The organism is Arthrobacter sp. R3-55 (assembly GCF_054161505.1).
In genome coordinates this window covers 2,631,387-3,092,759 of sequence record NZ_CP096423.1, presented here as the reverse complement: position 1 = coordinate 3,092,759, position 461,373 = coordinate 2,631,387, and the positions used below count along the sequence as shown (strand labels likewise).

417 protein-coding genes, 9 tRNA genes, 3 rRNA genes, 2 pseudogenes and 1 riboswitch (1 of these 432 cut by a window edge) are annotated in these 461,373 nt (G+C 61.4%); of the genes and pseudogenes, 274 read left to right on the top strand and 157 right to left on the bottom strand.

The annotated features are described in order from the left end of the window. On the bottom strand, positions 1–694 hold the 5' portion of the coding sequence (locus M1D51_RS14305; RefSeq protein WP_458106955.1) for a DUF4439 domain-containing protein. 404 nt of this gene lie to the left of the window's left edge; 694 of the gene's 1,098 nt are visible here — the first part of the coding sequence; the start codon lies at positions 692–694; its stop codon lies beyond the left edge, outside the window. A 105-nt stretch (positions 695–799) separates the two neighbouring features. Between M1D51_RS14305 and rimP the strand changes: the two genes are divergently transcribed. Beyond that, the gene (gene rimP / locus M1D51_RS14300) at positions 800–1,411 is read left to right on the top strand and encodes a ribosome maturation factor RimP (RefSeq protein ID WP_172323677.1); all 612 of its coding nucleotides are present in this window, start codon (positions 800–802) and stop codon (positions 1,409–1,411) included. Continuing rightward, positions 1,411–2,391: a transcription termination factor NusA gene (gene nusA / locus M1D51_RS14295; RefSeq protein ID WP_172323676.1), complete on the top strand. Its 981-nt coding sequence runs from the start codon at positions 1,411–1,413 to the stop codon at positions 2,389–2,391. Before rimP ends, nusA begins: the two co-directional genes overlap by 1 nt. A gap of 101 nt (positions 2,392–2,492) precedes the next feature. Here nusA and M1D51_RS14290 read toward each other — a convergent pair whose 3' ends face one another. Beyond that, positions 2,493–2,756 (bottom strand): hypothetical protein, encoded by a 264-nt coding sequence (locus M1D51_RS14290; protein ID WP_309138360.1) that lies wholly within the window; start codon positions 2,754–2,756, stop codon positions 2,493–2,495. Between M1D51_RS14290 and M1D51_RS14285 the strand changes: the two genes are divergently transcribed. The 4 genes from M1D51_RS14285 to M1D51_RS14270 all read left to right on the top strand — a co-directional run bounded on the left by M1D51_RS14285 (position 2,676) and on the right by M1D51_RS14270 (position 7,093). Continuing rightward, entirely contained in the window at positions 2,676–2,930 is a 255-nt protein-coding gene (locus M1D51_RS14285; RefSeq protein ID WP_458109593.1) for a YlxR family protein, read from the top strand. The genes M1D51_RS14290 and M1D51_RS14285 overlap by 81 nt on opposite strands. Before the next feature lie 152 nt (positions 2,931–3,082). After that, positions 3,083–5,944 (top strand): translation initiation factor IF-2, encoded by a 2,862-nt coding sequence (gene infB, locus M1D51_RS14280; RefSeq protein WP_458106954.1) that lies wholly within the window; start codon positions 3,083–3,085, stop codon positions 5,942–5,944. Positions 5,945–6,021: 77 nt separating this feature from the next. Beyond that, positions 6,022–6,525, top strand: coding sequence for a 30S ribosome-binding factor RbfA (rbfA, locus tag M1D51_RS14275; RefSeq protein ID WP_026547314.1), 504 nt, complete (start codon positions 6,022–6,024; stop codon positions 6,523–6,525). A gap of 85 nt (positions 6,526–6,610) precedes the next feature. Continuing rightward, positions 6,611–7,093 carry a nucleoside deaminase gene (locus M1D51_RS14270; RefSeq protein ID WP_458106953.1) on the top strand — a complete coding sequence of 161 codons (483 nt, stop codon included), beginning with the start codon at positions 6,611–6,613 and terminating at the stop codon, positions 7,091–7,093. 27 nt (positions 7,094–7,120) lie between these two features. On the opposite strand, the gene M1D51_RS14265 is transcribed toward M1D51_RS14270, so the two are convergent. After that, positions 7,121–8,275: a pyridoxal phosphate-dependent aminotransferase gene (locus tag M1D51_RS14265; RefSeq protein ID WP_458106952.1), complete on the bottom strand. Its 1,155-nt coding sequence runs from the start codon at positions 8,273–8,275 to the stop codon at positions 7,121–7,123. Between the two features lie 34 nt (positions 8,276–8,309). On the opposite strand from M1D51_RS14265, the gene truB reads away from it, so the two are divergent. The 8 genes from truB (at position 8,310) to M1D51_RS14225 (ending at position 16,009) form a co-directional block, all read left to right on the top strand. Continuing rightward, positions 8,310–9,239, top strand: a complete 930-nt coding sequence (truB, locus tag M1D51_RS14260; protein WP_458106951.1) for a tRNA pseudouridine(55) synthase TruB — start codon at positions 8,310–8,312, stop codon at positions 9,237–9,239. Positions 9,240–9,241: 2 nt separating this feature from the next. Continuing rightward, a complete protein-coding gene (locus M1D51_RS14255) occupies positions 9,242–9,595 on the top strand; it encodes a hypothetical protein (protein ID WP_458106950.1) in 354 nt (117 codons plus the stop codon). Positions 9,596–9,597: 2 nt separating this feature from the next. Then, the gene (locus tag M1D51_RS14250) at positions 9,598–10,044 is read left to right on the top strand and encodes a hypothetical protein (RefSeq protein WP_458106949.1); all 447 of its coding nucleotides are present in this window, start codon (positions 9,598–9,600) and stop codon (positions 10,042–10,044) included. Between the two features lie 88 nt (positions 10,045–10,132). Next, positions 10,133–11,116 (top strand): bifunctional riboflavin kinase/FAD synthetase, encoded by a 984-nt coding sequence (locus M1D51_RS14245; protein ID WP_458106948.1) that lies wholly within the window; start codon positions 10,133–10,135, stop codon positions 11,114–11,116. 159 nt (positions 11,117–11,275) lie between these two features. Beyond that, positions 11,276–11,545, top strand: a complete 270-nt coding sequence (gene rpsO / locus M1D51_RS14240) for a 30S ribosomal protein S15 (RefSeq protein ID WP_089594382.1) — start codon at positions 11,276–11,278, stop codon at positions 11,543–11,545. A 238-nt stretch (positions 11,546–11,783) separates the two neighbouring features. After that, on the top strand, positions 11,784–14,036 hold the full coding sequence (locus tag M1D51_RS14235) for a polyribonucleotide nucleotidyltransferase (protein WP_011774282.1): 2,253 nt from the start codon (positions 11,784–11,786) through the stop codon (positions 14,034–14,036). Between the two features lie 89 nt (positions 14,037–14,125). Further along, entirely contained in the window at positions 14,126–15,469 is a 1,344-nt protein-coding gene (locus M1D51_RS14230) for a M16 family metallopeptidase (protein ID WP_458106947.1), read from the top strand. A gap of 78 nt (positions 15,470–15,547) precedes the next feature. Beyond that, positions 15,548–16,009 carry a DUF1579 domain-containing protein gene (locus M1D51_RS14225; protein ID WP_458106946.1) on the top strand — a complete coding sequence of 154 codons (462 nt, stop codon included), beginning with the start codon at positions 15,548–15,550 and terminating at the stop codon, positions 16,007–16,009. A 3-nt stretch (positions 16,010–16,012) separates the two neighbouring features. On the opposite strand, the gene M1D51_RS14220 is transcribed toward M1D51_RS14225, so the two are convergent. Together M1D51_RS14220 and moaA are read right to left on the bottom strand one after the other, a co-directional pair. Next, a complete protein-coding gene (locus tag M1D51_RS14220; protein ID WP_172325534.1) occupies positions 16,013–16,279 on the bottom strand; it encodes a MoaD/ThiS family protein in 267 nt (88 codons plus the stop codon). Between the two features lie 4 nt (positions 16,280–16,283). Then, complete coding sequence (gene moaA, locus M1D51_RS14215; protein ID WP_172325533.1) at positions 16,284–17,423, bottom strand: GTP 3',8-cyclase MoaA; 1,140 nt, start codon at positions 17,421–17,423, stop codon at positions 16,284–16,286. A 134-nt stretch (positions 17,424–17,557) separates the two neighbouring features. On the opposite strand from moaA, the gene M1D51_RS14210 reads away from it, so the two are divergent. The 9 genes from M1D51_RS14210 to M1D51_RS14170 are packed head-to-tail and all read left to right on the top strand — an operon-like array spanning position 17,558 to position 25,322. Beyond that, complete coding sequence (locus M1D51_RS14210; protein WP_458106945.1) at positions 17,558–18,325, top strand: response regulator transcription factor; 768 nt, start codon at positions 17,558–17,560, stop codon at positions 18,323–18,325. Further along, the gene (locus M1D51_RS14205; protein ID WP_458106944.1) at positions 18,312–19,607 is read left to right on the top strand and encodes an ATP-binding protein; all 1,296 of its coding nucleotides are present in this window, start codon (positions 18,312–18,314) and stop codon (positions 19,605–19,607) included. The genes M1D51_RS14210 and M1D51_RS14205 overlap by 14 nt, the downstream gene beginning before the upstream one ends. Continuing rightward, positions 19,604–21,268 carry a molybdopterin-dependent oxidoreductase gene (locus M1D51_RS14200; RefSeq protein ID WP_458106943.1) on the top strand — a complete coding sequence of 555 codons (1,665 nt, stop codon included), beginning with the start codon at positions 19,604–19,606 and terminating at the stop codon, positions 21,266–21,268. The genes M1D51_RS14205 and M1D51_RS14200 overlap by 4 nt, the downstream gene beginning before the upstream one ends. 58 nt (positions 21,269–21,326) lie before the next feature. Beyond that, positions 21,327–22,553 (top strand): molybdopterin molybdotransferase MoeA, encoded by a 1,227-nt coding sequence (locus M1D51_RS14195; RefSeq protein WP_458106942.1) that lies wholly within the window; start codon positions 21,327–21,329, stop codon positions 22,551–22,553. After that, positions 22,541–23,080: a cyclic pyranopterin monophosphate synthase MoaC gene (gene moaC, locus M1D51_RS14190; protein ID WP_458106941.1), complete on the top strand. Its 540-nt coding sequence runs from the start codon at positions 22,541–22,543 to the stop codon at positions 23,078–23,080. The genes M1D51_RS14195 and moaC overlap by 13 nt, the downstream gene beginning before the upstream one ends. Continuing rightward, a complete protein-coding gene (locus M1D51_RS14185; RefSeq protein WP_458106940.1) occupies positions 23,077–23,574 on the top strand; it encodes a MogA/MoaB family molybdenum cofactor biosynthesis protein in 498 nt (165 codons plus the stop codon). Before moaC ends, M1D51_RS14185 begins: the two co-directional genes overlap by 4 nt. Then, the gene (locus tag M1D51_RS14180) at positions 23,564–24,019 is read left to right on the top strand and encodes a molybdenum cofactor biosynthesis protein MoaE (RefSeq protein WP_458106939.1); all 456 of its coding nucleotides are present in this window, start codon (positions 23,564–23,566) and stop codon (positions 24,017–24,019) included. Before M1D51_RS14185 ends, M1D51_RS14180 begins: the two co-directional genes overlap by 11 nt. A gap of 51 nt (positions 24,020–24,070) precedes the next feature. Then, a complete protein-coding gene (gene dapB / locus M1D51_RS14175; protein WP_458106938.1) occupies positions 24,071–24,829 on the top strand; it encodes a 4-hydroxy-tetrahydrodipicolinate reductase in 759 nt (252 codons plus the stop codon). Between the two features lie 4 nt (positions 24,830–24,833). Next, complete coding sequence (locus M1D51_RS14170) at positions 24,834–25,322, top strand: hypothetical protein (protein ID WP_458106937.1); 489 nt, start codon at positions 24,834–24,836, stop codon at positions 25,320–25,322. On the opposite strand, the gene M1D51_RS14165 is transcribed toward M1D51_RS14170, so the two are convergent. Further along, on the bottom strand, positions 25,298–26,533 hold the full coding sequence (locus tag M1D51_RS14165; RefSeq protein ID WP_458106936.1) for a heparan-alpha-glucosaminide N-acetyltransferase domain-containing protein: 1,236 nt from the start codon (positions 26,531–26,533) through the stop codon (positions 25,298–25,300). The two genes, M1D51_RS14170 and M1D51_RS14165, sit on opposite strands and share 25 nt — an antisense overlap. A gap of 55 nt (positions 26,534–26,588) precedes the next feature. Here M1D51_RS14165 and M1D51_RS14160 point away from each other — a divergent pair, with 55 nt between their 5' ends. The 8 genes from M1D51_RS14160 to M1D51_RS14125 all read left to right on the top strand — a co-directional run bounded on the left by M1D51_RS14160 (position 26,589) and on the right by M1D51_RS14125 (position 35,365). Further along, the gene (locus M1D51_RS14160; RefSeq protein ID WP_458106935.1) at positions 26,589–27,578 is read left to right on the top strand and encodes a GDSL-type esterase/lipase family protein; all 990 of its coding nucleotides are present in this window, start codon (positions 26,589–26,591) and stop codon (positions 27,576–27,578) included. 89 nt (positions 27,579–27,667) lie between these two features. Further along, positions 27,668–28,003 (top strand): hypothetical protein, encoded by a 336-nt coding sequence (locus M1D51_RS14155; protein ID WP_458106934.1) that lies wholly within the window; start codon positions 27,668–27,670, stop codon positions 28,001–28,003. A gap of 96 nt (positions 28,004–28,099) precedes the next feature. Beyond that, complete coding sequence (dapA, locus tag M1D51_RS14150; protein WP_172323942.1) at positions 28,100–29,011, top strand: 4-hydroxy-tetrahydrodipicolinate synthase; 912 nt, start codon at positions 28,100–28,102, stop codon at positions 29,009–29,011. Between the two features lie 27 nt (positions 29,012–29,038). After that, positions 29,039–30,730: a ribonuclease J gene (locus M1D51_RS14145; protein WP_172323943.1), complete on the top strand. Its 1,692-nt coding sequence runs from the start codon at positions 29,039–29,041 to the stop codon at positions 30,728–30,730. Positions 30,731–30,802: 72 nt separating this feature from the next. Then, entirely contained in the window at positions 30,803–33,667 is a 2,865-nt protein-coding gene (locus M1D51_RS14140) for a DNA translocase FtsK (protein ID WP_458106933.1), read from the top strand. Positions 33,668–33,707: 40 nt separating this feature from the next. Next, positions 33,708–34,310 (top strand): CDP-diacylglycerol--glycerol-3-phosphate 3-phosphatidyltransferase, encoded by a 603-nt coding sequence (pgsA, locus tag M1D51_RS14135; protein WP_458106932.1) that lies wholly within the window; start codon positions 33,708–33,710, stop codon positions 34,308–34,310. After that, positions 34,307–34,792: a CinA family protein gene (locus M1D51_RS14130; RefSeq protein WP_458106931.1), complete on the top strand. Its 486-nt coding sequence runs from the start codon at positions 34,307–34,309 to the stop codon at positions 34,790–34,792. Before pgsA ends, M1D51_RS14130 begins: the two co-directional genes overlap by 4 nt. A gap of 138 nt (positions 34,793–34,930) precedes the next feature. After that, positions 34,931–35,365, top strand: a complete 435-nt coding sequence (locus M1D51_RS14125; RefSeq protein WP_172323947.1) for a helix-turn-helix domain-containing protein — start codon at positions 34,931–34,933, stop codon at positions 35,363–35,365. A gap of 121 nt (positions 35,366–35,486) precedes the next feature. Here M1D51_RS14125 and M1D51_RS14120 read toward each other — a convergent pair whose 3' ends face one another. Next, positions 35,487–36,038, bottom strand: a complete 552-nt coding sequence (locus M1D51_RS14120; RefSeq protein ID WP_458106930.1) for a MarR family winged helix-turn-helix transcriptional regulator — start codon at positions 36,036–36,038, stop codon at positions 35,487–35,489. 41 nt (positions 36,039–36,079) lie between these two features. Here M1D51_RS14120 and M1D51_RS14115 point away from each other — a divergent pair, with 41 nt between their 5' ends. From M1D51_RS14115 to dapF, 6 genes are all read left to right on the top strand, one after another. Next, positions 36,080–36,304, top strand: coding sequence for a DUF3046 domain-containing protein (locus M1D51_RS14115; RefSeq protein WP_458106929.1), 225 nt, complete (start codon positions 36,080–36,082; stop codon positions 36,302–36,304). A 269-nt stretch (positions 36,305–36,573) separates the two neighbouring features. Continuing rightward, positions 36,574–37,614: a recombinase RecA gene (gene recA, locus M1D51_RS14110; protein WP_026541571.1), complete on the top strand. Its 1,041-nt coding sequence runs from the start codon at positions 36,574–36,576 to the stop codon at positions 37,612–37,614. Continuing rightward, entirely contained in the window at positions 37,604–38,146 is a 543-nt protein-coding gene (locus tag M1D51_RS14105; RefSeq protein WP_458106928.1) for a regulatory protein RecX, read from the top strand. Before recA ends, M1D51_RS14105 begins: the two co-directional genes overlap by 11 nt. Then, complete coding sequence (gene miaB, locus M1D51_RS14100) at positions 38,146–39,675, top strand: tRNA (N6-isopentenyl adenosine(37)-C2)-methylthiotransferase MiaB (RefSeq protein ID WP_458106927.1); 1,530 nt, start codon at positions 38,146–38,148, stop codon at positions 39,673–39,675. The genes M1D51_RS14105 and miaB overlap by 1 nt, the downstream gene beginning before the upstream one ends. A gap of 17 nt (positions 39,676–39,692) precedes the next feature. Then, on the top strand, positions 39,693–40,619 hold the full coding sequence (gene miaA, locus M1D51_RS14095) for a tRNA (adenosine(37)-N6)-dimethylallyltransferase MiaA (RefSeq protein WP_458106926.1): 927 nt from the start codon (positions 39,693–39,695) through the stop codon (positions 40,617–40,619). Positions 40,620–40,656: 37 nt separating this feature from the next. Then, entirely contained in the window at positions 40,657–41,625 is a 969-nt protein-coding gene (dapF, locus tag M1D51_RS14090) for a diaminopimelate epimerase (RefSeq protein ID WP_172323953.1), read from the top strand. Here dapF and M1D51_RS14085 read toward each other — a convergent pair. Then, entirely contained in the window at positions 41,606–42,220 is a 615-nt protein-coding gene (locus M1D51_RS14085) for a class I SAM-dependent methyltransferase (RefSeq protein WP_458106925.1), read from the bottom strand. The two genes, dapF and M1D51_RS14085, sit on opposite strands and share 20 nt — an antisense overlap. A gap of 528 nt (positions 42,221–42,748) precedes the next feature. On the opposite strand from M1D51_RS14085, the gene hflX reads away from it, so the two are divergent. Both hflX and M1D51_RS14075 read left to right on the top strand, forming a co-directional pair. Beyond that, on the top strand, positions 42,749–44,311 hold the full coding sequence (hflX, locus tag M1D51_RS14080; RefSeq protein ID WP_458106924.1) for a GTPase HflX: 1,563 nt from the start codon (positions 42,749–42,751) through the stop codon (positions 44,309–44,311). Next, positions 44,304–46,364 (top strand): ATP-dependent DNA helicase, encoded by a 2,061-nt coding sequence (locus M1D51_RS14075; RefSeq protein ID WP_172326237.1) that lies wholly within the window; start codon positions 44,304–44,306, stop codon positions 46,362–46,364. Before hflX ends, M1D51_RS14075 begins: the two co-directional genes overlap by 8 nt. Here M1D51_RS14075 and lexA read toward each other — a convergent pair. Further along, positions 46,361–47,104 (bottom strand): transcriptional repressor LexA, encoded by a 744-nt coding sequence (gene lexA / locus M1D51_RS14070; RefSeq protein WP_458106923.1) that lies wholly within the window; start codon positions 47,102–47,104, stop codon positions 46,361–46,363. The genes M1D51_RS14075 and lexA overlap by 4 nt on opposite strands. Before the next feature lie 347 nt (positions 47,105–47,451). Between lexA and M1D51_RS14065 the strand changes: the two genes are divergently transcribed. The 7 genes from M1D51_RS14065 (at position 47,452) to M1D51_RS14035 (ending at position 53,655) form a co-directional block, all read left to right on the top strand. Further along, complete coding sequence (locus M1D51_RS14065) at positions 47,452–47,811, top strand: LysM peptidoglycan-binding domain-containing protein (RefSeq protein WP_172322791.1); 360 nt, start codon at positions 47,452–47,454, stop codon at positions 47,809–47,811. A gap of 78 nt (positions 47,812–47,889) precedes the next feature. After that, complete coding sequence (locus M1D51_RS14060; RefSeq protein ID WP_458106922.1) at positions 47,890–49,008, top strand: histidinol-phosphate transaminase; 1,119 nt, start codon at positions 47,890–47,892, stop codon at positions 49,006–49,008. A 46-nt stretch (positions 49,009–49,054) separates the two neighbouring features. Beyond that, positions 49,055–49,681, top strand: coding sequence for an imidazoleglycerol-phosphate dehydratase HisB (hisB, locus tag M1D51_RS14055; protein ID WP_458106921.1), 627 nt, complete (start codon positions 49,055–49,057; stop codon positions 49,679–49,681). Beyond that, positions 49,678–50,430, top strand: coding sequence for an imidazole glycerol phosphate synthase subunit HisH (hisH, locus tag M1D51_RS14050; RefSeq protein ID WP_458106920.1), 753 nt, complete (start codon positions 49,678–49,680; stop codon positions 50,428–50,430). The genes hisB and hisH overlap by 4 nt, the downstream gene beginning before the upstream one ends. 206 nt (positions 50,431–50,636) lie before the next feature. Beyond that, positions 50,637–51,380 carry a bifunctional 1-(5-phosphoribosyl)-5-((5-phosphoribosylamino)methylideneamino)imidazole-4-carboxamide isomerase/phosphoribosylanthranilate isomerase PriA gene (priA, locus tag M1D51_RS14045; RefSeq protein WP_458106919.1) on the top strand — a complete coding sequence of 248 codons (744 nt, stop codon included), beginning with the start codon at positions 50,637–50,639 and terminating at the stop codon, positions 51,378–51,380. Then, a complete protein-coding gene (locus M1D51_RS14040) occupies positions 51,380–52,300 on the top strand; it encodes an SseB family protein (protein ID WP_458106918.1) in 921 nt (306 codons plus the stop codon). The genes priA and M1D51_RS14040 overlap by 1 nt, the downstream gene beginning before the upstream one ends. 50 nt (positions 52,301–52,350) lie before the next feature. Beyond that, positions 52,351–53,655 (top strand): MFS transporter, encoded by a 1,305-nt coding sequence (locus tag M1D51_RS14035; protein ID WP_172322786.1) that lies wholly within the window; start codon positions 52,351–52,353, stop codon positions 53,653–53,655. A gap of 83 nt (positions 53,656–53,738) precedes the next feature. Here the strand turns inward: M1D51_RS14035 and M1D51_RS14030 are convergent, their stop codons facing one another. After that, positions 53,739–54,137 (bottom strand): DUF1844 domain-containing protein, encoded by a 399-nt coding sequence (locus tag M1D51_RS14030; RefSeq protein ID WP_172322785.1) that lies wholly within the window; start codon positions 54,135–54,137, stop codon positions 53,739–53,741. Positions 54,138–54,543: 406 nt separating this feature from the next. On the opposite strand from M1D51_RS14030, the gene infC reads away from it, so the two are divergent. From infC to M1D51_RS14005, 5 genes are all read left to right on the top strand, one after another. Further along, positions 54,544–55,602, top strand: coding sequence for a translation initiation factor IF-3 (gene infC / locus M1D51_RS14025; protein WP_458106917.1), 1,059 nt, complete (start codon positions 54,544–54,546; stop codon positions 55,600–55,602). Between the two features lie 117 nt (positions 55,603–55,719). Beyond that, on the top strand, positions 55,720–55,914 hold the full coding sequence (rpmI, locus tag M1D51_RS14020) for a 50S ribosomal protein L35 (protein ID WP_011774324.1): 195 nt from the start codon (positions 55,720–55,722) through the stop codon (positions 55,912–55,914). Between the two features lie 119 nt (positions 55,915–56,033). Beyond that, positions 56,034–56,726: a 50S ribosomal protein L20, sunset domain variant gene (gene rplT, locus M1D51_RS14015; RefSeq protein ID WP_458106916.1), complete on the top strand. Its 693-nt coding sequence runs from the start codon at positions 56,034–56,036 to the stop codon at positions 56,724–56,726. Between the two features lie 26 nt (positions 56,727–56,752). Next, positions 56,753–57,664 (top strand): TrmH family RNA methyltransferase, encoded by a 912-nt coding sequence (locus tag M1D51_RS14010; RefSeq protein WP_172322783.1) that lies wholly within the window; start codon positions 56,753–56,755, stop codon positions 57,662–57,664. Positions 57,665–57,763: 99 nt separating this feature from the next. Further along, positions 57,764–58,693, top strand: coding sequence for a cation diffusion facilitator family transporter (locus tag M1D51_RS14005; protein ID WP_458106915.1), 930 nt, complete (start codon positions 57,764–57,766; stop codon positions 58,691–58,693). A 23-nt stretch (positions 58,694–58,716) separates the two neighbouring features. On the opposite strand, the gene M1D51_RS14000 is transcribed toward M1D51_RS14005, so the two are convergent. Further along, positions 58,717–59,925, bottom strand: a complete 1,209-nt coding sequence (locus M1D51_RS14000) for an MFS transporter (RefSeq protein WP_172322782.1) — start codon at positions 59,923–59,925, stop codon at positions 58,717–58,719. 133 nt (positions 59,926–60,058) lie between these two features. Between M1D51_RS14000 and M1D51_RS13995 the strand changes: the two genes are divergently transcribed. Next, positions 60,059–60,493, top strand: a complete 435-nt coding sequence (locus M1D51_RS13995) for a (deoxy)nucleoside triphosphate pyrophosphohydrolase (RefSeq protein ID WP_458106914.1) — start codon at positions 60,059–60,061, stop codon at positions 60,491–60,493. A 53-nt stretch (positions 60,494–60,546) separates the two neighbouring features. Here the strand turns inward: M1D51_RS13995 and M1D51_RS13990 are convergent, their stop codons facing one another. Beyond that, complete coding sequence (locus M1D51_RS13990; RefSeq protein ID WP_458106913.1) at positions 60,547–61,629, bottom strand: Rv2578c family radical SAM protein; 1,083 nt, start codon at positions 61,627–61,629, stop codon at positions 60,547–60,549. Between the two features lie 90 nt (positions 61,630–61,719). On the opposite strand from M1D51_RS13990, the gene pcp reads away from it, so the two are divergent. Then, complete coding sequence (pcp, locus tag M1D51_RS13985) at positions 61,720–62,361, top strand: pyroglutamyl-peptidase I (RefSeq protein WP_458106912.1); 642 nt, start codon at positions 61,720–61,722, stop codon at positions 62,359–62,361. Here the strand turns inward: pcp and M1D51_RS13980 are convergent. After that, complete coding sequence (locus M1D51_RS13980) at positions 62,358–62,987, bottom strand: SIMPL domain-containing protein (protein WP_458106911.1); 630 nt, start codon at positions 62,985–62,987, stop codon at positions 62,358–62,360. The two genes, pcp and M1D51_RS13980, sit on opposite strands and share 4 nt — an antisense overlap. Beyond that, entirely contained in the window at positions 62,984–63,433 is a 450-nt protein-coding gene (locus M1D51_RS13975; RefSeq protein WP_458106910.1) for a hypothetical protein, read from the bottom strand. Before M1D51_RS13975 ends, M1D51_RS13980 begins: the two co-directional genes overlap by 4 nt. A gap of 159 nt (positions 63,434–63,592) precedes the next feature. Here M1D51_RS13975 and pheS point away from each other — a divergent pair, with 159 nt between their 5' ends. The 3 genes from pheS to M1D51_RS13960 all read left to right on the top strand — a co-directional run bounded on the left by pheS (position 63,593) and on the right by M1D51_RS13960 (position 68,246). Further along, entirely contained in the window at positions 63,593–64,654 is a 1,062-nt protein-coding gene (pheS, locus tag M1D51_RS13970; RefSeq protein ID WP_026541598.1) for a phenylalanine--tRNA ligase subunit alpha, read from the top strand. A 2-nt stretch (positions 64,655–64,656) separates the two neighbouring features. Further along, positions 64,657–67,200 (top strand): phenylalanine--tRNA ligase subunit beta, encoded by a 2,544-nt coding sequence (gene pheT / locus M1D51_RS13965; RefSeq protein WP_458106909.1) that lies wholly within the window; start codon positions 64,657–64,659, stop codon positions 67,198–67,200. A gap of 179 nt (positions 67,201–67,379) precedes the next feature. Beyond that, on the top strand, positions 67,380–68,246 hold the full coding sequence (locus M1D51_RS13960) for a trypsin-like serine peptidase (protein ID WP_458106908.1): 867 nt from the start codon (positions 67,380–67,382) through the stop codon (positions 68,244–68,246). A 371-nt stretch (positions 68,247–68,617) separates the two neighbouring features. Here M1D51_RS13960 and M1D51_RS13955 read toward each other — a convergent pair whose 3' ends face one another. From M1D51_RS13955 to M1D51_RS13945, 3 genes are all read right to left on the bottom strand, one after another. After that, entirely contained in the window at positions 68,618–69,013 is a 396-nt protein-coding gene (locus tag M1D51_RS13955; protein WP_458106907.1) for a hypothetical protein, read from the bottom strand. A gap of 132 nt (positions 69,014–69,145) precedes the next feature. Further along, positions 69,146–69,538, bottom strand: a complete 393-nt coding sequence (locus tag M1D51_RS13950; protein WP_458106906.1) for a hypothetical protein — start codon at positions 69,536–69,538, stop codon at positions 69,146–69,148. Positions 69,539–69,660: 122 nt separating this feature from the next. Beyond that, entirely contained in the window at positions 69,661–71,574 is a 1,914-nt protein-coding gene (locus tag M1D51_RS13945; RefSeq protein ID WP_458106905.1) for an alpha/beta hydrolase, read from the bottom strand. 212 nt (positions 71,575–71,786) lie between these two features. Here M1D51_RS13945 and M1D51_RS13940 point away from each other — a divergent pair, with 212 nt between their 5' ends. After that, positions 71,787–72,017 carry a helix-turn-helix domain-containing protein gene (locus tag M1D51_RS13940; RefSeq protein WP_172326187.1) on the top strand — a complete coding sequence of 77 codons (231 nt, stop codon included), beginning with the start codon at positions 71,787–71,789 and terminating at the stop codon, positions 72,015–72,017. 34 nt (positions 72,018–72,051) lie between these two features. Here the strand turns inward: M1D51_RS13940 and M1D51_RS13935 are convergent, their stop codons facing one another. Together M1D51_RS13935 and M1D51_RS13930 are read right to left on the bottom strand one after the other, a co-directional pair. Then, a complete protein-coding gene (locus M1D51_RS13935; RefSeq protein ID WP_458106904.1) occupies positions 72,052–72,582 on the bottom strand; it encodes a hypothetical protein in 531 nt (176 codons plus the stop codon). Between the two features lie 51 nt (positions 72,583–72,633). Then, positions 72,634–73,005, bottom strand: coding sequence for an ankyrin repeat domain-containing protein (locus M1D51_RS13930; protein WP_172326189.1), 372 nt, complete (start codon positions 73,003–73,005; stop codon positions 72,634–72,636). A 584-nt stretch (positions 73,006–73,589) separates the two neighbouring features. On the opposite strand from M1D51_RS13930, the gene M1D51_RS13925 reads away from it, so the two are divergent. From M1D51_RS13925 to M1D51_RS13910, 4 genes are all read left to right on the top strand, one after another. Further along, on the top strand, positions 73,590–74,237 hold the full coding sequence (locus tag M1D51_RS13925; RefSeq protein ID WP_458106903.1) for a hypothetical protein: 648 nt from the start codon (positions 73,590–73,592) through the stop codon (positions 74,235–74,237). A 323-nt stretch (positions 74,238–74,560) separates the two neighbouring features. Then, the gene (locus tag M1D51_RS13920) at positions 74,561–74,839 is read left to right on the top strand and encodes a hypothetical protein (RefSeq protein ID WP_458106902.1); all 279 of its coding nucleotides are present in this window, start codon (positions 74,561–74,563) and stop codon (positions 74,837–74,839) included. Further along, positions 74,840–75,070: a hypothetical protein gene (locus M1D51_RS13915; RefSeq protein ID WP_458106901.1), complete on the top strand. Its 231-nt coding sequence runs from the start codon at positions 74,840–74,842 to the stop codon at positions 75,068–75,070. A gap of 24 nt (positions 75,071–75,094) precedes the next feature. Next, entirely contained in the window at positions 75,095–75,592 is a 498-nt protein-coding gene (locus tag M1D51_RS13910) for a hypothetical protein (protein ID WP_458106900.1), read from the top strand. 86 nt (positions 75,593–75,678) lie between these two features. On the opposite strand, the gene M1D51_RS13905 is transcribed toward M1D51_RS13910, so the two are convergent. Next, the gene (locus tag M1D51_RS13905) at positions 75,679–76,059 is read right to left on the bottom strand and encodes a hypothetical protein (protein WP_458106899.1); all 381 of its coding nucleotides are present in this window, start codon (positions 76,057–76,059) and stop codon (positions 75,679–75,681) included. An 80-nt stretch (positions 76,060–76,139) separates the two neighbouring features. Further along, positions 76,140–76,667 carry a DUF4265 domain-containing protein gene (locus M1D51_RS13900; protein WP_458106898.1) on the bottom strand — a complete coding sequence of 176 codons (528 nt, stop codon included), beginning with the start codon at positions 76,665–76,667 and terminating at the stop codon, positions 76,140–76,142. Positions 76,668–76,904: 237 nt separating this feature from the next. Between M1D51_RS13900 and M1D51_RS13895 the strand changes: the two genes are divergently transcribed. The 4 genes from M1D51_RS13895 (at position 76,905) to M1D51_RS13880 (ending at position 79,606) form a co-directional block, all read left to right on the top strand. Then, the gene (locus M1D51_RS13895; RefSeq protein ID WP_458106897.1) at positions 76,905–77,384 is read left to right on the top strand and encodes a hypothetical protein; all 480 of its coding nucleotides are present in this window, start codon (positions 76,905–76,907) and stop codon (positions 77,382–77,384) included. A gap of 595 nt (positions 77,385–77,979) precedes the next feature. Further along, positions 77,980–78,327, top strand: coding sequence for a hypothetical protein (locus M1D51_RS13890; protein WP_458106896.1), 348 nt, complete (start codon positions 77,980–77,982; stop codon positions 78,325–78,327). A gap of 93 nt (positions 78,328–78,420) precedes the next feature. Next, positions 78,421–78,891, top strand: coding sequence for a barstar family protein (locus M1D51_RS13885; protein WP_458106895.1), 471 nt, complete (start codon positions 78,421–78,423; stop codon positions 78,889–78,891). 73 nt (positions 78,892–78,964) lie between these two features. Continuing rightward, positions 78,965–79,606, top strand: coding sequence for a 4'-phosphopantetheinyl transferase family protein (locus tag M1D51_RS13880; RefSeq protein WP_458106894.1), 642 nt, complete (start codon positions 78,965–78,967; stop codon positions 79,604–79,606). Here the strand turns inward: M1D51_RS13880 and M1D51_RS13875 are convergent. The 4 genes from M1D51_RS13875 to M1D51_RS13860 form a co-directional block, all read right to left on the bottom strand. After that, complete coding sequence (locus tag M1D51_RS13875; protein WP_458106893.1) at positions 79,603–80,946, bottom strand: M1 family metallopeptidase; 1,344 nt, start codon at positions 80,944–80,946, stop codon at positions 79,603–79,605. The two genes, M1D51_RS13880 and M1D51_RS13875, sit on opposite strands and share 4 nt — an antisense overlap. 11 nt (positions 80,947–80,957) lie before the next feature. Beyond that, positions 80,958–84,914 (bottom strand): Pls/PosA family non-ribosomal peptide synthetase, encoded by a 3,957-nt coding sequence (locus M1D51_RS13870; RefSeq protein ID WP_458106892.1) that lies wholly within the window; start codon positions 84,912–84,914, stop codon positions 80,958–80,960. A gap of 118 nt (positions 84,915–85,032) precedes the next feature. Next, the gene (locus M1D51_RS13865) at positions 85,033–85,998 is read right to left on the bottom strand and encodes a quinone oxidoreductase family protein (RefSeq protein ID WP_172324810.1); all 966 of its coding nucleotides are present in this window, start codon (positions 85,996–85,998) and stop codon (positions 85,033–85,035) included. 85 nt (positions 85,999–86,083) lie between these two features. After that, positions 86,084–87,172, bottom strand: a complete 1,089-nt coding sequence (locus tag M1D51_RS13860; protein WP_458106891.1) for a fatty acid desaturase family protein — start codon at positions 87,170–87,172, stop codon at positions 86,084–86,086. Positions 87,173–87,339: 167 nt separating this feature from the next. On the opposite strand from M1D51_RS13860, the gene argC reads away from it, so the two are divergent. From argC to M1D51_RS13815, 9 genes are all read left to right on the top strand, one after another. Next, complete coding sequence (gene argC, locus M1D51_RS13855; RefSeq protein WP_458106890.1) at positions 87,340–88,371, top strand: N-acetyl-gamma-glutamyl-phosphate reductase; 1,032 nt, start codon at positions 87,340–87,342, stop codon at positions 88,369–88,371. Beyond that, positions 88,368–89,534: a bifunctional glutamate N-acetyltransferase/amino-acid acetyltransferase ArgJ gene (argJ, locus tag M1D51_RS13850; RefSeq protein WP_172324027.1), complete on the top strand. Its 1,167-nt coding sequence runs from the start codon at positions 88,368–88,370 to the stop codon at positions 89,532–89,534. Before argC ends, argJ begins: the two co-directional genes overlap by 4 nt. Positions 89,535–89,544: 10 nt before the next feature. Next, positions 89,545–90,504 (top strand): acetylglutamate kinase, encoded by a 960-nt coding sequence (argB, locus tag M1D51_RS13845; protein WP_172324036.1) that lies wholly within the window; start codon positions 89,545–89,547, stop codon positions 90,502–90,504. 107 nt (positions 90,505–90,611) lie between these two features. Further along, the gene (locus M1D51_RS13840; protein ID WP_458109592.1) at positions 90,612–91,835 is read left to right on the top strand and encodes an acetylornithine transaminase; all 1,224 of its coding nucleotides are present in this window, start codon (positions 90,612–90,614) and stop codon (positions 91,833–91,835) included. Further along, positions 91,832–92,854, top strand: coding sequence for an ornithine carbamoyltransferase (gene argF, locus M1D51_RS13835; protein ID WP_458106889.1), 1,023 nt, complete (start codon positions 91,832–91,834; stop codon positions 92,852–92,854). Before M1D51_RS13840 ends, argF begins: the two co-directional genes overlap by 4 nt. Then, positions 92,854–93,390, top strand: coding sequence for an arginine repressor (locus tag M1D51_RS13830; protein ID WP_011774347.1), 537 nt, complete (start codon positions 92,854–92,856; stop codon positions 93,388–93,390). Before argF ends, M1D51_RS13830 begins: the two co-directional genes overlap by 1 nt. 71 nt (positions 93,391–93,461) lie before the next feature. Next, entirely contained in the window at positions 93,462–94,667 is a 1,206-nt protein-coding gene (locus M1D51_RS13825; RefSeq protein WP_026541618.1) for an argininosuccinate synthase, read from the top strand. Continuing rightward, a complete protein-coding gene (gene argH, locus M1D51_RS13820) occupies positions 94,667–96,082 on the top strand; it encodes an argininosuccinate lyase (RefSeq protein ID WP_172324030.1) in 1,416 nt (471 codons plus the stop codon). Before M1D51_RS13825 ends, argH begins: the two co-directional genes overlap by 1 nt. Positions 96,083–96,160: 78 nt before the next feature. Beyond that, positions 96,161–96,898: a maleylpyruvate isomerase family mycothiol-dependent enzyme gene (locus tag M1D51_RS13815; RefSeq protein ID WP_458106888.1), complete on the top strand. Its 738-nt coding sequence runs from the start codon at positions 96,161–96,163 to the stop codon at positions 96,896–96,898. Positions 96,899–96,990: 92 nt separating this feature from the next. Here M1D51_RS13815 and M1D51_RS13810 read toward each other — a convergent pair whose 3' ends face one another. Further along, positions 96,991–98,478 (bottom strand): AlkA N-terminal domain-containing protein, encoded by a 1,488-nt coding sequence (locus M1D51_RS13810; RefSeq protein ID WP_458106887.1) that lies wholly within the window; start codon positions 98,476–98,478, stop codon positions 96,991–96,993. 83 nt (positions 98,479–98,561) lie between these two features. Here M1D51_RS13810 and M1D51_RS13805 point away from each other — a divergent pair, with 83 nt between their 5' ends. From M1D51_RS13805 to xerD, 15 genes are all read left to right on the top strand, one after another. Next, positions 98,562–99,227 carry a DNA-3-methyladenine glycosylase gene (locus M1D51_RS13805; protein WP_458106886.1) on the top strand — a complete coding sequence of 222 codons (666 nt, stop codon included), beginning with the start codon at positions 98,562–98,564 and terminating at the stop codon, positions 99,225–99,227. Between the two features lie 92 nt (positions 99,228–99,319). Further along, the gene (locus M1D51_RS13800; protein WP_172324034.1) at positions 99,320–101,548 is read left to right on the top strand and encodes a HelD family protein; all 2,229 of its coding nucleotides are present in this window, start codon (positions 99,320–99,322) and stop codon (positions 101,546–101,548) included. Between the two features lie 37 nt (positions 101,549–101,585). Then, a complete protein-coding gene (gene tyrS / locus M1D51_RS13795) occupies positions 101,586–102,896 on the top strand; it encodes a tyrosine--tRNA ligase (protein WP_172324035.1) in 1,311 nt (436 codons plus the stop codon). Positions 102,897–103,793: 897 nt separating this feature from the next. Further along, positions 103,794–105,313: ribosomal RNA gene (locus M1D51_RS13790) — 16S ribosomal RNA — on the top strand. Positions 105,314–105,867: 554 nt separating this feature from the next. Continuing rightward, positions 105,868–109,012, top strand: a 23S ribosomal RNA gene (locus M1D51_RS13785). A gap of 169 nt (positions 109,013–109,181) precedes the next feature. Next, a 5S ribosomal RNA gene (gene rrf, locus M1D51_RS13780) occupies positions 109,182–109,298 on the top strand. Together the 16S, 23S and 5S rRNA genes form the textbook arrangement of a ribosomal RNA operon. A 334-nt stretch (positions 109,299–109,632) precedes the next feature. Beyond that, a complete protein-coding gene (locus M1D51_RS13775; protein ID WP_458106885.1) occupies positions 109,633–111,630 on the top strand; it encodes a hypothetical protein in 1,998 nt (665 codons plus the stop codon). Then, entirely contained in the window at positions 111,623–112,609 is a 987-nt protein-coding gene (locus M1D51_RS13770; protein WP_458106884.1) for an HAD-IIA family hydrolase, read from the top strand. Before M1D51_RS13775 ends, M1D51_RS13770 begins: the two co-directional genes overlap by 8 nt. 9 nt (positions 112,610–112,618) lie before the next feature. Beyond that, on the top strand, positions 112,619–112,954 hold the full coding sequence (locus M1D51_RS13765) for a hypothetical protein (protein WP_458106883.1): 336 nt from the start codon (positions 112,619–112,621) through the stop codon (positions 112,952–112,954). 3 nt (positions 112,955–112,957) lie between these two features. Continuing rightward, positions 112,958–113,770: a TlyA family RNA methyltransferase gene (locus M1D51_RS13760; RefSeq protein ID WP_458106882.1), complete on the top strand. Its 813-nt coding sequence runs from the start codon at positions 112,958–112,960 to the stop codon at positions 113,768–113,770. A gap of 13 nt (positions 113,771–113,783) precedes the next feature. Further along, entirely contained in the window at positions 113,784–114,833 is a 1,050-nt protein-coding gene (locus M1D51_RS13755) for an NAD kinase (RefSeq protein ID WP_458106881.1), read from the top strand. 3 nt (positions 114,834–114,836) lie between these two features. Next, the gene (gene recN, locus M1D51_RS13750) at positions 114,837–116,576 is read left to right on the top strand and encodes a DNA repair protein RecN (RefSeq protein ID WP_458106880.1); all 1,740 of its coding nucleotides are present in this window, start codon (positions 114,837–114,839) and stop codon (positions 116,574–116,576) included. Between the two features lie 141 nt (positions 116,577–116,717). Further along, a complete protein-coding gene (locus M1D51_RS13745; protein ID WP_458106879.1) occupies positions 116,718–118,463 on the top strand; it encodes a CTP synthase in 1,746 nt (581 codons plus the stop codon). A gap of 27 nt (positions 118,464–118,490) precedes the next feature. Further along, complete coding sequence (locus M1D51_RS13740; protein WP_458106878.1) at positions 118,491–119,153, top strand: NUDIX domain-containing protein; 663 nt, start codon at positions 118,491–118,493, stop codon at positions 119,151–119,153. A 2-nt stretch (positions 119,154–119,155) separates the two neighbouring features. Next, a complete protein-coding gene (gene xerD, locus M1D51_RS13735; RefSeq protein ID WP_458106877.1) occupies positions 119,156–120,115 on the top strand; it encodes a site-specific tyrosine recombinase XerD in 960 nt (319 codons plus the stop codon). A 13-nt stretch (positions 120,116–120,128) separates the two neighbouring features. Here the strand turns inward: xerD and M1D51_RS13730 are convergent, their stop codons facing one another. Then, on the bottom strand, positions 120,129–120,899 hold the full coding sequence (locus M1D51_RS13730) for a hypothetical protein (protein WP_458106876.1): 771 nt from the start codon (positions 120,897–120,899) through the stop codon (positions 120,129–120,131). A 57-nt stretch (positions 120,900–120,956) separates the two neighbouring features. On the opposite strand from M1D51_RS13730, the gene M1D51_RS13725 reads away from it, so the two are divergent. Beyond that, on the top strand, positions 120,957–121,454 hold the full coding sequence (locus M1D51_RS13725; protein ID WP_458106875.1) for an 8-oxo-dGTP diphosphatase: 498 nt from the start codon (positions 120,957–120,959) through the stop codon (positions 121,452–121,454). A gap of 87 nt (positions 121,455–121,541) precedes the next feature. On the opposite strand, the gene M1D51_RS13720 is transcribed toward M1D51_RS13725, so the two are convergent. The 8 genes from M1D51_RS13720 to M1D51_RS13685 all read right to left on the bottom strand — a co-directional run bounded on the left by M1D51_RS13720 (position 121,542) and on the right by M1D51_RS13685 (position 131,242). After that, on the bottom strand, positions 121,542–122,681 hold the full coding sequence (locus M1D51_RS13720) for a bifunctional 2-methylcitrate synthase/citrate synthase (protein WP_458106874.1): 1,140 nt from the start codon (positions 122,679–122,681) through the stop codon (positions 121,542–121,544). 76 nt (positions 122,682–122,757) lie between these two features. Continuing rightward, positions 122,758–123,663: a methylisocitrate lyase gene (gene prpB / locus M1D51_RS13715; protein WP_458106873.1), complete on the bottom strand. Its 906-nt coding sequence runs from the start codon at positions 123,661–123,663 to the stop codon at positions 122,758–122,760. Further along, on the bottom strand, positions 123,664–125,184 hold the full coding sequence (locus M1D51_RS13710) for an MmgE/PrpD family protein (protein ID WP_458106872.1): 1,521 nt from the start codon (positions 125,182–125,184) through the stop codon (positions 123,664–123,666). It lies immediately after the preceding gene. A gap of 57 nt (positions 125,185–125,241) precedes the next feature. After that, the gene (locus M1D51_RS13705) at positions 125,242–125,883 is read right to left on the bottom strand and encodes a GntR family transcriptional regulator (RefSeq protein WP_172326616.1); all 642 of its coding nucleotides are present in this window, start codon (positions 125,881–125,883) and stop codon (positions 125,242–125,244) included. 69 nt (positions 125,884–125,952) lie between these two features. Next, positions 125,953–127,038 carry a class I SAM-dependent methyltransferase gene (locus M1D51_RS13700; protein ID WP_458106871.1) on the bottom strand — a complete coding sequence of 362 codons (1,086 nt, stop codon included), beginning with the start codon at positions 127,036–127,038 and terminating at the stop codon, positions 125,953–125,955. Between the two features lie 136 nt (positions 127,039–127,174). Continuing rightward, positions 127,175–128,830: a LuxR C-terminal-related transcriptional regulator gene (locus tag M1D51_RS13695; RefSeq protein WP_458106870.1), complete on the bottom strand. Its 1,656-nt coding sequence runs from the start codon at positions 128,828–128,830 to the stop codon at positions 127,175–127,177. Between the two features lie 55 nt (positions 128,831–128,885). Continuing rightward, positions 128,886–129,599 carry a response regulator gene (locus M1D51_RS13690; protein WP_458106869.1) on the bottom strand — a complete coding sequence of 238 codons (714 nt, stop codon included), beginning with the start codon at positions 129,597–129,599 and terminating at the stop codon, positions 128,886–128,888. Next, complete coding sequence (locus tag M1D51_RS13685; protein WP_458109591.1) at positions 129,596–131,242, bottom strand: sensor histidine kinase; 1,647 nt, start codon at positions 131,240–131,242, stop codon at positions 129,596–129,598. Before M1D51_RS13685 ends, M1D51_RS13690 begins: the two co-directional genes overlap by 4 nt. A 137-nt stretch (positions 131,243–131,379) precedes the next feature. Here M1D51_RS13685 and M1D51_RS13680 point away from each other — a divergent pair, with 137 nt between their 5' ends. The 10 genes from M1D51_RS13680 to M1D51_RS13635 all read left to right on the top strand — a co-directional run bounded on the left by M1D51_RS13680 (position 131,380) and on the right by M1D51_RS13635 (position 141,147). After that, positions 131,380–132,726 (top strand): cation:dicarboxylate symporter family transporter, encoded by a 1,347-nt coding sequence (locus M1D51_RS13680; protein ID WP_172322052.1) that lies wholly within the window; start codon positions 131,380–131,382, stop codon positions 132,724–132,726. A 253-nt stretch (positions 132,727–132,979) separates the two neighbouring features. Beyond that, entirely contained in the window at positions 132,980–133,879 is a 900-nt protein-coding gene (locus M1D51_RS13675; RefSeq protein ID WP_172322051.1) for a ParA family protein, read from the top strand. 6 nt (positions 133,880–133,885) lie between these two features. Next, entirely contained in the window at positions 133,886–134,800 is a 915-nt protein-coding gene (locus M1D51_RS13670; protein ID WP_458106868.1) for a segregation and condensation protein A, read from the top strand. Beyond that, a complete protein-coding gene (gene scpB / locus M1D51_RS13665; RefSeq protein WP_458106867.1) occupies positions 134,793–135,449 on the top strand; it encodes an SMC-Scp complex subunit ScpB in 657 nt (218 codons plus the stop codon). Before M1D51_RS13670 ends, scpB begins: the two co-directional genes overlap by 8 nt. Positions 135,450–135,600: 151 nt before the next feature. Then, entirely contained in the window at positions 135,601–136,815 is a 1,215-nt protein-coding gene (locus tag M1D51_RS13660) for a pseudouridine synthase (RefSeq protein ID WP_458106866.1), read from the top strand. Between the two features lie 3 nt (positions 136,816–136,818). Further along, complete coding sequence (locus M1D51_RS13655; RefSeq protein WP_172322047.1) at positions 136,819–137,925, top strand: prephenate dehydrogenase; 1,107 nt, start codon at positions 136,819–136,821, stop codon at positions 137,923–137,925. Continuing rightward, positions 137,925–138,638 (top strand): (d)CMP kinase, encoded by a 714-nt coding sequence (cmk, locus tag M1D51_RS13650; RefSeq protein WP_458106865.1) that lies wholly within the window; start codon positions 137,925–137,927, stop codon positions 138,636–138,638. The genes M1D51_RS13655 and cmk overlap by 1 nt, the downstream gene beginning before the upstream one ends. Continuing rightward, on the top strand, positions 138,628–139,371 hold the full coding sequence (locus tag M1D51_RS13645) for a lysophospholipid acyltransferase family protein (RefSeq protein ID WP_458106864.1): 744 nt from the start codon (positions 138,628–138,630) through the stop codon (positions 139,369–139,371). The genes cmk and M1D51_RS13645 overlap by 11 nt, the downstream gene beginning before the upstream one ends. Positions 139,372–139,381: 10 nt before the next feature. Beyond that, positions 139,382–140,932, top strand: a complete 1,551-nt coding sequence (gene der, locus M1D51_RS13640; protein WP_172322045.1) for a ribosome biogenesis GTPase Der — start codon at positions 139,382–139,384, stop codon at positions 140,930–140,932. Between the two features lie 141 nt (positions 140,933–141,073). Further along, a tRNA-Pro gene (locus M1D51_RS13635) sits at positions 141,074–141,147 on the top strand. 116 nt (positions 141,148–141,263) lie between these two features. On the opposite strand, the gene M1D51_RS13630 is transcribed toward M1D51_RS13635, so the two are convergent. Further along, positions 141,264–141,710, bottom strand: coding sequence for a MarR family winged helix-turn-helix transcriptional regulator (locus M1D51_RS13630; RefSeq protein ID WP_458106863.1), 447 nt, complete (start codon positions 141,708–141,710; stop codon positions 141,264–141,266). Positions 141,711–141,882: 172 nt separating this feature from the next. On the opposite strand from M1D51_RS13630, the gene M1D51_RS13625 reads away from it, so the two are divergent. Next, entirely contained in the window at positions 141,883–143,091 is a 1,209-nt protein-coding gene (locus M1D51_RS13625; protein WP_458106862.1) for an MFS transporter, read from the top strand. A gap of 67 nt (positions 143,092–143,158) precedes the next feature. Here M1D51_RS13625 and M1D51_RS13620 read toward each other — a convergent pair whose 3' ends face one another. Then, positions 143,159–143,740, bottom strand: a complete 582-nt coding sequence (locus M1D51_RS13620; RefSeq protein ID WP_458106861.1) for a hypothetical protein — start codon at positions 143,738–143,740, stop codon at positions 143,159–143,161. Positions 143,741–143,857: 117 nt separating this feature from the next. On the opposite strand from M1D51_RS13620, the gene gcvH reads away from it, so the two are divergent. The 5 genes from gcvH to M1D51_RS13595 all read left to right on the top strand — a co-directional run bounded on the left by gcvH (position 143,858) and on the right by M1D51_RS13595 (position 146,928). Further along, positions 143,858–144,244 carry a glycine cleavage system protein GcvH gene (gcvH, locus tag M1D51_RS13615; protein WP_172322041.1) on the top strand — a complete coding sequence of 129 codons (387 nt, stop codon included), beginning with the start codon at positions 143,858–143,860 and terminating at the stop codon, positions 144,242–144,244. A gap of 138 nt (positions 144,245–144,382) precedes the next feature. After that, entirely contained in the window at positions 144,383–144,859 is a 477-nt protein-coding gene (locus M1D51_RS13610; RefSeq protein WP_026542480.1) for an FHA domain-containing protein, read from the top strand. A 20-nt stretch (positions 144,860–144,879) separates the two neighbouring features. Further along, positions 144,880–145,596 (top strand): transcriptional regulator FtsR, encoded by a 717-nt coding sequence (gene ftsR, locus M1D51_RS13605; protein ID WP_172322056.1) that lies wholly within the window; start codon positions 144,880–144,882, stop codon positions 145,594–145,596. Further along, a complete protein-coding gene (locus tag M1D51_RS13600) occupies positions 145,596–146,099 on the top strand; it encodes a bifunctional nuclease family protein (RefSeq protein WP_172322040.1) in 504 nt (167 codons plus the stop codon). Before ftsR ends, M1D51_RS13600 begins: the two co-directional genes overlap by 1 nt. 235 nt (positions 146,100–146,334) lie before the next feature. After that, the gene (locus tag M1D51_RS13595; RefSeq protein WP_026542483.1) at positions 146,335–146,928 is read left to right on the top strand and encodes a MerR family transcriptional regulator; all 594 of its coding nucleotides are present in this window, start codon (positions 146,335–146,337) and stop codon (positions 146,926–146,928) included. Positions 146,929–147,049: 121 nt separating this feature from the next. On the opposite strand, the gene M1D51_RS13590 is transcribed toward M1D51_RS13595, so the two are convergent. Continuing rightward, complete coding sequence (locus tag M1D51_RS13590) at positions 147,050–147,859, bottom strand: ParA family protein (RefSeq protein ID WP_458106860.1); 810 nt, start codon at positions 147,857–147,859, stop codon at positions 147,050–147,052. A 303-nt stretch (positions 147,860–148,162) separates the two neighbouring features. Between M1D51_RS13590 and M1D51_RS13585 the strand changes: the two genes are divergently transcribed. Next, positions 148,163–151,558 carry a pyruvate carboxylase gene (locus tag M1D51_RS13585; protein WP_458106859.1) on the top strand — a complete coding sequence of 1,132 codons (3,396 nt, stop codon included), beginning with the start codon at positions 148,163–148,165 and terminating at the stop codon, positions 151,556–151,558. 102 nt (positions 151,559–151,660) lie between these two features. On the opposite strand, the gene M1D51_RS13580 is transcribed toward M1D51_RS13585, so the two are convergent. Beyond that, on the bottom strand, positions 151,661–153,472 hold the full coding sequence (locus M1D51_RS13580; RefSeq protein WP_458106858.1) for an AMP-dependent synthetase/ligase: 1,812 nt from the start codon (positions 153,470–153,472) through the stop codon (positions 151,661–151,663). A gap of 186 nt (positions 153,473–153,658) precedes the next feature. Here M1D51_RS13580 and M1D51_RS13575 point away from each other — a divergent pair, with 186 nt between their 5' ends. Continuing rightward, complete coding sequence (locus M1D51_RS13575) at positions 153,659–154,717, top strand: ROK family protein (protein ID WP_458106857.1); 1,059 nt, start codon at positions 153,659–153,661, stop codon at positions 154,715–154,717. Positions 154,718–154,750: 33 nt separating this feature from the next. Here M1D51_RS13575 and M1D51_RS13570 read toward each other — a convergent pair whose 3' ends face one another. Genes M1D51_RS13570 through M1D51_RS13560 form a run of 3 tightly spaced genes read right to left on the bottom strand, consistent with a single transcriptional unit; the run spans position 154,751 to position 156,871 of the window. Continuing rightward, positions 154,751–155,296: a hypothetical protein gene (locus M1D51_RS13570; RefSeq protein ID WP_458106856.1), complete on the bottom strand. Its 546-nt coding sequence runs from the start codon at positions 155,294–155,296 to the stop codon at positions 154,751–154,753. Continuing rightward, positions 155,283–156,086 carry an alpha/beta hydrolase gene (locus M1D51_RS13565; protein WP_458106855.1) on the bottom strand — a complete coding sequence of 268 codons (804 nt, stop codon included), beginning with the start codon at positions 156,084–156,086 and terminating at the stop codon, positions 155,283–155,285. Before M1D51_RS13565 ends, M1D51_RS13570 begins: the two co-directional genes overlap by 14 nt. Then, positions 156,083–156,871 (bottom strand): alpha/beta hydrolase, encoded by a 789-nt coding sequence (locus tag M1D51_RS13560; RefSeq protein WP_458106854.1) that lies wholly within the window; start codon positions 156,869–156,871, stop codon positions 156,083–156,085. The genes M1D51_RS13565 and M1D51_RS13560 overlap by 4 nt, the downstream gene beginning before the upstream one ends. Before the next feature lie 109 nt (positions 156,872–156,980). Between M1D51_RS13560 and M1D51_RS13555 the strand changes: the two genes are divergently transcribed. Further along, positions 156,981–157,772 carry a lysophospholipid acyltransferase family protein gene (locus M1D51_RS13555; RefSeq protein ID WP_458106853.1) on the top strand — a complete coding sequence of 264 codons (792 nt, stop codon included), beginning with the start codon at positions 156,981–156,983 and terminating at the stop codon, positions 157,770–157,772. Between the two features lie 66 nt (positions 157,773–157,838). Beyond that, a complete protein-coding gene (locus tag M1D51_RS13550) occupies positions 157,839–159,242 on the top strand; it encodes a class II 3-deoxy-7-phosphoheptulonate synthase (protein WP_458106852.1) in 1,404 nt (467 codons plus the stop codon). A 70-nt stretch (positions 159,243–159,312) separates the two neighbouring features. Here M1D51_RS13550 and pknB read toward each other — a convergent pair whose 3' ends face one another. Together pknB and M1D51_RS13540 are read right to left on the bottom strand one after the other, a co-directional pair. Next, a complete protein-coding gene (gene pknB, locus M1D51_RS13545) occupies positions 159,313–161,373 on the bottom strand; it encodes a Stk1 family PASTA domain-containing Ser/Thr kinase (protein WP_458106851.1) in 2,061 nt (686 codons plus the stop codon). An 87-nt stretch (positions 161,374–161,460) separates the two neighbouring features. Next, complete coding sequence (locus tag M1D51_RS13540) at positions 161,461–162,801, bottom strand: LysM peptidoglycan-binding domain-containing protein (RefSeq protein WP_458106850.1); 1,341 nt, start codon at positions 162,799–162,801, stop codon at positions 161,461–161,463. 257 nt (positions 162,802–163,058) lie between these two features. Here M1D51_RS13540 and M1D51_RS13535 point away from each other — a divergent pair, with 257 nt between their 5' ends. After that, the gene (locus tag M1D51_RS13535) at positions 163,059–163,412 is read left to right on the top strand and encodes an Rv2175c family DNA-binding protein (protein ID WP_172322028.1); all 354 of its coding nucleotides are present in this window, start codon (positions 163,059–163,061) and stop codon (positions 163,410–163,412) included. Between the two features lie 116 nt (positions 163,413–163,528). On the opposite strand, the gene M1D51_RS13530 is transcribed toward M1D51_RS13535, so the two are convergent. Both M1D51_RS13530 and M1D51_RS13525 read right to left on the bottom strand, forming a co-directional pair. After that, complete coding sequence (locus M1D51_RS13530; RefSeq protein WP_172322027.1) at positions 163,529–164,623, bottom strand: polyprenyl synthetase family protein; 1,095 nt, start codon at positions 164,621–164,623, stop codon at positions 163,529–163,531. Next, a complete protein-coding gene (locus M1D51_RS13525; RefSeq protein WP_172322026.1) occupies positions 164,620–165,183 on the bottom strand; it encodes a hypothetical protein in 564 nt (187 codons plus the stop codon). Before M1D51_RS13525 ends, M1D51_RS13530 begins: the two co-directional genes overlap by 4 nt. 71 nt (positions 165,184–165,254) lie before the next feature. Between M1D51_RS13525 and dinB the strand changes: the two genes are divergently transcribed. From dinB to dnaE, 23 genes are all read left to right on the top strand, one after another. After that, on the top strand, positions 165,255–166,517 hold the full coding sequence (dinB, locus tag M1D51_RS13520) for a DNA polymerase IV (RefSeq protein ID WP_458106849.1): 1,263 nt from the start codon (positions 165,255–165,257) through the stop codon (positions 166,515–166,517). Between the two features lie 239 nt (positions 166,518–166,756). Further along, entirely contained in the window at positions 166,757–167,125 is a 369-nt protein-coding gene (locus M1D51_RS13515) for a DUF3040 domain-containing protein (protein ID WP_089594493.1), read from the top strand. Between the two features lie 467 nt (positions 167,126–167,592). Further along, the gene (gene mraZ, locus M1D51_RS13510; RefSeq protein WP_026542500.1) at positions 167,593–168,024 is read left to right on the top strand and encodes a division/cell wall cluster transcriptional repressor MraZ; all 432 of its coding nucleotides are present in this window, start codon (positions 167,593–167,595) and stop codon (positions 168,022–168,024) included. A gap of 167 nt (positions 168,025–168,191) precedes the next feature. Then, on the top strand, positions 168,192–169,190 hold the full coding sequence (gene rsmH, locus M1D51_RS13505; RefSeq protein ID WP_458106848.1) for a 16S rRNA (cytosine(1402)-N(4))-methyltransferase RsmH: 999 nt from the start codon (positions 168,192–168,194) through the stop codon (positions 169,188–169,190). Continuing rightward, positions 169,187–169,849: a hypothetical protein gene (locus tag M1D51_RS13500; RefSeq protein ID WP_458106847.1), complete on the top strand. Its 663-nt coding sequence runs from the start codon at positions 169,187–169,189 to the stop codon at positions 169,847–169,849. The genes rsmH and M1D51_RS13500 overlap by 4 nt, the downstream gene beginning before the upstream one ends. A gap of 42 nt (positions 169,850–169,891) precedes the next feature. Next, a complete protein-coding gene (locus M1D51_RS13495; protein ID WP_172325851.1) occupies positions 169,892–171,688 on the top strand; it encodes a peptidoglycan D,D-transpeptidase FtsI family protein in 1,797 nt (598 codons plus the stop codon). A gap of 102 nt (positions 171,689–171,790) precedes the next feature. Then, positions 171,791–173,431: a UDP-N-acetylmuramoyl-L-alanyl-D-glutamate--2,6-diaminopimelate ligase gene (locus M1D51_RS13490; protein ID WP_458106846.1), complete on the top strand. Its 1,641-nt coding sequence runs from the start codon at positions 171,791–171,793 to the stop codon at positions 173,429–173,431. Positions 173,432–173,437: 6 nt separating this feature from the next. Further along, on the top strand, positions 173,438–174,928 hold the full coding sequence (locus tag M1D51_RS13485) for a UDP-N-acetylmuramoyl-tripeptide--D-alanyl-D-alanine ligase (protein ID WP_458106845.1): 1,491 nt from the start codon (positions 173,438–173,440) through the stop codon (positions 174,926–174,928). Then, a complete protein-coding gene (mraY, locus tag M1D51_RS13480; RefSeq protein ID WP_089594499.1) occupies positions 174,925–176,034 on the top strand; it encodes a phospho-N-acetylmuramoyl-pentapeptide-transferase in 1,110 nt (369 codons plus the stop codon). Before M1D51_RS13485 ends, mraY begins: the two co-directional genes overlap by 4 nt. Continuing rightward, positions 176,016–177,605: a UDP-N-acetylmuramoyl-L-alanine--D-glutamate ligase gene (murD, locus tag M1D51_RS13475; protein ID WP_458106844.1), complete on the top strand. Its 1,590-nt coding sequence runs from the start codon at positions 176,016–176,018 to the stop codon at positions 177,603–177,605. The genes mraY and murD overlap by 19 nt, the downstream gene beginning before the upstream one ends. Before the next feature lie 2 nt (positions 177,606–177,607). Continuing rightward, the gene (gene ftsW, locus M1D51_RS13470) at positions 177,608–178,909 is read left to right on the top strand and encodes a putative lipid II flippase FtsW (RefSeq protein WP_458106843.1); all 1,302 of its coding nucleotides are present in this window, start codon (positions 177,608–177,610) and stop codon (positions 178,907–178,909) included. Positions 178,910–178,915: 6 nt separating this feature from the next. Further along, a complete protein-coding gene (gene murG / locus M1D51_RS13465; protein WP_458106842.1) occupies positions 178,916–180,034 on the top strand; it encodes an undecaprenyldiphospho-muramoylpentapeptide beta-N-acetylglucosaminyltransferase in 1,119 nt (372 codons plus the stop codon). After that, entirely contained in the window at positions 180,031–181,401 is a 1,371-nt protein-coding gene (gene murC / locus M1D51_RS13460) for a UDP-N-acetylmuramate--L-alanine ligase (protein WP_458106841.1), read from the top strand. The genes murG and murC overlap by 4 nt, the downstream gene beginning before the upstream one ends. Further along, complete coding sequence (locus M1D51_RS13455) at positions 181,394–182,320, top strand: FtsQ-type POTRA domain-containing protein (RefSeq protein ID WP_458106840.1); 927 nt, start codon at positions 181,394–181,396, stop codon at positions 182,318–182,320. Before murC ends, M1D51_RS13455 begins: the two co-directional genes overlap by 8 nt. 216 nt (positions 182,321–182,536) lie before the next feature. Next, positions 182,537–183,757 carry a cell division protein FtsZ gene (gene ftsZ / locus M1D51_RS13450; protein ID WP_011774419.1) on the top strand — a complete coding sequence of 407 codons (1,221 nt, stop codon included), beginning with the start codon at positions 182,537–182,539 and terminating at the stop codon, positions 183,755–183,757. A 25-nt stretch (positions 183,758–183,782) separates the two neighbouring features. Then, positions 183,783–184,496: a polyphenol oxidase family protein gene (locus tag M1D51_RS13445; RefSeq protein WP_458106839.1), complete on the top strand. Its 714-nt coding sequence runs from the start codon at positions 183,783–183,785 to the stop codon at positions 184,494–184,496. After that, positions 184,489–185,244, top strand: a complete 756-nt coding sequence (locus M1D51_RS13440) for a YggS family pyridoxal phosphate-dependent enzyme (RefSeq protein ID WP_458106838.1) — start codon at positions 184,489–184,491, stop codon at positions 185,242–185,244. Before M1D51_RS13445 ends, M1D51_RS13440 begins: the two co-directional genes overlap by 8 nt. A gap of 85 nt (positions 185,245–185,329) precedes the next feature. Beyond that, positions 185,330–185,866 (top strand): cell division protein SepF, encoded by a 537-nt coding sequence (locus M1D51_RS13435; RefSeq protein ID WP_172325757.1) that lies wholly within the window; start codon positions 185,330–185,332, stop codon positions 185,864–185,866. A 106-nt stretch (positions 185,867–185,972) separates the two neighbouring features. After that, positions 185,973–186,260, top strand: a complete 288-nt coding sequence (locus M1D51_RS13430) for a YggT family protein (protein ID WP_017200850.1) — start codon at positions 185,973–185,975, stop codon at positions 186,258–186,260. 156 nt (positions 186,261–186,416) lie between these two features. Beyond that, on the top strand, positions 186,417–187,115 hold the full coding sequence (locus M1D51_RS13425; RefSeq protein ID WP_172325758.1) for a DivIVA domain-containing protein: 699 nt from the start codon (positions 186,417–186,419) through the stop codon (positions 187,113–187,115). A gap of 99 nt (positions 187,116–187,214) precedes the next feature. Continuing rightward, positions 187,215–187,838 carry a signal peptidase II gene (lspA, locus tag M1D51_RS13420; RefSeq protein WP_458106837.1) on the top strand — a complete coding sequence of 208 codons (624 nt, stop codon included), beginning with the start codon at positions 187,215–187,217 and terminating at the stop codon, positions 187,836–187,838. Further along, a complete protein-coding gene (locus M1D51_RS13415) occupies positions 187,831–188,757 on the top strand; it encodes an RluA family pseudouridine synthase (protein WP_458106836.1) in 927 nt (308 codons plus the stop codon). Before lspA ends, M1D51_RS13415 begins: the two co-directional genes overlap by 8 nt. 50 nt (positions 188,758–188,807) lie before the next feature. Then, complete coding sequence (gene dnaE / locus M1D51_RS13410; RefSeq protein ID WP_026542520.1) at positions 188,808–192,365, top strand: DNA polymerase III subunit alpha; 3,558 nt, start codon at positions 188,808–188,810, stop codon at positions 192,363–192,365. A gap of 49 nt (positions 192,366–192,414) precedes the next feature. Here dnaE and M1D51_RS13405 read toward each other — a convergent pair whose 3' ends face one another. Next, entirely contained in the window at positions 192,415–192,915 is a 501-nt protein-coding gene (locus tag M1D51_RS13405) for a flavin reductase family protein (protein ID WP_172324348.1), read from the bottom strand. A 110-nt stretch (positions 192,916–193,025) separates the two neighbouring features. Between M1D51_RS13405 and M1D51_RS13400 the strand changes: the two genes are divergently transcribed. From M1D51_RS13400 to nrdR, 3 genes are all read left to right on the top strand, one after another. Further along, a complete protein-coding gene (locus tag M1D51_RS13400; RefSeq protein ID WP_458106835.1) occupies positions 193,026–193,559 on the top strand; it encodes a hypothetical protein in 534 nt (177 codons plus the stop codon). Positions 193,560–193,563: 4 nt separating this feature from the next. Then, positions 193,564–194,928 (top strand): histidinol dehydrogenase, encoded by a 1,365-nt coding sequence (hisD, locus tag M1D51_RS13395; RefSeq protein ID WP_458106834.1) that lies wholly within the window; start codon positions 193,564–193,566, stop codon positions 194,926–194,928. A 172-nt stretch (positions 194,929–195,100) separates the two neighbouring features. Beyond that, positions 195,101–195,607, top strand: a complete 507-nt coding sequence (gene nrdR / locus M1D51_RS13390) for a transcriptional regulator NrdR (RefSeq protein WP_172324342.1) — start codon at positions 195,101–195,103, stop codon at positions 195,605–195,607. A 100-nt stretch (positions 195,608–195,707) separates the two neighbouring features. Here nrdR and M1D51_RS13385 read toward each other — a convergent pair whose 3' ends face one another. The 3 genes from M1D51_RS13385 to map form a co-directional block, all read right to left on the bottom strand. Further along, a complete protein-coding gene (locus tag M1D51_RS13385; protein WP_458106833.1) occupies positions 195,708–196,475 on the bottom strand; it encodes an SDR family oxidoreductase in 768 nt (255 codons plus the stop codon). A gap of 7 nt (positions 196,476–196,482) precedes the next feature. Further along, on the bottom strand, positions 196,483–197,286 hold the full coding sequence (gene ppgK / locus M1D51_RS13380) for a polyphosphate--glucose phosphotransferase (protein WP_172324349.1): 804 nt from the start codon (positions 197,284–197,286) through the stop codon (positions 196,483–196,485). Between the two features lie 71 nt (positions 197,287–197,357). Further along, on the bottom strand, positions 197,358–198,236 hold the full coding sequence (gene map / locus M1D51_RS13375) for a type I methionyl aminopeptidase (RefSeq protein WP_458106832.1): 879 nt from the start codon (positions 198,234–198,236) through the stop codon (positions 197,358–197,360). 108 nt (positions 198,237–198,344) lie between these two features. Here map and M1D51_RS13370 point away from each other — a divergent pair, with 108 nt between their 5' ends. Continuing rightward, entirely contained in the window at positions 198,345–198,509 is a 165-nt protein-coding gene (locus tag M1D51_RS13370) for an SPOR domain-containing protein (protein ID WP_144662557.1), read from the top strand. A 12-nt stretch (positions 198,510–198,521) separates the two neighbouring features. Here the strand turns inward: M1D51_RS13370 and panB are convergent, their stop codons facing one another. Next, positions 198,522–199,427 (bottom strand): 3-methyl-2-oxobutanoate hydroxymethyltransferase, encoded by a 906-nt coding sequence (panB, locus tag M1D51_RS13365; RefSeq protein WP_458106831.1) that lies wholly within the window; start codon positions 199,425–199,427, stop codon positions 198,522–198,524. A 189-nt stretch (positions 199,428–199,616) separates the two neighbouring features. On the opposite strand from panB, the gene glnA (M1D51_RS13360) reads away from it, so the two are divergent. Beyond that, the gene (gene glnA, locus M1D51_RS13360; protein ID WP_026542529.1) at positions 199,617–200,957 is read left to right on the top strand and encodes a type I glutamate--ammonia ligase; all 1,341 of its coding nucleotides are present in this window, start codon (positions 199,617–199,619) and stop codon (positions 200,955–200,957) included. A 9-nt stretch (positions 200,958–200,966) separates the two neighbouring features. Then, complete coding sequence (locus M1D51_RS13355) at positions 200,967–203,978, top strand: bifunctional [glutamine synthetase] adenylyltransferase/[glutamine synthetase]-adenylyl-L-tyrosine phosphorylase (RefSeq protein ID WP_458106830.1); 3,012 nt, start codon at positions 200,967–200,969, stop codon at positions 203,976–203,978. Here M1D51_RS13355 and M1D51_RS13350 read toward each other — a convergent pair. Together M1D51_RS13350 and M1D51_RS13345 are read right to left on the bottom strand one after the other, a co-directional pair. Beyond that, positions 203,975–204,868 carry a sulfatase-like hydrolase/transferase gene (locus M1D51_RS13350; protein ID WP_458106829.1) on the bottom strand — a complete coding sequence of 298 codons (894 nt, stop codon included), beginning with the start codon at positions 204,866–204,868 and terminating at the stop codon, positions 203,975–203,977. The two genes, M1D51_RS13355 and M1D51_RS13350, sit on opposite strands and share 4 nt — an antisense overlap. Further along, positions 204,865–205,461 carry a sulfatase-like hydrolase/transferase gene (locus M1D51_RS13345; RefSeq protein WP_458106828.1) on the bottom strand — a complete coding sequence of 199 codons (597 nt, stop codon included), beginning with the start codon at positions 205,459–205,461 and terminating at the stop codon, positions 204,865–204,867. The genes M1D51_RS13350 and M1D51_RS13345 overlap by 4 nt, the downstream gene beginning before the upstream one ends. 59 nt (positions 205,462–205,520) lie before the next feature. On the opposite strand from M1D51_RS13345, the gene M1D51_RS13340 reads away from it, so the two are divergent. From M1D51_RS13340 to M1D51_RS13295, 10 genes are all read left to right on the top strand, one after another. Further along, entirely contained in the window at positions 205,521–206,090 is a 570-nt protein-coding gene (locus M1D51_RS13340) for a GNAT family N-acetyltransferase (protein WP_458106827.1), read from the top strand. Positions 206,091–206,143: 53 nt separating this feature from the next. Continuing rightward, positions 206,144–206,359, top strand: a complete 216-nt coding sequence (locus M1D51_RS13335; protein WP_253951435.1) for an AsnC family protein — start codon at positions 206,144–206,146, stop codon at positions 206,357–206,359. A 67-nt stretch (positions 206,360–206,426) separates the two neighbouring features. Then, positions 206,427–206,654, top strand: a complete 228-nt coding sequence (locus tag M1D51_RS13330) for a hypothetical protein (protein ID WP_172323030.1) — start codon at positions 206,427–206,429, stop codon at positions 206,652–206,654. Positions 206,655–206,987: 333 nt separating this feature from the next. After that, entirely contained in the window at positions 206,988–207,338 is a 351-nt protein-coding gene (locus tag M1D51_RS13325) for a hypothetical protein (protein WP_026542534.1), read from the top strand. A gap of 258 nt (positions 207,339–207,596) precedes the next feature. Next, positions 207,597–207,860, top strand: a complete 264-nt coding sequence (locus tag M1D51_RS13320; protein WP_172323029.1) for a helix-turn-helix domain-containing protein — start codon at positions 207,597–207,599, stop codon at positions 207,858–207,860. A 652-nt stretch (positions 207,861–208,512) separates the two neighbouring features. Then, positions 208,513–210,585, top strand: a complete 2,073-nt coding sequence (locus M1D51_RS13315; RefSeq protein ID WP_458106826.1) for an alpha/beta hydrolase — start codon at positions 208,513–208,515, stop codon at positions 210,583–210,585. 91 nt (positions 210,586–210,676) lie between these two features. Further along, positions 210,677–211,174, top strand: a complete 498-nt coding sequence (locus tag M1D51_RS13310) for a hypothetical protein (protein ID WP_458106825.1) — start codon at positions 210,677–210,679, stop codon at positions 211,172–211,174. A gap of 134 nt (positions 211,175–211,308) precedes the next feature. After that, positions 211,309–211,527, top strand: a complete 219-nt coding sequence (locus M1D51_RS13305) for a helix-turn-helix domain-containing protein (protein ID WP_458106824.1) — start codon at positions 211,309–211,311, stop codon at positions 211,525–211,527. Positions 211,528–211,816: 289 nt separating this feature from the next. Then, positions 211,817–212,065 (top strand): hypothetical protein, encoded by a 249-nt coding sequence (locus M1D51_RS13300; RefSeq protein ID WP_458106823.1) that lies wholly within the window; start codon positions 211,817–211,819, stop codon positions 212,063–212,065. Between the two features lie 217 nt (positions 212,066–212,282). Further along, the gene (locus tag M1D51_RS13295) at positions 212,283–212,651 is read left to right on the top strand and encodes a DUF6602 domain-containing protein (protein ID WP_375154242.1); all 369 of its coding nucleotides are present in this window, start codon (positions 212,283–212,285) and stop codon (positions 212,649–212,651) included. A 370-nt stretch (positions 212,652–213,021) separates the two neighbouring features. On the opposite strand, the gene glnA (M1D51_RS13290) is transcribed toward M1D51_RS13295, so the two are convergent. After that, on the bottom strand, positions 213,022–214,446 hold the full coding sequence (gene glnA / locus M1D51_RS13290) for a type I glutamate--ammonia ligase (RefSeq protein WP_089594519.1): 1,425 nt from the start codon (positions 214,444–214,446) through the stop codon (positions 213,022–213,024). A 323-nt stretch (positions 214,447–214,769) separates the two neighbouring features. On the opposite strand from glnA (M1D51_RS13290), the gene M1D51_RS13285 reads away from it, so the two are divergent. Continuing rightward, positions 214,770–215,207 carry an RDD family protein gene (locus M1D51_RS13285; RefSeq protein ID WP_172323024.1) on the top strand — a complete coding sequence of 146 codons (438 nt, stop codon included), beginning with the start codon at positions 214,770–214,772 and terminating at the stop codon, positions 215,205–215,207. 117 nt (positions 215,208–215,324) lie between these two features. On the opposite strand, the gene M1D51_RS13280 is transcribed toward M1D51_RS13285, so the two are convergent. Beyond that, positions 215,325–216,086: a DUF4191 domain-containing protein gene (locus M1D51_RS13280; RefSeq protein WP_172323023.1), complete on the bottom strand. Its 762-nt coding sequence runs from the start codon at positions 216,084–216,086 to the stop codon at positions 215,325–215,327. Positions 216,087–216,276: 190 nt separating this feature from the next. On the opposite strand from M1D51_RS13280, the gene M1D51_RS13275 reads away from it, so the two are divergent. Genes M1D51_RS13275 through M1D51_RS13265 form a run of 3 tightly spaced genes read left to right on the top strand, consistent with a single transcriptional unit; the run spans position 216,277 to position 221,016 of the window. Continuing rightward, a complete protein-coding gene (locus M1D51_RS13275; RefSeq protein WP_458106822.1) occupies positions 216,277–218,301 on the top strand; it encodes a CDP-glycerol glycerophosphotransferase family protein in 2,025 nt (674 codons plus the stop codon). Continuing rightward, entirely contained in the window at positions 218,301–220,175 is a 1,875-nt protein-coding gene (locus M1D51_RS13270) for a hypothetical protein (RefSeq protein WP_458106821.1), read from the top strand. Before M1D51_RS13275 ends, M1D51_RS13270 begins: the two co-directional genes overlap by 1 nt. Next, positions 220,159–221,016, top strand: coding sequence for an acyltransferase (locus M1D51_RS13265; RefSeq protein ID WP_172323020.1), 858 nt, complete (start codon positions 220,159–220,161; stop codon positions 221,014–221,016). The genes M1D51_RS13270 and M1D51_RS13265 overlap by 17 nt, the downstream gene beginning before the upstream one ends. A gap of 52 nt (positions 221,017–221,068) precedes the next feature. On the opposite strand, the gene lipA is transcribed toward M1D51_RS13265, so the two are convergent. Together lipA and lipB are read right to left on the bottom strand one after the other, a co-directional pair. Next, entirely contained in the window at positions 221,069–222,088 is a 1,020-nt protein-coding gene (gene lipA / locus M1D51_RS13260; protein WP_458106820.1) for a lipoyl synthase, read from the bottom strand. Continuing rightward, positions 222,085–222,753: a lipoyl(octanoyl) transferase LipB gene (lipB, locus tag M1D51_RS13255; RefSeq protein WP_172323018.1), complete on the bottom strand. Its 669-nt coding sequence runs from the start codon at positions 222,751–222,753 to the stop codon at positions 222,085–222,087. The genes lipA and lipB overlap by 4 nt, the downstream gene beginning before the upstream one ends. Before the next feature lie 148 nt (positions 222,754–222,901). On the opposite strand from lipB, the gene M1D51_RS13250 reads away from it, so the two are divergent. After that, positions 222,902–224,542, top strand: a complete 1,641-nt coding sequence (locus M1D51_RS13250) for a serine/threonine-protein kinase (RefSeq protein WP_458106819.1) — start codon at positions 222,902–222,904, stop codon at positions 224,540–224,542. Positions 224,543–224,558: 16 nt separating this feature from the next. On the opposite strand, the gene M1D51_RS13245 is transcribed toward M1D51_RS13250, so the two are convergent. Continuing rightward, positions 224,559–225,458 (bottom strand): TIGR01777 family oxidoreductase, encoded by a 900-nt coding sequence (locus M1D51_RS13245; RefSeq protein ID WP_172323016.1) that lies wholly within the window; start codon positions 225,456–225,458, stop codon positions 224,559–224,561. Between the two features lie 85 nt (positions 225,459–225,543). Between M1D51_RS13245 and M1D51_RS13240 the strand changes: the two genes are divergently transcribed. Next, positions 225,544–229,044, top strand: a complete 3,501-nt coding sequence (locus M1D51_RS13240; protein ID WP_458106818.1) for a S41 family peptidase — start codon at positions 225,544–225,546, stop codon at positions 229,042–229,044. A gap of 97 nt (positions 229,045–229,141) precedes the next feature. On the opposite strand, the gene M1D51_RS13235 is transcribed toward M1D51_RS13240, so the two are convergent. The 5 genes from M1D51_RS13235 to M1D51_RS13215 all read right to left on the bottom strand — a co-directional run bounded on the left by M1D51_RS13235 (position 229,142) and on the right by M1D51_RS13215 (position 235,256). Beyond that, on the bottom strand, positions 229,142–229,570 hold the full coding sequence (locus M1D51_RS13235; RefSeq protein ID WP_062067972.1) for an OsmC family protein: 429 nt from the start codon (positions 229,568–229,570) through the stop codon (positions 229,142–229,144). A 134-nt stretch (positions 229,571–229,704) separates the two neighbouring features. Beyond that, entirely contained in the window at positions 229,705–230,058 is a 354-nt protein-coding gene (locus M1D51_RS13230) for a hypothetical protein (protein WP_172321935.1), read from the bottom strand. A 128-nt stretch (positions 230,059–230,186) separates the two neighbouring features. After that, entirely contained in the window at positions 230,187–231,941 is a 1,755-nt protein-coding gene (sucB, locus tag M1D51_RS13225) for a 2-oxoglutarate dehydrogenase, E2 component, dihydrolipoamide succinyltransferase (protein WP_458106817.1), read from the bottom strand. 113 nt (positions 231,942–232,054) lie between these two features. Then, complete coding sequence (gene lpdA, locus M1D51_RS13220; protein ID WP_458106816.1) at positions 232,055–233,437, bottom strand: dihydrolipoyl dehydrogenase; 1,383 nt, start codon at positions 233,435–233,437, stop codon at positions 232,055–232,057. A 295-nt stretch (positions 233,438–233,732) separates the two neighbouring features. Next, entirely contained in the window at positions 233,733–235,256 is a 1,524-nt protein-coding gene (locus M1D51_RS13215; RefSeq protein ID WP_172321937.1) for a leucyl aminopeptidase, read from the bottom strand. 337 nt (positions 235,257–235,593) lie between these two features. On the opposite strand from M1D51_RS13215, the gene M1D51_RS13210 reads away from it, so the two are divergent. The 4 genes from M1D51_RS13210 (at position 235,594) to M1D51_RS13195 (ending at position 240,851) form a co-directional block, all read left to right on the top strand. After that, the gene (locus M1D51_RS13210) at positions 235,594–236,532 is read left to right on the top strand and encodes a proteasome assembly chaperone family protein (RefSeq protein ID WP_172321938.1); all 939 of its coding nucleotides are present in this window, start codon (positions 235,594–235,596) and stop codon (positions 236,530–236,532) included. 35 nt (positions 236,533–236,567) lie between these two features. Further along, the gene (locus M1D51_RS13205; RefSeq protein ID WP_458106815.1) at positions 236,568–237,923 is read left to right on the top strand and encodes an MFS transporter; all 1,356 of its coding nucleotides are present in this window, start codon (positions 236,568–236,570) and stop codon (positions 237,921–237,923) included. A 99-nt stretch (positions 237,924–238,022) separates the two neighbouring features. Beyond that, positions 238,023–239,282, top strand: coding sequence for a DUF4192 domain-containing protein (locus tag M1D51_RS13200; protein ID WP_458106814.1), 1,260 nt, complete (start codon positions 238,023–238,025; stop codon positions 239,280–239,282). 258 nt (positions 239,283–239,540) lie between these two features. Then, the gene (locus M1D51_RS13195) at positions 239,541–240,851 is read left to right on the top strand and encodes an RNA polymerase sigma factor (protein WP_172321941.1); all 1,311 of its coding nucleotides are present in this window, start codon (positions 239,541–239,543) and stop codon (positions 240,849–240,851) included. A 309-nt stretch (positions 240,852–241,160) separates the two neighbouring features. On the opposite strand, the gene M1D51_RS13190 is transcribed toward M1D51_RS13195, so the two are convergent. Next, complete coding sequence (locus M1D51_RS13190) at positions 241,161–241,382, bottom strand: DUF7455 domain-containing protein (RefSeq protein ID WP_018778705.1); 222 nt, start codon at positions 241,380–241,382, stop codon at positions 241,161–241,163. 266 nt (positions 241,383–241,648) lie between these two features. On the opposite strand from M1D51_RS13190, the gene M1D51_RS13185 reads away from it, so the two are divergent. Beyond that, the gene (locus M1D51_RS13185) at positions 241,649–243,757 is read left to right on the top strand and encodes a DNA gyrase/topoisomerase IV subunit B (protein ID WP_172321942.1); all 2,109 of its coding nucleotides are present in this window, start codon (positions 241,649–241,651) and stop codon (positions 243,755–243,757) included. Here the strand turns inward: M1D51_RS13185 and M1D51_RS13180 are convergent. Continuing rightward, positions 243,754–244,947: an MFS transporter gene (locus tag M1D51_RS13180; protein ID WP_458106813.1), complete on the bottom strand. Its 1,194-nt coding sequence runs from the start codon at positions 244,945–244,947 to the stop codon at positions 243,754–243,756. The genes M1D51_RS13185 and M1D51_RS13180 overlap by 4 nt on opposite strands. 34 nt (positions 244,948–244,981) lie before the next feature. Here M1D51_RS13180 and M1D51_RS13175 point away from each other — a divergent pair, with 34 nt between their 5' ends. Then, a complete protein-coding gene (locus tag M1D51_RS13175; protein ID WP_458106812.1) occupies positions 244,982–245,515 on the top strand; it encodes a Chromate resistance protein ChrB in 534 nt (177 codons plus the stop codon). On the opposite strand, the gene M1D51_RS13170 is transcribed toward M1D51_RS13175, so the two are convergent. Then, the gene (locus M1D51_RS13170) at positions 245,512–246,498 is read right to left on the bottom strand and encodes a M56 family metallopeptidase (RefSeq protein WP_172321944.1); all 987 of its coding nucleotides are present in this window, start codon (positions 246,496–246,498) and stop codon (positions 245,512–245,514) included. The two genes, M1D51_RS13175 and M1D51_RS13170, sit on opposite strands and share 4 nt — an antisense overlap. 5 nt (positions 246,499–246,503) lie before the next feature. Beyond that, positions 246,504–246,890 carry a BlaI/MecI/CopY family transcriptional regulator gene (locus tag M1D51_RS13165; protein WP_011774471.1) on the bottom strand — a complete coding sequence of 129 codons (387 nt, stop codon included), beginning with the start codon at positions 246,888–246,890 and terminating at the stop codon, positions 246,504–246,506. A gap of 280 nt (positions 246,891–247,170) precedes the next feature. Here M1D51_RS13165 and M1D51_RS13160 point away from each other — a divergent pair, with 280 nt between their 5' ends. The 4 genes from M1D51_RS13160 to M1D51_RS13145 are packed head-to-tail and all read left to right on the top strand — an operon-like array spanning position 247,171 to position 254,291. After that, on the top strand, positions 247,171–248,763 hold the full coding sequence (locus M1D51_RS13160) for a cytochrome ubiquinol oxidase subunit I (protein WP_458106811.1): 1,593 nt from the start codon (positions 247,171–247,173) through the stop codon (positions 248,761–248,763). A 19-nt stretch (positions 248,764–248,782) separates the two neighbouring features. Next, positions 248,783–249,862 carry a cytochrome d ubiquinol oxidase subunit II gene (gene cydB, locus M1D51_RS13155; protein WP_458106810.1) on the top strand — a complete coding sequence of 360 codons (1,080 nt, stop codon included), beginning with the start codon at positions 248,783–248,785 and terminating at the stop codon, positions 249,860–249,862. Positions 249,863–249,869: 7 nt separating this feature from the next. Then, positions 249,870–253,271 carry a thiol reductant ABC exporter subunit CydD gene (gene cydD / locus M1D51_RS13150; protein WP_458106809.1) on the top strand — a complete coding sequence of 1,134 codons (3,402 nt, stop codon included), beginning with the start codon at positions 249,870–249,872 and terminating at the stop codon, positions 253,269–253,271. Between the two features lie 9 nt (positions 253,272–253,280). After that, positions 253,281–254,291, top strand: a complete 1,011-nt coding sequence (locus M1D51_RS13145) for an N-acetyltransferase family protein (protein ID WP_458106808.1) — start codon at positions 253,281–253,283, stop codon at positions 254,289–254,291. A gap of 3 nt (positions 254,292–254,294) precedes the next feature. Here the strand turns inward: M1D51_RS13145 and M1D51_RS13140 are convergent, their stop codons facing one another. Beyond that, positions 254,295–254,813 carry a DinB family protein gene (locus M1D51_RS13140; RefSeq protein WP_458106807.1) on the bottom strand — a complete coding sequence of 173 codons (519 nt, stop codon included), beginning with the start codon at positions 254,811–254,813 and terminating at the stop codon, positions 254,295–254,297. A 129-nt stretch (positions 254,814–254,942) separates the two neighbouring features. On the opposite strand from M1D51_RS13140, the gene M1D51_RS13135 reads away from it, so the two are divergent. After that, positions 254,943–255,326 (top strand): VOC family protein, encoded by a 384-nt coding sequence (locus M1D51_RS13135; RefSeq protein ID WP_458106806.1) that lies wholly within the window; start codon positions 254,943–254,945, stop codon positions 255,324–255,326. A gap of 88 nt (positions 255,327–255,414) precedes the next feature. Here the strand turns inward: M1D51_RS13135 and M1D51_RS13130 are convergent, their stop codons facing one another. Continuing rightward, the gene (locus M1D51_RS13130) at positions 255,415–257,931 is read right to left on the bottom strand and encodes a DNA gyrase/topoisomerase IV subunit A (RefSeq protein WP_458106805.1); all 2,517 of its coding nucleotides are present in this window, start codon (positions 257,929–257,931) and stop codon (positions 255,415–255,417) included. 55 nt (positions 257,932–257,986) lie between these two features. Between M1D51_RS13130 and M1D51_RS13125 the strand changes: the two genes are divergently transcribed. From M1D51_RS13125 to M1D51_RS13110, 4 genes are read left to right on the top strand one after another with little or no spacing between them, the layout of a single operon-like run. Continuing rightward, a complete protein-coding gene (locus M1D51_RS13125) occupies positions 257,987–260,674 on the top strand; it encodes a bifunctional acetate--CoA ligase family protein/GNAT family N-acetyltransferase (protein ID WP_458106804.1) in 2,688 nt (895 codons plus the stop codon). A 56-nt stretch (positions 260,675–260,730) separates the two neighbouring features. Then, positions 260,731–261,456, top strand: coding sequence for a DUF5998 family protein (locus tag M1D51_RS13120; protein ID WP_172321953.1), 726 nt, complete (start codon positions 260,731–260,733; stop codon positions 261,454–261,456). Further along, positions 261,453–262,673, top strand: a complete 1,221-nt coding sequence (locus M1D51_RS13115) for an alkaline phosphatase family protein (RefSeq protein WP_458106803.1) — start codon at positions 261,453–261,455, stop codon at positions 262,671–262,673. The genes M1D51_RS13120 and M1D51_RS13115 overlap by 4 nt, the downstream gene beginning before the upstream one ends. Beyond that, entirely contained in the window at positions 262,666–263,400 is a 735-nt protein-coding gene (locus tag M1D51_RS13110; protein ID WP_458106802.1) for a thymidine kinase, read from the top strand. The genes M1D51_RS13115 and M1D51_RS13110 overlap by 8 nt, the downstream gene beginning before the upstream one ends. A gap of 32 nt (positions 263,401–263,432) precedes the next feature. Here the strand turns inward: M1D51_RS13110 and sepH are convergent, their stop codons facing one another. After that, a complete protein-coding gene (gene sepH, locus M1D51_RS13105; RefSeq protein ID WP_458106801.1) occupies positions 263,433–264,761 on the bottom strand; it encodes a septation protein SepH in 1,329 nt (442 codons plus the stop codon). Between the two features lie 286 nt (positions 264,762–265,047). On the opposite strand from sepH, the gene M1D51_RS13100 reads away from it, so the two are divergent. Then, complete coding sequence (locus M1D51_RS13100; RefSeq protein ID WP_172321956.1) at positions 265,048–265,347, top strand: DUF4193 domain-containing protein; 300 nt, start codon at positions 265,048–265,050, stop codon at positions 265,345–265,347. 39 nt (positions 265,348–265,386) lie between these two features. On the opposite strand, the gene M1D51_RS13095 is transcribed toward M1D51_RS13100, so the two are convergent. Continuing rightward, a complete protein-coding gene (locus tag M1D51_RS13095) occupies positions 265,387–265,884 on the bottom strand; it encodes a DUF3093 domain-containing protein (RefSeq protein WP_458106800.1) in 498 nt (165 codons plus the stop codon). A 103-nt stretch (positions 265,885–265,987) separates the two neighbouring features. On the opposite strand from M1D51_RS13095, the gene dut reads away from it, so the two are divergent. From dut to M1D51_RS13080, 3 genes are all read left to right on the top strand, one after another. Beyond that, a complete protein-coding gene (gene dut, locus M1D51_RS13090) occupies positions 265,988–266,527 on the top strand; it encodes a dUTP diphosphatase (RefSeq protein ID WP_458106799.1) in 540 nt (179 codons plus the stop codon). A 110-nt stretch (positions 266,528–266,637) separates the two neighbouring features. After that, the gene (locus M1D51_RS13085) at positions 266,638–267,372 is read left to right on the top strand and encodes a DUF3710 domain-containing protein (RefSeq protein ID WP_458106798.1); all 735 of its coding nucleotides are present in this window, start codon (positions 266,638–266,640) and stop codon (positions 267,370–267,372) included. Positions 267,373–267,738: 366 nt separating this feature from the next. Further along, complete coding sequence (locus M1D51_RS13080) at positions 267,739–268,521, top strand: DUF3159 domain-containing protein (RefSeq protein WP_172321961.1); 783 nt, start codon at positions 267,739–267,741, stop codon at positions 268,519–268,521. Here the strand turns inward: M1D51_RS13080 and M1D51_RS13075 are convergent. Both M1D51_RS13075 and M1D51_RS13070 read right to left on the bottom strand, forming a co-directional pair. Next, positions 268,488–269,225 carry a potassium channel family protein gene (locus tag M1D51_RS13075; RefSeq protein ID WP_458106797.1) on the bottom strand — a complete coding sequence of 246 codons (738 nt, stop codon included), beginning with the start codon at positions 269,223–269,225 and terminating at the stop codon, positions 268,488–268,490. The two genes, M1D51_RS13080 and M1D51_RS13075, sit on opposite strands and share 34 nt — an antisense overlap. Next, positions 269,225–269,896 carry a potassium channel family protein gene (locus M1D51_RS13070; protein ID WP_172321966.1) on the bottom strand — a complete coding sequence of 224 codons (672 nt, stop codon included), beginning with the start codon at positions 269,894–269,896 and terminating at the stop codon, positions 269,225–269,227. Before M1D51_RS13070 ends, M1D51_RS13075 begins: the two co-directional genes overlap by 1 nt. A 116-nt stretch (positions 269,897–270,012) precedes the next feature. Here M1D51_RS13070 and M1D51_RS13065 point away from each other — a divergent pair, with 116 nt between their 5' ends. The 8 genes from M1D51_RS13065 to M1D51_RS13030 all read left to right on the top strand — a co-directional run bounded on the left by M1D51_RS13065 (position 270,013) and on the right by M1D51_RS13030 (position 280,911). Continuing rightward, positions 270,013–271,986 (top strand): APC family permease, encoded by a 1,974-nt coding sequence (locus M1D51_RS13065; protein ID WP_458106796.1) that lies wholly within the window; start codon positions 270,013–270,015, stop codon positions 271,984–271,986. Beyond that, the gene (locus M1D51_RS13060; protein WP_172323598.1) at positions 271,987–273,363 is read left to right on the top strand and encodes a class I SAM-dependent RNA methyltransferase; all 1,377 of its coding nucleotides are present in this window, start codon (positions 271,987–271,989) and stop codon (positions 273,361–273,363) included. It begins immediately after the preceding gene. 232 nt (positions 273,364–273,595) lie between these two features. Continuing rightward, complete coding sequence (gene acnA, locus M1D51_RS13055; RefSeq protein WP_458106795.1) at positions 273,596–276,403, top strand: aconitate hydratase AcnA; 2,808 nt, start codon at positions 273,596–273,598, stop codon at positions 276,401–276,403. A 178-nt stretch (positions 276,404–276,581) separates the two neighbouring features. Beyond that, positions 276,582–278,555: a 1-deoxy-D-xylulose-5-phosphate synthase gene (gene dxs / locus M1D51_RS13050; protein WP_458106794.1), complete on the top strand. Its 1,974-nt coding sequence runs from the start codon at positions 276,582–276,584 to the stop codon at positions 278,553–278,555. Continuing rightward, positions 278,552–279,118, top strand: coding sequence for a DUF402 domain-containing protein (locus tag M1D51_RS13045; RefSeq protein ID WP_458106793.1), 567 nt, complete (start codon positions 278,552–278,554; stop codon positions 279,116–279,118). The genes dxs and M1D51_RS13045 overlap by 4 nt, the downstream gene beginning before the upstream one ends. Then, a complete protein-coding gene (locus M1D51_RS13040) occupies positions 279,115–279,675 on the top strand; it encodes a hypothetical protein (RefSeq protein WP_458106792.1) in 561 nt (186 codons plus the stop codon). Before M1D51_RS13045 ends, M1D51_RS13040 begins: the two co-directional genes overlap by 4 nt. Positions 279,676–279,705: 30 nt before the next feature. Continuing rightward, positions 279,706–279,924, top strand: a complete 219-nt coding sequence (locus tag M1D51_RS13035; RefSeq protein WP_172323603.1) for a helix-hairpin-helix domain-containing protein — start codon at positions 279,706–279,708, stop codon at positions 279,922–279,924. A gap of 9 nt (positions 279,925–279,933) precedes the next feature. Beyond that, positions 279,934–280,911 carry an aldo/keto reductase gene (locus M1D51_RS13030; RefSeq protein ID WP_458106791.1) on the top strand — a complete coding sequence of 326 codons (978 nt, stop codon included), beginning with the start codon at positions 279,934–279,936 and terminating at the stop codon, positions 280,909–280,911. Between the two features lie 95 nt (positions 280,912–281,006). Here M1D51_RS13030 and M1D51_RS13025 read toward each other — a convergent pair whose 3' ends face one another. The 9 genes from M1D51_RS13025 to M1D51_RS12985 all read right to left on the bottom strand — a co-directional run bounded on the left by M1D51_RS13025 (position 281,007) and on the right by M1D51_RS12985 (position 291,152). After that, positions 281,007–283,151 (bottom strand): 3-hydroxyacyl-CoA dehydrogenase NAD-binding domain-containing protein, encoded by a 2,145-nt coding sequence (locus tag M1D51_RS13025; RefSeq protein ID WP_458106790.1) that lies wholly within the window; start codon positions 283,149–283,151, stop codon positions 281,007–281,009. Next, on the bottom strand, positions 283,148–284,410 hold the full coding sequence (locus tag M1D51_RS13020) for a thiolase family protein (RefSeq protein ID WP_458106789.1): 1,263 nt from the start codon (positions 284,408–284,410) through the stop codon (positions 283,148–283,150). Before M1D51_RS13020 ends, M1D51_RS13025 begins: the two co-directional genes overlap by 4 nt. Before the next feature lie 192 nt (positions 284,411–284,602). Next, complete coding sequence (locus M1D51_RS13015) at positions 284,603–285,964, bottom strand: HRDC domain-containing protein (protein WP_458106788.1); 1,362 nt, start codon at positions 285,962–285,964, stop codon at positions 284,603–284,605. A gap of 79 nt (positions 285,965–286,043) precedes the next feature. Beyond that, positions 286,044–286,700, bottom strand: a complete 657-nt coding sequence (locus tag M1D51_RS13010) for a DUF3000 domain-containing protein (RefSeq protein WP_458106787.1) — start codon at positions 286,698–286,700, stop codon at positions 286,044–286,046. A gap of 63 nt (positions 286,701–286,763) precedes the next feature. Continuing rightward, positions 286,764–287,825 carry a threonine aldolase family protein gene (locus tag M1D51_RS13005; RefSeq protein ID WP_458109590.1) on the bottom strand — a complete coding sequence of 354 codons (1,062 nt, stop codon included), beginning with the start codon at positions 287,823–287,825 and terminating at the stop codon, positions 286,764–286,766. A gap of 70 nt (positions 287,826–287,895) precedes the next feature. Further along, positions 287,896–288,636 (bottom strand): SDR family NAD(P)-dependent oxidoreductase, encoded by a 741-nt coding sequence (locus M1D51_RS13000; RefSeq protein ID WP_458106786.1) that lies wholly within the window; start codon positions 288,634–288,636, stop codon positions 287,896–287,898. Continuing rightward, on the bottom strand, positions 288,636–290,003 hold the full coding sequence (locus tag M1D51_RS12995; RefSeq protein ID WP_458106785.1) for a DUF6421 family protein: 1,368 nt from the start codon (positions 290,001–290,003) through the stop codon (positions 288,636–288,638). The genes M1D51_RS13000 and M1D51_RS12995 overlap by 1 nt, the downstream gene beginning before the upstream one ends. A 202-nt stretch (positions 290,004–290,205) precedes the next feature. Next, positions 290,206–290,646, bottom strand: a complete 441-nt coding sequence (gene msrB / locus M1D51_RS12990) for a peptide-methionine (R)-S-oxide reductase MsrB (RefSeq protein ID WP_172325524.1) — start codon at positions 290,644–290,646, stop codon at positions 290,206–290,208. A gap of 14 nt (positions 290,647–290,660) precedes the next feature. Continuing rightward, positions 290,661–291,152, bottom strand: a complete 492-nt coding sequence (locus tag M1D51_RS12985; RefSeq protein WP_458106784.1) for a hypothetical protein — start codon at positions 291,150–291,152, stop codon at positions 290,661–290,663. A gap of 121 nt (positions 291,153–291,273) precedes the next feature. On the opposite strand from M1D51_RS12985, the gene M1D51_RS12980 reads away from it, so the two are divergent. Next, positions 291,274–292,551, top strand: coding sequence for an alpha/beta hydrolase family protein (locus tag M1D51_RS12980; protein ID WP_458106783.1), 1,278 nt, complete (start codon positions 291,274–291,276; stop codon positions 292,549–292,551). A gap of 20 nt (positions 292,552–292,571) precedes the next feature. Here the strand turns inward: M1D51_RS12980 and ybaK are convergent, their stop codons facing one another. The 3 genes from ybaK to M1D51_RS12965 form a co-directional block, all read right to left on the bottom strand. Further along, on the bottom strand, positions 292,572–293,072 hold the full coding sequence (gene ybaK / locus M1D51_RS12975; RefSeq protein WP_458106782.1) for a Cys-tRNA(Pro) deacylase: 501 nt from the start codon (positions 293,070–293,072) through the stop codon (positions 292,572–292,574). 35 nt (positions 293,073–293,107) lie between these two features. Then, entirely contained in the window at positions 293,108–293,566 is a 459-nt protein-coding gene (locus tag M1D51_RS12970) for a SufE family protein (protein ID WP_172325519.1), read from the bottom strand. A gap of 73 nt (positions 293,567–293,639) precedes the next feature. Then, the gene (locus tag M1D51_RS12965) at positions 293,640–294,566 is read right to left on the bottom strand and encodes a sulfurtransferase (protein WP_458106781.1); all 927 of its coding nucleotides are present in this window, start codon (positions 294,564–294,566) and stop codon (positions 293,640–293,642) included. A gap of 210 nt (positions 294,567–294,776) precedes the next feature. On the opposite strand from M1D51_RS12965, the gene zapE reads away from it, so the two are divergent. Beyond that, positions 294,777–295,817, top strand: coding sequence for a cell division protein ZapE (gene zapE, locus M1D51_RS12960; protein ID WP_026540336.1), 1,041 nt, complete (start codon positions 294,777–294,779; stop codon positions 295,815–295,817). 1 nt (position 295,818) lies between these two features. On the opposite strand, the gene M1D51_RS12955 is transcribed toward zapE, so the two are convergent. From M1D51_RS12955 to M1D51_RS12915, 9 genes are all read right to left on the bottom strand, one after another. Next, on the bottom strand, positions 295,819–297,036 hold the full coding sequence (locus M1D51_RS12955) for a benzoate/H(+) symporter BenE family transporter (protein WP_458106780.1): 1,218 nt from the start codon (positions 297,034–297,036) through the stop codon (positions 295,819–295,821). 114 nt (positions 297,037–297,150) lie between these two features. After that, positions 297,151–297,384: an antitoxin gene (locus tag M1D51_RS12950; protein ID WP_141282025.1), complete on the bottom strand. Its 234-nt coding sequence runs from the start codon at positions 297,382–297,384 to the stop codon at positions 297,151–297,153. 95 nt (positions 297,385–297,479) lie between these two features. Beyond that, positions 297,480–298,934: an amino acid permease gene (locus M1D51_RS12945; RefSeq protein ID WP_458106779.1), complete on the bottom strand. Its 1,455-nt coding sequence runs from the start codon at positions 298,932–298,934 to the stop codon at positions 297,480–297,482. Positions 298,935–299,112: 178 nt separating this feature from the next. Next, positions 299,113–299,188, bottom strand: a tRNA-Gly gene (locus M1D51_RS12940). Between the two features lie 57 nt (positions 299,189–299,245). Next, positions 299,246–299,320, bottom strand: a tRNA-Val gene (locus M1D51_RS12935). A 24-nt stretch (positions 299,321–299,344) separates the two neighbouring features. Beyond that, positions 299,345–299,417: transfer RNA gene (locus M1D51_RS12930), tRNA-Gly, on the bottom strand. 57 nt (positions 299,418–299,474) lie between these two features. After that, positions 299,475–299,549: transfer RNA gene (locus tag M1D51_RS12925), tRNA-Val, on the bottom strand. A gap of 39 nt (positions 299,550–299,588) precedes the next feature. After that, positions 299,589–299,659: transfer RNA gene (locus M1D51_RS12920), tRNA-Cys, on the bottom strand. A gap of 46 nt (positions 299,660–299,705) precedes the next feature. After that, a tRNA-Gly gene (locus M1D51_RS12915) sits at positions 299,706–299,778 on the bottom strand. A 249-nt stretch (positions 299,779–300,027) separates the two neighbouring features. Between M1D51_RS12915 and M1D51_RS12910 the strand changes: the two genes are divergently transcribed. After that, positions 300,028–300,099, top strand: a tRNA-Val gene (locus M1D51_RS12910). Positions 300,100–300,348: 249 nt separating this feature from the next. Here M1D51_RS12910 and M1D51_RS12905 read toward each other — a convergent pair. Beyond that, entirely contained in the window at positions 300,349–300,987 is a 639-nt protein-coding gene (locus tag M1D51_RS12905; protein WP_458106778.1) for a hypothetical protein, read from the bottom strand. Positions 300,988–301,064: 77 nt separating this feature from the next. After that, the gene (locus M1D51_RS12900) at positions 301,065–301,748 is read right to left on the bottom strand and encodes a DUF3060 domain-containing protein (protein ID WP_458106777.1); all 684 of its coding nucleotides are present in this window, start codon (positions 301,746–301,748) and stop codon (positions 301,065–301,067) included. Between the two features lie 153 nt (positions 301,749–301,901). On the opposite strand from M1D51_RS12900, the gene M1D51_RS12895 reads away from it, so the two are divergent. The 3 genes from M1D51_RS12895 (at position 301,902) to M1D51_RS12885 (ending at position 306,045) form a co-directional block, all read left to right on the top strand. Further along, positions 301,902–303,098 (top strand): sensor histidine kinase, encoded by a 1,197-nt coding sequence (locus M1D51_RS12895; RefSeq protein ID WP_458106776.1) that lies wholly within the window; start codon positions 301,902–301,904, stop codon positions 303,096–303,098. Further along, positions 303,095–303,721 carry a response regulator gene (locus M1D51_RS12890; protein ID WP_172324959.1) on the top strand — a complete coding sequence of 209 codons (627 nt, stop codon included), beginning with the start codon at positions 303,095–303,097 and terminating at the stop codon, positions 303,719–303,721. The genes M1D51_RS12895 and M1D51_RS12890 overlap by 4 nt, the downstream gene beginning before the upstream one ends. An 806-nt stretch (positions 303,722–304,527) precedes the next feature. Beyond that, entirely contained in the window at positions 304,528–306,045 is a 1,518-nt protein-coding gene (locus M1D51_RS12885; protein ID WP_458106775.1) for a hypothetical protein, read from the top strand. Between the two features lie 65 nt (positions 306,046–306,110). Here M1D51_RS12885 and M1D51_RS12880 read toward each other — a convergent pair whose 3' ends face one another. The 3 genes from M1D51_RS12880 to M1D51_RS12870 all read right to left on the bottom strand — a co-directional run bounded on the left by M1D51_RS12880 (position 306,111) and on the right by M1D51_RS12870 (position 307,270). Then, positions 306,111–306,404: a hypothetical protein gene (locus M1D51_RS12880; protein ID WP_458106774.1), complete on the bottom strand. Its 294-nt coding sequence runs from the start codon at positions 306,402–306,404 to the stop codon at positions 306,111–306,113. A 16-nt stretch (positions 306,405–306,420) separates the two neighbouring features. Beyond that, positions 306,421–306,831: a response regulator transcription factor gene (locus tag M1D51_RS12875; RefSeq protein WP_458106773.1), complete on the bottom strand. Its 411-nt coding sequence runs from the start codon at positions 306,829–306,831 to the stop codon at positions 306,421–306,423. 280 nt (positions 306,832–307,111) lie between these two features. After that, positions 307,112–307,270 carry a hypothetical protein gene (locus M1D51_RS12870; protein WP_458106772.1) on the bottom strand — a complete coding sequence of 53 codons (159 nt, stop codon included), beginning with the start codon at positions 307,268–307,270 and terminating at the stop codon, positions 307,112–307,114. Between the two features lie 6 nt (positions 307,271–307,276). Here M1D51_RS12870 and M1D51_RS12865 point away from each other — a divergent pair. Continuing rightward, positions 307,277–307,801, top strand: a pseudogene (locus M1D51_RS12865) (RNA polymerase sigma factor); the annotation flags it as partial. Between the two features lie 77 nt (positions 307,802–307,878). Here the strand turns inward: M1D51_RS12865 and M1D51_RS12860 are convergent. Beyond that, complete coding sequence (locus M1D51_RS12860; protein ID WP_458109643.1) at positions 307,879–308,466, bottom strand: hypothetical protein; 588 nt, start codon at positions 308,464–308,466, stop codon at positions 307,879–307,881. Positions 308,467–308,560: 94 nt separating this feature from the next. Here M1D51_RS12860 and M1D51_RS12855 point away from each other — a divergent pair, with 94 nt between their 5' ends. From M1D51_RS12855 to hisF, 15 genes are all read left to right on the top strand, one after another. Beyond that, the gene (locus tag M1D51_RS12855; protein ID WP_458109642.1) at positions 308,561–308,863 is read left to right on the top strand and encodes a hypothetical protein; all 303 of its coding nucleotides are present in this window, start codon (positions 308,561–308,563) and stop codon (positions 308,861–308,863) included. Between the two features lie 305 nt (positions 308,864–309,168). Next, positions 309,169–310,062, top strand: coding sequence for a cytochrome (locus M1D51_RS12850; RefSeq protein ID WP_458106771.1), 894 nt, complete (start codon positions 309,169–309,171; stop codon positions 310,060–310,062). Positions 310,063–310,120: 58 nt separating this feature from the next. Next, complete coding sequence (gene def / locus M1D51_RS12845) at positions 310,121–310,693, top strand: peptide deformylase (RefSeq protein WP_458106770.1); 573 nt, start codon at positions 310,121–310,123, stop codon at positions 310,691–310,693. Continuing rightward, positions 310,690–311,610, top strand: coding sequence for a methionyl-tRNA formyltransferase (fmt, locus tag M1D51_RS12840; RefSeq protein WP_458106769.1), 921 nt, complete (start codon positions 310,690–310,692; stop codon positions 311,608–311,610). Before def ends, fmt begins: the two co-directional genes overlap by 4 nt. Next, positions 311,607–313,148, top strand: coding sequence for an RsmB/NOP family class I SAM-dependent RNA methyltransferase (locus M1D51_RS12835; RefSeq protein ID WP_172323890.1), 1,542 nt, complete (start codon positions 311,607–311,609; stop codon positions 313,146–313,148). The genes fmt and M1D51_RS12835 overlap by 4 nt, the downstream gene beginning before the upstream one ends. A 46-nt stretch (positions 313,149–313,194) precedes the next feature. After that, positions 313,195–313,869 (top strand): ribulose-phosphate 3-epimerase, encoded by a 675-nt coding sequence (gene rpe, locus M1D51_RS12830; RefSeq protein ID WP_172323889.1) that lies wholly within the window; start codon positions 313,195–313,197, stop codon positions 313,867–313,869. A 78-nt stretch (positions 313,870–313,947) separates the two neighbouring features. Further along, a riboswitch (FMN riboswitch) is annotated at positions 313,948–314,104 on the top strand. A gap of 89 nt (positions 314,105–314,193) precedes the next feature. Then, positions 314,194–314,898: a nicotinamide riboside transporter PnuC gene (gene pnuC / locus M1D51_RS12825; protein ID WP_458106768.1), complete on the top strand. Its 705-nt coding sequence runs from the start codon at positions 314,194–314,196 to the stop codon at positions 314,896–314,898. A gap of 41 nt (positions 314,899–314,939) precedes the next feature. Then, on the top strand, positions 314,940–316,016 hold the full coding sequence (ribD, locus tag M1D51_RS12820; RefSeq protein ID WP_216659893.1) for a bifunctional diaminohydroxyphosphoribosylaminopyrimidine deaminase/5-amino-6-(5-phosphoribosylamino)uracil reductase RibD: 1,077 nt from the start codon (positions 314,940–314,942) through the stop codon (positions 316,014–316,016). Then, positions 316,016–316,645, top strand: a complete 630-nt coding sequence (locus tag M1D51_RS12815; RefSeq protein ID WP_172323886.1) for a riboflavin synthase — start codon at positions 316,016–316,018, stop codon at positions 316,643–316,645. Before ribD ends, M1D51_RS12815 begins: the two co-directional genes overlap by 1 nt. Further along, entirely contained in the window at positions 316,642–317,337 is a 696-nt protein-coding gene (gene ribB, locus M1D51_RS12810) for a 3,4-dihydroxy-2-butanone-4-phosphate synthase (RefSeq protein ID WP_458106767.1), read from the top strand. The genes M1D51_RS12815 and ribB overlap by 4 nt, the downstream gene beginning before the upstream one ends. Beyond that, complete coding sequence (gene ribA / locus M1D51_RS12805; RefSeq protein WP_172323884.1) at positions 317,334–318,035, top strand: GTP cyclohydrolase II; 702 nt, start codon at positions 317,334–317,336, stop codon at positions 318,033–318,035. Before ribB ends, ribA begins: the two co-directional genes overlap by 4 nt. 17 nt (positions 318,036–318,052) lie before the next feature. After that, positions 318,053–318,538, top strand: a complete 486-nt coding sequence (gene ribH / locus M1D51_RS12800) for a 6,7-dimethyl-8-ribityllumazine synthase (RefSeq protein ID WP_014921429.1) — start codon at positions 318,053–318,055, stop codon at positions 318,536–318,538. A 106-nt stretch (positions 318,539–318,644) separates the two neighbouring features. After that, positions 318,645–318,908, top strand: coding sequence for a phosphoribosyl-ATP diphosphatase (locus M1D51_RS12795; protein WP_024820576.1), 264 nt, complete (start codon positions 318,645–318,647; stop codon positions 318,906–318,908). A gap of 84 nt (positions 318,909–318,992) precedes the next feature. Then, complete coding sequence (hisG, locus tag M1D51_RS12790) at positions 318,993–319,853, top strand: ATP phosphoribosyltransferase (RefSeq protein WP_172323882.1); 861 nt, start codon at positions 318,993–318,995, stop codon at positions 319,851–319,853. Positions 319,854–319,895: 42 nt separating this feature from the next. Then, positions 319,896–320,672, top strand: coding sequence for an imidazole glycerol phosphate synthase subunit HisF (gene hisF / locus M1D51_RS12785; protein WP_458106766.1), 777 nt, complete (start codon positions 319,896–319,898; stop codon positions 320,670–320,672). 72 nt (positions 320,673–320,744) lie between these two features. Here hisF and M1D51_RS12780 read toward each other — a convergent pair whose 3' ends face one another. Beyond that, entirely contained in the window at positions 320,745–321,389 is a 645-nt protein-coding gene (locus tag M1D51_RS12780; protein ID WP_172323894.1) for a TIGR03085 family metal-binding protein, read from the bottom strand. 89 nt (positions 321,390–321,478) lie between these two features. Here M1D51_RS12780 and hisI point away from each other — a divergent pair, with 89 nt between their 5' ends. The 11 genes from hisI (at position 321,479) to pyk (ending at position 336,712) form a co-directional block, all read left to right on the top strand. After that, a complete protein-coding gene (hisI, locus tag M1D51_RS12775) occupies positions 321,479–321,895 on the top strand; it encodes a phosphoribosyl-AMP cyclohydrolase (RefSeq protein WP_458106765.1) in 417 nt (138 codons plus the stop codon). Between the two features lie 57 nt (positions 321,896–321,952). Further along, a complete protein-coding gene (locus tag M1D51_RS12770) occupies positions 321,953–323,536 on the top strand; it encodes an anthranilate synthase component I (RefSeq protein WP_458106764.1) in 1,584 nt (527 codons plus the stop codon). Next, a complete protein-coding gene (locus M1D51_RS12765; RefSeq protein WP_458106763.1) occupies positions 323,533–324,138 on the top strand; it encodes a Trp biosynthesis-associated membrane protein in 606 nt (201 codons plus the stop codon). The genes M1D51_RS12770 and M1D51_RS12765 overlap by 4 nt, the downstream gene beginning before the upstream one ends. A gap of 131 nt (positions 324,139–324,269) precedes the next feature. Next, complete coding sequence (locus M1D51_RS12760; protein WP_159706651.1) at positions 324,270–324,542, top strand: HGxxPAAW family protein; 273 nt, start codon at positions 324,270–324,272, stop codon at positions 324,540–324,542. A gap of 2 nt (positions 324,543–324,544) precedes the next feature. Then, positions 324,545–325,363 (top strand): indole-3-glycerol phosphate synthase TrpC, encoded by an 819-nt coding sequence (gene trpC, locus M1D51_RS12755; RefSeq protein ID WP_172323877.1) that lies wholly within the window; start codon positions 324,545–324,547, stop codon positions 325,361–325,363. 114 nt (positions 325,364–325,477) lie between these two features. Next, positions 325,478–326,854, top strand: a complete 1,377-nt coding sequence (gene trpB / locus M1D51_RS12750) for a tryptophan synthase subunit beta (protein WP_458106762.1) — start codon at positions 325,478–325,480, stop codon at positions 326,852–326,854. Beyond that, positions 326,854–327,666: a tryptophan synthase subunit alpha gene (gene trpA, locus M1D51_RS12745; RefSeq protein WP_458106761.1), complete on the top strand. Its 813-nt coding sequence runs from the start codon at positions 326,854–326,856 to the stop codon at positions 327,664–327,666. The genes trpB and trpA overlap by 1 nt, the downstream gene beginning before the upstream one ends. Before the next feature lie 20 nt (positions 327,667–327,686). Continuing rightward, on the top strand, positions 327,687–328,841 hold the full coding sequence (gene lgt / locus M1D51_RS12740; RefSeq protein WP_458106760.1) for a prolipoprotein diacylglyceryl transferase: 1,155 nt from the start codon (positions 327,687–327,689) through the stop codon (positions 328,839–328,841). A gap of 259 nt (positions 328,842–329,100) precedes the next feature. Continuing rightward, on the top strand, positions 329,101–333,714 hold the full coding sequence (gene gltB / locus M1D51_RS12735) for a glutamate synthase large subunit (RefSeq protein ID WP_458106759.1): 4,614 nt from the start codon (positions 329,101–329,103) through the stop codon (positions 333,712–333,714). Continuing rightward, the gene (locus M1D51_RS12730; RefSeq protein ID WP_172326424.1) at positions 333,707–335,164 is read left to right on the top strand and encodes a glutamate synthase subunit beta; all 1,458 of its coding nucleotides are present in this window, start codon (positions 333,707–333,709) and stop codon (positions 335,162–335,164) included. The genes gltB and M1D51_RS12730 overlap by 8 nt, the downstream gene beginning before the upstream one ends. Positions 335,165–335,218: 54 nt before the next feature. Continuing rightward, positions 335,219–336,712, top strand: a complete 1,494-nt coding sequence (pyk, locus tag M1D51_RS12725; RefSeq protein WP_458106758.1) for a pyruvate kinase — start codon at positions 335,219–335,221, stop codon at positions 336,710–336,712. Positions 336,713–336,843: 131 nt separating this feature from the next. Here pyk and M1D51_RS12720 read toward each other — a convergent pair whose 3' ends face one another. Then, positions 336,844–337,449 carry an ANTAR domain-containing response regulator gene (locus M1D51_RS12720; RefSeq protein WP_011774540.1) on the bottom strand — a complete coding sequence of 202 codons (606 nt, stop codon included), beginning with the start codon at positions 337,447–337,449 and terminating at the stop codon, positions 336,844–336,846. A 198-nt stretch (positions 337,450–337,647) separates the two neighbouring features. Between M1D51_RS12720 and M1D51_RS12715 the strand changes: the two genes are divergently transcribed. Next, positions 337,648–337,729: transfer RNA gene (locus M1D51_RS12715), tRNA-Leu, on the top strand. A 962-nt stretch (positions 337,730–338,691) separates the two neighbouring features. On the opposite strand, the gene M1D51_RS12710 is transcribed toward M1D51_RS12715, so the two are convergent. Genes M1D51_RS12710 through M1D51_RS12700 form a run of 3 tightly spaced genes read right to left on the bottom strand, consistent with a single transcriptional unit; the run spans position 338,692 to position 341,326 of the window. Further along, on the bottom strand, positions 338,692–339,264 hold the full coding sequence (locus M1D51_RS12710) for a flavin reductase family protein (protein ID WP_458106598.1): 573 nt from the start codon (positions 339,262–339,264) through the stop codon (positions 338,692–338,694). 2 nt (positions 339,265–339,266) lie between these two features. Next, on the bottom strand, positions 339,267–340,313 hold the full coding sequence (locus M1D51_RS12705) for a methionine synthase (RefSeq protein ID WP_458106597.1): 1,047 nt from the start codon (positions 340,311–340,313) through the stop codon (positions 339,267–339,269). 20 nt (positions 340,314–340,333) lie between these two features. After that, the gene (locus tag M1D51_RS12700) at positions 340,334–341,326 is read right to left on the bottom strand and encodes a DUF1852 domain-containing protein (protein WP_458106596.1); all 993 of its coding nucleotides are present in this window, start codon (positions 341,324–341,326) and stop codon (positions 340,334–340,336) included. A 120-nt stretch (positions 341,327–341,446) separates the two neighbouring features. Between M1D51_RS12700 and M1D51_RS12695 the strand changes: the two genes are divergently transcribed. The 3 genes from M1D51_RS12695 (at position 341,447) to M1D51_RS12685 (ending at position 346,538) form a co-directional block, all read left to right on the top strand. Further along, positions 341,447–342,388 carry a LysR family transcriptional regulator gene (locus M1D51_RS12695; protein ID WP_091551424.1) on the top strand — a complete coding sequence of 314 codons (942 nt, stop codon included), beginning with the start codon at positions 341,447–341,449 and terminating at the stop codon, positions 342,386–342,388. Positions 342,389–342,435: 47 nt separating this feature from the next. Beyond that, on the top strand, positions 342,436–342,699 hold the full coding sequence (locus M1D51_RS12690; protein ID WP_458106757.1) for a hypothetical protein: 264 nt from the start codon (positions 342,436–342,438) through the stop codon (positions 342,697–342,699). Between the two features lie 86 nt (positions 342,700–342,785). Beyond that, positions 342,786–346,538 carry an ATP-binding protein gene (locus M1D51_RS12685; RefSeq protein ID WP_458106756.1) on the top strand — a complete coding sequence of 1,251 codons (3,753 nt, stop codon included), beginning with the start codon at positions 342,786–342,788 and terminating at the stop codon, positions 346,536–346,538. Between the two features lie 1,415 nt (positions 346,539–347,953). Here M1D51_RS12685 and M1D51_RS12680 read toward each other — a convergent pair. The 5 genes from M1D51_RS12680 to M1D51_RS12660 all read right to left on the bottom strand — a co-directional run bounded on the left by M1D51_RS12680 (position 347,954) and on the right by M1D51_RS12660 (position 352,703). Further along, on the bottom strand, positions 347,954–348,646 hold the full coding sequence (locus M1D51_RS12680) for an RloB family protein (RefSeq protein ID WP_458106755.1): 693 nt from the start codon (positions 348,644–348,646) through the stop codon (positions 347,954–347,956). Between the two features lie 2 nt (positions 348,647–348,648). Then, the gene (locus tag M1D51_RS12675) at positions 348,649–349,872 is read right to left on the bottom strand and encodes an AAA family ATPase (RefSeq protein WP_458106754.1); all 1,224 of its coding nucleotides are present in this window, start codon (positions 349,870–349,872) and stop codon (positions 348,649–348,651) included. Positions 349,873–350,243: 371 nt separating this feature from the next. Beyond that, entirely contained in the window at positions 350,244–350,471 is a 228-nt protein-coding gene (locus M1D51_RS12670) for a transposase (RefSeq protein WP_458106753.1), read from the bottom strand. Between the two features lie 697 nt (positions 350,472–351,168). Further along, on the bottom strand, positions 351,169–351,411 hold the full coding sequence (locus M1D51_RS12665; RefSeq protein WP_458106752.1) for a DUF416 family protein: 243 nt from the start codon (positions 351,409–351,411) through the stop codon (positions 351,169–351,171). Positions 351,412–351,479: 68 nt separating this feature from the next. Beyond that, on the bottom strand, positions 351,480–352,703 hold the full coding sequence (locus tag M1D51_RS12660; protein ID WP_458106751.1) for a hypothetical protein: 1,224 nt from the start codon (positions 352,701–352,703) through the stop codon (positions 351,480–351,482). A 250-nt stretch (positions 352,704–352,953) separates the two neighbouring features. Between M1D51_RS12660 and M1D51_RS12655 the strand changes: the two genes are divergently transcribed. Together M1D51_RS12655 and M1D51_RS12650 are read left to right on the top strand one after the other, a co-directional pair. After that, positions 352,954–353,511: a hypothetical protein gene (locus M1D51_RS12655; protein ID WP_458106750.1), complete on the top strand. Its 558-nt coding sequence runs from the start codon at positions 352,954–352,956 to the stop codon at positions 353,509–353,511. Between the two features lie 18 nt (positions 353,512–353,529). After that, on the top strand, positions 353,530–353,922 hold the full coding sequence (locus M1D51_RS12650; RefSeq protein ID WP_458106749.1) for a hypothetical protein: 393 nt from the start codon (positions 353,530–353,532) through the stop codon (positions 353,920–353,922). 153 nt (positions 353,923–354,075) lie between these two features. On the opposite strand, the gene M1D51_RS12645 is transcribed toward M1D51_RS12650, so the two are convergent. Continuing rightward, on the bottom strand, positions 354,076–354,537 hold the full coding sequence (locus M1D51_RS12645; protein ID WP_458106748.1) for a hypothetical protein: 462 nt from the start codon (positions 354,535–354,537) through the stop codon (positions 354,076–354,078). A 659-nt stretch (positions 354,538–355,196) separates the two neighbouring features. On the opposite strand from M1D51_RS12645, the gene M1D51_RS12640 reads away from it, so the two are divergent. Next, positions 355,197–356,666, top strand: coding sequence for a hypothetical protein (locus M1D51_RS12640; protein ID WP_458106747.1), 1,470 nt, complete (start codon positions 355,197–355,199; stop codon positions 356,664–356,666). A 90-nt stretch (positions 356,667–356,756) separates the two neighbouring features. Here M1D51_RS12640 and M1D51_RS12635 read toward each other — a convergent pair whose 3' ends face one another. Beyond that, complete coding sequence (locus M1D51_RS12635; protein ID WP_458106746.1) at positions 356,757–356,957, bottom strand: hypothetical protein; 201 nt, start codon at positions 356,955–356,957, stop codon at positions 356,757–356,759. Positions 356,958–357,308: 351 nt separating this feature from the next. On the opposite strand from M1D51_RS12635, the gene M1D51_RS12630 reads away from it, so the two are divergent. Beyond that, complete coding sequence (locus M1D51_RS12630; protein ID WP_458106745.1) at positions 357,309–357,899, top strand: hypothetical protein; 591 nt, start codon at positions 357,309–357,311, stop codon at positions 357,897–357,899. A 481-nt stretch (positions 357,900–358,380) separates the two neighbouring features. Then, positions 358,381–358,554, top strand: a complete 174-nt coding sequence (locus M1D51_RS12625) for a hypothetical protein (protein ID WP_458106744.1) — start codon at positions 358,381–358,383, stop codon at positions 358,552–358,554. 450 nt (positions 358,555–359,004) lie between these two features. Here the strand turns inward: M1D51_RS12625 and M1D51_RS12620 are convergent, their stop codons facing one another. The 4 genes from M1D51_RS12620 to M1D51_RS12605 all read right to left on the bottom strand — a co-directional run bounded on the left by M1D51_RS12620 (position 359,005) and on the right by M1D51_RS12605 (position 362,252). Then, positions 359,005–359,703: a hypothetical protein gene (locus M1D51_RS12620; protein WP_458106743.1), complete on the bottom strand. Its 699-nt coding sequence runs from the start codon at positions 359,701–359,703 to the stop codon at positions 359,005–359,007. A gap of 474 nt (positions 359,704–360,177) precedes the next feature. Next, positions 360,178–360,300, bottom strand: a complete 123-nt coding sequence (locus M1D51_RS12615) for a hypothetical protein (RefSeq protein ID WP_458106742.1) — start codon at positions 360,298–360,300, stop codon at positions 360,178–360,180. Then, positions 360,297–360,479 carry a hypothetical protein gene (locus M1D51_RS12610; RefSeq protein ID WP_458106741.1) on the bottom strand — a complete coding sequence of 61 codons (183 nt, stop codon included), beginning with the start codon at positions 360,477–360,479 and terminating at the stop codon, positions 360,297–360,299. The genes M1D51_RS12615 and M1D51_RS12610 overlap by 4 nt, the downstream gene beginning before the upstream one ends. Before the next feature lie 1,305 nt (positions 360,480–361,784). Further along, positions 361,785–362,252, bottom strand: a complete 468-nt coding sequence (locus tag M1D51_RS12605) for a hypothetical protein (protein ID WP_458106740.1) — start codon at positions 362,250–362,252, stop codon at positions 361,785–361,787. A 386-nt stretch (positions 362,253–362,638) separates the two neighbouring features. Between M1D51_RS12605 and M1D51_RS12600 the strand changes: the two genes are divergently transcribed. Beyond that, positions 362,639–362,896, top strand: coding sequence for an aldehyde dehydrogenase family protein (locus M1D51_RS12600; RefSeq protein ID WP_458109589.1), 258 nt, complete (start codon positions 362,639–362,641; stop codon positions 362,894–362,896). A gap of 33 nt (positions 362,897–362,929) precedes the next feature. On the opposite strand, the gene M1D51_RS12595 is transcribed toward M1D51_RS12600, so the two are convergent. The 8 genes and pseudogenes from M1D51_RS12595 to M1D51_RS12560 all read right to left on the bottom strand — a co-directional run. Next, positions 362,930–363,439, bottom strand: a complete 510-nt coding sequence (locus tag M1D51_RS12595) for a hypothetical protein (RefSeq protein WP_458106739.1) — start codon at positions 363,437–363,439, stop codon at positions 362,930–362,932. Between the two features lie 660 nt (positions 363,440–364,099). Further along, complete coding sequence (locus tag M1D51_RS12590; RefSeq protein ID WP_458109588.1) at positions 364,100–364,831, bottom strand: GIY-YIG nuclease family protein; 732 nt, start codon at positions 364,829–364,831, stop codon at positions 364,100–364,102. Positions 364,832–364,854: 23 nt separating this feature from the next. Further along, positions 364,855–365,511: a hypothetical protein gene (locus tag M1D51_RS12585; RefSeq protein WP_458106738.1), complete on the bottom strand. Its 657-nt coding sequence runs from the start codon at positions 365,509–365,511 to the stop codon at positions 364,855–364,857. A 66-nt stretch (positions 365,512–365,577) separates the two neighbouring features. Next, positions 365,578–366,279, bottom strand: coding sequence for a hypothetical protein (locus tag M1D51_RS12580; RefSeq protein WP_458106737.1), 702 nt, complete (start codon positions 366,277–366,279; stop codon positions 365,578–365,580). Positions 366,280–366,862: 583 nt separating this feature from the next. Beyond that, a complete protein-coding gene (locus M1D51_RS12575; protein WP_458106736.1) occupies positions 366,863–369,682 on the bottom strand; it encodes a DEAD/DEAH box helicase in 2,820 nt (939 codons plus the stop codon). Beyond that, complete coding sequence (locus tag M1D51_RS12570; RefSeq protein WP_458106735.1) at positions 369,654–371,051, bottom strand: ATP-binding protein; 1,398 nt, start codon at positions 371,049–371,051, stop codon at positions 369,654–369,656. Before M1D51_RS12570 ends, M1D51_RS12575 begins: the two co-directional genes overlap by 29 nt. Continuing rightward, a complete protein-coding gene (locus M1D51_RS12565; RefSeq protein ID WP_458109587.1) occupies positions 371,048–374,152 on the bottom strand; it encodes a tellurite resistance TerB family protein in 3,105 nt (1,034 codons plus the stop codon). Before M1D51_RS12565 ends, M1D51_RS12570 begins: the two co-directional genes overlap by 4 nt. Before the next feature lie 138 nt (positions 374,153–374,290). Further along, a pseudogene (locus tag M1D51_RS12560) lies at positions 374,291–374,389 on the bottom strand (DUF4236 domain-containing protein); the annotation flags it as partial. A gap of 662 nt (positions 374,390–375,051) precedes the next feature. Between M1D51_RS12560 and M1D51_RS12555 the strand changes: the two are divergent. Together M1D51_RS12555 and M1D51_RS12550 are read left to right on the top strand one after the other, a co-directional pair. Next, positions 375,052–376,044, top strand: coding sequence for a hypothetical protein (locus tag M1D51_RS12555; protein WP_458106734.1), 993 nt, complete (start codon positions 375,052–375,054; stop codon positions 376,042–376,044). Next, complete coding sequence (locus tag M1D51_RS12550) at positions 376,028–377,479, top strand: hypothetical protein (protein ID WP_458106733.1); 1,452 nt, start codon at positions 376,028–376,030, stop codon at positions 377,477–377,479. The genes M1D51_RS12555 and M1D51_RS12550 overlap by 17 nt, the downstream gene beginning before the upstream one ends. A gap of 10 nt (positions 377,480–377,489) precedes the next feature. Here the strand turns inward: M1D51_RS12550 and M1D51_RS12545 are convergent, their stop codons facing one another. Together M1D51_RS12545 and M1D51_RS12540 are read right to left on the bottom strand one after the other, a co-directional pair. Beyond that, positions 377,490–377,615, bottom strand: a complete 126-nt coding sequence (locus M1D51_RS12545) for a hypothetical protein (RefSeq protein ID WP_458106732.1) — start codon at positions 377,613–377,615, stop codon at positions 377,490–377,492. A 333-nt stretch (positions 377,616–377,948) separates the two neighbouring features. Further along, positions 377,949–378,191 carry a hypothetical protein gene (locus tag M1D51_RS12540; RefSeq protein ID WP_458106731.1) on the bottom strand — a complete coding sequence of 81 codons (243 nt, stop codon included), beginning with the start codon at positions 378,189–378,191 and terminating at the stop codon, positions 377,949–377,951. Positions 378,192–379,496: 1,305 nt separating this feature from the next. Between M1D51_RS12540 and M1D51_RS12535 the strand changes: the two genes are divergently transcribed. Both M1D51_RS12535 and M1D51_RS12530 read left to right on the top strand, forming a co-directional pair. Continuing rightward, on the top strand, positions 379,497–380,954 hold the full coding sequence (locus M1D51_RS12535) for an RNA-directed DNA polymerase (RefSeq protein ID WP_458106730.1): 1,458 nt from the start codon (positions 379,497–379,499) through the stop codon (positions 380,952–380,954). 1,951 nt (positions 380,955–382,905) lie between these two features. After that, the gene (locus M1D51_RS12530; RefSeq protein WP_458106729.1) at positions 382,906–383,082 is read left to right on the top strand and encodes a hypothetical protein; all 177 of its coding nucleotides are present in this window, start codon (positions 382,906–382,908) and stop codon (positions 383,080–383,082) included. Positions 383,083–384,032: 950 nt separating this feature from the next. Here M1D51_RS12530 and M1D51_RS12525 read toward each other — a convergent pair. Beyond that, positions 384,033–384,215 carry a hypothetical protein gene (locus tag M1D51_RS12525; protein WP_458106728.1) on the bottom strand — a complete coding sequence of 61 codons (183 nt, stop codon included), beginning with the start codon at positions 384,213–384,215 and terminating at the stop codon, positions 384,033–384,035. A 671-nt stretch (positions 384,216–384,886) separates the two neighbouring features. On the opposite strand from M1D51_RS12525, the gene M1D51_RS12520 reads away from it, so the two are divergent. From M1D51_RS12520 to M1D51_RS12495, 6 genes are all read left to right on the top strand, one after another. Then, the gene (locus M1D51_RS12520) at positions 384,887–385,939 is read left to right on the top strand and encodes a zinc-dependent alcohol dehydrogenase family protein (RefSeq protein ID WP_458106727.1); all 1,053 of its coding nucleotides are present in this window, start codon (positions 384,887–384,889) and stop codon (positions 385,937–385,939) included. A gap of 38 nt (positions 385,940–385,977) precedes the next feature. Next, a complete protein-coding gene (locus M1D51_RS12515) occupies positions 385,978–387,444 on the top strand; it encodes an aldehyde dehydrogenase family protein (RefSeq protein ID WP_458106726.1) in 1,467 nt (488 codons plus the stop codon). Positions 387,445–387,690: 246 nt separating this feature from the next. Beyond that, entirely contained in the window at positions 387,691–388,782 is a 1,092-nt protein-coding gene (locus M1D51_RS12510) for a sugar ABC transporter substrate-binding protein (protein WP_458106725.1), read from the top strand. Between the two features lie 22 nt (positions 388,783–388,804). Further along, complete coding sequence (locus M1D51_RS12505; RefSeq protein WP_458106724.1) at positions 388,805–389,827, top strand: ABC transporter permease; 1,023 nt, start codon at positions 388,805–388,807, stop codon at positions 389,825–389,827. A 2-nt stretch (positions 389,828–389,829) separates the two neighbouring features. Beyond that, positions 389,830–391,356 (top strand): sugar ABC transporter ATP-binding protein, encoded by a 1,527-nt coding sequence (locus M1D51_RS12500; protein WP_458106723.1) that lies wholly within the window; start codon positions 389,830–389,832, stop codon positions 391,354–391,356. Between the two features lie 3 nt (positions 391,357–391,359). Continuing rightward, on the top strand, positions 391,360–392,358 hold the full coding sequence (locus M1D51_RS12495; protein ID WP_458106722.1) for an ABC transporter permease: 999 nt from the start codon (positions 391,360–391,362) through the stop codon (positions 392,356–392,358). 196 nt (positions 392,359–392,554) lie between these two features. On the opposite strand, the gene M1D51_RS12490 is transcribed toward M1D51_RS12495, so the two are convergent. After that, positions 392,555–393,448 carry a LysR substrate-binding domain-containing protein gene (locus M1D51_RS12490; RefSeq protein WP_458106721.1) on the bottom strand — a complete coding sequence of 298 codons (894 nt, stop codon included), beginning with the start codon at positions 393,446–393,448 and terminating at the stop codon, positions 392,555–392,557. Positions 393,449–393,669: 221 nt separating this feature from the next. Here M1D51_RS12490 and M1D51_RS12485 point away from each other — a divergent pair, with 221 nt between their 5' ends. The 5 genes from M1D51_RS12485 (at position 393,670) to M1D51_RS12465 (ending at position 399,011) form a co-directional block, all read left to right on the top strand. After that, the gene (locus M1D51_RS12485) at positions 393,670–395,091 is read left to right on the top strand and encodes an NAD-dependent succinate-semialdehyde dehydrogenase (RefSeq protein WP_458106720.1); all 1,422 of its coding nucleotides are present in this window, start codon (positions 393,670–393,672) and stop codon (positions 395,089–395,091) included. After that, on the top strand, positions 395,088–395,471 hold the full coding sequence (locus M1D51_RS12480; protein ID WP_458106719.1) for a carboxymuconolactone decarboxylase family protein: 384 nt from the start codon (positions 395,088–395,090) through the stop codon (positions 395,469–395,471). The genes M1D51_RS12485 and M1D51_RS12480 overlap by 4 nt, the downstream gene beginning before the upstream one ends. Then, entirely contained in the window at positions 395,468–396,382 is a 915-nt protein-coding gene (locus M1D51_RS12475) for an NAD(P)-dependent oxidoreductase (protein WP_458106718.1), read from the top strand. The genes M1D51_RS12480 and M1D51_RS12475 overlap by 4 nt, the downstream gene beginning before the upstream one ends. Before the next feature lie 83 nt (positions 396,383–396,465). Then, the gene (locus tag M1D51_RS12470) at positions 396,466–397,575 is read left to right on the top strand and encodes a zinc-binding dehydrogenase (RefSeq protein ID WP_458106717.1); all 1,110 of its coding nucleotides are present in this window, start codon (positions 396,466–396,468) and stop codon (positions 397,573–397,575) included. A 71-nt stretch (positions 397,576–397,646) separates the two neighbouring features. Further along, on the top strand, positions 397,647–399,011 hold the full coding sequence (locus M1D51_RS12465; protein WP_458106716.1) for an MFS transporter: 1,365 nt from the start codon (positions 397,647–397,649) through the stop codon (positions 399,009–399,011). Positions 399,012–399,912: 901 nt separating this feature from the next. On the opposite strand, the gene M1D51_RS12460 is transcribed toward M1D51_RS12465, so the two are convergent. The 3 genes from M1D51_RS12460 to M1D51_RS12450 form a co-directional block, all read right to left on the bottom strand. Continuing rightward, positions 399,913–400,920 carry a hypothetical protein gene (locus M1D51_RS12460; protein ID WP_458106715.1) on the bottom strand — a complete coding sequence of 336 codons (1,008 nt, stop codon included), beginning with the start codon at positions 400,918–400,920 and terminating at the stop codon, positions 399,913–399,915. Between the two features lie 69 nt (positions 400,921–400,989). After that, complete coding sequence (locus tag M1D51_RS12455) at positions 400,990–402,783, bottom strand: acetyl/propionyl/methylcrotonyl-CoA carboxylase subunit alpha (RefSeq protein WP_458106714.1); 1,794 nt, start codon at positions 402,781–402,783, stop codon at positions 400,990–400,992. 238 nt (positions 402,784–403,021) lie between these two features. Next, complete coding sequence (locus tag M1D51_RS12450) at positions 403,022–404,014, bottom strand: carboxyl transferase domain-containing protein (RefSeq protein ID WP_458109586.1); 993 nt, start codon at positions 404,012–404,014, stop codon at positions 403,022–403,024. Positions 404,015–404,566: 552 nt separating this feature from the next. On the opposite strand from M1D51_RS12450, the gene M1D51_RS12445 reads away from it, so the two are divergent. From M1D51_RS12445 to M1D51_RS12410, 8 genes are all read left to right on the top strand, one after another. Next, the gene (locus M1D51_RS12445) at positions 404,567–405,274 is read left to right on the top strand and encodes a GntR family transcriptional regulator (RefSeq protein WP_458106713.1); all 708 of its coding nucleotides are present in this window, start codon (positions 404,567–404,569) and stop codon (positions 405,272–405,274) included. A gap of 253 nt (positions 405,275–405,527) precedes the next feature. Next, on the top strand, positions 405,528–406,079 hold the full coding sequence (locus tag M1D51_RS12440; protein ID WP_458106694.1) for a thiamine pyrophosphate-binding protein: 552 nt from the start codon (positions 405,528–405,530) through the stop codon (positions 406,077–406,079). After that, entirely contained in the window at positions 406,076–406,651 is a 576-nt protein-coding gene (locus M1D51_RS12435; protein ID WP_458106712.1) for a thiamine pyrophosphate-dependent enzyme, read from the top strand. The genes M1D51_RS12440 and M1D51_RS12435 overlap by 4 nt, the downstream gene beginning before the upstream one ends. Positions 406,652–406,654: 3 nt before the next feature. Beyond that, positions 406,655–407,428, top strand: a complete 774-nt coding sequence (locus M1D51_RS12430) for a LamB/YcsF family protein (protein WP_458106711.1) — start codon at positions 406,655–406,657, stop codon at positions 407,426–407,428. Continuing rightward, positions 407,425–408,063: a 5-oxoprolinase subunit B family protein gene (locus tag M1D51_RS12425; protein ID WP_458106710.1), complete on the top strand. Its 639-nt coding sequence runs from the start codon at positions 407,425–407,427 to the stop codon at positions 408,061–408,063. The genes M1D51_RS12430 and M1D51_RS12425 overlap by 4 nt, the downstream gene beginning before the upstream one ends. A gap of 20 nt (positions 408,064–408,083) precedes the next feature. Further along, complete coding sequence (locus tag M1D51_RS12420) at positions 408,084–408,959, top strand: 5-oxoprolinase subunit C family protein (protein ID WP_458109585.1); 876 nt, start codon at positions 408,084–408,086, stop codon at positions 408,957–408,959. 164 nt (positions 408,960–409,123) lie between these two features. Continuing rightward, positions 409,124–410,401 (top strand): MFS transporter, encoded by a 1,278-nt coding sequence (locus M1D51_RS12415; RefSeq protein WP_200888280.1) that lies wholly within the window; start codon positions 409,124–409,126, stop codon positions 410,399–410,401. A gap of 1 nt (position 410,402) precedes the next feature. Beyond that, complete coding sequence (locus M1D51_RS12410) at positions 410,403–411,173, top strand: D-glutamate cyclase family protein (protein ID WP_458106709.1); 771 nt, start codon at positions 410,403–410,405, stop codon at positions 411,171–411,173. Between the two features lie 489 nt (positions 411,174–411,662). Here the strand turns inward: M1D51_RS12410 and M1D51_RS12405 are convergent, their stop codons facing one another. Both M1D51_RS12405 and ahlD read right to left on the bottom strand, forming a co-directional pair. Further along, on the bottom strand, positions 411,663–412,055 hold the full coding sequence (locus M1D51_RS12405) for a zinc ribbon domain-containing protein (protein WP_458106708.1): 393 nt from the start codon (positions 412,053–412,055) through the stop codon (positions 411,663–411,665). Continuing rightward, complete coding sequence (gene ahlD / locus M1D51_RS12400) at positions 412,052–412,873, bottom strand: N-acyl homoserine lactonase AhlD (protein ID WP_458106707.1); 822 nt, start codon at positions 412,871–412,873, stop codon at positions 412,052–412,054. The genes M1D51_RS12405 and ahlD overlap by 4 nt, the downstream gene beginning before the upstream one ends. Before the next feature lie 148 nt (positions 412,874–413,021). On the opposite strand from ahlD, the gene M1D51_RS12395 reads away from it, so the two are divergent. From M1D51_RS12395 to M1D51_RS12385, 3 genes are all read left to right on the top strand, one after another. Next, the gene (locus tag M1D51_RS12395) at positions 413,022–414,371 is read left to right on the top strand and encodes an ABC transporter substrate-binding protein (RefSeq protein ID WP_458106706.1); all 1,350 of its coding nucleotides are present in this window, start codon (positions 413,022–413,024) and stop codon (positions 414,369–414,371) included. Positions 414,372–414,495: 124 nt separating this feature from the next. After that, a complete protein-coding gene (locus tag M1D51_RS12390) occupies positions 414,496–416,055 on the top strand; it encodes an FAD-binding protein (protein ID WP_458106705.1) in 1,560 nt (519 codons plus the stop codon). Positions 416,056–416,179: 124 nt separating this feature from the next. After that, on the top strand, positions 416,180–417,343 hold the full coding sequence (locus M1D51_RS12385; protein WP_458106704.1) for an iron-containing alcohol dehydrogenase: 1,164 nt from the start codon (positions 416,180–416,182) through the stop codon (positions 417,341–417,343). A gap of 491 nt (positions 417,344–417,834) precedes the next feature. Here the strand turns inward: M1D51_RS12385 and M1D51_RS12380 are convergent, their stop codons facing one another. The 4 genes from M1D51_RS12380 to M1D51_RS12365 form a co-directional block, all read right to left on the bottom strand. Then, a complete protein-coding gene (locus tag M1D51_RS12380; protein WP_458106703.1) occupies positions 417,835–418,272 on the bottom strand; it encodes a carboxymuconolactone decarboxylase family protein in 438 nt (145 codons plus the stop codon). Between the two features lie 85 nt (positions 418,273–418,357). Further along, positions 418,358–419,377 (bottom strand): ABC transporter permease, encoded by a 1,020-nt coding sequence (locus M1D51_RS12375; protein WP_458106702.1) that lies wholly within the window; start codon positions 419,375–419,377, stop codon positions 418,358–418,360. Beyond that, a complete protein-coding gene (locus M1D51_RS12370; RefSeq protein WP_458106701.1) occupies positions 419,374–420,366 on the bottom strand; it encodes an ABC transporter permease in 993 nt (330 codons plus the stop codon). Before M1D51_RS12370 ends, M1D51_RS12375 begins: the two co-directional genes overlap by 4 nt. Then, positions 420,363–421,967, bottom strand: coding sequence for a sugar ABC transporter ATP-binding protein (locus tag M1D51_RS12365; protein WP_458106700.1), 1,605 nt, complete (start codon positions 421,965–421,967; stop codon positions 420,363–420,365). The genes M1D51_RS12370 and M1D51_RS12365 overlap by 4 nt, the downstream gene beginning before the upstream one ends. 300 nt (positions 421,968–422,267) lie before the next feature. On the opposite strand from M1D51_RS12365, the gene M1D51_RS12360 reads away from it, so the two are divergent. Continuing rightward, complete coding sequence (locus tag M1D51_RS12360) at positions 422,268–422,987, top strand: GntR family transcriptional regulator (RefSeq protein WP_429329642.1); 720 nt, start codon at positions 422,268–422,270, stop codon at positions 422,985–422,987. Positions 422,988–423,087: 100 nt separating this feature from the next. Here the strand turns inward: M1D51_RS12360 and M1D51_RS12355 are convergent, their stop codons facing one another. Next, positions 423,088–423,453 carry an ArsR/SmtB family transcription factor gene (locus M1D51_RS12355; protein WP_458106699.1) on the bottom strand — a complete coding sequence of 122 codons (366 nt, stop codon included), beginning with the start codon at positions 423,451–423,453 and terminating at the stop codon, positions 423,088–423,090. A gap of 204 nt (positions 423,454–423,657) precedes the next feature. Here M1D51_RS12355 and M1D51_RS12350 point away from each other — a divergent pair, with 204 nt between their 5' ends. Next, positions 423,658–424,707 (top strand): NADH:flavin oxidoreductase/NADH oxidase, encoded by a 1,050-nt coding sequence (locus tag M1D51_RS12350; RefSeq protein WP_458109584.1) that lies wholly within the window; start codon positions 423,658–423,660, stop codon positions 424,705–424,707. A gap of 12 nt (positions 424,708–424,719) precedes the next feature. After that, positions 424,720–425,463 carry an SDR family oxidoreductase gene (locus M1D51_RS12345; RefSeq protein WP_458106698.1) on the top strand — a complete coding sequence of 248 codons (744 nt, stop codon included), beginning with the start codon at positions 424,720–424,722 and terminating at the stop codon, positions 425,461–425,463. A gap of 54 nt (positions 425,464–425,517) precedes the next feature. Here the strand turns inward: M1D51_RS12345 and M1D51_RS12340 are convergent, their stop codons facing one another. The 5 genes from M1D51_RS12340 to M1D51_RS12320 form a co-directional block, all read right to left on the bottom strand. Beyond that, positions 425,518–425,799 carry a hypothetical protein gene (locus tag M1D51_RS12340; RefSeq protein ID WP_458106697.1) on the bottom strand — a complete coding sequence of 94 codons (282 nt, stop codon included), beginning with the start codon at positions 425,797–425,799 and terminating at the stop codon, positions 425,518–425,520. A gap of 45 nt (positions 425,800–425,844) precedes the next feature. Then, positions 425,845–427,314 (bottom strand): NAD-dependent succinate-semialdehyde dehydrogenase, encoded by a 1,470-nt coding sequence (locus M1D51_RS12335; protein WP_458106696.1) that lies wholly within the window; start codon positions 427,312–427,314, stop codon positions 425,845–425,847. Positions 427,315–427,391: 77 nt separating this feature from the next. Continuing rightward, positions 427,392–427,976 (bottom strand): thiamine pyrophosphate-dependent enzyme, encoded by a 585-nt coding sequence (locus M1D51_RS12330; protein ID WP_458106695.1) that lies wholly within the window; start codon positions 427,974–427,976, stop codon positions 427,392–427,394. Beyond that, a complete protein-coding gene (locus M1D51_RS12325) occupies positions 427,973–428,524 on the bottom strand; it encodes a thiamine pyrophosphate-binding protein (RefSeq protein ID WP_458106694.1) in 552 nt (183 codons plus the stop codon). The genes M1D51_RS12330 and M1D51_RS12325 overlap by 4 nt, the downstream gene beginning before the upstream one ends. A 6-nt stretch (positions 428,525–428,530) precedes the next feature. Beyond that, positions 428,531–429,748: a pyridoxal phosphate-dependent aminotransferase gene (locus M1D51_RS12320; RefSeq protein WP_458106693.1), complete on the bottom strand. Its 1,218-nt coding sequence runs from the start codon at positions 429,746–429,748 to the stop codon at positions 428,531–428,533. 169 nt (positions 429,749–429,917) lie between these two features. Here M1D51_RS12320 and M1D51_RS12315 point away from each other — a divergent pair, with 169 nt between their 5' ends. The 5 genes from M1D51_RS12315 to M1D51_RS12295 all read left to right on the top strand — a co-directional run bounded on the left by M1D51_RS12315 (position 429,918) and on the right by M1D51_RS12295 (position 434,096). Next, positions 429,918–430,637 carry a GntR family transcriptional regulator gene (locus tag M1D51_RS12315; RefSeq protein ID WP_082499822.1) on the top strand — a complete coding sequence of 240 codons (720 nt, stop codon included), beginning with the start codon at positions 429,918–429,920 and terminating at the stop codon, positions 430,635–430,637. Between the two features lie 275 nt (positions 430,638–430,912). Then, positions 430,913–431,641: an amino acid ABC transporter ATP-binding protein gene (locus M1D51_RS12310; RefSeq protein ID WP_039241428.1), complete on the top strand. Its 729-nt coding sequence runs from the start codon at positions 430,913–430,915 to the stop codon at positions 431,639–431,641. A 28-nt stretch (positions 431,642–431,669) separates the two neighbouring features. Continuing rightward, on the top strand, positions 431,670–432,509 hold the full coding sequence (locus tag M1D51_RS12305; RefSeq protein ID WP_431120205.1) for a glutamate ABC transporter substrate-binding protein: 840 nt from the start codon (positions 431,670–431,672) through the stop codon (positions 432,507–432,509). A gap of 34 nt (positions 432,510–432,543) precedes the next feature. Then, a complete protein-coding gene (locus tag M1D51_RS12300; protein WP_458106692.1) occupies positions 432,544–433,224 on the top strand; it encodes an amino acid ABC transporter permease in 681 nt (226 codons plus the stop codon). Next, positions 433,221–434,096 carry an amino acid ABC transporter permease gene (locus tag M1D51_RS12295; RefSeq protein ID WP_429329651.1) on the top strand — a complete coding sequence of 292 codons (876 nt, stop codon included), beginning with the start codon at positions 433,221–433,223 and terminating at the stop codon, positions 434,094–434,096. The genes M1D51_RS12300 and M1D51_RS12295 overlap by 4 nt, the downstream gene beginning before the upstream one ends. Positions 434,097–434,113: 17 nt before the next feature. Here the strand turns inward: M1D51_RS12295 and M1D51_RS12290 are convergent, their stop codons facing one another. Beyond that, complete coding sequence (locus M1D51_RS12290) at positions 434,114–434,446, bottom strand: ArsR/SmtB family transcription factor (protein WP_054808240.1); 333 nt, start codon at positions 434,444–434,446, stop codon at positions 434,114–434,116. Positions 434,447–434,544: 98 nt separating this feature from the next. On the opposite strand from M1D51_RS12290, the gene M1D51_RS12285 reads away from it, so the two are divergent. After that, positions 434,545–435,195, top strand: coding sequence for an NAD(P)-binding oxidoreductase (locus tag M1D51_RS12285; protein ID WP_458106691.1), 651 nt, complete (start codon positions 434,545–434,547; stop codon positions 435,193–435,195). An 81-nt stretch (positions 435,196–435,276) separates the two neighbouring features. Here M1D51_RS12285 and M1D51_RS12280 read toward each other — a convergent pair whose 3' ends face one another. The 3 genes from M1D51_RS12280 to M1D51_RS12270 form a co-directional block, all read right to left on the bottom strand. Then, on the bottom strand, positions 435,277–435,963 hold the full coding sequence (locus tag M1D51_RS12280; protein ID WP_458106690.1) for a GntR family transcriptional regulator: 687 nt from the start codon (positions 435,961–435,963) through the stop codon (positions 435,277–435,279). A gap of 78 nt (positions 435,964–436,041) precedes the next feature. Continuing rightward, entirely contained in the window at positions 436,042–436,428 is a 387-nt protein-coding gene (locus tag M1D51_RS12275) for a nuclear transport factor 2 family protein (protein WP_429329654.1), read from the bottom strand. Between the two features lie 67 nt (positions 436,429–436,495). Beyond that, positions 436,496–437,962, bottom strand: coding sequence for an aldehyde dehydrogenase family protein (locus M1D51_RS12270; RefSeq protein WP_458106689.1), 1,467 nt, complete (start codon positions 437,960–437,962; stop codon positions 436,496–436,498). A gap of 219 nt (positions 437,963–438,181) precedes the next feature. On the opposite strand from M1D51_RS12270, the gene M1D51_RS12265 reads away from it, so the two are divergent. Together M1D51_RS12265 and M1D51_RS12260 are read left to right on the top strand one after the other, a co-directional pair. Then, positions 438,182–438,595: a GFA family protein gene (locus M1D51_RS12265; RefSeq protein WP_285241571.1), complete on the top strand. Its 414-nt coding sequence runs from the start codon at positions 438,182–438,184 to the stop codon at positions 438,593–438,595. Positions 438,596–438,699: 104 nt separating this feature from the next. Next, positions 438,700–440,001 (top strand): glutamate-cysteine ligase family protein, encoded by a 1,302-nt coding sequence (locus tag M1D51_RS12260; protein ID WP_458106688.1) that lies wholly within the window; start codon positions 438,700–438,702, stop codon positions 439,999–440,001. On the opposite strand, the gene M1D51_RS12255 is transcribed toward M1D51_RS12260, so the two are convergent. Beyond that, complete coding sequence (locus M1D51_RS12255; protein ID WP_458106687.1) at positions 439,998–440,684, bottom strand: response regulator transcription factor; 687 nt, start codon at positions 440,682–440,684, stop codon at positions 439,998–440,000. The two genes, M1D51_RS12260 and M1D51_RS12255, sit on opposite strands and share 4 nt — an antisense overlap. Positions 440,685–440,932: 248 nt before the next feature. Here M1D51_RS12255 and M1D51_RS12250 point away from each other — a divergent pair, with 248 nt between their 5' ends. The 4 genes from M1D51_RS12250 (at position 440,933) to M1D51_RS12235 (ending at position 446,004) form a co-directional block, all read left to right on the top strand. Beyond that, positions 440,933–441,931, top strand: a complete 999-nt coding sequence (locus M1D51_RS12250; protein WP_458106686.1) for a sugar ABC transporter substrate-binding protein — start codon at positions 440,933–440,935, stop codon at positions 441,929–441,931. 106 nt (positions 441,932–442,037) lie between these two features. Beyond that, the gene (locus M1D51_RS12245; RefSeq protein ID WP_458106685.1) at positions 442,038–443,474 is read left to right on the top strand and encodes a sugar ABC transporter ATP-binding protein; all 1,437 of its coding nucleotides are present in this window, start codon (positions 442,038–442,040) and stop codon (positions 443,472–443,474) included. Next, positions 443,471–444,484 (top strand): ABC transporter permease, encoded by a 1,014-nt coding sequence (locus tag M1D51_RS12240; RefSeq protein ID WP_458106684.1) that lies wholly within the window; start codon positions 443,471–443,473, stop codon positions 444,482–444,484. Before M1D51_RS12245 ends, M1D51_RS12240 begins: the two co-directional genes overlap by 4 nt. Before the next feature lie 56 nt (positions 444,485–444,540). Continuing rightward, positions 444,541–446,004 carry an amidase gene (locus M1D51_RS12235; RefSeq protein WP_458106683.1) on the top strand — a complete coding sequence of 488 codons (1,464 nt, stop codon included), beginning with the start codon at positions 444,541–444,543 and terminating at the stop codon, positions 446,002–446,004. Positions 446,005–446,114: 110 nt separating this feature from the next. On the opposite strand, the gene M1D51_RS12230 is transcribed toward M1D51_RS12235, so the two are convergent. After that, a complete protein-coding gene (locus M1D51_RS12230; protein ID WP_458106682.1) occupies positions 446,115–446,663 on the bottom strand; it encodes a TetR/AcrR family transcriptional regulator in 549 nt (182 codons plus the stop codon). A 530-nt stretch (positions 446,664–447,193) separates the two neighbouring features. Here M1D51_RS12230 and M1D51_RS12225 point away from each other — a divergent pair. Further along, positions 447,194–448,723, top strand: coding sequence for an APC family permease (locus M1D51_RS12225; protein ID WP_458106681.1), 1,530 nt, complete (start codon positions 447,194–447,196; stop codon positions 448,721–448,723). Positions 448,724–448,818: 95 nt separating this feature from the next. Here M1D51_RS12225 and M1D51_RS12220 read toward each other — a convergent pair whose 3' ends face one another. From M1D51_RS12220 to M1D51_RS12185, 8 genes are read right to left on the bottom strand one after another with little or no spacing between them, the layout of a single operon-like run. Next, positions 448,819–449,763 carry a zinc-binding dehydrogenase gene (locus tag M1D51_RS12220; protein WP_458106680.1) on the bottom strand — a complete coding sequence of 315 codons (945 nt, stop codon included), beginning with the start codon at positions 449,761–449,763 and terminating at the stop codon, positions 448,819–448,821. Between the two features lie 37 nt (positions 449,764–449,800). Further along, entirely contained in the window at positions 449,801–450,019 is a 219-nt protein-coding gene (locus M1D51_RS12215; RefSeq protein WP_458106679.1) for a hypothetical protein, read from the bottom strand. 12 nt (positions 450,020–450,031) lie between these two features. Next, positions 450,032–450,346 carry a putative quinol monooxygenase gene (locus tag M1D51_RS12210; RefSeq protein ID WP_458106678.1) on the bottom strand — a complete coding sequence of 105 codons (315 nt, stop codon included), beginning with the start codon at positions 450,344–450,346 and terminating at the stop codon, positions 450,032–450,034. 2 nt (positions 450,347–450,348) lie between these two features. Next, the gene (locus M1D51_RS12205; protein WP_458106677.1) at positions 450,349–451,179 is read right to left on the bottom strand and encodes an N-acyl homoserine lactonase family protein; all 831 of its coding nucleotides are present in this window, start codon (positions 451,177–451,179) and stop codon (positions 450,349–450,351) included. Further along, complete coding sequence (locus tag M1D51_RS12200; RefSeq protein ID WP_285241578.1) at positions 451,166–451,600, bottom strand: carboxymuconolactone decarboxylase family protein; 435 nt, start codon at positions 451,598–451,600, stop codon at positions 451,166–451,168. The genes M1D51_RS12205 and M1D51_RS12200 overlap by 14 nt, the downstream gene beginning before the upstream one ends. A 28-nt stretch (positions 451,601–451,628) precedes the next feature. Next, positions 451,629–452,540, bottom strand: coding sequence for an NAD(P)-dependent oxidoreductase (locus M1D51_RS12195; RefSeq protein WP_285241579.1), 912 nt, complete (start codon positions 452,538–452,540; stop codon positions 451,629–451,631). Next, a complete protein-coding gene (locus M1D51_RS12190) occupies positions 452,534–453,286 on the bottom strand; it encodes an SDR family oxidoreductase (protein ID WP_458106676.1) in 753 nt (250 codons plus the stop codon). The genes M1D51_RS12195 and M1D51_RS12190 overlap by 7 nt, the downstream gene beginning before the upstream one ends. Further along, positions 453,283–454,401 carry an alcohol dehydrogenase catalytic domain-containing protein gene (locus M1D51_RS12185; protein ID WP_285241581.1) on the bottom strand — a complete coding sequence of 373 codons (1,119 nt, stop codon included), beginning with the start codon at positions 454,399–454,401 and terminating at the stop codon, positions 453,283–453,285. The genes M1D51_RS12190 and M1D51_RS12185 overlap by 4 nt, the downstream gene beginning before the upstream one ends. Positions 454,402–454,552: 151 nt before the next feature. Here M1D51_RS12185 and M1D51_RS12180 point away from each other — a divergent pair, with 151 nt between their 5' ends. From M1D51_RS12180 to M1D51_RS12155, 6 genes are all read left to right on the top strand, one after another. Beyond that, entirely contained in the window at positions 454,553–455,230 is a 678-nt protein-coding gene (locus tag M1D51_RS12180) for a GntR family transcriptional regulator (RefSeq protein WP_429329667.1), read from the top strand. A 177-nt stretch (positions 455,231–455,407) separates the two neighbouring features. After that, positions 455,408–456,733: an MFS transporter gene (locus M1D51_RS12175; RefSeq protein ID WP_458106675.1), complete on the top strand. Its 1,326-nt coding sequence runs from the start codon at positions 455,408–455,410 to the stop codon at positions 456,731–456,733. 82 nt (positions 456,734–456,815) lie between these two features. After that, positions 456,816–457,226: a hypothetical protein gene (locus tag M1D51_RS12170; RefSeq protein ID WP_458106674.1), complete on the top strand. Its 411-nt coding sequence runs from the start codon at positions 456,816–456,818 to the stop codon at positions 457,224–457,226. Next, the gene (locus M1D51_RS12165) at positions 457,213–458,127 is read left to right on the top strand and encodes an alpha/beta fold hydrolase (RefSeq protein ID WP_458106673.1); all 915 of its coding nucleotides are present in this window, start codon (positions 457,213–457,215) and stop codon (positions 458,125–458,127) included. Before M1D51_RS12170 ends, M1D51_RS12165 begins: the two co-directional genes overlap by 14 nt. Further along, entirely contained in the window at positions 458,120–459,613 is a 1,494-nt protein-coding gene (locus tag M1D51_RS12160) for an NAD-dependent succinate-semialdehyde dehydrogenase (RefSeq protein WP_458106672.1), read from the top strand. Before M1D51_RS12165 ends, M1D51_RS12160 begins: the two co-directional genes overlap by 8 nt. Positions 459,614–459,735: 122 nt before the next feature. Next, positions 459,736–461,055 carry an MFS transporter gene (locus tag M1D51_RS12155; RefSeq protein ID WP_458106671.1) on the top strand — a complete coding sequence of 440 codons (1,320 nt, stop codon included), beginning with the start codon at positions 459,736–459,738 and terminating at the stop codon, positions 461,053–461,055. Positions 461,056–461,373 lie beyond the last annotated feature (318 nt).

Sequence of the window (461,373 nt, the reverse complement as noted above, 5' to 3'; positions counted from 1 at the left end):
CGGGTTCCAGCCGTTTGAGCGCCACCTGGTAGGCATAGACAGCTTCCTGATGCACGCGGACCGTCGCGGCCAGGGCTGCATCGGTAGTGGCGGAGGTGGGCTCAGGGGTAGGACTTGCCGAGGGGCAGGGTGGTCCGGAGACCGTGGCTGCGGGGACCTTCGTCGTTGCTGCTGCTTCCTTGGGGATCGGCAGTTGCCATGTCCGGGCGAGCTTTGCGGCTTCGAGCACTTGCGCTGTTCCGACGCCGGCAAGGAGCCGGGCGATGCCGCCGTCGGCTTCGCGGGCGTCTGCCAGGCGCTTTATACCGCTCGCGGACAAAGCCTCAACAAAGGTTGGGCGCGTGGTGGTGGCTGATGTGACGGAAGGTTCAGCGGTGCCGGAGGGCGTTGCTTCGGACGGAGCCAGGAGGGCGCGCGCCTGCGTTGTCAGCAAAGTCACAGCGGCTTTGAGGCCCGGATGCCCCGCTCCCTGGCCGGTTCCTTCAGACAATCCTGCGGCGGATTCTTGAAGCCGGAGTGCGTCCTCCAGTGCCTCTGCGCGGGCGGTTTCAGAGAAAGGGATGGGCGGGGGATTGCCGGAATCCCGCGGAATCAGCACCATCCCGGTGCCCGCGACGAGCAGCGCCACCACGGCAACAAGCATGACCCGGCCCCAGGGTGGTGTTCGTCGTTTTTCGCTTGTCTGCCCGTTCACAACACACCATGGTGTCACGCGGGCGGCAAAGTCCGTGCACCATGTTCCCGGGAAAATCGTTAGGCTAGTAGTCACAACAACATCTATCGGGAGGCGGCGGGCAACGTGAGTGACTCGGAAGCCACGACTTCAACACACCGTTCTGAATCCAACTCAACGGCCACCATCCACAACCCGGAAGAGAGCAGGCTTAAGGCGCTGCTTGAACCGGCTGTCCTTGCCAGCAGGCTCTACCTCGAGGATGTTTCCATCCACGTTGCCGGTTCACACCGCACGGTCCACGTCGTCGTGGACCTGCCGCAGGAAGAAACCGGCGGTGTCAGCCTTGACGCCATCGCTGAAGTCTCGCGTGGGCTCTCAGATATCCTGGACAACGATCCCCATGACGACGGACGCCCGTATGACCTCGAGGTTTCTTCGCCGGGCGTCAGCCGCCCCTTGACTGAGCCGCGGCACTGGCACCGGGCCCGGGGCCGCATGGTCCGGGTCAACGTGATCCAGGGTGAGAACCTCCTGGGCCGCATCGCCTCGGTGCAGGATGACGGCGTGACGCTCATCCCTGAGCACGAGGTCAAGAAGGGCATGAAGCCCAAGCAGGGCGACCCCATCACTATTCCTTTCGACAGGATCCGCCAAGGAAAAGTCGAGATTGAATTCAGCCACCTCCACGAGGCTGCGCTGGAAGACGAGCACAACGGACCTTCTGAGGAGGCCTAATGGATATTGACATGAGCGCACTGAGACTCCTGGAGCGTGAGCGTGAAATCCCGCTGGATCTCCTGATTCCCACCATCGAGCAAGCACTGCTGGTGGCGTACCACAAGACGCCCGGCGCCTTCGAAAAGGCCCGCGCGGAGTTGGACCGCAAGAGCGGCCACGTGACCATCTGGGCCACCGAGATCGACGACGACGGCGAGCCCATCGGCGAGTTTGAGGACACCCCGGCCGGATTCGGCCGCATCGCTGCCAGCACGGCGCGCCAGATCATCCTGCAGCGTCTTCGCGACGTAGAGGATGACAATGTGCTGGGCGAATTCAAGGGCCGTGAAGGCGAACTCGTGGCCGGCATGATCCAGCAGGGCAACAACCCGCACATGATCCAGGTCAACCTGGGGTCTGTTGAGGCACTGCTGCCGCCGCCCGAGCAGGTTCCCGGCGAGAAGTACCTCCACGGAAGCCGACTGCGCGCTTTCGTAGTGGACGTCCACCGCGGTGCCAAGGGCCCGTCCATCACGCTGTCCCGTTCCCACCCCGGACTGGTCCGCAAGCTGTTCGAAATGGAAGTTCCGGAAATCGCCGATCACTCGGTGGAGATCGTCGCGCTTGCCCGCGAAGCCGGGCACCGTACCAAGATCGCGGTCAAGGCCAACACTCCCGGCATTAACGCCAAGGGTGCCTGCATCGGTGAAATGGGTTCGCGCGTCCGGGCTGTCATGACTGAATTGAACGACGAAAAAATCGACATCGTCGATTTCAGTGATGACCCCGCAACCTTCATTGCCAACTCGTTGTCGCCGTCCCGGGTGAATTCGGTCACCATCACCGATGAGGCAACCCGCTCTGCCCGCGTGGTGGTTCCCGATTACCAGCTTTCCCTGGCTATCGGCAAGGAAGGCCAGAATGCCCGCCTCGCCGCAAAGCTGACCGGCTGGCGGATCGATATCGTTTCCGACGCCGCTCCGGCAAAAGTCGACTAGCGGTCCAACCGGCGGCTGATGCCGCCGGTTCCACGCCGCGCTGGCGGCGTCCTTGGTTTCGGGAGACCGGGGCCGGGGGGCTAGAATAGATGGAACCGGGCTTACGTCCGGTATCCGCGCGCTTTGGCGTGCCTCAGCTGCATGCGCAGGACCGGGGCCCGTCGGGTGCCAGTAGCGTAAGGCAGGTTGGACACGTCGTGGCTGAACTGCTTGAACACGGCCATGGGCCTGTTCGCACGTGCATCGGATGCCGGAAGCAAGGCTCCCGGTCCGAGCTTGTCCGGCTGGTCGCCCAAGGCAGCGGTTCGTCCGCGGTCCTGGTGGATGAACGACGCCGGATGGCCGGCAGGGGTGCGTGGCTGCACCCCAGCGAAAAGTGCCTGGCATTGGCGATCAAGCGGCGCGCTTTCGGAAGGGCCCTTGCGGGCGCTGCCGAAACGGGCGCCGTCGAACGTTACCTGATGCGGGGCACGCCACTTGTGGAGGCCCCGGCTGCCACAGGAAAACCGTCCAAACCTGAAAGCGGGTCAGAAAACTGATGGAAACCCGATGAGTTCCCAGCGATGAGTGCGTAACGATGACAACTTTGTTGCGCTCTGCAATGGGCCTTTCAATCGCGCAAGCGGCGAAGGCCCGCAGTAAGAAGTAGACGGTTCGTGCCTGGCTCGGTGCGGACCGAGACAGGAGAAATGTGGCCAAGGTCCGCGTACATGAGCTCGCCAAAGAGCTCGGTATTACTTCCAAAGATGCAGTAACCAAACTGCAGGAATTGGGCGAATTCGTTCGCTCCGCCTCGTCAACAATCGAGGCCCCCGTCGTGAAGAAACTTCGCGACGCCTACCCGGGTGCCGGCGCTGCCAAGGCCGCCGCTCCCGCTGCAGCCCCCAAAGCACCCGCAGCATCCCGTCCGGCAGCTCCGGCTCCGGGTCCTGCAGCACCGAAGGCCCCGGCACCTGCAGCCCCGGCTCCAGCGGCTCCTGCTCCGGCAGCCCAGGCTCCGGCAGCTCCGGCTCCGGCAGCACCTGCTGCTCCCGCCGCCTCCACCCCGGTTTCGGCCAAGCCCGGCGCCCGTCCTGCCCCTAAGGCGGAGACCCCGGCTCCGGCACGTCAGGGCGGCCAGGCTCCGCGTCCCGGCGGTCCCCGTCCCGGCAACAACCCGTTTGCTACGTCCCAGGGCATGCCCCGCGGCCGTGGTGGCGACGGAGATCGTCCGCCGCGTCCGGGCAACAACCCGTTTGCACCGTCCCAGGGCATGCCCCGGGGCGAACGCCGCAATGACGGCGAACGTCCCGGTGGTCCGCGTCCCGCGGCCGGCGCAGGCGGACCCCGTCCCGCAGCTGGTACCGGTGGTCCCCGTCCGGGCGCACCGCGTCCCGGCGCACCCCGTCCGGGCGCACCGCGTCCCGCCGGTGGTCCCGGTGCCGGAAACCGTCCTACTCCGGGCATGATGCCCAACCGCACTGAGCGTCCGGCTCCCGGTGGCGCAGGCCGTCCGGGTGGCGCAGGCCGTCCCGGTGGCGGACCCGGTCGTCCCGGTGGCGCACCTGGTGCAGGTACCGGTGGCGGAGCCCCCGCCGGCGGTGGCTTCGGCAAGGGTGGCCGCGGTCGCGGTGGCACCCAGGGTGCCTTCGGCAAGGGCGGCGCCGGTCGTGGCAAGCAGCGCAAGTCGAAGCGTGCAAAGCGCCAGGAACTGGAGCAGATGAGTGCTCCGTCGCTGGGCGGCGTATCAGTACCCCGCGGTGATGGCGAGACCATCATCCGCCTGCGTCGTGGCTCGTCCATCACGGACTTCGCTGAGAAGATCGATGCGAACCCGGCTTCGCTGGTGACCGTGCTGTTCCACCTTGGTGAAATGGCAACGGCTACTCAGTCCTTGGATGAGGACACCTTTGGCCTGCTTGGCGCCGAACTCGGCTATAAGCTCCAGGTTGTTTCCCCCGAGGATGAAGAGCGCGAGCTGCTGGACCAGTTCGACATCAACATCCAGGACGAACTCGACGCCGAAGGCGACGACGTCCTTGAGGCCCGCGCACCGGTTGTCACCGTCATGGGTCACGTCGACCACGGTAAGACCCGCCTGCTCGATGCCATCCGCAACTCCAATGTTGTGGCCGGCGAGCACGGTGGTATCACCCAGCACATCGGTGCATACCAGATCAGCCACGTCCACGAGGGCACGGCCCGCGACATCACCTTCATTGACACCCCCGGTCACGAGGCCTTCACGGCCATGCGTGCACGTGGTGCCAAGGTCACCGATATCGCGATCCTGGTTGTCGCAGCCGATGACGGCGTGATGCCGCAGACGGTTGAAGCACTCAACCACGCCCAGGCGGCAAACGTGCCGATCGTCGTCGCAGTGAACAAGATCGACAAGGAAGGCGCCAACCCTGACAAGGTCAAGGGCCAGCTGACCGAGTACGGACTGGTTCCGGAAGAATACGGTGGCGACACCATGTTCGTTGAGGTCTCTGCACGCCAGAACCTCAACATCGACGAACTGATCGACGCTGTCCTGCTGACGGCCGATGCCGCGCTGGATCTGCGCGCCAACCCGGACAAGGACGCTCGAGGCATTGCCATCGAAGCGAACCTGGACAAGGGTCGCGGTGCTGTTGCTACCGTCCTGGTCCAGTCCGGAACCCTGGCAGTGGGCGACACGATCGTGGCCGGTACGGCTCACGGCCGCGTCCGCGCCATGTTCGACGAGAACGGCGAGGCACTCGATGTCGCGCTGCCGTCCCGTCCGGTCCAGGTCCTCGGCCTGTCCAACGTGCCGCGTGCAGGTGACACCTTCCTGGTGACCCCGGACGAGCGTACGGCCCGCCAGATCGCTGAGAAGCGTGAAGCTGCCGACCGCAACGCCGCACTGGCCAAGCGTCGCAAGCGCATCAGCCTGGAAGACTTCGACCAGGCCGTTGCCGAAGGCAAGATCGACACCCTTAACCTCATCCTCAAGGGTGACGTATCCGGTGCCGTTGAAGCCCTCGAAGACGCCTTGCTCAAGATCGACGTCGGAGACGACGACGTTCAGCTCCGTGTCATCCACCGCGGTGTGGGTGCCATCACGCAGAACGACGTCAACCTCGCCACGGTGGACAACGCCATCATCATCGGCTTCAACGTCAAGCCGGCCGAGCGCGTTGCTGAACTTGCTGACCGTGAAGGCGTGGACATGCGCTTCTACTCGGTCATCTACGCAGCAATCGATGACATTGAGATGGCTCTCAAGGGCATGCTCAAGCCGGAGTACGAAGAAGTCCAGCTCGGCACTGCCGAGGTCCGCGAAGTCTTCCGTTCCTCCAAGTTCGGCAACATCGCAGGCTCGATCGTCCGCACGGGCATCATCCGCCGTAACACCAAGGCACGTGTCAGCCGCGACGGCAAGGTCATCGGTGACAACCTCACCGTTGAGACGCTCAAGCGCTTCAAGGATGACGCCACCGAAGTCCGTACCGACTTCGAGTGTGGTATCGGTCTTGGCTCCTTCAACGACATCACTGAAGGTGACATCATCGAGACCTTCGAAATGCGCGAAAAGCCGCGCGTCTAGGTTCCGTTTGGGACGGGTCCGTCGGGTAGCCCCGGCGGACCCGTTCCGTCCCCGTTTCTACTTTCCAGGAGGAAGTCATGGCTGATCCCGCACGCGCTGCCAAGCTGGCACAGCGGATTAAGGTCGTCGTCGCTGAGGCCCTCGGTCGTCGGGTCAAGGATCCGCGCGTCGAGACCATCACGGTCACCGACGCCCGCGTCACCAACGACCTTCAGCACGCCACCATCTACTACACCGTCTTCGGTGACGAGGTAGCCCATGCTGATGCTGCCCGTGCCTTGGAGAAGGCAAAGGGTGTGCTGCGGCAGGAAGTCGGCCGGAACATCACCGTCCGGCTGACTCCGACGCTTGAGTTTGTGGCGGACCAGATTCCGGTTAACGCCTCGAACCTTGAGGAGTTGCTCCGCGAAGCAAAGCGTCGCGACGCCGAGGTAGCCGCTTTGGCTGCCAGCGCCAAGCACGCCGGTGAGGCCGATCCCTACAAGGGCGACGCCCCGGAGGACATCGACGAGGACGACTTCGACGAAGAGGACACCGACCTCTCCGGCGACAAAGAACTCGACGAAGACGCCAACCGCTAAAACCCTCAGCGTTTTTGTACAGCTAATGCCCCTAAGACTGCGTTTTAGGGGCATTAGCTGTACTCAAACTCGTTAGGATCAGACCATGTCGGCGCACAATGCTCAGCAACGTGATGAATACCTGAACCGGGCCATCCGCCTGGCAGTGGAAAACGTCTCCGACGGCGGCGGTCCGTTCGGCGCCGTTGTGGTCACCCCGGACGGCACCGTCCACGAGGGAGTGAACCGGGTCACCCGTGACCATGACCCCACGGCCCACGCAGAAGTCGTGGCAATCCGCCGGGCCGCTTCCGCGACCCAAAAGTTCGACCTCACGGGCTCAGTCCTGTACGCCAGCTGCGAACCCTGTCCCTTGTGTTTATCAGCCACTCTCTGGGCCCGGATCGGCCACGTCTACTTCGCGGCGGACAGGCATGGTGCCGCCCGGGCGGGTTTCGATGACGCTGTGTTCTATGAGTATTTTGCCGGTGCCAGGCCTGAGCTGCTTCCGGTGGAGCATGCTGAGCTGCCCGCGTCAGATGACCCGTTCACCGCCTGGCTGAACCACTCCCGCCGAACAGCGTACTGAGCCCTTGCGTTCTGAGGACCCCGGAAACTAAACCCTGGCCGGGAGCCGTCCAACGCCGTCGAGCAGGTCCTGTTGCCCTCCGCAGAGGGCGATCCTGATCCATCCTTCACCAATGGAGCCGAACGCTGTTCCCGGTGCGAACGACACGCCCGAATCCGCCAGGAAGGCACGCACCCAGGTCCTGACGTCGCCGCCACTGACGTGTGAAACATCCGCCCACAAATAGAACGCCCCCTGTGCTCCCAAAAAAGGAATTCCCTTCCCGGACAGTACAGCCGAGGCTGCATCACGATTGCTGCGGTAATGGTCATGCGCCCGGGAAACATAGTCCTGTGGTCCCGTGAGGGCAGCGAGGGCCGCGTACTGGGAGGGAGATGCCACGCAGGAGACGATCGACTCCATCACGTTGTTCATTTTCTGCTCCAACCCTGGCGGGCAGACCAACGCCCCAATCCGTAGGCCCGTCAGGCCGTAGGTCTTGGACAGCGTCAGGGAAGTGAAGACCCGCGCTTCCCCGGGGACGTCGCTATCGAAGCGGGCGGGACTGACATGCGGAACATCGAAGGTAAAGGCTTCATAGCACTCGTCCGAGATGATCCAGAGGTCATGCCGGACGGCCAGCTCCACCAGTTGGCGCGTGGATTCGGCGCTGAATACGGCTCCCAAGGGATTGGAGGGAGAGTTCAGCATGATCACCCGCGTCCGTGGCGTGATGAGTGCCTCAATGTCCTCGATATGCGGCTGGAAGTCATTCTGCGGGTACAAGGGATACTGCACAGGTACAGCGTGCAGGAGGCGGCTGGTCATGGCGAACGTGGGGTAGCCCGGATTGGGGATGAGGATTTCGTCCCCGGGCGCAAGCAGGAGGCTCATGGCGAAGTGCAGGCCCTGCTGCGCACCGTCCACCACATAGACCCGCTCCGCACCGATCTGCACGCCCTGCTGCGCCCGGAAACGGGCTGCGAAGGCTTCGCGGAGCGCGGGAATCCCTGCGTTCGGTGTGTAATTGGTCTCATCCCGGTCCAGGCAGGCAATCCCTGCGTCTAGGACGTGCCGGGGGAGTGCAAAGCCCGGTTCTCCGATACTCAGGACGATCGCCCCGGGGGTGGACCAAGCGGCTTCGGTGATCTCGCGGATCTGGTTCACGGGGACGTCGCGGACGTGCGGGGCAAGCTCAGGCATGGGAGCCATCCTAGCCACCCATATACTGGTAAGCGTGCTTTCTGGACTGGTAATCGTTGACAAACCGCAGGGATGGACCAGCCATGATGTGGTTGGCCGGATGCGGCGGCTGGCTGGTACCCGGAAAGTGGGGCACGCCGGAACGCTGGATCCCATGGCTACCGGCGTGCTGGTTCTTGGCATCAACAAGGCAACGCGCCTGTTGACCTACATTGTGGGCACCTCCAAGACCTACACCGCCACCATCAGGCTCGGCGAAACCACCATCACCGACGACGCCGAGGGCGAGGTCACCGAAACCCGCAGTGCGTCGGAGGTCACCGACGACGCCATCGCCGCCGGGGTGGCCGAGCTGACAGGGCCCATCCAGCAGGTTCCCAGCAGCGTCAGTGCCATCAAGGTCAACGGTGAACGCTCCTATGCCCGTGTGCGCTCCGGCGAGGAAGTCAAGCTCGCTGCCCGCCCCGTCACCATCCACCGCTTCGACGTCCACTCCATACAAAGAGTCGACGGCGGCAGGGTAGTTGACGTCGATGTCACCGTGGAATGTTCTTCCGGGACGTACATCAGGGCCTTGGCCCGTGACCTGGGCAATGGCCTGGGAGTCGGTGGCCACCTTACCTCGTTGCGCAGGACCCAGGTTGGGCCGTACACCCTTGACCAAGCCCGCACGCTGGAAGAGTTGGCAGAGGAACTGAACATTCTGGAAATCTCCCAGGCCGCGCGGGCCCTCATGCCCAACCGGGAACTCAGTGCTGAGGAAGCCACGGAAATTTCCTTTGGCCGCCGAATTGCCGCCGGCCCCGGTGCCGGAACGCCTGAGGCTGCTACGGCCGGCAACCCTGCAGCCGCATTCGCACCGTCGGGGGAGTTGGTAGCGCTGCTGGCTGATAGCGGCAGCTTCGCCAAGCCGGTGCTGGTCTTTGCCCCGGGAACCGGTTCAGGTACAGGGCAGGCGCAATAACAATGGACGGATACTTTTACGCCATCCTGATCGTCGGATTGGTGTCCACCATCATGTGCCTCGTGGCCGGCCTGATGAAGAAAGCCCCCAACGATCCCACCATCTTCTCGGTCCTCGCAGTGGAACTGGTCCTCCTGGTGTATCTGGTGGGTTCGATCGTCCGGGTAGCCATGGGCGAGCAGATTGCCGGTGAGGCCTGGGAGTTCTGGGGCTACCTGGCTACCGCCCTGATGATTCCCTTGGGCGCCGTTTACTGGGCCATCCTTGAACGAACCCGCTGGAGCAACTTCGTGTTGGCTGCAGTGGGTGTCACCGTGCTTGTCATGGGCGCCCGCATGAACCAGATCTGGTACTGACCTTGAAGGAAGAACGCAACGTGACTGGAACCGAGACCAACCCGGTAAATCCGCAGCACAAGGACACCCGCAATACTGGTCCTGGCCGCCTGCTGATCGCGGTCTATGCAGTCTTCGCGCTGTCCGCAACGGCACGTGCCGGCTACCAGATCGCCACCAAGTTTGCCGAAGCTCCGTTGGCGCACATCCTGTCGGCGTTCGCCGCCGTCGTCTATATTGTGGCCACCATCTCACTCGCCAAGCCGGGCCGCACGTGGTTCAAGGTTTCGTTGGCGGCTGTGCTCACGGAGCTTGTTGGCGTGCTGGTGGTTGGAGCAATCAGCCTCTTCGATCCTGTCGCTTTCCCGCACGATACTGTGTGGTCCCTCTTTGGCCGCGGCTACGGCTTCGTGCCGCTGGTGCTGCCGATCCTGGGCCTCCTGTGGCTCAATAAACGCCGGCCGTCCTGAGTCAAAGACCCTAGCGGGTAACCTTAGAATGTTCCGGCGCCGGGAGGTTGCCGGGCGCAACGAACATCTGCAGTAAAAGGCGAGGTTGATGGTCCACATCTGGAACGATCCCACCGAAGTCCCCAAGGACTTCGGACCTACTGTCGTTACCATCGGGAACTTTGACGGCGTCCATCGTGGCCACCAGCACGTCCTGTCGCAGTTGACCGGCACGGCAAAGCGGCACGGCATTCCGTCGGTTGCGGTGACGTTCGATCCCCACCCCGCGCAGGTGCACAGGCCGGATTCTGCTCCGGAGCTCATCATGGGCCTCCAGGACAAGCTGGAGGCGCTGGGAGATACCGGGGTGGATGCGGTACTGGTGATGAAGTACACCCTCGATCTTGCGGCAATGACGCCGCTGGAGTTTGTCCGCGAGGTTTTGCTCGAAGGACTCCACGCCGCACACCTCGTAGTAGGGCATGACCTCCGCTTCGGCGCCGGTAACGCCGGCGATGTTGTGACCATGCAGGAGCTGGGCGACCAGCTCGGCTTCAGCGTCCAGGTAGTCAATGAGTACGGCGCGGGCGGCTTCCCGGTCCACGACGACGGCGATGCCGACCGCCGCTGTTCTTCCACCTGGGTTCGGGAAGCTTTGTCCGAGGGAGACGTGGTGACTGCCGCCGCAGTGCTGGGCCGTCCCCACCGCATGCGCGGAGAAGTGGTCCATGGCGCTGCCCGCGGCCGGGACCTGGGATTTCCCACCGCCAACCTTTCCCACGATTCCACCGGGTATGTCCCGGCAGACGGAATTTATGCCGGTTGGCTGATAGACCAGTCCGGGACCCGGTGGCCCGCTGCCATTTCGGTAGGGTCCAACCCCACGTTCGACGGCGTCAGCCGTCAGGTCGAGGCCCATGTCATCGACCGCCCCGAAGAAAACGTGGAGGACTTCGACCTCTACGGCCAGACGGTGGCGGTCGAATTTACGCAGCGTTTGCGGGGCATGGTGGCGTACCGGGGACCTGAAGCTTTGGTCGAGCAAATGTGCCTGGACGTAGCCCAGGCGCACGAGCTCCTGAGCCGGAGCTAGGCGCATTTCGACAACACTGCCGGCCTGCCGGTAAACTGATGAGTGGATCCGGCTGCAGTCCGTGGCGGCTGGACCTGTTTTTGTGTGCGGCGACGCACCAAAGGCAACCCGTCAGCGAGGCGCTGCACCGGGAGGCACGGCACAACTCTAGGAGTTCACGTGGCACTTGAAGCCGCTGTAAAGCAGTCCATCATCAAGGAATACGCAACCTCTGAAGGCGACACCGGTTCGCCCGAGGTGCAGGTTGCAGTCCTGACCCAGCGGATCAAGGATCTGACTGAGCACATGAAGGAGCACAAGCACGACTTCCACACCCAGCGCGGTCTGCTGGCCATGGTTGGTCGTCGCAAGCGCATGCTTTCCTACCTGAAGAACACCGACATCGCCCGCTACCGTGCGCTCATCGAGCGCCTCGGCCTGCGTCGCTAGTCTGACTTTAGGGGCGGCCCGGTCCCTCAAGGAACGGGCCGCCTTCTTCACCAACAACTAAAAACAGGAATCAACCGCATCGCGCATTCGCGGTCCTCGGTAGTGATTCCCGGGAACAATCGATGACGGTTGGCCCGTGGATCTCGATCGATGACCGGGTGTCGTACAGGCCAGGAAAAAAGAAGAGGCCTGGGTTGATGCGGCGGACTTCCGCTAACAGAAACGGAGGTGACTCTCTATGGAGGGTCCCGAAATCCAGTTCTCCGAAGCCATTATCGACAACGGCCGTTTCGGCAAGCGCGTCATTCGCTTCGAAACCGGCCGCCTTGCCAAGCAGGCAGCCGGCGCTTCGATGGTCTACATCGACGAAGACACCGCCCTGCTTTCGGCAACCACCGCAGGCAAGCAGCCGCGCGAAGGTTTCGACTTCTTCCCGCTGACGGTTGATGTTGAAGAGCGTATGTACGCCGCCGGCCGCATCCCGGGTTCGTTCTTCCGCCGCGAAGGCCGCCCGTCCACCGAAGCCATCCTCGCTTGCCGCCTGATGGACCGCCCGCTGCGCCCTGCCTTCGTCAAGGGCTTGCGCAACGAGGTCCAGATCGTGGTTACCGTTCTGGCCATCAACCCGGATGAGCTCTACGACGTCGTCGCCATCAACGCTTCCTCGATGTCCACCCAGCTTTCCGGCCTCCCGTTCTCCGGCCCGATCGGCGGCGTCCGCGTTGCCCTCATCGCCGACGAACAGGGTTCACAGTGGGTTGCTTTCCCGAAGCACTCCCAGCTGGAGAACGCTGTGTTCAACATGGTTGTTGCCGGCCGCATCGCCGGTGACGACGTCGCCATCATGATGGTCGAAGCCGAAGCTACGGACAACTCCTGGAACCTCATCAAGGAACAGGGCGCAACCGCTCCTACCGAAGAGGTTGTTTCCGAAGGCCTCGAGGCTGCCAAGCCGTTCATCAAGGCACTCTGCGAAGCACAGGCAGACCTGGCAGCCCGCGCTGCCAAGCCCACGGTTGAGTTCCCGGTCTTCCTGGACTACCAGGACGACGTCTACGCCGCTGTTGAAGCTGCTGCCGCTGACAAGTTGGCTGCTGTCTTCCAGATTGCTGACAAGCAGGACCGCGACAACGCTTCCGACGAGCTCAAGGACGAGGTCCTTGGTGCACTTGCCGGACAGTTCGAAGGCCGCGAGAAGGAGCTGTCCGCAGCATTCCGCTCGGTCACCAAGCACGTTGTGCGCCAGCGCATCCTCAAGGACCAGGTCCGCATTGACGGCCGTGGCCTGACGGATATCCGCCAGCTGACCGCCGAGGTTGAGGTCCTGCCCCGCGTTCACGGTTCCGCGATCTTCGAGCGCGGCGAAACCCAGATCATGGGTGTCACCACGCTGAACATGCTCAAGATGGAGCAGCAGATCGACTCGTTGTCGCCGGTAACGCGCAAGCGCTACATGCACAACTACAACTTCCCGCCGTACTCCACCGGTGAGACCGGACGCGTCGGTTCCCCGAAGCGCCGCGAAATCGGCCACGGTGCCCTTGCAGAGCGCGCCTTGGTTCCGGTTCTGCCGACCCGCGAGGAATTCCCGTACGCCATCCGCCAGGTATCCGAGGCCCTCGGTTCCAACGGTTCGACGTCCATGGGCTCGGTCTGTGCTTCGACGCTTTCCATGCTCAACGCCGGTGTGCCGTTGAAGGCAGCAGTTGCCGGTATCGCCATGGGCCTGGTTTCCGACCAGGTTGACGGCCAGACCCGCTACGCAGCGCTGACCGACATCCTCGGCGCCGAAGACGCTTTCGGCGACATGGACTTCAAGGTTGCCGGTACGTCCGAGTTCGTCACGGCCATCCAGCTGGACACCAAGCTCGACGGCATCCCCGCTTCCGTGCTGGCAGCAGCGCTGAAGCAGGCCCGCGAAGCCCGCCTCCACATCCTCGAGGTCATCAACGCTGCGATCGACACCCCGGACGAGCTTTCCGAGTTCGCTCCGCGCGTCATCGCGGTCAAGATCCCCGTAGACAAGATCGGCGAGGTCATCGGCCCCAAGGGCAAGATGATCAACCAGATCCAGGAAGACACGGGCGCGGACATCTCCATCGAAGATGACGGCACGGTCTACATCGGCGCCACCAACGGTCCGTCTGCTGATGCGGCACGTTCTGCCATCAACGCCATCGCCAACCCGCAGGTACCGGAAATCGGTGAGCGTTACCTGGGTACGGTCGTCAAGACCACCACCTTCGGCGCTTTCGTTTCCCTCACCCCGGGCAAGGACGGCCTGCTGCACATCTCCGAGCTCCGCAAGCTGGCCAACGGCAAGCGCGTGGACAACGTTGATGACGTCGTCTCCGTAGGCCAGAAGGTCCAGGTCGAGATCACCAAGATCGATGACCGCGGCAAGCTTTCCCTCTCCCCGGTTGTTGCCGAGGAAGAGGGCGCGGCTTCCGAGGACGCTCCGGCCGAGGCCGCTGAAGAGTCCGCAGAGTAGTCTCTAAGCAGTACACCCGGCGGGGCCGGTGGGCTTGAAAAAGCTCCACCGGCCCTTCCGGCCTTAACCCGAAAACCTGAAAGGCCTTGATGACTGTCGTACCCCTGCCGCTGGAGCAGACCCTTCCCGGTGGCGAATTGATCCATGGTGCCGAGGGCGGTTCCGTCGTCCGGCGCTCGGTCCTTCCCGGCGGAGTGCGCGTCCTGACCGAGGCAATGCCCGGCCAGCGCTCGGCGACCATAGGCTTCTGGGTGGCAGTGGGTTCACGCGATGAAGCGGACGGCCAGCATGGTTCCACACACTTCCTGGAGCACTTGCTGTTTAAAGGCACCAAACGCCGCACTGCCTTGGAGATCGCATCGGCTTTTGACGAGGTAGGTGGCGAATCAAACGCCGCAACTGCGAAGGAAAGCACGTGCTACTTCGCGCGGGTACTGGACACAGACCTTCCCATGGCCATCCTCGTCATTGCAGATATGATCACCGGGGCGGTCCTGGATCCTGCTGAATTGGAGCAGGAACGCGATGTCATCCTTGAGGAAATCGCCATGGACAGCGACGACCCCACAGACGTTGCGCACGAGAAATTCGTTGAGGCCGTCCTCGGCGACCACCCCCTGGCCCGTCCGATCGGTGGAACGCCCGAGGCCATCAAGGCCGTAGCCCGGGACTCAGTGTGGGCGCACTACCAGCGCTACTACCGCCCGGAAGAGTTGGTCATCACTGCTGCCGGCGGCCTTGACCACGACGTCGTATGCGACCTCGTCCTTGACGCCCTGACGGCTGCTGGCTGGAAACTCGATCCCCAAGCTGCCCCGGTGAACCGCAGGGGAACCGAACGCGCTGTCATCAGCGGAACCTCGGGCCTCCACGTGGTCAAACGTCCCGTGGAGCAAGCCAACATCATCATGGGCTGCCCCACGATCGTGGCTACCGATGACCGCCGGTTCGTCATGAGCGTGCTTAACGCCGTCCTTGGTGGCGGCATGTCTTCCAGGTTGTTCCAGGAAATCCGTGAGAAGCGCGGCCTGGTGTACTCCACCTATTCCTTCACCGCCGCCTATGCCGACGCCGGCTACTTTGGCATGTACGCGGGTTGCACGCCGTCCAAGGTCCGCCAAGTGCTGGACCTCCTGGGTGTGGAGTTGGAGAAACTTGCCAAGGAGGGCATCACCGAGGAAGAACTCCGCAAGGCCGTAGGGCAGCTCAGTGGCGGAATCGTCCTTGCGCTTGAAGATACGGGATCACGGATGTCCCGGTTGGGCCGGGCAGAGCTGGTCTCCGGAGAATTCCAGGATATTGACGAAACCCTGGCCCGAATCCAGGCTGTCACTGTGGAGGAAGTCCAGGAACTCGCCCGCGAACTCGCAGCGGCGCCCCGGACCATCACGGTGGTAGGTCCTTTCGAGGAAACCGAGACCTTCGGCCTCTGAATCTCTGGACTCACGCACTGTCAGCAGGGCAGCATGATCACACAGTGATGATGCTGCCCTGACTACGTAGGAGAGGCGATGAACCAGCCCTCAAGCGGCCAAGCTGCGGAGATGCTGCACGACTTCATCGGTCACTGGCGCGGCATCTCCGAAGTTGCAGCCTCGCCGTGGGGGAGTGCCCGGACCGTGGAAGCGGAGGTGGTTTTCACCAAAGCCGCCGGCGGGTATGCAGTCGTCCAGAGCTACCGGCACAGGGAACCGGACGGCACGCACTTTGAAGGGCATGGCATGTTTACCGTTGACCGGGACCACGGCGACACCCTCTGGTACTACGTGGACAGTCTGGGGAGGTCGCCCGCCAGCCCCGTCCGGGGGGCCTGGCACGAAGGGATCCTGACCCTGGACCGGAGGACCGCCGACGGCGTGGCCAGGCACACTTTCCGCGTTGAGGACGGCGTCCTGGTGCACACGGCCGATCTACGGCTGGAAGGGACACCAGGCTTCAGCCCGCTATTGAGGAGTGTCTTTAGGAGAGCATGAGCCTCAGCCGCCGGCAAAAGGTGGCAGGACATCGATGACGTCCTGGGCGCCCAGTGGCGCTGAACGGTCCCGCACCGCCACCTCATTGCGGAGGAAACTGCTCCGGGCCACGATGCGCTCCAGCGTTGGTGTCCCTTCAGGGGGCAGGGGGCGTTCGACGGCGAGGGCAGCTTCCAGGAGCGAGTCAAGGCTGGCGCCTTCCGGAAGGACGTGCACTTCTTCTTCGACCCCTGCGGCCGCGCGTGCGGCAGCGAAGTAACGGACAAGCAAGGATTCAGCCTCCGATTGCGCTCATGCTGCGGTCCGGCTGGACAAAGTCCGCTGCGCCGAGACCGGTATGGTCCATGCCGTGGGCCTTGGGCTTGACCCACATAGCGTCCTGCCACCGTTCCGCGAGCTGCTGGTCAGTGGCCCCGCCACGAAGCAGTCCCAGGAGGTCGAATTCTTCGCGGGAGAAGAGGCAGCTCATGATCTTGCCCTCGGCTGTGATCCGGGTTCGGCGGCAGTCGGCGCAGAAGGGTTCGGTGACGGAGGCGATGATGCCGACTGTACCGAGAACCGGACCCGTAGCTTCCCCCGAAGAGGTGTCCCGGCGTCGGACTTCAAAGCGTTCGGCAGGGGCGCCGTCACGTTCACGGGAGTCCCGGCCCAGGACGAAGTCACGGGACAGCAGGCCGCGGATCTCCTCGGCCGTGATCATGTTGCGACGCGTCCACCCGTGATCGGCGTCCAAGGGCATTTGTTCGATGAAGCGGAGCTCGTAGCCGCGGTCCAACGCCCAGGCCAGCAAATCCGGCGATTCGGCATCATTGATCCCGCGCATCAGCACGGCGTTGAGCTTAACCGGGCCCAGGCCCGCGGCCCATGCAGCATCCACACCGGCCAGGACACGATCCAGGAAGGGCCTGCGCGTGAGTTGGGTGAAGGTTTCCTCGTGCAAAGAGTCCAGCGAGACATTGATCCGGGTGAGGCCTGCCGCCTTCAGCGCCGCTGCCTTCTTATCCAGGCCAACGCCGTTGGTGGTCATGGAGATGGGGAGGTCCGGATGGTCCCTGCGGATATCGGAAATGATGTCCACCAGGTCAGCACGTACCAAAGGCTCGCCGCCGGTGAGGCGGAGTTCCCTGACACCCAGGGCGCTGACGCCGATGCGGACGATCCTGACAATTTCATCCCGCGACATCACGGCTTGTTTCGAGAGCCATTCAAGGCCCTCGGCCGGCATGCAGTAGGTACAGCGCAGATTGCATTTATCCGTCAGGGACAGGCGCATATCCGTAGCCCGCCGGCCATAACGGTCCCACAAGCCCGCAGGCGTTTCCGCTGGCCGGGGCGGCGGTACCGCGGCGCCACTTTCCTTGCTGCCTGCTGCGCCGCCCGGAGGGGGCACCGGCATTCCCAGCTGAACACTCATAAATTCAGGCTACGCCACCGTGGCAGGATCAGTGACACCGATTGCAGTCATACAGTTCTTACGGATTCCATACGCTTGGGCCGCGGAACCCCGGATCGGGTGCTGTGCGCGGCCGGCAAACCTATGCTGAAAGTGTGACCACACCTACGGCATCATCAGCGGAACCAGGGAATCGCCGCATCCTCCTGGTCGAAGACGAACAGACCATCGCCGATGTGGTAAGGGATTACCTGCTTCAAACAGGGTTCCAAGTGGATATGGCGGGGGATGGCTTCACCGCTCTGCAGCTGGCCGCGGTGCGCCAGCCTGACCTGGTGATCCTGGACCGCATGCTGCCCGGACTGGACGGCGTTGAGGTGTGCCGGCGGCTCCGCCAAACCATGAGCGTGCCGGTCATCATGGTCACGGCTTTGGGGACCGAAGATGACCGGATCCTGGGTTTGGAGATGGGGGCCGATGACTACGTCACCAAGCCTTTCTCGCCACGGGAACTGGTGCTCCGGGTGAAATCGGTGCTCCGGCGCAGCGTCAAGGAGTTCACGCCGGAACCTCCAGTGGAAGCCGCAGGACTCGAACTCGATCCCGCGTCCAGGACAGTCACCCACCGCGGTGTTGCCCTGGCCCTGACGGTCCGCGAATTCGATCTCCTGGCCTTCCTGATGCGGCGGCCCAACCAGGTTTTTAGCCGGGAGGAACTGATCAAGGCCGTATGGGGCTGGGACTTCGGCGATCTATCGACCGTCACAGTGCACGTGCGTCGCCTCCGGGAAAAGATTGAAGCCAACCCCACCAAGCCAGAGCTGCTCAAGACGGTCTGGGGCGTGGGATACCGGTTCGATTCCAGCGCCGGCAAGGCAGCGGAGCAGCCCGCCGGCGGGGAGCGTGGCCATGGAGGGCAATGAGCTCTGGACCATCCTTGCCTGGGTCCTGTTCTGGGCTGTCCTCATTGGCGCTGCAACCTTGCTCATCCTCCGGTTTCTGCGCCGGGCCTCGGTCCTGACCCAGATCTGCCTGGTGGTGGTGGCCACGGTGGCGGTCCTGGTGGCAGGGATGGTCAGTGCTTTCAACGCGATGTTCATTTCCGCCAGGGACCTGGAAGTGATGTGGTACATCCTGGCGATGGCGTCAGTGGTGGCGGTGGCCCTGTCCTTGATGCTGGGCGCGGGTGTGTCCCGAAACGCTGCCCGGTTGGTCGATGCCGCACGTCGCCTTGGACGTGGTGAGACATTGGACCACACCGGGGAGGGCCGGGGCAGTGCTCCGGCCATGACGGCCGAGCTTGCCGAACTGGCCAAGGAACTGGAGGCCAGCAGCCGCAGGCTGGCCGAGTCGCGTGAACGTGAAGCCGCCATTGAGACTGCCCGGCGCGAGCTCGTGTCATGGATTTCGCACGACCTCAGGACTCCGCTGGCCAGCATGCGGGCCATGACCGAGGCCCTTGAAGACGGCATGGCATCCGATGTGCCCGGCTATTACCGGAAGATCATCAGCCAGACCGAGCAGATGACTGCCATGGTCAACGACCTCCTGGAGTTGTCCAAGATCCAGGCAGGCACGCTTCGTCTCCGTGCTGAACCGTTGGACCTTTACGACCTCGTCAGTGATGCGCTGGCCGACCTCGCGCCGTTGGCCGCCCAACGGGGCATCACGCTCGACGGCGGTGGTGACCGCGAGTGCATGGCCGTGGCCGATGGGCCCAGCCTTGCCCGGGCCGTGAGGAACATCCTGCTCAACGCCATCATCTACAGCAGGCCGGACACCGAGGTCCACATCAGCGTGGGGCGGAACGGCGGGAATGCAGTCATTGCCGTGCAGGACCAGTGCGGGGGCATCAGCAGCGAGGACCTGCCGCACCTGTTCCAGACGGGTTGGCAGAAAGACCCCGCCCGGCGAACTGCTGACGGGCTGCAGGGCAGCTACAGCGGTGCCGGCATCGGCCTGAGCATGGTGGCTGGCATCGTCAAGGCCCACGGGGGATCGGTCACCGTGGACAACGTCGACGGCGGTTGCCGGTTCACGCTGTCCCTGCCGGCAGGCTCCCTACCGGGTATCCCGCTAACCGGTGTTCCACTTCATGACGGGCCTCTTCCGGCTGGGTCACTTCCCGACCAAGATCGTCCGTCATCTTCCTTCCCGGCTACGTTCGGGACTTCAGCCGACCAACGTCCAGGAGGCCACTCATGAACATGCCCAGCAGTGTGGACAAGCCCAGCCCGCGCATGGATCAGCAGGAAACCGCCGGCAAGCAGGAAACCGCAGGCAAGCAGGAGACTGCTGTTTCCACGCCGCCGCGACTGCATCGTCGCCCGGGACTGTGGGCTGCCGCGGCCGGTCTCGCCGCGGGTGGTGCCGGGATCGCGGCCGGTGAACTGGCTGCAGGCGTGCTGAGCCCCCTGGTTTCCCCCGTCACCGCTTTGGGCGGGGCCGTGATCGACGCCGTGCCTCCGGGCGTGAAGGACCTTGCCGTCCAGTTGTTCGGCACAGCAGACAAAATCGTCCTGATCGCATCGATCGGAATAGTTGCGGCGTTGTTGGCAGCATTGGCCGGTGTTCTGGAGCAGCGCCGTACCGGCTGGGGACTGGCTCTGGCCGGGGTGGCCGGCGCGGCGGGCCTGACCGCCGTCGTAACGCGGGCCCAGGCTGGTCCGCAGGCGGCCCTGGCCCCCATCGTCGCCGCGATAGTCACCATGTTGCTGTTGCGCATGCTCATTCGCAGGCTCACCACGTGGGCGCCGGCCGGAACAATAGGGGCGCGTGATGGCCATGATCCGGCGCCACTGGCCCGGCGAAGCTTCCTGAATGCGCTCGGAGGAACCTCCCTCGCCGCAGTAGTCGCGGGAACCGTCACTGCCGTTCTCACCCGTGCCACCACCGTGGCTTCGGGTTTCAGAGGTTCCATGACTCTCCCTCAGCCGGCAACCCCGGCCCCGGCAATACCCGCCGGCGCCTCGCTCCCTGTAGAGGGCATCAGTCCGCTGGTGACCCCGAACGCCGATTTCTACAGGATCGACACAGCACTGACAGTCCCTGCCATCGATCCGCCGCAGTGGAAGCTGAAGGTGACCGGGATGGTGGAGAACGAGGTCGAACTCGATTTCGCCACCCTTCTGGCCAAACCCATGACCGAGCGTCACATCACCATCGCCTGCGTGTCCAACAACGTAGGCGGGGACCTCATCGGCAATGCGCTGTGGCTGGGCTGGCCGGTTCGTGAGCTTTTGGCCATGGCCGGACCCAAGGCCGGCGCGGACATGGTGCTAAGCACCAGCAACGACGGCTGGACAGCAAGCACACCCTTGGAGGCCCTCACCGACAACCGTGACGCACTGTTGGCGGTGGGCATGAACGGCGAGCCGCTTCCGTTGGAACACGGCTTCCCCGTGCGGATGATCGTCCCCGGACTCTACGGATTCGTCTCGGCCACCAAGTGGCTGACCGAACTGAAAGTCACGCGCTTCGCAGACGATACCGCCTACTGGACCCCGAGGGGTTGGAGTGATCGCGGCCCCATCAAAACCCAGTCCCGCATCGATGTACCCCGCAGCGGCAGGTCCGTCCAGGCAGGAATGGTGCAATTCGCGGGTGTGGCCTGGGCCCAGCACCGGGGCATCAACGGCGTAGAGCTTCGCGTCAACCGCGGACCCTGGCGGCAGGCTACGCTCGCCAAGGGGATTTCGACCGACACCTGGTACCAGTGGCAACTGGGCCTTGACCTGACACCCGGTGACTACGAGGTACAAGTGCGGGCCACCGACTCTACGGGCCAGCCGCAGACCGAGGACAAAGCTCCGGTGGCTCCGGACGGCGCCACGGGCTATCACACCATCAGCGTCAAGGTGGGCTGAGGCCCTAGTCTGGGTAGGTCCGGAGAGTTTCCGAGAACCGGTGTGTCACTACAGGAGGTTGTCCGTGCCCAGATCAGTCGCAGTCCATCGCCAGGCAGTGATGGAACTGTTGGCAGGCGTTGCCATCACTAAGGGCAACCAGAGCGTGCCACTGCTCCAAGCACTGGGAAAGCCGCTCGCTGCGGACAACTACGCCCCGTTGTCGTTGCCGCCGTTTGCCAACTCGCAGATGGACGGTTTTGCCGTTCGCTCGCAGGACATCCCAAGCTCTGGTGCGGAGCTCCGTGTTACAGCGCCCGTCCCGGCAGGTGCGGCGCCGGCTCCCCTCAAGCCCGGCTTCGCCGCCCCCATCATGACCGGAGCCATGATTCCCGAGGGCGCGGACGCCGTCGTGCCCATCGAGAAGGCGAACCCCAGCTCCTTCCCTGAGCCCGCCGCCACGGATGTCCTCGTAGAGCTTCCCCCAGTGGCTCCAGGTACCTACGTGCGCAACAGCGGCAGCGACATCGAAAAAGGTTCTTTGGCGTTGGCGGCCGGGACCTTGCTGGGACCGGCCCAGCTTGGACTGCTGGCGGCCCTGGGCCTGGCAACTGTTGACATCCCGCAACCGCTGAGCGTCCTCCTGGTCACCACCGGGGACGAGGTAGTGGAGCCAGGGGAAGAACTCACGGCCGGCAAAATTTTTGACTCCAACGGCACGCTCCTGGAAGCCTCCATGCGTCAGGCAGGCCTTGACGTTGTCCGTTCGGGTATCTCAGATGACCACCCCGCCAGTCTCCTGGCGGTCTTTCAGCAGCACACCCGCCAAGGGGGCCCTGCCGTGGACCTCATCGTCACCACCGGAGGAGTAAGCAAGGGAGCCTACGAGGTGGTGCGCCAGGCCCTGGCCGGCCACCCTGTTGATTTCCTCCCCGTTGCCATGCAACCCGGCGGGCCGCAGGGCCTGGGGACCTTCAACGGCGTCCCGTTCCTCGGATTTCCCGGAAATCCCGTCAGCTGCCTCGTCTCCTTCGAAATGTTCCTTCGGCCTGCCCTGTCCGAGGTTGTGGGAGCTCCGGCTCCACGGCCCGTTCAGAAGGCACGCCTGGCTGAAGCGCTGACATCGCCGGGCGGAAAGCACCAGGTCCGGCGGGGCACTTTGGCAGGCAATGGCACGATCCACATGGAAGGTGGCGCCGGCTCGCATCTGGTCCATGCATTGGCCCGGGCCAATGCGTTGGTGCATATCCCGGCCGGCGTCACGGAACTCACCGCGGGAGCTGAAGTGGAAGTATGGATGCTGTGAATGAAACTCCCGGGACAACAGCAGAACATGCCGGCGGACTGACCCACCTCAGGCAGGACGGAACCGCGCAGATGGTGGACGTCTCCGCCAAAGCAATTACCACGCGTGAAGCCACCGCCACCGCAACCGTCCGCACCACCGCTGAGGTAATGGCGCTCCTGGGCGCCGGCGAGCTGCCCAAAGGCGACGCGCTCGCCGTCGCGCGGGTGGCGGGGATCATGGCGGCAAAGAAGACACCGGACCTGATCCCGCTGTGCCATCCATTGCCGATCTCCAAGGTCACCGTGGATTTCGACTTGCGTGCTGACGCGGTGCACATCCTGGCCACCGTCAAGACCAAGGGGGTGACCGGCGTCGAAATGGAAGCACTGACGGCGGCCTCGGTGGCGGCGTTGAGCGTTTACGACATGATCAAGGCTGTTGACAAGCACTCAGTGCTGACCGACATCCGCGTGCTCGCAAAAAGCGGCGGCAAGAGCGGGGACTGGGACGTTTCCGGGGAACCCATTCAGGAGGCCGGCGAATGAGTGCTTGTGAACCGAACCATATCCGGAAGGCAGGGATCGTGATTGCCTCCACCAGGGCGGCCGCCGGAGTTTACGCCGATGAGACAGGGCCCATCATCCTTGATTGGCTCAATGAGCATGGCTTTGACACCTTCCCTGCCATGGTGGTTCCGGATGGGGAACCGGTGGGTGCAGCCCTCAGGGCGCTCCTGACCCAGGAGCCCGCCGTCGTCATCACCAGCGGCGGAACGGGCCTGAGCCCGGATGACAAGACACCGGAGATGACGCTTCCTCTCCTGGACCGGGAAATACCCGGCATCATGGAAGGAATCCGGCGCGCGGGCGCCGCGAAAACGCCCATGGCGATGCTTAGCCGGGGCCACGCGGGAGCGGCGGGAAAGACGTTCATCATCAACCTGCCGGGATCCCCGAAAGGGGTTATGGACGGCTTGGCTGTCCTGGACCCCGTGATCGGGCACCTGTGTGAACAAATGGAAGGTAGCCATGGGCACTGAAACAGACTTCGAAGTAGTCAGCGCTGTCCTCAGCGCCGAACCCATTTCCGTTGACCAAGCCATAGCGGCAGTTGAATCGGACACCGCCGGCGCGGTGGTCAGCTTCAGCGGCGTGGTCCGGAACCACGATTCCGGCAAAGCAGTGGACAGGCTTAGTTACAGCGCCCATCCCACGGCGCATCAGGTCATGTCCGACGTCGTGGCCCAGTTGGTGGCAGAGCACTCCGGCGAAGCCGATCAGCCGGTCCGTATTTGGGCAGCCCACCGGATCGGGATGCTGGAAATCGGTGACCCGGCCTTGGTCTGTGCCGTGGCCGCAGCCCATCGTGGGCAGGCCTTTGCCGTGTGTTCCGAACTGGTGGACAGGGTCAAGGCGCAGGTTCCCATCTGGAAGGAACAATTCTTCGCCGACGGCACTGTGGAGTGGGTTGGCGCGGGGGAGTAGGCCGGAGACACGGTTCCTGCCGGGCACCTGCCCGGCGGTAGGGTTAATCCCATGACCGAACAACTTGCTGTTGCAGTGCTGGGCGCCAACGGGCGCATGGGAAGTGAAGCCGTGAAGGCTGTGGAAGCAGCTGAGGACATGTCGCTCGTCGCCGCCTTGGGTCGCGGCGATTCCCTGCAAACACTGCTCGACGCCGGTGCGCAGTATGTTGTTGACCTCACCGTCCCGGATACTACCGAGGCCAACGTCCGGTTCGCCGTTGAGCACGGCATCCACGCTGTTGTCGGAACCACCGGCTGGAACGCGGACAAGCTGGAATCCCTCCGTGCGCTGTTGGAGCAGAGGCCGGACGCCGGCGTCCTGATCGCTCCTAACTTTGCCCTGGGCTCTGTGTTGGCTTCGGCGTTCGCCGCCAAGGCCTCGCAGTACTTTGAGTCCGTAGAAATCATCGAACTGCACCACCCGAACAAGGTGGATGCTCCCTCCGGCACCGCTGTGCGGACAGCTCAGCTGATCGCCCAGGCCCGCCAGGAAGCCGGAGTCCCGGCAAGCCCGGACGCCACGGAAACGTCGATGGACGGCGCCAGGGGCTGTGACGTGGAGGGCGTTCGTGTCCACAGCGTCCGGCTCCGAGGCCTCGTAGCCCATCAGGAAGTCCTTTTTGGCGGGCCCGGTGAGCAGTTGACGTTGCGCCATGATTCCTTTGACCGCGCTTCCTTCATGCCGGGCGTCCTGCTGGGTTTGCGCAAAGTCGCAGCGAACCCAGGCCTCACTGTGGGCCTGGACGGCTACCTGGACCTGGGGCTCTAGGTCCATGGGAAATTTCTGGGTCTCGTTAAAGAAGAACCGAACCAAAATCTGGGTCGGTGCCATCACCCTGCTGCTGGTCCTGTATCTGGTGGTGTCCGTCCAGCGTTCATTCCTCCTGCTCGGCGACCCCAACCTGGTTGCGAAGGGCATTGGAGCGGCCTATCTGGTGCTGCCCGTCGTTGGTGCGTGGGCACTCATCCGCGAGCTCTTGTTTGGCGCCCGCACCGAGCAGATGGCCAAGGTCCTTGAAGCCGAAGGCGGCCTGCCGGAGGACACCTTGCCGCGCACGCCGGGCGGACGGATAGTCCGGGCTGCAGCCGATGAGGAGTTTGAGAAGTACCGGGCAGAGGCCGAGGCCGCGCCTGAGGATTGGCGGTCCTGGTTCCGGTTGAGTTGTGCCTATGACGCCTCGGGAGACCGTAAGCGCGCCCGGGCGTCAATGCGCGACGCCGTTAAGCTGTTCCGCTCTCAGCCCACCGCTGCGGGCCGGTAGCTGCCCAGCCTCGACGCCGCATGGGCCACCCATTCCAAGGGCCCGCGACGCCGGAGCAACGTGAAGCACACCCCAATCACCGCGGCACACAGTGCCTGGGTCCAATACATGCCCTCTTCCGTCCATCCTGCCGGCATCGGCTGGTTGGTGAAGCCGGAGACAACCCACACGTGGGCGGAGTAGAGGCTAAGCGTCATGGCTCCCGGCCCGCTGAGCACTATCAGGAAATTGACCTTGATGCGCTCAGCTGCCTTGCCCAGCAGCAGGAAGAAACCCACCACTGCGGCAGCTGTTCCACTGCTATGCAGGAGGTCCAGGGTGGTTCCGGCATGGGGGGATGCCGTAGCCAACCACCACCATGAACCTGTTTGTTCCAGCCCCGTCAGATTGACCTGGAGCATGCTTTCCAAGGGGTACCCTCTGGTGCCCGGAAGCGTCTCCAGCGCGGCCCGGCCGCCCCATGCTTCCATCGCCAGGAAACCGGCTGCCTTGGTCACGGCTGCCGCAATGATTCCGCCGGTCAACAACAGCACCTGCACCGTGGTCCTCGTCAGCGCCAAGCGTCCAATGACCAGCCCTATCAAGAGGTAGGAGATCCACTGGAACACCGGGTAGTAGCCGGTGAAGAAGAGATCAGCGAGGAGGCGGCCGGGCGTTCCCAGATCCTCAGCGTTGGGGTTGTGGCCCAGTTGAAGGGGCGGTGTGGTGTCCAACAGCAGGGGCCGGATCAGGTAAGCCAGCACCGGGGACGCGAGGACCCAGCCCAGGGCCCAGAAGCAGAGTGCCCTCAGCCGGAGCCCAAGGAATGGCAGGATGCACAGGAAGAGCACGGCGTAATGGACAAGGATGATGGCAACGTTGACATCCAGTCCACCCAAAGTCAGGCCCACCACCGCGATCACCAAGGCGCGCATGGCGACGCCACCCCTGGCTGCCGCAAGATCGCTTCCGTGGCGCGGTTCCTGCTTGCCGGTGCTCAAAGCCAGTCCGATGCCGGCCAGAACTGCGAACAATGCAGCAGACCGGCCTGAGAACACCAGCCCCACGAAGGTCGGCTCCCATGAGGGCGAGGGACCAAATGTCGGGAGGAGGTGCGTGGACATCATGCCCAGCAGCGCAGCGCCCCTGGCGGCGTCGACGCCTGTCAGCCTGGAGGAGATCGTGCCGCCGCCGCGCGCTTTCCGCGGAGGCGCAGTCTCTTGCGAAGTCATGCTGCGATGGTCTCATAGCCAACTGTGAGCACTTCCGGCGGTAGAGTCCCATGCCATGGAATCCGTCAACGCCCAGTGGGCCGGAGCATTCACGATCATCCACGATGCCGACGGGTGGTATCATTTCCAGCGCCTTGACAGCGAACTCTTCATGCCACCGGCCACTGACGGCCTGGAAGAGCGCGCCAGGATGTGCGCCGGGATCCATGCAACCTGGACGGCGACGTCCGGGCACCTGGTCATTGAAGCCGAAGGCCCTGAGGACGGGTCGCCGTTCGACGTATTGGTGAACGGTGCCCTCCGGCATCGCGTGTCCGGTGCCGGTCGCGTCAGCCACCGCCTCGATCTTGGCTCAATGCCGCCGCAGTCAACTGTTCAATTGTGGCTCCCGCAGTACGGGTTCCTGCGTGTGCTTGAGGTGTCCCTGAAAGGTGAAGGCGTCAGCACAGCTGCAGCCGAAGGCAAGCGGTGGATTGCCTATGGCAGTTCCATCACGCAATGCAGGCAAGCCGATGGTCCTTCTGAAGCCTGGCCCGCGTTGGTGGCCAGGGAGTACGGCTGGCAACTGCAGTCGTTGGGATTCGGGGGCGAATGCCAGTTGGACCCGGCAGCGGAGAGCACCATATGTCAGCTTCCGGCGGACGTCATTTCCTTGTGCCTGGGGATCAATACGTACAACGTGGCGGCTTTTTCGGGGCGTACGTTCGCCAGCCAGGTCCTGGGCTTCGTCAGCAACATCCGGAAGGCGCACCCCAGGGTGCCCATCGCCGTCATTTCGCCGGTAATTTCACTTCCCAGGGAGTCTGCTCCCAACGCGGCCGGGTGGACACTTGCTGACTACAGGAACGCTATTGCCGACGTCGTCCGGGCAGTACGCGGGCGGGGCGATACGCGGCTGCATCTATTGGACGGGGAAGGGGTGTTTACCCCGGGGGAGGCCGCCGCGCTTATGCCCGATACGCTGCATCCGAACAATGACGGCTACCGGCTGATGGCTGCCAGATTGGGTCCGCAACTGGCGGCGGTCGCCAACCTCCGCAACTGACAGGTCTTTGCTCACTGCTGCATTGGCATGGCTGCGGGCTGAAAGGTGCACGTCTTGTCTTCGAATATATGTTCGAATACCATGGCACCATGAACGATGCTCCCAAGTCGCCGGACGGCCTGGCCGGTCCCATGAAAGCAATGAGCCCCGGCGTTGTTGACTTCCTGTTCAGGCAACTCGTGGCCGGCGAACCTCCGGAAGACACCCAGTGGCGCCGCGAGGGGACAGCCCTGGCCGAGCAGGCGCCGGGAGCGGAACTCGCCCGTCGCCTTTCTGAGACGGACCTGGATTCCCTGACCCCCTTGGAACTGTTCGAGTATGTCCGGGCGTCCCAGCGCTTGGTGACATGGGCGGAACACCTCAAGGAGCGGGCCGTGGCTCAGTACTGTGCGGAGCAACCGACCCGGACAAGAGGCCTCGCGTAACCTGGTCGGCCCGGAAAGGGGCTGAGGTCATGGCATGAGGACCATCACGCGGAACCCATTCTTGTAACAAGCCAGTGACAGGGTAACGTTTTTCCTATGTCTGACTTGCGCGCCCACACTCCCGCCCTTGGTACCCTGCTGACCGCTATGGTCACCCCGTTCACCGAGGACGGCAAGGTTGACTACGATCAAGCCGCCGCGCTGGCAGAAAAGCTCGTCCAGGATGGCTGTGACGGACTTGTGGTCACCGGCACCACAGGTGAGACCTCGACGCTCACCGATGACGAAAACGTTGGTATGTTCCGGGCAGTCAAAGAAGCCGTCGGTGGCAAAGCTGCCATCATCGCCGGAACCGGCACTAACGACACCGCACACTCGGTGCACCTTTCCCAGCGGGCCGCCGAAGTTGGCGTTGACGGCCTCCTGATCGTCACCCCGTACTACAACAAGCCCAGCCAGGCCGGCGTCCGGGCACACTTTGAGACGATTGCATCTTCAACGGACCTGCCCGTCATGCTTTACGACATCCCCGGCCGTTCTTCCATTGCCATCGCCCCGGAGACCATGATCGAGCTGGCCAAGCACCGGAACATCGTTGCGGTCAAGGATGCCAAGGCGGACTTTGCCGCTGCCACGCGGGTCATGGCTGAGACGGACCTCGTTTTCTACTCCGGTGATGACGGATTGACCCTCCAATGGATGGCGCTGGGCGCTGTCGGCCTGGTGGGCGTCACCACCCACGTGGCAACCAGTCGTTTCCGCGCCCTGGTGGATGCCGTGAATGCCAACGACCTCGCTGCGGCGAGGGCCATCAACTTTGAATTGGAACCCGTGGTTCGTGGAACCATGACCCGGGTCCAGGGCGCAGTAGCCGCCAAGCAGATTCTCAAGTGGCAGGGAGTCCTGCCCAACTCGGTTGTCCGTTTGCCCCTCGTGGAGCCGGACGCGGCCGAGATCGAAATCATCCGCGGGGATTTGGCGGAAGCCGGAATGGACTTCAACGTCTAGGCCGGTTTCGCCGGAAAGTAGCACAATATGACCCAAACCGCCCTTCCCGGACTGGTTACTCCGCCGAAACTGCCCAAAGGCACGCTGCGGATTGTTCCGCTCGGTGGCCTGGGAGAGATCGGCCGCAACATGGCCGTCTTCGAAATCGACGGCAAGTTGCTGGTCGTTGACTGTGGCGTGCTCTTCCCCGAGGAGACGCAGCCCGGTGTGGACTTGATCCTGCCCGATTTCTCGTACATCGAGGACCGGCTCCAGGACGTGGTCGGCGTCGTTCTGACTCACGGGCACGAGGACCACATCGGCGCTGTTCCTTATCTGTTGCGCCTCAAGGCCGATATTCCGCTGATCGGTTCCCAGTTGACCCTTGCCCTGGTGGAAGCAAAGCTTCAGGAACACCGGATCAAGCCGTATACCCTCACGGTCACCGAGGGCCAGGTGGAGCAGTTCGGCCCGTTCGAGTGCGAGTTCATCGCCGTCAACCACTCCATCCCGGATGCCTTGGCAGTTTTCATCCGGACCGAGGGTGGCACAGTTCTGCACACCGGCGACTTCAAGATGGACCAGTTGCCGCTGGACGGGCGCATCACAGACCTTCGCCACTTTGCGCGACTGGGTGAAGAGGGCGTGGACCTTTTCATGGCAGACTCCACCAACGCGGATGTCCCCGGATTCACCACGGCCGAGAAAGAAATCGGTCCTACCTTGGACCGCTTGTTCGGGCTGGCCAAGAAACGCCTGATCGTCGCTTCGTTCTCCTCCCATGTGCACCGGGTCCAGCAGGTCCTTGATGCTGCCGAAAAGCACGGCCGCAAGGTCGCGTTCGTTGGGCGCTCCATGGTGCGGAACATGGCCATAGCGGCCAAACTGGGGTACTTGGATGTGCCGGATAACATCCTGGTGGATATCAAGAACATCGACAACATGCCCGATGACCGCGTGGTGCTGATGTCCACTGGTTCGCAGGGCGAGCCGATGGCGGCCCTGTCGAGGATGGCCAACGGCGACCACCGCGTAGTAGTTGGCCCCGGCGACACCGTCATCCTGGCTTCCAGCCTGATTCCCGGCAACGAGAATGCGGTGTTCCGCATCATCAACGGTCTGCTCAAACTCGGGGCGGATGTGATCCACAAGGGCACTGCGAAGGTCCACGTTTCCGGGCACGCAGCGGCAGGGGAGCTCCTGTACTGCTATAACATCCTTGAGCCGCTCAACGCCATGCCTGTGCACGGGGAAACCCGGCACCTTATCGCCAACGGCAACATTGCGCTGGAATCCGGTGTTCCGTCCGAGGGCATCATCCTCAGCGACAACGGAACCGTGATCGACCTCAAGGACCACAAGGCCAATATCGTCGGCCAGGTGGAGGTCGGATTCGTCTACGTTGACGGTTCCAGCGTGGGTGAGATCACCGACGCCGACCTCAAGGACCGCCGCATCCTGGGCGACGAAGGCTTCATTTCCATCATCACGGTCATCAACCGCACTACCGGCAAGATCGTGTCCGGGCCGGAAATCCACGCCCGTGGTGTTGCTGAGGACGACTCGGTCTTCGATGAGATCATCCCCAAGATCAATGCCGCGTTGGAGGAAGCCGTGCTTAATCACGCAGACCACACCAACCACCAGCTGCAGCAGGTGGTCCGCAGAATCATCGGCACTTGGGTCAACCGCAAGCTCCGCCGCCGCCCCATGATCATTCCGGTGGTCCTCGAGGCGTAGTCCGGGCAACATGCACACCAAGGGGGCCTGAAATCCGCGGATTTCAGGCCCCCTTGGGGTACCGTGGCACTTATGGCGACCCGTACTACCTCCACGCCACGAGGCAGCTCCAGCAGTAAATCCGGCGGCACAGGCCGGGGCGCAGCTGCATCCAAAAGCACTGCAGCCGCGGCCAGGAACGGTCGGGGAAGCACTGCCCGCACCAAGCAGGCAGCCGCCGTCGAGCCCCAGGCCCCGCTGCCCCTGCGCCTTCTTTCGGGTTTTTGGCAGGGGATCGGCCATGTTGTCGGCGCCGGCGTCCGGCGCATTGGCTATGACGTCAGTGACCTCGAGCCCGCCGACCGGCGTGACGGCGCAGCCCTGTTCAACCTGGTGTTGGGCATTGCTATTGCCACCTTCGCCTGGTGGGGCCTGACAGGCTGGCTCCCGGACGTCGTTTACAGCGTGGTCAACGGAACGTTTGGTTGGATGACCTTGATCCTGCCTTTCATGCTTTTTGTGTGCGCATTCCGCTTGTTTCGGAAGCCACAGGACGGCCGTGGCAACAATCGTGTAGGCATTGGGTTCATGATCATGACCTTGGCCGGTTCGGGGCTGGCCCACGTCATTGGCGGCCTGCCCACCGTGGCCGACGGGTTCGATGGCTTGCGCAAGGCAGGCGGCATGCTTGGATTCCTCGCCGCCGCGCCTCTGGCCGCGATCCACGTCGCGGTGCCGGTGATCCTTTACAGCTTGTTGGCGTTCGTCTCCTTCCTGATTGTCACCGCAACCCCGTTCGGCGCCATTCCCGCCCGGATCCGGGGGGCGTATGAGCACCTGATGGGCGTTGACCTCATGGACGGTTCGGGCAAAGACGCCCACGACCGCAGCTACCTTTACGAAAACGACGCACCTGCAAAGCCCAAGAAGAAGCGCATGCGCCTCTTCGGCAAGGACCAGGAACCCGAGGCAGGGCTGGAAGGCTACGTCGGGGACGAAGCTTTCGAACACGCAATAGTCGACGACGACGAAACTCCCGCCGCGTCCGAACCCCGCGTTCCGCCGGGCGTACGTCGCCCCACCCAGGCCGAGATCGCCGTCGGGAAGATCAAGGCCGCCCAAGGTCTCGGTGCTGCGCCTGGCATCGACAACCCCACGGAGGCCATCCCGGTCATTACTCCTGAGATGAGCGCGCCTGCGGTTCCTGCCGCCCAGGTCCCGGCGAAGCCTGCCGGAGCGCCCCTTCCGCAAACGCCGATTCCACAGCGCACGGAGCAGTTGTCCCTCGCCGGGGATGTCACCTACACCCTGCCGGCCTCGGACTACCTGACCCCGGGCTCCATTCCGAAGGAGCGTACGGAGGCCAATGACGCCGTCGTCGCAGCCCTGACGGACACCCTGACGCAGTTCAATGTAGACGCCGCTGTGACCGGCTTCAGCCGTGGTCCCACCGTGACCCGCTATGAAATCGAGCTGTCTCCGGGCACCAAAGTGGAGCGCGTCACTGCACTGTCCAAGAACATCTCCTATGCCGTCGCATCCAGCGATGTCCGGATACTGAGCCCCATACCCGGCAAGTCCGCCATTGGTATCGAGATTCCCAACACGGACCGCGAAACGGTGTCCCTGGGCGATGTGCTGCGGAGCCAGAACGCCCGACGAACCGACCACCCCATGGTCATGGGTGTCGGCAAGGACGTCGAGGGCGGCTACGTGGTGGCCAACCTCGCCAAGATGCCGCACCTCCTTGTGGCCGGCGCCACCGGTGCTGGTAAGTCGAGCTTCGTCAACTCCATGATCACCTCCATCCTGATGCGCGCCACCCCGGACGAAGTCCGTATGGTCATGGTGGACCCCAAACGCGTGGAGCTCACCGCGTATGAAGGTGTGCCGCACCTCATCACACCCATCATCACCAACCCCAAAAAGGCTGCTGAAGCCCTGCAGTGGGTGGTCCGCGAGATGGACGCCCGTTACGACGACCTCGCCAACTACGGGTACAAGCACATTGACGACTTCAACAAGGCTGTCCGGGCGGGCAAAGTGGTGCCGCCGGTGGACTCCAAGCGGATCATCAAGCCCTATCCGTACCTCCTGGTGATTGTCGATGAGCTTGCCGACCTCATGATGGTGGCGCCTCGCGACGTCGAAGACTCAATCGTCCGCATCACCCAGCTGGCCCGTGCGGCCGGTATCCACCTGGTGCTGGCAACGCAGCGCCCCTCCGTTGATGTTGTCACCGGCCTGATCAAGGCGAATGTTCCTTCACGCATGGCCTTTGCTACCTCGTCTGTGACGGACTCCCGAGTGGTGTTGGACCAGCCGGGCGCGGAGAAGCTTATTGGCCAGGGTGACGCGCTCTTCCTGCCGATGGGTGCCTCAAAGGCGATGCGCGTCCAGGGTGCCTGGGTCACGGAATCGGAGATCCATAAGGTGGTGGAGCACGTCAAGGGACAGCTCCAGGCTGTCTACCGCGACGACGTTGCTGCCGAGGCTCCCAAGAAGCAGATCGACGACGACATCGGAGATGACCTCGAAGTCCTGCTGCAGGCTACTGAGCTGGTGGTCACCACGCAGTTCGGCTCTACTTCGATGCTGCAGCGCAAGCTGCGCGTAGGCTTCGCGAAAGCCGGACGGCTCATGGACCTCCTGGAATCACGCGGCGTAGTGGGCCCCTCCGAAGGCTCCAAGGCCCGCGATGTCCTGGTCAAGCCCGATGACCTCGCGGCCGTCCTGGCTGCGATGAAGGGCCAGGAATCGCCTGCTGCGCCCGACGCCCACACGGCAGCCCTGAGTGAGAACGCCAACTCCAATATCGCCGTCGGCGGCTATGCGGAGGACTTGGTTCAGGCAGACCTGGACAACCGGACGCAGGCCATTGAGTACTACGACGGTGCTGACGGCCCGAATGAGGACGACGAGGGCGGCGAGGACGCCTGGTCGCTCACAGGGCGCTAGCGTCAAAAAGCGGCAGCCCCAAAGACGGTAGCCTAGAGGGGTGACTACAGCCGAGGGTGATAACGCCACGTCCAGCAGCTCCGACGTCTGGAACCTGCCCAACATCCTCACGATGCTCCGCATCGTCCTGGTTCCTTTCTTCGTATGGTTCCTGGTGGCGGATAACGGCGAGTACGGTATCTGGCGCTGGGCCGCGGTGGTGGCCTTCGCGGTAGCCATCTACACAGACAAGCTCGACGGCGACATCGCCAGGGCCCGGGGCCTCATTACCAACTTCGGCAAGATCGCAGATCCCATCGCCGATAAATTGCTGATCGGCTCTGCCCTGGTACTTTTGTCCATCCTGGGGGAGTTGCCCTGGTGGGTGACCATCCTGATCCTGGTGCGCGAATGGGGGATTACAGCCCTGCGTTTCGTCGTCATCCGGTATGGAGTCATGCCGGCCTCCCGCGGTGGAAAGCTGAAGACTGTGGTGCAAACCGTGGCCATTTTCCTCTACATCCTTCCGTTGATGGCCATCGCCCCGTGGCTTGGCAACGTCGCCTTCTGGGTCATGATGGTGGCACTTGCCATCACCCTGTGGACCGGCGTCGAATATGTCATCCAGGCGCTTAAGCTCCGGGCGGCGGGTCGCCGCGCATGAGGCAAACGTCGACGGCGGTGGTTGCCGCTGCGATCGCGGGGAAGCAGACTGTGGCTACGGCGGAGTCGTTGACCGCCGGGATGGTCGCTGCAGCGTTGGCCAATACGCCCGGCGCATCGGGGATGCTGCAGGGCGGCGTCGTTGCGTATCAGAATTCCGTTAAATCCGATGTCCTGGGCGTCCCCAAGGAACTGCTTGCGGCCGTTGGTTCCGTTGACGGTGGGGTGGCTGAGGCCATGGCCGACGGCGCCCGGCGTGCCTGCGGTGCCAGCGTGGGGGTTTCCACCACAGGAGTGGCCGGACCCGATCCCCATGACGGCAAAGCGGTAGGGACGGTGTTCATCGGAATCGCTACGGAAACCGGAACACAGGCCTTTGAATGCAGCTTCACGGGGGACCGGCAGTCCATCCGCGAGCAAGCTTGCGAGGCTGCCCTGGCGCGTCTGCTTGCTGCGTTGGAAGGCGTTGGTTACCGTTCGTAAAGTAGCCGGGAACAAAAACTGATTGCCAATAGTTGTGTCATTGTGTCGCTTCGGAAGAGCCGGGGCGCCTAGGATATAAAAACCAACCCGGTCCGCCCACCAGCGAAACCGGAAGAACGAGGGAGCAAGGCGATACAGATGGTAAAGCAGCCCGTATCCGTGAACGGCGTTGTCCGCTGGAAGGATGTGGGCTTGGCTGATCAGGCACAGAGCGAACAGAAGGAGCGCAAAATGGTTGTACTACGCCACGAGATCGGTGATGTACTGCGCGATGTCCGCCAGCGTCAGGGCCGTACCCTCCGCGAGGTTTCGCACAGCGCCCGCGTCTCACTTGGTTACTTGAGTGAAGTTGAACGCGGCCAGAAGGAGGCTTCTTCCGAGCTCCTGTCCTCTATCTGCACAGCCCTGGATGTTCCGTTGTCCCACATGCTCCGCGAAGTCAGCGACCGTGTGGCTGTTGCTGAAGGAGTGTCCGTCCCGGACACCGTTCCGCAGGAGTTCTCCCAGCGTTACGGTCGCGATCTGGACCTCACGGACGACTTCCCGCAGGGAATGCTCTCCGGAGCCCGGTAGCCGTTCCACCAGAATTGGAAAGAAGGTCTCCAGCCAACGGCTGGGGACCTTCTTTTTGTCTTCCTTGTGGCTTTAAACTGTGGCCTCCAACTGTGGTCCTCCAGACCAGGGCCCGGACGGATCAGCCGGCGGGAGGCGCAGCGGGATCGGAAGAGGAATCAGTTTCCCGCAGGGTGACGTCCTTGAGCACGCCGTCGCCGTAGATGGCATTGAGGCGGCCCATGTAATCCGCGAGCGTTTGGACATCCTCAAGCGGCCATTCGCCGAGGCGTTCCCTGAACACCTGCCGCCGTGCATCCTGGACCTGGTGCATCTTGTCCTCGCCTTTGTCCGTCAGGCGAATTGATTGGGCCCTGCCGTCCTGCGGGTCCGCCTCTTTGTACACCAAGCCGATGCTCTCCAGGAAGGCGATCTGACGGCTCACGGACGGCTTACCCACCCCGATGCAGGTGGCCAGATCGGTGAGCCGGATGGGCCCTTCCCTCCTGATGACGGTCAGCAGCCCGTAGGCGGCCGGTTCCATATCCGGATGCACCTGGCGTGACAGCTGGTGGGAAATTGACCGGGCGCGGCGCCAGAGCAGGCTCAGCTGGTGTTCTACCTGCTGGAGGGCGTCGTCCACGGCGTCGCCTGGCACAGCCTGGTCGGGCGTGCTCTGGAGAGGATTGCTCATGGCAACCATTCTAGAGTCCGGGTCCGTGAGAGACTCTATCCGTGAGGGCAAGTGACTTTTGGCGATTGATGGACGACGAATTCGGGGCAGGCTATTCCCGGGTCCTGGCCGGCTCCTTGGTACTCGCAGGCGTGGGTGGAAGGACTGCCGTTGAGGCCTTGGCCTCCGGTTACCACCCCCGCGAGGTGTGGTTGGCCATGTGCGAAGTCCAGGATGTTCCCCCGGAACGCAGGCTGGGGCGGGACATCAAGCCTGCCTCCAGCTAATGCCATACCAGCAGCGGGACCGCCGGTTCCTGCTGCGGCAACGGGTGACACGCCGAGCCATTGTTCGAATATCTGTTCGGATGGGGATATGCTCCTTTGAGAGGAAAATTGGTCCCGAAGGCCGTGTTTCCGAGCTTCCGGATTGCCCGGTTGTCCACATAGCCGGATTCGGCTCATAAAAATGTCAGCGCTCCGTAATAGCGTCTGACATGACAGGAAAGCGGCCTTTCGGGCCACTCCACAGCGAGAAAGCATCAGAGGTGTGAACCATGGCGGCAACCCCGGATCGTGAAAAGGCGCTCGAAGCAGCGCTTGCCCAGATCGACAAGCAGTTCGGCAAAGGCTCCATCATGCGCCTGGGTGATGACACCCGCGCTCCGATCGAGATCATTCCCACCGGCTCCATCGCCTTGGATGTTGCCCTTGGCATTGGCGGCCTGCCCCGCGGCCGCGTCGTTGAAATCTACGGTCCTGAATCCTCGGGTAAGACCACCGTTGCCCTGCATGCTGTTGCCAATGCACAGCGCGCCGGTGGCATCGCTGCCTTCATCGACGCCGAGCACGCACTGGACCCGGATTATGCGGCCAAGCTCGGAGTTGATACGGACGCACTGCTGGTCTCCCAGCCGGATACCGGTGAGCAGGCCTTGGAGATCATGGACATGCTGGTGGGCTCCGGCTCCCTGGACATCATCGTCATTGACTCCGTGGCAGCTTTGGTGCCCCGTGCGGAAATCGAAGGCGAGATGGGTGACTCCCACGTGGGTCTCCAGGCACGACTGATGAGCCAGGCCCTGCGTAAGATCACCGGCCGGCTCAGCCAGACCAAGACCACCGCCATCTTCATTAACCAGCTTCGTGAAAAGATCGGCGTCTTCTTCGGCTCCCCGGAAACCACCACCGGTGGCAAGGCCCTGAAGTTCTACGCCTCGGTGCGAATCGATGTCCGTCGTATCCAGACTTTGAAGGAAGGTGCGGACTCGGTCGGTAACCGCACTAAAGCAAAGATCGTCAAGAACAAGATGGCTCCACCGTTCAAAATTGCTGAATTCGACATCATCTATGGCCAGGGCATCTCCCGCGAGGGCGGCATCATTGACATGGGCGTCGAGCACGGCATCATCAAGAAGTCCGGCTCGTGGTTTACCTATGATGGCGATCAACTGGGTCAGGGCATGGAGAACTCACGTCGGTTCCTGCGGGACAACCCGGAGCTCGCCCAGGAGCTGGAGCGCCTGATCAAGGAAAAGCTTGGCGTAGGCGTCAAGCCGGAAGAGGACTCCCCAAAGCTGAAGGCCGTTGACGGTTAGAAGAGGGCCGGATCCGGAATCGTCCGTATCCGCCGACCCCGAGCCCGATCCCGAGTCCGTGGCGCGCGCCATCGTCCTGAGGCAGTTGACGATGGCGCCACGGAGCCGGCTTCAGCTTTCGCGCAAGCTCGCGGAACGCAATGTGCCCGAGCATGTGGCAGAGGCAGTTCTGGACCGGTTCGAAGAAGTTCAGCTCATAGACGATGCTGAGTTCGCCAGGATGTGGGTGCGCAGCCGTTCGCAGAGCAAGAAGCTCGCCAAGGGCGCACTTCGTCGCGAACTGACGGACAAGGGAATTGAACTCGATGCTGCTGAAGAGGCCTTGTCGCAGCTCAGCGACCAGGATGAAGAGCTGGCTGCACGGGAACTTGTTCAACGCAAACTGAGGCCAGGCGTTGACCTGAACGATCGGGTGGAGCGGGATAAGTACACCCGCCGTCTGGCATCGATGCTGGCACGGAAGGGCTATGCGCCTTCCATGGCCTTCAGGATCGTCGGTGAAGTGCTCGCAGAAGCCGGTACCCTTGAGTAGTGAGTTTGACCATTCCTTCCCCAACAGCTGCCACCACTCCTTCGGCTGAACCCAGGACCTATCAGCTCCGTACCTTCGGCTGCCAGATGAACGTCCATGATTCCGAGCGCATGGCCGGGCTCCTGGAAGATGCGGGCTACGTTCCCGCCGATGGTGAACGCGCTGACGTGGTGGTCTTCAACACCTGCGCTGTTCGGGAAAACGCGGACAACAAACTCTACGGAAACCTCGGCCAGCTCCGGCAGGTCAAAGCGGAGAATCCCGGCATGCAGATTGCTGTGGGTGGTTGCCTGGCCCAGAAGGATCGGGAAACGATCGTCAAGAAGGCACCGTGGGTTGATGCCGTGTTTGGTACCCACAACGTGGGTGCCCTGCCCGCGCTGCTGGATCGGGCCCGGCACAACAATGAAGCACAACTTGAGATCCTCGAATCCCTGGATGTGTTCCCCTCCACCCTTCCCACCAAGCGGGAGTCTGTTTATTCAGGGTGGGTTTCCATCTCCGTCGGCTGCAACAACACCTGCACCTTCTGCATTGTGCCCTCCCTTCGCGGCAAGGAAAAGGACCGCCGTCCGGGCGAGATCCTCGCTGAGATCCAGGCGCTCGTGGACGACGGCGCGGTGGAAGTGACCCTGCTTGGCCAGAACGTTAACTCTTATGGCGTGGAGTTCGGGGACCGTCAGGCTTTCTCCAAACTCCTTCGTGCCTGCGGTGAAATAGAAGGCCTGGAGCGCGTCCGCTTCACCAGTCCGCATCCGGCGGCATTTACTGACGACGTCATCGAGGCCATGGCTGAGACCCCCAACGTCATGCCACAGTTGCATATGCCGCTCCAGTCCGGCTCGGACAAAATCCTCAAGGACATGCGCCGCTCCTACCGGTCCAGCCGGTTCCTGGGCATCCTTGACAAGGTTCGTGAGCTGATTCCCAACGCCGCCATCACCACGGACATCATTGTCGGATTCCCGGGCGAAACAGAAGACGATTTCCAAGCGACTCTGGACGTTGTGGAGAAGTCCCGCTTCTCTACGGCTTTTACTTTTCAGTACTCCAAACGGCCCGGGACTCCTGCCGCGGATCTGCCTGATCAGCTTCCCAAAGCCGTTGTTCAAGAACGCTTCGAAAGGCTCACGGCTCTCCAAGACCGCATTGCTGCCGAGGAGAACGCCAAGCAGCTGGGCCGAACCGTCGAAGTCCTGGTGACAGCCCAGTCAGGGCGCAAGGCGGAGGAGACCCACCGCTTGTCAGGTCGGTCCAAGGATCAGCGACTGGTGCACTTCTCCGTGCCGTCCGGCGCTGAAATTCCCCGCCCCGGAGATTTTGTGACGGTCACCATCACTGAGGCTGCTGCATTCCACCTGGTGGCAGATCCGGCCGACGCCGGAGACTACGTGCTGCGCCGCTCCCGCGCCGGCGATGCTTGGGATCGTTCACAAGCTGACTCCTGCGGCGTCCCGGCGCCCGGGGCGGCATCAGGCAAGGCTGGAGTGTCCCTTGGCATGCCGTCATTGCCGGCTCGTCGCGCCTGACGCCGGACCAGGATCACGTGTCTACTCCTGCCCGCGACGCTTCCCTGCCCGTCATCGCCGTGGTGGGTCCTACCGGTTCCGGTAAGTCGGACCTGGGTGTCAACCTTGCCCTTGCCCTGGACGGCGAGGTCATCAACGCAGACGCCCTGCAGTTCTACCGCGGCATGGACATTGGCACAGCCAAGATCAGCGTAGAAGAGCGCAAAGGCGTGCCCCATCACTTGCTGGACACCATGGACGTCACTCAAGAGGCCAGCGTTGCTGACTTCCAAGCGGATTGCCGTGCCGCCATCGAGGAAATCCGTTCGCGGGGAAAGCGTCCCATTGTGGTGGGAGGATCCGGCCTGTATGTCCGGGCCGCTTTGGATGTATTGGAGTTTCCCGGCACCGAGCCCACGATTCGAAAGGCCCTGGAGGACGAATGTGACGCGCACGGGCTCGCACCGCTGCGCGCCCGCCTTGAGGCCGTTGATCCTGTCTCGGCTGCCCGTCTGGGGGACGCGCGCAGGGTGATCCGCGCCCTTGAAGTGCACCAGCTCACTGGACGCCCTTTCAGTTCTTTCATGCCCCAGCGGGAGTACTTCCAGCCGGCGCTGCAGATCGGACTGTCCGTTGACAGGGAGGTTTTGCGGGAACGGTTGGCGCTCAGGGTCCATCGAATGGTGGGCGCCGGCTTGCTGGGCGAGGTTGAACGGCTCGATGCTGCCGGACTCAGGACGGGCAAGACGGCCTCCCGTGCGTTGGGATACTCGCAGTTCCTGAGGGTCCTGGACAACATGGCTGACGTTGCCACGGCCGCAGAGGAGACCATCGTAGCGACGAGGCAGTTCGCCAGGCGCCAGCTTACCTGGTTCAGGGCTGACCCCCGCATCACGTGGTTGGACTGGCAGGATCCCGGGTTGCTCGGCAAGGCAGTGGCTGCTGCCAAGTCGGAGCCAGCATAATTTCTGGCCGTACGCGGCTGGCAGGTAGCCTAGTGCCATGGATGAATCCTCCGCAGTTCCCGCCCGGCAGTCAGCAACTTCCGGCGCTTCCATGACCGCGTCCGGCCTTGCGGGCCTGGCGTTTTCCAAGGGCCATGGAACGGGCAATGACTTCGTCCTGATTGCCGATCCCGGCGATGCCCACGAGATCACTCCGGAACAGGTCGCGCAATTGTGTGATCGGCATGTGGGCATCGGTGGAGACGGTCTTATCCGCGCTGTTCCGTCTCGATTCCTCCCGGAGGGCCGTGACCTTCTGGAACAGGATCCGGAGGCCGAATGGTTCATGGACTACCGCAACGGGGATGGTTCCCTCTCCGAGATGTGCGGCAATGGCGTTCGCGTGTTTGTTCACTTCCTGATTGCCGAGAAATTGGTGGACCTTGGTCCGGGAGAAACGCTGACCATCGGCACCCGTGGAGGGATCAAGAAGGTGGTCCGCACGGCTAACGGATATGCAGTGGACATGGGCCCGTGGGAGTTCATTTTCCCTCAGGAAGCCACCACCAAGGCCATGGACGCGCTGGTCAGCGCGGAAGGCCTGGAAGTGGCACGGCCTGGACTGTCCGTCAGCATGGGCAATCCTCATACGGTTGTTGCCTTGGCCGAACTCAAGGAGTTGTCGGCAACACAATTGTTCAGGGCGCCGGTGGTTGATCCCAAGCCTGCCAATGGAACCAACGTCGAATTCGTGGTGCCGGCCGAACCGCTGGTTGAAGACGGCGTTGGCACCATCACCATGCGGGTCCATGAGCGCGGCGTGGGGGAGACCCAATCGTGCGGCACCGGTGCTTGTGCTGCCGCCGTCGCCATCCGTCACTGGGCCGGAAACACGGCACCCGACGATTGGCATGTAAAGGTGCCCGGCGGCGTCGTGGACGTCAAGTTCTTCCCCGGTGCGGGCGGCCGCGAGCACGTCGAGCTCAGCGGCCCGGCAGTCATCGTAGCTACAGGGACGCTTTCCTGATACGGATGATCCGGAACGATTTGGACGTGCTCTCACGGCTCACCGTGTAGGTTTTGTCCAGTTTCTCGGCGAGCCATCGCTGGAGGGAATCCGAGCCAAGATTCTTTTGCACCACCAGCCAGGCGTTTCCTCCGGGCGCGAGCCGCGGCAACCACGTCATCAGCAGCGCGTGGAGTTCGTCCTTGCCGATGCGGATGGGCGGATTGGACCAGATGGTGTCGAACTCGACGGCGGGGTCCACCTCGTGAGGCAGGCTTGCCCTGACGTTGTCCAGGCCAAGTGCTGCCGCATTCTCGTTGGTCAGCGTGACGCACCGTTCATTGACGTCCACAGCGTGCACCTTGGCATGGGGTGCCATGAGTCCCAGCGTTAGCGCGATGGGACCCCACCCGCAGCCGATGTCCAGCAGGTTTCCCTGCGGCGACGGCGGCGGAACTTCGGAGAAGAGAATCGCGGTGCCCTTGTCCACTCCGTCCGGGCTGAAGATGCCCGTGGAGGTCTGCAGTTGGCGAGTAGCCCCGGCGAGTTCAACCGTCAGCGGCTTCCTGGTGAACGGTCCGGCTGGCTGGGCGGTGAAATAGTGTGCAGACTCCATAATTTGCCAGATTAGTTGGCTATCGGCGCCATGGGAAACTGCCGCAGCCAACGGGGGATTTGACATCGGATGATAATGTGGAATGCATGTTCTTGATCTTCGAGTAATTCGAGTATTCCCGCCGAAATCCGCCTGAGCTTTCAGGCGTAGCACGGCACCGCCCGCGATGCAGGCCGTTCCTTGGTATAGAGCCAGGACACGGTCTTTCCGCCAGGCAGGTTCCACGGCAAAGTCTGTCGGCGCACCAGGGCCACGGACTTATCGAAGATCACACCTTTCCGACGCGCAATCCGAACCGCCAGCTCTTGGCGCGGTCCGGAAGATCAGCTGATCGGTGCAATCTCGAGATCGCCAGGAACCTCCCCGCGGATTCCAACCGCCAGATCACAGCAACCGCCGCCCGTTTTACCGGTGGCCGTTCAGCACAGGAGGCCCTCTTTGGCCGATGCCCGTCAGCCCAGCGCGAATAGCGCCCCATCGAGCAGCAAACAGCACTATTCTGGAATAGCCGAACAGTCTAAGGAGACCATGACCACCCAGAAGCACTCCGGATCCGATTCCGACGCCCAGGACATGAGTCCTGAACAAATCCAGGCCGTGATCGACCGGATTCTTTCCAAGGATGCTCCCGCGCGGACATCCGGTGACGACGACGCCACTGGCGTTTTCGGCAAGGCGCAGGCCATTTCCACGCTGGACCAGGAACACAGCATCTACGACGGCGACCAGGAAGACCTGGCCGAACGCCGTGCACTGCGCCGTACTGCCGGTTTGTCAACGGAACTCGAAGATGTCACCGAGGTCGAATACCGGCAACTGCGCCTTGAACGCGTCGTCTTGGCAGGATTGTGGACCGAAGGCACGCTGGCCGATGCAGAGAATTCGCTGCGTGAGCTCGCTGCCCTGGCAGAGACTGCCGGTTCGGAAGTCCTCGACGGCCTGGTGCAGCGGCGCACGAAGCCGGACCCCGGGACCTTCCTCGGTTCGGGCAAAGCCCAGGAACTCAAGGAGATTGTTGCTGCCACCGGTGCGGACACCGTGGTGGTGGACACTGAGCTGGCTCCATCGCAGCGACGCGGCCTTGAAGACATCGTCAAGGTCAAGGTTGTCGACCGGACCACATTGATCCTGGATATCTTCGCCCAGCACGCCAAGAGCCGTGAAGGCAAGGCTCAGGTTGAGCTGGCCCAGCTTGAGTACCTGCTGCCGCGCCTTCGTGGTTGGGGTGACTCCATGTCCCGCCAGGCCGGTGGCCAGGTGGGCGGCGCAGGGGCGGGCATGGGCTCGCGTGGTCCCGGTGAAACCAAGATCGAACTGGACCGTCGCCGGATCCGCACCCGGATGGCCAAGCTCCGGCGTGAAATCGCAGCCATGAAGCCGGCACGGGAGACCAAACGTGCCAATCGTCGTCGTAATGCAGTTCCCTCTGTTGCCATTGCCGGCTACACGAACGCCGGCAAGTCCTCCCTCCTGAACCGTCTTACTGACGCCGGGGTCCTGGTGGAGAACGCCCTGTTCGCCACCCTGGATCCCACCGTTCGTAAAGCGCAGACGCCCGATGGCATCGGTTACACGCTGGCGGACACTGTGGGGTTTGTCCGTTCACTGCCCACGCAGCTGATTGAGGCCTTCCGTTCCACGCTGGAAGAGGTGGCGGACGCCGACCTGATCCTGCACGTCGTGGATGCCTCACATCCGGACCCCGAAGGCCAGATCGCTGCTGTCCGCGCTGTCTTCACGGAAGTGGATGCCCGCAAGGTGCCGGAGATCATCGTCCTGAACAAGGTCGATGTCGCGGATCCCTTCGTGGTGGAGCGCCTCAAGCAGAAGGAACCCCGGCACGCAGTGGTTTCCACCCGCACTGGCCAAGGCATCGCGGAGTTGCTGGAAGAGATCAGCCAATCCATTCCCCGTCCAGGCGTGCGCTTGGAACTGCTCATTCCCTACGACCGTGGCGAAATGATCAGCAAACTGCACAGTTCCGACTCTGAGATCCTCACCCTCGAACACGAGGAAAACGGGACGCGCGTGGTGGTTATGGTCCGCGAAGGACTGGCAGCCGAACTGGAGCCATTCATTACCAATGGTTGAGAAGGTGGCGGCGGACGCCGTCGAGTCGTTGGGGGAGAAAACCACCCTCGAGTTGTTGGACCGGGCTGTTGCCGGCATGGGCGGTCAAAGCCGTGCCGGTCAGCATGAAATGGCCAAACATGTCACCAGGGCCATCGAAACCGGCGAACACCTGCTGGTCCAGGCGGGAACGGGAACAGGAAAGTCTTTGGCGTACCTGATTCCCTTGATTGCACATTCAATGGACAGCGATAAACCGACTCTGGTATCCACCGCCACCTTGGCTCTCCAAACGCAGATTGTGGGCCGCGACTTACCGCGGCTGCTGGAGAACATCAACCCCGCTCTTGAACGGCCAGTCAAGGTTGCGCTGGTCAAGGGCAGGGCAAACTATGTCTGCCGGCAAAAGCTTGAAGGCGGCTTCCCCAGTGAGGAACCGTCCGAGGGGCAACTGTTTTCCTTGGGCGAGGACACCAGTGTCCCGCATTTTGCTGCCTCCATGGGAGGACCTCAATCCCAGCTGGGCAAGGAAGTGGTCCGGCTCCGGGAGTGGGCGGAAAAGACCGAAACCGGCGACCGTGACGAGCTCATGCCCGGCGTCACTGACCGTGCTTGGAGACAAGTCTCCGTGACGTCCATGGAGTGTCTCGGCGCGCAGAAGTGTCCCCTCGCGGAAGAGTGCTTCAGCGAGCTGGCAAGGTCGCGCGCAGGTGAAGCCGACGTCGTTGTCACCAACCACGCCATGCTGGCCGTGAGCGCCTTCGAGGGTTTGGCTGTGCTGCCTGAGTACGACGTCGTGGTGGTCGATGAGGCCCACGAGCTGCAGGACCGTGTGACCGGTGCGGTCTCCGGGCAGCTGTCCGTTGCCATGGTCCACGCGGCGGCCTCAAGTGCCCGCAAGCACACCGCCATCACCGTGGATGCCCTCAATGCTGCTGCCGATCGCCTGGATATGGCCATCGCGGGTGTGCCCAACGGACTTCTGCCCAGTGGGCTCAATGACGAACAACTCGATTGCCTGGACCAGTTGCGGGATGCCACGCGAGCGGCGCTGTCCGATTCCAAGACGGACTCCTCAAACGCGGTCGACGGCGGCAGGCAACTGGCGCGCTCACGGCTCATGCTCATCCTGGAGTTGTGTGAGCGCATGCTGGCAGCCAAGGAAAACCGGGAAGTCGTGTGGTTCTCTCGGAACAGCACTTTTGACCCCCAACAGGGATATTCCCAACCCGACGAGACTGCGCCTGCACTTATCAACATCGCTCCGTTGAGCGTTGCGGGCCGCTTGCGGGAGGGCTTGTTTGCGGGCCACACGGTGGTGCTCACCTCTGCCACGCTGGCCATAGGCTCGGCATTTGAGCCGGCCGCAGGTGGCCTGGGGCTGATTGGCGATGGGGCCCCCGGCTGGACGGGTATCGACGTCGGATCGCCCTTCGATTACCCCAAGCAAGGCGTGCTTTACGTGGCCAAGCACCTGCCCAAGCCTGGCCGGGGAACCTCGCCCGAGGCCCTGGACGAGTTGGAAGACCTCATCCGTGCCTCCGGTGGGGGAGCATTGTGTCTTTTCTCCTCGCGACGTGCGGCCGAAGAAGCTGCGGACGCCATGAGGCTGCGCCTGGACGTCAGCATTCTCTGTCAGGGTGAGTCCACTATGGCGGCCCTGGTGAAACAGTTCGCCGACGAACCCGATACCTGCCTTTTCGGAACGATGTCGCTCTGGCAAGGCGTGGATGTGCCGGGCGGTTCGTGCCGCCTGGTGGTCATCGACCGCATTCCCTTCCCGCGTCCGGATGACCCCCTGATGACTGCGCGCTCACGTGCAGTGGCACAATCGGGCGGAAACGGATTCATGGCCGTTTCAGCGACCCATGCAGCCATCCGTCTTGCCCAAGGTGCAGGTCGCCTCATTCGATCCACGGGCGACAAAGGTGTTGTAGCGGTTTTGGATTCCCGGCTCTCTACCGAACGCTATGGAGGCTTCCTGCGGGCCGCCCTGCCGCCATTCTGGGCGACGACGGACAGGAAGGTCGTGCGGGGCGTGCTGGAGCGGCTGGGGTCCTCCAAGGCCTCCTAGAGGGAACGCAGGACCGAAACAACCTTGCCCATGATGGTGGCTTGGTCGCCGAGGATGGGTTCGTACTGGGTGTTCTGGGGTAGCAGCCACGTGTGGCCGTCGCGCTGCCTGAAGGTCTTGACGGTTGCTTCGTCGTCCAGCAGGGCGGCAACGATGTCGCCATTGATGGCATCGTTCTGCCTGCGGACAACTACCCAGTCACCATCGCAGATCGCGGCGTCGATCATGGAGTCGCCGGCTACCTTGAGCATGAACAGCTCACCGTGCCCTACAAGCTGCCGGGGCAGCGGTAGGACGTCCTCCACTGTCTGGTCGGCAAGGATGGGTCCGCCGGCAGCGATCCGGCCAACCAACGGCACCATGGCGGTATCGCTGGCACTGGCAAGCTCAGTGACGGCGAGGCCTCCGGTGCTGCGGAGGGTTGCGGGCGCTTCCACTCCAGGAATGGGTCCACCATCCAAAGTCAGCGGCATAAGGACTTCCATGGCGCGCGGACGCTTGGGGTCCCTGCGGAGGTAGCCAAGCTTCTCCAACTGGGAAAGCTGATGCGTGACGCTGGACAGGCTTGCCAGGCCAACGGTGTCGCCAATCTCACGCATGCTGGGTGGATAGCCGTTGTCATTGACCGAGCGCTGGATGGTTTCCAGGATCTTCTTCTGCCGGACGGTCAGGCTCTTGGGACTCTTTTGAGGCTGCTGGCTCCGCAGGGGTGCCCCGCCGCCGGTGGCTTTCGCTGCCATGTTCGCCAATGCCTTTCCATTCCGCCCGGAGTGCCCCGGGGACGTCAGGGTCTGCAAAAAAATGTCAGACCCTCCTGTTCCACTGAAACAGTGCTGTTTCTTCACTCAAACGTAGGGCAGCCACAGGCGTTTATCAAACATTTGTTCTAGCGAGTCTCGACACCGTTCGTTGATAAGTGCTAAAAATGTCATAGCAAGGTTCGAATATGTGTTCTATAAATCTGCTCCAGGCGTTGGATGTTCGAACGAGGTGTTCGAACAGACGGCGCCGGGGCAGGGGAACACACAGAATTGGCAGCCATGTACCGGCACCCGGCGCACGGCAATAGCTCAGAAGGGCTCAGCTCATGTCCGCAATCACTACGTTCGCTGATTTCCGCACCACCCAGGCGCCGGCGCGCCTGCGCCTGACCCGACGGGGGCGGATGGTCTTTTTCGGCATCCCGGCCATGCTGCTGGTTGCCGCATTGCTGAGCCTTGCAGGCTTTATTACCTCACCTGCCAAAGCTTCGGATTCGCAGGCGCAACTGCAGCCGCCCGTCGCCATCACCGTGACGGTCCAGCCGGGACAGTCGCTCTGGGGCATTGCCGGCGCCGCTGCTCCTGAGCGGGATCCCCGCGACGTCATCGCTGAGATCATCCAGCTCAACGACCTCCGTGGGGGCCGTATCCAGCCCGGCCAGCAGCTGTTCGTGCCGGCAAATTAGTTCGTACCGTCGGTATGTGAGCCGGCCGCCCTGCGTCACAGTTAGTCGGCAGTCCCGGCAGCCCCTTAAACTGTCTTGGTGAGTGACCAGCTTGAGCGACTAGACCGACTACCCCTTCGGACCAACCTGCGTGGACTTAGCCCATACGGCGCACCGCAGCTTGACGTCCCCATTTTGCTCAACGTCAACGAAAACACCCATGGCGTCCCTGCCGACGTGCAGGCGGCCATCACGGAAGCTGTTGCTGCCGCCGCCACCGGCCTCAACCGCTACCCGGACCGGGAGTTTACGGAACTTCGGGAGTCCCTGGCCGAATACCTCGGCCACAACCTCACCCCGGACAACATCTGGGCGGCCAATGGATCCAATGAGGTTCTGCAACAGATCCTCCAGGCGTTTGGCGGCCCCGGACGAAAAGCCTTGGGATTCCCGCCCACGTACTCCATGTATCCCTTGCTTGCCAGTGGCACTGATACGGAATACGTCAGCGGCATCAGGGCTGAGGATTACGGACTGGATGCAGAATCAGCCGCCGCGCAGGTCCGGGATACGGGCGCCAACATTGTTTTCCTGTGCTCACCCAACAACCCCACAGGTACAGGGCTGACCCTTGACGTCGTCGAGGCCGTTTACGAGGCCGGCGAAGCGAGCCGTGCCATCGTGATCGTCGATGAGGCCTACCACGAGTTCGCGCACGACAACACTCCGAGTGCGCTGACGCTGCTGCCCGGACGCGAGCGTTTGATCGTCTCCCGCACCATGAGCAAAGCGTTCGCCCTGGCCGGCGCCCGGCTGGGCTATATGGCTGCAGCTCCCGAGGTCACGGATGCCATCAGGCTGGTCCGCCTCCCGTACCACCTATCCGCTGTCACTCAGGCAACCGCCCTGGCTGCGCTCAACCACCGCGAAGCCCTCATGGCCGACGTTGAGGACATTAAGGTCCAGCGCGACCGCATCGTGACCGAACTCCTGCGCATGGGACTAAAGCCTGCGGCCTCGGACTCGAACTATGTCTTCTTCGGTGGGCTCGAGAACCCGCACGCCATCTGGCAGGGCCTGCTTGATGCCGGAGTGCTGATTCGCGATGTCGGTATTCCGGGCCACTTGCGGGTCACCGCGGGAACCGAACCGGAAACTACGGCTTTCCTCGAGGCGCTGGAAGCGCTGCTGGATGGCCAGGCGCCACAGTCCGCCTAAACTTGTCTATAGACCCACCCCACTCTTCGTGTATAAGGACGTCCCAATGAGCGAAACCGGCGCCACGCCGTCCGCTGCCCGTACTGCGCGCATGGAGCGCACCACCAGCGAATCCTCGGTCCTGGTGGAGATCAACCTGGACGGGGCCGGTGTCTCGGACATCAGCACCTCCGTACCGTTCTATGACCACATGCTGACTGCCCTGTGCAAGCACTCGCTGATTGACATGACCGTCAAAGCCACAGGCGATACCCACATTGACGCCCACCACACGGTGGAAGACGTGGCCATCACCTTCGGCGAGGTCCTGCGCACCGCTTTGGGCAACAAAGCCGGCATTCGTCGCTTTGGCGAAGCCACGGTTCCGTTGGATGAAGCCCTGGCCCATGCTGTCGTGGATGTTTCCGGGCGGCCTTACCTGGTCCACGGGGGTGAACCCGCCGGGCAGGAGTACCACCTCATTGGTGGTCACTTCACCGGCTCCTTGACCCGGCACGTCTTCGAGGCCATCACGCTGCACGCAGGCATCTGCTTGCACATGAACGTCCTTGCCGGCCGCGATCCCCACCACATTGTCGAAGCTCAATTCAAGGCCTTTGCCAGGGCACTGCGTGCCGCAGTGGAATCGGATCCCCGGGTTGAGGGCATTCCGTCCACCAAGGGGGCATTGTGAGCGGACAAGTACTCAAGGACGGGGCAGTGGCCGACACCAGCGCGTTGGTCAAGCCCGAGTCCCCGGAAGGCAAGCCCACGGTCACGGTGCTCGACTACGGTTCGGGCAATGTACGGTCCGCTGTGAGGGCCTTGGAGCGGGCCGGTGCGCACGTGGTGCTCAGCTCCAAGCCTGAAGACGTGCTCAATGCCGACGGCTTGGTGGTTCCGGGCGTTGGCGCTTTCGAGACCGTCATGAAGGAACTCAAAGCCGTGGATGGCATCCGGATGATCGGACGCCGGGTAGCCGGTGGTCGCCCCGTGCTGGCCATCTGTGTCGGTTTGCAGGTCCTCTTTGAAGCCGGTGTTGAACACGGCACGGAATCCGAGGGCATGGCTGAGTGGCCAGGCAAGGTGGAACTCCTGCCTGCCCCCGTTGTGCCGCACATGGGCTGGAACACCGTGGATGTCCCGGAAGGTTCCAAACTTTTTGCCGGTGTGGAGAACGAGCGTTTCTATTTTGTGCACTCTTATGGTGTGCAGGAGTGGAACTTCGACGTTGTGCAGCCGCGCATGGCCCCGCCCCAGGTGACGTGGTCCGAGCACGGCGCGCGTTTCATTGCCGCCGTGGAAAACGGACCTCTGTGCGCAACGCAGTTCCACCCGGAGAAGTCCGGCGATGCCGGCGCCCGCCTGCTGCGGAACTGGGTGGACGGCCTGAAAAAGCCGGGCACTCCAGCGGCGGAAGCTACTGGAAGCGGTGCGGCCTAGATGTGGTCTGTTGTTCTCATGGGCCTGGCGGGCGTTCTGGTGGGTGGAGGCATTTCGTTTCACCAGCAAAAGAAGCCCCGTTGGGTACCCATCTCTTTCTATGTTCTGGCGGGGTTGTCCCTGCTGGCTGCTTACCTCCTGACGCTGCCCGGTAACTGAGCCGGTCACCCACAACCCGAGTCAAACCTCGAACTCCAAGGACCCACATGACCACCTCCACCCAGCCAGTGCTGGAACTCCTGCCCGCCGTCGACATCGTTGACGGCCAGGCAGTCCGCCTCCTCCAAGGGGAGGCCGGCTCGGAAACCAGCTATGGAACACCCCTGGAAGCAGCCTTGAACTGGCAGAATGCCGGTGCTGAATGGGTTCATATGGTGGACCTTGATGCCGCGTTCGGCCGTGGCAACAACGCTGACCTCATCAGCGAAGTAGTGAAGCAGTTGAACGTCAAGGTTGAACTGTCCGGCGGCTTGCGCGATGACGAATCGTTGGAGCGTGCGCTGGAATTGGGCGTGGCGCGCGTGAATCTTGGCACGGCAGCGCTGGAGAACCCTGAATGGACCCGTAGGGCCATTGACCGCTTTGGTGACAAGATCGCCGTCGGACTCGATGTCCGCGGCACCACGCTCGCAGGGCGCGGCTGGACCAAGGAAGGTGGCGACCTCTGGGAGGTCCTGGCCCGCCTCGAGGATGCCGGCTGCGCACGCTATGTGGTCACCGATGTCACCAAGGATGGAACCTTGCAGGGCCCTAACGTGGAGCTGTTGCGCCAGATGGTTGAAAAGACCGGAAAGCCCGTTGTGGCCTCCGGTGGCATTTCCAGCCTGGAGGACCTGCGCATCCTGCGTGAACTTGTGCCGCTGGGTGTAGAGGGTGCGATAGTGGGCAAGGCTCTGTATGCCGGTGCCTTCACGCTCCCTGAAGCCCTGGACGTTGCCGGTCGTCGCTGATGCCCCACGACACCGGACATCAGGACGGTAGCCAAGGCCACGCAGCTGGCGGCGGCCGCCACCTCCCAGGGCATATCGCCGCGGCATTGGCAGGTGCCGGGGGAGCGGCCGACTCTGCAGGGCAGCCGTGGGCCGGCAGGAGCCTCAGCGGGGACGACGCCAGGATCCACAATTTCGAGGACGACGACGGCACCGCCGACGCCGGATACCTCACCGCTGTTGCCGCGCTGGTCGGCGGAACCGGAACTGAGGCCGATGTTGTTTCCTCGCTTGCTGCTGCAAGGGTTTTTGTCCCCGTTGTAGCGCAGTTGGCCGAGGGCGCGGAGGGCGTTGACGGGCTGCACGCCGACAAACAGGCTGATATGGCATTGGTCACACTCAAGGCGCCCGATGGTCGGAAGGCCATGCCTGTCTTTACCTCTGCTGCGGCACTGGAGGCTTGGCATGGCGAGGCCCGTCCCGTAGCGGTTTACGCGGCCCGCGCTGCTCTTTCCGCGGTCTCCGAAGGCGCGCAGTTGCTGGTTTTGGATCCGGGGTCGGACTTCACGTTCGTGGTCCGCCGCCCGGCCATGTGGGCCCTGGCCCAACAGCGGGACTGGACGCCGTCATACCTTGATGATCAACTGGAGTCTGCTCTCGCTTCAACAGTGTCGGCCTTTCGGACCGTCCGCCGGCTTGAGACGCAACCCGGCGCAGGCGTCGCATCGTTGACAGCTGATGGCCGGACAGTGTCCGGCGGTGGGTCGGGTCCGGAGTTGCGGGTGGTGCTCTACCTTGAAGACGGACTCGATGCTGTGGCAGTTCAAGCGCTGGTGGCCCAACTTAATGAGGCGTGGGCGCGGATGGATTCCTTCGCTGAGGGCGTTGACTCCATTGAAGTGAAATTGCAGCGTGCGGCACAGGAGCCTGGGCCGCTCTAATGGCAGCCGGTTTTCCCGGTCTGCCCCGGGGGAACAAGAGGATTCAGCCAGTGAACTTCGCTCTCTACAAAGAGATGCTGTCCATCCGCCCTGTCCGGCGCTTGCTGGTAGTAGGCATGATCGCCCGTATTCCGCATTCTGCGGCCGGCGTCCTCCTCACCCTGCACATCGTCCTGACCTTGGGCCAAGGCTATGCAGCGGCAGGCGCAGCAGCGGCTGTGATGACCATTGGCATTGCCTTGGGCGCGCCGTGGCGTGGCCGAAGGGTGGACATGGTGGGCTTGCGGAAGGCCCTGATTCCGTCTGTGGTTTCCGAAACCGTGATCTGGTCCATCGTCCCGCACGTTTCCTATGAGTGGCTTTTGCCCTTGGTCTTCGTCGGCGGGCTCTTTACCCTGCCGATCTTCAGTGTTGTGCGGCAATCGCTGGGTGTCATGGTGGAGGGTGAGCAGCGTCGGTCTGCCTTCGCCCTTGATTCCATCGCAACGGAACTTGTCTTCATGATTGGTCCTGCCGTTGGCGCCATTGTTGCCACAAGCGGCCACTCGGCGATCGGCCTGACGGCGGTGGGCATCTCAGTTTCCGTGGCTGGCCTTTTCCTGATGTGGTTCAACCCGCCAACGCGAAGCGAAACGGCTTGCACACCTGAGGAGTCCGCGGATCGTGCTGCTGCCGACCTTGCTGCTGCCGAGGCAGCGATGGTGGCTTCCGCGCCGGCCCATGTCCAGGAAGCTGCCTCCGAAATGTCCTCGCCAACGTCTCGCAGCGCAGCTCTCAGGAGCCGGGTCGCGAGGAATTTCACCTGGTTCACTGTTTCCGTCGCTGCACTTTTCGCGGTGGCGGCAGGATCCGGCATGGTGCTCAGCGGCTCGGACGTGAGCATCGTGGGCTTGCTGGAGCGTGGCGGGCACGAAAACGAGATTGGCATCGTGTTCTTCTTCTGGTGCGCCTCATCCGTAGTTGGCGGGCTGATCTATGGCTCCATGAAGCGGTCCATTTCACCGATGTTGCTGCTGTTGGGCATGGCCGCACTGACCATCCCCATGGGTTTTGCCCAAGACACCTGGACCTTGGCCTTCCTGTCACTGCTGCCAGGCTTGCTCTGCGCGCCTGTGCTGTCCGCTTCCTCTGAAAAGGTGGCCGACCTCGTGGATGAGGAACGCCGAGGCGAAGCCATGGGCTGGTACGGCTCTGCCCTTACGGCAGGCGTTGCGCTCGGCGCTCCCTTGGCCGGGGTCTTCATCGACGCCGTTGGTCCCTCGGCTGGTTTCGCGGCCATCGGTTCAGCCGGCGTCCTGCTCTGTGTTGCGGGCCTGGTCCTGACCTCCCTGCGACGGCGGGCCGCACGCGTCTGATGTGGCAAAACTGAGGAAAACACGACGGCGGGTCGACCACATGTGGTCGACCCGCCGTCGGTGATTCCTGGGGCAGTGGGCGGCTAGTTAACCGGTCCGGTGAACTTTTCGCCCGGGCCCTTGCCCGGGGCGTCCGGGATGAGCGAGGCTTCGCGGAATGCCAACTGCAGTGACCGAAGGCCGTCGCGCAACGGACCTGCGTGCTGGGATCCGATCTCCGGGGCAGCGGCTGAAACAAGGCCCGCCAGGGCTGTGATCAGCTTGCGGGCTTCGTCGAGATCCTTGAGGTCCTCGGCGTTGGGGTCATCCGCCAGGCCTACCTTCACGGCAGCTGCGCTCATCAGGTGAACGGCGCCAGTGGTGATGACTTCCACGGCCGGTACTTCAGCGATGTCTCGGATCTGCTGGGAAACGCCGGAATCGGCGGCAGGGGTGGCGTCTTCGCTGTAGGAGTTGCGGGAATTGCTGTCTTCAGTGCTCATACTGGTAAGCTTGTCACAGACCGACTGGAAGTCGTTATTCATGGCCGGAAGTTCACGGCCAACATCAGCAGTAATGCTCCCGCCGCGTGCAATGTGCGCTTGGCGGGTTGTTTCTGTAGGATTGTCTTTCAGTTTGCAAGCGGAGTTCTCTCCCACCCGCGTCAGCCGTTTCCCTTCCGGGACTGATCCCTTCGGGGACAAGAGGTTGCCGGGTACCTGGTCGGACACTCGGGCGGCACAGCCACCCGCAGTGCGTACTTCCCGTAAGGGGAGTGCTGCCGATCTTCGAGGCCTTCGATTGCACCAGCAATTGGGGGCCTTCTCTATTTGCCGGTGAAATCACCACAACCACAGGAGCTTTAACATTAGCGAGCCAAGAATCAATGAGCGTATCCGCGTCCCCGAGGTGCGGTTGGTCGGCCCTGCCGGCGAACAGGTAGGAATTGTCCGCATCGAGGACGCGCTGCGTCTTGCTGCCGAATCCGATCTCGATCTCGTTGAAGTTGCCCCGCAGGCTAAGCCTCCTGTTTGCAAGTTGATGGACTTCGGCAAGTACAAGTACGAGGCTGCAGTCAAGGCCCGCGAAGCCCGCAAGAACCAGACCAACACGGTTCTGAAGGAAATTCGCTTCCGCCTCAAGATCGACAAGCACGACTACGAAACCAAGCGCGGCCACGCGCTTCGCTTCCTCGGTGCCGGTGACAAGGTCAAGGCCATGATCCAGTTCCGCGGTCGTGAGCAGCAGCGTCCTGAGATGGGCATTCGCTTGCTCCAGAAGTTTGCCGAAGATGTTGCCGAGGTTGGCATCGTTGAGTCCAGCCCTCGCATCGATGGCCGCAACATGGTCATGGTGATCGGCCCGCTGAAGAACAAGGCCGAAGCGAAGGCAGAAGCCCGCCGTGCCGCCCAGCGTGCTGAGGCCAAGGCCCAGAACGAGGCCAAGGCGTCCGGACGCGTGGACACCAATGGTGACCAGGCACCCCTGACGCAGAGCCTGGGTGACCTTCTTCCGGCCGGCCTGCTGGCAACCGAAGAAGAGACTACGCAGGAAACTGCTGAGGCTCCCGAGGTTGAAGCAGCAGTAGCCGAAGAGGCTCCGGCTGTTGAAGACGCCCCGGTGGCAGAAGAGGCAGTGGAAGTCGAGCAAGCTCCTGTTGCAGAGGAAGCTCCGGCACCTGTTGTTGAAGAAGCACCTGTTGTCGAAGAAGCACCCGTAGTCAAGGAAGCCCCGGCTCCCAAGGCTGTACCGGCAAAGGCTGCACCGGCCCAAAAGGCTCCGGCCGAAAAGGCTCCGGCTGCGAAGGCCGCCCCGGCTGTTGCTCCGAAGCCTGTGGTTCCGGCCGCTCCGAAGCCCGCTGTTCCTGCGGCTCCGAAGCCCATGGCCAAGCCGGCAGCTCCCAAGCCGGCAGCTCGGCCCGCGGCCCCCAAGGCCGCACCGAAGCCTGCATCACGCAAGACCAACTAGTTCAACGCCGCGGAGGCCCCGCCTCCACCGGCAAGCAACCAGCACGCCGGCCCTCGCAGGCCGGCTGCGCGAAAGAATCGCGGACTCGTCCGTGGATACGTAAGGAGATCGGTTCCCATGCCGAAGATGAAGACCCACAGCGGTGCTAAGAAGCGCTTCAAGCTGACCGGTACCGGCAAGCTGAAGCGCCAGCAGGCCAACCGCCGTCACTACCTGGAGCACAAGTCCTCCAGGCTGACCCGTCGCCTTGCCGGCGACAAGCTCGTCTTCAAGGGCGATGCCAAGGTCATCAAGAAGATGCTCGGCGTCTAAGTTCCAAGTTCTTTGGTTACTGCCATCCGGCAGTGGCCGACTACACCAAAAGCCTTCTCAGGCCGGCCGGGTTTCCGGCAGTAGCAGCTTGGGATAAAGATTTCTGAAGGAGTACGCACGTGGCACGTGTGAAGCGGGCGGTAAACGCCCACAAGAAGCGCCGGGTTGTCCTCGAACGCGCCAAGGGTTACCGCGGTCAGCGTTCGCGCCTGTACCGTAAGGCCAAAGAGCAGCTGCTGCACTCGTTTGTGTACAGCTACGGTGACCGCCGTAAGAAGAAGGGTGACTTCCGTCGCCTCTGGATCCAGCGCATCAACGCTGCATCCCGCGCCAACGGCCTCACCTACAACCGTCTCATCCAGGGCCTGAAGGCCGCTGAGGTTGAGGTTGACCGCCGCATGCTGGCCGAGCTGGCTGTCTCTGACGCCAACGCTTTCGCCGCTCTGGTGAACGTTGCCAAGGCTGCACTTCCGGCTGACACGTCCGCTCCGGCCGCCAAGGCTGACGCTGCTCCCAAGGCTGCTGCTGCTCCGAAGGCTGCAAAGGTTGCTCCGGCTGCCGCTACGGCGACGGCCGTCAAGGCTGTTGTTTCCGAGAAGCCGGCCATCGAGGGCGCAGTTGCCGCTGATGGCGATGAGGCTCCGGAAGGCTACGCCATCAAGGGCAACGCCGAGTCCAAGAAGTACCACGTTCCGGGTTCCACCTGGTACAACACCACGGCTGCTGAGTACTGGTTCTCCACCGTTGAGGCTGCAAAGGCTGCCGGCTTTGAGCCTGCAGGTGGCGAAGCACGCCAGCAGATCAAGAACTAGTCGCAACTGCCACTAAAGTTCTTTATATGAACCAAACCGGGCGCCCGCAAGACTTTCCGATGACCAACCCCCGAGCAGATCGGGTGAGGGACGTCGCCAAGCTTGCCGGGCGCCCGGCGCGTTTAAAACGCGAACGATTCCTGGCAGAGGGTCCCCAATCGGTGCGCGAGGCGTTGAGCCTCCACCGTGAGCGCAGTGCGGCGGGAGGTCCCGCCGTCGTGCATGAAGTGTTTGCCAGCGAAGCGTGCCTGGACCGTCTTCCGGAACTCGCCGATCTCGCGCAGGGGACGCCGCTCCGGCTGGCCAGTGACGAAGTTCTGGCCGCCATGGCAGACACAGTCAATCCGCAAGGGATCGTGGCTGTGTGCAGTTTTGTGGACGTCACCCTGGACTCAGTGCTCGACGCCGGCCCTCGGCTGATCGCTGTCATGTGCCAGGTCCGTGACCCTGGTAATGCGGGCACGGTCCTTCGCGCAGCTGACGCGGCCGGTGCTGATGCCGTGGTCCTGACGGGCTCGAGCGTGGATATTTACAACCCCAAAGCCGTCCGGTCCACTGCCGGTTCGCTGTTCCACCTTCCGGTGGTGCTGGGAGTGGATGTTCAAGACCTCGTGGAGCGGTGCAGGGAACGCGGTATTGGCATCCTGGCCGCTGATGGTTACGGGACCGTGAACCTGGACAAGCTTCAGGATGAAAATGCTGCCCGGAGGCTTGGAAACGGTTCCGTTGCCTCGGACTACGCGCTGGAGGCACCCACAGCGTGGCTTTTCGGCAATGAGGCGCAAGGTTTGTCGGACCATGAGTTGGCACTTGCCGACCATCGGGTGGCTGTCCCCGTCTACGGGTCGGCTGAGAGTTTGAACCTCGGTACGGCCGCCACTGTGTGCCTGTATGCCAGTGCACGTTCCCAGCAGGGCGCCATAGTGGGGAATGTCTAAACACTGCGGCGCCGGGTACGTTAATGCATGCGGGATCAGACGACGACGACTCTTCTTGGCTCATGACTTACATTCCGAACCCGAAGAGGTGAAGCTTTCGTGGCTGCAGGTGGCGGTACCAAAGCGATTGTGGCGGCTCTCGCTGCCAATTTGACCATAGCTGTCTTGAAGTTCGTGGCGTTCTTCCTGACAGCATCATCGTCAATGCTCGCCGAAGCCATCCACTCAGTGGCAGACTCCGGCAACCAGATCCTCCTGTTGGTGGGCGGCAAGCGAGCCAAACGGGCTGCAAGCGCGGAGCATCCGTTCGGTTATGGCCGCGAGCGGTATATCTATGCGTTCATTGTCTCGATTGTGCTGTTCAGTGTTGGCGGCCTGTTTGCCCTGTACGAGGCTTGGGAGAAGTTCCAACACCCCCATGGCATTGAGGGGGCTTTCTGGTGGGTCCCGCTGGCAGTTCTGGTGGGTGCCATCATCGCTGAGTCGTTTTCGTTCAGGACAGCGATCATCGAGTCGAACCACATCCGCGGCAAGCAGTCATGGGTTAAGTTTGTCCGCAACGCCAAACAACCGGAACTTCCTGTCATCCTCTTGGAGGACTTTGGTGCACTCCTTGGCTTGCTCTTCGCGCTGTTCGGTGTGAGCATGACGCTGGTTACCGGAAATGGTGTCTGGGATGCCCTCGGTACAGCCATGATCGGTCTCCTGCTGGTGGCCATCGCCGTGGTCTTGGCCGTGGAGACCAAGTCCCTGTTGCTGGGGGAATCGGCAACCAAAGAGGACGTCCAGCGCATTACCGAAGCGTTGGAAGCGGACGGAACGCGCATCATCCACCTCAAGACGCTGCACTTGGGCCCGGAGGAACTCCTGGTGGCCGCCAAGATTTCCATGGGGGCCACTGAGACGGGCCAGGAGATAGCCAAGGGGATCGACGACGCCGAACAGCGGATCCGCGCGGCCGTCCCCATTGCGAGGGTCATTTACCTGGAGCCGGACATCGAACGCGTCCAAGCCCCTGGGTTGGGCTGACGTAGCCCACAGGCTTCTTTGTCTCAGCCGTTCAGCGGTCTTTTACGTTCCAGCAGGCCGCTGATCAGGGCGACGCCGAGCCCCAGGATGGCCAGCACAGCGCCCACAAGGGCAGGAGCGACGTAACCCCAGCCCCACGCGATCACGGTGCCGCCCAGGAAGGCTCCCAAGGCATTGGCGATGTTGAGGGCGGAGTGGTTCAACGAGGAGGCCAGGGACGCGGCGCCCGGCGCAGCGTCCAGCAGGCGGGTCTGCAATGCGGGGGTCAGCATTGAACCGACGCCACCAACAACGAACGCCATGATGAATGCCGCCCAGGCCCAATGCGCTGCTACGGCGTAGACCACCAGCGCCACGGCGATGCCCGGCATGACCCAGTAGATGGTTCCCATGACCGACTTGTCCGCAATGCGTCCGCCGATGATGTTGCCTACCACCATGCCGAGGCCGTAAAGGGCCACGACAGCAGGAATGAGACTCTCCGGAATGCCTGCCACGGACGTCATGGTGTGGGCAATGTAGGTGTAGACGGCAAAGAACCCGCCAAAGCCAATGATGCCGATCAGCAGGGCAAGCCAAACCTGCAGGCGCTTGAGGGCACCCAGTTCACGTCGGATACTGGCATCGGGGTGTGCTGCTTCGAAGGGTACGAACTTCCACACCATGGCAACAGTCAGCAGCCCGATGGCACCAACAATGACGAACAGCAGCCGCCACCCGAACGTCTGTCCCACCCACGTGGCCAAGGGGACACCAATGACGTTGGACACCGTGAGGCCGGCCATCACCATGGAAATCGCCCATCCGCGCTTGGTGGGGGCAACCAGCCCGGCGGCGATGACTGCCGCCACGCCGAAGAAGGCTCCGTGCGGAAGGCCCGAGGCGAAGCGTGAGAGCAACATGAAGCCGTAGTCCGGTGCGACAAAAGAGGTCAGGTTCGCCAGCGACAAGAACAGCATGAGTCCAAGTGCCAGATGCTTTTTGGGGAGCTTGGCTCCGAACGCGGCGAAGATTGGTGCACCGATAACCACACCCAGGGCGTAGGCCGAGATCAGGTTTCCCGCCTCGGGCGTGCTGATGCCGAGTCCCTCCTCCACTTCCTTCAGCAGGCCCATCATGGCGAACTCGGTGGTGCCGATGGCAAATCCGCCCATGGCCAACGCCAGAATGGCCATGCCAAGGTGACGCTTTGATGCTTTGGCGGCGATGGACGGGGACACGGTGGTAGTCATAAACCTGTTTCTTAGGGTGTGCCTTGCGGCTGGGGAATCTGGAGAAAATCCGATAACAAGCTTAGTGCCGCGCTTGTCCTTTGGCGTCGGAATGTGATGATGCCCATCAAGCGGCCGCCCCTAGACTGGGGAAGTGACTGCGCTGATAAACGTTGTTGGAGCCGCGATCGTCGACTCCTTGGAAGCACCTACGCGCCTTCTTGCCGCGCGCCGCTCGGCACCGCCTCAGTTTGCAGGGATGTGGGAATTTCCCGGAGGAAAAGTAGAAGCCGGCGAAGCTGCAGAGGCCGCCCTCCACCGGGAACTCGCAGAAGAGCTCGGCATTGAGGTTCGGCTCGGGGCGGAGTTGGAGTCGGGTCGTCCGGATGGGTGGGTCCTCAATGAAAGGGCCGTGATGCGTGTTTGGTTCGCGGAACTTGTGGCCGGGGAGCCTGCGCCCTTGGAAGACCACGATGAACTTCGATGGGTTTCCGTGGAGGACGACCACCAAGCGCTCGGCCTTCCGTGGATCCCGGCAGACTTTCCAATTGTCAGGGCCCTGCTGGACCGGGTGGTCACTGCTGCGTAGCAGCACCGCTGGATAACGCTGCAGGGGAGTGCCTCCGTGGCTGTCGAATCAGCTCAGAAGAGTGGCTGCTGCCCGGGCACGGAAACACCGCCCGGGCGGTTTTCGGCAGCCTGCGGGCGGGCATTGCGATGGCTGAACCCGGAGGTCCTCGTGTAGCCGTACTTTGCCTTGAAGTGGGTGATCCGGCCGGTCAACCAGGTGCTGTATTCCTTGGAGACGCAAGAGCCCTGTCCGTAGAGGCGGCGGTACTTTCCGACCAGTTCGGGGTGCTGGCCGGTCAGCCACTTCATGTACCACTCCCGCGTTCCCGGCTTTAGGTACAGGGCTCCTGCGGTGACTCCGGTGGCGCCGGCCTTGGCGAGTTCGCTGAACAAGGAATCAAGGGCTTCGTCCGAATCGGTCAGCCAGGGCAGGATGGGCATCGCCATAACGCCGCATCCCAATCCGGCATCCCTGAGCCGTGAGATGAGTTTGAGCCGTGCCCGGGGTGAGGGCGTGCCGGGTTCCACCAACTCGGCGAGATCCTCATTGGTCATCGCGAGCGAAATGCCCAGGTCCACAGGGACCATGGTGGCAGCATGCTTGAGCAGGGGGATGTCCCTTGCCAGCAGGGTGCCCTTGGTCAGGATGGAAAATGGTGTTCCCGAGTCCGCAAGCGCACGGATGATCCCGGGCATCAAGGCGTAGCGGCCTTCGGCTCGCTGGTAGGGATCGGTGTTGGTTCCCAAAGCAACTTGATGCCGTCCCCACGACGGCTTGGCCAGTTCCCTCCGCAATACTTCGGCGGCATTGATCTTCACTACCACTTGGGAATCAAAGTCCCGTCCGGCGTCGAACTCCAAGTATGTGTGGGTCTTGCGGGCGAAGCAGTAGACGCACGCGTGGCTGCAGCCACGGTAAGGGTTCACGGTCCACTCAAACGGCATGGCCGAACCCGAAGGCACCTTGTTGAGCACTGACTTTGCGGTGACCTCATGAAAGGTGACTCCGGAGAATTCGGGTGTCGAGATGGAACGCACCAGCCCGGCCAGCGGCAGTAGCGCATCCATGGCCGGGGCAGGGCCTGGAGCTGAAGTGCCGCCGTCGTCGGACGCCGGTCCACGGGTAGGTGACAGTGCTTGTGCGTCCCATCTCATGGTCTCTATTCGAATGTATGTTCGAATGGATGTCAAGGACCCGGGGCCTGACGTCTCTAATACCCGGTCGGGCGTTGCTAAGGTTGCCCCATGATTCTGCTGACCGGCTTTGAACCTTTCGGCCAGGACGATGTCAATCCTTCCTGGCATGCCGTGCGCCGAGCGCAGGAAATCCTCCGGGCCGAGGGGATCGAGGTCGAAGCCCGCGAGCTGCCCTGCATCTTCGGTGAGTCGGCCACAGCACTCAGCGGAGCACTTGCCACCATCAAACCGGACCTTGTGCTCTGTGTGGGCCTGGCTGGTGGCCGGGCCCGGATATCCCTGGAACGGGTGGCCATCAACTGCGATGACGCACGGATCCCCGACAACAAAGGCCAAAAGCCTGTGGACGAGGAAGTTGTCCCGGGCGGCCCGGCGGCATACTTCTCCACCTTGCCCATCAAGGCCGCACTGCGGGACCTCCAGATCGCAGGAATTAAAGGCGAGGTATCCCAATCCGCAGGTACGTACGTGTGCAACCACGTTTTCTACGCCTTGATGCACCTGCTCGCATCGACCCCTGACGTCCGCGGAGGTTTCGTGCACATTCCGTATCTTCCGGACCAGGTATCTCCGGAAAGCGGAACCCCAAGCATGCCCCTGGAAGCCGCAGCGGAGGGACTCGCCGTCGTGGTCCGGACCGCCCTAGGGACGAAGGTGGATGCTGCCTTGAGTGCTGGCAGTATCCACTAGAGGAGCTCCCATTCCACGGTAACGCTGGCAGTAACCGAGGACTCCCCGGCTTCCACCGGCAGCGCTTCAGCGGAGAACGATGCCCTGACCATCCCGCCCAGCGGTATCGGGGCGCCATGTACTGGTTCCTGGGTTATGGACTTGACCTGGCCCAAGCGGGCTGAGGCCAGGGACGCGTACTGTTCGGCGCGTGCCAGGGCGTCCTGCCAGGCCGCTTCCTGCGCTTGTGTGGTCACCAAGGTCGAATCGGCGAAACCTTGTTCGATTCCATTGATCCTGATGTCGTCACCGCCGGCCGCAACAGCGGCAGCGATGGCCGCCGGAGCATCAGCGTGGGATCGGATCCCCACCTGCAGGTTGGTGGAGGCAACATATGCCGCCACCTTCTGCCCTTGGCCTTCAACCCACACCAGATCGGCCCGCAGATTCAGTCCGCTGGTCCGCAGGTCGACATCAGTGACACCGGCTTCCCGCAAACCGGCCGCTACAGCGACAGCCGCCTTGCCGGCGTCGTCGTATGCCTGCCCGGCTGTTTCCCTGCGCGTTTCCACCCCCAAGGTTAATGTGACCAAGTCTGGAACCGCTTTGGCGCTCGCAGTACCGGTAACAGTGATGGTTCGCTTCATGAGGCCTCATTTCCCTTGCCGGCAGTGTTGCCCTGCCGATGGTGGTCCTTGTCAATGTATCCGCCCGCCGCGAGCCCGGCCTGACGTTCAAAGAAATTGTTCAACGCCGGATTGCCGCTGCGGATCATGGACCAACCGGCGGCGATTCCGTAGAAGGCAAGGAACGGCAAGCCCAGGCAGTACGCGTATTGGGTACTGTGCCGTTCCTCGTGGCCCAGCAATACAGGATTGCTGCCGGCAACTCCGTGCGGTGCCCGGTAGAGAATGACGTTGCCCAGTGTGAATGCCCCCGCATGAGGGAGCTTCCAGCCATAGCCGGCCGCGATCAGGAGTCCACGCGGCCCGCGGGAGACGGTGGTTCGGGACGCGACGGCGACCATCAGTCCCAAGGGCGTGGACAGGTTCACGACGTTGGCGAGCTGCCTGAGGCGGTGCGCGGGCATCATGAGGCCAATGCTAGACCCCAGGCGGATGGGCACGTTGAATCCCATCCGTGACGTTCAACTAGACTGAACGGTAGTGCCTGCCGTCAGCGGCGAGCACTGCCCTTTCGTTTTGCAGGCCTGCCTTGCCGGCCGCTCCCTACTCGTAGCTAAGAACAGTAGATGACTGACACTTTGCCAGGCGCTGCCATCCCGAACCCGCTGGATGAAGCCGCCATCACCGCTGCCGTCGAGGACGCCGTTGCTGCAATAGCAGCCGCTTCCTCCCTCGAAGAACTCAAGGCGGTCCGTCTCGCCCACACCGGCGAGAAGTCGCCGCTGAGCCTTGCCAACCGTGAAATCGGTGGGCTCGCCAAGGAGCACAAGGCTGCGGCCGGCAAGCTCATGGGGTCCTCCCGTGGCCGCGTCAATCAGGCGCTCGCAGCCCGGACCGAGGTTCTCGAGGCCGAGAACGACGCCCGCATCCTGGTCGAAGAAACCGTGGATGTCACCGCCGCTCCGCGTCGACGCCGGGCAGGTGCACGCCACCCGCTGTCCACGCTGCAGGACCGCGTCTCGGACATCTTTGTTGGCATGGGCTGGGAAATCGCTGAAGGGCCCGAGGTCGAGTCCGAGTGGTTCAACTTCGACGCCCTGAACTTCAAGCCGGACCACCCTGCCCGCGAAATGCAGGACACGTTCTTCGTGGAGCCTCCCGAGGCTCACTTGCTCATGCGCACGCACACCTCGCCTGTGCAGGTCCGCTCGATGCTGGAACGCGAAGTTCCCATCTACGTGCTGTGCCCGGGCAAGGTGTTCCGCACGGACGAACTCGACGCCACGCACACGCCGGTCTTCCACCAGTTCGAGGGTCTTGCGATCGACAAGAACCTCAGCATGGCCGACCTGCGCGGCACCTTGGAGCACTTCGCCCGCCAGATGTTCGGCGACGAAGCCTCCATCCGCCTGCGCCCCAACTACTTCCCGTTCACCGAGCCTTCCGCGGAACTGGACATCTGGCACCCAGGTGCCAAGGGCGGTCCCCGCTGGATCGAATGGGGTGGCTGCGGCATGGTCAACCCCAACGTCCTCCGGGCAGCCGGGATCGATCCGGACATCTATTCAGGTTTTGCTTTCGGCATGGGCATCGAGCGCACGCTCATGTTCCGCAACGAGGTTGGCGACATGCGCGACATGATCGAAGGCGACGTACGTTTCAGCGAGCACTTCGGGATGGAGATCTAACAGTGCGTATCCCACTTTCCTGGCTGCGTGAATTCGCGCAGGTTCCGGCCGATGCTACGGCCGAAGACGTCATGGCTGACCTGGTCAAGGTCGGTTTTGAAGAAGAAGAAGTCCACCGTCCCACGGACGAGCTCACGGGCCCCGTTGTGGTGGGCCAGGTCCTGAGCCTGGTCAAGGAACCGCAGACCAATGGCAAGACCATCAACTGGTGCCAGGTCCGGGTGGTTCCGGAGGGGCAGGAACAGACCCTCACCGGCAAGGGCATTGATCCTTCCGGCGTTCAGGGCATCATCTGCGGTGCGCACAACTTTGTTGAGGGCGACAAAGTGGTTGTCACCCTCCCCGGTGCAGTGCTGCCTGGAAACTTCCAGATCTCTGCACGGAAGACCTACGGCCACCTGTCTGCGGGCATGATCGCTTCTGTCCGCGAGCTGGGAATCGGCGATGACCATGACGGCATCCTGGTCCTCTCAAGCATCGGCCTGGACCCCGAAATCGGCACCGACGCCATGGAACTGTTGGGTCTGTACGACCAGGCAGCGGAAATCAACGTCACCCCGGATCGCGGCTACGCATTCTCCATCCGTGGCGTGGCCCGCGAGTACGCGCACGCCACTGGAACCACCTTCGTGGATCCCGCGTCCAAGGTCTCGGTTCCGGCCACCCTGCAGGGCGGCTACGGCGTCAAGCTCAACGACGACGCTCCCATCTACGGCAAGCCCGGCTGCGACCGCTTTGTTGCCCGCACGGTACGTGGTGTGGACGCTTCCCGTCCCACGCCGCCGTGGATGTCCGCCCGCCTTCGTTTGGCCGGCGTGCGGTCCATTTCGCTGCCGGTTGATATCTCCAACTACGTCATGCTTGAGCTCGGCCAGCCGAACCACTGCTACGACCTCGATAAGCTCGCAGGCGAGATCGTGGTGCGTCGTGCCGTGGCGGGGGAGAAGATCACCACCCTCGATGACAAGGTGCGCACGCTCGACGTCGAGGACCTGCTGATCACTGATGACTCCGGCGCCATCGGCATAGCCGGCGTCATGGGTGGTGCCCACACTGAGGTGTCCGATTCCACCACGAACATCCTGGTGGAAGCCGCACACTTCGACGAAGTGTCGATCGCCCGTTCCCGCCGCCGCCACAAGCTGCCGTCCGAAGCCTCCAAGCGCTTTGAGCGCGGGGTGGACTGGCACATCGCCAACATTGCCGCGCAGCGCGTCGTGGACCTGTTGGTGGAGCTCGCCGGGGGCACGGCAGATGAGGCCGGCACCGACGTCGGAACCGCCCCTGACGCTGTCACCATCGAGCTGCCGGCAGAATTTGCCGCGGCACGGATTGGTATCGACTTCACTGAAGAGCAGATCACCACGTCGCTGGTGGATCTGGGGGCCGCCGTGGAGAAGACCGCCAACGGTTACTTGGTGACGGCTCCCAGCTGGCGCAACGACCTTGAAACCAAGGAGGACCTCTCCGAGGAAATCGCCCGGCTGGTGGGATACGACAACATCCCGTCCACCCTCCCCGTGGCGCCTCCGGGCCGTGGCCTGAGCCGCAGCCAGCAGCAGAAGCGCCGCGTTGTTCAGGCGTTGGCTGATGCCGGTCTCACCGAGGTGTTGTCCTACCCGTTCGTGTCCAAGGCAGCCAACGACACGTTCGGTGTTGCTGCTGAAGGAGCAGCGCGTCCGGCGTTGAAGCTGGCAAACCCGATCAGCGAAGAGCAAGGTTTCCTTCGCACGTCCATCCTCCCGGGATTGATCGAGGTTGCCCGTCGCAACCACTCGCGCGGCTTCCGCGACCTGGCTCTTTATGAAGCAGGTTCGGTCTTCCTTCCTGGCGAAACGCTGGGCACGGATTCCATTCCGCCGCTGGGCGTCAAGCCTTCGGATGAGGTTCTGGATGCACTGTACGACGGCGTCCCGCACCAGCCGCTGCACATCGCCGCTGTTTTCACCGGTCATGATTCTCCTGCCGCGGCCATGCACACACCCCGTGCGTGGGACTGGGCTGATGCCTTGGACGTGGCCCGCCTTATTGCCGACGTGCTCGGTGTTGAACTGGTGGTCAGCCAGGGCAGTCACCAGGCCTTCCACCCGGGCCGCGCAGCTCAGCTCGCGCTGCGCAATGGAGAAGTTGTTGGATACGCAGGTGAGCTTCACCCGAAGCTGCTGGCTGCACACGATATGCCTGCACGTTCAGTGGCGCTCGAGATCAACGTGGAAGCACTATTCGAGGCTGCGGCTGATGTGATCGTGGCCAAGCACATCTCCGGGTTCCCGGTGGCGACGCAGGACGTTGCTCTGGTTGTCCCTCAGGATGTGCCGGCAGATCAGGTCCTTTCGGCACTGCGCGAAGGTGCCGGGGAACTCCTCGAGGACGTCGCATTGTTCGACGTCTACGTTGGCCCCGGGATCGAGGAAGGCAGGAAGTCGCTGGCCTTCGGCCTCCGTTTCCGTGCCGACGACCGTACCCTGACGGCCGATGAGGCTTCTGAGGCTCGAGCCGCCGCTGTTGCCGTTGCAGCCGAACGGTTCGGCGCAGTCCAGCGCTAGCCCCACTATCAAGTGAATCCCCGGGACCTGGAGGTCCCGGGGATTTTCTTTTTGAGATTGAGCTCCCAGCATCTTGACAGAACATTCACGTGTGTATGACAGTTTTGTCATGCACATGTGAAACATGTGTATCACATCCCTTGCACGGTTCGCTGAGAGCCGTCCCTTGAAAGGTACCCATGAAAAAGCAGAACGTTGCTTTGCTGGTCGGAGCTGCAGTGATGGCTTTGACGTCCTCGCTTGGCGGAGCCGCAACAGCGTCAGAGTCGACGCCGCAAACAGCTGCCGCCGAGGTCCAGCCTGTATCGCACACGGTGGACCCGTCACAGGTTTCAGGACCGGCGGCTTCACCTTTGGCCGACAAGTACACGATTGCCGCACCTTCAAAGAACGGTGGCGCTTCCACAGATTCAGTCATCGGCGCTGATGGCCGGGTGCGTATCACCAACACGACGGCTGCTCCCAACCGTTCAATAGTCCAGATCGAGTTCAACGGCGGCTACATCTGCTCCGGTGCGTTGATTTCCGACGACACAGTGCTGACGGCGGGTCACTGTGTCCATGAGGGTGGAACGGGCTCCGAGGCCGACTACTCCTGGGGTGTCAAAGTAGCTCCGGGCCGGAACGGCTCAACAGACCCCTATGGCACCTGTGGTGCTACCAAGATCTACACCGATCAGCGATGGATCGATTCTGCCAATACCAACGCTGACTGGGGCGTCATCAAGCTCGACTGCACCATCGGCAACACCACCGGCTGGTTGAATTACACCGGCACCACCGCCAGCCTGAATGGCACCAACGTGACCGTTCGTGGCTACCCGGGAGACAAGGCCTTCGGCACCATGTGGTCCATGACCGGTCCCATCGAGAGCACCACCACGGAGAAGGTCTACTACAAGATGGATACCTTTGGTGGGCAGAGCGGTGCACCCGTCTACAACAGCTCCAGCACCATCATGGCAATCCACACCAACGGCGGAAGCTCCAACTCGGGCACCCGCATCACGCCCACGTTGGCGAACTACCTGACGTCGGTGAAGTAGCCCGCTTGGGTTAATCCAGCCAGTGTTCCCCGCAGCAGATTCACGGCTGCGGGGAACACTTGCTTTGACGAATAGGGGCCCGCCAAGCACAAGCTACATTTTGCGGGGGACAAAATTCTCTATCGGGTAACGGGTGTGTGGATTGGCCCGCGGGCGACCTTCCCTTGGCTGACCACGTTCTTGGCCTAGGCACGACCCGCCCGGGTTAGTAACAAGTACTCCTGCCGAATGTTACATAGCCATCTGATGCACGGTATTTACGTTGATTGGTTACAGCGGGCGACTCCTGTGCCTGAGCCAGGATTGGATCTGCTTATGGATGGGATCTCACAGCAGCCTCGGAACACAGGGCCGTTCGGTGACAACCTTTCCTAGCGGAATTTGCCTTCCGGGTCGGGAACGCAGCGGGTGTTTCCGCCAAGGTTTATTTCGTACTTTCCGGTGGTGAGTCCCATGACGAATTTGTCGGGCCCGAACACGTCGGTGTGTCTGACGAAGTTCGGGCCTGCATCGGATTCTTGCTTGACAGTGAACCCCGTGGACACGAAGACAGTTTTTGCCTTGTCGTGCAGTGCGTCCATTTCTTCCCGGCTCAGCGGACTTCGACTGGTATCGATTGAGAATTGGGTACCGTCAGACCCGTCCGGGAGCCGGCAGACATCCCCTTGATATTCGGAGGGCGGCGCGACATCCCAGTCGCCGGGGGCGAAGGCTTGAATCTTGTTGAAGAGGTTGAAGTACTCTGTGCGGGCTTGTTCTGGTTCCATGGTTTGTTCCGCGGTGGTGGTAGGTGGATTGGTGCTCGGCGTTGTCCCGCACCCTGCAAGAGTGAGAAGAAGGACCGCCGCGGCGGGAAGGACGCGCCAGTACCGGCGGCGGAGCGTTGTGGTCATGGCTTCCTAGCGATATTTTCCTTCAGGGTCGGCAAAGCAGCGGGTATTCCCGCTGAGGGTGATACCGTACTTGCCCGTACCGAACGCCATAGAGAACTTGTCAGGCCCGAGGACCACGGTGTGTCGGACAAAGTTCGGACCTTCATCAATTTCCTGCCTCAGATTAAATCCGGTGGCCTCGAACAAGGTCTTGACCTTGTCGTGCAAAGCGTCCATTTCTTCCCGGCTCAGCGGACTCCTACTGGTATCGAAAGACACCTGAGTGCCTTCCGTGCCGAGGGAACGATCACAGACCCACCCTGCTTTGTCTGGTGTGACTTTCGTCCAGTCGCCCGGGGCGAGAGCTTGAATCTTGTTGAAGAGTTCAAGGTACTCTGTTCGGGCTTCTTCCGGGTCCATGGCCTTCTCCGCGGTGCTGGTAGGTGAATTGGTGCTCGGCGTTGCCGCGCACCCTGCAAGAGTGAGAAGAAGCATTGCCGCGGCGGGAAGGACACGCCAGTTTCGGCGATTACGTATGGTTTTCATCGTTTCGCATTCGTGAGCTGGTCATTCAAGCCGAGGGCAATCCTGGCTTGGTTGAAGCTGGACTCTGTTGACTTGTCGAAGTACCCGTAGATGCCGTCCTTGCCGCCGGTTTGTCCGCCGTGGGTTTTCGTTGGGAGCCCGGTGGCGCCATTTGGTCCTGTGGTGCCGTCCGTGCCGAAGGTGACGGCGCCGAATCCGGGGTCTGCCGTGCTTTTACGCTGCCAGCCGAGCCCATGCCCGACTTCAGCTACGTGGTCCCAGTCGTAGGTTCCCCGGTATACGGTGCCGCCGGGGTTCAGGTGAAGATCGTTCACGGAGGTCACGTTATCAGGGGCACCAACATCACCGACGAGAACAAGGTTATCGACCGGCAGTTCAATTTTGGCTGCTTCCATGGCCCCGAGGGAACCCATGGAGTGCCCGACGGCTGTTGTCATGGCTGCGTGGTCGAGGTTTTGGTGAACGGCGTTGACTCCTGTCACGTAGTTGCGAAGGGCGGGACCCACGACTTTTGCCTGGTCGTTGCTGAACACACCCATACCCTGGGCCGGCTCAACACCAATCCAGGCAACGACAGCAAGACGGTCCCGGTCAATCCCATACAGACGAGCGATGTCACGTTGCTCAACTCTTTGATCATTGGCCTGCTTGGTCTTTGATGCCATGTCCTTGCCGATGGTGGTGTCCAGCCCGGGGAGCTGGTAGCTGATGTGCTTGGCGGCGTCGAGGTCTCCCACGGAAATAGATGCACCGAACCCGGTCTCCGATCCTTGCCCCCGGTCGAAGGGCACGAAGCTTACGAGTTGAAAGATCGATGACTTGTCGTCAGTATTGACGACTTTTTCGTTGCCTTGGCTGTCGTAGAGCGATTCCCAGACTTTGTTGACCATGCCTTCCTGGGAGCCTTCATCAACTTCTCCGCCGTGCTCTTCGCGGTACTTCTTCAAGTAGTCGTGCATCTGCAGCAACTTCTTGCGGTTGGCAAGGTCCCTGGCGGTTGCGGTGACACCGTTCAGGTTTCCGATAACTTCCGGCAGTGCATCGATCAGGAGCTGCTGTTTTCCCGCTTCCTCGATAGTTACTGTGCCGGTTATGCGATCGACGGTGTGGCCAAGACCAGACCACCACGTGGCTGTGGCTACGGGGTCCAGTCCTGGTTGGGTCAGGAGTTCCCGAAGCCTGGCGGTGCCACCATTACCGAGCCAAACCTTCAGTTGCGCTGCACTCATGGTTCCGATGTCGTTCAAGCCCACTTGGCTTGGTGCTGCGTACTGGATGAAGAGCCCGTTGAGCATGCTGTCTTCGACGGCGCCGCTGCCAGCTGTTTCGAATGCGGTGGCGACCTGCTCTATCCAATCGGCGTCTGCTGCGTTGGCGGCGAGCAACCGCTCAAAACCAGCAACAAACGACTCAGTCTCGATGTTCACCCAGGAACACGATGCTGTGAAGCTGCTCCAGGCGTTCCGGACTGCGACAAAGTGTGAGTTCAGGGTGTTCGTGGCCGTCCGGGACACTGAGGCGAAGCCGCGGAGCTTGTCCGGGTCAGCCGAGGTGGTTCCGGTTCCTGGTCCGCCGGTGAACCGGGGCCGGTCCCGCGGAGAAAACACCGCTGAAACAGTCGGTGCAGGGACCGGCGTGCTCTCGGGCATCGGGTCCAGGACCATGGTGGCAACTGTCACTGATGCTTCGGCGATGTCACGGGAGAGCAGGTGCTGTTTGCGGATGTTGTCGCGTTGCTGCCAGGCTTCCATGTTCTTTTGCCGGGCTTTCTCTTGCTGGGCCCTGTGCTTGGCCTCGCCGACATCCTCGGCCAGAGCCGCCAGGACACCTGAAAGCTTGCCGCGATCATCGGACCTGATGGCGCAGGCGTCCTTGAACAGACGCCCGTAGCCCCCGTTGAAATCCTGCACTGCCTGCTCCACGGCCCCATGCAGGAAGCTTCCTCGGCACGCAGAACCTCATCGGCGGAGTTCGCGGCAGTGATCAGCGCGTCGGCTGCGCCGTCATCAAAAGCAATTACCATGCCTGCCCCCAAACCAGAACAATAAATCCAACGACTAGCATAACTGCTGTTTGTGCAATTGGAGGTCCATGGTGTTTGGACGGCTTTAGGAGGTTGTGTATGCCAGAGGATGCCAAGAAGCGCCGGTTCCTGACGACGGAGCGGGTGGCCGAGGAACTGAATGTGTCAGTGAACCAGATCAGGGCGCTGCTGAAGTCAGGCGATCTGCAGGGTATTCAGGTCGGAGGCCGGAACGTCTGGCGCATTGCTGCCCCCGACGTCGAGAGCTGCATCGCTGAGGCGTACAGGGTCGCTGCCGAGCGCATCGCAGCCGGCGAACTGCCTGAGTGATGGCACGGCTAACAGTCTTGATGCGATGCTGCTCCTAGCGGCGGCCTCCCCACGTCTCGTGCCAGTACTCGGCGCTCTGGCTGCCGGTACGCAGGATGGCGTCGGGTTCCGGCGTGGCTGGCCACATCTCCAGTAGGTAATGATCGATGACTTCTTCGGAGAATTCCCCATCATGGCCTTCGTCGCGTCCCTTCGCGCTGACCCGCAGGTGGTAGCTGCCGGGCGGCAATTCGGCTAGCTGGCCGGTGGTCTCGTCCGCCCACGAGGCCCAACGCAGATCGTGTCCTGCCGGGAGTGTGAAGGATACCTCGACGATGTCGTCCCATGAGATATCGGGTTCCGCAGCTGGCGGCTTATCCAGGAGAACGATGCGCATGTCAGAGCCGCCAGACCGTCGTCCGAGGTTGATATAGACGCCATTGGGAGCTGCAGCCCCGACCAGGCCGTTGACCTGGCCCTCAAAGCAGCGTTCAAAGATGCCGTCGAAGCCGCCCTCGTCAGCCCAGATGAGGTCGAACTGGCCGTAGTCCCTCATGATCACCTGATCGAGCAGCACTCTATCCATGGCACCAGGATAAGACTTGGACAGCGCCAGTTATTCAGCTACGTCGGTGAATTACTGCGCGACGTCGTAGTTGCCGATCAGGCGTGCCAGCCCTACGGGAGTCTGGCCACTACCGTTGACGCAGTGTGGATCAGCGCCGTGCGATCGGAGGAGTTTGATCAGTTCGCCACGGCCGTTTGAATTACCAACAGCAGTAAAGAGCGCAGTGTTGCCCCAGCCGTTTTGAAGATCAACGGTGGCGCCGGCGCCAAGCAACGCAGCAGCAGCTTCTACTGAGTATTCCTGCGCGGCAGAATGTAGGGGCGTGAATCCGGCTTTGTCCTGAGCATCGGGAGAAGCGCCGTCGCCAAGAAGTTGCTCTACGGCGGCAACATCGTTTTCCAGGGCTGCGTGGTGGAGCGCTGCGCGGTTCATTCTGTCCATAGCTGCAGCCACAGGCACTTGTGCATATGAGTAGCGGGCAGTCACTGATCACTATCCGTCTGCACAAACCCCGGAATCTAGCGGGAGGTTTTGCAATTAGCTTCCGAAAAGGACATTTGCACAGGAAGCAGGCTCTTATGGGACAGAGCCAGTGAGCCGTCTCGTTTGCCAAGGGTTACGAGAGGTAGGCTACCGCCAGATCTCATTGGCTGGTTAGACTCGGGCGGTGAAAGCTGCCGCAATTTTGGCGTTTCCTCGCCGCTGCTTCAGGGCGCTCCTGTCATTGCGGGGGGTTGCATGAGTCGAAACTCATTTCCATCCAACTGTCATTGTCACGGGTTCTCTACCGGAGGAGACTGGGGCGACGGCATCCCATCTCGGACCGCCTGCGAGGCCACCCGGCTGCGGGGCCTCACAGTAGCTTGTAGTGGCTTGGTGGATCAATGAGTTCTAGGACACCCATCGAAAAGGCCGCTCAGCGGTCACGCCATCTCTTGCCTTTGCTGGCTATCGCACTGATGGGATGTCTCGGCGGGTGCGAGTATGAGTCCGACGACGCATCCCTGCCGTCTGCCAGTTCTCCGATGACGGAGGCTCGCACGGTCCCACCGCTGCCTGAGAGTCGCGCCCCTCGCACGGTCCCGCCGCTGCCGACGAGTGGCGATATCGATGCCGGCACGTATCTAGTCCCCGTCGACGGCTACAAGGAGCCTTTCGAGATCACCGTTCCAGGGGGCTGGTCAGCTCTCGACGGCAACAGCCTGGGCAAGGATGACCCGGATCACCCGGCTGAATGGGCCGTCCACCTGACTCTTGGGTCCGCGTTCTATGTGTCGATGGACGCATGCAACTGGAGGGGTGCCCTTGCCGATGTCGGTCCTGCGGACTGGGCCTTCACTAGGGCTATGGCGGCGCAATCGTCAACGGCAAGCACTCCTCCTGTCAAGATCATGGTGGGCGATTACCCCGGCTTCGAGTTCGACCATTCCGTCGAGGGCGACGTGGACATCCCTGCCTGCGACAGCGGCAAGTTCTGCATCCACTCAGAAATGATGTACCACTGCACACACTGGTACTCGACTCAGAATGAACATGAGACCTACCGGGTGGTCGACTTGGAGGGCCGGCGGGCTGTCGTCGCGGTGGGCTATATCGACGAATCGATCAATCCGGAGCTGATGAGAGAGGCGCGCGCCGTTTTCGACTCGATCGTGTTCAGGTCCTTCAAGTGACCAGCTGATCCGATAGGCGATCCCGCCCGCGGTCTCCGACTCCTTCTCTAAACTCACCGGGGTCTCTCATAGCCTCTGTGTCTCGAAAAGCTGGGGTTTCGAGCCGAGTTCGAGCCGACGCCGGAGGAGGATGCCTGCTTGCCCGCACTAGCCCGGGGAGCGTGACTCGAGGGCGACAAGGAGCGGCGCACAACAGCGCCATTTACGGCCAACTGCAGTTCTGAAAAAGCATGGAGGATCTCTCCGTGCGCGGCGCGTGTCGTGTGAGGGCGTTGCGCTTCTAGGATGGTGACACGAAGAGAGCATTGGCGGGGGAGGGAAGCATGGCATTGGGTCTGGTCTTCATCGCCATTGGTGTGGTGTGGCTGCTGTTTAGGAGACCAATCGCGCGCCGGCAGCACTGGATCACCTCACAAATGATTGGGCGGAGAGGGGAGCTCTCTGAATCCGAACCTCCCCTTGAAGCCGACACGGAAGCAGATGGGGAGCGGGTCAGGGGTTTCGAGATGCTCGGAGTGTTCTTCTGTACAGTGCTGATCTTGGGTGGTCTGCTGATTGTGGTGCTGACGCTGATCTTCAGGTCCCCGTGGGCAGGGGAGTAGATGGGTAATCCGTTCTTGGCGCTCGTCGGCGCATTCCTCATACTCAGCGGCCTGGTGCTGTATCTGATGCGCAACTTGATGGCACGATCCGGCGTTGATGGTTGGGCGTGGCTGCTCGAGGGGACGCAGTTCAAGACGTATGAGTACCAACTCGCCCTGTCGAAGATAGCTGCTGCTATTCCGGCAATGGCAGGGTTGGTCTTCTTGGGCGTTTTCCTGTGGCCAAGGTAGTGCGTCAGTTGGAGGGAGAACACCTTGACTGAGCCGGACGGGTTCAGGCTCCGCACGGAAGACGCGGACCTGCGCGAGGAGATCGATGAAGGCGTCAAGCGCTGGCATGACCGCGCTGTTGCCGCGGGCGAGGAGCGGGTCCTTGCCCGGACCAAGGACGGTGATCTCTACAGCTACCACTGGGACGAAGTCACCTTCGGCGGTAAGTACGTGCCAATAGTTGAGTCAGTTTGGTCCATGACAATCTTCGCAGGGGTGATGGCCGCTATGACTCTTACAGCGCTGGTGGTCTATGTTCTGTTCTCAGCTTCGGACGGTCAATGGGGGCGGTTGTTCGTGCCGGTAAGCTTTGGTCTCTTCGTTTGGCTTCTGGTCTTTTGGGCACGTCAGGACTGGGCTGCCCGGGCGCGGCGGGAGGAACGAGGTGTTCCTGAGCCAAAGACGGGCAAGAGGCCGGTGCAGGTTGACTTCGGCTGGCCGCCACCACGAATGCGGGGACGGGGAGACGCTTCTCGTCTGTGAGCGTCAGCGATTGATGCGGTTGCTGATCGAGGGTTATCGGCACAAGCGCACAGGTGGAACACTGCCAGAGGGGTCAATACGGGCCTTCATCGTGCTGTTGTGAAGACGGTCCAGAGCGAGCCGGCAACGAACATGGCTCCCATCAGCATGTAGATGAATCCCATGCCTTTGATGGTCGGTAGGTCAGCAATCGTGAAACCGTCCGGGGCGATGTTCTTGCTTTCCCTATAAAGACGGGACCACGTTGTGGCGGTGTTCCTGATGTCCCTGAAAATGCAGAATCTCAGAGAAAACACTGACACTCCGGCCAAGCTGATGGGGATCAAAACGGCCCAGAACGGCAACTTCAAGGCCGTCAGGATGAACGACAGAATGAAGAACGCAGGAAAACAGAGCATCAGTGCTTTGGCTGGCTGGGGCCACTCGACGTAGATCCGCCGCATGAGTCGAAGGTTTCCGATGATCACTCCTTAGTTCGTCGCCTGGAACTTAGGCAGGCTTTCCGGCGCCAGTACCAGCGCGGAGAAGAAAGCCAGCAGCCCGGAAGCTACGCCCGTTTGGGCTCCGGCAGTTTCGTCCTGCCTGTTTCATAGTGAAGTTCGTCGTTGTTCTGCAGAGTAAACAGCTTGTCGGCGACGACCTGTGACAAGGCTTCATTGCAGGACACAGCGAAGAACCGCGGAGACATGACATCAAGGATGCAGCCGAGCTGGGCGAGTTCAGTGGCCAGCGGTTGCCAAGCATCTGGGGCATCCGATTTCAGCAGGACACGGAAGGTGAAGTTCGATGTGTCGTGGTCGAGTCCTGTGGCAACGACGGCGTCCTCTGCCGAGCGCATGACGTTCACCCTGTCGCCAAAGTTGATGTCATAGAGAAAAGCCGGCACTGCCAGGACAGTGGCTGTGCCGTCTGCTTCAACTCGGCCGCGAAGTCCTTCCCACATTTGCTCGGTGTCCGGTTCCGGAGGCAGCGCAAACCAGATGGTGTCAGGCGCGTCCAGGGCTTCGGGAAGCGGCTGGAAGGAGCCGTCGTGCCAATGCGCCACGACGCTGGGGTGTTGCCGATAGTCAGTCACCCGCTGAGACTACCGAACAAAGGCAAGCAATCAGCCAGCGACGCGGGCGCCCTGTCGAGGAACGAATACACTGGGGCGAACTGGCCGGGATCTCCTCGCTGAGATCAAGCGCCAGCAAGTAGGTGTTTCCCGCATCTAGAAAAGGCAACGATCAATGACAATTGGCGACTGCGTTTCCCAACCAACTCAGCTCCATCAGCGGCGTGCCCGCTAATGAGGCCGCCCGCACGGAAAATCATGACAGTGTTTTGGGACGCCGACGGCGGACAAGAGGAAATGCCGGGATTCATCGTTTATGGGCTGGTCGATCCGAAACGTTGGGTTGAAAGGTCCCTCCCGCTGGGCTTGTGGCCTGCCGGAACGGATGCAGCAGAATCCCGTCTTTACGGTGAGACCTGGGAATTGAAACTGTGGGACGTAAGGGTCCAGGAGTTTTTGAGTGGGAAAGCCTGGACAACGGCCGTTCGTGGGACGTTGCAGACGATCATCGATGCCGGATGCAGAGTGGCCTGGGTCAGCAGCGAGGGATTTCCTTTTGTCGATCCGCCCTTCCTGTTTCTGCCGGAGCATATGTCCGGGAGTGTTCTCTGTGCCCTCACTTCTGATGGCGAATTCTTCTGCCCTCTGGACCCGGACCAGCCGATTCGAGCAATCTCAGATGATCAGTTGGGGCGATTGCGTATTCACGCGCATGGTCTCGCTGATGCCACCTCCTGATGCTGCACGTATACCAGTACTCTTGCGGGGTGGCTGTAGGGATGGCCTCCGGGATGCCTGATGGTAGGTTCTGCTCATGAATACCGAGGATGCTGTCCTGCCTCCGGGGTGGCGTATGTCTGAGCAGCCTAGAAGCCCGTTGCCTGCCCGTTGGTCAACCAAAGGGTTTGAGGAGGAATTATCGTGGCTAGGCGAAGACGTCGTCAACGCAGCGGAGACGGCCGTCCTTCCACCTGGTTGCGAGGACAGTGTCTGGATTCTCCACAATCAATACGTATGTCCCCTTGGTGTTGATCCGGGTCTGCTCGCTGAGGAGGATAAAGGCCCGATCTACCTTGTGGCTCCGCCGTCTGAGTTCGTCAGGATCAGGTGGAGCAAAGTGGCCAAGATCAAAGGCGTTCCGCTACGGGGAGCGTTTTGGGATGGGTTGGAAGTCCCTCCCTGTTTTCGAGGGGACGCGATGGTGGGGTGGGATGAGGCCGGGCTTGTTCTGCCTGGTGCTGACTTTGTGTACCAACCCATGAGCGGGACCATTGGTCAAGTGGAGCTGGAAGCGCTTCTACCCCTGCTCCAATCCGCGACAAAAACTCAGCGGGTGCAAGGAAGCTTCGCCGCTGCGGACCGATACGCGGACGACATATTGGGCGTCGTGGTCGGTGCCGATGGAATCAGGCGACGGCAGGTCGTCTCCTTCGAACTCGAAGCGCTCCTGCCGGCACTGCTGGAACCAACTCTTCCCAACCACACGCCTGAGTTTTGGTGGCCGGAGGACCGGGCGTGGGCTGTTTGGACAGACTGGGACCTGCTGGGATCCAAGGTCTTCGGCAGCAAGGAACTGATCGAGACCCTCCGGCGGCACCCCGACCTCGAAACACTGGACTGGTTCCCGGTTCGAGCAGACCCCCAAACACCCCTGGATCCTGTCCGGGAACAGCGAGCCTGAGTCGGGCTCGTGGACTGACCTGGCCGCCACCAAGAATGCCGGACAGGGAGATGCTTCTCGTCTGTGTGGGAGCTCCGGTGTTAGGGCGGTCGAATGTTGGTCGATTCCTCGCTGCGGTTAAGCGTCCAAAAATTCGTGGAGAATGGGCGGATGGACGGGGAATACGTTGTCGATTCAGTGACGAGCGAAACCGCGCCTTGGGTTCATGCGGCAAACCTGGAGCAGGCTCAGTTCGTGCGCCAGACGCTCAGAGTAGCTGACGTTCTGATTGTCGACCTGGATGGATCCAAAATGCTCACCCTGGATCAGCTCTTCGCAGAGTACAAGCAGAATTTTTCATTTCCGGACTACTTCGGTGGGAACTGGAGCGCCTTTGACGAGTGCCTGAAAGACTTGGAGTGGCTCCCTGCACGACGATATTTGACCATCATCAGCAACGCTGAGTTGGTGCTGTCCAGAGAGGGTGCAGCCTGTACAGAATTCCGCGGGTGGTTGCCTCGGCAGCGTGAGTCCTGCAGTTACCCGATTTGGGCATGGACACGGGGCGATGGCAGAGTCGTTTGAAGCCTCACAGAATGGGTAATCCACCCATAGCTGTTGCGACATTGGGCTGGGGAATTAGCCGTGAGAGGAGGGAATGATGCAGAATCCGGTGCTTGACCTGTGGAGGCTCGAGGAGACGCCCGGCGCAGGAGACACGGTTGAACTGCTTGGCCACCTGGCCCTCGAGCGCGCCCTTCGCTACGCCAACCCCGCAGACCGTGACGAGTTCCTGGCCGGCCGACTTGCTGCACTGCACTTTGCTGCGACGCTCCTGGGAGTGGAGTCCCGCCGCCTCGTCCCTTCCTATCACTGCCCGCAGTGCGGCCCCGCCCAGGACCATGGTCGCCCAGGGTTCATGCTCGACGGCGGCCCCGCACCTCTGGCGCTCAGCGCCTCCAGAGCGTCTGGCTGGGTGCTGCTGGCCGGCGTCGTGCATCCTCCCGAAGAGCTCCGGCTGGGAGTGGACCTTGAATCGATTGACAAGGCAGCCTTCGAAGCATTCGACGACGTCGCGCTGACCGCAAACGAAAAGCGCTTCCTATTTACCATCCAGGACCAAGAGCAAAATAGTCAGCGCGCCCGCCTGTGGGCACGCAAAGAGGCGTGGCTGAAGATGACAGGGGAAGGCCTGAGGCGCAACCCTGCGGAGCTGGATGTGCTGGATCTGCCCGGACTGAGGGATGTCACCGAAACACCACTGCCTGAGGGTTTAGTCGCCGCCCTGGCCCTCGGCTAACGCACTGAAGGCAGCGGAGGCAGGGGCGTTTCGTAGAGCCACGGCCGAAGAATCGATGCAGCATCAAAGCCCGGAATGAACGAATCCGCGGCCTCAATAAACGCCTCCGTGGACACCGAGCTGTGACGGTTGGTGGCCGTCCAATGCTGCAGGAATCCGAAGAACGCCTCGTTGCCGGCCGCGATCCGTACGGCATGGACGGCCAGGGCTCCGCGCTTGTAGACGCGGTCATCGAACATCAACTCGGGACCGGGATCGCCCACCAACAAGTCTTGCGGCCCGGCGTCGAGCCTTTTCCACGCAGCCGTTGCCCGCGCAGCAACGGTCATGGTCCGGGATTCCTCGGACCACAGCCACTCCGCGTAGCAAGCGAATCCTTCATGCAGCCAGATGTCTTTCCAGCTGCTCACGGTCAGCGAGTTGCCGAACCACTGGTGGGAGAGCTCGTGGGCGATCAGGCGCTGGGCATCCCAGGAATCACGCATATGGTTGCGGCCGAAGATGGAGACGGTCTGGGATTCCAACGGGATTTCCAGCTCGTCTTCAGTCACCACCGAGGTGTAGTCCGTGAACGGGTAGGGGCCGAAGCAATCCTCGAAGGTCCGCATCATGTCCGGCTGGCGTCGGAGTCCTTGGAGGGCGTCGACGGCCATTTCCGGAGTGACTGCTACGAACTGCGGCACCCGGTGATGGGTGTCGTCAACGTGCAGGGGAACCTTGACGTACCGGCCGATTTGCACGGTAGCAAGGTAGGTGGCCATGGGTTCAGCTTGTTCGTAGACCCAGGTCTCCCTGCTGGACTTGCGGGAGTGGGAGATCAGGGTGCCGTTGCACACCGGGCGGTAGTCGTCGTCGGTGGTCACGGAGATGAGGAAGCTGGACTTGTAGCGGGGATGGTCGTTGCAGGGGAACCATGACGCCGCACCATTGGGCTGGCCGGCCACCAGGACGCCGTCGTTCAGTTCTTCCCACCCCACGTCACCCCACAGGCCGCGCCGTGGCTGGGGATTGCCGTCATAGCGGATCTCCAAGGAGAACTGCTGACCTGCTTTGAGCGGGGACGCGGGGGCAAGTACCAGATGCTCTGCCCGGTGGCTGAACTTCTGGAGCTTCTTGCCGTCGAACTGAACTTTGCTTGCCCGCAGGCCCACCAAATCCAGGACGATCTGCGGCGTGGATTCCAAGGCAGTGCATCGCAGGACCGCTTTGCCGATCAGCTTGTTGCTGCCCAGCCTGACATCGAGGTCCAACTCGTACCGGTCCACACGGTAGCTGGTGCTGCCGTGGTCCAAAGTGTAGGGGTCGGCGTCGGTTTTGGGGGTGGGGATTGGTGCGGCCATATCCGTCCAATCTACTTCAGGCGCGGCGCTTGTGCTGACGGGCCCACCCACGGGCTCACCGGGTTGCCCATCCAATACGTTCCGGCAGGGACCGTCTCACCGCGCATTACCAACGACGCCGGACCAACAGTTCCGCCGTCGCCGATGCTGGCGGCAGGGAGGATGACGCCGTGCGGACCCATGGTGGCTCCGTTGCCGAGCGTCACTGTATCCAGGCTCATCACGCGGTCGTGGAACAGGTGCGTCTGGACAACACAACCACGGTTGACGGTGGAGTTCTCTCCCAGGGTCACGAGGTCAGCTTCGGGCAGCCAGTAGCTCTCGCACCAGGTTCCACGGCCGATCTTGGCGCCGAGGCCGCGAAGCCACCACACCAAGGCCGGAGTTCCGGCGGCAGAGCGGGCAAACCAGGGTGCGCTCACCATCTCGATGAAGGTGTCCACCACCTCGTTACGCCAGATAAACGAGCTCCACAGGGGGTGTTCGCCTGCACGGATGGTTCCCACCAGAACCCACTTGGCGAGGACGGAGCTGAGCGCTGCCACGGCTCCTGCTGCGAGCATCACCACGCCACCCAGGGCTGCTGCGATCCAGTAGCCCCATCCTCGTGCAATCCAATCCAGAACCAGCATCACGCTGACGGCGATTGCCACAGTCAGGATGACCGGTAGCAGGCGGCACAGTTCCCACAACGCCCTGGCGACCTTCAACTTCAGGGCCGGGCGGAAGGTCCGGGTCTGGTCAGCATCGACGGCGGTGCGGCGCAGCCGGACGGGCGGACTGCCAAGCCAGGAAGTGCCGGACTTTGCTTTGGCCGGAGTGGCGGACAGCACCGCGACGAGGGAGTTCTTGGGCACGTTACGTCCCGCGGCGGTCATGCCTGAGTTGCCCAGGAACGAGCGCTTGCCGATCTTGGCCGGCGCGATTTTCATCCAGCCGCCACCAAGTTCGTACGAGGCCACCATGGTGTCATCGGCAAGGAAGGCTCCGTCCCCGATGGTGGTCATCTTGGGAACAAGGAGCACCGTGGAAGCTTCCACGTTTTTGCCTACCTTGGCCCCGAGGAGTCGTAGCCAGAGGGGCGTGAAGAGGCTTGCATAGACAGGGAAGAGGAGGTCCCGGGCCATGTCCAGAAGGCGCTCGGTGGCCCACACCTGCCAACCGATCCGGCTCCGCACCCGGTAGTACCCCTCCTTCAGGCCCAAACCGAGAAGCCTGGCAACAATCAAGATGAGTACAAGGTTGCCGAAGAACCATACGAAGGCCGCCAGGGGAACGGCGAGGGCAATCTGTGGAAGCGCTGTTTCCAACGACTCGTGGCCCTGGATGAACGCCAGAACCACCAGGGCACCAACGAACGCCGAGATATAGGGGATAAGCGCCAGCAAAGCCGAAGCGCTGGCAAAAGCGGAGAACCAGAGCCGGTCAACCACAGGCCGCCGGCTGATGGTGTCCGGCCATTCGTGCTTGGCCTTACCGCGGCGTTCTGCAGGGGAGCCGGCCACAAGGTGTCCGGCTTTCACTTTGCCCAGTACAGCGGATCCGGCATCGACGTGGGCGCCCGCGCCGATGGTGGCTCCGGGCATCAGGGTGCTTCGGGCGCCGACAACTGCACCGGCTCCCACATGGATCTGGCCGATGTGGACGGAGTCACCGTCAACCCACCAGCCCGAAAGATCCACTTCGGGCTCGATGTTGGCTCCGCTGCCCAAGGACAGGAGGCCGGTGACCGGGGGCAGTGAGTGCAGGTGGACGTCCTTGCCGATCTTGGCTCCGAGGGCCCGTGCGTAATAAGGGACGAACGGGGCGCTGGCCAGACCGATGGCACCCGAGAGGTCTTGGATTTGTTCGGCGAGCCACAGCCGCAGGTGGGTTTTGCCGGATCGAGGGTAGGTGCCGGGCTGGATCCTGCCAAGCAGCACCCTGGCTGCAACCACGGAGATCGCCATCCGGCCCAAGGGGCTGACGAAAACCAGCCAAGACGCTGCGATCCACCACCACGACACCACGGGCGCGGCGGCAAAGCCGGCGAAGTCTGACAGCAGCCTGTTGGCGGCCATGAGGTAGGTGAGCCAACGCATGCCCACCAGGATGTGCAGGGGCACGCCCATCAGGACCTGGAAAATCTGCGACTTCAGCGCGGTGGGACGGACGGTGCGCTCAGCAGCGGGCCCCGGCACGCCGCCGTCGGGAAGTGACTGCCGGGCGGCGTCGATCAACGCGCCTACCCGGGGTGTGGCATAAATGTCCGCCACGGTGACGGTGGGGTAGCGGACGCGAAGGGCGGAAACGAGTTGCGCTGCAGCCAAGGATCCACCGCCGTAGGCGAAGAAATCGGCGTCGAGCGAACTGACGGGACTGCCAAGTACAGACTCCCACTGCTCCACCACCCAGCGGGCGTCATCGGGAAGATTCAGCGGGGCGTTGCCTGCCTCGGTGGCACCGGCTCCCGCCAGCGGCCAGGGGAGTGCATGGCGGTCCACTTTGCCGCTGGTCTTGGTAGGAAGCGAATCCACCACGGTCAGCAGGGGGATCAAGGCGGCCGGAAGGCTTTCGCCCAGCAGGCGGCGAGCCTCGTCCATGGACAATTCATGGCCGTCAACGGGGGCCAGATAGCCAACAAGGATCTGGTTGCCGGCTGCCGTGGTCTGTACTGCTGCAGCCGCGCCGGCGACACCAGGCAAAGACTGCAGTGCCGCATCCACTTCGCCCAGTTCGATCCGGCGCCCACCCAGCTTGACCTGTTCGTCGGCCCTGCCCATGAAGATCAGGCCCTCGGCTTCGAAGCGCACCAGGTCACCGGAGCGGTAGGCCCGGTCCCATCCCAGCGTCGTCATGGGCGCGTACTTCTCGGCGTCCTTGGCGGGATCGAGGTAGCGGGCCAGTCCCACACCCCCGATGATCAGTTCGCCGATCTCACCTTCTGCCACTGGGACGCCTTGGGGATCGACGACGGCCAGGTCCCAGCCATCCAGCGGCAGCCCGATACGCACGGGGCCGGGCCCGCCCAACGGGGCAGCGCAGGCAACGACGGTTGCTTCGGTAGGACCGTACGTGTTCCACACCTCCCGGCCGTCTACGGCGAGGCGCTCGGCCAGTTCGGGCGGGCAGGCTTCGCCGCCGAAGATGAGGAGACGGACGTTCTCGAGGGCCTCGGCCGGCCACAAGGCAGCAAGGGTGGGCACCGTGGAAACCACGGTAATGCCGTGGTTGATGAGCCAAGGGCCCAGGTCCATGCCGGTACGTACCAAGGCTCGCGGTGCCGGAACCAGGCAAGCTCCGTGACGCCAGGCAAGCCACATTTCCTCACAGGAAGCATCAAAGGCGACTGAGAGCCCGGCCAGCACCCGGTCCTGTGGACCGATGGGTTCGGCCTGGAGGAAGATGCGCGCTTCTGCGTCCACGAACGCTGCTGAGGAGCGGTGCTTTACCGCAACGCCCTTCGGCGTTCCAGTGGAACCGGAAGTGAAAATGATCCAGGAATCGTCGTCCAAAACGGGAGGGGACGGCTCGGAAACGGGCTCTCGTGAAGCGCCCGAAAGTTCGATGTCCAGGCCCGCAGCGATGATGGCACCGACCTTGGCTTCGCCAAACACCAGGCGGGCGCGCTCTTCGGGGTCGTCCGCATCAACAGGAACATAGGCGGCGCCGGCCATGAGAATTCCCAGGATGGCGATGTAGAGCTCGTTGGTGCCGGAGGGAATCCGGATGCCGATCTTGTCGCCCCGCCCCAGGCCCGCTGCATTGAGTCGGGCGGCAAAGGCCCGCACTGCCTTGAGCAGCTCGGTGTAGCTCAGGGACTTATGGCCGTCATCCAGCGCCGAGGCCTCGGGAAAGGAGGATGCGGTTTCTTCCAGGATGTCAACGAGGGTGCGCTCGGCAGGGGCCGCAGCACCGCCCGGCAGCTGGGGACGGTAAGTGGTCAAGGCAGGGGTATGCCCGGCCCCCAAGGAATGTTCTGTGCTCACGACGTCAGCTTTCCGCAGAAAGATGAACAAAAGGTGTCTGCCGTTTCCTGCGCGACACACTCTGTTGCGCTGCTGTTCTCCTGCACGTCATTCGCTGTTGGGGGCCGGGTATCGTCACTTAGGGGACCAGCAGGACTTTTCCAGTCGTACGGCGGCCCTCAAGGTCCCTGTGTGCCTGGGCAGCTTCCGCGAGCGGGTACGTTGCGCCCACCCGGACAGCGAGGGTGCCGTTGGCGGCGGCGTCGAAGATTTCCGCTGAGCGCCACCGGCGTTCCTGGGCGTTCTGAACGAAGTGCGCCATGGTGGGCCTGGTCAGGGTGAGGGAGCCGCCAGCGTTCAGGCGTTGGGGATCGAACGGCGGCACCGGACCGGATGCTGCCCCGAAGAGCACCATGGCACCGCGGATGCGCAGGCTCTTCAAGGAATCGTCGAAGGTATCCTTGCCGACGCCGTCGTACACCACGTTGACGCCTTCGCCGTCGGTGAGCTCACGGACCTTCTCGGCGAATCCGTCATAGCGGAGCACCTCATCGGCGCCCGCCAGGGTGGACAGGTCGGCCTTTTCATCCGAAGAGACGGTAGTGATGACCCGCGCGCCGCGGGCTTTCAGGAGTTGCGTCAACAGCAGGCCAACACCACCGGCGCCTGCATGCAGCAACACGGTGTGCCCTGGTTCGACCCGGAACGACGAGTTCATCAGGTAGTGAGCGGTGATTCCCTGCAGCGGCAGAGCCGCAGCAGTGTGATCGTCGACGCCGGCAGGAACCGGAAGTGCCTTGCCGGCGTCCACCAGGGCGTACTCCGCGTAGGTCCTGTTTCCCTCGGCCGTGGCAATGCGATCGCCGACGGAGAATTCCTCCACGCCCTCGCCCACGGCCTCAACGGTGCCCGCGGCCTCGGCCCCGGGGGTGAAGGGGTACTCCACTGTGTAGATCCCGCTGCGCTGGTAGGTCTCAATGAAGTTGACCCCGGCAGCTGCGACCTTGATCAGCAGCTGGCCGGGGCCAGGGGTTGGTGGTTCCACGGAGGCGAGCTGGAGGACCTCAGGTCCTCCGGGCTGCTGTGCAACGATGGCGTTCGTCATGGTGGCTCCTCACTCCGGGGCGGTCCTTCCGGTGCCCGGTTTCAGGTTCCATCCTAGGGAAGTTGGGGCTTCCCTTGTGGAACGCCTAGAAGCGTCCGTGCGTCGAAGCCACGGGGCAGTCGAAGCCGCGGCCCGCTGCGAGGCCTACCTCGTTGAGGTATCTGACCACGATGCCGTAGGACTGCAGCAATGAGGTTTCCGTGTAGGAGATGGAGTGCTTGGCGCAGAACTCACGCACAATCTTTGTGGCCTTGTACAGATGCGGGCGGGCCATATCCGGGAACAAGTGGTGCTCAACCTGCCGGTTGAGTCCACCCAAAAGGAAGTCCATGAAAAGGCCGCCGGAGATGTTGCGCGAGGTCAGGATCTGGCGGTTCAGGAAGTCCACGCGGCTGTCCTTGGGAAGGACCGGCATGCCCTTGTGGTTGGGTGCGAACGAGGCTCCCATGTAGAAGCCGTAGACCATGATCTGCACGCCGAGGAACGCGAACGCCATACCGATGGGGAGGAAGGTGAAGGCGAGTACCGGAAGGGCTGCGAGCCTGGCCACGAGGATGGGCGTCTCTACCCAGCGGTGGCGGACCTTCTGCTTGCCGAAGACAAAGCGCAGGGAGTCGAACTGCAGGCTCAAGCCCAGCAGGGTCAGGAGCGGGAAGAAGAACCAGCCCTGCTTCTTGGTGAGGAATGCCAGGCGGCCCTTGCGCTCTGCTGCTGCATCCTCGTGGAATACCAGGGCGTTGTTCCGGATGTCCGGGTCCTTGGAGATGACGTTGGGGTGGTTGTGGTGGGCTCCATGCTTTTGTTCCCACCAGGAGTAGCTGATGCCGGCAACACCGGTGGCCAGGAGACGGGCTGACCAGTCATTGGCACGCCGTGACGCGAAGATCTGCTTGTGTCCGGCCTCGTGGGCAAGGAAGCTTAGCTGGGTGCACAGGATGCCTACGGCTGCGGCTATCAAAAGCTGGTACCAGGAATCGCCAATGAGTGCGAAGCCGAGCCAAGTGCCGGCCATCAGCAGGACCAGGGCCACGAAGACCCAGATGTAGAAGCCGGTGCGGCGCTCGAGAAGTCCGGCTGCCTTAACACTCTTGAGGAGCTCTGAGTAGCTCTGGACGACGGGATTTGGTTGAATTGCGCGAGCTTTGGGGCGCTCAGCGGTGGACGTGGGTGACATAAATGTGCCCCGTATCGCTAACGGGCAACGCTGCAGCCGACGTTCGGACTGCACGGTCTGGATCACCCTCCACTAAGCATACGGCTAATCTCCAAAATAATGAGACTGCTCACAATTGCATGCATAAATATCGGACAGCATGAATATTCTTGCTGTACAGTGGAGTTATGACTATTTCTGTTGCCGTCTCCGGTGCCAGCGGCTACGCCGGAGGAGAAGTGCTGCGCCTGCTTGCGGGCCACCCCAACGTCACCATTGGTGCCATCACCGCGCACAGCAACGCCGGTTCCAGACTAGGGGAGTTGCAGCCGCATCTCCACGGTTTGGCCAGCCGGATCCTCGAAGACACCACGGTGGAAAACCTTTCAGGCCACGACGTCGTGTTCCTCGCCCTTCCGCACGGCGCCTCGGCTGAGATCGCGGCGCAGTTGCCGGAAGGCACCATAGTCATCGACGCCGGTGCGGACCACCGCTTGCAGGACGCCACTGCCTGGGAAAAGTTCTACGGATCCTCCCATGCCGGTACTTGGCCCTACGGCCTGCCCGAGCTTCCGGGCCAGCGGGAAGCACTCAAGGGTGCCACGCGCATCGCCGTTCCAGGCTGCTACCCGACGTCGGCCCTGCTCGCCTTGACGCCCGGGTTCGCCAATAATCTCCTCCTGGCGGACGACGTCGTCATTGTCTCCGCTTCGGGGACCTCGGGTGCCGGGAAGGCTGCCAAGGTCAATCTGATCGGCGCTGAGGTCATGGGTTCCATGAGCCCTTACGGTGTTGGCGGCGGGCACCGGCACACGCCTGAGATCGAACAAGGTCTGTCCAACGCGGCAGGTGAACCGGTGACGGTTTCCTTCACCCCGACGCTGGTCCCGATGAGCCGGGGCATCCTGACTACCGCCACGGCGAAGGTTGGTCACGGTGTTACCGAGGCTGAGCTCCGCCAGGCCTGGACGGATGCCTACGACGACGAGCCGTTCGTGCATCTCCTTCCGGAAGGCCAGTGGCCCACCACCAAATCCGTGCAGGGCTCCAACCACGCAGTAATGCAGTTGGCCTTCGACGCCCACACAGGCCGCGTGATCGTTACGTGCGCCATTGACAACCTCACCAAGGGGACCGCCGGCGGAGCCGTGCAGTCCATGAACATTGCCCTCGGCCTGGATGAAACCGCCGGCCTGAACCTGCAGGGAGTAGCACCGTGACCATTACCGCACCCAAGGGATTCCGCGCCGCAGGCATCAAAGCCGGCATTAAGGCCTCGGGCAACCCGGACCTGGCACTGGTAGTTAATGACGGGCCGCAAAAGTCCGCGGCTGCCGTCTTTACCTCCAACCGCGTGGCTGCTGCGCCGGTTCACTGGTCACGCCAGGTAGTCAGCGATGGCCGTGTGGACGCCGTGGTCTTGAACTCCGGTGGTGCCAACGCCTGCACCGGTCCCCAGGGCTTCCAGAACACCCACGCCACGGCAGAAAAAGTGGCGGACGTGCTGGGAGTCTCAGCTTCCGACGTCGTGGTTTGCTCTACCGGCCTGATCGGTGAGCAGTTGCCCATGGACAAGATCATCCCGGGCGTTGAGGCTGCTTTCCGCGAACTGTCCGAGGACGGCGGCTCAGCAGCGGCAACTGCCATCATGACCACGGACAGCGTTTCCAAGGAAGCGGTCTTCACAGGTACCGACGCCGAAGGCAAGCAGTTCACCGTAGGCGGCATCGCCAAGGGAGCCGGCATGCTGGCACCGGGCCTTGCCACTATGTTGGTCGTTCTCACCACCGATGCCGAGGTTCCTGCGAATGAGCTCGACGTCGTCCTCCGCGACGCCACACGTGTCACCTTTGACCGGGCGGACTCGGACGGATGCATGTCCACCAACGACACCGTGGTGCTGCTGGCATCGGGTGCTTCCGAGGCTCTGCCCTCAGCCGAGCAGTTGAGCGAAGCGGTCACCAACGTCTGCGCCGAACTGGCACGCAAGCTGATCGGAGATGCCGAAGGTGCCAGCCACGACATCGCTATCCGGACCTTCAACGCCGCCAGCGAACGCGACGCTGAAATCGTCAGCCGCAGCGTTGCCCGTTCCAATCTGTTCAAGGCAGCCATCTTTGGCAAGGACCCCAACTGGGGCCGCGTTCTCTCGGCAGTGGGAACCACCGATGCTGCGTTCGAAGCGGACCAGCTCAACGTCGCCATGAACGGCGTGCAGATCTGCCGCAACGGTGCAATCGGCGATGACCGCAACCTGGTGGATTTGGAGCCGCGGGAAGTCTTGGTCGAAATCGACCTGCAAGCCGGCGATGCCGAGGCCACCATCTGGACCAACGATCTCACGCACGATTACGTGCATGAGAACAGCGCCTACTCGAGCTGAGCCCATGACGATGACTGCACACACCCGCGAGACCACCTCCACGAGCCACGTCTCGGCCAAATCAGCCCAGGATAAGGCGGGCACCCTGATTGAAGCCCTGCCCTGGATCCAGCGTTTTGCCGGGACCACCATGGTCATCAAGTACGGCGGCAACGCCATGGTCAACGACGACCTCCGCCGCGCCTTCGCGGAGGACATCGTTTTCCTCCATCACGTGGGCATCCACCCCGTGGTGGTCCATGGCGGCGGCCCCCAGATCAACTCCATGCTCGGCCGTCTCGGCATTGAATCCGAGTTCAAAGGTGGCTTGCGTGTCACCACCCCTGAGGCCATGGACGTGGTGCGCATGGTCCTTACGGGCCAGGTGGGTCGCGAGCTCGTCGGCCTCATCAATTCCCACGGACCCTATGCCGTGGGCATGTCCGGGGAAGATGGCGGGCTGCTGCGCGCCGTCCGCACGGGCACTGTGGTGGATGGCGAAGAAGTGGACCTGGGCTTGGTGGGCGAAGTAGTGGGCGTCGATCCCGCAGGCATTAAGGACATTCTCGACGCCGGCCGCATCCCGGTGATTTCCACCGTCGCCCCCGAAATTCTCGACGACGGCACCGGCTCCGGTCCCACTACGGGCCAAGTCCTGAACGTCAATGCCGACACTGCAGCCGCCGCCGTCGCGTCGGCATTGGGTGCCACCAAGCTGGTTATCCTCACCGACGTGGAAGGCCTGTACGCCAACTGGCCGGACAAATCGTCGCTGATCTCGTCGCTGACAGCATCGGAACTGCGCGAGATGTTGCCCAAACTGGAGTCCGGCATGATCCCCAAAATGGCTGCTTGCCTTAAAGCCATCGATGAGGGCGTGGAGCGCGCACACATCGTGGACGGCCGCCTGCCGCACTCCATGCTGCTGGAAACGTTCACGACGGCGGGCATCGGCACCCAAGTAGTCCCTGATGAGGAAGTGAACGCATGAGCGAAACTGTTGGCCTCAACCCGACCGGCGATGGACCCCCCGCCCGCTTCGCGGTGCCCGACCACACCCGGGGGTCCATCGCCGGATCGGAGGCCAAAGCTTCCGTCATGACTGGAGTGAGTAATGGCGCGGAGTGGCTTGCCCGTTACTCGTCCTCACTCATGGGTGTCTTTGGTACCCCGCAGCGGGTTCTGGTCCGCGGCGCGGGCTGCCTCGTGTGGGACGCCGACGGCAAGGAATACCTTGACCTCTTGGGCGGCATTGCCGTGAACGCGTTGGGCCACGCCCACCCGTTCGTCACGTCGGTGATTTCGAGCCAGCTGGCCACACTCGGCCATGTCTCGAACTTCTTCACGAGTCCCACGCAGATCGCATTGGCCGAAAAGCTCTTGGCTCTGAGCAAGGCTCCCGCAGGTTCCAAGGTGTTCTTTGCCAATTCCGGTACTGAAGCCAACGAGGCTGCGTTCAAGCTTGCCCGCCGAAACAATGACGGCGGTAAGCGCACCAAGATCATTGCGCTGGAAGGTGCCTTCCACGGACGCACCATGGGCGCTTTGGCTCTTACGGCCAAAGAGGCTTACCGTGCGCCTTTTGAACCACTTCCCGGCGGTGTGGTCCACATTCCGTTCGGTGACATTGATGCCCTGCGTGCCGCCGTCGACGATTCCACGGCAGCTCTGTTCCTGGAACCGATCCAGGGTGAGGCGGGCGTACGGCCGCTCAGCGCCGAATATCTGCAGGCAGCCCGTGAGGCAACTACCGCAGCGGGCGCGTTGTTGATCCTTGACGAGGTCCAGACCGGCGTAGGCCGTACCGGTAAGTGGCTTGCCAGCGAAGACGCCGGGATTGTTCCCGACGCCTTAACTCTGGCCAAGGGACTTGGCGGCGGATTCCCCGTCGGTGCCCTGATCACCTTCGGAAGCGCGACGTCGGCCCTGCTCACCGCCGGGCAACACGGCACCACATTCGGTGGGAACCCGGTGGCTACCGCCGCGGCCCTTGCCACCCTGCACGCCCTCGAAAGCCAGAGCGTCCTGCAGAACGTACTCACGGTCGGGGAGTACCTGCGTCAGGGGCTGGCAGGTATCGAGGCCGTGACCGAGGTCCGTGGTGAAGGCCTGCTGATTGGCTTCGATGTCAATGCCGCCATCGCTCCGGCCGTGGTGACTGCGGCGTTGGACGCCGGTTTCATCATCAACAGTCCGGGGCCGCGGACCATCCGGCTTGCCCCTCCGTTGATCCTGACCATTGAGCAGGCGGACAGGTTCCTCTCTGCCCTGCCCGCTTTGATCGCCACGGCCACCGCCCAGACTGCTAAGGACGCACAGTGAGCACGTCAACCACCCGTCACTTCCTCAAGGACACGGACCTGAGTCCGGCCGAGCAGGCAGAGGTCCTGGACCTCGCCGTTCGGATGAAGGCAGCGCCATACGGCGTCCAGCCCTTCGCCGCGGATGGCAACGGCCGCAAGACCGTTGCCGTGATCTTCGATAAGACCTCCACCCGCACGCGTGTTTCCTTCGCCACGGGCATTGCGGACATGGGCGGCAACGCACTGATCATCAACCCGGGTGAAGCGCAGATCGGCCACAAGGAATCGGTCGAGGACACGGCAAAGGTCCTGGAGCGGATGGTCTCCACCATTGTGTGGCGGACGGGTGCGCACTCCGGACTCGTGGCCATGGCGGAGAACTCCAAGGTCCCCGTGATCAATGCCTTGTGCGATGACTACCACCCCTGCCAACTCCTGGCCGACCTCCTGGCAGTTAAGGAACACAAGGGCGAACTGGCCGGATTGAGCATGGCGTACCTGGGTGACGCGGCGAACAACATGGCCAACTCCTACCTGCTGGCCGGTGTCACAGCCGGAATGCACGTTCGCATCTCCGGACCGGAAGGTTACCTGCCGGCAGCAGAGATTGTGGCTGCTGCGGAACAGCGCGCTGCCGAGACGGGCGGCTCTGTGCTGATCACCAGCGATGCCGCCGAAGCCCTCAAGGGCGCCGACGTCGTGGCAACAGACACCTGGGTTTCCATGGGCCAGGAAGCGGAAAAAGACGCCCGTATGAAGCTCTTCCGTGAGTACTCCGTGGACGAGGCCGCCATGGCGCAAGCCGCACCGGACGCCGTCGTTCTCCACTGCCTCCCCGCTTACCGAGGCTACGAAATTTCAGCCGGCGTCATCGACGGCCCGCAGTCGATCGTGTGGGATGAGGCGGAAAACCGCCTCCATGCCCAGAAGGCACTCATGGCCTGGCTGATGCACCGCTCGGGGCTCGCCGTCGTAGAGGGCCTTTCACCGGTTGAAGGCACTTCCGCCCTGGAAAACACTGTGGAGAGCTCGTTCTAGTGTCCACCAATCCGTCCGTGCCGGGCGCCAGCCCGGCCACCAAGACTGCCCGACAGGCGCGTATCACTGCGATCCTGACGGGTGAGTCCGTGCGTTCCCAGGCAGAGCTTGCAGCCCTGCTGGCGGACGACGGCGTCCAGGTCACCCAGGCCACGTTGTCCAGGGACCTTGTGGAACTGGGTGCCGTCCGGGTCCGTGGCAAGGAAGGCGCGCTGGTTTACGCCGTTCCGGGGGAGGGCGGGGACCGCAACGCCAAGAGCGGCGTCACCCAGGAAATCCTGGATGCGCGGTTGACGCGGCTTTGCGGAGAACTCCTGGTGACAGCGGAGGCCTCGGGCAACATCGTGGTGCTTCGCACCCCACCCGGAGCCGCGAACTTCCTGGCACTGGCCGTGGACCACTCGGTGATGCCCTCCGTATTGGGTACGATCGCAGGCGACGACACTTTGCTGTTGGTCGCCCGGGACCCCGATGGCGGGGCTGAACTGGCGGCGCGTTTCCTGCGCATGGCCGAAGAAGCCGGGCCTGGCAACTGATTGATCTTTTTCAGCATTGATACACACAGCTTTGATTCAAACGAACCAAGCAACAACAAAGGAGCACTCTCGTGACTGAGCGCATTGTTCTGGCCTACTCCGGTGGCCTTGATACGTCCGTAGCCATCGGCTGGATCGGTGAAGCCACCGGCGCCGAGGTCATCGCTGTGGCCGTCGATGTCGGACAGGGCGGCGAGTCCCTGGAGACCATCCGCCAGCGCGCCCTCGGTTGCGGCGCCGTCGAGGCCTACGTGGCCGACGCCCGTGACGAGTTCGCCAATGAGTACGCCATGCCAACCCTGAAGGCCAACGCGCTCTACCAGGGTCACTACCCGCTGGTGTCGGCCATCTCGCGTCCGGTCATCGTGAAGCACCTGGTGAAGGCTGCCCGTGAATTCGGCGCCACCACGGTTGCCCATGGCTGCACCGGCAAGGGCAACGACCAAGTCCGCTTTGAAGTCGGCATCCAGACCCTCGGCCCGGACCTGAAGTGCATTGCACCTGTACGCGACCTCGCCCTGACCCGCGACAAGGCCATCGCCTTCGCCGAGGAAAAGGGATTGCCGATCGAAACCACCAAGAAGAACCCGTACTCGATCGACCAGAACGTCTGGGGACGCGCCGTCGAGACCGGTTACCTCGAGGACATCTGGAACGCTCCCACCAAGGACATTTACGACTACACCGCCACCCCGGAATTTCCGCCGGCACCGGATGAGGTCACCATTTCCTTCCAGGCCGGCGTGCCGGTAGCAATCGACGGCGTCAAGGTCACCCCGCTGCAGGCCATCCAGGAACTGAACCGCCGTGCAGGCGCGCAGGGCGTTGGCCGTATCGACGTGGTCGAGGACCGCCTCGTGGGCATCAAGTCCCGCGAAATTTACGAAGCACCCGGCGCCATGGCGCTGATCACCGCGCACAAGCACCTCGAGGACATCACCATCGAACGCGAGCAGGCCCGCTTCAAGGCAACTGTTGGCCAGCGTTGGTCCGAGTTGGTCTACGACGGCCAGTGGTTCTCCCCGCTGAAGCGCTCCTTGGACGCTTTCATCGAGGACACGCAGCAGTACGTTTCCGGTGACATCCGCATGGTCCTCCACGGTGGCCAGGCGATCGTCAACGGTCGTCGCTCCGAGACCTCGCTGTACGACTTCGACCTCGCCACCTACGACACCGGCGATACCTTCGATCAGTCCATGGCACGCGGCTTCATCGAGCTGTGGGGTATGTCCTCCAAGGTTGCCTCGGGCCGCGACCTGCGGGTCGCAGGGCAGTAATGACGTCGGCGACAAACGAAGGTGCACTGTGGGGCGGCCGGTTCGCCGGCGGCCCCGCGGATGCGCTGGCCGCACTGAGCAAGTCCACGCACTTTGACTGGCGGCTTGCCCGCTATGACATCGCCGGCTCCATGGCGCACGCCCGCGTGCTCGCCAAAGCGGGGTTGCTGGACGATGCCGAACTGGAAGGCATGCTTGCAGCCCTCACGCAGTTGGACGAGGACGTAGCCAGTGGTGCGTACCTTCCGGCCGAGAGCGACGAGGACGTGCACGGGTCCCTGGAGCGTGGCCTGATTGAGCGCGCCGGAACCCAGTTGGGCGGCAAGCTGCGCGCGGGCCGTTCCCGCAACGATCAAGTGGCCACCCTTGGCCGCATGTTCCTGCGTGACCACGCCCGGATCATTGCCGGTGGCGTGCTTGCCACCATCGATGCCCTCGTAGAGCAGGCAAAGGCCCACCAGGGCGTTGCCATGCCGGGCCGGACACACTTGCAGCACGCCCAGCCGGTGTTGCTGAGCCACCACCTCCTGGCTCACGCGTGGGCATTGCTGCGCGACGTGCAGCGTCTCCAGGACTGGGACAAGCGGGCCGGTGTTTCGCCGTATGGTTCAGGTGCCCTGGCTGGCTCCTCCCTGGGACTGGATCCCGAGGCCGTCGCCGCCGATCTCGGTTTCTTCTCGGCTGTGCACAACTCGATCGATGGCACCGCCTCCCGCGACGTCTTCGCCGAGTTCGCCTGGGTTTGTTCCATGATCGGTGTGGACCTGTCCCGGATCTCCGAGGAAGTCATCTTCTGGGCAACCAAGGAATTCTCCTTCGTCACGCTGCATGACTCGTACTCCACGGGGTCCTCGATCATGCCGCAGAAGAAGAACCCGGACGTTGCTGAGCTTGCCCGCGGCAAGGCAGGGCGCCTCATCGGCAACCTGACCGGGCTGCTGGCGACACTCAAGGGACTGCCGCTCGCGTACAACCGTGATCTGCAGGAGGACAAGGAGCCGGTGTTCGACGCCGCCGACACCCTGGAACTCTTGCTTCCGGCCGTGTCCGGCATGATCGCCACCCTGAAGTTCAACACCGAGCGAATGGAATCCCTGGCACCCCAGGGCTTTGCGCTGGCCACGGACATTGCCGAATGGCTGGTCCGGCAGGGCGTTCCATTCCGCGAAGCCCACGAGCTCTCCGGTGCCGCCGTCAAGCAGGCCGAAGGCCGCGGTGTGGAGCTGTGGGACCTGACGGACGAGGAATATGGGGCAATCTCCGAGCACCTCACTCCCGAGGTCCGCAGCGTTCTCAGCACCGAAGGTTCGCTCAACAGCCGGAACTCGCAGGGCGGAACGGCTCCGGCCGCCGTCGAGCGTCAACTCAAGGCACTCGAAGCGGAACTGGACGCAGCGCGATCCTACGCCGGCTAGTCGCTGCTTCATGACCTGTGGGATGGCACGTCAGGTGCCATCCCACAGGTGTTTAACCCGGTGGGTTAGCATGGCGCTATGACTCAGATCACCCCCGACGCGCTGCCCGCCGAGCTTCACAAAGCCGCCGGCACCGTCACCCGCCTCCTCACCAAACTGGACGAATCGTCCGTCGCTGAACCGTCGGAACTGCCAGGCTGGACCCGGGGCCACGTCCTGGCCCACGTGGCCGGAATCTCCAACGCCATGGCGCGGCAACTCGAGTATGCGCGACGCGGCGAAAGCATTGAACTGTACGACGGCGGCATGGACGGCCGTAATAAGGCAATCGAACTTGCCGCCGGGCACAGCCTCGCCCAGCACACGGAGTCCGTCACCACTGCAGTGGGCACAGCGATTTCCGCGGTCGACGCCCTGGGACCGGACGATTGGCACGCCCGCATCGCTTACAGGGACGGAACAGTCTTCGACGGTGGCCTGGCCCTGTGGCGCGAGCTCACTATCCATGCCTCCGACCTGGGGTTGGGATTCGGGCCGGAGACGTGGAGCCGGCCTTTCTGCGAACACCTCATCGGGTTCCTGGCTGCACGCGTTCCGGAAACCTATAAATTCGTCCTGCAGCCCACAGGCCTGCCCCAGCTCAGCATTGGTACGGGCGGCACTTCCATCGCCATCACCGGCATGCTGACCGACATCGCAGCGTGGCTGGCCGGACGCGAGCCCAGCCTCGGCAGCCTTCGTGCAACGGCAGCCGCCGACGGAGTGGACCTGCCGGAGTTGCTGCCCTGGCCGGCCGCACAACCCGCCTCCCGCTAACCCGGACGCTCTTTCACTTCTCGGGTGTTTGGGGTGGACGCTCTTTCACGTTCCGGGTGTTTGGGGTGGACGCTCTTTCACGTCCCGGGTGTTCATTTGCTTCCAGGTCGCGACGTCGCCGCCGCGCGCCACAAATGCAAGGTGGCGTAGGAACGCCATGGGCTGACCTCCCTGAAGTCTGCGCTGAGACCAGTACCTGCTGGCATAGCCTTCAATCCGTTCCGGACCGCGGCGTCGTTGGCCAGGAAAACATCCGGAGCGCCCAGGACGCGCATCGCCACGTAGCCCACTGTCCATGGCCCCACACCCGGCAGGGGGAGCAGCTTTTGTTCAAGGCCGGAGACGTCGTCCCCGTAGCCGAAGTCGAGGGCGCCGGTGGCCATTGCTTCGGCTGCGGCCACTATGGAGTCGATTCGCCGTTGTGGTCCGCGGAGGAGTGCCCGCCCATGGCTGGCGAGCTCTGCCGCCGTCGGAAATAAGCGCTCCAAACCAGGGGAGCCGTCCCTCGCGGGGGAACCCGCTGCGGACAACTGTGTGAGGGCAGTTCTGGCCGCAGCCACAGTGATCTGCTGCCCGATCATGGCCCTAATAAGCAGTTCCTGGGGGTCCACTGCACCTGGGACGCGGATACCGGGGATTGCCCGAACGCTGTCCACCAGCCGTGGGTCCAAGGCCAAGGTGTCGTCAACAGACTGCGGATCGGCGTCCAGATCGAACAGTCGGCGGACCCGGCTTAGCAGTGCCGGGAGATCATGGAGGTCCACTGCTGAAGCTGTCAACTGTAACGGCCTTCCGGCAGCGGAAGGGCTGTACTTCACGGAGAACGAAGCACTGCCCCCTGCGAGCCGCAGCGTCCTTCCGTAGGTCCTGCTTCCGTCCGGACCTGTCCCTGCCAGTTCGATCCCTGGAACCGCGCGTACTGCAAGGAAGTCCAAGATGCCGGGATCGAACGGTTCGCGGTACGGCAGGTTCAGCGTCAGCCCGGCGGGAGCCGCCACCACAGTACCCCGGCGTTGGCCGGACCTGGCCCCGCTGGCGCGCAACGCCGTCGGCGTCATCGCGAACACTTCGCCGATAGTGTCGTTGAATTGCCGCACACTGTTGAATCCGGAGGCGAACGCGACGTCTGCCAGGAGCATGCTGGTGGAGACCAAGAGGGTTCTGGCCGTCTGTGCCCGGCTGGCGCGTGCCAGTGAGAGAGGACCGGCGCCGAGTTCGTTGCTGAGGATGCGGTTGAGTTGCCGGGCGGAGTAGCCCAGGCGTTGTGCCAGACCGTCCACTCCTTCGCGGGTGATCACGCCGTCGTTGATCAGTCGCATGGCCCGTCCCGCAATGTCGGAGCGGATGTTCCAGGCCGGCGTGCCGGGAACGGCTTCAGGCAGGCACCGCTTGCAGGCGCGGTATCCGGCTTCATGGGCAGCAGCAGAGGTTTCGTAGAAAGTCACGTTCTCTGCCTTGGGCGTCCGGGCGGGGCACGACGGCCTGCAGTAGATGCCGGTGGAGCTGACGGCCGTAAAGAATTGGCCGTCGAACCGGGTGTCGCGGGCGTCGATTGCCCGGTAGCGCTGCCAGAAGTCCATGACTTCATCCTGCCAGCCCTGAGTAGCCGCTGCTAGCGGAAATCGGACATGGCCGTACGTGGGTCATTTGCTAGGGTCTGGTCATGAATCCGTCCACCAACAACGAAGTCACCGATCCTCTGGAAGTGCGAAGGTTCCTCGAGGGCGATCCTCGCGAAATCGCACCACGGATACTTGGTGCGGTGCTCACCCACCACTCCGAAGCCGGCCCGGTCTCGGTCAGGCTCACTGAGGTGGAGGCGTACATGGGCCCGCGGGATTCGGAACACCCCGACCCCGGTTCCCATACTTTTGGCGGTCCTACGGCCCGCAATGCGCCCATGTTCGGCCCTCCCGGGTTCCTTTACGTCTACTTCACGTACGGCATGCACTACTGCGCCAACATCGTCTGCGGCCCTGACGGCTCAGCGTCGGCACTGCTCCTGCGAGCCGGAGAAATTGTGGAGGGGGATGAGCTCGCCGCCCTTCGCCGGCCGGCCGCCAAAACACACAAGGACCTCGCCAGCGGACCAGCGCGGCTCGCCTCCGCTTTGGGACTCACGACGGCGGACACGGGCCGTGACGCGCTCGCCTCACCCTTCAGCCTGTGGTTGCCCACGCTGCCCGCACCTGTCGTCGCCAGCGGGCCACGGGTAGGAGTTGCGGGCCCGGGTGGAAGCACCGAGTATCCGTGGCGCTTTTGGATAGAGGACGATCCCACCGTTTCCCGGTACAAAGCCGCGCGGCCCCGAAATCGGGTAGTTCCGTAGCAAGCGTTCCACCACATGACGTGTACCCCGCACGTTTACCAAAATCGCTGTAGAATGGACGGTCTGTCTTTTGCGATAGGGGTTACGTTTCGATGCACGACGCTGATTTGGTCCACGAGCAGGAATATGTGGCCGGGCTGTATGCCCGGCTTGATGAGCTGCGCGCAGAAAAGCGCGCCCAGCTGGCGCAGGTGCGCAAGTCCGGCGCGGTGGGAACCATGCAGAACGTTTCCGAACGTGACGCGTTTGCGGCCCTGTACGAGGACCGCCTGGCCCAGCTCGACGCCGTCGATGACCGCTTGGTCTTCGGCCGTTTGGACCTTGACTCCGGCGAAGCCCAGTACATCGGGCGCATCGGCCTGTCCACGGCCGACCTCCAAAGGCTGATGGTTGACTGGCGCGCTCCGGAGGCCGGGCACTTCTACCAGGCCACGGCGTTTGACCGCCAGGGTGTACGCCGGCGCCGTCACCTGATCCTCCAAGGGCGTGACGTCAAAGCCATAGAAGACGATGTCCTGGATGCGGGCATGCTTGCCGACAACGACTCCCTTCAGGGGGAGGGCGCGCTGCTCGCCGCCCTGAACTCCAAGCGCACGGGTCGCATGTCTGACATTGTCGGGACCATCCAGTCTGAACAGGACCGGATCATCCGCTCGTCCATCTCCGGCGCGCTGGTGGTGCAGGGCGGGCCAGGCACCGGTAAGACCGCTGTCGCCCTGCACCGTGCTGCCTATTTGCTGTACACGCACCGCGAACGGCTCAAGAGCGCCGGCGTCTTGCTGGTTGGACCGTCCTCGTCCTTCATGCATTACATCGAACGGGTTCTGCCGTCCCTCGGTGAAACCGGAGTGGTCATGGCCAGCCTTGGCCGACTGATGCCCGGCATCAACGCCATCCCGGAGGAAGATGCCGACGTCGCGGCCCTCAAGGGCAAGCTGGACATGACCAAAGTGGTGGCCAACGCTGTCGCCAACCGCCAGCGGACACCTGCCGAGGACCGCATTCTCGAGGTGGATTCCCGCAAGCTGACACTGACCGTCCGCCAAGTCCGTCGTGCCCGCGAGAAAGCCCGTGCCACCGGCAAGCCCCATAACGAAGCCCGGCTGACGTTCATCAAGATCCTTCTGCGCGAGCTCACCGAGCAACTGACCGATCTCGTTGAGGAATCGAACATCGGCAACAACGCTGATCGCGCCTATCTTGCCGAGGACGTCCGCTCGGCCAGGGATGTCCGCATTGCGCTGAATCTGTGCTGGATGCCGATGACGCCGGAGAAACTCATCTCCGAACTGTTCAGCAAGCCGGCCATTCTTGAAGCGTGCACGCCGCACCTGACGCCCGCCCAACGCGCCCTGCTGCAGCGTCCGGCAGATGCGCCGTGGACTGAGGCGGATGTTCCGCTGCTGGATGAGGCAGCGGAACTCCTGGGTGAACTGGATCCGGCAGCAGGCAGGGGACTGGCCCAGCAGGAAGCGGACCGCGCCCGCGACATCGCCAATGCCAAGCAGACCTTGGCCAACATGGAAGCCATGGGTGTTGATGTTTTGGTGTCGGCCGAGGAACTTGCTGACCAAAACCAGGAACGCGAAAGCCGGTTGACGGCCGCTGAGCGTGCAACGAGCGACCGCTCGTGGGCTTTCGGCCACATTGTGGTTGACGAGGCCCAGGAACTGTCGCCGATGCAGTGGCGGCTCCTGGTGCGTCGTTGCCCCTTGAAGTCCTTCACGATCGTGGGGGACATTGCTCAGACGAGCGCAGCGGCGGGCGCCAATTCGTGGCAAAGTGCACTGGCGCCGTCGTTCGGTGACCGCTGGACGCTTGAAGAGCTCACCGTCAACTACCGCACGCCCTCGCAGATCGCCGAAGCCGCAGTCCGCATGGCCAACCGTGCAGGCCTGGTGGTCTCGGCCCCCAAGGCTGTGCGCGAAGGAAAATGGTCGCCCATTGTGGACCGCGTTGATGCTGAGAGCATCGTGTCGCACCTGGTGGAGGTCCTGCCTGAAGAAGTGGAAGCGATCGACGGCGGCCTGCTGGCTGTTATCGCCGACGGTCCACTCCTGCCGCAGGCTACCGCAGCCCTGCGGGAGGTCTATGGACGCCGCATCGGATCGGGTGCAGGCAGTTACGAGCAGGACATTGTGGTCATCAGCCCCAAGGAAGCCAAAGGCCTGGAATTCGACGGCGTGGTGGTGCTGGAACCGGCCGCCATGCTGAACCATGAACACGGCAAGGTGGGCGACCTCTATGTCGCCATGACGCGGGCAACGCAGCGTTTGCGTCTCATTGCTGCTGCCCCCGTACCTGCCGGCATTGAGCGCTAGGAAAACGGGCCCCTTCAATCCTGCTAACTTAGATCTCGTGTCACACGTAAACAACCTCGAGTCCCAGCACAACGATCCCGCTTTTGCCAACGTTTGGCAGGAGCTCAAATGGCGCGGCCTGATCCACGTTTCCACTGACGAAACGGAACTGGAAAAGCTGCTCGCCGGGGACCCGATCACCTATTACTGTGGCTTCGATCCCACCGCGCCCTCCCTGCACCTGGGCAACCTCGTGCAATTGCTGGTGATGCGGCGCCTGCAGTTGGCAGGCCACAAACCGCTGGGTCTGGTGGGTGGATCCACCGGCCTGATCGGTGACCCGCGTCCGACGGCGGAACGCACCTTGAACACCAAGGACACCGTTGCGGAATGGGTGGGCTACCTCCAAGGGCAGGTGCGCCGCTTCCTCAGCTTCGATGGGGACAACGCAGCGCGCATGGTCAACAACCTTGACTGGACCGCGCCCCTGAGCGCCATTGATTTCCTGCGTGAAATCGGTAAGCACTTCCGTGTCGGCACCATGCTCCGCAAGGATGCCGTAGCGTCACGCCTCAATTCCGACGAAGGCATCAGCTACACCGAGTTCAGCTACCAGATCCTGCAGGGCATGGACTACCTCCAACTCTTCCGCGACTACGGCTGCGCATTGCAGACCGGTGGTTCGGACCAGTGGGGCAACCTGACCAGTGGAACCGAGCTGATCCGCAAGGTGGAGGGCAAGAGCGTCCACGCCCTTGGTACGCCGCTGATTACCAACTCAGATGGCACCAAGTTTGGCAAGAGCGAAGGCAACGCCATCTGGCTGGATCCGGACATGTGCAGCCCGTACACGTTCTACCAGTTCTGGCTGAACACCGCCGACGCAGATGTGGTGGACCGGCTCAAGGTCTTCACCTTCCTCTCACGTGCAGAGATCGAGGCACTCGGGGAAGCTGTGGCGGAGCGTCCGTTTGCCCGTGAAGGCCAGAAGAAGCTCGCCTACGAAGTGACCTCGCTGGTACACGGCGTTGACGCAACCGAGAAAGTGATCGCGGCCTCGGCAGCGCTCTTCGGTAACGGTGACCTGACGATCCTGGATGAGCGCACTCTTGAAGCAGCAACTGCGGAACTTCCCTCCGCAACCATTGGTGCCGACGGCTTGGGCATCATCGATCTCCTGGTTGCCTCGGGCCTCTCGGACAGCAAGTCCGCTGCTCGTCGCACCGTTGGCGAGGGTGGTGCCTATGTGAACAACACCAAGGTGTCCGATCCCGACGCCGTCATCGGCCAGGACGAACTGCTTCACGGACGCTACTTGCTCCTCCGCCGGGGCAAGAAGAACCTCGCCACCATTGAGGTATCTGCGTAGCTTTCACTTTTCCAGCTCTGAAAGGGCCGGCAGCCGTTACGGTTGCCGGCCTTTTTGCGTTAAGCACGCTTCTGGTGGGTCCGGTTGGTGCGGTTGCTGGTGGCGGCGGGTGTGAGTGGGTGCAGTTGCTGGCTGGTCCGGCGATAGTGGCGAGTGGGGCGGTGGTCGTTTTCGGGGCGCTGCTCTTTCGTGGGGTTGGCGCGCGCTGCCGGACGCCGGCCGCTCCCTTCTGACGCTCTATCACTTCCCTCGGGCTTGAGGCGGACGCTCTTTCAGGTCCCTCGGGTTTGGTGAATGTGTGGGGGTTCGACGGCGGTGGTTGCTGTTGGGTGGTGTCGGTGGCCGGGTTGGGTGGTTGGGGGTTGTGACGGGCTTCACTGTGGCTTGTGGTTGTTGTTGGGTGGGGTTTTGGGGGTGTTTTGGGGTTGTTTAGCTTGTGTTGGCTGGGTTTTTGGGTGGTGTTGGGGTGGATTTGGTGTGGGGGTGGGGCGCGTGTAAAGTTGTTCGAGTCGCCGCCGCTGATGCGGAATGATGGTGACAGACTCCCTTCAAATTGCCGGTTTCGGTGGTGCTTTGGTGCGCTGCTGGTTGGTGTGGGAGGCCCGGGGTTTGGTTTGCTTTGTGCGGCTGGTTCGGGTAAGTTTGAAAAGTTGCTCCGGAGCGATCTTGGACCCTTTGGTGGGTTTGGGTGGTGCCGGGTGTGTCTGTTGTTTGAGAACTCAATAGTGTGCCAAGTTTGTTGATACCGATTGTTTTATTGATTGGTTGAAATTATGGCTGGATCGTCGCGCACCCCCGTGTGTGGTGGTCTGGTTTTCAGCTGGTTTCGAATTTTGTGCAGCCGTGTTCGCCGTTATTTCCGGTGGGTGTGGTTGTGTCTGTTTGATTTGTTTTACTTCAACGGAGAGTTTGATCCTGGCTCAGGATGAACGCTGGCGGCGTGCTTAACACATGCAAGTCGAACGATGATCCCAGCTTGCTGGGGGATTAGTGGCGAACGGGTGAGTAACACGTGAGTAACCTGCCCTTGACTCTGGGATAAGCCTGGGAAACTGGGTCTAATACCGGATATGACTGTCTGACGCATGTCAGGTGGTGGAAAGCTTTTGTGGTTTTGGATGGACTCGCGGCCTATCAGCTTGTTGGTGGGGTAATGGCCTACCAAGGCGACGACGGGTAGCCGGCCTGAGAGGGTGACCGGCCACACTGGGACTGAGACACGGCCCAGACTCCTACGGGAGGCAGCAGTGGGGAATATTGCACAATGGGCGCAAGCCTGATGCAGCGACGCCGCGTGAGGGATGACGGCCTTCGGGTTGTAAACCTCTTTCAGTAGGGAAGAAGCGAAAGTGACGGTACCTGCAGAAGAAGCGCCGGCTAACTACGTGCCAGCAGCCGCGGTAATACGTAGGGCGCAAGCGTTATCCGGAATTATTGGGCGTAAAGAGCTCGTAGGCGGTTTGTCGCGTCTGCTGTGAAAGACCGGGGCTCAACTCCGGTTCTGCAGTGGGTACGGGCAGACTAGAGTGCAGTAGGGGAGACTGGAATTCCTGGTGTAGCGGTGAAATGCGCAGATATCAGGAGGAACACCGATGGCGAAGGCAGGTCTCTGGGCTGTAACTGACGCTGAGGAGCGAAAGCATGGGGAGCGAACAGGATTAGATACCCTGGTAGTCCATGCCGTAAACGTTGGGCACTAGGTGTGGGGGACATTCCACGTTTTCCGCGCCGTAGCTAACGCATTAAGTGCCCCGCCTGGGGAGTACGGCCGCAAGGCTAAAACTCAAAGGAATTGACGGGGGCCCGCACAAGCGGCGGAGCATGCGGATTAATTCGATGCAACGCGAAGAACCTTACCAAGGCTTGACATGAACCGGTAATACCTGGAAACAGGTGCCCCGCTTGCGGTCGGTTTACAGGTGGTGCATGGTTGTCGTCAGCTCGTGTCGTGAGATGTTGGGTTAAGTCCCGCAACGAGCGCAACCCTCGTTCTATGTTGCCAGCGCGTTATGGCGGGGACTCATAGGAGACTGCCGGGGTCAACTCGGAGGAAGGTGGGGACGACGTCAAATCATCATGCCCCTTATGTCTTGGGCTTCACGCATGCTACAATGGCCGGTACAAAGGGTTGCGATACTGTGAGGTGGAGCTAATCCCAAAAAGCCGGTCTCAGTTCGGATTGGGGTCTGCAACTCGACCCCATGAAGTCGGAGTCGCTAGTAATCGCAGATCAGCAACGCTGCGGTGAATACGTTCCCGGGCCTTGTACACACCGCCCGTCAAGTCACGAAAGTTGGTAACACCCGAAGCCGGTGGCCTAACCCTTGTGGGGGGAGCCGTCGAAGGTGGGACCGGCGATTGGGACTAAGTCGTAACAAGGTAGCCGTACCGGAAGGTGCGGCTGGATCACCTCCTTTCTAAGGAGCTGCTAATAATTGCCGGTGTCCGTGCATGCGGATGGTTGGTGGTTGTCAGTGTTGCCCATTGCGCAGGCGTCTGTTCTGCGGTGGGTGCTCATGGGTGGAATATCAACGAATCAAAGTTTTTTTGGCATGGCCTTTGTGGTTGTGTCCTGGTGCTAGTACGGCGGCCTGTGCTTCCTTTTTTGGGGGTGTGGTGTTGTTGGGAACGTGTCCGGGGCGTGGCTGGTGGGGGTTGTGTTTGGCGCACTGTTGGGTCCTGAGGCAACAGGACCTTTTTGCAGCAATGCAGGGGGGGCACTTCTGGTGTTTCTTTTGTTCCTGCTTCCGGTACTTCGTCCGCTGTTGATGGCTTGCGCTTCCCTTTGTGGGGTGTGGGTTGTGGTGGGTGTGGTCTGGTTGACGGGGTTGTTGTTTGAGAACTACATAGTGGACGCGAGCATCTAGAACACACACACGCTTTGGTGTGGGTGTGTTCTTACAGCAATTTCTTATGAATGAACCTGGCCCTTGTGGTCATGGTTCTCTCGAGTAAGTTTTTGATCTTGTGTGGTCAAGTTTTTAAGGGCACACGGTGGATGCCTTGGCATTAGGAGCCGAAGAAGGACGTAGGAATCTGCGATAAGCCTGGGGGAGTTGATAACCGAGCGTTGATCCCAGGATGTCCGAATGGGGAAACCCCGCACAACGCTGCAAGGTGATTGTGTGACCCGCATCTGAACACATAGGGTGCGTGGGGGGAACGCGGGGAAGTGAAACATCTCAGTACCCGCAGGAAGAGAAAACAATAGTGATTCCGTTAGTAGTGGCGAGCGAACGCGGATCAGGCTAAACCGTTTCCATGTGTGATAGCCGGCGGGCGTTGCATGGGCGGGGTTGTGGGACTTTCCGTTCTGGTTCTGCCGGACCAGTGAGGTGATGTGCGTGCATAGGTGAACGGTCTTGAAAGGCCGGCCAGAGAGGGTGTGAGCCCCGTAACCGTAATGTTGTGTGCAGCCTGGAGAGTATCCCAAGTAGCACGGGGCCCGAGAAATCCCGTGCGAATCTGTCAGGACCACCTGATAAGCCTAAATACTTCCTAATGACCGATAGCGGACCAGTACCGTGAGGGAAAGGTGAAAAGTACCCCGGGAGGGGAGTGAAACAGTACCTGAAACCGTGTGCTTACAATCCGTCGGAGCCAGTCTGATTCTGGTGACGGCGTGCCTTTTGAAGAATGAGCCTGCGAGTTAGTGTTACGTCGCGAGGTTAACCCGTGTGGGGTAGCCGTAGCGAAAGCGAGTCTGAATAGGGCGAGTGTAGTGGCGTGATCTAGACCCGAAGCGGAGTGATCTACCCATGGCCAGGTTGAAGCGACGGTAAGACGTCGTGGAGGACCGAACCCACTTCAGTTGAAAATGGAGGGGATGAGCTGTGGGTAGGGGTGAAAGGCCAATCAAACTCCGTGATAGCTGGTTCTCCCCGAAATGCATTTAGGTGCAGCGTTGCGTGTTTCTTGCCGGAGGTAGAGCTACTGGATGGCCGATGGGCCCTACAAGGTTACTGACGTCAGCCAAACTCCGAATGCCGGTAAGTGAGAGCGCAGCAGTGAGACTGTGGGGGATAAGCTTCATAGTCGAGAGGGAAACAGCCCAGACCACCAACTAAGGCCCCTAAGCGTGTGCTAAGTGGGAAAGGATGTGGAGTTGCGAAGACAACCAGGAGGTTGGCTTAGAAGCAGCCATCCTTGAAAGAGTGCGTAATAGCTCACTGGTCAAGTGATTCCGCGCCGACAATGTAGCGGGGCTCAAGTACACCGCCGAAGTTGTGGATTTCACACATTGCCCTAGCCTTCGTGGTTCAGGGGTGTGGAGTGGTAGGGGAGCGTCGTGTGGGCAGTGAAGTCGCGGTGTAAACCAGCGGTGGAGCCTACACGAGTGAGAATGCAGGCATGAGTAGCGAAAGACGGGTGAGAAACCCGTCCGCCGAATGATCAAGGGTTCCAGGGTCAAGCTAATCTGCCCTGGGTAAGTCGGGACCTAAGGCGAGGCCGACAGGCGTAGTCGATGGACAACGGGTTGATATTCCCGTACCGGCGAAAAACCGCCCATGCCAAGCGGGGGATACTAACCGCCCGGAGCCTGCCCGCTCACCCTTGTGGTGTTGTGGGTTTTGGCCGAGCGCGGGACCTGATCCCGGGAGGTAAGCGTATTAACAGGTGTGACGCAGGAAGGTAGCCGGGCCGGGCGATGGTTGCCCCGGTCTAAGGATGTAGGGTCAGGGATAGGCAAATCCGTTCCTGTGTGCTTCGAGCACGTGCCTGAGATCTGATGGGACTCCCGTTTGGGGGGATCCGGTGATCCTATGCTGCCTAGAAAAGCATCGACGCGAGGTTTTAGCCGCCCGTACCCCAAACCGACACAGGTGATCAGGTAGAGAATACCAAGGCGATCGAGAGAATTATGGTTAAGGAACTCGGCAAAATGCCCCCGTAACTTCGGGAGAAGGGGGGCCTGCCCCGTGATGGAGACTTGCTCTCCGTGAGCGGGTGTGGGCCGCAGAGACCAGGGGGAAGCGACTGTTTACTAAAAACACAGGTCCGTGCGAAGTCGCAAGACGATGTATACGGACTGACTCCTGCCCGGTGCTGGAAGGTTAAGAGGACCGGTTAGCCCCTTGCGGGCGAAGCTGAGAATTTAAGCCCCAGTAAACGGCGGTGGTAACTATAACCATCCTAAGGTAGCGAAATTCCTTGTCGGGTAAGTTCCGACCTGCACGAATGGAGTAACGACTTCCCCGCTGTCTCAACCATAAACTCGGCGAAATTGCAGTACGAGTAAAGATGCTCGTTACGCGCAGCAGGACGGAAAGACCCCGAGACCTTTACTATAGTTTGGTATTGGTGTTCGGAGTGGCTTGTGTAGGATAGGTGGGAGACGTTGAAACCCGGACGCCAGTTCGGGTGGAGTCATCGTTGAAATACCACTCTGGTCACTTTGGACATCTAACTTCGGCCCGTGATCCGGGTCAGGGACAGTGCCTGATGGGTAGTTTAACTGGGGCGGTTGCCTCCTAAAAAGTAACGGAGGCGCCCAAAGGTTCCCTCAGCCTGGTTGGCAATCAGGTGTCGAGTGTAAGTGCACAAGGGAGCTTGACTGTGAGAGAGACATCTCAAGCAGGGACGAAAGTCGGGACTAGTGATCCGGCGGCACATTGTGGAATGGCCGTCGCTCAACGGATAAAAGGTACCTCGGGGATAACAGGCTGATCTTGCCCAAGAGTCCATATCGACGGCATGGTTTGGCACCTCGATGTCGGCTCGTCGCATCCTGGGGCTGGAGTAGGTCCCAAGGGTTGGGCTGTTCGCCCATTAAAGCGGTACGCGAGCTGGGTTTAGAACGTCGTGAGACAGTTCGGTCCCTATCCGCTGCGCGCGCAGGAAATTTGAGAAGGGCTGTCCTTAGTACGAGAGGACCGGGACGGACGAACCTCTGGTGTGTCAGTTGTACTGCCAAGTGCATCGCTGATTAGCTACGTTCGGATGGGATAACCGCTGAAAGCATCTAAGCGGGAAGCTCGCTTCAAGATGAGATTTCCATACACATTTATGTGTGAGAGGCCCCCAGCCAGACCACTGGGTTGATAGGCCGGATGTGGAAGCGAGGACTAAAGACTCGTGAAGCTGACCGGTACTAATAGGCCAACAACTTACACCACACAACACACTGCACGCGTCCACTATGTGGTTCCCGAACAACAACCCGCCACGGGTTGCCGGAACCAAACAACTACATAACAACCAAGCACCACAGTTGTAACCAAACTTCCCACCCAGGAAAACCACACCCCCAACAGGGTTTTGGTGGACCGGGACGGGTAACAGAGTTACGGCGGTCATAGCGTGGGGGAAACGCCCGGTCCCATTCCGAACCCGGAAGCTAAGACCCACAGCGCCGATGGTACTGCACCCGGGAGGGTGTGGGAGAGTAGGACACCGCCGGACAACCATTAAGGCAAGAGCCCCGACCACAGGTCGGGGCTCTTCCCCTTTAACCACCACACACCAGCCGGCACCGAATCACACAAACCAGCCCTAAGCATCTGTTCACCTTGGGGGCAGGACGCCACCCAGAACTGTCGGGTCTGAAGTGCTGTGAGACTTGCCACGGAAGGCCGTCAGTGGGCTTGACGCGTTCGGCGGCTGTGGCGGTGTCGAATAGAATTGCATAAGACATACGAGTCGGTAGCTGAGTGCTCCCGGCGGCGTGACAACGAAATAAGGGTTATGAGCGACTACGCACGCGCCAGTGGTCGGCTCGCAACAGGAGGAATCCACCATGGCTGAGCACAACGGCGGCAATCGCGGCGGCAATCGCGGAAACTTCGGGGGCAATCGCGACGATCGCGGTTCGTACCGCCCCAACAACAACTCGGGCGGGGATCCTCGCGGGTTCCGATCCAGGGAGAACCGAGACGGCAACGACCGTCCGGCCCGTGATGGTGAGCGTCGTCCGTTCAACAACGACCGCGGTGAGCGTAAGCCGTTCGGCGACCGCCCAGAGCGCGGCCCGCGGAACTTCGACGGCCCCCGTCGCGACAACGATGACCGTCGCCCGTTCAACAACGACCGTGGTGACCGTAAGCCGTTTGGTGACCGTCCGGCCCGTGATGGTGAGCGTCGTCCGTTCAACAACGACCGTGGTGAGCGGAAGCCGTTCGGCGACCGTCCAGAGCGCGGCCCGCGGAACTTCGACGGCCCCCGTCGCGACAACGATGACCGTCGCCCGTTCAACAACGACCGTGGTGAGCGTAAGCCGTTTGGTGACCGTCCGGCCCGTGATGGTGAGCGTCGTCCGTTCAACAACGACCGTGGTGAGCGGAAGCCGTTCGGCGACCGTCCAGAGCGCGGCCCGCGGAACTTCGACGGCCCCCGTCGCGACAACGATGACCGTCGCCCGTTCAACAACGACCGTGGTGAGCGTAAGCCGTTTGGTGACCGTCCGGCCCGTGATGGTGAGCGTCGTCCGTTCAACAACGACCGTGGTGAGCGTAAGCCGTTCGGTGACCGTCCGGCTCGTGATGGTGAGCGTCGCCCGTTCAACAACGACCGTGGTGAGCGTAAGCCGTTCGGTGACCGTCCCGAGCGCGGTCCGCGGAACTTCGACGGCCCCCGTCGCGACAACGATGACCGTCGCCCGTTCAACAACGACCGTGGTGAGCGCAAGCCGTTCGGCGACCGTGACCGTAAGCCCTATGGTGACCGTCCGGCCCGTGATGGTGAGCGTCGTTCCTTCGGTGGAGACCGTGATCGCAGCGACCGCGGCAACTCATGGGAAGAGCGTCCGGCAAGGGTTCCCAACGCCAAGGACATCCGCAGCTCCAACCGTCCGGACCGCGAACGTTCTCCCGAGATCGACGAGGATGTCACAGGCAAGGAACTCGACCGCGCTACGGGCCACCAGATCAAGACTCTTGAAGAGCAGAGCGCGGGCTGGGTCGCCAAGCACTTGGTCATGGCAGGCCGCCTGATTGATATTGAGCCCGAGCTGGCTTTCCAGCACGCTCTGGCTGCAAGCCGTCGCGGCGGCCGTCTCTCGGTTGTCCGCGAGGCAGTGGGCCTCACGGCCTACGCTGCAGGCCACTACGGCGAAGCACTGCGTGAATTCCGCACGTACCGTCGAATCAGCGGCTCCAATGTGCACCTTCCTGTGATGGCCGATTGCGAGCGTGGGCTCGGACGTCCGGACCGTGCGTTGGATATGGTCCGCTCTCCTGAGGCCCAGGATCTCGACGCTCCGGGCAAGGTGGAGCTTGCCATGGTGGCGTCCGGTGCGCGTGCGGATCTCAAGCAGTTTGATGCCGCTGTCACCGAGCTGGAAATTCCTCAGCTGGACATTAACCGGGCTTTCTCCTACAGCCCGCGATTGTTCCGTGCCTACGCTGAAGCGCTCACGGCTGTGGGTCGCACGGAGGAAGCGGACAAGTGGGCACGCCAGGCCTTGGTGGCTGAGAATGCCTTGGGTGTCGGCGATTTCGCTGAGCCGGAGATCCTTGACCTCGGATGGGACGAGCAAGAGGAAGCAGCCGCGCGCAAGCCGCGCTTCGTCAAGCCGGCTGCGGAGTCCGACGTCGTTCGGCCTGAAACGGAAACGGTCATCGCGGAAGCCGCAGCGGCTGACGTTGAGCATGCTGACGTTGAGCTGGATGACGCGGAATCTGACTACTTCGAATCCGATGACGCTGAGTCGGACATCGATTCGGCAGAGGCTGATGAAGAAGCCGAAGCCAAGGAAGAAGACGCCGAGAACCAGGGCACCGACTCCCAGCATGGCTGATTCACTGATCTCATCCTTTGATGCTGTCCTTTCGGATCTGGATGGTGTGGTCTATGCAGGACCGCACGCCATCCCGGGGGCCGTGGAGGCATTGCAGCGTCTCGAGACCGTAGGCGTAGGCCTTGGCTATGTGACCAACAATGCTTCCCGCACCCCGGCCCAGGTCGCGGCGCACCTGCGTGAGCTGGGTGCGCCTGCGGAGGACCATCAAGTGGTCAGTTCCTCCCAGGCAGCAGGGGAGCTTTTGGCTTCCATGCTGCCTGCGGGGGCGCATGTGCTCATCACGGGCAGTGCGGCTCTGGCTCATGAGATTGAGTTGGTGGGGCTCAAACCGGTGCATAGTGCCGCGGAATCACCGGTTGCCGTGGTCCAGGGTTTCAATCCGGAGATCGGTTGGAAGGATTTGGCGGAGGCATCGTATGTAGTGGCCGGGGGAGCCATGTGGTTTGCCACGAACACCGACATGTCCATTCCGCAGGCCCGGGGTATGGCTCCGGGAAACGGCACGTTGGTTGCCGCAGTGGCGGCTGCGACAGGAAAGACTCCGTTGGTGGCCGGCAAGCCTGAAGCGCCGCTGTTCCACGCAGCCGCGAAGCGGCTTGGTGCTGATCGTCCCTTGGTTGTGGGCGACCGTTTGGACACCGACATCCTCGGCGGCAACCGCGCAGGATTTGCGACGGCGGCAGTCCTCACCGGGGTCGATACAACCCACACCATCCTGGCTGCCAAAACCGACGAACGCCCCAACTACCTGCTGGCGGATCTCGAGGGCCTTTATGCCCCGTATCCGGTAGTCAACAACGACGGCGGGACGTTCCGCTGCGGCGCAGCGTCGGCTGTTGCCGGGGACGGAACCGTTACGGTGACAGGTGACGAGGGCGACCTCGATGCCTGGCGGGCAGCTTGCGCGGCGTGGTGGGCGGAAGTTCCCGATACCACCGTGGCCCGGGCGCCGCAGCTGGAATGGCGAACTCACTAGACTGGTGCGATGATCCAGCCCCACAACGTTTCGGCTTCCGACCCCATGCATGAGAGCCCCGTGCCCGGGAGCTCCGCCTCTGGAAACCCCGTGCCCGGGAGCCCCATCCATGAGGATCTTGAACCCGCGGGTCCGGAGGTTCAATGGCCCGACGCAGCGGCTCCCACGGGTGATCCCCTGGTTGACAGGGCATTAGGTCTCCTGGATACCGTGCCGGCAACGCCGGCGGCAGATCACGGTGACCTGTTCACCATGATTCACGACTCCTTGCTTGAGGCCCTGGAGACAGAACCCGGCCTCCCTGCTCCGCGACAATCCTCTCCCCGCCCGGAAGGCGATAGCTGACATATGGCCCGACTCGACCAGGAACTCGTCACCCGGGGGTTGGCGCGGTCCCGAACCCACGCAGCAAAGCTCATCAGCGATGGCAAAGTGAGCTCCGCAGGGAGTGTCCTTGCCAAGGCTGCCCTCCAAGTGGACACCACAACGGACTTGACCGTGGAGGCCCATTTGGAGGACATTTACGTGAGCCGTGCCGGACATAAGTTGGCCGGCGCGCTGGAGGCGTTTCCCGACGTCCTGGTTTCAGGGAAGCGGTGCCTCGACGCCGGTGCCTCCACGGGAGGTTTCACCGACGTCCTGCTGCGGCAGGGTGCGGCACACGTCGTGGCGGTGGATGTGGGACACGGCCAGCTGGTGCCACACCTGCGGGACGATCCCCGGGTAGATGTCCATGAGGGCATGAACGTCAGGTACATGGCGCCGGAGCAGATCGGCGGGCCCGTCAGCCTGACGGTGGCTGACTTGTCCTTCATTTCCTTGACTCTGGTCCTTTGGCCGCTCGCACAATGCACGGAACCGGGCGGCGACCTGGTCCTGATGGTCAAGCCACAATTCGAAGTGGGCAAGGAGAGGCTGAGCCGGACCGGGGTGGTTTCTTCAGATCATGAACGACGCCGGGCGGTTGCCCAGGTTGCCCGTGCTGCGGTGGATGCCGGGCTCGTCCTGATGGACATCGCCGCCAGTCCGCTGCCGGGTCAAGACGGAAATGTTGAATACTTCCTGTGGATGAAGCGCGGGATGTCCGCGCTGTTGCCTAAGATCGAAGAGCGGGACGGGGACGTTGCTGCGTTGATCAAGAAACTCTGGCCAAACCACTAGAAAGCAGAACCCGATGAGCAGGCGTGTACTTGTCCTTGCCCACACAGGGCGGGAAGAATCGCTCCGCGCAGCGTGGGATGCCTGTACGCAACTGCATTCCTCCGGATTGGTTCCTGTGCTGCAGAAGTCCGAACTCGCCGATATCGAGAGTTTTTTCGGTGCTTTGGACACACCCATTGAGATCCTGAATGACCACGTCAACTTGGAGGACGTGGAGTTGGTGATGGTCCTGGGCGGGGATGGAACCATCTTGAGGGCCGCGGAACTGGTCCGTGAGGTGGACGTCCCGCTGTTGGGCGTGAACCTGGGGCACGTGGGTTTCCTTGCCGAGAGCGAACGCGCGGATTTGGCGCAGACGGTCGAATGGATCGCCAGCCGGCAGTACACGGTGGAGGAACGTATGACCATCGATGTCCAGGTCTGGGTCAAGGGCCAAAAGATCTGGCACACGTGGGCATTGAACGAGGCCGCTATTGAAAAAGCCAACCGCGAACGCATGCTCGAAGTGGTCACGGAAGTCGACGAACGTCCGTTGACGTCCTTCGGTTGTGACGGTGTGGTCCTGGCAACCCCCACGGGTTCCACTGCATACGCCTTCTCTTCGGGAGGGCCAGTAGTCTGGCCGGAAGTGGAGGCCTTGGTGATCGTTCCGATCAGTGCCCATGCCCTCTTTGCCAAGCCTTTGGTTGTCTCTCCCAGGTCCAAGCTGGCCGTGGAAATCATGAACCGGACAGAAGCCCTTGGCGTCCTGTGGTGCGATGGACGGCGTTCTGTGGACCTTCCTCCTGGCGCACGTGTCGAGGTGACGCGTTCGGCCACTCCGGTGCGCCTGGCACGTACCCACAAGACACCTTTCTCCGCCCGGCTGGTGAGAAAGTTCGAACTACCCATCCATGGTTGGCGTGGACCTGCTCCCCGGAGCGGGGAAGTCCACACCGGCCCGATTCCGGTTATCCGCACCCTTTCACCGGCTCCGTTGCCCAGTCCCCGGGATATAGGCAGTCCGCGGGATGTAGACGGTCCCCGGGACGGTGACCCTTCCGACCCCACGAATGCGAAGTGAACCATGCTTGAAGAACTCCGAATCCGTGACCTCGGCGTCATTACCGATGCCGCACTGCCGCTGGGCCCTGGCCTGAGCGTTGTCACCGGCGAAACCGGTGCCGGCAAGACCATGGTGGTGACCGCCGTCGGGCTCCTTTTGGGTGCCCGGTCAGATGCAGGCGCCGTGCGCAGCGGGGCCAAATCGGCGTCGGCCGAGGCGGTGCTGAAGCTCGATCCCACGCACAGCGCCGTGGAACGCGCCAAGGAGGCCGGTGGCGAGGCCGAAGAGTTCGACGGCGTGGCAGAGCTGCTGCTCGCTCGCACCGTGGGTGCCGATGGCCGCAGCCGTGCCTACGTTGGGGGTCGGGCGGCACCTGTGGGGGTCCTGGCGGAGCTGGGCGAAAGCCTGGTGGTGGTCCATGGACAGTCGGACCAGATCCGGCTGAAGAGCGCCACGGCACAGCGGCATGCCCTGGACCGGTTTGCCGGAGCGCCCCTGGCCAAAACGCTGGGGGAGTACCAGGAGCTCTACAGCCACTGGAAAAACATCCAATCAGAACTTGAAACATTGCGCAGTGAAGCCCGTGGGCGCCTGCGCGAAGCGGAGTCCCTGGACGCCGCCCTCAAGGAAATTGATGAGGTTGATCCCCAGCCGGGCGAAGACGAGACACTCAAGGCCGAGGCCGTGAAACTCGCTAACGTCGAAGAGCTCAGGCTGGCGGCGGCCGCTGCCCATGAGTCGCTTATTGCGGAGGAGTTCGGGGATGCCGGCGACGCAACCACCATGGTGGACGCCGCCAAGCGCACTTTGGAGCATGTTGCCGAGCACGATGAAGAGCTGCGGTCCGCCGCTGCCCGGCTCGCCGAGGTGGGGTTCCTTCTCAACGACATTGCAACGGAGCTGTCCAGTTACCAGGCCGCTTTGGACACGGAGGGCCCGGAGCGGCTCTCCGAAATCGAGGAACGCCGGGCAGCCCTTGCCAAACTGATCCGCAAGTACGCTCCCAGCATTGACGAGGTGCTGGAGTGGGCGGCTGCCGGCCGGACCCGGCTTGATGAGCTGCAAGACGACTCCAGCCGCATTGAATCCCTTGACGCCGAGGTTGCTTCTACGGAAGCCACTCTTCGCAAGCAAGCAGCGGCCATCTCCAAAGCCCGGCTCAAGGCGGCCAAGGATCTTTCAGGACGCGTCAGCGCTGAGCTCAAGGCCTTGGCGATGGCTGACGCCACGTTGGTCATTGAGGTCGACGGCAGTGGATCCTTGGGCCCTTGGGGCACCGATGAGATCGCCTTCCTCCTCCAGCCGCACTCCGGGGCTCCGGCGCGGCCGTTGGGCAAGGGCGCCTCCGGCGGTGAGCTGTCCCGGGTGATGTTGGCCATCGAAGTGGTGCTGGCCGCCGTGGATCCCGTCCCGACGTTCGTGTTCGATGAGGTGGACGCCGGCGTGGGCGGAAGGGCCGCCGTCGAAATCGGCCGGAGGCTTGCCATGCTGGCCCGGCATGTACAGGTGCTGGTGGTGACGCACTTGCCGCAGGTTGCTGCGTTCGCCGATCAGCACATCCGCGTGACAAAAACGTCCGTGCGCGGAGCTGACGGGAAAACCACCACCGGTTTCACCTCCAGCGATGTCCAGCTCCTCAGCGACGATGAGCGTGTCAAGGAGTTGGCCCGCATGCTGGCCGGCCAAGAGGACTCCGAGTCGGCACAGGCCCACGCACAGGAATTGCTCGACGACGCGAAGCTGCTGCCGCAGCGCGCTTAGTCCATGGCTGGAAGGGCCAAGGCAAGTGGGAGCACCATCACATTGGCACACCAAATCCCGCGCGGCTCTTGCTTGGAATGCGGTGGTGAGCAACCATTGACCATTTGGGGAATCCGAACGGACGCTTGGAAGGCGTAATTGATGATAAGCTCGAATTCCGTGGTGCAGCGATCAAATTCCCGTGTAAATTCCCGGTTCCCGGGCTCGTCCAAGACGACCAAACACATCTTCGTCACCGGTGGTGTGGCGTCCTCGCTCGGTAAGGGTCTGACGGCTTCCAGCCTCGGCCACCTGCTGCGGGCACGCGGTCTGTCTGTAACAATGCAGAAGCTCGATCCCTATCTGAACGTGGATCCGGGCACGATGAACCCCTTCCAGCACGGTGAAGTATTCGTGACGGATGACGGCGCCGAAACCGACCTCGATATCGGACACTACGAGCGCTTCCTCGATGAAAACCTCGAAGGTTCGGCCAACGTCACAACGGGCCAGATCTACTCGACGGTGATCGCCAAGGAACGTCGTGGCGAATACCTCGGAGACACTGTCCAGGTCATTCCGCACATCACTGATGAAATCAAGCGCCGCATGCGCCTTCCTGCCGAGGGCAAGAACGCACCGGACGTCATCATCACCGAGATCGGTGGCACGGTGGGTGACATCGAGTCCCAGCCGTTCCTGGAGTCGGCCCGCCAGGTCCGCCAGGATGTTGGCCGGAACAACGTTTTCTTCCTGCACGTTTCGCTGGTCCCTTACATCGGTCCTTCGCAGGAACTGAAGACCAAGCCCACGCAGCACTCCGTGGCCGCCCTTCGCTCCATCGGTATCCAGCCGGAAGCGATCGTGATCCGTTCGGACCGCGAAGTTCCCGAGGCCATGCGCGAGAAGATCGGCCGTATGTGCGACGTCGACATCGACGCCGTGGTCAATGCCGCTGACGCCCCCAGCATCTACGACATCCCCAAGACCCTGCACTCACAGGGCCTGGATTCCTACATCGTCCGTGCCTTGGACCTGCCGTTCAAGGATGTTGACTGGAGCAAGTGGGACAAGCTGCTCGAAGCCGTCCACAACCCCAAGCACGAGGTCGAAGTTGCCTTGGTGGGCAAGTACATCGACCTCCCCGATGCTTACCTGTCCGTGACCGAGGCACTCCGAGCCGGCGGCTTCGCCAACGAAGCCAAGGTCAAGATCCGTTGGGTCCCTTCCGATGAGTGTGAAACCCTTGCAGGGGCCACCAAGGCACTGGCCGGTGTGGACGCTATCTGCGTGCCCGGTGGCTTCGGTATCCGTGGCCTCGAAGGCAAGCTCGGTGCGTTGAAGTTCGCTCGTGAGACCAAGCTCCCGGTCCTGGGCCTGTGCCTCGGCCTCCAGTGCATGGTGATCGAGTACGCCCGCAACGTCGTGGGCCTTGAAGGTGCTTCCTCCAGCGAGTTCGAGCCGGATTCGAAGTACCCGGTGATCGCCACCATGGAAGAGCAGCTGGACATCGTGGAAGGCAAGGGAGACCTCGGCGGCACCATGCGCCTGGGCCTCTACGAAGCCAAGCTGGACGAGGGCTCGGTCATCGCCGAAACCTACGGCACCACCACGGTCAGCGAACGTCACCGTCACCGGTACGAGGTCAACAACAAGTACCGCGACCAGATCGCAGCAGAGGGCCTGGTGTTCTCCGGGACCTCTCCTGACGGCAAGCTGGTGGAGTACGTGGAGCTTCCCCGCGAGGTGCACCCGTACTACGTGGCAACTCAGGCGCACCCGGAGCTCAGCTCGCGTCCGACGCGCCCGCACCCGCTGTTCGCAGGATTGGTCAAGGCTGCCTTGGAGCGTCGTGAAGGTGCCCCTGTGGCCACCAAGCCCGGTGCCCGCACGGTTGCTGCCAAGTAAACACAAGTACTAACGAAGGACGGCGCGATGCCCGGTATTTCTGAAGCCCCCCGCACATCAAGGCAGGTTTCGGACATGCCGAGCCCGCGCCGTCTTTTGTCTACCAGCAAGGTGTACGAGGGCCGCATCTGGGACGTGGTCAGCGATTCCTTCCAGCTGAGCGACGGCACTGACACTTTGGTTCGCGACTACATCGACCACCCCGGCGCTGTAGCAGTACTGCCGATGAACGTGGACGGCGAGATCCTGTTGCTCAAGCAATACCGGCATCCTGTCGGCATGGATCTGTGGGAGATCCCGGCCGGCTTGTTGGACGTCGAGGGTGAGGACTTCGTGGTGGGCGCTGCCCGCGAATTGGCCGAGGAAGCTGACCTCGAGGCGGCTACGTGGAACGTGCTTGTGGATTTCTTCAACTCACCGGGTTCATCCAGCGAGGCAGTCCGGATCTATTTGGCACGTGGCCTCAGCGACGTTCCGGTAGCGGACCGGCATGTCCGCACTGATGAAGAAGCCGAAATTGAGCTGCATTGGGTACCGCTCGAAGACGCCGTGCAAGCTGTGCTGGAAGGACGCCTGCATAATCCGTCGGCGGTGCTGGGCATCCTTGCTGCCGCTGCTGCGAAGGCTGATGGCTTCACCAGCCTTCGTCCAGCCAATGCGCCCTGGCCGGCACATCCGAGCCAGCGCTGAGTATGGCAGAAGTCGCCACCCGGACTCCCAACGGCATTGAGCGGGCAGTCACTGACTACCTGCAGCATGTGGGGGTGGAGCGCGGCCTCGCGGCGAACACCCTTGCCGCATATCGCAGGGATCTGGCACGGTACTCCAATTTCCTGAGCACCAAGGGAGTGCAACGGCCCGTGGACATTACCCGTCATCACGTGACCGGCTTCGTGCAGGCTTTGTCCGATGGAAGCGATGGCGCAGCCGTCCTGGGTGTCCGCTCTGCTGCACGAACCGTGGTGGCGGTCCGTGGCCTCCATAAGTTTTGGGCGTTGGAAGGAACAACGACGGCGGACCCCGCCAGTGATGTTCACCCACCCATGCCGGGCAAACGGCTTCCGAAAGCCATCAGCGTCGGCGAAGTGACGCGCATCCTGGAAGCTGCGGGGTCGGACACCGCCACCGGACTCCGCGACCGTGCGCTCCTGGAATTCCTCTACTCCACCGGTGCCCGCATCAGCGAGGCCGTCGGCCTGGATGTAGATGATGTCTCCCTCGAGGACGCCGGCGGTGACCCGGCGATCGTGAGGCTCTTCGGTAAGGGTTCAAAGGAGCGGCTGGTCCCTTTGGGGTCCTACGGTGCCCGCGCTGTGGGAGCTTACGTGGTCCGCGGCAGGCCACTCCTGGCGTCCAAGGGCAAAGGTACTCCGGCCCTTTTCCTTAACGCCCGCGGGGGCCGGATCAGCAGGCAGAGCGCTTGGACCATCCTCAAGGCGGCGGCTGAGAAAGCCAACATCACCAAGGACGTTTCGCCGCACACGCTGCGGCATTCCTTCGCCACCCACCTCCTGGAGGGCGGGGCGGATGTCAGGGTGGTGCAGGAATTGTTGGGCCACGCATCGGTGACCACCACCCAGGTGTACACCCTGGTCACTGCAGACACGCTCCGCGAGGTCTACGCGGCAGCGCATCCGCGGGCACTGGGATAACCGGGACGCCTGACTACCCGAGCACGTCCAGCGTCAACTCCACGGCATCAACAAAGAGTGCCAACAGCGATGTCCCAAGGCCCGCCACCAGCAGCAGGCCGGGATGGGCCAGGCCCACCACCACACGTTTGAGCCGGGGCCGTCCCTTGAGGAACTTTTTTGGAACCCGCGTCTTCTCAGGCACCTGCCGCCAGCCGCGAAGCCGGCGCAGGAACCATGCACAGCGCACGATGAAGGCCATCCACAGGATGGAGAGCACCAGCGGAACAGCTGCCAGCATGAGGTTGAAGCCCAGCGCCGTGACTTCCTTTTCGGAATCGCCGATCACCGTTTGGATGGTGGTGGAGATCGAAGCACTCATCACCACGGAGGCGGCCCACACCATGAACGCAGCCACCAGCGCCAGGAATCGAACAAAGAAGTGACCCAGGACGGTTGCGTCCACTGCCCTGAGGTGGCTGCGCGGTGTGGCGTGCAGTACCACCAGCGTGGAGACCAACGTGGGCAAGGCAGCCACCAGTACCAGCAGATACCAGGTCCATCCGGCCAGGTCCACCACTTCATCCAGAACGATGAGTCCGGCCCACACCAGGGTCCAGGCCCATCCCGCGTACAGGGGATGCGACACGAGCCAGCGGGGGAGCCAGGCGTCCCGTTCCGGCGTGTGGTTCCCAACAGGTTTGGCAGCGACCCCCTCGCCCTTGCCATCTTTGATGGTCGGCCGCTCTGAGTCGTATTCGACGGCGGCTGCAGCGGCGCGCCCGTCACCCCCACCTTCTGTCATGGGCTCACTGTAGCAATGGCGGGCAGGAGCAGGGGAGATCAGGTTAAGGTAGGCAGCATGACTGCAGCCCATGTGACTTTGTGCTTCCTCCTCCGCGACGGCGCCGGCGGTGAACATGTCCTGCTCGGTACCAAGAAGACCGGTTTTGGCTTGGGCAAGGTGGTGGGCGTCGGCGGGCACGTTGAGCTGGGGGAGACCGCCTCGGAGGCTGCCTGCCGTGAAGTCATGGAGGAGATCAACGTGGTGGTGCGGGCCGAGGACCTGATTCCAGCGGGCACTGTTGACTTTGTCTTCCCGGCAAGGCCTGAGTGGAACATGGCCACTACTGTCTTCCTGACCCGTGATTGGGAGGGGGAGCCGTCGGAAAGTGAGGAGATTGCCCCCGAGTGGTTCCCGGTTGCGAAGCTTCCCGTGGACAGGATGTGGGCCGACGCTGAACACTGGCTCCCGGCCATGATTGCCGGTCAGCGCATCGCCGTCAGGGTGGCTTTGGCGGCAGATAATGAGAATGTGGCCGATGTCCACACCATGGACTGGGTGGAGCCCCGCCCGTAGTAAAGAATTTCAAGGGATTACGACGCCGGTCCGGTCACCTTTCGGTGACCGGACCGGCGTCGTGCGTCTCTTGGGAGTCGGGCGGCGTTAGGGCACGTGCCGTTCTTCGGGTCCGTTGTATTCGCTCAAGGGACGGATGAGGGAGTTGGATGCTACTTGTTCCATGATGTGGGCGGTCCAGCCGGTGATGCGGCTGGCGACGAACAGCGGGGTGAACGTCTGGGTGTCGAAGCCCATGAGGTGGTACGTGGGGCCGGCGGGGTAGTCGAGGTTCGGCTTGATGGCCTTGGCCTCGTCCATGGCCTGTTCCAGCCCGTTGTAGAGCCCCAGGAGTTCTGGCCGGCCGTAGTGGGCGATCATCTTGTCCAGGGCGGCTTTCATGGTGGGCACGCGGGAGTCGCCGTGCTTGTAGACGCGGTGTCCGAAGCCCATGACTTTCTTCTTTTGGGCCAGGGCGTCTTCCATCCATGCCTTGGCTCGGGTGGCGGCTTCTTCGAGGGATTCTTCGCTGCGGATGCCGATCTCGTCAAAGGTGTGCATGACGGCTTCGTTGGCGCCGCCGTGCAGCGGGCCCTTCAATGCGCCGATGGCTGCGGTGACAGCCGAGTGCAGGTCCGAGAGCGTGGAGGTGACCACGCGTGCGGTGAAGGTTGAGGCGTTGAAGGAGTGCTCGGCGTACAGGATCATGGAGACGTTGAACGCCTCCACCACCTCGGGGGCCTGCTCTTCCCCGAAGGTCATCCAGAGGAAGTTGGCCGAGTAGTCCAGGTCCTGGCGGGCTTCAATGGCGTCCTGGCCGCGGCGGCGGCGCTGGTCGTAGGCAACCACTGCGGGCATGGCAGCCCAGAGGTCGATTGCCTTCTTCATGTTCGCTTCCGGCGAGGAGTCTTCAGCCAGTTCGTGCCGGGCGCCCAGCACTGATGCTGCCGTGCGGCAGACGTCCATGGGGTGGGCGGTGGTGGGCAAGGCATCGATGACGGTCTTGACCACTGGGTCCAGGGCACGGCCGGCGCGTTCCCGGGCCGTGAATTCAGCCAGCTCGGTTTCGTTGGGCAGCTCGCCATTCCACAGCAGGTAGGCGACTTCTTCGAAGCTGCACTTGGCGGCCAGTTCCTGGACCGGATACCCGCGGTAGAGCAGGGAGTTGGTGTCCGGGTTGACCTTCGAGACCGCGGTGTAGTCCACCACGACGCCGGCCAAGCCCTTTTTGATGTCTTCAGCTACCACGCTGAACTCCTTCGTTCATAGAGCAGGCGCGCCGGGAGATCCGGCATGCCTGCGTTCCCCTTGATGAATCCGGAACCTAGCGGACGCCAGGAACCTGAAAGTTGAATACGCCGGTATCGAATTGGTTGTAAGCCTCGTAGTCAACGAGCTCATAGAGGCGCGCACGCGTGAGCATGTTTTCCACTTGCGCTTCCTGGGTCCCCGCAGCCTTGATCGATTCCAGAGTACGCTCTGCAGCGCCCATGGCAATGCGGAGGAGGGTAACGGGGTAGATGACCATGTTCACGCCGACGCTTTGGAGTTGCGCCACGGTGAAGAGTTCGCTTTTGCCGAACTCAGTCATGTTGGCCAGGATGGGCACGTCCACGGCGTCGCGGATGGCCTGGAACTCGTCCAGGTCCTGCATGGCTTCGGGGAAGATCGCGTTGGCGCCGGCGTCTACGAGTGCTTTGGCTCGGTCCTGCGCAGCTTGGATTCCATCGACTGCGCGGATGTCGGTGCGGGCCATGATGAGGAAGTTCGGGTCCCGGCGGGCATCTGCTGCGGCGCGGATGCGTTTGGTGGCGGTGTCGATGTCCACCACGTTCTTGCCGTCAAGGTGGCCGCAGCGTTTCGGGTTGAACTGGTCCTCGATGTGGCAACCGGCCAGGCCTGCGTTTTCGAGTTCCTGGATGGTGCGGGCAACGTTCATGGGCTCACCAAAACCGGTGTCTGCGTCCACCAAGGACGGCAGGTCGGTCATGCGGGCGATCTGCCCGGCACGGGTCGCTACCTCGGTCAGGGTGGTGAGGCCGATGTCCGGGAGGCCGAGGTCGTTGGCCAGGACGGCGCCGGAGATGTAGACCCCGGCGAAGCCCTTCTCCTCGATCAGGCGTGCCGAGAGCGGGTTGAACGCGCCGGGGAACTGCTGCACGGTCCCGGAGGCCAGCAGCTCCCGCAGCTTGACCCGCTTCTGTTCCGGAGTGGTTTTGGAGTACAGCATTTAGAACAGCCCCTTCGGAGCGGCGGCGAGGTCGATCACGCCAGGAGCGGCGGTGATGTTCAGCTGGCCCAGTTCACCGGCGCCGAGTTCGGTGACGCGTTCGACGGCGGTGAGGAACCTTTCGATTTCGGCTTCCTCCACCAAACCAGCAGCAAGCGTGCGGAACTTGTTGATGTATTGCTCGCGGGCGAACGGCCGGGCACCGAGCGGGTGGGCGTCCGCGACGGCGATCTCATCGGTAATCACAGTGCCGTCGTTGAGGGTAATTTCAACGGACCCGCCGAAGGCCTTTTCAGCGATATCCAACGAGTGGTAGCGGCGGGTCCATTCGGGGTCTTCGACCGTGGTGACCTTGTGCCAGAGTTCCACGGTGTCCGGACGTGCTGCGCGTTCCGGGGCGTAGGAGTGAACGTGGTGCCAGGCACCGTCCTGCAACGCGACGGTGAAAATGTACGGGATGGAGTGGTCCAGGGTTTCGCGGGACGCGGTGGGAGAGTACTTCTGGGGGTCGTTCGCGCCGGAGCCGATCACGTAGTGGGTGTGGTGGCTGGTCTTAATCAGCACCGACGCCACGTTGGCCGGGTCCGTGGTTTCGGGGTGTTCCTTGTGGAGTTTGCGGGCGAGGTCGATCCAGGCCTGGGCCTGGTACTCGGCGGAGTGTTCCTTGGTGTACGTGTCCAGGATGGCGCGCTTGGCTTCACCGGGCAGCGGCAGCGGGACTTCATAGGAAGCGTCGGGGCCGTCCAGCATCCAGGCGATCACGCCGTCTTCGCCTTCGTAGATCGGCACGGGGGAGGTCTGGCCGCGCATGGAGCGGTCCACGGCTTCGACGGCCATTTTGCCTGCGAAGGCCGGGGCGTGGGCTTTCCAGGTGGAGATTTCGCCCTTGCGGGACTGCCGGGTGGCGGTGGTGGTGTGCAGGGCCTGGCCCACGGACTGGAAGATGGTCTCCACGTCGAGGCCAAGCAGGGTGCCGATGCCGGCGGCGGCGGAGGGGCCGAGGTGTGCGACGTGGTCGATCTTGTGCTTGTGCAGGCAGATGGCCTTGACCAGGTTCACCTGGATCTCATAACCCGTGGCGATGGCACGGACCAGGTCCGCGCCGTTGGAGCCGACGTGCTGGGCCACGGCCAGGATCGGCGGGATGTTATCTCCCGGGTGGGAGTAGTCCGCGGCCAGGAAGGTGTCGTGGTAGTCCAGTTCGCGGACAGCCACGCCGTTGGCCCAGGCAGCCCACTCGGGGGAGGCCTGCTCGGTGATACCGAACACCGCGGCGCCCTTGCCGTTGGCCGAGGGTGCGTGGGTCAGGGCTTGGGCGCGGGCTGCGACGATGGGTGCCCGGTTCAGCGAGGCGATGGCCACCGAGGCGTTGTCGATGATCCGGTTGATCACCATGTCGGTGACCTCGGGCGTGACTTCGACGGAGTCGGCGGCGACCACTGCGATTTTGTGCGCCAACTGCTCCTCGCGGGGCAGGTTCTCTTCGGACTTGTACACGCGGACGTGATGGTTCTTGACCATGGTGCTCCTTCTCGGCAGGGGTGGTTTCGGGCAGGGTGTTTTCAGGCAGGGGCGGTGCTAATGAGGGGTGTGGGTGGCTTTGACGTGGGTGAGGCTGCGGTGCAGGTGGACTGTGGTGGCCGCCTCCGCCAGCCGCGGGTTACCGGCTGCAATGGCCTCGGCGATCGCAGCATGTTCCGCCGCTGCGGCATGGAGCCGGGCGGAGTCGTCGGCGGCCAGGCGTCGGACGCGAACCAAATGGACGCGCAGGCTCCGCATGGCGTTGGCCAGATAGGAGTTGGAGACGGCGGCGTCGATGGCGTCGTCGAGGCGACTGACCAAGGCATAGTAATGGTGGCGTGCGGGATCGTCATCGCGGAGCAGCTCAGGGGCCTGCAACAGTTGGGTGTGCAGCTCGGCGAAGACGCCGGGTTCCCCGCGCTGGGCAGCCAAAGCGGCGGCCCGGACTTCAAGGGTTTCGCGTAGTTCGAACAGTTCGTCGATGCTGTCCAGCGAGATATCGGTGACGACGACGCCGCGGCCCCCTGCCGCCGTCGTCAATCCCTCAGCGGTGAGCCGGCTCAAAGCCTCCCGAACCGGCGTCCGGGATACTCCCAGGCGTTCGGACTGCTCCACCTCCGCAAGCACGGAACCCGGCCGAAGGCGCCATTCAATGATGTCTTCCCGTAGGGCCGAATAGGCCCGATCACTGGCGCGCATACCTTCACTGTATACATGAAAGGGTCAATGTGCCATGAAAAGGGAGAAATATTCGTTCTTTGTATACATTTACTTCCGTGCAATGAAGTACGCATTGAAAGGGTCCTCCTCTACTTCCCTCAACTCGACGCTCCGGAAACCCGCTTGCCGAAGCATGCCCGTGGCCTGCTCCCTGCCCCACACCGTGCCCAGTCCATCGCCGCCTTGGCCCAGGGATACCGCCATGCAGTGGAAGGTGGAAATGGTGTAGAGAAACGCTGCCCATGGCAGTTGCATGTTCTCCTCCAACCGGCTCGAAGCATTGATGTCCACCATGAGGAAGGTTCCGCCGGACTTGAGGGCACGTTGAATGTTCATCAGGACCACAGCCGGGTGTGCTTGATCGTGGATAGCGTCGAAAGCTGTCACAAGGTGGAACGCCTCCACCACCTGAAGGCTGCTGACGTCCTGGAGTTCGAAGTGCACATTCGAAAGTCCCATTGCTGAGGCCTCGGCGCTGGCAGCCGTAAGTGCCTCTGCGGAAAAGTCATAGCCAGTAAAGGTGCTGGCTGGGTAAGCGGCACCCAACAGGTTGACGGCATGGCCCTCCCCGCATCCGATGTCCGCGACAGAGATACCGCGGCTCAGCGCTTCCACGCATCCTGTCAGGGGAAGGATGGCCTCCACGAGTGAGGCATCGTTCACTGCTGCGCTTTCAGAGGCCATGATGTGGTGGAAACGCGGGTAGTCCCCGTAATGTGTTCCGCCGCCCGTGCGGAACGCCTGGACGATCTTCGGTGCCACCTCGCCCATCAGGGGCACATACTGCAAGGTCCGAGCAAAATTACCAGTACCTGGGCCGGTGAGAACCGGGATGAATTCAGGACGCAGGACATACGATCCATCGCCCGGCTGGTAGTCCACGAATCCAGCCGACGTCATGCCTCCCAGCCATTCCCTGACGTAGCGCTCATTGAGGCCGGAGGCATCGGCGATGAGGCTGGCAGGAGCCGCCGGAAGGTCGGACAACGTCTCCAGGAGGCCCGTCTGGTGGCCGGCAACCACCAAGAGGGCAATCGAAGAATCGTTCAGGATGCCGATCAAGCGGCCCGTGGCTTGTTCAACGGCTTCTGCCGTTGGGGATGCTGCGTTTTGCCCGGACTGGGTGCTGTTCATTGCTGGTCCTTGATGATGGGGGCCGGACTTTCCGGCCGGTGGTCCATACCCCCAAGGTAGGCTCGCCAAGCGCCACGCCGCGTCCTGAAAAATGTGTAAGTTTTGCCCTGCTCTGTGGGTAAAAACATGCAGGGCATCAAGCCTCGAGGTGTTCTGCAATCCCCTGATGACGAGCCCAAGCGGCCGCGCCGGTCCGGGAGGTGACACCAATCTTGGTAAAGATGTTTGCCCGATGACGGCTGGCTGTCTTTTCCGAGATCGTGAGAGCTTCGGCTATTTGCCTGTTGCTGCAGCCTGACAATACACAGCCCAGAACTTCCCGCTCCCTGGGGGTCAGCCCATCGCTCACGCGTTCAGCTGCTGGCGGGAGTATCGGGGCTGCGCCAAGCTGTGCCCGGATGGCACTGGCGGTGGCGCGCTCGGCCAGGGCGGGGCCCGTATCGCCAAGCGCTGCCCGGACGGATGACAACCGCTCATGCACTCGAGACAGCGAGTAGCGTAGATGCTGGGACCGGTAGCCCTGGGCTGCCGCGTCAAACTCAGGGAGAGATTCACCCCAGCGACCCTGGGCCATCAGCAGGGCGCCCCTTGCGTGATGCGCCCATGCAAGCAAACCCACTGTTCCGAAGTAAGCAGCTGTTCCTTCCAGCTCGCCGCAGTACACCTCGGCACTGTCGGCGTCCCGGGGCGCGAGCAGTTCCACAAGCGGCAGGAGCAGCCAGGCCCGTCCAAGGCGCCCCCGGTCTGCCAGCGCTGCACGGAGGGCTGTCACTGCTTCCTGGTTCATTCCGGCATCAGCCAACAGCAGGGCCGAACCCGGCTGGGCATCAACGCCCAGGCCACGTGCCGCGGCATAGGACGCCGCAGCGCCGGGCCGGTTTCCTTGTCGTCGTCGAATATCCCCCAATTCACAGAAGCAGTCCGCTGCGATCCAGGCATGGGCATTCTTCAGGCGCTCGCCGAGAACCGCCAGTTCCTCCGAGGCCACCTTCCAGCCACCTTCGGCACTGATCAACTGCAGTTCGTGGACCCGAACGATGTCCGAATACATGAAGGACGTTGATAATCCGGCGCACCAGGCCGCCAGGGCATCCGTCCAAGCCCTCATGCGCGAGTAGTCGGCCAACTCGTAGCAGAGATGGATGACGGAGCAGTAAATATCCCCGCCCCACTCCGCTGATACGTCTCCAGCCATCACCGGAAGCAAGGCTTGATCGAGGTCCTCGAAGCCTCGCGCCGCCTGGCCTCGTCTGACGGCGGCGAGACCGGACAACACCAGTGCGAAGCTCCCCAGCTCCGGTGCCTTGTGCCGCCTGTTCATGGCTGTCAGTTCGAGCGAGGTAGCGAAGGCAGAGCCGGCGTCACCTTCGAGGTATATTACGTCGTTGCCCTCCAGATACAGCAAATATCCGTGCTCCGGAGACTCGGGAAGCGTGTCCAGCAGCCGTCGCGCCCGGTTCAGCCACGCCGAGGAAACGGCCAGGTTACCCCGGACACCCCACTGCAGGGACAACATCAGGGCGGACTTGGCAGCGGCGTGGGGCTGTTCATCCGCTACCAGGCCCTGGAAGGCTTCCTCGGCCAGTGCCATGGATCCCTGGACGTCGCCGAGCCACCACTTGCAGCGTGAAAGGATCTCCAGGTCTGCCAGGCCCAGCGGGGACACTTCACGGGAGTCTTCCAACCTCCCGCGCGCAGCCTCCCAATCTCCGCGGGCAAAGGCCTCGCGCGCTTCCACCAGTTGGTGAGGCGTTGGAGACTGTGGGTGTGCGGGCAGCGGCTGAGTTGACATGGTTCTCCAAGTGTCGCCACCAGCTTACTGCCGGCTCACAGGGAACGGGAGATGCCTAGCTGCGGTTCCAGCCGTACTCGTTTTCGGGGCGGCCCGGGGTGCCATACCGGGGCGCCCTGGTGACGGTTCCGGCGTCGGCGAGGTATTCCAGATACCTCCGCGCAGTGACACGGGACATGCCAAGCGCGTCCATGACCTCGCTCGCTGAGACCGCGTCCTGACGTTCCCGCATCAGCTCCTTGACAGCTTCCAAGGTGGACCCTGAAAGGCCTTTGGGCAGTGGCAGTTCCGTCGGGGCGCGGAGGCTGGCAAAGGCCTGGTCAACGTCGCTTTGGGAGGCTCCTGCTTTGGAGATACCGGACATCGAACCCGCCAATTGTTCGCGGAAGGTCCTGTAGCTCCTGAGCTTGTCGGCGAAGGTGGCATACGTAAAGGGCTTGATCAGGTACTGCACCACTCCGATGGACACGGCGCTGCGAACGATGTTCAGTTCCCGGACGGCCGTGATGGCGATGATGTCGGCGAAGACTCCCGCGGAACGCATCCGGCGGGCGACGTCCAAGCCGTGAAGATCCGGCAGGTTCATGTCCAGCAGGACAAGGTCCACAGGCGTACCGGAAGCGGCAAATTCACCCAGGATGCGCAAAGCCGACTGCCCGTCCGGCGCCGTCCCCACCAGGGTGAACCCCTCCAATCGGCCAACGTAGACGGAGTGGGCGTCCGAGGCTATGGGCTCGTCCTCCACCACCAGGACACGGATGTCTGTCATGCCTTCCCTTCCTTGGGAACCGGCGCGGGCAGCACTACATGGAATTGTGCTCCGCCGGGATTGCTGATGGTCATCGTACCGTTGAGCCGATCCACGGACTGGCGCACCAAGGCAAGGCCAACGCCGCGGCCGTGGGAGCCGCGTGGATTCCGGTCCGGAGACTTCGTGCTGAATCCGTACTGGAGGACATCATCTATGGACTCCGGATTGATGCCGCTCCCTGAGTCGGTCACAGTGAATTCGACGGCGGCAGGCCCGGCTTCCACGTCCAGCTGGACCTTCCGCGGGAAGTCACCCGCGGCCGCAGCATCGATCGCGTTGTCCAGCAGGTTCCCGAGGATGGTCACGAGGTCCTGGATCTCCAGGCCGCGAACACCGGAGCTTCCCGACGTCCGGACTTCAAGCTCCACCCCGCGTTCGTGGGCTTCAGCGGCTTTGCCCATCACCAAGGCGCTCATGACGGGCTCGTCCACGGACGCCACCATGTCATCGGTCAACTGCTGGCTTAGTTCAAGGTCCTTTGTAGCGAAGTCCAAGGCCTGCGGCGTCCTGCCGAGCTCCAGGAGGGACACGATCATGTGTAGCCGGTTTGCGTGTTCATGGGTTTGGGCGCGCAAAGCATCGGAAAGGGTCTTCATGGTTTGGAGTTCCGTGCCCAGGGACTCGATCTCGGTGCGGTCGCGAATGGTGGCCACTGTCCCGTAGACGGCAGGTTTCTGCCGGCTGCGCTCAGGCAGGGGCCCCACGGCGGGTGCCTGGTTCACTACAAGGATCCGGGAACCGGTCAGGTGGATCTCGTCGTGTGCCGGCCTGCCGGATTCGAACAGGGCCCGCAGGCTGCCATCGAAGGGCAGGTCAGTAAGTTTCGGGGCATCATCGGGAGATCGATCGGCATCGGAAGGCTCCAGGCCCAGCAATTCGGCGGCTTGATCGTTGTACATGACGGCCTTGCCATGGTTGTCGATCAGGATCACCCCCTCACGTACTGAATGCAGGACAGATTCGTAGTACGCGAAGAGCTGAGCCAGCTGTTCCGGTCCCCAGCCCCGTGTCACTGACCTCAGATACCGTCCCAAGAGCCAGGAAGCCACTGACCCAAAGCTCAGCACCACCAGTGCGATGCCGCCGATCACGCCGAGGCGCTCGGCCACATCGGTGTCCACGGTCCGAACGGTGACCCCGGCTGCCACCAAGGCCTTGACGGTCCCGTCGGCCGCTTTGACGGGCGCGATGGTGCGTACGGATGGACCCAAAGTCCCGGCAGTAACCTCGGTGAAGGTCTCGCCCCGCAATGCAGGCTCGATGGTTCCGATGTAAGGCTTGCCAAGCTCCTCAGCCCTTGGGTGCGTCCAACGCGTCCTGTCCGGAGCCATGATGGTGATGAAATCGGCGTCGGCATCATCCATCACGTCCAGGGCGTAGGGCTGGAGGATTGCGGTGGGAGCTGAGGTGGAAGCCGCTTCCAGAACCAGCGGATTGTCGGCAATGGAGGTTGCCACGGCCAGCATTCGGCCCCCGGCATTGTCGTACGCCCTGTCCCGGGCTTCCACCACGGAAAAGGCTCCGAAGACCGCCGTCAGCGCGATGACGAACAGCAGGTTCGCCACGAACAAGCGGCGGGCGATGCTCCAGCTGTGAAACACGTGGACCTCCATGACCAATATGACCGCAACGGTGATGTGTGTCACCAACGGCTCAATGATGGATATCACACAAGGGCAGCGGATTGGACATCAGTGCAGGACCGCAGCGCCTTACACAGTATCCAAAGGAGAATCCCATGACCTCTCAACGAGGAGAGTCGGCAGTAGCTGCCAAAGCTGGACGCAAGGGGCTCGACAAGTCGCATTACCTGTACATCGCGGTCATTCTGGCCGTAGTACTCGGCGCCGTGGTCGGCCTGGTGTTCCCCGAGGTTGGCAAGTCACTAAAGCCGCTCGGCGATGGCTTCATCAAGCTCATCAAGATGATGATCGCCCCGGTTATTTTCTGCACCATCGTCCTGGGCATCGGTTCCATCGCCAAGGCAGCCACCGTCGGCAAGGTGGGCGGCCTCGCCTTGGGCTACTTCGTCGCCATGTCGACGTTCGCCCTGGCAATCGGCCTTGTGGTTGGCAACCTGATCCACCCGGGTGAAGGACTAAAGCTGACCCCGTATGACCCCACCAAGAAGGCCGATACCAACAGCACCGTCGACTTCCTGCTGGGAATCATCCCAGGTGACATTCCGGTCCTGCCCACCCTGCTTGCCGCGATCCTGGTCGGGTTCGCCCTGCAGAAGATGGGCAAGCAGGGAGCGCCCATCCTGACCGCGATCGGTCACGGTCAGCGCCTCGTTTTCCGCATTCTCATCATGATCATGTGGCTGGCTCCCATCGGCGCTTTCGGTGCCATCGCCGCCGTCGTTGGTGCTACCGGTGCCCAGGCGATCCTCAGCATGTTCACCCTGATGCTTGCCTTCTACGTCACATGTGCACTGTTCATCGTGGTCATCCTCGGAACCCTGCTTCGGGCAGTGGCCGGCGTCAATATCTTCAAGCTCATGAAGTACCTGGCCCGCGAGTACCTCCTGATCTTCTCCACCTCGTCCTCCGAAGCAGCGCTGCCCCGCCTGATCGCCAAGATGGAGCACCTGGGTGTCTCCAAGCCGGTGGTTGGCGTGACCGTTCCCACGGGCTACTCCTTCAACCTTGACGGAACAGCGATCTACCTGACCATGGCTTCACTCTTCGTCGCCAACGCCATGGGTACCCCGTTGGACCTGGGCGCACAGATCTCCCTGCTCGTCTTCATGATCATCGCTTCCAAGGGCGCTGCCGGCGTCACGGGTGCCGGACTGGCAACCCTTGCTGCCGGACTCCAGGCGCACAAGCCCGAGCTTCTTGGCGGGGTAGGCATGATTGTGGGAATCGACCGTTTCATGTCAGAGGCCCGGGCCCTGACCAACTTCACCGGCAACGCAGTGGCGACCGTCCTGATCGGTACCTGGGTGAAGGAAATCGACAATGGCCAGGTAGAGCGTGTCCTCTCCGGCAGTGAGCCTTTCGATGAGCAGACCATGATCGCCCACGGCGGTGAAGAAGAGGCCGCTCCGGAAGCCGAATCCCGCGAGAAAGCCACCGTCTAACCGCAGCAGGAAAATACGCAGAGCGTCACTATCGAAGGCCGGTACCTCCCCAGGTGCCGGCCTTCGGTGTGTGCCTTGCGGCGGGTGCAGGAAAAGTAAACCTTCGACCTCAGCTAGAGGGTCAAGGCTCACGGAGGGGACAAAGTCAAGTTCCCCGAATAACCGTGTCGGGCGCTGTAGCCTAGGTGGGTAGTAGCGCTGTAGCTGGGGGCCAGCGGCAGGGAAGATCGTCGTCGAAAGAGTGGTTAGATACGTGAGCATCGAACGGGGAACAGCTACGCTGGGAGGCACCGAGCTCGATCTGGAAGACGCCATCATGGGGCCAACAGGCCGACCCCACCGCGAATTTCCAGAACCTGCTCCACTTGCTTCCCACGGCCCGGCGAGAGTCATCGCCATGGTCAACCAAAAGGGTGGCGTGGGTAAAACCACCTCCACCATCAATCTCGCAGCGGCGCTCGCAGAATATGGACGGCGTGTCCTGCTGGTGGACTTCGATCCCCAGGGTGCGCTCTCCGCGGGCCTCGGCGCCAACCCGCACGAGCTGGACCTTACGGTGTACAACGTGCTGATGGACCGTAAGGTCAACATTCGCGATGCCATCCAGCAGACCGGCGTCGACGGCGTTGACCTTCTTCCCGCCAACATCGATCTCTCCGCTGCGGAAGTCCAACTCGTCAATGAGGTGGCCCGCGAGCAGGTCCTGGACCGTGCTCTCAAGAGCGTCGAGGATGACTACGACGTCGTCTTGATCGACTGCCAGCCGTCCTTGGGGCTGCTGACCGTCAACGCCTTGACGGCCGCCCATGGCGTCATCATTCCGCTGATCTGTGAGTTCTTCGCCTTGCGTGCAGTTGCTCTCCTGGTGGAGACCATTGAGAAAGTCCAGGACCGGCTCAACCCGCGCCTGCAGGTGGACGGCGTCCTGGCCACGATGTACGACGCCCGCACCCTGCACAGCCGCGAAGTAATTTCACGCCTCGTGGAAGCCTTCGGCGACAAAGTCTTCGAGACAGTCATCAAGCGCTCCATCAAGTTCGCGGATGCAACCGTGGCCGCGGAGCCCATCACCAGCTATGCGGGCAACCACATCGGTGCCGACGCCTACCGCCGGCTTGCCAAGGAACTGATCTCGCGCGGCGGCGCGCCCTAACAGACAGTGGGACCTTCACTCGCTCCGGCTTCGGAAGCGGACGTTCCTGCCACAGGCGAAGCGCCCGACGCCGGCACCTCCGAAGCCCGCAAGCCCGGCTTTGAGGTGCGGCTGGCCAACTTCACCGGCCCCTTCGACCTCCTGCTGGGCCTGATCTCCAAGCACAAAATGGACATCACCGAGGTGGCTTTGGCCACCGTCACCGATGAATTCATCAAGTACATCCGCCGGCTCCAGGAGCTGGGGGAGGACTGGGCGCTGGATGAAGCCAGCGAGTTCCTGGTCATTGCGGCAACGCTCCTGGATCTCAAGGCCGCCCGCCTCCTGCCTGCCGGTGAAGTGGAGGACGCCGAGGACATTGCGCTCCTTGAGGCCAGAGACCTGCTGTTCGCCCGCCTCCTGCAGTACAAGGCATTCAAGCAGATCGCCGGGATTCTGGGTGAAACCTTGGAAGAGGAGGCCCGCCGATACCCGCGTCAGGTGGCTTTGGAAGGGCACTTCGCCGCACTGCTGCCTGAACTCGTGTGGCGGCATACCCCGGAGCAGTTCGCGGAGCTTGCCGCCACAGCGCTCAAACCCAAGGATGCAGCCCCCGCCGAGGTGGGTTTGGGGCACCTGCATGCTCCGCCGGTCAGCGTCAAGGAGCAGGCCGAGATCATGGGCTACCGCTTGAAGCTGGGCGCACCGTTGTCCTTCCGTACGTTGATAGCCGATGCCGAGACCACGCTGGTGGTGGTGGCCCGTTTCCTGGCCCTGTTGGAAATGTTCCGGGACCGCGTGGTGGCTTTCGAACAACCCGAACCCTTGGCGGAGCTGACGGTCCGTTGGACGGGCGACGACGCCGAATGGGACAGTTCCAGCCTGAGCGAAGAGTATGAAGCCGGCATGGAGCCGAACAATGGGAAGAGCAGCAATGAATGAGCAGGAAACGGCCCAGGAAGGCCTGGCACGGTTGGAAGGGATGCCCGGCGGCGCGCGGGCAGCCTTGGAGGCAGTGCTCATGGTCATTGACGAACCTGCAACGGCGGAGGAACTGGCCGCAGGACTTAGCGTGACAGTCGCCGTCGTCGAGGATTTGCTGCATGACCTGCAGCGGGAGTATAGCGGCTATACTGTTAAAGCCCCGGACGTGAATGCTGTCGGCTTTGCCGATGCCAGCACTGCACCCCGGGGTTTTGAATTGCGGAATGTCGCCGGAGGGTGGCGCATCTATTCACGCTCGGATTTTGCCGAGATCGTGGGAAGGTTCGTCCTCGAAGGACAGACCACCAGGCTCACTCAAGCAGCGCTTGAAACCTTGGCGGTCATTGCCTACCGGCAACCGGTCTCACGGGCCCGGGTTTCTGCCATTCGCGGCGTCAACGTCGATTCTGTGGTCCGGACCCTCACCCAACGGGGTTTGATCGAGGACTCCGGAAACGATCCCGAATCGGGGGCTGTTCTCTACAGGACAACCTCGTACTTCCTGGAACGGATGGGCATCGGCTCAGTGGCAGAACTGCCGCAGCTTTCGCCACACCTTCCGGGCTTGGAAGGGATTGACGAGTACTACGACGCCAGCCGGATGTAGCCGCAGGCCAAGGCCGGCAGAGCAAGAAAACTCCATATGGATTCACGGCACCTTCAAAGGTGCACAGCGACAAGGGGCAGACGATGTCTGCCCGGCTGGCTAGTGTTGTTTGCAGCACGGAAAGCCGGCCATTACTACACAAGGACGGGTCATGACACAGGCGGGACGCCAGAGTTCACCACGTAACGGTTCGGGGCGCAACAGCTCCGGACGCAATGAGGCCAAGGGCGGCAGCACAGGCCGCTCCAACGCCGGCGGCTTCTCCGGCCGCGGCGGCAGCGCCGGCGCCGGAAAGCGCAACTTCACCCAGGGCGAGGGCCGCCCCTTCAAGGCTTCGAAGCCGCGCGAAGCGGCACCCTTCGATCCCGACAACCCCACAACGGCGGGCGACTACGATCGCGGCCAGGCCGCCAGGCCCGCAAAACCCTTCCGTAAGCCAGGCTCCAACAAGCCCGGCTTCGGCAAAGCGCCCGGGACTCCCGGTGCACTGAAGCCCAAGGCCAAACCGGCCAGGCAGTACGGCTCCAAGGCGTTCGGCAGCGAACGCTTCGGCCAGAACCTGGGACCGATCCGCAAGCCCGGACGCAACCGCGGACCACGCCAGGAAGTGCCGCAGTCGGACCTCCACGATGTTGACGGTGTACGCCTGCAGAAGGTCATGGCCCAAGCCGGCGTGGCTTCGCGTCGCGTGTGCGAGGAAATGATCCTCGAGGGACGCGTCGAGGTTGACGGCGTGGTGACCACCGAGCTTGGCATGCGCGTGGATCCCACCTCGGCCGTGATCCACGTTGACGGCATCAGGATCCAGCTGGACGAAACCCTCGTCTACATGGTCTTCAACAAGCCCAAGGGCGTAGTTTCCACCATGGAAGACCCCGAAGGCCGCCCCTGCATCAGCGACTTCCTCAAGAACAACAAAAACAAGGGCGAACGCCTGTTCCACGTCGGCCGCCTCGATGTCGCCACTGAGGGACTGCTGCTGCTGACGAACGACGGCGAACTCGCCAACCGCTTGACGCACCCTTCCTATGAGGTACCCAAGACGTACCTCGTCCAGGTGCGCGGCCCGTTCCCGCAAGGTGTTGGCGCGAAGCTGAAGAACGGCGTCGAGCTCGAAGACGGCGTTGCTGCAGTGGACTCCTTCCGTTTGGTGGACTCCACCCCGGGCCACGTCCTCATCGAGGTTGTGCTCCACTCAGGCAAGAACCGCATTGTGCGCCGTATGTTCGACGCCGTCGGTTTCCCGGTTGAACGCCTTGTCCGTGTCAAGGTTGGTCCCATCGGCCTGGGTGACCAGCGCCAGGGCAGCATCCGCAACCTCGGCAGGCAGGAAGTCGGACACCTCCTGGCATCTGTGGGGCTCTAGGGCATGTCGGCATTCGGTACGCACGGCCGGGGCCATCTTGATGGCCCGGTCGTCGTTCTCGGGACAGGCTTGCTGGGGGCCAGTATCGGCCTCGGCCTGCGTGGACGCGGAGTCCCCGTTTTCCTTTCCGATCCTTCGCCCACCAATCAGGCGGTGGCCGTGGATATCGGAGCGGGACGTCCTCTTCCGGAACTGCAGGAGGAACCCCGGCTGGTAGTTGTCGCGGCCCCGCCCGACGTAACAGCCGACGTCGTGCAGAAGGCCCTGGCGGACTACCCGTCCGCCGTCGTGGTTGATATCGCGAGCGTCAAAGCGTCCATCCAGGCGCAGCTGCGCGAGCGGGGAGTGGACCTGGGCCGCTATGTGGGAACGCACCCTATGGCCGGCCGCGAGAAGTCGGGTCCGGTTGCTGCCCGGGGTGAGCTTTTCACCTCCATGCCGTGGGTACTCTGCCCCTCCGAAGAAACCTCGGATGCCGCACTTCAGGCTGCACGTTCGCTGGCCGTGGACCTTGGGGGAATTGTTTCCCAGTTCACCGCGGACGAGCATGATGAAGCCGTGGCACTGGTGTCTCATTTGCCGCAGATCATGTCCTCGCTCCTGGCGAGCCGTTTGCAGGGTACGCCACTGCATGCCCTCTCCTTGGCGGGCAACGGACTCCGGGACACCACCCGCATCGCAGCCAGCGATCCCACCTTGTGGGTGCAGATCCTGGGAGGCAACGCGGAGAAAGTGGTTTCCATCCTGCACGGTGTCCGCGAGGACCTGAACCGCTTGATCGGAACGCTGGAAGAACCCTTGGCGCCCGGCGCCCGGCTGGATCTTGCCCAGCTGATCAGTGAAGGCAATGCCGGGCAGGCCAGGATCCCGGGTAAGCACGGCGGACCTCCGCAGGCGTACTCGTGGCTCACCATCCTGGTGGACGACCAACCGGGCCAGATCGCCCACCTCCTCACGGAGATCGGCGAAATCGGCGTGAACGTCGAAGACCTCCGGCTTGACCATTCGTCGGGGCAAAACGTGGGCATGGTTGAGCTCTCCGTGCTTCCGAGCAAGCATGACCTCCTTGTTGAAGCTTTGACTGACCGTGGATGGCGGGTACTGCAGTAATGACGCGTGAATTTTTTGGTCCGGAGACGGTTGCCCGCCCGGGCAAGCCGTTGGTAATTGCGATCGACGGCCCTTCGGGGTCCGGCAAGTCCAGTGTCAGCAAGGAAGTTGCCCGGCGCTTGAAGCTGGCGTACCTGGATACGGGTGCGATGTACCGGGCCCTGACCTGGTACTGCCTCAAGACGGGAGTTGACCTCCAGGACGGCGCAGCAGTGGAGCAGGCTTCCAAAGCCATGCCTTTGGAAATCAGCACCAGCACCGCAACGGAGTATGTGGCCGTGGATGGTACCGACGTCACGGATGAAATCCGGGATCCTTTGATCTCATCCTCCGTCAGTGCTGTTGCTACGACCCTCGGTGCGCGCACCGAGCTCATCCGCCGCCAACGCGAGCTGATCGATCAGCACCACCACCGCATGGTGGTCGAAGGTCGTGACATCACCACCGTCGTCGTCCCCAATGCCGAGGTCCGCATGCTGTTGACCGCCAGTGAGGAAGCGCGGCTTCGACGCCGGAGCATCCAGTTGGGTGGGACGCAGAGCAAAGAGCAGCTGGCGGCCCAGGTCACTCAGCGCGACGCCAAGGACTCCACGGTGGTGAACTTCACCCAGGCCGCAGATGGGGTGGTGACGCTCGATTCCTCAGACCTGAATTTCGAGGAAACAGTGGAGACCGCCCTGGCGATCGTCAGCAAGGTGATCTATGGCGACTAAGGACAACGGACACGGGCTCCCGGCTTCGTGGACCAAAGTGTGGAGCCGGCCCATTGGTTGGTTCATCAACCACCTCGTCTACCGGACTGTGGTGTCAGGCAAGAGCAACGTTCCCGCCGCCGGACCGGTGATTTTCGCTGCGAACCACATCAGCTTCCTGGATGGGCCGGTCCTGTTCGGCGCTTCCCCGCGGCCTATGCACATCCTCGTCAAGAAGGAAATGTTCAAGGGCTTCCTTGGCTCTGTCCTGCGCGGGTCAGGTCAAATTCCGGTGGACCGCACAGGGGACCGCGCCGCCTTGCATCTGGGCAAGCAACTGCTCGACGACGGCCGTTGCGTCGGGATTCTTCCTGAAGGCACGCGGGGGAGCGGTTCAGCCGGGAGCATCAGCAACGGGGTTGCCTGGCTTGCCATCAACTCCGGAGCAACAGTCATACCGGTCGCCATCCTCGGAACCCGCCAAGGCGACGAGCACCGCGACCATATTCCCAAACCACGCCGCAAGCTCCACGTGAGCTTCGGCGAACCCATAACGGTGAAGCGCCGGAAGGGCGAACCGGGGCGTGTTTCAATGGACAGGGCGGCTGCGGAAATCCGTGAAGCCCTGGCCGATCACGTCCAGGATGCCATCCGGGCCACAGGCCAGGGCCTTCCCCAGGATCCTGCGCCCGGAGAAGCCACTCCGCAGCACCGCCAGACAGCAGTAGCCGGGACGCCGGCAGACCACCCCTAAGGAAAGTGCAATGAGCGATACGACTCAAAAATCCGGCCTCCACGGAGCCGGCGACGACGAATACACGCCCACCGGCACCGACCAGGTGGCTGAAAACCTGGCTGCCCTGGACGATGACGAGGCCGAACTCCGCGCGGCCACCCTCCGGGCCGGCCTGGATGATTATGAACTCGACGACGAAGACGCCGCGCTTCTCAGCGGTGAATACGGAGACGAGGGCGACGAAGGTCCCCTGAAGCTGGACCCGGTGCTGGCCATCATCGGCCGCCCCAATGTGGGTAAGTCCACGTTGGTCAACCGCATCCTGGGCCGCCGTGAAGCCGTTGTGGAAGACACTCCCGGTGTTACCCGCGACCGAGTCATGTACTCGGCCCGCTGGAACGGCCGCAACTTCACCCTGGTTGACACCGGGGGATGGGAGCACGACGCCAAGGGCATCCATGCCCGCGTCGCCGAGCAGGCTGAGATGGCCGTTGAGCTCGCTGACGCCGTTCTCTTCGTGGTGGACTCCGCCGTTGGAGCCACGGCCACGGACGAGGGCGTCATGAAGATGCTCCGTAAGAGCAAGAAGCCGGTCATCATGGTGGCCAACAAAGTGGACGACTTTGCCCAGGAAGCTGACTCCGCAACCCTCTGGGGTTTGGGCTTCGGCGAACCGTACCCGGTTTCGGCACTGCATGGCCGTGGCGTTGCCGACCTCCTGGACCACGTCATGGATACCCTTCCCGAGTACTCCCTGGTGGAAGGCGTCGAGCGCTCCGGCGGTCCGCGGCGTATCGCTTTGATCGGCCGCCCGAACGTTGGCAAGTCCTCGCTGCTGAACAAGCTTGCCGGCTCTGAGCGCGTTGTGGTGGATCCGCTGGCAGGCACCACGCGTGACCCCGTTGACGAATTCATCGAACTCGGCGACCGTACCTGGCGTTTCGTGGACACCGCCGGTATCCGCCGCCGGCAGCACATGGCACAGGGCGCCGACTTCTACGCTTCCCTGCGGACGCAGGCCGCGCTCGAGAAGGCGGAGGTCGCCGTCGTGCTTCTTGCCGTTGACGAAGTCCTCAGCGAGCAGGATGTCCGCATCTTGCAGCTGGCCATCGAATCCGGCCGTGCGCTGGTCCTCGCCTTCAACAAATGGGACCTGCTGGACGATGAACGCCGCCGGTACCTCGAACGTGAGATCGAGCAGGACCTGGCGCACGTTGAATGGGCGCCCCGGGTCAACATCTCAGCCAAGACCGGCTGGCACAAGGACCGTTTGGTTCCTGCGCTGGATATCGCACTGGAAAGCTGGGACCGCCGCATCCCCACGGGACGCCTCAACGCGTTCCTGGGCGAGCTGGTTGCAGCCCACCCGCACCCGGTCCGTGGCGGCAAGCAGCCGCGCATTCTCTTCGGCACGCAGGCTTCCAGCCGGCCGCCGAAGTTCGTGCTCTTCACCACCGGGTTCCTGGATCCCGGATACCGCCGCTTCATCACGCGTCGCCTTCGCGAAACGTTCGGCTTCGAGGGTACGCCCATCGAGGTAAACATGCGCGTTCGCGAAAAGCGTGGCAAGAAGCGCTAAGTGAGACGGGCATCACAGCCCACTTTGTCTGTGATGGCGTCTCCGACCTCCAACTTCGTGTAAGCTTTTGGAGGTGGTTCGGCCGGACTGCTTAGGTGGGACTCTTCGGAGGAAAACTTAGGCGGAGAACGGTGGAACCAGCGGGCTGTAGCGCAGCTTGGTAGCGCACTTGACTGGGGGTCAAGGGGTCGCAGGTTCAAATCCTGTCAGCCCGACAATGAAGGACCGGAATCACGCGGAGACGCGGGATTTCGGTCCTTTCTTGTTTCCGGCCTAATTCGTTTCACCCGGCGTTCACGTCGGGTGAAACGAAGGGTTTGGCGGGGTGGGGCTAAACCTTCTGCAGTGCGCCGAGGGCTCGCACAAGTGGCTCCAACTCCGGCACGGACTCTGCGGCCTCAAGGGCGGAGGCGAGCGTTTCGTCATGCACGGGCTTGGCGTCTTCAAGAAGCTTCTGGCCGGCCACCGTCAGTTCGGTGTAAATGCCGCGACGGTCATCGGCGCACAGGATGCGGTTGAGCAGGCCGCGGTCCTCGAGGCGGTTGACCAGGCGGGTGGTGGCGCTACTGGACAGGGCGGTGGCGCGGGCAAGTTGCTGCATGCGCATGTGCCAGCCATCCTGGCGGCTGAGGGCATCCAGCACCGTGTACTCCACCACCGATAGGTCACTGGATGCCTGGAGTGCCTTCTCCAGTTCGGCCTCGATGCTCCCGTGCAGGGCGGCAAGGGTCCGCCAACCCTGTGCCCGTACTTCTACGGCGTCATCCTTGATGCCCATGTCTGCTGTGCTCCTGCCTTGATGTCGTGTAAATCGAGATGCCGAAAACTAGTTGCTTGCGCAAGTACATAGCGTGTGCAACTATATATAGAGCGTCTGCAACTATTATTCTACGGTTCCCGGCGACGCACTTCCACCTCACCGCGGAACCGATCATTTGAAGGAGCTCCACATGCCCGCAGGGTTGATTGCCCTTGCCCTCGGCGGATTCGGCATCGGACTGACCGAATTCGTGATCATGGGCCTCTTGCCCGAAGTTGCTGCCGACTTTCAGGTCAGCGAGGCTTCTGCCGGGTGGTTCATCTCCGGCTATGCCCTCAGCGTCACCGTCGGTGCCCTCCTGGTCACCGCCGCCGTCACCAGGCTGCCCCGCAAGCCGGTCCTCATGGGCCTCCTCGTGCTGTTCATTGCGGGGAACCTCATGTCCGCCATCGCCGACAGCTACACGGCCATGCTCCTGGGTCGCATTGTCGCCGCGCTCTGCCACGGTGCCTTCTTCGGAATAGGATCGGTGGTTGCTGCCAGCCTGGTTCCGGCCCACAAGAAGGCCGGAGCGATCGCCATCATGTTCACCGGCCTCACTGCCGCCAACGTACTGGGCGTTCCCTTCGGCACGCTCCTGGGCCAGAGCTTCGGGTGGCGCTCGACTTTCTGGGCGATCACTGTCATCGGTGTTATTGCGCTGGCCGGCATTGCGCTGATGGTTCCCAAGGCCTCCACGGAGCCCACCAAGGGCCTTCGCAGTGAACTCGGTGCCTTCAAGTCCGGCCAGGTATGGCTGTCCATCACGGTGACAGTCCTCGGTTTCGGTGGCATGTTCGGTGCTTTCACGTACATTGCCTTCACGCTGACGGAAGTCTCCGGCTTCGACTCCGGCGCCGTGCCCTGGCTCCTGGTGCTCTTTGGCGGCGGACTTTTTGTCGGAAACTTCCTGGGTGGCAAGGCAGCCGACAAGGCCCTTGACGCATCACTCATTGTCATTCTCGCCGGGCTGGTGGCGGTGCTGGTCTTCTTTGCACTCACCGCGTCCAGCAGCATTGCCACGCTGGTCTCGCTTGCGCTCATGGGAGGGTTCGGCTTCGCCACGGTTCCCGGGCTCCAGATGCGTGTCATGCACTTCGCCTCCACGGCGCCTACGCTGGCATCCGGGGCAAACATCGGCGCCTTCAACCTGGGTAACGCGCTCGGAGCGTGGCTCGGCGGCGTGACCATCACAGCCGGCCTCGGCTACACCTCGCCCATTTGGGCGGGCGCCGGAATTACTGTCGCTGCGTTGCTGGTCATGGTGTTTGCCGCTGCGGCCGCCAAGCGCGGGGGAGTTGAGGCACCGGCTGAAGCGCCCGACGTCGAACGCGAACCACGCGGGGCCACTGTCGCCTGAGGATTGCCCAAAGCAAAAAGAAGCCCGCCGCGGAATGTTCCGTGGCGGGCTTCACGCGTTTAGGAGCCTAAGCGCCCGGCACGGGGCCCTGCGTTTCCGAGGCTGTGGTTTGCGCGGCGTTGACGCGCTGGTTCTCCGCCTGCTTCAACGCTTTCATCTGCTTGCCCCGCCTGCGCCACAAGGCCCAAAGAACCGTGACCGCGATGAAGACGACCACCGCTGCAACAGCGGAAATGGCGGTCCAGGTTGTGAAGAAGCCTGCGTCAACACTCAAAGTCCGCTGCCCGGCGTGAGCTGATTCCGTGGTTCCAAAGGCAATGCCGGCCGTGAGCAGGTTCGGGATGGCGAGGGCAACTGCCACCAGGAGGATGACGATCTTCCACGGCCAGGCCACCGCCTTCCGGGTGGCTTGCCAGGCAACAAGGAGGGGGATGAAAGTGAAGACAAAACCATAGAACATGCCCACCAGGACACTGGCTCCGAGATCCCGCTTGATCTGCCCGGCAATGACATCGGACCACCAGCGGGGGAGAATGGCCCCCAGAATAAAGAAGGCGGCCACAGCGACAAGCAATGCCACCAGGATCAGGATTAATTTGGCGCCCCAATTGCGCTTTTTCCGAGCTGGTACTTGTGCTTGTTCAGTCATGGGTCAATCATGGCAGAGACCCCCTTGGGCACAGGGGAAATGTGCCTATACTTTCAGCGGCGGCCACCAGCACAGGCCGCCGTCGAGGTTCGTCATTGTCCCGATGAAAGGCCACCCGTGAGCAATATTCCAGAAGAACTTTCCTATACCGCGGAGCACGAATGGGTTACCGCTCCGGACGCCGATGGCGTGGTGCGGATTGGTATTACCGACTTTGCGCAGGACGCGCTGGGAGATGTTGTCTACGCCCAGATGCCCGAGCCTGGGACAAAAGTCACCGGCAACGAGGTGGTGGGGGAAGTTGAGTCCACCAAGAGCGTCAGTGACATTTATGCACCGGTGAGCGGTGAGGTCATTAATCGCAATGACGCGTTGGACACCGATCCTGCGCTGATTAACTCCGATCCCTACGGTGAAGGGTGGCTCATTGAGGTCAAACTCGCAGAAGCGGATGCAGTGGATTCCCTGCTCAGTGCATCAGAGTACGAACAACAGGTAGGCTAAAGTTATCTGGCCCGTCAGGCTGAATTTCCTGAGCGGGAAATGCGCGACGACGGGCCAGCAACCGATTTGCCCGGCGGTACCGGGATGCGGAAGTGGCTGGCAGGTTTTGGAACTGCCGGCAGATGAGGAGGAAATTCCATGGTTGGCGGCGAACAGAATCAAGCCAATGTCGGGAACGGCGCGGAGGAACAGCCCACGTCGGAGACCACCTCGATCAGCATCACGCCAACGTGGGACGAGCCAAGCATCGCACCCAAGTTGGCCCCTGAAGAGCGTGCTTCCGTGGAAGCACTTCCGCCCAACTCGGCGTTGCTCATTGCGCACAGCGGGCCCAATGCCGGTGCGCGGTTCCTCTTGGATGCGGACACCACTACCGCGGGACGGCACCCGGATGCGGACATCTTCCTTGATGACGTCACGGTGTCCCGCAAGCACGTCCAGTTTCTTCGGACGGCCACCGGATTCGAACTCGTGGACATGGGCAGCCTCAACGGAACATACGTCAACCACGACCGCGTTGACCGTGTGCAGCTGAAAAGCGGCAATGAGGTACAAATCGGCAAGTTCCGGTTGACCTACTACATGAGCCCTGTCCGCGCAGCAGGCCAAGTCTGACGGGGTACCCGCCTTTGGCTATCGCCCAGCCTGACCGCCGTGGACCACAGGTCCTTAACATTGGGGAAGTCCTCGCCCAGCTGAGTGATGACTTCCCCGGAATGACTGCGTCCAAGATCCGTTTCCTGGAGGAAAAGGGGCTCATCAATCCCAAACGGACCGCTGCCGGTTACAGACAATATTCGGACAGTGACGTCGAACGGCTCCGTTTTGTGCTCGCACTGCAGCGGGATCAGTACCTTCCGCTGAAAGTCATCAAGGACTATCTGGATGCCATTGATCGCGGGGAGCGGCCGGAGAACCTACCACCCGGCGTAACCGTTGCTCCCAAAGCGGTCTCTGCCGGGATGGCTGCCGAGGTGCAAGGGAGGGCTCGGGCGCTGACCGAGGAGCAGTTGCGCTCCGAGTCCGGTGCCAGCGTGCCCTTGCTGGAATCCCTCCTGAGTTTCGGGCTGATCAGCCACGTCGGCGGACGTTTTGATGAACACGCGCTCCAAGTGGCGCGTGCTTGCGTTCAGTTGGAGGGACACGGCCTGGAGCCGCGGCACCTTCGTCCTTTCCAAGCTGCTGCAGAACGCGAGTTTGGCCTGGTGGAACGGGCCGTGGCGCCGTTGACCTCGCGCCGCGACGCCGCATCCCAAGCCCGCGCAGCAGAAGCCGCCCGTGAGATCAGTGAACTCTGCCTTACCCTGCACAGGGCGCTGGTCCATGACCGCATCTCCCGGATGGACAGCTGATGATTGAAGTCGAAATTGTTGGCGTCCGCATCGAATTGCCGTCCAACCAGCCGTTGGTGCTTCTTCGGGAACTCAATGGCGAACGGCACGTGCCCATCTGGATCGGCACCCCCGAAGCCAGCGCCATCGCTTTGGCCCAACAAGGCGTGGTACCGCCCCGCCCCATGACGCACGATCTCCTGGTGGACGTTGTTGAATCCCTGGGGCACACCATCATCAGCGTCAACATTGTGGCTGTTGAGGACAACATCTTTTACGGACAACTGCAGTTCGACGACGGCACCGTGGTCAGTTCGCGGGCTTCGGACGCGCTGGCGCTGGCCCTCCGCGCCAAATGCCGTATCTGGTGCGCCGACGCTGTCATGGAGGAAGCCGGCGTCCGGATTACCGAACACGATGAGGGCGAGGATTCCGAGCCTGATCCCAGCGTGGATGAAGAACGGGAAATGCGCCGTTTCCGTGAGTTCCTGGACGACGTGGAACCCGAAGACTTCGAAGGCTGAGAGACCCTAAGCCTAAAGTTGAGGGTGAAAGTTTCGACACGATGGGAAATTGCGGCCAAGGTCTTTGACCTCGGCCCCGGACGGGCCTAACGTCGAAGATATCAAGTTCCCGTTGCATACACTGCCCGCGCAAGTCACACTGGAAGGTGCGGACTTGTGGGAATTACACTGCTGCATTTCAGTGTTGTGTCAGGGTATGCACCGTCCCCAAGGGAACTGAGAACAAGGAGGTCACGTGAGTCCGAAAGGTGAAGCAGGCGAGCTGAAGCAGGCCTCGACCGGCATTGCTGCGCCCGCATCCGGCGCCCAAGGTTTGCTCTTCACAGAGGACCTTCCCGTGCTGGACGAGGACGCGGGCTACCGCGGCCCCACTGCATGCAAAGCCGCAGGTATCACGTACCGCCAACTCGATTACTGGGCTCGCACGGGCCTCGTGGAGCCGGCTGTGCGCGGCGCGGCCGGATCCGGGTCGCAGCGTCTCTATGGATTCCGCGACATCCTGGTTCTCAAAGTGGTCAAGAGGCTCCTTGATACTGGTGTCTCCCTCCAGCAGATCCGAACCGCAGTGGAGCACCTCCGCGAACGGGGCGTTGAGGACCTTGCACAGATAACGCTCATGAGCGATGGCGCCAGTGTCTATGAATGTACCTCGGCTGACGAAGTCATCGACCTCGTCCAGGGCGGACAGGGCGTCTTCGGCATCGCCGTTGGCCGCGTATGGCGGGAAGTTGAGGGGAGCCTGGCCGCGCTTCCGAGTGAACATGCCGTGGAGCAGTCCTTTCCGGACGACGAACTAAGCAAGCGCCGGGTAGCCCGGCGCATCGGCTAAACACCGCAGGATATTTAAGCGAAAAAGCCTCCTCCCTTGATGGGACGGGGCTTTTTTCGTGGTGAGGGATGCCTCAGGTGTGACGGTATTCAGCCCGGCTGCCTCAGGCCTCGCGCCTCAGTCAGCGCTGACGGCGGTCGCGCAGGGGAGGTTGTCCAGCCAGGAGACTCTGCAGGAGGGCGTCGAACAGTTTGGCGGAGTTCTTGGCTGAATCTCCCGGCCAATGGTGCACGGAATGGGCTGCACCTTGGATCTGCTGCCAGTTGGCCTGCTCGGGAATGTGCGGAGTCAGCAGCAGTTCGCCGAACATGGACTCCATTTCGGCCAAACGGAACGTGTGCTCGGCGGACCCTGTCCTTACCCGATTGGCTACGATGCCCGCGGGAGCCAGATGGGGAGCGAACTCCTGCCGGAAGAGCTGGATGGCCCGCATGGTGCGTTCAGTACCGGCCACGGAAAACAGTCCGGGCTCAGCCACCAGCACCACACGGTCGCTGGCACTCCACGCCATGCGCGTCAACCCATTGAGGGACGGCGGACAGTCCACCAGGACCAGTTCATAGGCGGAGGTGCCGGCCAGTACCGCAGAAAGCCTCCGCAGGTCACGGCGGCCCAGATCGGGGCGGTCATAGATTCCGGTGAACGCCGAGCCCACTGCGACGTCAAGGGTTCCGTCGCTGGAGCCGTTGGATACCCAACTGCTGCCCGCCACGTTGTCTTGGAGCCGGGCCTTGCGGGGGCTTTTCAGCATCCGGCCGATGTCGAGTTTCCCGCCGGGCTGAACACCCAGAGCCGTGGTTGCGTCGGCATGGGGATCGAGGTCTACCACCAGGGTGGGGATGCCGGCGGCAAGGGCCGCGGACGCCAGACCGGTGGTCACGGACGTCTTTCCCACTCCACCTTTGAGGCTGCTGATGCTGACTACTTGCACTTGAAAACCCAAAACCTAACGCCGGTTGCCGTATCGCGCTGATTCGGCTCCGGAAGCGCCGGAGCCGGGGCTTGCCGAAGCCCCCTCAACATCATATGGTGCATCGCCGCCGAATCCCGCTTTCTACGCGCCCGGGCAACGCGGGCAAAGCCGGGCATTAGCATGCAGCGGGATCGCGCGCACGCATATACAGCCCACATGACGAATCCATTGTGATGGTTGCCACAAAGATTTGTGTTTGATGCTGGCGGCACTACACACTGTGACCACCGACCGATCCACCCGCAATGATGCAGGAGAAGTATGTTTTCGAAAATTCTGGTGGCCAATCGCGGCGAAATCGCGATCAGGGCGTTTCGCGCTGGTTATGAACTGGGCGCCAAGACCGTAGCCGTCTTTCCGCACGAGGACCGCAACTCGATCCACCGGCAGAAGGCCGACGAAGCTTACCTGATCGGCGAGGTGGGCCATCCTGTCCGCGCCTACCTGGACGTGGAGGAGGTTGTCCGCGTTGCCAAGGAAGCCGGCGCTGACGCCATCTACCCCGGTTATGGCTTCCTCTCGGAGAACCCGGACCTTGCCCGCGCGGCTAAAGCCGCGGGAATAACCTTCGTGGGCCCGCCGGCGGAGGTGCTGGAACTCGCCGGCAATAAGGTTGCAGCTTTGGAAGCGGCCCGCAAGGCGGGCGTGCCCGTTTTGAAGTCGAGCAAGCCGTCCAAGGACCTTGACGAGCTCATCGCAGCAGCGGACGAGATCGGGTTCCCCATCTTCGCCAAGGCTGTTGCCGGTGGTGGTGGACGCGGAATGCGCCGTGTGGAGACTCGCGAAGCCCTCCCTGAGGCCTTGCAGTCCGCCATGCGCGAGGCAGACGCAGCGTTCGGGGATCCCACCATGTTCCTTGAGCAGGCTGTTTTGCGTCCCCGCCACATTGAAGTGCAGATCCTTGCCGACGCCGAGGGCAACGTCATGCACCTCTTCGAGCGTGACTGTTCCCTGCAGCGCCGCCACCAGAAGGTGGTGGAGATTGCCCCGGCGCCGAACCTGGATGAGAACATCCGCCAGGCGCTCTACCGTGATGCCGTCGCTTTCGCCAAAGCCCTGAATTACGTCAACGCGGGAACCGTCGAGTTCCTGGTGGACACCGAGGGTGAGCGCGCCGGCCAGCATGTGTTCATCGAAATGAACCCCCGGATCCAGGTAGAGCACACCGTCACCGAGGAAATCACGGACGTGGACCTGGTGCAGGCGCAGATGCGCATCGCTTCGGGGGAGACCCTGGCGGACCTTGGCCTGAGCCAGGAGACCGTCTCCATCAAGGGTGCCGCGCTGCAGTGCCGCATCACCACCGAAGACCCCGCCAACGGGTTCCGTCCGGACGTCGGAAAGATCACCGGCTACCGCTCTGCCGGCGGTGCCGGTGTGAGGCTCGACGGCGGTACCGTCTACTCGGGTGCCGAGATCAGCCCGCACTTTGACTCCATGCTGGTCAAGTTGACGTGCCGTGGCAGGGACTACCCGGCAGCAGTGGCCCGTGCCCGCCGCGGCTTGGCCGAGTTCCGTATCCGTGGCGTCTCTACCAACATTCCCTTCCTGCAGGCTGTTCTTGCTGATCCTGACTTCAACGCAGGCAACGTGGCCACGGACTTCATTGATAAGCGTCCGGAGCTGCTGAAATCGCATATTTCCGCCGACCGTGGCACCAAGCTGCTGACGTGGTTGGCCGAGGTGACAGTAAACAAGCCCAACGGTGAGCTCACGGTCCACTCGGACCCGGCCAGGAAGTTGCCGGCGATCGAGGGACCTGTTCCCACCTCAGGATCGCGGCAGAAGCTGATGGAACTGGGGCCTGAGGGCTTTGCCAAGGCACTTCGCGAGCAGCAGGCATTGGCCGTCACGGACACCACCTTCCGTGACGCCCACCAGTCGCTCCTTGCCACCCGCGTGCGCACCCGCGATCTTGTTGCGGCCGGACCGGCGGTGACTGCCCTGATGCCCGAACTCCTTTCAGTCGAAGCCTGGGGCGGTGCCACGTACGACGTCGCTTTGCGTTTCCTCGGCGAGGACCCTTGGGATCGTCTGGCGGCGCTCCGCCAGGCACTTCCGAACACCTGCCTCCAGATGCTCCTCCGCGGCCGCAACACTGTTGGCTACACGCCGTACCCTGAGGAAGTAACCGAGGCTTTCGTCAACGAAGCCGCAGCTACGGGCATCGACATCTTCCGTATTTTCGACGCCCTCAACGACGTGAACCAGATGGCTCCTGCCATCCGGGCCGTGCGTGCCACTGGAACCGCTGTAGCAGAAGTGGCCCTGTGCTACACCGGTAACCTCCTTGATCCCAATGAGGACCTGTACACCCTCGATTACTACCTGGACCTCGCAGGGAAGATCGTCGACGCCGGTGCGCATATCCTCGCCATCAAGGACATGGCAGGCCTCCTGCGTCCTGCTGCCGCCACCAAGCTGGTAACGGCGCTGCGCGAGCGTTTCGACCTGCCGGTACATCTCCACACGCACGACACCGCCGGCGGGCAGCTTGCGACCCTTTTGGCCGCCGTCGAAGCAGGTGTGGACGCCGTTGACGTCGCAGCTGCATCGCTTGCCGGGACAACCAGCCAGCCTGCTGCTTCGGCTTTGGTGGCAGCGTTGGCCAACACCCCGCGTGACACCGGCCTTAGCCTTGCCAACGTCGGTGCCATGGAGCCTTACTGGGAAGCTGTCCGCCGCGTGTACGCCCCCTTCGAGTCCGGGCTGCCGGGCCCCACAGGTCGGGTCTACCAGCATGAAATTCCAGGCGGCCAACTCTCCAACCTTCGCCAGCAGGCCATCGCGCTGGGATTGGGGGAGCAGTTCGAAGCCATCGAAGATATGTACACCGCAGCCGACCGCATCCTGGGCCGGCTGGTCAAAGTGACGCCTTCTTCGAAGGTGGTGGGTGACCTCGCCCTGCACTTGGTTGGCTTGAACGCTGATCCTGCGGACTTCAACGAGAACCCGCAGAACTACGACATCCCCGATTCCGTCATCGGATTCCTTTCCGGCGAACTCGGTGATCCTCCCGGAGGCTGGCCCGAGCCCTTCCGCACCAAGGCCCTTCAGGGCCGCAGCGTCAAGGTCCGCGACGTTGATATCAGCGCCGAGGACAGTGCTGCGCTCAAGGGCGACTCCAAGACGCGCCAGCATACGCTGAACCGGTTGCTCTTCGCCGGTCCCACCAAGGACTACCTGAAGAGCGTGGAGACCTATGGAAACATCTCCGTGCTGGACACCCGTGACTACCTCTACGGTTTCCAGCAGGGCTCCGAGCATGTGATCGAGCTGGAAAAGGGCGTCCGTCTTATTGCCCAGCTTGAGGCTGTGTCCGAAGCCGATGAAAAGGGCATGCGCACAGTGATGTGTACGCTCAACGGCCAGTCCCGTCCGGTGGTTGTCCGCGACCGTTCGGTGGTCAGCAACGTCAAGGCCGCAGAGAAGGCCGATCCAGCCCAGCCCGGCCAGGTTGCGGCTCCGTTCGCCGGTGCTGTGACCGTTACGGTCAAGGCCGGCGATGTGGTCAACGCCGGAGATACCGTAGCCACCATTGAGGCCATGAAGATGGAGGCATCCATCACCACCCCGGTAGCAGGCACGGTCTCACGCCTGGCTATTTCCTCGGTGGAGCAGGTCCAGGGTGGCGATTTGCTGCTGGTGATCGGCTAGCAATCCGCCCATAAAAGTACCCCGTCCGGAAGCTTCCGGACGGGGTACTTTTTTCTGCTGCTTCTTGGATCCTGCTGGTTGGATGCAGCCGGTGCCGGTGTGTCAGGAACCGCGCGGAGCTGAGTACATCTGCTCAATCACGGCGTCGAAGTCCTTCATGACCTGTGCCCGCTTGACCTTGAGGGACGGCGTCAGGTGGCCTGAGGCCTCCGTGAAGTCGGCAGGAACAATGCGGAACGACTTGATGGCCTCAGCCTGGGACACGGACTGGTTGGCCTTGCTGATGAGCTCCTGGACGGCAGCCTTGACTACGGGGTGTTCCGCAGCCTCGCCCAGCGAAGTGCTGGACGGCAGTCCGTGGCGTTCCAACCAGCCCGGAAGGGCTTCTTCATCAAGGGTGACCAGGGCGCCGATGAACGGGCGGTTGTCTCCCACCACCAGCACCTGGGAGACCAGTGCGTCGGCGCGGATCTGGTCCTCGAGCAACGCCGGAACCACGTTCTTGCCTCCGGCCGTCACGATGATTTCCTTCTTGCGGCCGGTGATCTTGAGGAATCCATTGTTGTCGAGTTCACCGATATCACCGGTGCGGAACCAACCGTCGATGAAGGTCTCTGCCGTCAGGTCTTCGCGCTTGTAGTAGCCGCGCATCACACAGACGCCCTTGGCAAGGATTTCGCCGTCGTCGGCGATCTTCACCGAGTTGCCCGGCAAGGGGGCGCCCACTGTACCGATCCTGATCATGGAGGGCGTGTTCACGGAAATCGGTGCCGTGGTTTCGGTGAGCCCGTAGCCTTCCAGGATCTGCAGCCCTATGCCCTGGAAGAAGTGGCCCAAGCGTTCGCCCAGCGGGCCGCCGCCGGACACGGCATGCGCTACATGGCCGCCCATGGCTGCGCGGAGCTTGCCGTAAACCAGTTTGTCGAACACGGCGTGCTTGATCTTCAGGCCCAGGCCCAGGGAGCCGGCCTCGCGAGCCTTCGAGTAGGCGATCGCAGTGTCAACGGCGCGATGGAAGATGGCACCCTTGCCGCCGTCCTCAGCTTTGGTCAAGGCTGAGTTGTAAACCTTCTCAAAGACGCGGGGGACAGCAAGGATGAACGTTGGCTGGAAGCTCTGGAGATCCGCCAGCAAGTTCTTGATATCCGGGGTGTGGGCCACTTTGACGCCGCCGGCCACTGCCAGCACGGAGATGAACCGGGCAAAGACGTGGGCCAACGGGAGGAACATGATGGTCTTCCCGGACTCATTGATGATTTCGGGAAGTGATGCGCGGGCGTTCTCCGAAAGTTCCACAAAGTTGCCGTGGGTCAGTTCGCAACCCTTCGGCCTGCCGGTGGTCCCGGAGGTGTAGATGATGGTGGCAAGATCGGCCAGGCCCGCAGAGGAACGGCGTGACTCGAGTTCGTCGTCGGGAACTCCTGCTCCGGCCGCGCGCAGCGCATCAAGGCCGGCGCCCTCAAGCTGCCAGACGTTGGCCACGGAACTGATGTCCTCGGCTGCCACTGCCTGGCGGATGACGTCCTCATGGTGCGCCGCTTCGCCGAAAGCTGCCACCGCGCCGGAATCGCCGAGGTTCCAGGCCACCTGGGAGGGCGAGGACGTTTCGTAGATCGGGACCGAGACCGCTCCGGCAAACCAGATGGCGAAGTCAACCAGGGACCATTCATAACGGGTCCTGGACATGATGCCCACCCGGTCGCCGGTGCCAACGCCGCTGGCAATCAGGCCCTTTGCCAAGGCCCTGACGTCCGCAAGGAAGTCCTTGGCCCGGATGTCCTGCCACTGCCCATTGCTGTCCAGCTTGGAGAACAGTGCTGGGTTTGACGCCTTTTCGGCCTCCCGGATCACGAAGTCCGTGATGTTGGTTTCCGGGGCGATATTGACGAGGGGAGGAACACTGATTTCACGCACGGTAGCTCCTTTGATATCCACGGGCCACGAGGGGCTGCTTTCACTCTAGTATGCCCGCTCGCGGAGGTGTGTCCTATTTCACCTACTGGCGAGTAACTTTACGGACGAGCTGTCATTTCAGGCAACTCAGGGCCCCTCAGGCCTGCCGATGCAGGGTCCCGCAGTCCAGCGGAATATGATGAGGGGATGCCCGCACTACGGTCCTCTTTTCGTGCCAGACCCAAGCCACAGGCCTCAGCATGGAAAGACGTGCCGTGGGCTGCCCGCCGGAGCCATTTGGGTCGTCGCGGCCTGGCGATCGGAATAGACATTGGCGGCACCAAAGTAGCTGCGGGCGTTGTGGATGCCGAAGGCCGTGTTCTCGCTGAGGCCCGCAGATCCACTCCGGGAGCCGACCCCCGGGCAGTAGAGCAGACCATCGTGGAACTTGTGGACGAGCTCAGCGCCGAGCACCGCGTGGCTTCGGTCGGAATCGGCGCAGCGGGGTGGATGGACCTCGACGGCGGGACGGTGCTGTTCAGTCCGCATCTTGCCTGGCGTAACGAGCCCCTCCGCGCCAGCCTCCAGAAACTGCTGCGACGTCCGGTCCTGCTGACGAACGACGCCGATGCCGCCGCCTGGGCCGAGTGGCGCTTCGGCGCCGGCCAGGGGGAAAGCCGGCTGGTTTGCGTCACGCTGGGTACGGGCATCGGCGGGGCCATGGTCATGGATGGCCGGGTGGAACGTGGGCGGTACGGCGTGGCGGGCGAATTCGGCCATCAGATCATCTTTCCCGGCGGACACCGTTGCGAGTGCGGCAACCGCGGGTGCTGGGAACAGTACGCATCCGGTAACGCCCTGGGGCGCGAAGCCCGCCAACTTGTCCGGACCAATTCACCGGAGGGCAGGGCCCTCCGGGAGAAGGCAGGCGGAACCGCCGATAACCTCACGGGGGCAGCCGTTACGGCGTTGGCCCTCGAAGGCGATGCCACATCCCGCGAGCTCCTTGCAGATCAAGGCGAATGGCTGGGTTTGGGACTGGCCAACCTTGCCGCAGCACTTGACCCCGGCATGTTCGTGATTGGAGGTGGACTGTGCGACGCCGGAGAATTGTTGGCCGGACCAGCACGGGAGTCGTTCGCAAAAAACCTCACGGGCAGGGGATTCCGGCCCATGGCGGGGATCGAACTCGCCGCCCTTGGTCCACGTGCCGGGATGATCGGCGCCGCAGACCTTTCCCGGGTCAGCGGACGCGCCCACAGCTAAAGCTACCCGCCGCAGAGGGCGGAGCCTCGGTACCTAGATGCGGGCGCCGTCGTCGTCCTCGTTCTTCTCCTGCGGAAGCCTCATGATGAGGAACACCACCGATGCGACGAAAGCGGCTACGATTCCCAGGATCGCAACAAGGGGAGCGGACCGCCAGAACATCGCGGTGAAGAGCAGCGCGATGGGCCCTCCCACAGCGCCAACCCACGCCAGCATGGTCAGGGGCTCCGTGCCGGCAAGGCTCGGAGGCTCCTCCGGGACAAAGGCGTCGTCGTCGTCCTCGACCTCGAAGTCTCGTGGTCCCAAGGGGCGGCCACCAGCCTCGGAAGCCGCGGGAACCGCTGTCCGTTCAGCAGGCGGGGTGGACAACCCCAAGGGATCAAAATCCTTGAATGCCTTGCTGGATTCACGGGACTGCGGCCCGCCTTTGTCAGGATCCGGGTCACGGCTGCCTGCCGAAGGTGTGTTCCCGGCGTCGGGGTTTCCGGTCCCCTCCAACCGGGCCACCAGGTCCAGCCACACGGCGTCGTCGTCCTTGTTGGCGCTCTGATCGGCTGAGTTGGCATCAGGCCTGTTCATGGGCTGTGTCCTTTTCGGGGGAGGGCCCGTTTCCGGCCAGGGTTGCAACGGTTTTCTGAATGAATTCCACGGTTCCCTCAAAGATCTCCGGGGCATCGTTGTCGAGGGTTGCTACATGGTAGCTGTTCCTGAGGTAGGAGACATCCACGGGAGCGTTGACCCGGGCGCGCAGGAAATCCAGGCTTGCCTCCGAGATCACGTTGTCCACAGTGGATTTGTAGACACGGACGGGGGAGTGGATGCGCGGCAGGATAGCCGCGGTGTCCTTGTACATCTTCTTCAACTGGTGCGCTGCGGCAACAGGGGTGCGGGCGTAGGCGCCTTCATTCTGGTCCGGTTTGAGGATGTCGTTGGCAATGGCGGGTGTTGTTTTTACCACGTATTTGAGCGCAGCGACAATGACAGCCCGTGGATCATCCAGGACCAAACCGGGATTGACCACCACAGTTCCTGCCACAGGACGAGTGGCGGCAATGCGGAGCGCAAGGGTGCCGCCCATGGACAATCCGGTGCTGAAGACGTAGTCACACTCGGCGGCCAGTTCAAGGTAGGCCTCATCTACTGCACGGTGCCACTCCCGCCAGGACCGGGTGGCCATGTCCTGCCAATTGGTGCCGTGGCCGGGCAGCAACGGAAGCCTGACGGCATAACCGGCCGCGGCCAGGTGCTCGGCCCACGGCCTGACGCTGTGCGGGCTGCCGGTAAAGCCGTGGGACATGACCACGCCCACTCTTGGGCCTGTCCCGTTCCAGTTGCTGAGGAACGGCGAGAAATCCGGAAGCATGTTCATGATGACTCCGAGGCTACTCTGTCCCCGGCGTGCTGACGGAAAAAGCTGGCCGATTGTTCAAAAATGGCAGGGGCATCAACATCCAGCGTGGCCACGTGGCCGCTGTGCGGAAGCGTGACCACTTTCAAGCGTGAAGATGCGATGTGGCGTTCGATCGCGGCCACCGAGCTCGGCGGGACCACCTCGTCCACTGAGGACTTGAACACCAGGGCAGGAGCCTGCACCTTGGGCAATCCCAGCGTGGCCGCCCGAAAGAGCTTCTTCAGTTCATGGACTGACTTCAACGGTGTCTTGGAGTAGTCGCCATCCTCGGTGGAGACCGGAGCCGGTTTGTCCTCCACGATCGGCGTGGTGGTCGGCATGACGTACTTGAGCGCAGCAACGTACCTCACCCGCCGGTCATAGAAGCTCAGCCCGGGATTGACCAGGACCAATCCCGGAACATCGTGCAGCGACGCCACACGGAGGGCTACGGCGCCGCCCATGGACAACCCCGCCACGAAGCACTTCTCCGTCTGCCCGGCCAGGTCCAGGTAGCTCTGCTCGAAAGTCCGGTACCAGTCCTGCCATCGCGTTGTGGCAAGGTCCTGCCAGCTGGTGCCGTGGCCGGGCAGCAGTGGTACTGATACAGCGAACCCCTGAGCGGCCAGGTACTCCGCCCAAGGGAGGACACTGAGTGGACTGCCGGTGAAGCCGTGACAGATGGCCACACCCGTGGTGGCATTAGGGCCATGCCCGGCATGGTGGAAGGCAAGCGGCGGTCCAGAGGTGTGGCGTTCCGTCATGTGTCCCATCGTGTCACTGTTCCGGAGATTTCTCACTGGAGTAGGGTTGCTGTTGAGTGCGGGCCGGGTTGCCGGAAGCATGCCATCCGTCGGCCGTGGGAGGACAAACGTGTTCTATTGGGTCATGAAGAGGATCTTTCTGGGTCCCATCCTCAAGCTCCTGTTCAGGCCATGGGTCAAGGGCCTGGACAACGTTCCTGAAAGCGGCGCCGCCATCCTGGCGTCCAACCACCTCTCCTTTTCGGACTCCATCTTCCTGCCCCTGATGGTGCACCGGCCGGTCATCTTCCTGGCCAAGTCCGAGTACTTCACGGGAAAAGGGATCAAGGGCCGGCTCACGGCATTGTTCTTCAGGCTGAGCAACCAGCTTCCCATGGACCGTTCCGGAGGGGCAGCGTCCGAGATGTCCTTGCAGGCAGGCAAGGACGTGCTCGCTTCGGGAGGCCTGCTGGGAATCTACCCTGAGGGCACCCGCAGCCCGGACGCCAGGCTCTACCGCGGCAAGGTGGGCGTTGCGCGGCTCGCCCTGCAAACCCGGGTACCGGTGGTGCCGGTTGCCATGATCGGGACGGAGAAGGTCCAGCCGATCGGCAAGCGGCTGCCGAGCATCCGCAGGGTCGGCATCATTTTTGGACAGCCCCTGGACTTCAGCCGCTACTACGGCATGGAGGACGACCGTCTGATCCAGCGCGCTGTGACGGACGAAATCATGTACTCCCTCATGCGCCTTTCCGGCCAGGAATACGTCGATGAGTACGCTGCCGTGGTCAAGGCCCAGTTGGCCGGCAAGGGTCCGGAGCCGGTCCACCAACTCGAGGTGACCGAAGAGGCCACCGAAGACATTGCAGAGGAGAGGGACGAACCGGGAACCAACGGGGACGGGCCGGCGCGGAAACTGTGACGCGGAGGGCGGCATCGATTACGCCCACTGTCCCGGAACCTTGGCAGAGGCTACTACTCTTGAAGGGTGACTGAGCTAACCGCGAACACCGCATCCTCCATAGCAGATTCCCTCGCCAGCACCGCCCAAAGCGGAGCAGCGAACTATCCCGGGCTTGACGCCTGGCGGGACCTGCCGATCTCCCAGCAGCCCACATGGTCCAACGCCGAGGTTTTCGACTCCTCCGTCAAAGAACTTTCCGTGGTGCCGCCGCTGGTTTTCGCCGGAGAAGTGGATGTTCTCCGGGAGCGACTGGCCGCTGCAGCACAAGGCAAGGCCTTCCTCCTGCAGGGCGGCGACTGCGCGGAGACTTTTGAGGCCGCCACTGCGGACAAGATCAGCGCCCGCGTCAAGACCATCCTGCAGATGGCAGTGGTGCTCACCTACGGTGCTGCCATGCCCGTCATCAAGATGGGCCGCATGGCAGGCCAGTTCGCCAAGCCGCGCTCCTCCAACGACGAAACCCGCGACGGCGTCACGCTTCCCGCTTACCGGGGCGACATCGTCAATGGCTACGACTTCACCCCTGAGTCCCGTGCCCATGACGCGGGCCGCATGCTGAAGGCGTACCACACCTCTGCATCAACCTTGAACCTCATCCGTGCGTTCACCCAGGGTGGTTTCGCGGACCTGCGCCTCGTTCACCAGTGGAACAAGGGCTTCACGGAAAACCCTGCGCATGCCCGCTATGAATCACTGGCACGCGATATTGACCGTGCCATCAGCTTCATGGACTCCTGTGGCGCGGACTTCGAGGCGCTCAAGCGGGTTGAATTCTTCGCCAGCCATGAAGCATTGCTGCTCGACTACGAGCGTGCCCTGACCCGCATCGATTCGCGCACGGGCCTGCCGTACGACACCTCCGCCCACTTCCTGTGGATCGGTGAGCGGACCCGCGAGCTGGATCATGCCCATGTGGACTTCCTCTCCCGTGTGCGGAACCCGATCGGCGTCAAGCTCGGACCCACGACCAGCGGTGACGACGCCTTGCGCCTGATCGACAAACTGGACCCCAACCGTGAGCCGGGGCGCCTGACCTTCATCACGCGTATGGGCGCCAAGAACATCCGCGAAAAGCTGCCCGCCGTCGTCGAGCGCGTCACCGCCTCCGGTGCCCAGGTGCTGTGGGTCACCGATCCCATGCACGGCAACACTGTCACGTCGCCGAACGGCTACAAGACCCGCAACTTCGATGACGTCATTGATGAGGTCCGTGGCTTCTTTGAGGTCCACCACTCGCTGGGCACCGTCCCAGGTGGTCTTCACGTCGAAATGACCGGTGACGACGTCGCCGAGTGTTTGGGCGGCGCCGACCCCATTGACCAGGACGCTTTCCTGGACCGTTACGAGTCAGTGTGCGATCCGCGCCTGAACCACATGCAGTCCCTTGAGATGGCTTTCCTGGTGGCAGGCGCGCTCTCCAAGCAGTAGGAAAACCAATAAAAAGGCGTGGTCCGGATGTCTCCGGACCACGCCTTTTTTACTGAGGTCAGCCGGCTTTCTAAACGACGGTCAGCGTGACAACGGAGTCTTCCGGCACTTCAGCATCGACGGGATTTTGGTCACGAACAGTACCGAAGAATCCGCCGAGAATCCTATTGACTTCAACCTTCAAGCCCAGTTTCTTCAATTCCTTCTCAGCCTCGGCGGCTTGCTTGCCGATGAAGCTGGGAACTTTGACCATCTTTGGACCCTTGGATACGGTAAGTGTCACGGACTCGCCGCGGGTGAGGGTACCGTTGGCCGGGATCTGGGAGACCACGGCGCCCTTGGGGACCGACTTGTCGTTGACAGTCTCCGGAGCAATCACTGCTTTGAGTCCGGCGTCCTGGAGGGCCTTGACTGCGGCGTCTTGTGCTTTGCCACGGACATCCGGCACCGTAATCGGCTGCGGACCCTTGGAAACCTCCAGGGCCACAGGCGTACCGTGCGGTACTTCCTCACCCTTGGCCGGGTCCTGGGCAATCACCACTCCGGCAGGGACCTTCTCGTCAAAGGCTTCAGTGACGTTCCCCAAGGCCATTTCCGCGGCGTTGAGTGCCGTCTTGGCCGCGTCCAGGGTACCGCCGGTTAAGTCCGGCAGCGGGAAGAGCTGGGCTCCCTTGGAAACGAAAAGGGTGATGGGCTGGAACTTCCGTATTTCGGCCCCGGATTCGGGCTCAGTTCCGACAGCGAGTCCGGCCAGGATGTCGTCGTCGAAAACGTCGCGTGGCTCGGACTGGAATCCAGCGGTCCGAAGGAGTTGCTGTGCTTCCGCGACCGTCTTGTTCTTGACGTCGGGCACAGTCCCGGGAGAACCGGGTCCCATCCCGAAGAACCACCCGGCCGAGGCCGCAAGCATGGCCAGGATAACAATCACGATGGCCCAGATCACGCCGCGTCGACGGGGATTGCCTTCCCGGAGGGGCCGTAGGGGAGTGGCCGCAGCCCGTGCCCGGTCCTTGGTCTGCTGCCTTTCGAGCCTTTTCAGTTCACGCTTGCCGGGTGGGCGAAGTTCCTGCCCGCCATCCATGCCTGCCGCTGCCGTGGAGCGCTGGAGAGTGGACCCGCCAGCCGCCATGATGGTGGTCGGGTTGCTTTGGTGGCTGATGAACTCGGTGGGTGAGGCCGTGGTGGCCAGCGCTTCGGTGGGGTTCCCGGCCCCGCTGCCGGGGGCAGTTGTTGTTCCCGCCGGGTAGGCGGTGGGCCCCGGTCCTTGCCGGTGGTCCAACTGTTCGTCCGTCAAGGTGGTCCGGATGTGGCGAAGTTCGGCCAGCAATGCAGCGCCGTCCACAGGCCTGTTCTCGGCCTCAGTTGCAGTGCACCACTGCACCAGTTCATCGAGGTCCTCAGCCAGCCCGGGGACAACGTCCGAAGGGCGTCCCACCACGGAGTTGACGTGTTGATAGGCCACCTGGATGGGGGAGTCGCCGCTGTACGGCTGGTTGCCGGTCAGCATTTCGTACAGCATGATGCCGGCCGAATAGATGTCGCTGCGCGCATCCGCCGGTTGTCCGAGCACCAGTTCGGGGGCCAAATAAGCCACGGTTCCGATCAAGGCGCCGGTGCTGGTGTTGGCCGAGACTGCCCGGGCAAGGCCAAAGTCACCGACCTTGATGCGGCCGTCGTCGGCGATCAGGACGTTCTCGGGCTTGATGTCCCTATGAATCAAACCGGAGCCGTGGGCAGCTGCGAGACCCTCGATTACGGGATCAATCAAGGCCAGGGCAAGCCTTGGGGCCAATGCGCCCTGTTCGGTGAGAATGTCACGGAGGGTGTGGCCCTTGACGTATTCCATCACCAGGTAGGCGATGTGTCCGTCTTCGCCCTGGTCCAGCACGCCCACGATATGGGGGTGGGAAAGGCTCGCAGCGGCTTTTGCTTCGCGGCTCAGGCGCTGGAGGAAGGTGGGATCGTTTGCCAAGTGCGGGTGCAGGACTTTGAGGGCTACGTCGCGCTCGAGGCGCTGGTCCGTAGCCAGGTAAACGGTGGACATTCCGCCCTTGGCGAGGTGGGAACGGACCAGGTACCGGCCGTCCACCATGGTCCCGATGAGGTGGTCCTGCGTTGGTTCTTGCACCATACGATCCTAAACGAGGCAGGGAAGGGGCCCGAATCCGCATTGGACTGGCCAATGGGATCCGGGCCCCTTCCGAGGTGCTGCTGAAGCCTAGCCGAACGTGCGCTGGCGGGCCTTGATGGATTCGACGTAACGCTTGGTGTCGTCGTACATGCCGTATTTGCTGACCGAGTACTGGCCTTGGTAGTAACCGGCAATCGCGGTGTCCAGGTCCTTGCTGGTGGCGATCAGTGCGCGGATGATGGCGACACCTGCCGTTGCGTTGTCGTAAGGGTCCAAAAGGTTCAACTTGCGGCCTACCAGGTCCGAGGCCCATTGACCCGAGGACGGAATGACCTGCATGGTGCCGATTGCATTGGCAGGCGAAACGGCCCGCTGATCGAAACCGGATTCCTGTTCTGCGAAAGCCAGCGCCAGGGAGGGGCTGACGCCCATGCGCCTGGCGGTGTCCGCCACGATGCTCTTCATTTCGGCGCGGCTGGGCACCGGTGAAGCGTTCAAGAGGGCCTTGTTCTCGTTGGCCGAGCTGACGACAGCGGCAGGGTAGGTGAAGCCCAGGAAGGTGCTCGGTACCAGCGGCGTCGTGGTGCCCGCCGGCTGAAGGCCGGGGCCCGGGATGGTGAGCTTCTGGCCAGGATAAATGACGGTTGTTGCAGAGACCTTGTTGGCCGTCATCAAGGCGCTCAGGGAAACCCCGTGGCGCGAGGCGATGGAGCTGAGGGTATCGCCGGCTTTGATGGTGTAGGAACCGGTGGTGGCCAACGGTGCGGGTGCAGGCGAAGGTGCCGGTGCGGGAGCAGCAGGCGCCGACGGCGTGGAGCCTCCGCTGACCTTGATCTTCTGGCCCGGATAGATGATGGAACTTCCGCTGAGGTTGTTCCAGCTGAAAATGCTGGACAAGGGCACGCCATGCTTGGCGGCAATGGCGCCGAGGGTGTCTCCGGAAACCACCGTGTAGATCGTAGCGTTACTGGGGGTGCTCGGCGCAGCCGGCGCGGAAGGCTGGGATGGGGCCGACGATGCCGTTCCCGTGAGCTTGATGGTCTGGCCCGGGTAAATCAGTGTTGTGGCCGAGAGCTTGTTCAACTGAAGGACCGCGTTGGTGTCCAGGTTGAAGCGGCGGGCAATTGCGCTGATCGTGTCGCCACGGACGATCGTGTAGGTATCCGGCACCGAGGGGGCCATGGGGCGCAGGGCCGCGGGCAGGGTGGTTGCAACAGCCTGGGCGGGGATGACATTGCCGGCATTGACCGCCTGTGCCTTCATTGCGGCGGCAAGCGTGGCCGGGACTTTGCGGGGCTGGGGTGCCGGGGAAGCCATGGAGGGCTGGGCCAGGGCAAGCGAGGACAAGACCACGGCGGGAAGCGCAGCCGTGGTTGCCGCAATGACCGGCATGCTCATGGTTCGTTTCGGCGAGCGGGGCGTCGTCATGAAAAGTGTCCTCATCTCAACAGCGGGGTGTTGGGTGGCGCTGTTGTCAGTGTTGCCAATGTTACTGATGTTATCAATGGTGCAAGTGTGATCAGTGTGAATCTCTCACACTTATTCAATCGACACAACAATTTCTGTCGTTCGGGATTATGGAGACCGAATTATCGCCAATGAAAGGGCGGTATAAAGACGGCCGCCGGGTACCGTCGTCGCACCCCGGCTAGGCGCCGGGCATGGCGGCGTGGCAACCTTGTTCCGTGAGTAATGTAGAAAGCCTTGTTTCCGACTGGCTCCCGCTGCCGGATGTTGCCGAGCTGCTGGAAGTTTCCATCACCAAAGTCCACGGACTTTTGGATGAGCGTGCGCTGGTAGCCATCAGGCGGGGAGAACGGAATATCCGCTCCATCCCGGCCCTGTTTATCCAGGATGGGCACGTTGTAGACAGCTTGAAGGGAACCATTGTGGTTCTCAGCGATGCCGGTTATAGCGACGAAGAGTTGATCATCTGGCTCTTCACCCCGGACGAATCATTGCGGGGGCGCCCCATCGACGCCCTGCGCGAGGGACGTAAAACAGAGATCAGGCGTCGCGCCCAGTCTTTGGCCTGGTAAAAAGTGCGTTCCCGGCTAACGAAGAACACCGGGACCTGGAGGAAAAACGACGACGGCGGGTAACCGCCGTCGTCGTCATGTCTTTTCGTTGCCCAACGGCAGGCTGAAGCCCGTGATCAAGCAGCGCGGCTGACGGCGGCCTCGGCCAATTGCCTCAATGCCGTCAGCGGTACCTCATCCAGAGGCAGGCGTTCCAAGGCTTCAAAGGCTTGGTTGCTCAGCTCCGCAATCAAGGACTCCGTAGCCTCCAGGGCGCCGCATTGGACCATGATCCGGCGAATCCCGGCTACGTCCTCTTCACCAAGTTCCGGATGACCCAGCATTCGGTCAAGGTATTCCGCTTCGTCGGCCGTCGCCTGGTTCAATGCGAATCCAACAAGGACCGTGCGTTTCCCTTCCAGCAAATCATCGCCGGCCGGTTTGCCGGTGGTTTCGGGATCGCCGAAGACGCCAAGGACATCGTCCCGCATCTGGAAGGCCTCACCCAGCGGCAGGGAAAACGCCGAGTAGTCGTTGAGCAGCGTGGGCCGCGCCCCGGCAAGTGCTCCGCCCAATGCCAGTGGATGTTCCGTGGAGTATTTCGCTGATTTGTACCTGATGATCGACTTTGCGCGGTCCACCGAGCCGGCCCTGTCACGAACGGGGCCCGCCACCTCTTCAAGGATGTCAAGGTATTGGCCCGCCATGACCTCGGCCCTCATGACGTTGAAGATCCGGCGGGCGGGGGTTCCCGCCGCGGCACGGAGGCCGATCTCGGTGAAGGACTCCTCGCTGAAGGACAAACAGAGGTCCCCGGTCAGAATGGCGGCGGCATCCCCGAACCGCCCGCTGTCCAGAGCCCAGCCGTTCATCTCATGGAGTTGGCCGAAACGCTTATGGACGCTGGGCGCACCACGGCGGGTGTCGGATCGATCAATGATGTCGTCGTGGATCAGCGCCGCAGCCTGAAAGAGTTCCAGCGCACACCCTGCTGTCACGATGTCCAGGTTGCCGGGTTCCCCACCTGCACCCCGCCAGCCCCAGTAGCACATCTGTGCTCGGAGGCGTTTTCCCCCGGTGACGAGGCTGGAAATCGAGCCGATAAGCGGCTCTACGTCAGGGGACACGGTAGCCATGAGTTCCTGTTGCCCTGAAAGGAAGCTTTTCAGTTTCCCTGCGACGCCGTTGATGAACTCCGTTTGTTCGGAAGCTACCTGGGCGGGAGCCGTCACTTGATGGACCCGGACGCCACGTTGGCGCCGATGGTGAACGTCGAGACGCCTTCCTTCTGCCGTATGGATACGTTGACCGTCTCACCGTCACCCCTGATGAAATCCAGCGAGGTGACGTTGCCCACGGCTTCAGGGCCGGGGACAAGCTTGAAGCCCTGGGCCTCCAAGGATTTTTTGTAGTAGTCCACCACACCCTCCGGTGGAGCTTTGACGGTCCCCACCAGTGCCACTGTTGCCAGCGAGGTGCTCTTGTCGAAACTGCTGGAACGGACGGACGTCTTGGGCATGACGGGGATCAATTGCTCAGGGAAACCGGGAACGAGGGCGTTCACGGTCGCCGTTGCGCCAGGTGCCGGAGTGGCAGATTCGGTGGTCGTCGCGGTTTCCGGCGCGGATGCTGAACCGGAACCAGTGGGGGCGGACGAGGACTGCGATGAAGCTTCCGTGGGGGAGGGAGCGGCCGTGCCTCCCGGTGCCGGCGTACATGCCGAGGCCGCCACGGCGACACTTGCTGCGAGCAGGGCAAACCCTCGCGATCGAGGAGTTCCAAAGAGCTTCACAGGGTATCCTTCCGGGGCTGGGGCTGACTGTGCCTCCAGTTTAGTCAGTGGCCGGGCATAGTATTGCCGATGTGAGGCAGGAAGCATTCGGCAGCGGCCAGGAGGCCGGTCAGGAGCCCTCCCGCAGCGCTGGTGATGCCCTGCGGGAACTGAGGCGCACCAGCATACTTCACGTGGACATGGATGCGTTTTTCGTCTCCGTGGAACTGCGCAGCCGCCCCGATCTCCGGGGAAAGCCCGTGATCGTCGGATTCCCCGCGGAACGCTCGGTAGTCCTCTCCGCCTCATATGAGGCCCGGGCCACCGGAGTGAAGTCCGCGATGCCCATGTCCATCGCGATGAGGCGGTGCCCCTCGGCAGTGATCATCAATCCGCGGCACTCCGTGTACTACGAAGTGTCCGGCCGGATCATGGAGATCTTTGCCTCCATCACGGATTTGGTGGAGCCCCTCAGCGTCGATGAGGCCTTCCTGGATGTTGGCGGGGCGATTCGCCGCCTCGGAACGCCACTGGACATCGGCCATCTCATCAGGAGAAGGGTCCAGTCCGAACTGGGTATTACTGCATCCGTGGGTATTGCCGGCACCAAGTTCGTTGCCAAGATCGCCTCCACCCGATGCAAGCCCGATGGCATTCTTCAGATCAATGCCGAGGACACCATCGCGTATCTCCACAGCCTCCCTGTGAACGCGCTGTGGGGCGTCGGTGGAAAGACCGGAGAAGTGCTTGCCCGGCTTGGCATCCGTACGGTGGCAGATGTCGCAGCTACTCCTTTGGCATCACTAAAGAAGGTATTGGGTGCCAGCGGCGAACATGTCCACCGCTTGTCCATGGGGGTAGATCCTCGTCCGGTAACGCCCACCAGGCTTGAGAAGAGCATTGGAGCGGAGGAGACATTCTCCATCGATACCGGTGACGATGCTTTGTTGCACAGGGAATTACTGCGTTTGTCGCACCGGACGGCGGGCCGGCTGCGTAGTTCCGGCATGCTCGCCAGGACTGTTGCCTTGAAACTGAGGTACTCGGACTTTTCAACCGTCTCGCGGAGCCGGACTGTACACGCCCCTGTGGACAGTGCGCAGATGATCTACCAGGTGGCGCTTCAATTGTTGGAGTCCCTGGGCCCCAGATCAATGAGTGTCCGCCTCATCGGGGTGCGGGCAGAGCAGCTCGAGCCTGCCGGGCAGACGTCCCTGCAGCTGAGCCTGGATCGCCGGGACGACAACTGGCGGGCTGCGGAGCAGGCGTTGGACAGGGTTTCCGAACGTTTTGGATCGCGGACGTTGCTCCCGGCGAGGCTCCTGGAGCCTGGAAAACCTCCCGCCGGGACGTGACGAGCTGTGACCTTGGTCCCGCTCGGCAGTGGGCGTCTTTCAGAACTGCGTCGGACAAACTATCCTATTTATTACAGAGATTTAGATCGTCTGGACAAACTGTTTCCTGAGCAGTCGGCCCTGAGATGCCCGCTGAACCTAGAGGGAATTTTGGGAACGATTTTCTTAGTCCGATCGTTGTGGAAACAGACGCACAGAAGGCGTTATGTCCAGACGCTGGCTGACTAAAGGAGGTCGCGATGCCCCTCTCGGAGCACGAACAGAAGCTGCTTGAGCAACTGGAAAAGCAACTTCATGAGGACGATCCGAAGTTTGCCAGCACCATGGGCTCGGATCCCATCCGCAGTTGGTCAACCCGGCATGTGATTATTGGCGTGCTCGGCGCCATTGCCGGCATTCTCCTCCTGCTTGTGGGAGTTTCGATGCAGGCGATACCAGTGGGTGTCCTCGGCTTCGTCGTCATGGGTGCTGGCGTCTACTTCGCCACGCTGCGCGGAGCAGCCTTTGGCAAAGCCGGCAAAGGCAAGCCCGCTAAAGGGAAACCCAAGAGTTCGTTCATGAGCAGCCTCGAGGAGCGCTGGGACGAGCGGCGCCGCGACGACTCCTAAGTCCACCTCTACGCTCCACTACCGGCAAGGCCGGCCCCTGCCTTACGCGCGCCCCTGACGTTCACCAGGGATGACAAAAGACCCGCACACTGCGGGTCTTTTTGCGTTTAAGGTGCTGCCTCGGGCAATGAACCGGGACACGCCGCCGTGTGGGCGAAGTTCCTCCACTTTCCACCCCGGCTCCACTTTGCCCCACTGAATACCTTCAGGCGGCATCCGGAGCAATGCTCTTGCCCGGCGTACCTGGCGGAAAGGGGCGCGCCCGGGCTCGGGCGCCGTTTCGCCCTCCACTTCCCACCACGGTGCCGGAATCCGCGCCGTTTCGCTCAACTCAAAACTCAAGGTGGTGGAGAAACGCTCCATTGTGCGTTGACTGTGGGGCTTTGTGGAGTAAAGTGGAGCACATAAGAGGGTAGTGGCAGTGTTGGGAATGAGCGGGCACCTTAACTGAGGGGCGGTGGGGCCAGATGTTTCTGGGCACTCACTCGCCGCGTCTCGATGAAAAGGGCCGGATCATCCTTCCCGCCAAGTTCCGTGAGGAGCTTGCAGAGGGGCTGGTCCTGACCAGGGGCCAAGAGCGCTGCATCTACGTCTTCAGCCAGAAAGAATTCGAACGTATTCACGAATCCATGCGGGAAGCGCCACTGTCTTCCAAGCAGGCCCGTGACTACATTCGCGTTTTTCTGTCCGGAGCCTCTGATGAAGTACCTGACAAGCAGGGGCGCGTGACGATTCCGCCGGCGCTCCGGGCATATGCGGGCCTTGGCAGGGAACTGGCTGTGATCGGCGCCGGTACCCGGGCGGAGATCTGGGATGCCGAAGCTTGGAATGAGTACCTCAACGAGAAGGAAGCAGCTTTCTCGGAAACGGATGACGACAATCTGCCCGGGTTCATTTAGCCGGGCGGAGGAAGCAGCAGTACCGCTTCTTGAATGGGATCTCCAGCCGCCCATCGAACTGTCTTCCTGGCTCACCTTCCCCTGAGCCAGGCCGACGGGACGATAGGCGCGGATGGGGATCCGATTCAAGAAACAGCAGGCCGGCGATTGAAGAAAGAGGAGGCAGCGTGGAAGAGCAGGACGCGGCAAAGCCCACATCGGAGCGCCACGTACCCGTCCTCAAAGACCGCTGCATCAACCTGCTGGCCCCCGGCTTTGAAGCTGCCAGGAAGCGGGGCGCTACCCCTGTCGCCATTGACGCAACCCTGGGCATGGGCGGTCACTCCGAAGCGATGCTGCATCGTTTTCCGGACCTCCACCTGGTGGGCATCGACCGCGACGAGGAAGCCCTTGCCTTGGCTGGAGCGCGTTTGGAGCCCTACTCCGACCGGACGGACCTTGTTCACGCCGTTTACGACGAAATCGAAGACGTCCTTGTAGACCTGGGAATCCCCGAGGTCCATGGCATCCTCATGGATCTGGGCGTGTCTTCCCTGCAACTGGACGAGCGCGAGCGTGGTTTCGCCTATTCCTACGATGCTCCCCTGGACATGCGGATGGACACCAGCCGTGGCCAGACGGCTGCCGATGTAGTCAATAACTACAGCGAAGACGAACTGGTCCGCATCATCCGCAAATGGGGCGAAGAGAAGTTTGCCGGTCGTATTGCCAACAGGATCGTCAACGCGCGGGCTGACAAACCTTTCGCAACCACGGGCGAACTGGTGGAGCAGATCCGCAGTGTTGTGCCCGCCGCTGCCGCGAAGAGCGGTGGACATCCCGCCAAACGCACTTTCCAGGCGTTGCGGATTGAGGTCAACGAGGAACTGGATGTTCTGGAACGGGCCGTTCCTGCGGCTGTGGCCGCTACTGGCATGGGGGGCCGGATCGTGGTGATGTCCTACCACTCGTTGGAGGACAAGATCGTGAAGTCGGTTTTCCAAACCGGCTCCAAATCCTCTGCGCCGCTCGGTTTCCCTGTGGAACTTGAAGAACACAAACCTGAACTGAAGACCATCACCAAAGGCACGGAAGTGCCCACGGCAGCAGAAATCGCTGAGAACCCCCGCGCGGCGTCCGCCCGACTGAGGGCAGTAGAGCGCATCAAACCGAGGAGAGACGCATGAGCAACGCCGCAGCGAAGACACTGCCCTCCGTGGTGGGCAATACAGCCCGTGCGCTGCCCGCTCCGGCCGGGAAGCCTGACACCGGTCGTAAGGCCCGCACGCCGCTTTCCGTGGTGCGCAGCGCTCCGGGCAGACGTCGGACACCATTTGTGGTCCTCTGCTTCGTGGCCATGGCTGCTGCACTCCTGACCGTCCTTGTCCTGAACATTTCGGTCTCCACGGCCCAGTACCAGTTGGTCCAGCTCAAGGCCGAGGCAGCTACCCTCAACAAGGAAAACCAAGACCTGACACAGAGGAAGCAGAACTTCGAAGCTCCCCAGAATCTGGCTGCCAAGGCGGCAGAATTGGGAATGGTTCCTTCAACTGTCAAGGGGCAGATAGATCTGAATACGATGACCGTCACCGGAAAAGCAACGCCGGCAGTTAAGGGAGATGCTCCTTTGGCCCAGCTTGCTCCTCCGGCCGTAGCGGGCATGCTGGACGTAGTTCCGTCGGTGACCACCAAGGAACCGCTGGAGAACCTCAAGCCGGTGGCTCCGGTAGCGCCGGCCACTCCGGCGGCACCTGCGGTGACTCCAGCGTCTCCGGCAGCTGCACCGCCGGTTGAACTCCATGGGGGATCTGTCCCGGCCCCCCAGCAGAAGGCACCAGGGCAGTAATCCATCAGTCCACTGAAGCTAGGCCAGCAGCAAGGAATCAACGTGGCTCAGAACCCCGGCACATCGAAAAAAACGAAGACGCCGGCGGCAAAAAAGCGGTTGCGCGTTGGTCTTGGCATCATGCTGACCCTGCTGTTGGTAGTGGGTGGCAAGCTCTTTATGGTCCAAGGCCTGGACATGGGCGGAATGGCAGAAGCGGCGCTGGCGAAGCGACTTACTCCCCAGGTCCTGCCGGCAGAACGCGGCCAGATCGTGGACGCGAACGGAACCGTCCTTGCCAGCAGCGTGATCCGCTACAACCTGGTAGTTGACCAGGTCTTGAATACGAACACCGCCACTTTCAAGCGGTACAACGAAAAAACCGATGAGATCGAAACGATCTCCAGGGATCAGGGCATCTCTGAGTTGGCGACCCTCCTGGGTTCCGACGAAGAAAAGATCCGTGAGGCACTGACGGGCGAGAAAAAGTACTTCGTGGTTGCCAAGGACATCAAGCCCGAACTTGAGGACCGGATCTCCAAACTGAACATCCCCGGAGTGGTCCCTGAAGGTGTCAGCAAGCGCGTGTACCCCAACGGCAGCGTTGCCGGTGGCGTGGTGGGTTTCCTCCAGGACGGTGTCACAGGACAGGCCGGCATTGAGCAGACCCAGGATGAGATTCTTCGCGGTGTTGAAGGCAAGCGGGTCTTTGAGATCGGCGCTGACGGCCTGCGGATTCCGGTGGCCACCGATGAACTGACTCCGGCTGTGGATGGCAGCGACGTCAAGCTGACCCTTAACACTGACATCCAGTACTTCGCACAGCAGGCCATCCAAAGCCAAGTCAATAAGATGAACGCCGAGTGGGGGTCCATCATCGTGATGGATATCAAGACCGGAAACCTGGTGGCGTTGGCTGATACCAACGCCCCGGATCCCAACGATCCAGGAAAAGTGGACGCCAAGGACCGGGGCGTGCGCTCCGTGACTGCCGCCTACGAGCCCGGCTCGGTGCAAAAGATGATCACCGCCGCAGCAGTCATCGAGGAAGGCAAATCCTTCCCGTTGGACCATTTCACCATCCCCACGGCATATACCATTGATGGCCAGACGTTTACGGATGCTTTTGAACACGGCACGGAAGAACGTACTCTTGCCGGCATCCTGGGGTGGTCCATGAACACCGGCACCGTCATGGCCGGCAGCAGGTTGACCAAGGAACAGCGCTACGACTGGTTGAAGAAGTTCGGCATCGGGGAGCAAACGGACATCGGGTTGCCGGCTGAAGCCACGGGCATACTCGCCAAGCCTGAGCAGTGGGACGAACGGCAGCAATACACGGTGCTGTTCGGCCAGGGTGTATCGCAGTCCACGCTGCAGACGGTCCGTGCGTTCCAGAGCATCGCCAACGATGGCGTGATGCTCCAGCCCAGGCTCATTGACAGCTACATCACCCCCGAGGGGGAGGAACAGAAGGTCGCTGCCAAGGATTCGCGCCAGGTGGTGTCCAAGGAGACCGCACAGCAGGTCCGGGACATTCTCGAAAGCGCCGTGACCGAAGGGCAGATCAAGGACGCTGCAATTGACGGCTACCGGGTTGGTGCAAAGACGGGAACGTCCCAGGCCCCCCGTGAGGACGGCTTGCCCGGTTTCGATGGCTACACCGCCTCGATGGTGGGCATGGCCCCGATGGACGACCCGCGTTTCATCGTAGAAGTAGTGTTGCAGCGTCCCAAGGGAAACATCTATGGCGTCACCAACGGGCCGGTGTTCCGATCAGTGATGGCCCAGGTCCTGCGGACCTATAACGTGCCGCCGTCCACAGGCACTCCCGCGCGGCTGCCCCAGTTCGTCAAGTAAGCTTTTTGGGCGTCTGTTCGGCCAAAATTCGATCCACCACTCAACGGCCCGGGCGCCGCTGGCCCCCAGCCGGTCGTTCCACGAGCACCAACGGAGAACCACGTGTCAGAGCACAATGAGGCAGCCAACAACGTCACGACCCCGGATGCGGGCCGGTCAGGCTTCCGCCCCGGGTCTGTGGCAGCGGTGCCTTTGCACACCGTCGCGGAGGTCCTTGGCGTAGCCGCCCCGGAGGGAATCCGCGACGCGGGGGTAGCGGGGGTAACCGGTATTACGCTCAATTCCAGGGCTGTGGAACCCGGTGACTTGTACATGGCTTTGCCGGGCGCCTCCCGTCATGGTGCGGACTTCGTACCCCAGGCAGTCGAGGCCGGTGCGGTTGCGGTGGTGACGGACGACGCCGGGGCACGCCAGCTTGCGTTGGCCGGCGAACAGCCGGTACCTGTCCTCATCATTGATGAGCCCCGCACGGCGGTGGGACCGTTGGCGGCGCTGATTTACCGCAGCCAGCCGGCTGAGGGTGGCTACCCCACCCTTTTCGGTGTCACCGGAACCAACGGCAAGACCACCACCACCTACTTCATCAACTCCCTCTTGCGGGCTTTGGGAAAGAAGCCCGGACTCATTGGCACTATCGAGATTGTGGCGGGCGGGGAACCCATTCCCAGCCTGCTGACCACCCCGGAGTCCACGGACGTCCATGCCCTGTTGGCGTTGATGCGTGAACGTGGCCTGGAAGCTGCCTCCATGGAAGTGTCATCCCATGCAATTTCCTACCGCCGCGTGGACGGTGTGATGTTCGACGTCGCGGGCTTCACCAACCTCACCCAGGACCACCTGGACCTGCATGGGAGCATGGAGGAGTACTTCCGAACCAAAGCGGATCTTTTCACGGCCGGAAGGGCCCGGCACGCTGTTGTCACCGTGGACGACCAGTGGGGGCGCAAGCTTGCGGAGGCAGCTGACATCCCTGTCACTACCCTCTCAGCCGGTGGCACCGGTGCCGACTGGCAAGTGGCCGGAATTTCCGCCCGCGGGCTGGGCTCGGAGTTTGAGCTGCGGCACGTTGACGGCCGTTCACTGCACGTCCATACGGGCCTGCCTGGCGACTTCAATGTTGCCAATGCAGCCCTTGCCACGGTAATGGTCCTGGCCTCCGGTGTTGATGAAGAGACCCTCCAAGCAGCCTTGGATACCTATGATCCCTTTACCGTTGCTGTTCCCGGCCGCATGCAGTTGGTATCCACGGAACCGGCGGCCGTTGTTGATTTTGCCCACAATCCCGATGCCCTGGCACGCGCCTTGGAGGCCGTGCGGTCCCCGAAGGAGGGATCCCGCGTCATCGTGGTCTTCGGTGCTACCGGCCAACGGGATCAAGGCAAACGGCCCACCATGGGTGCCATTGCCGCGCGCCTCGCCGACGTGGTGATTGTCAGCGATGACGATCCCCACGACGAAGACGCCGCCTCCATCCGGGCCGAGGTGCTCCAGGGCGCCCACGCGGCGCGCGAGCAGGAGGGACTGTCCAGCGAGATCATTGAGTCCTACCCGAGGGATGCAGCAATCCGCCTGGCCGTGGATCTGGCCACAGCCGCCGACACCATCCTGATAGCCGGACGCGGCCACGAAGTGTGGCAAGAGGTCAAAGGCGTCAACCTGGCCCTGGACGACAGGGTGGAATTGCGCGCCGCCTTGACATCCAAGGGATTCAGCGTTTCAACGGACCAGCGGATAGAGTCCTAAACCGAGATGATTGCACTTACTGCGGCGGAGATCGCCGACATCACCCATGGCCGACTGACCGGAGCTACGGACGTCGTGCCCACCTCCGTCGTCACTGATTCACGGGAAGCGACGCCCGGTTCTTTGTACGTTGCCAAGCCCGGCGAGCACGCCGACGGCCACGACTTCGTCGGGGCCGCTTTCGATCGTGGCGCCGTCCTGGTTCTCGCCGAACGTGAAGTCACCGATGCCGCCGGAAGCCCGTATCCGGCCGTCGTGGTTGATGACGCCGTTCTGGCCATGGGCGCCTTGGCAGCGGAGAGCGTCCGACGCATCAGGGCTGAACGTGCGCAGCGCGGCGAGGACTTTAGCGTCATCGGCATCACTGGCTCGGCGGGTAAAACCACCACCAAGGACCTCCTCGCCGGAGTTCTTTCCGCAGCCGGCAAGACCGTGGCCCCGCAGGGCTCCTACAACGGTGAGGTGGGCGTCCCGCTGACGGTATTCGCCGCCGATGCAGATACCCGCTACCTCGTCATCGAAATGGGCGCCACCGGGCTCGGCCACATCAAGTACCTTGCGGAGATGGTCAAGCCGGATATCGGCGTTGTCCTGGTGGTTGGCACAGCTCATGCAGGTGAATTCGGTGGCGTGGAAAATATCGCCAAAACCAAGGGCGAACTCGTCGAGGCCCTCGGCGAGCACGGCACAGCTGTCATCAACCTGGACGACGGCCGTGTTGCTGCGATGCGCAGCCGGACCAAAGCCAAAGTCCTGGGGTTCACCTCTTCCCCGGCTACCACTGAGGAAGTCGAAGCCCGCAATGTGGTGGTCAATGGCCAGGGATTCCCGGAATTCGATCTGGTACTGCCCGACGGCGGACCTGCCGTTCCGGTGCGAAGCCGCCTGATCGGCGCCCACCACGTCACCAATTTGTTGGCCGCTGCGGCAGCCGCGTTCGCCGCGGGCATTCCGGCATCAGCAATTGCCGCCTCCTTGAGCACGCAGTCGGCGGCCAGCCGCTGGCGCATGGAGCGCACGGAACGCGCGGACGGCGTGACCATCATCAACGACGCCTACAATGCCAACCCCGAATCGATGAGGGCGGCGCTGCGGACCCTTGCAGACCTTGGGCAGGGCAGGCGGACCTGGGCGGTTCTGGGAGCCATGCTCGAGCTGGGGGAGGACTCCATCCGCGAGCACACCGCCGTAGGCACCCAGGTGGTCCGCTTGAACATCTCGCGGCTGGTGGTGGTGGGCCGCGAAGCGCGCGCCCTCTACATCTCTGCCATCCAGGAAGGATCCTGGGGAGACGAATGTTCGTTCACCGAGACGGTGGAAGAAGCCTATGAGCTTCTTCAGAACGAGCTCGAACCCGGTGACCTGGTGCTGTTCAAATCCTCCAACGGCGTGGGGCTGCGGCATTTGGGTGATCGGATAGCATTACCTCCACGGGCCGAGCCCACCGGAGACAACGCAGCCGGCACGGCTGCAAGCGAAGGGAACGAGCTGCTGTGATTGCACTTTTGATCGGCGCCGGCGTCGCCCTTCTGGTAGCCCTGATAGGGACACCCCTGTTCATCAAATTCCTCGTGGCCAAGAGCTACGGGCAATTCATCCGTGACGACGGGCCAACTTCCCACCACACCAAGCGTGGAACGCCCACCATGGGCGGAACGGTAGTGGTAGCCGCTGTTCTCATCAGTTACTTCGTGACCCACCTGATCATGTGGATGATGAACCCGCGCTCACCCGGTCCTTCCGCGTCCGGGCTCCTGCTGCTCTTCCTGATGGTGGGGATGGGCTTTGTGGGCTTCCTGGATGACTACATCAAGATTTCCAACAAGCGAAGCCTGGGACTGAACGCCCGCGCCAAGCTGATCCTCCAAGCTGCCGTTGGAATCATTTTCGCGGTCCTGGTCCTGCAGTTCCCCAATGAGGACGGGTTGCGCCCGGCATCCACCCAAATCTCGCTGGTGCGGGACATCCCCTGGTTGGACCTCGCCTTCGGCGGAACCGTGCTCGGCGCGATCCTCTTCATCGTCTGGTCCAACCTGATCATCACCGCGGCCACCAACGGAGTGAACCTGACCGACGGCCTGGACGGGCTGGCGGCCGGCGCCTCCATCATGGTCTTCGGCGCCTACACCATCATGGGGATCTGGCAGAACAACCAGGCCTGTGGATCACCGCGTGAAGCGGGCAGCGGTTGCTATCAGGTCCGCGACCCCATGGACCTTGCGCTGCTGGCAGCCATCCTCAGTGCCGCCCTGGTGGGCTTCCTGTGGTGGAACACTTCGCCTGCCAAGATCTTCATGGGCGATACCGGCTCGCTGGCGATCGGCGGTGCTGTTGCGGCCTTTGCCATCCTGTCCCGCACTGAACTGCTGCTGGCCTTCATCGGTGGCCTGTTCGTCCTGATCACCCTGTCGGTGATCATCCAAGTGGGCTTCTTCAAGCTCAGCGGCGGCAAGCGCGTCTTCAAGATGGCACCGCTCCAACACCACTTTGAACTCAAAGGCTGGGCGGAAGTCACCGTGGTGGTGCGCTTCTGGATCCTCGCTGGACTCTTTGTGGCCGCGGGTCTTGGGATTTTCTACGCTGAATGGGTGGTACTGCTGTGAACGGAAGCCCGGAGATGACCCCGTCCGCCACGGACAGGCTCAATGGACTCACCAGCTGGGATGCTGATTGGAACGGCCTGCGGGTGGTGGTGACGGGAATCGGTGTATCCGGCTTCTCGGCAGCGGACACCCTGATCGAGCTTGGAGCCAAGGTAGTGGTGGTCGATGCCGCCACCACCGCCAAGGCCAAGGCCCAGGCAGATACCCTGAAAATCGTGGGTGCGGTGGAGGTGTTGTTGGGTGAGGATGCGGTCAGTGCCCTTCCCCTGATCGACGATGCCATGCCCGAACTGGTGGTTACATCGCCAGGCTGGCGACCCGACCAAGCCCTGCTGGCTGCTGCCAAGCGCAAGCACATCCCGGTCTGGGGAGATGTTGAACTGGCCTGGCGCCTCCGCGTCCGCGAGGGACGCAAGACGGCGGATTGGCTCACCATTACCGGCACCAACGGCAAGACCACTACCGTGGGCATGACCGAATCCATGCTGCAGGCGGCTGGACTGAAGGCCATCGCGGTGGGCAACGTGGGAACTCCCATCCTGGACGCGCTGCGTGATCCTGTGGACTATGACGCCTTCGCTGTTGAGCTTTCCAGCTTCCAGCTCCACTGGAGCCACTCCTTGTCACCGGTGGCCAGCGTGTGCCTCAACGTTGCCGAAGACCACGTGGACTGGCACGGATCGTACGGCTCTTACTTGGCGGATAAAGCCAAGGTGTATGAAAACACCCAAAAGGCCGCCGTCTACAACGCGGAGCAGATCGAAACCGAGCGCATGGTGGAGAACGCAGATGTGGTGGAAGGATGCCGTGCCATTGGCTTCACCACCAACACGCCGGCCATCAGCATGCTCGGTGTCGTGGACGGGCTGTTGGTTGACCGTGCTTTCATTGCCGAGCGCAAAGACTCCGCTGCGGAGTTGGCATCGATGTCCGATCTCGGACCCTTTGCCCCGCGGCACATGGTGGCCAATGCACTTGCTGCCGCTGCCCTGGTACGCGCTTACGGAATTGAACCGGCAGCTGTAAAGCAGGGCCTGATCAACTACCTTCCTGGCGCCCACCGCATCCAGGTGGTGGCCAAGCAGAATGACATACTTTGGATCAACGATTCAAAGGCCACCAACCCCCATGCGGCATCGGCTGCGTTGTCCTCCTTCCAGCAGGTTGTCTGGATAGCTGGTGGGCTGTCCAAGGGAGTCAACTATGACGACCTTGTCAAAGAACACGCACCCCGGCTCAAAGCTGTGGTGCTGATCGGTACCGATACCGAGGCACTGGAAGGCTCCCTCCAGCGACACGCACCGGATGTCCCCGTGATAGCGCAGGCGAAGGGCGACACTGAAAAGGTGCAGACCGTAGCCGGCAACGCCGCTTCGCCTATCTACGGCGAGGCCATCATGGCCCAGGCCGTGGCGTCGGCGGCCGAGCTGGCCACGCCAGGGGACACCGTCCTGATGGCACCCGCGGCTGCATCCATGGATCAGTTCTCTTCCTACGCTCACCGCGGCGATGCTTTCGTCCAGGCAGTTCGCGAGCTTGTGGAAGGGCAGGCAACGACCACCGAGGAGTAACAATGGTCAGCACGCCCACCCGCACCCGCGGCAAAGACCCCCGGGACGGGAAACCCAAGGCTCCGGCCAAGCCGGGTAAGAAGCCATCCGGGCTCCGCGGACACCTGCGCAACTTTTGGGACAGCCTCGAAGGCAAGGACAAAGCGCCCAACAGTTCCACGTACTACCTCATCCTGGGCTGTGCTCTGGCGCTCACCGCCATTGGAATCATGATGGTGTTGTCCGCTTCAAGCGTGGAGGCGATCTCCGAAGGGAAATCACCCTACGCGGATGCCCTGAAACAAGCGATGTTTGGCGTTGTCGGGCTGATTGGCATGTATGTCATTTCGCGGACCAACGTGAACTGGATGAAAAGGTTGTCCTGGTGGGCCCTCGGTGGGGTGCTGGTCCTCCTGGTGTTGGTTCAGGTTATGGGCAACACCGTGAACGGCAACAAGAACTGGATCGACATCGGAGGGATAACCCTCCAGCCGTCCGAGATGGCCAAGCTGATCCTCTGCATCTGGATTGCGGCGGTTCTTGCGCGCAAGCAGAAGCTCCTCCACCGCTGGTGGCATGTCATCATTCCCGTAGTTCCCGGAGCCGGCCTGGTCATCGCCTTGGTCATGCTGGGCAACGACCTCGGGACGGTCATCGTCATCGCAGCCATCACAGCTGCGGGACTTTACTTTGCCGGCGTACCCGGACGGATGCTTGCCATCGCCGGCATCATCGGAGCTGTGGGGGCCGTGCTGGGGACCGTCAGCAGTACCAACAGGATCTGCCGCATCACTTCCTGGCTCGGAACGGCGTCCCAGACGTGTACCGACCAATTCGACTTCGATTTCCAATCAACCAACGGCATGTACGGTCTGGCGCAGGGGAGTTGGACCGGCTTGGGCCTTGGGCAAAGCCGTCAGAAGTACAACTGGCTCCCGGAGGCCCATAACGACTTCATCTTTGCCATCATCGGGGAAGAACTTGGCCTGGTAGGGACCCTCGTTGTCCTGATTCTTTTTGCCATCCTTGGCATCGCCATCTTCCGGGTGGTGGTCCGGCAAACCGACCCGTTCCAGCGCACGCTTGCCGGTGGGATCATGGTGTGGCTGCTGGGCCAGGCAAGCATGAACATGGCCGTGGTGACCCAGCTCCTCCCCGTCGTGGGTGTACCGCTTCCGTTCATCTCCTACGGTGGTTCGGCACTGATCATGTCGCTCTGCGGTATCGGCGTAGTCTTGTCCTTGGCCCGAGGCCAATTGCCGCCGCAGCAGCGCCCCCGTTTCCTGCCCCGCCGTTCTCCGAAAACCGCACGAAAGCGTACCTAGCACTTCATGACACCTGACTCCCGCAACGCGTCCAAGCCTTTGTCCGTCGTCCTTGCAGGCGGCGGTACTGCCGGGCATGTCAGCCCGCTGTTGGCCATTGCCGATGCCATCAAGGACAAGCGTCCTGATGCTGCCATCCTGGCTGTAGGCACGCCGTCGGGCATGGAAACGCGGCTCATACCGGCAGCCGGCTATGAACTCGCCACCATTGACCGGGTACCCTTTCCGCGGCGGCCTTCCCTTGACTTGATCAAGCTGCCTGGCCGATTGCGGACCGCAGTGGCCCAGGCCCGCCGGATCCTTGAGGACGCCAACGCCGATGTCCTGGTGGGTGTGGGCGGCTATGTCTGCACGCCGATGTACCTCGCTGCCCGCAAACTCGGCATCCCCGTGGTGATCCACGAGGCCAACATGAAGGCCGGTCTGGCCAACCGTGTGGGTGCCCGGTTCAGCGACCATGTCGCCGTGGCGTTCGCGGGCACCCGGTTGCGGGGAGCGCGGCACCTGGGCATGCCCATACGACGCGCCATTTCCGGGCTTCACCGGGCGACGGCGGCACCTGCGGCCAAAGCATCCCTGGGCCTTGAGCCGGACCGCCCCGCGTTGATCGTCACCGGCGGGTCCTCAGGAGCCCTCAGCATCAACCGTTCCATCGCAGCGGCTTTGCCGGCGTTGGCTGCCGCCGGTATCCAAACCCTGCACATCACCGGTAACGGCAAGGCAGTCCTGAACGACGACGGTGGCCTGCTCGCTGCCGAGGGGTATCGCCAGGTTGAATATGTGTACGGGATGGAAAACGTCTACGCAGCGGCGGATGTCCTTCTTGCCCGCGCCGGCGCCGGAACTGTCAGCGAAGTGGCCGCCGTCGGAGTCCCCGCTGTGTTCGTGCCGCTGCCCATCGGCAACGGGGAACAGGCGTTGAATGCTGCTCCCTTGGTTGCTGCAGGCGGAGCACTTCTGGTCGAGGACAAAGACCTCAGCCCAGAATGGCTTGAGAAAGAGCTGATTCCGTTACTTTCGGACCATACCCGACTCGCCGATATGGCCCGCAAATCCGAAGCACTTGGTATAAGAAACGCCGATCAGCGCATGGCTGATCTTGTCCTGGAAGCGGTATCCGCATGACCACCAGCATCGCACCCCTCGAGTCCCTGGGCCGTGTCCATTTCATTGGCATCGGCGGCGTGGGAATGTCCGCCGTGGCCCGGATCATGGTGGCCCGCGGCGTCCCCGTCAGCGGTACTGATGCCAAGGACCTGCCGGTCATGCACGACCTCTCCGCTGCCGGGGCACGCATCGCCGTGGGATACCACCAAGGGAACTTGGCCGACGCCCAGACGATCGTTGCCGGTTCGGCCATCCGCGCCGACAATCCGGAGCTTGCCGCGGCGAGGGCTTCCGGCTTGCCTGTACTGCATCGGTCCGAAGCGCTTGCCGCCACCATGGCCGGTCACCGCGTGGTGACAGTGGCCGGCACCCACGGCAAGTCCACCACTACCTCCATGATTGCCGTCCTGCTCAAGGAAGCCGGTGTCGATCCCTCGTTTGCGATCGGGGCCAACGTCCCGGCGCTGGGCGTGAACGCAGCCCACGGGAACTCGGATATTTTTGTTGCCGAGGCGGATGAATCGGACGGTTCTTTCCTCAACTACCGGCCGCTGATCGCCGTCGTGACCAATGTCGAAGCCGACCACCTGGACCACTACGGAACCCCGGAAGCGGTGTTCGCGTCTTTTGACGACTTTGCAGCGCTCCTTCCCGCCGACGGCGTTCTCCTGGCCTGCGCCGATGATGCCGGCGCCCGTGCCCTGGCCGGGCGCACTGCATCCCGGGGAACCACGCGCGTCCTGACCTACGGGACCTCCGACGACGCCGACATCCGGCTTTTCGACGACGGCCCGGGCGAGGTTTCGGTGGGTATCGGAGACCACCTCCACAGGGTCGAATTGCAGGTTCCCGGACGTCACAACGCCCTGAATGCGGCAGCAGCGTTCGCGGTCGCCGTCGAACTTGGGGTGGAGCCGGCAGCCGCAGCTGCGGCCCTGGGTCATTTCACCGGAGCTTCACGACGCTTTGAACTCAAAGGACAGGGCAGGGGAGTGCGGGTTTACGACGATTACGCCCACCACCCCACGGAGGTGCGGGCCGCCCTGTCGGCAGCCCGTTCCGTAGCAGGCGGCAACATGGTCCATGTCCTGTTCCAGCCCCACCTGTTTTCGCGTACGCGTGAATTTGCCAAGGAATTTGCTGAGGCATTGGACGCGGCGGACACTGCCTTGATTCTGGATATCTACCCAGCACGTGAAGACCCCATTCCCGGAGTCACCAGTGCGCTGATTGCTGATCAGCTGACCACGGGCCGGATGATCCCCGCCGGCGAAGCCGTGGACGCGTTGGCCGCGGTAGCCCAGGACGGTGATGTCATCCTGACGGTGGGAGCCGGTGACGTCACAGCCTACGGGCCAGTGATCGTGGAGGCACTGGGTGGCTAGCACCCGCAAGCCGACGTACAGGCCGGGAACTGAGCCCCGGCCCGTTGCCCAGCGTCCGGTTGCTGCACGGCCGGGCAAGAAGGACGGATCGGAGGGCGTCATCAGCGCCCAACGCTCCCTTGAGCCGGAGCAGGATTCCGGTGCTGCGGCCCGTCAGGAGGCTGCCGGCAAGCCCGGCGCTTCCGCAGCATCGCCGGATAACGTCATTGTCTTTCCGGAGCCGAAACGACGGCGCCGGCGAAGACTGGTGCTGTGGACACTTTCCATCGTGGCCGCCGTGGTGGCGGCCCTGATTGCCGTGGCGGTTTTCTCGCCGGCGTTGGCCGTCAGGACCATTACCGTGGACGGCACCACGTTGTTGACTCCGGAAGCCGTGCAGAAAGCCCTCTCCAGCCTCGAAGGCAAACCGCTGCCGCAGGTCAGTGAACAGGAGATCAATGAGCTCCTGAAGCCGCTTGTACAGGTCCGCTCCGCCACCATGGAGGCGCGGCCGCCGTCGGAGTTGTTGGTCCATGTCAACGAACGCGTCCCGGTGGCCTTGCTGAAACAAGGCGATTCGTACGTGATGGTCGATGTGGACGGAGTGCAGCTTGGGGCCACCAAGGACCAGTCAGCCGTGGCCCTGCCCCTGATCGACGCCGGTGCAGGGGCCACCGACACGGAATTGTTCAAGGCCATTGCGGCCGTCCTGGACACCCTGCCTGCCGATGTCCGGGCCAAAATGTCTACGGCGTCAGCGGCCTCCGCTGACGCTGTTGAGCTGAAACTGGTCGATGGAAAGACGGTAGTGTGGGGCAATGCCGAGGACAGGGAACTGAAGGCCAAGGCACTTGAAGCGCTGCTCAAGATGCCCGCGGACCCGAAGGTTCCCGTGCGCGTTTACGACGTCAGCGTGCCGCGGCATCCATTCACCAAATAAGCAGGGTTAAGAACGTAACCTACGGTCGTCGGTGGCCTAATTTCGCGACAATCACACGACACGCGCAAGCGGAGATTGCATGTGCGAACCATAGGAAATACCGTCGCAGTAGAGTTACTTGACATAACTATAACCTTCAACTAGAGGGTTAAGGTCCAAGAATTCAAGTTGGACTCGATCAGTTTCGCTATAGGACACAAGCAAGGGGCACGAAACGTGGCAGCACCGCAGAATTACTTGGCCGTCATCAAGGTCGTCGGCATCGGCGGCGGTGGCGTGAACGCAGTCAACCGCATGATCGAGGTGGGCCTTCGGGGAGTCGAGTTCATCGCCATCAATACTGACGCGCAGGCGCTGCTCATGAGCGACGCCGACGTCAAGCTTGACGTCGGACGTGAACTCACGCGTGGCCTCGGAGCCGGCGCGAATCCCGAGGTCGGCAAGCAAGCCGCCGAGGACCACGCCGACGAGATCGAAGAAGTTCTCCGCGGTGCTGACATGGTCTTCGTTACCGCAGGCGAAGGCGGTGGCACCGGAACAGGTGGCGCCCCCGTGGTGGCACGCATCGCCCGGTCGCTGGGCGCGCTGACCATCGGCGTGGTGACCCGCCCGTTCACCTTCGAGGGCCGCCGTCGTGCAGGTTCGGCAGAGGCCGGCATCGACGCCCTGCGCGATGAAGTCGACACCCTGATCGTCATCCCCAACGATCGCCTCCTGTCCATCAGTGATCGCAACGTCTCCGTCCTGGACGCCTTCCGTTCAGCGGACCAGGTGCTCCTCTCCGGTGTCCAGGGGATCACGGACCTCATCACCACCCCCGGCCTGATCAACCTCGACTTCGCAGACGTCAAGTCCGTCATGCAGGGTGCCGGCTCAGCCCTGATGGGTATTGGATCCGCCCGGGGCGAGGACCGCGCTGTCAAGGCTGCGGAACTGGCCATTGCTTCCCCGCTCCTTGAAGCGTCCATTGACGGTGCCCACGGCGTCCTGCTGTCCATCCAGGGTGGATCGGACCTGGGCCTCTTCGAAATCAACGAGGCCGCCCGCCTGGTTCAGGAAGTGGCCCACCCCGAAGCGAACATCATCTTCGGTGCAGTCATTGACGACGCCTTGGGAGATGAAGCCCGCGTGACCGTGATCGCCGCAGGCTTTGATGACGTGAAGGCGACCTCTCCTTCCATGGACCAGTCGCGTCCCGCGCAGAACCCCGTTCCTTCCGATCGTCCCGCTGCGCCGAGCAGTGCCCCGTCCAGCGCCGCTGCTCCACAGCACGCAACGGCGGGAATTGGCGCCGCAGGCTTGAGCAACTGGGGCCAGCAGCGTCCGTCGGCCCTCCCGGCCGACTCCGGCTTCGACGTCGATCTCCCTGCCGTAGTGGAGCCTGATCTTTCGGGCAGCCGCTCGGACGACCTCGACGTCCCCGACTTCCTGAAGTAGGCCACGTTCGGAGAGTCAGTTCCTGGTGTTCTGGTGGCGGAATGAAGTTCGTCCCGGCGTTTCTGTAGCCTTCACGGATACAGGCGCCGGGAACCTGGCTCTCCATGTGGGGGACAACCCCACTGAGGTCCTGGCTCGTCGCGTTCGTGTGGAACAGGCTGCCGGGCTCGAGTCCGGCAGGTTCCAATACATGGAACAGGTCCACGGCAAGACTGTGGAGTTCATCGACACCTACGGGCCAGGACCCACCGCTGATGCCATGGTTTCAGCGGTCACCGTTTCCAACGCTGCTGCACAGCCATTGGCTGTCATGGTGGCTGACTGCGTGCCCGTGGTTTTCGTGGGGAACGGTGCCGATAACGAACCCGTGATCGCTGTGGCGCACGCGGGCCGGCCCGGTGTGGCTTCCGCCGTGGTACCCGCAACCGTTGAAGAAATGCGCAAGCACGGCGCAGTGGACATCCGCGCGTGGCTGGGCCCGTCGATCTGCGGATCGTGTTACGAGGTTCCCGGGGAATTGCGCGATGAAGTCGCCGCCCTGGTTCCTGCTACCTGGTCAGCCACCTCCTGGGGCACGCCGGCACTGGATCTTCCGGCTGGCGTCAGGGCACAGTTGGCAGGCTTGGATGTCACCGTGGAGTACTCGGGAGAGTGCACGCTGGAGAACAACTCACTTTTTTCATACCGCCGGGAGTCCCGGACGGGTCGATTTGCAGGTTTGGTGTGGACGCATGATTAGCCTTGGTCGCGACGACGAACAGCCCGCGGCTCCCGGCGATGCCCGGACTGCCGAGCTCGCACAGCGGCTTGGGGCGGTCCGGCGCCGGATTGAAACAGCTGCAGATGCTTCCGGGCGGACTGAGCTGCCACGGCTGATTGTGGTGACCAAGTTCCACCCTGCCGCCGACGTCCGTCGCTTGGCCGCCTTGGGCGTGTCCGACGTCGGAGAAAACCGCGATCAGGAAGCGGCCGCCAAGAGCGCCGACCTGGCCGACATCGCCCTTCAGTGGCATTTCATCGGGCAGCTTCAAAGCAACAAGGCCAAGTCGGTCGCCAAATATGCTTCCTCCGTACAGTCGATCGACAGGCTCCAGCTTGTTGACGCCTTGGCCAAGGCCATTGCGCGGGAACAGGATGCTACCGGACGCAGCGACCTCGACTGCTTCATCCAGGTTGGTTTGGATGACGACGCCGGATCCCACCGAGGTGGTGCCAGCCCCTCCGACGTCGAGGTCATTGCCGGGAGGATTGAGTCGGCTCCCGGTCTCCAGTTGTCGGGGCTCATGGCTGTCGCCCCGCTGGGGGCTGATCCTGAGGCTGCATTTGAAAAACTTGCCGGCATTTCCGAGGCCCTCAGGGCCAAGCATCCAACCGCAACCGGTATTTCCGCAGGGATGAGCCAGGACCTTGAGGCAGCTGTGAAGTTCGGGGCGACACACCTGAGAATTGGCTCCGATATTCTCGGTTCCCGTCCGGCCGTGGGGTAGCGTCAAAGTATTGGAATGACGGGCCGGGGTTCCAATTTGTCACGTCATGGCGGCCCGCCTACTGCAGAAACGATAGGAGTGCACCATGGCTGGCGCTCTGCGCAAGACAATGATCTATCTTGGGCTCGCCGACGGCGATGAACACTACGAATCTGAGCAGGCCGTCGCCTCGCACCACGACGAAGACCGCCCCCAGGCACAGGAACGGGAAGAGCGCCGGGCGCCTGCTCCCGTCCGGGAAGTTGTCCGTGAAATGCCCACTGTAGATGCCGAAGAGGAATACCGCGCACCCGTGACACCCATCAAGCGTGCGGCCTCCAGCCGCGAAGATGCCTCTGGCCTGAGGCAGATCACCACCGTTCATCCCCGTTCCTACAATGACGCAAAAGTCATCGGTGAGAGCTTCAGGGATGGCATTCCGGTCATCATGAACGTCACCGACATGGGTGAAGCCGATGCCAAGCGCCTCGTGGACTTCTCCGCCGGCTTGGTGTTCGGCCTCCACGGCAGCATCGAGAGGGTCACCAACAAGGTTTTCCTGTTGTCACCGTCATATGTCGAGGTCATCGGAGATGACAAGAAGGCCAGCGAAACCCAGGCCAGCTTCTTCAACCAGAGCTAACAACGATCTTTTGCGGATGCCAGGCGGGTCAACCTGCCTGGCATCTGTGTTGCAATAGTAGGGACCGATCCGCATTCCGGAACAAGTGGGAGATCTGAGCTAACTCGTGGGCATTGTTTTCGGCCTTATCTATATTGTGTTGTTGCTGTTCTTCATTGCCCTGATCATCCGGCTCATCTTCGAATGGGTCCAGATGTTTGCCCGCCAGTGGCGGCCGCGGGGTGTGGCGTTGGTTACAGCGCATGTGGTCTACTCCGTTACGGATCCTCCGCTGGGGAGGCTCCGAAGGCTGATACCGCCCCTCCAGTTGGGCGGAATTTCCTTGGATTTGGGCTTCCTGATCCTGATTATTGCCGTCAGTATTGCTATGGCGGTAACCAGCAGCCTGGCGTAGCTGCTTCGCGGAACCCGGACCACCGATGGTTCAAAGGCCGCAAATTCTCCAAATCAACACGATGGTGTTGAATTGGAGGAACCAGATGATATTTAGGTACCGTAGTTTTGAACGGCCGGAAGGCCTACTGACTAACTAGACCAACGAGGTGACCAGATGGCTTTGACGCCAGAAGACGTTGTCAACAAGCGCTTTCAGCCGACCAAGTTCCGCGAAGGCTACGACCAGGACGAGGTAGATGACTTCCTCGACGAGATCGTGGTGGAACTTCGCCGCTTGAACCAGGAAAATGACGAACTTCGCAAGAAGCTCGGCGAAGCCGGTTCGGCAGTGCCTGCTGCAGCTGCTGCGGCTCCGGTGGTTGAGAAGGTTCCGGCCCCCGTCAAGGTCGACAAAGAAGCTGAGGCCAAGGCGGAAGCCGAAGCCAAGGCTGCTGAAGCTGCCAAGAAGAAGGAAGCCGAGCAGGCTGCAGCCGCTGCTGCCGCTGCAAAGGCTCCCGCTGCGAACAACACCGTCACCCCTTCCGCGGAATCTGCTGCAGGGCTGCTGGCCATGGCCCAGCAGATGCACGACAAGCACGTTTCCGACGGTGCGCAGCAGAAGGAAAAGATCATTGCCGAGGCTCAGATCGAGGCTTCCAGCCTCGTCAACGATGCCCAGGAGAAGTCCCGCAAGATCCTCGGTGCACTGGAGCAGCAGCGCTCCGTCCTTGAGCGCAAGGTTGAGCAGCTCCGTGGCTTCGAGCGCGATTACCGTTCACGCCTGAAGGCCTACATCGAAGGCCAGTTGCGCGACCTGGACGCCCGTGGTTCCGTCGCTGCCCCTGAGGTCGGCGAAGCAACCGCAGACGTTTAGCAAGTATTCTGAAAGCCGGTGGCTGAGGACTCCTCGGCCACCGGCTTTTGCTGTTAAAGACCATGACAGTGCCCGCCACGCTTCCCGAATGAAAGCACTATGACCGACTTCACCGATGACGCCCCTCAGCCGGCGCCCGCCGCCCGCCGCGCATGGCGCCCGGCCATGCTTTGGCTGTTTGCCGGCTTTGCCGTGTTCGCCTACGCCTTTGATCAGCTCACCAAGCTTTGGGTAACCAGCACCATGACGGAGGGGGAGCGGATCCCGGTGTTCCCTCCCTTGCTGCACTGGTACTACATCCGGAACTCGGGTGCTGCCTTCTCCATCGGCGAGAACGTCACGTGGATCTTCACGATTGTCATGGCGGTTGTTTCCGTGGCGATTCTCTTTCAGTTGCGAAAGTTGGGCTCGGCGTGGTGGGCTCTGTCGCTTGGCCTGCTGCTCGGCGGAGCGCTGGGCAACCTCACTGACCGATTGTTCCGGGAACCCTCATTTGCCATGGGACATGTGGTGGACTTCATCCAGCTTCCCAACTTCGCGATTTTCAACATTGCAGACTCAGCCGTGGTGTCCGGCGTTGTCATCATCTGCCTTCTGACGCTTCGCGGCATCGGGATGGATGGGACTCGCCAGACGTCCGCTCCCAAACCTGCCAACGGGTCCAAAGGCGCCAATGAAGCCAAACCGGCCGGCGGTCCCGCAGGGGAGCCTGCCGGTGAGTAGCTCGGTCGTGGTGCCCGATGACCTGGCGGGGGTCAGGGCGGACGCAGGCCTGGCCCAGCTGCTTGACATCTCGCGGTCGGCGGCGGCGCTGCTGATTGCCGAAGGCAATGTGACTGTAGGCGGCGTTGCGGTAGGCAAGTCGGCCAAGCTCGCCGCCGGCTCGGTGCTGGATGTCACCGTCCCTGATCGTAGGGACCCCTTGGAAGTGGTGGAGGAAGTTGTGGAAGGCCTGAAGATCCTGTTGGACGACGACGAATTCGTTGTCATCGACAAACCGGTGGGGGTCGCGGCCCATCCCTCACCTGGCTGGGTGGGACCTACTGTGGTGGGCGGCCTTGCCGGTGCCGGGTACAGGATCTCCACATCCGGCGCACCTGAGCGCGCCGGAATCGTCCACCGGCTCGACGTCGGGACATCGGGGGTCATGGTGGTGGCCAAGACCGAACATGCTTACACCGTGCTCAAGCGCGCTTTCAAGGAGCGCACGGTGGAGAAGGTCTACCACGCCGTGGTCCAAGGCCTGCCTGATCCCCTGGAGGGCACCATCGACGCGCCTATCGGGCGCCACCCCGGCCACGACTGGCGGTTCGCGGTGATCGAGGATGGACGTCCCTCAGTGACCCACTATGAGGTGTTGGAAGCCTTCGGCAAGGCAACCTTGGTGGAAGTGCATCTGGAGACCGGCCGGACCCACCAGATCCGCGTCCACTTCTCGGCTTTGCGTCATCCATGTGCGGGAGATCTCACGTACGGCGCGGACCCCCGTCTGGCAGCGACCCTGGGATTGACCCGGCAGTGGCTTCACGCACGTCAGCTTGGATTCACGCACCCCGGCACCGGTGAATGGGTGGAAGTGAGCAGCGAGTATCCAGCGGACCTTCAGTACGCCCTGGACCTCCTCGCCACAGGTTCAGCCTAAGGAACCTCCGTCAGGGCCCGGGCCCCGCTGACCGACGGTAGACTGTCGTGGTGACTTCCAGCAATGATTCGTTTGTCCACCTGCACACCCATACCGAGTACTCCATGCTGGATGGAGCGGCCCGTCTGGGTGAGCTGTTCGATGAAACCGAACGTCTCGGGATGCCCGCCCTGGCCACCACGGACCACGGCTATCTGTTCGGTGCGTTCGACTTCTGGCGCAAGGCCACCGACAAGGGCATCAAGCCGATCATCGGCGTCGAAGCCTATGTCACACCCGGAACCGCCCGCGGCGACAAAGAGCGTGTTCGCTGGGGCGACGAAAGCCAGCGCAAAGATGATGTTTCCGGTGGTGGCTCGTATACCCACATGACGCTGCTCAGCTATAACAACGTGGGTATGAGGAACCTGTTCCGGGCCTCCTCCATTGCTTCCCTGGACTCCGTGTTCGGCAAGTGGCCCAGGCTGGACCGGGAACTGCTCAACACGTATTCCGAGGGCCTTATCGCCACCACGGGTTGCCCATCCGGGGAGGTCCAGACCAAACTGCGGCTGGGCCTTTACCGAGAAGCCGTTGAAGCCGCAGCAGAGTTCCGCGACATCTTCGGGGCAGAGAATTACTTCTGCGAGCTCATGGACCACGGGCTGGACATTGAACGTCGCGTCACCGGGGACCTCCTGCGCCTTGCCAAAGAGCTCAATCTCCCGCTGGTGGCCACCAACGACCTCCACTACACGCACGAGCACGATGCCAAAGCCCACGAGGCCCTGCTGGCCATCCAGTCCGGGTCCACGCTGCTGGAACCGACGTATGACAACGGCGGTTCACGGTTCGCTTTCTCGGGCAGTGGCTACTACCTGAAGTCTCCGCAGGAAATGCGGGAGTTGTTCCGCGATCACCCCGAAGCCTGCGACAACACGTTGCTCATCGCTGAGCGCTGCGAGGTCTCGTTCAATACCGGCGCCAACTACATGCCGCGCTTCCCCTGCCCGCCGGGAGAGGACGAGACGTCCTGGCTGGTCAAGGAAGTGGATACGGGCCTCAAGTACCGGTACCCCCAAGGCATCCCGGACAAGGTCCGCAAGCAGGCTGACTACGAGCTTGGCGTCATCACGTCCATGGGATTCCCCGGGTACTTCCTGGTGGTTGCCGACTTTATCAACTGGGCCAAGAACAATGGCATCCGCGTGGGTCCCGGCCGTGGTTCCGGTGCAGGTTCCATGGTGGCCTATGCCATGCGCATCACCGACCTCGACCCCCTGCAGCACGGCCTGATCTTTGAGCGCTTCCTCAACCCGGACCGCGTCTCCATGCCCGACTTCGACGTCGACTTCGATGATCGGCGCCGTTCCGAGGTCATTGACTACGTCACCAAGAAATACGGTGACGAGCGCGTGGCGATGATCGTCACCTACGGCACCATCAAGACCAAGCAGGCACTGAAGGACTCCTCCCGCGTGCTGGGTTACCCGTTCAGCATGGGCGAGACCCTGACCAAGGCACTTCCGCCCGCCGTCATGGCCAAGGATATTCCGCTGGCGGACATTCAGAACCCTGAGTCCAAGCGCTACAGCGAAGCAGGGGATTTCCGCCAGCTCATTGCCACCGATCCTGAGGCCGCGAAGGTTTTTGAGACCGCGCTGGGCATCGAGGGCCTGAAGCGCCAGTGGGGTGTCCACGCTGCTGGTGTCATCATGTCCTCGGACCCCATCATCGATGTCATTCCCATCATGCGCCGTTTCCAGGACGGCCAGGTCATCACCCAGTTCGACTACCCGACGTCCGAAGGCCTCGGCCTGATCAAGATGGACTTTTTGGGCCTGAGAAACCTGACGATCATTTCCGATGCCCTGGAAAACATCAAGATGAACCGTGGCGTTGACCTTGACCTGGAAAATCTGGAACTCGACGACGCCGCGTCCTACGAGCTCCTTGCGCGTGGTGACACGTTGGGCGTCTTCCAGCTCGACGGCGGCCCCATGCGCTCCCTGCTCAAGCTGATGAAGCCTGACAACTTCGAAGACATCTCCGCTGTGCTGGCGCTGTACCGGCCGGGTCCGATGGGTGCCAACGCCCACACGGATTACGCCTTGCGCAAGAACGGGATCCAAGAGGTCATCCCCATTCACCCGGAGCTGGAAGAACCCCTCAAGGAGATTCTCGGCGGCACCTTCGGCCTGATCGTGTATCAGGAACAGGTCATGGCCGTGGCGCAAAAGCTTGCCGGATACTCGCTTGGCCAGGCTGACATCCTCCGCCGCGCCATGGGTAAGAAGAAGAAGTCCGAACTGGATAAGCAGTTTGCCGGTTTCTCCCAGGGTATGCAGGACAACGGCTATTCGATGGCTGCCGTGAAGACCCTGTGGGACATCCTGCTCCCGTTCTCCGACTACGCGTTCAACAAAGCCCACTCGGCTGCCTATGGCGTGATTTCCTACTGGACGGCCTATTTGAAGGCGCACTACGCGCCCGAATACATGGCGGCACTGCTCACCTCCGTGGGCGACGATAAGGACAAGTCGGCCATCTACCTCAACGAGTGCCGGCGCATGGGCATCACGGTCCTGCCGCCCGACGTCAACGAGTCCTCGCTGAACTTCACCCCGGTGGGAACGGATATCCGTTTCGGCATGGGAGCTATCCGCAACGTGGGCGTCAACGTGGTGGACGCCATGGTCTCAACACGGACCACTGAGGGCAACTACACCTCGTTCAAGGATTTCCTCTTGAAAGTGCCGGCTGTGGTGTGCAACAAGCGCACCATCGAATCGCTGATCAAGGCCGGTGCCTTCGATTCGCTGGGTCACCACCGCCGCGCCTTGGCCATGATCCACGAAGAAGCCATCGATTCTGTGATCACCCTCAAACGCAATGAGGCAATCGGCCAGTTTGACCTCTTTGCCGGCTTTGAGGACCAGGAACCGGAGGCCTCGCTCACTACGGAAATTCCGGACCTCCCCGAATGGGAGAAGAAGGACAAGTTGTCCTTCGAGCGGGACATGCTGGGCCTTTACGTTTCAGACCATCCGTTGCAAGGGCTCGAGGGCGTCCTCAGCCAGCACGCGGAACAGTCCATTACCTCGATCATCGCCGAGGACGGACCACACGACGGCGCGATTGTCACCATCGCGGGCATGATTACCTCGTTGAGCCGAAGGATCGCAAAGGCCAGCGGAAACGCCTATGCCCGTGCGGAAATCGAGGACCTTGGCGCTTCCATGGAGGTCATGTTCTTTGGCCAGGTCTACGGACCCATTGCCTCGGTGTTGGCGGAGGACCTCATTGTGGTGGTCAAAGGTCGGCTCCAACGACGCGACGACGGCGCAGTGACCCTGAACTGCATGGAGCTTTCCGTCCCGGACCTGAGCGAGAGCGTGAACGGTCCTGTGGTCATCACCATTCCAACCTTCAAGGCGACGGAGGCTGTGGTCACGGACCTGCGCGATGTCCTCCGCACCCACCGGGGCAACTCGGAAGTGCGATTAAAGCTGATGGGAGATACCAAGGTCGAAGTCATGGGCCTGCCCGTTCATATGCGGGTGAACCCCAGTCCGTCCCTGTTTGGTGATCTGAAGGTCCTGCTGGGTCCGGCCTGCCTGGACAACTAGCAGACCGGAGCGGCCGGGTCGAAGTCCGGCCTGGCCGAATGTTGCCTGATCAGATTTCGTAGTCCAGCGGTGCAGGTTTGCTGTACGCGCCGCTGTGGTAGAGCAGGGGAGTGCCGACGTCGCCCACTTGGCCGTCGACGACCTCAACTACTACCACTGCGTTGTTTTCGAACGAGAGCCGCATCTGGATCTTGCCCACCAGCCAGCCACTGACGTCCTTGAGGATGGGTACCTCGTGGGGTCCGGGTTCCCAGTGGTCACCTTCGAACCGGTCGCGCGTCCGCGCGAAGCGGTTGGCCAGGGCTTGGTTCTCCAAGCCCAGCATGTGGACGCCGATGTACTCGGCATTGGCTACCGCAGGCCATGAGCTGGAGCTCCGTGCCATGTTGAACGTGAACCGGGGCGGCTCAGCGGACAGCGACGCCACAGAGGTTGCGGTGAAGCCGAAAGGCTTTCCCTTCAGGTTTGCCGTGATGATTGCTACGCCGGCCGCATGCCTGCGGAACATCTCCCGGAAAGTCTGGTCGAAGCCGGATGATTCGCTTGTCACGTGGATGTATCTCCTGGACTGGGGGCTGCGTATACCTTCAGCGTATTCCTCCAGCACCGCAGGGTCCTCATTGTGTTGGGCCTGCATGCACCTTTGTTAATGTGAGGGGTATGACCGAGCCCACCGTGCACGTCCCTGCTGTTGCCGAACCGGCTCCGGCCCCTCGTTCCCGCATGTCCAAGGAATTCCTTTGGTTGGTCCTTCCGGCGGCTTCCGGAGTCCTCCTTGGTGTCCTTTGGTGGTTCCTTGCCCCTGGCGGAATCAACCTGATCACCGGCAACCCCGCGCTTGGTGATGCCAATAATCCTGACACCTGGCTTCCGCGGGATCTGGTCCTGGCAGGATTGGTGCTTGTAGCGGGATGCTTTACCGGCGTCATGCTGGACGGGAAGCTGCAGGGACCCAGCGTGGGGCGCCGTTTGGCGTTTGCGCTTCTTGGCGGCGTGCTGGGTAGCATCGTGGCGTGGTTGGTCGGATTGCTGGCGGCGCAGGTCTTTGGCCCCGCCCCGAATCCTGCCCTTGGTCCCGGATACGGCTTCACGCTCCGGTCCTATGCTGTGCTGTTGCTGTGGCCGGCTGCCACTGCGTTCATCACGTTCGTCTTGTCGCTGTTCGGGGTTCTTTCCAAGAAGCCCGTAAAATAGCCAGGTGACCACTTCTTCGGATACTTCCGCCCGCGCCGCCGCTTCCCTTGATTTCCGGAGCATCGATTTCCGGGGCCGCCACCTCTCCTTGGCGCAGTTGCGTGCCGCCGTCCCCAGGGCGCGCCATCAGACCATGGCGGATGCAGAGCAGAAGGTCCAGGACATCATCTCGGCTGTTCGCGGCCGCGGCTTTGCCGCGCTCGCTGAGCTGGCAAGGAAGTTCGACGGCGTCGAGCAGTCCCACCCGCGCGTTCCGGCTGAGGCACTGACACGGGCGCTGGAGGAGCTGAACCCCGATGTCCGCGCTGCTTTGGAGGAGTCCATCAGCCGCGCGCGGCAATTCGCCGAGCAGCAGCGACCCGGCAACGTCGATGTTGCCTTGGCTGATGGCGCCGTCGTCAGCCAAAACTGGATTCCCGTGGGCCGGGTCGGGCTTTATGTGCCCGGTGGTCTGGCACCTTTGGCGTCCTCTGTCATCATGAACGTCGTGCCTGCAGTGGCGGCCGGCGTTGAGTCCATTGCCTTGGCTTCTCCTCCGCAGAAGGACTTTGATGGCCTGCCGCACCCCACTATCCTTGCGGCCGCAAAGCTCCTGGGCATAGACGAGGTCTACGCCATCGGTGGCGCACAGGCAATCGTCTCCTTCGCTTATGGCATTCCGGGTTCAGCGGATGAGTTGCCCATCGAACCGGTGGATGTGGTGACGGGTCCGGGAAACATTTTTGTTGCAACGGCCAAGAGGTTGGTCAAAGGCGTTGTGGGAATCGATTCCGAGGCTGGAACAACAGAGATCGCCATCCTGGCCGATTCCACTGCGCAGGCACCCTTGGTGGCTGCAGACCTCATCAGCCAGGCCGAGCACGATCCCAAAGCAGCTTCAGTCCTGGTGACGGACTCCGAGGACCTGGCCGACGCCGTCGTGCTTGAATTGGCGCGGCAGGCTGCTGCCACAAAGCACAGCGCCCGGGTTCTGGAGGCGTTGTCCGGGCCGCAGTCCGGGGTGGTGCTGGTGGACGATCTTGATCAGGGGATCGCGGTGTGCAATGCCTATGCAGCTGAACACCTTGAAATCATGACGGCGGATGCGCCGGCTGTTGCGTCGCGGATCAGGAATGCCGGGGCCATCTTTGTGGGTGACTACAGTCCGGTCAGCCTCGGCGACTACTGTGCGGGATCAAACCACGTACTGCCAACCAGCGGGACCGCGGCTTTTTCTTCCGGCCTCAATGTCACCACGTTCCTCCGTGCCGTGCAGGTCATCAATTACAGTCGCTCGGCCTTGCAGCAGGTCAGCGGGCACATTGTCAGTTTGTCCGGCGCCGAGGACCTTCCCGGTCACGGCGATGCGGTCCGGATCCGCTTCGCCTAAGGTGCTCAACCACTACATATAAGGGTCCCCACCACTACATGTAGTAATTACACGCTTGTCATTACGGTGTGAACGAACGTAAACTGGTGCAGGAAGTGAAACTTCCGGCACCTTTTTGCGTCTCCGGCACCCGCCGGGCGTTGCATGCCGGAACTGTCAGGGGAGGCCCAGCGTGTATTGTCCGTTCTGCCGGAATCCCGACTCCCGTGTCGTCGACAGCCGCATGGCCGACGACGGCTCTTCCATTCGCCGCCGCCGTCAATGCCCCGAGTGCGGACGCCGGTTCACCACAGTGGAAACCACCAGCCTGTCCGTCATCAAACGCTCAGGCGTCGGCGAGCCCTTCAGTCGTATCAAGGTCATCAGCGGTGTCCGCAAGGCATGCCAGGGGCGCCCGGTCACCGAGGACGATCTTGCCATGCTGGCGCAGGAGGTCGAAGAGAACATCCGGTCATCCGGCGCCGCGGAAATTGATGCGCACGAGGTAGGTTTGGCCATTCTCGGGCCGCTGCGAAAGTTGGATGAGGTAGCCTACCTGCGCTTCGCCAGCGTCTACCAGGCATTTGAATCCTTGGAAGACTTCGAATCCGCCATTTCCCTGCTTCGCCACGAGCATGAAGAGCACGCCAAAGCCGGCGCCCAGGAAGCGGCGAAGGGCTCGGAAAAGAGCCAACTCTAGCTCCGGTGGCGGTGCGGAGGGGAAGCCGCACCCGCCACCGGCCACCCCCGCAAGAACCAATACGCCAGGGGGAATCCGGGCACGCTTTCCGGTTGTCCGGTCAGCGGCCACCGGACACGGGGAGCACCGCGCCGGTAATGTAGCCGGCTTCGGCGGACATCAGCCACAGGACGGCCGCAGCTACTTCGTCGGGTTCGGCACCCCGCCCCATGGGAATGGTGGGGTTCAGTCGTTCTACCCGGTCCGGCATGCCCGCGGCGGCATGCAGCCCCGTGTTGGTACTGCCGGGAGCCACAGCATTGACCCGGATGCCCTGTTTGGCCACCTCGGCCGCCAATCCCACCGTGAGGACATCAACGGCTCCCTTGGACGCAGCGTAGTGGACCCAGGTTCCGGGGGAGCCCGCTTTGGTGGCGGTTGACGAGATATTGATTATGGAGCCACCGCTGCCGCCATGGTCCGTGGAGAGCCGACGCACCGCTTCCTGGCACATGTGGATCACCCCGGACACATTGACGTCCACCACCCGCTGAACGGTCTCGGCCGGCACGTCCACGAGGCTGCCGATCAGGTTGCCGGTGATGGCTGCGTTGTTGATGACGGCAGTTACCTGACCCAAGCCTGCGGCTTCGTCAAACAGACGCACGACGTCGGCAGGGCGGCTCACGTCCGCCTGGACGGCCAGTGCCCTGCCACCGAAGCCGATGATGTCCTCCACAACGGTTTGTGCCCCTGCAATGTCTTCGGAGTAGTTGACCACCACTGCGTATCCGGCCCTCGCCGCAGCGTAGGCCACGGCAGCTCCGATGCCCCGGCTTGCTCCAGTGACGATTGCTGCTCCGGCCTCCAAGCCCGTACCCCCGGTCATCTGCGGTTTACTTGGCGAGCTTGTGGTGCAGGGCGACCTCAAGCGCTGCGCCGACAATACCGGCGTCGTTCTTCAATTTCGCGGTCACGATCTTGGTGCGCAGGTCAAGGTGCGGGAAGTATTCATCGGACCGCTTGGAGATGCCGCCACCGACAATGAAGAGTTCAGGCGAGAAAAGGAACTCAACATGCTGGAGATAGCGGTTGAGCAGCACGCCGTACTCGTCCCAGCTCAGGCCGTCGCGTTCGCGGGCCACGGCGGAGGCCTTGGTCTCGGCGTCGTGGCCGTCGATCTCAAGGTGCCCGAGCTCGGCATTGGGGACCAGCTGGCCGTTGAAGATGAACGCGGAGCCGATGCCGGTTCCCAGTGTAATGACCAGGACAGTTCCGTCCACGCCCTCACCGGCGCCGTAACGCGCTTCGGCCAAGCCGGCGGCATCGGCGTCGTTGATGACCTCCACAGGACGTCCCAGGCGCTTGGTGAACGTCGTGTCAATGTCAGTACCAAGCCAGGTCTTGTCCACATTGGCTGCAGAATTGACCACACCGTGCTGGATGATGCCGGGGAACGTCACACCCACCGGCGAGTCAGCCGCGGGAGCGTCCGGGCGGCTGGAGAGTTCCTCCACGATCTGGGCGACAACCTCGGCTACAGCTTCCGGAGTGGCGGGCTGGGGAGTGGGGACGCGGAAGCGGTCACCTATCAGTTTGCCCTTCTTCAGGTCGACGATGCCGCCCTTGATGCCGGTGCCGCCGATGTCGATACCGATCAGCGGTGCGTTCTTGTGGGTCTTCTCATCCTTCTTGGACAATGCAATTCCGATCATGGCAGGAGGGGATGGGCATGGCGCAGCCGCCCGGGCTGCTGGACCTTCCGAATAGCTCAGGGAAGGGTAAGGATTTCCGCACCGGTCTCAGTGACCAGCAGGGTGTGTTCGAACTGGGCCGTGCGCTTGTGGTCCCGGGTGACGACTGTCCAGTCGTCGGACCACATATCCCAGTCGATGGTGCCGAGGGTCAGCATGGGCTCAATGGTGAAGACCATGCCCGCCTCGATCACAGTGTTGTACGCCGGGGCTGCGTCGTAATGCGGAATGATGAGGCCCGTGTGGAAAGCCTCGCCCACGCCGTGGCCCGTGAAGTCCCGCACCACGCCATAGCCGAAGCGTTTGGCGTAGGACTGGATGGCACGGCCGATTACGTTGATTTCGCGGCCGGGGGCCACAGCCTTGATGGCCCGGTTGAGCGACTCCTGCGTACGCTCAACCAGCAGACGGGACTCTTCATCCACGTCGCCAACCAGGAAAGTGTAATTGGTGTCCCCATGGACGCCGTTGATGAATGCGGTGATGTCGATGTTCAGGATGTCGCCATCCTGGATCACGGTTGAGTCCGGGATTCCGTGGCAAATGACCTCGTTGAGTGAAGAACAGAGGGACTTGGGAAAACCGCGGTAACCGAGCGTCGAGGGGTATGCCTTGTGGTCGAGGAGGAACTCGTGCCCAATCTTGTCCAGCTGGTCCGTGGTGACGCCGGGCTCAATGTGCTTGCCGACCTCGACGATCGCTTGTGCTGCGATCTTCCCTGCGATCCGGATCTTCTCGATGGTCTCCCGGGACTTCACCTCGGAGCCCGTGAACTTGGCTGGTGCTTTCTTGCCCACGTACTCAGGCCGCGGAATGGAGACCGGGACAGGCAGCTCAGGGCTGACGGTTCCCGGTGTGAGGGCGCCGATGGGTGCAGTCGAAGCAAGAGAAGGCATAGATTGATCATATAAGGCACACAAGAGACGTAAGTAACAAAGCTTGGCTGGGTGCCTGTGACCCCGCCAACGTTACGCGTCCGGCCGCCCATGGATTGAGGAGGAAACGTGACGGAGTACTGGTACAACGTCAAGACGCATGAGATCGAAGAGGACGCCATGTCCGATTGGACCCAGCTGATTGGCCCTTACAAGACCAGGCAGGAAGCCGAGCACGCCTTGGAGAAAGTCAAAGCGCGCAATGATGCCTGGGACGCCCAGGACGACGACTGACCAGGGTGGCACCTAGAAGGAATGCTCAGGTCCCGGGAACTGCCCGGACCTGACGTCCTCACCGTAGGCGGAGGCTGCCTCGCTCAAGGTGGTGCGGAGGTCAGCGTACTGCTTGACGAACTTGGCCATCTTGCCTCCCCGTAGTCCAGCCATGTCCTGCCACACCAGGACCTGGCCCGTGGTGGTGTTGCCGGCTCCGATTCCTACAGTGGGCACCCGCAGCGCGGCGTCGATGGCGGCTGCGGTTTCAGCCGGAACCATTTCCATGAGCACGCTGAAAACTCCTGCGTCCTGGAGGGCAAGGGCGTCGTCCACGAGGCGCTGCGCGTCCTCGCCGCGGCCCTGGACACGGTACCCGCCGAGGGTGTGTTCGCTCTGCGGGGTAAATCCAATGTGCGCCATGACGGGGATGCCGGCCTGGACCATGGCCTTGACAGTGTCCGCGTAGTAGGCGCTTCCCTCGATCTTGACCGCGTGCGCCAGTCCCTCCTTGAGGAACCGGACGCCGGTAGCTACTGCTTGTCCCGGCGAAACCTCGTAGCTCCCGAAGGGGAGGTCCGCTACGATCAGTGCGCGTTTCGCCGCCCGGCTGACGGCCCGCGTCAGCGGCAGCAGTTCGTCCACGGTGACTGGAAGACTGGTCTCGTTGCCGTAGACGTTGTTCGACGCTGAATCGCCTACCAGGAGAACCTCGATTCCGGCCTGGTCGAAGATCTCTGCAGTGTACTGCTCATAGGCGGTCAGCATCGCAAAGCGGGAGCCGTTGTCCTTGGCCTGCTGGAGGCGGTGGATCCTGACCCGGCCGGTTGGCTTGGAGGGCGCAGCGGAGGGGGCATTTGGCGCCGAGCCCGGGCCGGTCCCGTAGGGCGCGGGAACTTCGGCGGGCGTGGTGGACTCGGGAAGGTTGCTTGGGGCCATGGATAGAGCCTAAGCCGTGCCGGGGACGCCTGCCACCAGTGTGCCCGGCGTCACTGAATGTAAACGCTGTGTTACGCGAAGGTACTGCTGCGGCATTAGCTGCCAAGTCTTAGTAGAGTGAAGGCTGAGTTGTCGTGGCTTCAAACCTTGGAGCCGGCGGCATGGACACTGAATCGGAAAAGAGGCCCTATGGACCGCCAGCAAGAGTTCGTTCTGCGGACGATCGAAGAGCGTGACGTGCGCTTCGTACGCTTGTGGTTCACCGACGTCGTGGGTTCCCTTAAATCGGTGGCGCTTGCGCCCGCCGAGGTTGAGGGAGCCTTTGAAGAGGGCCTTGGTTTTGACGGTTCGGCAATCGAGGGCCTTGCCCGCGTTTTCGAATCGGACATGCTGGCCCAGCCCGACCCCTCGACCTTCCAGATTTTGCCGTGGCGCGGTGAGACGGAGCAGACCTCGCGCATGTTCTGCGATGTCCTCACTCCCGACGGTGAGCCTTCCGCCGCAGACCCCCGCAACGTCCTCAAGCGGACCCTGGCTAAAGCCGCTGACATGGGGTTCACCTGCTATACCCACCCGGAGATTGAGTTCTATCTCTTGAAGTCCAAGGACCTCGGCCCGGACGGCTCGCCGGTTCCCGTGGACGAGGGAGGCTACTTCGACCACGTTCCTGGCGGCGTTGCCCAGGACTTCCGCCGGACTGCCGTAACCATGCTCGAATCGGTCGGCATCTCCGTGGAGTTCAGCCACCACGAGGGCGGCCCCGGCCAGAACGAGATCGACCTCCGCTACGCGGATGCACTGCAGACCGCCGACAACATCATGACCTTCCGGACGGTCATCAAGGAAGTCGCACTCCAGCAGGGCACCTACGCCACCTTCATGCCCAAGCCTTTCACTGACCACCCCGGCTCCGGCATGCACACCCACTTCTCCCTGTTCGAGGGCGACACCAACGCGTTCTTCGAAGCCGGAGCCGAGTTCCAGCTGTCCAAGACGGCGCGCCAGTTCATTGCCGGAATCCTGAAGCACGCGCCTGAGTTCACGGCCGTGACCAACCAGTTCGTGAACTCCTACAAGCGGCTTTGGGGCGGCGGCGAAGCGCCAAGCTACTTGAGCTGGGGACACAACAACCGTTCCGCGCTTGTCCGCGTTCCCCTGTACAAGCCCGGAAAGGGCCAGTCAGCGCGCATCGAATACCGCGGTATCGATTCCGCCACCAACCCGTACCTGGCTTACGCTGTGTTGCTGGGCGCCGGATTGAAGGGCATCGAGGAAGGCTATGAACTTCCCGCAGCCGCGGAAGACGACGTCTGGTCGCTGACCACCGCTGAGCGCAGGGCCATGGGACATGCACCATTGCCGGCCAGCCTCCACGATGCCATCCGTGCCATGGAGGAATCCGAGCTTGTAGCTGAGATCCTGGGCGAGCAGGTCTTTGAGCACTTCCTGCGCAACAAGCGCGCGGAGTGGCAGGACTACCGCCTCCAGGTCACGCCGTACGAGTTGCAGCGCAACCTCGGCATTCTGTAGGCAGGGCCAGTGAGCCTTGCACGTCGGCTCATTTCAGCCGGATTCAGTGATCTCGAAAAGGCCGAACGTTTCCTTGCAGCCCCTGAACTTGAGGGAATTGACCAGGACGCGCTCTTTGCCGGGCTCTCCATGTCGGCGAGCCCGGATACTGCCCTCCAATCATTGGTCCGGCTTCTTGAGAAGAATCCCGGACTGAAGAAGCTGGCTGCTGCGGACGCGGACACCAGTGAGCCGATGTACCGCCTGCTGGGTGCTTCCGAGGCGTTGGGGGAGTTCCTCATGCGACGGCCCGAACACCTGGATGTCTTTGAGGTCCGCGTCAGCCCCGAGCCGCTCCAGGCCTCCGGTGAAGAACTCCGGGCCATGCTGCTCCGTTCCGTGAAGGCCGAACCCGGCGCCCAGCGCCCCGTGGCGGGGTTGACCGGAATGCCGGCCTACGCGGCGCTGCGGAGCGCCTATCGCCGTGGTCTGACTGAGCTGGCCATCAGGGACCTCTGTGCTGCCTCGCCCCAGGATTTCATGCCCGCTGTCGGTGCCGAATTGGCAGACCTCGCCGGTGCGGCCATTGAGGCTGCCCTCGCCGTGTCCAGGGCTGAAGCGGCTGGACAGTACGCGACCGCGGAGATCGCCGACGTCGGGCTGGCCGTCATGGGCATGGGCAAATGCGGCGCCCGCGAACTGAACTACATTTCCGACGTCGATGTCATCTACGTCATTGAGGCAGGGGAGCTCGATGACGCGCGGGCGTCCACCATCGGCACGGCACTGGCCTCCGGGATTTCCCGCGCCATTTCCTCTTTGGCGCCGGAACCCGGGCTGTGGGAAGTCGACGCCAACCTCCGGCCTGAAGGTAAGTCGGGGCCGCTGGTCCGCACCTTGCCCTCCCACCTCAGCTACTACGCACGCTGGGCCGAAAGCTGGGAGTTCCAGGCGCTGCTCAAGGCGAGGACCATTGCCGGTGACCGGGAACTTGGCCAGCGCTATGAGAAGGCAGTGGAACCCCTGGTGTGGGCCTCGGCGGGCCGCGAGGGGTTTGTTGAATCCGTGCAGGCGATGCGCCGCAGGGTTACCGATTACATTCCCGCGGCCGAGGAACAGCGCCAGATCAAGCTGGGGCGGGGCGGCCTTCGCGATGTCGAGTTCACCGTCCAATTGCTGCAACTGGTCCACGGTAAATCCGATGAATCCCTGCGGTGCAGGGACACCACGTCAGCAATAGCCGCGTTGTCGGCCGGAGGCTACATCGGACGCACGGACGCGGCAGCGTTCGACAACGCCTACCGTTACCTGCGTTTGCTGGAGCACCGGATCCAGCTTTTCCAGCTGCGGCGTACCCACCTTATGCCTGTCACCGAGGATGCCCAGCGGTTCCTTGCCAAGGCTGTCCTGGGGCCCTTCTCCATGGAGCGTCCCCACCCTGACCAGCTGATGGGCACCTGGCAGAAGACCAAAAAATCCGTGCGGGAGCTTCATGAGCGGATCTTCTACCGTCCCTTGCTCAATACCGCGGCCAAGCTGAGCAGCGAGGACGCCAAGCTCAGCCCCGAGGCAGCACAGGGCCGGCTTGCCGCCCTCGGCTACTCGGATCCGCAGGGAGCCATGCGGCACATTGAAGCACTGACGGCAGGAGTCAGCAGGCGGGCGGCGCTGCAGCGGCAGCTTCTTCCCATTTTGCTGGGTTGGCTCGCTGAAGGCGTAGATCCCGACGCCGGTCTGCTTGCTTTCCGCAGGGTCAGCGAGGCTTTGGGAACCACACACTGGTATTTGGGTTTGCTCAGGGACTCCCAAGCAGCTGCGGAACGTTTATGCCAGGTGCTGGCCAATTCCCGGTTGATCTCTGATCTCTTGGAAGTTTCCCCGGAATCCGTGGCGTGGTTGGGCAGCGACAAAGAGCTGGTTCCCATCAGCTTCGAAGCCCAGTGGCAGGAAATCCAGTCAAAGTTGTCCCGCCACCCGGATCCCGAAAGCGCCATGAGGCTCATTCGCCTGATCCGGCGCCGCGAGATCCTGCGGACTGCGATTGCCGACAGCTCCGGATTGCTGGACCAGGACGCGGTTGGCCTTGCCCTGGCCGAAACCGATCGGGCCGCTGTCTTGGGGGCCCTGCATGTAGCGGAAGCCGTGGTGGCCTCCGATGGTCCGCTGAAAACCGATGTTTTGGTAGTTGCCATGGGACGTCAAGGTGGGCGGGAGATCGGCTACGGCTCGGACGCGGATGTCATCTATGTACATCGCGCCCGGCCCGGTTTTGCTGATGCCGAAGCCCAGGAGCAGGCGACGGCGATCGTCGCGAAAGTCTCCAGCTTCCTCACCCAGCCGCTCAAGCCTGCGATCATGGCTGAACGGGTCCTGATGGTGGACGCGGACCTCCGGCCCGAGGGTAAGAACGGCGCAATGGTCCGCTCCTTGGAGTCGTATGCGGAGTACTATCGCCGGTGGTCGCTCATCTGGGAAGCCCAAGCACTGCTGCGGGCCCGCCCCATGGCTGGCTCCGATGAGTTGGCTGCCGATTTCCTCAAGCTCATCGATCCGATCCGCTACCCTCAGGAGCTGGCGGAACAGGATGTGCGGGAAGTCCGTCGGGTCAAGGCACGCGTCGAATCAGAACGGCTGCCACGTGGCGCTGACCCTGCGCGTCACGTCAAGCTTGGGCGCGGCGGCCTGAGCGACGTCGAATGGCTGGTTCAGTTGATCCAGCTGCAGCACGCCGGAAAGCATGCGGAACTCAGGACCACGTCCACCCTTGAAGCCCTTGAAGCCGCGGAAAAGCTGGACTTCATCAGTCAGGAGGACGCCGCGCTTCTGCGGGATGCCTGGCGTTTTGCCAGCCGGATCCGGTCAGCGAATGTGATTGTCACGGGACGGGCCTCGGATCTCCTGCCGTCGTCGCGGAAGGACCTTGAGGCTGCGGCGCGTTGGTGTGGCTACGCTCCCGGAAACGCGGGCCAGTTCGAAGAGGACTACCTAAGGCTCAGCCGGCGGGCCAGGGGTGTGTTCGAGAAGGTGTTCTACGGCAATTAGCCCATGGGAAGTGCGGCTTGGGCCTTTTCACGGGCATGCCGCAGCATGGCGACCACCGGCACGCCGGGAACCAGCGCGCCGTCGACTACGTAACCCTCCTCCCGGTCCTGGAGAGTTTCCACCATCCGTCCGCGCCATAGTCGCAGTTGGTGGTGGTGCGCGGGGTCTTCGGCGAGGTTGAATCGTTCCTGGGGGTCGGCGTCGAGGTTGAACAGTTCTTCTGTGCCCTTCCCTGACCCCCAAATGTACTTGTGATGGCCATCGGTCAACCAGTGGAGGTTCTGCCCCCAGTAAACGTGTTCGCCGTGCAGGACCTCCCGGACGGCGTGGGTGTTTTCCCCGCGCACCAGAGGCGCAAGGGATACTCCATCCACGGAGTCAGGGATGGGCAGGCCCGCGAGATCCAGCAGCGTGGGCATGATGTCACGAAGTTCCACTACGTGTTCCACTACAGTCCCACGGGCTGCGTCCGGCGCTGCCGGGGCATCGGCAATGATGAAGGGAACCCGTGCGGACCCCTCGTACGGAACCGCTTTGCGGAACATTCGGTGGTCGCCCATCATTTCACCGTGGTCGCTGGTGAAGGCGATCACCGTATTCTCATCCAGCCCGAAGTCCGCCAACGACTCCCGGATGCGGTTGACCTGCAGGTCAATCTGCGCCATCAGCCCGTAGTAGCCGGCCCTCGCGCGGTGGACAACATGGTCCGGGATCCGGCCATAGCTCGCTTGGTAGTCACCGTCCTTCCGGTGATCGTCCCAATGATGCTCCCAGTTCCCCAGCACGGTCTCATAGTCGGGAATGCCGAGGTACTGCTCAAACGCCCACGACGGCGGATCGTACGGTGGGTGCGGACGGTGGAAGGACAGGTAGAGGAAGAAGGGCTTCACGGGGTCCCGGCGGTGCATCCATTCGATGGCCTGAGTTCCGATCCAGTGGGTAGGGTGCAGGTTTTCCGCTTTGTCCCAGGCCTGGCAACGATCGAGTTGCAGTTCACGCCGTGATCGAAATATTCGGCTTCGGGGCCCATCCCCGGTTGCCTCCGGAGCCACGGCACGTAGTCGTCAAACATGGCAAAGTGCTGCCGGTGTTCCCGCCGCGCGTGATGAAGGTAGCCGTCGTGAAGGATCACGTCATCGAAGCCGAGCCTGGAGCGTTCCGGCCACACATGCATCTTGCCGATTGCCTGTGTGTGGTATCCGCCCTTTCTGAACTCGTCCTGAACTGTAACCGGGTGGACTGCGTGGAACGGGACGCCGTCGTTGTACCCCACCCGGCCGTGCCGTTCCTGGGACTGGCCGGTAAACAGGGCCACCCGGGCAGGAACACAGGAAGGTGTAGCAGAGTAGCCTTTGGAAAAGCGGACGCCGCTTCGGGCGAGTTCGTCAAGGTGTGGAGTTTCCACGTGGGGGTGGCCATCCGAGGACAGGCAGTCGCCCCTCCATTCATCGACGCAAATCAGAATGACGTTCGGCCGGCTCATGGAATGGTTCCTTCGACGTAGGGAACTGATGTGGCAACCCTAGTAGGAAGAATCAAGAAATGCTCGAATATGACTCGGAAGATCTATTTTCGAGCGTTAGTGATCACATGGATGTCGGTGACATTTGGTTGATCCCCCTCAAGCACCTGGACGAAGACGCGCGGGCCATCCAGCTCGGGGCAGTCGCCCGGCTGTCGGTCGAGGACTGGCAGCGGGCGTTCGTCGGTGACCCTCTCCGGATGATGCTGATAGCCCTGGAGGAAGAGTCCCGTATGCCGTATGTCATCGAGTCCGGGGGCATAGCTGTTGGCGTGCTGACCCTCCAATCCAGTGCCGCCCGGTTGGCAGGTTGGTCCGATGATGATTCTGCGTGGTTTCTCAGGGGCTTCCTGATTGACTCGGGAAGCCAAGGGCGAGGCTTGGGAACACGGTCCGCGCGCGCGGTCGTGGAGGAAGCGCGGAAGTTGACGATACGGCTGGGAGGCGGTCAGGCCGGCGTCGTGCTGTCCGTTAACGAGCGCAACCCGGCGGGCCAGGCCGCTTATGCCAAGGCGGGTTTCGTGGATGCCGGCAGGTATGAGGGAGGCAGTTCCGGTCCGCAGCGCATCATGTATCGGGCCTTCGACTGACCATGCGTCAACTCTGGTTGACGCTCCTTGCGACGTCAACTAGAGTTGACGGCATGGAGGTGGATCGAATGAAAACCCTGGTGGGATCAATGGATGGAATGGGCCCGGCTGAGGCACTGTATGCAGTGGCGGAACTACAAAAAGAAGTAGGGCGACAGGAAGCGTCATTAGTTCGGGCCGCCAGGCAGTCAGGCTTGTCCTGGGAAGCGATAGCCCTTTGCCTGGGCGTCAGCAAGCAGGCTGTGCACAAAAAGTATGGAAAGCAATAGGGGTGGCGCCGAAATCGGGAGCGAAAAGGGCTGGTCGCGGGTGGCGGGGGTCGCTTAAGCTTCTCGCGTGACAAGCATGCTGGATGCGGACGGTGCGGCATTCTCCACCATGTGCTGCTTCCGCTGCGAGCAGGCCGGGCCGCACTGGTCCTCCCGTCACGGCCGTGCTGGAACTTTTGCCTGCAGGCGCTGCTTTGCAACCTTCTCCGACGACGAACCTGCCGCCCGTGACGGACGGTTCGAATCCAGCGGTACAGCCCTCCCGGACGGTGGAAGTACTCCCGAATCCAAGTAGTTGCGGCGGCTGCTGGTGAAAAAACGAGTACACACTACTCGTGCCCCCGGGTTTCCGCGAGGGCAGCATGGTGGTTATGACAACGTATGTGATTGAACCAGCGGCCCTGCTCCATCGCTGCCAGTGCTGCGGCGAAGAAACCGATCGGGTATTCTGCACTGACTGTGCGGCACCTGAGGTAGCGGGACAGGCGCCCCGAACCCGGCATTGATCTTTGGTTCCCTTGGCGCGTTCCACCGCAGTGGGCGTGACCATGGGAGCATCAAGCTGCGCAGACGCTAAGTATCCTTATAGACTTCTTTTGTCACCGTTCTCGAGGCAGAGGAAAAGTCCATGGAATACAACGGAAGTTCGACAGAGAAGACCATAACAGCCGGGGAGTTGGACCGGCGCCACGTGGGTCAGTCCGTGAGCTTTCAGCCCAATGACTTCACTGTGGTCTTCGGAACCATCGCGGGTATTGCGCGAACTGAAGCGCTGGTCTACCTATCGCTCGCTGGAGTGGGTGGCGGCACCCACCTGAAGGATGAATACGACCTCACCATAGATCACAAGGTCTACCTTCAGCTTGATCCGCTCGGAAGCGCTGAGAAGGGCCTTTCGGAAGCGGCCGGGTTCGTCAAGGAGAAACTGGACGAGATCGCCAGGAACATCCGCGAACGCGATCAGGATAAGACTGAGTAGTCCGCGCTACTGCACCAAAAAACGATCCCCGGTCCGTATGGGCCGGGGATCGTTGTGGTTAGTGCTTCTTGTGTAGCTTAGACGCCGTAGTAGAGCTCGAACTAGACAACTCTGATTGTGGGTGGTTGTATACGGTTGAGTTCCGCTAGTTCTAGGGGTTTTGTCGGTGGTCGGGTGTGGGCCAAAATTGGGCTCTTGCGGCCCTTTTGCGGACTGACTGCGGACTGCGAAGGCCTGGATTCCTAATAGGATGCTTCGATGACCACTGACGATATATTCCAGCCCGAACGTGTATTCACCACGACGCAACTGGCTGAGGCTCTACAGATCAGCAACAATCAAGTCACTACTCTTGCCCAGCGCGACAACTGGCCTCACATGAAGGTTGGCAACCGCCTGCGGTTTACTGAATCCCACGTCCGGGAAATCTATGAGCAGTTGAAGGCTCCTGCCGCCGAGGCGCCCGAGCCGCGTCGCAAGGTAGGTTCACGTTCTAGACAAAGCAGAATCCCGCGCTCTTAACGCCTAAGGGGTCCGCGCCACCACAGCAGGACCCCTCAAAGCGGTTCTTCAAACCAACACGCTTGAACTGCTATTAGATTAACAGAAATGCAGGTTTGCGCAAGTCCACTACGTGTAAATCTGCAAAAATGTGCATCAGCTCTTCTGCCGCAGATACTCTGGGTCGGGCTCCATGTCCTCATATGGGCTGCGCGCAACCGCGCCGGCCCGTCCTCCGCGTTTAGCTCGGCCATCATCTTCTGGAAACCATCACGGTCAAACTTCGCCATGAGTGAGACCCTAAGCGGATGGGCTGACAGAGTTTGAGGATCACCCCTTCTAGGTTCAGGGGGCCGGCGCGGGTTCGAACGTATACGAGGCATGCGTACTGGGGAGGTGCAATTTCCCCATTTGTTGGATTTATTGGTTTGGTATTGATAGTGTCGGGCATGTCCGGCCCCGGTGGTGATGCCGCCGGCGGTTTACATTTTCTCTTTGAGGGTTTCTATGTCGCGTGTGTTGTCTACTGAGCAAGCTAAGGCTGCTATTGGTCAGTTGCAGAAGATTTCGCAGGATATTTTCTCTGCTGGCGGCGGCGCGTAGTTGTCGTAGATGGGAGGGCCTCACGGCCCTTCCTGTCCAGTTCGTAGGGATTTCATTGGGGGAGTAAGTAGTGGCCGTTGCGTTTGATGATGATTCTGCCGCGTCGTTGGTCAGGGTTGCCCGTGATGTCGACGGGCGGCTTCGTGATGAAGGTGTGTTTCGTCGTGGGGCGGTAGAGACAGCGCTGGAGGACTTCGCTGGTGGGTATGCGGACTTGTTCAAAGAGGCTGCCTCAATTGAGGTTGAGGATCGGGGGAAGCTGGCCTCAGTGCTTGACGATCTTGCCGGGCAGGTAGAAGAAGCACAGCAGAAAGCGCGGGAGGAACGTGACCGCCAGTCCCGCCTGGCGGCTTGGCGTGAGCGGGAGGCCGAACGTGAAAGCAGGCGCGAGAACTTCATCGGAGACGTCGGCACTGCGGTGGAGGGACTCTTTGATCAAAAACCCTCTGAGGCGCCGGTCGCGCCACCAACTATCTCTGCTGTCTTCTCTCCCAGACAACGCAACCGCACCTCAGGGGGAGGATCTTCGAACGGGAAAAGTTCTGCCGTTCCAGACCATCTACGCACGTTCGTGGCCCAAGCTAGGGCGTCTAACACAGGCATGCAGCAAGATCTCATGCAGTTGGGCAACGCGTGGGTGTCTTTCACTTCATCGTGCTCCTGGGTTCTGCTCGGATCGAACTCGTTCCCTGGCGGTTTTGAGCGGCTCTTGAGCGAGAATGAAGCGGATGCTTACTGGATTGAACACATCGCTGATTCATTCGCTGCCGCCGGCGGAGGATCCCTCTCAAACGGAGCGCTCGATCTGGCCCGTACAGGTCTCTCGCCGTTGAGCGATCAGGAACTGTTGCACGCGCTTTCGTCCGTGCCCGCAGAAGAGCTCGCCGCCATGCTGACGGCCTCTCCAGCGCTAAAGTCACAGCTTCAGTTGATAAACCCAACCGAGATCCACTCGTGGTGGACGGGCTTGAACCCTCCCCCGGGAGCCAAAACCCAGTACTCGGTACGACAGGATCTCTTGCTGACAAAGCTCCCTACGGTCTTCGGAAACCTGGAAGGAATGCCCTACAAGGCCCGGGACCACGCCAACCAAACCGCGCTCAAGGCAGCCGTAACCGATGTGAAGGCCCAAATCGCCCAGATGCAGTCTCTCGTCGATGAGACACCCGTGACCTACGGTGAGGTGCCTCCCGTGGTGGCCGTGATGAGGAAATCACTCACTGACTTGCAGAAACGACTCGACGTGCTCCACAACATCGGAGACGCCCTGAAAGGTCCACGCGGCAGCACCAGCGAGCGGCATCTCATCTCGCTCACTCAGGACAACCCACCCTTGGCATCCGTGTCGATCGGCGATCTCGACACTGCGAGCAGTGTCACCTACGCGGTTCCGGGCATGAATACCACCACCGGTGACATGACGGGGTGGACGAAAGCAGCCCAAAACCTACATAACCTGCTTCCAGAAGGAAGCGCTGTGGTGTCCTGGATTGGGTACGAGACCCCGCCCGCGCCCGCACTGGATAACAACCTTAACCTCGGCGTTCTTGACGTGAATCGCGCAGTAGCGGGTGGGCATAAGCTCGCCGGGGCGCTCGGTGGCCTGTCTGCAGTCCGCGGTGAGAGCGCGCCGCAACTCAATATTGTGGCTCACTCGTACGGGAGTACCACTGCCGCGGTGGCCCTGACTCAGCCGGGTATCAAGGTGGATAACTTCGTCACGCTCGGCTCGGCAGGGCTGCCCGATAACGTCCGTACCGCCGCTGACCTCAACGCAGGACACGTATACTCCGGTCATGCGCGCGACAAGATACCTGGCGAAACCGAAAGCGGTGACCAGTGGGCCTGGACCGGCCGGGAAAACAGCCGTGACCACCACGTGAACCCGATCAAACCTGAGTTTGGTTCCCACGCCTTCGGCACTGATACCGGCGGCGAAGCCGGACGGCCCGTCACCGACCACAACGGTCTCGTGCCGGAGGGTGGCGAACAGGCCGGATATTTTGACGAGCGAACAGAGTCTCTAAAAAATGTAGCCTGGGCAATCAGGGGAGAAACCGAGAAGATCACCCCGTATGTCCCGCTGGGGCCGACTGATCTGCAAAAGGCCCTACTGGAAGGAATGTCGAATGCCAGCGGTTAAGACGCATATTAGGATCCTCACGGCCGTGACGGCCGTGCTAATGATGGGAATGACAGTAACCGCATGCGCTGAGAAGGAGCCAAACGCGACAATGTCAGACAAAGCGACGCCGGAAAAGACAATCAGTGCCAGGGAAGGGCGGGACCGCGTGGTCGAACTCGTCATCAACACCACCAAGCAACTCGACGTCACCGGTTGGTGGCCCCGCAACGGCGTCGCGTGGGCGCAGGAGTGCTCCCTTGGAAAGGGCGAGAAGGGAGCCAGCTATGGTTACGACCGCTGGGCACCCCAAGGAACCGACCATATTGAGGACGCCAAACGCGTAGCCGAGTATTGGAAATCCCTGGGGATGACCGTACGCACCGTTAATCCAACGACACATCCGACCGTCTTCGCAGAGGGTGGTCCTGTCCTTCGGGCTGAGTTCGATACTGATGCATCTGACAAGTCGTACAGCGTTGGTGCCACTGCTCCCTGCTCGCCGGGCGACGCGGTTACAGTGAACGACGAAGACGAAGCAGAACGTAAACAAGGGAAAGTACTCCCCGGCGACGAAGGCCTAGTCGTTCGCGAAGACCCCACACAATAACTCCACGAGGCAATGACACCCGATGCCCGCCATTCAGTCCTGGCTGCCGGTCCCTAGCCGTTCCCACTGTTGATAGCGTTCTCTATACGTCTGAAGACGATAAGCCGAGCCCGCGTTTCCTGACGATTGAGCAGGTGGCGGATGAGCTGGCGACCAGCGAGGTTCAGATCCGCGCCATGCTCAAGACCGGCCAGCTCAAGGGCATCCAAATCGGGGGCCGCAACGTCTGGCGCATCGGACGCCAAGACCTTGAGGACTTCATCCAGGACGTCTACCGGCAAGTCAGCGAACGAATCGCCGCTGGCGATCTCGATGAGGACAACCCTCTCCACCCTGCTCCTCCAAGGCCGTAGTCGCTGAAGATCGTGCCTGTTTTCCATGCTCGGATCAGTTGGCGCAGGGCCGGACCGTTCCGCTTGAAGGCTTGGTCCGGCCCTTGCCGCGGAACCGAGGGCAGCCCCGGCCAAAGTGGGGGAAACGATGGCCGTTGCGAGGATCCGCTGAACTCAGTAAAGACCAGCCCCACAGGTCCGGCACGCGTAGTCAGTACTCAACTTTGATGACAAGTGATGCCCAACTACCTGTCCAGATACCTAGCCCTTCCTGCGTGAGTACTTAGAGCAACTGGGCTAGCATCTTGCCATGACTAGTGACCCCGTGCACGATCGCTTGTTCGCCGCTGAGAAGGACTCTAAAGGCCATCTCGATTCTCTTTTGAAGGAGAAGGGGGACAGCCTCGGGATTGACTCAACGACCGACCCAGTACCTGTAGATCCCGGGGACGCGGAAATCATCGACACAACCGATGAACATCACGAAGCCCACCTCAAAACTCAAGTGCATGACGCAATCGAGTGGGGAGTCACTCCCACGAATGACGGGCAGTCTTAGACTAGGCCACAGCCGCCGAGGCGTTCCGAAGACGAGCATGTATGTTGCCGGAGACAAGGGACCAAAGCTGACGGTTGATAGTTGCGGTGCGGTGCAGCGGTGCACCACTCAGTCACAGAAGGGGCCCTATGTGGGTGCCAGGGCAAATCGAAAAATACGCAACAATAGACTCTATGCCTAATGCCCCCGCAGTTCCGTCCCCCGACTTCCTAACCTTATGGGGACGGCTGCGAAACAGTTGCAGCTGAGTCTGCAGCAGATACGTGACGCCTACGGCCATAACCTAACCATCGGGACGGAGGCCGAGGATGTTCTCCGCGAATTCCTTGCAGCACACCTACCCGACTCCATAGGCGTCGCAAACGGACAGATCGTTGACAGCCTGGGCTCGGAAAGCCGCCAGGTGGATGTCATCCTCTACGACAAGGCTCGGACACCGGCGCTTTATAGAGGGCTGCGATGGGGGTTTCCGCATCTTGAATCGCTCTTCTTTCGGAACGTTGGGACTGGGCAGCTAGTGAGCGGTGCGCTGAGTGTGAGGATGAGGCCCCCGGCTTGGGCCAGGGGCCAGCTCCTTACGCGCTAGTCCATTGACTCTGCCGTTGTCCCGGCAATTCGGTTAGTTGTTCTTCTGTCGAGGTGAACGCTGCGGCGACGGTGCGAGCTCAAGGGCTTGATGTGAAGGTTGTCCAAAAGAGTCTTAGGCACTCGTCAGCCAAAACAACTCTCGACACCTACGGGCACATGTGGCCTGACAAGGAAGATACGGCACGCGCCGCCGTTGCCAGCGTCCTTGCGGATCGGCTCAGTTCGCGTGCGGAGCGGCGTGCATAGATGGCAATTCGTTAAGGACAAAAGGCCGGCCCTCAGGTGGCTAAACCTGGGACCGGCCTTTTCTGTGTCTTGATTCTTGCGGACTGTCTGCGGACTACACCCGCGTCTGCCGCATGATTTAGCTAGACGCCGTAGTAGAGCTCGAACTCGTAAGGGTTCGGGCGCAGCGACAACGGGCGGATCTCATTCTCGTACTTGTAGTCGATCCAAGTATCGATGAGGTCCTGGGTGAAGACACCGCCGGCCTGGAGGAACTCGTTGTCCTCGCGAAGGGCTTCGAGGGCTTCTTCCAACGAGCCCGGAGCCTTGGGGATGTCCTTGGCTTCCTCGGCGGGGAGCTCGTAGAGGTCCTTGTCGATCGGAGCCGGCGGCTCGATGCGGTTGCGGATGCCGTCAATGCCGGCCATCAGCTGGGCAGCGAATGCCAGGTACGGGTTGGAGGAGGGGTCCGGAGCGCGGAACTCGATGCGCTTGGCCTTCGGGTTGGTGCCCGTGATCGGGATACGGATACCGGCGGAGCGGTTGCCCTGCGAGTAGACCATGTTCACGGGGGCTTCGAAGCCCTTGACCAGGCGGCGGTAGGAGTTGACCGTCGGGTTGGTGAAAGCCAGGACTGCGGAGGAGTGCTTCAGCAGGCCGCCGATGTACCAGCGGGCCATGTCGGAGAGCCCTGCGTAGCCCTTTTCGTCGTAGAACAGGGGGTCGCCGTTGCTCCACAGGGACTGGTGGCAGTGCATGCCCGAACCGTTGTCGCCGAAGACAGGCTTCGGCATGAAGGTAACGGACTTGCCCCAGGCATCGGCGGTGTTCTTGATGATGTACTTGAACTTCTGCAGGTCATCAGCAGCCGCGGTCAGCGTGGTGAACTTGTAGTTGATCTCAGCCTGGCCGGCGGATCCAACTTCGTGGTGGGAGCGCTCAACCTCGAGGCCGGCCTTGTCCAGCTCGATGCACATGGCGTCGCGCAGGTCGGCCTGCTTATCGGTGGGGGAGACGGGGAAGTACCCGCCCTTGACCGGGGTCTTGTAACCGAGGTTGCCGCCCTCTTCCTTGCGGCCCGTGTTCCAGTGTGCTTCTTCGGAGTCGATCTTGTAGAAGCTGCCCTGCGGGGAGGACTCGTACTGGATGTTGTCGAAGACAAAGAACTCAGCTTCGGGAGCGAAGAACGCGGTGTCGGCGATACCCGTAGAGGCGAGGTAGGCTTCAGCCTTCTCGGCCACGCCGCGGGGGTCGCGGTGGTAGGGGTCACCGGTGCGGGGGTTCACGATGGAGAAGTTCAGCGCAAGAGTCTTCTCGATGCGGAACGTGTCGATGAAGGCCGAGGTCACATCCGGGATGAGCTGCATGTCGGACTCAGCGATGCCCTGGAAGCCGCGGATGGAAGAACCATCGAAAAGCTGGCCGTTGACGAAGAAGTCAAGGTCAACGCTCTTGGCCGGCACATTGAAGTGCTGCTGGACACCAGGAAGGTCGGTGAAGCGGATATCGACGAATTTGACGTCTTCGTCTTTGATGAACTTGAGGACTTCGTCCGCAGTCTTGAACATCTATGCTCCTTATGCATATCAAGTAACAGGCCCGGAAGGCCGCGTGGTGCAGCCCATGCCAAAGCTCCAGAGACACAAAACATCCCCTTGCAGTGGTGGCTGGCAACTCATACCACCATAGGGAGATGGGATTTCCCGGGGGTGTCAGTATTGTTTCCGGCAGGTTACAGAATCATCTGTTGTGTAAACGGTAGTCGGCTTCCCGGTGTCTGGTCCATGTGGGTCCGGTGGGCGAACACTGCGCCGGGATATGTGGACCTTGGCGCCGACTCCCGCCCCGCGGCGGGTCGGACACCAAGCGTGCCAGCCGTTAGGCTTGAGGGGTGGTTGATCGAAAAGACATTGGCTCCTGGTTGAGCGGCCCGGACACCTCCGGAATCTCCAAATATCCCGGGGAGAGGCTCGGGCTTCCCGAGTCGGGACCCGGCTCCACCGCGCGCGCCGGGCGACGCATCCTTGGCATCGTAGTGGACTGGACCATTGCGCTGGTCATCAGCAATTTTGCCTTCGGCGGCAACCAGTGGGCTACGCTGGCCATCTTCGCGGCAGAACAGATTCTCTTGATTGGCACGCTGGGTTACAGCATTGGACACCGGATCGTTGGTATCCATGTGGTCCGGCTGGGGGGCGGTCCGGCCGGTCCGCTGGCCGCAGTCGTAAGGACGATCCTCTTGTGCCTGGTTATTCCGGCGGTCGTTTTTGACCCGGACCAGCGGGGCCTGCACGACAAAGCCATGAACACGATCCTTATCCGGATGTAAGGATCTTCCGGATGCCGGAATCCACCCGGCCCCGCATGAACTCCTGACAAACCGCTGCCAACAAAAAACCGCTGCCCCCGAACAGGGGCAGCGGTTTTTTGTTTGCAAACAAGTAGCTCAGCGTCCGCGTGCGGCTTTGCGGTCGGGGCGGGCCTTGTACGGGTCAATGCCCTTGGGGATGGGAAGTCGGTTACCCAAGGAATTGATGCGCTTGCTGACGGCATTGACTTCAACCTTGGTGAGCTCGTTCTTGAGCTTGCCCATGGTCTTTGCCAGCTTGTTCAGCGGTACTTGGCCTTCTCCGCGTCCGGATTCCAGGACATGGATGGTGACGTTCGGGAGGATCCGGGCGAGGCGCTTGCGCTCTGCATCCACAAGGGGTTTGACGCGGTGCGTGGGGCCTTCGCTGACCAGGACAACACCGGGGCGCCCGATGGCCATGAAGACTGCATCCTGAGTACGTGGGTTGACTGCCACAGGTTGGTCCTGAGTGACCCATCCGCGGCGGAGGGTCCCCAAAGCGGCCCCTGAGGCGCCCGGCTGGTTCTCAATCTGCGCGAAGGCGGCCTTTTCAGCCCTTCGGGAAAGGATGAAGACCGCTGCCAGAAGCCCCAACGGGATACCGATAATGAGGCCGGTGACCCAGTTCTCCAAGAGGAAACCGACCAGGAATGCGACAGCCACAACGGCAAGGAACGCCAGCACCATGATCCACACAACCTGGGGATCATTCCGCCGGGTCATTTTGAAGACTTCAGCGATTTGCTTCAGTTGGCTGGGCTTCTTTGCCTTGGCTTCCTTGGGCTTGCGCTGGAACAGCCCACGCTTGGGTGCGTCGGCCGATGGGGTCGATTTGCTGGAATCAGGGGAGTTCGCCATAGTGCCTCAATTCTACGTGATGGACGCCCGGACACCGGACGCGTTGCGGAACTCCATCGGGGCTCAGTTGATTCAATTTCGTTTTCTTCGTCATGATCCAGCCTGCCGTGTCACTTGGTTTAAGTGACTCCGAAGCGCCGGAGTGACTTAGTACTGCGCATCTCCCACGTTCGACCCCCATAGGAACCACATGCCCGATTCGCCGCCACTGCTCACCATCGTCCTTGAGGAAACCGGACAACTTGACCGCGAGTCGGCCATGTACCGGCGCTTGATTGCTGCACGCCTGCGCCTTGAATCGCATTTCGCTGTCCTGCACGTGGCTGAGACCTTGACGACGACCGTCATTGCCAGGCTTTGCCAGGAGATTGACAGCAAGTACGTGATCTTTATGCGCACCTCCCATCTCTTGTCGGCCAACTATGTCTCCACCCTCTTCGAATACCTCAAGTCCCGGACCGTCTACCTTGCCGAGCCTGTCATCTACACGGGTCCGATCCCCAAGAACGTGGCCGGCACCAAGCTCGACGACGCTTACCACTATGCCCGGGACACCGATGTCTTTGGCAGCGCCTTCAATACGAGGAGATTGTCCGACGCGCTGGAGGCGCTGGGGGATGTGGACCGCTCGGCCATCTACACCAGCTACCGGATGTACTGGTCCATCGCAAAAGTCAGGCCGTTGACCACGGGTTTCTCCATGGCATCGGATACCAAGGCTGCGATCGGGCTCAGGATTGCTGCGGACGCCAACCGACTGATGCCGGTGATGCCCGTGCATTCCAAAGAAATCAGGCTGCAGGTATTGCGTTACGTTTCACTGTTCCTCAGGGGAATCCGTGGTCAGAAGGCGACGTCCATTACCTTGGACCATCTCCGCGACCTGATCTACGGGTTCGAGTTGATGGACTTCGTGGCAATGGTGGAGCCGCTGCAACCATTCGAGGCGGCTTGGATCCGCTGGTTGGCTGACCCAGCCGACGGTAAACAGTTCTACAAGCAACTCAGTCATAAGGACGCCTACCTGGTTTTCCGCCACAAGACCGATGACTGCGATACAGGGGTGCCACTGTATGAGTTGCTCTTCGGTGATGAAATCCTGACGATCAACAAGTGTTATCTGGCACGCAATCTTAGATCCGGCCATGCCAGACCCGGCAGCTACAACTTCTACAACCGGCCGATCCGCCCTTCTTCCACAATCCTTTTCTTCGACCGGCCCTTTCAAGCTGACGACAATGCCGAGCATCTCTATGAGTACTTCAGGGCACAGCATCCTGAATTCACCCATGCGTACTTTGCAATCAATCCCAAGTCGCCTGACTGGGTGCGCCTTGAGGCCAAGGGCTTCAATTTGATCTCCATTTTCACTACGGAGTTCTACGAGAAATTTCTGGTATCTGACCTTGTGGTTTCGTCCCAGATCTACAGCATCAGATACCGGGGCAAGTCATTCGCCAACTCTCGTTTTGTCTACCTTCAGCACGGGATCCAGCTCAACGACATGTCCGACTGGGTGCTCTCCAAGTACTTTGACGTCTTCGTAGCCACGGGCAGGATCGAGGCGGACTATATGAGCAAATTGGCTCCTGTTGAGACCTTGAACAGCGGACTGCCACGCTACGAGTCTTTGGCCCGCGACACGAAGGGGCAGCAGCATCTGCTCTTCATGCCTACATGGCGCTTCAACCTGCATCAGTCCTCTGCTGAGCTCTTCGCCCAGTCGAGCTACTTCCATGCCATTGACAAGTTGCTTTCAGACCCTGCGCTTTTGAAGTTCCTTGAAGACACTGACCGGATCATGCACGTGAAACTGCACCCCAATGTGGAAAAGCGGGCCGGTCAGTTCAGGTTCAACGACCGCATCGTGAAGTCTGATTTAAGCTACCGGGAAGCGATTCGCGCCGCTGAGCTGGTGGTGACCGACTACAGCTCGGCGGCCCTCGACGCAGCCTTCGTGGGCATACCCATCGCGTACTACCACTGGGACGCAGCGGACTTCTTCAAGGACCAGCCCTATGAAAGCCGGCTTGACTACAGCGAGGACGGCCTGGGTCCGGTCTTCAGCGAACACTCCGAACTGGTGAACCACATCGTGCGGGAAGACTTCGCCGCCAAGAACCCCAAGTACATCCGGCGTCGTGAGCGTTTCTTCGAGGGTGTGGATCCGGCACGCATCAACGAAAAGATCGTAGAAAGGATGTTGAGTCTCTGATGGCGTTGATTCATGGCTTCAAGAAGAGGATTACGAAGGCAGGCCGGGCGGCTGCCTATTCGCCTGCCGGACTGGAAGTTGCCAGGGCAGTGATGGCATCCCGCGCTGATTCACCCGTGCGGCGCATCATCAAGGCGAAGGGCCTTGAGGGGAGGATCCGCCGGGTTGCCTCCGAGAACTTGCCGCAGGGGGTTTATTTTGCGAAATTGACCCTGGGTAATTGGGAGGCATGGAAAGGGCAGCAGTTCCGGCTTCTCCAGGACGGGAAAGTCATCTATGGAAATATGGTCGAGCCACCTGCGCGGGGTTTTCCTCTTGAATACCGCAACATCGTGGTCACTTCGGATGACATCTCCCGCTTCGCTGTCGATATCGACGCGCCGTATGAACTGAAGATCGGGAGGGGTGCATTCACTACCCAGCAGCAGCTCACTTACGATGAGCAATACGGCGTGGAGCAGTACGGGGACGTCTTCTACTCCTTGCGTGGCAATACGAAAAATCCGAAGAAAATGCTCATCACCTTCCCCGGATTTGGCCCATCAACGACCCGGATTTCCTATGCAGTGAGTTATCTCAAGGACCTCACGGAGGCAGACCTGATGGACACCTTAATGGTGTGCTTCCAGGACCGTTATCTGGTGGCTGGTTCCTACATGATGGTGGACAACGCGGGCAGGCCCCTGGAGAGTCGTGTCGGGGGAGCCATTGAAGCGTTGCGGAGCCGGTTCAACATAAATCACCAGGAGATGATGTTCTTCGGCGCCTCCAAGGGCGGGTCCATTGCCATCCACTATGCCAAGGACTACCCGCGCGCCGCGTTGCTCCTGGCCGTTCCGCAAATGAATCTGCCCTACTACTTCAATAAGCCGTTTTTCAAAGACAACCTCCTACAGAATCCTGCGCTGCGTGATGTGGGACAACCGGAGGACCGGCTCCGGCAGTATTTCGCAGAAGGTCGCAAAATTGACTACTTCTACACGAACGACGACGAGCTGAGCAACCACTCACTGATCGAGTTGGCATCGGACGTACCCAATCTCTCCAAGTACCGCGTCCATGGCGCACACTCCGACGTCGCCAGGGCTGCGCTGCCGGCCATGTTGTGCATTATGCGGAGGTTTCTCAGGCGCCCGGTGGATCAGCAATTCACTTGTGAAGAGATGCGCACGTTCCGCTACAACCAGACCCTTCAGGTGCAGGTCCGGATCGACGCTGAGGCCTCCATGGTCACCGGGGCCAATTGGTTCATCGCCGGAGACGCAGGGAGGACACGGTTCCTGCAGTTGATGACGGAGCACTCCTATCAGTTCGTCAAGTACACCGCCGCCGAACAGTGCTTCTTCCCCGCTTACGACCCCATAGACCAGCTCTCCGAGGTGATTGCCATGAAAGCCGATGGAACCACATGGAGGGGTGCTCTGCCGGAAGCGGTGAAGCCGGGAACGCGGATACCAAGGAGGAGCCTGAGCACCCGCGCCTTGACGCTCAACACGGAAACCACCCAGGACTATGTTGTCCTTGACGGAGATACCTTTGCCCGCTTCCACTACCGCTGCCAAACACTGGCAACCGGCGGTGACACGATGGAAATACACTTTGTTGCTGACCTCGAACCCGAACTTCCAGACCTCCCAGAGTCCGGCATGCGCACCGCTTACAGGGCTGCAGTCCACCCTCTGGACGGCTGGGCCTTGGCGGACATCGCGGCGCTGAGGTTTGTCATCGCCGCCGGAGTCCAGCGCTTGCTGCTTGTTGTCCATGGAGAAACGCATGCCGATGCCGTGGAGGTGCTGTCCGGGATCGACTGGGAGGACACCAGCGTTGTGCTGGCGGACTCAGGGGAGGTGTTGGCCCATGCCGGACAGCACTGATGCAGCCAAAGGTATCCAGGCCCCGAAGAACCAGATCATCCGCTCCTATGCGGACGTCGCCGCGATCGAAGACAATGTAGTACATCTCAAAGAGACACCCGGTTCCGAGTTCACCTCATCCAGCGTGGAATTCGCGGGAACCGGAAACGTCCTGTTTGTGGAAGACGGAACAAGGCTCCGCAACACGAGGCTCCGGTTTCTTGGAAACGACGCTGTGATCCATCTTCGAAAGTCCCATGGCTTCCTCCGGCTGATTGTGACGGTCTTCGAAGAGTCCGTTTTCTACCTGGGGCCGGGAGCCACTTTCACCGCTGAAGCACGGGTCCTTCCCACCGAGCGCAAGCATGTCATCGTCGGCAGGGATGCCATGTTCTCGTCCCGGGTTGCCTTCAGGACGGCCGACCCCCATCTGATCTACTCAGTGGAGCACCATCAACGGGTCAATCCCAGTGAGTCCATTTGGGTGGGGGACCACGTGTGGTTGGGAGAGGATACCCTCCTGCTTAAGGGAGCCAAGATCGGTTCCGGAAGCATTCTTGCTGCCCGGGCCTTGATCACCAAGAAGGTTCCTTCCAATTCCACTGCCGCAGGCGTGCCGGCACGAATCGTCAGCAAGGGGATCTTTTGGACACGACCCTCCGTCCATGGCTACTCGCGAAGCCAGACGGCAAAGAGCCTGGTCCATTCGGGGGATGAGTTCATCTTCGGTCCGGATGAACAGGTTATTGACATCAAAACCTTGGAACGCGGTTTGGATGCTGCTACCTCCGGCATCGGACGGGCTGCCTGGTGCTTCCAACTGGATCACATGGTTGCCCGGAACCGGTTCTACATGGGATAAAACAACTCAGCCGCGCCGCCAGGATTGGCGACGCGGCTGGGCAGGGTTCGCTTTAGCCGTGGGCGGCGAGGATGGTGGAGGCTTCCTGGCGGGTGGTGCCGGAGTCCTGGATGCCCTCGGCGATGTGTGCGAGGTGGGCGGGGATGTCCCGGCCTTTCTTCCGCATTGCGGTGGCCCACAAGCGTCCGGCCCGGTACGAGGAACGGACCAGCGGCCCGGACATGACACCGAGGAAACCGATCTCCTCGGCCTCGTGCTGGAGATCCACGAACTCCTGCGGCTTGACCCACCGGTCCACCGGCAAGTGCCGCTCGGACGGGCGCAGGTACTGGGTGATCGTGATCAGGTCACACCCGGCAACGTGCAGGTCCCGCAACGCCTCAGAGATCTCTTCCCTGGTCTCGCCCATGCCCAGGATCAGGTTGGACTTGGTCACCATGCCCAGGTCCCGGCCCTGGGTAATGACATCCAGGGACCTTTCGTACCGGAACGCCGGACGGATCCGCTTGAAAATCCTCGGCACGGTCTCCACATTGTGCGCGAACACCTCGGGCTTGGAATCACAGATCGCCGCGATGTGCTCAGGCTTGCCGGAGAAGTCCGGGATCAGCAGCTCCACCCCGGTCCCCGGGTTCAGCTCGTGGATCTTACGGACCGTCTCGGCGTACAGCCACACACCTTCATCGGCCAGGTCATCACGGGCCACCCCGGTCACCGTGGCGTAACGCAACTGCATGGCCTGGACACTCCGGGCCACCTTGGTGGGTTCGAACATGTCCACCGGGGACGGTTTGCCGGTATCGATCTGGCAGAAATCACAGCGCCGGGTGCACTCGGACCCGCCGATCAGGAACGTCGCTTCCTTGTCTTCCCAGCACTCAAAGATGTTCGGGCAACCGGCCTCTTCACAGACCGTGTGCAGCCCTTCCTTCTTCACCAGGTTCTTAAGCTGGACAAACTCAGGACCCATCTGGACCTTGGCCTTGATCCACTCAGGCTTACGTTCAACCGGGACCGCCGAGTTACGCTGCTCAACGCGCAGCAACTTACGGCCTTCAGGTGCCAGGGTCACTGGAGTGCTCCTTCGTGGGTGGAAACGAGTGCTTCTTCATGCTTGCGGAATTCTTCCACGAAGCGGTCAACGATGTCGGCCGGGTTGATGGTCCGGCCGGCTTCCAGCGACATGGTGGAGACGCTGGCGTCAGTAATCCCACAAGCAATGATCTGTTGGTAAGGCGCGAGGTCGTTGCTGCAGTTGATGGCGACACCGTGCATGGTGACGCCGTCCAGGACACGGATGCCGATAGCGGCAATTTTTCGGTCCGGACCTTTGTCATCGGCAAGAATCCAAACACCGGCGCGGCCTTTCACGGTCACCGCGTTGATGCCGTAGTCCGCCATCACGGCGATCATGGTGGCTTCGAGGCGCTCCACATAATCGCGGATACCGGCGCGGTTCTTGAGTTTAAGGATGGGATAGGCGATCAGTTGCCCGGGTCCATGCCACGTCAACTTCCCACCGCGGTCCACGGGAACAACGGGCGTTCCGTCGAAGGGCCGCTCGTGGTCTTCCGTGAGTTTGCCGGCCGTGTAGACGGCCGCGTGCTCCAGGAGCAAAACGGTGCTGTTCTTCTCGCCCGCAACAACTTTGTTGTGGATCTCGCGCTGCAGGTCCCAGCCCTGCATGTAGTCAACGAAATCCGGGGCAAGACCCAGTTGTGAAAACTCAAGAGTCATGGGTTCAAGCTTAGACCCAGCTGGACACGGACCATGGTTTTGTGGTGAACCTCTCAGTCGCATCCCGTGCCGCCGACGCCAGAGGCGGCCCGCAAGCCACCTGTGGATAACTTCTGCGGCAAATCCCGTATTCCGGTAGATCTTGTCTATGGAAACTCTGGATCCGCCCGCCGCTGCAGTGCCGTCCGTTCCGGGCTACGGGACATCCCGCCTCTTGGGCCAAGGCAGTACTTCTACTGTCTGGCTTGTCACAAGGAGCAGCGACGATGCCCGGTTTGCGCTCAAATGTCCCCGTCCCGGGGCCCGTATGGAGGCATCCGGGATTTTGGAGGAAGTCATGCACGAGGTGGGGCACTTGTCCGCACTGAAGCACCAGCACCTGATTCAGGTCCATGACGTGGTACCTCTTGAAGGCGGTTCCGCGGGGTCGTTGGGTATCGTCATGGACTACGCGCCAGGAGGCTCGTTGGCCAACCTGATTGCAGGCCGGGGAAGGCTCCACGTCGGAGAAACAGTCACCATCCTGACCCCTCTGGCACAGGCATTGGCCTATCTTCACGCGCAGGGCACAGTGCATGGAGACGTTGCGCCCGGAAATATCCTCTTCACGGCGGACGGGAAGCCACTGCTCGCGGACTTGGGAATTGCGTCAATGGTGGGCGGTGACCAGCCAAACCTCGAGGCTGGAACGCCCGGGTTCATGGCACCTGACGGTACGTCTGCCGGCGAGGGGGCCGGAACAACGCGGGAACTTCAGCCTCACCGTGATGTCTATTCCTTGGCCGCCGTGGGTTGGTACTGCCTGACAGGGGCGGCCCCTGAAACCACGCTGCACCGGCCACCGTTGTCTGTGATGGTTCCCGATGTTCCAGCGTCGTTGGTGGCCGCTTTGGAGGCTGCGCTGGACGTGGATCCGTTGCTGCGTCCAACAGCCAGGGAGATGGCGATGGCCATCTTCCGGAGCGCGGCTCCGGAACCGGTGGACCTGTCCGGCGCCGTGCACTCGTCCGTCATTCCCGACCTCCTGACGCGCCGGCAGGCTTTGGGGCGTCCGGTTTACCGCAAACCCCGCTGGGGCGGATGGTGGCGGAGGCTGGTCCCGTTCGGATTGCAGAGAGGACTTTCGACGGATAGCCGGGGGCCCCGGCGTCGTGTCCGTTGGTTCAGGAGTGGTGCATTCATAGTGGCCACCGGGGTGTTGCTTGGCGTTGCTGCCTGGATATTGTGGTCGCAGAATCCGCAGCAGCAGAGTGCGGAATTCCCTGCTCAGCCGCAGCAAGCAGCGGCGGAAGCCGGCGGCCTGGTCCCCAAACCTGGAACAGCTTCATCAGGCGAGCTGCCCAAAGTGCTGGCTGAAGGGCTCCACGCCGAGGATCCGGCCGTGGCAGTAGCCTCGATGTCATCCGTTCGCGACGTGGCGCTGGGACAGGGGAAGCTTGACTTGCTGGATGTGGTCAATGCGCCGGGATCACCCGCAGAAGCCTCTGACAAGCTGCTGGCGGACCACCTCCGGAAAGCCGGCACGGTGTACGCCGGGTTCTCGACGACGATATCGGTGATCAGTGTTTCCGGATCCCCGGAGGCCGGCGATGCAGTGGTCACAGTCACCGCCTCGACATCCAGTTATGTGGAAAATGGCTCCGGTGCCAATGATGCATCAAACGCCCAAGCGCAGCCTCAGCCCCCTGGCCCGCCGCGGGATCTCAGCGTGCACGTGATGCGTGCTGACGGACGCTGGTGGATTGTGGAAATCCTTCCCGCGGACAGCGGTCCGCCAACTACGGGCTGATCAGGCAATCATCCGTTCAGCGTTTCTTCGCCTGTGTCAGCCAAGCCATGGCGTCAGATAAGGATGGGTGCTGCCATTCGAATCCAGAGTCTGCCAACCGGGCAGGTTCCATCTTCTGGTTGGCCAGAACCAGTTCATCGGCAAGCCGCCCCAGCACCAAACGCAAGGCGGGACCCGGGACGCGGAAGAAGGCCGGCCGATGGAAGGCTTTGGCCAAGGCGGCAACGATGGTGTTGACATCCGCGCTTTCGGGGGCGCAGACATTGACCGCTCCATCAACTTCGGAAGTCAGGAGAAACGCCAGTGCAGCCACCTCGTCCTCCAAGGTGATCCACGGCCAAAATTGCCGCCCGTTTCCAAACGGCCCACCCAGCCCCAATTTCAGCAGGGGGAGGAGCGGTCCCAATGCGCCGCCGGAGGTGCTGAGCACTACGCCGGTCCTGGGAGTAACTACTCTTACGCCCTGTGGTGCCGTCCGGGCTGTTCGTTCCCACTCAACGCATAAGCTTCCCAGTACGCCAAAGCCGGGCCCTGAATCCTCGGTAAGAATTCCTTCACGTGAGGCGCCGTAGTAGCCGGAGGCGGACTGGCTGATGAACGTTGCCGGAGGTGTGCCAAGCCGTCCCATGGCAGAGGTCAGGGTGCGTGTGGCCTGGAGCCGGGAATCCCGGAGGACCTGGATGCGATTCTTGGTCCAAGGACGGTCTCCGATGCCTGCTCCGGAGAGGTTGATAACGGCCTCCGCCGTATCCAGTACGGCTTCGTCAAGTTGGCCCGCTGCTGGATCCCATGTCCACTCGCCGTGGTCCCTGGCGGGTCTGCGCACCAACCGTATGACTTCATGGCCATGGCTGGTCAAACGCTCCGACAAAGCCGTTCCGATCATTCCCGACGCTCCGGACATCACGATTCTCATGACTCATCTCACCATGGGAAACGGGTGTGACAGAAACGCCTGTCGGTGCGGCGGAGGGCGGGCGCCTCTTGACTATGATCGAACAATGACCTCCTCCAGCTACCTCCGTTTCCCGCATGTGCACGGCGATCTTGTCACGTTCGTGGCCGAAGACGACATCTGGGTCGCGCCCCTTTCCGGTGGACGTGCCTGGCGGGTTTCCTCCCAGCAATTGCCGGCAAGGAACCCCCGCTTCACTCCGGACGGAAAACGCCTTGTGTGGACAGTGATTGTTGGCACGTCTCCGGAGGTGGTCACGGCGAACGTCGACGGCGGCGGCTACAGGCAGTTGACATACTTCGGCCACAGCACCACTAAAGTCAAAGGTTTTACGCCCTCCGGAAACGTCGTGGTGACCAGCGCATTCCAGCAAGCTGAAAGCCGCCACACGCATGCCTATAGTCTCCCGCTTGACGGGGGTGCCGCCGTCGAACTTCCCTTTGGCCCCGTTGAAGCGGTGGCCTTCGGTCCCGAGGTCGGCGATGAGAAGCCGGTGGTCGTGGCCAGCGTCCTTTCCCGCGAGCCGGCTTGGTGGAAGCGTTACCGGGGCGGCACAGCGGGCAAACTCTGGATCGACGCCGATGGCAACGGTGAGTTTGAGCGTCTGGTGCCCGGAATCGAGGGCAACCTCACGGACCCCCTGTGGGTGAAGGGCCGGATCGCCTTCCTTTCGGACCACGAGGGGTACGGGAACCTCTATTCCGTGCTTCCGGACGGCTCGGAGTTGCGCCGTCACACGGATCACGAAGACTTCTACGTCCGGCACGCAAGCACGGACGGTAACCGGGTGATCTTCGAATCGGCGGGTGAGTTGTGGATGGTTCCTTCACTGGAAGCTGACGCCGAGGCAGGCAAACTCGATATCACCCTCGGTTCTGCCTCGCCGGCCCGACGCCCCGCGCCGCTCAAAGTCGCCGCCCACCTTGGAGATGTCGTTCCCAATGTCCCCGGCACGGCCAGCGCCGTTGAGTCGCACGGCACTGTCCACTGGCTTCGGCACAAGGACGGGCCCTCGCGCGTGGTGGAGGCCACGCCGGGGGTGCGTGCCCGACTGCCGCGTCCGCTGACGGATGGCCGGATTTCTTATGTCGCTGACCATGACGCTGTTGAGGCTCTGTACATCAAGCGCATCGCTTCGCGCTTGTCCGCAGCTGTAGATGCGCCTGTAGCAGTTGTCCCGACGCCGGCGCCGGTCAATGACGCGGATCCCTTGCCTAAGCCCGTCTCCGCTTCCAACGTCCTGGGGCAGGGGAGCGCTGCGGCGCGGGCTACAGTGCCTGTTGCGCCGGCCGTCACGCCCACTACGGGTACATCAGCCGAGCCATCCGCTGACACCGTCAGTGCCACGAATGCGCCCGCTGTCCCGGAACAAGTGGAGGATGCGGTTGAAGTCCGGATCGATTTCCCGTCGCCCACGCGCACGAGTGCGTTGGAAGCCAGCCCGGACGGGCGATGGCTCGCTGTGGGGACCTCCTTTGGAGACGTCTATGTGGCGGATACAGCTCAGGGCACGCTAAGACTTGTTGTCAGTGTGGGTGAGGGCAGCATCGAACAACTGGCGTGGTCCGGCGATTCGCAGTGGCTGGGATGGTCCGAGCCGGTCACGGCATTCGGTTCACGGAGTAAGCTCAGAATCACCCGGCCCGATGATGCGGAAGCGGGCATCATCGACGTCACGGACGGCCGGTTCTGTGACGAATCGCCGCGGTTCACTCCTGACGGGAAGTTCCTCGCCTTCCTCTCGAACCGCAGCTTTGATCCCGTCTATGACGGCCACTCCTTCGACCTGTCCTTCCCGAGCCCCATCAAGCCGTATTTGGTTGCCCTGGCCGCGGACACGCCTTCACCGTTCGGCCCGTCGGTCGATTCCCTTGGGGAGGAGGAGCCCGCCCCGTTAAAGTCCGACGACGGCGTGGCGCCTTCCGTGCGCGTCGACCCTGAGGGCCTGGCGCACCGCGTCATCACTGTGCCCGTACCGCAAGGAAACTACTCGCAACTGGCTGTAGCGGAGGGTGCGCTGCTGTGGCTCGATACTGAGCTTTCCGGTGTGACCGGCGAGGGCAAGGGCGCCCTTTCGGATAAGAAGACCGCGCCCGCTTTGGTGCGCTACGATCTCGCCAAGCGCAAGAAGGCCACCTTGGTTGCCGCAGTGGACAGCTTCAGGTTGTCGGGGGACTTGAAGAGGGTTGTATACATCCTGGACCAGCAGGTGACCTCGGTGCCATCCGAGAACAAGGTGGACGAGGAATCCGGAGACCTGGTCAAGGTCGAACTCAACCGGGTCCGGGTCATTCTGGACCCCGTGGCTGCCTGGGGGCAGGCCTTTGAGGAAGCTTGGCGGCTCCAGCGCGACTTCTTCTGGACTGCGGACATGGCGGGCCAGGATTGGGACTCCGTCTACAAGCGCTACCGTCCGTTGGTGGACCGGCTGGGCTCGCATGACGACCTTGTGGACCTTCTATGGGAGTTGCACGGCGAGCTGGGAACATCGCACGCCTACGTCAAGCCAGCCGCTGTCAGCGAACCTGGCCGTAACGGCCAGGGACGCTTGGGGGCCGAGCTTCACTTCGGCAGCAAAGGCTGGGAAATCACCCGCATCCTGGCAGGGGAGTCCTCGGACCCCCTGGCGACGTCCCCGCTGACCCGGCCCGGCGCAGACGCGAAGGCGGGGGACGTTCTCCTGGCCATTGACGGCGTCGAACTTTCAGTGGCTTTGACGCCGGCGATGCAGTTGGCAGGAGCGGCCGGTCGGACAGTGGAGCTGACGCTGCTCAACGGTGAAGGTCATGGTGAAGCCGCCGGGGCGCAACGTCGAGTGGCTGTGGTTCCTGTCCGTGATGAAGAACGGCTCCGCTATCAGGACTGGGTCCGGGCCAACCGCCGCACTGTGCGCGAAGCCTCGGACGGCAAGTTCGGTTACCTCCACGTCCCGGACATGATGGCCAACGGCTGGGCGCAACTCCACCGCGACCTTGATACCGAGACCGCACTGGATGGCCTGATTGTTGACGTGCGCCGCAATCGTGGCGGCCATACCTCACAACTGGTGGCGGAGCTCATCGGCCGGAAGGTTACTGGCTGGAGCATGCCGCGTGGCGAGAAGCCCAGGACATATCCGGATCATGCCCCCCGCGGTCCGGTGATCATCCTGGCCGACGAATTCGCGGGATCGGATGGCGACATCATCACCCAGGTGTCCAAACTCAGGGGCATCGGGCCTGTGATCGGTACTCGGACGTGGGGCGGTGTGGTAGGCATTGACAACCGCTTCGCCCTCGCAGATGGCACCGGGGTAACACAGCCACGGTACGCCACCTGGTTCAGCGGTGGAATCGGCTGGGATGTTGAAAACCGCGGCGTGGAGCCGGACATTGAAGTACTGTTTCCGCCGCATGCCTATGCAGCCGGCACCGACCCGCAGTTGGAGTACGGCATTGGTGCCCTCAAGGAGATGATCCAGGAGCTGCCCACGGACCGGCCCCCACTCCGCGAAGGCTACCGCAAGGTCCGTCCGGAGCCGTTGCCCGCACGTCCGCAAAAAGGCTGAAGGGCCGGGCTGGCATAACGAAGAGCCCCGCCGTTTCCATCAAGGATGCGGCGGGGCTCTTCTGTGTTTTACCGGTGCTGTTCAGCACCTTGCGGCACTAGGCCGAAAGCGTGGCGTCCAGGGTGATCTCGATGCTGGCAAGCGCGCCGGACACAGGGCACCCCGTCTTCGCGTCTTCGGAAATGCGGCGGAAGTCTTCTTCGGACAGGCCAGGTACCTTTGCGGTCATGGTCAAGTGGCTGCCGGTGATGCCGGTGCCGGGAACGAACGTGACATCGGCCTTGGTGTTGACTTCCTCGGCAGTGAATCCTTCACCTGCGAGGGCGTGGCTGAAAGCCATGGAGAAGCATGCGGAGTGGGCCGCGGCGATCAGTTCTTCCGGGCTGGTCTTTCCGCCGGACTGTTCGGTGCGCGCCTTCCACGTGACATCGAACGTGCCCAGGCCTGAGCTGTCCAGCGTCGTGTTCCCGGCGCCTTCGATCAGGTTGCCGTTCCAAACCGTGTGTGCGGTGCGTGTTGCTGCCATGTCCACTCCTTGGGGTCGTTGTGAGTCGGCATCCAGCCTGAGGCAGGTGCCACCGGTTCCATCCTAGGGATTTGCCCGTGTGACCGCACGGCCATTCCGCTGTCAGTGGATTGTGACCCGGTGTTGGGAAGGGATCAGTTCCAGAGAGTGGCGATGGCGATGTTAATCAAGGCAAGGCCGCCTACGCCATGAGCCAACCCGGTGGACACAGGCTCACCCTTCTTGACCTTGCGGGAGCCGATGACGGCCAGGACTGCCACGGCGGCGCCAATGGCGAACTTGATCCCGAGCTTGAAGTAGTTGGGGTCGGCGTCAGGGAGCAAGGGGAACAGGCCCATCATGGCAATACCGGTCAGCAGCTGCAGGAAGGCGCCATCTCGCTGACGCGGGTGAATGGTGGGTTCCTTGATGGTGGCGATCCAGTAGCCCACAATCATGGCCGCGCCGACGATGTGCAAGAACACCAGGATGCTGAAGAGAATACTCATGGCCCCAGCTTATCGAGTTGGTTCTACGTCCCGTAGCAAAGCCACGCGGGGTGGTTAAAGCAAGGGGCAGGTCACCGGATTCCGGCAACCTGCCCCTTCATGCCAAAGACGAACCTTGGCGCTAGGCCTTACAGGCCCAGATCAGCTTCAAAAGCACCTTCCTCAAGGCGGGCCTTGAGGGTCTGCAGGAAGCGGCCTGCATCGGCGCCGTCCACCAAGCGGTGGTCGTACGTCAGGGAGAGGTACATCATGGAGCGGATGGCGATCGAGTCGTCACCATTCTCGTCGGCAACCACTACGGCGCGCTTGACGATCGCGCCGGTTCCGAGGATGCCCACCTGCGGCTGGTTGATGATCGGGGTGTCGAACAGTGCGCCAACAGAACCGATGTTGGTGATGCTGAACGTGCCGCCGGACAGCTCATCCGGGCCGATCTTGCCGTCGCGGGTACGGCCTGCGACGTCAGCGATCTTGCCGGCGAGCCCCGCAAGGTTCAGGTTGCCGGCGTCGGAGATGACCGGGACAAGGAGGCCCTTGTCGGTGTCGACGGCGATCGCCAGGTGCTCGGCGTTGTGGTAGGTGATTTCCTGCTTGGATTCGTCGTAGGCAGCGTTCAGCTTGGGGTGCTGCTTCAGTGCTTCTGCGACAGCCTTTGCGATGAACGGCAGGAAGGTCAGCTTGACGCCGTTCTGGGCCTGGAACTGGTTCTTGGCCTTGAGGCGGAGCTTGGCGATCTTGGTCATGTCGACCTCGTGCACCTGCGTCAGCTGGGTGGAGACCTCAAGGGACTCGCGCATGCGGCGGGCGATGACCTGGCGGATACGCGGTGCCTTCTCCGTGGTGCCACGAAGCGAGGATGCAACTACTGGCGCGGCAGCCTTGGCAGCGGGAGCAGCCGCAGGAGCCGATGCTGCGGGAGCAGCGGCAGCCTGCTTGGCTTCGGCGGCGGCAATAACATCCTGCTTGCGGATACGGCCACCGACGCCGGTGCCGGAGACGGATGCGATGTCCACACCGTGCTGGTTGGCGAGCTTGCGGACCAGGGGAGTGACGTAGCCGGATTCCGAGGAACCTTCACTGGCCGGGGCCGAAGCGGGTGCAGGTGCTGCTGCGGGGGCCGGAGCAGCTGCAGGAGCCGGAGCAGCTGCGGGTGCCGGGGCGGCGGCCGGAGCCGGTGCTGCGGGTGCGGCGGCCGGGGCGGGGGCAGCCGGCGCTTCTGCGGCAGGAGCTGCCGGTGCGGGTGCTGCAGCAGGTGCTGCTGCGCCGGAACCGATGATGGCCAGGACTGAGCCAACCTCGGCAGTCTCATCCTCGTTGACGCGGATCTCCTGCAGGGTTCCTGCAACCGGCGACGGGATTTCGGTGTCCACCTTGTCGGTGGAGACCTCCAGGAGGGGCTCGTCCACCTCCACGGTGTCCCCTACAGCCTTGAGCCAGCGGGTGACGGTACCTTCGGTGACGCTCTCGCCCAGGGCGGGGAGGGTTACTTCGTGGCCTTCGCCGCTGGAAGCGGCGGGGGCCTCGGCGGCAGGTGCTTCCTCTGCTGCAGCTGCGGCAGGAGCTTCCTGAGCCGGTCCTGCTTGCTCTGCGGGAGCAGGTGCTTCCTCGGCCGGTGCAGCTTCGGCAGCAGGAGCGGCAGAGCCGGAACCGTCGCCAATGCGGACCAAGGGGGCACCAACTTCAGCCGTCTCGTCTTCAGCGACGAGGATTTCTTCGATGACGCCTGAGATCGGAGAAGGGATTTCGGTGTCTACTTTGTCGGTTGAAACCTCGAGCAGCGGCTCGTCGATCTCTACCCGGTCACCAACCTGCTTGAGCCAGCGGGTGACGGTTCCTTCGGTGACACTCTCACCGAGGGCGGGCAAGTTAACGGATTCAGACATGTCGTCCCCGTTCTCCTTATTGATCTTTGTGCGGATGAATTCTGCTGGTCCGGGCCGGGTGCATCCGGCAGATTCCGCTGCATGCACCCGACCCGTTTGTCTTGGGTAAAGACTTAGCCGTGGAGCGGCTTGCCCGCGAGGGCGAGGTGGGCTTCGCCCAGTGCTTCGTTCTGGGTGGGGTGGGCGTGAACCAGCTGGGCCACGTCCTCCGGGTAGGCTTCCCAGTTCACGATCAGTTGGGCTTCGCCGATCTGCTCACCGATTCGGGAGCCGATCATGTGGATGCCCACCACGGGGCCGTCCTTCTGGCGAACAAGTTTGACGATGCCGCCGGTACCGAGGATGGAGCTCTTGCCGTTGCCGGCGAGGTTGTATTCCTGGGTCTGGACCTGGTCATCGCCGAACTTCTCTTTGGCGGCCTTTTCGGTGTAGCCGACGGTGGCGATTTCAGGCTCGCAGTAGGTGACCTTGGGGATGTTGATGTCCTCGACGATTGCCGGGTTCAGGCCGGCAATTTCCTCGGCGACGAAGATGCCCTGCTGGTAGCCGCGGTGTGCGAGCTGGACACCGGGGACGATGTCGCCCACAGCGTAGATGTTGCCGACGCCGGTGTGGAGGCGCTCGTTGGTGATGACGAATCCGCGGTCGATGGTGATGCCGGCTTCTTCGTAGCCCAGGTTGGCGGTGACGGGGCCACGGCCAACAGCTACGAGGAGGAGGTCGGCTTCGAAGGTCTGGCCGTCCACCAACGTGACCTTTACGCCGTCGTCTTTCTGCTCGACACCCTGGAAGAAGATGCCCGTGGTGAACTTGATGCCGCGCTTCTTGAAAGCCCGCTCGAGGTTCTTGACGATCGAGGCGTCCTCGTTGGGAACCAAGGAGGGGAGGCCTTCGATAATGGTGACGTCCACGCCGAAGGACTTCCATACGGAGGCGAATTCGACGCCGATGACGCCGCCGCCGAGGACGATCGCGCTCTTGGGGATGTAGTCCATGGTCAAGGCCTGGTCAGAGGTGATGACCTTGCCGCCGATTTCCAGGCCAGGCAGGGAGCGCGAGTAGGAACCGGTTGCCAGGACAATGTTCTTACCCGTGTAGGAAGTGCCGTTGACGACCACCGTGTTATTGCCCTGGAGCTTGCCTTCACCCTCGATGACGGTGATGCCCTTGGACTTGATGAGTCCCTGGAGGCCCTTGTACTTACCGGCGATGATGCCGTCCTTGTACGCGTTCACGGCCGGCATGTCGATGCTGTCGAGCGTGACGTTCACACCATACTTGGCGGAATCGCGTGCATGGTCGGCCAGTTCGGCCGAGTGCAGGAGTGCCTTGGTGGGGATACAACCGTTGTGCAGGCAGGTTCCGCCGAGCTTTGCCTTTTCCACAAGGCCAACGGTGAACCCAAGCTGTACGGCCCGCAGGGCAGTGGCGTAGCCGCCGCTGCCGCCACCGAGTACCAGGATGTCGAATTCTTGCGCAGTTGCCTGATCGGCCACTAAAACGCTCCCTCGCGTGAATGATGACACGGGACTGCGTGCCATCTGGTCTTTGGAACTTGTTCTGCCGTGATTATGCCAGCACCTAAGTTCTCTTGCATTTGTGACTATCGAGTTCACCTTAGCGAACCACCTACCCATGCTCCACCCTCTGCGGGTGTTTGTGGAGCGCTTGTGTCGAGACTCACGTTCACTTGTGACACAGCGCTACACGCCGCATAATTCCGGGGTTGCGCGGCCCTTGCGGGGGTCTCCGGCAAGGGTCGCGCAGCCCGGATGGGCAAGGTGGTGCAGCTTAGGCGGGAGCTGCGAGCAGATCCTCAGCGTAGGCAACCAGGGTGCGGACAGTGCATCCTGTTCCCTGCTTGGGGGTGTAGCCGTAGGGGCTGCCGTTATTGAACGAGGGACCTGCAATATCGACGTGGGCCCACGGGATCTGCTGACCGTCCCCGTTCTTGCCAACGAATTCCCGCAGGAAAACGGCCGCGGTCATCATGCCGCCGTTGCGCTCACCGATATTGGCAAGATCTGCCACCTGGGAGTCAAGGCTGGGGCGCAGTTCTTCCGGCAACGGCATGGGCCAGACCAGCTCGCCAGCCCTGTCAGCTGCCGACTTCAAAGCTGCAGTGACAGAATCGGAGCCCATCACACCTGCCGTGCGCAGTCCCAGTGCTATGAGCTGCGCACCGGTCAGCGTGGCGACGTCAATGATGGCGTCCGGCTTCTCCAGGCTGGCAGCGACGAGCCCGTCGGCCATGACCAGGCGCCCCTCGGCGTCGGTGTTAAGGACCTCGACGGTCTTGCCGCCGTAGATGGTGAAGACGTCTGCAGGCCGGGCCGCAGCCCCGGAGGGCATGTTCTCCGCAATGCAGAGCCACGCAGTTGCCTTGATGTTCAGGCCAAGCGAAGCGATGGCCAGGACGGTATTAAGCACGACGGCGGCGCCCGCCATATCGCTCTTCATGTCGCCCATGCCGAGCGCCGGCTTGATGGAGATACCACCGGTGTCGAAGGTGATGCCCTTGCCAACGAGGGCGATCTTCCTGGTGGCCTTGGCCGGCGCATATTCCACCTTCACCAGGCGGGGCTGGCGGGTTGAACCCTTGCCGACGCCCAGGATGCCGCCAAAGCCTTCTTTTTCAAGCCGCTTCTCGTCCCAGACTGTGACCTTGACGGGCAGGCCCTTGCCGAGTTCCTTTGCGGACTCGGCAAAGGATTCCGGATAGAGGTGGCTGGGAGGCTGGTTGACCAGGGTCCTGGTGGCGTTCACGGCGCGGGCAACAACGGCAGCCCGATCCAGTGCCGGCTGAGCGTCTTTGGGATCCACATCGGTGAAAATCAACGCTTTGGCTACGGGGGCCTTCAATCCGTCCTTGCTGGAACGGTGCTCCGTGTAGGAGTAGGCACCCAGGGCTGCGCCTTCGGCGATAGCAGCCACATCGGCCACGCTGGTGGTCGGGAATGCCAAGGTTACTGACGTAAGGCCGGCCAGCTGGCGGACGGCAGATCCCGCGGCGCGACGCAGGGCCTCCTCGGCAAGACTGCCGGACTCCGACAATTTGCCCACGCCGGCGAGGACCAGGATTCCCGAGCCGGTCTCCGGCAAGCCGGGAAGCCGGTGTGCCTGGTCGGCTGCACCGGTGATCCCCAGCAATTTGAGGGAGCCCGCAACAGACTCAGCTGCCTTTGCGCTCAGGGGATTCGGAAGCAGCACCGGCCCATCGGCGCCTTGCGCAATTCCAATCACCAGTGCGTCGCTGGGGGACTTTTTCAGGTCCTTGGCGATGATGCCCAGGATGATGTCAGTAGTCTTGACCACGAGGATGTTGCCTCACTTCTCTCTGCATTGCTTGGCTGGGCCGCATGTTTGGCGACCTGCCCCGGTACACGCCCGACGTCCTCTACCGACGGCGGACTTGGTCTTCAGGGGCCGGTGTCGGAAGAGGATACCGGCCCGTTTCGATCGTAGTCTCTTGGGCGCTGCGGACAGCAATTAAATGAGAGCTGCAGCACATCCGGTGCAGGAATGCCCTTTGGAGCTGCAGCGTTGTAAGGATTAATGGAATCCCGCAGCAACGCCCAGAGGCCCCGTTGGTGCCATGTGGCCGGTACCCCCGGGACCTCCCCCTACTTTGTCATTGCGAAAGGAACACGCCGTGTTTGAACGGATATCCGGCTCCCTCCTGGACCCCGAATCGCTGTACGCGCGAAACATCGAAACCTTCCACAGCCCTGCGCTGCGCGGGCTGAACATGGTGATGGGGTTCACCGGTTTTGCCGACGCCGGTCACGTGGTTCGGCAGATCAACGCCGAGCTGCTGGACGAGCTCGACGCCGAGGTGGTGGCCATGTTCGACGCCGACCAACTGATCGACTACCGTTCCCGGCGCCCGCACATCAGCTTCGTGGAAGATCACGTACAGGATTACCAGGCCCCCAAGTTGGGTCTTTACAAGTTGACCGACGGACTCGGCCAGCCGTTCCTGTTGCTGGCTGGTTTCGAACCGGACCTGCAGTGGGAACGGTTCTCGCGGGCCGTCGTCGGGATCGTTGAAGAGCTGGACGTCAACCTGGTCACCTGGATCCATTCCATTCCGATGCCCGTGCCGCACACGCGGCCGGTGGGAGTGACCGTTCATGGCAACCGCCCCGATCTCATTGAGGGCATTTCCAGCTGGAAGCCCACCGTGGATGTTCCCGCGGCCATAGGGCACATCCTCGAACTGCGTCTGACGGAGGCGGAGCGCAACGTTGCCGGGTATGTCATCCACGTTCCGCATTATTTGTCGGAAGCGGAGTACCCTCCGGCGGCCGTCGCGGGTTTGGAGTATCTGGGCGCGGCGACGTCACTGATGCTGCCGACCGATCGACTCCGCGAAGCCGGCCGTGAAGTGGGCCGTCAGATCGCCGAACAGATCGAAGCCTCCGAGGAAGTGCAAGCCGTGGTCACCAATCTGGAGTCGCGCTACGACGAGAAATCCGAGGGCGTGGTCCGCCGATCGCTGCTTGCGGACGAGAACGATGAACTGCCCAACGCTGAGGATATCGGTGCTGCTGTTGAGGCGTATCTGGCCCGTAAGGACTCGCCACAATAAATCAGCTTTCAGATGCTGCCGGGCATAATTGAGGGGTGAATGCACCCCGCGCCTGGCTCATCTGGACGATTGGCGTGTTCGCCTACCTGGTGGCGGTGGCGCAACGAACGTCCTTCGGCGTGGCTGGATTGGAAGCAACCGAGCGGTTCCATGCCAGTGCTGCAGCCATTTCCTTCTTCACTGTGCTTCAGCTCCTGGTCTATGCGGGGCTGCAAATTCCGGTAGGCGTCCTGGTGGACAGGTTTGGTTCACGGGCCATGATCGCCGGGGGAGCGGTGCTCATGGGGTTGGGCCAACTGCAGCTCGCCTTTGCGGACAGTGTGCCCGGGGGCGTGCTGGGCCGCGTCCTGGTGGGTGCCGGTGATGCCATGACCTTCATTTCGGTGATCCGCCTGGTGCCGTTGTGGTTTGCCCCTGCCAAGGTTCCCTTGGTCACCCAGCTCACCGGAATGTGCGGACAGCTGGGACAGCTTTTCAGTGTGGTTCCCTTTGCGCTTCTCCTTCATACCGCGGGGTGGACCCCCGCGTTCCTGACCCTGGCCGCGATGTCCGTACTGGCAGTCGTGCTGGTCCTGGCCATGCTGCGTGATGCTCCTCCCGGGCATCCACCCAGGGAATCCGGCCAGGGCTTGAGGGCCACCGGCGTCTCCTTGTCCCGTGCTTGGAAGCAACCGGGGACGCGACTGGGTTTGTGGAGCCACTTCACCGTCCAGTTCAGCGGAAACCTCTTCGCCATGACCTGGGGCTATCCGTTCCTGCTCTCGGCCCAAGGCCTGGATGCCGGAACCGTGTCCGCTCTGATGGCCCTTTTCGTCGCCACCGCAATCATCGGCGGACCGGGCTTTGGACGCTTCGTCTCCAAGCACCCCATGCGAAGATCAGCGATGGTTCTCCTGATCACTTCAGCCACTGCGTTGGTGTGGGCTGCCGTGCTCCTTCTGCCGGACAGGGCTCCACTGTGGATGCTGGTGATCCTGGTGGTGGTGCTGGCCGTCGGAGGTCCGGGCTCCATGATCGGTTTCGACTTTGCCCGGACCTTCAATCCCTCGCACCGGATCGGAACCGCAACCGGAATTGTGAACGTTGGCGGCTTCATTGCCGCACTTGTTGCGATCTACCTCATCGGCCTCGTATTGGACCTGCTGAATGCGAGCGGTTTCTCGGGTGGCGATCTGTATGGCCTTGCTCCTTTCCGCATAGCCCTCAGCGTGCAGTTCCTGCTTTTGGGTCTGGGAACGATCCTTATCCTGGTGACACGGCGCAAAGTCCGGCGGCAGATGGCGGCCCAAGGGATTCATGTACAGCCGCTGGTGGCAACGCTTGCGAAGCAGCGACGTGAGCGCCTGGAGCGACGGCGGGAAGGCCGTTCCGGTGCCGCTAAGGAGCGCTAGAGAATCTGCCACTTCTGCCAAGGCCATGTTTTGACGGGCTTTTCCACATAGGCAAGGTGGGGCCTGTTTCGGCCGGTCGGGGATGAGCAGGCTGGATGCATGACCACCAAGCGAACATTGAGCATCCACCGACCCGAAGACATCCTTGGCTACATCCCGCATATGCTCGGCTATTGGCCGGAAGACAGCCTCGTTGCCATCACACTGCAGGGGAAAATCCTGGGGGCAACACTGCGGGTGGACTTGCCGTCACGGCGGACACCGCAGGCCCTTGCCGGCTTCGCGGAGCAGATCCGCCACTACCTCGTGGCGGATGAGGCCGCCAACGGTGTGGTGCTGGCGGTCTACAGTGAGGCCGGTTGGGCTAACGGCGCCGTGGTCGAGCAGGCGATGCCACTGCTGGAAGCCTTGCAGCTTCACCTCGACGAAGTGGACATGTCGGTGAGGGACGCCTGGTTGATCGGCCCCGAGTATTGGCGCAGCGCCTTCTGCGAGGATGAAGAGTGTTGCCCGGATCCCGGACTTCCCCTTGCGCGCATCAAGGACAGCCAGCTGAACGCTGAGCTCGTGTACCAGGGGAGCGCTGTTGGTCCGTCTCCACGGGCATCGAAAGGACTACCTTCGTTCGTCAGGACAGGACCACTCGATCCGGCCGTCCAGGAGGCAGAGTCCCGCTTCGGGGATCGCATCCTGGGCCTGTGGCGGAGCGAACGCTGCCTGGACTCTGTCCTGGCGGTATGGCATCACGTCCTCGCCAGGGGCGAACGAGGGGATCGTTTGCAGCCGCAAACCGATGCGGAACTCATGGGGTTTCTCAGGACCACGCTGAAGGTGCCGGCGTGGAGGGACGCTGTGGTGGTGATGGCGGCAGCCGGCCTCGACTCTGCAAGATCCGGCGCTGTTTCCTTTGGGCTATTCAGCGATGACGAACCGTTTGCATCGCCGTTCGATCTTTCCGAGCTCGGTATTCCGGCCTCCGAAGACGTACCTCCGGCTCCAGTGCCGCGTGGTTCCGCTGCCCGGGCGGACGTCTTTACCTATGGCGATGTCTTGTTGGGATTGCGCCCGGACACGCCCAGCTGGAGCCAGGTTGATGCGTTGCATCATGTACTCGCCGGGCTGTGCGTGGAAGAGGAATCGGGAGAAGTGGCTGCCGCGGTGTTCACGCTTCAAGGGTGGATATCGTGGTGCAAGGGCAGTGGTTCCATCGCCCATGCCTGCCTTGTCCGTGCTGAGGCAGCCCGTCCTGGTTATCGACTTGCCGGACTTTTGATGGACGTCCTGGGCCAGGGAACTGTTTGTCGTTGGGCCAGCCGCCCTGGTTCGGCGTGGCGGGGGTCCCGGCAAGCTCTTATATAGCAAGCCTGCACCTGCGTTGGGGGAATACATCAGGCGTAGGTTTCGCAAAACCGTGAGACAATGGATGCCGAGACCCGGTTGGGTCCGCGTTTGAATGCCTGCTTTGGCCCGGAAACGGGAACAAAACAGCGTTGTCGGGAGTTCTATCTACAGACTCTGCAGACGGCGATCGCATTTGAAATTGATCGCGGACTTGACAGGGTCATAGTGGTGTTGCCCGTATGGTGATTCCACAGACCGCCGCTAGAAAGGTTTTCTGTGACTCCGTCTTCCGTCGAGAAGGAACCCGCCGCCCAGGCCGAATTGACCGCTGAGGAAAAGAAAGCGGCCACGTCGGCAAAGCGCGCGGCCACACGCGCTGCCAACAAGGCCTCAGAGGGTGACTCTGACAAGCCCGCTCCCAAGAAGCGTGGACCCAAGCCCGGCGCGAAGGCCGCCGCTGAGGCCGCGAACAAGTCCGGCTCCGACTCCGAGGACGCCGCTGCCGAGGACGAAGACTTTGATCCTGCTGCAGCGGAAGAAGTCGAAGTCGGTGAAGATGACACCGAGGATGGCGCGGTTGCCGCGAAGGACAAGCCCGCTCCCTCCGGCTCGGGATTCGTTTACTCCGACGCCGACGACGACGACGCCCCGGTCCAGCAGGTCATGTCCGCTGGTGCAACGGCAGACCCCGTCAAGGACTACCTGAAGCAAATCGGCAAGGTCGCCCTGCTGAACGCCGAGCAGGAAGTGGACCTCGCGCTTCGTATCGAAGCAGGCCTTTTTGCCGAGGAAAAGATCAACGCCGACGACGGATCCATGGATCCCAAGCTCAAGCGTGAGCTCGAGTTCGTCATCCACGACGGAAAGCGTGCCAAGAACCACCTGCTCGAGGCCAACCTCCGACTCGTGGTCTCCCTTGCCAAGCGTTACACGGGCCGTGGCATGCTCTTCCTGGACCTGATCCAGGAAGGCAACCTTGGCCTGATTCGTGCGGTGGAGAAGTTCGACTACACCAAGGGCTTCAAGTTCTCCACGTACGCCACGTGGTGGATCCGCCAGGCCATCACCCGTGCCATGGCAGACCAGGCGCGCACCATCCGTATTCCTGTGCACATGGTCGAAGTCATCAACAAACTGGCACGTGTGCAGCGCCAGATGCTCCAGGACCTCGGCCGCGAACCAACGCCGGAAGAACTGGCACTGGAACTGGACATGACCCCTGAAAAGGTTGTTGAGGTCCAGAAATACGGACGCGAGCCAATTTCTCTCCACACCCCTCTCGGTGAGGATGGAGACTCCGAGTTCGGTGACTTGATCGAGGACTCGGAAGCTGTAGTTCCGGCCGATGCCGTCAGCTTCACCCTCCTGCAGGAGCAGCTCCACTCGGTACTGGACACCCTGTCCGAGCGCGAAGCCGGTGTAGTGGCCATGCGGTTCGGCCTAACTGACGGACAGCCGAAGACTTTAGACGAAATCGGCAAGGTCTACGGAGTGACGCGTGAGCGTATCCGGCAGATTGAATCGAAGACCATGTCCAAGCTGCGGCACCCGTCCCGCTCGCAGGTCCTCAGGGACTACCTGGACTAAATCTTCCCGCAGTATAAGGAAGCGGCCCCGTCGGATCCCCGACGAGGCCGCTTTTTTATTGATCGGTTGATCGTCTTTGCTAAAACTGTCCTGTTAAAAGCCGCCCTGCTGAGGCCCGGCAGGGATGCTGGGAACTCAGGCTACGGGTAACGCAGGCCGTGTCAATTGCAGCCCCAGGGAAACGCAGCCCCAGGGAAACGCAGACCGCATGAAATGCAAGAAGGCCCCTCCATGGTGGGAGGGGCCCTCTTGTCTGCTCAACGCAATACTTTATATATCAGGGGAGTCCGGCTACGCGGGCTGCCCTGCCTAGTCGACGGGGACGGGCGCCTTCTCGTTGAGGCGCTCGGTCTCATCGTGCCAGTCGGAAGTCATAGGCCGGAGCGTAGCTTCTACTGCACGTGCGTGGTGGCCGCAGAAGAGCAGCTCACCCCCGGAGGACTCGAGTACAACGCGGACATATGCTTGGGCTCCGCAACGATCGCACCGGTCAGCTGCGTTTAGCGTGCGGTCTGCAACTGCTGTTGTCATGTCGGCCTCCTTAGTAGTTCTGTACATCCATATAACCAGCATTCGACGCAGATCCATGGCAAGGATGGGTCACTTTCGCTGTCCGCGTATCACATGTGCGTAACGTAACCATGCAGCTTGGGCGGTGCCGGGAGTGGCAACCCATGGCAGGGGGCCGGCCGGGCTAGCCTAGTATTGGCAGAGTTTGCCTTGAAATACCAGCAAAAAATGGCTGGGCAGCATCCTTGGATACACCCTGAGATATACCCCGAAGGAGCACACCGCGAGTGGCACCGAGTTCTGAATACAACGCCCGGCATCTGTCTGTCCTTGAAGGCCTGGAAGCCGTCCGGAAACGCCCGGGCATGTACATCGGTTCCACCGACTCACGCGGGCTCATGCACTGCCTGTGGGAAATTATCGATAACGCCGTTGATGAAGCGCTGGCGGGCTTCGGCCATGACATCAAAGTGATCTTGCACGCCGATAACTCCGTGGAAATCCATGATGACGGCCGTGGTATTCCCGTGGATGTTGAACCCAAAACCGGCCTGTCCGGCGTCGAAGTGGTCTTCACCAAGCTGCATGCGGGCGGCAAGTTCGGCGGCGGTTCCTACACCGCATCCGGCGGTCTGCATGGGGTTGGTGCATCCGTGGTCAACGCACTGTCGAGCCGGCTGGACGTTCAAGTGGACCGAGGCAGCAAGACGTACCAGATGTCCTTCCGTCGGGGCGAGCCTGGCCGGTTCGTTGACTCTGGGTCCAAGCCTGGTCCTGAGGCGCCGTTTGAGCCCTTCGTTGAGAACTCCGTGCTGGACGTGGTGGGCAAGGCAAAGCGCGGTGTGACGGGAACGCGTGTCCGCTACTGGGCAGACCGGCAGATATTCACTCCCGATGCCAAGTTCTCCTACGACGACCTCGCCGCGAGGGCGCGCCAGACATCCTTCCTGGTCCCCGGTTTGAAGATTACTGTCCGCGACGAACGCAAGCTGGCCGGAACGCCGGGTGAGAACGGCGCGCACGAGGAAGTGTTCCACCATGACGGCGGCATCTCGGAGTTCGTCGAATTCCTTGCCGCGGACGCCGGAGTCACCGATGTCTGGCGGCTCCACGGCTCCGGGAAGTTCAAGGAAACCGTCCCGGTACTCGATGACAACGGTCATAGCAAGATCGCGGAAGTCGAACGCGATTGCGAAGTCGATATCGCCCTGCGCTGGGGGATCGGCTACGAGACCACCATGCGCAGCTTCGTCAACATCATTGCCACCCCCAAGGGCGGCACCCACCAGTCGGGCTTCGAAGCTGCCCTGCTAAAGACATTCCGCAAGGCCGTGGAAACGAACGCCCGCAAGCTCAAGGCCGGCAATGACAAGATCGAGAAGGATGACATCCTTGCAGGTCTCACCGCTGTCCTGACTGTCCGGCTTGCCGAGCCGCAGTTTGAGGGTCAGACCAAAGAGATCCTGGGTACCTCGGCGGTACGGGCCATCGTGGCCAAGGTCGTGGAAAAAGAGATCACCGGCCGGCTTAACTCGGCCAACCGCAACGACAAAGCGCAATCTGCACTCCTGCTGGAAAAGATGGTCAGCGAGATGAAGTCGCGCATCTCAGCGCGGGTTCACAAAGAAACGCAGCGCCGCAAGAATGCCTTGGAAACCTCGTCGATGCCGACGAAACTGGCCGATTGCCGGACTGACGATGTTGCCCGTTCAGAGCTGTTCATTGTTGAAGGTGACTCCGCACTCGGAACAGCCAAACTCGCCAGGTCCTCGGATTTTCAGGCCTTGCTTCCTATCCGGGGAAAGATCCTGAACGTCCAGAAAGCATCCGTGGGCGATATGTTGTCCAACGCCGAGTGCGCGGCGTTGATCCAGGTGGTCGGTGCCGGCTCGGGTCGCAGCTTCGACCTTGACGCCGCCCGCTACGGCAAGGTCATCCTCATGACCGACGCCGACGTGGACGGTGCCCATATCCGTACCCTGTTGCTGACCTTGTTCTTCCGCTACATGAGGCCCATGGTGGAGGCGGGACGCGTCTTTGCCGCTGTTCCGCCCCTGCACCGGGTCGAAGTAATCAATCCAGGCCAAAAGGCCAATGAGATGATCTACACCTACTCCGAGGCTGAACTTCATGTCCTCCTGGCCAACCTCGCCAAGGAAGGCAAGCGTTATAAAGAGCCCATCCAGCGGTACAAGGGTTTGGGTGAAATGGATGCCCAACAACTGGCGGAGACCACCATGGATCCACGGCACCGGACCCTGCGGAAGGTTGGCATTGAGAGTGCCCAACGGGCGGAAGAGGTTTTCGACCTTCTGATGGGCTCGGATGTCGCGCCGCGCAAGGAGTTCATCATTGCCGGGGCGGCCACCCTGGACAGGGAACGCATCGACGCCTAGCTGGCCGCGGGGGGAGTGGCGGTTTCCTTGGTTCCGGGTGCGGCGAAGGCTGTGAGCCCCACCAGCAGTGCAAGGGCTCCCAATCCCCAAGGGAGCCCGGCTGCCACGGCGATTCCGCCCACCAGCAAGGGACCTCCGGCGTCGCCAAGTTCCCGTCCCAGTTCGGCTGATCCCATGGTCCTTCCCATTCGTTCGGAGGGGGTCGAGTCGGCCAGGTGCGCAAACGCCAGGGGAGTGGAAACGCCTATTCCTGTGCCTATCAGGGCGGCGGCCAAGTAGATCCACGCCGCTCCCGGAAGGATGCCGGCCATGAGTGTGCCCCCTGCGATGCAGAGCAAGCCTGCCACCATGCCCGGTTTGTCGCTGAGGCGGCCTTGGTCCCGGAGCCTGCCGATGCGCGGTTGTATCAGTGACGAGGCCAGAGCCAGCACCGTCACAACTGCCACACTTCCGGCGGTGCCAAGGCCTTCGCGTGCCGCGAGGGCAGGCAGGAATCCAACGGCTGCCCCGAGGGCCCCAGTGGCCGCAGCAAGGACCAGAGTAGGGCCAAGGAAGGACCTCTCGGTGCTCTGCCGCCACACGTCCACAATGGTGTAGCGGGGCCGGGGAAGCGGTGCCAGGGCTGGAACTGCAACCGCAGCCCATGCCGCAACGAGGAAGCCCAGGGCGGACAGGACCCCGAACAAGAGGGCGAAACCGCCACTGATGATGGCAACAGCTCCCAGCAGCGGCCCTATCGCGTAGCCGAGTCCCTTCCACGAGCCGTATCGTCCAAAATATTGTCCGGTGTTCTTGCCCGAGAGGCGGGCCACGGTGGCCGATGACGCCGGTGAAAATGCCGATGCCGCCATGCCCTGCCCCAGCCGCGCAGCCGCCAGCATGGCAGGCTGGTCCGCCCACAACCCGATCAGTGAGGCCGCGGAGAAAGCCAAAAGACCGCCCACGATGACCGGTTTTGGCCCTATCCGGTCGCTCAAGGCGCCAAACACCGGCTTCAGGAACACTTCAGCGATGTCGTACAGGGCCAGCAGGAAACCCAAGGCGAGCAGGCTCAATCCAATATCCGCGCTCTCCGCACCCAAGCCGGCAGCAACGGCATGGGCGCCGAAAGCGGTGGTAAATCCTGCCGCGTAGAGCGGCCAGCGCTGGGTTGCCCTGACAGGGAGTGGTGCGTCATAGGTGGGTTTCACGCTTCACAATGTAACAGCTGCTACATTCGTCACTGTGATTGACGAGCAATGGTTACTGATCCTGGTCCAGGTGCCCGCCCAGCCTTCCAGGCATAGGGTGGCGGTTTGGCGGGAACTCCGGCGTATGGGGGCCGTTCCCTTGTCGCCCGGAACCTGGGTGCTCCCCGCTCATCCGGCCTTTGACGAGGGACTGAAAAGAGCGGAGTCCTTGGTGGCGAAAGGTGATGGCTCCTGGACCTTGGTGGACGCCTCGCCCCGTGGCGGGGCTGAGACCTTCCGCAGCGCTTTCAAAACTGCCCGGCTCGAAGAATGGGCTGAGTTCAGCGCCGACTGTGGCAAATTTGAGCTCGAGATCGCTAAAGAGATTTCCCGGGGCAAATTCACTTTCGCCGAACTCGAAGAAGAGGAGCAAAGCCTGGAGCGCTTGCGGCGTTGGTACCGTGAGTTGAAGTCGCGTGACGTCCTGCATTTGCCCCAGGCGGGGGATGCCGCTGCCCGGGTGGCGCGCTGTGCGGAAGCATTGGAGGCCTATGCTTCCTTGGTCTATGAGGCTTCGCTTCCCGGCTAGCCCAGCAGCCCCGGAACAATCAACAGCGCCGTAGGCACTGCCAGCAGCAACGCGGACACCGCCAGGACCAGGATGCGCAAGCCCGTGGTGAGCGGCGGCTGTGGCGAGAGTAAGCGGCTGACGCGTGACGCCGTCGTGCGCGGTGAGTCGGCGCCGCCTGTGGCGCTGACGGCGTTGCTCTCCACCACGGCGCCGCCGGCATTGAGTGACCCGGTTCCGATGGCAGGTTGGGATGTTCCGCTGGCGACGATTGCGATGGCCTTGATCAGGGTGCCCTTGCTTTCGGTCCGCAGCGCGACGTCATCGGCCAGCATCTCGATCAGGGAGTTAACCGCTGTTTGGGCCAGCCGCGTGGTGGGGAACCAGGGCAGTGCCTGCCGCCAGGCAGCGAAAGCCCACAGCAAGAGGTCATGGCGCTGCGACAGATGCGCATTCTCGTGAATGAGCACAGCCCTGAGCTCGGCCGGTTCCAAGGCTGCCATCAGACCGTCGGAAAGTACCGTGACGGACCGGGCGCCGCCGGGGAGGCAGTAGGCCACGGGGGAGTCGTGGTTGATGACCACGGTTCCGGGGCCGTCGTCGGACGGTGAGGCGAGGAGGGCCAGCAATTCGCGGTGTCGTCGTCGCTGGCGCTCAATCTTGTAGTAGGTCAGCAGCAGGGTGAAGACCAGGTGCGCTGTGAGCAGCGCCGCCGCGGACAGGGCGAAAAGGTGCCAGAAGCCCAATGCCGTGGTGGGTTCGTTGTTGAAGACCATCCCCGCCAGGCTCTTGAGGCCGGCAATGAGGTTGTCGCCGATGGGCTCCAAGCCATAGACCAGCATGGCGCCGATCATGGACAGCCCACCGGCAAGGGCGATCGCCTGCCAAAGCACCATGGCGGTGAACGGCGAGCGTGCCGGCCATTGGGCGCGGGACAGCAGGACGGGCACCGGCCATGCCAAAATCAATGCCAGGACCGCAAGCAGGTATGAGGTCCAGAACATAGTGGCTAATTGTAGCCGAGCAGTTTGCGCAGGGTAGCGGCTTCACTTTCGGTGACGGATCCAATGAAGCGTGCCAGGACGGCCTCGCGGTCCGGAGCGGAGCCCAGGACTTCATGCATCAGTTCGGCGGTGTGGTCCGCGCGGCTGGAAACGGCTTGGTAGCGGTGCGGACGCGTACCGCGCTCACGCTCCACGAGCCCCTTCTTTTCCAGGCGCGACAGGACAGTGAGAACCGTGGTTACGGCCAAGTCCTTGCCCTGATGTCCCGCAGTGCCGTCGCCGGCCTCGGAATCCTGCGCCAAGAGGTCGCGCAGGGTATTGGCAGTTGCAGCCTCCTGGCCTGCCCAGAGCAGATCCATCACTGCCCGTTCCAGTTCCCCAAGACTTGCCATCTATACGTCCCTACCTTCCGCTTCCCGCTGCAGGGTGACTGCTGTCGGGAGCGATGATCCAACATTCCACCATAAATCTACCGCTTTTCAGCTCTTCATTCTACGTGAGGTAGAACTATCGGCGCGCCGTGTCCTGCGGGTAGCCCTTGCGCGTGGGTAACGCCACTTGAAGAATGGGTTTCGTCGCCCGCCATTTGTTCTACACTTTGTAGAAGAGTAGTTTTCTACGCAACGTAGAAGTACCGTCATCGTACTTCGGTCGACCGCACAAAGGACAGCTATGGACGCCTTGGAAATCGCACGCTGGCAATTCGGTATCACTACCGTCTACCACTTCATGATGGTGCCCCTCACTATTGGCCTGGGCCTGGTGGTGGCGATCATGCAGACCATCTGGTACCGCACGGGCAAGCCCGAGTACCTGCGGATGACCAAGTTCTGGGGAAAGCTCTTCCTCATCAACTTCATCATGGGCGTGGCCACGGGCATCGTCCAGGAATTCCAGTTCGGTATGGCCTGGAGTGAGTACAGCCGGTTTGTCGGGGACGTCTTCGGTGCGCCACTGGCCCTGGAAGCCTTGTTGGCGTTCTTTGTGGAATCCACGTTCCTGGGCCTGTGGATCTTCGGCTGGAAGCAACTCAAACGCGGCGTGCACCTGGCCTGCCTGTGGATTGCAGTGATTGGTTCCGTCTTCTCCGCCTACTTCATCATTGTGGCGAACTCGTGGATGCAGCACCCCGTCGGCGTGGAAATGGTGGACGGGCGGCCCGTGATGACAGACGCCTGGGCAGTCTTTACCAACAACACGGCCCTCGTTGCCGTCCCGCACACGCTGTTTGGGGCGCTGGCAGTTGCCGGCGCGTTCCTCCTGGGCATCGCCTGGTACCACCTGTGGCGCCGCCGGCACGATGGCATCGACGTCGTGGACAACAACGGCAAGCTGGTTCCCGGGGAAGCTGCCATCCCGGGCCGGGACAAGTCCGATTACACCGTGTGGATGAAGAGCCTGAGGATCGGTGCAGTTGTGGCCATGATCTCCTTCGCGGGGACCGCCATTACCGGTGACCTGCAGGGCAAGCTGATGTTTGAACAGCAACCCATGAAGATGGCCGCCGCCGAAGCTGCCTGCCACGACGGCACCGGGTTCTCGGTCCTGAGCGTCGGCAACCTCGGCGCCACCAACTGCGATGACATTGTTGCCGTTATTGAAGTACCCGGCATCCTGTCCTTTCTGGCAAAGGGGGACTTCACCACCGAGGTGAAAGGCGTTAACAGCCTGCTGGGCGAGTACAAGGAAAAGTACGGAACCCATCTTCCGGACAATCCGCTGTACGGCGAACGCGCCGGCCAGGAAATCCAGTACGTACCCGTCATGGAAGTGACGTATTGGGGCTTCCGCATGATGATCGGCTTCGGCGGGATCGCTGCGTTCGCCGCCTTGCTGGCTCTCTGGGTGACCCGCAAGGGCGTGGTACCGCAATCGAAGTGGCTGATGCGCCTTGCCGTGTTCGGCATCCTCGCACCCTTCGGCGCCAATGCTGCCGGCTGGATCTTCACTGAAATGGGCAGGCAGCCGTTCGTGGTTGCACCCAATCCGGACATGAACGGCATAGACCAAGTGTTCATGTTTACTGCTGCCGCCGTATCGCCGGGGGTCAGTGCCGGTGAGCTCCTGACCTCCTTGGTGGTCCTCACCGCCATTTACGCCATCTTGCTGGTGGTCGAAGTGAAACTACTGGTCAAGTACATCCGCGGTGGCGTGGCCTCGGCGATGCCGGAACTGGCACACCCGGCCAGTGATACGGACGATGACGACAAGAACGACGACGGTCCGGCCAAGTCCGGCGACGACGTCCTGGCATTCGCCTACTAGGAACAGGGGAAATCTGACAATGGAACTGTTGCCAACCATCTGGTTTGTGGCCATCGCGGTGCTGTGGACCGGTTACCTCTTCCTGGAGGGCTTCGACTTGGGCGTCGGCATGCTGATGAAGCTGTTCGCCCGCAACAACACTGACCGCCGCGTACTGCTGAACACCATCGGCCCTGTGTGGGACGGCAATGAAGTGTGGCTGCTCACTGCCGCCGGAGCCACCTTCGCGGCCTTCCCGCTCTGGTATGCCTCCCTGTTCTCAGCTCTCTACCTCCCGCTCCTGGCAGTGCTGGCCGCGCTGATCTTCCGTGCCGTGGCTTTCGAATACCGCGGCAAAGTGGACTCCCAGCGGTGGCGCAACCGCTGGGACTGGGCGATTGCCGTCGGTTCCTTCGTAGCCGCCTTTGGAATCGGCGCCGCGTTGGCACTGACCACCACCGGGCTGCCCTTGAATGCCAACGGCGACCGCAGTGGCGGCCCGATGTCCTGGTTCAGTGGCTATGCACTCCTCGGCGGCTTCGGTGTGGTGGCGTTCGCCCTGGTGCACGCCTTGGCGTTCCTGGCCCTTAAGACCGACGGCGACGTGCGGCACCGCGCCCGCAGCTGGTTTGTGCGGTTGGTACCGCTCGCAGTGCTGCCGATGTTCGGCTGGATGGTGTCCGTGCAGTTCCTCAGCGGCAAGCCATGGACCTGGGCGCTGGTGGCGGCCGGAGCCGTGGCAGTCATCCTGGCCTGGACGTTGGCCCGGGCGGGGGCAGAAGGACGTGCCTTCGGTGCCCTTGGCGGGTTCATCGTCTGCGCCACTGCTTCAATCTTCGGGGCAGCCTTCCCCGTGGTGATTCCTTCCACACTTGATCCAGCGTTCAACCTGACCATTTCAAACGCCTCATCCTCGGACTACACGCTGGGCTTGATGAGCATCGTGGCGGCCGTGGGACTGCCTTTGGTGATTGCCTACCAGTCCTGGACCTACTGGGTGTTCCGCCGGCGAGTCAGTGCGGCGCACATTCCCGAAGCGCACGGTTTCCTTCCGGCCATTGCTGCCAAGGTCCTGATCTCCAAAGACAACCAGCCGGCCGCCAGCACCAAGGGAGACTAACCGCCTTATGAAACCCGTGTTCCCCGCCGGTCCGGCCACCCGATCCGCTCTCTACGGCATCGGGCTCCTGTCCGCACTCAAGGCACTGTCGCTGGTGCTCATGGCGCAGGCCGTAGCAGGGATGCTGGCAGGCCTCGCTTCCGGAACGGGGGACTGGAACACCGGACTTCTCTGGGGTGCTGTGGGAGCGGTCCTGAGGTCCCTCACGGTCTGGGGGCAGGGCATTGCCTCCCGGCGGGCGGCCCTTGGCGTCAAGGAAGAGCTGCGGGCGCAGTTGCTGCGGCGCTCGCTGTCTGACGGTGCAGCGCCGCTCGGAGCGGGAATGAACGACGGCGGCCTGGCGATCCTGGCCACCCGCGGCCTGGATGCGCTGGACGACTATTACACGCAGTACCTTCCGGCGTTGGTCAATTGCGCCACGGTACCGCTGTTGATCGGGGCCAGGATCCTCTTTGCCGACTGGGTCAGCGCCGTGGTGATCGTCCTGACCGTTCCCTTGGTTCCGCTGTTCATGGTCCTTATCGGCCGCCACACGGAGGACCACGTCCGGGATGCCCAAACCACCCTCCGGAAACTCTCCGGTCACATTCTTGAACTGGCCAAGGGCCTGCCGGTGCTGGTGGGGCTAGGACGCGCCAGTGAACAACGTGCGGCCTTGGAAGACATTTCGGAGCAATACCGGAGCCGGACCATGGGCACCCTCCGCACGGCCTTCCTGTCAGCGTTGGCACTTGAACTCATTGCCACCATCTCCGTGGCCGTCGTCGCCGTATTCATCGGCGTCAGGCTCGTAGGCGGCGATATGGCCTTGGAAGCGGGCCTGCTGGCCCTCATCCTGGCCCCGGACTGCTACCTTCCGCTGCGGGAGCTAGGTACTGCCCACCACGCAAGCGACGACGGCCGGGCCGCGCTCGAAACCACCAACACTGTCCTTAACGCTCCCGCGCACCAGCCATTGCCCGTACCTGCAACATCCGCCGCCACGTTCCCGGGCGTTGTGGTGGAGGGGTTGGCCGTAACTTACAGCGGCAGGTCCGCCGCCGCCGTCGGGCCCCTGGGCTTTACCGCACCGCACGGCAGCATTACTGCGCTGGACGGCGACAGCGGTGCCGGGAAAAGCACCGTCCTTGGCGTCCTAGCGGGTCTGATCGGGCCGGGCCCGGGAGCTGCCGTGGCGGGCACCGTCTCAGGAACAGGAAAAGGGTCCGTGGCCTGGGTACCGCAGCACCCCGTCATGGCAGCAGGGACGGTCCAGGAAGAACTGGCCCTCTACCTTGACGGGTACCAGGGCGATCCTGCCGAAGCCGCCCGTCGTGTCCTGTCGAAAGCAAAGGCCGCGCACCTGGCAGCCAGGAATCCAGCCGAACTGAGCCCCGGAGAACTACGCCGCGTTGCGCTGGCCCGGGGATTGGCCCGCGTGGAGGCAGGCGCCACGGTCCTGCTCCTCGACGAGCCAACCGCACACCTGGACCCCTACTCTGCCAGCGTGGTCCGGAACGCCATCGAATCACTCAGGGGCAACGTGACGGTGATCCTGGTGGCCCACGATGCCGCAACCCGCGCGCTCGCGGACAATGTGGTGACCGTGGGAAAAAAGCGCTTCCCGAATGCCCCCATGATTCCGCCTGTGCGCACCGGAAACACCCTGGACGCTGCAGCTGGCCAAGGCAGTCCGGCCTCGCTGATCGATGTTGTGTCCCCGTCCGCAGCAGGGGCCGGTAGCTTGAAACGCCTGCTGGAGATCCTCAAGCCAGTGCGATGGAAATTCGCCGCAGCCGGGATCGTCGCCGTCCTGGCGGCCCTGTTCGCGGTGGCATTGTCCGGTTTGTCCGGCTGGTTGATCATCAGGGCCAGCGAACAACCTCCCATCCTCTACCTGCTCGGCGCAATTGTGGGCGTCAGGTTCTTTGGAATCGGCCGGGCGGTGCTGCGCTATTGCGAGCGGCTCCTGACCCACGATGCCGTCTTTGCTGCCATGACCCGCCTCCGGGGGGCCCTGTGGGCGACATTGAGCCGCAGGGCACTGTCACTGAGGCGTCTTCTCCAAGGGGGCAACGTTCTTGGCGCAATCGTCGATGACGTCGATACCCTCCGGGACCTCCTGCCGCGGGTTACGCTTCCCCCTATTACCGCATGGGGGGTGGGTGCCGCGGCGATCATTGCCACGGCCGTGGTTTTACCTGCCGCCGTGCCGGCTGTGGCACTGGCAGCGGTGGCAGGGCTTTTCATCGCCCCGCTGTTTGCCGTCCTGGCCGACCGGAACGCAGCCAAGGCCGAACAGCGTATGCGCTCCGTGGTCCTCCACGGAGTGGCCGCAGCCCTGGATGCCCGGGCAGAACTGACGGCCAACGGAGTCACCGGGCCGGTCCTGAAGGATCTGCGTACCAAAGACCGCGCCGCCACCCTCTCGGCCCAGCGCTCCGCGTGGGCTGAAGGCCTCGGCCAATCCGTGATCGTCCTGGCTTGTTCGCTGGCAGCCCTATGGGCGGGGGTCCTCAGCGCTCCTTCAATCACCAACGGTGCAGTTCCGCCGGAATTCGCAGCTGTGATTGTCCTGATGCTGCTGGCACTGGTGGACGCCTTCAGCGGCAACGTTTCGGCGGTACGCCAAGCCCCTGCCCTCGGGGCCGTCGTGAGCCGGATTGCTGCCTCTGGGGCTTTGGACGTTCCTGCCACAGGAGGTCTCGATTCACCCTCCGACGACGGCCCACGGCCACTCCCGGACCGCGACGGCAAGGCGGGGCTTGAGTTGAAGGACGCGACGGCCGCGTGGCCCGGCGGGCCGGATGTCTTCGCCGGGATCAACGCCTCGGCCGGACCTGGCCGTTGGCTTGCCGTGACGGGACCCTCGGGTGCGGGAAAGACCACTTTGTTGTCCGTGCTGTTGGGTTTCCTGCCCCTCACCCGGGGAACAGCGAAGCTGACGGGCGCTGCCGCCTGGTGCCCCCAGGAAGCGCACCTGTTCGACTCCACCGTCCGGGGGAATTTGTTGTTGAGCCGTCCTGCTGCCGCAAAGCCCAGTGAGGCTGAAATGCATAAGGCACTGGCCGACGTCGGGCTTGACGTGGTGGTGGCGGCCCTGCCGGACGGGCTCGATGCCCGCATCGGCCCCGGCGGCTCGTTCCTCAGCGGTGGCGAACGTCAGCGGCTGGCCATGGCAAGGACGCTGCTGACCGGAGCCTCGGTCTTGCTGCTCGATGAGCCCACCGCCCATCTGGATGCCGGGTCTGCGCGGGAAATGATGGCGATCCTTCGCCAAGGCCTCAAGGACGTCACGGTGGTTCTGGTAACGCACAACCCTGAGGACATTGATCCGGCAGATGCACGGCTGGAGCTCCCCGCGGCCACCCCTGCGGAGACACACAGCCATGGCGCGGCGGAACTGGTGGGAAAGCCTACCCATCAGTAGCCTGTTGGCATGCCTTTCAACGCTGCAAGCCCTGCCACGCCCGATGCCCGTACAACGGGCCTCCAATGGAGGCCCGCCACCTTGGAGGACCTCGAGAACTGGGCAGGCCTGATAGCGCGGACGGCCGCCGTCGAACATCCCGTCTGGTACGAGAAGCGCGGCGACTTGCTTCACATCCTGGAGTCCACTAAGAACCCGCCGGAGACGAGCACCTTGCTGGGCGTGGACGCCGAGGGGGTGGCGCGTGCCTACGGACGCATCGTCAAGAACCCCGACGGCGACAAAGCCACGGGAATGGCGTGCGTTGATCCCCAATGGCAACAGCGGGGAATCGGCTCCGCAGTCCTGGTGTGGCAGGAAGAGCAGGTCCGGGGGCGGTTTGCCGCCGATCAAGCTGCCGGGCACACCGATGCGCCGGCACGAATGCGCATCCAGACGGAGGAGCAGCACCAGCATCAAGAAACACTTCTCATGGGACATGGCTACGCCGCGGTGCGCTGGTTCAACGAAATGCACCGGCCCCTGTCCCGGCAACTGCCGGAGGTTCCCCTGGCCGCAGGCTTGCAAATCCGTCCGCTGGATCCCACTCTCTTTGAACCAGTGCGCCTGGCGCACAACGATGCTTTCAGGGACCATTGGGGCAGCGAACCCCGGGACGAAGAGTCGTGGCGCTTCACCATCGAGGAACCCACCGCCCGCCATGATCTCAGCGCTGTGGTTCTTGATCCGGCGACGGGCGAAGTTGCCGGATACCAACTGACCAGTTTCGACCCCGATTCCGCATCCGACCGCGGATTCAAGGAGGGTTACACCGAGCTCCTGGGCGTACGGCGCGCCTACCGTGGCCGGGGCATAGCCCAGGCACTGCTCGCCGATGCGATGCAGCGCTACGCCTTGGCCGGTATGGATGTGGCATCGCTGGACGTGGACTCAGCCAACCCCACCGGGGCGCTGCAACTCTACCTGGGCATGGGTTATGAGCCGGTGAACCGCAGCATGACGTGGGAGAAGATGCTCTAGCCCCTAGCCGTCCACATCATGCAGGTGATGAACAACGTCATGGAGGAAGTATTGGGAGAACGTCAGCACGGTGAAAGATGATCCGTTGCTTCGCGTTCCGGTACGCTGCCAGTCATCCTCGGTAACCCGTGCGAAGGACTCCGCAATCACCTTGCCCTCTGACTCCAGCTCGTCCGCCACCGTCCGAGGATCGGCGGAACCGTACTCGCCCTCGATCGCGGCCTGGTCCTGGTCCCAATTGGCAAACCGGGCGTCATCCTCGGTAAGCATCAGGTTCAGGCGCTGGTCAAAGAGGCTGAAGACATCCCGGACGTGGCATGCATACTCCAGGTTGGACCACGTGTGGTCATTGGGACGTGTGGCTGCATCCTCCCGGCGCAGCACCGCCCGCCATCGGGGAAGCATGTTCAGGACGGTGCCAGGAACCGTGGAAGGGGTCACCGTGGCGGCGTCGAAACCACACTCCGGGCAAGGCTCCGAGAGGACCCAGGTCCAGTCTTTTTCATCAGGGATGATCGGCATGCGGCCAGTCTAAGCGGAACCTGCCCCTACCCCTGTGCAGCCCAGGAAATATGGTGTCGTTTTCCCCTGACCTGCGGAGCCTCCCAAGAGTAGAGTTCGTTCCGGGGGGAGAGCCGGAAAGAGAAAGCAATGCTCAAGGATCAGCAGGTTGGTGCCGTCCTACCGGCACAGGACATAGCCCGGGCGCGCTCTTACTACAGCGAAAAACTCGGACTGGAACCCGAAAATCCGAACGACGACGACAACCTTCAATACAGGTGCGGCGACGGAACCGGATTCTTTGTCTATCAAACGTCCAATGCAGGGACTGCCAAGAACACCCAAATGGGCTGGACTGTCAGCGATGTCAGGGCCACGGTGCAGGAACTGCGCGGCAAGGGAGTCGAGTTCGAAGACTACGACTTCCCTGGCCTGAAGACGGAGGATGGCATTGCCACAATGCCTGATGGAAGCGCTGCAGCATGGTTCCTCGACAGTGAGGGAAACATACTGAGCATCAACCAAACCGGCTAGCCCGTGCGGTGGCTTCCCGGCCACGGCAGCACAAAGGCCGGAGATCCAGGATCTCCGGCCTTTGCCGCGCTGTTCGGCCAAGCTGCAGTTATTCTGCGGGATCAGCCCATGCCATGCTGGGGCCGATTGCCTCCACGGGCTGTGACAGCGGTACCCCCGAACCGTCCCTGCGGCCATGTTCGTGGGGAAGCGCCCGGGCAACCCCTGCGGCTGAAGACGCCTTCGCGGGGCCATGTCCGGCCCAGGCCAGCAGAAGGGTGTCTTCGCCCTTGAGGAAACGGTGGGCCCGGACGCCGCCGGTGGCACGGCCCTTGACCGGGTACTCTTCGAAAGCGGTGACCTTCGCCGTGCCCGGTGCCGTGCCCGGCAGGGCGCCGGTGGTTCCGGCAATAGTGACCACGACGGCGGCAGGATCGTTGGCACATACGGTGCCGAAGTGGATCACGTCGTCGCCGGCTGCCAGCTTGATACCGGCCATGCCGCCTGCTGTCCGCCCTTGCGGACGGACTGCGGAGGCACTGAACCTCAGCAATTGGGCCTGGCGCGTGACGAAGACGAGATCGACGTCGTCCTCTTGCGCCGGTTCCACCGCGAGGACCGAATCCTTGTCCTTCAAGGCAATGATCTCCCAGTCTTCGCGGTTCAGCGGGTAGTCCGGCTGAACGCGCTTGACGACGCCTTGGGCCGTGCCAATGGCAAGGATGGAATCGAGGGGAACGAACGCCACCAGTGTTTCGCCCTTGAGCAAGGTGATGAAGTCCTTTGCGGCAACACCGCCGGCGAGGTTCGGCAGGCCGGACATCGGAGGCAGGACGGGCATGTCCATCACCTGCAAACGCAGCATGCGGCCTTGGGATGTCACCGCCCCGATCTCGCCACGGGCGGTGGTCTTGACCACCGAACGGAAGACGTCATGCTTGGCGCGCGGCCCCGCTTCGGCCAGCGGTTCCTGGTTCGATGTCCTGGCAATCTGGCCGGAGACGCTCAGCAGCGCCCAGCAGGGGTCGTCCGGGATCTCCAAGGGCAGCGCAGCCGCCTTGCCCTTTGGACCAGCGGTGGAAGCCGCGAGAGCCGCAGCCACGGTGGGGGAGACTGCTTCGGATTCGAGCAACACGGTGCGCCGCGGTGTGCCGTATTTCTCGGCGATCACTGCCAACTCGCCGGACACGAGGTCGCGGAGCAACTCATCGGAGGCAAGGATGGCCTCGAGTGCCTCGATTTCCCGGCGGAGCTCGTCCTGCTCCTTTTCCAGTTCAAGACGGGAGTACTTGGTCAACTGCCGCAGGCGCAGTTCCAGGATGTAATTGGCCTGGATTTCGGTGAGGTCGTATATGGACATGAGGCGTTCACGCGCAGCTGATGCCTCGTCCGAGGATCGGATGATCTGGATGACCTCGTCGATGTCCACGATGGCGATCAACAAGCCCTCCACCAAGTGGAGTCGGTCCTTCTTCTTGCCAAGACGGAAGGAGGTACGGCGGCGCACTACGTTCAGGCGGTGTTTGACGTACACCTGCAGCAACTGCAGCAGTCCCAGCGTCTGCGGCTGGCCGTCCACCAAGGTGACGTTGTTGATGCCGAAGGAGTCTTCCATGGGCGAGTAGCGGTACAGCTGCTGGAGGACGGCATTGGGGTTGAAGCCGTTTTTCAGCTCGATGACCAGGCGCAGTCCGTGATTGCGGTCGGTCAGGTCAACGACATCGCTGATGCCTGTCAGCTTCTTGGCGTTGACTGCATCCTTGATCTTCTCGATCACCTTTTCCGGGCCCACCATATAAGGGAGCTCAGTGACCACCAGGCCCGTGCGCCGGGCAGAGAGCTGTTCCACCTCCACCTTGGCCCGGGTCTTGAAGGAGCCGCGGCCCGTGGCGTAGGCGTCCCGGATACCGTCCAGCCCTACGATCCTGCCGCCCGTGGGGAGGTCAGGCCCCGGAACAAACCTCATGATGTCCTCGAGGGTGGCTTCCGGGTGTGCAATCAAATGGCGGGCGGCCGCAATGACTTCGACAAGGTTGTGGGGAGCCATATTGGTGGCCATGCCCACGGCGATGCCCGTGGTGCCGTTGACCAGCAAGTTGGGGAAGGCTGCGGGAAGGACATCCGGCTGGGTCAGCTGGTTGTCGTAGTTGGGGACGAAGTCCACCACGTCTTCGTCGAGATGGTCCGTCATGGTCAGCGCGGCAGCAGCCAGGCGTGCCTCGGTATAGCGGGGGGCGGCAGGACCGTCGTCGAGCGAGCCGAAGTTGCCGTGGCCGTCGATCAGCGGCAGGCGCAAGGAGAAATCCTGGGCCATGCGCACCATGGCGTCGTAGATCGCGGCGTCGCCGTGCGGGTGGAGCTTACCCATGACTTCGCCCACCACGCGGGCGCTCTTGACGTGCCCCCGGTCAGGACGCAGGCCCATGTCCGCCATCATGTAGAGGATGCGCCGCTGGACAGGTTTCAGGCCGTCTCGTGCGTCCGGAAGGGCACGTGAGTAGATCACCGAGTAGGCGTACTCCAGGAAGGAGCCTTCCATCTCGGACGTGACGTCAATATCAACGATGTTCTCGGTGAAATCGCCGAGCGGCTCTGCTTTGCGTGCGGAAGATTGGCTGCGGGCCATGGGGTCGGTAAATCCTTGAAAGTTGTACTGCGGATGTTTTAGCTAGGCTAAGCCTATGGTGGATCAGCCCGGCGTCGGCATTTATCCGGAATATTGGGAGGCTGATGTCGTCCTGCGCGACGGCGGCACCGCCCATCTTCGCCCGATACGGCCCGAGGACGCGGAGGCTTTGCAGGCGTTCCATGCGGGTCAGTCGCAGGCGTCGATCTACATGCGGTTCTTCTCCTTCAAGCCCCGGCTCTCCGGCAAGGAAGTCCGGCGGTTCACCGAAGTGGACCACATCAACCGGGTGGCCTTCGTGATCACCATCGGCGGCGAGATCATGGGCATTGGCCGCTACGACCGCCTGGATGATCCCGACGAGGCCGAAGTCGCGTTCAACATTTCGGACGCCCACCAGGGCCGCGGAATCGGTTCGATCCTCCTTGAGCACCTCGCCGTTGCTGCCCGTGAAAACGGCATCCGGCGCTTTACCGCAGAGGTCTTGCCGGACAACCGGAAGATGTTGATGGTCTTTGCCGATGCCGGTTATGACCTCACCCGTCAGTTCGACGACGGCGTGGTGAGCGTTGAGTTCAATATTGATCCCACGGAGAAGTCCCGGGCCGTCATGGAATCCCGGGAGCACCGCGCGGAGGCGCGCAGTGTGCGCGACCTGTTGTCGCCGTCGTCGGTGGCTGTCATTGGTGCCAGTCGCAAGTGGGGGACCGTTGGTTACCAGTTGCTTGAACACATTATTGAAGGCGGGTTCCAGGGCCCGGTCTACGCCGTAAATCCCGAAGCCTTTGAACTGGCCGGCATGGTCTCGTTCGGGAAGTTATCGGAAATTCCCGGGCCGGTGCAGTTGGCCATCATCGCCGTGCCGTACGAGGAAGTTCCCAAGGTGGTGGACGACTGCGCTGCTGCCGGTGTCAAGGGGATCGTGGTGGCAACCGCAGGATTTGCCGACGACGGCGAACGTGGCCTCGCGCGCCAGCATGAACTGGTGCGCCGGGCCCGGGCAAACGGCATGCGGGTGATCGGCCCGGAGTCGCTAGGCATCCTGAACACCCACCCTGCCGTATCACTGAACGCCTCCATGGCCCCCACCATGCCTCCAAGGGGAAGCCTGGGCCTGTTCAGCCAATCTGCCGCTGTAGGTGTTGCCGTTTATGCTGCCGCCAGCCGGCGCAGGCTCGGATTGTCCTCGTTCCTCTCTGCCGGTAACCGTGCCGACGTTTCAGGCAACGACGTCATGCAGTATTCGGAGGACGACGCCGATACCTCGGCAGTGGGGCTGTACCTGGAATCGATCGGCAATCCACGCAAGTTCTCCCGCCTGGCCCGCCGGTTGTCACGAAGCAAGCCGGTGATCGTGGCCAAGTCCGACGTAACGGGCTTGAGCCTGCCGCCCGGACACGAGGTCCGCACCACACAGGCGCCTGCTGCCGCCGTGGATGCCATGATGCGCCAGGCCGGCGTCATCCGGGTGGAAACCATTGAGCAGCTCATGGACATTGCCCAGATCGTGTCGTCCCAGGCGCTGCCCAAAGGTCCCGGCGTCGCGGTCTATTCCAACTCGGTGGCCCTGGGCAAAGTGGTTTCCGACAGCGCCGCCCCCCTTGGGCTCGATGTAAACCGCCTCGTCACCGACGTTGATCTGGACGCCGGGATGTCGATTGCCCTTCCGGCTCTTCGGGCCAGCCTCATGGAAAGTTTGGCCGACGACTCCGTTCACGCGGTGATTGCCGCACTTCTTCCTGCGCGGGGACTTACGGTGGAAGCGTTGGCCGGTGTCCTCGCAGAATGCGCTGCCGAGGCCGGGAAGCCTGTTGTTGCCGCTTTCACCGGGATCCTGGACCCTTCCGTCCAGGTCGAGGGGATGGTGGGTTCCGAAGGGAAGCCGGTGCTTCCGTGCTATTCCAATGCAGGCGCCGCCGTGGCCGCTTTGGCGGCAATTGTTGGTTATGCCCAATGGCGCGACAGGGACCAGGGCTTGTTCGTTGAACCGGACGGCTGCGACGTAGAGGGCACCCGCGAGAAACTGACGGCGATGCTGGCCGGCGTCACCGGTGAAAAGATCAGGAAGCTCGACGCCGGTGCTGCCGCCACCTTGCTTGCGGGCTACGGAATCGAGGTGGTTCCCACGCTCGGATTCGTGACACCGGAAGAAGCCGTGGAAGCCGCCGACACAGTGGGTTGGCCTGTAGTCCTGAAGACCACGGACCCTGCCCTCCGGCACCGGCTGGACCTTGGCGGTGTCAGGCTCGATATTCAGGACGCTGAATCGCTGCGCCAAAATGTTGCCCAGATGAGGCGGGCTTTGGAACCGTACGGATCGCCGGCCCTTGAGGTCCAGGCCATGGCTCCGGTGGGACAGGCCTGCACTTTCCGGGCCATGGAAGATCCACTGCTGGGGCCCGTGCTTTCCTTCGGGTTGGCCGGTGATGCCGTAAACCTCCTGGATGACTGGGCGCACAGGGTGCCGCCGCTCTCGGCTGCTGATCTCCACGACATCATCAGGTCGCCCCGCGCTTCCAGGAAGCTCTTCGGCTACCAAGGGCTGCCCGCGGTGGATGTGGCTTCCCTGGAGGACATAGCGGGCAGGCTGGCCAAGCTGAAGGACGACCACCCGGGAATTGCGCTGGTGGAATTCAACCCCGTCCTGGCCGGCCCCTCAGGAGCCACAATCCTGGGTGCCGACGTCTGGATTGGCAACGCCGCGCAGCGAACTGACAGCGCGCGGCGTGCGATGCGAAGTTAGCCACAGGGAGGAACGCGCAGTTAGGAAGTCACCAAGCGATCTGTGAAAATGGGGGAATGAGCACCCAGTCTCCGACGCCTCAATCACGTCCGTCCAACACCGGGCACCACACAGCGCATAACCACAGCTCCCAGGGGCAGAGCCTGGACCAGGCACTGCAGCAAGCGGGCTTTTATCCGCGGTTGGTGGCCGACGTCGTTGATGACGCTTTGGACGGCAGGGAGTGCCTTTCGCATCTGGTGCATCTGGAGACGCACTTCGACCGCGCCGAAGTCCGCAGGCACATCACCGTGCTGGTGCTCACCGAAGACATGCTGGTGATCACCCATGTTGACGACCAGCAGCTTGATGAGGCCGGCGAGCAAATTGTTGCCCAGATCTCCACGGAATCAGTTCCCGTGGCCCAGATCCGCTCGGTGGTCCTGAGCTACATGTACTCCCAGCCCCAGGATTACAAACCCTCGGATCCTGTACGCGAACTGACCGTTTCCATCGCTTGGTCCGGCGGCCAGCGCCTGGACATGGGCCCTGCGAGCTGCGGTGACCCCCAATGCGAGGCCGATCACGGCTACAGCGGAACCATCGCCCAGGAAGACATCGTGCTGCGTATCAGCGCCGAAGCCGATGGACTGCAGGCAGTCCAGGATGCCAAGGTCTTTGCCCGTGCCCTGCGTGCGGTCAACACCGGAAATCCCGCCCCCGTCCAGCACTCGAGCATCCCCGCACCTCGGCCGCGTTCGGGTGTCTTCAGCAACCGCTTGAGCCGCGGACACCAGCGTTGAGGGACGCCGCACAGACCTCGTCCCCGGTGGGCAACACCGCAGCGGATCTTCCCTCCGCCCCGCTGTTCGGAAGCAGATCCATCGCGGAAGTCTTCACGAGTTCTGCAGCAGCCCTCGGCGTGCCGGGCTTCACCAACCATTTGCAGGTACCGGCATCCAAACGTATCTGTGTTGTCCTCGCTGACGGGTTGGGCCGGAACCTGCTCAAGCAGAAAGCCTCCCACACGCCGTTCCTCCGGTCAGTCCTGGCCGAGGGACAGGGCAACGTCCCACAGTGGATCGACTCGGCGTTTCCCAGCACCACTGCTGCCTCCCTCGCAAGCCTGGGCACCGGCTTGCCCGCCGGGCAACACGGCATGGTGGGATATGACGTCCTGGATCCAAGGCAGGACAAGGTAGTCAACCTCCTGGGCAACTGGGATTCCAACGTTGACCCGGTGGAGTGGCAGCCCCATTCCACGGTTTTTGAACAGTTGGCCACCGAATTGGATGTAGTGACGGTCAGCCTGCCCCAGTTCGGCAATTCGCCCATGACGCAGGCTGCACTGCGCGGGAGCAGGTTTGTTGGCGGCACTACGCTGCATGCCAGGACGGCCGCGGCTGCGGAAGCAATGTCCGGAGGCGGACGTTCCCTGATGTACTTCTACCTCAACGAGTTGGACAAAGCCGGTCACCGCTATGGCTGCCAATCGGACCGTTGGGAGCACCAACTCGAGGAACTCGATTCCACGGTCAAGCGGCTCTCCTCGACGCTTCCGCCAGGAACCACCATCCTGTTGACCGGTGACCACGGCATGGTGGATGTTCCCGAGTCCCAACGAATCGACTACTCCGCCGATGAATCCCTGGTGGCCGGGGTCAGGCACACTGCAGGTGAACCCCGCATGGTGCATTTGTACCTCGAGCCGGACGCTACGGTAACTCATCGAGATGCCCTGCTGGCAGCTTGGCGTCGTCGTTTTAATGAGCGGATCTGGGCCTTCACCCGCGACCAAGCTGTGGATGCCGGGTTGTTCGGTGCTGTCCGCCCGGAGGTTGGGCCCCGCATTGGCGATGTCATGATTGCGGCCCGCGACACCCTGGCACTGTACGACACCCGCCGTGTCCGCCCGGCTTCGTTGGAAGTGGTGGGCCAGCACGGTTCACTGACCAAAGCCGAGCGTGAGGTTCCCCTGGTGTGCCTCACTGCTGCCGGCAAGAAGGGCAAACGTGGCTGAGCTGGTCTTCTTCTCAGGCACCATGGACTGCGGCAAGTCCACGCTTGCCCTCCAGATGGACTACAACCACCGTGCAAGAGGCCGTGGCGGTGTTCGCTTCAGCTGCAACGACCGCGCCGGATATTCCACCATCTCCAGCAGGCTGGGACTCCACATCGACGCCGTGGAGGTTGAAAATGACACAGACTTTTGGGACGAGGTAGTTGTCCGGCGCACCAGTGGACTTCGAGTGGACTACCTCATTTGTGATGAAGCACAGTTCTACACACCTGCCCAGGTGGAGCAGTTGGCGCGAGTGGTGGATGAGATGGAGGTGGACGTCTTTGCCTTCGGCATCACCTCGGATTTCCGCACCCGGCTGTTCCCGGGTTCCCAACGCCTCATTGAGTTGGCCGACAAGGTCCAGGTGCTGCAGGTGGAAGCGCTGTGCTGGTGCGGGCGGAGGGCAACCCAGAATGCCCGGACGGTGAACGGCATCATGGTGGTGGAAGGCGAACAGGTGATGGTGGGCGACGTAGCACCCTCCACCATTGGCGACAACACGGCAGGCGAGAACGCCGAGGCGGGGCATGAGACCGCGGTGGGTTACGAGACATTGTGCCGCCGCCACTACATGCGGCGCGTTACAGCGCACGGGGCCAACCTGATGGCAGGGGCGGACCAGCCGCTTCCTTTCGACATTGACGCTTGTCTGTGGCCCGGCGCGGGGGAGCTTCGCCGCAGCTAGGCTGCGAAGTTCAGCGCAGCCTGCCCGTGGAACTAGTCTCCGCGGGCTCCAAAGACGATCTCGTCCCAGCTGGGAATGCTGGACCTCTTTGGCCTGGACGGTTGGCGTTCTGCAGGGGCATCGGGGTCCTTGCGGGCCTCGCTGACATTCTCGCCCGGGGTTTCGCCCTCGTCATGGTTTTCAGGCGATTCCACCCGGTCCGTGTCCTCCGCTTCCCGGGCAGGGCTGCTGCCGCCGAGGAGTTCGTCAAGACCAGCGGGTTTGCGTCCCGTGAGGGACGTGACGGGGCGCAGGGGACTGGCTACCACCGTGATCTCACGTGTTTCCGTACTGACGCCCTGATGAAGCGTCAGCGAGTCGTCGTCGGCATTGTCCTGGGGCTCGAAGTGCCGCGGTGCCAGGCTCAGCCGGGACAACATGGAGGGCCGTCCGTCTTTACGGGCCGGTTCCTCGGCAACCAGGGTGGGCGGCTCGGGATCTGCAGCGGTGGTTTCGTCGATGTCTTCGTGCTCGGTGCCAGGACGCGGATGGGCTGCCGGAACATTGCTCAGCAGCACGGCCAGGGCGTCGTCCCCGTCTTCGTCCACGCCGAGGCGCTGACCGCGGCGTGAGCGGAGCATTTCCAAAAGGCTGTCCGATTCCTTGGCTGATGCACGGGCAGCTGTTTCAGCATCGGTTTCGAAGTCGAACGGCCGGTCTGAAACAGCAGCGAGCCTGCGTGCCGGGACAGGTCCGTCCAAGGGTTCGAGCTCGCTGAGTTGTTGGGCCCAGCGGTTGGCGTTCTGAAGCGACTTACGTTGTGGGCTGAAGGTCCACATGGCGGGAGGTTCCTCGCCGATGCTGCCGTGGGTGCCCGGTACCGTTTCAAAGCGCGCGACGACGGTCCAGGAACCGTCCGTACGGCGCCACGAATCCCATTCCACCGTGGAGGAATCAATGCCGTGCGCAGCGAGCCTGTGGTCCACCATCTCACCCAGCGTGGCGGGGTTGTCGCCGAACGCCGAGCGGTAGGCGTCGTGGCCCGGAGCGGGGGCGGCGACTTCGATGTTGCGGGCTTGCCTGGCAACGTACTCACGTTCGGCGAGGACGGGTCCTTCGTAGCGTTGGACGTTGGCCAGCGGAAGCCCGGACAGCTCCGCCACTTCGGCCGCGGTGGCCCCGCTGCGGATCCTGGACTGGATGTCGCGCGGGGACATGGCAATGGGTGTGTTGGCGGCGCGTGCCGCCACTTGGGCAGGGGTCCGACTCGCCGCTGCCCTCAAGGCCTCGTCGATCGGAAGCTGGAACATCGCACCGCCGGGGCCGCTCAAAAGCAGATGCCCGCCGTCGTCGTGGACGCCTACCAGTCGTAGATCCTGCATAACACCCTCCACCACATGGCATAACTGACATTCGAAACTCTGCCACCCGCGGGGGTCTTTTCCTACTAGGAACAAGGGCGTGCCGTGATATTCCGGAGAAACAGGCCGTATCAGGGGTGTTTTCCGGTCATCGCGGGGCTATGGACTTTTGCGGAACGGGGGAGGAAAATCTGGCCGATAATCGGGCACAAATCCGAAGCGTCCGGCGTTGCACCCTTACACCGGCGGCGGATGGACAACCGGACCGGTGAAAACCCACAGCAGGTATAGAGGACAAGGAAGGACCATGGCCACCGATTACGATGCCCCTCGAAAGACCGAGGAAGACGTCAGCGAGGATTCCCTGGAAGAGCTCAAGACGCACCAGTCGGGGAAGCAATCTTCCGCGGTGGACGTTGATGAGTCAGACCTTGCCGACGGTTTCGAACTCCCCGGTGCTGACCTGTCCGGCGAAGAGCTCCTGATCCAGGTCATGCCACCCCAGCCGGACGAGTTCACCTGTTTCAACTGCTTCCTGGTGAAGCATAAATCGCAGATCGCCACGGAGCGGGGCGGTCATTTGTACTGCACGGAGTGCGAAAGCTAGGCGTGCAATGGGTGTTGCCGCAGTTTGCCGCAGGTGTTTTCAGGCGCGGGGGGCGGTGAGCACCGACACCAGCTCGTCAGGCCTGCGGGACGAGGCAAGCCAGTAGGGAGTCCGGTCTGCGGGGTCTGTGATCTCAATCTTCACCACGGGGTCGATCCACCCACGGAAGCACATGTAGGCCAGGCCGTTGAGCCGGGGACCCCGCTCGGCGGTTGCTTCAGCCTTGGTAAAGGCTTCGACGGATCCAACGAACTTCCGTTCGATACTGGCCCGGCCCACTTGGACAGTGGTGGGGGTGACTTTGATGGTGGGTGTCGAGAGCACCAGCATGATGGTCATGATGGCCAGCAGGATCAGGGCCGCGATGATGCCGGTGGCCGCGCTGATGGGGCCGAACATCAGGATGCCGGCACCGGACAGGCCAACCACCACAACCCAGATCCACACTGACGGCCACAGCTTCTCGGTGTACAGGACCTCAGAGGACGACGGAGTGTTCCGGGCAGGCACGGGGGAGGACTGGTCAGGCGTAGGCATGCCTCCAGCTTATCCGGCGGGGAGTGGCCGCTGCGTCCACCACCGTGGGCCGGGCCGACAGACGGAGGTCCTGGGTTTGCGGCCCGCAGTAGAATGAACCACTGTGAGCAATGAGACCGCAGTATTCAGTACAGACACCGCCCAAGAAGCCGTTAGTGGCAGTGAGGCGCCTCCCGCCTATGGAGCCCCCACCCTGGAAGTGCAGCTGAAAATGCTCGACGCCGGGCTGGAAGCGCCGTCCTATGCGCACCCGGGCGATGCCGGGGCAGACCTCCGGGCGCGGGAGGACGTTCACCTCGCCCCAGGGGAGCGGAAACTCGTCCCTACCGGCGTTTCCCTTGCGCTCCCGGATGGATTCGTGGCACTGATCCACCCCCGCTCGGGGCTTGCCACCAAGCACGGGCTTACCATCGTCAACGCCCCAGGCACTGTTGACGCAGGCTACCGGGGCGAAATTGCAGTGACGCTCTTGAACACCGACCAAAAGCACGCCATTGACCTCAAGCGCGGCGATAGAATTGCACAGATGGTGATTCAGCGCGTTGAGTACGCGCGGTTCGTGGCTGTAGACCAGCTCTCCGATTCCGTTCGCGGAACCGGTGGCTTTGGTTCCACGGGCGGCTTTAACGCACCGAAGGCCTAAGCGAACCACTGGACCCTCCTACGTCGCAGCTATTGCCGTGGCGTGGTTTAACGTGGTTCAACGTGGGTGCGGTTTACTTGGGGATAGACCACTACTAAGGAGAAAACCCAATGCTTTTTGGGCGCGGCAAGAAGTCCAAGGACGAGCGGTCCGAAACCGCCGGCACCGTCGAGGAATCCGGTGCTGAGGCACAGAGTCCTGAATCAGGCACGCCCGGTGACTTCCGGCTCGCCAAAGGCCCCTTGGATATAGACGAGATCGAGGACCGTGATGGATACGTGGACCTCGGTGCCCTCCTGATCGCCCCCGCCGAGGGTCTGCAATTGAGGCTTGAAGTGGAAGAAGCTACCCAGCGCGTGGTGGCCGTGACCATGGACCTGGAGGGCTCCAGCCTTCAGCTCCAGGCGTTTGCGGCTCCGCGGTCTGAAGGTTTGTGGGATGAGATCCGGGAACAGATCACCCAGTCGGTGGCCAGCCAGGGCGGGGAAACCGAAGAAGTTTCCGGAGCGTTCGGTACTGAGCTTGTGGCCAAGCTGCCTGCCGAAGCGGCCGACGGCAGCCGTGGCTTCCGCGCTGCACGCTTTATGGGCGTGGACGGGCCGCGCTGGTTCCTTCGGGGAGTCCTGGGTGGGCAGGCTGCCCTTGAGCGCGATGCTGCGGCGGGGCTGGAAGAACTTTTCCGCCGGGTGGTAGTGGTGCGCGGCGACAACCCGATGCCCCCGCGCGAATTGCTGCAGTTGCGCCTGCCCAAGGACGCTGCAGTGCCCGGGCAGGCTGGCGCTCCGCAGAATGCACCTGCCATGGAGCAGCCTGAACGAGGGCCGGAGATCACCCAGATTGGCTGATACTGCGGGCGGGGGAAGGACGGCCGGCCAGCGTCCCACGGCGCAGGGGGTTCGTGATCTTCCTGCCCGTGGAAGGGCGGTGTGCACGGGCTTTATTGAGTCGGTCACGCATCAGCCACCCGGCAATCAGCCGTTTTTCTCCGCTGTTGTCGTCGACACCCTGGGGCCCGGGTCCCACCAGGGAAATACCGCAGGGGGAGTCCGGAAGCCCTACGACCGTCTTCGTGTTATCTGGCTGGGCAGGACACGCGTACCCGGCATCGAAGCCGGAGTGCAGCTTAGCCTGAATGGCATGGTGACCCAGCTTGACGGGTTGCCGGCAATGTTCAATCCACGCTACGAAATTCTTTCCCGTCAGGAGCACCTATGACCGTGGCCAACGGATCAGAACCTCAGAACACCGGGGGAGCTGGTCCTGATCACCAGGCTTCCCCGCCCGAGGCTTCCGCCAAGCCGTCAGCGGAAGCGCCCAGCGTGTCCGATCTCGCTGCCGGTTACGCCGGGAAAGCGGGCCTGCACCGGAACAGTGCCGGGCACGTGGACATGCTGAAGTCCGCAGGCGGCTGGCAGGGCATTGCCGAAAGTATCCTTCCGGGACTGGTTTTCCTGGTGGTGTTCACCGTGACCCGGGATTTGACCCCTGCTTTGGTGGCAGCTTTGGCTGCTGCCGCGGTTTTCACCGTAGTCCGTTTGATCCAACGGCGTCCCCTGACCCAGGCACTGGCCGGGGTTGTGGGAGTCGGTATTTCAGCGTGGCTGGCCAACACCACGGGGAAGGCAGAGGATTTCTACGTCCTGGGCTTCTTCACCAACATTGCCTATATCGCCGCCATGGTCCTCTCCATCGTCCTCAAATGGCCGGTGGCCGGCCTTCTCTTTGGCTTCGTACGCAATGAGGGACTCGAATGGCGGAAGGATCCCGAGCGGCTCAGGGCTTACAGGCTGGGCACGTGGATTGTGGTGGCGGTTCTTGCACTGCGACTGGTAGTCCAGGTCCCGCTCTACTTCATGGGAGAAGCCGGCCTGACAGCGCTGGCGACCACCAGGCTCCTGATGGGCGCCCCGCTGTACATCCTTGGCCTTTGGGTTGCCTGGCTGCTCACCAAGCCTGCACCTCAACCGTCGAAGCCGTCGTCCTCGGACGCTTGATCCGCGGCTCCGGACGTTCCCTCGAGTGGTTCCCCACCGTCGTCGGAACCTGGTGACAACAGTGAACGGAGACCGTCCTCTGCTGCGATGGTGGTGACGAAGAACAGTTCGTCACCGCCATCAAGGACATCGTCCCGGGTAGGGGTAATGGGCGCTTGATCGCGCAGGATGGCTACCAAAGTGGCGTCCTCGGGCCAGTCGATCCCGCCCACGGTGCTGCCGATGACATGGGAGTCGTGGGGGACGGTGAATTCCACGATCGATGCCACTCCTGTCTGCAGGGTCAGCAAGCGCACGATGTCGCCGATCTCCACGGCTTCTTCCACCAGCGCCGTCATAAGCTGCGGAGTGTTGACCGCGACGTCGACGCCCCAGGAATCGTTGAACATCCAATCGTTCTTGGGGTTGTTCACACGGCCCACGGTGCGGCCCACGCCAAACTCGGTTTTGGCCAACAGGGACACCACCAGATTGACTTTGTCGTCCCCGGTGGCAGAAACCACGACGTCGGCATCCTCAAGTTTTGCGTCCTGCAGGGTGCTGAGTTCGCAGGCGTCTCCCACCAGCCACCGGGCGCCCCGCAGTCCACTGCGGCCAATGACCTCGGGCTTGAGGTCAATGAGCAGGATCTGGTGTTTATGGGCCAGAAGTTCACGCGCAATGGACGAGCCGACGCTTCCTGCGCCAACAATGACAACTTTCACTAAGACTCCTTGGCGGGTGCTTTGGCGAGGATCCGGCTGATCTCGGACGTTCTGTCCAGGCTCAGCATCGCGTGGACCGTATCGCCTTCCTGGTAAGCCGTGCCGGCCTGGGGAAGCACGCCTTCACCAAACCGTGTGAGGAAAGCGATGCGGATTCCCGAGGCGGCCTCGATCGAAGCAAGGCTGTGCCCGATCCAGTCCTCGTGCAGGTCCACTTCGGCGAGCACGAGACGGCCTGAGGGCTCGCGGTAATCGCCGGCCAGATGCTGCTCCGGAAGTATGCGGCGCAGGACCTGGTCTGCGCTCCAGCGGACAGCTGCCACCGTGGGGATGCCGAGCCGCTGGTAGATTTCGGCGCGGCCGGGATCATAGATGCGCGCAACCACATGGGCGACGTGGAAAGTCTCACGGGCCACGCGGGTTGCGAGGATGTTCGAGTTGTCGCCACTGGAAACGGCAGCGAAGGCATAGGCCTCTTCCACGCCGGCCTGCTTGAGGGTGTCCCTGTCAAAGCCGACGCCGGTGACCTTGCGTCCGGTAAAGGTATTGCGCAGCCGGCGGAAGGCCCGCTCGTCCTGGTCGATGATGGCGACCGAGTGGCCGGCATCTTCCAAAGTGTGTGCCAGCGTTGCGCCAACACGGCCGCAACCCATGATCACGAAGTGAGCCACCATGTCTCCTTTATCTGTGCTGTGCGTTCCGCTCGGTATGACTTTACCGGTGCGGGGTGGCTGCGCTTGCGAACAACCGTCATGACATCGATGGGGATTCAGAGTAGCTTTGCGGAGTGCTGACAATTTTGAATGCCGCGAAGCGGGTGTTGGTGGGCCGGCCGGTCAGGAATGACCGGCTGTCCCACACCTTGTTGCCCAAACGCATCGCTTTGCCGATCTTCGCCTCGGACGCGTTGTCTTCGGTTGCCTATGCTCCCGACGAAATCCTGCTGACCCTCGCCTTGGCGGGGGTTAGCGCTGTGGCCTTCTCGCCACTTGTCGGCCTCGCGGTCATGGTGGTTTTGCTCACAGTGGTGGCGTCCTACCGCCAAAACGTCCACGCTTATCCGTCGGGCGGCGGCGACTATGAGATCGCCAGCGTGAACCTGGGCAAGTATGCAGGGCTGACTGTCGCATCGGCCCTGTTGGTGGATTACGTGCTGACAGTTGCGGTATCCATGTCCTCAGCCGCAACCTACCTGACAACAGCCATCCCCTCGCTGCACGGCCAGCAGGCACTGATCGCCACCATCGGCGTCGTCATCCTCGCCTTGGTCAACCTCCGCGGGGTCAAGGAGGCCGGCACGCTATTCGCCGTCCCCACCTACATTTTCATGGCCTCCATCCTCGGCATGACTGCGGTAGGCATCTTCCAAGCTGCAACCGGGACACTGGGCGAAGCGCCCTCCGCCAACTTCACCATCGTTCCCGAGCCCGGCTTCGACGAGGGCCTTGTGGGCCTCGCCGGGGCCTTCCTGCTGCTGCGGGCCTTTTCCTCAGGGGCTGCGGCGCTCACCGGTGTTGAGGCCATCAGCAACGGCGTGCCGAATTTCCGCAAGCCCAAAAGCAAGAATGCGGCCAGCACGCTGCTCTTGCTCGGCGTCATAGCAGCCTCCATGCTGGCCGGGATTCTGTACCTTGCCAACGCCACCAAAGTACACATTGTCCTGGACCCTGCCCGGGAGTTCCTGGTGGACGGCAAACCCCTGCCCGGGGACTACATCCAAACGCCTGCCATCAGCCAGATCGCAGACACCATTTTTGGCTCGGGTTCCATCCTTTTTTACGTCGTGGTTGCAGCTACGGGCGTCATCCTGGTCTTTGCCTCCAACACCGCCTTCAACGGCTTCCCCGTGCTCGGCTCCATCCTCGCGCAGGACGGATACCTGCCACGCCAGCTCCGTACCCGCGGTGACCGCCTTGCCTTCAGCAACGGCGTCCTGGCGCTGGCCGCCGGAGCCCTGGTCCTGATCCTTGCCTTCAACGCCGATGTCACCAAGCTGATCCAGCTCTACATTGTGGGTGTCTTCATTTCCTTCACGGCCAGCCAGTTGGGGATGATCCGCCACTGGGGACGTGAGCTCAAACTTGCCAGGGACAAGGCTGTCCGCCGCCGCATCTTCAAGTCGCGCACCATCAATATGCTGGGCTTCGGCATGACTGCCCTGGTCCTGGTGATCGTCCTGATTACCAAGTTTGAGCAAGGTGCCTGGATCGCCCTGCTGGCCATGTTTGTCCTCTTCCTCATCATGTGGAGCATCCGGGCACACTATGACAACGTGGCCAGGGAACTGGCCGTGGACGAGGACTCGTCCCCCCGCGCATTGCCCACCCGTGTCCATGCGGTGATCCTTGTTTCGCATGTCCGCAAACCCGTCCTGAGGGCTTTGGCCTATGCCAGGGCGTCGAGGCCCTCACGCCTTGATGCAATTACCGTGGACATCAACACCGAGGAGACCGAGCACACCGTCAGGGACTGGGAAAAGCTTGAAATTCCAGTACCGCTGACCGTCCTGGCCAGCCCTTACCGCGAGACCGTGACACCCATCATGGACTACATCAAGAACATGCGCCGCGACTCGCCGCGGGACCTGATCGTCGTCTACATTCCCGAGTACGTCGTGGGCAAATGGTGGGAACAACTGGTCCATAACCAAACAGCACTCCGAATCAAGACGCGGCTCCACTTTGAACCTGGAGTCATGGTTGCCAGCGTTCCATGGCAACTGAAGTCGTCCGAAGAAGCAAAGGCACTGCAGGATACCTAAATGACCTCCAACAGCAATTCCCCCCGACACGCCCCGGACCACCAGGGCCATGACCAGGGCACGCCCGGTACCGAACTTGTCCTGGACATTGGACCCATCGCCCACGGAGGACACTTCGTCGCCCGGCATGAAGGGCGCGTCATTTTCGTCCGGCATGCCGTCCCCGGAGAGAAGGTCCGGGTACGGTTGACCGATTCCGGTGACTCGTCGCGTTTCTGGCGGGCCGACGTCGTCGACGTCCTTGAGGCTTCGCCCCACCGGGTCCCGCACTTTTGGAAGGCGGCGGATTCGCCGTCCGCCTGGAACCGGGGCGGACCGCCGGTGGGCGGTGCCGAGCTCGGACATATCTCGCTGGAGCACCAGCGTGCCCTGAAGGCCGAAGTCCTGGCTGAACAACTTAAGCGCCTTGCCGGCCTTGACCTCGCCACCGAGGTGGAAGCGGTGGGGGAAAACCACGACGACGGCCTTGGCTGGCGCACGCGCGCCGGCTTTGCTGTGACTTCCAAAGGGCGGTTGGGCATGCACGCGCACCGCTCCGACGTGGTGCTTCCCGTCAAGGACATGCCCTTGGCGCTCCCGGGCCTCAACGATTTGAAGTTGTGGGACCTTGACCTTTCGGGCATCGCCCGCGTTGAGGTTGCCATGCCGGCCAATGGTTCCCGGCCCCTGATTCTGCTGGCGCCGGAAGAGGGAACGAGCCCCAAGCGGGTGCACAGCATCGTGTCGCAGTTGCCGCATGATGTGTCGGTAGCCAGCGTGGATCCCGGCAAGGGGGAGGTCTTGCAGTTGCGGGGCAGAACCTGGGTGCAGGAAAGTGCGGCAGGCCATGAATACCGGGTCACCGGCGAAGGCTTCTGGCAGATCCACAAGGATGCGCCGGAAACACTGGTGGGCGCTGTGACGGACTATCTTTCGCGTGGCGGGTACTTGCAGCCCGGCGCCGCAGTCGCCGATCTCTATGCCGGTGCAGGGCTGTTCACGGCCCCCTTGGCCGACGCCGTGGGCATTACTGGCTCGGTGCTCTCGGTGGAAGGTGCCCCCGGCACCAGTCGCGACGCCCGAAAGAACCTGCACGGGGAACCGCAGGTGGAAATTGTCCAAGGGAGGGTGGAGCGGGTGCTGAACCACAGTGCCCGCAGCTTCGACTCCCTGGTGCTGGATCCGCCGCGGGCCGGAGCCGGAAAGGCCGTAGTCAAGCAATTGATGGCCACCGGTCCCCGCGCAATCGCCTATGTGTCCTGCGATCCCGCTTCCTTTGCGCGTGATCTGGGTTACTTCCATCAGGGCGGTTGGCGTCTGGAGTCGCTACGCGCCTTCGATCTCTACCCGCACACCCATCACCTGGAAACAGTGGGCCTGATCGTCCCTTCCTCATAACCTGGAGTGTCGCCCGTCCGCCGGAGCGCGGCGGGCGGCGCGGGTTTGGGGTCAGGCGTGCCACTCTTGGGACGGATGCCACTACGATGGGCGTAGTAGTCCCGCTCCGGGGGAATCAACACCGCGGACCGGGGTGACCAAGAGAGATGCCGCCCGGCTAAGTAAGGTGCGCCTAACTGGCTAGCGGCCAACCACGCGACAAAGATGAAACTGTTGCGAGAGGAGTCCTGCCATGAGCACTGTGGACAGCTTCGGTTCCAAAGGCGTACTGAATGTAGCCGGCACCGATTATGAAATTTTCCGGTTGAACTCCGTAGAGGGCGCAGACAGCCTTCCGTTCAGCCTTAAGGTATTGCTTGAAAACCTCCTGCGGACTGAGGATGGCGCCAATATTACGGCGGACCATGTCCGCGCCCTGGCCGGTTGGGATCCCAATGCGGAGCCCGACACGGAAATCCAGTTCACCCCCGCCCGCGTCATCATGCAGGACTTCACCGGCGTTCCCTGCGTTGTTGACCTCGCCACCATGCGCGAAGCAGTCAAGGAGCTCGGCGGCGATCCCAAGCGCGTCAACCCCCTGGCGCCTGCAGAAATGGTCATCGACCACTCCGTCCAGATCGACGCCTTCGGTAACTCCGGCGCACTGGAGCGCAACATGGAGATCGAATACCAGCGCAATGGTGAGCGCTACCAGTTCCTTCGCTGGGGCCAGACCGCGTTCGACGACTTCAAGGTTGTCCCTCCGGGAACCGGCATCGTGCACCAGGTCAACATCGAGTACCTGGCACGCACGGTCATGACCCGCGAGGTTGATGGCGTTCTTCGTGCCTACCCCGACACCTGCGTCGGTACCGACTCGCACACCACCATGGTCAACGGTCTGGGCATCCTGGGCTGGGGCGTCGGCGGCATCGAAGCCGAGGCTGCAATGCTCGGCCAGCCCGTCTCCATGCTGATTCCGCGCGTTGTGGGTTTCAAGCTCAAGGGCAGCATCCCGGCCGGCGCTACCGCCACCGACGTCGTCCTCACCATCACCGAAATGCTGCGCAAGCACGGCGTTGTTGGCAAGTTCGTTGAGTTCTACGGTGAAGGCGTTGCCGCCGTGCCGTTGGCCAACCGCGCCACCATCGGCAACATGAGCCCGGAATTCGGTTCCACGGCTGCCATGTTCCCGATCGACGACGTCACGCTGGACTACCTGCGCCTGACCGGCCGTTCCGAAGCGAACGTCGCCCTTGTGGAGGCGTACAGCAAGGAACAGGGCCTCTGGCACGATCCCTCCCGCGAACTGCGCTTCTCCGAGTTCCTCGAACTGGATCTGTCCACAGTTGTTCCTTCCATCTCCGGCCCCAAGCGTCCTCAGGACCGCATTGAGCTCACCGATGCCAAGGAACAGTTCCGCAAGGACATCCACAACTACGTCGCCATCGAAGACGGCAGCGTTGACGAGTCACTGGACGAATCGTTCCCGGCTTCGGATGCCCCGTCCTTCACGCACGCCGACTCGCACACCACGGAGACTGAACGCGTTTTCTCCGCCGCCAACGGTGCGCACGGCCGCCCGTCGTCGCCGGTCAAGGTCAAGACTGCCGACGGCCGCGAGTTCGAGCTGGACCACGGTGCAGTGTCGATCGCATCGATCACGTCCTGCACCAACACGTCCAACCCCTCCGTCATGCTCGCTGCTGCCCTCTTGGCACGCAACGCCGTAGACAAGGGCCTGACGTCCAAGCCGTGGGTCAAGACCTCCGTTGCTCCCGGTTCCAAGGTTGTCACTGACTACTACGAGAAATCCGGCCTCACTCCTTACCTTGAGAAGCTTGGCTTCTACATTGTGGGTTACGGCTGCGCCACCTGCATCGGTAACTCCGGCCCGCTGGAGCCGGAAATCTCCGAGGCAATCCAGGCCAACGATCTCTCCGTCACCGCAGTCCTCTCCGGTAACCGCAACTTTGAGGGCCGCATCAACCCGGACGTGAAGATGAACTACCTGGCCTCGCCGCCGTTGGTCATCGCCTACGCACTGGCCGGCTCCATGGACTTCGACTTCGACACCGATGCCCTGGGCACCGATTCCGAAGGCAACGAAGTCTTCCTGAAGGACATTTGGCCGAATCCCACAGAGGTGCAGGAAGTCATTGACTCCTCCATCGACGAGGCGATGTTCGCCAAGGGTTACGAGGGCGTTTTCGACGGCGACGACCGTTGGAAGGCACTGGACACCCCTGCCGGTGACACCTTCGCCTGGGCTGAGGATTCCACCTACGTGCGGAAGCCCCCATACTTCGAAGGCATGAAGGCCCAGCCGGATCCCGTTCAGGACATTTCCGGTGCCCGTGTGCTCCTGAAGCTTGGCGATTCCGTCACCACGGACCACATCTCCCCGGCCGGCTCGTTCAAGTCGGACACCCCGGCAGGTCAGTACCTCCTGGCCAACGGTGTGGAGCGCAAGGACTTCAACTCCTACGGTTCACGCCGTGGCAACCACGAAGTCATGATCCGCGGCACCTTTGCCAATATCCGCATCAAGAACCAGCTCCTGGACGGCGTCGAGGGTGGCTTCACCCGCGACTTCAGCCAGGAAGGTGCACCGCAGGCGTACGTCTACGACGCTGCGCAGAACTATCAGGCCGCGGGAACGCCGCTGGTGGTCCTGGCCGGCAAGGAATACGGTTCCGGTTCATCCCGTGACTGGGCAGCCAAGGGCACGGCGCTCCTGGGTGTCAAAGCCGTTGTTGCTGAGAGCTACGAGCGCATCCACCGCTCCAACCTGATCGGCATGGGCGTGCTTCCGCTGCAGTACCCCGCCGGCGAGTCTGCTGCAACGCTGGGCCTGACTGGTACGGAAACCTTTGCTGTTGAGGGCGTGACCGAGCTGAACAACGGCACCACGCCCAAGACGCTCAAGGTGACGGCAACGGCTGAGGACGGCACGTCCAAGTCCTTCGATGCTGTCCTGCGTATCGATACCCCGGGTGAAGCGGACTACTACCGCAACGGTGGCATCCTGCAGTACGTGCTTCGCCAGATCTCCGCGTAGTGAACCAGCTGGTTTCCAGCTGATTTTCGAGGCCAACAGCCCCGGCCGGTCGTATGACCTGCCGGGGCTGTTGCCGTCCCGGGAATCGAAGCCACACAGCGCGCAGGCGCGGGAAAACACGAGGTTCCCGGGCACGCGCTAAAGTTAACAAGCACGTCATTCACCCTAAGGAGGGCCGTTGGGACTTTTGGAAACCGTCAAGGATCCACAGGACCTGGCCAAACTGTCCGGCACCGAGCTGGAACAACTGGCCGGCGAAATCAGGGAATTCCTGATCACCAACGTTGCCGCGACCGGCGGACACTTGGGCCCCAACCTTGGCGTCGTTGAACTCACCCTGGCTGTCCACCGGATTTTCGAGTCCCCGCGGGACAGCATAGTCTTCGATACCGGGCACCAGTCGTATGTGCACAAGCTGCTCACCGGCCGACAGGATTTCAGCACCCTCCGCCAGCAGGGCGGCCTCTCCGGTTACCCGGATCGCGCTGAATCAGAGCACGATATTGTGGAGAGCTCCCATGCTTCGTCCTCCCTGTCCTGGGCCGACGGCATTTCCCGTGCCCGCCAGTTGACCGGCGAAGGTGACCGGTTCGTCGTCGCGGTTGTCGGCGATGGCGCACTCACCGGTGGCATGACCTGGGAAGCCATCAATAACATTGCCGCTGACAAGCGTCGCCGCGTGGTCATCGTGGTCAATGACAATGGGCGTTCCTACGCTCCCACTGTGGGCGGATTTGCCGACTACCTCGCTTCGTTGCGTCCCACCATTGACTCCCTGCGCACCACTCCGGCGTACGAGCGGATGCTGGACTGGTGGAAGAAGAAGCTCCAGGACGGCGGACCCGCCGGGCAGTTCACCTACAAGAGCCTGCACGCCATGAAGAAGGGCATCAAGGACTGGTGGGCTCCCCAGGGCATGTTCGAGGACCTGGGCATGAAGTACATCGGTCCAGTGGATGGGCACAGTCTCCAGGCCATGGAGAATGCCCTCAACACTGCCAAGGCTTACGGCGGTCCGGTGATCGTCCACGCGATGACCGAGAAGGGCCACGGTTACGCGCCGGCCCTTGCCAACGAGGCAGACCAGTTCCACGCCGTAGGGATCATCGATCCCGAGACCGGCGAGTCCACGGAAATGCCCGGTGCCAGGTCCTGGACCTCCGTGTTCGCTGAAGAGATCGCGGACATCGCCGATGAGCGCGAGGACATTGTGGGTATTACGGGCGCCATGCTCATTCCCGTGGGCCTGCACAAGTTTGCCGAGCGGCACCCGGAGCGCGTTATCGACGTCGGAATTGCAGAGCAGCATGCCCTGACGTCCGCGGCGGGCATGGCCTTCGGCGGTCTCCATCCGGTGGTGGCGGTCTATGCCACCTTCCTGAACCGGGCCTTTGACCAGCTCCTGATGGATGTGGCGCTGCACAAGGCAGGGGTCACGATTGTCCTGGACCGGGCCGGAGTGACCGGCCCGGACGGCCCCAGCCACCACGGCATGTGGGACATGGCCATGGTCCAGATCGTGCCCGGACTCCACCTGGCCGCCCCCCGAGATGCCACCAGGCTCCGTGAAGAACTGCGAGAGGCTGTAGCGATTGACGATGCTCCCACCGTGGTGCGTTTCTCCAAGGGCAGCGTCGGTTCCGAGGTTGAAGCAATCGAGCGCCTTCATGACGGCGTGGATATCCTCGCCCGCCGCCCGGAGGGTTCCACCGAAAACGACGTCCTCATTGTCAGTGTCGGTGCCATGTCCGAGCTCGCCTTGGATGTAGCCGGCCGACTGGGTGCCCAAGGCATCAGTTCCACAGTGGTGGACCCCCGTTGGGTCCTTCCCGTTCGCAAGTCGATCATCGCCCTCGCTGCCCGGCATCGCCTGGTCATCTGTATTGAAGACGGCGTGCGCGCCGGTGGCGTCGGGTCCCGTATCCGGCAGGAAATGCGCGCTGCGGGGGTTGACACGGCGCTCAACGAAGTCGGATTGCCGGTGGAGTTCCTGGTCCATGGCTCCCGAAGCCAGGTCCTGGAGCGCGTTGGGCTCACTGCCCAGAAGATAACGCACGACGTCGTGGCGCAGGTTCTGGGGACGAAGGTCCCCTTCGCGAGGCCTCTCCCGGGCCAGGAACACCCCACCACCGGCAGTCTGCCCACGTTGTGACGGACAGCCGCGGACCGGGCTCACTGCAGCCCGGTGACCTCGTTGTGTCGAGGAACAGGAAATGGAACGGCAAGGCCCACTGGGTGGTTCCAGGCAGATACCTCGGCGAAGACATCCACGGTTGGTGGATCTTCCAAGGGGCGGGGGAGTTCTGTTCCCGTCCCGGGGCAGCCTTCTACACTGCCTCGGACGCCGTCTTGCTGGTCCCGCGGACTGGCGAGTACGTGGCGACGTTCTATGACGACACGTACCCGGGAGATTTCCGGATTTACGTTGACCTCGCCACTGCCCATGGCTGGAGCCCCATCAAACCCGGGGTCACGGAGTTCCACATGATTGACATGGACCTGGACGTGATTCGCTCCACCCGGCATGGAGTGTTTGTTGACGACGAAGATGAGTTTGAGCAGCACCGGGTGGCCATGGGCTATCCGGACGAAACAGTGGCCGCTATGCGCACGGAATGTGCAGCCCTCTTGGAGGCTGTAGTGGCCATGAAAGCACCCTTCGATGTCGCTGGTGCGGGCACCAGCGCCGAATGGTTCAGGAAAGGACGGGCATGAGCGGGATTATTCGTACATACAAGCGGGACGATGAGGGAGTTCTGCACTTCCGGGAAGCCTGGTACGACGACGAGGACCAGCAGTTCGTCATTAATCACGGCGTAGTGGGCCACCAGAGCAAGACCGATGAAACCGGTGTTGAGGACGAGTCGTCGGTGGAAGGCCTGATGGCGGCTTTTGCTGCGCAGTGCGAGGAAGACGGATACGCGGAGATTCCGGAGTCAGAGCAGTTCTGGGTGGTTGCCCAGATTGCCCTGAAGACCAAGGACGGCACCGAACGGGACCGCCACCTTGAACGGAAAGCCAGGGCTGCCCTGACCGGCGAGCTGGCATGGCGCGGGTTGGGCATTGTGGACCGGTCCGAAATAGGAAACGGGCACTTGAACATCTTCTGCCTCTGCCCGGACGTCAACAAAGCCGTGAATGCCATCAAGATCTGTGTGCGTGGTGAGGACTTGGACTTCACCAAGCTCACCATTGCCTCGGCACCCCACAGCGAGCCTGACGCCTTCAAGGTGAAGCACTCGCCCAAGCAGGGTGTGGGCTTTACTCTCTAAATAACACCCAACGCACCAGGAGGGACTTCCATGGCGTCCAAGAGCAACTGGCCCGGACACACACCACTGCCCAAGGGGCTTGCCGCTCCGGCGAGACGGGCTTTGGCGCACGAGGGAATCGAGACGCTGGAGCAGTTGGCGGAATTCGGGGAGGCGAAAATCTCCAAGCTCCACGGCATGGGGCCGGTGGCCATCGCCCAGCTTGAGGACGCCATGGAAGAATCGGGAATCTCCTACAGCGGCAGCTAGGCTGAATTCATGACTGAATACCGACGCCTTGGCCACTCCGGATTGACTGTCTCAGCCGTGGGGCTGGGCTGTAACAATCTGGGGCGTGCCAATACCCCTACCGAGTCACAGGAAGGCACGGACGCTGTTGTCCATGCCGCCTTGGATGCAGGAGTGACCTTCTTTGACGTCGCTGACGTTTATGGCCGCGAGCCGGGCCTCAGCGAGGTCATGCTGGGCAAGGCGCTGAAGGGACGGCGTGAGGACGTCGTCATCGGCACCAAGTTCGGCATGGACATGAAGGGTGTCAACGGGAACGATTTTGGGGCCCGTGGTTCGCGCCGCTACATTGTGAAGGCTGTCGAAGCATCGCTCCGGCGACTGGATACGGAGTGGATCGATTTGTACCAGTTCCACACCCCTGACCCGCTGACCCCCATCGAAGAGACGCTCGCAGCCCTCGATGACTTGGTAACTGCCGGCAAGGTCCGCTACATCGGACACTCGAACTTCGCCGGCTGGCAGATCGCCGAAGCCGAATATGTTGGCCGTCAGGCCGGTGGTGCCCGTTTCATTTCGACGCAGAACCATTACAACTTGCTGGATCGCCGCGCTGAACTTGAGGTCATTCCCGCCGCCGGGGCTTTCTCTTTGGGCGTGCTCCCGTATTTTCCCCTGGCCAACGGGTTGCTCACCGGAAAGTATTCTGCCGGCAAGGCACCCGAAGGCACCCGGCTGAGCCATACGCGCACCAACCTCGTGCACGACGCCGATTGGGATCAACTGGGCCGCTTTAGCCAGTTCGCCAAGGAACGTGACATCACTGAGTTGCAGCTTGCATTCTCATGGCTTGCCGCCCAACCGGGTGTCAGCAGCGTCATAGCCGGTGCCACCCGTCCGGAGCAGATCCGCCAGAATGCTGAAGCCGTGTGCTGGGTTCCCACGCCGGAAGATCGCTACGAAATGGACGAGATCTTCCCGCAAGCACCCAAGGTTGCCCTCTTCTAGCCCTCTTTCACATAACAGCGGTTAAACCGGAGCGCTCTCTCACCTTGGTGAGAGAGCGCTCCGGCTTAGGCCGCGGGAGGTGAAAGAGGGACGGGTCAGGCAGGTGCTGAGGCGATCCCCGGCGCCAGGAACCTCTTGCCGTTGACCCTTTCCGAAGCACCTACACGGTCCAGATACGGGGTGATGCCACCAAGGAACATCGGCCAGCCCGCACCCATGATCACGCAAAGGTCGATGTCCTCCGGTCCGGACACGACGCCCTCTTGGAGCATGAGTCCGATCTCCTCGGCCAATGCATCCTGTGTGCGTCGAAGGACTTCCTCGCCGGTGGACGGAGTGTTGCCGAAGGACATCACAGCCAGGGTCTCAGCCGGGATGACAGGCCTACCGCCGGGGCCGGGGACCCAGAGGGTCTTCACTCCGTTGTCGATAAGCTTTTGCAGGTTCTGCGAGACCGGGAACCGCTCGCCGAACGCGCTGTGCAGGGACTCCTGGACATGCTGGGCAACCGGCAGGCCCACCATGGCAGCCAAGGTGAACGGGGACATTGGAAGGCCCATGGGACGCAGGGCGCTGTCAGCGACCTCGGCAGGAGTTCCTTCATCGAACGCGGCGATGACTTCACCCATAAGGCGGAGCAGGATGCGATTGACCACGAAGGCTGCGGCGTCCTTGACCAGTACTGCGGTCTTCTTCAAGCCCTTGGCGAGTTCGAACGCGGTAGCCAGTACGGCGTCGTCGGTCTTAGGTGCCCGCACAATCTCCAGAAGCGGCATGACTGCCACCGGATTGAAGAAGTGGAAGCCCACCAGGCGTTCGGGGTGCTTCAAATCCTCGGCCATGGCAGTGACTGACAGCGATGAGGTGTTGGTGGCCAGGATGCACTCAGAAGATACGATGGCTTCAACCTCGGCGAAGACCTGCTTCTTGACGTGCAGCTCTTCGAAAACGGCCTCGATGACGAAGTCGGCGTCGGCGAACACTTCTTTGGAGACCGAACCCGTCACGAGGGCCTTGGTCCTGTTGGCGGCGTCGGGCTTGATCCTCTTCTTCGCCAGCATCTTGTCGACTTCGGCGTGGACATAGGCCACGCCCTTGTCCACCCGTGCCTGATCGATGTCCGTCATGACTACGGGGACCTTCAGTTGGCGGGCGAACAGCAGGGCCAGCTGGCTTGCCATCAGCCCTGCACCCACTACGCCAATCTTGGTGACGGGGCGCGCCAGCTTGCGGTCAGGGGCCCCTGCGGGGCGCTTTGAGCGCTTCTGCACGAGATCCAGGAACGCGTACACGGTGGAGCGGAACTCGTCGGTTTGCATGAGGCCGGCGAGGGTTTGGCACTCGAGCTCGGCCGATTCCGCCTGTGTCATGGTGCGGTTGGCCTCCATGACGTCCAGGACCTTTGCCGGCGCAGGGGAGGCGTTGGAGGTTTTGGTTTCCACGACCGCCCGGCCGGCTGTGATCGCTGCGGCCCATCGCCCGGCTACGGACTCTTCGGCTGCATCAACGGAGTTCTTCCGTTCAGGGGTTACCTCACCGGAAATAACCTTCGCGGCCCATGCGAGCGATTGTTCCACGAAGTCGGCTGGTTCGAACATGGCATCGGCCACTCCGAGCTCGAAGGCCTGCGGTCCAGTGAGGGTGCGGTTGTTGCTGAGGGGACTCTCGATCATCACCTTGATGGCGTTCTCCGGGCCGATAAGGCGCGGCAGGATATAGACCCCGCCCCACCCCGGTACCAGGCCGATGAACGCTTCGGGCAGGGCAAGTGCACCAGCCCCTGTCGAGACTGTCCGGTACGTTGACTGCAGTGCGATTTCGAGTCCGCCACCCAAGGCGAGACCGTTGATGAAAGCGAAGCTGGGAACGCCCAGGTTTGCCAAAGTGCTGTAGACAGCGTGGCCAAGCTGTGCCATCCAGAGGCCGTGCTCGCGTTCCTTGAGCGTTTTGACGGCCGAAAGGTCTGCGCCGGCCACCAGGAAGTACGGCTTCCCTGTGACGCCGACGCCTACAATTTCGCCCCGTGAAGCGCGCTCTTTGAGGGTGTCCAGGACACTGCCCAGTTCAACCAGCGTGTTGGGTCCAAGCGTGGTGGGCTTGGAATGGTCCAGGCCGTTGTCCAGGGTGATCAGCGCAAAGGTCCCCGCTCCGCCGGGCAGTTCGATGTCCTGGACGTAAGAATGGGTGACAAGCTCATCAGGGAACAGGGCGGCGAGCTTCTGGAATTCGTTGGCGCTCATGCGGCGGCTCCTTCAGTGGTGGCGGTCTCAGCGGTGGAGGAAGCGTAGTCGGCGTGGTTCGGGTTTTCCCAGATCACTGTGGCACCCATGCCCAAGCCGATGCACATGGTGGTGATGCCATAGCGCACTGTGGGATCTTCCTCGAATTGCCTGGCCAGCTGGTTCATCAGCCGGACCCCTGAGGAAGCCAGGGGATGTCCGACGGCGATCGCCCCGCCATAGCGGTTGACGCGGGGGTCCTCGTCTGCGATGCCGAAGTGGTCCAGGAAGCTGAGCACCTGGACGGCAAAGGCCTCGTTGATCTCGAAGAGCCCGATGTCTTCGATGCCCAGTCCGGCGTTCTTCAGGGCCTTTTCCGTGGCCGGGACGGGGCCGATGCCCATGACCTCAGGTTCGACGCCGGCGAAGGCGTAGGAAACAAGCCGCATCTTCACTGACAAGCCCAGTTCCTCCGCAGCGTCGGCAGAGGCGAGGACGGCAGCCGTGGCGCCGTCGTTAAGTCCTGCGGCATTGCCTGCGGTGACACGGCCGTGGGCACGGAACGGGGTGCGCAGTTCGGCAAGGTCGGCCACTGTGGTTCCCGGGCGCGGGGGTTCGTCCGTGGTGTGGAGGGCCCAGCCCTGGCCGGGCTTCATGGTGGCCACGGGGACGAGGTCGTGCTGGATTTGTTCGTTGGCGTAGGCTGCGGCGAGCTTGGCTTGTGAAGCCGCAGCGTAGGCATCGGTGCGGTCCTTGGTGATGGCCGGAAAACGGTCGTGCAGGTTCTCCGCCGTGTTACCCATGTTCAGGGCAGCCGGGTCCACCAGCCGCTCGGACATGAACCGTGGATTGGGGTCGGCTCCAGCACCCATGGGGTGGTTGCCCATGTGTTCCACTCCGCCTGCAACAACCACGTCGTAGGCGCCAAAGCCAATGCCGCTCGCCGTCGTCGTTACTGCGGTCATGGCCCCTGCGCACATGCGGTCGATCGCGAAGCCGGGTACGGTTCGCGGCAGTCCAGCAAGCAATGCGGCGGTTCGCCCGATGGTGAGGCCTTGGTCGCCGGTTTGGGTGGTGGCGGCAATCGCTACCTCGTCCACCCGCCCGGCAGGCAGCGACGGGTTTCGCCGCATCAGTTCACGGATGCACTTCACCACGAGGTCATCGGCCCTGGTACCCGCGTAGATTCCCTTCTCACCGGCTTTGCCGAAAGGGGTGCGGACTCCGTCCACGAAGACGACATCGCGGACTATCCTCTGGGCGGTGCGTGATGGACTCATGTATTAACTCCTCGTTGAGACATGGTGCCGGCCCGCATTGCGGGTGTTCCGGTTGGCATTAAGGCAATGTTACTCGTCGGTAACTTACGGTGCAAGGTGTGTCACAGTCTGTTCCGCCGGTCCAGGGGCACGCGAAAGGCCCGCCACCGCGAACCATGGTTCGGGTGACGGGCCAGGCGGTTCCGGTCAGACTCAGGCGGGGTCCTTGGACCCTTGGGTTTCCTGGGCCTGCCGGCCGTCCTTCGCTTTGGTTTCCTTGGACGGAAGTGGTTTGGGGTTCAAGCCGGCGTCAGCGAGGATCGGCGCGGCGAAGTTGACCTGCCATTCGCGTGCACCCAGGGCCCGTAACTCAGCGGCTACCGTTTCCAGGGAAGCGTCGGCCGGCGGGCGCCAGGTGATGCGCCTGAGGAAGTCCGGCGTGAGGAGGTTCTCCACCGGCAGGTTGAGTTCGTCGGCTTTGGCCTGAAGTGCGGGCCGTGCTGTGGCCAGCCGCGCTGCTGCTTCCGGATCGCGGTCGACCCACACCCGTGGTGGTGGTGGAGCGTTGGTGGGCAGGTGCAAGGGCGGCACATCGGTCAAGGTGCGGGCATTGGTGATGCAGCGAAGCCATCGCGGTGCTTCCCGCTGGGCTGATCGGCCGTGGAATCCCTTGGTGGCCAGTAGTTGGGGGACCGTGGTGGGCATCGCCTTGGCGGCTGCCACCAGGGCAGAATCGGGGATCAGCCGCCCTGGAGCTACATCACGTTTGCGTGCCAGCTGATCGCGTTCCTGCCACAGTTCCCGAACCGCTGCCAACTGCCGGCGATCCCGGATCTGGTGCAGACCGGATGTTTTCCGCCAAGGATCTACCCTGGGTGCCGAAATTCCTGCGGCAAGGATGCCCGCGAATTCCTGCTCTGCGTACTCCAGCTTGCCATCGGCTTCGAGCAACTCGATGAGCTCTTCACGCAATTCGGCAAGAACCTCGACGTCCAGTGCCGCGTACCGGAGCCAGGGCTCGGGAAGTGGACGGGTGGACCAGTCGGCCGCCGAGTGTTCTTTGGCGAGGCCGAATCCAAGCAATTGCTCAATGACGGCGGCCAAGCCCACCCGGGGGAGGCCGGCAAGCCGTGCAGCAAGCTCAGTGTCGAACAGTTTGTCCGGCCACATGCCGAGTTCTGACAGGCAGGGCAGGTCCTGCGTGGCCGCGTGCAGGATCCATTCGACGCCACGAAGGGCCTCGTTGATGATGTCCAGATTCTCGAAAGGTTCGGGGTCGATCAGCCAGGTTCCCGCGCCCTCGCGGCGGATCTGAACCAGGAAGGCGCGCTGACCGTAACGGAAGCCGGAGGCACGTTCTGCGTCCACCCCGGCTGGTCCTGTACCTGCGGCGATGGCGGCGGCGCAGCGTTCCAGTCCGGAAGGAGTATCGATGACCAAGGGCACGCCTTCGCGGGGCGTATCGAGATCGATGACTTCGGGGACGTGGCTGTCGAAGCCGTCTACCTTGATGTGCGTGGTGGGATCAGCAACCGGATCGCCGGCTGTGGTTTTATCCAGATTTTCAGGGGTCATGGTGGCTTAAGCTTACCGATTTACGCCGTAGCGCACTTTTGGCTGCTTTTGGGCGCCTGTGGTGAACGGTGGTCGATCCTCAATTGAGTCTCCTGTTCGGAAGTCCCGTGACTCCTGGCGGCAGGGGCGGCAGCCCGGCAAAAGTGCAAACCATGTCGGACCACGCCTCCAGATGCGCCTGCACATCAGCGCTGGCCGGCGTCCATGACGCACGGAGTTCAATGTCTATGGTGTCCGGGCGGTCGGCCAGCGTGCCGAAGCTCTCGGAGAGGATCCGTGTTGCGGTGCCGCCGGCTGCGCGATACGGGGCCGCGTGGTTCTCGAGCGCATCCACCAGCCACGTCCAGGCGACCGAGCCCAACATGGAGTCATTGCCCATCTCTGCGTCCATCTGCGCCCGGATGTAGGTGACAATGCGGAACTCGCCTTCCCACACCGCTGAACCATCGGGATCGTAGAGGAGGATGAACCGGCCAGTGGCTAGTTCGTCATCTTCCTCGCTGGCCGGTGTGTTGGCTTGGCTGGCTGCGAAAGCCTTGGCCGCGGGTCCGTGGACGGGTACCCGACGGGTAGCTGCCGTGGGACTGAAAACTTCCGCTCCAAGGGCTACTGCGTACGGGGCCAGTCGGGCTGGTGCAGGGATCTCGTCAAGCCGCAGTTCGCTGCGGCATTGGGCTTTTCGTAGCGTTCCCAAGGCGACGAGAAAGTCCGAGGGAACCTGTGCGAGGGCGTTCACCCTCGCAGGTTATGCTTCCGGGGCGGCGATTCCCAGCAGGCTCGCCGCCCCGGATGCAGGGGGTTACAGGGAGCCCAGTTCCCGTTTGATGCCCGCGACGAAGGCGTCGATGTCTTCCTCTGTGGTGTCAAAGGAGCACATCCACCGGACCTCGCCCCTGGCCGCATCCCAATCGTAGAAAGCGAAATTCTTGCGTAGGCGATCTGCAACGCCGGCCGGGAGGATGGCAAAGACGCCATTGGACTGCGTCGCCTGGGTGGGTTCCACTCCGTCGATCGCCTCAACGGCGCTGCGGAGGCGGGCTGCCATGGCGTTGGCATGGGCGGCCGACCGCAACCACAATCCGTCTTCCAACAAGGCGATGAACTGGGCGGAGATAAAGCGCATCTTCGAGGCGAGCTGCATGTTCATCTTGCGCAGGAACTTCAGCCCGTCGGCTGCTTCGGGGTTCAGGGCCACCACCACTTCGCCAAAAAGCAGTCCGTTCTTGGTGCCGCCAAAGGACAGGATGTCCACTCCGGCGTCGCGGGTGAAGGCCCGCAAGGGAACGTCGAGGTAAGCTGCGGCGTTCGCCAGCCGCGCACCGTCCATGTGAAGCTTCATGCCCTTGGCATGGGCGTGGTCCGCAATGGCACGCACTTCCTCAGGGGTGTAGCAGGTGCCCAGTTCGGTGGTTTGGGTAATGGAGACCACCAGGGGCTGGGCGCGGTGCTCGTCACCCCAGCCCCACGCTTCCCGATCAATCAGCTCCGGCGTGAGCTTGCCGTCTTCTGTGGGTACCTGCAGGAGCTTGATCCCGCCGACGCGTTCCGGTGCGCCGTTCTCATCCATGTTGATGTGCGCGGTGGAAGCGCAGATGACAGCTCCCCAACGCGGCAGCAGGGACTGCAATGCCAGGACGTTGGCGCCTGTGCCGTTGAAGACCGGGAAACATTCAATGCCGGATCCGAACTGCTGTTCCAGGACTTCCTGGAGGCGTGCGGTGTAGACGTCCTCACCGTAGGAAACCTGGTGTCCGCCATTGGCAGTGGCCAACGCGGCAAGGATCTCAGGGTGCACGCCGGAGTAGTTGTCGGAGGCAAATCCACGAACCGAGGGGTCATGGAGTTGGCTGGTCCCGACCATCCCGTTGCCGCTGTTGGCGGGGTGGATGGCCTCAGTTGTGCTCGTCACTTGTTCATTCACGCTTTCAAGTCTATTTGGCCAGCAGGATGCGTTGGCCGTTGAGGTTTGCGGCCGGTTCTTCAAAGAGGCCGACGACGGCGGCTGCCAGGTCCTCGACGTCGGTGTAGCCGGGGAACCGCCTCTCCGGATGGGCGGTACGCATGGCAGAATCCACGAGGGCTTTCACCACGAAGATGACGGCCGCGCTATGCAGGTCTTCTGACTGTTGCCCCTTGTCCTGGCGGTTCTCGGCCTGGTCCCGGCGGAACCCGTCAGCCACTGCCAGGGTCCATGCTTCGGCGGCGGCCTTTGCCGCCGCATAGCTGGCAGCAGCGGCGGTGGGGGATGAAACGGCCGTGGAGGAAATCATTGCCAGCCGGCCGTGGGGGGATGCCTCGAGTTGGCTGTAGAACACCCGGGAGACGTTGCGCAGGGTAGTGATCGCGCCCCGTTCCATGGCATCCCAGTCTTCATCGCTTTGGTCTTCGATGCCCTTCGCGCCTCGCCAACCGCCCACCAGGTGGATCACACCATCCACGCTGGCGACGCCCCAGCCCGAGAGACTGTCTGCCAGGTCGCGAACAGCATCATGGGAAGCGAGATCGCACACCAGGGGCGTGACCCCGTTTCCGGCTTCAGTCGCCGCAGCCTTGATCCGCACTTCATCCGAACCCACTGTGAATACCCTGTGACCGGCGGCCCCCAAAGCCCTCGCCGCAGCAATGCCCGAGGCGCTGCTGCCGCCGGTCACAAGGATGGTCAGCGTGGGCATCAGGCAGCCGTCGCGCCGGTGATGCCGGTGGTGGATTCAATCACGGGGCGCATCTTCTTCTCGAGTGCTTCATAGAACATGGACAGGGGGAACTCATCGTCAAGGACCTGGTCGGTGAGTCCGCGGGGAGGGCCGTCCAGCGGCAGGGCATCCGGGCCCTTGGCCCATACCGAAGCAGGGTGCGCTGTTACTGTGCCGGAAATGAGCTCGTACGCGGCCAGCCAGTGGGCAGCCTTGGGCCGATCGATGGAACGCCAGTAGAGCTCTTCGATCTTTGCCCCGAGCTCCACCACCACAGCGGCGGCATCCTCCCAGTCAATGGAGAGCTTGCTGTCCGTCCAGTGCAGGACGTGGTGCTGGTGCATCCATGCGAACAGGAGCTGACCGCCGAGACCGTCATAGTTGCGGACCCTGCTGCCGGTGATCGCGAAGCGGAAGATCCGGTCAAAGATCACGGCGTACTGAACCAGTTTTGCGTGCTTCCTGGCGTCAGGATCTGCATTCTCGTCCTTCTCGATGCGGACGGACTCGCGGAATGCGGTCAGATCGCACCGCAGCTCTTCCAGGGAGTAGAGGAAGAAGGGCATGCGCTGTTTGATCATGAACGGATCGAAAGGCAGGTCACCACGCATATGGGTACGGTCATGGATGAGGTCCCACATGACGAACGTGCGCTGGGTGAGTTCCTGGTCCTCGATCAACTGGGCCGCGTCGGCCGGCAGCTCAAGGGACGTTGTTGATGCTGCTGCTTTGAGGACGCGGCGGAACCGTGCGGCTTCACGGTCGGCAAAGATGGCGCCCCAGGTGAAGGTGGGAGTCTTCCGCACTGCAACGGTTTCGGGGAAGAGCACTGCGGAGTTGGTGTCGTACCCGGGCGTGAAGTCGATGAAACGGATGGGGACGAAGAGCTTGTTGGAGTACTCTCCTGCTTCGAGGCCGCCGATGAACTCTGGCCAGATGACCTCGATCAGGACCGCTTCAACCAGTCTGTTGGTGCTGCCGTTCTGTGTGTACATCGGGAAAACCACCAGGTGCTGGAGGCCATCGACGCGCAGTTCCTGGGGTTGGAACGCTTGCAGGGAATCCAGGAAGTCCGGAACTCCAAAACCGCCGTTCACCCACCGGCCGAAGTCCTCCACCAGAAGCTCCAGGTAACGGGCATCGTGGGGGAACAAGGGGGCCAGGGACGTGATGCTTTCACAGATTGTTGCTACGAGCCCTGCGGCCTCGCTGTGAGCAGCAGGATCGGCGATGGAGCCGTCTTGTTCCTGGTGCGCCTGGAGTGCTGTGGCCGCGGCCTTCAGGGATACCCACTCAGCGTTGTCAGCGGTGACACGCGGGAGGGTGGAGGTGGCGATGGTTGTCATGGAGCTCGGCCCTTTCCGAAGTAGTGATTGCTTCTGGGCCGAGCGTAGCAAGCAAAAAGCATTGCTAATTGAAAAACGGATCCAGCATAAGCAATTCTTGGCCTAGGGCTGCTCATGCGCGGTTCGAGGTCCAGCGCCCCACAGTGCTGACCCCGGGAGCCGCCCCGGACGGACCGTGCAAAGCCCGGCCCGTCCGGAACCGTCAGCTCTCTTCCGGGGTAACCAGGCGGAGCGAAATGGAGTTGATGCAGAACCGCTGGTCCGTGGGAGTGCCGTAGCCCTCGCCCTCGAAGACGTGCCCCAGATGGGAGTCGCAGTTGGCACAGCGGACTTCCACGCGGTCCATCCCCATGGTGCGGTCATGAAGGTAGCGGACCGTGCCTTCAGCCAAAGGAGCCCAGAACGACGGCCAGCCGCAATGGGAATCGAACTTCTCCTTGCTGGTAAAGAGCTGGCTGCCACAAGCACGGCACTGATAAACGCCCTCCGTGTGGGTGTCCCAGTACTCGCCGGTGTACGGCCGTTCCGTTCCCGCCTGCCGCAGAACGCGATATTCCTCGGGGGTTAACTCCTCGCGCCAGCGGGCATCGCTCTTCTCCACGGACGCAGACGTTGTCTTACTGGTGTTCTCAGGAGTGTTCATGTCTTGTGCAACGCTCACGAGTCGCCGATAAATCCCGAGCCCGCGTACAAGTGCAACACCGGCAGCCCCAATTGATCCTGCGCCTTATTGGCCCAGTCCGTGTGGAACGTATCGGCGATGGCATGGGGACGGGTGATCACCACGGCCTGGGCAGCATCGAGAGCCCGTACCTTGGCCACCAAGCCGGCAACCGCACCGCCGTCGACGACTTCACCGGTGACGCCGCCACCCAAATCGGCCAACGCCGCCAACGAGGCAGCCAACGTCTCCGAGGCCTCAGCACGCTCCGCCTCCGGATCCGGCGATTGCGCCGTAAGCTCACGGAACGCCTTGGCGATATCCAGCAACGAAAGATTTTCCAGGAAATCGACCAGGAGATGGCGCTCTGTATTGGCGGGGACAAGGACAACCAGGGGAGCATCGCCACCGTCCACCAGTTTCTCGATATTAACGCGGTCGTCGGGGCCAAGGGGCTCTTCAGTCAGGATGACTATGGGATCACTCATGGCTACAGCGTAGTCCCGCGCAACGTGGGTCCGCAGGCTTTTGGGATCGAATCCGGGCCCTGATGCGCCGCACCCCGGGTGCCTGCAACGGGTAACAGCAAGAAGCGGCAACAATGGAGGCATGGCAACAACTTCCCGGTCAGCGAGCGACGCTGCAGAGACCAAGCTGTCCCTCCGCACCAAATGGGCCATTGGCGGCTTCCTGGCGGGAGGCACCCTCGCAGGCCTGCTGGGTGCCGGCTCTTCTGCGCTCGCCGTCTATTTTGCCCGTCGCGTCATCACTCCGGCCGCCCGGCATGAGGACCAAGAGGTCCTCGCTGTCATCCAGGGTGACAAAGGGCCCCAGGTCATCCTGACCGCCACTGCGGACACCATCATCGACGGCGTGTTCAGCCTGTTCTTCGGAGGTGGCCACGGGCACGCCCGGATTGGCAGGATCGTGTCCTATTCCCCGGCTGAACAGACGGTGCTTCGCGAGGTCGAAGAGGTTTACAGCGGCAACCTGGCGGAAGCGCGCCGTGGCTGGTGGAGCGGGGCTACCTACCCGGACCCGGCAGCGATCGGTCTTGCGTCCGAAGAGGTCCAGATAGAGGTCGACGGCGGGCTGGCGCCGGCGTGGTTGATCCGCGCCGAGGCTTCTGCTCCAGCCAAGGTCTGGGCCATCATGGTGCACGGGCGCGGTGCCACACGGCTTGAAGGCCTGCGGGCTGTGCGGACAGCACGGAGCCTGGGATTGGACAGCCTGCTCATCTCCTACCGCAACGACGGTCTTGCCCCTTCCGCCCTTGACGGACGCTACGGCCTGGGCTCCACCGAATGGCGGGATGTTGAGGCCGTCATCGACTACGCGCTGGCCCATGGCGCAGAGGAGATCGTGCTCTTCGGTTGGTCCATGGGCGGAGCGATCAGCCTGCAGACCGCCGATCTTTCCAATCACCGGCATCTCATCAGGGGCATGGTGTTGGACGCCCCTGTCATCAACTGGGTTAATGTCATGGCCCACCACGCGCAAATGAACAGAATTCCCTACACCGTGGGGCGGTATGGGCAACTCATGCTGGGTCATCCGCTAGGGCGCCGGCTCACAGGCCTGGCTGCTCCCGTGGACCTCAAAGCCATGGATTGGGAAGCCCGGGCCATCGAACTTCGCACCCCCACACTGCTGATTCACAGCGTTGACGACGACTATGTTCCGTTCGGGCCATCAGCGTCCCTCGCCGAAAAGAACCCGGACATGGTAACTTTCGAGCCCTTCAACGGCGCCCGGCACACCAAGGAGTGGAACGTCGACCCGGAGCGATGGGAACGCGTAGTGCACGCTTGGCTGCAGCGGCAGTTGGCGCCACGGAACAACCCGGGACAGGCGGCCACTGCGGCCGCATCAGACCACAGCGGGTGAAGACGGCGTCTGGTTCAGCCTTAAGCTGCGCGAGAGGTGCCGATTGCCGCAACTGCGGCGTTGGTCAGCCGGATCAGGTCCGTCGGGGAAAGTTCAATGTCCAGTCCGCGCCGGCCGCCGGATACCAGGATGGTGTCAAAGGCCAGCGACGATTCGTCCAGCACCGTAGGGGAGGTCTGCCGCTGCCCCAAGGGTGAAATGCCGCCCAGTACATAACCGGTGCGGCGCTCTGCTGCCTTGGGATCAGCCATGGCTGCTTTCTTTGCCCCAAGGGCGGAAGCAACGGACTTCAGGTCCAGATTGCCGGACACGGGGACAACGGCCACGGCAAGTCTGCCCTCCACCTCCACCATGAGTGTCTTGAAGACCCTCATAGGTTCAATACCGAGGACCTCTGCTGCTTCCAGGCCATAACTGGCCGCTGCGGGATCATGGGCGTAGGGATGAAGGACAAAGGGAACGCCGGCTGCAGTAAGAGCTGCAGTTGCCGGCGTTCCCTGTGAAGCTGTTTTCTTTGCCATTCGGTGCGGTTGTGTCCTTCAGCGCTCTGACAGAATCAGTGTTCCAGTCGGTTGGCGGCTGCAACTTTGCGCTTGATGCGGCCGAGCATGGCGGTCATTCCCCGCATGCGCAGGGGAGTGATGGCCCGGGTGAGTCCCAGCAGTTCCGGCATATCGTCCGGGACAGCGAGGATTTCTTCGGCCGTGAGTCCGTCGAGGCCCTCGTGCAGCACACCGGCAAAGCCGCGTGTGGTCGGTGCCTCCTGGGGAGCCTTGAAGAAGAGCCGGTATTTGCGGGCGCCGTCAGGATTCTTTTCCGACTCGATGGTGAGGAACAGCGGAGACTGGCATTCCACCACCTGCTCCAGCAACTCAGGGTGGTCCTTCAGGCGCTCCGGAAGTTCCGGCAGCCCCCGTGAAAACTCGAGCAGGAGTTGCAGGCGGTCAGGCTCCGTCAGTGCCTGGAAGTCATCGACGATTTCGGCCAACGCGGTGGGCAAAGTGTACGTACTCATCTCTTCCAGCTTACGCACAACCGGCCCGAAATGTGCTCTGTGTACCGCAACACTACGGGCTCCGGCCGCGCTACTAGTTGCGTGCGAAGGCAGCGGGTACGGAACCCCGCTCGGCGCCCTTGACGATCGGAACGCGCACGGCGTTGCCCCACTCGGTCCAGGAGCCGTCGTAGTTGCGCACGGAATCGAAGCCCAGCAAGTACTTCAGCGCAAACCACGTGTGGCTTGAACGTTCACCGATCCGGCAGTAGGCCACCACGTCGTCGCCGGCAGCAAGCCCGGCCTCGCCAAGGTAAAGGGCCTCGAGCTCTTCACGGCTGCGGTAGGTGCCGTCTTCGGCGGCGGCACGGGCCCACGGAATCGATGCGGCAGTGGGAATGTGGCCGCCACGGAGTGCGCCTTCTTCCGGGTAAGCCGGCATATGGGTGCGCTGACCGGTGTATTCCTCGGGGGAGCGGACATCAATCAGGGGGTTGCCCAGGTGTGCCAGGACATCTTCCTTGAACGCGCGGATGGGGGCGTCATTGCGCTCCACCACCGGGTATTCGCCGGCTGTTGGCTGGGAAACTTCGGTGGTGAGCTCGCGTCCTTCTGCGATCCACTTGTCGCGGCCGCCGTCCAGAAGCCGGACATCCTCGTGGCCGAAGAGGGTGAAAACCCAGAGGGCGTAGGCAGCCCACCAGTTGGACTTGTCGCCATAGATGACAACGGTGCTGTCACGGGAGATTCCCTTGGAGGCTGCGAGGGAAGCGAACGCTGCGCCGTCGACGTAGTCACGGGTGACCTCGTCGTTCAGGTCGGTGTGCCAGTCGATCTTCACGGCTCCAGGGATGTGGCCGGTTTCATACAGCAGGACGTCTTCATCGGATTCAACCACTACCAGTTTGCCGTCGGCGATGGCACCGTCGGCCAGGGCTGAGGCCAGCCACTCTGTGGAGACAAGGCGTTCGGGGTTTGCGTACGAAGCAAACTTTTCGTTTTGTTCAACGGGGTAGGACATGGTGATGGCCTTTCACTGACAACGGACGGGAGCCAGGCCGTGAAAAATGATGCAGGTGCCAGCCCGGCGTTCTCCCAACACTAACCACGGGCCGCCCGGATTGCTTCCCTGTGGTCACACGGTGAAACATGGGCTTGGTCACGTGTCCGTCCCGGGCCGTCCAATGCCGGTATTCTTGCTGGGGACCTAATACCGAAGGAACGGACCACCGTGGTACAGATCGAACAACTGGCTGCCCGCACACCGGCAGTCTCCGTGGAGGAACTCCTCAAGGGTTTCTACCCCTCTCCGCGATTCGGAGAGGTTTCGTTCGACAGTTACCGTCCCGACCCCTCGCAGCCGAGCCAAGCCAATGCTGTGAAGCTCCTCTCCGCCTTCGCCGACGGGGTTGGTTCCGAGGACAGCGGGGGACTGTTCAAGAAACTCTTCGCCAAAAAGGCGCCCGCTACCAGGGCAGGTATCTACCTTGACGGCGGCTTCGGCGTGGGCAAGACCCACCTCCTGGCCTCGTTGTGGCACAGGTCGCCCGGGCCCAAAGCGTTCGGAACGTTCGTGGAATACACCAACCTGGTTGGTGCGCTGTCCTTCAGGAAGACCGTGGAGGCCCTGAGCAGCTACAAGCTTGTGTGCATCGATGAATTCGAACTCGATGATCCCGGCGACACCGTGCTGATGTCCCGCCTCATGCGTGAACTGGCCGACGCCGGGGTCAAGCTCGCTGCCACGTCCAACACCTTGCCGGGCTCGCTGGGTGAGGGGCGCTTTGCCGCCGTCGATTTCCAGCGCGAGATCCAGGTCCTTGCCGACCAATTCGATGTTGTCAGGATCGACGGCGAGGATTTCCGGCACCGTGGGCTGCCCGCGGCTCCCGCGCCTCTTAAGACTGAAGAACTGAAACACCGCATGAAAGCGGAGTTTGCAGGCAAAACGGTTGCAGTGGACGACTTCCGCACCTTGGTCAACCATCTGGCTGCGGTCCACCCCAGCCGTTACCGCCAGCTCATATCCGGCGTCGAAGCAGTGGTCTGGAGCGACGTCGAAACCATCACGGAACAGGCTGTGGCCCTCCGCTTTGTGGTGCTGGCGGACAGGCTTTATGACAAGGATGTACCCATCCTGGCCAGTGGCGTCCCCTTCGACAAACTCTTTACCGAAGAGATGATGACCGGCGGCTACACCAAGAAGTACTTCCGTGCTGTATCGAGGTTGACGGCGCTTGCCCGCGAGGCGCAAAACCACGAGCCCGCCTGACTTACGCTTTTTGAACGGGTTCGCGGCTCTTGAGCATCCAGCGGACCAGGATGCCTCCGGCAAGCGCCCAGAACGCGGCGCCTACGCCGGCAAAGCTGAGGCCTGAGGCTGCCAGAAGAAAGGTGATACAGGCTGGAATGCGTTCCTCTGCTACGGCCAACGCTGAGGAAATGGAGGCCGCCAGGGTCCCGAGGAGTGCGAGGCCGGCCACGGCTTCCAACAGTCCTGACGGGGCTGCGGCCACCAAAGTCACCAGTGCCGCGGATGCCGCCGCCAGGACAAGGTAGGCCAGGCCGGAGACGAACGCTGCGATCCAACGCCGGCCATGATCCTTGCCGGCTTCCTCGCCGGCAGCGAGGGCCGCACTGAGGGCGGCCAAGTTGATCGCATGACCTCCGAAAGGCGCGCCGGCAACGGTGCCTGCGCCGGTGACCAGCATTGATGGCCTCCACGGCGTGGTGTAGCCGAACGACTTGAGAACCGCGACACCGGGAATGTTCTGCGAGGCCATGGTGACGATGAACAGGGGCAATGCCAGCCCGACAGCAGCCTCCAGGGAAAACGCAGGAGTTGTCCATTCCAGCCGTGGCACGAGACCCTGGACCGGTACCTGGACGCCGTTGGTGACCATGTGGATTCCGATGACGACCAGAGCCACCACCAAGGATGCCGGGACTGACCAACGCGGGGCGAACTTCATGAGCACAACCCAGCACAGGACCACGGGAGCAATGAAGAGCGGGGCAGAACCCAGCGATTTGAAGGGCGCCAGGCACAGGGGGAGCAGGACCCCGGCCAGCATTGCCTGCGCCAATGTTGTGGGGATCTGTGCCATGAGTCGGCCCAACACCGGCAGCAGCCCCGTCAGGACGATCAGTACCCCGACGATCAGGAAGGCACCTACGGCCGCCGGCCATCCGCCGTCGACCACTCCAGCGGAGGCGAGCAGGGCCGCCCCGGGTGTGGACCAAGCGAGTGTCACCGGCATCTTGGACCGCCAGGACAGCCACAGGATGCCCAGGCCGAAGGTCAGGGTGAGCGCCAGGAGCCCACTGGATGCCTGGGCTTGATTGGCGCCAACAGCCTGCAGTCCCGCAAGGACTACCGCGAATGATGACGTGAATCCCACCAAAGCTGTAACGATACCGGCGGTGATCGGCGGTCCAAGTGTCTCCCGGTTGGAGCTGTGGTGCGTTGTTGGCGGGGCGGCAGAAGGCATAAAGTCCAACGTACCCGACCCGCGGCGTGCGATGGTTAAACGCCAAGGGCACCGGTGGCGCCTCTCGGCGGGACCGGTGCCCCCTTGACGTATCTGGTACGGCGGCTCAGGCAGCTAGGGCTGCTTCGGCTCATCCGTGACGGGAGCCTGTCCAGGCTGACCGTCGTTCTTGGCCACGAAGTCGGAAGCGGCGTTCTGGACCTTGTCGACGTGACCGGCATACTTGCCGCCCGTCTTTTCGTCCACAAAATTCCCGGCCTTTTCGATGCCATTCTTGATGGCTTCTTCGTTGCCTTGAATGAGACCCTGAGCCTTGCCCTTCAGGTCGTCAATTAAACCCACGGGCACCTCCCTTCCTTCGCGGAGCCAGTTCGCTCCTCCGCGTCCGACCCTAACACCACTTGTCAGGGGTGCCAAGGGTTAGATGCGGGGCTGTGGACAAACTACGCCAAGGGCTTACTTTCCACCTTGTGGCGGGGGCTGTCCGGGTTCATGAGTGAGTGCTTGCGACCGTACGCGAAGTAGATCACCAGGCCGATGACCAGCCACACACCAAACCGGGCCCAGGTTTCCCAATGCAGCTGGAACATCAGGAAGGCGGAGGCCAAGACGCCGAAGGCAGGGACGATCGGCATGAGCGGCAACCGGAACGTCCTCGGAGCATTGGGTTTGGTGTAGCGGAAAACAATCACTGAAACGCAGACCACCACGAAGGCGGCCAGGATGCCGATGTTGGTGAGGTCGGCTACTTCCTTGATGGGGAAGACGCCGGCGAGGAATGCTGAAGCGACGCCGGCAATCCACGTGACGCGCTGTGGCGTGCCGTGCCGGTCCGTTTTGGCGAACCAGCCGGGAAGCAGGCCGTCGCGGCTCATGGAGAACCACACGCGGGTGACGCCCAGCAGGAAGGTCAGCATGACGGTCAGGATGGACAGTACCGCGAACACCGAGATGATGGTGGCGATGACGGGCAGTCCAACCCCCTGGAACGCCGATGCGAAGCCGGCGGTGGGGTTGATGTCTTTGTAGTTCTGCATACCGGTCAGGACCAGCGTGGCAGCTACGTACAGGAGCATGGCGATGATCAAGGACAAGATGATGGCCTTGGGCATGTGCTTCTTGCCATCCTTGGCCTCTTCGGCCGCTGTGCTCATGGCGTCATAGCCGAACACTGCGAAGAAGACGGTTGCGGCGCCGGCGATGACCGGGCCGAAGCCGCTGGGCATGAACGGGTTGTAGTTCTCGGCGTTGACGTAGAAAATGCCCAAGCCGATGATGAACAGGATCAGGATGACCTTGATGGCCACCGCTACAAGTTCGAACCGGCCAAAGGCCTTGGTTCCACGGCTCAGGATCCACGTGACCAGAAGGCAGACCAGGATCGCCGGGAGGTTGATGATGCCGCCCTTGCCCTCGTCGGCAGTGGACGTCATCCACGTCGGCATGTCGATGCCGATGCCGGAGAGGAAAGCATCAAAGTAGCCGGAGATGCCGATGGCCACCACTGCCACGATGGCGATGTATTCCAGCAGCAGATCCCATCCAATGAACCAGCCGATGATTTCGCCAAGGGCCACGTAGCCGTAGGTGTAGGCCGAGCCGGCGCGGGGGATCATTCCAGCGAACTCGGCATACGAAAGCGCGGCTGCGCCGGAAGCCAGGCCGGCGATCAGGAAGGAAATCAGTACCGCAGGACCTACTCCGGGGGTACCTTCGCTGCCATGGGCTACAAGGCCGGCCAGGGAGAAAATCCCGACGCCGATGATTCCGCCAACGCCGATGGCTGTTAGTTGCCAGAGGCCAAGACTCTTGAATAGTCCGCTGTGTTTGTTTTCTTCCTCGATGTCGTCGATCGGCTTGCGCCTGAGGACGGAATTGGAAGCCGTCTGTTGATTCATGGGGGTACTCCTGCCAGTTGGCGTGGAACGGTGATGAGCTCGCAGTACATTATGCGAGCCGAATCACATTAGATAAAGCGAATTCTTCTGAGGGGTATCAGTTAGTTGACGTAATGAATCGATGGATTGGAGAAATTGGGCACAAAAAAAGCAGCTCCGGGGAGCTGCTTTTTTATCCTGGAGCGGACGACGAGATTCGAACTCGCGACATCCACCTTGGCAAGGTGGTGCTCTACCAGCTGAGCTACGTCCGCACATGTTGTCTGCCTGGCTGGTGCCTGGCCTTCAACAACAAACAAGTTGCCTTGTTTTGGTGGGCGATACTGGGATCGAACCAGTGACCTCTTCCGTGTCAGGGAAGCGCGCTACCGCTGCGCCAATCGCCCGTTTCCGGGTCCTTCTCAAAGGAGAGCGGACGACGAGATTCGAACTCGCGACATCCACCTTGGCAAGGTGGTGCTCTACCAGCTGAGCTACGTCCGCACATGTTGCCTGCCAGGATGATTCCTGGCCTTCAACAACAAACAAGTTGCCTTGTTCTGGTGGGCGATACTGGGATCGAACCAGTGACCTCTTCCGTGTCAGGGAAGCGCGCTACCGCTGCGCCAATCGCCCATGCATCCAGCCGACAGCTGGAAGACATGGTTTTCACCGAGGTGGGTACGGGATTCGAACCCGTGTATACGGCTTTGCAGGCCGCTGCCTCGCCTCTCGGCCAACCCACCGTGTAAGCAGGATTCCGGGGAATTCTTGCCTTGACAGTGCCTTGCGAGCGGACGACGAGATTCGAACTCGCGACATCCACCTTGGCAAGGTGGTGCTCTACCAGCTGAGCTACGTCCGCAGTGTCGTTTCGACGGCCAGCCCTGCAGGCTTTCCGTCGCTTTCCGACGAGTAAAAACTCTATAGGAGGATGTTGCAAACTCCAAATCGGGCGCTGATTTTTGCTTTCGGAGACGGCTGGATCCTTGTCTTTCCGCGGTCTGCGGGGAGTTTCACGAGTGTAATTCCACCCGTGTAGTTCGTTGCCGTCGCGGAGGAGCTGATCGGTTTTGCATTCAGGCCGTGGTCGGTTAGTGTTTTCTATGCACCCGGGCGATTGGCGCAGTGGTAGCGCGCTTCGTTCACACCGAAGAGGTCACTGGTTCGAACCCAGTATCGCCCACCCAACAGAAACCCCCGGAATTCCGGGGGTTTCTTGGTTTCCGGGCTATCCACTGCTCTGCGGATCAGCAACGTAACGGCTTTTGCCCGAGGCTGAGCTGTGGCGGTTCATCGGCTCGGGGGTTTTGATTCCGGGGACAGCCGCAGCGTGTACTTCAATCTGGTGCTATTGAATATCGCCATCGAGTCAGCGGCTGGAGAGCAGCCGTGAGCCTGTGGCCCCCGACCCGACCGAGTATGGACACCAGGGTCAGGAAACTTGGGCATCACCGAAGACGAGGTAGCCTTGCTCGGAGTATGAGCACTCGCCTGTGCCTTTTGAGACACTGAAAGTCAGCCTTTGGCCTCCTGTGAGAACAACTTGCAGAGGCGCGCCGCCGTCGCTGTCGATTTGAAGGCGGCTGATGAGTGCGTCGTCGACATAGACATCAACAATGGCTTTGATTCCTGCGGGGGTGCCCGTGCGAAGACCCACTTGGGCTTTCAGGATGCTGAATGCCCCATCAAGTTGGTAGCTTGTCTCGTCGGCTGTTCCCTCGCAACCCATGAACTGGGATGTTGAATTGGCGTAAAGGGTACCCGATGCATCACCTTCGAGGACTGCAGTGGTTTCGCCCACAGGCCTTGTGGATTCGTGCTTGAGGGCGTACAGCCACTGGCCGCCATTCGGCAACGAACTCAGTGCACCCTGTGTCTCGGGTGGCGTGATGGTCTTTGCCGGTGGCGGTGCGGACGTCCCGGCTGTTTCGGTTTTCTCTGAGGCTGCAGGCCCCGAACTCGTGGGGCTGGATTTTGGGCCTGCCGGGCTGCCTCCCGCGCCGCATGCTGCCAGGGCGAAAGTTATGGATACCGCCAGGGCAATAATGGCGGGACCTTTGGTCTTCTTCAAGGTGGTTCTCCTTCTTGTAGCGGGAATCCAATAAGCACTGTGATAGCGCTGGTGTTTTGTCTGCGGGCAGGCGGCAGCTAATGAGGGCTTACGCTGTTCCCAATACCTGTAACCGAAGTGATGGGGGCGCCACCGGCGTAGCGAGCCGAGTTCGAGGTACCGCTGACATTGGCATTCTTCAGCGGGCCGGTTTTGACCCCGTTGCCTTGGCCTTCCATGGTCAGCACACCTGTGCTGCGGTTGTGCATCGAATTGGGCCCCGAGAGGATGGTCACGTTCTCAAACGTGCCTCCGGTCAGGAAGTTTCCGACACCGTCGATGTGAATGCTTGCGGCATCTGAGGCCTGAACCGTATTTGAGTTCCCCATGACGCTGATTGAGGTACAGTCACCGGAAATCTTTACAGTATTTCCTGTTCCTTCGACAACAACGTCGCCACCTGAACAGTGCAATTCGGCGGTGACAATCTCGCCTGTGACCGTGTGGGTTGTTCCACTGGACACCTGTAGCGCTGCTGGTCCCGCGGTGGGGATGATGACCTCTGGTTCGGGACTGGAGTTGGCCGCGGCGGAAGCTGGTGGCGTGGGTTCCACGGGGCCTGATGAATCCAGTTGGGGTGAGGGGCTGACAGGCGCGTCCGCTGCGGCTGCTCCGAGCGGCGCGCCGCCGGCTCCGCATGCAGAAAGAGCAACGGCTGCTCCTGCGTTGGCCAGGACTAATGGCAAGGCCACCAAGATTCTTCGGTAACCGAATCGTTCCATGATTGCTTATTCCTTGATCTATTCCGTTGGGCCGCACCGTTAGTGTTGTGAGGTAACCATCGCAGTTCCGGCCAGTGCTGTCATGTCGGGAAAAGTGCTGTCAGCAGAACTGCCGACAGCATGCGGGGACGGCCATGGGTAGCATTGCGTTCCATGGACAAAACCGGGGAAGAGATCCTTGCAGCGGCGAGGGATGCAATGATGCGGGACCGGAAGTTCCTGATACAGGGTATTGCTGTCCTGCGGTTAGCTCAGCTATTGCTGTGGCCGGCATGCATTTTGCTCGGACTGACTGCCGGCATTGAAAACCAGACTTTGGCAACGGTCACTATGGTTCTTCAAACCCTTTGGTCGTTGATCTGGGTGACTATCGTGCTCAGCCGCAATGACATTCCGGTATGGTCACTGTGGGCCGACGTTTCCATTAATGCCAGTGCTGCCGTCGCTGCAGGACTGGCATGTTATTCCTGGGACGCTTTGAGCTGGTCAAATTCCGCGGTTCCATTGGCGCTGGGAAGCATGCTTTCGGTGGCGCTATTGTTTCCGGTGCGGCAGGTTCTCCTGGCCTGGTTGATGCTGTCAGCCGGTATTGGTGCAGGCGCCTCCGTTGCCATGTCGCAACATCCCGCAGTGGTGGCAAACTATTTTTCCACCCTGGTCATGCTTCTTGTCCTGGCCGCCGTGGGAGCACTAATGGGACACCGGATGCGCGTATTGCGGGCGAGTACCGGCCACGCCGCACAGGCATTGGAGGAAGCTCTTATGTGGCGCCGCTCAGCGGAGGCGCAAGGCAGCGAACGGACCAGGCAATACCGAACGTTGCACGACACTGTTCTTTCTACCCTCAGCGCACTTGCCCGGGGTAGTCTCGATGCTTCGGACCCTCTGGTCCAACGTCGCTGCGCAGCTGACGCGGAGTATCTGCGCTCGATCATCTCCTCGGCGGACCGGTCAGCAGTAAACAGGCTCCAAGGCGAACTTGCGGCTCTCGGCCGGGAACAAGCGGTACTCGGCCTGAGGGTCCACCACCAGGTTGCCGACATGCCGGCAACCGTCCCCGATGAGGTTGTCGCGACGATTCGGGATGCCAGCCGGGAGGCGTTGAACAACGTCCTGAAGCATTCCGGACAGAGCCAGGCGTGGGTCACAGGGCGAGGCGATCCGGCCGGAAATGGCGGAGTCACAGTCACCGTGACGGATCGTGGGCGGGGATTCGACATGGGCACAAACTCACCCGGACTTGGACTGAGCGGTTCGATTATTGCAAGAATGTCGGAAATTGGGGGTAGCGCGGTCGTTGAGAGCCAAGCCGGGCAAGGGACCAGCGTGGAATTGAGGTGGCCGGCATGAGCGGTGTTGTCCGGATTGGCGCGATTGATGATGACAGGATGCTCCTGCAGGGCCTTGCGTCGTGGCTGAAACCTTTGAAGGATGTACTGCTGGTCAGGATGGCGTCCACCGTGGCCGAGTATCTTCAGGAAAAGGTGGTCGTTGATGTCATATTGCTGGATCTGAATCTTCGGGATGGGAGCAATCCCGGCAACAATGTTCGGGAGTTACTCCAAACCGGAGCGGCGATTCTGGTGGTTTCAACCATTCCTGATCAGGAACACGTGCTGGCAACCATTGAAGCGGGTGCTTCCGGTTACATCACCAAGGACAATGACTTGCCCAACCTGGTTGACTTCATCCGGGCGGCGGCCCAAGGCGACCTCGCAGTCAGCCCGGAACTGGCTTTCCTGCTCAGCACCGACGCGCGGCCGCAGCGGCCCCGACTTTCTGCCCAGGAATCCACGGTGCTTCGTATTTACGCCTCCGGCGCCACTCTGGCCGCGACGGCCCGCCAAGCGGGCGTGGCCTATGGAACGGCCAGGGAATACCTGGAACGTGTCAAACGCAAGTACACCGACGCTGGATGGCCGACGAGGACAAAACTTGAGCTTCGCGAACGGCTTCGGGAAGAAGACCTCTGACGAATCATGGGGCGCCGGGGCAGGCGAACGCGTCACTGATGCTGCCGCAGGCCTTCATGCATTAATTAGCCGCAGCTTGATCGATCTTCAGCTCTGCTTCGTCACGTGCAGCCAGGCATCAAGGATTCGCTGAGCATCTGATTCAGGGCCAGTGACTTTCTGCGGTGGTGGAGCCCTAGGTGTGGCCGTGCATCGGGGCGGGGGGTAGATCCTGAGGCAGTCTTTAGCGGGTAGTTCAAGCTGGTGCCAAAAGAAAATGGCTGAAGCCGCGGACCCAGAGCTGCTACCCCTATGGGTCACCCCGCGCATTGCGGCAGTCTTCGTGACTTTTTGGGTTTGTGTCCTTTGGCGGGACGGGCAGAAGTACGACCGATTCGTTCAAGGTCCTTTCGACAGAACGGTCGTGAACCACGTCACGATCGGCCTTGGTGCGCCACTGAAAGATAAAAGGCAGGCAACTAATCGACGTGGATCACAGGCTCTCATCTGGGAGAAGGCTTCCGTCACTGCGCATGCCGAGAAGCGGAGAGACTGTGGAATCGACGATTGGAAGACGTTCTCTGATGGCCGGCGGTGGGCTTGCTTTGGTTGCTGGAGCAGCTTTCGCGGGAACAGCGCCCGCTGCTGCTGCTACTGCTGTGACGAAGAACGCCAAACGGGTCTACTACGCTTCGGACTTTGGAATCCTTCCCCGCGCGACAATGCCGATCATTACCGTGGACCTCTCGGAAACCGATCGCAGAAGATACAGCAGGGGGATGCAGGGGAAGCCCAATGTCCAGGCGGTCGGAGCGCCCCTCGACACTGTGGCCATTGACCAGTCGGATGAGATTAATGCGTTTCTCCAGCAGGTCGCGACTCTGGGTGGGGGCATTGCCATTTTCGAGGGCGACGTGAATCAACTCGTTGGTTATGGCGTGAAGAAGCCCATAGTTATGTTGTCGGAGGTTGCAATATGGGGGTTGGGGTGGAACAAAACTACTTTCATGTTGATGGACGGCGCCAACTGTTCTGTCTTTGTCAATAAACCGGGAAGCAACTACCACGATGTTCGCGATCTGAGGATTAACGGCAACCGTTGGGGGCAGAGTTTCCCGGAGGCATTGAATTTTTCGGGACCTGGTGTTGACCTGTTGAGCCCTAGGGACCCCGGAAACCTGGCCAACCGTCATCCGGCAAATCCTGACAACTGGCAGTACAACTCGCACGGAATACTGATGGTCCCCGACTACACTGCGCCTAACGCGTCCCCGTATGGAGATACGTACTCCAGCTTTGAGAACATCTTTATCGTGAACCCTTATGGCAGTGCCGCCATGACCAACAAGGTCGGCGGTGAAATACGTTTTCGTAACGTCGTGTCCCAGAATGCCGGCGGCAACGGGTTCACCGTGGGTTATGACACCTACTTGAGTGAAGTAACCGTAGCCAATTCCGAGTACCACGGATTTCTGCAACAGAACGGCTCGACTCGATTCACCAACACGAAGGCCTTCTGGTGCGGCCAGGTGCTTGATCGGTGGCAGATCGGCGGGGGCGGGGTGAAGGTGCGGCGAGCTTCGATTGGCTACAAGATCATCGGTGGTTGCTGCGAATTCTCGTCGACGGAAGCCCAGAACTGCGGAGGCGAAGGTTTTTGGCTTGAGGACGCAGAAAGCGTCAACGGCCAGATCGCGTCGGTTGCCAACAACATGATCGCTGACATAGCCAAGATCTCCAATCCGGATGGATGGGGCCAGGTTCCGAACAACTTTGCCAACGACGCCGCGTGGAACGGCGGTGCTGCTTCGGCGAAACCAACTCCGGCGGACCATCCTGCCGTGAGGTTGGTGGGGAAGTCCAAGTACAACAATCTCTCTGTCACCTCGCGAACTGCGGGTCAACAGGCCGGGGTAGGCCTGGGCCAACAGGCCTATGCGCTTAGTGTCGATGCCACGTTTGGGACACTGGCCAACAACATCTCCGTGACGCACTCCGATGGATACGATGGGACACGCGTAAAGGGAATTCTCGCACCGGACACGCCCCATAGTGCCATTGCCCAGAATTGGATTCTGGCCAATGGCAAGCCGCTGGGCGACGCTGTGCGCAAGGCGCCGCTGACCATCAATGAGATTGATGCCGCTGGAACGTACATCATGATGGGCCCGAGTTATACCTACAACCCTTTCCCCGGCGGAATAGTCAGGCTTACATGCGTTGAACTTGACAACGTATTTGCTGTGGAAGCAGATCGTCTCGATGCTGCCGGCGCGCCGTTCACGAACATCAAATACAACGACGGGCTTGGCTGGCGGGGTTGGGTTCAGCGGAGTCGGGCGTGAGCTTTTCTCTCGGCAATCGTCGTGGGGTCCCGGCGGAGTGCTTTCCACTAGCCGGCGCGAGGTCCTCAGAAGCGGAATATGAAACTCGTGCCATCCAGCGATCGTGGCGCTCGGAAAAGATCTACGCCAAGTCGAACCTCCTCGCTGCGCTTCTCAGGAGCCAAGGCATCCCTGCAGGCTTGTGCTATCAGCTCCTGGCGGGCCAAGACGGCGGCCATGTCCTGCACGGTCTCGTAGCGATCGACCTCGAAGAGGGTTGGCACAGGCAGGACCCGCGAGGCAACAAGCCCGGAATCGACGCCCAATTCTCGTTGGAGTACTTCCCGAGGGAGCACTCCAGTGCGCGTACCGGGAATCACTCGCCCGGCATGTCCTTCAGGACTGGCTGCACGGATTCGGCTGGACGGTGCTCGAGGCTGTGTGCTGGGGACTCAGTTGCAGTGCGAGTTCGCGTAGTTGGCGGGGACGGAATGGCTTAATGAGGTATGCCGTGGCTCCGGAGGCGATGGCGTGTAGTTCATCATCCAGTTCAGCGAAAGCTGTGATCATCAATATCGGGGCCTGTGAAACGGCGGCAATCAGGCGTGCAGCCTCGCGGCCATCCATATCAGGGAGACCCACATCAAGAGTGATGAGGTCCGGGTTGAGTCGTTCGGCTTCGACCACCCCGTCATGCCCTGTTTCGCAGGCGTGGACCTCGAAGCCGGCGTCAGTGAGGATCAGCGCTATGAGGTCGCGGATATCAGCATCGTCCTCAATGACTACGCAGGTCTTTGGTGAATTCACGGAGGTCCCCTTTCGGGACAAGCTTACGTGCGGGACGGCTCGGTACATCTGTGGCTCGCGGGAGTTGCTACTTCCGGTTCCCGTCTCTATCAGTCGCTGCTCCGACTCAGCAAAGGGAAGGAAACTTCGACTCGCTATTTTCTTGACGGAGTGACCCCTCTAGTCTGGGTGATGGAGCACGGTCCCTGGACATGGCGACCGCGCGAGGGCTGCAGCAGCGTGGCTCTCCCGTCCCGGAAATTGTTTTTGCTCCGGGTATCCGTTCATCTTGTCGTGTCCGTCAGTAGGCAGCGCCATGGGGGCGGATCCAAGACCGGGTATTGGGCGGCACGGTAGTGCTGGTGTGGACCTGGCGGGAGCGGATGTAAGCGATGAACAACTCGTTGAGCAAGTGCGCTCCGGTGACACCGTGGCCTTTGATGCTCTCTATGGACGACACCGCGTCATGGCGAGGCACGTCGCCGCTGCCCAAGTGGATAACCGTGCTGATGTTGATGATGTTGTAGCAGACGCTTTTGCATCAGTGCTGGAATCGCTGACCCAGGGTAAGGGGCCGGATACCTTCTTCCGCGCCTATTTACTGACAGCGGTCCGTAGAACGGCTTACAGGGCCAACCGTTCGGGTTCACGAACGCGGCCCACTGATGAGTCCTATCTTCTGGATAGTGCGCATTACCATCAGGATTCGGTCCTGGCTGAGTTCGAAACAGCGGCAGTGGCCCAAGCTTTCAAGTCCTTGCCGGAACGGTGGCAGGCCGTTTTATGGTACGTCGATATTGAAGGCATGAAACCCAGGGCGGCATCGCCGATGCTCGGGCTCAGCCCAAACGGCGTTTCCGCTCTTGCCCTGCGGGCAAGAGAAGGATTGCGTCAGGCCTACCTGCAAAATCATGTCGCAACCTCTGTAGGCGAGGACTGTGAGGAGTACTCTTCCCAGCTCGGAGTGTATTCCCGCAAGGGACTCAGCCCACGATCCGAGCGGAAGGTTCAGGCCCATTTGGAGGGGTGCTCAAAGTGTACGGCCCTGTTGCTGGACCTCCACGATGTTCAATCGGCGATGAGGTCTGTGCTTTTCCCCTTGATGACAGGAATGGCCTTCAGTTCCGCGATTCCAGCCTTGGCATCAGCCTCCGGTATTGCTGGTGTGACTTCCAAAGCTGGTGCGGCCTTAAGCGGGACGGCTCTGCCCGTGAAGGTGGCTGTTGGAGTGCTGGTGGCGGCCGGCGTGAGCTCTATAGCAATCGTAGCCATGGGCGCTGCCGGCATGTTTGCGGCGGAGACCCAAACGGCCCAGACGGTGCCGTCCCGGAAAGTGCCGGGACCAGTCGCAACCCCAACACTGGGTCCAACGGCCATCCCCGGCCAAGGGGGCCGACCACATCCAGGAGTGACCGGCACGGTCCCGGCACTTCCTTCGATCTGGGTGGTATTCCGGCCACAGCCCACTCCCTCCGGCCCTGCTCTGCCAGGAACCCTCTTGCCCGAGGACCCGCCGTCCTTGCCGCGGGTCCTTCCGAGCATTGCCCCTTCGTCGTCGTCGATACCGCCTCTTCTTCCGGCGCCGCCATCACCTGCACCGTCCCCGTCCGCCACCCCCGGTGTGACGACGTCGGGCAGTCCAACGTCGTCGCCCACGTCCACGCCCCCTTCTCCAACCCCGACCCGAACCAATTCCACGCCGGATGTAGCGGCCGACTTTTCGGCCGAACCAGGCACCACGGCTTCCGACGTGAACGTGAAAATCGTCTTCCGTCTTGGCGAGGAGAGGATGCTTGCATCTGCTGAGGTGACCTTCAGCCTGTCTGAGGGAGCCGGAATGATCCCGGGGAAGGTGATTGAGCCATCCGGCTGGGACTGTAAGAAGGAAGACGATGACATTCCAGCGTTACAGTGCAGCAGCACGGCGGTGGACCCGGGAGCGCTCGAGTTCCGTTTAGGAGTGACGCGCAGCGACCCGAACAAAGAAACGACGATGACTTACATTTTCAGCGGCAGTGGGATGACGTCCACGACGTTCGTGAACACCTTCTGATCCAGGGCTTGCATCCCGGCGAAGCTGATCCGGGTTCGTTGCCGGAGGCCGTGCTGTTCAGTACCTCGGTGCAATCCAGCGAGGATTTTCCGTCACGAAACCCTTCTTCAGGGCACTTCGTCAACGTGCACGCTGATCATGAACCCCAAAGGCCCCAAATCATGCCTGGCCCCAAGTTACCTTGCAAAGAACTGGCGGAGACGGCTCCGATCCTTGCGGGGAAGCTGGCCCGCCTGTCCCCGGAGCAACTCGCAATGATCTTCCCGGCGGAGAATTCTGTCGGTCCTGTATGACACAGTCTTTATATGACTGCTCCACTGCTTGCCCATGCTACTGAATACGGCCGGATGTATGCCCGCTCCACCACGGAGCAATTTTCGGTGCCTTCCATCACTACGGTGATTGGTCAACAGGCACACTCGCTGGATGGTTGGTTCAGTTACATGGGTGCGAGCAGCCTCGCTGCGGATCCGGAGCTTCCAGCAATTCTGGGGAGTCCGGCCAAGACCCGGCAGGCCATCAGCAAGGCCGCCAAAGCGGCGGAGATTTACCGCGATGCGGCGGCGGAGCGCGGTGACCGGGTCCACACCTACTGCGAGCAGGTGGCCCTGCGTGCCCTGGGCCGCCCTCACCGGATGCAGGAATGCCGGGACGATCTCGCAGCCCATGGTGAGCAGGCCTTCGCCGCCCGGTTTGACGAATGGTGGGAGCTTTACAGGGTTGAGCCGTTGGCCCCGGAGATCACCGTGTGGAACAAGACGGTGGGCTACGCCGGGACACTTGACCTTGTAGCCCGGATCAACGGGCGTATCTGCCTGATCGACTACAAGACCAAGGGCACCACCAGGGACGGAACGGTCAAGGCCCTGGACGACAAAGTGGTCATGCAGCTCGCCGCCGGAATGAAGGCCGAGGAAAGCCTGGTGGATCCCGTGGCTGGTGAATGGGAGCCGTGGAAGTACGGAGATAACCCCATGCTGCTCGCTGTGGCCATCGGAGAAACTGAAGTGCGGCCGATGCGGGCCAATCCGGAGATCCTTAAGCATCATTGGTGGAAGTTTTGCGCACTTCGGCGTGTCTGGGAAATGTCGGCAGACGTCACTGCGGCAGGACAGGCATTGTTGCCCATCGCTCCGCCCGTGTTCGCGGCGGTTGGTGCCGGAGCCGCGAACAGCGGCAGCGGCGATGGACTCAACTAAACTGGCTTAGGCTCCGCAACACCCGGGGCCGGGTTGGACGATAGTGAGGACTGACAGCATGGCAATTTTGAGTATCCGAATCATCGGGGATCCGGTGTTGCGCACCGTAGCGGACCCTGTCACCGATTTCGGTCCGGAGCTCGCCAAGCTGGTAGCTGACATGACCGAAACCATGGAAGACGTCGAAGGTGCCGGCCTGGCTGCACCGCAGATCGGCGTCAGCCAGCGCGTCTTTACCTACCGGATCGGGGGAGTGGAAGGCCACATCATCAACCCTGTCCTGGAGAACAGCGACGACTTCCAGCCGGACGAAGTAGAGGGGTGCCTCTCGATTCCCGGCTTGGGCTTCCCGGTGCGCCGTTTCCGGAAAACCAAGGCGACCGGTGTCGACGTGAACGGCAACCCGGTCTCAGTGGAAGCCGAGGGCATGCTTGCCCGGTGTTTCCAGCATGAGACCGATCACCTGGACGGCATTCTGTACACGGACAGATTGGAAGGGGAGGACCGTAAGGCAGCTCTCCGCGCCATCCGAAACGCCAATTACCACGCCATTACGGAGAAGACCACGTCCCAGCGTGCCACCAGCGTGGGATCAAGTTTTGGTGGCGGCAGCTTCGGAGTTCCGGAGTGAGGGTCCTTTTCGCAGGAACTCCCGCCGTGGCCGTCCCCTCATTGGATGCCTTGGTCAAAGCAGGATTCGACGTCGTTGCTGTCCTGACGCGCCCGGACGCACCGGTAGGCAGGAAGCGGGTCATGACGCCATCGCCGGTCGCGGCGCGGGCAACGGAACTGGGTATCGAGGTCATCCGTGCCGCCAAAGTAGATGCGGACACTACGGCCCGGATCTCGGAGATTGCCCCCGATGTTGCCGCGATTGTTGCCTACGGTGGAATTGTTCCGAAACCGGCTTTGTCAGTCCCGACACATGGGTGGGTCAATCTTCATTTCTCCCTCCTGCCTGCGTGGAGGGGCGCTGCCCCCGTTCAGCGCTCCATCATTGCCGGCGACGAAATTACTGGTGCCGTGACGTTCCAGTTGGAAGAAGGCCTCGATACCGGGCCCGTCTTCGGTACCCTCACAGAAGCTGTCAGAGCGGACGATACTGCCGGGGAACTGCTGGAGCGCCTTTCCATCAGCGGGGCCGTGCTGCTCAGCCAGACCCTTTCGACGATCGACGCCGGGCAGGCTGCCCCCCAGCCGCAAACCGGGGAAGTCTCCCTGGCGCCCAAACTGACACTGGAGGATGGCCGCCTGGACTGGCAACTGCCTGCCCTCGCCATCAATCGTCGTGCCCGTGGTGTAACACCCGAGCCGGGAGCATGGACTACGCTGGACGGCCAGCGAGTCAAGCTTGAACCAGTGAAGCTCCGTCCCGACGTCAAGGACTTGGCTCCGGGCAGTATCAGGGTGGATGGAAAGACTGTTCTTGTTGGCACCGGATCCCATGCCGTTGAGCTTTGCAGGATCCAGCCGGCAGGTAAGAAAATGATGTCGTCGGCTGACTGGGCCCGCGGCTTGGCAACACCTGAGAGAGTGGTATTCGAATGAGTGAGTCCGGCCGGCGAGGCCCCAACAACAGCGGGAACCGGGACGGCGGCGGACAAGGCAACCGCGGCGAAAGCCGGCGCAACGCCCAGGGGCGCGAGCGTAACCGGGGTCCCCAGCGGGGATTCACCAACAATGCTCCGTCGCAGCGTACGCGTCGGGCTGATCCGGCGCGGCTGGTGGCGTTCGAAGTGCTCCGTGCTGTTGCTTCCGAGGATGCCTACGCCAACCTGGTGCTCCCGGCCCGCATCCGGGAACACCGCTTGGACCGCCGGGACGCCGGCTTTGCCACCGAATTGAGCTACGGCGCTTTGCGAGGCCAAGGCACCTATGACGCCATTTTGGCCCGCTGCGTGGACCGCCCCCTTGAGCAGTTGGACCCTGCCATCCTGGATGCCTTGCGGATCGGCGCCCATCAGTTACTGTCAATGCGTGTTCCGGCGCACGCGGCACTGGACCAGACCGTTGGCTTGGCGCGCGCCGTCATCGGCGCAGGTCCGTCAGCCCTGATTAACGCGGTCCTTCGCAAGGTCACCGCCCACAGCATGGGTGAGTGGCTGGACATCCTCCTGGCCAACGAGACTGACGAAACAAAGATCGCAGCGCTCCGGCACGCCCACCCTGAATGGATTGTCCGCGCGCTGCGCCAGTCATTGGTCAACCACGGCCGCCCGAAGTCGGAAATCGATGACCTGCTGGAGGCGGACAACGCCGCTCCTGTGGTTAATCTTGTGGCTTTGCCCGGTTTGGGAAACCTGGATGAGGCGTTCGATAACGGGGCCACCGCAGGCGAACTGGTGGAAGACTCCGCCCTGTCCGCCGGCGGTGATCTCGGCCGCCTGGAATCGGTCCGCCGCGGCACCACCCGTGTCCAGGACGTCGGATCCCAGTTGGTTGCCCGGGCGTTGGCCGGCGTGGATCTTCGCGGAGCCTCTTCCGGAGGTGAACGCTGGCTGGACTTGTGCGCCGGTCCTGGAGGCAAAGCGGCGCTCCTGGCCGCTTTGGCGCACCGGGACGGCGCTACTTTGTTGGCCAACGAGCCCGCGCCGCACAGGGCCAAGCTTGTCCAGCAGGCATTGTCGGCAGTTCCGGAAGACACGTGGTCGGTTCGGACCGGTGATGGACGCGAGGTCGGTTCGGAGCAGGCGGAGGCTTTCGACCGCGTGCTGGTCGATGTTCCCTGCAGTGGGTTGGGGGCGTTGCGCAGGCGGCCGGAATCGCGGTGGCGGCGATCACCCAAGGACATCGGCGACCTCGGTCCGTTGCAGCGCGACCTCCTGAAGTCCGCGATTGATGCCGTGAAGCCCGGCGGCGTGGTTGCCTATGTGACATGCTCGCCGCATCCGGCCGAGACCACTGCTGTTGTCAGTGACGTCATGTCCAAACGTGCGGATCTGGAATTGCTCGACGCCGGGCAGGCGCTCGACGACGTCAGCCTCACCGGCCGCTTGGGCGCCGGTCATGAGCAAACAGCCCAGTTGTGGCCGCACGTCCACCAAACGGACGCCATGTTCATGGCCATCATCCGCAAAAAGCCGTAACTGCCGGAATCCGGCTTTCTGTTTCCACCGACCCAGAGGGGCTGCCTTGTCTCAGTGCTGTATCAACCCGAGCATCCTGTCTGCTGATTTCGTCAATCTTGAGGCGGAACTGCAGCGGATCAGCAATGCCGATGCCGTCCATGTGGACGTCATGGACAACCACTTTGTCCCCAACCTGACGTTGGGCCTGCCGGTGGTGCAGCGGATCCAGGCGGTCAGCCCGGTTCCGTTGGATGCCCACTTGATGATTTCCGACGCCGACCGCTGGGCACCTGCGTACGCAGACGCCGGCGTTGCTTCAGTGACGTTCCATGCCGAAGCTGCCATGGCGCCGGTCAAGCTGGCACGCGAATTGCGTGCGCGGGGGTCCAAAGCGGGAATGGCCTTGCGCCCGGCCACGCCGGTGGAGCCGTACCTGGACATGCTCAGCGAGTTGGACATGCTGTTGATCATGACGGTGGAGCCCGGATTCGGGGGGCAATCCTTCCTGGATATCACCTTGCCCAAGATCAGGCGTGCCCGGGCAGCAGTAGAGGGTTCCGGGATCGGTGTCGCCATCCAAGTGGATGGGGGCATCACCGAGGAAACCATCATCAGGGCCGCAGAAGCAGGCGCCAATGTGTTCGTGGCAGGTTCGGCCGTTTATGGGCACCAGGACCCCGCGGCGGCGATCGATCGCCTCCGTGCAGCGGGACAGGCTGTCACAGCAACGTTCGCTTGACGACCGTCACCACATGTTACGAAGATGGCCCGGGAATAGCCCGGGCATCTTGGTAGTTGTGGCAGAATAACAACACACATACGTGCTCCGGGGTCGGTGTAAGTCCGAACCGGCGGTTATAGTCCGCGACCCGCGAGCCATCGCGATTCCAAGTAATTGGACCCTCGATGGCAGACGGTTGAACCGGTGGAATTCCGGTACCGACAGTTAAAGTCTGGATGGGAGAAGCACGTACAGTCATGCCTTGGGCGTTCCTTTTGCGACGCCCGGCATTGCGCTGTCGTACACCCCCGGAGTCATCGCGGCTTACTGGGAAGGAACGGCATGGACATACTGCGATGGCTCTTCGAAGCACAGATCCCCGTTGGAGGATCTGCTCTTGTCTTACGCGAAGTGCTTGGAAACATCTTTGGGCTACTCAGCGCCCTCGGCGGTATGCGCCGCAAAGTCTGGGCTTGGCCGATTGGCATTCTCGGCAATATTCTTCTACTCACGGTCTTCCTGGGTAACGTCTTCGGCGCAGCAGCACCCGCTACTTTGTGGGGTCAGGCTGCACGTCAGATCATGTTCATAGCGGTCGCCGTTTATGGGTGGTACCGATGGAAGCACGGCCAGGAATCAAGCAGCCAGGGGCGCGCCATTGTCCCGGGGTGGGCCAGCAATAAAGTCCGTATCGCCCTGATTGCTGCCATGGTTGCGGGCACGGCGGCGCTGACGCCTCTGTTTGATGCCCTTGGTTCCTACCCGCCGGTGTGGGCTGATGCCTGGACCTTCATGGGATCCCTGTTGGCAACCTATGGCATGGCGCGGGGATGGACCGAGTTCTGGCTGATCTGGGTGGCAGTGGACATTGTGGGCGTTCCGCTCTTGTTCAGTGCCGGCTACTACGCCAGCGCGGTCATGTACCTGTTCTACGGCTTCTTCACCCTCACAGGGTTCTTTGTGTGGTGGCGGGCTGAAAAGCGTGAAAGGGCTGACCACAACGCCAGCCCGGCCGCCGTCGCCGTATCAGCGGGTGCTGCCCAGTGAACAGTGCAAATACGATTTATACCGCCGCAGAGCGGGCTGCCATGGACGCCGCACTCGCCGCTGCCCTGGCAGGTCCCCGCGGAGCGAATCCACTGGTCGGAGCAGTAATCCTGAGCCCCGAGGGTGAGCAGCTGGCAACCGGCTATCACCGGGGTGCCGGGACGTCCCACGCCGAGGCGGACGCAATTTTCCAGGCACGCGAGAAAGGCGTCGATACCGCGGGAACCACCATGGTGGTCACCTTGGAGCCCTGCAACCACGTGGGTCGTACCGGACCTTGCGCCCAGGCGATCATTGCCGCCGGAATCGCGAAGGTGATCTACGCCGTCGATGACCCCCATGATCCCGCCGCAGGCGGCGCGCGGACGCTTACAGCCGCCGGTGTTCAGGTCCGCTCAGGGCTGGAAGGCCTGAAGGCGCTGGACCTGAACCGTGACTGGTTCGACGCCGTTGCAGCCAAGCGCCCGTTCGTCACCTTGCATATCGCCCAGACGCTGGACAGCAGAATTGCTGCCGTGGACGGCACCAGCCAGTGGATCTCCTGTCCGGAGTCCCTGGCGGATAACCACGGGCTGAGGGGACTTATAGACGCGATCCTGGTGGGTACGGGAACAGTGCTGATCGACAACCCGCGGCTAACGGCCCGAACCCCGGACGGCGGCCTCTCGGCGCACCAGCCGATTCGTGCCGTCATGGGGCTGCGGGAAGTCCCGGAAGATGCCGCAGTTCGGGGAACGGACGGGCGTTTTGTCCACCTTCCCACCCGGGATCCTGCAGAGGCCTTGGGCATGCTGTTCGATCAGGGTGTCCGGCACCTCATGGTGGAAGGTGGGTCCTCGATTCTGAGCACGTTCCTCGCAGCAGACCTGGTGGATGAGCTCATTGTCTACTTGGCCCCAACGCTCCTTGGATCCGGCACTCCGGCACTGAACGACCTCGGCATCACCACTCTGGCCGATGCCCAGCAATGGTCCTGGGATGAAGCCGGCGGCGGCGCTGTACGGATCCTGGGCAACGATCTTCGGCTGCACCTGCGGTCACCGCGTGGTGCCGCGAGCAATATAAAGAATTTGGTCCCGCAGGCTGAAGCTGCGGAACACGTCACAGGAGGACACTGATGTTTACCGGAATCGTAGCTGAACAGGGCACTGTGCTGGGGATTGAGCACGATGGCGATACCAGCGCAACATTGAGGCTGAAAGCGCCAACTACCGCCGAGGGCTTGCCCTTGGGCGGTTCCATCGCCGTCAACGGCGTATGCCTGACCGCTACGCAGATTGAAGGCCAGGACTTCAGCGTCGATGTCATGGGCGAAACCCTCGTTCGGACCACCATCGGAGGGCTGGAGCCAGGAGACACGGTGAACCTTGAACGCTGTGTTCCGGCGGGTGGACGCCTGGACGGCCATGTGGTGCAGGGCCATGTAGACGGCGTAGGTGAGCTGCTGGAGCGCGAACCCTTGGGCAACTGGGATCGATTGCGGTTCGGCGTGCCGGCCCCGCTGGCACGCTACATTGCCGAGAAAGGTTCGATCGCCGTCGACGGTGTCTCACTGACGGTGACGGCTGTCAGTGACGCGGCCGAAGCGGCGCCGTGGTTTGAAGTGGGATTGATCCCCACGACGTTGGAGGAAACCGGGCTGGGCGCCAAGCCTGTTGGTGGCCGCGTCAACCTCGAAGTGGATGTGCTGGCCAAGTACACCGAGCGCCTTTTGTCCTTCGCACCGGGTCAGGGCGGTGCACGATGAGCGCCCCCGCCAAGACAAGTCCTGCAGCTACGCGTCGCACCGGGCTGGATCCTGTCGAAGCGGCCATCGCGGCGATGGCCGCGGGCCAGGCTGTGATCGTGGTGGATAACGAAGACCGCGAGAATGAAGGCGACATCATCTTCGCCGCCGAACACGCCACACCGGCCCTCATGGGCTGGACCATCCGGTATTCATCCGGCGTCATCTGTGTTCCCCTGGACGGCGAGCGGGCAGACGCCCTGGTCCTGCCGCCCATGGTGGAAATCAACGAGGATGCCAAAGGAACGGCCTACACCGTTTCCTGCGACGCAGCGATCGGCGTCAGCACCGGAATTTCTGCCACGGACCGCGCCTTGACGGCGCGGATATTGGCAGATCCGTCCAGCACTCCGGCGTCGATCACCCGTCCCGGGCATATTTTCCCGTTGCGGGCAGTTAACGGGGGAGTGCGTGAACGTCCGGGTCACACGGAAGCTGCCGTGGACCTGTGTCGTCTTGCCGGGCTGGCTCCGGTGGGTGTGATCGCAGAGTTGGTACATGACGACGGTGAAATGATGCGGCTGGACAGCCTGCGCGAGTTTGCCGCTGAACATGGGTGCCCCCTCATCTCCATCGAGGATCTGGTGTCATATGTTGAAGCGGTAGAGTCCCAGACGGCACATGTTTCACAGGAGGACGAGGAGAAGCGATGACCGCATCGACCACACGCAGCAGTGACCACGCCGGCCCCGGGCCGCACCCCGTCAGTGGTGGGCCGATTGTGCAATTACCTACTGCCTTTGGCGATTTCGTGGCACAAGCGTGGACTGACCTTGAGACCGGCCACGAACACCTTGCCGTGAGTTCCCCGAACCCGCCCAAAGGTGGCCGCGCGCCGCTGGTCCGGTTGCATTCCGAGTGCCTGACAGGTGATGTGTTCGGTTCCTACCGCTGCGACTGCGGAGAGCAGTTGGCATTCGCCTTGGAGCTCATCCATGCAGAGGGCGGAACTCTGCTGTACTTGCGTGGGCAAGAGGGCCGTGGCATCGGGCTGGCCAACAAGATCAAGGCCTACGCCCTGCAGGAGGCCGGTTTTGACACGGTGGAGGCCAACGAACAGCTCGGCCTGCCCGTGGATGCCCGTTCCTACACTGCGGCTGGTCAGATCCTGGCTGAGATGGGGCTGCACGAGGTCAGGTTGCTCAGCAACAACCCGGACAAGCAAAACCGCCTTGCCCAAGCCGGCGTAACAGTAGTGGAAATGGTTCCCACAGAGGTTCCTTCCCGCGAACAGAACCTGCGCTACCTGCAGACCAAGAAAGACCGGATGGACCACCGGCTGGCACTCGAAGTCGAGCCCGTCAGCAACGGCAAGACACCGGCATCCCCCTTTGACAACAACCAAGACTGAACGGATTCATCGCAAATATGAGCGGCCACGGCGCACCCACTATTGACCTCACTACCCTCAACCCCGAGGAAACCTCGCAGCTGAAGCTGGCCATTGTGGCGGCAAGCTGGCACACGCAGATCATGGACGGACTTGTTGACGGCGCCCTTCGCGCAGCCAAGGAAGCCGGCATTGCCGAACCCACCCTGCTGCGGGTTCCGGGCAGCTTCGAACTTCCGGTTGCCGCGGCCAGGCTCGCGCCGCACTTCGACGCCGTCGTAGCCCTTGGCGTGGTGATCCGCGGCGGAACGCCGCACTTCGACTACGTTTGCCAGGCTGCGACATCGGGACTTACCGATGTCAGTGTCCGCACCGGCGTGCCGGTAGGCTTCGGCGTCCTCACCTGTGACACGGAGCAGCAGGGCATCGATCGTGCGGGCCTTCCCGGGTCCAAGGAGGACAAGGGCCACGAAGCGGTGACTGCTGCTCTGGCCACCGCTGTGACATTGAAGCAGTTCAGCTAGAAGTTCTTGCCGCGGAGGGGATGTGGGTGTGTTGTCACTCACATCCCCTTCGTCATGCAAGGCCCCAACAAGCGGTAGTCGCCCCGGAGCAAGTAGTCTGGAGGGCGTGAAGAATTTCGAGACGCTGTTCGCAGAACTGAGTGAGAAAGCAGCGACCCGCCCGGCAGGTTCGCGCACGGTTGCCGAACTGGACTCTGGAATCCACGGCATCGGCAAGAAGGTGGTCGAAGAGGCCGCTGAAGTTTGGATGGCCGCGGAATACGAATCGGACGAAGCCGCCGCTGAGGAAATCTCCCAGTTGCTGTACCACCTGCAGGTCCTCATGCTCGCCAAGGGCCTCACCCTGGAAGACGTTTACAAGCATCTCTAGCCACGCCACTCCGCTTGCCTGTTGCGGAGCCCCCTGCGTGGCCAAGGTGCCTGAAAACCTCCATTCCAAAAAGAAAGTCTCCCAATGCTCCGTGTAGCAGTCCCCAACAAGGGATCCCTGTCCGAAGCCGCCTCGGCAATGTTGTCCGAGGCCGGTTACCGTCAGCGCCGCGATTCCCGCGAACTGGTCATGGTCGATCCCGATAATGACATTGAATTCTTCTTCCTCCGTCCCCGGGACATTGCTGTCTATGTTGGCCAGGGGACCCTGGATGTCGGTATCACCGGCCGGGACCTCCTGCTGGACGCGAAGGTCGAAGCCGAGGAAATACTTCCCCTTGGCTTTGCTCCGTCAACTTTCCGTTTTGCCGGTCCGGTGGGCGACTTCGCCGGCGTCGAGCAGTTGGAAGGCAAGCGCCTTGCCACCAGTTACGACGGCCTCCTGCGCGACTACCTTTCTGAGCGCGGCGTAAATGCCACGGTGGTCCGCCTGGACGGCGCCGTGGAATCCTCGGTGCGCTTGGGTGTGGCGGACGCGATCGCGGATGTCGTGGAGACGGGCAACACCCTCAAGGCCGCCGGGATGGAAATCTTCGGTGATCCCATCCTGAAGTCCGAGGCCGTGCTGATCCGTCGCTCCGGTTCCGGTGGCGCTGCCAACGGTACTGCCAAAGAAATCGACATCCTCATCCGCCGTCTGCAAGGTGTCCTCGTGGCTCGTCAGTATGTGCTGATGGATTACGACATCCGCAAGGATCTGGTCGAAGACGCCGCTGCACTTACACCCGGCCTTGAGTCGCCCACGGTGTCCCCGCTGCGCGATTCCGAGTGGGTTGCCGTGCGGTCCATGGTTCCCAAGAAGGAAACCAACCGCATCATGGATGAACTCTACGACCTCGGCGCCCGCGCCATCCTGGTCAGCAGCATCCACGCCTGCCGCATCTGACCCGCCTCACACAGCAGGCCCAGCACAATTGAGGAGCAGCACATGGCTGTAGCCGTCCGCGTCATACCCTGCCTTGATGTTGACGCAGGCCGCGTCGTCAAGGGCGTCAACTTTGAAGGTCTCCGCGACGCCGGCGATCCCGTGGAACTCGCGCACCGCTATGACAATGGCGGGGCGGACGAATTGACGTTCCTCGACGTCACGGCATCGTCGGGCAACCGCGAAACCACCTTTGACGTAGTCCGCCGCACGGCAGAGGAAGTCTTCATTCCCCTGACCGTGGGCGGCGGCGTCCGTGGCGTCGCCGAGGTGGATAAACTCCTCCGCTTTGGTGCGGATAAGGCGTCCATCAACACCGCGGCTGTTGCGCGGCCCGAGGTCATCGACGAAATTACCCGCCACTTCGGATCCCAGGTGCTGGTCCTCTCGGTGGATGCGCGCCGTACCCGTGAAGGTAACGTCCCGACGTCGTCCGGTTTTGAAGTCACCACCCATGGTGGCCGCACCGGAACCGGAATCGACGCCATCGCCTGGGCCAAGGAAGCGGCGGACCGGGGCGTGGGGGAAATCCTGCTCAACTCGATTGATGCCGACGGCACCAAAGATGGCTTCGACCTCGAACTGATCCGCTTGGTCCGCGCTGCGGTGAACATCCCGATTATTGCCTCGGGTGGGGCAGGAGTGCCTGCGCACTTCCCGCCTGCCGTGGAAGCCGGGGCCGATGCCGTACTGGCGGCCTCAGTGTTCCACTTCGGGCCGGATGACATGATCGCCCAAGTCAAAACGGCGATTCGGGACGCTGGTTTCGAAGTCCGCTAGCTTCAGGATTAACAGCAATGGAGAGTCACTGTGAAAGTGACTCTCCATTGTTTCGTTAAACCCAATGAATAGTTAGAGGCCGATGTCGGCCGACTGCAACAGCGCGACGGCGTCCGGTTGGCCTTCGAAGGTCACCAGGGCCTGGCTGGTGCGTCCGTGCGCATGCATGAGAAGTTCCCCGGGTTCTCCCACAATGGCGACCGACACGGGGGCTCGCTTGGCTACATGCCGCGGACCGGTAGGACGAACCAGGACGATGCCGAGGTCCACGCCGCGGTACAGGAACGCGGCCCGCTTGATGAGGTCGTCCCAGAGTGCATCCGAATAGGCTTCATCGAGGGCGCGGGGGGCCCAACGGTCGCCGGCGCGGCGGATGTCCTCGGTGTGAACAAAGTATTCAATGAGGTTGGACGTCTCATCCAAGGCTTTGATCTTCAAGGGGGAGAGGGCCGGAGGGCCGGCCCGGAAAGTCTTGATGAGATCGGCATAAGCATCCGGGCTCTTGAGCTTGGCTGCCAGTTTGGACGTGGCTTTTTCGGAGGCTTTGCCGAGGCTTGGAATGAGCAGGCCGAGGCCCACCGCGATTTTCCGTTCGCGCAGATATAAATGCGCAGCAAGATCCCGCGTCTGCCACCCTTCGCAGAGCGTGGGGGAGTCAGGTCCGGCCGCCAGCAGGGTTTCGGCTAGGACTTCTCGGGAAGGATCGACGAAATGCATCACTTGTGAAACTAGCACGATCGGAGCGCTCTTGCGCAGTGGAACCGCCGCAGAATCCGGCTCCGGCCAAAGGCACTAGACTTGATCTGATGTCAGAGCAGTCCGCCCCCAGTCCAACTCCTGCCACGGAGCTTTCCAGCGACCCCGGGAGTCCTTTGCCGCAGGAAATCGCCGGCGCCCTCAAACGTGATGCGTCGGGGCTCGTTGCCGCGATTGTTCAGCAGCACGATACCAATGAGGTCCTCATGCTTGGCTGGATGGATGACGAAGCTCTCCACCGCACCATGACCACGGGTCGCGTGACGTTCTATTCACGCTCGCGCCAGGAATACTGGCGCAAGGGCGACACCTCCGGACACGTACAGTTCGTGAAGTCTGTCGCCCTTGACTGCGACGGCGATGCCCTCCTGATCCGTGTGGACCAGATCGGCGCTGCCTGCCACACCGGAACCCGGACCTGTTTTGATGGTCGCGACTTCACAGTCGTAACGGGCCACCGCGACTAAGGCACCCACTACTTTCCACTGACGCACCACCTCAGACAAAAGGCGGAGAAAATAGCCATGCAGGACCTTGGAATCATCAGCCCGGGCCTGGAAGAGTTCCGCGAACTCGCCGTCCACAGCCGTGTCATTCCTGTTCGCCTTAAGGTCTTGGCAGACGCCGAGACCCCCATTGGCCTGTACCGGAAACTGGCCAAGGGGCAGCCCGGAACATTCCTCCTCGAATCCGCGGCGGTCGGCGGCGCATGGTCGCGTTATTCCTTCATTGGGTCGAAGTCCCGCGCTACCCTCACCACCAAAGATGGCCAGGCCCACTGGATCGGTGAGCCGCCCGTTGGTGTTCCTGTCTCCGGTAACCCCGTCGAAGCTGTGCGGGACACCATTGCCGCGCTGCAGACGGACCGCTTCGAAGGATTGCCGCCGTTCACCTCCGGGTTGGTGGGTTTTCTCGGCTGGGAAGCCGTCCGTCACTGGGAGCGGCTGACGTCCCCGCCCGAGGACGACCTGCAGCTTCCTGAGATGGCGCTGAACCTGGTCACTGACATGGCTGTTCACGACAACATGGACGGTACTGTCCTCCTGATCGCCAACGCCATCAACTTTGATGACAGCTCCGAGCGCGTGGATGACGCGTGGCACGATGCCGTTGCCCGCGTGCAGGCACTGCTGGAGCAGATCAGCACTCCTGTTTCCCAGCCGGTTTCAGTGCTGGAAACTGCGGCCCTGGACTTTGCTTCCAGCGTGCAGGAACGCTGGGATGAGGCCAGGTATCTGGAAGCGATAGACCGCGGCAAGGAAGCCATTGTTGACGGGGAAGTTTTCCAGGTGGTGATCTCCCGCCGCTTCGAGATGGAGTGCGCCGCCGATCCCCTTGATGTCTACCGCGTCCTGCGCAACACCAACCCCAGCCCCTACATGTACCTGTTCAGCCTGGAGGACGCAGACGGCCGCGAGTACTCGATCGTGGGCTCGTCACCGGAGGCGTTGGTCACGGTGACCGGCGAGGAAGTCATCACCCATCCGATCGCCGGTTCACGCCCCCGCGGAAAGACCGTTGAGGCCGATAAAGCCTTGGCGACGGAACTGCTGGCCGACCAGAAAGAGCGCGCTGAGCACCTGATGCTGGTGGACCTCTCGCGCAACGACCTCTCCAAGGTTTGCGTTGCCGGTACGGTGGACGTCACCCAGTTCATGGAAGTGGAGCGGTTCAGCCACATCATGCACCTGGTCTCCACTGTGGTGGGGGAGTTGGCCCCGGATGCGAAGGCCTATGACGTCCTTAAAGCCACTTTCCCGGCGGGCACCCTGTCCGGGGCTCCGAAGCCACGCGCGCTGCGCCTCCTCGACGAACTCGAACCCCATCGACGCGGCATCTACGGTGGCGTGGTGGGCTACCTCGACTTCGCCGGGGACATGGACATGGCTATTGCCATCCGCTCAGCGCTGCTCCGCGAGGGCCGCGCCTATGTTCAGGCCGGGGGTGGAATCGTCGCCGATTCCCACAAGCCTTCTGAAGCCTTGGAGACGGTAAACAAGGCCGCAGCGCCCCTGCGTGCGGTCCACACTGCGGGCTCCCTGCAGAACATCTCCGCTGAAGCGGCAGGAAACACAGAAGTCCTCGACGACGGGACTTCCGCCTCATGAGCACGGCATCTTCAACTTCTCCGGTCAGGCAGCCGCCGCGCTGGGCGCGGAAATCCACCCTGGTCCTTGCCACCACCATCCTTGCCCTGGCAGTCTTCGGTGCCACCACGCAGACCTGGATCGAGGTGCAGTTGGATCCCACGGGAGCATCCAACAGCGATCTTCACGTCCAAGGGAGCAAGGCTGCAACTGCGGTGACGGCGCTGGCGGTCGTCGCCCTGGCCGGCGGACTTGCCGCGTCCATCGCAGGAAAAATTGCGCGCTGGATCATCGCCATCCTTGTTGTTCTGTCAGCGGCCGGAATCATCCTTGCTGCAATGACCGTCCTGCTGGACCCGCTGGGTGCAGCCCAAGGCGCCATTGCAGCTGCGACAGGCGTCTCCGGCGGCCAGGCTGACGCTGCCGCCACGGCATTCCCTGTGGTGGCCATCGTAGCGGGCGCCCTCCTGGCCGTTTGCGCTGTCGCTTTGCCGTTGGCCGGCCGCCATTGGACGTCCCGGACCAAATACGATGTGGGTGCTCGAGGGCGGAAAAGCACCAACGAACCCGTAGACGAGATTGACAGCTGGGACAGCCTGTCGCGCGGCGAGGACCCCACGTAGGCAGGCGCGGGGCGTGCGGCAGGTGTGTCACGCAACAAAAGCGAACGCGCCTGTGCTGACGTCGCACGATGTCCCGGACGTCGCCAATAAATGGCAGAATGTAAGCAGTATTCATCCTGAGGAGATTTCACATGAGCAAAACCACAGTGTCCGCAAACCAAGCCGAATCCACCATGGCCAGCCACGCTGACGCCATTGGCCACGGAAACAGCCCGGCTGCATGGACCTGCGTACTTGTGATGCTGGTCGGTGCACTGATTTCCTCCATCGCGTTCGTCATCGCCAGCACCCCGATCTTCGTCGGCGGACTGGTTGTCATGGTCATCGGCCTCATCGTGGGCGGCGTCATGCGCAAGGCGGGCTACGGAGTTGGTGGCAGCAAGCTGCAGAACAACGGCCACTAATCGTGACCGTTCTTGATGACATCATTGTTGGCGTCAAGGAGGAGATGGAGTCACGCAGCCGTCTTGTGTCCCTCGCGGAGTTGAAGGATCGCGCCGCAGCTGCTCCTCCTGTCCGGGATGCTTGGGCTGCTTTGGGTGGCCCGTCATCGGTCCGCAACGACCTCAAAGTCATCGCAGAGATCAAACGCCGCAGCCCTTCGAAGGGTGATCTGGCACCGATTGCCGATCCCGCTTCGCTTGCAGTCCAGTACGCCGACGGCGGAGCTTCGGTCATCAGTGTCCTGACCGAGCAACGCCGGTTTGGCGGCTCGCTGGCCGACCTCGATGCCGTTCGTGCCGCCGTCGACGTCCCCTTGCTGCGCAAGGATTTCACGGTGGACGAGTACCAGATCTGGGAAGCCCGTGCCCACGGAGCCGACCTCATCCTGCTCATTGTCGCGGCGTTGTCCGACGCTGAGCTTGCGGAGTTCAGCTCCCTAAGCCATGAGCTGGGCATGAACGTGTTGGTGGAAACACACACCGAAGAGGAAATCGAGCGGGCAGTTGCCGCCAACGCCAGGATCATTGGCATCAACGTACGCAACCTCAAGACGCTCGACGTCGACCGCTCGGTTTTCGGGTCCCTGGCCGGATTAATTCCGGCTGAGTCTGTAATCGTTGCCGAGTCCGGCGTCAGGGGTCCCGAGGACGTATCCCACTATGCCGCCGGTGGCGCCAATGCCATTTTGGTTGGGGAGGCGCTGGTCAGCGACTCCACGCCCCGCGAACGCATCACTGAATTCAAGGCAGCTGGAGCTGCCGCCATCGCCGTCAGGAACTGAGGCAGTCCCTGAATCACGGCGAATAGTTGCAAGGCAGCCCGGGCAGAAGCCTGCGGCTGCCTTGTGGCACGTGGAACTACCCAATGAACTAACTGGAACAGGACGGTGAGACTGATGGTCGACGCGCCAACAGCCGGCTCAGAAGAGAATGCGGCCGACGCATTCCTGCAAGGTGGCCCTTCGCTGCGCAACGCCTCCGGGCCCTACTTCGGGAACTACGGCGGACGTTGGATGCCCGAGTCCCTGATCGCCGCCCTCGACGAAGTCCAGGACACGTTTGAGAAGGCCAAGGCTGATCCTGATTTCATCGCGCAGCTGAAGGATCTCAACAAGAACTACTCCGGCAGGCCCTCTTTGCTCACCGAAGCCAAGCGCTTCTCCGAGCACGCCGGCGGAGCACGCATCTTCCTCAAGCGCGAAGACCTGAACCACACAGGATCCCACAAGATCAACAACGTTTTGGGCCAGGCCCTCCTCGCCAAGCGCATGGGCAAAACCCGGGTGATTGCCGAAACGGGTGCAGGGCAGCACGGTGTTGCCAGCGCAACGGCCGCGGCTCTGCTCGGCCTGGAGTGCGTGGTCTACATGGGTGCCGAGGATTGCCGGCGCCAGGCCTTGAACGTGGCCCGCATGCAGTTGCTCGGTGCAACAGTGGTTCCCGTGACCAACGGCTCCCAGACCCTCAAGGACGCCATCAATGATGCCCTTCGGGATTGGGTCTCCAATGTTGAGCACACCCACTACCTCCTGGGCACGGCAGCCGGAGCCCACCCGTTCCCTGCCATGGTCCGCTACTTCCACGAGGTCATCGGCGAAGAAGCCCGCAGCCAGATCCTGGAGCAGACGGGCAAACTCCCCGACGCCATCGCTGCATGTATCGGTGGTGGCTCCAACGCCATCGGCCTGTTCCACGCTTTCCTTGATGACGCCTCCGTGAAGATCTACGGCTTTGAAGCCGGTGGCGAAGGTGTCGAAACCGGCCGCCACGCTGCTGCCATCTCCTTGGGGCGGCCCGGCGTGCTGCACGGCGCACGGTCCTACCTCATGCAGGACGAAGACGGCCAGACCATTGAATCCCACTCCATCTCCGCTGGTCTGGACTACCCCAGTGTGGGTCCCGAGCACTCTTACCTGGCAGACATCGGGCGCGTCTCCTACGAGGCCGTCACGGATACCGAAGCGATGGACGCCTTCAGCCTCCTCTGCCGGACCGAGGGCATCATTCCCGCCATCGAGTCCTCGCATGCATTGGCCGGTGCCATCAAGATCGGCCATCGCCTGACTGAGGGCAAGGACAACCCTTCCGACGTCACGGTGATCGTCAACCTCTCCGGCCGTGGAGACAAGGACGTGGAGACTGCCGCGGCCTGGTTCAACATGCTCGATGAGGAAGGGCACGTCAAGGGCACCACTTTGTCCACACGAAAGCCCAAGGGACCCACTGAGCGCACTTCCGAAGCAGCCGTGGATGTCGATGAGGACCAGAACTGATGACTGAAGAATTCGCCAGCAAATCCGCTGCCGCCATTGATCGCGCCGCGTCCGAAGGCCGCGCAGCCTTGGTGGGCTACCTCCCCGCGGGCTACCCCACTGTGCAGGAGAGCATCGAGGCCGGCATTGCCCTGGCCCGCAACGGCGCCGACCTGATCGAAATCGGTATCCCATACTCCGATCCCGTGATGGACGGCCCGGTCATCCAGGCCGCCACTACCGAAGCGATCACCAACGGATTCCGTGTAACCAACGTTTTCGACGTTGTCGCCGGAATTACTGCCGCCACTGATGCGGCAGTCCTGGTCATGACGTACTGGAACCCGGTCATGCGCATGGGCGTGGAGGAATTCTCCCGTCGCCTGGCCGAAGCCGGGGGAGCAGGACTCATTACCCCCGATTTGGTCCCCGACGAGGCCCATGAGTGGTTCGAGGCCTCGGATAAGTACGGCTTGGATCGGGTGTTCCTTGTAGCGCCCTCATCCACCCCGGAGCGACTCGACATGACCGTCAAGGCGAGCCGCGGATTCGTCTACGCTGTCTCGATCATGGGCGTCACCGGAACCCGCACCTCTGTCAGCAGTACTGCTGAAGACGTGGTGGCTCGGGCCCATGCTGCCGGAGCCGAGCGCGTGTGCGTCGGTTTGGGTGTGTCCAACCCGGACCACGTCCGCGAGATTGCCGCCTATGCAGACGGCGTGATCGTCGGCACCGCCCTGGTGGCGGCCCTCCGCGATGGCGGCGTAGACGCCGTCGGGCAGCTCACCAAGAACCTCAGCGCCGGCCTTGGCCGCGCAGCTGCAGAAGCCTAGAAAAGGAAACAGCGAAGCGAATGCAGACCGTCCTCCACGCAGCGGCAATGGTCCCCATGAGTATCCCGAGCCCATCGTGGTCCGGTTTCGACATTCCGCTACCGTGGGGGACGCTGCGTATCCACGCATACGCCCTCTGCATTCTGGCGGGCATCATCGTTGGCCTGTGGCTGACATCGGCACGGTGGAAGCGCCGCGGCGCACCCGAAGGCAGCCTGTGGGATATTGCCATCTGGGCGATACCCTTCGGCATCATCGGCGGACGTCTTTACCATGTGTTCTCATCGCCCGACGCCTACTTCGGTCCGGGCTTTGACGGCACCGGCGATCTCTCCCTGATTCCCCAGATACAGAGGGGCGGGCTGGGCATCTGGGGCGCCGTCATCCTCGGCGCAGTGGGCGCGTGGATCGGTTGCCGCCGCGCCGGTGTGAAGCTGACGGCCTTCCTGGATGCAGCAGCCCCCGGGCTCCTGCTGGCCCAGGCAATCGGCCGCTTGGGGAACTGGTTCAACCAGGAACTTTTCGGCGCGCCCACCACCCTTCCTTGGGGACTTGAAATTGACCCCGCCAACGCGAACTTCCCGCCGGACATGGCAGCGGATACGCTGTTCCACCCCACGTTCCTCTACGAGATGCTGTGGAACCTTGCGGGCGTAGCCATTCTGTTGTTGCTGGACAAGAAGTTTAACTTCCGATGGGGACGGCTCTTCTGGCTTTACGCCGTGTACTACACTCTGGGCCGTGTGTGGATTGAAGCCCTTCGCATCGATGACGCCGAACAGATAAGCCTGTTTGGAATCACCACCAGGCTCAATGTGTGGACCAGCATCTTCGTCTTCATAGCGGCGCTGGCCATCTTCTTCCTCCTGGGCCGGAAGGGACGCCCGGTTCCCGATACTCCTTATTTGCCGGGGCATGAGCCGGAAGAGACGAAGGAAAAAGAGCCCGCTTCGGTGACGAGCGTCACCAGTCATGATGTGGACGCATCTGTCTCAGATACTGGTTTGCGTGGTAATCTCCCAGATAACCAAAGCGATTCGGGCCACGTTGACGAGCCGCAGGTAACAGCAGGGAAGCCGGAAAAGGACACCACGTCCGCCATGGATTCCACACCTGCCACACCTGCCGCAAGGAAGGCCCCCGGATCCACGCCGAAGGCAGACGACACCAAGTAGTCGCGTTCGGTAAAGGGGCAACAGAGTCACCGCTCGTAGGGCCCAGTCCACAGCGTTGTGGCACCCCGGAAACCGGATCGCAGCATACCGATGTTCACTGGTCAAGCCGGGGCCAGAGGTCTGCGTAACTGTTCGTTGCGCTGGATCGGCTGGCCTACAATTCCAATTACTAGCGCTTTGTTATGCCCGTCACAGGGCAGGCAAGGTGGGGCCAACGTTGTCCCTTCCATACGCACGATCTCGAGGAAGGACGTCTCCCATGACCCATCTTCATAACCCCGGTTGGTCCGAAAATATCGAACCTCAGGGTGCCATGTCTCCGTTCAAGCGCTTTGCCGCGCTCCCGGAGGCCCAGGGTCTTTACAACCCTGATAAGGAGAAGGACGCCTGCGGCCTGGCTATTATTGCCACGCTCCGCGGGGAACCGGGATACGACATCGTGGAAGCGGCTCTGACCGCCCTCCGCAATCTCGAACACCGCGGCGCCGTGGGCGCCGACGAAGGTACTGGCGACGGTGCGGGCCTGCTCATGCAGGTTCCGGACGAGTTCTTCAGGGCCGTCACAGAATTCGAACTGCCGGCTCCCGGCCAGTACGTGGTGGGTACTGCCTTCCTTCCTGCTGAGTCCCGCGAAGCCGGGACCGCCAAGGCAGGTATTGAAGCCCTTGCAGCCGACGAAGGCCTGACGGTCCTTGGCTGGCGCGAGGTTCCCGTGGTCGCTGACCTCGTGGGTGCCATGGCACGGGCATGTATGCCGTACTTCTCGCAGCCGTTCTTTGCCTCTGCCACCGGTGAGCAGCTTGAGAACAACGAGCTGGACTCCCGTGCCTGGCGGATCCGCAAGCGCGCCCAGAATAAGTTTGGCGTGTACTTCCCGTCGCTGTCCTCACGAACCATTGTGTACAAGGGCATGCTCACCACCGCCCAGCTGGAGCCGTTCTACCCGGATCTCTCGGACAAGCGCTTCAAGACCAAGCTGGCTATCGTCCACTCGCGCTTCTCCACCAACACCTTCCCGTCTTGGCCCTTGGCGCAGCCTTTCCGCACCATTGCCCACAATGGCGAGATCAACACGGTCAAGGGCAACCGCAACTGGATGCGTGCCCGTCAGTCGCAGCTGGCCAGCCCGCTCCTGGGCTCGGTTCCCGAAGAGCTGTACCCGATCTGCACCCCCGGTGCCTCGGACTCGGCTTCCTTCGACGAAGTTGCCGAGCTCCTCTGGTTGTCCGGCCGCCCCATCACGCACTCCATCATGATGATGATCCCGGAGGCGTGGGAGAACCACGCCACCATGGATCCCGCCCGGCGTGCGTTCTACGAGTACCACTCCCTGCTCATGGAGCCGTGGGATGGTCCGGCCGCTGTTTCCTTCACGGACGGCAACCTGGTTGGCGCCACCCTGGACCGTAACGGCCTGCGACCGGGACGTTACTGGATCACCGAAGACGGCCTCATCATCTTCGCCTCCGAAGTTGGCGTGATCGAGGTTGAGCCCTCCAACGTGGTCAAGAAGGGCCGCGTTGCCCCGGGCAAGATGTTCCTGGTGGACACCGAGGCCGGCCGCATCATCGACGACGCCGAGGTCAAGGCCGAGGTCGCTGCCGCCAACCCCTGGGCCGAGTGGCTCAAGGACAACCTGATCGATATCAACGAGCTCCCCGAGCGTGAGCACGTGGTTCACACCGCAGCATCGGTGAATATCCGCCAGCGGACTTTCGGCTACACCACCGAAGAACTGAAGATCCTGCTGGGACCGATGTCCCGCACAGGTGCCGAGCCCCTGGGTGCCATGGGCTCGGACACTCCCGTCGCTGTCCTCTCCAAGCGTCCGCGCCTTCTGTTCGACTACTTTGTGCAGTCCTTCGCCCAGGTCACCAACCCGCCGCTGGATGCCATCCGCGAAGAGCTGGTGACCTCCCTGAAGTGCGCCATCGGCCCCAACGGCAACCTCCTGGACGGCAAGCAGGTCCGCCAGCCGCAGATCTCCCTGCCGTTCCCGGTGATCAACAACGATCAACTCGCCAAGATCGCCAACATCGAAACGCCCGACGGCGACCGCATCGCCATGAAGGTCCGTGGCCTATACCGCCCCGAGGGTGGGGAAGCTGCCCTGCGTGCCCGCCTGACCGAGATCTGCGAGCAGGTCTCCGGTGCGATCAACCGTGGCGTGCAGTATGTTGTGCTGTCCGACCGTGACTCGAACGCGCAGTGGGCTCCCATTCCTTCACTCCTGCTGGTCAGTGCAGTCCACCACCACCTGCTCCGCAGTGCCAACCGCACCAAGACCGCCTTGGTGGTTGAGGCCGGCGACGTCCGCGAGACGCACCACGTGGCAGTACTTATCGGTTACGGCGCATCTGCCGTCAACCCGTACCTGGCCATGGAATCGGTGGAACAGCTGATCTCCAACGGCGACGTCACCGGCGTCACTGCAGAAGACGGCGTTTACAACCTCATCAAGGGCCTCGGCAAGGGCGTCCTGAAAATCATGTCCAAGATGGGCATCTCCACGGTGGCTTCCTACACCGGCGCCCAGACCTTCGAAGCCCTGGGCTTGTCCCAGGAACTCGTGGACGAATTCTTCTCCGGCACGCACTCCCAGCTCGGTGGCGTGGGCCTGGACGTGATTGCTGCCGAAGTTTCGGCACGCCATCAGATGGCGTACCCCGAAGGCGGCATCGAACACCCGCACCAGCCGTTGCTGGGCGGCGGCGAGTACCAGTGGCGCCGCGACGGTGAACCGCACCTCTTCAACCCCGAGACGGTTTTCCGCCTGCAGCACGCTACCCGCGAACGCCGGTACGACATCTTCAAGTCCTACACCAAGGGCATTGACGACCAGTCCGAGAACCTGATGACCCTGCGCGGGCTCCTCAAGTTCAAGGACGGCGTCCGCCCGGCGGTCCCGCTGGAGGAAGTGGAGCCGGTCTCAAGCATCGTCAAGCGTTTCTCCACCGGCGCCATGAGCTATGGCTCCATCTCCAAGGAAGCGCACGAAACGCTCGCCATTGCCATGAACCGGTTGGGCGCCAAGTCCAACACCGGTGAAGGCGGCGAGGATGTTGACAGGTTGCTGGATCCGGAGCGGCGCTCTGCCATCAAGCAGATCGCTTCGGGCCGCTTCGGTGTCACCAGCCTGTACTTGACCAACGCCGATGACATCCAGATCAAGATGGCACAGGGTGCCAAGCCTGGTGAAGGTGGCCAGCTGATGGCGCAGAAGGTCTACCCCTGGGTGGCCCGGACGCGGCACTCCACCCCTGGTGTCGGACTCATTTCCCCGCCGCCGCACCACGATATCTACTCGATCGAAGACCTCGCGCAGCTCATCTACGATGCCAAGCGCGCCAACCCTTCGGCCCGGGTCCACGTGAAGCTGGTTTCGGAAGTCGGGATCGGCACGGTGGCCTCCGGCGTCACCAAGGCGAAGGCCGACGTCGTGCTTGTTTCAGGTCACGACGGCGGTACCGGCGCCTCGCCGCTGAACTCGCTCAAGCACGCGGGTGTGCCGTGGGAACTCGGCCTTGCCGAGACGCAGCAGACCCTGATGCTCAACGGCCTCCGCGACCGTGTGGTGGTGCAGGTTGATGGTCAGCTCAAGACCGGCCGCGACGTCGTCATTGCTGCCCTGCTGGGTGGCGAGGAGTACGGTTTCGCAACTGCTCCCTTGGTGGTGTCCGGCTGCATCATGATGCGCGTCTGCCACCTGGATACCTGCCCTGTTGGTGTTGCCACGCAGAACCCCGAACTCCGTTCACGGTTCAATGGCAAGCCCGAGTTCGTGGTCAACTTCTTCGAGTTCCTCGCTGAAGAAGTCCGCGAGATCCTTGCCGAGCTCGGTTTCCGCAGCCTGGAAGAGGCAATCGGCCACGCCGAGGTCCTGGATACCCGCGAAGCGATCAACCACTGGAAGGCCGAAGGGCTGGACCTGGACCCCATCCTGCACGGGCTGGAGTTCGACGACGACGTGCCGCTGCGCAACATGACCGGCCAGAACCACGAGCTGGACAAGCACTTCGACCAGCGCCTGATCACCATGGCGCAGGAAGCGCTCAGCGACCGCATGCCCGTCAAGATCACCTTGGACGTCATCAACACGGACCGTTCCGTGGGTACGATGCTGGGCCACGTGGTGACCAAGACCTTCGGCATCGATGTCCTGGCCACCGACACCATCGACGTCACCCTCAATGGCACCGCAGGACAGTCGCTCGGAGCGTTCCTGCCCGCGGGCATCACGCTGCGGATGTTCGGTGATTCCAACGACTACGTTGGCAAGGGCCTCTCCGGTGGACGCATCATTGTCCGCCCGGACCGCACCAACGTGTTCCAGGCTGAGCGCAACGTCATTGCCGGCAACGTCATCGGTTACGGTGCCACCAGCGGTGAAATGTTCCTTCGTGGCCAGGTGGGCGAACGCTTCCTTGTCCGCAACTCCGGCGCGACCGCCGTCGTCGAAGGCATTGGTGATCACGGTTGCGAGTACATGACCGGTGGCCAGACGCTGATCATCGGACGCACCGGCCGTAACTTCGGAGCCGGCATGTCTGGTGGAACCGCCTATGTACTGGACCTGCAGCCTGAACGCGTCAACAAGATGGCCCTCGACACCGGCGAACTCCAGCTCCTGGAGCTCGACGCCGAGGACCGCGACATCGTCCACGGCCTGCTGACCAAGCACGTCGAGGAAACCGAATCCGTCCTGGCCGGCCGTCTGCTCGAGAACTTCGACGACACCGCCGCCCGCATCACCAAAGTACTGCCTCGCGATTACGCCGCAGTCCTGCAAACCCGTCTCGACGCCATCGAAGAGGGCCTTGACCCCGATGGCGAAGAAGTATGGTCTCGAATCCTGGAGGTAACCGGTGGCTGATCCACGCGGATTTCTGAAAGTCCGGCAGCGCGAGACGCAGCCACGCCGTCCCGTTCCCGTCCGCATCATGGACTGGAAAGAAGTGTACGAAGCCCAGGAAAAGGGCGTCTTGAAGAGCCAGGCCGGCCGCTGCATGGACTGCGGCGTTCCGTTCTGCCACCAAGGCTGCCCGTTGGGTAACCTCATTCCCGAGTGGAACGACCTCGTGTGGCGGGACAAGGGTGAAGAAGCTATTGAGCGTCTTCACGCCACGAACAACTTCCCGGAGTTCACCGGCCGTCTGTGCCCTGCACCCTGCGAAGCGTCCTGCGTGCTGGGGATCAACCAGCCTGCTGTGACCATCAAGCAGGTTGAGGTCTCGATCATTGATCAGGCGTTTGATAACGACTGGGTCCAGCCCCTTCCGCCGACGCGCCTCACCGGCAAGACGGTAGCTGTGGTGGGATCCGGTCCCGCCGGCCTGGCCGTGGCACAGCAGTTGACCCGCGTGGGCCACACCGTTGCCGTGTATGAGCGTGACGACAAGATCGGCGGCCTGCTCCGCTACGGCATCCCCGACTTCAAAATGGAGAAGGAACAGGTTGACCGCCGCCTGGAGCAGATGAAGGCCGAAGGCACCCGCTTCCGGACCGGCGTCGCTGTAGGTACGGACGTGACGTGGGAGCAGCTGCGACGCCGTTACGACGCCGTCGTAGTAGCCACCGGCGCTACCGTTCCGCGTGATTTGCCCATCCCGGGCCGAGACCTTGAGGGTGTCCATTTCGCCATGGATTACCTGGTTCCTTCGAACCGCAAGGTAGCGGGGGAGAACCCTGAGAACCACATTGATGCCCGTGGCAAGCACGTTGTCATCCTCGGTGGTGGCGATACCGGTGCTGACTGCATCGGCACCGCCCACCGCCACCAGGCAGCATCGGTGACCACGCTCGCGATCGGCAAGCAGCCGCCCGCAGAACGTGCCACCCACCAGCCGTGGCCGACGTTCCCCACCCTGTTCGAGGTCGCCAGCGCCCACGAAGAAGGCGGCGAGCGTACCTACCTTGCATCAACCGTTGAGTTCGTTGGCGAAAACGGCAAACTCACCGGAGTTAAAGTTGCTGAAACCGAGTTCGTGGACGGCAAACGCCTGCCCAAGGCCGGTACAGAACGGATCATCCCAGCTGACCTTGTCTTCCTGAGCCTTGGCTTTACCGGCGCTGAGCCGGCAGGAATCACGGAGCAGGTCAGCGCAGAGTTCGACAGTCGGGGCAACGTTGCCCGCGACGGCTACTACATGACAAACACCGAGGGCGTGTTTGTTGCCGGCGATGCCGGACGTGGCCAGTCACTGATTGTGTGGGCCATTGCGGAAGGCCGTGCGTGCGCGGCCGCAGTGGACAAGTTCCTGATGGGAAGCACCATTCTCCCGGCACCGGTCGCCCCCACCGACCGGGCGATAGCGGTCTTATAGCGCCGGCAGGAACAACCTTTTACTCAATCAGCATGAACTACTTAGGGTAGGTATATGAGACGCGCAAAAATTGTGGCAACTTTCGGCCCGGCTATCTCCAGCTTCGACAACACCCTCGCGGTGCTGGAGGCCGGCGTTGACGTTGCCCGCATGAACATGAGCCACGGCGACTACTCCGTGCATGACATCACCTACGAGAACGTCCGCAAGGCTGCGGCGCAGCTGGGCAAGCCTGTTGCGATCATGGCTGACCTGCAGGGACCCAAGATCCGTCTTGGCCGTTTTGTTGACGGACCCCACGAGCTGGCCGTCGGCGACACCTTCACCATCACCACCGAAGACGTCCCCGGCACCAAGGACATCTGCTCCACCACGCTCAAAAGCCTCACCGAAGATGTCAACGTAGGCGATGCCCTGTTGATCGACGACGGCAAGGTGGCCATGCGCGCCATCGAGGTTGACGACGTCAAGGTTGTAGCCACCGTGACCGTTGGCGGCAAGGTCTCCAACAACAAGGGCATCAACCTGCCAGGCGTAGCCGTCAACGTCCCCGCCTTGAGCGAAAAGGACGAGGACGATCTCCGTTGGGCGCTCAAGCGCGGCGCCGACCTGATCGCCCTCTCGTTCGTGCGTGATGCCTCAGACATCAAGCGCGTCCACGAGATCATGGACGAAGAAGGCCGCCGCGTGCCGGTGATCGCCAAGATCGAAAAGCCGCAGGCAGTGGAGCAGCTCCACGAGATCATCGACGCCTTCGACGCCATCATGGTTGCCCGTGGCGACCTCGGCGTCGAACTGCCGCTCGAAGAGGTGCCGATCGTCCAGAAGCGCGCCATTGAACTGGCGCGCCGCTGGGCCAAGCCGGTCATCGTGGCCACCCAGGTCCTCGAGTCCATGATCGACAACCCGCGTCCGACGCGCGCCGAGGCTTCTGACTGCGCCAACGCAGTTCTCGATGGCGCCGACGCAGTCATGCTCTCCGGCGAAACCTCCGTGGGCCAGTACCCCATCGAAACCGTCAAGGTCATGGCCCGGATCATCGAGTCCACCGAAGTCCACGGCCTCGAGCGCGTCCCCCCGCTGGGCACCAAGCCCAAGACCCGCGGTGGCGCGATCACCCGTGCCGCCGTCGAAATCGCCGACCAGCTGGATGCCAAGTACATCTGTACTTTCACCCAGTCCGGTGACTCAGCCCGTCGCCTCTCACGCCTGCGCCCGGTCAAGCCGGTCTTCGCGTTCACGCCTGTTGAGCACGTCTGGAACCAGTTGGCGCTCACCTGGGGCATCCAGCCGGTTCTGGTTCCCTCCGTGGGCCACACCGACGAGATGACCGCACAGGTTGACAAGAGCCTGCTCCAAATGGATCTGGTGGACGAAGGCGACCTCGTGGTCATCGCTGCCGGTTCCCCTCCAGGGCAGGCCGGTTCCACGAACTCGCTGAAGGTCCACAAGGTGGGCGACCTCGCTGACACCTCCAAGGTGGACGACGGTTCGCGCAAGGAACCTGTTGGCCCGTGGCCGGAAAAGAAGTCCAAGACCAAGGCCTAGTCCTTCGGTTGGTGAATGCGGGCCCCGCCTTATGGCGGGGCCCGCATTTTTGTTTTGTTGGTTTCTGTTGGTAGCACGACGGCGGCCGCCCACCTCGCGTGAGGTGAGCGGCCGCCGTCGAGTGTTGCTTGTTAGTTGACCTGGTTGATGATGGTCTCGGCAACCTCGCGCATGCTGAGGCGGCGGTCCATTGAGGTCTTCTGGATCCAGCGGAAAGCTTCCGGCTCCGTCAGGCCCATCTTGGTGGTCAGGAGGCTCTTGGCGCGCTCTACGAGCTTGCGCGTGGCGAACTGCTCCTGGAGGTCGGAAACCTCGTTCTCAAGCGCCTTGATCTCCTCGTGGCGGGAAAGAGCGATCTCGATGGCCGGGATCAGGTCGGCGGGGGAGAACGGCTTCACGACGTACGCCATGGCGCCGGCGTCGCGTGCACGCTCCACCAGTTCCTTCTGGCTGAAAGCAGTCAGAAGGACAACAGGGGCAATACGTGCCTTGACGATCTTCTCAGCCGCCGAGATGCCGTCCATGACGGGCATCTTCACATCCATGAGGACAAGGTCAGGCTTCAGTTCCTCGGCCAGCTGCACGGCCTTCTCGCCGTTGTCTGCCTCGCCGACGACGTCGTACCCCTCGCCCTTCAGAATCTCGATAATGTCCAGGCGGATGAGGGTTTCATCCTCGGCGACGACAACGCGTCGGGCCGGCTGGGCTGTGGACGTGGACTCCGTCTGTTCGGTCACGGGATCTCCTTGAAAAGGTTCGGCGGGTTCATGTCCATCTTAGTGTGGACTCTCTGATGGCTGGTTTTTGTTGCATCAGCGCGCCCGGTTCTTTGAATCAGCCTATCTGCATGTAGAGTAGTTTCGCGTGCTGGGAAAGGATCGCGTTGCTCACAGAAATGAGAGCAGTCAGCGAGATTTAACTTCCCGGTAATCCGCGCCCGAGTGGCGGAATTGGCAGACGCGCTGCACTCAAAATGCAGTATCGAAAGGTGTGTGGGTTCGAGTCCCACCTCGGGCACGGCATTCCCCCTCGTCAGAGGGGGTTTTTGCTTTAACGTGTGTACATTCTGGGTGGTCAGGTCCCTCTGCCAAGGGCCGCGGGGTGTGTCTGGCGCCGCGGGTCGCCTGTGAAGTTATAGGGGAGCGGGTTCAGGGTCGCGGCTGGTGGACCCTCCGCTTGCTCTGAACTGGGGTTATGGGTTCCTTTCTTGGTTCGTCGGGTAGGTCGGGGTTGGCCTACACCTCTTCATGGGGAGGGGGACTGAGCGCAACATGACTTCTAGGTTCGTGGTCATAGATCCAGGTTTCGGCTCGTTCCTGGCGTAGGGAGACTTGCCGGGCGGCTGCTTTGTCAGGCCAAAGGGGGTGTGGACATTGTCCACACTTAAATCTTCTTTATCGCGGCTGCTTGCGGCCATTGGCTCTTCCCTCCTTGGGCCTTCATCTACTCATGCGTGTGAGTGGCAGTAGCGACATGACGCGGATCTGGAAGCGCCCTACATGTGCAGGGTGATTCCGAGGTGAGAATTCGGCGGCCACGATCGGCCCGGGTGCCATCAAATGGGTCCTGGCCATGTCATCGAAGCGCACTGCGAAATCAAGTGGGACGCCGGCCCGACGCAGATGACCGCCCTCAGTGGTGCTTCCCGAGCATTGCAATTCACGCGAAAGTAGGCTGAGCACGTAGAAGCGGCCAGTCTGCCGATAAGCACCCGTATATATAGTTTGGGGTTTGTCGAAAGCGCTAGGGCAGTTCTTAGGCTCGATCTCATTTCTAGGGTGTGGGCCTCCGGTCCTCTTCCATAAGTGGTCAACGCGTCGATGTGCACGTCGGAGCCGTTCATGACCTCACGCAGGAGCGCGCCTAGCGGTTCGTTTCGGTGTCCGCGGCGCTCAGATGTTAACGAGGACGACGGCGGGAGCTTGCCTCCCGCCGTCGTGCGCTGTTCTGCTTGGTGCCTCGCGTTGTTGGCGTGGCGCTTAGCCGTCGAGCTTGGAGTGCTCGCCCAGGCGGTGCCAGGAACGGTTGTGGTAGACCAGGGCGTCGCCGGGTTCGCCCGCTTCGATGTCACGTATCACGCGGGACTCCAGGGCGTGAACGGCGATGATGGTGGAGGTCCCTACCTCCATGCGGTTGATGACGGCGCAGCGCACCCAGGCGCGGACGTCGTCATACACCGCTTCGCCGGTTGCCAGGGCCGACCAGCGGTGCGTCTGGTTGAAGCGGTCGGCGCCGGGGGTCGCGCCGAACTTCGCCAAGTCGACGTCGTGCGCGTCCAGCAGGTGCACGACGACGGTTTCGGCGCGCGAAAGCACCGTCGACGCTGAGGACAGTGCCGAGACCGAGAAAATCAGCAGCGGAGGTTCCGCACTTACTGACACCACGGACGATACCGTCAGTGCCACCGGTCCTTCGCCGGCGTCGGCCGTGATGACTGCGACACCGCCTGGGTGGCCACGGAACAGTGCCTTGAATTCGTCGGCCGAGAGGGAGGACGGGAAGCTTTGCTCCGGAGCCCCCAACCAGGTGTCTGGGGGGTAGGCGTGAAACATCGCTAGGACACCTTGGGGGTGGAGCGGGCGAGTTCCTCGCGAACGATGTCCGTCCCTGCGCTGAGGGCACTGAGCTTGGCCAGTGCGACGTCCCGGGGGAACGGTGCCATGCCGCAGTTGGAGCTGGCGATGAGCTTGTCCGCATCGACGAACTGCAGGGCCTTGCGGAGAGTGTCGGCGACTTCCTCCGGGGTCTCGATGGTCTCGCTTGCGACGTCGATTGCCCCGAGCATGACTTTCTTGCCGCGGAGGAGCTCGATGAGGTCCATGGGCACGTGGGAGTTCTGGGATTCCAGCGAGATGATGTCGATGCTGGAGCTCTGAAGCAGCGGGAACGTTTCTTCGTACTGCCGCCACTGTGAGCCGAGCGTCGCCTTCCAGTCGTTGTTCGCCTTGATCCCGTAGCCGTAGCAGATGTGCACGGCGGTCTCCGCACGCAGTCCTTCTGCCGCTCTCTCAAGTGCAGCGACGCCCCAGTCCTTGACCTCATCGAGGAAGACGTTGAACGCGGGCTCGTCGAACTGGATGATGTCCACGCCGGCCGCCTCCAGTTCTTTCGCCTCCTGGTTCAGGATCGCAGCGAACTCCCAGGCCAGCTTCTCGCGGCTCTTGTAGTGGTCATCGAAGAGTGTGTCCACCATGGTCATGGGACCGGGAAGCGTCCATTTGATCGGCCGGTCCGTGGTTGCACGGAGGAACTTCGCGTCGTCGACGAATACCGGCCGCTCGCGGCGCACGGGTCCGACGACGGTCGGTACGCTCGCGTCGTAGCGGTCGCGGATGCGCACGGTCTTGCGCTGTTCAAAGTCGACCCCGCTGAGATGCTCGATGAAGGTCGTGACGAAGTGCTGGCGGGTTTGCTCGCCGTCGCTGACGATGTCGATGCCGCGTCGGCTCTGCTCGTGGATGGCGATGCGCAGCGCATCCTGCTTGGCCTCGAGCAGCGCATCTCCCTCCAGCTTCCAGGGGGACCAGAGAGTCTCCGGCTGGGCGAGCCACGATGGTTTGGGCAGGCTTCCAACAACGGTGGTGGGCAAAAGTGTGTTCATGGTTGACGTTTCTCCGTGGGTCAGTTGACGAGAGCGGGGTATTTGGCGGTCCACTGGTCCAATAGATCCTTGTGGGGCGTGATGAAGTGTTCCTCGGTGTACTTCGCCTGAGTGACCGCCAGCTGACTGCGCTCGACGCGGTCGTAATCGATCTGGGTCCGCGAGTAATCCTGCTCTCCCAGGCTCGGTTGGTAGACGACGGCGGCGGCGGAGTTCGCGTTGTAGACCTCCGGGCGGTAGATCTTCTGGAACGTCTCCATGGTGCTGATCGTGCCGATGAGCTGCAGGTTGGAGTAGTCGTTGAGCAGGTCGCCGCGGAAATAGAAGGCCAGCGGCGCAACGCTGCCGCGTGGCATGAAGTAGCGGACCTGCAGCCCCATCTTTGCGAAGTACGCGTCCGTCAGTGAGAACTCGTCCTGCTGGTACTCGACGCCCAGGACGGGGTGATGGTTTTCCGTTCGCCGGTACGTCTTGGTCGTGGAGACGCTGATGCACACCACTGGCGGCTGCGGGAAACGTTCCTGGCATGCCGTCGAATCGAGGAATTGCTGGAACAGTTTGCCGTGCAGATCGCCGAAGTTCTCGGGAACGGTGGGCTTGCCTGCCTCCGCTGCTGCCGCCGGCAGTACGACGCTGAAGTCGAAGTCACGGACGTAGGAGGAGAAGTTGTTCCCCACGATCCCTTGGTGGCGGACCCCGTTCAGCTGGTCCACGATCTGGATATCGAGAACCTCGAACAGGGGGAACTTCTGATCGGTGCCTTCGGCAGTGAACTCTATCTGCACGGAAACGATCTCAAGCTCGAGCCTGTAACGGTCCCGGTCCGGGTTGTCCCAGCAGGCGAGATCGTTGAAGCGGCGCCGGATCATGGTCAAGGCGTTGCGCAGGTTCTCCTGGCGGTGCTCGCCCCGTGCCAGGTTGGCGAAATTCGTGGTGATCCGCGAGCCTTCCGACGGGGAGTAGTCCTCGTCGAAGGGGGTCGTGGTGATACTGAAGGTGAAGTCGTCTGCCATGTGCTGCCATTCCGTTGATGGGCCGGAGACGGCCTTTCCGAAGGTGATGTATCCATGGTGCAGCTTTAGGAGGGGTATCAGGTAACTAGTGGTTGCTATGCATTGATATAGAATTTTCCTATGGCCCAGATTTCGAGCGGACTGACCCTGCAACAGCTCCGCTACTTCATAGAAGTTGCAGCGGAGGGCTCGATCTCCGCGGCTGCCGATCTTCTCTACGTAGCGCAGCCGACGATGTCCGCATCGATGAAGGACCTTGAGGCCCGGGTTGGCCGTGCGCTCCTGGTTCGCTCCGCCCGCGGCGCCACCCTCACCGCTGACGGGGTAGAGTTCCTTGGCTACGCGAGGCAGGTCGTGGAGCAGTTTGCTCTCCTTGAACAGCGCTACCTTGGCAGGCCACCGCGGCGCCGTCTGCTCGGGGTGTCAACGCAGCACTACTCGTTCGCGGTGGACGCCTTCGTCCGGATGGTCAAAGCCACTGATGTAGCCGAATACGAGTTCTCACTCCGTGAGTCCCGCACCTGGGACATCATCGAGGATGTCCGGACGCTCCGCAGCGAGATAGGCATCCTCTACCGGAACGATTTCAACCGGAAGGTCATCGACAAGCTGCTCCGGGAATCCGGGCTGGCGTTCACTCCGCTTTTCCTCGCCGATCCGCACATTTTCGTTGCACGGAACAACCCGCTCGCTTCAAAAGAGCGTGCGACCCTCGATGATCTCGCCGGGATGCCGCGGCTGACCTTCGATCAAGGTGCGAACAACTCCTTTTACTTCGCCGAGGAGATTCTCTCCACCATGTCCAGTAAGCAGGAGATCCGGGTCTCTGACCGTGCCACGATCTTCAACCTCATGATCGGGCTCCATGGCTACACGATCTCCACGGGCATCATCAGCGGGGAGCTCGATCCGGAAATCGTCGCCATCCCGCTCGACGTCGACGAACGCATCGAGATCGGCTGGATCGGCCACGCCGCGATCCCGCTCACCGACCAAGCGCAGCACTACCTCAGGGAACTGCGGGCCGTCGTCGCTGAGTTCGGCGTAGCGCTACTCGACTGACCGCAGGTGAGCCGGCGGGTCATTACCCCTTCGGTGATTGGACGTAGTTGTTGCACCCGAGCGGGTTGCCGGTGTCGTGCCGGCCCGCCGTCGTCGTTGCCGTGACCCGGGTGGACGCCGACGAGGAAACCGGCCTGTTCCAGGTGGTGGCGATCCAGCCCGGAGACATCACGCCCGTGGTCGTGAGGTTGACACAACTCTTCGCCAGAGTTTCCAGGTCCCTTGCCAGCTCCGATTACGACCTGAGCGTAGGATGTCTGGGCCGCCCGCAGGCACGTCCTGTTTTGGGGGGTGGCACCGCCTACACGTGAAGTCCGTATGACTGGCGGCAATTATGGCGTTGGGGCATCTGGTGCTGACCTCTTCATTTGGCGCTCGAGCCAAAGCATCATGACTCATGTTCGTAAAAACGCCGTCTTGGGGTATTGAATTCTGGAGGCCGCACAGGCCATTGCCTGGTTGTGATGCACTGAGACTGTCACACTTAGCGGTCATCCCTGCTCTGCATGCACTGCTCTGTCATCTGCAGGGAGTGCACGTTGTTGAACGATACGACGTGGATGTGGCGTCGTCGTCGCGCGACATAGACTCGCTGCATGGGACCCGTCAAAAAGTTGGAAAGTCGGTTCGTGCCGAGGTGGTTGAGGTGAATTTACTCGACCGTATTGACCGACGCCTTTCCGATACTCGTGCGCGCATCAACCCGCACGATTTCGAAGACTGCGCGACCTCCCTGCTTAGTCCCGTCCACCGTTCGCTCGTACCCATTACCGGCGGCTCCGACTTCGGCCTTGACGCAGAAATTACCGAGGATTCACGGATCACCGGTCTCATCATCACGTCCTCGCGGAGTTGGGACGGCGCGAAGCGGAGCCTGCGGGACAGCCTGCAGTCGATGCGGAAGAACCACGTCCCCGTCCAGCGTGTCATCGCGGTCAACCTCGCCGAAGCAAACAGGGCAAAACGCGAGAAGCTCAGGGACGTCGCAAGGGAGTTCGATTGCGAACTCGTCCAGGTCTACGACCGAGCATGGTTCGCGAACCAGTTTCGCGAGAAGCCCGACTGGCGACGCAAGGTTCTCAACATCGAAGGCGGACCGTTTAGTTTCTCGCGCCAACCACCCGGAGCACGCCCCGACGAACACCATCTTTCGACCATCGGACGTGACGCCCTCATAGCTGAGGTGAACGAATCCCACGCCGATGTGACCCTGTTTGGTGTTCCAGGCGTCGGAAAGAGCCATGTTGCCAGCAAACTTGCCGGCGCCTTGTTCCTCGAGAGGCGACCCACACCCGAACGACTTCTCGATGACCTCATCGAGGCTGAACCGGTGCTAGTGGTTGTCGACGACTCCGGCGCGCGACTCCAAGACGTCGACCTGCTCATACAATTACGTAACGCTGAGAAGCTCAACTACCGCATCGTCGCGACGTGCTGGCCGCACGAAAAAGACCGGATCGCGGACCACCTCCCGAACTCGGCTCAGCTCGAGGTCGAACTCCTAACCCGCGAAGAGCTCGGACTCATACTCCGCGAACGCGGCATCACCCGGCTTTCAGTGATCGTGCACCTCCTCTCACAGGCCGCCGGCCGTCCAGCCTGGGCGCTGAACCTTGCCGACCTCCTCATCCACAAAAGTGACTGGAAGTCAGTGTGGACCGGCAACGCTCTGCGAGACCAGATTTTCTCCTTCCTGCGCATGTCCAACGCATCAGGAGACGCAATCGACGTTCTTGGCACGCTGGCACTCCTCGGCCAGGTCAACGACGACCAATTGCGCCGCATGGCCGATCTCCTACAGATCCGGCAACCCGAACTCATCCAACTCATCCGATCCGTCGCGATCGCTGGCCTCATTGATGTCCAAGACCACAAGCACTACAACTATGAAACCCGACAGACCGAGCACGACCAGACCTACCGCGTCCAACCGCACATCATCGCCGCCGCACTGGCATCAGAGGTCTACTTCTCCGGCACCCCTTCACCCGTCCGACTGCGCGAAATCAACGACACGTTCCCTGAACTCGCTACTGACATCATGCAGACCCAGATTTACACAAAGCTCCTTGGGGCAACGCACTCAAGAGTGCCGACCACCGGTGAACTAACCGCGCTGCTGCCCAACGCCAAAAAGGACGCCGAATTCCTGCGAAGCTTTGGCCAAATCGGCCCGGAGCAAGCGCGAGCCGTCATTGACATCCACCTAAGCCGGGTCACTGCAGCGCTCAATGCCGGGAATCCTACGACTGCCGACAGCGAAGCCAAACTCTTGGCCGCACGCGTTGCAGATGCGGTAGAACGCAGTATCCCTGGCGTCCTAATTCCCTTCGTCAAATCACTCTCAGTCCTTACAGACGCAGGACGCGACATTAAGCCGGCGGTCAAACATCTCGTCGAAGAAGTCCGCGACGCGCGCAGCGGCGACCAACCCCAGCTAGCCGGTCTCTTGAAACTTATCGAAGCACTCCAGAGCGTGCCAGACTCAGACCTCAGCGACACCGTCTGGGCAGCCTTCACATGTGAGATCCTCGCCCCGACCTTCGACGGTAATCACATGAGCCCTGAGGTCCTGAACCAATTCATCCTGCAATCGTTCACATGGGCCGCCCCTCACATGGAAACGCTGTACGACGCCATCCATCCGGGACTCACAACTCGCATCCCCGGGCTAACGCCTGCCGTTCAACTTTCGCTGGTCGACCTGCTCGACAAATGGGTGCGGATCGCGAATGGATGGGCTCTCCCGTTCGGCGGCAAAGCAAACGACGCCCAAGTGCGCGTCGGCAAACGTATCGCGAAGAGCATCGCGAAGGTTCTTGCGCCAGTCATAATCACCCCCGGCGTGCGAGCTCGTTTCAACAAAGCGGCAAGAACTCTCAAGTTCCGGCTCGAAGAACCAGATGAGCTGTTTGCGGCCATTACATACGAACGCGAACGCTTGACCTCATTCGACGATATGAGGCGCCGCAAAGAGGCCGCACTCGACAAAGCTCTTGCTTCATTCAAGCAACAGCCACCCGAAGTACTCATGCAGTGGTTAGTGACCCACAGGAGCGAACTCGCAATCGTCAGCCAAACGGGCCCGGGGATTTGGCAAGTATTCTCGCATCTGGCATATCAGCCGGCCCAAGAACCGGCAAAGTGGCTCGCCGCGGCGATCGATCACGGCCTCGCAGGATCATCTTCAGCACTCATCGGCTTATGCGCCAGCAGGGACCAACTCACCGCCGCGATCGTCGATCGATTACTTGCGGACCCAGGTGGCCGAAACTGCCTTATTAGCGCTGTCATCGGCCAATCGACGAACTCGTTCATAATTCAACGCGTCGTTGATCAACTAGAACCAGATGACATCCAGGAACTCGCGTCAGCTTACGCACTGAAACACGCCCCGGACTCAACCAGGCACGCGCTGTTCACACACCCGAGTGATGAAGTCCGCGGTACCGCGGCAGCCCTCTGGGCCGCCGAATGGGTCTACGACAAAGACCCCAGGCCGGAGGACCCGGACTGGCTGAACGCCATGAAGTCCTACAACATTTACGGGAACAGCCGCCACAACCATATGCACACCGAAGCGCTCAACGCCCTTGTGAAAGCATCACCAGAGGTCTTCACTGAAGTCTTCGTCAAGAACGCCACGACGACGTCGAGCAGCTACAGAGACCTTGACGAATGGAAAGAGCCTGTCCAGTTACTCGCCCCAGACGACCGGAAGAAGCTCTGGCAGCAGGTCACAAACAGTGAAGACGCGCCCGAACTCTTCTGGCTCATCGCAGGCAAGGACATCGACTGGATCACCACAGCGGTCAGTGAACCTTCTTTCAACATTTCCGTCCGTGACCTCCTTGGCGCACTCCAATTCCAATTCGGACACCGCTTTCCACTCGACACACTCGCAACCATGCTCCGGTCCCTCAACCCCGACTCCAACGAGCTCCTCAATACACTTGAAGTCGGATCCTTCTCCGGAGAGGACCACGAAAGATACGCAGCCAATCTCGACACTCTTCGAAACCTCACCCTCTCCGACGACGAAGACATCGCCCGCCTTGGACGACGCGGCGTTGAGACGTACGAGCCCTTGCTAAAAGAAGCTCTAGCCAGAGCCCGACGGGCGGCAGTCCAAGGCATCCGCGACTACTAAGACAACAGTCGACAGCCTCCGTGGATCGCTTTTTGCGTCCAAGGAGCGGCGCCCGGCTTTGGTGACCCCGCAATCTGGAGATCTCTGCAGTACCGTGAGGAATTCATTTTCCTGCCCCGGCAAACGGTTCCGCTGAGCGAACTATGGACAACTACCTAAGATCCCGAGCAACAAAGGGCCGGGGCAGTCGTTGAATAGCAGGGTGCGTCCACTACGACATATGCGCCGATATCGGTGTTGAGTGACCGGTCAATTGGGTCGGGCCGGAACGGTGCCTGCGGTTGTTCAGCCGCGAAAACTGATGGCATCTACCCACCACGAGCAACAGGAACTACGGCAGCGCAGGAGGTGCTCCCGAAAAGGTAGCCACGGCAGCCGGATAGCAGACACACCCGCGCACGGGTACTCTGCCCGCTGGTACGACCTGGTCAGGCAAACAGCGGCACTGCAGGGGTTGAGTGCTGGATGGCCCACCCGTCACGCTGTTCGTGAGAAGTGCCCATCCGCTTCGATTCCATGCCCGGCGCGATTGTGAAGCTTGTATGACCGCCCCGCTTCCCGTTGGCGGCGCGGGTGCCAATGCGCTTGACTGCGTGGCCCACTAAGGTATGTCCCATAGCGGGAATGAAATGCGGGCTTGGGCCATGATCTTGAAGCACCGGTTGTCCATTGCCGGGCGTATAGAGTTCGGGCTGGTCCTGTGGTCCTGTGGTCGTGGAGGCGGCTAGGGTGCGTTTATTGGAGAAACGCAACGGCTCATTGGATCAGGAAAGCCAGATTCTGCGGAGGGAGGGGGCTATTCGGCAGGGAACACTAACTCCAATGATCTCCCGGTTTGTCACGATCTTGTCCCTGTGTTGTTTTGCGCTTACCCTCACGGTGTTTGACTCATCAAGAAGGGCTATTACCTCGTGTCAGGACAGTTCGGTCTGGGTCGATAGCCTCGCCTCTTGGTCGGCATCGCCCCCGATATTTATGCCTGGTGGCGTTCATGCGGGACAGGAAGCTAGGGATTGAGACCTTGGTGGCGAATGTGAACTGGGAATCGGGCGAATCTTTCGAGTCGAGCCCTCTGCACGTGGATTGTCTTCACGAACGACAATTTCAAATTCCTGACGCGGCGCCAAGCTGGAAGTGCATCATGACAACCGACATCGAGACCAATGCGTTAAGGCGTTCTGAGGCGTCTTGTGCCATCCTCGATGGCCCCGCGAGGTGAAGAAAGCCGACGGCTACCCAAATAGTGCAGTCTTCTGCATCATTGATTCGCCTTGGTCGACCGGATCGCCTTATGGCGCCGTCCGGAAATTCGTTGCGCGGTATCTTTTGGGTTGGCAAATCTGGTCCTGGGGCAGCACCAACAATAAAACCCGCCAGCCGTAATGACTGACGGGCTTTCCTGTTCCTCCTAGTGCTTACAGCGTATGCGTAAAGCCGGGGATGCTCTTTTGAGCAGAATTGAGAAGGGCGCGCACGAGAAGGTCCACATCTGTGGATGGATTGTTTTCAGGGAAGGACTTGCCGTCGCGTTCGTGTTGCCGTCTTAGTTGCTGCGAAAATGTCTCAGCCCGCTCAAAATTGGCGCGAATTTTGTCAAGTACGATGCTCTTATCGTTAGTTCCCGTTACCATGTCCTTCTTCTTTGCAACCGCTTGGATCTCAGTAGGATCACAGTATTTGGAATAGGCATGATCGTGGAGCACGATGAAAACCTCGAAGCACGGATTACTGATAACGAACTCAACACCAGCCCTTTGTGCTCGCGGAAGCAGCCTTTGAATTTCGGCAGCCTCGTAATCCACATCTATGACAACCCACACTCGCTTGTACATGTTTTCACGGTCATTCAGGCGTTTGGCTTCGCGCCGGTCGGCATCCTTCAGTTCGATGGCAACGTCCAGTAGGCGGGCCGAGTTCCTACCATCTGGAATGAATTCCAGAGTTGTGCCGGAAGCGGACAGCGATTCCTTTACATAGTCAAAATACTCTTTTTCGGTGGTGATGCCACCCGAGACCAGCAAATGCCGTTCGCGGCGTGCTCGACCTCCGACCTTGCGGGTTTGGCTTCTGGGGCCACCGAATTTTCGCTGCTGCGGCTTCTGGGGCATTCCTACGAAACCTTGTTGGGGTTCTGGGCGACGAGGGCCGATTCCAAGAAGTGAGGGTTCGGGATGCCGCCATAACGGCCTAGGAGGTAGCCTCTTTCAATGTTTTCATCTTTTCGAGGCGCATACTCGCTCAAAGCAATCAGGGATGAGGCACTCGTGCGATCCTTTTCAACAAAATAGACCTGATCCCGTTCCAACAGCGGGCGCTCTGCAGTCCCTTTACTGAGTAGCGAAACATCATGCGTCGTAAATATTAGTTGCGCACGGTTCGGGTTTGTAGTGTTGCTCTTAAAGATCTCAACCAGCTCAGCTGTCAGAACACTGTGGAGGCTCGAGTCGATCTCGTCCACGATGACTGTTCCGCCTGATTCAAGGGCCGCAAGGCACTGTGATGCTAGGGCGAGGAAACTCTTGGTTCCTTGGCTCTCGTATGTCATAGGAAATGATGTTGAGCCCATTCGCGACCTATGGGAGAGTATCAGTTCTCGTTTAACGGGCGCGATGCTATCTGGCGACTTCCGTTCAGTACGCCAGGCCCCTTTCGCAGTGTGCCCATATTCGACGCGAATAAGGTCTCTCAAACTGTTAGGCATTGGTATTTCTGTCTCTTTCACCTCGATACCATCAATACCCAAGTCGGCTTTTGAAAGAATCGTCATCAGAGTGTCTTTGTAATCCGGGTCATCCAACAACCGCCTGATGACGGTGAGGTGCTCAGCGTCCCAGTGCTGGCTGTCGTAGCAGAAGAGTAGCCTGGTTAGCCAATGGGAGGCTGGCACGAACTGCTCTGAGGCGCCGATTTGTGAACCTACGCTGAGGGTCAAGGCACTGGGGCGTGATTGGACTGCTTCCTTGAGTTCGGCTTTTTTACCCTTGAAGGACGGGCCAAAGCGGATGTCGTTGATGTCGGCGCCAAGGCCACGCTCAAAGAGCACAGTCCTATGTGTGCTCCGATAGACATAAAGATGCTCGGTCAGGATGCGCGATTGATCACAGGAGAAGCCGTAAATGTAATCAAGACCGTCGCGCGCTTTGAATTCTATCGAGAATTCGGTTGGCTCAGTGATGTAGTCGGGATCCAATAGGAAGGGCATCACGGGAACACCGCTATTTGGCTCCCATCTCGTGTAGGAGTCACGAACTGCCGTCTGGACGTTTCGCAGGGCCTCATAGAGGGTTGACTTACCTGAGGCATTGGATCCAAAAACTGCCATGATGGAGGACACTGGACTCCACTCGTCACCGGCAGCGCCCTTAGGGCGTCTACCTGTGCGGTAGAGACTCAACTCTGTCGGGTCTCTGAGTGACCTGAAGTTCGCTACTTGGAATTTGAGAAGCATGACAGCCCTTCGTCTGGGTGCTTATTGGCATGAGCCTAACCCGTTATGCTCATGAAAGTCGATCCTACGCGGAGAATCCGCGAAAACTGACGTTTGGTTCGATTCTAGTCGTTGTGGAAGACTCTCGCTCCCCTCCCGGCCTCCAGGGCGTTCCGTGACCCGACGCCTCCACGCCCACTAGCGAAAGTGAGCCCGTGAGAAGGGACGAATACCAGCCAGTTCTGGTCGCGCACCCGCCCCCGCCTGCTACGAGTATGTCAACAAGCCATACACGCCACAGCCCGCCGCAAGGAAGGAGAAATTATGGGCAATAGGGGACCTGCAATCATCGCGCCCTTCGCATTGGCAACCGTCCAGTTCCCCAACGTACTCTCGTTCACTCCGAGCTCGTCAGCGACCTGCATCACCGAAGGATCCGAGGGCAACACCAGTTGCACCGCTTCCTCACGAAACGAGGCATCATATTTCCTTCTGGGACCAGTCATTCTGTAGTCGATCTCCCATCAACCTGTCTCAGAAAACCATACGACCGCATATTGCTTGGGCCACCGTGCTGCGATGAGCTGAATGGAAATCCAAATCCTCGCGTCCTTGGAGAGTTTAAGCCCAACGTTCAAAATCCCCATCGCCTATTTCGCCGGCCTCATGTCGGTTCAGCGCCCTGTCAACATCAGCTATCACAACGGTGACCAGGGCTTGTGCAGATGTCCACTCAAACCGTGACAGGCGATCAAGCGCATCCTTCACATCACAACGGAGTTCCACGAGATCGCGAACAACCTCTTGCCTTTATTTGTCGACATCATGGTAGGAGTTCGTTGCTGCCATCTACGGCAAGGTGGCCGCCCACGCCGATCCCTACCAGAGGCTCTTCATTATCGGCGAGGACGGCTGTTGTACCACGGCCTTCAGAGCCTCGGCAATGCCCTCAAGCGCCGACTGGACCTGTTGGGTAGAGGCAATATCAAAACTCAACGCCGGGGGTGTTCAGGTCGACTGGTTCAAGAAGCTGCTGCGCACCGTTGTCGGCTGCTTCATATACCTGTGTGGCCGCCCAAACAGCTGTCTCAGGCGACCCCCTGCTGGCAGTTACTACTGCATAGAAAACAGCCGCGGCTGCGTACTGGGCATAACCGGACTCGCGTATCCAGCCCTCATCGTTTTTGCAACGGTAGTAGTGATTCAGCTCGTTCCTGGGCCGTGCTGATCAGCAACCCCGGGCACTTCCAGTGCACGCCAGATCTCGTCGAGGATCGCTGCCGTCGGCTCTGGGTCTGTTCCGGATCTTTCGGAGTACCGCTCGTAAAGGGGCCACAGATGCTGTGCGCAGGCTGCAGCAAAGACGGCCCGTTGGTTGGGCTGGAGCCGTTCAAGCCTTTCACGTATCGCTTCGTGCTCGAAGCTACGGAGCTTATCGACTCTCAAGGGGTGAGTATCCCTTGTTCAGGGTTTTCTGGCGCGACAATGATTCGCGAGCTTGCGGTTTGGGGGCCTCAGATTTCTTCGTCAGCATCTTCTTCGCTTACGTCCTCACTGCCGACAGCCCGTGCCACAGTTGCTGCAAGGGCTGCGGCGGTAACCATTGCGCCCGCCAGCGGGGCGAAGTCCTTCGATTTCTGTAGCGTTTGGGAGCCCAGGTTCATGACGGGGCTAAGCTCGCGCACGTCCCAGGACCGAGGTTCAAAGTCTATGGTGAGGAGCCCGTGGAAATCTTGAATCTCGGCACCAAGCTGATTGGCCGACTCAATGAGTTCCAGGGACTTGCTTCGGCTCCAAACCATCCTGGCGTTCGCCTTTGCGGCGGCCGCATCAAGGTGTTGGATCACTGTCGCAGTCTTCGCGGAGATTTCTTCCCCACGGCCTACCCTGACTTCCTTCATGCCCCGCGCGTACTCGCTGGCTATCTCAGGTCTTTCGGTCAGGACTCGGTCGAGTTCGAGAATATCCACTGCATCCTGCAGCTGGAAGCAGCGCGCCAGAACTCCGAGCCACGTTGGAACTTCTGACTCTGCCAACTTGGCTGCACGGGCCAAGGAACCCACACTGGAGCATTCGAATCGTACGGTAGCTGTGGCGATCTGTTTCAGCGCATAGCTCTGCGCCGCCCCGATGTAATGATGGGCCTGGTCGACGGTGGACCACAATGTTTGTGGGACCTGCTCCGCAGTTCCACGAATCGTCATGGCGCGGTCGATGGTTTGCCCGATGCCGACGAGCTGGGAAGTTTGTGTGTCGTCGACTTTTCGGAGTGTTTCGTCGATGCTCTCTTGTATGGTTGCTAGCTTGGCAGAGATCTCAGCCATACCCTGTTGGGTAGAAAGCTGGGCCATGATTCCCGAGATTCCGGATAGGACCGCGGGGTTCGTCACAAGCGCTCCAGCCCCTGTGGCTACCTCAACCCATCCACTGATCTCACCTGGTTGTCCCAGCATTGCGTAGCTGACACCCGGGGTCTTAGTAGGCATCAAGCCCAGTTTCTTCACCTTGTCTGCTGACTTAGCTGTCAGTTTCAAATACATGCCGGAGTTGGTTGCGATCTGGGCAGCTGACTCCGCCATGACGGCTCCTGACGAAAGGAGTTCCTGCAGGCGGGGTAGCTCCAAGTCTTTGGCCAGTGTCGACAGTCCAGTGGCATCGATGAAACGCTTGACTGCGTCCTTGCTACCGATGACCGCAAGAGAGTCTTCTGTGGCAACCAGCTCGACGTTGTCTTCCAATGCGGCTCCTGGGTTTTCAAGGGAGGGGTGACCTCCGGCGTATCGATAGCGTATCTGTTGGAAACAGTTGCTCGCGGTTTCAAGACCGAGGTCCAGGTACCAGAGCAGCTGATAAAGCTGAATTGGGCGCGTCGTGAGCGGATGTCACGGGACTCAGGAAGAATCACCAGAGTATTTCCTTCATCGCCTATAACTACGAAGGTGACACTTTGTGGGCTTCTTCAGGAAAAAATAGCGTGAGCAGGAACCAGTGGACGAGGAGCTGACGTTCTTCACTGTGTCCGAGGCACAGAGGTTCCGGACCACGGTGCGCGAAGTCTTCGCCGAGCTGGGCTATGAAGTGCAGATCAATGCTGATCACGCACTTGACGCTGACGGCCGCGGATACGGTTTCTGGAACGTCGCCGCAAACTGCCACAGCCCACCGGAATCCCAGTGGCGGGAGATCATCCGCCAGCATCTTGGACGCGTGCTGGCGAGCTTCGATGGTACTGATCCTTTCGAGGAACTCACAGCGGAGCAAGCGTCCAGCCGAACGTACGCGCTCCTCTACCAGGAGACAGGCCTGCCGGATCTGGATGCGCATCCGCACAGGCAGTTCGCTCTTGGTGTTGTGGAGATGTTGGCGCTCGATCTGCCGGACACGGTGGCTGTGTATGCGCGCAAGCACGCAGATACCTTTGGCGGATGGGAAGCGCTCCGGACACACGGGCTGGCGAATCTCGGCACCTTGGAGCACGAGCAAGTCGAGACCGTTCCTGCCCAGGGTGAAGATGCGTTCAATGCGCTGTTGGGGGAGTCTGTGTAGCCAGCCAGCAAAGCGCTGTTGCTGCCTGGCATCGCCACGGAGCCCACCGGCAAGCAACTGCGCCATGACCTCGGTTGGTTGATGAGCATCCCCAACAGGCATCAACTCGTGTGGCACGTCATCATAGATGACGGTGTTCTGGGCGCACTCGATGGCACGGTGAGCTTCACGGCGATGGGGTACAGCGATGCCCCGGGCCCGGTGAGCCCGCATGTCTACTGGTGGAACGGGACAGGGTATGAGCAACTGACCCAGCTGTCCGAAGAGGACGGCAGCCTTTCCATCCATGTCAGCCCTGAGTTCCATGTTCTGGAAACAGCGACTCCGGCGACTGAGTTGGGCAAGTCAACGCCCGTAGGCGAGCCCCAAGTATCAATTACGCGAACCTGTCCTGGCCTCATCTTCCTGTGACGAGGTAAAGCAGTGTCATGAACGCGTAGACGATCCCAAGGATCAGGCTAAGTGACGAACCGATGATACGTCACGTTGCTATGCCCGCATCCGTCCCTACTACGGTTCCTTGTGTTCGCTGGTTTCGAGTCTGTGCTTTTTCAGGTATTTCTTCTACCAGTCCAGGCACTCGTCGGCCAGGACTAATACATCCTTGGTTTGCGGTTTACCGTTACGCTCAAACTCGATGCTGCTTGACGTTGAGCGACCGGCGGTGGCTTCGAGGACGGTAACTGCTCCAATTCGCACATCGTAACCTTTGCCGGGGTCGCGCCCGAAGTGTTTTGAGGTGTTCGCGAGATTGTTGGCCAGTAACATGATGTGCGAGCCGCTCATCGCCTTAATAATCTGTTCTTTCGTGACGCCGTTCGAATCATCCTTGTAGATCGAGTCAGCCAAATGCAGGGACAGGATGAAGCACGTCATGGCATCCGCCCGCAGGTCGCCGTGATCGGTGGGTTTGGAAGCCGTTTCTTTGAGAATTCGATGGGCCCTCTGCACGTATCCCAACATCTCAGGCCATCGTCGTTTGTTCAGGGAGATGACTGCTTTCACAACATCCAGCATGAACTCCATGGTGAGCTGTTGGAAACATGACTTCAAGTAAATCCCGCATATGAGGACCAGAGTCCTAGCGAAGGGACCGAACATAATCCAGCGGGACTGTGAACATAGGCTTGCCCCATCGTCCTTCGGAGAGGGCCGAAAAGCTCTCTGACGAGACCAGGCGACTGAAGCGTTGTTGCGCAGGAGTGTGCCCGTAACCCACGAAGGGAGAAGCAGTCAGGTCGCGAAACTGGTGGATGGTCGCATCAATGGTGAAGGGGGCGTCCTCGGGAGACGTCGCGAGCTCAAGCCATGTGTGACGGGTCGTGCGACCGACGGTTGTTTCGTAGGTGACAACCCGCCATGTACCTACGCGGAGGTCCGTGAGCACGTGCCCAATGACAAACGACGCGATGTCACATGATCCCGTGGGAAATTCCTTCAAGAAAAATTGTTGTTCCCGGTTAGGCATCGCTTGTAGAGCGTCGCTGACCCATGCGACGGTTTCGTAGACGACTCGCTCATCGTATGGTGCCAACGTCATGAATGCCAAAGTACATGCCCAGGGCCCAAGATGCTTTTGTTGCGCCACTCCATGGCAAACACTCCTGCGGCGTCACTTGCCCGGGCACTTCAGAAGTCACCGGAGCCAGTTGCGCTAACTCCCGGTTCGGCTGGCCTTCAGAATCATGACGTCGAGCGGAAGCGGCATTTTGCCGGACCCAATGCGGGCGCCGAAGATGGTCAGTGTGACCAGAGAGAAACCTAAAGATGGACCGCGAGCACAGCCCGACTGGGTGGCGAAAGTTCGTGCCATTGGCGTCGACACCAACGCCATAGGCAGCGGATCCTTTAACATCGTCCAATTGCAGCGTCTTACACATCAAGCAAAGCAACATGGACTGGAACTCTGGATCCCTGAACCCGTTATGTGGGAATGGGCAGAGCATTTGCGGTCGGACCGCGTTGAACTAAATGACGTCCGGACAAGGTTGGCCGCTGCCGGGATCCAGGTCGAGCCTCAACAAGTGGAGATCGATGACGCCCTTTCGTTTGTGCGCAACGGACTCGAAAGCCTGGGCGAACACGTCAAGATTCTGTCCATTGAATCGGTCGCCGCTGAAGCGCTGATGGATCAAATTCTCTTGCGTGCACCCGGTGAACGGATCTCCAGGGACGGCCGTATCGTCAGGACACCAGCTGGAAAGTCTGTCAAGACCGGCGCCTCCGACAGTGCGATTTTTCGCACTTTCCTGAACCAGGCCAGAGGCAAGACTGATTCATATGTGATTTTGAGTGGCGATAGTGATTCCAGGAAAGCCCACAAAGCCTGGAACGTCGATGCAGTCAGGGTCTTCAAAGGTATCGACTCGTTGAACGTAGAGATTTTCCGCATGATGCCCGCACCGGATCACCTCATCTCAAGCTGCTTAGATTTCCTTCGGCAAAACCTTGGGCAAGTGGATCTCACATCGTTCAAATCCAGAAACAACTTGGTCGAGACGGATCTTGATTTCGCCGGTATAGGAACGAAGGTTCTTGTCGGGTTTTACGACGCCATGTTGGACAAACCTTCAGACGTGGTCATGTGTCGTGCGGTGGTGGTCACCGACGTGCTGGGTCCCGAAATCACCTACGACATTTATGGGGAAGCGCACGAGGAACCTGGCGCGCAGCGGACTTATGAGGACTCCGCGGTGAACCTGGAGATTACATTCGAGGTGGAAAACGGGGCGGTCAAGAGTCTCTCGATGGGGGAGGTGCGCTTCACGTCTGTCATAGAGACCGGGGACGAAGTCTTGGAAGAAGACGGCCCCCTGGTGATAATCCAGAGCCTGACCGCCGTTCCAGACATGTCAGACTTCGAATGGGATGAGTTGTTTTACGATTCCGCTGAGGCCTCGTTCGAGGTTGATGGAGATCCGCTCCTTCTCGACTTCAGCGGAAGTGTCTTTGATGAGTGGACTCTATTTGCTACATACAGAGGCGCGCAGATTTCTATTTCGGGATGGCCCCGTAACGACGGAAGGCAACTGGATGAGGGCTTTGTCGTTGAAGCTACCACCGCATTGACAACCGACTCATCCTTGGTGGGCAACCATCCGAGCTTGGCCCTCAATGCGTTGGTCATGAATACGCCGAGACCAAGTTCGACTTGAGGTGAGAAAACGTCCGGCAGCGCTCCACGATATTCCAGCTAGGGTATGGCCAGGACCAAATTCCGCTCCTCTCGCCACGACAGTGAGATCTTACTTGCCGACTGGCGCGATGCCGAGCAACTGGCAGCCTGGTTCATGCGCGCGGACCTCGGCATGCAGGATGCCAGAGTTACGGGCCGAGGCAATGACCGGGGACTCGACGTGGTTGCAGATGGTGGCGTTGCCCAGGTCAAACATCTCAACGTGCCCGTAGGGGCACCGCTTGTGCAAGCTGCTCTTGGAACGGGACATGGTAGTGGTGGTGTTCTCTTTTTTTGCCTTGTCCGGTTACACGAGGCAGGCGGAGGAATTTGCGTCCCGCTCGGGTTGGCACTCTTCCGATACAACATCTACGGTGACGTGCGTGCCTGCAACGCGTTTGCCCATGCACTCATCGACAGCCACCACAAGGTAAGAGCACAGGTCCTAACGAACCCGGCATTGGAAGGGCTCCGGGCCGAGGCCGCGCCGGGAATGGCCGGTACAGTACGGGCCCGTGAACGGGTAGAAGATCTCGCTTCGTCCCTAGAACCCGAATCGCCATCTGTAGGTGAAGATGTCCTCCTGGCTCATGTCTTGGTTGAGTACAGCAGGTTCCTTACCTTGCCCAACAATTATCAGGATGTCTTCAATGTCGCTGAGGCGGCATGGGCCGAGCTGGACTTGACTACAGACCGAGGAACATTCCGGGTCTCCACGGCTGCCGTCGAGGCAGGGTTGCGCGAGCTTCTGGGCTTGTATGAAGAGGTGGAGGACCTGCCTTCATTGAGGCAACTCACGCTGGCCCAATGGTTACGGACGTTCTCGGACTGGGAGATTAGATGGCAGCGGAGCAATTACCTCTTGATGGACTCCCTCTATGCAACGGACGAAGAGGAGCCGCCGGTGGAGGTCTTTGAGTTGCGAGCCGCAATCGGTCTCAGCGCAGTTGGGCATCCAGTGATCGAGCTTGCTTCGCGATGGGCTGGTGTCTCGGCGGGCAAGCCACTTGAGAGGAACAGAGACGCGGATCCGTATGCCCTGATGGGGAGCTCTTACAAAGATCCCACAGCACAAGGGCCCGAGCGGAACTTTGAACTTCTGGAAGAGAACCTCGTCGGTGGTCTGCCGGAAGACCCGTCAGGTCCCCATCGGGTCTATGGTTTGGGTTGGTCGTCAAAGGACATAGACCGTCCTTACGGCCTCCTGGCTTGAACTTTGACACTGATCACAATTGACCTGTGGCGTTCGTTCGAGGACACTGCTCGACATCATCGTCGGCATCGTTGAGCTGGTCCCGCGTCGAGACCAGCTCTGCCGGCGGCGATCAGTTCATTGCCCCTCCCTCGCTTGCGCACGAGCCCGCAATATCGTGACGTCATCAGCACCTCATGCAGCTTCCGCCTAGTACAAGGTTCCTGGTTGCCCCGGGCTACGAAGACATCTGGGAGGATCCCGCTCTTCTCGATGTCTGAGCCTCTTCTGGTTTCTTGCCCAGCAACTCGTAGGGGATAGCGCGCGGGAGTTACGGGAGCACGGAGTTCGTGCCTTGCTTTGCTTCGAATAACATTCGAACTGTGACGAAGGATCAACAGATTCAGCAGGTCGTCGAGGGATTGGCGCCGGGGGTACTGGCTCATTGGATCGTCCGGCTGCCCGCGACGCGGGACGAGTTCACGTCCGCTTGGCGGGCTATTTGGCCAACTCCATCGCGCCATGGGGCATGCTCGGGACACCGGCGGAATTGGCTGTCAAGGATACCGAGCAAACGCCGTACTGTGTAGGAAGTCCGGATCCGGTGTTGGCTGAGGTCCTGGATCGACAGTGGCCTCACGACCTTCTTGGCTCGGCCAGCCAGGCCATCACCTGAACGCCGTGGCGATCGTCTAAAGCGGTCCGATAACCAGCATCGTGCCCAGCAACGTGTAGAAGAATCCCGCTCCGTATGAGCCTCGGTTCAAGAGAACAGTCCCAGCTTCATTGGGGAGTGTCACTCAGCAAAAGTCGTATTCCAGAAGTCGGATGCTGTCCGCGAAACCATATTCAAAAGGTCACCGAGTGCAACTCCGCTGTTAATGGCCGCGCCCACCGACGCCAGCGCCCTCAACCAGTTTTGAAGCCGTTCGGCCATTCGCTCTGACTTTTCCTTAACACTCCCAGTATTGCGACTTGTGCCCTACAGGGACAGGGGAAAAGCCAGCCCCATCCACATGATGAATCATGCGAGGAGGCTCCGAGGCGTTGGTTGACCAGAAACGAAGGATCGTAAGACCTTCTATGCCGGCCGTCGGCAAGCTGCTCCGGGATCCGTCAGTATTTGCTACGTGTGCCAGGCCAAGGCGTTCGTAATGGAACCGGCCAGCCGCTGCACGGAAGCGTTGACGGATGATTCCAATGATGCGAACGCTGCAGCCTGTCTGGAAACCACGTCGTCCACTTCGTCCCAGGTTATCCAGCAGAACACATCGATGATCCGGTTGAGCAGGATCTCGAAGTCATCGTCGTTGCTGCCGCTCTGGTGCAGGACATTGCGCAACTCCACTCGAATGGCTTCTTCAAGTGAGAGTCGGCCGCGTCCCTTGACCTGGAGGGGTGGCTCAGCACCAAGGAGCGGGATCAGGGGTGAGCGGCCCTGGGAGTGTGCAACGGCGGCCACGTATTCTCTTGTCAGTTGCTGCGGTTGGAAGGCGCTTCGCCGGATCCGTTTGGCCTCGATCAGGACGAAAGAATTGTTTGTCGTTAGGACAGCATCCGGTTGAACGTACAGTTTCTTGAGCGGACCTGATTCCGGCACCAAGGGTAGATCGCCCGGCAGGAAATTCATGACGGCGCTCTCGATGTGATCAATGAAAGCGTTCCTGGACTTTTCGGCGCCGCGGGCTGTTCGGAAGATTGAACCTAAAAAGGTCGTGCGCGGGAGGTAGTCCAGGGCCATCAGGACTTCCGCGCTCAGGACGTTCTCGCGTCCGCGGCCACCTTGTCGATAGGCCGGGGCGGATTCCCAGGAGATCTCCTGCAATAAACGTGTGATGACTGAACCGGAGGCGGCTGTGGTTTCTATTTCTGTTCTGCTGTCCTGTTCAGTGAGCCGTGACCCTCTGGCGGACGAGGCAGATTCCAGCAGTTAGTGAATTTCCAGGATCAACGGCATATGGTCACTGTGCTGCAACCACTCTGTTGGTTCACCAACTCTAATGCTTGCGTCCACGGTCATGGACAGAAATGCATAATCAACGTGGTGGCCGTAGTCGGGGTTCTTCCTGTGGAAATAGGTTTTGGTGTTTTCTTCGCCTCGTGGGCAACCTTTCTGGCGATGAAAGACGCTGTCGAGGCCTAGTTTCTCCAGTTTGTGGACCAGCATTAAGTGGTTCCGGTCGGGGTGCTCTCTATCCCAGACGGTGTTGCTGTTGAAGTCGCCGAGTATGAGCCCTCGGCTTGATCCCAGATATTCCGAGTGGGCGTCGGCTATTTGATGCGTTATCCGTATGTATCGCTAGACCTGCGTCAGTTCGTGGGCCCACAAGGCGATGATATTTAGTCCGTTGACACTCAACGGAAGATGCCACGGGAGGGTGGCGCTTGCTTGTTCGATCATGGTGTAGTTGGCCGGTGTCATGCCGAGCACGCCCAGCCTTTGTGTTTGTTGGAACCTGTCCAGGCGGCAAAAGGGGTTCCTGCGCCGATGATGTCCGCCTTGGACACTTCCTGGAGTACGACGACGTCCGGGGTGAGGGCCTCCAGCAGGTGGCTCTTCCTGCCGTAGGCCATTGAGCAGTTCCAGGAAATGATTCGCATGTAACCAGTTTGGTCCACGGGTTGGTCCGATTCCCACTTCGGTGGTGAACGGACCTGTCCCGATGCTGGCTTGCGCCACGTTCATTTACAGGGGAATGGCTGAAACATTCTGCATCGTAACTTTCTTCAAGCGGTGAGGTCATGTCGCCTGGTGATCGAACCGCCATGAATGTGTGAAAGGAGGGCATCTGATGACAGTATCTTGTGCCGAACCCATCTGCTCTGGCGGCCTTCAACGGGTGCCGCTTGGCTGCCTCGGCGGACCTTCGGGTTCCCCTGCCAGCGGCCTCAGGAAGGCAACCCGTACGAGTAAAAAAGAGTTTTGTACAACGTCCACACTTTCCACCTCAGACTCGTCCGTACCGCTGCCCAACGGGCCCGGATTCCGCATGTTTCCGTCACTTCCCTGTGTTCCCATGGCCTGGAATCCCGTTCGAGTCCCACCTCGGGCACGGCAGACCCCCTCGTCAGAGGGGGTTTTTGCTTTAAAGTGTGTACAAAGCTTGACAAGTGCCTCTGATTTGTTGTCCCGGATGGCGCCTGGCCGCCGGGTACGGCCTGTTCAGTTTGGGCGGGGGGAGTGGGATCAGCGTCCTGGCTGGTGGACGTTCCGCTGACTGGGATGTGGTGCCATTTGGCGTCCTTTCGTGTGTGGTTCCGGCGGCCCCTGTTAGCCGCTCACCTCTTCATGGCCTGTGGTTGAAGTGTCGACATGACTTTCGGGAATCCTGCTGAACTTTTCCTCCGAATCGACCTTGCTGCGCAGCATGTAGTCGAGGTGGCGCCTTGGTTGTCCTGCCAAAGGGTGTGGACAGTGTCCACACTTAAAGCAGATGACATTTGACCCCCTGGCTTGGTTTTCGGAGTATTCACCTCTTCATTGGGTCTCTCGGTTCTTGGCAACATGACTTCGAACTCAACGGCGACATAGCCAACGAAAAGTCCAGGCCCTCCAGGACCAGGCCTCTACCCTGATCGGAGACTTAGGGGAGCTGGTTATGCCCAATTTTGTGTTTTGGATGCAGGTGGGAAGGGTTAGGGCCGCGGAAAGACGGCTGTCCACCGCTGTCGTGGGCACCCTTCAGGGGCGAGGTAGTCAGAACCCATCCGTTTCGTGCAAATTTTCTGCACCTGGGTTTGCGCAACATGTTGTGTGGCTTCTAATCGCGGGGTGCTGTCAGTCTTGACGGGAGGAAGTTCGTTCGTCCAGACGGTGTCGGGACAATCGGATCTCTTGTGGGCACGGCATCGACAAGCTCAGCGCCGATAAGCCCACTTTCGTCAGCCAAGACAAGGGGAGACAGGCTACGCGAGTGGTGGCCGAACTCGATGGATCTCAGTGGTCACCTCGTTCATCCGCCTGATGCAGTTGTCGATCCATTCGTCGTCTATCCAAAACCGTTTGCCAGTCGTTGCGCGGTTCTGCGTTTCAGCACGTAGTAGACGCTGCAAGCCAGCCGGGTGTGTTGCCGGGCGGGCATGCAAGACATCGTTGCGAATCTCAGCGACAACGAAAAGGCCGCGGTAAACGGCGACGATGTATTCCTTGATCGGCCCATCAGCCATTGAGGCGGCAGCAGTTTTCAAGGCCTTGGCCATCCCGGCCGTCATGAGAGGCTCGAGCAGATCCAGTCTTAGGTTCTCCGGCAGGTCCTTGGACAACCGATTCAGATCACCCAAGATTGTCCACTCCGTATAGCTTGCGGCGTAGGCAATCTCGCCTATTCGTGAGAGATAAGAATCCTCCGGCAGCGCTACAGTTGATCGTTCCATAGCCTTGACCGTAACAGTCGCGCCGCTTGGACCACCCGGCGACGCAGGCTGCAGTAGCTGCGCGGTTCTCTTATCCGATGACGAGGTCCCGGATCGAACGCCCAAAAATATGATTCCGTCAAGCTGGGGGAGTGACCGCGCTGAACTCCCAGTGCATGTAGTTGCTGCCTAGTGGGTTTGACCAGATCGTCGGCTCATTGGTGCATGCTCCCCCGCGCGAGCCCTTCGTGTGAAGGCAACAATCACCCAACTACCAACAATCGCAATGGAGCCAATAAGGGCGTTTATTGAAGCCGACATGTCTTTGATCCAAGTGGACACTATGTATAGGGGTTTGATGTCTACGTTAATAACGTCCCTGAACGTCTCGACTAGCGTGGCGCCATCTGAGTCTGGGAGTAGGCGAAGCCTGCACCGCAGCTAACCGTTTCCTGGGTCACGAACTGGTCGCATGCGACTTTACCTCGAAGTTTGCTGCGGCCATGGGTTCACTGACCCTTGGCCTTGGCCTTGGCCGTGGCACTGGCCCCGCCACCGCCGTCGGGCCAATCATCGATGGCGATGCGCACAAAGACATCCACGCCCTGTATGTGGCTTCCGGTGCGGGCCTTCCTCAACGCTGGGCAGGCGGAAGGTCGGTATAGGCAGCTTTTGGTGGTCTTGACCAGGTCCCGATCTCAATGATCTCTTGAATTAATCTCCCTTATTTGCGGCCACCGCGCGAGCGTCTCCCTTTCGCGGAAATTCCATGGCGTTCCAACCGCCGGAACATCCTCAACAAGCAAGTAGAGCTGGCCCAGGTGACGGTATACGTTCCATGCAGTTCCGTACAAGGAACCGTCGGACTGCCAGCCAACGGCGTGGATTTGCCAGCGGGACCAATCCAGAATCGCCTGCAGTTCGGCAATGGTGCAAGCTGAAAGACCCGCACCTCCGAGGACACCTTCGATCGCCGTCAGCACAGTTCGGCCAGCACCGACGTTCAGGAGACCCTGGTCGCGCTGGAGGCGTCGCCATGAGTCCAAGACGTACTGCACGCCGAGCCGTTCGTCGCCGTGCCAGCGACGCGGTTCGATGGGAGTCACTTCATTGCCTGGCGGAGAGCGGTAGCCGGCAGTCTTCTGTGTCTTGCGTAGCGCCGCGTATTCGGCAGCTACTTCCAAGTGCAGCACCCGTTCAGTTTCCATCAGTTCGATTGCAGGCAGCAGAAACCTGGGCTCACGCCAGTTGCAGCCCACTTTGGCTTCAAGGTAGGACCACGTTGCCTGGAATCCGAGAGGCTGTGACAGCTGGATGCAGGTTGCCAGTGCTTGAAAGCGATATTCAAGGGGTAATGACACGTCGCGAACCCGTCTCGACTCGCGACCGTATCCCATTGGCCCATCATAGGGTGGTGCGTTCGCAGGCTCTGGACCTGGACGTTGTGTTGCGACAAGGTGTCATCGTGGAGAAAGAAATCCCTGTCCATGTATCTGGACAGGGCATTTGGCGGTTTCGGGGCACTGCCGGTTTCACCAACAGGACCAATGCGTGCCAGATGTCGGGGGACTGGCCACAGGCCCTGATAAATCGCTGCTAGCGTGCGGGTATTGTCAGTTCCTACTCCCCACTCGACGACGATAGGCTTCCCGTTCTGCCGACAAGCGGTAGGGTTTGGAGTGACCCCTCATCGGGTCTGGCCTATGAGCTGTTTGGGAACTGGCGGAATCGCTGGGACAACACCCTGTCTTGAAATCCAATGACCACGATCTGTGTTGGTTTTCGCCCAAGAACTCAGGCCTGCCGGAAACGGATCCCATGAGTCAACGTAAAGGTGAATGGCACATCGCTTCTTTGAGTGCCCGCCATCACGGCCGGGGTCCGGCGGCAGCTTTCCATTTGATGCCAATCTGTGAGGCATAGAGCTGCTCGGCTGTCATCCCGTCCTTATTCAGGGGAGCCTTGGACTCACGTCTGAGAGCATCTTCGACGCTGCTCAAGACTTCGCCGTCGCGAAGTGGGCTGTAGCTCATCAGCAGGTTCCCGGTCATCCAGCGTGTGAGGAGAGCGTGATGGACTTCGCGGATTCGTGGGTGGGCCGAACTGCCGTGCCAGACCGCGGGGAAGCCCATCAGGGAAGAAAGTGTCCTTCGGAGCGTGGAACTCGATGTCTGCAGTTTGTGGTGCTTCGCCCGTGTTCGAAGGTTGGTGGCCTTGCCCACATAAATGAGACTACCTTGGGCGATGGGTGTGAGGTGGTCGGGCCAATCGGAAGACTCCGGCAGTGCTCCGGCGAGAAACCACCTATAGACGCCTTTCTCGTTGCGTGTTGATGCCCAGGCAGTGTCGCAGGGGAGTCGCTCTGACCATGTTCTGTCCGATGGTGTCTGGGGCGATGGAGCGACTGGGGGAGTTGGGCGAAACGGCGCTTGGTTCACGACAGATTCAGGGGCGACTCTGGCCCGTGCCCGGTCCAATTTGGACTTTCGACCACGGAGGATGGACAGGTCATCGGCTACTGTGCTGCGATGCACGCCGACCTGTGCGGCTATGGCCTCCTGGGTTATTCCGGTGGCGGCCAGGCGCTCGACTTCAAGCATTCGAATCTCTCGGTTGATTGGCATCAGATCGTTGCTTCCACTGCTTCGGCAGGGACGGCTGTGTCCGTCTGCTGCGCCTGTTGTGGCCCACCGAGCCAATAGAGGGCCACATCGACGTCCCGTGCAGTCCAATCTTGATTGTGGTGTTTGGCCGTAACGCGGAGCCCTTCGATCAGTTCCATGTAGCGTCGGTAGCGTCCGGGCTTGGCCGTAAGTTTCAGCCCCAGCTTTTTCAAGGCTTTCTGTGCACGCTTGTCGTACACGGCCATTCGCTGCGGGGCGGCGGCCAGCAGCAGCGCCGAAGCCAGAGCGTCACCGGTTTTGAAACCAGGCAGACTCGCCAGAGCCCGGCGGCCATCAGAAGCCGCCTGCGGAGTAATAACCGCAGTGTTGTTGACGGCTATGACGGCACTCGCTGTGGCCGTCCGGACGTCGCGTTCCGGCATCACCATGAGCTTGGACGCCCAAGGGGTATCTGCCTTGAGGCGCTTCCACAAAACCAAGGCACCGATATCGGACTTGCCGATGCTGCCTGAGTCTTTGATGCGGCCAGCGACTTCGTTGAGCACGTCGTCGTAGTTCGGCGAGACTGCGGCTTTGTAGGCAACATGTGCGCGTAACAGCGCGTTCCATGATTGGGAATCAAGAAGGGGGCTCGGGGTCTCGGTCGGCTGCGTCATGTCAAAAGCCTGCCATAAGGCACTGACAACCAACGTGGTCTGCGCTGCATCGCGTGTTCGTTTCCGTCACGAGTGCCAATCCAGCGCCGTTGTAATGGAACCCGCCAGTCTCTGCACGGAAGCATGGACGGATGATTCCAGTGATGCGAAGGCGGCAGCTTGCCTGGAAACGACTGTGGCAACTTCATCCCAGCTTATCCAGCAGAAGACATCCGGGATGCGGCCGAGGATTAGCTCGTAATCGCATTCGTAGATGCCGCTTTGAAGCAGGACATCACGTAGCTCGAACTGGATGGCGTCTTCGATGGAACGCCGGCCGCGTCCTTTGATCTGCAGCGGAGGTTCGGCACCCAAGAGAAGGATCAAAGGCGTGCGTTCTCCGGCGTGTGCCAAGGTGGCCACATATTCCCTCGTCAGCTGTTGCGGCTGGAAGGCGCTTCGCCGGATGCGCTTTGCTTCGATGAGAACGAAGGAACTCTCAGTAGTCAGTACGGCGTCGGGTTGAACGAAGAGCTGATTAAGTGCTCCGGAGTTAGGCGCCAACGTCAGGTCGCCCGGCAGGAACTGCATCTCGGCGTTCTCGATGTGATCGACCAGCGTGTACCGGGCTTTGTCTGCGCCGTGGGACGCCCGGAAGATCTGACCGAGAAACGCAGTCCGAGGCAGGTAATCCAAGGCCAAGAGGACTTCTGCGCTCAGAACATTCTCCCGACCGCGGCCACCTTCCCGATAGGCGGAAGCGGATTCCCAAGAGATTTCCTGCAGCAAGCGTGTGATGACTGACCCCGAAGCGGCTGAAGCTTCTATTTCTGTGTCCTTTCAATAGTCACTGGGCCGCGGCACTTACAGGAACTTACGTAGGCACCCGGGCAACTAGTGGATGTCCAGGATCAACGGCATGTGGTCGCTGTGCTGCAACCACTCTGTTGGTTCACCAACCCTAATGCTGGCGTCCATGGACTTCGACAGAAACGCGTATCAATGTGGTGTCCTTGGTCCGGCTTCTTTGTATGGGAATAGGTCTTGATGTTCTCTATGCCCTGTGGACAAACTTTTTGGCGGTGAAAGGAGCTGTCGATGCCCAGATTCTCCAGCATGTCGACGAGCACGGAGTGGTTCCTTCCGGGGTTTCGTTATCCCAAGCGGTGTTGCTGTTGAAGTCCCCCAGGATGAGTCCGCGACCGGAACCGAGAAACTCCGCATGCCCGTCAACGTTTTGATGCGTGACCCGGACACACCGGAGGTCTTGAGTCAGCCTGTGCGCGCGTAGGGCAGAATATGCACCGTTATCGGCGATGCTCGGGGATGTCAGCGGTAGATGACATTGTTGGGGTAGGCCGAGCGGAGACGTTTATGTCTTTGGCAATGTACGAGGAAAGTACTCCAGCCGCTGCGAGGGCGTCGGCGGCTGCCGTGTGCGCTTTACCGGCTCGACACTGAGCCGTTTGCAGGTGTCGGCCAGGGAGGCGCTCTCGCCAGGGTAGTAGCTCTTCGTTAGTTGCATCGTGCAGAGAAGAGGCCAGTTTGGGATCGTCATTCCCGCTCGCTGGAACTCCGTCCTGAGGAATCCCAGGTCGAAGGCCGCGTTGTGTGCGACCACAGTTCGTCCGGCTAGCTGTTGCTGGATGTGAGGGAGTATGTCTACGAATCGTGGGGCGTTGCGGACGTCGTGATCAGTGATTCCGTGGACCTGGCTAGGGCCGGTTGATTGCTCGGGGTCGACCAGGGTTGACCAAGTGCCCTGAACGGTGCCTTGTTCGTTGACATGCACGATGGCAATTTCGACGATGCGGTCTCGTTGCGGTGAGAACCCGGTTGTTTCGACGTCGATGACGGCATATGGTCCGGCGTCAGCTAGTTCAAGCATGGGCTCGGTGTTCGTCGTGACGGCTGATTTGGGTTGGTAGTTTGTCAGGTCTTCCGCAAATTTGGTGGTTGCCTCGGCCAATGTTTTGATGAGTGGCCATGCTGTCTCGACGTCGAGCGCTGCGGCCGCGTAGGAGTGCGTGAGTAGTTGGTCGTCAAGGTAAAGATCATGCTTGTCGCGCTCTTTGACGATGACGTTGCTCGCTAGCTCAGATGGATTGGGCGAGGGTAGAGCAGCCAGATAGTTGAGGGCGGTAGCTGCTTGCGCGCGTGTTGTCTTACGGAGCGTCATCCCTACACCGTCGAGGGTTGACTCATAGTTTTCGCTGCTGAAAAGGACATGGAGTGTGTTCATTGTCCGGTCACCGGCCCAAGGGAACAGAATGGTGTCATCGCCCCATGTGATGAGAGGGCTCTCTCGGAGGCCAAGCCTGTCGTAGGCAGCTCGGCCTTCCTGGAAGAGCGCTCGCGCTGCTTCGTCGAGGTAAATAGGTACGTCCCGAGTTTCGTAGAGATGCTTCATCCGTTGACGTATGCCATCGGCAACCAGGATGCCGCTACCCGAGAAGGACGGGGGCCGGCCGCCTCCGGCCTTGGTCAGGTTGATGACTTTGCCCGCGACGTCGACGTCAAGGATGCGCCACCGACATCCGGCGAAGATCAGGAGGCCGCCTTCCACAAGCGGTTGGTCAATGGGGATTGATCCGAGCGTGCGGCCTGAGGAGACGAGCCGGTACTCCTCGGCCGTGTGGAAGGCACTGTAGAAGCTGTAGTGGTTGATGAGCCGTTCCCCCTTGGCTCCGGCCAACAGGGTGCCATCGGATGACTGCAAGATGATGTCTTTGTTCCCCAAGCTGCGCAGCAACTGGATGAACATGGATTGATCAACATGGCTGAAGGGGCCCTCTTTGCAAAGGGCACTGTAGAGCTCGGCCGCCGTAGCGCCTCCATGTTGGGCGATTACGGACAGGATCTGTTGAATCAGCGTGGAGAGGTGAAGACCATCTGTATTGGGTGGCTCGTACCACTTCTCGAGCAGCAGCTCGACGGTGGCGACCGTTTCGAACAGCTTCGCACGGAGCTGGTCGACGGGAGGTGTCCGATGATCGACTGGCCGTTCCGAGACGTAGATGCGAAGAGTAGCCGGTTTGCCACGCCGACCTGACCTTCCCAGACGTTGGCGCAGCGCGGAAACACTACCCGGAGCGCCGAGTTGGGCCACGGCGTCGGCGGAACCTATATCGATGCCCATCTCGAGGGTGGAGGTACAGACGGCCGTCGTTGGTGGCCCGGCAGCCCGTAGCCGGGACTCCACGTTTTCGCGGAAGTCCTTGGACAGGTTGCCGTGGTGCGGAAAGAACTCGTTCACGACCCGCGCACGGTCGCTGATCCCTTGTAGGAGGTCGGCGTAGGTTTCGACACTGGCACGCGAATTGGCGAAGACCAGGTTGTCCTGTCCGCGCAGGTTTCGAAAAAGGTGGTCAGCGATCGCCAGCTTGTCCGGTTCAACCTCCGCGGGATCGTCGCCGTCGGACACACCGCCCCCGCTGGTGATGTACCCGCGTAGCTGCATGCGGAGCTCCGCCGTGTCATCGTTGTGGCCTCCGATCACGTGGACATTTTCTTCGTTGCCTGGCCTGAGGAAGCGCGCGGCTATTGAGGGGTCGGAGAGGGTGGCGGAGAGCCCGATGCGGGGGACTCGTCGGCGGATTGCCAGTTCGACCCGGTGCAGCAGCGATTGCAGCTGCGCTCCGCGTTCAGTGCCGATGAAGGAGTGTAGTTCGTCGATCACGATGTACTGCAGCCCGCTGAGCATGACCGGGAGGCGAGTCCCTTGGATAACAAACATCGCTTCCAGGGACTCCGGGGTAATGAGCAGGAGTCCGTCGGGTGCTTCTTTGAGGGCGCGGCGGGCGCTGTCGCCTACGTCTCCGTGTCGGCGATGAATCGGCATGTCCACTTTTTCGGCCAGGGATTCGAGCCTGCCGTATTGATCGTTGATCAGGGCCTTCAACGGGGATATGTAGAGTGCCTTCACGCCACGCGCCAGCGTTTCGTTGTCCCGAGCGGCGGCTAGGGACGACAAGATTGGTAGCCAGGCCGCTTCGGTTTTGCCTGAGGCGGTAGCTGCACTGATGATGACGTCGGTGTCGCCGCGGAGGATGGGGTCGATGGCTTCGGCCTGGGCAGGGCGCAGATGTTCCCATTTCTGTTCCCAAATCCACGACTGGACACTTCGATGGAGCCGATTAAACGCTGTGTGGGCTTCTGACGCCCTAGAGCTTGAAGACTGAAAGCTCGTCATCGGTGTCGTTCGTTGTGGGGCGGTCGTCGGCTGGGTCCTGGTCAGTGAGTAAACCGCGGGTTCGGGTGGGTGCAGAAGAAGGGTCCGTGGTGGGAGCCAACGGAGCTAGGTCCGGGTTGGACTCCCGTTGGATGTTGATGCCCGTCACGAGGTCCTCCCAGGCGCGGTCTGGGTTCTGTTCTAGCACCGCCAGCAGGTCGAGGAAGCCTTTGATCGTGTTTCGGGGTGTTCGGAAGTACGCGTCGCCGATGCGCTGAGCGCAGTGGTTCATGTACTGGGTGATGCCTTCGTCGCTGATCAGGTAGGCCGATTCGTCTCCGGCGGCCTGAACGTGCCGGAGTTTGGTCAGCAGGACGTAGAAGTCTTCCGGCGTCAGGCTGGCCAGGCGCAGGACGGGTCCGGAGTAGTCCACCAGTCCGTCGACAGCGTAACTATTTTCTTCCAGGCGTGATTGCAACGCGGAGTAAGAGTAGAGGCCGCGGCGGGGGTCCAATAGGAAGTCGGGTGTTCCGCCGAAGAGGAAACCAAGGCTTGCTGCGCTGCCTTGGGTGGAGTCGTTGAGTATCCGGAGGATCTGTTCGTAGTTGGAGTTTCGAGCTTGTGTGTTGGCCAGCTTGTAAAGGTTGACCATCTCGTCGAGGCAGACGAGGATCCCCCCGAAGCCAGCCAGGCGGACAAAGCGTGCGAGAAGCTTGAGCTGGTCGTAGAAGTTGGAGTCATCGATGATTGTTCGGACGCCAAGGGCTGCTCGAGCGTCGGTACGGGTGGCGAATTCGCCTCGCAGCCACCGAACAGCATCGGACTTGAGTTGTTCGTTGCCGGTGTCGTGTCCTTGCCAGTATTTGGCGATGACTTCGGCGAAGTCGTAGCCGCCGGTGAGCTCGGAGAGTTCAGACAGGCTCCTGCGGATAATGCTCTCGACAGGTGAGCCGGTGTCCCGGGATTCCGTCAGGGCCTGCGAAACGAATCGCTCAACGACGCTGGACATGGCGCCGCCGTCGGGTTTGGCTCGTGTGGCCATGTTCCGCATGAGTTCGGCGTAGAGACTGCGGGCTTGGCCGCCGGTTGCGTGAAGGCGCCGGTCAGGGGAGAGATCGGCGTGGACGGTGACGAGCTTTTGCTGCAGAGCGATTGATCGCACGACGTGTAGAAAGAACGTCTTACCGGAGCCGTAGTCTCCGATGATGAAACGGCTGCCCGAGCCGCCGTCTTTAATTCTGTTGATATCGGACAGGAGTGCTTTGACTTCGTTGACCCGGCCCACCTGTACGTGTTGTTGGCCCATTCTGGGAACGACGCCGGCGCGCAGGGATTGCAGGAGCGCGTCACGTTCGCGTGGTCGGATGGTGGTTTGAGGTGAAAGGGTCATCTCAGGAGCTCCTGCAGTGCGGTCGGGTTGATGGTGAGGGTTTCGTCGCCTTCCAGCAGCGGCTCGTCGGCGGCGTCCAACGCGGCTTCGTTGACGGCGTCCATGGCGCCTTGCGGTAGTAAGCCATGGCGTGCGGACAGGTCTTCGAAGTCGGCCCATGGGAATTGGGTGACGCCGGCAAGTGCGCGGACGAGGTTGGAGTGCGATGCATCCAGGTCCCCGATGGTTGCGCTGGGCTGGTCACTTGGCGCCGAGACGGTTGGGCTTGGTAGGGCGGCTGGATGGGCCGTTGGTTCGTGAGAGGCCGGATCGTCCTCGCTGAAGATGTCACCCAGAAGCGCGGAGACTTCCGCGGTTTCGGCCATCTTAGCTTGGATCATTGTTGAGTCGAGGAGGTACGTGCTGGCCGCCGGCGCATCCTGAGTCAGCGGTAGGGGCGCGGGGACGGGAACGCCTGGATCAGGTTTTCCTGCCTGACGCACGGTAACCGGCCCCGCTGCGGCTGGGTTCGGCGCGGACATGGCTGCGTGGAGGCGGCTGGTGACGACGGCGGTGTCCAAGTCGAGAAGTTTGTAGATCTTCTGGAGCGTACTGACTTCACTCGGCGCGATCTGTCCGTCAGCGGCTGCGACGGTCACCAGCATGTCCCCCAGAGCTGCTTTCTGCGTTGTGGTGAGTGTGCTGAGCCGTTTTGTCAGTCCGGTGAGCTTCACCTCTGATGCCCCGAGCCACTGAAGATGTGCGTGGAGCCGAGTGCGTTCGGCCGAAGTCAGTTGCAGGGAAGATTCGATGTGGGCAGTCAGGTGGTCCAGTTCCGCGGGTGAGATGTCGCCGTCGGCCGCAATTACCGCGGCGGCGAGGTGCGTCATGGTCAGGGCAGTGCTATACGACGGTGTTGGAGAGTGGGGGCTTCCGGGCTCCGTGTGAAAGAGGACGACGGGGAGTTCGGGAGTGATGGCAGTGCCGCCGAAACGTACGTCGGGTTCGAGCCCGATGGCGAAGCCGTCGAGGAGTGTCGCAAGGTTAACCGCTTCGGGCTTGGAGAGTTTCTCCCCGTTGTTAGGGGGCCAGTGTTCGAAGAGGTCCTGACCTGTCATTTCCACGCTTCGGTGTTCTGCGAGTTTTTGTGTCACCCAGCTTCGGAAGGCACCTACCGGACCTTCCGCGTCGACGAGTAGGTCCCTCGGCAGGAGTGCTGCTGCCGCAAGGGTTTCTGTTTTGTCGGTGTTGCGGCCTAGCCAGCGACTGTATGGGTCCAGTTCTGCGGTGACGTCGTCGAATAAGGCTGAGAGCTTCTTTTGTGGTGCACGCTGGTTGAAGACATCGGCGATTTCTCCCATGGCCATGGTGGCGCCGCCGATTTGGGAGTTGGCTGTTGTGTAGCTGAGCTGCACTCTCGATGCGCCGGGCCGGACGGTGAATCCGTCGCCGAATCGTTGTTGGTAGCGGACGCGGAACAGTTGTGTGAATTCTTCGGGGCAGCGGGTTGCAGGTGTGCGGACGGCGACTTCAGGGTGGAACCATCCCCATGCCATCGCCCAGTCGGCAGGGATGGGCTTGCCATCGGCGGCGAAGGAGCCAAGGTGGGCTCGGAGAGCTAGGGGTACGTCCCACCGTGATTCTGTCAGGGCCGGGACCTTGGGGGAGCCGTCCTCAGCCTCCAGCATCATGAAGTCGATGACGTCGACAAAGCGGGATGCGTACGATCGGAAGGACCCACTTGAGTCCTCGTATACCTCAAGCAGCGCCAACATCTCCGCCCTGATGCCGCTCAGCTCGGAAGCCAGCTCTGGTTGCTTGGCGATGTCGACGAGGACGCGGCGTTCAAGCCCGTACATGAAGAGAAAAACGTAACCGATCGGCGTATCTGGAAGGCGGCGGCCTTGGGCCAACCATGAGAGGTATGCGGCTCGCCCGGCTGGCGTGATGTCGGCATAGGAGGGCCAGTAGTTCAGGCATTGGCCTGCCCAGTCCGGGTTGCGGGAGTCGACCCGTAGCGTGGGGTTGATCAGGGACGGCTCTGTGCCTCCTCGCGGGGACGTGAGTTCCTGACCGGCGTAGATCATGCCTGGGATGCGGACGCCATTGCCGAGATCCAGGGACTCTTCCGGCCCATACCACCGTGCCTTGCGCTGAACCGCCACGGCCGGTGCCGGGTGATTCGCTGGCTTGGGTTGAGCCTGGGGTGCTGGGGTGAGGGCGTTTACCGCAGGTGACGGAGTGATATTTGGCTGAGGTGCCGCTGGAGCGGCGGGTGCATGGCTGGGAATGGAGACTTCGTTGTCTGCAGCTGATTTCAGTTCGCTGGCGAATCGAGATGCCGCCTCGGCGCTGGATACTTGCAGGGTCCATCTGAAGCCGTTGGTGTTTTCGAGCTCCAGCTCCGTGTACTTCATGATGGGCAGTACCGGATTGTTCTTGAACCGACGGTCCGGACCGCCCTTTTTGTTGACGTACTGCCACGTAGATCCAACCTGGACCGCGTCCGAAGGAGTCGCGCCGGGGGATTCGATGAAGTTGGTCAACCGCTGACGTATACGCAGCGAGTCATAAGTGACGTCCGCAAAGGCGCCGTTTTGCGAGAGGAGGATCCGGTCCGGCAGGAAATACATTGACGTCTTATCGGCAGTTATGCCGGGTACGGCAATGTTCGTCACCAGCTCCCGCGGGCCGGTGAGGCTGAAGCCAGCGGTGGAACGTCCAACCAGGGATGAAGCGCCTGCGTTGACCTTTTGTTGGTGCCCGGACTGCAACGCCCCGGCCTCATTTATGCGCCAGATTTTTTGGGATTGCCCCAAGATACTTCCAGCGTCGAGAAGCGCCTCAAATTGGCGGGCATGCCCGTCATTGACGTCATAGAAGATTACTACGGACCGTTTGGCGCGGTCCCGCTGAACAACCCACCAGATGGCAGGAATACCGAGCAGCCACACAAGCAAGCCAAAAGGCATCGTGATCAAGCCCAGTAATACGACCGCGATGACGACCCAGCGAGTCAGTGGTTTACGTTTTCCGGCCTCGTTCAGCTGCTGTACGAGGTCATCCGACGATGTAGGAGCAAGCGCTTGGACGCTGGCACCCCGTTGGTCCTCAAAGACCACATCCGGCGATGCTGAAACTGGAAGGATGGGGGGCCCGAAAGATTGTCCGGCCTGCTTCGTGCCACCGACAGAAGCCTGATAATAGATACCGCTGGCGCCCATGCGTACATAGTTGCCACGAGGACCGGAACCAACGCGAAATCCTGGAACACCGGCGCTGACGCCGAGCCCGGACTTGCTCAGATTAAACCTGAACGGACCTGCCTTCAGGCTCTTCCGAACGTAAAAACCCACCATTACCCCCACACCCGGCATTCAGCCGGCAGTCAATCGAATCAATGAGTGACATTGTTGCAGCAGCGTGTGTTGATCCTTCAACGGAACACGAACGTGTCGCTGATGTGTCAAACAGCTCGCCCGGAATTACGCAAGTCAACAGCGTCTCCTGCTCCGGCGCTACGGATTCAACTGGAGCTTCCGGTCTTAGGAGCCAACGCAAGCTCAGAGCCTAGCCTTTGAAAGTCGCGCGCTAAGGGCTTTCGCAATATCTGTGCCTGGGAGTCGCAATGTCCCACGTGAATGGCACCTAGGTACAGTCTTACGGCCTGTTGAAGTACTGTCATGTAAATACGACAGTGCGCACTAGGTCCGCCACAGCACCTGCAAAATGATGCCCCTCCGTGATCAAGCTACGACGGCTGTCCTTGCGCTCGGCCCGGATAGTTTGCTTTCTCCATCCTGGAGACACCGGACGGCACACCTGTCCACTTGCCGTAGCCCGGAGCGGGGACAGAGCGTCTGCTAGACGTGCCTACTTGCCAAAATGCGCTGCCCGCTTTATCAAGGTCGACGGCAGCGCATTCGAAAGTGAACGGGTCGGCAGGCGGCACGTCCAATCTTGTCACTCGGAGTCGATACTCTTTTCCTGGTAGACAAGACGCACATCAATTTAGGGGGAAATGGTGGTTGACCACTTCGATACAAGCAATCCCAAAAATGGAATTGGGAGGGTCTGGCGGACCGCCTCGACGCAGCTCATCGAGCAGGCTGACAATGTCAAGCTTGCCGCCAGAGACGGGGTCGACAAATTGACGGCAAGGATGCCGGACCAATATGAGGAGGCCATAGCCGAGTACAACGTTGCCTTCACTGCGATGAACGACGAAGGACTTGCCCTCCTGCGTCAGCGGGAGAGATCGACAGACTTGATCGAGCTCGTCGAACTGCTGGTGAATAGCATCGCCAACACCCCAAAGTCATTCGAGGCCTCCTTTGAAGAAATCGAGTTCAACAAAGCCGAGTTCCTGGACGCGGAAGAGCTAGCAAGGCAGGAACTCGAAGCAGCACGGAAGTCCGCCGCCGGCGCCGGCGCCGGGTTTGCTGCGGGAGCTGCGATCGCCAGCGTGGCGCCGACAGCCGCAATGTGGGTGGCGACCACCTTCGGAACTGCCTCGACTGGCACCGCGATCTCCACGCTTTCCGGCGCAGTTGCGAGCAAGGCCGCTCTTGCCTGGCTTGGAGGCGGCGCCTTGGCAGCGGGTGGTGGAGGCACTGCCGCAGGCGGAGCTCTGCTGGCACTGGCCGGCCCCATAGGATGGACCGTCGCAGGAGCATCCCTCCTCACGTCAATCGCGTTGTTCGCAAAGAAGAAGTTCGATAATCGAGAAGCAAGGCAGGCGGCGCTTACTGACGTGAAACACAACACCGCCTTGGTCAAAGCCGATCAAGCCCGAATCGGGGACCTCCTCCAGAAGACAACAACGATTCGCGAAGAACTCTTGAAGGGCTACGGCGAAGCGCTGGTGTGCTTTGGAGCGGACTTCCTTTCGCTCTCCGAGTCCCAACAGAAGAAGCTGGGCGTCTTGGTAAACAACACCAAATCGTGCGCGGCCCTGCTGGGGAAGCGCATCGAGCGCGGCACGGGTGATGAAGAGTATGGCGGAGTTCGTTAGGAGTAACCAGGAGCAGGCGGTTGCTTCCTGGGTGAACTATCTCAATCAACTCCGCATAGACGAGCTACTCAGTTCCTTGCGGCATCAGGACGAGAACCTCCTGAAGGCACTCGGAAGCATCGATGAAGCCATCAGGAAGATCGAACTGGAGGTGGTCACTGCCAATCGCGGTGGACTGCGCGGCATGCACGGCTTTATCGCGGAAATCGCCGAAGTGGGTATAGGGAATGCACGAAAACTGATTCTCGGGCAGGAGTCCGTTTACCAGTGGGTGAACGACAACGGACCAGTGGACCTGCTGCGCAACGGTATCGATATCCAGCAGAAGTTCGTCTCTGCCGGCGGCCGATTCTCGCTAGGGGCAATCGCTGAGCACCTCCAAAAGTATCCCGACTACGTGCAGAACGGCGGCAAGTACCAGATCCCTGGTGATCATTTCGAGGTGATCCAGAAGCTGTACTCCATGCCGCCCGAGGAGGCGGGCGAGCTCCTGTCGCGCAGCGGTAGCGGACCGTCCTTCAAGGACTGGCAGCGGATCGAGTCGTTCTTTAGGGACGGATCGATCGGCATTGAATCTCTGGAACCCTCGACGCTGAAGTATCGCGAGGTACAGCGGAACGTCTACAAGTCGACCATGGCGGCGGAGCAAGAATCCCTGCTTTCCACCGACCAGTCCCTCCGTGACACGTCCTACCAAGAGAGCCGGCCGGATCTTCAAGAAGCAGCAACGGTCACACTTACAGCAGCCGCAATCGAGGGTGGGACTGCTTTCATGCTGGCCGTTGTCGCGAAGCTCCGGCAGGGCAAACGGCTTCGCGATTTCAGTGAGCAAGACTGGCTCAATATCGCAGGCGAAACGGGCTTTGGCACGATTAAGGGCGGAGCTAGGGGCATTAGCGTCTACGCACTGACCAACTTCACCGCCACATCCGCCGCAGTCGCCAGCTCCATTGTCACCGCTACCTTCGGTATCGCAGAACAGGCGAACAAGCTCCGCAGGGGCGAAATCGACGAGCAGAAGTTTATCGAGAACTCACAGCTGGTCTCCCTTGAGGCTGCAGTTAGCGCACTGTCCTCATTTGTCGGTCAGGCGTTCATCCCTGTTCCCGTCCTCGGCGCCATCATTGGCAACACGGTCGGAATCCTGATGTACAGGGCCCTCTCATCGTCTCTATCAAGACGGGAGGCCGAACTGATCGAACGATACTTCCTCGAGCAGCAAGTGCTCGACGAGCAGCTTGCGATCGAGTACCAGGAACTCATAGTGACACTAGAGCAGGGCATGGCCGCCTATCTCCGACTAGTCGAACGGGCCTTCTCGCCGGACGTGGAGATCGCCCTTATAGGATCAGGTGCGCTCGCCCGAGGACTTGGTGTGTCTGCAGACGAAATTCTGGACTCTAGTGAAAAGATTCTCGCGTATTTCCTCGACTGATCTGCTGCGCTCAGAAAGTCTCACGACCCAAGCCAGTAAAGATGCTCCCACGGAGCATCTTGCCCTCGGTGATCACGTCGCCGTCCCCGCACACGACAATTTCATCATCTGTGAAGAAGGCCAAGGCTACGGTCATTTTTCGAGGCTCGTCGTCGCGGGAAGTCCGGTGCCCGTTTGACGGCTTAGCGCGCAATAGCTGTGGGTCTTTCTTTCTTCAGAAGGGGCCTTAACGCCCAGTACGGTCCGACATAAAGACGGCCCGGCTAATACGCGATGACATTCAAGGTTCTGCCACAGGCGCAAACCCTTTCCGCGTTCGGATGACAGGGCCTGGCGGTGGGGGATGAGCCCGATTCAACGCTTCAGTGCATTCGATCTCCAACCACCGGTTCGAAGTTGCTCCTCTCATTAGGACCACAACTCGTCAGGGCCCAAGTGTGTTGAATTGCAGTGAAGACAGGACCTGCACTTACCTAGTTCCTATCTCGCCGCGTAGCTCGGCGATTTCGGCTCGCAGCTCCACGATTTCCCCTTGTAGCTCCACGATCGAGTACGCGAGCTTTCCGATAACTTCTTTGTATTCGTTCGTCTGGATATCTATTTTCAGCGATTTCAGTGCGGCATCACGTCCCAAAACCTCCTGCGCAGAGGTAGCTAGCGCTGAAAGCACCGATATCCCCACTGACTTTAACCTTTTTGTTCGATCTCGCATGCTTTGCCTGCTTTCGTCAATTTTAAGGGGCCGTTGTATGTGAGGGGGGGACCCAGCTTACGGGAGCTCGTGTCGGGTGGCTGTAATGAGTCGCTACTACTAACAGGGCGCAGGCAGGGGGGAGGCAGGATCCCTGATTGTCCTCTTGATCGATCTCGTAGTGCGATGGATACGGGATCAGCAACCGGGCTCCGCTTGTGAGCGGTCGTCTGGCTCAGCCCGTGAGATGGAGGCAGCGCGTTGCTGGCCGAGATGACTACCAACGAGAGCCAGGGCGTCTCCTTCGCTGTGTCCCGGAATGCCGCTCGCGAGTGAACGCTGGCCCTGGGAAAGGCTGGCAAGCTCCTAATCCTGTGGATGACACTGCCCACAGGCATCGTCGAAACTGCGTTTTGTTTTTCCTCTGTCGAGAGCGTCTCGGTTTCTGAACTTAGCGGCCTCGTGTCCAACGCCGCGAGGGCATGCGCATCGTATGTGGGATATCGTGGCGACTTGGCATTGTGCACTGACTGACGCCCGGGCCGGCTTCGATCCGACAACGTACTTCCATGGTCGCGCACGGCGAGCGGCCTTTCTAGAAATCGACGTGAACGGGGGAATGATTCTCCGGCATAGTCGCTCGACGCAATGCTCGTGAAGCCTGTACAACTCGAGTCAGATCGTGCATGGCTCAACGCTTCTTGAAAGTCACTAAATTCTTGTCAGAAGTGCCCTGGATACACAGTCCGCTCGGAGGACGTATTAGTGTTGGCTGCATCGCGCGTTCGGCAAGATGCGGTGCGGTAGTACACCGAGCAGCAGACCAGCGACCGCGTCCTGAGCCTGTTGAGTTCGCCATGTTCGTCAGCAGAGTTGCGGAATGTGGAGCTGACGAAAAATTGGGAGCGCCACTCAGGCCCTAAGTCTCGGATCCAGGTAATGTTGACCATTGCCGGGGCATTTGGCGCTCGACTCCTTTACAAATGCAGCAGCGAGTCAACCACTTGCGGTACGGTAACCTCGGTCCTTCAAGAGAGCTGGAGTGAGTTTGATGGCAAAAGAATCCCATGGTCTCTTTTTCATGTTTGGACGAGGCTCCGAGAAACCAATGATGTCAAGTGCAATTCAGGTTAATGGGCTTGTGGGACCCGTACTTCTCGATACGGAGCCAACTCTGAGAAGTGGGAAGGGAAAGTTGTGAAAGGGAAGGGAGGAACTGTTTCTGGGATCTTTGATCTTCAAGGAGCTGCACGCCTCCTTGTGCTTGAAGCCTACGGTGACTGGTACAGGGATCCGTGGGGATGGCCTGAGCATGATCCAGCATTGATGAGTGAAATCGATGTTGGTACTGATTTAGGATTTAACAAAGTATCGTCGGGACGTTTCTCATTCGACGTTACACCAGCTTTCCACTTGCTTACTGTTCCTAAATCCTTTACAGGCGTCCGTCCCGGAGTGGTTATAGACCCGGCGAGCAAACTTGTTTATACGGCCGCCGCATCCCAACTTGCCAAACGTTTGCATGGCGATCTACCGGATTGGGTGTATGGCTGGAGGTTGAGGAATGGCGAGCCCTCCAATACGACCGAGGAGCGGCTATTCTACGATGAATCTGTAGGCGTGGTTAGAAAGGCCCGTTGGGCGCTGCAGACGGACATCACATCATTCTTTGCTTCAACTGATATCGACACTTTGACGGGCGACATTCGATCAAAGGTGGGGCGCACGGCGGCAACGGATGCCGTCGAGGAGATTCTAGATGCTCACAGACAGCTTTCTGAGCGTAGGGGGCTGCCGCAGCGCTGCTACGCGTCCTCCTATCTTGCGAATCTAGCAGTCAGCCATGTGGACGACACGATTATGGCGGCTCTATCTGAGGGGCGAGTGTCCTCAGTCCGGCGCTGGATGGACGACATCAGCCTCGAGTCGGAGAAGCTGCAGGACGTCTACAGGCTCATTATCGACATACAGGCAGCGATGCGCCGGGCGGGCCTAGAGATCAACACTGCAAAAACGCACTTGACTGATGGGAAGAAGTCGCATGCCCTTCTCAAAACCGAATCTCCCGATCAACTGGAGCTAAAGAGCCTCCTTTTGCCGGATTACACGGTCGAGGCCGATTTTGAGGATGAACCTCGGCTGGACCTCAAACCCCTCGAGCAAGCAGAACAGCGGCTCCTAAAGAACCCCAAAGGAATTGGCAGGGGTGAGGGTGCGATGATTCTTAAGGCGCTACGCTCACACAACATGACCGATCGTTATCTGGAGTGGCGGAACATTGCGCACCAGTTGCCTCACATTGCAGACACCCTGGGCCGCTACTTTGCCGTAGCAATACGCAACAACCGTGGAGCAAAGTCAGCGCTAGAAAAGTGGTTCGTAAAATTCGAGGAGTCGGAGTGGTCCTCAGTGGATTGGGTGGCACCACAGTACGCAATGGCATTCTCATCAGACAATCTGCCACCGAGCATGACCAAGATACTTCACGCTTGGTTGGCGCAGAGCCAAAGTCTCCAGCAAGTGAGTCTCGCCGCACAGCGACTGAGTGCTAGCGACCCTCCCGCAGCTCGGGCGATTTTGGCCAAGCGCTCCAACACAGAATCTGACCCGCACATTCAGCGGGCTTTGGCTCTCGGTATGGTCGCCGCGGAGGCGAGTCAACAGGATGTCAAACGACTCTTGGGTCGTTCGGGGATTCATAGGTTGACGTTGAAGGCGCTTGAAAGTCGCAAGTGGCGGCTCCCGAAGTCCAGTCACGATTTCGACCCTGTCTCAGTGGTCTAGCCTTACGTCCACCTCTAACGGAATTTTGGCGCAACGATGAGTCCCGGCGAAGCTGGGCATTCGTTTGCCGTCGCACTTTTGGATGCACAAAGTCGGCCGATGTGTCTTGCAGGGAGACCAGGCGGACTCAACTCGAACATCATTGAGGTCCTTATGGGTAGTGCCTGCGGGCGGTGGTCTGTGTGCCGTTTCATAGTGGGGGCTGGGACGGGGGTCGCCAATCAACGTGGGGGATTGCGACCGTGTCGGAAAATTTCGTCAGGTTGGGAGCGGCGTGACGGCGCCGAGTGCAGTCTCCGGACGGTTCCCACGAGTATAAACCTGGGTGCACTTGCGCGGATGGCTAAGCCTGCGAAGACGAGGTATGACCAAAACAAGCATCGCTGTTGCTTGGGACAGTGCATGGAAGAACTAGGCAGTCAATTCTTACGGAACCACCTCCCAGAAGTGCGGCACGGACCGGGGTGTCGAGCGCGGTGGACGCATGTTCCGCCCATCATCACTCTGGAGGTCTGTCACGAGAGCCAGGTGGTCGACTGCCGACAGTAAGCCGAATCAGCCCGCCGTCCGAACTGGGACAGTTATCTGGTCCTTATCGTCAACAGCGAGTGAGCCGCCCTGCTGGCCTCCAACGGCGTTTGGAATGTTCATTTCGGGGTTGTTTTGAAATCTTGGCGGCCTAGTCACTTCATCGTCACAGCTGTGACGACACGAACATGAATCCGACTTCATTGGGGCTCTAAAGTGGCTTGCACACCCCCTATTGAAGGAGCATCATACATGCCCAGACGCTTCACGAATGACGAAGCAGCTGCGCGGTTGCTGACCCTTGGGTACGAGGCGCTTGAAGAGTATCCCGGGTCCGACAACGTGTGGAGGGCCAAGCACATAAAATGTGGTGGCGAACTGAATCTGACGTGAACCGGGTGCGGGGTGCAGGTCGGCCGTCGTGTGCCTGCGATGAGGAGATCCAGGCGCTCCGGGTTCAGCGGATCATTGCATCCAGGATGGCGAACAACGCGGTAGTGGCAACTGATGGCATGCGCGCTGCCGGTTGGGAACCCCTGGAACCGTACCCGGGATCGCATCAGGAGTGGCGCTGCCGCTGCGTCGACTGCGGTATCGAAAGCACTCCCAGCTACCACAACATCGGCAAATTCAAGGGGTGCCGGACCTGCTCCGGTCGGCAACGGATCACACCGGAGAGCGCCCGAGCGGTAATGATCGCAGCCGGGTGGATGCCATCAACCGATTTCCCAGGACCCCGTGAGGCATGGGAATGCCGGTGCATCAGCTGCGGCAATCAGGGGGCGCCAACCTACGAAGCCACAAAGAGCAACAAGTCTGGCTGCAGAATGTGTTCTGCCCGGAACAACGGGCTAAAGCGTCGCCAGGAGTTCGAACCCCAAGCCGTCCGCACCATGCTGGGGATGCAGCTGCAACCACTTGAACCGTTCCCTGGCGCGAACAGGCAGTGGCTGTGCCGATGCCTCAGATGCGGAAACCTGACCCGTCCCACCTACGGCAACGTCGCCTCCGGCGGCCGAGGTTGTGAAGTCTGCAGGAGGCTCTCGCAGGGACAGACCAAGAAGAGTCGCTCCGCTGAAGCGGCCGAAGCCCGGGTGCGCGCTGCCGGCTACACGCCTTTAGTCCCCTATCCCGGTATGGAAACTCCTTGGCAGTGCCTTTGCCGTTGCGGCCGGGTGACACGCGTGAGCGTTTCCGTCCTCGGCGATGGTCTGCATGGTTGCCGCTGGTGCGCAGAGTACGGATTCAACATGGCCAAGCCGGGGTACACGTACCTGCTCCTCCATGAGCAGCTTGGAGCAATGAAAGTCGGGGTCGCTTCGAATAGGTCCACCCGAGTCGCGACGTCCAACGGCACGGATGGACCGTCCTCGGTAACGAGTGCTTCGCCACTGGCTTCGAAGCCGTATACGTTGAGCAGAAAATGCTGACCTGGTGGCGTGACGATCTGAGCCTGCCGCCCTACCTCTCGGAAGAACTCATGCCAGTAGGCGGGTTCACCGAGACAGTTGAGTTGGAGGCTGTTCCTCCGCATTTCGCCATGGCACGTCTGAAGGAAATCGCCGCAGAAGTACGGAACGCCGCGGTGGTTACTGCATAAACAGAGCTTGCCTGGTAGGAACCTTAGCCCAGCGTGGCACCGATGTTTGGGGACCCTTCGGTGCCAATCCTTTCAGAACGTTCTGCAACCTCATGTGGCCTCCTGATCGAACCGCCATGTATGTGTGAAAGGAGGGAATCTGATGAGAGTGTCTTGCTCGATGCCGGTCGGTACTTCTGTCAACCAATATGCACTCGTCGCCGCCCGCGTAGCCCTGTGTTCTGCCTCGCTTGAGGACGTCGCCACGAGGACCATCCAAGCGGGTGAAAAAGAGGTGTGGACAATGTCCACACTTTCGGCCCCGGACTGGCCCGTACAGCGGCCGGACTGGCCCGGATTCCGCATGTTTCCGCGGGATTCCAGCAATGACAAGGCTCGGAATCCCGTTCGAGTCCCACCTCGGGCACGGCATACCCCCTCGTCAGAGGGGGTTTTTGCTTTAACGTGTGTACATTCTGGTTGGTCAGGTCCCTCTGACACGGGCCGGCGGGGTGTGCCTGGCGCCGCGGGTCGCCTGTTCGGTTGTGGGGGAGCGGGTTCAGGGCCGTGGCTGGTTGGCCCTCCGCTTGCTCTGAACTGCGGCTACGAGGGTCCTCTCTTGGTTCGTCCGGTAGGTCGTTGTTGGCCTACACCTCTCCATGGGTAGGTGCGCTTAACACGACATGACTTCGAGAAACTGCGTAGATGCCGTCTCGCTTCGGCTTGTTCTTGGCGTGACAAGTCCGGGCTGGCCGATGCTTTGTCAGGCCAAAGAGGGTGCGGACAGTGTCCACACTTAAATCTCCTTTATTGCGACCGATCACAGCCATCCCTGCGCCTCCTCAGCCTGCAACTGTTCATTGCAGGTGAGCGACCATAGCAACATGTCGCCAGTTCAAATGGCACGGCTTTCCATGCGTTAACGAGGTATTGGACGAGACCCTGACCATGTGTAATTCGGAGATGAGCGATCAGTCGACGCGGTGCGCCGTGTTGTCGAGGTCATTGCGGGCTCGCTCTTTGTGGGCCAGATGCGTGAAGGCGGTGAGCGGGCGGACCTCCTTCTGTTGAATGACCGTGGTTTGAGGTCCGGGGCATTGTTTGGCCTGTTTGGCTAGCTTCATCGACAGCAGCCGGATGCCAATATTCACCACGATGGCACGCTTGGCCGGGGCCTCCGGGGCTGCCGGGGCTACCGGGGAAGTGGGGTCTTCCCATGCTGAGCGACGTCCTGTCTGATGGCAGCCAGACGACTTGTCAACGGGATATCTCGCAGTCGGGCAGGTCTCCGACAGAGGCCCGCAAGTCAACCTGAATCGGTGGGCCTAGCGTCTTGAATCCTCGGATCCCCGTGCTGAGCACGAACCACACTATGGCGTGTGCCGGGGATCGCTATCTTGCCGACTGCTGGCCAGGTGTTTGGCAGCACAGCCACCCCTGCAGTGTTCCGACGTCGACGAATTTCCCACCCCCGTGAGGTGGTGGAGGCGGGAGAGAGCAGCCATCCGACATGTCGGCGTTGGGTGGCGGATTGTTCCCGCAGGCTACTTGAGCCGGGGGATTGCATTGGCCTCGGCCCATGAAATCCACCTGCCCGGGTGGGTGTTCAGACCGCTAAGCACGGATCGCAGAGGTTTTCTGCGGCGGTGGCGTGGTCTCCCAAGATCGTTCAGTTCTACAGAAGTTTGAGTTCCTAAACTTCGTCTGTAAGAAACTTACGCATCTTCCTAGACTAAGTCGAAGTTCAATGTGACGCACGACACCGCTGGAGATCAGTTGATCTACCCTCGCGCTTGAGTCGGCAACACCCCACTAAGGAGTACTGGTGAAAGCCCTTGTAGTAACGGAGTTCCAGAAGCCCATGCAGGTCTTGGAAATGCCCGATCCCACGGTTCCCAATGACGGGATCATTCTGCGGGTTGAAGCCAATGGGATCTGCAGAAGCGACTGGCATTTGTGGAACGGTGATTGGAGCTGGGTTGGCCTCGACCTTGAGCTCCCGCACGTTATGGGCCACGAGTATGCGGGCGTTGTCGAAGCCGTAGGCCGCGATGTAAGGAAATTTCACGTTGGTGATCGCGTAGTTGTTCCTTTTGGTTTGGGAGACGGGACGTGTGAGCAGTGCGTGGCGGGTCACTCCAACGTCTGCGACAACCTGCTTCAGTCCGGCGTCGACTTCTGGGGTGGTTACGGGCGATATGCCGCAATCCCACGGGCGGACTTCAACGTAGTGCATGTGCCTGACAACGTGGACTTTGAATCTGTGGCCGGTCTGGGCTGCCGCTACGTTACGGCCTTTCACGGAGTCGTTGATCAGGCACACGTTCAGCCTGGCGAGTGGGTCGCGGTACACGGGTGCGGTGGCATCGGGCTCTCCGCGATACAGATCGCTTCGGCCATGGGAGCTAACGTGCTGGCCGTAGACGTCAACGACGATGCTCTGGCACTTGCCAAAGACTTGGGCGCTGTCGCCACGATCAATGCTCGCGCTACCGACGCCGCGCAGGAGATCAAGGAGTTCACGAAAGGCGGCGCTCACGTCTCCGTGGATGCGCTGGGTATTCCAGCCACCTGTCAGAACTCCGTCAACAGTCTTCGCAAGCGCGGACGCCACCTGCAAATTGGGCTCACCGGGGCCGAGGAGGCCGGCCAGATTGCCCTGCCCATCGATGTCATTGTGCAAAAGGAGCTGTCCATCATTGGATCGCTGGGCATGCAGGCATCCCGATTTCCCTCGCTCCTTCGCATGATGGAGCGCGGCATCCTGCAGCCCGGGAAGCTGGTGACGCGAAGGATCGGCGTCGACGACGCAAGCGAATCGATCATCTCCATGGGCGGCTTCAGTTCGGTAGGGATTACCGTTCTGAACCGCTGGTAGAAAACCAAACAATCGCACGACTACACCGAGGAGGAACTATGACAGTTTCAATCGAAACCATAACGCCGCACGGCCTGCACATTGACGGTGAATGGAGGCAGAGCAGCAGTGGAGAAACCATTGAAGTCCGCAACATGTCGGATGGTTCACTGTTGGGAAAGGTGCCCGCCGGTACACCTGAAGACGCCCAGCGTGCCCTGGACGCTGCGCAGAGGGGCGCCAAAACATGGGCAGCGACCCCAGCCTATCGCCGGGTGGAAATTCTGATGGCTGCGGTAGCACTGATCCGGCAACGAAAAGATGAGCTTGTGCAATTGCTCAGCGCAGAAAACGGCAAAACTGTCGCAGGCGCGGTTGTCGAGATTGACACGACCGCCCGCATTTTCGAGGGCTTCGCTCAAGAATCGCTGCGAACCTTCGGCCAGACCATCCCCTTGGATATTCAGCAGGGTTTTGAAAAGGACCTTATGCTGACCGTCCGGGAACCCCTGGGCGTCATAGTCGGTATCGTGCCGTTCAACTTTCCTGCGGAACTGTACGCGCACAAGGTCGGTGCTGCACTTGCTGCAGGGAATGCGATCATCGTAAAGCCGCCGGAGGACGACCCCCTGGTCTCTGTAAAGCTAACCGAGATCCTGCATGAGGCAGGTGTGCCTGGTGACGTTCTGCAGATAGTTACAGGGTACGGCGAGGTTGTCGGGGACTACCTGTCGAGAAGCCCGGACATTGCCGCTGTCAGCTTTACCGGCAGCAGTCGTGTCGGAGCCATTATTGCCGCCAACGCAGGGTCCAACATCGTTCGTGTATTTCTCGAGCTCAGTGGCAATGATGCCTTCATTGTTTGTGAAGATGCCGATGTTGATTTCGCAGTCGATCAAGCGATTGCGGGTCGTATTTACACCAACGGTCAAGTGTGCGCCGCCACCAAACGGATCATGGTGGACCAAAGCCGGTACAACGAATTCGTGGACAAACTGAGCGCCAAAGTCTCGAAACTTTCCGTCGGCGACCAGATGGCCGAAGGCACTGATGTTGGGCCACTGGTCAGCCTGGAAGCCGCCCGGCGGGTGGAGCAACAAGTCGCTGCAGCCATCGACGAAGGAGCAGTAGTGCGTGTCGGAGGTGCTCGCCAGAACGCCTACTTCGAGCCGACGGTTCTGGAAATCTCCAAGGAAAACGCCATCGCAACCGACGAGGAAATTTTCGGGCCGGTATTCTCCATCCTGAAATTTGACAACGTCGACGAAGCAATTGAGATCACAAACGCTTCCAAGTTTGGCCTCAATGCCGGGATTTTTACGACCAATCTTCCAGTCGCTATCGACGCAGCGGTGCGCATCCAGGCTGGCACAGTTTCGGTAAATGGCGGCAACGCCTATCGTCCCGATGTAGCTGCCTTTGGCGGCTACAAGAAAAGCGGTATCGGCCGCGAGGGAACCGGCTACACGCTCGAGGAGTTCACCCAGATAAAGAGCATTGTCTTGCGCGGAGTTCTGCCCTACTAGGCGCCGATTAAGGGGAGTCCGCCGTTCAACAGTCGGACTCCCCGGCAATCCTTCATCGGCATCCCTCGGGATGCCGAACACTCCCACCGATTGGACGCATCTTAAGGCGATCCCGCCCGATAAGAGGGCGGGCGATCGGCCCTGCCCAAAAATTGCCAATGAGGCCTTAAGGCCCACCGTCCATCAACGAAGAACGGATGGAACACCCACGCCATGAACAGTTATTCTCCCTTCTCCACATCCCCTATGAGCCGGAGGACAGCCCTGCTCGGCATCGCGGCCGGGACAGTGGGGCTTTCGCTCGCGGGGTGCGGCGCCGCCCGGAACGTCGCTGAAAGCGAACAGAAAACTTACCCGGATAGCGAGCTTCTGTTGGTGTCGACTATCCACACGGCAACCAATGATTACATGCAGAACTGGTTGACCGGTTCCCGTGCCTTCGCGAAATACGCGGGACTCCCACTCCGAATCGTCAACTCCAACCTTGATTCGCAGCAGCAGTATTCCCAGATCCAAAGTGCCATGGCCACCGGCAAGAGGGTGGTGGTCAACTTGGAGCCTCTTGCCAGTGCTGATGTTCCAGGCATCGCCCGATCTGTCGCCCGCAACGGCGGCTATGTCGTGAGCAGCTGGGATAAGCCTGATGGCATAAAGCCTGAGGACATCGGTCCTTCCTGGGTAAGTCACATGGGGTTCGACGGTGTAGCGGCCGGGGAGTACACCGCGACCCAGTTATTCGAAGCGATGGGTGGTGAGGGCGGCATCATCGCGCTGAAGGGTGTCCTTGATTCCAACGCTTCCAAGCAGCGATATGCGGGTCTTGAAAAGGCGCTGGCGGCCTACCCCGGGATCTCGTTGTTGGGGAGCGACAGCGCGAACTGGGACCGGCAGACCGCCTACACGAAGACCCAGACATTGCTCTCACGCTTTGCCGGGAAGGTTAACGGGATCTGGGCGGGCAGCGATTCTATGACGTTGGGGGCCGTGGCGGCAGCGGAAAGTGCCGGCGTTCAAGTGAAAGCAGTTGGCATTGATGGAATACAGGAGGCTCTGAAGTCTGTGAAAACGGGCGGGCCCATCGTCGCCACATGGTACTCGGATGGCTTCTACAGCGGCATGATCGGTTTAGCCATCGGCCACGCCGCTGCCACAGGCAAGCTCGACGTTTCCACTCTGCAGCCCGCGCAACGAGACGGTACATACTCACAATTCGGTGTCAGCAGAGACTCGGTGGACAAGTACCTGAAGGAACCCGACTACACCTCCCTGATGGCAGAACTCGACAAGGGACTTTTTAATCGACTGGTTGGGGGCCCCTTGCCCTCGGTCAATTCTTGAATCATCGAGCTTTGGAGCCCCAATGAGCTTACTTATAGAAAACCCCCGCCCCACCGCCACGGGTCCCCGCAAGGGCATAACTCGTACCGTCACCAAGCCAGCCGGGCAGTACGGCACGGCAGTTGCACTTGTGATCCTTTTCGCCGCATTCTCTGTGATCAACCCCGGCTCATTCATGACCGCCGGAAATGTCATCACCATCCTCAATCAGGCGACAGTGCCCCTGATTCTGGTGACGGGTATGACATTCGTGGTTCTTTTGGGAAGCGTCGACCTCTCACTTGAAGGGACCATGGCTGCGGCCGGCATCAGTTTTGTGTTGCTGTCCCGAAATAGCGTCAACGGCAACGATTTCCAGTTGGCCGCCCTCATCATTGCGCTGATAATCGGCGTCCTCTTCGGACTTGTAACAGGTCTTATTCACAACTACCTCAAAGTTCCAAGCTTCATCCTCACGCTCGGCATGTGGTACATAGGCCTGGGTACGGCCACCATTCTCTACGGTGACGGGGCCACAACGCTCGAACCCAGCCCACTGGTGAATTGGTTTGGCAGCACCGTCTTTGGCCTCTCCAACAGTTTCTGGATCGCCGTAGGCGTGTTCTGCCTGGCCTTGGTTCTGTCCAAGTGGACCAAATTCGGGCGATACGCCTACGCCATCGGTGACAGCCAGGAAATTGCGAAGGTTGCTGGCATCAAAGTCTTCCGCTACAAAACCCTTGTGTTCGTTTTCTCGGGCGCATGCGCCGCCCTAGCCGGCGTGATCGGCTCCGTGAAACTCGGCGCCGGTGTGGTGGAGGTGGGCAGCGGACAGCTGTTTTTCACGCTCACGGCCGTAGTAGTCGGGGGAACCCTGCTGAGCGGCGGCAGCGGTGGCGTGGCCAGGTCCATGTTTGCCGTACTGCTCCTTACGGTCCTCAACAACGGGTTGGTCCTTTCCGGTGTGGACCCGAGCATCCAGCAGGCCCTGTTCGGTTGCGTCATTGTCATAGCCGTTGTTCTGACAGCTCTCCGTAAACGGGATGTATTGAGGGTGGTGAAGTAGCCATGTCTGTGACACCGGCACTTGAACTAAGTGGCATCAATAAGTCTTTCGGCTCCAAGACCGTCCTGAAGGACGTTTCAATGCGGATTGGACAGAACGAGGTCGTTGGACTGATCGGCGAGAACGGTGCCGGGAAGTCCACCCTGCTGAAACTACTCGCCGGACTGCACCAACAGGACTCGGGTGGCCTAAGAATCCACGGCATTGACCGCCAGCTGCGGAACGCATCGCACGCGGCGGAATTGGGCATCGGCGTCGTACACCAGGAGCAGTCACTTCTGACGAACCTGTCAGTGGCTGAAAATATCCACCTGGGCGGGGCGAAGAACAGGAACAAGGACGCCGGTTCATCCCTTGGCTTTCTTAATTGGAAAACCATTAACGCCCAGGCCACCAAATCCCTGCGGCGCATTGGTCTGGACATGGACCCGCGGGCGATGATCGCTGACCTTACCTTCGCTCAACGTCAGATGGTCGAGATTGCCAAGGCAGTTGAAGTAGGCGAGCATGCACACGCTCTCCCCATCGTCATCCTCGACGAGCCGACGTCCGTGCTGGAGCCCGCAGAAATCAAACGCCTTGCAGGTGAAATCCAGCGCCTGCGCGAAATTGGCTCGGTTATCTTCGTATCTCACAGATTAGAAGAAGTCCTGGAGTTCACCGACCGAATATATGTTCTGCGACACGGCAAGGTCGTCGCCGAGAGAGAGACCAAGAGTGTCAACGAGGAAGAGCTCTTCGCACTGATGACGGGGCGGCAATCTGTCCGGGTCCGTGAGGACCTTCAGGATTTCGCTGAAGCCGACCCGGTCCTGGAAGTCAAGAACCTGTCCACCGCAGGCGGCCTGGACGAGATCACGCTGACACTGAAGGCTGGGCAACTGCACAGCTTGGTCGGGGCCACCTCGTCGGGATGCGAGGAAGTGGTTCGCGCAATCTTCGGTGTCGAACGAGTAACCAGCGGGTCGATCAAGGTCGCTGGCCACCCGGTTGACAAGCTCACTGTACGGGAGCGGATCCGGCGGGGAATGGCTTACCTCCCCAGCGAACGAAAATCTGAAGGCATCGTCTCCGGCATGTCAGTCACCGAGAACATGGCTCTGGCCCATCTGGATGCAACCCACGGACGGGGGCTGCGCCGGCGGAATCTGGAAGTACAGCTCAGCAACATGTGGATGGACCGCCTGGATATCCGGCCAAGGGATGGCCAAGCTGCCATCGCTGAGCTCTCGGGCGGGAACCAGCAAAAGGTAGCTCTGGCAAAGTGGCTCTGTGACCCCAACCTGAAATTGCTCCTGTTGGACCGACCGTTCCGGGGGCTGGACCCAGGAGCGATAGAGAGCGTAAAAGAGGCCGTGCGGCAGGCCTGCCACGGCGGAGTTGCAGTCTTGACCATCGCCGACACCCTCGAAGAAGCTCTGGAACTCGCGGACGACATCACCGTTCTCAAGGACGGTGCAGTCACAGCCTCAATCAACGTCCTGGCCGAACGGCCCTCGGTTGTAGATATCCTCGGAAAGATGGTCTGAACCATGGTGCAAACACCCACAATCGCGCGCACACCACAGGCGCTCCGGATCCGAACCAAACCCGCCGCCATCTCACTCAGTCGTCTGATGCCCGCCATCGTCCTGGTGATTTTGGTTGCCGCAATCACGGTCGTCGAGCCACAGTTCATCGGTGGTGGCGGCATACGCATCATGTTGGTGCAGTGTCTTCCACTGCTGTTCCTGGCGTGTGGACAGATGCTGGTCATGCTGCTCGGTGGAATTGACCTTTCCAACGCCGCCATGGGTGTTCTCGCGGCAGTCCTTGTCGCTTCGTGGCTTGGTCCTCTGGGCTGGTTGGCCCCGGTGCTGACGCTGCTTGTGGTCGCAGCCATCGGCTCTCTCAGCGGCTGGCTTAGTGGGTACTTTCAAGTGCCAACGTTTGCCGTCACTCTCGGAGCGATGGGTGTCTGGCAGGCCGCAGCCCTCCTGATCTCGGATCAAACCACAGTGTCTATAAATCAGAACCTCGAAATCATTGGGTGGGTCCTGGACGTGCGGTTCCTGGGCTTGGAGGCCGGAGTTTGGCTGGGAGCCCTGGTTGTGGCCGGCATCTGGTTCATGACAAGCCGGACCTCTTTAGGTCAGGAATTAAAAGCCGTCGGACTAAACGAGCGCACCGCGATCCTGTCGGGAATCTCGAATTTGAAAACAAGAACCCTGGTCCACTGCGCCTCCGGGTTCTTGGCAGGTCTCGCCGGTTTGATCCTGACAGCCCAACAAGGCACAGCGACCGCTACTGGAGCGGGTGTCGGTCTCCTACTGCCGTCCATAGCCGCGGCGATCATCGGTGGATGTGCAGTGGCCGGAGGAATTTCACGCCCTGTGAATGTGGCCTTCGGGGCCTGTATCGTGACCCTGGTTCCCATCGGCGCTGCAGCGATCGGCATTGATCCGCGGATTCAGTACGTCGTCTTTGGCCTGATCATCGTCTTGGCGGTCGCAGCGTCCATCGACAGAAGCAGCAGGACCCCCGTCTACTAGAATGTGCTACTCCGTTTCTGCTGGTGGCCCCGACCCATGGGCGGGGTCATCAGCAGTTCATCATGTCTGTGGCAAGAATCTGCCAACGCACCTGATTAGCTGCATATAACAACGGAACGCCAGCCCCTGAAAAGGATTGCTGTACTTGTCAAGGACGGCTCCGAAGCCCTTGCTCTATGCCCGTCTGAGAAGCAATTCAGGCCGCGGGGGAAACCTTTAGCGGAGCCTCGCCCTGGTGTGTCTTCAGTTCCTCAATGAAGGCTCTAAGGTTCGCTGACCTGCAGTCCTTTCGCCAGGTCAGCCACGTTTCGGCTGCCCCCAGTGGACCGGCAATGGCATGCTCCCTAACTCCCTCGGCCCCAGGAAGGGTGGCGAGAAGTGAGGCAGGGATCATGCTGATCCCAGCACCTGCCGCTACACACGCGAGCATGCTGTAGTAAGAGGAGATCTCCACAAACTTTCCCGGGACAATGTTCTCCGCTTCCAGCCAATCTTCGAAGCGTTGCCGATAGGAACAGATCCGGCCGAAAACGAAAACGGTGGGGTGCGTTGCCTTATAGTCCTCGTCAATGTGGTGGACTGTTTGGGGTGTGATGATCCGAAGTTCTTCATCAAAGGCCTTGATCCCGGTCAGGGCCGGAACAGCCGGGCGCCCGTCGGTGAAGGCAGCTGCCAACTGCCCGTTCAGCAGACTGTCGAAAAGGGGACCTGAGGAATTCGCGTCCAGTTCCAACTCAATGGCAGGGTAGCTCAGGTGAAAGGCCGCAAGTATCGGCGGAATTCGGACTGCGGCTGTACTTTCCAGGGCTCCAAGACGGAAGCGTCCGCGCGGTTCGCCGCGGGTGGAGAAGTTTTTGGCTTCGTTGGTCATGTCGATGATGTTGCGTGCGTACTCAAGGAAGAGTTCCCCGTCGGCAGACAGAGAACTCTGACGCTTGTCTCGAATCAGGAGTTGGACGCCGAGCTCTCTTTCGAGCTGCTGCACACGGGTCGAGACGTTGGAAGGTACACGCAGCAACTTCGCTGCGGCCTTCGTGATACTGCCAGTCTCCGCTACCGCGATAAAAATTTCCAGCTGTGAGATCTCCATTGTTCTCCCTGAGAGATGTTCGGCACCACGTTTGTCCCAAAGGGAAGCATGACATGCCGTCAGAGACATGAGCAACTGAAGTCCGCGACTTCCGCCTAGCTCGATGTTTGATGATGAGTGTTCTCTTTGGGAGAACTGACGCTTCGCGATATTCTTCTTTATTGAACTCTTTTAAGTTCCTAGTCTGTTGTAAGTCCCATCACACGACAGAAGGAATTTTTGTGGGAACCATCGAAGTTGCCCTGGCACGATCCGTAAATCCCGCCTCGGGAGAAACCGTCGCAAGCTATCCGTTCCTGGACTCGGACGGGGTCACCTCAGCAGTGGAGCAGGCCGCCAAGGGCTTTGCCATATGGCGCGAAAGCCTGCCTTCCGAACGAGCCGACGTTTTCCGGCGGCTCGCTGCGTTGCTCCGGCGCGATACCGAGCATGTGGCCTCTATCATCACGCAGGAAATGGGCAAACCGGTTACGCAGGCACAGGCCGAGGTCCTCAAATGCGCAACCATGTTGGACTGGTATGCCGACAACGGGCCGGCCATGCTCGAAGACCAGGGGACCAACATCGGACCCGAGGCCTATATCTCCTACTTGCCTACAGGTACCATTTTGGCCGTTATGCCATGGAACTTTCCCGTGTGGCAGGTGTTCAGGGGAGCGGTTCCGATTATCCTCGGAGGTAACGGCTACCTGCTGAAGCCCGCGTCGAATGTGGTCGGCTGCGCTTACGCTATCCAGTCACTCTGGGAAGAAGCAGGCCTGCCCGTCGGGACATTCCAGGTGGTAAACGCCGAGAGGGAGCGCATCCCCGGCATCATCCACGACCCCCGCATCACAGGAGTGGCCGTTACAGGCGGAACCGCGGCCGGGCAGAGCGTCGCGGCAGAGGCTGGCAGGGCTATCAAAAAGGTGATTCTTGAACTGGGCGGATCTGACCCGTTCATCGTCCTGGCTGATGCCGACCTCGACAAAGCCGCCGACGCGGCCGCCTCGGGCCGGATGGTCAACGCAGGGCAGGTTTGCATCTCTGCCAAGCGCATCATCGTCGAACGCAGCGTGGCCGAGGAATTCACAACCTTGCTCACCTCGAAGATCCAGGCGCTCAAAGTGGGCGACCCGAGGGACCCCTCGACCGAGATCGGGCCAATGGCGAAGGAGGAGGCCATGCATGAGGTCGATGACCAGGTTCGCCGCAGTATCAGCGAGGGTGCACGGCTCCTTGCCGGCGGCCACCGTCTCGCGGGCGCAGGCAACTTCTATGCCCCCACCGTCCTCGCCGATGTTACTGAGACCATGACGGCGTTCCGCGAAGAAATCTTCGGGCCGGTGGCCACCGTCATCACCGCAAATGATGCCGACGACGCCCTTGCCAAAGCCAACAACTCCGAATTTGGACTTAGCGCAGCCATCTGGACTGCCAACAGCACCACAGCACGGGCCATGGCCCGCCGCCTTGACGCAGGGGGAGTTTTCATCAACGCCCTGTCCGTCTCGGATCCCCGCATCCCCATCGGCGGTGTAAAGAAGAGCGGCTTCGGTCGCGAGCTGTCCTACTTCGGCGTCCACGAGTTCGCCAACGTGCAGGCCGTATGGGACAAAACCCCCGCTGCATCAACCACCAGCGTGAACGGAATCGTCGAATGAACCAGGAACTGTTCGAAAAAGGCCTCGCCACCCGCCGGGAGGTCCTCGGAGATAAATACGTTCAAAAGAGCCTCGACAGCGCCGATGACTTTTCGATGCCTATGCAGGAACTTGTCACTCAGTTTTGCTGGGGCGATGTATGGAACCGGCCCGGCTTGGAACGGACCCAGCGCAGCCTCATCAACCTCGCCATGATCAGTGCCCTGAACCGCCCTCACGAACTTAAAGTCCATGTCCGGGGGGCCCTCCGCAACGGCGTCACCAAGGATCAAATTCAGGAAGTCTTCCTCCAGGTGAGTATCTACTGCGGCGCGCCTGCAGCCTTGGAGAGCTTCCGCCTCGCCCGCGAAGTATTCCGTGACATGGACGACGAAGCATGAGCACGGTCGGATTCATCGGACTGGGCAATATGGGCTTTCCCATGGCCGGCATGCTCGCCGACGCTGGCCATCGGCTTCTCGTCATGGATCGCGACAGGGACCTCGTCCAACGTTTCGCTACGGCCCACGAGACTGCGGAACCGGTGACGGGATACGGCCGCAGTTGGCAGCATGCGGACATTGTAATTACGATGTTGCCCAACTCCGCCGCCGTCGAACAGGTCCTGCTCGGCGACGACATTCTGGAGCGGGTTCCTCTAAACACCTTGTTTATCGACATGTCTTCCTCGGAGCCGCTGCGCTCACGAGCCCTTGCCTCCACGCTGGAGAGCAAAGGCTTCCGATACCTTGACGCCCCTGTTTCCGGCGGAGTGAGGGGTGCGCAAACAGGCGAACTCGCCATCATGGTCGGCGGCCGCTGGCAGGACCTTGACCAGGCGACGGAGCTTTTCGAGGCCTTGGGAAAGTCCCTCATCCACGTCGGTGACGCAGGAGCCGGCCACGCAGCAAAAGCACTTAACAACCTGGTGTCCGCGGCCAGCATTGTCGCTACAGTGGAGGCACTCCGTATCGGCACGGCATTCGGCATCAGCCCTGACGCCCTGACTGACGTCTTGAACGCCTCCTCCGGACGCAGCAATACTTCAGAGAATAAGGTGCGGCAGTTTATGCTCAGCAGCACCTACAGTTCAGGCTTTCCCATCGGTCTCATGACAAAAGACATTCGCATAGCCACCGCGCTCGGAGCCTCTCTCGGAGTCGACTCCCCGTTCAGCGGCGATTGCCAGCAACTTTGGGAGGCCGCCGTCAAAGCAGGTTTCGCCGCTGAAGACCACACGAAGATGTACGAACTCCTCGGAAAAGAGAACTCTCCCAGTTCTTCGGCAAAAGAAACTCGAATAAGCGCTTGATACATGGCGACCACAATCTAATGGTCCCCGCAGACTGCAGTTTAACGTGCGCCCTGAAGCACCCTAGTCCGAAAGAGGAATCCATGCGTGAAACAATGCACGGCAAAGTCGCTGTGATGACCAATCCCCGCGAATTGACCTTCGCTGAATACCCCATTCCGGAACCGGGGCCAGGAGACGTTGTCATGAAAGTCTCCCGCGCCAACGTCTGCGGTTCCGAACTACACATTTGGAACGGCAAGCACCCCGTAAAGAAGCGCGGTGGGCTAGGCCACGAAATGGTCGGCACCGTCGCCGCCCTCGGCCAGGGGCGCGACGTCGACAATGCCGGTCAGCCCCTCGCAGCAGGAGACCGCATCGTCGCCACCTACTTCCAGACCTGCGACCGGTGCGCCCAGTGCCTGGGCGGCCAACCGAACCTGTGCGACAACGCGTATGAATTCTTCAGCAAGCAACCCGAAGAAGCCCCTCACTTCCACGCAGCTTTCGGCACCCACTACTACATCCACCCTCGCCAACACATCTACAAGGTTCCCGACACGTTGACGAACGCCGTGGCCGCCAGCGCCAACTGCGCGCTCTCGCAAGTGATGTTCGGCATCGACCAGATCGGCCTGCAGTACGGCGAGACCCTCCTTGTTCAGGGAGCCGGAGGACTAGGACTGAACGCGGTGGCTGTGGCCAAGGAACGCGGCGCACAAGTCATCGTGATCGACGCTGTACAGAACCGCCTCGAACATGCGATAGCCTTCGGAGCCGATCACACTATTAACATCACCGAAGTGACTTCGGTCGGGGCCCGTATCGCCAACATCCAGTCCTGGACCGGCGGCCGAGGACCCGACGTAGCACTGGAAGTCACAGGCGTCCCGGCAGCCTTCTCCGAAGGCCTTCAACAAATCCGGCGCGGCGGCCGGTACCTGGTCATGGGTAACCTCTCACCTGGTCAGACTGTGCCGTTCGACCCGGGCTATGTCACCCGTAAAGCCCTGACCATCAAACACGTAGACCGCTACGAAGGACGATACCTGCACAAGGCCCTCGACTTCCTTACCCGGCACCGGGACAAGTATCCCTTTGAACACCTCGTCGATTCCGTCTTCACCCTGGACCAAGTCGAAACCGCCCTCGAAAAATCGCTGGCAAGGGAAGTAACCCGGGCAGCCATCACCATGGAAACCCTGCAGGTCTGACCTCCCCCCAGCTTGACCCGCCCCACACTATCGCCGGGACACAGCCGTCGCGGCCCTTGAACGGAACACACATGACCACCACAGCAAAGACGCTTACGCCGGACCAGGTCCGCCGTAAAAGCTTGATTTCCGGCACGGTCGGCGCCATCATCGAATGGTACGAATACACCGTCTACGGAACTGCCGCCGCACTTGTCTTCGGCACTCTGTTCTTTCCTTCCTCTGAACCAGGCGTTTCACAGATCGCGGCCTTAGCCAGCTTTGGTGTGGGATTCCTGGCCCGGCCTGTCGGGGCATTCGTCTCCGGCCACTTGGGTGACAGGATCGGACGCAAGTCCACCTTGATCCTGACTTTCCTCATCATGAGCGGCTCCACCGCGGCCATTGGGCTGCTCCCCACCTACCAGAGTGTCGGATTCTGGGCACCTGTGCTGCTGTGCATTCTCCGCCTCACCCAAGGATTCGCGGTCGGCGGCGAATGGGGCGGTGCAGCGATCATAGCGGTCGAGAATGCGCCGAAGGGACGCCGCGGCTTCTTCGGATCCTGGCCGCAGATCGGGGTCTCCTGCGGACTTCTGCTGGGCACCGCGGCTGTGGCCGTTTCCCAGACAATTTCGGGCGATCAGTTCATTAACTGGGGATGGCGCCTGCCGTTCCTCGTCAGCGTGCTGCTGGCCGCCGTCGGCCTCTACATCCGCCTCAACGCCAGCGAAAGCACGGCCTTCCTCGCTGCCAAAGCTGAAGCGGAACGCAAGCAGGAAAAGCAAAAAGCGCCGATTCCAGTGGTGTTCAAGGAACACCGGAAGTCGCTCGTCATTGCGCTCTTCTCGCGTTTCGCCGAGGCAGGAAATTACTACCTCTTCACCGTCTTCCTGCTCTCCTATGTGGCCACGACCCTCAAGCTCCCGGCCTCCTACGGTGTTGTGGCCGTCATGATCGGCTCGGCCCTGAATATCGCGATGATCCCGACATTCGGAGCCATATCGGACCGCATTGGGCGAAAGAACACCTTCTTCTTCGGGGCCGGTGTCATCGTCGTCAGTGCCTGGCCCATCTTTGCCCTGATCCAGACCGGCCAGCAATGGGCCATCATCCTCGGCGTCGCGATCTTCCTGGCCCTCGGTCACGCAGCCGTCTACTCAGTATTGCCGGCCTTCTACTGTGAACTCTTCCCCACGGAGGTCCGGTACACCGGCATTTCGGTGGGCTACCAGACAGCGGCCATTCTCCTCGCCGGCTTCACGCCCGTCATCGCCAGCGCCCTCGTCCTCTGGTCCGGCGGAACATGGCCACTCGTCGCAATCATCGTCGTCACCACCTTAATTGCAGCTGCAGCAGTCTCGGCAGCCAGGGAGTCCAAAGACCTCGATCTCGACACCATCGGTAAAGCCGATCGCACTGCGGGCGCAGCAGTGCTTCGTGACGCCCGGAACTGAGAAGAGCCCCGAGAATGACGAGTCTCGCACTTACCATTGCAGCTCTCTTCAAAGAGGCAGCAGCCGCTTACTCAGAATACGCGCACCAGCATCTAGAGCTGTTCACCGCTGAAGGCCTGCTGGCGCACCCGTCTCAGACCGCCGCCACCGAACAATCCACCCAGCTGACGGACCGCAGGACGTACCGAGAGAATTCGTCCTCAGGCAGAACTGGTCCCCCGTAATCCAGGTGGTTCTGTATTCGTACCGAGAAGGGACGCATTTCCCTGCAGTACCAAGGGGGACTGACTGACGGGTGCCTCCAACTTCACCCGGGTTGTCACCGATGTCGACGCCGAACTGCAGCATTTGTTTGCCGGGGAGATGCTCGTCTACGACTTGATCCATGTCAGCTGAAGCTGAGCCTTCATTTTCGTCACGGCACTGCCTCGGAAATCCGCCCGCATACGAGCAGGATGCTTCGGGGGGCCGACAGACAGCGGTACGCACGCGGCTCGGGGTAGCCCTGAGAACGCCGATATGAAAGAGACGAGGTAATATGCCGACCCCCGCTGCTCTACCAATCACTGTTACCTTGGCCAACCGTTCAAGTCTGGAAGATCGGCTTGACGAGGCGGTCGCCGCCGCCCGGGCCGTGGCAGTACAAAACGGGCGCCAAGGAATCCTGGTTACGCGACATTCCTACCGTTCGTTTACCGTGGCCTTGAGTGATGACGTGCCCTTTGGACAGAGTCGCGAAAATCAGGAATTCTGACCGAGAAGTCGAGGGCAGGCGCAAGTTGTTCAGACGGAGTCGACGGATCGTGATGTCCCGGTCTTGCTGAACTTCGTGTGCCTTCCTGAAGACACGGCATCCAAGCTGTTCCGTGTTGGGCCGTGTCCACACAGCCGTTCACTGCGCCTAACAAAATCCCGTCGGATTGCTATTGATGAGGTTGAGAACATCCTTGAGCATGGCTAGCGCGGCGCCAGATGGGCTGGAGCGCCCACCCTGGACAGTAATGTCACCGGCACTGGGGCAGCGGAAGACCATAGCCTTTTCGGGTCCAGTGATGTGAAACAGCGGGTCAACAGGTTCCACCTGTTCCAGCTTGACCGTCACGAGCATTGGTTGGTCCGTTGAGGCCGTCGCAACTGCTCGGAGTCGGCCAGCCTGTCGGGCGGCAGCCTCGATTTTGGCAGCTGTTCGCCGGTCGATGGCCTCCGCTTCAACGCTGATGCGCGCCACGTCCCATCCCCACAGAAGACCGGCAATGAGCCGAACCTTCGTCGCCGAATCGGATCCTGAGAGATCTGATTGGGTTTCCGATTCGGCTATGCCGCGCCTTTGGGCTTCAATGATTGCCTCTTCCAAGGTGTTTCCCTGGGAAATCTGGTCCAGTACGAACGTTGATGTTCCGTTCGGACACGCTCTGATCGCTTCACAGTCCAAGCCCGTCAGGGCAACCCTGGCCAAGTCGGCGGTCGGCAGCGCGGCGCCGGTAGCGCCCGAGATGCGTATCCGACTGCCTCCGGACCTTGCCGCCGCCTGAAGTTCAGCCCAGTGCGTAATGAGATGGCTCTTGGTCGCGGTAACAACGTCTATGCCGTTGTTGAGTGCTGTCACAGCCTCGTCAACCGCACGTTGGTGCGCTTCGGGAGACGAAGGGATTGCTTGGACGAGGATGGTTGCCCGACTTTTTCGGAGAGACTCCTCTGGAGGCAATAGCGGACCCCACAAACGGCGGTCCGGTACATCAGAGGAAGGGGGAAAGTGTATTTCCGAAGTGTGGCCGCGGATTGCTGCGACGTTCAGCAGCCCTTGGTGCTGCTGAGCTCGGGACAGCTCGACAAAGCATCTGCCCACGGGACCGAAGCCGGACAGCAACAAGGAAACGGGTGCCTCAGCTGGGGGAGGGGGTTGATACATGGCGGTCCTTCCTGCGGGGTTTGCGGTCAGGCTTCGCATCCGCCACAAACACGTGGTGTTCTAGAGGTTTCAACTTGGTTCCAGCACGTAGGCCAGGTCTCCCGCAGCGACCTTGTCGCCGGCGGCATGGGTCAGGTTGCGAACTATGCCGTGGACGGGTGCGTTGAGTGACTGTTCCATTTTCATCGCTTCGAGGACCATGACGGGCTCGCCTGGCATCACTTCCTGACCTTCATCGCAGAGGACCTTCACAACGGTTCCGGTCATCGGAACAAAAATGCCGCCCGGGACGTCGGCAGGCAGATTGGTGGTTTTCCTCATGCCGCGAATTGACGCGTTGCGGTTCGTCTCGCGTGACTCCCCAGATTGGGCGGTAGGTTTCGGGAATCGAACAGAGAGTCTGCGGCCATCGACTTCGACCGTGAGGGTTTCCAGGTCAGCCGCATCCGGGGACGTGGTCACTGCTGTCCTGTCCGGCCCAGTGTACTGAAACTCGGTGTCTATCCAGCCTGTAAACATCGCGTAGGGTACGGCAGAGGTGAAGATCCCTTCATTGATGACTTGTCGATGGAAATCCAGGGTTGTGGGTATGCCTTCGATGACAGTGCTTTCAAGGGCGCGCCGGGCCCTTCGAACGGCCATCTCGCGCGTGGGTGCCGTCACGATGAGTTTTGCGATGAGGGAATCGTAGATCTGCGGAATGTCTGACTCGCCGTCGAAACCTGCATCGACCCGGATTCCGGGACCTGTCGGCCAAGCCATCTTCGTTATCCGGCCCGGGGAAGGGGTGAAGCCGGCCCCGACGTTCTCTGCGTTGATTCTGAATTCCAGCGAACATCCTCGTGGCTGGGGCGCAGCGTCGGGCAGTGATGCGCCCATGGCGATGAGGAGCATCTGGTGGATGAGGTCCAGCCCAGTCACTTCCTCAGTCACGGGATGCTCCACCTGAATGCGTGTGTTGACCTCGAGGAACGAGATGATGTTGTCGGCGATGAGGAACTCGCAGGTCCCGGCCCCCACGTAGCCCGCTGCCCGAAGGATGTCTGTGCTTGCTTGAGTAATTAGGTCAATTTGCTCTGATGTAAGGTCGGGTGCGGGCGCTTCTTCAACCAGCTTTTGGTGGCGGCGTTGAAGGCTGCAATCACGAGTGGAAACGACAACGACGTTTCCGTGAATGTCGGCCAGGCATTGGGTTTCGATGTGGCGAGGCCGGTCCAGGAACTTCTCCACGAAACATTCGCCCCGGCCGAAAGCGACCGTCGCTTCTCGAACGGCGGAATCGAATCCCGTTTGGATTTCCGACGCTTCGCGGACGACTTTTAGGCCACGCCCTCCGCCGCCGAAGGCTGCTTTGATAGCGATCGGAAGTCCATGTTCCAGAACGAAGTCTTCTACTTCGGCCACACCTTCAACAGGGTTGGGCGTTCCAGGCGCCAGGGGGGCACCGACTTGCATGGCCAGATGCCTGGCTTGAACCTTGTCGCCCAACATTCGGATTGCACTGGGGGGAGGCCCAATCCAGACAAGCCCGTTATTGATGACGGCCTCTGCCAGCTCGGCCGACTCTGCCAGAAATCCATATCCAGGGTGCACGCTGTCCGCGCCGGATCGCAGGGCGATTCCAATGATCTGGTCGATGTTGAGGTAGGTCTCTGAGGGAGCCGTACCTTCCAAGGCGAACGCCTCGTCGACGCTTCGGACGTGTAAAGCGTCGCGGTCCTCCGTGGAGTAGATTCCTACGGTTCGTATGCCTAGGTCATCGCAGGTTCGCGCGATGCGCACCGCGATCTCGCCTCGATTGGCGATGAGTACTTTGCCGGGCAGCGCATTTTTGTGCGGGCTTGGTTCTGCAATCGTGGTCATCGTCGTTAGGTCCTTTTCGAGTGTTTCAGTGTCAGAGTAGTGATCGTCCAACCGGAAAGGCCTCGGCTTGCTCGACTCCAGCCAGGCCCAGTCCAGGATCCGGGACGTAGGTTTGGGCGTGTGTCAGTGCTGGGTCCGAGGGAATCGCGTCGGAGGTAAGGCAGAAGGGCAATCAGGGCAGCTAGTTCGTGTTCGTCGGGATTGCCTGATATTTGAATTTGATTGGGGCTGAAGCTTGTCATAGCGGAAAGTTTCCGTGCTTTTTCGCCGGGCCCTGCTTTCGCTTGCTTTCCAGGGTTTGGAACCAGCGCGCCAACAACCAGGGCGTTTCATCGGGGGTTACTACCTGGTCGATGAGCCCATCGGTCAACGCCCCGTCCATGTCAGCCGCCGTACGGCGGAATTGTTCCAAGGCGTCGGCGCGGCTGGTGTCGTCGATTTCTTCTGGCTGATCAGCGCTTACGAGCCGGTGTAAACCTGCGAGGGCGAGGGTAGCCGATGGCCAGGCAAGGACTACATCCGCGCCCAGGGCCTTGGCGCCGAAAACGTTGGTTGGCAGGCCATGCGCCCGACGCAGAAGCACCGATGCGATGGGAACGGATGCCGCGGCAGTTGCGTGTGCAAGCTGTGCGTACGGGGCGTAGTCCAATGTTCTTGGCTCTGATGGGCCGGGTGTGTCAATGAGAAACAGGAGGGGGAGGTTGAAAGCGTCACAGAACCTTATGAATCGTGAAGCCTTCCGCGCTTCGTCGGGGCCCAGCAACCCGCCCCGGTGCGCAGGCTGATTCGCCACAACGCTCACAGTCAGTCCACCGATGGTAACGAACGCGGTGACCAGGGCGGGACCCTCGCCGTTGATGACAACGGGAGCGTTGCTGGAGAGCGCACTGACTAGCTGCATGACGTCATAAGGCTCTGCAGGGTTGTCCGGCACTATGCCGGACAACGCCGACGACGGATCTGGCCCGTCTTGTTCGGTTGGGGCGGCGAATTCGCAGTTGTTCCGGGGGAGTACGTCCAGTAAATCCCGAACCCATGCCGCGCCGTCCTCTATGTGGTCAGCGGTGTAAGAACTGTTCCGTCCATCCTTTGGCGCTATCTGAACCCTGAAGTCAGCCAGTGCGCTGACCAGCTCTCCGGATGTTGAGCCTTCGCCGATTTCAATTGCGACGATGGGGACGAGACCGGAGAGCTGGACAAGTCGGGCTATGCCCGTCATCGGTGCGGGCATCACCGCGGATGATTTTTTCCCCTTTGGAAAGTTGCTTACCAGGACAAGGGGGCATCCTGTTCTCTGAGCCTGGTCGAGGATGCCGGCGAAAGCGCGACGCTGAGCGCCCGTATTCGCCGGCGCGGCAGCAAATGCCACAGATTTACCGTGCACCTGACCTACACCGGCCAATGGTGTCTCAGTTTTTCCCCCGGGTTCGGCGGGTACGCCGCCGAGGGGTAGGAACGAATCGTCGTCAAAAAGCGCGGCAATCAACGCGTCGATTCGGTGAGGAGCGGCTATGGCTGCGTCTCTATCGATTTGTTGGGTGGTGTTCATGATGTGTGCTGCTTTCGGTTGTGCTGCTTCACGGTGTAGACCACGACGTAGCAGGCGATGCCCTCTCGACCGTGGCCGTTGTGGGAGGCCCATCGTCCTCTGAGGATTTTCAAGCGCCGGGTTTTCTGGCGTCTGGTCCACGCCGGTGACGAGAGATGTTTCCGGAAGATTTCCAGGATATTTCCGTCATTGTGACACTTGCCACATCCTGTTTATGCAGTGTATACGTTGTATATGAACAGTTCAACGCCGAAGTCGAAATCCCTGCGACCGACTCCCGACAGCATCGCTGACTCCATCCGCGTCGCTGTTGCCGAGGGGGTCTACCGACCCGGGCAGCGTCTCCTCCAAGATGAACTCGCGGATAGGTTCGGCGTCAGCAGGATCCCACTCAGAGAAGCGATGAGGACACTGATCGCAGAGGGCCTACTTACCAACGACTCCTACAACGGCACGTTCGTGACTGCTCTGGATCTGGCCAGAGTGGATGAGATCTACGATCTTCGCCGACTCGTCGAGCCGAGTTTCGCGGCGCATGTGGTGGAGAACTGTTCACGGGCAGACATTATTCGTCTCGCCGGGATGGTCGAAAGCATGGACGACATTGACTCGATCGGTAGCGACGCATGGTCGCGCATCAATTTCGCCTTCCACTTGGACACGTATCGCCTGGCAAATTTGCCCCTCAGATATGAGGTAATTTCCCGGCTTTACCACCAGCTCGAGCCCTATTCCCGGTTTTACGTGCACTCGACCCGCGCACTGGGGCGGGTTCAGTGCGAACACCACGAAATTGTCGATGCCCTCCGCGAGGGTGATGCCGAACATCTGGCTCGCCAAATCGTCGCCCATATTGACGGCGGACAGGAAGGCCTGCACAGCGCGTGGGCCAACATGCCAGCGACGTATAAAGGGCTTGAAATTCTGGAAGCAAAGAAATGACCAGCATTTCATCGCCGACGCAGCGCTCCGCTACTCGGGCGCCGACGCGCTAATGACGCGCACCAATTTCAGGGACGCCGCAAAGCCGGCCTGAAAGATCTTCGCCGTTGTCCCGGGGACCGCGTTCGACCCCGTTGGTGGTACCCACTCCATCCGGATCTCTTACGCCTGCCACATCGATGACCTCACCGAAGGCCTGCGACGCATCGTCCAGACCCTGACCACACCACACCCCAAGGGAGCCTGACCACCCATGACTACCACCATTACCCAGGACCGCCACACCGAAGTGGTGGACGCGATCGTGCGCCTGGCCCCCGACGGCGTCGCGTACGTCCCCTCCGCCAGCATTGCCCCGATCATCAACGGCGTCCTCACCGCCCAAACCAACGGCGACCTGCCACTGGTCTACCCCGTCTCCCGCGAAGAAGAAGCCATCGGCGTCGTCGGCGCCTACCCGTTCGCCGGGAAATTCGGGGTCATCATCATGCAGGACAACGGCTTCGGCAACGCCCTTACCGCACTCACCACCTTCGCCGTGTCCTACCACCTGCCCCTGCTCATCGTCGCGAACACCCGCGGCGGGCTCGGCGAGTACAACTCCATGATCCACACCATCTCCGCACCCGTCCCCGCCCTGCTGGCCTCCACCAACATCCCCGTATTCCAAGTCGACCGACGCAACACCGCCCAGGACTGGGGCGCGACCGTCGCCGAAGCCGGCAACCACGCCCGCATGACCTTCCGACCCGTCGTGGTCCTGATGGAATTCTTCGACCCCAAAGACGCAAAGGCAAAAGCATGAAACGCATCGAAGCCCTCCGGGCCATTGTCGAGACCACCGCCGAGGTCCCCGTCATCGCGACCTGCGCCGCGACCTCCCGCGAACTGGCCTCCGTCGAAGACCGCCCCAGCCACCTCTACCTCCTGGACGCCATGGGCCTGGCCATCTCCGTCGGCACCGGCATCGCCCAAGCCATCAAAAACACCCCCGTCACCCGCGCCATCGTCATCGAAGGCGACGGATCCCTCCTGATGAACCCCGGCTCAGCCATCACCGCCGGCTACCTCGCCCCCGAAAACCTCGTCATCATCCTGCTCGACAACGGCGTCTACGCCTCCACCGCCTCCATCCCCACCCAAGCAGTCACCATCGACCTCGGACGCTTCGCCGAATCCGTTGACCTGAAGGTCCTCCGGGCTGAGAACACCGAAGAACTGTCCCTCGCCCTGAAACAAACCCTCACCGAAGACGGACCCTGGTTCATCCACACCCGCACCGAACCCGGCAACGAACCAGACACCAAACTCCTCCTCATCGACCCCGTCACCCACGGCAACCGCTTCCAAAACTGGCTCACCCCGAGGCTGGGCTGAATCATGATTCAGATTGCGCTCAATAGCGATGTAGCTGAAGGGTTCGGCGCGTGGAGCTTTGGAGACGATGACGGGATCTTGGAGCACGTCACGGCAGCGAACGTTGCGTGCGGGTTTCATGCTGGGGACCCCAGCACTATTAGAAGCGCCTGCTCTAAAGCAGTCGAACGATCCGTCTCAATCGGTGCCCAGGTGTCCTACCGCGACCTGGTCGGCTTCGGTCGGCGCTTTATGGGAATTTCCCGTGTCGACTTAGTCAATGACCTGATCTACCAAATCGGGGCCCTGAGGGTCTTTGCGGAGATTGCCGGCAGCACCATTAGCTACGTCAAAGCGCATGGAGCGCTCTACAACGTGGCTGCCCGCAATGAGGAGCACGCCAAGGCAATCATTGAAGCCGTGGCCACTGCATCAGCTGGACTACCTGTGCTTTGCCAGCCTGAGACCGAGACCTGGGAGGCCGCTGTCGCGGCAGGCATCATCCCACTGGCAGAGGTTTTCGCCGATCGTGCCTACACGGCGGAGGGACTGCTGGTCGACAGGTCGCAACACGGCGCAGTCGTCACGGACCCGGAAGAAGTTGCCGACCGGTGTTTGCAAATGGTTTCGCAGCGCACCGTCCGGGCCATAACGGGGGAGATTGTCGAATTTGAACAGCCACCGGCAGCCATCTGCATTCACAGCGACACCCCCGGCGCTTCGGTGATCGCGGCCCGTGTGGCTGAGACGTTGCAGGCCCACGGTGTGGAGCTTGTTGGAATTGGAGCACGCTCATGACTCGCCAGGCGATTCATCCTGCAGGCGACAAGAGCCTCCTCGTCGATGTGGGTGACGGTTCTGCCGCGGCCCTGGCTGCCGTTCTAAGGCGGGGGCGGTGGGAGTCGCGGCTGGAAGCTGTCGTGCCGACGTCTTCGTCCGTCCTTGTATCGGCGCGTTCTGCGCGGGATTTGCGCGACGTGGAAGCTGACTTAAGAGCTCTGCTCGAAGAAGATCTGCTGGCTATTCAACAGGACTTGGTGGGCCGGATTGTCACGATCCAGGTGGTTTATGACGGTCCTGACCTCGAATTCGTTGCACAGCAATGCGGCCTCACTTTAGAGGACGTGGTCCGGGAGCACACTGGAACCCAGCATCAGGTTGGTTTCTTCGGGTTTGCGCCGGGGTTTGCCTACATTGACGGGTTGTCGTCGAAGCTGCATCTTCCGCGACGGGAGAGCCCGCGGACGGACATTCCTGCAGGATCGGTTGCTATTGCCGCGAATCAGAGCGTCGTCTATCCAGGCAGCACACCAGGCGGCTGGCATCTGATTGGTAGAACCACCACCAAGCTTTGGGATCTACAGGAGGAACCCCCAGCCAAACTTGCCGCGGGTGACAGGATCATTTTCGAATCGGTGGGAGGCACTCCGTGACACTGCTCTCAGATGTCGACATGCAGAACTCCCGAGTGACCGCAGACACATCTTTACGTCTAATCAACGCAGGGCCGCTGACTACAATCCAGGATCTTGGCCGAACCGGGTACGCCCACTATGGCGTAACAACCTCGGGAGCCTTGGATCTTGAAAGCTTCACCGTGGCTAATCGGCTCGTCGGAAACAGTGTTGACCGTCCCGCTCTGGAGCTGACTCTGGGAGGTCTTACCGGAAGCCTCAGTCACGGTCGATGGGCATCGGTCACCGGCGCGCCGGCCCCGGTGACCGTAGCCGGACGCAGTGTCCCTGATCCCTATTTGTTTTGGATTCCCGCTGATGCGATCCTCAAGATAGGCGCGCCAGCAGTAGGCCTCCGAAGCTACCTGGCCATAAGCGGCGGCATAGTTGTCGAACCTGTACTTGGTTCGTGTTCAACTGACACGCTCTCAGGAATTGGCCCATCAGTGGTTCAGGATGGGTCCCATCTACGAATCGGCCCAGCGGAGACCCCGACCTGGGACACAGATTCGGTATTCAGCCGAGTCCCCATTGGAACCGCAAGGATCCGATTCCGTTGGGGACCACGTGACGAACTGTTCACTGCAGAGGACAAGAAGACTCTGGTTGGCTCGCCGTGGACCGTGTCGTCAGAAACGAACCGGGTGGGCACCCGCCTGACTGGTCAGCGAATCCTTACCCAGCTCGGATCTCTTCCGAGCGAAGGTACTGCGTTGGGTTCCATACAGATACCACCTTCCGGTGAGCCCATCGTGTTCATGGCTGACCGTCCAGTGACTGGCGGTTATCCCGTCATAGGTGTCGTGACTGAAGCCGATCTCGGCATCATCGCGCAAGCAAGACCGGGCAGCAAGTTGGCCCTCATCCCGGCCTAATATCCCGAAAAATCCCAACGAAACAAAAACAGGGAAAGCCGCCGCCAGGCGTTGTTCACGCCAATGAAATCCCGCCTTGGCGGCGGCTTCCCCATCCGCACTCATTTTTCGCAGCGTTCAGCTGCCTCAACCCCTTTGAGGTTTCCATGAGTACACATACAAGCATGACAGCCCCCAAGACCCATTCGACACCACGGCGGGCCGCTATTGCCGCAATGGTCGGAACGGCTATCGAATACTACGAATTTGGCGTTTACGGTTACCTTGCCGTAATCATCAGTCCCTTGTTCTTCCCCAGCGAGGATCCAGCAACAGCGCTGCTCTCTACCTTGGCAGTCTTCGGAAGCGCCTTTGTTATCCGACCATTGGGAGGAATTATCCTCGGCCGGCTCGGGGACCTATTCGGTCGCCGCATCGTGCTTCTGATCACCGTGATCGGGATGGGGTCGGCGACGGCTGCCACAGGTCTGTTGCCCACGCACGAAACGGCGGGTTTATGGGCGCCCGTGCTGCTCCTCATCATCCGCTTGTTCCAAGGCTTCTTCGCTGGTGGTGAAGTTACCGGCGCTGCGACCTATGTTGCGGAGTCTGCTCCCAACGGCCGCCGCGGCTTCTGGGGTGGCTTCACACCCATGGGTGTCGCCATCGGTGGCGCCGCTGCGGCGACCGTGGCAGGAGTCTGCTCCGGTTTACTGGGCAATGAACAAATGAGCGAGTTCGGTTGGCGCATTCCCTTCCTGATGTCCATACCCCTGGTGATCCTTTCAGTTGTGATCCGCCGCAAGATCACCGAGGCACATGCATTCGAGCAGTTGCAGGAAAAGAACGAACTGCCCAAATCTCCCCTCAAGACAGTGGTCACCAAACACTGGAAGAACGTACTTCGCGTCATACTGGTTTCGTTTGGCCAGAACGTGGGCTACTGGGTCGGGTTCATCTTCATGAACATCTACATGACGCAGTACTTGAAGCTGGACCGCACCACGGTGTACTGGACGATGGCCTGCATCGGAATAGCAGTCGCGGTCATGATGCCGTTCTGGGGTGGTCTCTCTGACCGCATCGGTCGTCGGAAAGTCCTCGCTATCGGTTTCTTTGGATATCTGATTCTCGTTGTACCGATGATGCTGATCATGGGTTCAGGGAATGTACCCTTGGCAATCGCCGCAATGGTCGTTCTTGCCCTTCCGATGCCGATCGTGCAATCCGTTGGCTATCCGACCTACACGGAGCAATTCCCCACCCAGGTCCGCTACACCGGTATCTCCCTTAGCTTCAACATCGGAACGATTCTGGGCGGCGGTCTTACGCCGCTTCTTGCAACCTCTTTGATCGCCTCAACGGGCAACCTGCTTGCCCCAGGATTTATCCTGATCGGCGCATGTGCTGTCGCCCTTATCACCCTGATCTGGATCCGCGAAACGTCCAAGGACGACCTCTAAGATGATCGCGTCCCCGGCCCAACTTCGGGACGAGATCAGGGCGGCTAACTGGACGGGACCAACGGCAGGAATGCTCAGGGGTTACCAGCAGGCAAACTTCGTGGCCGTGCCTGAAGCCCATGCCTTCGATTTTCTCCTCTTCTGTGTCCGTAATCCTCAAGTATGTCCGGTCATCGCCGTGACCGCCCCGGGAGACCCCTGGGTCAACTTGGACAGTGGAACAGCGGATGTGCGCACGGACATACCACGCTACCGGGTATGGAAAAGCGGAGAACTTGTCGAGGAGCCGGTTGAAGTTTCGAAGTACTGGACCGGGGACATGGTGGGATTCCTGCTGGGATGTTCACATACCTTCGAAGGCCCTATAGCCGATGCCGGATACACCGTTCGCCAGCACGCCAGCCCCGCACCCCCTGTCTACATAACGAACCGGCAGACTGTATCGGCGGGAAAGATTCACGGACCTTTGGCTGTAAGCATGCGATCGTTCCCCGCCGGCCAAGTGGCCGGGATCGTGCAACTCACCGCCCGCTATCCCACCGGTCATGGGTCACCAATCCACATTGGTGACCCATCCGGCCTCGGGATCACGGACCTTTTGGCGCCCGATTTTGGTCCCACGCCCGAAATTCCCGACAGCGAAGTCCCGATGTTCTGGGCATGTGGTGTCACTCCCCAACTCGTGTTGCCGAGGCTGGGAATGCACACACTGATAACTCACTACCCAGGGCATATGTTCGTCTTCGATAACAAGCCCGTACCTCAGCACTAGGAAACAGTCATGAAGAGAATCAGCAACGTCACCGGCAAGAGACAGCACATAAAAAAGCCATCCAATAGCCGTTGCTCAACCGGGTCGCATTGCCCGGTTACCGGTGTATGGGCGGACCGCTTCGGAATCCTTCGATTCATCGCGGAGGGCGCTATCTTCCCTTCAACCGATTCAGGACCCTCGGTGTGGACGCTGCGCGCCGATCGCACTTCGCAAGACTGAACCCAACGGCACTATCCCCGCCTGATCACAGCGTGAGGCAGTGCACGTCCTGAACAAGGTCATGGCATGTGGCCGGCATAACTGTGGCTGATTCAGTAGCTCATGGACTTGGGCTGCCTCTGTGCGTCACGCACCGAAGCAGCCCAAGTCCAGTCAGCCGTGCCTTAAGGGAGCCGGGGCCGTTTACCGCCACAGCGCCCTGCCTGGAAGCGGTGCGCCTCGCGGAGCCACCCGCCTCGAGCGCCGGGGACCGTGATCGTGCGCTTGTCAGGCTTCTATTTTCTTTGGAACACTCTTCATGGCGGCGTTGATGTCGTCTCCAACTCTGAGTGGTTGGCGGGCGAAGATCCCTTCGTGCGCCAGCACCGGCCGGTTGTCTCCAGCAAGTTCGGCGTAGTGATCTTCGAGTTTTTCCCTTTTCTCGATGCTTCGTTGCCAGGCGCGGACAGTGTCCGGGTCTCCTCCGTTGACCTGTTGCCAGCTGCGTGGGCGGTCCTCTTTTGATGGCCCGGGATCGACTCGGCCGCTCAGGCCTACGCGCGGAGGTTTCCTCTTCGCTGCAGAAGAACAGACGGGACAAGCAGGGTCGTCGGCAAACATCGACATGAGGCATGCTTCGAAGTCGTGTCCCTCGATGCAACGGAAGTCGTAGAGAATCACTGGTAATGCCCCTGATGCGCCCATCGAATCTGGCTTGTTTGCTCGGACTCGTGTCCGAAAATCATCTCGGCGTTCGTCCGCTCTTGGATCCGCCGAAGTTTCTCTACTGATTCAAGCCACAGGAGGTTGTTCCAGACAACGGCGGCACCGATGGCTGGTGGGCCGAAGGAGTCCCGCAAGTAGACTGCGTCCGAGGTGAAGATCTTAGTTCCGTCGTCCGGGAGGTCGACCTGAAGAGACATGGTTCCCCAGGTGTGGCCGGGGGTGTCTATGACAGAAACCCCGGGAACAATTTCGGTGTCCCCTTCGATGGCATCGATCTTCAAACCTTCAAAGTCCGCTTTTAGATGCCCACCCAGGTGCGAGCCCATTATTTCCTGCACCCCCTCGAGTTCCTTGCGGTTGGCGACGATCTTGGTCTTGCCGTTGTCGAATAGTCGCGCGTTACCCGCGTGGTCAAGATGCAGGTGGGAAAGTATGAGCAGGTCTATGTCGGCGGGCTCGAGACCCACTTGGGCAAGAGAAGAGTCCAGGAATCCGGATTCACTCGATGATTCAGTCTTGACTGGGAAGTAGTTATCCATGCCGCTCTCTTGCCAGCGGGAACTCCAATCCCGGGGGACGCCGGTGTCCCAAAGAATTCGCCCCTCGGGATGCTCAATCAAGACTGCATGGGTTGGGATTTCGCCCCACTCACGCTTACGTTCTCTATTGTTGCGGTCGGTGATGATCCTTCCAGGCTTCAACAGGAGCCAGGCCATATCTGCTTCCATGACCCCCGTTTCAAGTACGCGGACCCTCAGCTGATTTTCCTCCATGCCACTCCATCCTTAGCGCTTAAGACGTACAGAAGTCGATCGACATACTGTCAGACGATCGGCCAATCCTCAAGGGTGCCGAACGAGCCCTTAAAGCTATTGCGCGTGACTAGCCTCACACCTATACTCAAGGAACAGCTCGTTATGATTGTCATACATTCGTTCTTCATACAAACGAGTTGGCGCGTATCCGTCGCCGGCTGATGTCTATGGCTGTCAGCCAACCTATAAGGAGTTCAGAATGGTCAAAGAAGACCACGATTGCGTTTCTCCTCCCGGCAGAGGGAAGAAACTGGCCAAGCGTGCGGGAGGGGCATTTGCCCTGGCCTCGGTCTTGGCGCTTACTGCCTGTGGCGGCGGTAGCGACTTCGGTCCGGCGGGTGGTTCCGGTGCTGCAACGTCTTCAGAGTCAGCACTGTCATCTCTTCCAGCTGATGCACAGACCGCCTACGAGAATGCTGACGCGTTGATCGGAAAGACGCCATACGGTGAGGGGTGGCAGCCCAAGGGGCCGGCACCATGGACGATTGGCTATACAAGTCCGTACGCGGGGAATTCCTGGCAGACAACCGCCATGGACCACCTGATGAACGATGTCGTTCCGCGGTACCAGAAGGCTGGCTTGATCAAAGAGGTGATCGTTGCCCAGTCAGGTGGCGACGACACCGTGCAGAACCAGCAGATCCGGCAGCTCGTTGACCAGGGCGCCGACATTCTGATCGCTTGCTGCTCAGCAAAAACCGCCCTTAACCAGTCAATTGAGTACGCCCATGAGAAGGGTGTGCCTTTCGTTGCATGGAGTGGGCATGTGGATTCGCCTTACGCTGTCAGCGCCGTGACCAACTACCGTCAGGCCGGCAGCGTCTTTGCTAAGTCAGTCTTCGACAAGATCGGCGGCAAGGGCAACGTTCTGGATGTCCAAGGTGTCCCTGGAGCAACGAATGCCATTGACTTCGAGGCCGGGGTTCAGGATGCGCTGAAGGAATATCCTGACATCAAGCTTGTCGGATCGGTGAACGGCATGTGGTCTGCGCCGGTGACTAAGACCGAGGTGCAGAAGTTCCTGGCAACTCACCCGGGCCAACTCGATGGAATTGTCGCCCAGCCTGCCTCCGCCACCGGCGCCTTGCAGGCGCTACAGCAGTCTGGACGTCCAGTGGTGCCAATCAACATTGGTGGAGAGACCGGGGCTGCATGTTATTGGGTGAACAACCCGGAATTCGCTGACACCGGTTACAACATTTGGCCGCCCAAGGGTGAGATGGAACTGGGTATCGAGACCGCAGTTCGAATCCTTCAGCAGCAGGGGCCCAAAATTCAATCCATTGTTCTCAGCGTTTCTCCCATCAGCTATGACGAAGCCAAGGAAGCCCTCGGGCCGAACTGCGACCCCAATGCCGATGGCTGGCTGGAACCCAAAGGTGGCTGGCTCACTGGTACCAAGCTCGACGCTTTCTTCGAAAAGCCAAGTGATCCCTTTGCCTGGAAGAAGCCATAGGAATGGGCTCACCTCGCACGCGGGTCAACTGAACATCGTGAGCGGTCATTACCTAAAAGAACCAACATAAAAGCTGTCAGATGCGCTGACAGCCATCAAAGATGATGGATGGAGAATACGAGAAATGTCTGAGTATGATCTGGTCGTAATTGGTAGCGGTTTTGCCGGGGCCTCGGCCGCCCTGAGCTACTGTGAAAAGGCTGCCGACGAAGGTCGGTCCGGCCGGGTAGCGCTAGTCGAAGTCGGAGCAGAAGACGAACGCTCCGGAGGTTCTCGTTGGACCATGGCATGGCTTCGCGTCTACGAAGACGGTCGGCTCGATGAATCCTGGAAGGACCGCGTACAGGAAACGTCCAAGGGGTTGGCTGACCGGGAATACTGCCTGGCACTCGAGCGCGAAGTCCCCGGGACCATCAAGTACCTGGAAGCCCACGGGGTCGAGCTCTATCAGCACTGGGAAAACGACGTCGCTCTTGAATACGAAACGGACAAGAGCATCAAATGGCCAGTCGGAGGTGGCCTTCAAATCGTCAACAACCTCCTCTCGCATTTCAAGAAGTTCGACAATTCCGAAATCCTCTACGAAACCGAGGCCGTGAAGCTCAGCATTTCGGACGAAGGCCGCGTCGACGGCGTCGTCGTCCGCGGTAAGGACGGGCTGCTGAGGACGCTGAGCTCGAAGGCGGTCGTGATCGCATCGGGCGGCTTCGAAGGCAACCCGGAAATGTTGACACAATACCTTGGTAACAATGCCGTCGACATCAAGCCGATTGTTCCAGGTCTGCACCGCAACAAGGGCGCCGGTATCCGCATGGCCATGGACATCGGGGCCGACACCGCCGGACAGTTCGACATGTTCCACTCGGAGGTAGTCGACTCGCGCACGAGCCGTCCGGACTCCGTAATCTGGGGCCACAACTACGGCATCTGCGTCAACCAACAAGGCAAGCGCTTCTTCGACGAGGGTGAAGACTACCTGTTTGCCCACTTTGAACTGCTGGCCTATGAAGTCTGGAAAAACCAGAACCAGAAGGCCTACTTCATCACGGATAAGCCCGTCATGGAACGCATGCGTCCAGGCTGGGTTTACGAAACGACTGATATGGAGCCCGAGGAAGGCGCGACCCTGGCCGAACTGGCAGGCAAGCTGGGCCTCAGCGCGGAAGCACTCGAAGCCACCGTTCAGGAATTCAACGCCGCTACCGTCGGCGGACCATTCCAACCCGAAATCCTTGACGGCTTGAGCACCCAGGGTATCGTCCCGCCAAAATCCAACTGGGCGAACCGGATCGAATCCGGGCCGTACTATGGCTATCCACTTGAGGCCAGGATCACTTTCACCTTTGGTGGTCTCAAGACGGACACCGAGGCGCGGGTCATCTCCAGCGGGGGAGTGCCGATCCCCGGGCTCTACGCAGCAGGCGAAATCACGGGATTGTTCTACCACGAGTACCCGCCCGCGACATCGTCCATCCGCTCCATGACCTTCGGACGCGTAGCAGGCGCGAACGCAGTGGGCTACCTGAACTCTTTGGAGTCAGGCGACCCCGCCGTTTCGGGACCCTCCACTCCACCCGCCAGCCGGGCCGCCGAAGCAGCAGACAGCCAAGGCTCCGCCGTCCCGCCTGTGCCGCAGTCCGAGGCAGCTTCCAAGGCCGCCGAGGCAGCGGGAAGCAGGAGATAACAACGCCGGTGAAAGGGTGCCGCTCCTGGTGCGCATTCACCGTCGACTCCGTCCAAGGACAGACTAGATAACAGGAACTGGCACGCCTCGAAATCGGGGCGTGCCATTCCCTATTGGAGGAAGAATGAGTCAACAACGTGTCTTCGACATGCCGCGTATCGAACGAGTCATTGAGGGTGTCGGCGCAATTCAGCAAATTCCGGCCGAACTTGAACGGCGAGGACTCCAACGCGTTCTGCTGATAGCGGGCAAATCCATTAGCGCCACCCCGCAATTTGGAGAACTCGTCAGCGCTCTGGGAGCCAAAGCCGTCGGGGTATACAGCAGGGTCGAGGCCCATAACCCAGTCAAGCGACTCGCGGAGCTTGTGGAGATCGCCCAGAACGCAAAAGCCGATGTCGTGATAGGCATAGGCGGAGGCTCCGCTGTTGACGCGGCGAAGCTCACCGCCTTGGGAGTGGGCGAGGGCATCCATTGGGCGCATGACTTCCTGCGCTACAGCATCTCCCACGGGCTGCCGGAGCTACATGGTATCCCGCTTCCTGTAATCGCGGTGCCGACGACCCTATCGGCGGCAGAATGGAACGGTGTTGCTGCCTTCGTTGACGACACGACCAACACGAAAGAACTGACCAGGTACCTCGCGCTAACGCCCAAGATCGTGGTGCTGGATCCGGAGTTGTGTTCTCTAACCCCCAGGAAGCTATGGATCACAACCGGTGTCAGGGCGATCGATCATGCGGTCGAAATAGCCTACGCCACGAATGCACACCCGTTCACTACCGCGCTTTGCACAGCGGCACTCCGCACCCTGGCCGAGGACCTTCCGCTGACTGCCTCGGACCCGCACAATTACGAAGCGGCCCTCCGCTGTCAGCAGGCTGCCTGGATGTCATTGGTGGGAGTGCATAACGTACCAGTCGGGCTATCCCACGCCATTGGCCACCAATTGGGTGCCGCCGGCGTCCCTCACGGCGTTACGTCCTGCATCACCCTGCCGCACGTCATGCGGTTTTACGCTGATGCCACCGCACCTCAGCAGGAAGTTATGGCCACCGCACTTGCCGCAGCCAGAGGAACGACACACGCTTTGTCAGCTCCTGATGAGCTTGAGCTACTCTTTGACCAGCTGGGAGTACCGCGGCAAATCCGCGACTTTGGCTTGAGCCCGGAGGCCTTGGAGAACGTTGTTCGCGCGACGATGGGGGAGGCAGAAGCCGTGATCCGTCAAGCGCCGCGACCGGTGTCGGCCGAGGATGTAAGGGAACTCCTAAAAGAGGCCTATTAAACGGGAGGCAGGCAAAGCTGCGGTGAAGTGGCTCCGCATCACCCAGTTCGTGATCAGCAGTTAGACGGTCGTCTCGACACCCAAAATGTGTGTCGGGACGGCCGTCGCTTTTAACACTGCAGCGCGGGGCGGTTACATCAACTGAGTGACGGATCACGCCTGGATACCCTGAAATTTCCGCAGTTCATGCCGGGGCCAGGACTCATGGTCGGACGGTATACCGTGAGGGGCATTAGCTCGGGGGGTCTGCGCCGCGACACCCAGGTGCTAAGCGGCGGGCCGCACCCCTGTACGCTGCAGGGCAACGTTCGTAAAGCCCCTTGGGAACCACCCGGAGACCGGGGCCCCGGACGAAGCGGCGCGCACAAAGCCCGACCGGGAAAACCCGGCCGGGCCGTGGCATTAACTCGCGAAGTCTAAGTGTGGGTGCCTGTGCTTTTGATTGGTCCAGTCTGCTGTAACCCGTTGCCTACGGGTTTCAGCGCCGGGGCTTAGACGGCCTTGATCTCATCGGCCTCGGCGGATCTAGCAACTTCGTTGAGCGTTTCCTGGACGACGCGCATCGCTGCGAGCCCCGCAGGCGCGCCGCAATAAGCGGTGGCCTGCACGATGGACTCTACGATCTCACTGGGTTTTAGACCGTTCCTTAGGCCTCCGCGGACATGTACGGATAGTTCGTGGTGCTGGTTAAGAGCGACCAGCATACCGATATTGAGAAGGCTACGGCTTCTGCGGTCAAGGCCCGGTCGCGTCCATACGGCGCCCCATACGGTTTCGGTGATGTGGGTCTGCAGGGCTTCACTTTCTGTTCCGGCCGTGCGCTCCAGGGAACCGGAGACGTAGGCATCCCCGAGAACCTCTCTGCGTACGGTGATTCCGGCATGCCATAGTTCGCTTTGTGCGTCTGCTTCGTACTGATTGCTAGTCATTTCGGTCCTTTGGTTTTGGTCGTTACCGGCATGCAGCGCCCGCTTCGAGGTTCCCGGTGCAGGCAGTTCTACTGGATTCCAGGATTTAGATCTGTTGTCTGATGTGGGGATTACGCGCGTAGAAGCCAACCAAGGGCACGATCAGCAGGCCGAGGACAAATTGTTGTGCGTTGTTGTCCAAGCCATAGCCGACCAACAAAGAGGTTAGGGCGATCAAGACGAGTACGCCGATAAGTGTGCTGCCATATCCGCCCCGTCCGCCGAGAAGGGACGTTCCTCCCACCGCAACTGCCGCCACCGTGAGGAATAGGTAAGGGTCTCCCACGCGAACGAATGCTCCCCCGGTGAAGCCCAGCAGCAGAATTCCTGTCGCACCGGAAAAGAGGCCGCTCAGCGCGTAAACGGTGACCCAGCGTCGCGGTTCGGAGATGAGCATGAGTCGTGCGGCAGAGCGGTTTCCGCCTAGGGCGTAGGTACTCCGACCGAACCATGTAGAGCGCATCGTGAAGATTAGGCCGGCGGCAAGAACAAGCCAGATGAGGATGACCGGCGGCACAGGGACCCCGAGCGTTTCCCCGCTCAGTGAGGAAATGTTGGCTAGCCAATCAGGTACCACGCCGCTGGTGCCACCGGCATTGGTTGCGCCAGCACTGGTGAGGACCTGTGTCGCCCCCACCGTGGCGAATCCGACGCCCAAGGTCACGATGAGCGCTTGGTTCTGGAGGTGGAGGCTTATGAGGCCGTTTATCGTGCCGATGACGATGCCGAGCACAAGGGTGATCACGATAGCCAAACCTGCCGGTACGCCTGAGCTGATCATGAAAAGGGTCCCGATGTTGGCCGAGCCAATCAAGTATGGAATGGACAGGTCGAGCCCGCCGAGCAATGCGCAGAGAGTCTGTCCCACCGATGCCAAGCCAAGGAACGCCCCTAATAGCAGCATGGAACGCACATTGGAGCCGGAGAGGAAGCCTTGTACTGTGGCGGCGCCGACGGCGAGTAAGGCGGCCAGCATGATAAGTCCGAATACGACGTTCTTTTGACCGGATGCCTTGGACAGCAATGCTATCCGGGGGGTGCGTGGTTCAGATTCGATGGTCGTCATGATGCCTTTACCTCCTGGCGCTTGCGCCACAGTGATGGGATTATCACGCTGATCAGGAGTGCGGCGACCAGGATCAGGCCGTAGGAGAGCTGCACCACGAAGGAAGCCAGTGACCCCAGTGAGAACGTCGTCAGAGTGAATGAGATAAGCGTGACGGCGATGGCTCCGGGGATCGAGCCCAATACGCCTCCGCGGCCGCCTGCCAGGCTAATGCCTCCTAGTACGAGGGCTGTGATCGCTGCGAGCGTGTACGTCCCACCTTGAGTGGGATTTCCCGACGCTATTTGACCGGTATAGGCCAGGCCACCCGCACCAATCAGCAACCCGGAAATACCGTGGGCGACTACGCGGATCATTGTTACGGGTACTCCGCTGACAAACGCGGTGCGCTGGTTCGACCCGACGAGCCTTAGATTCGTGAACAGTTGGGTCCTGGTGAATGCCCACCAAGCCAAGATTGCCGTGATCAGAACTATCGTCATGGGGGCGAGTATCGACCTGCCGGATCCCCATTCGGCGAGCCATCTTGGAGCTTGTCCGCCAGGCTGTGCCAGGATAACCAGGTTGATCCCGGACAGCGCCAGGAATGCGCTCAGCGTCACGATCACAGGTTCGATGCGTGCGACTGTAATGACAATGGCTTGGGTGACCTGTATCAGCACGCCTATGCCAAGCGCCCATGCGATGACCACGGCGGGAGAGCCTATCTGTTGGTCGAAGAGGACTTTGACGAGCGTGACATTCACGAAGATCATCAGCGGACCTGCTGAGAGGTCAACACCGCTGCCCACCAGTGCGGTGACGGTAATTCCCATCACCACGAGGACTAGAGGCACGGCCGAGACCAGCAGCCCTCCGATCCCGCTGGCGGTGAAAAGGTAGGGCGCGCGTACTGCGCACACGATGAGAAGGACGGCGAGCAAACCCCACGCGGCGAACGCGTAGGCAGACTTGCTTGTGAATCTGCCGAAACGGCCTTGTTGTTTCATTGCTGCTCCACCAGTGCTTTCTCGACGTCGAAGTCTGCTTCAAGGTGCCCGAACATGCCGGCGAGAACGCGGTCGGACGTGATGTTGTCGCCGGTCACCCAGCCAAGCAGGGCGCCGTCCCGGAAAACGGCCACACGGTCGCAGAGCCCGATGAGTTCATCAATCTCTGTGGAGAGATAAATGATGCCGGCTCCTTCGAGGGCCAGATGCTCCAACTGGGCATACAGTTCACGCTTTGTACTGATGTCGACGCCCCGGGCGGGATCGTTGAGGGCCACAACCTTCGGGTGCTGAGCCAGTTCCCGGCCAATGAGGACTTTTTGCTGATTACCGCCGCTGAGGGAAGTGATGGGGTTCGACGAGGCTCCTGCGCGTAGCTTCAGAGTTTTGGCCATGTCATTGAAACGGCTGGAGATCGCGTTCTTGTCGATAACGCCGGCACGACGGTGATGACGGTACAACGGCATTGCGAAATTCTCGAAAATGCTGAGATTTGGAAAAATTCCCTCCTTGCGTCGATCGCCCGAGATGTAGGAGACGTTAGCGGCAACAGCCTCTGCGAGATTGCTGATGGGATGCTCCGCATTGTTCCCGGCAATGACGGTTACGTCACCGCTGATTCCCTGGCGGACTCCCGTGAGAGTCTGGAGGAATTCTGCCTGACCCTGACCATCCAGCCCGGCGAAGCCGACGATCTCGCCGCTATGAAGGGCAAAATCCGAAGGCCGTGCTCCTTGCGTTGCCACGAGCCCGGCGGCTTGCAGGACAACGTCTGGCGTCCCGCCCTTGGATAGCCTGCGTGATTGAGGCGCCAGACCACTCCGTTCCTTGACGCCGGTCATCAGCTCGATAAGGCGTGATTCGGAGATCTCGTTACCTCTGAGGATCCCGACGTCGATTCCGTCGCGAAGAACCGTGGCACTGTCGGCGAAGGTTGTGAGTTCGGCGATGCGGTGAGTAACGATCACCACGCAGACGCCCTCGGAACGGAGTTGCTCCATCTGGGCGTAGAGCCGGGCAGCTCCCGAAAGGTCGAGTGCTGCTGTGGACTCGTCAAAGATCACTACTCGCGGGGACCTCACCAAGGCTCGGGCTATGGTGACCCATTGGCGGTCCGCCAGACTGAGGGTTTCCACCAATGCGGAAGCGTCTACGGGGTGGCCCATGAGTTGCTCAAGCACCTCGGTGGCACGTCTGTGCTGCTCGCTCCTGGACATGCGGGAGCGCCAAACGCCCTGCGACCCTATGAAAACGTTGTCCGAAATACTGGCGCCTTCTGCGACGAGGACTTCCTGGAATACGGTCGCGACGCCTGTCTTGAGTGCTTCGGCGGGACTCGACACGTGGTGACCATGGATGTCCACGGATCCCTCGTCTGGGAGAACGATGCCGGACAGGATTTTTGCCAGCGTGCTTTTCCCGCTGCCGTTCTCACCGACAATCGCGTGGATTTCCCCAGCACGCGCGGAGAAGCTCGCTCCTCGCAGGGCCTGTGTCTCCCCGAAGGACTTCTTCACGTCCTGGATTGCTACTGCTGTCTCGTGATTCTCGGCCACCATTGCTCTCGGCGCCGAATCGAGGTTCAGGTCTTCATTGACCATTACTTTGTCCTTACGGTCGGTATCTGCTCCATCCCCTCCTCGGGAAGGAGTGCAGATCACACCAAAAACTGCTGAGTACGATTGTCCCAATGCATTTTTGTCATACAAAACAGCTCTTTGTTTGAGTATAAGAGCGGGATGGTGTTAGGGCAATAGACTCTATGGGGTGTGAGAAGGTGACCCGGAAGAACGTAAGGCGATGAGGTGTCGGACAATCCGATCGCCAGTCATTATGGCCGCTCGGGCCCTGACCGTAGTACCCTAGGTCAAGGCATGTTCACGACGGGAGGGGAGGCTGTCATGGAGTCACCACTGGGTTTGAGGCTGCAGCGCGACGATATGTCGCTGCGGAAACTGGCCGAAAACACACTGCGGGACGCTATCTTGTACGGCGCCTTCACGCCCGGGCAAAAACTCATAGAACGGGACCTCTGCGACAGGCTCGGTGTTAGTCGTACCCTCCTGAGGGAAGCGCTAAAGCAATTGGAGGCCGAGGGGCTGATAACCAATGTGGTCCACAAGGGCCCGTCAGTTGCGGTGATCACCGAAGAAGACGCCCGTGAAATTTATGAGGCGAGGGGGCTCATCGAAGGGCACCTCGCATATTGCTTCACGCTCAAGGCGTCAGACGCCGAAATCGACAAACTCGCAGCCTCTGTTCGAACTCTCCATGAGTCGGACATTGCGTCCAATCAAATCAACGTACTCCAGGCGAAGAACGGCTTCTATGAAGTTCTCTTGGCTGGGTCCGGAAACCACGTGCTCGCACAGATGCTCCAGCAGCTGAACAATCGTGTAACCATGCTGCGTAGGATGACCCTGTCCTCCCCGGGTCGGTTTGACCAGACGGTGGCCGAGTTGGACGAGATCGTTCAGGCGGTCCGTAGCCGAGATGCTGATGAAGCCAGCAGGCTGTGCCGTGCCCACGTTAGGAATGCCGGTGATATTGCGCTTGCCAGTTTCACCACCACGGATGCCGAAGGTGCGCCCAGCGGGCACTCGGCCGTGGGGGCAAGTTAGTTCTTTCCGGGCACTGTCAGTTCCCGCTTCGCTGCCGTCGGGGAGTAGGGGCCGGTCTTCTCAGTCGCGCACTTCAAAACCCGAATGACCATCCGGAATGTCAATTCCCGGTGCGTTCCGTCGTTGTTGACGCGCCCGCCGACGACAGCAGTACCGCATCCAGCAGTCCCGGGAACCTCGCCTGGAGGTCGTCGTTGCGTAGTTTGCTGATCCGGGATGTTCCCCGGTAGTGCTGTCGAATGACGCCTGCCTCCCGAAGCACGCGGAAGTGGTGCGTCGACGTGGATTTGCTCACGGGCAGCTCAAATGCGATGCATGCCATGTCATCGTGCCCCATGGCCAGGTCCCCGACAATTTTCAGGCGGATGGGATCCGATAGCGCGTGCAGAACTGCCTCGAGTCGAATCTCTTCAGGCTCGGGGTGATCCAATAGGCGCGCCTCGGATGTAGCTATGGCAGAGCGCATGGTGTTCCCTTCGTCGGTCATCATCAAAGGTACGACATGCATCGTAGTTTGACAATGGGCATACTACGAGGGTTATCGTACTTAGGTCGGCTCGTGAACAACGCTGGCCGTCGTCCTCCAGACAGAACCAAGAAGGAGATTTCCTTGAGTAGCCTTTTCGCTCCCCTTAAGCTGCGGGATCTAACAATTCCGAACCGGGTTTGGATGTCTCCGATGTGCATGTACTCGGCGGCTGCCGAGGGCCCGGAAACGGGCGTCCCGACGGATTTCCATTTGACGCACTTGGCCAGTCGTGCGGCAGGCGGTGTCGGCCTGGTCATGGTCGAAGCCACCGGTGTCCGGCCGGACGGGCGCATCAGCCAGTGGGATCTGGGGCTGTGGAATGACGAGCAAGAAGAGTCTTTTGCCCGAATAGCAGCGGCAATCCGTTCTTATGGTTCAGTGCCCGCTATCCAACTGGCCCACGCGGGGAGAAAGGCGTCCGTTGATAAGCCGTGGGTTTCTGACGGTTACTTGGACGAACGCGACGGCGGCTGGACTGCGGTGGGCCCCAGCCCGGAAGCCTTCCAGGGACTGTCTCTGCCAACGGAGCTGTCCGTCGCCGAAATCAAGCAGCTCGTCACCGACTTCGCCGAATCTGCAAAGCGGGCCCTCAAAGCGGGCTTTGAGGTTGTCGAGGTTCACGGTGCTCATGGATACCTGATCCACTCATTCTTGTCTCCGGCGTCCAACAAGCGCACGGATGCCTACGGTGGAAGCTTCGAAAACAGGATGCGTTTTGCGCTTGAGGTGGTTGACGCCGTCAGGGCAGTTTGGCCCCAGGACCTCCCGGTCTTCTTCCGTAGCTCAGCCACCGATTGGCTAAGCGAGAACGACGATGATCCCCGCGAGGGTTGGACCGTTGACGACACCGTCCGTCTGGCCAAAGAACTACAGGCTCACGGGGTCGACTTCCTCGACGTTTCCACTGGTGGAATTGTCCGGGACGCCAAAATTCCGGCCGGCCCAAATTACCAGGTGCCCTTTGCAGCACAGGCACGCGACCAGGCTGGAATTGCTACCGGCGCCGTCGGGCTCATCACCGACGCCCACCAGGCTGAGGACATACTGAAAACCGGACAAGCAGATGCCGTATTCCTCGGCCGCGAGCTGCTCCGCAACCCGTACTGGCCGCAGCAGGCTGCCAGTGAGCTCGGCATCGAACCCCAGTGGCCCGAACAATATGGCTACGCCGTACAACGTCGCAAGAAGTAGGAAGGTCTCTCCATGAATTACTTGCATAACAAGACCATCATTATCACCGGCGCATCATCAGGCATCGGTGCCGCAGCAGCCAAGGCCTTGGCAGCACATGGCGCGAAACTGGTGCTCGCTGCCCGGGACCAGGATCGCCTCGACGCCCTCGTCGGGGAGATTCGTACCTCAGGCGGAACCGCGGCAGCGCGTATCGCCGACGTTACGGATTCTGCAGATATGGAAGCTCTGGCCCAGTATGCCGTCAAGACCTTTGGCGGCGTCGACGTCTTGGTCAACAACGCGGGACTCATGTTGTTCTCCGCGTGGAAGGATTTGGCCGTCAACGACTGGGGCCGGATGATCGATACGAACATCCGGGGGTACCTCAACGGTATCCAGGCTGTCCTGCCCATCATGCTGGAGCGTCAATCAGGCTACATCTTGAACATGGCGTCTGTTGCGGGACATCAGATCGGCGACTCTGCCGGGGTATACAGCGCAACCAAGTTCTTCGTACGAGCCATCACGGAGAGCATGCGCAAGGAACTTGGAGTGCAACACGGTATTCAGGCCAGCACTATCAGCCCCGGAGTCATCGACACCGGGTGGGCCGACAAAGTGGGCGACCCCGCTGGACGCGCAGCAGCCAAAGAGCTCAATGCACTGGCCATTACTCCGGACGCTGTGGCCGACGCCGTGGTTTATGTCCTTAACCAACCAGCAAATACCACAGTCAACGATTTGGTGATCTCCCCAACTCGCCAGAATTGGTGACATCAGACGCACGGGGAAGGGGCCGTTCCTTGGAACGGCCCCTTCCCGGTGCAGTTAGTCGCGCTGGTGACGCGGGGTACCTGTCCGCCCTGACGTGAGCGTTAGGCCCAGCAATGCTGTGGCACCGGTCGCCGACGCCAATAGATTGAGCGCACTCAGAGGACCGGCGAGGTCGTCACCACAAAAAGCCAACGCCAGTAAACCGGATATCACGGCCCCGGTTGCTGCCACAGACAGCGACTCTGCGGCACTGGTACGACGACGGAGAGACGGAACGGACAGGACCACTGAAGCAACACCCGCACCTATCCCCAGGAAAATCATCACCGTCTGCATGGATCAGCCCCATATTCCTGGTCGACTTGAGCGACTTCCATCCGGCTAAAGCTGAATCCCGGTGTATTTGGTTTCTTGGTAGGCCTCGAGGCCTTCGGTTCCACCTTCGCGCCCCAGGCCGGAGGCATTGGTCCCTCCGAAGGGTGCGGACGGGTTGGAGACGAGACCCCGGTTGATCCCGGTCATTCCGGCATCTATGGCGTTTGCGACACGCAGCGCACGGGCGAGGTTCTCCGTGAAGACGTAGGAGGCCAGTCCGTACGGGGTGTTGTTGGCTTCGTGAATGGCTTCGGCTTCATTAGCGAACTCGTATATTGCTGCGACGGGACCGAAGATTTCCTCGGTGCGGATGTCTGCGTTTGTTGGGATGTTAGTCAGGACCGTCGCCGGGTAGTAAGAACCATCGCCCTCGGGAATAGTTCCGCCCGTCAGGCAAACGGCGCCCTTGGCGATGGCGTCGGCAACCAATGCAGCCACTGTCTTTACTTGTTTTGCATCCACAAGCGGACCCAGGTCCGTGTCGGGGTGTGCGCCGTCGCCGAGACGAGCAGCAGCCATCCGCTCGGTGAAGCGGGCGGTGAATTCGGCCGCAATGCCACTTTGCACATAGATGCGGTTGGCGCCGACGCAGGATTGGCCGCCGTTGCGGAGTTTGGCGAGCATGGCGCCTTCGACAGCCTGCTCAAGGTCGGCGTCATCGAACACGATCAGTGGAGCGTTGCCCCCGAGCTCCATGGACGTGTTCATGACGTTCTCGGCTGCTTGGGCCAAGAGCGCACGCCCAACCTGTGTCGATCCGGTAAAGGAGATCTTCCGGACTCGTGAGTCCTTCATGATGGCGGCGATAACGTCGCGGGAATTGGAGGTGGTGATGACGTTGACAACACCGGCAGGGGCGCCTGCTTCTTCGAGAACCCGGGCCAGTAATAGCGAAGTCAGGGGGGTCAGCTCGGCGGGCTTAAGAATCGTTGTACACCCTGCGGCGAGGGCTGGGGCGATCTTCCGTGCGCCCATCGCGAGCGGGAAGTTCCAAGGCGTGATCAGCAGGGACGGTCCCACGGGGCGTTTGGAGACGGCGATCTGGTAGTTGCCTCCGGGTTCGACGCCGAACTGGCCTTCGGTGTGTATCCGACCGGCGGATTCGGCGAACCAGCGGAAAAACCCGGCACCGTAATCGACTTCAGTCTGTGCTTCCGGGAGGGGCTTACCCATTTCCGCGGTGATCAGTGCCGCGAACTCGTCGCGACGAGCCAGGATTCCTTCGTAGGTGCGAAAGAGGATGTCGGCGCGTTCCCGGGCAGGGGTCGCAGCCCAGGCAGACTGTGCGTCGACCGCGGCGTCGACAGCAGACATGCCGTCTTGAACCGTTGCAGAGGGAACTTCCGTGATGGGTTCTCCAGTGGCCGGGTTGGCGACGGTGAGAGTTGCAGCGTTGCTCGAGGCGATCCACGAGCCCCCGATGGGCATAAGCTTCTCCGGAAATCCAAGCGGGGGAGCGGAAGCGGTGGTGGTCATTTCCATTGAAGTTCTCGTGCTTTCAGCAGATGGGCACTGCCGGGCCCGCTCGGGCCCGGCAAGTGATTGATTGTTGGCTACTTTGACTCGGTGAGTTGTGGGGTGAGCCAGTTTTGGAAGCGGTTGCCGTGGGTGACGGGGTCGATGAGGAGGAGTTTGGTGTTGGGTTCGTTGCCGGGTTCGGTGCGGGTGTGGATGAACCAGGGTCCGTCTTCGGTGAGGGTTTGTTTCAGGGCGAGGGACAGTTCTTCGGTGTTCTCAGCCCGGAGGACCTTCAGGTCAACGGATTCGGCGAAGCGTCCGAGGTCGATGGTGACTGCTTGGGTGGGGATGGCGGCGGTGGAGGCGTAGACGCCGTTGTCGAGCAGGATGATGACGAGGTTTTCGGGGGCGAGGTAGCCGGCGGTGATGGCTGAGCCGGGGTTCATCAGGAGGGATCCGTCGCCTTCGATGACGATGGCGCGGGTGACGGGGGTGTTTTTGATGGCTTGGGCGATGCCGGTGCCGACGGAGATGGCCAGGCCCATGGCGTCCAGGAGGTAGAGGTGGTTGGGGCGGTCTTCGACGGAGGCCAGTTCGCGGGAGGTCGCGGCGCAGGTCGCGATGACGGGGACCTCGGCGGTGGTCTCGACAATGGCCCGGAGGGCTTCGATGCGTTTCATGCTTTTGCCTTTGCGTCTTTGGGGTCGAAGAATTCCATCAGGACCACGACGGGTCGGAAGGTCATGCGGGCGTGGTTGCCGGCTTCGGCGACGGTCGCGCCCCAGTCCTGGGCGGTGTTGCGTCGGTCGACTTGGAATACGGGGATGTTGGTGGAGGCCAGCAGGGCGGGGACGGGTGCGGAGATGGTGTGGATCATGGAGTTGTACTCGCCGAGCCCGCCGCGGGTGTTCGCGACGATGAGCAGGGGCAGGTGGTAGGACACGGCGAAGGTGGTGAGTGCGGTAAGGGCGTTGCCGAAGCCGTTGTCCTGCATGATGATGACCCCGAATTTCCCGGCGAACGGGTAGGCGCCGACGACGCCGATGGCTTCTTCTTCGCGGGAGACGGGGTAGACCAGTGGCAGGTCGCCGTTGGTTTGGGCGGTGAGGACGCCGTTGATGATCGGGGCAATGCTGGCGGAGGGGACGTACGCGACGCCGTCGGGGGCCAGGCGCACGATCGCGTCCACCACTTCGGTGTGGCGGTCCTGGGTGATGGTGGTAGTCATGGGTGGTCAGGCTCCCTTGGGGTGTGGTGTGGTCAGGGTCTGGACGATGCGTCGCAGGCCTTCGGTGAGGTCATCGATGTGGCAGGCGTAAGAGATCCGGATGGAGTGGGTTCCACCGTCGGGGTCGAACGCGGTCCCCGGGACAACGGCGACGCGTTGTTCATCGAGGAGTCGTAGTGCCAGTTGTTCGGCTGGTTCGGCGGTCTCGGGTGTGTAGGTGAGGTAGAAGTAGAAGGCGCCGTCGGGTTGGCTTACCGTGACGCCGGGAATGCCGGTGAGGATCTTGAGGCCGGCTTTGCGTCGTTCCTGGAATTGGATGCGCATCGTTTCCGCTTCGGGGCCCGCGTGGCGGAGGGCTGCTGCGGCGCCGGGTTGGAGGAAGGTGGGGGCGCAGACGGTGGTGTATTGGCGGACTCTTAGTGCCGGTGTGATGAGTTCTTTGGGGCCGGCGAGCCAGCCGAGGCGCCATCCGTCCATGGCGAAGGCTTTCGCAAAGCCGCCGATGACCAAGGTCCGTTCGCGGAGGTTCCCTACGGCGGCCGGGGACTGGTGGCGGATCTCGTCGTAGACGAGGTCGGCGTAGATTTCATCGGACATCAGCAGCGCGTCGGTCGGTTCCAGGACGTTGGCGAGTTTTTCGATTTCCTCGGCCGTTGCGACACCGCCAGTGGGGTTGTTCGGGGTGCAGAGGATGACCATGCGTGTCGCGGGGGTGATTGCGGCGGCGATCGCGTCGATATCGAGGCGGTAATCATTGTCCGCGTCGAGCCGGACAGGGACGGGGGTGGCACCGGCCAGGCGGATGCATGACTCGTAGTGCGCCCAGGCCGGGACGGGGAAGATCACTTCATCGCCGGGGCCGCAGAAAGCCATTAATGCCAGGAACACCGCTTCGTTCGCGCCGATCGTGACGAGTACTTCAGTACCCGGGTCATAGATGGTCCCGCGGCGCTCTTGCAGATACCCGCTGATCGCCTCGCGAAGATCAATCGTTCCCGCGTTCGGGCCGTAATGAACCTCTCCGCGGTCCAGCGACGCAGCCGCAGCGTCCTTGGCTACCTGCGGGGTATCAAAATCCGGGCGCCCGATCTCGAAGTGATACACCTTCTCACCGGCAGCTTCCAACGCCGCCGCCTTATCAAAAATCGCTCGGATCGGGGACGGACCAATATCCCGCAACCGATCAGCAAACCGTCCAAACCGTGTAGTGGTAGCGGTACTCATAGGGATACTCCAATTTCAGGGGGATGCAGGTGGTGGATTGAGCCTGCATCGAAAGCAGACGGTCTTTCTTGGATGCAGCATCCCGCGATCCGGACAGGTTCCGGATGGAGTGCTGCGATAGTGTGGTAGGAGTGACCAGCAAGCCTCCAACTGCAAGAATGTTAACATTATGAAATCTGACACCACAGCAAATGTCAAGAACGGAACCCTTCGCGCACCCCTGAAACGTCGCGGAATGGCCCAGGATGTCGCGGACCGGATCCGTGACGCAATTCTGGCCGGGGAAATACCTCCGGGGGAGCGGATTAATGAAGTGGAGATGGCTGCGTCCCTATCCGTCAGTCGCGGACCAGTGCGGGATGCCATCGTTTTGCTGCGGCAGGAGGGCCTGCTTCAAGGCGACTGGCACCGGGGGTCGCGGGTTACCGTCTTTACGCACAAAGATCTTGAAGAGATCTACTCGCTCCGGTACTCGATAGAGTTGCTCGCCGTTCAGCGGCTGATTGCACACCGCACCGGGAAGGATTTGGACCTGCTTCAAGTGCGTGCCGAGGACATTGAGCGTGCGGCCGCCCTGGGGGATAGGGGTGACATGCTCCAGTCGGACATTGCCTTTCATGATGCGATCTACGCCTGTGCCGGTCATGAGAGGTTGGAGCAGGTTTGGTTGGGCCTGCGTTCGCAGATCGCTTTGCTTCTCCTTAATCGACAGCAAGGCCATGATGATTACAGGGCCCGCATTGGCCCAGAGCATTGGGAAATGTTCCGCGTCATCCGCGACCAGGATGGTGCGAAGGCTGAAGAGCTGGTGCGTGAGCACATCGAGACTGCGTTCGAAAGAATCAAAGCCGACCTCGACAGCAAGGAACGCCTCCAAGGTGCGGGCTAGTCACACGTCCTTCTGAAAGTTCGCCAGCGGACGAAGCCCGGTGCCGGCCTCGTCCGCGTCCGGAGCTTCCCCGGCGACTTGCCCTCTCCTGTTCTTTCCCGTACAAATGTTAACATTCTTACGTTCGTAACTTAGGTCACATGGGAGCCCAGGTGAGAAACCTGCTCCTCCCACCACGACCGTCGAGACGAAATATCCCCGAACGAATGGCGAACATGGAACTGCAAAAGTTTGTTGACAGCACTTCTGAGGCTGCTGGCGACGAGAGGAAGGCGATGATCTCCATCAGGGGGGTCAACAAGCATTTCGGACCTCTGCACGTGCTCCGTGATGTCAATCTTGAGGTTGCCCAGGGCCAGGTTGTGGTTGTCTTGGGTCCCTCTGGCTCGGGAAAATCGACCCTCTGCCGAACTATCAACAGGTTGGAGACCGTCGAATCCGGCACGGTCGCCGTCGACGGCAAGCCTCTCCCCAAGGAAGGCAAGGCGTTGACGCGCTACAGGGCCGACGTCGGAATGGTCTTTCAGTCATTCAACCTCTTTGCCCACAAAACCATTCTCGAAAACGTCATGCTTGCGCCACTCAAGGTTCGACGAATCGGAAAGGCTGAGGCTCAAACGCGGGCAATGGCCCTGCTCGAGAGGGTAGGTATAGCAAATCAGGCGCATAAGCTCCCCGCCCAGCTTTCGGGTGGACAGCAGCAGCGTGTTGCCATTGCCCGGGCGTTGGCCATGGAGCCGAAGGTGATGCTTTTCGACGAACCTACCTCGGCTCTTGACCCGGAAATGGTCACCGAAGTACTGGATGTCATGACGTCGCTGGCACAAGGAGGCATGACGATGCTCGTAGTCACGCACGAGATGGGCTTCGCTCGACGCGCCGCCGACCGGGTGGTGTTCATGGCCGATGGTCAGATCCTCGAGGACACAACCCCTGACCGGTTTTTTGACAACCCAACCACCGAGCGGGCCAAAGAGTTCCTCGGCAAGATCCTCAGCCACTGACAAGCCACCCCAATCTAGAAAGCAGCACATCGTGAAGCTCAAGTTCCTGGCCATTCCGGCCGCAGCGCTGTTCCTTGCCAGCTCGATCGCCGGTTGCTCCGGTGCATCCGACAAAGCGAAAACAGTTGAAGCAAGCGCTCAATCGGGCCACCTCACCATCGGCATTTCCTTTGATCGCCCAGGCCTTGGAATCAAGACTCCGGACGGATCATTCAGGGGTTTCGATGTTGACGTTGCCAAGTATGTCGCCAAGAAACTTGGCGTCGAGGAGTCTTCCATCACCTGGAAGGAAGCGACTCCGGCGCAGCGAGAGAGCCTGATCCAGAACGGGCAGGTGGATTATGTGGTGAATACCTACAGCATCAACGATGCCCGAAAGGAGAAGGTCGCCTTCGCGGGGCCTTACTTCCTGGCTGGCCAGTCGCTCCTGGTTCGTTCTGACTCCACAGACATCACGGGCCCGGAGTCCCTGAATGGGGGCAAAAAGTTGTGCTCGGTGACCGGTTCCACACCAGCACAGAACATCAAGAAGAACTACAGCAAGGACGCGCAGCTTCAGGAGTACGACACCCCTTCCGCATGCGTTGAAGCCCTGAAGAGCGGCGCCGTTGACGCAATGACCACGGATGATATTCAACTTGCCGGTTACGCAGCTGCCAATCAGGGAAAACTGAAGCTTGTAGGCAGTACCTTCAGCAAGGAGAACTACGGCATTGGTCTGAAGAAAGATGACACCGCGGGCCGTGCCAAGATCAACGACGCCATTCAGTCCATGATCGACGACGGATCGTGGGCCAAAGCGTTTGAGAGCAACGTTGGACCGTCCGGTTATGCATTGCCCGCCACGCCAGTGGTAGACCGCTACTAGTCGGGGCAGCCAGACAAGAGACTGGATATTTAACATGAACATCCTCAACGAATACGGGGATCAGATCCTGGCGGCCTTCCTGATCACCGTGCAACTCACGGCGCTGTCGGCACTGGGCTCGTTGGTATTGGGCACTGTACTGACTGCCATGCGGGTTTCACCCATTTGGGCGATGCGGACGCTTGCTACCGGGTACGTGAACATTGTCCGGAATACCCCTTTGACCCTTGTGGTGCTTTTCGCATCGTTCGGATTGGCGCAGCAACTCGGCATCACCTTGGCAGATCCAAAGTCCCCCACATCCATCACGGACAGTTCGTTCCGGCTGGCTGTCCTGGCCTTCAGCCTGTACACGTCGACGTTCGTATCCGAAGCGCTAAGGGCCGGTATTAATACGGTCCCTCCCGGCCAGTCGGAAGCGGCCCGGTCGTTGGGCCTGAACTTTATGCAGGGATTGGGCCACATCGTCCTGCCGCAGGCTTTCCGGGCGGTCATTGCGCCTTTGGGCAGCATCCTCATTGCGTTGACCAAAAACACAACGGTTGCTTCCGTCATAGGCGTGGCTGAAGCCGCCCTTTTGATGAAGGAAATGATCGAGAATACCTCCGCCCTCATCGTCGTTGGGCTGATCTTCGGGGCCGGCTTCATGTGTCTGACTCTTCCGACCGGCGCGGCTTTCGGATACCTAAGCAGGAAGTTTGAGGTCAAGCGTTGAGCAGCACTCGAGCACCCATCAACAATTTGTATGACGTCCCCGGGCCCAAAGGCCAAATTCTGAACGTCGTCATCAGCGCTTTGTGCGTCGTTGGGCTGGCAGCGGCCGGATGGTTCGTGATGTCAGCCCTGGCAGACAAAGGGCAGCTGGCGCCTGAGAAGTGGCAGCCATTTCTCACGCCGGAAATGTGGCAGACGTACCTTCTGCCCGGGATTGTGGGAACGCTTCAGGCTGCGGTGTTTGCCATCATCCTGGCCATAATCCTGGGTATCCTGCTCGGCGTCGGGCGTCTCTCCGACAATCGGTTCGTTCGCTACGGGTGCGCCGCCGTGGTGGAGTTCTTCCGGGCAATTCCCCTGCTGATTCTGATGATTTTCTGCTTTCAGCTCTTCGCCGACTACGACCTGTTCCCGTCAACCGATCTTGCCGTTGCGGCGGTAGTTACCGGCCTTGCCCTGAGCAACGGGGCCGTGATTGCAGAGATTGTGCGCGCAGGAATCAAAGCCATTCCGAGAGGCCAGGGGGAAGCTGCTGTGGCTCTTGGCCTGGGCACTGGACAAACACTCCGTATGATTCTCCTGCCCCAGGCGATCACGGCAATGCTCCCGGCAATCGTCGCTCAATTGGTTGTAGCGCTGAAGGACACTGCGCTTGGTTACCAAATCACCTACGTGGAAGCAGTGCGGCAAGGAATCCAGGCCGGCTCTGCGTATTCGAATTACATCCCGGCGCTGGTAGTGATCGCGCTTGTGATGATTGTGATCAATCTGGGGCTATCGCGACTGGCGACGTACATTGAGCTTCGACTCCGAAGCGGCCGCAAGGTCCCTGCCGCGTCAAAGGTTGGCGACGTCCTGGTTCCCCAGATCTAGATGGGGGCGGTCATGCGTCAGGATGCTCGTTGCCTCAGTGTGGACTTGCGTTCAGCCGCAATGACGACACTGAGCAAGCCTGGAAACAGCGATTCCATTACGCCCGTCCGGAGCGTGTTGAGAATCGCCGTTCCCTGATAGTGCTGTTCAATGATTCCCGCCTCGCGAAGCACGCGGAAGTGATGGGTGGACGTGGACTTGCTCACGGGCAACTCAAACGCGATGCATGCCTGGTCGTCATGGCCATCGGCCAGTTGGGTCACGATCCGACGCCGGATTGGATCGGCCAGCGCCGAGAGTACGCCGTCGATATGAATTTCGTCGGGCGTAGGGTGGTCCAAAGTTCGCATGCTTCGATTATCCAAGAAGTTTCAAGACCTGGCGATTTCTAATTCCTATATGAATCGTACTACGGTGAATGTCGAACTACAATCGAAGGGAGAAGCGCATGAAGGTATTCCAAGTAGGCGCAGCCGGGGGAGTTGGCCGGCGGCTGGCTCAACTACTGAGTGGCCGCGGTGACGCCGTCACGGGAATGTTCAGGAATCCTGCTCAAGCTGAGACTGTTGCCTCCAGTGGTGCGACGCCTGTGGAGGGAGACCTGATCAAGGACTCCGTTGAGGTGTTGGCCGAAAAGTTCAAGGGACACGATGCCGTGGTCTTCTCTGCGGGCGCCCATGGCACAGGAATGGACCAAACCACCCTCATCGACGGCAAGGGGCTCGAGAAGGCTGCCGATGCAGCCGCCCTCGCCGGAGTGTCCCGTTTTGTCCTGGTGTCCGCCTTCCCGGAGTCAGGGCGGGGTGAGTCGGTGAACGAACGTTTTGAGCACTATATGCGCACGAAGAAGACAGCAGACGTCTACCTCACGCGTACTGATCTGGACTGGTTGATAGTTCGCCCGGGGCTTCTGACCGACGCCCCCGGAGATGGGCGGGTTACCGCGGGTCCTGCGATTGAGTACGGAGACATCCGACGCGATAACGTCGCGGCGTTCATTGATGCTGCCCTTCATAACTCCAAGTTGAATCGGACTATCGTTGAGCTGACTGATGGCGATACGCCAGTGGCAGAGGCCGTGTCTACGCTGGTTGGCTGACAGGCAGGGACTGCCTTTTCCGAAGGCAGGAAGGGATGCAGGCGAATCGCGTGCATCCCTTCCTTGTATTCATTCATGCTTTCATGGGTGTCCAGGCGTGGGCGTCGACTCCATGGCACTAAGTGCGGCTTCCGCGGCGTTTGATGCATGTGCCTCACAAGCTCGCCGGGCTGCCTCGGGGTCTCTAGTGATGGCCGCTGACGTGGTGATGTCCGTCAGTTCGGACAGCATGAGCGGACTTCTCCCCGGGGAACTTGTAGAGAGGGCCCTAAGTACTTGAGTGCGGGCATTGATTTGCCGAAGCATGCCCGAGATTTCTTTGTTGCCAGCGCCAGCCAGAAGCACTTCGTAGTAGCTGTCTTTCGCTGCCAGCAACTGCTGCGCCCCACCGGCTGACTCTGCTCTTCGGATGTCAAAAAGTCTCGCCACGAGTTGCCCGCGCTGAGCTTCTGTGGCTCGCTCGGCGAACAGGTTTCCGGCGAGTGATTCCAAAGCGCCGCGAACTTCATAGAGACTTCGGGCTTCGGTGGGTGTGAGGGTTGCAACTTCGGGGCCCTTGTTCGGCACCGTCACTACCAGCTGCTCGGATTCCAGCTGCCGCAGTGCTTCACGAACCACTGTCCGGCTGACGGAGAACTTATCGCAAAGCGCAGTCTCTACCAGCCTCTCTCCAGGTTTGTACTCGGAGGTAACGATCGCCCGCCGAAGGGCGGCTACCACCTCTTGGCGCAATGGCGCGGCGGTTCGCTGGATTGTTTCCAAAATCATTCTCGCCCCTCGGGTGCTGAATACCTGTACGAACGAAAAAACCGGGGGAGGCGGTGAGCCTCCCCCGGTTCTGTTCGATTAGGCCTCGTACTGGTGGTAGACCTTGGCGATGATCTTCCAATCGCCGTCCTGCTTCAGCAGGGTGTGGAAGTCGGTGTAGTCAGCACCAATGGCATCGTTTTCCATGTCAACCTTCACCACGGCAGTTGTCTGGGTGATGCCGATGATGTCCACGCGGGTCTTGACATCAGGAGCGGCGCCGTTCTCGGCGACGAAGTCGTACAAGTTCTTGATGGGTCCGCCCAGAAGCTGGCCGTTGGTAAAGCCGTACATGGTGGCGTCTTCATGGAAGGCTTCTGCAACGCCTTCGGGGCTGCCAACGCGCAGGCCTTCGACATACTTCTGAACGGTGGTGATGATCTGGTCATATTCGTCAGTCGGAACGACTTTGAGGTTCTTGGGCATGGTTTCTCCTTGTGAATGAGCGGGTCCGTTTGCGGTGCCCCGGGATGGTTTGGTTGAAGAAGAGCTGCTAGCTCTTTCGAATCACGACGGTTTTGTTGTTGGTGTGCGAAGCCAGTCCCTCGTCACCGTGTTCGACGCTCAGGCCGGACTGCTTGTGGCCGCCGAAAGGTGCGTGGTCCGGGTGGCTCTGGCCTTGATTGACCCAGACGTTGCCGGAGTCGATGCGGTCCGCCACGGCCAGTGCCCGTTCTTCGTCTCGTCCCCACACGGTGGCACCAAGGCCGAAGATTGTGGCGTTGGCGCGCTCGATGACGTCCTCGACGTCGTCGTACACAAGGACGGGCACGATCGGTCCAAAAGGTTCCTCCTGGACGATGCGGCTGTTCTCGGGAGGGTTGTTGACGATGGTGACTGGAACGAAATTGCCATCCAGGGACTCGTCGATGGTGCCCCCGAGCGGAACGTCGTAGCCATTGCGGCGAGTGTCTTCGAAGAGGTCACGGAGCTTGTCGTACTGCATGCGGTTGTTGATGGGGCCCAGATCGCTGGTGGGATCCATGCCGTCGCCGACCTTTTGCGTCTTCGCATAGTCCACGAGCGCGTTGACGAAGTCTGCATGGAAGGAACGGTGTACGTAGATGCGCTTGGCCGCGATGCACCACTGACCGGAGTTTCCAAAGGCGGCGTTGAACACCTGCGGCACGGCGTCCTGCCAGTCAGCGTCCGGGAGCAGGATCGCGGGGTCATTTCCACCCAGTTCGAGGGTGACCCGCTTGATGGTGCCGGCTGCTGAAGCCATGATCTTGGTCCCTGTTTCCGTGGATCCCGTGAAAGTGATCATCCCGACGTCGGGGCTCTCAGTGAGGATCTGTCCAAGTTCGTTGCCGCCTGTGACGATGTTGAAGACGCCGGGAGGGAAGACCTGGGCTGCCAGTTCCCCGATCCGCAATGCGCAGAGCGGGGTATAGGGAGAAGGCTTGAGAACTACGGTGTTGCCGGTGATCAGTGCGGGGACGGTCTTCCACAGAACGTGGAGGTAGGGATAGTTCCAGGGGATGATGGCCCCCACGACACCGAGCGGTGAGCGACGGAGTTCTACGCGCTTCTCATCGTCCTCCACCAGTACCTTGTCCTCCAGCCTCGACTTGGCTGTGTTGGGGATCCAGGGGTTGGCAAGGTTGACTTCGAACGTCGCCTGGTTGTGTCGTGGCTTGCCCTGCTCCAGAGAGAGCAAGGTAATGAACTCTTCTTTGTGGGCCTCGAGGGCCTCGAAGAATTCGACGATGATCGCTTCGCGCTCGTCTGCGGTCAGCGCCGCCCACGCAGGGAAAGCCCGTTTGGCGGCACCGATGGCGCGTTCCATGTGTTCCCGTGTGCCCTGGGGTGCGGATGCGAGGACCGAGTTTGTGGCCGGGTTGTAGACGTCAAAATGGTCCTCGGTCTGGATGATGTTGCCATCAATGAGCAGTCCGTAGGGTCCGTTGAAGTTCGGGGGCGTGATGGTACGCGTGCCCTCTGTAATGGAAACTCCCATGTGATCTCTCCTATCATGCGGCGGCTTGCCGTGGAGCGGTAAACAAATCGAATGCTGAAACAGATTCACGTTTCAGTTTAGGGGCAGAGGCGAGAGCTTGCAAGACCTTTTGCCATATTATGAAATGCGATATTGTTTCAGCTTAGGATGTGATGATCGACACGATAGCAGTGCGACCTCCCCTGAAGTCCCCTCACCAATGAAGCTCAAGGAGCAGACATGAAACTCGACGGACAGTGCCTTTGTGGTGAAGTCACCTACACCATTGACAGCGAGCCCAAGTTCACGGCCCTGTGTCATTGCACCGATTGCCAACGTCAGACAGGTGGCGCGTACTCGCTGGTCATCGGTGTTGACGACGAAAAGCTCACAATCACAGGCGACGCGGTAAAGACGTTCATTACCGTCGGCTCTGAGCACGAGACCAACACCAACCGGTCGTTCTGCGGGGAATGCGGTTCCCCAATTGTTGGCCGCATCGACGCGATGCCTGGACTGGCTTTTGTTAAGGCGGGGACGCTCAACGACACGTCATGGCTCAAGCCGACCGTGGAAGTCTGGTGCCGGTCCGCGCAACCATGGGTCGAGGCTCTCCCGGGTGCCGAGCGGTACGACGGCGACATCCCGGCCTGATTCGGGCCTGCGCGCGGAGGCCGCGCAACGTTGGGGTTGGGTGGATCGCTTTTTTGCGGTGGTCCACCCAGACCCCTTTCTTTATTTCTCGAAAGGAACAAAGCATGATGACGTCCACCGGGATCCTCCGCGGCGACAACAGCATCGCTGATCAGCAGGAAGGCCCCCTGACAGTCGCGGCTGCCGAGGAGTGGATTCAGCGCACATGCTTCTCGACCGGTCCTGCCGGGCGCATCGGACTCGAACTTGAGTTGCTCATGGGTCGAATCGGAGACCCATCCCTGCAGCGTCCATTTGCCGACGACAACTACCGGCGTTTGTTCTCGGAACTGCGACATCTGGACGTTCACGGAAGTCTTACGCTCGAACCTGGTGGTCAGCTTGAGCTAAGCTCGCACCCCGAAGCCTCTTTGCAAGAGCTCATTTTCTCAGTGCACGGCAGCCTGAAATTGTTGCGGGAGCAGGCTGCCGATTTGGATGCAATCCTGGTGGGTGCCGGAGTGTCGCCACACCTCGAACCCAGGCGGATTACGCAAGCCCCACGCTACGCTGCCATGGAACAGTATTTTGAACCGTGGGCGCCGGCGGGCACCACCATGATGTGTTCCACGGCGTCAGTGCAGGTCAACGTCGAGGCGGGCACTGACGACGTCGAAATCCGTCATCGCTGGAAGCTGCTGTATTCAATGGGGCCAGTGCTGGCAGCGACATTCGCGAACTCCGGCTGGATCGGTGGCCGGCGAAGCGGTTGGAAGAGCACACGGCTCGCAGCGTGGCTCGCTCTGGACCCGGCCAGGACTGGCGTACCGCATTTCAGCGCGGCCCAGGATCCCGGGGTGTCCTACGCCCGGTGGGCCCTGGACGCCCCCCTGATGATGATTCGACGTGTAGCGGGGGAGTGGCATGCCCCCGCCGGTCTGACGTTCCGTGATTGGCTCCGTCTAGGGACAGCAGTGGTACCAGACCGGCCGCCGGCAAACCTTGAGGATTTACAGCAGCACTTGAGCACACTTTTCCCGCACGTCCGGCCCAAAGGGTATTTCGAAATCAGATATATCGATGCCCAGCCCGGCTGCTGGTGGGCTGTCCCCGCCGCCGTCGTTTCCGCGCTCATCTCCAATCCCGCTGTCTCAGACCAAGCCAGGGGTATCTGCGCCGGTTCCCCGGACTGGGAAGCCGCTGCCCGGTTAGGACTCGCGGACCCGGGAATCGCATCCCGGGCCGAGCAGTTGATGGCGCTGGCTGCGGACCAGCTTCGGCTCGACACTTCCACGAGGGCCATTGCCAGCCAGGTTGAGGAATTCGCTGAAAAGTGGACGCTCCGAGGTCTATCGCCCGCGGATGACGATCCGTCCGCTTGGCCGGACCGGGATCAGGGCTGCGCTCTGGATAGTGGCATTTGCTAGATCAGCCCAAGGTCCGTGGCAACGATGACGGCCCGTGTTCTGGTTGTCGAAGAGAGCTTGCCCCTTGCGTTCTCCATGTGCGTAGAAACCGTGCGTGGTGAGAGAAAGAGTTCGCTGGCTATTTGGGTGTCCGTCAGGCCCCGTTTTACCATTCGAAGGATCTCCAACTCACGCGGAGTAAGCCCCAGGCTCCGGCTTTGCCGGGCGCGTTCGACCATATCCGCTAGAACCGGTCGCAGAGCCGTCAACATGGGTGCCGTAAGCGCCGGCCAGGCCGCGCGATCCGTACTCAGGTTGCAAGTCCCCACGGTCTGTCCCTTAACTGTCAGCGGCATCGTGACTCCGTTGTTGAAACCTTCGGGTCCGAAATGCAGAAGCGCGGGCGCTGAGGCCCGGTAGCCTGGCAGGTTATCCCAGTCATAAATGGTGGACTCATCCCGCAGTGCTTGTCTGGCCGCTTTGTCGTGGAGAAGCAGATCTCGTGTGATGTAGTCCACAACGCTGTCCCTGTAGCCTGAGCTGCCGACCGCGATATGAGTGTGCGCCAGAGGATCCACATACGTCAGGAGGATCGCCCCTGCACCGCTTTCGAAGCGAACGAGGTCGAAGTATGCGTTGCGCCGGCGAATAATGTCTTCGCTTTGTAGGTCCTGCAAGATGAGAACCCGGGAAGCGGAGTCCATGTGGCCTCCATGGTTCGTAGGGAAAAGCTCACATTGGTTGTCAGATAAAACCAACGGCGACAAATGACCCGGACAGCAAGTCTGTGAGGGTTCGCATGAAGGGCCCGCACTTTGTAAAAGCGATCCGCATCACAAATATACGTGAAATCACCGATGGTAGCCAGAGCGCGGCCTTCCTAGGCTGGATCTACTCCCCAGGAATCACAACCCTGCGGCCCCACAATCCATCCCCCAGGAGGCTCACCACCATGCATCTCAAACCAGCCCTCGTTGCCGGCGTCGCGGCCTTGGCCCTGGCGTCTACGGCCTCGCTTTCGGCCTGCAGCGCACCAACATCCAGTTCGTCCAACGGCGGGTGTTCCAAGACGTACACCGTCGGCTTCAGTCACCCGATCGGGGAAGCCGAGGTGATCAAAGCTTTGAAGTCATTGGCGAAGGAGTACTCCACCAAGGTTGGTTGCGTCGACCTGCTTCTGGACAACACCACGGGAATGAAATTGGAAAGCCAGCGCGCCACGGTCGAAAGCTGGGTGACGCAGCAAGTAGACGCCATCGTCCTTTGGCCGGTCGACTCGACGGCTTTCGCCGGTCTCCAGAAGCAGGCGCAGAGCCAGGGCACCAAGTGGCTCACTTATCTGACCAGCATGGACGGTCAAGATGGCAGCGTGGGATTTGACAACAAGCTCCAAGGAGAGCAAATCGCGGCGGATGTCACAGAGTGGATCGAGAAAAACTACCCCGACGGCGGGGCAACAGCCGCGGTCACTACGTTGACCACACTGCCGCCTTCTCGCCCCAGATACGAACTTCCCATCAAGGCCATTGAAGCGGCCGGACTCAAGGTCGTTTCTGAACAGAACTGCACGGATCAAGCATGTGGTCTGCAAATTGCCGAAGACGCCCTTCGCGAGCACCCCGATTTGCGCATCTTCATTGGGCTCAGCGACGAGTCCGCGATAGGCGCAATGAAGGCCTTCAAAAACGCTGGAATCGACCCAAATACCGTCTATATAGCTGGCCAGGACGGTTCGCCGGAGGGTCTGGCCGCGGTCAAGGAGGGCGGCATGTACCGGGCAAGCTCCGCGATTCCCATGGATGCCCTTGCAGCGTCCATCGTTGACGCTGCCATGGCCGCCGCAACGGGTAAGGGCGAGACCAACCTTGTAACGCCAACGGTTCTGGCCAAGGCTGACAACCCGCAACTGGTGGCCGATCTCATCGGGAATTTTGGGCGTAAGGGCCAATGAGATGCCGCGGGACGCTCTGGACCAGGAAAAATCTGTGACTTTCGGCCTGATGCTATCGGGTATCCGCAAATCGTACGGGGCAAATCACGTGCTGCGGGGCATTGACATGAATATTCCTGCAGGCACAGTTCACGCACTTCTGGGCGCCAATGGTGCGGGGAAGTCCACACTGTTGGGTTGCCTCAGCGGAGCTACCAGTCCCGATGATGGTGAAATCGTCATCGGGGGACGCCCCTACCGTGGGCTCACACCGACACAAGCTTTTGAAGCTGGATGCGCCATAATTTACCAGCATTTTCAGCTCATCGCGTCGCTCTCCGTCGCGGACAACATATTTCTCGGCCAAGAGCGTCGTACCGTCCTCGGGGCCATCGATATCCGCCGGCAGGAGCGTGAAGCACAAAGCATCCTCGAATCTCTGGACGTGGACATAAGCCCCAAATCCTTGGTCGGTTCACTATCCGTGGGGGAGCAGCAGATCGTTGAAATCGCTCGGGCGTTGCGACGGAAACCGGACCTTCTCATTTTGGATGAACCAACGGCAGCCCTCGGCCCTCATGAAGTGACGGCCTTGATCCGGCTCGTGCGCCGGCTGGCCACGACGCAGGGACTGACTGTTATCTACGTGACGCACCTGCTGAACGAGGTGTTGCAGGTCGCCGACGCTGTGACTGTCCTCCGCGACGGCCGGGTGCACTGGACCCGGGATCGCCTGGACCTTGAAATGAAGGACCTGGTTGATGGCATCTCTCCAGGCAGCTCACTGACCGGCCGGGCATCAGACTGCGAACCAGGCGCGCCGATGCTGCAGCTGGAGGCACTACAGTGCTCCTTCACGGGACCTTTGACGACGACAGTCCATGCCAATGAAATCGTCGGACTGTTCGGGCTGTTGGGCTCGGGACGGACGAACCTTCTGGAGTCTCTGGCAGGAGTAAGGAGACCCGTGGGAGGTGGCGTAAGCCTGTCGCGGACGTCCCCTGCCTCCACTCGGTCCAAGGCACTGAGGGCAGGCATTTCCCTGGTGGCTTCCGATCGGAAAGAACAGTCACTTTTCGGCAGCATGACGGCTGAAGAGAACGTACTTCTTCCGCACTACCACCAGCTCTCACGCGGCTTTCGGAGACGTGGCCGCGAACGGGCGGCCTTTCTTGAGACCGCGGGGAGGATCCGGCTGAGTCCAATGTCTCCAGGGAATCCAGCGGATTCGTTTTCGGGGGGAAATGCCCAAAAGCTGGTTGTGGGGCGTTGGGCCGGTGAGCTTGGCGACACATCGGTTCTGCTCCTGGATGAACCAACTCAAGGGGTGGACATCGGATCCCGACACGAGATCTACGAATTACTCCGCGAGTTTGTCTCCGGTCCTGAGCGATGCGTGATCTTCGCGAGCAGCGAACCCGAGGAAATCCTCGCGCTTGCCACCCGTGTCTTCGTTCTGGTGGACGGAGTGCCCAGGGAAATCGCCCCCGAAGACATCACAGAAAATTACCTACTGTCAGCTGCCCAAGGCAGTTTTGGCGAAGCGGAAGGAACATCAAAGTGACTACGTTGGAGTCCACCACCATGAGTCCCCCAAGCAACAGCCCAGAGACCAAACAGCCTGGCCTTGCCGGCAAAAAGCTGGTTCTTCAGGGCATCAACTGGTTTATGCCGGCCGCCACCCTTGGTCTCATGGTGTATTTTTCTCTGGCGACCAAGTCTTTTCTTACCGGCGGCAACCTCCTTGCGGTACTTACCCAGAATGGGCCGACCTTCATAGTGGCCGTGGTGGCTGCAGTGTTGCTGATGGCCGGATTCGTAGATCTGTCAGTCGGTTCGACGTTGGCCTTGGCCGGAGTGTGCTCCGGGCTCACTTTCCTGAGTTCCGGTCTCATCCCCGGGCTCTTAGTAGGAATCGCAGTAGGTACAGCAATCGGCGCCATCAATGGATTGCTGATTGGATGGCTGGAACTGTCTCCCTTGGTAGTAACGCTCGGAATGCTCGCAGCTACACGGGGTGTTGCTCAGTATCTCGCCCCCGATTCGCTTTACGGCTTTCCGTCTGATGTCAATGTCCTGGGCAATGGCTCCATTTTCGGTGTGTCCTATCTGGGCCTCGCAGCCCTGTTTGTCATCGGCGCAGCCCTGCTCACCATGAATCGTCTCCCTGTTGGCCGCAAAATCATCGCAATCGGGGTGAATGCGAGGGCTTCCTACCTTGTAGGCATCCCGGTCAAACGCTTGTCAGTGCTTCTCTACGTTGTAGTAGGACTGGCGGCCGGTATTGCAGGTGTCCTGCAGGTGGCGAGACTGGACAGCGCCCCTTCGGGCACCCTTGGGGTCGGATTCGAAGTGACCGTATTGACCGCCGTGCTCCTTGGCGGTGTGCCGTTCGACGGTGGACGTGGGAGCATCCTTCGCGTGGTTCTTGGAGTATGGCTCATCGCCATCCTTAAGAACGGGCTAACGCTACTCAACTTGGGGCCGGAAATCGCCGGAATCGTGACGGGCAGTGTTCTGGTCCTGGCCGCCGGACTTGAGGCAGTTCGCTTCTGGGTGCAGCGGTCCAAGTGACGCGCTCAGTGGCCAGCCACGACTACACCACAAACCTCAAACTCAAGGAGAGAATCATGGACCACGTCATCACTGAAGAAATCCCATGGATGAGCGCGACACATATAAGCGAAAAGGTACGCCGCCAGGAACTTTCCCCTGTCGATATCGCTACATCGATGACGGACCGCATCAAGGCTGTGAATCCGCAATTGAACGCGTACGTTACCTTCGACGAGGAGCAGGTCACCACGGACGCCGAACGCCTGCAGACACAGGTGGACTCGGGTGCAGAGCTTGGGCCGCTTCACGGGGTCCCTTTCGCAGTCAAGGAACTCACCGCCATGAGTGGACTGCCGGCAACGTACGGCTACTTGCCGCTGAAAGGAACCGTAGCTCAGCACGATGCTGCCGTCGTTAAGCGTCTCAAAGCGGCTGGGGGGTTGTTTCTGGGAAAAACGAATATGCCCGAAGGTGGCTACTACGGGGGGACGGACAACCATTTGTACGGGCCCACTCACAATCCCTGGAAGAGCGGCTACTCGGCCGGCGGGTCCAGCGGGGGATCGGCTGCTGCTGTGGCTGCAGGCCTTGCGCCCATTGCAGAGGGGAGCGATGGAGCGGGGTCGGTTCGGATCCCGGCTTCAATGTGTGGTGTTGTCGGAATGAAACCAACCCATGGGCTCATCCCACAGACAATTCTGGGGGGTCGCTTTTATACCTGGATCTATCATGGGCCGATTGCCCGGACAGTGGCTGACGCTGCGCTCATGCTCAATGTCATGGCTGGCCCGGACGACGAAGACCCAACCAGTCTTCCGGACATGAATATTGACTTCACCGAGGAGATCAAGAAGCCGATCGATGGCCTACGGATCGCCTGGTCCTCGGATCTGGGCCTTGGCTACGTGGATCCGGAAGTCTCGGCGATCTGCAGGTCTGCCATGGACGCTTTCGAGGAACTTGGTGCGGTTGTTGAAGAGGCCACTCCGTCATGGGATGGAGCCCAGGAGGCGATGTGGAACGGCGTCTGGCTTCCTGGATTTGCGAGCCAGGTTGACCTGCTGGACTGGCAGGGCATGACGGGGCAGGTGGATGAAAACCTTCTGGAGATCATGAGTCAATGCAAGACGCTGAATGGAGAAGATAAGGGTCGGGCCGACCTCTATCGCGGTCAGATGTGGCAGACCTTCAGAGAGTTCATGTCAGGTTTCGACCTCTTGATTTCTCCAACCCTGACCTCAGCGGCTTTTCCTCTGGAACAGTTCGCGCCCAGCTGGCTTGAGGGTAAGCCGCTCCGGGAGCAGATCCTCGGATGGTTGCTCACGTATCCATTCAACATGATGACGACACCATCCATCACGGTGCCCGCCGGATTTACCTCGGGAGGGCTGCCCGTTGGACTGCAAATTGCGGGCGGTTTTCACTCGGATGCGAAGGTTCTGAGAGCCGCCGCGGCCTTCGAAGCCGCCCGACCTTGGTCGCAGATCCGCCCTTCTCATAAGGTGGACCGGGAGCTGACGGCTCCGCGTCCCGCATAATCATTCTTCGAGTACTGGCGAATCAATATTTCTTTCTTGGATCGGCCCGGGCGATCGCGTCCGGGCCGACGTGTTGACAGCTGTCTCCGGCTGGCCGCGGGCGGGGGATTCTACGGCAGATATGTGGCCAGGTACTCGATGCTTGAGCGTTTCATTTCCTGCAGCAGCGCTTCGTTGCCTCGATCCGGCGACTCGCGGTAAGCAAGGTCAAAGCCCTTGTCGAGCATACCTACGAAAATTTGCGTCACGACATCGAAGGGAACTTGCGGCGCATCCGGCCTGGTATCGGTGATCGTCCTGGCCAAATAGGCTGCCAGTTCGTTGTCGTGCATTCGATTAGCGCGGATCATTCGGCCCGTGAACTCGGTTGAGAACCAAATGGCGCGGAACGCGGGCGTCTCGTTGAAGAATTCGATATGGGCCTCGACGCCTGCTTCGGCTTTCTCTTTCCAGTTAGGCCCGCCGAGGTCGAAGTTCACCTTATCCAGCCGGTTATCAAGGTCCTGTAGGCAGGACACGAGAATTTCTTCCAGCAAGGCCTCCCGGCCATCGAAGAAGTTGTAGAGCCATCCAACGGAAACGCCGGCCCGCGCAGCGACTGTAGTCGTGGTGACTGCCTCAGGACCACCTTCAACCAGAAGGTCAATGGCGGCTTTCATGACTGTTTCCATCTTCGATCGGCTGCGCTTTTGCACAGCGGTCCTGTGAGCACCTACCGTGGCGGAGGCTTCCGTAAGTAGCTCGGAGAGGGAATGTGCGGGGCTCGGGGGAACGGCTCTCTCCAACGGCGGCATGGAATGGTCCACTTCGCGTTGCGCAATCTGGCTCATCCTGGCGCCCCCTCATGTATGGCTACAAAGCGTGAATAGGTTTCACTTTCTATGGGTTCAGTCTAGGGGCTAGCTGGAGCTCTGGGGCGCCTCCTCCAACTAGCTCTTGCATGAAGTGTGACTTATGCCTCATACTTCGAATGTGAAAGATGAACTTGTTTCATTCTTTCGTCTTCGCTGGACGCAGCGATGCCAACATGAGTTCATCGACTCTGCCAACTCTCCGTGCGGCCAACCCTCCACGCAGATGGCAAGAACGATGCGGGCCTTCCCGTCCCTAATTCACGGCGGGATCCGCACCCTCCCAATGTTCTTTGGCTGCTCCCCAACTGTGCGCCAAAATTTGAAGAAGGACCCCCATGGCAACTTCCAGTGCCCTTTCCGCGTCATCTGAACAGACAGAAGTCCATCGCCTCAAGTCCGGTTCCCTCGGACTGGTAGGCATTCTTCTGCTGGCTTTCTCCAGCGCAGCCCCCTTGGTGGGCTGCTTGGGCAATATTCCGCTTGCGGTCGCCTTCGGCAACGGTGTAGGAGCCCCAGCCGGATTCATCGTCGCAATGGGCGTACTTCTCTGCTTCGCCGTCGGGTATGTAGCAATGACGCGACGACTCAGCGCAACCGGCGGCTTTTACAGCTTTATCAGCAACGGTCTGAGTAAACCGCTCGGGCTGGCATCAGGGCTTTCGCTGATGCTGGGGTACCTCTGCGTCCAGGTGGCGGTGTTGGGGGCGATCGGTTACTTCGGCTCTGCCGCCCTGAAGCAATCCTTCGGGATGGACGTGCCGTGGCTTGTCATTGCAGGTATCGCGCTGGTCCTCGCTGCTGTGGCATCGTATTTCGGTGTCGAACTCTCGGCTAAAGTCCTCGGAGTCCTGTTCATCGGTGAAATTATCATTCTTGCCATCGTCAATGGCGCTATCTTCATCAACGGTGGGCCAGAGGGCGTAAGCCTCGAACCGATCAACCCCATCAATGCCTTCGGCGGAATAGCCCCAGGCATCGGTATCTTCTTCGCCTTCTGGTCCTGGCTCGGATTCGAAGTCGTACCCAACTATGCCGAAGAATCCAAGAATCCCAGGAAGCTTGTACCGCTGGCAACCTACCTTGCAGTCATTGGCATCGGCCTCATTCTGTTCGTCACGGCATGGGCAACAGTCACGGGTTTCGGAACCGGCAAAGTGGTCGATGAGACAACCGGCCTATTGGGTCAGTCCTACATTTCGCTCGCCCAGACGTACGTTGGCGCGTGGGCTGCGGACTGCATCAACTGGCTCGTGATTACCGGATGCTTTGCCTCGATCCTGGCGTTCCACCAAACCGTTTCACGCTACATCTACGCAATCGCACGGGAGGGCGTTCTGTTTCCGAGCAAACTAGGCCACACGCACCCTCGCTACGGAAGCCCCCACCACGCAGCAGTCGCAACGTTCTTCGGAGCGGGCCTTATCCTTGCGCTGTTCACGGCGTTCTACTTCGCCGCCCCTTCGGCGCAGGAATTTGCAGGCAATGACTTCAACACCGCGGCTTATTCCGAAGTATTCGGCTGGTTTGCCATTGCCTGCACATTCTGGGTCATGCTCAACCAGATTCTGTGCTCCATCGCCACCATCCGCTACCACCGGCTTCCCGCCCACCGGGTTCATGCGCACTGGTGGCGCACCGGTGTGGCTCCGGCAATCGGCGCTCTGGGTCTGGCCGGCGCCCTCTACCTGCTGTGGTCAAACCTCAGCCACCTCGGCGGTGACATCATCTGGGTCAGTCTCATTCCGTGGTTCTGCATCGCATGGTTCGTCTTCAGTCTCCTCATTGCTTTCTGGCTTAGGTCCAAGCGGCCGGCAGCTTACGAGGGACTTGGCCGTGTTCTCTCAACGACAGCAGATGATGCCTAGCCAGGCGTAAATCTCCTCAACGCCAAGAATGCCGCCCCAATCGCTTGGGGCGGCATTCTTGGCGTGCGTTTGATGCAAGCCAGACAGGAGTCTCGTCAGCTCTTTATTGTGAGGATCAGTTTCCCTCCGACAGTGCGGTTCCCCAACCGGTCAAGAGCGATAGCCATGTCATCCCAAGGCAGGACATCGGCAACGTGCGGGGCGAGCTTACCTTTCATCATGAGGTCCAGGAGCGTTGCCAGGTCTCGTCCGAAAGGAAGAGGATCAAAGAACAGTTCGAAACCCAGGATCTTGACCAGAGCCCCGTTGTAAACATCACGGACATTGAACGTAGTTAGCTCGTCTGACGAATTTCCAAAGGCAACCAACCGACCCCGCGAATCGAGCATGGACAGTGCGCGGCCAAGCACTTGGCCGCCCACCGACTCAATGACGACATCGAACAGATCGCGGACTTGCTCGAGGTCAGTTACCACGTGTTTGGCACCGATGGCCTTGAGCGCATCGGCGTCCGTGCCCGTGGAGACCAGCGCCGTAACCATGGCTCCTAATTGTGCGGCGAGTTGAACAGCGAACTGGCCAACACCACCGGAGGCGCCGGTGACCAGAACGTGATCACCGAGGCCCGCTGCGCCCAGCCGCAATGTGCGCAAAGCCGTGAGTGCGGCGGTGGGCAATGCTGCGGCCTGAGCGAACGTGACCTCATCAGGAATGGCGGCAATCGAGTCCCGGCGCACGGCGACCATCTCTGCCCAAGCGCCATGTTCCACTATTCCGAGAACCTTGGAACCAGCCCTCAGCTCGTCACTGACGTCCTCCATAAGGACGCCAGCGAAATCCCAGCCGGGGATGACGCCCGCGGGTGCACTGCGAAGCGCACGCATCTCGCCTCGGTTGAGGGAAATGGCATGAATCTCGACCAGGACTTCTCCAGGCTGTACCGAGGGCATGGGGACGTCCTGGATGGCGATCCGGCCAGGCGCCTCAGGGCTAACGGCCAGTGCACGCATCGTTGATGTGGCAAATGGTGAGTGCTTCACGGGTCCTCCGGAGGTGCGTTCTGCGGCGGGTTCATGACTAGGTCGGGGAGACAATGACGCCTTCGCGGTAGTCGAAAGCCCTGCGCTGGTGGGTAGTGTCGGAGACTACCCAGATGACAGTGCAGTCTTCGGTGATCGCGTCTACTGTTGCCCGATACGGCTCGCCAACAGATTCATCTACCAGGACGTTCTGGGTAGGCCGAAGCCCGGACCAGTTCTGACTGGTCCGGGCTTCGGTGGTGGAGGCTGTTTCCATCCGTGTGCCCTCCTAGGGAGCTTCTGCGGGGCTGTTGGCAGTGACATACGTGGCAACGGTCCGCGCTTCGAGCTCCGGGATGATGTGGACAGCTCCGATAGTGAGGAAGTGTTGCGTCTGTCGATGCAGGTCAAAGTCCTCGGCAGTGTGGTAGCTCTCCAGGATGACAATCTTCCTGTCATCTTCGACTCCACGGAAGAATTCGTAGGAGATATTTCCGGGTTCTTCACGGGTTTGCGCTGCCATTTTCGCCAAATGTCCGAGAACCTCTTCCGTGGTTCCTGGTTTGGTTCTGTATCTGGCAACGACATTGAAAGTGCTGGTCATGATTACTCCTTTGGGTCTTGGTGGATTGCGCCGATGGCTACGCCGGCCCCGACGGGGAGCTCGTGACAGGGCCGAAAACGTGCCAGAACGTCCGGATCATGGCCCGCGACGACGGTGAGCCCGTAATGACGCGCTTCTTCACGGATGAACGAGAATGCCTCATACATGGCCGGCAGATCGCTGATTGCCGTAAAGGGCATGTCGCGTTCCAGCTCCTCGTAGAAGTGGACAGCGTCAGAGGCCAGCAGAACGTCGCCCTCTGAGGTGGGGACGTAGACAATTGCTTGCCCCGGTGTGTGCCCGCCGACTTCGACCAGTCTGATTCCCGGAGCCGGTGACGTTTCGCCCGAGAACAATTTGAGGCGCCCCTGGGTTTCGGCCAGGCGAAGCTGGTCTATTTCACCGTCTTCAGCGTAGAAGGAGAACTGGACGTGTCCAGCTGTGGGCGAGGTCCAGAACCGGTATTCAGCTTCGGCAATGTGGATCCGGGCGTTCGGGAACAGGTCAAGGTTTCCGATGTGGTCGTAATGGCCATGGGTCACTATGACGTCACCGACATCGTTCGGGTCAATGCCTAGGTGGGCAAGGGCATCGGCGGGGTGCAGCAGCAGCGTCCGGCCGCGCCGGCGGCCTGCTTCTTCGCCGAAGCCTGTGTCCACAACAAGGGTGCCTTCTGGCCCTTGAAGGATCCAGAAGTAGTAGTCAACGGTGGCCGGTCCGTCGTCTTCCCCGTACAAACGGTAGTTAAGGTAGACGTCGCTGCGTTCAGTGGCCCGGGTGCCGACGCGAACGACGACAACCCGGTAGCCGCCGTCGTTCTTAGCCGGCGCCATTGCCGCCCTCGTGAACTTCCACGGACGGTTCGAGTCCGTCGGCTCCCACAACTTCCCGCCATGCTTCGAATCCGGCCTGGAACGCAACGACGCCGGCCTCCGGAAGCGAAATCTCGATTGCTTCCAGGATTTCGGTGGGCGTCAGGCCGAGGTCAAGCGCCACGCGGATGTGGGACTGAATGTGTCCCTTGGATGCGCGCATGACTGTGAGGCTGACAATGAAGATGAGTTCCTTGGTCCTACGGTCCAGGGTGCGCTCATCCAAATAGGCGGCGGAGACCACATGGTTGGCCGCCTGAAGTACGGGGAAATCGTGTTTGGCCATTACTTTGTGGTAATCGAGGACGTATCCGCGTTTGCGCGCCATGTCGTCGATGTATGTCTGGGCCTCGGCGGTCTGGTCGTTCAGATCAATGGTCATACTGGTGTCCTTCCGGATGGTGCGGCGATCAGCTGGTGCGCAGCGGTGTGCCGTTGAGTTTTTCGTAGTATCGGGCAAATTCGGTGTGGTCCGGATTGTCACTGTCCAAGAGCTCCCGCGCTTTCTCGGCGGTTTCCTGTGCGGTGAGGACGATCGGCGCCTCAGCGGACTGCTGGGAAATGAGGTTTTTGGCAATTTTCAGGTCTTTGAGCATCAAGTCCATGGCAAAGCCGGAATCAAAACTTCCAGTCAGGATGTGGCGGGGATACTTGAACTCTGACGCCTGGCTGCGGCCCGTCGAGCCATTGATGACCTCCAGCATCTTCTCCGGTGCAATTCCAGCCGTTGCGGCCACCGTCAGAATTTCCGCGGCGGCGGCGAGGTTGGTGGCTGACAGCAGGTTGTTCAGCGCTTTGGCTGCGTGTCCCGTCCCTGGGGGCCCGACATGGGTGATGGACTCGCCGAGGTTACGAAGATGCCGTTTGGCGCGTTCGACGGCGGTACTGTCGCCACCGACCATGATGGCCAGCTTCCCGGTCAGGGCCTTGGCGACACCACCGGACACCGGTGCATCGACGTAATCGATGTCGAGGGCAGCGGCCTCAGCAGCAAGGGCTGCGGTGCTTTCGGGTTCGGAGGAGCTCATGTCGATGATCAAGGTTCCAGCCGTCAGACGCTTCAGGAGTCCCGGACTGGTGCGCAGGACCGACTCGATGATCCGGCTGTTGGGGAGCATGAGGATCACGGTCCCCACATGGGACGGGATGTTCTCGAGGTCCGGCAGAGCGGTGCCGTTAGTCGCCGCAGCCACCTCTGCGGCGACCACCGGATTCGTGTCGTAAACGAACAGTTCGCGGCCGGGGGAGTAGTTGATGGCCATCGGCCGGCCCATGTTCCCGAGCCCTACAAAAAGGGACGCGTGAGTATCGGGGATTACCATGTTGACGTTCCTCCGTCGATAGTGAGCACAGACCCTGTAGCGAAACTGGACTCCTTGGCTGCCAGCCAGACGATGGCTTCGGCAACTTCTTCCGGACGCCCCATACGATGCATGGGCGAACGGCCATTGAGGGAGTCAACGAGCTCTTGCGGTTCTGCTGACTCGGCAATCATCTTGTCGAAGTAGGGCGAGTTGATAGTTCCCGGAGCCACGGCATTGACGCGAATGCCTTGATCCACGTGGTCCAGCGCCATGGCGCGGGTGAGCGCGGATACGCCGCCTTTGGAGGCCACATATGCAGCTCGGTCGCGGATGCCAACGTTGGCTGTATAGGAGGAAGTGTTGACGATCCTGCCGTCACCGGTCTTCGCTAGTTCCGGAATGGCGTATTTTGAACAGAGGTACACGCCTTTGAGATTGACGGACATGAGGCGGTCCCAGTTTTCTTCGTCGATTTCCAGCACGTTCCCGGGGAATCCAAACCCCGCGTTATTACAGAGCACATCAATGCCCCCAAAGTTGTCGACAACAGCCTTGATCATCGAGCGGACACTGGCCGAGTCGCTGACGTCGACGGTGACTGCAAGTGCCTTGGCGCCGGCCTCGTCGGCAACTTCCCGGGCCGCCGCTTCGTTCTTGTCGGCGATGACCACGTTGGCGCCGAGGTCAGCGAATCGCAGGGCGGCTGCCCTGCCGATACCGCTGCCGGCGCCAGTGACTATGACGGTTTGGTCAGTGAAATTCACGAGGCGTTTCCTTTGAGGTCAATGATCTGACGGATGACTTTGCCTTCGCGGAGTTCATCCATGGCGTGATTGATGTCGTCCAGGGCGATAGTGCCGGAGATGAGCTTTTCCACTGGCAGGACGCCATCCAAGTACATTTGGGCATAGCGGGCGATGTCCTCGGAGGGAATGCCGGAGCCCATGTAGGAGCCGATGATCTGGCGGGCTTCAACAACCAGGCTCAACGGCGAGATTTCGAGTCGTGCTTCGGGCCGGGGAAGCCCGACTGTTACCGTGCGGCCGCCTGGTTTGGTCATATCGATGGCACCGGAGAGCGCGGCGGGATTTCCCACACATTCGATCACGGCGTCGAACTTCAGACCTGCGGCTGCTGCGTCGGCAGGTGTGTAGGCGGCAGTCGCACCAATCTCCAGGGACGTTTCCAGCTTGGATGGAAGCATGTCGATGGCAACCACTTCTCCTGCGCCCGCAGCTATGGCCACTAGCGCCGCGGCCAGGCCAACGCCGCCCATGCCAACAATTGCAACAGACTCGCCAGGCCGGACTTTAGCCGCATTGATGACTGCGCCGCCGCCCGTGAGGACGGCGCAACCGAGGAGAGCGCCGACGTCCGCCGGTACGCCTTCGGGCAGCGGAACGACAGAATGCTTGTCCACGACGGCGTACTCGGCAAACGCCGAAACTCCACCGTGGTGGTCCAGGGGCTGGCCGTTGATTCGCAGACGTCGCTCTCCGTGGAGCAGCGTTCCTTCCGCGTTGGCCTTGGTGCCTTCGAGGCATAGCGCCCACCCGCTGGAAGTACAGGCAGTACATTCACCGCAGCGGGGCATAAAGGTCATCGTGACGCGCTGTCCGATCTTGAGATCGTCACAGTCTTCGCCGAGTTCCTCGATGATCCCTGAGCCTTCGTGGCCAAGGACCATGGGTACTGCGCACACGCGCACACCGCTGACGCGCGAGAGGTCCGAGTGGCAGACTCCTGCCGCTTCCATGCGGATAAGGACTTCGCCTCGGCCCGGTGCGTCGAGGGTCAACTCAGCCACATTGATGGGAGTGGTTTCCCCCCAGGGCGTTGATGCCCCGATGGTTTCCAGAACTGCTCCTCTGAACTTCATCGTTCTCCTCAAGTCGCCGCCGTCACCGGCGGAATCATTCTCCGTGAGCTGCATTTGCGCTAATCCAGTATTACAGTAATACCTACAAGCGTGTCCAGTCCCACAATCAGTGTCATCGCGTATGATGGTGAAACCCTTTAGAAGGAATGCCATGACTATTGACGCCATCCGCAGAACAGCTGCGCCGCTTCGCACGGAAGTGGTCAACGCGCTGCGTCGAGCCATCGTTGCCCAGGAATTCGCGCCGGGGGACCGCCTCGTCGAGACGGTGATGTGCGAGAAGTACTCCGTGAGCCGGACGGTGATCCGTGAAGCCCTCAGGCAGCTAGAGTCCGAGGGGCTCGTAACGATGGTCCCGAATCGAGGCCCTGAAGTTGCCACGCTCAGCATTCACGACGCGGAAAGCCTGTATGAAGTACGCCGTGCCCTCGAGTCGCTGGCCGGCAGCCTTTTCGCGGAAAGGGCGAGTGACGCGCAGTGTACTGAGCTGGTTTCCAGGCTTGGCGAAGTTAAGGTGGCAGTGGCCTCAGGGGACCCTGAAAAACGCTTGGCTGCTAAGGATCGCTACTACGACGTGCTGCTTGATGGCACCGGAAACGCGGAGATTGCCCGGATGTTGCGAAGCGTGAATGCCCGGACTCAGATGCTCCGGACGCTCTCCCTGGCGGCTCCTGGCCGTGATGCCCGAACCATCGCAGAGATCACCCGGATCACAGCTGCGGCAGCCGTCAACCGGGATCCCGACGAGGCCCGTTTGGCCTGCGAAGAACATGTTCGCAATGCTGCGGAAGCGGCCTTGGGGGAGATGCGCAAGCTTCACGCCAGCTGAGTCCGACCCCTCCAAGCTCCGGTTCGCCCATGGTGAACCGGAGCTTTTGTTTTGCCTCATAGCGAGTTGACGTGGATCACATGCGCGTTCTAAGCTCGTAACACCGTAATACGGTCTTATGACATTCCAGTATGAACTGGATCCCCCCCAACTCTCTGTTTCGAAAGGTTGAGCGTAATGGGCGCATCATCCGCGACACTGGCGTCGCCGCCTTCACCGGCGAAGGTCGCCATGGCCAGTTTCATTGGCACCACGATCGAGTGGTACGACTACTACATCTTTGGCGCTGCCACTGTTTTGGTGCTTAACAGCCAGTTCTTCCCTACTTTGGACCCGTTTGCCGGCACTCTGGCTTCGTTCGCCACTTTCGCGGTGGCTTTTATCGCCCGTCCCTTCGGTGGTGCGTTCTTTGGGCACTTCGGTGACAAGATCGGCCGGAAGAAGATGCTCGTTTGGTCTGTACTGGCCATGGGATTGGGCACGCTCGTGGTGGGGTTGCTCCCCAACTACGCCACCATCGGTATCTGGGCTCCGATTCTGCTCGTGGTCTGCCGGTTCCTGCAGGGCTTCGCAGTCGGCGGGGAATGGGGCGGCGCTGTGCTCATGTCCCTGGAACATGCACCAGCCAACAAGCGGGCCTTCTTTGCCAGCTTCCCCCAGGCCGGCGTACCTGCCGGCACCGTCCTCTCCAGCGGCACCTTTGCGCTGATTGCACTCATGCCGCAGGACCAGCTTCTGTCGTGGGGCTGGCGAATCCCGTTCATTGCTTCCATCCTGCTGGTCATCGTTGGCCTGTGGATCCGACTCAAAGTCACCGAATCGCCTGAGTTCCTGGAAATCCAGGAGAAGAACGAAGTCCCCAAGGTGCCGGCGTTTGAAGTCTTCAAGCACCACAAGCGCTCACTCATGCACGGCATTCTCTGCGGTTTCGCGCCAAACTTCACGTTCTACATCGCAACCGTGTTCCTGGTCAGCTACGGCCCCAAGCAGCTTGGCATACCTTCAAGCACGATCTTCGTCGCACTGATGATTGCAGCCTCCCTTCAGGTGTTTACCTTGCCGTTCTTCGCCACCTTCGCGGATAAATACAGCCAGAAGAAGGTGCTGCTGACGGGCTGCGTTCTGGTCGCCGTGGGCGCCTTCCCGGTCTTTGCCCTCTTTAGCACTGGAACCTTCTGGGGAATTCTGCTGGCGCTCGTCATCGCGCTGCCGCTTCTTCATGGCGTCTCGTACGGGGTAATTTCCGGTTTCACGGCAGAACTCTTCCCCACGGAAGTTCGCTACACGGGCACCTCCCTTGCATACCAACTCGGCGGCATCGTCACGTCAGCACCAGTGCCGATCATCGCAACCCTGCTGATTCAGCAGTACCAGTCAAGCGACGCAGTCGCTTGGTACATGATCATCTCAGCAGTCCTCGGTTTCATCGCCATCGTCACCGCGAAGACCATCAAGCACAAGAAGGCCAATGACACCGTTCGCGTGGACGAACTGAGCATCTGATCCTTCGTGGTGCAAGGCCGGGGACGTCTCCGGCCTTGCACCACAGCACTCTGAGTCCGTTACCGAGCGCAGAAAGAAGCTTATGACTTCAACCAACAACACACTCCCTGTCATATCGGACGTGTGGTTCACCCACCTGGCCAACGCGGTGCACGCTGACCGCGAGCTGCAGGTCATCGGCAAGTACAGCGACTTCTGGATTGACGCTGTTTCACCAGGTAACTGGCGCGTCGTCTTGAACTTCCAAAGTTCCAGCCTCATTCCGACACCGTGGAAAGACCTGCCCTCGGACCACATCGCCATATCGGCTTCCGCAGTCGGCTGGGGACAGATCTTCGATCCCCATCCCAAACCTTTGCTGCATGACTTGCTCGCGCTCGGGAAGAACAGCCTGGATGTAGCGCTCGGTGGGTCCGACGTCGAACTCGTCCGCAATTTGAGGGTCCTTGCACGTCTGGTGGATCTCGGAAAGGCACTCCATGTCCAGCACTGACACACCTGTAGCCAGCTTCGAAGATGTGGTTGGCCGCTACGTGAACCTGCGTTCGTCAGGCCGCGATCAGCGCATTTACTTCGAAGAAGCCGGCAGCGGACCGGTCCTCCTTTGCCTGCATACTGCCGGCGCTGATTCGCGCCAATTCCGGCACCTGCTTAATGACCCGGAGATCACCAGCCGGTTCCGAGTGGTGGCATTCGACCTTCCCTGGCACGGCCGATCCCTCCCGCCGGAAGGTTGGTGGGAGGAAGAGTATCTGCTCACCGCTGACGCCTATGTCGCAATTGTCCGAGACTTTGCGGCTGCACTGAATATAGAGCAACCAACAGTTATCGGTTGCTCCATGGCCGGGTCCCTTGTGTTGGAACTGGCCCGCAGGCACGCCGATGAAATCGGGGCAGTCATAGGGTTGTCGGGAGCGCTCAAGGTCAACGGGCGCTTCCAGGACTGGTCCCTTCGGCCGGACGTCAACGCCCAACAGTCTGTCCCCACCTGGACGTCGAGCCTGATGGCACCGCAAAGCCCAGAGGTATCCCGCCGCGAAGTCTGGTGGATCTACAGTCAGGGCGGTCCCGGTATCTATCGCGGTGACACCTACTTCTACTCCCAGGACCTGGACCTCCGAAGCAGAGGGCATGAGATCGACACAACGGCCTGCCCGGTGTACCTCCTCACGGGCGAATATGATCACGCCTGCACTCCTGCCGACACGGCAGATGCCATCGCCGAAATCCCGGGTGCGAAGGGCGGTGCCATGAAAGACATCGGGCACTTCCCAATGACGGAGAACTACCCGCTGTTCAAAACTTACCTCCTGCCGATCCTCGAAGAACTCCACCCGGACGTGGCCGGTAAAGACCTTGATTCCCTTGCCTTGGAAGGAACCCACCATGCCTGAAACGGCTACTGTCACCCCTGAACTTGAGCGCCTTCTGCTCTCGACAATCCCCACCGGCCTGCTGATCAATGGCCAGTGGCGCGATGCCAGCGGCGGCGGGACGTTCGCCGTCGAGGACCCCGCAACGGGAAAGAAGCTCCTGGAGATCGCGGACGCCACCAGCGCCGACGCCATGGCGGCACTGGATGCTGCTGACGCGGTGCAAGCGTCCTGGGCGCGGACTGCCCCTCGCGTCCGGGCAGAGATCCTCCGACGCGGCTTTGAGCTTGTTACCGAACGGGCCGAAGACTTCGCTCTGCTGATGACCCTGGAGATGGGTAAGCCCCTCGCCGAGGCACGCGGCGAAGTGACCTACGGAGCGGAGTTCCTGCGGTGGTTCTCCGAGGAAACGGTCCGCGATTACGGCCGCTACCTGACGTCCCCTGAGGGGAACAACAAGATCCTGGTCCAGCGCAAGCCCGTGGGACCATGCCTGCTGATCACACCGTGGAACTTCCCGCTGGCGATGGCCACCCGAAAGGTGGCCCCTGCCATTGCCGCCGGCTGCACTATGGTCCTCAAGCCAGCCAAGTTCACGCCGCTGACGTCGCTGTTGTTTGCCCAAGTGATGCAGGAGGCGGGTCTTCCCGCCGGCGTACTGAACGTCGTCGCTTCATCATCCGCGTCAGCAATCTCGGGTCCCCTGATGAAGGACTCGCGCCTTCGGAAGGTGTCCTTCACGGGCTCGACGCCGGTCGGCCGACGGCTGCTCGCGGACGCGTCCCACAATGTGCTGCGTACGTCGATGGAGTTGGGCGGCAACGCGCCGTTCATCGTGTTCGAGGACGCTGACGTGGACAAGGCAGTCCAGGGCGCAATGGCGGCGAAGATGCGCAACATGGGCGAAGCATGCACCGCAGCCAACCGTTTCCTGGTGCACGAATCGGTCGCAGAAGACTTCACCTCGAAGTTTGCCGCGGCCATGGGTTCACTGACGCTGGGCCGAGGCACTGACCCGGGTACCGCCGTCGGGCCCATCATTGATGGTGGTGCCCGCAAGGACATCCACGCTCTGGTCACCGAAGCAGTAGAGCAAGGAGCCACCGTGGCCACCGGCGGCGCACCGCGCGACGGCGCGGGCTACTTCTATCCGCCGACCGTTCTGGCCAACGTCCCGCACGATGCAACGATTCTGGCCAGCGAAATTTTTGGTCCCGTTGCTCCGGTCACCACTTTCCGCACTGAGGAAGAAGCCATCCGCCTGGCGAATGCCTCCGAGTACGGCCTGGCTTCCTACCTCTTCAGCCGCGACCACTCGCGGATGCTCCGCGTAGCAGAACAGATCGAGTTCGGCATGGTCGGCTTCAACAGCGGCATGATCTCCAATGCGGCCGCTCCGTTCGGTGGCGTGAAGCAGTCCGGACTCGGCAGGGAAGGCGGAGCCGAAGGCCTCGCTGAATACACCACCGCCCAGTACATCGCCATCCCCGACCCGTACGCGGACTAATACGGTGCCCCCGCGTTCTTAAGCGCGGAGCATCGCCCACACACTGGCCCCCGCCCTTTGCTCGCAACAGGGGCGGGGGCCATTCCATGCCCAAAACGGACGTCAACAGAGAGGTTGTCTTCATGCAAAGCGCAAGCACAACAACACTTCCCGGCACCACAGAACCATCCGCAGCCACCCGCCGCAAGACTGCCCTCGCGGTGGGTATCGGCAACTTCATGGAATGGTTCGACTTCGCCGTTTATGGCTTTTTTGCCAGCATCATCGGGAAACTGTTCTTCCCCGAAAGCACCCCGATTCTTTCCCTGCTGAGTGCGTTCGCAGTCTTTGCCGTGGGCTTCATCATGCGCCCCCTGGGAGCGTTTATCCTTGGCCCCATTGGTGACAAGCATGGTCGCAAGGCTGCGCTCGTTTGGTCGGTTCTGCTCATGGGCGGGGCGACGACCGTCATGGGCCTGCTTCCTACATACGCAGTGGCCGGCCTTCTGGCCCCTATTCTGCTGGTCCTGCTCCGTTGCGTGCAGGGTATCGCCGCTGGTGGCGAGTGGAGCGGCTCGGCCGCCTACCTGGTGGAAAGCGCCCCAAACAATAAGCGCGGGCTTTATGCGAGCCTCATCTCCGGTACCGCCGCCTTGGCGTTCATCGTCGGAAGCTTCGTTGCGCTTGGTCTTAGCTCTGCACTTTCCCCGGAAGACCTATCGGGCTGGGGATGGCGGCTCCCGTTCCTCCTGGCAGCACCCATGTCCCTGGCCGGACTCTATATCCGCATGAAGCTAGGGGATACTCCCGTCTTTGAGAGCATGAAGTCGCAAGATCGGTTGGCTGGGTCACCTCTGGCCAAGGCAGGCACAAAGGGCCTCAAACCGATCCTGATCACGTTCGCGTTCTCCAGCGTCTCCGGGCTCGGCATCTATTATTTGGCGACGTACATGAACAACCACCTGACCACCTCGCTTGGGTTGGACCGTGCCTCAGCGCTAACGCTCAGCGGTGCCGGCCTGTTCATCTATCTGTTGTTGTGCCCTTTGGCGGGCATCCTGTCTGACCGCTTTGGTCGTCGCAGCCTGAACATTCTTGGAACCGTGGGTTTCGTTGTGCTGTCCATCCCGTCCTTCCTGCTCATGGGAACAGGGAACGGCGTGGCAATCGTTGCAGGGCTTATTCTCTTCGGGGCCTGCCAGGCACTGTGCAGTGTGACCAACGTGGTACTGCTCGTGGAGCTCTTCCCTGCCTCCACCCGGTCCAGCGGAAGCGCACTCGGGTACAACCTGGGACTCGCTATTGTGGCCGGGCCAGGACCGCTGATCGCAGCAGGGCTGGCAAGCTCCACCGGAACGTCGACGTCGGCGGCTTGGTACATGGCAGTGGTGGCACTCGTAGCCGCGCCGATCCTGCTCAAGTGGCTTCCGGAGACTTTCAAGAAGGACATCCATGCTGGTTAGCCGACAGGCACGGATGTCGTCTCCTCGAGATCAGGCAGTGAGTACAAACCACACGACAGAGGTATACAAATGATGTTGCTCAACCGAATTCAGCCAATTCTGAAGTCGATCCAAAACGCATTCTGCGATGGCCTGTTTTCGTCTATGACAGTGCTCCCCGCGGGGGACTTCCCCCAGGACGTGGATCATGACAACCCGGTAGGTACTTTGCCGGGTTGAGTCACAATGCGGGCATCGATGGCTCGTTCGCCTTTCCGATTCTCCTGAGTCGAGCTACCTTACCTCGGTCGTTGCCTTAGCCTGCTTAGCAGGCAGGCT

Excerpts from the sequence above, each read along its gene's own strand:
- nusA (WP_172323676.1), top strand. The coding sequence starts at position 1,411 with ATGGATATTGACATGAGCGCACTGAGACTCCTGGAGCGTGAGCGTGAA.
- rbfA (WP_026547314.1), top strand. The coding sequence starts at position 6,022 with ATGGCTGATCCCGCACGCGCTGCCAAGCTGGCACAGCGGATTAAGGTC.
- M1D51_RS14270 (WP_458106953.1), top strand. The coding sequence starts at position 6,611 with ATGTCGGCGCACAATGCTCAGCAACGTGATGAATACCTGAACCGGGCC.
- M1D51_RS14265 (WP_458106952.1), bottom strand. The coding sequence starts at position 8,275 with ATGCCTGAGCTTGCCCCGCACGTCCGCGACGTCCCCGTGAACCAGATC.
- M1D51_RS14255 (WP_458106950.1), top strand. The coding sequence starts at position 9,242 with ATGGACGGATACTTTTACGCCATCCTGATCGTCGGATTGGTGTCCACC.
- M1D51_RS14245 (WP_458106948.1), top strand. The coding sequence starts at position 10,133 with ATGGTCCACATCTGGAACGATCCCACCGAAGTCCCCAAGGACTTCGGA.
- M1D51_RS14235 (WP_011774282.1), top strand. The coding sequence starts at position 11,784 with ATGGAGGGTCCCGAAATCCAGTTCTCCGAAGCCATTATCGACAACGGC.
- M1D51_RS14230 (WP_458106947.1), top strand. The coding sequence starts at position 14,126 with ATGACTGTCGTACCCCTGCCGCTGGAGCAGACCCTTCCCGGTGGCGAA.
- M1D51_RS14225 (WP_458106946.1), top strand. The coding sequence starts at position 15,548 with ATGAACCAGCCCTCAAGCGGCCAAGCTGCGGAGATGCTGCACGACTTC.
- moaA (WP_172325533.1), bottom strand. The coding sequence starts at position 17,423 with ATGAGTGTTCAGCTGGGAATGCCGGTGCCCCCTCCGGGCGGCGCAGCA.
- M1D51_RS14205 (WP_458106944.1), top strand. The coding sequence starts at position 18,312 with ATGGAGGGCAATGAGCTCTGGACCATCCTTGCCTGGGTCCTGTTCTGG.
- M1D51_RS14200 (WP_458106943.1), top strand. The coding sequence starts at position 19,604 with ATGAACATGCCCAGCAGTGTGGACAAGCCCAGCCCGCGCATGGATCAG.
- moaC (WP_458106941.1), top strand. The coding sequence starts at position 22,541 with ATGGATGCTGTGAATGAAACTCCCGGGACAACAGCAGAACATGCCGGC.
- M1D51_RS14185 (WP_458106940.1), top strand. The coding sequence starts at position 23,077 with ATGAGTGCTTGTGAACCGAACCATATCCGGAAGGCAGGGATCGTGATT.
- M1D51_RS14180 (WP_458106939.1), top strand. The coding sequence starts at position 23,564 with ATGGGCACTGAAACAGACTTCGAAGTAGTCAGCGCTGTCCTCAGCGCC.
- dapB (WP_458106938.1), top strand. The coding sequence starts at position 24,071 with ATGACCGAACAACTTGCTGTTGCAGTGCTGGGCGCCAACGGGCGCATG.
- M1D51_RS14170 (WP_458106937.1), top strand. The coding sequence starts at position 24,834 with ATGGGAAATTTCTGGGTCTCGTTAAAGAAGAACCGAACCAAAATCTGG.
- M1D51_RS14165 (WP_458106936.1), bottom strand. The coding sequence starts at position 26,533 with ATGACTTCGCAAGAGACTGCGCCTCCGCGGAAAGCGCGCGGCGGCGGC.
- M1D51_RS14160 (WP_458106935.1), top strand. The coding sequence starts at position 26,589 with ATGGAATCCGTCAACGCCCAGTGGGCCGGAGCATTCACGATCATCCAC.
- M1D51_RS14155 (WP_458106934.1), top strand. The coding sequence starts at position 27,668 with ATGAACGATGCTCCCAAGTCGCCGGACGGCCTGGCCGGTCCCATGAAA.
- dapA (WP_172323942.1), top strand. The coding sequence starts at position 28,100 with ATGTCTGACTTGCGCGCCCACACTCCCGCCCTTGGTACCCTGCTGACC.
- M1D51_RS14145 (WP_172323943.1), top strand. The coding sequence starts at position 29,039 with ATGACCCAAACCGCCCTTCCCGGACTGGTTACTCCGCCGAAACTGCCC.
- M1D51_RS14140 (WP_458106933.1), top strand. The coding sequence starts at position 30,803 with ATGGCGACCCGTACTACCTCCACGCCACGAGGCAGCTCCAGCAGTAAA.
- M1D51_RS14130 (WP_458106931.1), top strand. The coding sequence starts at position 34,307 with ATGAGGCAAACGTCGACGGCGGTGGTTGCCGCTGCGATCGCGGGGAAG.
- M1D51_RS14125 (WP_172323947.1), top strand. The coding sequence starts at position 34,931 with ATGGTAAAGCAGCCCGTATCCGTGAACGGCGTTGTCCGCTGGAAGGAT.
- M1D51_RS14120 (WP_458106930.1), bottom strand. The coding sequence starts at position 36,038 with ATGAGCAATCCTCTCCAGAGCACGCCCGACCAGGCTGTGCCAGGCGAC.
- recA (WP_026541571.1), top strand. The coding sequence starts at position 36,574 with ATGGCGGCAACCCCGGATCGTGAAAAGGCGCTCGAAGCAGCGCTTGCC.
- dapF (WP_172323953.1), top strand. The coding sequence starts at position 40,657 with ATGGATGAATCCTCCGCAGTTCCCGCCCGGCAGTCAGCAACTTCCGGC.
- M1D51_RS14085 (WP_458106925.1), bottom strand. The coding sequence starts at position 42,220 with ATGGAGTCTGCACACTATTTCACCGCCCAGCCAGCCGGACCGTTCACC.
- hflX (WP_458106924.1), top strand. The coding sequence starts at position 42,749 with ATGACCACCCAGAAGCACTCCGGATCCGATTCCGACGCCCAGGACATG.
- M1D51_RS14075 (WP_172326237.1), top strand. The coding sequence starts at position 44,304 with ATGGTTGAGAAGGTGGCGGCGGACGCCGTCGAGTCGTTGGGGGAGAAA.
- lexA (WP_458106923.1), bottom strand. The coding sequence starts at position 47,104 with ATGGCAGCGAAAGCCACCGGCGGCGGGGCACCCCTGCGGAGCCAGCAG.
- M1D51_RS14065 (WP_172322791.1), top strand. The coding sequence starts at position 47,452 with ATGTCCGCAATCACTACGTTCGCTGATTTCCGCACCACCCAGGCGCCG.
- hisB (WP_458106921.1), top strand. The coding sequence starts at position 49,055 with ATGAGCGAAACCGGCGCCACGCCGTCCGCTGCCCGTACTGCGCGCATG.
- priA (WP_458106919.1), top strand. The coding sequence starts at position 50,637 with ATGACCACCTCCACCCAGCCAGTGCTGGAACTCCTGCCCGCCGTCGAC.
- M1D51_RS14040 (WP_458106918.1), top strand. The coding sequence starts at position 51,380 with ATGCCCCACGACACCGGACATCAGGACGGTAGCCAAGGCCACGCAGCT.
- M1D51_RS14030 (WP_172322785.1), bottom strand. The coding sequence starts at position 54,137 with ATGAGCACTGAAGACAGCAATTCCCGCAACTCCTACAGCGAAGACGCC.
- rpmI (WP_011774324.1), top strand. The coding sequence starts at position 55,720 with ATGCCGAAGATGAAGACCCACAGCGGTGCTAAGAAGCGCTTCAAGCTG.
- M1D51_RS14010 (WP_172322783.1), top strand. The coding sequence starts at position 56,753 with ATGAACCAAACCGGGCGCCCGCAAGACTTTCCGATGACCAACCCCCGA.
- M1D51_RS14000 (WP_172322782.1), bottom strand. The coding sequence starts at position 59,925 with ATGACTACCACCGTGTCCCCGTCCATCGCCGCCAAAGCATCAAAGCGT.
- M1D51_RS13990 (WP_458106913.1), bottom strand. The coding sequence starts at position 61,629 with ATGAGATGGGACGCACAAGCACTGTCACCTACCCGTGGACCGGCGTCC.
- pcp (WP_458106912.1), top strand. The coding sequence starts at position 61,720 with ATGATTCTGCTGACCGGCTTTGAACCTTTCGGCCAGGACGATGTCAAT.
- M1D51_RS13980 (WP_458106911.1), bottom strand. The coding sequence starts at position 62,987 with ATGAAGCGAACCATCACTGTTACCGGTACTGCGAGCGCCAAAGCGGTT.
- M1D51_RS13975 (WP_458106910.1), bottom strand. The coding sequence starts at position 63,433 with ATGATGCCCGCGCACCGCCTCAGGCAGCTCGCCAACGTCGTGAACCTG.
- pheS (WP_026541598.1), top strand. The coding sequence starts at position 63,593 with ATGACTGACACTTTGCCAGGCGCTGCCATCCCGAACCCGCTGGATGAA.
- M1D51_RS13960 (WP_458106908.1), top strand. The coding sequence starts at position 67,380 with ATGAAAAAGCAGAACGTTGCTTTGCTGGTCGGAGCTGCAGTGATGGCT.
- M1D51_RS13955 (WP_458106907.1), bottom strand. The coding sequence starts at position 69,013 with ATGGAACCAGAACAAGCCCGCACAGAGTACTTCAACCTCTTCAACAAG.
- M1D51_RS13950 (WP_458106906.1), bottom strand. The coding sequence starts at position 69,538 with ATGGACCCGGAAGAAGCCCGAACAGAGTACCTTGAACTCTTCAACAAG.
- M1D51_RS13940 (WP_172326187.1), top strand. The coding sequence starts at position 71,787 with ATGCCAGAGGATGCCAAGAAGCGCCGGTTCCTGACGACGGAGCGGGTG.
- M1D51_RS13935 (WP_458106904.1), bottom strand. The coding sequence starts at position 72,582 with ATGGATAGAGTGCTGCTCGATCAGGTGATCATGAGGGACTACGGCCAG.
- M1D51_RS13930 (WP_172326189.1), bottom strand. The coding sequence starts at position 73,005 with ATGGACAGAATGAACCGCGCAGCGCTCCACCACGCAGCCCTGGAAAAC.
- M1D51_RS13925 (WP_458106903.1), top strand. The coding sequence starts at position 73,590 with ATGACGGAGGCTCGCACGGTCCCACCGCTGCCTGAGAGTCGCGCCCCT.
- M1D51_RS13920 (WP_458106902.1), top strand. The coding sequence starts at position 74,561 with ATGGCATTGGGTCTGGTCTTCATCGCCATTGGTGTGGTGTGGCTGCTG.
- M1D51_RS13915 (WP_458106901.1), top strand. The coding sequence starts at position 74,840 with ATGGGTAATCCGTTCTTGGCGCTCGTCGGCGCATTCCTCATACTCAGC.
- M1D51_RS13895 (WP_458106897.1), top strand. The coding sequence starts at position 76,905 with ATGACAGTGTTTTGGGACGCCGACGGCGGACAAGAGGAAATGCCGGGA.
- M1D51_RS13885 (WP_458106895.1), top strand. The coding sequence starts at position 78,421 with ATGTTGGTCGATTCCTCGCTGCGGTTAAGCGTCCAAAAATTCGTGGAG.
- M1D51_RS13880 (WP_458106894.1), top strand. The coding sequence starts at position 78,965 with ATGATGCAGAATCCGGTGCTTGACCTGTGGAGGCTCGAGGAGACGCCC.
- M1D51_RS13875 (WP_458106893.1), bottom strand. The coding sequence starts at position 80,946 with ATGGCCGCACCAATCCCCACCCCCAAAACCGACGCCGACCCCTACACT.
- M1D51_RS13865 (WP_172324810.1), bottom strand. The coding sequence starts at position 85,998 with ATGACGAACGCCATCGTTGCACAGCAGCCCGGAGGACCTGAGGTCCTC.
- M1D51_RS13860 (WP_458106891.1), bottom strand. The coding sequence starts at position 87,172 with ATGTCACCCACGTCCACCGCTGAGCGCCCCAAAGCTCGCGCAATTCAA.
- argC (WP_458106890.1), top strand. The coding sequence starts at position 87,340 with ATGACTATTTCTGTTGCCGTCTCCGGTGCCAGCGGCTACGCCGGAGGA.
- argB (WP_172324036.1), top strand. The coding sequence starts at position 89,545 with ATGACTGCACACACCCGCGAGACCACCTCCACGAGCCACGTCTCGGCC.
- M1D51_RS13840 (WP_458109592.1), top strand. The coding sequence starts at position 90,612 with ATGACTGGAGTGAGTAATGGCGCGGAGTGGCTTGCCCGTTACTCGTCC.
- argH (WP_172324030.1), top strand. The coding sequence starts at position 94,667 with ATGACGTCGGCGACAAACGAAGGTGCACTGTGGGGCGGCCGGTTCGCC.
- M1D51_RS13815 (WP_458106888.1), top strand. The coding sequence starts at position 96,161 with ATGACTCAGATCACCCCCGACGCGCTGCCCGCCGAGCTTCACAAAGCC.
- M1D51_RS13810 (WP_458106887.1), bottom strand. The coding sequence starts at position 98,478 with ATGGACTTCTGGCAGCGCTACCGGGCAATCGACGCCCGCGACACCCGG.
- M1D51_RS13805 (WP_458106886.1), top strand. The coding sequence starts at position 98,562 with ATGAATCCGTCCACCAACAACGAAGTCACCGATCCTCTGGAAGTGCGA.
- M1D51_RS13800 (WP_172324034.1), top strand. The coding sequence starts at position 99,320 with ATGCACGACGCTGATTTGGTCCACGAGCAGGAATATGTGGCCGGGCTG.
- M1D51_RS13775 (WP_458106885.1), top strand. The coding sequence starts at position 109,633 with ATGGCTGAGCACAACGGCGGCAATCGCGGCGGCAATCGCGGAAACTTC.
- M1D51_RS13770 (WP_458106884.1), top strand. The coding sequence starts at position 111,623 with ATGGCTGATTCACTGATCTCATCCTTTGATGCTGTCCTTTCGGATCTG.
- M1D51_RS13765 (WP_458106883.1), top strand. The coding sequence starts at position 112,619 with ATGATCCAGCCCCACAACGTTTCGGCTTCCGACCCCATGCATGAGAGC.
- M1D51_RS13760 (WP_458106882.1), top strand. The coding sequence starts at position 112,958 with ATGGCCCGACTCGACCAGGAACTCGTCACCCGGGGGTTGGCGCGGTCC.
- M1D51_RS13755 (WP_458106881.1), top strand. The coding sequence starts at position 113,784 with ATGAGCAGGCGTGTACTTGTCCTTGCCCACACAGGGCGGGAAGAATCG.
- recN (WP_458106880.1), top strand. The coding sequence starts at position 114,837 with ATGCTTGAAGAACTCCGAATCCGTGACCTCGGCGTCATTACCGATGCC.
- M1D51_RS13745 (WP_458106879.1), top strand. The coding sequence starts at position 116,718 with ATGATAAGCTCGAATTCCGTGGTGCAGCGATCAAATTCCCGTGTAAAT.
- M1D51_RS13740 (WP_458106878.1), top strand. The coding sequence starts at position 118,491 with ATGCCCGGTATTTCTGAAGCCCCCCGCACATCAAGGCAGGTTTCGGAC.
- xerD (WP_458106877.1), top strand. The coding sequence starts at position 119,156 with ATGGCAGAAGTCGCCACCCGGACTCCCAACGGCATTGAGCGGGCAGTC.
- M1D51_RS13730 (WP_458106876.1), bottom strand. The coding sequence starts at position 120,899 with ATGACAGAAGGTGGGGGTGACGGGCGCGCCGCTGCAGCCGCCGTCGAA.
- M1D51_RS13725 (WP_458106875.1), top strand. The coding sequence starts at position 120,957 with ATGACTGCAGCCCATGTGACTTTGTGCTTCCTCCTCCGCGACGGCGCC.
- prpB (WP_458106873.1), bottom strand. The coding sequence starts at position 123,663 with ATGCTGTACTCCAAAACCACTCCGGAACAGAAGCGGGTCAAGCTGCGG.
- M1D51_RS13710 (WP_458106872.1), bottom strand. The coding sequence starts at position 125,184 with ATGGTCAAGAACCATCACGTCCGCGTGTACAAGTCCGAAGAGAACCTG.
- M1D51_RS13705 (WP_172326616.1), bottom strand. The coding sequence starts at position 125,883 with ATGCGCGCCAGTGATCGGGCCTATTCGGCCCTACGGGAAGACATCATT.
- M1D51_RS13700 (WP_458106871.1), bottom strand. The coding sequence starts at position 127,038 with ATGAACAGCACCCAGTCCGGGCAAAACGCAGCATCCCCAACGGCAGAA.
- M1D51_RS13695 (WP_458106870.1), bottom strand. The coding sequence starts at position 128,830 with ATGTCAACTCAGCCGCTGCCCGCACACCCACAGTCTCCAACGCCTCAC.
- M1D51_RS13690 (WP_458106869.1), bottom strand. The coding sequence starts at position 129,599 with ATGACAGACATCCGTGTCCTGGTGGTGGAGGACGAGCCCATAGCCTCG.
- M1D51_RS13680 (WP_172322052.1), top strand. The coding sequence starts at position 131,380 with ATGACCTCTCAACGAGGAGAGTCGGCAGTAGCTGCCAAAGCTGGACGC.
- scpB (WP_458106867.1), top strand. The coding sequence starts at position 134,793 with ATGAATGAGCAGGAAACGGCCCAGGAAGGCCTGGCACGGTTGGAAGGG.
- M1D51_RS13660 (WP_458106866.1), top strand. The coding sequence starts at position 135,601 with ATGACACAGGCGGGACGCCAGAGTTCACCACGTAACGGTTCGGGGCGC.
- M1D51_RS13655 (WP_172322047.1), top strand. The coding sequence starts at position 136,819 with ATGTCGGCATTCGGTACGCACGGCCGGGGCCATCTTGATGGCCCGGTC.
- cmk (WP_458106865.1), top strand. The coding sequence starts at position 137,925 with ATGACGCGTGAATTTTTTGGTCCGGAGACGGTTGCCCGCCCGGGCAAG.
- M1D51_RS13645 (WP_458106864.1), top strand. The coding sequence starts at position 138,628 with ATGGCGACTAAGGACAACGGACACGGGCTCCCGGCTTCGTGGACCAAA.
- der (WP_172322045.1), top strand. The coding sequence starts at position 139,382 with ATGAGCGATACGACTCAAAAATCCGGCCTCCACGGAGCCGGCGACGAC.
- M1D51_RS13630 (WP_458106863.1), bottom strand. The coding sequence starts at position 141,710 with ATGGGCATCAAGGATGACGCCGTAGAAGTACGGGCACAGGGTTGGCGG.
- M1D51_RS13625 (WP_458106862.1), top strand. The coding sequence starts at position 141,883 with ATGCCCGCAGGGTTGATTGCCCTTGCCCTCGGCGGATTCGGCATCGGA.
- M1D51_RS13620 (WP_458106861.1), bottom strand. The coding sequence starts at position 143,740 with ATGACTGAACAAGCACAAGTACCAGCTCGGAAAAAGCGCAATTGGGGC.
- M1D51_RS13610 (WP_026542480.1), top strand. The coding sequence starts at position 144,383 with ATGGTTGGCGGCGAACAGAATCAAGCCAATGTCGGGAACGGCGCGGAG.
- M1D51_RS13600 (WP_172322040.1), top strand. The coding sequence starts at position 145,596 with ATGATTGAAGTCGAAATTGTTGGCGTCCGCATCGAATTGCCGTCCAAC.
- M1D51_RS13585 (WP_458106859.1), top strand. The coding sequence starts at position 148,163 with ATGTTTTCGAAAATTCTGGTGGCCAATCGCGGCGAAATCGCGATCAGG.
- M1D51_RS13575 (WP_458106857.1), top strand. The coding sequence starts at position 153,659 with ATGCCCGCACTACGGTCCTCTTTTCGTGCCAGACCCAAGCCACAGGCC.
- M1D51_RS13570 (WP_458106856.1), bottom strand. The coding sequence starts at position 155,296 with ATGAACAGGCCTGATGCCAACTCAGCCGATCAGAGCGCCAACAAGGAC.
- M1D51_RS13565 (WP_458106855.1), bottom strand. The coding sequence starts at position 156,086 with ATGAACATGCTTCCGGATTTCTCGCCGTTCCTCAGCAACTGGAACGGG.
- M1D51_RS13560 (WP_458106854.1), bottom strand. The coding sequence starts at position 156,871 with ATGACGGAACGCCACACCTCTGGACCGCCGCTTGCCTTCCACCATGCC.
- pknB (WP_458106851.1), bottom strand. The coding sequence starts at position 161,373 with ATGGTGCAAGAACCAACGCAGGACCACCTCATCGGGACCATGGTGGAC.
- M1D51_RS13540 (WP_458106850.1), bottom strand. The coding sequence starts at position 162,801 with ATGACGACGCCCCGCTCGCCGAAACGAACCATGAGCATGCCGGTCATT.
- M1D51_RS13515 (WP_089594493.1), top strand. The coding sequence starts at position 166,757 with ATGCCCCTCTCGGAGCACGAACAGAAGCTGCTTGAGCAACTGGAAAAG.
- mraZ (WP_026542500.1), top strand. The coding sequence starts at position 167,593 with ATGTTTCTGGGCACTCACTCGCCGCGTCTCGATGAAAAGGGCCGGATC.
- M1D51_RS13500 (WP_458106847.1), top strand. The coding sequence starts at position 169,187 with ATGAGCAACGCCGCAGCGAAGACACTGCCCTCCGTGGTGGGCAATACA.
- M1D51_RS13485 (WP_458106845.1), top strand. The coding sequence starts at position 173,438 with ATGATTGCACTTACTGCGGCGGAGATCGCCGACATCACCCATGGCCGA.
- murD (WP_458106844.1), top strand. The coding sequence starts at position 176,016 with ATGGGTGGTACTGCTGTGAACGGAAGCCCGGAGATGACCCCGTCCGCC.
- ftsW (WP_458106843.1), top strand. The coding sequence starts at position 177,608 with ATGGTCAGCACGCCCACCCGCACCCGCGGCAAAGACCCCCGGGACGGG.
- murG (WP_458106842.1), top strand. The coding sequence starts at position 178,916 with ATGACACCTGACTCCCGCAACGCGTCCAAGCCTTTGTCCGTCGTCCTT.
- murC (WP_458106841.1), top strand. The coding sequence starts at position 180,031 with ATGACCACCAGCATCGCACCCCTCGAGTCCCTGGGCCGTGTCCATTTC.
- M1D51_RS13440 (WP_458106838.1), top strand. The coding sequence starts at position 184,489 with ATGATTAGCCTTGGTCGCGACGACGAACAGCCCGCGGCTCCCGGCGAT.
- M1D51_RS13435 (WP_172325757.1), top strand. The coding sequence starts at position 185,330 with ATGGCTGGCGCTCTGCGCAAGACAATGATCTATCTTGGGCTCGCCGAC.
- M1D51_RS13425 (WP_172325758.1), top strand. The coding sequence starts at position 186,417 with ATGGCTTTGACGCCAGAAGACGTTGTCAACAAGCGCTTTCAGCCGACC.
- lspA (WP_458106837.1), top strand. The coding sequence starts at position 187,215 with ATGACCGACTTCACCGATGACGCCCCTCAGCCGGCGCCCGCCGCCCGC.
- M1D51_RS13400 (WP_458106835.1), top strand. The coding sequence starts at position 193,026 with ATGACCGAGCCCACCGTGCACGTCCCTGCTGTTGCCGAACCGGCTCCG.
- M1D51_RS13385 (WP_458106833.1), bottom strand. The coding sequence starts at position 196,475 with ATGACCGGGGGTACGGGCTTGGAGGCCGGAGCAGCAATCGTCACTGGA.
- map (WP_458106832.1), bottom strand. The coding sequence starts at position 198,236 with ATGCCTTCTCTTGCTTCGACTGCACCCATCGGCGCCCTCACACCGGGA.
- panB (WP_458106831.1), bottom strand. The coding sequence starts at position 199,427 with ATGGCCCCAAGCAACCTTCCCGAGTCCACCACGCCCGCCGAAGTTCCC.
- glnA (WP_026542529.1), top strand. The coding sequence starts at position 199,617 with ATGGACCGCCAGCAAGAGTTCGTTCTGCGGACGATCGAAGAGCGTGAC.
- M1D51_RS13345 (WP_458106828.1), bottom strand. The coding sequence starts at position 205,461 with ATGAGCCGGCCGAACGTCATTCTGATTTGCGTCGATGAATGGAGGGGC.
- M1D51_RS13340 (WP_458106827.1), top strand. The coding sequence starts at position 205,521 with ATGCTCGAATATGACTCGGAAGATCTATTTTCGAGCGTTAGTGATCAC.
- M1D51_RS13335 (WP_253951435.1), top strand. The coding sequence starts at position 206,144 with ATGGAGGTGGATCGAATGAAAACCCTGGTGGGATCAATGGATGGAATG.
- M1D51_RS13325 (WP_026542534.1), top strand. The coding sequence starts at position 206,988 with ATGGAATACAACGGAAGTTCGACAGAGAAGACCATAACAGCCGGGGAG.
- M1D51_RS13320 (WP_172323029.1), top strand. The coding sequence starts at position 207,597 with ATGACCACTGACGATATATTCCAGCCCGAACGTGTATTCACCACGACG.
- M1D51_RS13310 (WP_458106825.1), top strand. The coding sequence starts at position 210,677 with ATGTCAGACAAAGCGACGCCGGAAAAGACAATCAGTGCCAGGGAAGGG.
- M1D51_RS13300 (WP_458106823.1), top strand. The coding sequence starts at position 211,817 with ATGACTAGTGACCCCGTGCACGATCGCTTGTTCGCCGCTGAGAAGGAC.
- M1D51_RS13295 (WP_375154242.1), top strand. The coding sequence starts at position 212,283 with ATGGGGACGGCTGCGAAACAGTTGCAGCTGAGTCTGCAGCAGATACGT.
- glnA (WP_089594519.1), bottom strand. The coding sequence starts at position 214,446 with ATGTTCAAGACTGCGGACGAAGTCCTCAAGTTCATCAAAGACGAAGAC.
- M1D51_RS13280 (WP_172323023.1), bottom strand. The coding sequence starts at position 216,086 with ATGGCGAACTCCCCTGATTCCAGCAAATCGACCCCATCGGCCGACGCA.
- M1D51_RS13275 (WP_458106822.1), top strand. The coding sequence starts at position 216,277 with ATGCCCGATTCGCCGCCACTGCTCACCATCGTCCTTGAGGAAACCGGA.
- M1D51_RS13270 (WP_458106821.1), top strand. The coding sequence starts at position 218,301 with ATGGCGTTGATTCATGGCTTCAAGAAGAGGATTACGAAGGCAGGCCGG.
- M1D51_RS13265 (WP_172323020.1), top strand. The coding sequence starts at position 220,159 with ATGCCGGACAGCACTGATGCAGCCAAAGGTATCCAGGCCCCGAAGAAC.
- lipB (WP_172323018.1), bottom strand. The coding sequence starts at position 222,753 with ATGACTCTTGAGTTTTCACAACTGGGTCTTGCCCCGGATTTCGTTGAC.
- M1D51_RS13250 (WP_458106819.1), top strand. The coding sequence starts at position 222,902 with ATGGAAACTCTGGATCCGCCCGCCGCTGCAGTGCCGTCCGTTCCGGGC.
- M1D51_RS13245 (WP_172323016.1), bottom strand. The coding sequence starts at position 225,458 with ATGAGAATCGTGATGTCCGGAGCGTCGGGAATGATCGGAACGGCTTTG.
- M1D51_RS13240 (WP_458106818.1), top strand. The coding sequence starts at position 225,544 with ATGACCTCCTCCAGCTACCTCCGTTTCCCGCATGTGCACGGCGATCTT.
- M1D51_RS13235 (WP_062067972.1), bottom strand. The coding sequence starts at position 229,570 with ATGGCAGCAACACGCACCGCACACACGGTTTGGAACGGCAACCTGATC.
- M1D51_RS13230 (WP_172321935.1), bottom strand. The coding sequence starts at position 230,058 with ATGAGTATTCTCTTCAGCATCCTGGTGTTCTTGCACATCGTCGGCGCG.
- sucB (WP_458106817.1), bottom strand. The coding sequence starts at position 231,941 with ATGTCTGAATCCGTTAACTTGCCCGCCCTCGGTGAGAGTGTCACCGAA.
- M1D51_RS13200 (WP_458106814.1), top strand. The coding sequence starts at position 238,023 with ATGACCACCAAGCGAACATTGAGCATCCACCGACCCGAAGACATCCTT.
- M1D51_RS13190 (WP_018778705.1), bottom strand. The coding sequence starts at position 241,382 with ATGACAACAGCAGTTGCAGACCGCACGCTAAACGCAGCTGACCGGTGC.
- M1D51_RS13170 (WP_172321944.1), bottom strand. The coding sequence starts at position 246,498 with ATGTTCTGGACCTCATACCTGCTTGCGGTCCTGGCATTGATTTTGGCA.
- M1D51_RS13165 (WP_011774471.1), bottom strand. The coding sequence starts at position 246,890 with ATGGCAAGTCTTGGGGAACTGGAACGGGCAGTGATGGATCTGCTCTGG.
- M1D51_RS13160 (WP_458106811.1), top strand. The coding sequence starts at position 247,171 with ATGGACGCCTTGGAAATCGCACGCTGGCAATTCGGTATCACTACCGTC.
- cydB (WP_458106810.1), top strand. The coding sequence starts at position 248,783 with ATGGAACTGTTGCCAACCATCTGGTTTGTGGCCATCGCGGTGCTGTGG.
- cydD (WP_458106809.1), top strand. The coding sequence starts at position 249,870 with ATGAAACCCGTGTTCCCCGCCGGTCCGGCCACCCGATCCGCTCTCTAC.
- M1D51_RS13145 (WP_458106808.1), top strand. The coding sequence starts at position 253,281 with ATGCCTTTCAACGCTGCAAGCCCTGCCACGCCCGATGCCCGTACAACG.
- M1D51_RS13140 (WP_458106807.1), bottom strand. The coding sequence starts at position 254,813 with ATGCCGATCATCCCTGATGAAAAAGACTGGACCTGGGTCCTCTCGGAG.
- M1D51_RS13135 (WP_458106806.1), top strand. The coding sequence starts at position 254,943 with ATGCTCAAGGATCAGCAGGTTGGTGCCGTCCTACCGGCACAGGACATA.
- M1D51_RS13130 (WP_458106805.1), bottom strand. The coding sequence starts at position 257,931 with ATGGCCCGCAGCCAATCTTCCGCACGCAAAGCAGAGCCGCTCGGCGAT.
- M1D51_RS13125 (WP_458106804.1), top strand. The coding sequence starts at position 257,987 with ATGGTGGATCAGCCCGGCGTCGGCATTTATCCGGAATATTGGGAGGCT.
- M1D51_RS13120 (WP_172321953.1), top strand. The coding sequence starts at position 260,731 with ATGAGCACCCAGTCTCCGACGCCTCAATCACGTCCGTCCAACACCGGG.
- sepH (WP_458106801.1), bottom strand. The coding sequence starts at position 264,761 with ATGCAGGATCTACGACTGGTAGGCGTCCACGACGACGGCGGGCATCTG.
- M1D51_RS13100 (WP_172321956.1), top strand. The coding sequence starts at position 265,048 with ATGGCCACCGATTACGATGCCCCTCGAAAGACCGAGGAAGACGTCAGC.
- M1D51_RS13095 (WP_458106800.1), bottom strand. The coding sequence starts at position 265,884 with ATGCCTACGCCTGACCAGTCCTCCCCCGTGCCTGCCCGGAACACTCCG.
- M1D51_RS13085 (WP_458106798.1), top strand. The coding sequence starts at position 266,638 with ATGCTTTTTGGGCGCGGCAAGAAGTCCAAGGACGAGCGGTCCGAAACC.
- M1D51_RS13080 (WP_172321961.1), top strand. The coding sequence starts at position 267,739 with ATGACCGTGGCCAACGGATCAGAACCTCAGAACACCGGGGGAGCTGGT.
- M1D51_RS13060 (WP_172323598.1), top strand. The coding sequence starts at position 271,987 with ATGACCTCCAACAGCAATTCCCCCCGACACGCCCCGGACCACCAGGGC.
- acnA (WP_458106795.1), top strand. The coding sequence starts at position 273,596 with ATGAGCACTGTGGACAGCTTCGGTTCCAAAGGCGTACTGAATGTAGCC.
- M1D51_RS13040 (WP_458106792.1), top strand. The coding sequence starts at position 279,115 with ATGAGCGGGATTATTCGTACATACAAGCGGGACGATGAGGGAGTTCTG.
- M1D51_RS13035 (WP_172323603.1), top strand. The coding sequence starts at position 279,706 with ATGGCGTCCAAGAGCAACTGGCCCGGACACACACCACTGCCCAAGGGG.
- M1D51_RS13030 (WP_458106791.1), top strand. The coding sequence starts at position 279,934 with ATGACTGAATACCGACGCCTTGGCCACTCCGGATTGACTGTCTCAGCC.
- M1D51_RS13025 (WP_458106790.1), bottom strand. The coding sequence starts at position 283,151 with ATGAGCGCCAACGAATTCCAGAAGCTCGCCGCCCTGTTCCCTGATGAG.
- M1D51_RS13020 (WP_458106789.1), bottom strand. The coding sequence starts at position 284,410 with ATGAGTCCATCACGCACCGCCCAGAGGATAGTCCGCGATGTCGTCTTC.
- M1D51_RS13015 (WP_458106788.1), bottom strand. The coding sequence starts at position 285,964 with ATGACCCCTGAAAATCTGGATAAAACCACAGCCGGCGATCCGGTTGCT.
- M1D51_RS13005 (WP_458109590.1), bottom strand. The coding sequence starts at position 287,825 with ATGGTCGGGACCAGCCAACTCCATGACCCCTCGGTTCGTGGATTTGCC.
- M1D51_RS13000 (WP_458106786.1), bottom strand. The coding sequence starts at position 288,636 with ATGCCCACGCTGACCATCCTTGTGACCGGCGGCAGCAGCGCCTCGGGC.
- M1D51_RS12995 (WP_458106785.1), bottom strand. The coding sequence starts at position 290,003 with ATGACAACCATCGCCACCTCCACCCTCCCGCGTGTCACCGCTGACAAC.
- msrB (WP_172325524.1), bottom strand. The coding sequence starts at position 290,646 with ATGAACACTCCTGAGAACACCAGTAAGACAACGTCTGCGTCCGTGGAG.
- M1D51_RS12985 (WP_458106784.1), bottom strand. The coding sequence starts at position 291,152 with ATGAGTGATCCCATAGTCATCCTGACTGAAGAGCCCCTTGGCCCCGAC.
- M1D51_RS12980 (WP_458106783.1), top strand. The coding sequence starts at position 291,274 with ATGGCAACAACTTCCCGGTCAGCGAGCGACGCTGCAGAGACCAAGCTG.
- ybaK (WP_458106782.1), bottom strand. The coding sequence starts at position 293,072 with ATGGCAAAGAAAACAGCTTCACAGGGAACGCCGGCAACTGCAGCTCTT.
- M1D51_RS12970 (WP_172325519.1), bottom strand. The coding sequence starts at position 293,566 with ATGAGTACGTACACTTTGCCCACCGCGTTGGCCGAAATCGTCGATGAC.
- M1D51_RS12965 (WP_458106781.1), bottom strand. The coding sequence starts at position 294,566 with ATGTCCTACCCCGTTGAACAAAACGAAAAGTTTGCTTCGTACGCAAAC.
- M1D51_RS12955 (WP_458106780.1), bottom strand. The coding sequence starts at position 297,036 with ATGCCTTCTGCCGCCCCGCCAACAACGCACCACAGCTCCAACCGGGAG.
- M1D51_RS12945 (WP_458106779.1), bottom strand. The coding sequence starts at position 298,934 with ATGAATCAACAGACGGCTTCCAATTCCGTCCTCAGGCGCAAGCCGATC.
- M1D51_RS12900 (WP_458106777.1), bottom strand. The coding sequence starts at position 301,748 with ATGGAACGATTCGGTTACCGAAGAATCTTGGTGGCCTTGCCATTAGTC.
- M1D51_RS12895 (WP_458106776.1), top strand. The coding sequence starts at position 301,902 with ATGGACAAAACCGGGGAAGAGATCCTTGCAGCGGCGAGGGATGCAATG.
- M1D51_RS12890 (WP_172324959.1), top strand. The coding sequence starts at position 303,095 with ATGAGCGGTGTTGTCCGGATTGGCGCGATTGATGATGACAGGATGCTC.
- M1D51_RS12850 (WP_458106771.1), top strand. The coding sequence starts at position 309,169 with ATGACTGCTCCACTGCTTGCCCATGCTACTGAATACGGCCGGATGTAT.
- def (WP_458106770.1), top strand. The coding sequence starts at position 310,121 with ATGGCAATTTTGAGTATCCGAATCATCGGGGATCCGGTGTTGCGCACC.
- M1D51_RS12835 (WP_172323890.1), top strand. The coding sequence starts at position 311,607 with ATGAGTGAGTCCGGCCGGCGAGGCCCCAACAACAGCGGGAACCGGGAC.
- pnuC (WP_458106768.1), top strand. The coding sequence starts at position 314,194 with ATGGACATACTGCGATGGCTCTTCGAAGCACAGATCCCCGTTGGAGGA.
- ribD (WP_216659893.1), top strand. The coding sequence starts at position 314,940 with ATGGACGCCGCACTCGCCGCTGCCCTGGCAGGTCCCCGCGGAGCGAAT.
- M1D51_RS12815 (WP_172323886.1), top strand. The coding sequence starts at position 316,016 with ATGTTTACCGGAATCGTAGCTGAACAGGGCACTGTGCTGGGGATTGAG.
- ribB (WP_458106767.1), top strand. The coding sequence starts at position 316,642 with ATGAGCGCCCCCGCCAAGACAAGTCCTGCAGCTACGCGTCGCACCGGG.
- ribA (WP_172323884.1), top strand. The coding sequence starts at position 317,334 with ATGACCGCATCGACCACACGCAGCAGTGACCACGCCGGCCCCGGGCCG.
- ribH (WP_014921429.1), top strand. The coding sequence starts at position 318,053 with ATGAGCGGCCACGGCGCACCCACTATTGACCTCACTACCCTCAACCCC.
- hisG (WP_172323882.1), top strand. The coding sequence starts at position 318,993 with ATGCTCCGTGTAGCAGTCCCCAACAAGGGATCCCTGTCCGAAGCCGCC.
- hisF (WP_458106766.1), top strand. The coding sequence starts at position 319,896 with ATGGCTGTAGCCGTCCGCGTCATACCCTGCCTTGATGTTGACGCAGGC.
- M1D51_RS12780 (WP_172323894.1), bottom strand. The coding sequence starts at position 321,389 with ATGCATTTCGTCGATCCTTCCCGAGAAGTCCTAGCCGAAACCCTGCTG.
- hisI (WP_458106765.1), top strand. The coding sequence starts at position 321,479 with ATGTCAGAGCAGTCCGCCCCCAGTCCAACTCCTGCCACGGAGCTTTCC.
- M1D51_RS12770 (WP_458106764.1), top strand. The coding sequence starts at position 321,953 with ATGCAGGACCTTGGAATCATCAGCCCGGGCCTGGAAGAGTTCCGCGAA.
- M1D51_RS12765 (WP_458106763.1), top strand. The coding sequence starts at position 323,533 with ATGAGCACGGCATCTTCAACTTCTCCGGTCAGGCAGCCGCCGCGCTGG.
- M1D51_RS12760 (WP_159706651.1), top strand. The coding sequence starts at position 324,270 with ATGAGCAAAACCACAGTGTCCGCAAACCAAGCCGAATCCACCATGGCC.
- trpB (WP_458106762.1), top strand. The coding sequence starts at position 325,478 with ATGGTCGACGCGCCAACAGCCGGCTCAGAAGAGAATGCGGCCGACGCA.
- trpA (WP_458106761.1), top strand. The coding sequence starts at position 326,854 with ATGACTGAAGAATTCGCCAGCAAATCCGCTGCCGCCATTGATCGCGCC.
- lgt (WP_458106760.1), top strand. The coding sequence starts at position 327,687 with ATGCAGACCGTCCTCCACGCAGCGGCAATGGTCCCCATGAGTATCCCG.
- gltB (WP_458106759.1), top strand. The coding sequence starts at position 329,101 with ATGACCCATCTTCATAACCCCGGTTGGTCCGAAAATATCGAACCTCAG.
- pyk (WP_458106758.1), top strand. The coding sequence starts at position 335,219 with ATGAGACGCGCAAAAATTGTGGCAACTTTCGGCCCGGCTATCTCCAGC.
- M1D51_RS12710 (WP_458106598.1), bottom strand. The coding sequence starts at position 339,264 with ATGTTTCACGCCTACCCCCCAGACACCTGGTTGGGGGCTCCGGAGCAA.
- M1D51_RS12705 (WP_458106597.1), bottom strand. The coding sequence starts at position 340,313 with ATGAACACACTTTTGCCCACCACCGTTGTTGGAAGCCTGCCCAAACCA.
- M1D51_RS12700 (WP_458106596.1), bottom strand. The coding sequence starts at position 341,326 with ATGGCAGACGACTTCACCTTCAGTATCACCACGACCCCCTTCGACGAG.
- M1D51_RS12695 (WP_091551424.1), top strand. The coding sequence starts at position 341,447 with ATGGCCCAGATTTCGAGCGGACTGACCCTGCAACAGCTCCGCTACTTC.
- M1D51_RS12685 (WP_458106756.1), top strand. The coding sequence starts at position 342,786 with ATGTTCGTAAAAACGCCGTCTTGGGGTATTGAATTCTGGAGGCCGCAC.
- M1D51_RS12680 (WP_458106755.1), bottom strand. The coding sequence starts at position 348,646 with ATGCCCCAGAAGCCGCAGCAGCGAAAATTCGGTGGCCCCAGAAGCCAA.
- M1D51_RS12670 (WP_458106753.1), bottom strand. The coding sequence starts at position 350,471 with ATGACTGGTCCCAGAAGGAAATATGATGCCTCGTTTCGTGAGGAAGCG.
- M1D51_RS12645 (WP_458106748.1), bottom strand. The coding sequence starts at position 354,537 with ATGGAGTTCATGCTGGATGTTGTGAAAGCAGTCATCTCCCTGAACAAA.
- M1D51_RS12640 (WP_458106747.1), top strand. The coding sequence starts at position 355,197 with ATGACGTCGAGCGGAAGCGGCATTTTGCCGGACCCAATGCGGGCGCCG.
- M1D51_RS12635 (WP_458106746.1), bottom strand. The coding sequence starts at position 356,957 with ATGTCCCGTTCCAAGAGCAGCTTGCACAAGCGGTGCCCCTACGGGCAC.
- M1D51_RS12615 (WP_458106742.1), bottom strand. The coding sequence starts at position 360,300 with ATGACACCGGCCAACTACACCATGATCGAACAAGCAAGCGCCACCCTC.
- M1D51_RS12610 (WP_458106741.1), bottom strand. The coding sequence starts at position 360,479 with ATGCGAATCATTTCCTGGAACTGCTCAATGGCCTACGGCAGGAAGAGC.
- M1D51_RS12605 (WP_458106740.1), bottom strand. The coding sequence starts at position 362,252 with ATGGAACGATCAACTGTAGCGCTGCCGGAGGATTCTTATCTCTCACGA.
- M1D51_RS12595 (WP_458106739.1), bottom strand. The coding sequence starts at position 363,439 with ATGGAAACTGAACGGGTGCTGCACTTGGAAGTAGCTGCCGAATACGCG.
- M1D51_RS12590 (WP_458109588.1), bottom strand. The coding sequence starts at position 364,831 with ATGCTTGAAGTCGAGCGCCTGGCCGCCACCGGAATAACCCAGGAGGCC.
- M1D51_RS12585 (WP_458106738.1), bottom strand. The coding sequence starts at position 365,511 with ATGACGCAGCCGACCGAGACCCCGAGCCCCCTTCTTGATTCCCAATCA.
- M1D51_RS12575 (WP_458106736.1), bottom strand. The coding sequence starts at position 369,682 with ATGACGAGCTTTCAGTCTTCAAGCTCTAGGGCGTCAGAAGCCCACACA.
- M1D51_RS12570 (WP_458106735.1), bottom strand. The coding sequence starts at position 371,051 with ATGACCCTTTCACCTCAAACCACCATCCGACCACGCGAACGTGACGCG.
- M1D51_RS12555 (WP_458106734.1), top strand. The coding sequence starts at position 375,052 with ATGGTGGTTGACCACTTCGATACAAGCAATCCCAAAAATGGAATTGGG.
- M1D51_RS12550 (WP_458106733.1), top strand. The coding sequence starts at position 376,028 with ATGGCGGAGTTCGTTAGGAGTAACCAGGAGCAGGCGGTTGCTTCCTGG.
- M1D51_RS12545 (WP_458106732.1), bottom strand. The coding sequence starts at position 377,615 with ATGACCGTAGCCTTGGCCTTCTTCACAGATGATGAAATTGTCGTGTGC.
- M1D51_RS12540 (WP_458106731.1), bottom strand. The coding sequence starts at position 378,191 with ATGCGAGATCGAACAAAAAGGTTAAAGTCAGTGGGGATATCGGTGCTT.
- M1D51_RS12535 (WP_458106730.1), top strand. The coding sequence starts at position 379,497 with ATGAGTGAAATCGATGTTGGTACTGATTTAGGATTTAACAAAGTATCG.
- M1D51_RS12530 (WP_458106729.1), top strand. The coding sequence starts at position 382,906 with ATGCTGACCTGGTGGCGTGACGATCTGAGCCTGCCGCCCTACCTCTCG.
- M1D51_RS12515 (WP_458106726.1), top strand. The coding sequence starts at position 385,978 with ATGACAGTTTCAATCGAAACCATAACGCCGCACGGCCTGCACATTGAC.
- M1D51_RS12510 (WP_458106725.1), top strand. The coding sequence starts at position 387,691 with ATGAGCCGGAGGACAGCCCTGCTCGGCATCGCGGCCGGGACAGTGGGG.
- M1D51_RS12505 (WP_458106724.1), top strand. The coding sequence starts at position 388,805 with ATGAGCTTACTTATAGAAAACCCCCGCCCCACCGCCACGGGTCCCCGC.
- M1D51_RS12500 (WP_458106723.1), top strand. The coding sequence starts at position 389,830 with ATGTCTGTGACACCGGCACTTGAACTAAGTGGCATCAATAAGTCTTTC.
- M1D51_RS12495 (WP_458106722.1), top strand. The coding sequence starts at position 391,360 with ATGGTGCAAACACCCACAATCGCGCGCACACCACAGGCGCTCCGGATC.
- M1D51_RS12490 (WP_458106721.1), bottom strand. The coding sequence starts at position 393,448 with ATGGAGATCTCACAGCTGGAAATTTTTATCGCGGTAGCGGAGACTGGC.
- M1D51_RS12480 (WP_458106719.1), top strand. The coding sequence starts at position 395,088 with ATGAACCAGGAACTGTTCGAAAAAGGCCTCGCCACCCGCCGGGAGGTC.
- M1D51_RS12475 (WP_458106718.1), top strand. The coding sequence starts at position 395,468 with ATGAGCACGGTCGGATTCATCGGACTGGGCAATATGGGCTTTCCCATG.
- M1D51_RS12470 (WP_458106717.1), top strand. The coding sequence starts at position 396,466 with ATGCGTGAAACAATGCACGGCAAAGTCGCTGTGATGACCAATCCCCGC.
- M1D51_RS12465 (WP_458106716.1), top strand. The coding sequence starts at position 397,647 with ATGACCACCACAGCAAAGACGCTTACGCCGGACCAGGTCCGCCGTAAA.
- M1D51_RS12460 (WP_458106715.1), bottom strand. The coding sequence starts at position 400,920 with ATGTATCAACCCCCTCCCCCAGCTGAGGCACCCGTTTCCTTGTTGCTG.
- M1D51_RS12455 (WP_458106714.1), bottom strand. The coding sequence starts at position 402,783 with ATGACCACGATTGCAGAACCAAGCCCGCACAAAAATGCGCTGCCCGGC.
- M1D51_RS12450 (WP_458109586.1), bottom strand. The coding sequence starts at position 404,014 with ATGCCCGCACCGATGACGGGCATAGCCCGACTTGTCCAGCTCTCCGGT.
- M1D51_RS12445 (WP_458106713.1), top strand. The coding sequence starts at position 404,567 with ATGAACAGTTCAACGCCGAAGTCGAAATCCCTGCGACCGACTCCCGAC.
- M1D51_RS12440 (WP_458106694.1), top strand. The coding sequence starts at position 405,528 with ATGACTACCACCATTACCCAGGACCGCCACACCGAAGTGGTGGACGCG.
- M1D51_RS12435 (WP_458106712.1), top strand. The coding sequence starts at position 406,076 with ATGAAACGCATCGAAGCCCTCCGGGCCATTGTCGAGACCACCGCCGAG.
- M1D51_RS12430 (WP_458106711.1), top strand. The coding sequence starts at position 406,655 with ATGATTCAGATTGCGCTCAATAGCGATGTAGCTGAAGGGTTCGGCGCG.
- M1D51_RS12425 (WP_458106710.1), top strand. The coding sequence starts at position 407,425 with ATGACTCGCCAGGCGATTCATCCTGCAGGCGACAAGAGCCTCCTCGTC.
- M1D51_RS12420 (WP_458109585.1), top strand. The coding sequence starts at position 408,084 with ATGCAGAACTCCCGAGTGACCGCAGACACATCTTTACGTCTAATCAAC.
- M1D51_RS12415 (WP_200888280.1), top strand. The coding sequence starts at position 409,124 with ATGACAGCCCCCAAGACCCATTCGACACCACGGCGGGCCGCTATTGCC.
- M1D51_RS12410 (WP_458106709.1), top strand. The coding sequence starts at position 410,403 with ATGATCGCGTCCCCGGCCCAACTTCGGGACGAGATCAGGGCGGCTAAC.
- ahlD (WP_458106707.1), bottom strand. The coding sequence starts at position 412,873 with ATGGAGGAAAATCAGCTGAGGGTCCGCGTACTTGAAACGGGGGTCATG.
- M1D51_RS12390 (WP_458106705.1), top strand. The coding sequence starts at position 414,496 with ATGTCTGAGTATGATCTGGTCGTAATTGGTAGCGGTTTTGCCGGGGCC.
- M1D51_RS12385 (WP_458106704.1), top strand. The coding sequence starts at position 416,180 with ATGAGTCAACAACGTGTCTTCGACATGCCGCGTATCGAACGAGTCATT.
- M1D51_RS12380 (WP_458106703.1), bottom strand. The coding sequence starts at position 418,272 with ATGACTAGCAATCAGTACGAAGCAGACGCACAAAGCGAACTATGGCAT.
- M1D51_RS12375 (WP_458106702.1), bottom strand. The coding sequence starts at position 419,377 with ATGACGACCATCGAATCTGAACCACGCACCCCCCGGATAGCATTGCTG.
- M1D51_RS12370 (WP_458106701.1), bottom strand. The coding sequence starts at position 420,366 with ATGAAACAACAAGGCCGTTTCGGCAGATTCACAAGCAAGTCTGCCTAC.
- M1D51_RS12365 (WP_458106700.1), bottom strand. The coding sequence starts at position 421,967 with ATGGTCAATGAAGACCTGAACCTCGATTCGGCGCCGAGAGCAATGGTG.
- M1D51_RS12360 (WP_429329642.1), top strand. The coding sequence starts at position 422,268 with ATGGAGTCACCACTGGGTTTGAGGCTGCAGCGCGACGATATGTCGCTG.
- M1D51_RS12355 (WP_458106699.1), bottom strand. The coding sequence starts at position 423,453 with ATGCGCTCTGCCATAGCTACATCCGAGGCGCGCCTATTGGATCACCCC.
- M1D51_RS12350 (WP_458109584.1), top strand. The coding sequence starts at position 423,658 with ATGTCTCCGATGTGCATGTACTCGGCGGCTGCCGAGGGCCCGGAAACG.
- M1D51_RS12345 (WP_458106698.1), top strand. The coding sequence starts at position 424,720 with ATGAATTACTTGCATAACAAGACCATCATTATCACCGGCGCATCATCA.
- M1D51_RS12340 (WP_458106697.1), bottom strand. The coding sequence starts at position 425,799 with ATGCAGACGGTGATGATTTTCCTGGGGATAGGTGCGGGTGTTGCTTCA.
- M1D51_RS12335 (WP_458106696.1), bottom strand. The coding sequence starts at position 427,314 with ATGACCACCACCGCTTCCGCTCCCCCGCTTGGATTTCCGGAGAAGCTT.
- M1D51_RS12330 (WP_458106695.1), bottom strand. The coding sequence starts at position 427,976 with ATGAAACGCATCGAAGCCCTCCGGGCCATTGTCGAGACCACCGCCGAG.
- M1D51_RS12325 (WP_458106694.1), bottom strand. The coding sequence starts at position 428,524 with ATGACTACCACCATCACCCAGGACCGCCACACCGAAGTGGTGGACGCG.
- M1D51_RS12320 (WP_458106693.1), bottom strand. The coding sequence starts at position 429,748 with ATGAGTACCGCTACCACTACACGGTTTGGACGGTTTGCTGATCGGTTG.
- M1D51_RS12315 (WP_082499822.1), top strand. The coding sequence starts at position 429,918 with ATGAAATCTGACACCACAGCAAATGTCAAGAACGGAACCCTTCGCGCA.
- M1D51_RS12310 (WP_039241428.1), top strand. The coding sequence starts at position 430,913 with ATGATCTCCATCAGGGGGGTCAACAAGCATTTCGGACCTCTGCACGTG.
- M1D51_RS12300 (WP_458106692.1), top strand. The coding sequence starts at position 432,544 with ATGAACATCCTCAACGAATACGGGGATCAGATCCTGGCGGCCTTCCTG.
- M1D51_RS12290 (WP_054808240.1), bottom strand. The coding sequence starts at position 434,446 with ATGCGAACTTTGGACCACCCTACGCCCGACGAAATTCATATCGACGGC.
- M1D51_RS12285 (WP_458106691.1), top strand. The coding sequence starts at position 434,545 with ATGAAGGTATTCCAAGTAGGCGCAGCCGGGGGAGTTGGCCGGCGGCTG.
- M1D51_RS12280 (WP_458106690.1), bottom strand. The coding sequence starts at position 435,963 with ATGATTTTGGAAACAATCCAGCGAACCGCCGCGCCATTGCGCCAAGAG.
- M1D51_RS12275 (WP_429329654.1), bottom strand. The coding sequence starts at position 436,428 with ATGCCCAAGAACCTCAAAGTCGTTCCGACTGACGAATATGACCAGATC.
- M1D51_RS12270 (WP_458106689.1), bottom strand. The coding sequence starts at position 437,962 with ATGGGAGTTTCCATTACAGAGGGCACGCGTACCATCACGCCCCCGAAC.
- M1D51_RS12265 (WP_285241571.1), top strand. The coding sequence starts at position 438,182 with ATGAAACTCGACGGACAGTGCCTTTGTGGTGAAGTCACCTACACCATT.
- M1D51_RS12260 (WP_458106688.1), top strand. The coding sequence starts at position 438,700 with ATGATGACGTCCACCGGGATCCTCCGCGGCGACAACAGCATCGCTGAT.
- M1D51_RS12255 (WP_458106687.1), bottom strand. The coding sequence starts at position 440,684 with ATGGACTCCGCTTCCCGGGTTCTCATCTTGCAGGACCTACAAAGCGAA.
- M1D51_RS12250 (WP_458106686.1), top strand. The coding sequence starts at position 440,933 with ATGCATCTCAAACCAGCCCTCGTTGCCGGCGTCGCGGCCTTGGCCCTG.
- M1D51_RS12245 (WP_458106685.1), top strand. The coding sequence starts at position 442,038 with ATGAATATTCCTGCAGGCACAGTTCACGCACTTCTGGGCGCCAATGGT.
- M1D51_RS12235 (WP_458106683.1), top strand. The coding sequence starts at position 444,541 with ATGGACCACGTCATCACTGAAGAAATCCCATGGATGAGCGCGACACAT.
- M1D51_RS12230 (WP_458106682.1), bottom strand. The coding sequence starts at position 446,663 with ATGAAAGCCGCCATTGACCTTCTGGTTGAAGGTGGTCCTGAGGCAGTC.
- M1D51_RS12225 (WP_458106681.1), top strand. The coding sequence starts at position 447,194 with ATGGCAACTTCCAGTGCCCTTTCCGCGTCATCTGAACAGACAGAAGTC.
- M1D51_RS12215 (WP_458106679.1), bottom strand. The coding sequence starts at position 450,019 with ATGGAAACAGCCTCCACCACCGAAGCCCGGACCAGTCAGAACTGGTCC.
- M1D51_RS12210 (WP_458106678.1), bottom strand. The coding sequence starts at position 450,346 with ATGACCAGCACTTTCAATGTCGTTGCCAGATACAGAACCAAACCAGGA.
- M1D51_RS12205 (WP_458106677.1), bottom strand. The coding sequence starts at position 451,179 with ATGGCGCCGGCTAAGAACGACGGCGGCTACCGGGTTGTCGTCGTTCGC.
- M1D51_RS12200 (WP_285241578.1), bottom strand. The coding sequence starts at position 451,600 with ATGACCATTGATCTGAACGACCAGACCGCCGAGGCCCAGACATACATC.
- M1D51_RS12195 (WP_285241579.1), bottom strand. The coding sequence starts at position 452,540 with ATGGTAATCCCCGATACTCACGCGTCCCTTTTTGTAGGGCTCGGGAAC.
- M1D51_RS12185 (WP_285241581.1), bottom strand. The coding sequence starts at position 454,401 with ATGAAGTTCAGAGGAGCAGTTCTGGAAACCATCGGGGCATCAACGCCC.
- M1D51_RS12180 (WP_429329667.1), top strand. The coding sequence starts at position 454,553 with ATGACTATTGACGCCATCCGCAGAACAGCTGCGCCGCTTCGCACGGAA.
- M1D51_RS12175 (WP_458106675.1), top strand. The coding sequence starts at position 455,408 with ATGGGCGCATCATCCGCGACACTGGCGTCGCCGCCTTCACCGGCGAAG.
- M1D51_RS12170 (WP_458106674.1), top strand. The coding sequence starts at position 456,816 with ATGACTTCAACCAACAACACACTCCCTGTCATATCGGACGTGTGGTTC.
- M1D51_RS12165 (WP_458106673.1), top strand. The coding sequence starts at position 457,213 with ATGTCCAGCACTGACACACCTGTAGCCAGCTTCGAAGATGTGGTTGGC.
- M1D51_RS12160 (WP_458106672.1), top strand. The coding sequence starts at position 458,120 with ATGCCTGAAACGGCTACTGTCACCCCTGAACTTGAGCGCCTTCTGCTC.
- M1D51_RS12155 (WP_458106671.1), top strand. The coding sequence starts at position 459,736 with ATGCAAAGCGCAAGCACAACAACACTTCCCGGCACCACAGAACCATCC.